The sequence below is a fragment of the Mesorhizobium sp. CNPSo 4689 genome, assembly GCF_057784325.1.
The window spans coordinates 1-447,125 of record NZ_JBWLUZ010000002.1 but is presented as its reverse complement, the minus strand read 5'-3'; the positions used below and the strand labels follow the sequence as shown (position 1 = coordinate 447,125).

Annotated in this window: 403 protein-coding genes, 2 tRNA genes, 2 other RNA genes, 7 pseudogenes and 2 riboswitches; of the genes and pseudogenes, 166 read left to right on the top strand and 248 right to left on the bottom strand. The window is 63.9% G+C overall.

The annotated features are described in order from the left end of the window. A pseudogene (locus tag AC04SI_RS04940) lies at positions 1 to 234 on the top strand (cobalamin-binding protein); the annotation flags it as partial. Between the two features lie 81 nt (positions 235 to 315). Here the strand turns inward: AC04SI_RS04940 and AC04SI_RS04935 are convergent. After that, complete coding sequence (locus AC04SI_RS04935) at positions 316 to 456, bottom strand: EncA/B family entericidin (protein WP_404275839.1); 141 nt, start codon at positions 454 to 456, stop codon at positions 316 to 318. A gap of 64 nt (positions 457 to 520) precedes the next feature. Here AC04SI_RS04935 and AC04SI_RS04930 point away from each other — a divergent pair, with 64 nt between their 5' ends. The 10 genes from AC04SI_RS04930 to AC04SI_RS04885 all read left to right on the top strand — a co-directional run bounded on the left by AC04SI_RS04930 (position 521) and on the right by AC04SI_RS04885 (position 9,490). Continuing rightward, positions 521 to 1,150: a DUF1638 domain-containing protein gene (locus tag AC04SI_RS04930; RefSeq protein WP_404275837.1), complete on the top strand. Its 630-nt coding sequence runs from the start codon at positions 521 to 523 to the stop codon at positions 1,148 to 1,150. Between the two features lie 27 nt (positions 1,151 to 1,177). Then, positions 1,178 to 1,756, top strand: coding sequence for a DUF4893 domain-containing protein (locus AC04SI_RS04925; RefSeq protein WP_404275836.1), 579 nt, complete (start codon positions 1,178 to 1,180; stop codon positions 1,754 to 1,756). A 105-nt stretch (positions 1,757 to 1,861) separates the two neighbouring features. Further along, positions 1,862 to 2,644 carry a formyl transferase gene (locus AC04SI_RS04920; RefSeq protein ID WP_488473972.1) on the top strand — a complete coding sequence of 261 codons (783 nt, stop codon included), beginning with the start codon at positions 1,862 to 1,864 and terminating at the stop codon, positions 2,642 to 2,644. Between the two features lie 137 nt (positions 2,645 to 2,781). Then, positions 2,782 to 3,084: a virulence factor gene (locus tag AC04SI_RS04915; protein WP_006203336.1), complete on the top strand. Its 303-nt coding sequence runs from the start codon at positions 2,782 to 2,784 to the stop codon at positions 3,082 to 3,084. Continuing rightward, a complete protein-coding gene (locus AC04SI_RS04910; RefSeq protein ID WP_404275832.1) occupies positions 3,077 to 3,673 on the top strand; it encodes a methylenetetrahydrofolate reductase C-terminal domain-containing protein in 597 nt (198 codons plus the stop codon). The genes AC04SI_RS04915 and AC04SI_RS04910 overlap by 8 nt, the downstream gene beginning before the upstream one ends. Next, positions 3,670 to 4,761 (top strand): methylenetetrahydrofolate reductase, encoded by a 1,092-nt coding sequence (locus AC04SI_RS04905; RefSeq protein ID WP_192181032.1) that lies wholly within the window; start codon positions 3,670 to 3,672, stop codon positions 4,759 to 4,761. Before AC04SI_RS04910 ends, AC04SI_RS04905 begins: the two co-directional genes overlap by 4 nt. An 80-nt stretch (positions 4,762 to 4,841) precedes the next feature. Beyond that, the gene (locus AC04SI_RS04900) at positions 4,842 to 5,816 is read left to right on the top strand and encodes a methyltetrahydrofolate cobalamin methyltransferase (RefSeq protein WP_404275830.1); all 975 of its coding nucleotides are present in this window, start codon (positions 4,842 to 4,844) and stop codon (positions 5,814 to 5,816) included. Then, a complete protein-coding gene (locus tag AC04SI_RS04895) occupies positions 5,767 to 7,896 on the top strand; it encodes an ASKHA domain-containing protein (RefSeq protein ID WP_192181030.1) in 2,130 nt (709 codons plus the stop codon). The genes AC04SI_RS04900 and AC04SI_RS04895 overlap by 50 nt, the downstream gene beginning before the upstream one ends. 185 nt (positions 7,897 to 8,081) lie before the next feature. Further along, a complete protein-coding gene (locus tag AC04SI_RS04890) occupies positions 8,082 to 8,267 on the top strand; it encodes a hypothetical protein (RefSeq protein ID WP_488473971.1) in 186 nt (61 codons plus the stop codon). Between the two features lie 245 nt (positions 8,268 to 8,512). Continuing rightward, positions 8,513 to 9,490 (top strand): alpha/beta hydrolase, encoded by a 978-nt coding sequence (locus tag AC04SI_RS04885; protein WP_404275826.1) that lies wholly within the window; start codon positions 8,513 to 8,515, stop codon positions 9,488 to 9,490. On the opposite strand, the gene AC04SI_RS04880 is transcribed toward AC04SI_RS04885, so the two are convergent. Genes AC04SI_RS04880 through AC04SI_RS04870 form a run of 3 tightly spaced genes read right to left on the bottom strand, consistent with a single transcriptional unit; the run spans position 9,409 to position 10,868 of the window. Then, positions 9,409 to 9,747 (bottom strand): hypothetical protein, encoded by a 339-nt coding sequence (locus AC04SI_RS04880; RefSeq protein WP_404275825.1) that lies wholly within the window; start codon positions 9,745 to 9,747, stop codon positions 9,409 to 9,411. The two genes, AC04SI_RS04885 and AC04SI_RS04880, sit on opposite strands and share 82 nt — an antisense overlap. 11 nt (positions 9,748 to 9,758) lie before the next feature. Then, positions 9,759 to 10,658: a LysR substrate-binding domain-containing protein gene (locus tag AC04SI_RS04875; protein ID WP_192181027.1), complete on the bottom strand. Its 900-nt coding sequence runs from the start codon at positions 10,656 to 10,658 to the stop codon at positions 9,759 to 9,761. A 12-nt stretch (positions 10,659 to 10,670) separates the two neighbouring features. Then, the gene (locus tag AC04SI_RS04870; protein WP_404275823.1) at positions 10,671 to 10,868 is read right to left on the bottom strand and encodes a hypothetical protein; all 198 of its coding nucleotides are present in this window, start codon (positions 10,866 to 10,868) and stop codon (positions 10,671 to 10,673) included. Between AC04SI_RS04870 and AC04SI_RS04865 the strand changes: the two genes are divergently transcribed. From AC04SI_RS04865 to AC04SI_RS04855, 3 genes are all read left to right on the top strand, one after another. Continuing rightward, positions 10,861 to 11,046, top strand: coding sequence for a hypothetical protein (locus AC04SI_RS04865; RefSeq protein ID WP_404275821.1), 186 nt, complete (start codon positions 10,861 to 10,863; stop codon positions 11,044 to 11,046). The genes AC04SI_RS04870 and AC04SI_RS04865 overlap by 8 nt on opposite strands. Positions 11,047 to 11,376: 330 nt before the next feature. Beyond that, positions 11,377 to 11,511, top strand: coding sequence for a hypothetical protein (locus AC04SI_RS04860; RefSeq protein WP_081482193.1), 135 nt, complete (start codon positions 11,377 to 11,379; stop codon positions 11,509 to 11,511). 339 nt (positions 11,512 to 11,850) lie between these two features. Continuing rightward, positions 11,851 to 12,789 carry a GlxA family transcriptional regulator gene (locus AC04SI_RS04855; RefSeq protein WP_404275851.1) on the top strand — a complete coding sequence of 313 codons (939 nt, stop codon included), beginning with the start codon at positions 11,851 to 11,853 and terminating at the stop codon, positions 12,787 to 12,789. Positions 12,790 to 12,842: 53 nt separating this feature from the next. On the opposite strand, the gene AC04SI_RS04850 is transcribed toward AC04SI_RS04855, so the two are convergent. The 12 genes from AC04SI_RS04850 to AC04SI_RS04795 form a co-directional block, all read right to left on the bottom strand. Next, a complete protein-coding gene (locus tag AC04SI_RS04850) occupies positions 12,843 to 13,190 on the bottom strand; it encodes a peptidase inhibitor family I36 protein (RefSeq protein WP_192181024.1) in 348 nt (115 codons plus the stop codon). Between the two features lie 213 nt (positions 13,191 to 13,403). Then, the gene (locus AC04SI_RS04845) at positions 13,404 to 14,249 is read right to left on the bottom strand and encodes a DUF1194 domain-containing protein (RefSeq protein ID WP_404275819.1); all 846 of its coding nucleotides are present in this window, start codon (positions 14,247 to 14,249) and stop codon (positions 13,404 to 13,406) included. Between the two features lie 259 nt (positions 14,250 to 14,508). Continuing rightward, positions 14,509 to 15,477 (bottom strand): hypothetical protein, encoded by a 969-nt coding sequence (locus AC04SI_RS04840; protein ID WP_488473970.1) that lies wholly within the window; start codon positions 15,475 to 15,477, stop codon positions 14,509 to 14,511. A 222-nt stretch (positions 15,478 to 15,699) separates the two neighbouring features. Further along, on the bottom strand, positions 15,700 to 18,261 hold the full coding sequence (locus AC04SI_RS04835; RefSeq protein WP_404275815.1) for a GcvT family protein: 2,562 nt from the start codon (positions 18,259 to 18,261) through the stop codon (positions 15,700 to 15,702). Between the two features lie 257 nt (positions 18,262 to 18,518). Next, positions 18,519 to 19,745, bottom strand: a complete 1,227-nt coding sequence (locus AC04SI_RS04830; RefSeq protein WP_404275813.1) for a hypothetical protein — start codon at positions 19,743 to 19,745, stop codon at positions 18,519 to 18,521. Positions 19,746 to 19,753: 8 nt separating this feature from the next. Then, positions 19,754 to 21,184 carry an aspartate aminotransferase family protein gene (locus AC04SI_RS04825; RefSeq protein WP_404275849.1) on the bottom strand — a complete coding sequence of 477 codons (1,431 nt, stop codon included), beginning with the start codon at positions 21,182 to 21,184 and terminating at the stop codon, positions 19,754 to 19,756. 71 nt (positions 21,185 to 21,255) lie between these two features. After that, complete coding sequence (locus AC04SI_RS04820; protein WP_404275811.1) at positions 21,256 to 22,263, bottom strand: NAD-dependent epimerase/dehydratase family protein; 1,008 nt, start codon at positions 22,261 to 22,263, stop codon at positions 21,256 to 21,258. After that, positions 22,260 to 22,691 (bottom strand): EamA family transporter, encoded by a 432-nt coding sequence (locus tag AC04SI_RS04815; protein WP_006203312.1) that lies wholly within the window; start codon positions 22,689 to 22,691, stop codon positions 22,260 to 22,262. The genes AC04SI_RS04820 and AC04SI_RS04815 overlap by 4 nt, the downstream gene beginning before the upstream one ends. 121 nt (positions 22,692 to 22,812) lie before the next feature. Continuing rightward, on the bottom strand, positions 22,813 to 24,165 hold the full coding sequence (locus AC04SI_RS04810) for an FAD-binding oxidoreductase (protein WP_404275810.1): 1,353 nt from the start codon (positions 24,163 to 24,165) through the stop codon (positions 22,813 to 22,815). Positions 24,166 to 24,167: 2 nt separating this feature from the next. After that, on the bottom strand, positions 24,168 to 25,601 hold the full coding sequence (locus tag AC04SI_RS04805) for a UbiA family prenyltransferase (RefSeq protein WP_192181017.1): 1,434 nt from the start codon (positions 25,599 to 25,601) through the stop codon (positions 24,168 to 24,170). A gap of 249 nt (positions 25,602 to 25,850) precedes the next feature. Further along, positions 25,851 to 26,114: a hypothetical protein gene (locus AC04SI_RS04800; RefSeq protein WP_006203307.1), complete on the bottom strand. Its 264-nt coding sequence runs from the start codon at positions 26,112 to 26,114 to the stop codon at positions 25,851 to 25,853. A 172-nt stretch (positions 26,115 to 26,286) separates the two neighbouring features. Further along, entirely contained in the window at positions 26,287 to 28,770 is a 2,484-nt protein-coding gene (locus AC04SI_RS04795) for a mechanosensitive ion channel domain-containing protein (protein WP_488473969.1), read from the bottom strand. Positions 28,771 to 29,000: 230 nt separating this feature from the next. Here AC04SI_RS04795 and AC04SI_RS04790 point away from each other — a divergent pair, with 230 nt between their 5' ends. From AC04SI_RS04790 to AC04SI_RS04770, 5 genes are all read left to right on the top strand, one after another. Further along, positions 29,001 to 30,260: a sarcosine oxidase subunit beta gene (locus AC04SI_RS04790; RefSeq protein ID WP_404275805.1), complete on the top strand. Its 1,260-nt coding sequence runs from the start codon at positions 29,001 to 29,003 to the stop codon at positions 30,258 to 30,260. 12 nt (positions 30,261 to 30,272) lie between these two features. Beyond that, on the top strand, positions 30,273 to 30,569 hold the full coding sequence (locus AC04SI_RS04785; protein ID WP_192181014.1) for a sarcosine oxidase subunit delta: 297 nt from the start codon (positions 30,273 to 30,275) through the stop codon (positions 30,567 to 30,569). Next, a complete protein-coding gene (locus AC04SI_RS04780) occupies positions 30,566 to 33,559 on the top strand; it encodes a sarcosine oxidase subunit alpha (RefSeq protein WP_404275803.1) in 2,994 nt (997 codons plus the stop codon). Before AC04SI_RS04785 ends, AC04SI_RS04780 begins: the two co-directional genes overlap by 4 nt. Beyond that, positions 33,552 to 34,139 (top strand): sarcosine oxidase subunit gamma, encoded by a 588-nt coding sequence (locus tag AC04SI_RS04775; RefSeq protein ID WP_404275801.1) that lies wholly within the window; start codon positions 33,552 to 33,554, stop codon positions 34,137 to 34,139. The genes AC04SI_RS04780 and AC04SI_RS04775 overlap by 8 nt, the downstream gene beginning before the upstream one ends. A 142-nt stretch (positions 34,140 to 34,281) precedes the next feature. Further along, on the top strand, positions 34,282 to 35,724 hold the full coding sequence (locus AC04SI_RS04770; RefSeq protein WP_404275800.1) for an MFS transporter: 1,443 nt from the start codon (positions 34,282 to 34,284) through the stop codon (positions 35,722 to 35,724). A 100-nt stretch (positions 35,725 to 35,824) separates the two neighbouring features. Here the strand turns inward: AC04SI_RS04770 and AC04SI_RS04765 are convergent, their stop codons facing one another. Beyond that, a complete protein-coding gene (locus AC04SI_RS04765; RefSeq protein WP_404275798.1) occupies positions 35,825 to 36,529 on the bottom strand; it encodes a nitroreductase in 705 nt (234 codons plus the stop codon). Positions 36,530 to 36,771: 242 nt separating this feature from the next. Between AC04SI_RS04765 and AC04SI_RS04760 the strand changes: the two genes are divergently transcribed. From AC04SI_RS04760 to AC04SI_RS04735, 6 genes are all read left to right on the top strand, one after another. Then, positions 36,772 to 37,359, top strand: coding sequence for a helix-turn-helix domain-containing protein (locus tag AC04SI_RS04760; RefSeq protein ID WP_404275796.1), 588 nt, complete (start codon positions 36,772 to 36,774; stop codon positions 37,357 to 37,359). A gap of 18 nt (positions 37,360 to 37,377) precedes the next feature. Continuing rightward, positions 37,378 to 39,831, top strand: a complete 2,454-nt coding sequence (locus AC04SI_RS04755) for a GcvT family protein (RefSeq protein ID WP_488473968.1) — start codon at positions 37,378 to 37,380, stop codon at positions 39,829 to 39,831. Continuing rightward, complete coding sequence (locus AC04SI_RS04750; protein WP_488473967.1) at positions 39,828 to 40,727, top strand: homocysteine S-methyltransferase family protein; 900 nt, start codon at positions 39,828 to 39,830, stop codon at positions 40,725 to 40,727. Before AC04SI_RS04755 ends, AC04SI_RS04750 begins: the two co-directional genes overlap by 4 nt. Next, positions 40,727 to 41,908: a pyridoxal phosphate-dependent aminotransferase gene (locus AC04SI_RS04745; RefSeq protein ID WP_404275791.1), complete on the top strand. Its 1,182-nt coding sequence runs from the start codon at positions 40,727 to 40,729 to the stop codon at positions 41,906 to 41,908. The genes AC04SI_RS04750 and AC04SI_RS04745 overlap by 1 nt, the downstream gene beginning before the upstream one ends. Continuing rightward, complete coding sequence (locus tag AC04SI_RS04740) at positions 41,905 to 44,355, top strand: GcvT family protein (RefSeq protein ID WP_404275789.1); 2,451 nt, start codon at positions 41,905 to 41,907, stop codon at positions 44,353 to 44,355. Before AC04SI_RS04745 ends, AC04SI_RS04740 begins: the two co-directional genes overlap by 4 nt. 164 nt (positions 44,356 to 44,519) lie before the next feature. Further along, entirely contained in the window at positions 44,520 to 45,662 is a 1,143-nt protein-coding gene (locus AC04SI_RS04735; RefSeq protein ID WP_404275788.1) for an NAD(P)/FAD-dependent oxidoreductase, read from the top strand. Positions 45,663 to 45,694: 32 nt separating this feature from the next. On the opposite strand, the gene AC04SI_RS04730 is transcribed toward AC04SI_RS04735, so the two are convergent. From AC04SI_RS04730 to AC04SI_RS04700, 7 genes are read right to left on the bottom strand one after another with little or no spacing between them, the layout of a single operon-like run. Beyond that, positions 45,695 to 46,282: an NAD(P)H-dependent oxidoreductase gene (locus AC04SI_RS04730; protein ID WP_404275786.1), complete on the bottom strand. Its 588-nt coding sequence runs from the start codon at positions 46,280 to 46,282 to the stop codon at positions 45,695 to 45,697. Further along, on the bottom strand, positions 46,282 to 46,863 hold the full coding sequence (locus tag AC04SI_RS04725; RefSeq protein WP_404275784.1) for an NAD(P)H-dependent oxidoreductase: 582 nt from the start codon (positions 46,861 to 46,863) through the stop codon (positions 46,282 to 46,284). The genes AC04SI_RS04730 and AC04SI_RS04725 overlap by 1 nt, the downstream gene beginning before the upstream one ends. Beyond that, positions 46,863 to 48,263 (bottom strand): FAD-binding oxidoreductase, encoded by a 1,401-nt coding sequence (locus tag AC04SI_RS04720; protein WP_404275782.1) that lies wholly within the window; start codon positions 48,261 to 48,263, stop codon positions 46,863 to 46,865. Before AC04SI_RS04720 ends, AC04SI_RS04725 begins: the two co-directional genes overlap by 1 nt. Beyond that, the gene (locus tag AC04SI_RS04715; protein WP_404275780.1) at positions 48,260 to 49,561 is read right to left on the bottom strand and encodes a cytosine deaminase; all 1,302 of its coding nucleotides are present in this window, start codon (positions 49,559 to 49,561) and stop codon (positions 48,260 to 48,262) included. The genes AC04SI_RS04720 and AC04SI_RS04715 overlap by 4 nt, the downstream gene beginning before the upstream one ends. Positions 49,562 to 49,594: 33 nt before the next feature. Further along, complete coding sequence (locus AC04SI_RS04710) at positions 49,595 to 50,446, bottom strand: ABC transporter permease (protein WP_404275779.1); 852 nt, start codon at positions 50,444 to 50,446, stop codon at positions 49,595 to 49,597. Continuing rightward, positions 50,433 to 51,257, bottom strand: coding sequence for an ABC transporter ATP-binding protein (locus tag AC04SI_RS04705; RefSeq protein WP_404275778.1), 825 nt, complete (start codon positions 51,255 to 51,257; stop codon positions 50,433 to 50,435). The genes AC04SI_RS04710 and AC04SI_RS04705 overlap by 14 nt, the downstream gene beginning before the upstream one ends. 2 nt (positions 51,258 to 51,259) lie before the next feature. Then, complete coding sequence (locus AC04SI_RS04700; RefSeq protein ID WP_404275776.1) at positions 51,260 to 52,264, bottom strand: ABC transporter substrate-binding protein; 1,005 nt, start codon at positions 52,262 to 52,264, stop codon at positions 51,260 to 51,262. Between the two features lie 254 nt (positions 52,265 to 52,518). Here AC04SI_RS04700 and AC04SI_RS04695 point away from each other — a divergent pair, with 254 nt between their 5' ends. Both AC04SI_RS04695 and AC04SI_RS04690 read left to right on the top strand, forming a co-directional pair. Beyond that, a complete protein-coding gene (locus AC04SI_RS04695; protein ID WP_488473966.1) occupies positions 52,519 to 52,902 on the top strand; it encodes a RidA family protein in 384 nt (127 codons plus the stop codon). A gap of 52 nt (positions 52,903 to 52,954) precedes the next feature. Next, positions 52,955 to 53,758, top strand: coding sequence for a creatininase family protein (locus AC04SI_RS04690; protein ID WP_404275772.1), 804 nt, complete (start codon positions 52,955 to 52,957; stop codon positions 53,756 to 53,758). Between the two features lie 23 nt (positions 53,759 to 53,781). Here the strand turns inward: AC04SI_RS04690 and AC04SI_RS04685 are convergent, their stop codons facing one another. After that, positions 53,782 to 54,291, bottom strand: a complete 510-nt coding sequence (locus AC04SI_RS04685) for a tyrosine phosphatase family protein (protein ID WP_404275770.1) — start codon at positions 54,289 to 54,291, stop codon at positions 53,782 to 53,784. Then, on the bottom strand, positions 54,288 to 55,343 hold the full coding sequence (gene cobD / locus AC04SI_RS04680) for a threonine-phosphate decarboxylase CobD (RefSeq protein WP_404275848.1): 1,056 nt from the start codon (positions 55,341 to 55,343) through the stop codon (positions 54,288 to 54,290). The genes AC04SI_RS04685 and cobD overlap by 4 nt, the downstream gene beginning before the upstream one ends. On the opposite strand from cobD, the gene cbiB reads away from it, so the two are divergent. Next, on the top strand, positions 55,342 to 56,319 hold the full coding sequence (gene cbiB, locus AC04SI_RS04675) for an adenosylcobinamide-phosphate synthase CbiB (RefSeq protein ID WP_488473965.1): 978 nt from the start codon (positions 55,342 to 55,344) through the stop codon (positions 56,317 to 56,319). The two genes, cobD and cbiB, sit on opposite strands and share 2 nt — an antisense overlap. Before the next feature lie 39 nt (positions 56,320 to 56,358). Here the strand turns inward: cbiB and cobO are convergent, their stop codons facing one another. From cobO to AC04SI_RS04650, 5 genes are all read right to left on the bottom strand, one after another. Then, complete coding sequence (gene cobO, locus AC04SI_RS04670; protein ID WP_404275766.1) at positions 56,359 to 56,973, bottom strand: cob(I)yrinic acid a,c-diamide adenosyltransferase; 615 nt, start codon at positions 56,971 to 56,973, stop codon at positions 56,359 to 56,361. Between the two features lies 1 nt (position 56,974). Further along, positions 56,975 to 57,490, bottom strand: coding sequence for a bifunctional adenosylcobinamide kinase/adenosylcobinamide-phosphate guanylyltransferase (gene cobU, locus AC04SI_RS04665; protein ID WP_488473964.1), 516 nt, complete (start codon positions 57,488 to 57,490; stop codon positions 56,975 to 56,977). After that, complete coding sequence (locus AC04SI_RS04660; RefSeq protein ID WP_404275762.1) at positions 57,483 to 58,271, bottom strand: CbtA family protein; 789 nt, start codon at positions 58,269 to 58,271, stop codon at positions 57,483 to 57,485. The genes cobU and AC04SI_RS04660 overlap by 8 nt, the downstream gene beginning before the upstream one ends. 15 nt (positions 58,272 to 58,286) lie before the next feature. Further along, positions 58,287 to 58,466, bottom strand: a complete 180-nt coding sequence (locus AC04SI_RS04655) for a CbtB domain-containing protein (protein ID WP_404275760.1) — start codon at positions 58,464 to 58,466, stop codon at positions 58,287 to 58,289. A 36-nt stretch (positions 58,467 to 58,502) separates the two neighbouring features. Next, positions 58,503 to 58,699: riboswitch (cobalamin riboswitch) on the bottom strand. Positions 58,700 to 58,766: 67 nt separating this feature from the next. Then, entirely contained in the window at positions 58,767 to 59,459 is a 693-nt protein-coding gene (locus AC04SI_RS04650) for a gamma-glutamylcyclotransferase (RefSeq protein WP_488473963.1), read from the bottom strand. Positions 59,460 to 59,603: 144 nt separating this feature from the next. Here AC04SI_RS04650 and AC04SI_RS04645 point away from each other — a divergent pair, with 144 nt between their 5' ends. Next, positions 59,604 to 60,785 (top strand): aromatic ring-hydroxylating oxygenase subunit alpha, encoded by a 1,182-nt coding sequence (locus AC04SI_RS04645; protein ID WP_488473962.1) that lies wholly within the window; start codon positions 59,604 to 59,606, stop codon positions 60,783 to 60,785. 3 nt (positions 60,786 to 60,788) lie between these two features. On the opposite strand, the gene AC04SI_RS04640 is transcribed toward AC04SI_RS04645, so the two are convergent. After that, a complete protein-coding gene (locus tag AC04SI_RS04640; protein WP_404275755.1) occupies positions 60,789 to 61,988 on the bottom strand; it encodes an MFS transporter in 1,200 nt (399 codons plus the stop codon). 260 nt (positions 61,989 to 62,248) lie between these two features. Between AC04SI_RS04640 and AC04SI_RS04635 the strand changes: the two genes are divergently transcribed. Together AC04SI_RS04635 and AC04SI_RS04630 are read left to right on the top strand one after the other, a co-directional pair. Then, positions 62,249 to 63,253, top strand: coding sequence for an acetyltransferase domain-containing protein (locus tag AC04SI_RS04635; protein ID WP_404275753.1), 1,005 nt, complete (start codon positions 62,249 to 62,251; stop codon positions 63,251 to 63,253). After that, on the top strand, positions 63,250 to 63,726 hold the full coding sequence (locus tag AC04SI_RS04630; protein WP_192180987.1) for a methyltransferase family protein: 477 nt from the start codon (positions 63,250 to 63,252) through the stop codon (positions 63,724 to 63,726). The genes AC04SI_RS04635 and AC04SI_RS04630 overlap by 4 nt, the downstream gene beginning before the upstream one ends. A gap of 50 nt (positions 63,727 to 63,776) precedes the next feature. On the opposite strand, the gene AC04SI_RS04625 is transcribed toward AC04SI_RS04630, so the two are convergent. The 3 genes from AC04SI_RS04625 to AC04SI_RS04615 all read right to left on the bottom strand — a co-directional run bounded on the left by AC04SI_RS04625 (position 63,777) and on the right by AC04SI_RS04615 (position 66,946). After that, complete coding sequence (locus AC04SI_RS04625; protein WP_006203215.1) at positions 63,777 to 64,163, bottom strand: MerR family transcriptional regulator; 387 nt, start codon at positions 64,161 to 64,163, stop codon at positions 63,777 to 63,779. Between the two features lie 141 nt (positions 64,164 to 64,304). Then, a complete protein-coding gene (gene mgtE / locus AC04SI_RS04620; protein ID WP_404275749.1) occupies positions 64,305 to 65,711 on the bottom strand; it encodes a magnesium transporter in 1,407 nt (468 codons plus the stop codon). Positions 65,712 to 65,932: 221 nt separating this feature from the next. Next, a complete protein-coding gene (locus tag AC04SI_RS04615; RefSeq protein WP_404275747.1) occupies positions 65,933 to 66,946 on the bottom strand; it encodes a phosphatase PAP2 family protein in 1,014 nt (337 codons plus the stop codon). A 274-nt stretch (positions 66,947 to 67,220) separates the two neighbouring features. Here AC04SI_RS04615 and AC04SI_RS04610 point away from each other — a divergent pair, with 274 nt between their 5' ends. The 6 genes from AC04SI_RS04610 to AC04SI_RS04585 all read left to right on the top strand — a co-directional run bounded on the left by AC04SI_RS04610 (position 67,221) and on the right by AC04SI_RS04585 (position 75,002). Beyond that, entirely contained in the window at positions 67,221 to 67,883 is a 663-nt protein-coding gene (locus AC04SI_RS04610) for a LuxR C-terminal-related transcriptional regulator (protein ID WP_404275745.1), read from the top strand. Positions 67,884 to 67,995: 112 nt separating this feature from the next. Then, a complete protein-coding gene (locus AC04SI_RS04605; protein ID WP_404275742.1) occupies positions 67,996 to 69,186 on the top strand; it encodes an aminotransferase class V-fold PLP-dependent enzyme in 1,191 nt (396 codons plus the stop codon). Positions 69,187 to 69,200: 14 nt separating this feature from the next. Then, positions 69,201 to 70,163, top strand: a complete 963-nt coding sequence (locus AC04SI_RS04600; RefSeq protein ID WP_488473961.1) for an HpcH/HpaI aldolase/citrate lyase family protein — start codon at positions 69,201 to 69,203, stop codon at positions 70,161 to 70,163. Positions 70,164 to 70,182: 19 nt separating this feature from the next. Further along, positions 70,183 to 71,367, top strand: a complete 1,185-nt coding sequence (locus AC04SI_RS04595) for a malate--CoA ligase subunit beta (protein ID WP_404275739.1) — start codon at positions 70,183 to 70,185, stop codon at positions 71,365 to 71,367. A gap of 11 nt (positions 71,368 to 71,378) precedes the next feature. Continuing rightward, positions 71,379 to 72,278, top strand: a complete 900-nt coding sequence (gene sucD / locus AC04SI_RS04590; protein WP_404275737.1) for a succinate--CoA ligase subunit alpha — start codon at positions 71,379 to 71,381, stop codon at positions 72,276 to 72,278. Between the two features lie 39 nt (positions 72,279 to 72,317). After that, positions 72,318 to 75,002 carry a phosphoenolpyruvate carboxylase gene (locus AC04SI_RS04585; RefSeq protein ID WP_404275735.1) on the top strand — a complete coding sequence of 895 codons (2,685 nt, stop codon included), beginning with the start codon at positions 72,318 to 72,320 and terminating at the stop codon, positions 75,000 to 75,002. A gap of 287 nt (positions 75,003 to 75,289) precedes the next feature. On the opposite strand, the gene AC04SI_RS04580 is transcribed toward AC04SI_RS04585, so the two are convergent. Next, positions 75,290 to 75,374, bottom strand: a tRNA-Leu gene (locus tag AC04SI_RS04580). 268 nt (positions 75,375 to 75,642) lie between these two features. On the opposite strand from AC04SI_RS04580, the gene lipB reads away from it, so the two are divergent. Then, entirely contained in the window at positions 75,643 to 76,386 is a 744-nt protein-coding gene (lipB, locus tag AC04SI_RS04575) for a lipoyl(octanoyl) transferase LipB (protein WP_404275734.1), read from the top strand. A 107-nt stretch (positions 76,387 to 76,493) separates the two neighbouring features. Here the strand turns inward: lipB and AC04SI_RS04570 are convergent, their stop codons facing one another. From AC04SI_RS04570 to AC04SI_RS04445, 26 genes are all read right to left on the bottom strand, one after another. Further along, positions 76,494 to 77,744, bottom strand: a complete 1,251-nt coding sequence (locus tag AC04SI_RS04570; RefSeq protein ID WP_404275732.1) for a zinc metalloprotease — start codon at positions 77,742 to 77,744, stop codon at positions 76,494 to 76,496. 190 nt (positions 77,745 to 77,934) lie between these two features. Beyond that, complete coding sequence (locus AC04SI_RS04565) at positions 77,935 to 78,351, bottom strand: endonuclease domain-containing protein (RefSeq protein WP_404275730.1); 417 nt, start codon at positions 78,349 to 78,351, stop codon at positions 77,935 to 77,937. A 478-nt stretch (positions 78,352 to 78,829) separates the two neighbouring features. After that, complete coding sequence (locus AC04SI_RS04560) at positions 78,830 to 79,513, bottom strand: ABC transporter ATP-binding protein (RefSeq protein ID WP_192180977.1); 684 nt, start codon at positions 79,511 to 79,513, stop codon at positions 78,830 to 78,832. Continuing rightward, positions 79,510 to 80,796, bottom strand: a complete 1,287-nt coding sequence (locus AC04SI_RS04555) for a lipoprotein-releasing ABC transporter permease subunit (protein ID WP_404275727.1) — start codon at positions 80,794 to 80,796, stop codon at positions 79,510 to 79,512. Before AC04SI_RS04555 ends, AC04SI_RS04560 begins: the two co-directional genes overlap by 4 nt. Further along, positions 80,793 to 82,121, bottom strand: a complete 1,329-nt coding sequence (proS, locus tag AC04SI_RS04550; protein WP_404275725.1) for a proline--tRNA ligase — start codon at positions 82,119 to 82,121, stop codon at positions 80,793 to 80,795. The genes AC04SI_RS04555 and proS overlap by 4 nt, the downstream gene beginning before the upstream one ends. 651 nt (positions 82,122 to 82,772) lie before the next feature. Next, complete coding sequence (locus AC04SI_RS04545; RefSeq protein WP_192180974.1) at positions 82,773 to 83,057, bottom strand: DUF1467 family protein; 285 nt, start codon at positions 83,055 to 83,057, stop codon at positions 82,773 to 82,775. Beyond that, positions 83,054 to 83,458, bottom strand: a complete 405-nt coding sequence (gene mce / locus AC04SI_RS04540) for a methylmalonyl-CoA epimerase (protein WP_404275723.1) — start codon at positions 83,456 to 83,458, stop codon at positions 83,054 to 83,056. The genes AC04SI_RS04545 and mce overlap by 4 nt, the downstream gene beginning before the upstream one ends. A gap of 147 nt (positions 83,459 to 83,605) precedes the next feature. Continuing rightward, entirely contained in the window at positions 83,606 to 85,276 is a 1,671-nt protein-coding gene (locus tag AC04SI_RS04535) for a ribonuclease J (protein ID WP_404275721.1), read from the bottom strand. Between the two features lie 20 nt (positions 85,277 to 85,296). Next, positions 85,297 to 86,118 (bottom strand): biotin--[acetyl-CoA-carboxylase] ligase, encoded by an 822-nt coding sequence (locus AC04SI_RS04530; protein WP_404275719.1) that lies wholly within the window; start codon positions 86,116 to 86,118, stop codon positions 85,297 to 85,299. 4 nt (positions 86,119 to 86,122) lie between these two features. Further along, the gene (nuoN, locus tag AC04SI_RS04525) at positions 86,123 to 87,559 is read right to left on the bottom strand and encodes an NADH-quinone oxidoreductase subunit NuoN (protein ID WP_404275717.1); all 1,437 of its coding nucleotides are present in this window, start codon (positions 87,557 to 87,559) and stop codon (positions 86,123 to 86,125) included. A gap of 19 nt (positions 87,560 to 87,578) precedes the next feature. Continuing rightward, complete coding sequence (locus AC04SI_RS04520; protein ID WP_404275715.1) at positions 87,579 to 89,084, bottom strand: NADH-quinone oxidoreductase subunit M; 1,506 nt, start codon at positions 89,082 to 89,084, stop codon at positions 87,579 to 87,581. Next, positions 89,084 to 91,057 (bottom strand): NADH-quinone oxidoreductase subunit L, encoded by a 1,974-nt coding sequence (gene nuoL, locus AC04SI_RS04515; RefSeq protein ID WP_404275713.1) that lies wholly within the window; start codon positions 91,055 to 91,057, stop codon positions 89,084 to 89,086. The genes AC04SI_RS04520 and nuoL overlap by 1 nt, the downstream gene beginning before the upstream one ends. A gap of 11 nt (positions 91,058 to 91,068) precedes the next feature. Continuing rightward, on the bottom strand, positions 91,069 to 91,377 hold the full coding sequence (nuoK, locus tag AC04SI_RS04510) for an NADH-quinone oxidoreductase subunit NuoK (RefSeq protein WP_023798863.1): 309 nt from the start codon (positions 91,375 to 91,377) through the stop codon (positions 91,069 to 91,071). 1 nt (position 91,378) lies between these two features. Next, positions 91,379 to 91,999, bottom strand: a complete 621-nt coding sequence (locus tag AC04SI_RS04505) for an NADH-quinone oxidoreductase subunit J (RefSeq protein ID WP_192180967.1) — start codon at positions 91,997 to 91,999, stop codon at positions 91,379 to 91,381. A gap of 241 nt (positions 92,000 to 92,240) precedes the next feature. Continuing rightward, on the bottom strand, positions 92,241 to 92,732 hold the full coding sequence (nuoI, locus tag AC04SI_RS04500; protein WP_006203240.1) for an NADH-quinone oxidoreductase subunit NuoI: 492 nt from the start codon (positions 92,730 to 92,732) through the stop codon (positions 92,241 to 92,243). Further along, positions 92,732 to 93,775, bottom strand: coding sequence for an NADH-quinone oxidoreductase subunit NuoH (gene nuoH / locus AC04SI_RS04495; protein WP_404275708.1), 1,044 nt, complete (start codon positions 93,773 to 93,775; stop codon positions 92,732 to 92,734). The genes nuoI and nuoH overlap by 1 nt, the downstream gene beginning before the upstream one ends. A 2-nt stretch (positions 93,776 to 93,777) precedes the next feature. Next, a complete protein-coding gene (gene nuoG, locus AC04SI_RS04490) occupies positions 93,778 to 95,859 on the bottom strand; it encodes an NADH-quinone oxidoreductase subunit NuoG (RefSeq protein ID WP_404275706.1) in 2,082 nt (693 codons plus the stop codon). After that, a complete protein-coding gene (locus AC04SI_RS04485) occupies positions 95,859 to 96,164 on the bottom strand; it encodes a pentapeptide repeat-containing protein (RefSeq protein WP_404275704.1) in 306 nt (101 codons plus the stop codon). Before AC04SI_RS04485 ends, nuoG begins: the two co-directional genes overlap by 1 nt. 3 nt (positions 96,165 to 96,167) lie before the next feature. After that, positions 96,168 to 96,881: an NADH-quinone oxidoreductase subunit E gene (locus AC04SI_RS04480; protein WP_404275702.1), complete on the bottom strand. Its 714-nt coding sequence runs from the start codon at positions 96,879 to 96,881 to the stop codon at positions 96,168 to 96,170. Positions 96,882 to 96,956: 75 nt separating this feature from the next. Next, on the bottom strand, positions 96,957 to 98,261 hold the full coding sequence (nuoF, locus tag AC04SI_RS04475; protein ID WP_404275700.1) for an NADH-quinone oxidoreductase subunit NuoF: 1,305 nt from the start codon (positions 98,259 to 98,261) through the stop codon (positions 96,957 to 96,959). Between the two features lie 10 nt (positions 98,262 to 98,271). Continuing rightward, the gene (locus tag AC04SI_RS04470) at positions 98,272 to 99,567 is read right to left on the bottom strand and encodes an NADH-quinone oxidoreductase subunit E (protein ID WP_404275699.1); all 1,296 of its coding nucleotides are present in this window, start codon (positions 99,565 to 99,567) and stop codon (positions 98,272 to 98,274) included. Then, positions 99,568 to 100,758: an NADH-quinone oxidoreductase subunit D gene (locus tag AC04SI_RS04465; RefSeq protein WP_404275697.1), complete on the bottom strand. Its 1,191-nt coding sequence runs from the start codon at positions 100,756 to 100,758 to the stop codon at positions 99,568 to 99,570. It abuts the gene before it with no gap. A gap of 65 nt (positions 100,759 to 100,823) precedes the next feature. Next, on the bottom strand, positions 100,824 to 101,201 hold the full coding sequence (locus AC04SI_RS04460; protein ID WP_404275695.1) for a four helix bundle protein: 378 nt from the start codon (positions 101,199 to 101,201) through the stop codon (positions 100,824 to 100,826). Positions 101,202 to 101,242: 41 nt separating this feature from the next. Further along, entirely contained in the window at positions 101,243 to 101,845 is a 603-nt protein-coding gene (locus AC04SI_RS04455; RefSeq protein WP_404275693.1) for an NADH-quinone oxidoreductase subunit C, read from the bottom strand. Between the two features lie 4 nt (positions 101,846 to 101,849). After that, a complete protein-coding gene (locus AC04SI_RS04450) occupies positions 101,850 to 102,431 on the bottom strand; it encodes a NuoB/complex I 20 kDa subunit family protein (protein ID WP_006203252.1) in 582 nt (193 codons plus the stop codon). Beyond that, on the bottom strand, positions 102,422 to 102,787 hold the full coding sequence (locus AC04SI_RS04445) for an NADH-quinone oxidoreductase subunit A (protein WP_006203254.1): 366 nt from the start codon (positions 102,785 to 102,787) through the stop codon (positions 102,422 to 102,424). Before AC04SI_RS04445 ends, AC04SI_RS04450 begins: the two co-directional genes overlap by 10 nt. Positions 102,788 to 103,121: 334 nt before the next feature. Between AC04SI_RS04445 and AC04SI_RS04440 the strand changes: the two genes are divergently transcribed. The 8 genes from AC04SI_RS04440 to AC04SI_RS04405 all read left to right on the top strand — a co-directional run bounded on the left by AC04SI_RS04440 (position 103,122) and on the right by AC04SI_RS04405 (position 113,330). Beyond that, positions 103,122 to 104,321, top strand: a complete 1,200-nt coding sequence (locus AC04SI_RS04440; protein ID WP_404275690.1) for a winged helix-turn-helix domain-containing protein — start codon at positions 103,122 to 103,124, stop codon at positions 104,319 to 104,321. A gap of 29 nt (positions 104,322 to 104,350) precedes the next feature. Further along, positions 104,351 to 104,556, top strand: a riboswitch (cobalamin riboswitch). Between the two features lie 39 nt (positions 104,557 to 104,595). Continuing rightward, a complete protein-coding gene (locus tag AC04SI_RS04435; protein WP_404275688.1) occupies positions 104,596 to 105,024 on the top strand; it encodes a DUF1636 family protein in 429 nt (142 codons plus the stop codon). A 2-nt stretch (positions 105,025 to 105,026) separates the two neighbouring features. Beyond that, a complete protein-coding gene (gene cobW, locus AC04SI_RS04430; protein WP_404275686.1) occupies positions 105,027 to 106,079 on the top strand; it encodes a cobalamin biosynthesis protein CobW in 1,053 nt (350 codons plus the stop codon). A 19-nt stretch (positions 106,080 to 106,098) separates the two neighbouring features. Next, positions 106,099 to 109,671 carry a cobaltochelatase subunit CobN gene (locus AC04SI_RS04425; protein ID WP_404275684.1) on the top strand — a complete coding sequence of 1,191 codons (3,573 nt, stop codon included), beginning with the start codon at positions 106,099 to 106,101 and terminating at the stop codon, positions 109,669 to 109,671. Next, positions 109,668 to 111,179, top strand: coding sequence for a precorrin-3B synthase (gene cobG / locus AC04SI_RS04420; RefSeq protein ID WP_488473960.1), 1,512 nt, complete (start codon positions 109,668 to 109,670; stop codon positions 111,177 to 111,179). Before AC04SI_RS04425 ends, cobG begins: the two co-directional genes overlap by 4 nt. Before the next feature lie 2 nt (positions 111,180 to 111,181). After that, the gene (locus AC04SI_RS04415; protein WP_404275680.1) at positions 111,182 to 111,814 is read left to right on the top strand and encodes a precorrin-8X methylmutase; all 633 of its coding nucleotides are present in this window, start codon (positions 111,182 to 111,184) and stop codon (positions 111,812 to 111,814) included. After that, positions 111,811 to 112,569, top strand: coding sequence for a precorrin-2 C(20)-methyltransferase (locus tag AC04SI_RS04410; protein ID WP_488473959.1), 759 nt, complete (start codon positions 111,811 to 111,813; stop codon positions 112,567 to 112,569). The genes AC04SI_RS04415 and AC04SI_RS04410 overlap by 4 nt, the downstream gene beginning before the upstream one ends. Continuing rightward, complete coding sequence (locus AC04SI_RS04405; RefSeq protein WP_404275675.1) at positions 112,566 to 113,330, top strand: precorrin-3B C(17)-methyltransferase; 765 nt, start codon at positions 112,566 to 112,568, stop codon at positions 113,328 to 113,330. The genes AC04SI_RS04410 and AC04SI_RS04405 overlap by 4 nt, the downstream gene beginning before the upstream one ends. Here AC04SI_RS04405 and AC04SI_RS04400 read toward each other — a convergent pair. Then, a complete protein-coding gene (locus AC04SI_RS04400; protein WP_404275674.1) occupies positions 113,294 to 114,061 on the bottom strand; it encodes a cobalt-precorrin-6A reductase in 768 nt (255 codons plus the stop codon). The two genes, AC04SI_RS04405 and AC04SI_RS04400, sit on opposite strands and share 37 nt — an antisense overlap. A gap of 1 nt (position 114,062) precedes the next feature. On the opposite strand from AC04SI_RS04400, the gene cbiE reads away from it, so the two are divergent. From cbiE to cobT, 7 genes are read left to right on the top strand one after another with little or no spacing between them, the layout of a single operon-like run. Next, positions 114,063 to 115,304, top strand: coding sequence for a precorrin-6y C5,15-methyltransferase (decarboxylating) subunit CbiE (cbiE, locus tag AC04SI_RS04395; RefSeq protein WP_404275672.1), 1,242 nt, complete (start codon positions 114,063 to 114,065; stop codon positions 115,302 to 115,304). Beyond that, a complete protein-coding gene (locus AC04SI_RS04390; RefSeq protein WP_488473958.1) occupies positions 115,301 to 115,687 on the top strand; it encodes a cobalamin biosynthesis protein in 387 nt (128 codons plus the stop codon). The genes cbiE and AC04SI_RS04390 overlap by 4 nt, the downstream gene beginning before the upstream one ends. Continuing rightward, positions 115,684 to 116,448 (top strand): precorrin-4 C(11)-methyltransferase, encoded by a 765-nt coding sequence (gene cobM / locus AC04SI_RS04385; RefSeq protein ID WP_404275668.1) that lies wholly within the window; start codon positions 115,684 to 115,686, stop codon positions 116,446 to 116,448. Before AC04SI_RS04390 ends, cobM begins: the two co-directional genes overlap by 4 nt. Further along, positions 116,445 to 117,263 carry a uroporphyrinogen-III C-methyltransferase gene (gene cobA / locus AC04SI_RS04380; protein ID WP_404275666.1) on the top strand — a complete coding sequence of 273 codons (819 nt, stop codon included), beginning with the start codon at positions 116,445 to 116,447 and terminating at the stop codon, positions 117,261 to 117,263. Before cobM ends, cobA begins: the two co-directional genes overlap by 4 nt. Continuing rightward, a complete protein-coding gene (locus AC04SI_RS04375; protein ID WP_404275664.1) occupies positions 117,260 to 118,570 on the top strand; it encodes a cobyrinic acid a,c-diamide synthase CobB in 1,311 nt (436 codons plus the stop codon). The genes cobA and AC04SI_RS04375 overlap by 4 nt, the downstream gene beginning before the upstream one ends. Before the next feature lie 3 nt (positions 118,571 to 118,573). Continuing rightward, a complete protein-coding gene (locus tag AC04SI_RS04370; protein WP_404275662.1) occupies positions 118,574 to 119,350 on the top strand; it encodes an adenosylcobinamide-GDP ribazoletransferase in 777 nt (258 codons plus the stop codon). A gap of 24 nt (positions 119,351 to 119,374) precedes the next feature. After that, positions 119,375 to 120,385 (top strand): nicotinate-nucleotide--dimethylbenzimidazole phosphoribosyltransferase, encoded by a 1,011-nt coding sequence (gene cobT / locus AC04SI_RS04365; protein ID WP_488473957.1) that lies wholly within the window; start codon positions 119,375 to 119,377, stop codon positions 120,383 to 120,385. Between the two features lie 528 nt (positions 120,386 to 120,913). On the opposite strand, the gene AC04SI_RS04360 is transcribed toward cobT, so the two are convergent. Next, a tRNA-Lys gene (locus AC04SI_RS04360) sits at positions 120,914 to 120,989 on the bottom strand. A 103-nt stretch (positions 120,990 to 121,092) separates the two neighbouring features. Beyond that, positions 121,093 to 122,004: a PhzF family phenazine biosynthesis protein gene (locus AC04SI_RS04355; RefSeq protein WP_488473956.1), complete on the bottom strand. Its 912-nt coding sequence runs from the start codon at positions 122,002 to 122,004 to the stop codon at positions 121,093 to 121,095. Positions 122,005 to 122,105: 101 nt separating this feature from the next. Here AC04SI_RS04355 and AC04SI_RS04350 point away from each other — a divergent pair. The 4 genes and pseudogenes from AC04SI_RS04350 (at position 122,106) to AC04SI_RS04335 (ending at position 125,703) form a co-directional block, all read left to right on the top strand. Next, a pseudogene (locus AC04SI_RS04350) lies at positions 122,106 to 123,397 on the top strand (efflux RND transporter periplasmic adaptor subunit). 4 nt (positions 123,398 to 123,401) lie between these two features. Next, positions 123,402 to 124,106, top strand: a complete 705-nt coding sequence (locus tag AC04SI_RS04345) for an ABC transporter ATP-binding protein (protein ID WP_404275654.1) — start codon at positions 123,402 to 123,404, stop codon at positions 124,104 to 124,106. 3 nt (positions 124,107 to 124,109) lie between these two features. Beyond that, on the top strand, positions 124,110 to 125,327 hold the full coding sequence (locus tag AC04SI_RS04340; RefSeq protein ID WP_488473955.1) for an ABC transporter permease: 1,218 nt from the start codon (positions 124,110 to 124,112) through the stop codon (positions 125,325 to 125,327). Positions 125,328 to 125,460: 133 nt separating this feature from the next. After that, positions 125,461 to 125,703: a hypothetical protein gene (locus AC04SI_RS04335; RefSeq protein WP_404275650.1), complete on the top strand. Its 243-nt coding sequence runs from the start codon at positions 125,461 to 125,463 to the stop codon at positions 125,701 to 125,703. 36 nt (positions 125,704 to 125,739) lie between these two features. Here the strand turns inward: AC04SI_RS04335 and AC04SI_RS04330 are convergent, their stop codons facing one another. Continuing rightward, positions 125,740 to 126,216 carry an Lrp/AsnC family transcriptional regulator gene (locus AC04SI_RS04330; protein ID WP_192181050.1) on the bottom strand — a complete coding sequence of 159 codons (477 nt, stop codon included), beginning with the start codon at positions 126,214 to 126,216 and terminating at the stop codon, positions 125,740 to 125,742. A 148-nt stretch (positions 126,217 to 126,364) separates the two neighbouring features. Here AC04SI_RS04330 and AC04SI_RS04325 point away from each other — a divergent pair, with 148 nt between their 5' ends. Beyond that, a complete protein-coding gene (locus tag AC04SI_RS04325; protein WP_404275648.1) occupies positions 126,365 to 127,486 on the top strand; it encodes a 1-aminocyclopropane-1-carboxylate deaminase in 1,122 nt (373 codons plus the stop codon). Between the two features lie 20 nt (positions 127,487 to 127,506). Here the strand turns inward: AC04SI_RS04325 and AC04SI_RS04320 are convergent, their stop codons facing one another. Beyond that, the gene (locus AC04SI_RS04320) at positions 127,507 to 128,253 is read right to left on the bottom strand and encodes a hypothetical protein (protein WP_404275646.1); all 747 of its coding nucleotides are present in this window, start codon (positions 128,251 to 128,253) and stop codon (positions 127,507 to 127,509) included. Positions 128,254 to 128,255: 2 nt separating this feature from the next. After that, positions 128,256 to 129,368 carry an endonuclease/exonuclease/phosphatase family protein gene (locus AC04SI_RS04315; protein ID WP_404275846.1) on the bottom strand — a complete coding sequence of 371 codons (1,113 nt, stop codon included), beginning with the start codon at positions 129,366 to 129,368 and terminating at the stop codon, positions 128,256 to 128,258. A gap of 177 nt (positions 129,369 to 129,545) precedes the next feature. On the opposite strand from AC04SI_RS04315, the gene AC04SI_RS04310 reads away from it, so the two are divergent. Both AC04SI_RS04310 and AC04SI_RS04305 read left to right on the top strand, forming a co-directional pair. Then, positions 129,546 to 130,079: a BA14K family protein gene (locus AC04SI_RS04310; protein WP_404275644.1), complete on the top strand. Its 534-nt coding sequence runs from the start codon at positions 129,546 to 129,548 to the stop codon at positions 130,077 to 130,079. Between the two features lie 172 nt (positions 130,080 to 130,251). Continuing rightward, positions 130,252 to 130,534: pseudogene (locus AC04SI_RS04305) on the top strand (PilZ domain-containing protein). A 97-nt stretch (positions 130,535 to 130,631) separates the two neighbouring features. On the opposite strand, the gene ilvC reads toward AC04SI_RS04305, so the two are convergent. Next, a complete protein-coding gene (ilvC, locus tag AC04SI_RS04300) occupies positions 130,632 to 131,651 on the bottom strand; it encodes a ketol-acid reductoisomerase (protein WP_404275640.1) in 1,020 nt (339 codons plus the stop codon). Between the two features lie 24 nt (positions 131,652 to 131,675). Continuing rightward, positions 131,676 to 132,326, bottom strand: coding sequence for a TetR/AcrR family transcriptional regulator (locus tag AC04SI_RS04295; protein WP_404275638.1), 651 nt, complete (start codon positions 132,324 to 132,326; stop codon positions 131,676 to 131,678). Between the two features lie 134 nt (positions 132,327 to 132,460). On the opposite strand from AC04SI_RS04295, the gene AC04SI_RS04290 reads away from it, so the two are divergent. Beyond that, complete coding sequence (locus AC04SI_RS04290; RefSeq protein ID WP_404275636.1) at positions 132,461 to 132,895, top strand: anthrone oxygenase family protein; 435 nt, start codon at positions 132,461 to 132,463, stop codon at positions 132,893 to 132,895. A 38-nt stretch (positions 132,896 to 132,933) separates the two neighbouring features. Here the strand turns inward: AC04SI_RS04290 and AC04SI_RS04285 are convergent, their stop codons facing one another. Continuing rightward, positions 132,934 to 133,386, bottom strand: coding sequence for a MarR family winged helix-turn-helix transcriptional regulator (locus tag AC04SI_RS04285; protein ID WP_404275634.1), 453 nt, complete (start codon positions 133,384 to 133,386; stop codon positions 132,934 to 132,936). A gap of 97 nt (positions 133,387 to 133,483) precedes the next feature. Between AC04SI_RS04285 and AC04SI_RS04280 the strand changes: the two genes are divergently transcribed. Further along, a complete protein-coding gene (locus tag AC04SI_RS04280; protein ID WP_488473954.1) occupies positions 133,484 to 134,272 on the top strand; it encodes a glutathione S-transferase family protein in 789 nt (262 codons plus the stop codon). On the opposite strand, the gene AC04SI_RS04275 is transcribed toward AC04SI_RS04280, so the two are convergent. Both AC04SI_RS04275 and AC04SI_RS04270 read right to left on the bottom strand, forming a co-directional pair. Beyond that, on the bottom strand, positions 134,220 to 135,458 hold the full coding sequence (locus AC04SI_RS04275; RefSeq protein ID WP_404275630.1) for an FAD-dependent oxidoreductase: 1,239 nt from the start codon (positions 135,456 to 135,458) through the stop codon (positions 134,220 to 134,222). The genes AC04SI_RS04280 and AC04SI_RS04275 overlap by 53 nt on opposite strands. Before the next feature lie 91 nt (positions 135,459 to 135,549). Beyond that, positions 135,550 to 135,954, bottom strand: a complete 405-nt coding sequence (locus tag AC04SI_RS04270) for a winged helix-turn-helix transcriptional regulator (protein WP_404275628.1) — start codon at positions 135,952 to 135,954, stop codon at positions 135,550 to 135,552. Positions 135,955 to 136,090: 136 nt separating this feature from the next. Here AC04SI_RS04270 and AC04SI_RS04265 point away from each other — a divergent pair, with 136 nt between their 5' ends. Continuing rightward, positions 136,091 to 136,984: an SDR family oxidoreductase gene (locus AC04SI_RS04265; RefSeq protein ID WP_488473953.1), complete on the top strand. Its 894-nt coding sequence runs from the start codon at positions 136,091 to 136,093 to the stop codon at positions 136,982 to 136,984. 43 nt (positions 136,985 to 137,027) lie between these two features. Here AC04SI_RS04265 and AC04SI_RS04260 read toward each other — a convergent pair whose 3' ends face one another. The 3 genes from AC04SI_RS04260 to AC04SI_RS04250 all read right to left on the bottom strand — a co-directional run bounded on the left by AC04SI_RS04260 (position 137,028) and on the right by AC04SI_RS04250 (position 140,864). After that, the gene (locus AC04SI_RS04260) at positions 137,028 to 138,068 is read right to left on the bottom strand and encodes an SDR family oxidoreductase (protein WP_488473952.1); all 1,041 of its coding nucleotides are present in this window, start codon (positions 138,066 to 138,068) and stop codon (positions 137,028 to 137,030) included. Between the two features lie 32 nt (positions 138,069 to 138,100). Continuing rightward, positions 138,101 to 140,020, bottom strand: a complete 1,920-nt coding sequence (locus AC04SI_RS04255) for a potassium transporter Kup (protein WP_404275622.1) — start codon at positions 140,018 to 140,020, stop codon at positions 138,101 to 138,103. A gap of 103 nt (positions 140,021 to 140,123) precedes the next feature. Continuing rightward, positions 140,124 to 140,864, bottom strand: coding sequence for a pyridoxine 5'-phosphate synthase (locus tag AC04SI_RS04250; protein ID WP_488473951.1), 741 nt, complete (start codon positions 140,862 to 140,864; stop codon positions 140,124 to 140,126). Positions 140,865 to 140,972: 108 nt separating this feature from the next. Here AC04SI_RS04250 and AC04SI_RS04245 point away from each other — a divergent pair, with 108 nt between their 5' ends. Further along, positions 140,973 to 141,377, top strand: a complete 405-nt coding sequence (locus AC04SI_RS04245; protein WP_404275618.1) for a SpoIIAA family protein — start codon at positions 140,973 to 140,975, stop codon at positions 141,375 to 141,377. On the opposite strand, the gene AC04SI_RS04240 is transcribed toward AC04SI_RS04245, so the two are convergent. From AC04SI_RS04240 to AC04SI_RS04195, 10 genes and pseudogenes are all read right to left on the bottom strand, one after another. After that, positions 141,378 to 142,505, bottom strand: coding sequence for an ATP-dependent DNA helicase (locus AC04SI_RS04240; protein WP_404275845.1), 1,128 nt, complete (start codon positions 142,503 to 142,505; stop codon positions 141,378 to 141,380). Between the two features lie 178 nt (positions 142,506 to 142,683). Further along, positions 142,684 to 143,580 (bottom strand): annotated as a pseudogene (locus AC04SI_RS04235) (translation factor GTPase family protein); the annotation flags it as partial. A 76-nt stretch (positions 143,581 to 143,656) separates the two neighbouring features. Continuing rightward, positions 143,657 to 144,046, bottom strand: a complete 390-nt coding sequence (locus tag AC04SI_RS04230; protein ID WP_404275616.1) for a nitrile hydratase accessory protein — start codon at positions 144,044 to 144,046, stop codon at positions 143,657 to 143,659. Further along, positions 144,033 to 144,692: a nitrile hydratase subunit beta gene (gene nthB / locus AC04SI_RS04225; protein WP_488473950.1), complete on the bottom strand. Its 660-nt coding sequence runs from the start codon at positions 144,690 to 144,692 to the stop codon at positions 144,033 to 144,035. The genes AC04SI_RS04230 and nthB overlap by 14 nt, the downstream gene beginning before the upstream one ends. After that, positions 144,689 to 145,294 carry a nitrile hydratase subunit alpha gene (gene nthA / locus AC04SI_RS04220; protein ID WP_404275612.1) on the bottom strand — a complete coding sequence of 202 codons (606 nt, stop codon included), beginning with the start codon at positions 145,292 to 145,294 and terminating at the stop codon, positions 144,689 to 144,691. The genes nthB and nthA overlap by 4 nt, the downstream gene beginning before the upstream one ends. 61 nt (positions 145,295 to 145,355) lie before the next feature. Then, positions 145,356 to 148,517, bottom strand: a complete 3,162-nt coding sequence (locus tag AC04SI_RS04215; protein ID WP_404275610.1) for an efflux RND transporter permease subunit — start codon at positions 148,515 to 148,517, stop codon at positions 145,356 to 145,358. After that, positions 148,514 to 149,797, bottom strand: a complete 1,284-nt coding sequence (locus tag AC04SI_RS04210; protein WP_404275608.1) for an efflux RND transporter periplasmic adaptor subunit — start codon at positions 149,795 to 149,797, stop codon at positions 148,514 to 148,516. The genes AC04SI_RS04215 and AC04SI_RS04210 overlap by 4 nt, the downstream gene beginning before the upstream one ends. A 297-nt stretch (positions 149,798 to 150,094) precedes the next feature. Further along, entirely contained in the window at positions 150,095 to 150,712 is a 618-nt protein-coding gene (locus AC04SI_RS04205; protein WP_488473949.1) for a LysE family translocator, read from the bottom strand. Positions 150,713 to 150,831: 119 nt separating this feature from the next. Continuing rightward, positions 150,832 to 151,404 (bottom strand): acetolactate synthase small subunit, encoded by a 573-nt coding sequence (ilvN, locus tag AC04SI_RS04200; protein ID WP_404275604.1) that lies wholly within the window; start codon positions 151,402 to 151,404, stop codon positions 150,832 to 150,834. Between the two features lie 81 nt (positions 151,405 to 151,485). After that, positions 151,486 to 153,267 (bottom strand): acetolactate synthase 3 large subunit, encoded by a 1,782-nt coding sequence (locus tag AC04SI_RS04195; protein WP_404275602.1) that lies wholly within the window; start codon positions 153,265 to 153,267, stop codon positions 151,486 to 151,488. 430 nt (positions 153,268 to 153,697) lie between these two features. Here AC04SI_RS04195 and AC04SI_RS04190 point away from each other — a divergent pair, with 430 nt between their 5' ends. Further along, positions 153,698 to 155,500 carry an NAD(P)/FAD-dependent oxidoreductase gene (locus AC04SI_RS04190; protein WP_404275599.1) on the top strand — a complete coding sequence of 601 codons (1,803 nt, stop codon included), beginning with the start codon at positions 153,698 to 153,700 and terminating at the stop codon, positions 155,498 to 155,500. 61 nt (positions 155,501 to 155,561) lie between these two features. Here AC04SI_RS04190 and AC04SI_RS04185 read toward each other — a convergent pair whose 3' ends face one another. From AC04SI_RS04185 to tmpA, 4 genes are all read right to left on the bottom strand, one after another. Next, positions 155,562 to 156,413: a PcfJ domain-containing protein gene (locus AC04SI_RS04185; protein ID WP_404275597.1), complete on the bottom strand. Its 852-nt coding sequence runs from the start codon at positions 156,411 to 156,413 to the stop codon at positions 155,562 to 155,564. Between the two features lies 1 nt (position 156,414). Continuing rightward, complete coding sequence (locus AC04SI_RS04180) at positions 156,415 to 156,723, bottom strand: hypothetical protein (RefSeq protein ID WP_404275595.1); 309 nt, start codon at positions 156,721 to 156,723, stop codon at positions 156,415 to 156,417. Positions 156,724 to 157,424: 701 nt separating this feature from the next. After that, on the bottom strand, positions 157,425 to 158,009 hold the full coding sequence (gene tmpB, locus AC04SI_RS04175; protein ID WP_404275593.1) for a (R)-1-hydroxy-2-trimethylaminoethylphosphonate oxygenase: 585 nt from the start codon (positions 158,007 to 158,009) through the stop codon (positions 157,425 to 157,427). Continuing rightward, positions 158,006 to 159,157: a 2-trimethylaminoethylphosphonate dioxygenase gene (tmpA, locus tag AC04SI_RS04170; RefSeq protein ID WP_488473948.1), complete on the bottom strand. Its 1,152-nt coding sequence runs from the start codon at positions 159,155 to 159,157 to the stop codon at positions 158,006 to 158,008. Before tmpA ends, tmpB begins: the two co-directional genes overlap by 4 nt. A gap of 106 nt (positions 159,158 to 159,263) precedes the next feature. Here tmpA and AC04SI_RS04165 point away from each other — a divergent pair, with 106 nt between their 5' ends. Beyond that, entirely contained in the window at positions 159,264 to 160,145 is an 882-nt protein-coding gene (locus tag AC04SI_RS04165; protein ID WP_404275589.1) for a LysR family transcriptional regulator, read from the top strand. Positions 160,146 to 160,147: 2 nt separating this feature from the next. On the opposite strand, the gene AC04SI_RS04160 is transcribed toward AC04SI_RS04165, so the two are convergent. From AC04SI_RS04160 to AC04SI_RS04150, 3 genes and pseudogenes are all read right to left on the bottom strand, one after another. Next, positions 160,148 to 160,675 carry a GNAT family N-acetyltransferase gene (locus tag AC04SI_RS04160; RefSeq protein WP_404275587.1) on the bottom strand — a complete coding sequence of 176 codons (528 nt, stop codon included), beginning with the start codon at positions 160,673 to 160,675 and terminating at the stop codon, positions 160,148 to 160,150. Between the two features lie 66 nt (positions 160,676 to 160,741). Beyond that, positions 160,742 to 161,050, bottom strand: a pseudogene (locus AC04SI_RS04155) (hypothetical protein). A 4-nt stretch (positions 161,051 to 161,054) separates the two neighbouring features. Continuing rightward, positions 161,055 to 161,621, bottom strand: a complete 567-nt coding sequence (locus AC04SI_RS04150; RefSeq protein WP_404275586.1) for a helix-turn-helix domain-containing protein — start codon at positions 161,619 to 161,621, stop codon at positions 161,055 to 161,057. Between the two features lie 153 nt (positions 161,622 to 161,774). Between AC04SI_RS04150 and AC04SI_RS04145 the strand changes: the two genes are divergently transcribed. Beyond that, positions 161,775 to 163,610: an ATP-binding protein gene (locus AC04SI_RS04145; protein WP_404275584.1), complete on the top strand. Its 1,836-nt coding sequence runs from the start codon at positions 161,775 to 161,777 to the stop codon at positions 163,608 to 163,610. A gap of 208 nt (positions 163,611 to 163,818) precedes the next feature. On the opposite strand, the gene AC04SI_RS04140 is transcribed toward AC04SI_RS04145, so the two are convergent. Together AC04SI_RS04140 and miaA are read right to left on the bottom strand one after the other, a co-directional pair. Further along, positions 163,819 to 164,610 carry a GGDEF domain-containing protein gene (locus tag AC04SI_RS04140; protein WP_404275582.1) on the bottom strand — a complete coding sequence of 264 codons (792 nt, stop codon included), beginning with the start codon at positions 164,608 to 164,610 and terminating at the stop codon, positions 163,819 to 163,821. A gap of 127 nt (positions 164,611 to 164,737) precedes the next feature. Then, positions 164,738 to 165,706 carry a tRNA (adenosine(37)-N6)-dimethylallyltransferase MiaA gene (miaA, locus tag AC04SI_RS04135; protein ID WP_404275844.1) on the bottom strand — a complete coding sequence of 323 codons (969 nt, stop codon included), beginning with the start codon at positions 165,704 to 165,706 and terminating at the stop codon, positions 164,738 to 164,740. Here miaA and serB point away from each other — a divergent pair. Continuing rightward, on the top strand, positions 165,696 to 166,583 hold the full coding sequence (serB, locus tag AC04SI_RS04130; RefSeq protein WP_488473947.1) for a phosphoserine phosphatase SerB: 888 nt from the start codon (positions 165,696 to 165,698) through the stop codon (positions 166,581 to 166,583). The genes miaA and serB overlap by 11 nt on opposite strands. Then, complete coding sequence (locus tag AC04SI_RS04125; RefSeq protein ID WP_404275579.1) at positions 166,580 to 167,152, top strand: GNAT family N-acetyltransferase; 573 nt, start codon at positions 166,580 to 166,582, stop codon at positions 167,150 to 167,152. The genes serB and AC04SI_RS04125 overlap by 4 nt, the downstream gene beginning before the upstream one ends. Positions 167,153 to 167,198: 46 nt before the next feature. Here the strand turns inward: AC04SI_RS04125 and AC04SI_RS04120 are convergent, their stop codons facing one another. The 6 genes and pseudogenes from AC04SI_RS04120 to AC04SI_RS04095 form a co-directional block, all read right to left on the bottom strand. Continuing rightward, positions 167,199 to 168,716: a DegQ family serine endoprotease gene (locus AC04SI_RS04120; protein ID WP_404275577.1), complete on the bottom strand. Its 1,518-nt coding sequence runs from the start codon at positions 168,714 to 168,716 to the stop codon at positions 167,199 to 167,201. A gap of 169 nt (positions 168,717 to 168,885) precedes the next feature. After that, on the bottom strand, positions 168,886 to 169,071 hold the full coding sequence (locus tag AC04SI_RS04115) for a DUF2065 family protein (protein ID WP_192180903.1): 186 nt from the start codon (positions 169,069 to 169,071) through the stop codon (positions 168,886 to 168,888). Positions 169,072 to 169,077: 6 nt separating this feature from the next. Beyond that, the gene (gene hflC, locus AC04SI_RS04110; protein WP_404275575.1) at positions 169,078 to 170,010 is read right to left on the bottom strand and encodes a protease modulator HflC; all 933 of its coding nucleotides are present in this window, start codon (positions 170,008 to 170,010) and stop codon (positions 169,078 to 169,080) included. Beyond that, positions 170,010 to 171,128: an FtsH protease activity modulator HflK gene (hflK, locus tag AC04SI_RS04105; RefSeq protein ID WP_404275573.1), complete on the bottom strand. Its 1,119-nt coding sequence runs from the start codon at positions 171,126 to 171,128 to the stop codon at positions 170,010 to 170,012. Before hflK ends, hflC begins: the two co-directional genes overlap by 1 nt. Before the next feature lie 155 nt (positions 171,129 to 171,283). Further along, positions 171,284 to 171,796 carry a dihydrofolate reductase gene (locus tag AC04SI_RS04100; RefSeq protein WP_404275572.1) on the bottom strand — a complete coding sequence of 171 codons (513 nt, stop codon included), beginning with the start codon at positions 171,794 to 171,796 and terminating at the stop codon, positions 171,284 to 171,286. Between the two features lie 71 nt (positions 171,797 to 171,867). After that, a pseudogene (locus AC04SI_RS04095) lies at positions 171,868 to 172,098 on the bottom strand (DUF4424 family protein); the annotation flags it as partial. A gap of 151 nt (positions 172,099 to 172,249) precedes the next feature. Between AC04SI_RS04095 and cobF the strand changes: the two are divergent. The 8 genes from cobF (at position 172,250) to AC04SI_RS04055 (ending at position 182,078) form a co-directional block, all read left to right on the top strand. Then, positions 172,250 to 173,026, top strand: coding sequence for a precorrin-6A synthase (deacetylating) (gene cobF / locus AC04SI_RS04090; RefSeq protein WP_404275570.1), 777 nt, complete (start codon positions 172,250 to 172,252; stop codon positions 173,024 to 173,026). Between the two features lie 341 nt (positions 173,027 to 173,367). Further along, entirely contained in the window at positions 173,368 to 174,915 is a 1,548-nt protein-coding gene (locus tag AC04SI_RS04085) for an FGGY-family carbohydrate kinase (protein WP_488473946.1), read from the top strand. Next, positions 174,899 to 175,675, top strand: a complete 777-nt coding sequence (locus AC04SI_RS04080; RefSeq protein ID WP_006204930.1) for a DeoR/GlpR family DNA-binding transcription regulator — start codon at positions 174,899 to 174,901, stop codon at positions 175,673 to 175,675. Before AC04SI_RS04085 ends, AC04SI_RS04080 begins: the two co-directional genes overlap by 17 nt. Beyond that, positions 175,672 to 177,414: a glycerol-3-phosphate dehydrogenase/oxidase gene (locus AC04SI_RS04075; protein WP_488473945.1), complete on the top strand. Its 1,743-nt coding sequence runs from the start codon at positions 175,672 to 175,674 to the stop codon at positions 177,412 to 177,414. Before AC04SI_RS04080 ends, AC04SI_RS04075 begins: the two co-directional genes overlap by 4 nt. Before the next feature lie 318 nt (positions 177,415 to 177,732). Beyond that, positions 177,733 to 178,392: a DUF2291 family protein gene (locus tag AC04SI_RS04070; protein WP_488473944.1), complete on the top strand. Its 660-nt coding sequence runs from the start codon at positions 177,733 to 177,735 to the stop codon at positions 178,390 to 178,392. Beyond that, complete coding sequence (locus tag AC04SI_RS04065) at positions 178,389 to 179,972, top strand: sugar ABC transporter ATP-binding protein (RefSeq protein ID WP_488473943.1); 1,584 nt, start codon at positions 178,389 to 178,391, stop codon at positions 179,970 to 179,972. Before AC04SI_RS04070 ends, AC04SI_RS04065 begins: the two co-directional genes overlap by 4 nt. Next, positions 179,935 to 181,092 carry an ABC transporter permease gene (locus tag AC04SI_RS04060; RefSeq protein WP_404275561.1) on the top strand — a complete coding sequence of 386 codons (1,158 nt, stop codon included), beginning with the start codon at positions 179,935 to 179,937 and terminating at the stop codon, positions 181,090 to 181,092. Before AC04SI_RS04065 ends, AC04SI_RS04060 begins: the two co-directional genes overlap by 38 nt. Before the next feature lie 32 nt (positions 181,093 to 181,124). Next, positions 181,125 to 182,078, top strand: coding sequence for a D-ribose ABC transporter substrate-binding protein (locus tag AC04SI_RS04055; protein ID WP_404275560.1), 954 nt, complete (start codon positions 181,125 to 181,127; stop codon positions 182,076 to 182,078). Positions 182,079 to 182,131: 53 nt separating this feature from the next. On the opposite strand, the gene AC04SI_RS04050 is transcribed toward AC04SI_RS04055, so the two are convergent. The 4 genes from AC04SI_RS04050 to modA all read right to left on the bottom strand — a co-directional run bounded on the left by AC04SI_RS04050 (position 182,132) and on the right by modA (position 185,177). Beyond that, on the bottom strand, positions 182,132 to 182,473 hold the full coding sequence (locus AC04SI_RS04050; RefSeq protein WP_404275558.1) for a winged helix-turn-helix domain-containing protein: 342 nt from the start codon (positions 182,471 to 182,473) through the stop codon (positions 182,132 to 182,134). Positions 182,474 to 182,558: 85 nt separating this feature from the next. Further along, positions 182,559 to 183,671 carry a molybdenum ABC transporter ATP-binding protein gene (gene modC / locus AC04SI_RS04045; RefSeq protein WP_488473942.1) on the bottom strand — a complete coding sequence of 371 codons (1,113 nt, stop codon included), beginning with the start codon at positions 183,669 to 183,671 and terminating at the stop codon, positions 182,559 to 182,561. Beyond that, a complete protein-coding gene (gene modB / locus AC04SI_RS04040) occupies positions 183,668 to 184,372 on the bottom strand; it encodes a molybdate ABC transporter permease subunit (protein WP_404275554.1) in 705 nt (234 codons plus the stop codon). The genes modC and modB overlap by 4 nt, the downstream gene beginning before the upstream one ends. 16 nt (positions 184,373 to 184,388) lie before the next feature. Then, entirely contained in the window at positions 184,389 to 185,177 is a 789-nt protein-coding gene (modA, locus tag AC04SI_RS04035) for a molybdate ABC transporter substrate-binding protein (RefSeq protein WP_404275552.1), read from the bottom strand. 161 nt (positions 185,178 to 185,338) lie between these two features. Between modA and AC04SI_RS04030 the strand changes: the two genes are divergently transcribed. Then, the gene (locus tag AC04SI_RS04030) at positions 185,339 to 185,545 is read left to right on the top strand and encodes a TOBE domain-containing protein (protein ID WP_006204920.1); all 207 of its coding nucleotides are present in this window, start codon (positions 185,339 to 185,341) and stop codon (positions 185,543 to 185,545) included. A gap of 38 nt (positions 185,546 to 185,583) precedes the next feature. On the opposite strand, the gene AC04SI_RS04025 is transcribed toward AC04SI_RS04030, so the two are convergent. Both AC04SI_RS04025 and AC04SI_RS04020 read right to left on the bottom strand, forming a co-directional pair. Beyond that, positions 185,584 to 186,378 carry a thymidylate synthase gene (locus AC04SI_RS04025; RefSeq protein WP_404275842.1) on the bottom strand — a complete coding sequence of 265 codons (795 nt, stop codon included), beginning with the start codon at positions 186,376 to 186,378 and terminating at the stop codon, positions 185,584 to 185,586. Positions 186,379 to 186,629: 251 nt separating this feature from the next. After that, positions 186,630 to 186,941, bottom strand: a complete 312-nt coding sequence (locus tag AC04SI_RS04020) for a DUF2853 family protein (protein ID WP_192180890.1) — start codon at positions 186,939 to 186,941, stop codon at positions 186,630 to 186,632. A gap of 168 nt (positions 186,942 to 187,109) precedes the next feature. Here AC04SI_RS04020 and ssrA point away from each other — a divergent pair. Next, positions 187,110 to 187,469, top strand: a transfer-messenger RNA (tmRNA) gene (gene ssrA, locus AC04SI_RS04015). 139 nt (positions 187,470 to 187,608) lie between these two features. Here the strand turns inward: ssrA and AC04SI_RS04010 are convergent. Next, entirely contained in the window at positions 187,609 to 188,814 is a 1,206-nt protein-coding gene (locus tag AC04SI_RS04010; RefSeq protein WP_404275550.1) for a multidrug effflux MFS transporter, read from the bottom strand. A gap of 209 nt (positions 188,815 to 189,023) precedes the next feature. Between AC04SI_RS04010 and AC04SI_RS04005 the strand changes: the two genes are divergently transcribed. The 4 genes from AC04SI_RS04005 to AC04SI_RS03990 all read left to right on the top strand — a co-directional run bounded on the left by AC04SI_RS04005 (position 189,024) and on the right by AC04SI_RS03990 (position 190,822). Further along, entirely contained in the window at positions 189,024 to 189,713 is a 690-nt protein-coding gene (locus AC04SI_RS04005) for a TetR/AcrR family transcriptional regulator (RefSeq protein WP_404275548.1), read from the top strand. A 118-nt stretch (positions 189,714 to 189,831) separates the two neighbouring features. Further along, a complete protein-coding gene (locus AC04SI_RS04000) occupies positions 189,832 to 190,365 on the top strand; it encodes an SspB family protein (protein ID WP_006204915.1) in 534 nt (177 codons plus the stop codon). An 18-nt stretch (positions 190,366 to 190,383) separates the two neighbouring features. After that, a complete protein-coding gene (locus AC04SI_RS03995; RefSeq protein ID WP_404275545.1) occupies positions 190,384 to 190,581 on the top strand; it encodes a DUF4169 family protein in 198 nt (65 codons plus the stop codon). A gap of 10 nt (positions 190,582 to 190,591) precedes the next feature. Continuing rightward, entirely contained in the window at positions 190,592 to 190,822 is a 231-nt protein-coding gene (locus AC04SI_RS03990) for a ribbon-helix-helix domain-containing protein (RefSeq protein WP_488473941.1), read from the top strand. 87 nt (positions 190,823 to 190,909) lie between these two features. Here AC04SI_RS03990 and AC04SI_RS03985 read toward each other — a convergent pair whose 3' ends face one another. Both AC04SI_RS03985 and AC04SI_RS03980 read right to left on the bottom strand, forming a co-directional pair. Next, positions 190,910 to 194,962, bottom strand: coding sequence for an AsmA family protein (locus AC04SI_RS03985; RefSeq protein WP_488473940.1), 4,053 nt, complete (start codon positions 194,960 to 194,962; stop codon positions 190,910 to 190,912). A gap of 86 nt (positions 194,963 to 195,048) precedes the next feature. Further along, positions 195,049 to 196,461, bottom strand: coding sequence for an FAD-binding oxidoreductase (locus AC04SI_RS03980; RefSeq protein WP_436172444.1), 1,413 nt, complete (start codon positions 196,459 to 196,461; stop codon positions 195,049 to 195,051). A 101-nt stretch (positions 196,462 to 196,562) separates the two neighbouring features. Here AC04SI_RS03980 and AC04SI_RS03975 point away from each other — a divergent pair, with 101 nt between their 5' ends. Both AC04SI_RS03975 and AC04SI_RS03970 read left to right on the top strand, forming a co-directional pair. Beyond that, a complete protein-coding gene (locus tag AC04SI_RS03975; RefSeq protein ID WP_488473939.1) occupies positions 196,563 to 197,048 on the top strand; it encodes a thioesterase family protein in 486 nt (161 codons plus the stop codon). Between the two features lie 143 nt (positions 197,049 to 197,191). Continuing rightward, the gene (locus AC04SI_RS03970; protein ID WP_192180881.1) at positions 197,192 to 197,389 is read left to right on the top strand and encodes a hypothetical protein; all 198 of its coding nucleotides are present in this window, start codon (positions 197,192 to 197,194) and stop codon (positions 197,387 to 197,389) included. Between the two features lie 125 nt (positions 197,390 to 197,514). Here the strand turns inward: AC04SI_RS03970 and AC04SI_RS03965 are convergent. After that, a pseudogene (locus AC04SI_RS03965) lies at positions 197,515 to 197,993 on the bottom strand (Lrp/AsnC family transcriptional regulator). Between the two features lie 89 nt (positions 197,994 to 198,082). Here AC04SI_RS03965 and AC04SI_RS03960 point away from each other — a divergent pair. Then, positions 198,083 to 198,988 (top strand): EamA family transporter, encoded by a 906-nt coding sequence (locus AC04SI_RS03960; protein WP_488473938.1) that lies wholly within the window; start codon positions 198,083 to 198,085, stop codon positions 198,986 to 198,988. Between the two features lie 12 nt (positions 198,989 to 199,000). On the opposite strand, the gene AC04SI_RS03955 is transcribed toward AC04SI_RS03960, so the two are convergent. Continuing rightward, complete coding sequence (locus AC04SI_RS03955; RefSeq protein WP_488473937.1) at positions 199,001 to 199,903, bottom strand: dienelactone hydrolase family protein; 903 nt, start codon at positions 199,901 to 199,903, stop codon at positions 199,001 to 199,003. Between the two features lie 243 nt (positions 199,904 to 200,146). Between AC04SI_RS03955 and AC04SI_RS03950 the strand changes: the two genes are divergently transcribed. The 4 genes from AC04SI_RS03950 (at position 200,147) to AC04SI_RS03935 (ending at position 204,740) form a co-directional block, all read left to right on the top strand. After that, a complete protein-coding gene (locus AC04SI_RS03950) occupies positions 200,147 to 201,145 on the top strand; it encodes a cytochrome P450 (protein WP_488473936.1) in 999 nt (332 codons plus the stop codon). After that, positions 201,118 to 201,519 carry a cytochrome P450 gene (locus AC04SI_RS03945; protein ID WP_488473935.1) on the top strand — a complete coding sequence of 134 codons (402 nt, stop codon included), beginning with the start codon at positions 201,118 to 201,120 and terminating at the stop codon, positions 201,517 to 201,519. The genes AC04SI_RS03950 and AC04SI_RS03945 overlap by 28 nt, the downstream gene beginning before the upstream one ends. Positions 201,520 to 201,528: 9 nt before the next feature. Then, on the top strand, positions 201,529 to 202,326 hold the full coding sequence (locus AC04SI_RS03940) for a class I SAM-dependent methyltransferase (protein ID WP_488473934.1): 798 nt from the start codon (positions 201,529 to 201,531) through the stop codon (positions 202,324 to 202,326). Between the two features lie 542 nt (positions 202,327 to 202,868). Beyond that, on the top strand, positions 202,869 to 204,740 hold the full coding sequence (locus tag AC04SI_RS03935) for a bifunctional diguanylate cyclase/phosphodiesterase (protein WP_488473933.1): 1,872 nt from the start codon (positions 202,869 to 202,871) through the stop codon (positions 204,738 to 204,740). A gap of 15 nt (positions 204,741 to 204,755) precedes the next feature. Here AC04SI_RS03935 and AC04SI_RS03930 read toward each other — a convergent pair whose 3' ends face one another. After that, on the bottom strand, positions 204,756 to 207,068 hold the full coding sequence (locus AC04SI_RS03930) for a glucose/quinate/shikimate family membrane-bound PQQ-dependent dehydrogenase (protein WP_488473932.1): 2,313 nt from the start codon (positions 207,066 to 207,068) through the stop codon (positions 204,756 to 204,758). Between the two features lie 265 nt (positions 207,069 to 207,333). Here AC04SI_RS03930 and AC04SI_RS03925 point away from each other — a divergent pair, with 265 nt between their 5' ends. The 3 genes from AC04SI_RS03925 (at position 207,334) to AC04SI_RS03915 (ending at position 213,276) form a co-directional block, all read left to right on the top strand. Continuing rightward, positions 207,334 to 208,974: a LuxR C-terminal-related transcriptional regulator gene (locus tag AC04SI_RS03925; RefSeq protein ID WP_404275525.1), complete on the top strand. Its 1,641-nt coding sequence runs from the start codon at positions 207,334 to 207,336 to the stop codon at positions 208,972 to 208,974. A 185-nt stretch (positions 208,975 to 209,159) separates the two neighbouring features. Further along, the gene (locus tag AC04SI_RS03920) at positions 209,160 to 210,440 is read left to right on the top strand and encodes a flavin-containing monooxygenase (protein WP_404275523.1); all 1,281 of its coding nucleotides are present in this window, start codon (positions 209,160 to 209,162) and stop codon (positions 210,438 to 210,440) included. Positions 210,441 to 210,582: 142 nt separating this feature from the next. Beyond that, positions 210,583 to 213,276 (top strand): ATP-dependent helicase, encoded by a 2,694-nt coding sequence (locus AC04SI_RS03915; RefSeq protein WP_404275521.1) that lies wholly within the window; start codon positions 210,583 to 210,585, stop codon positions 213,274 to 213,276. Between the two features lie 21 nt (positions 213,277 to 213,297). Here the strand turns inward: AC04SI_RS03915 and AC04SI_RS03910 are convergent, their stop codons facing one another. The 5 genes from AC04SI_RS03910 to AC04SI_RS03890 all read right to left on the bottom strand — a co-directional run bounded on the left by AC04SI_RS03910 (position 213,298) and on the right by AC04SI_RS03890 (position 218,262). Next, a complete protein-coding gene (locus AC04SI_RS03910; RefSeq protein WP_404275520.1) occupies positions 213,298 to 214,347 on the bottom strand; it encodes an ABC transporter permease in 1,050 nt (349 codons plus the stop codon). Beyond that, positions 214,344 to 215,141 carry an ATP-binding cassette domain-containing protein gene (locus tag AC04SI_RS03905; RefSeq protein WP_488473931.1) on the bottom strand — a complete coding sequence of 266 codons (798 nt, stop codon included), beginning with the start codon at positions 215,139 to 215,141 and terminating at the stop codon, positions 214,344 to 214,346. The genes AC04SI_RS03910 and AC04SI_RS03905 overlap by 4 nt, the downstream gene beginning before the upstream one ends. Positions 215,142 to 215,205: 64 nt before the next feature. Further along, positions 215,206 to 216,219, bottom strand: coding sequence for a substrate-binding domain-containing protein (locus AC04SI_RS03900; RefSeq protein WP_488473930.1), 1,014 nt, complete (start codon positions 216,217 to 216,219; stop codon positions 215,206 to 215,208). Positions 216,220 to 216,325: 106 nt separating this feature from the next. Next, complete coding sequence (locus AC04SI_RS03895) at positions 216,326 to 217,234, bottom strand: sugar phosphate isomerase/epimerase family protein (protein WP_404275515.1); 909 nt, start codon at positions 217,232 to 217,234, stop codon at positions 216,326 to 216,328. Further along, the gene (locus AC04SI_RS03890) at positions 217,231 to 218,262 is read right to left on the bottom strand and encodes a Gfo/Idh/MocA family protein (RefSeq protein ID WP_404275513.1); all 1,032 of its coding nucleotides are present in this window, start codon (positions 218,260 to 218,262) and stop codon (positions 217,231 to 217,233) included. Before AC04SI_RS03890 ends, AC04SI_RS03895 begins: the two co-directional genes overlap by 4 nt. Positions 218,263 to 218,460: 198 nt before the next feature. Between AC04SI_RS03890 and AC04SI_RS03885 the strand changes: the two genes are divergently transcribed. Beyond that, positions 218,461 to 219,486 carry a LacI family DNA-binding transcriptional regulator gene (locus AC04SI_RS03885; protein WP_404275511.1) on the top strand — a complete coding sequence of 342 codons (1,026 nt, stop codon included), beginning with the start codon at positions 218,461 to 218,463 and terminating at the stop codon, positions 219,484 to 219,486. A 322-nt stretch (positions 219,487 to 219,808) separates the two neighbouring features. After that, positions 219,809 to 221,275: an esterase-like activity of phytase family protein gene (locus AC04SI_RS03880; protein ID WP_488473929.1), complete on the top strand. Its 1,467-nt coding sequence runs from the start codon at positions 219,809 to 219,811 to the stop codon at positions 221,273 to 221,275. A 79-nt stretch (positions 221,276 to 221,354) separates the two neighbouring features. Here AC04SI_RS03880 and AC04SI_RS03875 read toward each other — a convergent pair whose 3' ends face one another. Continuing rightward, on the bottom strand, positions 221,355 to 222,149 hold the full coding sequence (locus tag AC04SI_RS03875; protein ID WP_404275507.1) for a L,D-transpeptidase: 795 nt from the start codon (positions 222,147 to 222,149) through the stop codon (positions 221,355 to 221,357). 317 nt (positions 222,150 to 222,466) lie between these two features. On the opposite strand from AC04SI_RS03875, the gene AC04SI_RS03870 reads away from it, so the two are divergent. Next, positions 222,467 to 223,939 carry an MATE family efflux transporter gene (locus AC04SI_RS03870; protein ID WP_404275506.1) on the top strand — a complete coding sequence of 491 codons (1,473 nt, stop codon included), beginning with the start codon at positions 222,467 to 222,469 and terminating at the stop codon, positions 223,937 to 223,939. A gap of 3 nt (positions 223,940 to 223,942) precedes the next feature. Here AC04SI_RS03870 and AC04SI_RS03865 read toward each other — a convergent pair whose 3' ends face one another. Both AC04SI_RS03865 and AC04SI_RS03860 read right to left on the bottom strand, forming a co-directional pair. Then, positions 223,943 to 225,130 (bottom strand): MFS transporter, encoded by a 1,188-nt coding sequence (locus AC04SI_RS03865; RefSeq protein ID WP_404275504.1) that lies wholly within the window; start codon positions 225,128 to 225,130, stop codon positions 223,943 to 223,945. A 206-nt stretch (positions 225,131 to 225,336) separates the two neighbouring features. After that, positions 225,337 to 225,618: a hypothetical protein gene (locus AC04SI_RS03860; protein ID WP_192180865.1), complete on the bottom strand. Its 282-nt coding sequence runs from the start codon at positions 225,616 to 225,618 to the stop codon at positions 225,337 to 225,339. A gap of 133 nt (positions 225,619 to 225,751) precedes the next feature. Between AC04SI_RS03860 and AC04SI_RS03855 the strand changes: the two genes are divergently transcribed. Then, the gene (locus tag AC04SI_RS03855; protein ID WP_404275502.1) at positions 225,752 to 226,618 is read left to right on the top strand and encodes an SDR family NAD(P)-dependent oxidoreductase; all 867 of its coding nucleotides are present in this window, start codon (positions 225,752 to 225,754) and stop codon (positions 226,616 to 226,618) included. A gap of 3 nt (positions 226,619 to 226,621) precedes the next feature. Here AC04SI_RS03855 and AC04SI_RS03850 read toward each other — a convergent pair whose 3' ends face one another. From AC04SI_RS03850 to AC04SI_RS03840, 3 genes are all read right to left on the bottom strand, one after another. Further along, positions 226,622 to 227,050: a low affinity iron permease family protein gene (locus AC04SI_RS03850; RefSeq protein WP_404275501.1), complete on the bottom strand. Its 429-nt coding sequence runs from the start codon at positions 227,048 to 227,050 to the stop codon at positions 226,622 to 226,624. Between the two features lie 132 nt (positions 227,051 to 227,182). Beyond that, on the bottom strand, positions 227,183 to 227,824 hold the full coding sequence (locus tag AC04SI_RS03845; RefSeq protein WP_404275499.1) for a DapH/DapD/GlmU-related protein: 642 nt from the start codon (positions 227,822 to 227,824) through the stop codon (positions 227,183 to 227,185). A 69-nt stretch (positions 227,825 to 227,893) separates the two neighbouring features. Further along, positions 227,894 to 228,382, bottom strand: coding sequence for a CreA family protein (locus AC04SI_RS03840; RefSeq protein ID WP_006204882.1), 489 nt, complete (start codon positions 228,380 to 228,382; stop codon positions 227,894 to 227,896). A 205-nt stretch (positions 228,383 to 228,587) separates the two neighbouring features. On the opposite strand from AC04SI_RS03840, the gene AC04SI_RS03835 reads away from it, so the two are divergent. From AC04SI_RS03835 to AC04SI_RS03825, 3 genes are all read left to right on the top strand, one after another. Then, positions 228,588 to 229,163 carry an SCO family protein gene (locus AC04SI_RS03835; RefSeq protein WP_282595050.1) on the top strand — a complete coding sequence of 192 codons (576 nt, stop codon included), beginning with the start codon at positions 228,588 to 228,590 and terminating at the stop codon, positions 229,161 to 229,163. A 65-nt stretch (positions 229,164 to 229,228) separates the two neighbouring features. After that, positions 229,229 to 230,101 (top strand): 50S ribosomal protein L11 methyltransferase, encoded by an 873-nt coding sequence (locus AC04SI_RS03830; protein ID WP_488473928.1) that lies wholly within the window; start codon positions 229,229 to 229,231, stop codon positions 230,099 to 230,101. A 141-nt stretch (positions 230,102 to 230,242) separates the two neighbouring features. Then, on the top strand, positions 230,243 to 232,087 hold the full coding sequence (locus AC04SI_RS03825) for an aminopeptidase P family protein (protein WP_404275496.1): 1,845 nt from the start codon (positions 230,243 to 230,245) through the stop codon (positions 232,085 to 232,087). 250 nt (positions 232,088 to 232,337) lie between these two features. Here AC04SI_RS03825 and AC04SI_RS03820 read toward each other — a convergent pair whose 3' ends face one another. The 23 genes from AC04SI_RS03820 to mraZ form a co-directional block, all read right to left on the bottom strand. Then, on the bottom strand, positions 232,338 to 232,634 hold the full coding sequence (locus AC04SI_RS03820; RefSeq protein ID WP_192180859.1) for an AzlD family protein: 297 nt from the start codon (positions 232,632 to 232,634) through the stop codon (positions 232,338 to 232,340). Continuing rightward, positions 232,631 to 233,359 carry an AzlC family ABC transporter permease gene (locus AC04SI_RS03815; protein ID WP_404275494.1) on the bottom strand — a complete coding sequence of 243 codons (729 nt, stop codon included), beginning with the start codon at positions 233,357 to 233,359 and terminating at the stop codon, positions 232,631 to 232,633. The genes AC04SI_RS03820 and AC04SI_RS03815 overlap by 4 nt, the downstream gene beginning before the upstream one ends. Positions 233,360 to 233,463: 104 nt before the next feature. After that, positions 233,464 to 234,150 carry a DUF2461 domain-containing protein gene (locus tag AC04SI_RS03810; RefSeq protein ID WP_404275492.1) on the bottom strand — a complete coding sequence of 229 codons (687 nt, stop codon included), beginning with the start codon at positions 234,148 to 234,150 and terminating at the stop codon, positions 233,464 to 233,466. Then, on the bottom strand, positions 234,150 to 236,357 hold the full coding sequence (ligA, locus tag AC04SI_RS03805; protein ID WP_488473927.1) for an NAD-dependent DNA ligase LigA: 2,208 nt from the start codon (positions 236,355 to 236,357) through the stop codon (positions 234,150 to 234,152). Before ligA ends, AC04SI_RS03810 begins: the two co-directional genes overlap by 1 nt. Before the next feature lie 153 nt (positions 236,358 to 236,510). Next, positions 236,511 to 238,184: a DNA repair protein RecN gene (gene recN, locus AC04SI_RS03800; RefSeq protein WP_488473926.1), complete on the bottom strand. Its 1,674-nt coding sequence runs from the start codon at positions 238,182 to 238,184 to the stop codon at positions 236,511 to 236,513. Further along, positions 238,184 to 239,053: an outer membrane protein assembly factor BamD gene (locus tag AC04SI_RS03795; protein ID WP_404275487.1), complete on the bottom strand. Its 870-nt coding sequence runs from the start codon at positions 239,051 to 239,053 to the stop codon at positions 238,184 to 238,186. The genes recN and AC04SI_RS03795 overlap by 1 nt, the downstream gene beginning before the upstream one ends. A gap of 217 nt (positions 239,054 to 239,270) precedes the next feature. Further along, entirely contained in the window at positions 239,271 to 240,218 is a 948-nt protein-coding gene (lpxC, locus tag AC04SI_RS03790; protein WP_488473925.1) for a UDP-3-O-acyl-N-acetylglucosamine deacetylase, read from the bottom strand. Between the two features lie 281 nt (positions 240,219 to 240,499). After that, positions 240,500 to 242,158 (bottom strand): cell division protein FtsZ, encoded by a 1,659-nt coding sequence (gene ftsZ, locus AC04SI_RS03785; RefSeq protein ID WP_404275483.1) that lies wholly within the window; start codon positions 242,156 to 242,158, stop codon positions 240,500 to 240,502. A 67-nt stretch (positions 242,159 to 242,225) separates the two neighbouring features. Then, positions 242,226 to 243,533 (bottom strand): cell division protein FtsA, encoded by a 1,308-nt coding sequence (ftsA, locus tag AC04SI_RS03780; RefSeq protein ID WP_404275481.1) that lies wholly within the window; start codon positions 243,531 to 243,533, stop codon positions 242,226 to 242,228. Further along, the gene (locus tag AC04SI_RS03775; protein WP_404275479.1) at positions 243,530 to 244,471 is read right to left on the bottom strand and encodes a cell division protein FtsQ/DivIB; all 942 of its coding nucleotides are present in this window, start codon (positions 244,469 to 244,471) and stop codon (positions 243,530 to 243,532) included. The genes ftsA and AC04SI_RS03775 overlap by 4 nt, the downstream gene beginning before the upstream one ends. Continuing rightward, entirely contained in the window at positions 244,459 to 245,385 is a 927-nt protein-coding gene (locus AC04SI_RS03770; RefSeq protein WP_192180849.1) for a D-alanine--D-alanine ligase, read from the bottom strand. The genes AC04SI_RS03775 and AC04SI_RS03770 overlap by 13 nt, the downstream gene beginning before the upstream one ends. 310 nt (positions 245,386 to 245,695) lie before the next feature. Further along, positions 245,696 to 246,661, bottom strand: a complete 966-nt coding sequence (gene murB / locus AC04SI_RS03765) for a UDP-N-acetylmuramate dehydrogenase (RefSeq protein ID WP_404275476.1) — start codon at positions 246,659 to 246,661, stop codon at positions 245,696 to 245,698. After that, the gene (gene murC / locus AC04SI_RS03760) at positions 246,658 to 248,064 is read right to left on the bottom strand and encodes a UDP-N-acetylmuramate--L-alanine ligase (RefSeq protein WP_404275474.1); all 1,407 of its coding nucleotides are present in this window, start codon (positions 248,062 to 248,064) and stop codon (positions 246,658 to 246,660) included. Before murC ends, murB begins: the two co-directional genes overlap by 4 nt. Continuing rightward, positions 248,061 to 249,185: an undecaprenyldiphospho-muramoylpentapeptide beta-N-acetylglucosaminyltransferase gene (gene murG, locus AC04SI_RS03755; RefSeq protein WP_404275472.1), complete on the bottom strand. Its 1,125-nt coding sequence runs from the start codon at positions 249,183 to 249,185 to the stop codon at positions 248,061 to 248,063. The genes murC and murG overlap by 4 nt, the downstream gene beginning before the upstream one ends. Before the next feature lies 1 nt (position 249,186). Continuing rightward, the gene (gene ftsW / locus AC04SI_RS03750) at positions 249,187 to 250,338 is read right to left on the bottom strand and encodes a putative lipid II flippase FtsW (RefSeq protein WP_404275470.1); all 1,152 of its coding nucleotides are present in this window, start codon (positions 250,336 to 250,338) and stop codon (positions 249,187 to 249,189) included. Then, entirely contained in the window at positions 250,338 to 251,738 is a 1,401-nt protein-coding gene (murD, locus tag AC04SI_RS03745; protein ID WP_404275468.1) for a UDP-N-acetylmuramoyl-L-alanine--D-glutamate ligase, read from the bottom strand. The genes ftsW and murD overlap by 1 nt, the downstream gene beginning before the upstream one ends. 8 nt (positions 251,739 to 251,746) lie before the next feature. Further along, a complete protein-coding gene (gene mraY, locus AC04SI_RS03740; RefSeq protein ID WP_404275466.1) occupies positions 251,747 to 252,829 on the bottom strand; it encodes a phospho-N-acetylmuramoyl-pentapeptide-transferase in 1,083 nt (360 codons plus the stop codon). A 24-nt stretch (positions 252,830 to 252,853) separates the two neighbouring features. Then, entirely contained in the window at positions 252,854 to 254,287 is a 1,434-nt protein-coding gene (locus tag AC04SI_RS03735) for a UDP-N-acetylmuramoylalanyl-D-glutamyl-2,6-diaminopimelate--D-alanyl-D-alanine ligase (RefSeq protein WP_404275464.1), read from the bottom strand. Continuing rightward, positions 254,284 to 255,738 carry a UDP-N-acetylmuramoyl-L-alanyl-D-glutamate--2,6-diaminopimelate ligase gene (locus tag AC04SI_RS03730; protein WP_404275463.1) on the bottom strand — a complete coding sequence of 485 codons (1,455 nt, stop codon included), beginning with the start codon at positions 255,736 to 255,738 and terminating at the stop codon, positions 254,284 to 254,286. The genes AC04SI_RS03735 and AC04SI_RS03730 overlap by 4 nt, the downstream gene beginning before the upstream one ends. A gap of 54 nt (positions 255,739 to 255,792) precedes the next feature. Beyond that, positions 255,793 to 257,538: a peptidoglycan D,D-transpeptidase FtsI family protein gene (locus AC04SI_RS03725; protein WP_404275461.1), complete on the bottom strand. Its 1,746-nt coding sequence runs from the start codon at positions 257,536 to 257,538 to the stop codon at positions 255,793 to 255,795. After that, positions 257,535 to 257,930, bottom strand: coding sequence for a cell division protein FtsL (gene ftsL, locus AC04SI_RS03720; protein WP_192180841.1), 396 nt, complete (start codon positions 257,928 to 257,930; stop codon positions 257,535 to 257,537). Before ftsL ends, AC04SI_RS03725 begins: the two co-directional genes overlap by 4 nt. A 4-nt stretch (positions 257,931 to 257,934) precedes the next feature. Next, a complete protein-coding gene (rsmH, locus tag AC04SI_RS03715) occupies positions 257,935 to 258,951 on the bottom strand; it encodes a 16S rRNA (cytosine(1402)-N(4))-methyltransferase RsmH (protein WP_404275459.1) in 1,017 nt (338 codons plus the stop codon). After that, positions 258,948 to 259,406: a division/cell wall cluster transcriptional repressor MraZ gene (gene mraZ / locus AC04SI_RS03710; RefSeq protein ID WP_404275458.1), complete on the bottom strand. Its 459-nt coding sequence runs from the start codon at positions 259,404 to 259,406 to the stop codon at positions 258,948 to 258,950. The genes rsmH and mraZ overlap by 4 nt, the downstream gene beginning before the upstream one ends. A gap of 407 nt (positions 259,407 to 259,813) precedes the next feature. On the opposite strand from mraZ, the gene AC04SI_RS03705 reads away from it, so the two are divergent. Beyond that, on the top strand, positions 259,814 to 260,929 hold the full coding sequence (locus AC04SI_RS03705; RefSeq protein ID WP_404275456.1) for a cystathionine gamma-lyase: 1,116 nt from the start codon (positions 259,814 to 259,816) through the stop codon (positions 260,927 to 260,929). Positions 260,930 to 261,000: 71 nt separating this feature from the next. Here AC04SI_RS03705 and rnpB read toward each other — a convergent pair. The 5 genes from rnpB to AC04SI_RS03680 all read right to left on the bottom strand — a co-directional run bounded on the left by rnpB (position 261,001) and on the right by AC04SI_RS03680 (position 264,262). Further along, positions 261,001 to 261,422, bottom strand: an RNA gene (gene rnpB, locus AC04SI_RS03700) — RNase P RNA component class A. Positions 261,423 to 261,486: 64 nt separating this feature from the next. Beyond that, positions 261,487 to 262,197, bottom strand: a complete 711-nt coding sequence (locus tag AC04SI_RS03695; RefSeq protein WP_404275454.1) for a lytic transglycosylase domain-containing protein — start codon at positions 262,195 to 262,197, stop codon at positions 261,487 to 261,489. 184 nt (positions 262,198 to 262,381) lie between these two features. Next, entirely contained in the window at positions 262,382 to 263,149 is a 768-nt protein-coding gene (locus AC04SI_RS03690) for an N-acetylmuramoyl-L-alanine amidase (RefSeq protein WP_404275452.1), read from the bottom strand. Beyond that, on the bottom strand, positions 263,146 to 263,865 hold the full coding sequence (locus AC04SI_RS03685; RefSeq protein ID WP_404275450.1) for a TerB family tellurite resistance protein: 720 nt from the start codon (positions 263,863 to 263,865) through the stop codon (positions 263,146 to 263,148). Before AC04SI_RS03685 ends, AC04SI_RS03690 begins: the two co-directional genes overlap by 4 nt. Before the next feature lie 190 nt (positions 263,866 to 264,055). After that, positions 264,056 to 264,262 (bottom strand): hypothetical protein, encoded by a 207-nt coding sequence (locus AC04SI_RS03680; RefSeq protein WP_404275448.1) that lies wholly within the window; start codon positions 264,260 to 264,262, stop codon positions 264,056 to 264,058. Between the two features lie 179 nt (positions 264,263 to 264,441). Here AC04SI_RS03680 and AC04SI_RS03675 point away from each other — a divergent pair, with 179 nt between their 5' ends. The 3 genes from AC04SI_RS03675 to AC04SI_RS03665 all read left to right on the top strand — a co-directional run bounded on the left by AC04SI_RS03675 (position 264,442) and on the right by AC04SI_RS03665 (position 270,176). Further along, the gene (locus AC04SI_RS03675; RefSeq protein WP_404275446.1) at positions 264,442 to 268,053 is read left to right on the top strand and encodes a hydantoinase B/oxoprolinase family protein; all 3,612 of its coding nucleotides are present in this window, start codon (positions 264,442 to 264,444) and stop codon (positions 268,051 to 268,053) included. Between the two features lie 159 nt (positions 268,054 to 268,212). Beyond that, positions 268,213 to 269,511 carry a BtaA family protein gene (locus AC04SI_RS03670; RefSeq protein ID WP_404275444.1) on the top strand — a complete coding sequence of 433 codons (1,299 nt, stop codon included), beginning with the start codon at positions 268,213 to 268,215 and terminating at the stop codon, positions 269,509 to 269,511. Beyond that, positions 269,508 to 270,176, top strand: coding sequence for a class I SAM-dependent methyltransferase (locus AC04SI_RS03665; protein ID WP_404275442.1), 669 nt, complete (start codon positions 269,508 to 269,510; stop codon positions 270,174 to 270,176). Before AC04SI_RS03670 ends, AC04SI_RS03665 begins: the two co-directional genes overlap by 4 nt. Here AC04SI_RS03665 and AC04SI_RS03660 read toward each other — a convergent pair. Next, the gene (locus AC04SI_RS03660) at positions 270,173 to 271,552 is read right to left on the bottom strand and encodes a serine hydrolase domain-containing protein (protein WP_404275440.1); all 1,380 of its coding nucleotides are present in this window, start codon (positions 271,550 to 271,552) and stop codon (positions 270,173 to 270,175) included. The two genes, AC04SI_RS03665 and AC04SI_RS03660, sit on opposite strands and share 4 nt — an antisense overlap. Positions 271,553 to 271,774: 222 nt before the next feature. Between AC04SI_RS03660 and AC04SI_RS03655 the strand changes: the two genes are divergently transcribed. Then, positions 271,775 to 272,575, top strand: a complete 801-nt coding sequence (locus AC04SI_RS03655; protein ID WP_404275439.1) for a glycoside hydrolase family 25 protein — start codon at positions 271,775 to 271,777, stop codon at positions 272,573 to 272,575. 130 nt (positions 272,576 to 272,705) lie between these two features. Further along, positions 272,706 to 273,884 (top strand): lytic murein transglycosylase, encoded by a 1,179-nt coding sequence (locus AC04SI_RS03650; RefSeq protein WP_488473924.1) that lies wholly within the window; start codon positions 272,706 to 272,708, stop codon positions 273,882 to 273,884. A 114-nt stretch (positions 273,885 to 273,998) separates the two neighbouring features. Here AC04SI_RS03650 and AC04SI_RS03645 read toward each other — a convergent pair whose 3' ends face one another. Further along, positions 273,999 to 275,219, bottom strand: a complete 1,221-nt coding sequence (locus tag AC04SI_RS03645; RefSeq protein ID WP_404275436.1) for an alanine racemase — start codon at positions 275,217 to 275,219, stop codon at positions 273,999 to 274,001. A 252-nt stretch (positions 275,220 to 275,471) separates the two neighbouring features. On the opposite strand from AC04SI_RS03645, the gene AC04SI_RS03640 reads away from it, so the two are divergent. Then, positions 275,472 to 276,389: a DMT family transporter gene (locus tag AC04SI_RS03640; protein ID WP_404275434.1), complete on the top strand. Its 918-nt coding sequence runs from the start codon at positions 275,472 to 275,474 to the stop codon at positions 276,387 to 276,389. A gap of 503 nt (positions 276,390 to 276,892) precedes the next feature. On the opposite strand, the gene metF is transcribed toward AC04SI_RS03640, so the two are convergent. After that, the gene (gene metF, locus AC04SI_RS03635) at positions 276,893 to 277,810 is read right to left on the bottom strand and encodes a methylenetetrahydrofolate reductase [NAD(P)H] (RefSeq protein WP_006204186.1); all 918 of its coding nucleotides are present in this window, start codon (positions 277,808 to 277,810) and stop codon (positions 276,893 to 276,895) included. Then, positions 277,810 to 278,832, bottom strand: coding sequence for an ArsR/SmtB family transcription factor (locus tag AC04SI_RS03630; RefSeq protein ID WP_192180825.1), 1,023 nt, complete (start codon positions 278,830 to 278,832; stop codon positions 277,810 to 277,812). The genes metF and AC04SI_RS03630 overlap by 1 nt, the downstream gene beginning before the upstream one ends. 146 nt (positions 278,833 to 278,978) lie before the next feature. Here AC04SI_RS03630 and tsaA point away from each other — a divergent pair, with 146 nt between their 5' ends. Both tsaA and AC04SI_RS03620 read left to right on the top strand, forming a co-directional pair. After that, positions 278,979 to 279,485, top strand: a complete 507-nt coding sequence (tsaA, locus tag AC04SI_RS03625; protein WP_404275433.1) for a tRNA (N6-threonylcarbamoyladenosine(37)-N6)-methyltransferase TrmO — start codon at positions 278,979 to 278,981, stop codon at positions 279,483 to 279,485. Beyond that, the gene (locus AC04SI_RS03620; RefSeq protein WP_404275432.1) at positions 279,482 to 279,796 is read left to right on the top strand and encodes a DUF2293 domain-containing protein; all 315 of its coding nucleotides are present in this window, start codon (positions 279,482 to 279,484) and stop codon (positions 279,794 to 279,796) included. Before tsaA ends, AC04SI_RS03620 begins: the two co-directional genes overlap by 4 nt. A gap of 12 nt (positions 279,797 to 279,808) precedes the next feature. On the opposite strand, the gene AC04SI_RS03615 is transcribed toward AC04SI_RS03620, so the two are convergent. Beyond that, on the bottom strand, positions 279,809 to 280,321 hold the full coding sequence (locus AC04SI_RS03615) for a hypothetical protein (protein WP_404275431.1): 513 nt from the start codon (positions 280,319 to 280,321) through the stop codon (positions 279,809 to 279,811). A 150-nt stretch (positions 280,322 to 280,471) separates the two neighbouring features. Here AC04SI_RS03615 and AC04SI_RS03610 point away from each other — a divergent pair, with 150 nt between their 5' ends. Further along, on the top strand, positions 280,472 to 281,434 hold the full coding sequence (locus AC04SI_RS03610; RefSeq protein WP_404275430.1) for a D-amino acid aminotransferase: 963 nt from the start codon (positions 280,472 to 280,474) through the stop codon (positions 281,432 to 281,434). On the opposite strand, the gene AC04SI_RS03605 is transcribed toward AC04SI_RS03610, so the two are convergent. Next, the gene (locus AC04SI_RS03605) at positions 281,431 to 282,048 is read right to left on the bottom strand and encodes an MOSC domain-containing protein (protein WP_404275429.1); all 618 of its coding nucleotides are present in this window, start codon (positions 282,046 to 282,048) and stop codon (positions 281,431 to 281,433) included. The genes AC04SI_RS03610 and AC04SI_RS03605 overlap by 4 nt on opposite strands. 210 nt (positions 282,049 to 282,258) lie before the next feature. On the opposite strand from AC04SI_RS03605, the gene AC04SI_RS03600 reads away from it, so the two are divergent. Continuing rightward, positions 282,259 to 282,825, top strand: a complete 567-nt coding sequence (locus AC04SI_RS03600) for a methyltransferase family protein (RefSeq protein WP_404275428.1) — start codon at positions 282,259 to 282,261, stop codon at positions 282,823 to 282,825. Position 282,826: 1 nt separating this feature from the next. Here the strand turns inward: AC04SI_RS03600 and AC04SI_RS03595 are convergent, their stop codons facing one another. The 3 genes from AC04SI_RS03595 to ettA form a co-directional block, all read right to left on the bottom strand. Further along, on the bottom strand, positions 282,827 to 283,948 hold the full coding sequence (locus AC04SI_RS03595; RefSeq protein WP_404275427.1) for a beta-ketoacyl-ACP synthase III: 1,122 nt from the start codon (positions 283,946 to 283,948) through the stop codon (positions 282,827 to 282,829). A gap of 144 nt (positions 283,949 to 284,092) precedes the next feature. Beyond that, complete coding sequence (gene tam / locus AC04SI_RS03590) at positions 284,093 to 284,860, bottom strand: trans-aconitate 2-methyltransferase (RefSeq protein ID WP_488473923.1); 768 nt, start codon at positions 284,858 to 284,860, stop codon at positions 284,093 to 284,095. Positions 284,861 to 284,907: 47 nt separating this feature from the next. Continuing rightward, the gene (ettA, locus tag AC04SI_RS03585) at positions 284,908 to 286,557 is read right to left on the bottom strand and encodes an energy-dependent translational throttle protein EttA (RefSeq protein WP_006204177.1); all 1,650 of its coding nucleotides are present in this window, start codon (positions 286,555 to 286,557) and stop codon (positions 284,908 to 284,910) included. 268 nt (positions 286,558 to 286,825) lie between these two features. On the opposite strand from ettA, the gene AC04SI_RS03580 reads away from it, so the two are divergent. Then, positions 286,826 to 288,106 (top strand): GGDEF domain-containing protein, encoded by a 1,281-nt coding sequence (locus tag AC04SI_RS03580; protein WP_404275424.1) that lies wholly within the window; start codon positions 286,826 to 286,828, stop codon positions 288,104 to 288,106. A 42-nt stretch (positions 288,107 to 288,148) separates the two neighbouring features. On the opposite strand, the gene AC04SI_RS03575 is transcribed toward AC04SI_RS03580, so the two are convergent. Further along, positions 288,149 to 289,159 (bottom strand): ribonuclease T2 family protein, encoded by a 1,011-nt coding sequence (locus tag AC04SI_RS03575; protein ID WP_404275423.1) that lies wholly within the window; start codon positions 289,157 to 289,159, stop codon positions 288,149 to 288,151. A 185-nt stretch (positions 289,160 to 289,344) separates the two neighbouring features. On the opposite strand from AC04SI_RS03575, the gene AC04SI_RS03570 reads away from it, so the two are divergent. The 3 genes from AC04SI_RS03570 (at position 289,345) to AC04SI_RS03560 (ending at position 293,179) form a co-directional block, all read left to right on the top strand. Next, positions 289,345 to 290,277 (top strand): alpha/beta fold hydrolase, encoded by a 933-nt coding sequence (locus AC04SI_RS03570; RefSeq protein WP_488473922.1) that lies wholly within the window; start codon positions 289,345 to 289,347, stop codon positions 290,275 to 290,277. A gap of 80 nt (positions 290,278 to 290,357) precedes the next feature. Next, complete coding sequence (locus tag AC04SI_RS03565; RefSeq protein ID WP_488473921.1) at positions 290,358 to 291,533, top strand: CaiB/BaiF CoA transferase family protein; 1,176 nt, start codon at positions 290,358 to 290,360, stop codon at positions 291,531 to 291,533. Continuing rightward, complete coding sequence (locus AC04SI_RS03560) at positions 291,530 to 293,179, top strand: thiamine pyrophosphate-binding protein (RefSeq protein WP_488473920.1); 1,650 nt, start codon at positions 291,530 to 291,532, stop codon at positions 293,177 to 293,179. Before AC04SI_RS03565 ends, AC04SI_RS03560 begins: the two co-directional genes overlap by 4 nt. Positions 293,180 to 293,230: 51 nt before the next feature. On the opposite strand, the gene AC04SI_RS03555 is transcribed toward AC04SI_RS03560, so the two are convergent. Next, positions 293,231 to 293,677, bottom strand: coding sequence for a CHRD domain-containing protein (locus AC04SI_RS03555; protein ID WP_404275418.1), 447 nt, complete (start codon positions 293,675 to 293,677; stop codon positions 293,231 to 293,233). A 157-nt stretch (positions 293,678 to 293,834) separates the two neighbouring features. Then, complete coding sequence (locus AC04SI_RS03550) at positions 293,835 to 295,118, bottom strand: cystathionine gamma-synthase family protein (protein ID WP_488473919.1); 1,284 nt, start codon at positions 295,116 to 295,118, stop codon at positions 293,835 to 293,837. A 121-nt stretch (positions 295,119 to 295,239) separates the two neighbouring features. On the opposite strand from AC04SI_RS03550, the gene AC04SI_RS03545 reads away from it, so the two are divergent. Further along, complete coding sequence (locus AC04SI_RS03545) at positions 295,240 to 295,698, top strand: Lrp/AsnC family transcriptional regulator (protein WP_488473918.1); 459 nt, start codon at positions 295,240 to 295,242, stop codon at positions 295,696 to 295,698. A gap of 51 nt (positions 295,699 to 295,749) precedes the next feature. Here AC04SI_RS03545 and AC04SI_RS03540 read toward each other — a convergent pair whose 3' ends face one another. The 4 genes from AC04SI_RS03540 to AC04SI_RS03525 are packed head-to-tail and all read right to left on the bottom strand — an operon-like array spanning position 295,750 to position 299,613. After that, positions 295,750 to 296,721 carry an ABC transporter substrate-binding protein gene (locus AC04SI_RS03540; protein ID WP_488473917.1) on the bottom strand — a complete coding sequence of 324 codons (972 nt, stop codon included), beginning with the start codon at positions 296,719 to 296,721 and terminating at the stop codon, positions 295,750 to 295,752. Between the two features lie 41 nt (positions 296,722 to 296,762). Further along, positions 296,763 to 297,917 (bottom strand): ABC transporter permease, encoded by a 1,155-nt coding sequence (locus AC04SI_RS03535; RefSeq protein WP_488473916.1) that lies wholly within the window; start codon positions 297,915 to 297,917, stop codon positions 296,763 to 296,765. Next, a complete protein-coding gene (locus tag AC04SI_RS03530) occupies positions 297,914 to 298,792 on the bottom strand; it encodes an ABC transporter permease (RefSeq protein WP_404275413.1) in 879 nt (292 codons plus the stop codon). The genes AC04SI_RS03535 and AC04SI_RS03530 overlap by 4 nt, the downstream gene beginning before the upstream one ends. 29 nt (positions 298,793 to 298,821) lie before the next feature. Continuing rightward, a complete protein-coding gene (locus tag AC04SI_RS03525) occupies positions 298,822 to 299,613 on the bottom strand; it encodes an ABC transporter ATP-binding protein (RefSeq protein WP_404275412.1) in 792 nt (263 codons plus the stop codon). Between the two features lie 116 nt (positions 299,614 to 299,729). Here AC04SI_RS03525 and AC04SI_RS03520 point away from each other — a divergent pair, with 116 nt between their 5' ends. Next, a complete protein-coding gene (locus AC04SI_RS03520) occupies positions 299,730 to 300,134 on the top strand; it encodes a cupin domain-containing protein (RefSeq protein ID WP_006204163.1) in 405 nt (134 codons plus the stop codon). A gap of 26 nt (positions 300,135 to 300,160) precedes the next feature. On the opposite strand, the gene AC04SI_RS03515 is transcribed toward AC04SI_RS03520, so the two are convergent. The 5 genes from AC04SI_RS03515 to aptA all read right to left on the bottom strand — a co-directional run bounded on the left by AC04SI_RS03515 (position 300,161) and on the right by aptA (position 305,122). Beyond that, positions 300,161 to 300,538 carry a hypothetical protein gene (locus AC04SI_RS03515; protein ID WP_404275411.1) on the bottom strand — a complete coding sequence of 126 codons (378 nt, stop codon included), beginning with the start codon at positions 300,536 to 300,538 and terminating at the stop codon, positions 300,161 to 300,163. 2 nt (positions 300,539 to 300,540) lie between these two features. Further along, positions 300,541 to 301,992 (bottom strand): dihydropyrimidinase, encoded by a 1,452-nt coding sequence (gene hydA, locus AC04SI_RS03510; RefSeq protein WP_404275410.1) that lies wholly within the window; start codon positions 301,990 to 301,992, stop codon positions 300,541 to 300,543. Between the two features lie 34 nt (positions 301,993 to 302,026). Then, positions 302,027 to 302,476 carry a contact-dependent growth inhibition system immunity protein gene (locus AC04SI_RS03505; RefSeq protein ID WP_404275409.1) on the bottom strand — a complete coding sequence of 150 codons (450 nt, stop codon included), beginning with the start codon at positions 302,474 to 302,476 and terminating at the stop codon, positions 302,027 to 302,029. Continuing rightward, positions 302,473 to 303,723, bottom strand: coding sequence for a Zn-dependent hydrolase (locus tag AC04SI_RS03500; protein ID WP_404275407.1), 1,251 nt, complete (start codon positions 303,721 to 303,723; stop codon positions 302,473 to 302,475). Before AC04SI_RS03500 ends, AC04SI_RS03505 begins: the two co-directional genes overlap by 4 nt. A 70-nt stretch (positions 303,724 to 303,793) precedes the next feature. After that, on the bottom strand, positions 303,794 to 305,122 hold the full coding sequence (gene aptA / locus AC04SI_RS03495) for an omega-aminotransferase AptA (protein WP_404275406.1): 1,329 nt from the start codon (positions 305,120 to 305,122) through the stop codon (positions 303,794 to 303,796). A gap of 239 nt (positions 305,123 to 305,361) precedes the next feature. On the opposite strand from aptA, the gene AC04SI_RS03490 reads away from it, so the two are divergent. Then, entirely contained in the window at positions 305,362 to 305,991 is a 630-nt protein-coding gene (locus AC04SI_RS03490) for a TetR family transcriptional regulator C-terminal domain-containing protein (RefSeq protein WP_404275405.1), read from the top strand. Between the two features lie 13 nt (positions 305,992 to 306,004). On the opposite strand, the gene AC04SI_RS03485 is transcribed toward AC04SI_RS03490, so the two are convergent. Then, positions 306,005 to 306,877, bottom strand: coding sequence for a helix-turn-helix transcriptional regulator (locus AC04SI_RS03485; protein WP_404275403.1), 873 nt, complete (start codon positions 306,875 to 306,877; stop codon positions 306,005 to 306,007). 101 nt (positions 306,878 to 306,978) lie between these two features. Here AC04SI_RS03485 and AC04SI_RS03480 point away from each other — a divergent pair, with 101 nt between their 5' ends. Next, positions 306,979 to 307,818 (top strand): SDR family NAD(P)-dependent oxidoreductase, encoded by an 840-nt coding sequence (locus tag AC04SI_RS03480; RefSeq protein WP_404275402.1) that lies wholly within the window; start codon positions 306,979 to 306,981, stop codon positions 307,816 to 307,818. Next, positions 307,815 to 308,537, top strand: a complete 723-nt coding sequence (locus AC04SI_RS03475; protein ID WP_404275401.1) for an SDR family oxidoreductase — start codon at positions 307,815 to 307,817, stop codon at positions 308,535 to 308,537. Before AC04SI_RS03480 ends, AC04SI_RS03475 begins: the two co-directional genes overlap by 4 nt. Before the next feature lie 35 nt (positions 308,538 to 308,572). Here AC04SI_RS03475 and AC04SI_RS03470 read toward each other — a convergent pair whose 3' ends face one another. From AC04SI_RS03470 to AC04SI_RS03440, 7 genes are all read right to left on the bottom strand, one after another. Further along, complete coding sequence (locus AC04SI_RS03470; protein WP_488473915.1) at positions 308,573 to 309,067, bottom strand: DUF3592 domain-containing protein; 495 nt, start codon at positions 309,065 to 309,067, stop codon at positions 308,573 to 308,575. A 96-nt stretch (positions 309,068 to 309,163) separates the two neighbouring features. Beyond that, entirely contained in the window at positions 309,164 to 309,541 is a 378-nt protein-coding gene (locus AC04SI_RS03465; protein WP_404275398.1) for a DoxX family protein, read from the bottom strand. A gap of 59 nt (positions 309,542 to 309,600) precedes the next feature. Continuing rightward, a complete protein-coding gene (locus tag AC04SI_RS03460) occupies positions 309,601 to 310,059 on the bottom strand; it encodes a carboxymuconolactone decarboxylase family protein (protein WP_404275397.1) in 459 nt (152 codons plus the stop codon). Between the two features lie 13 nt (positions 310,060 to 310,072). Then, the gene (locus tag AC04SI_RS03455; RefSeq protein WP_404275396.1) at positions 310,073 to 310,591 is read right to left on the bottom strand and encodes an RrF2 family transcriptional regulator; all 519 of its coding nucleotides are present in this window, start codon (positions 310,589 to 310,591) and stop codon (positions 310,073 to 310,075) included. Positions 310,592 to 310,721: 130 nt separating this feature from the next. Beyond that, positions 310,722 to 312,035, bottom strand: coding sequence for an NAD-dependent dihydropyrimidine dehydrogenase subunit PreA (preA, locus tag AC04SI_RS03450; protein WP_488473973.1), 1,314 nt, complete (start codon positions 312,033 to 312,035; stop codon positions 310,722 to 310,724). Between the two features lie 2 nt (positions 312,036 to 312,037). Further along, entirely contained in the window at positions 312,038 to 313,402 is a 1,365-nt protein-coding gene (locus AC04SI_RS03445) for an NAD(P)-dependent oxidoreductase (RefSeq protein WP_404275392.1), read from the bottom strand. A gap of 114 nt (positions 313,403 to 313,516) precedes the next feature. Then, a complete protein-coding gene (locus tag AC04SI_RS03440) occupies positions 313,517 to 314,245 on the bottom strand; it encodes a gamma-glutamylcyclotransferase (protein ID WP_488473914.1) in 729 nt (242 codons plus the stop codon). 176 nt (positions 314,246 to 314,421) lie between these two features. Between AC04SI_RS03440 and AC04SI_RS03435 the strand changes: the two genes are divergently transcribed. Next, entirely contained in the window at positions 314,422 to 315,198 is a 777-nt protein-coding gene (locus AC04SI_RS03435; RefSeq protein WP_404275389.1) for a VOC family protein, read from the top strand. Positions 315,199 to 315,256: 58 nt separating this feature from the next. Here the strand turns inward: AC04SI_RS03435 and AC04SI_RS03430 are convergent, their stop codons facing one another. Next, positions 315,257 to 315,745: a hypothetical protein gene (locus AC04SI_RS03430; protein WP_404275841.1), complete on the bottom strand. Its 489-nt coding sequence runs from the start codon at positions 315,743 to 315,745 to the stop codon at positions 315,257 to 315,259. A gap of 206 nt (positions 315,746 to 315,951) precedes the next feature. Between AC04SI_RS03430 and AC04SI_RS03425 the strand changes: the two genes are divergently transcribed. Beyond that, positions 315,952 to 316,344 (top strand): DoxX family protein, encoded by a 393-nt coding sequence (locus tag AC04SI_RS03425; RefSeq protein ID WP_404275388.1) that lies wholly within the window; start codon positions 315,952 to 315,954, stop codon positions 316,342 to 316,344. 21 nt (positions 316,345 to 316,365) lie between these two features. Here AC04SI_RS03425 and AC04SI_RS03420 read toward each other — a convergent pair whose 3' ends face one another. Continuing rightward, complete coding sequence (locus AC04SI_RS03420; RefSeq protein ID WP_488473913.1) at positions 316,366 to 318,807, bottom strand: GcvT family protein; 2,442 nt, start codon at positions 318,805 to 318,807, stop codon at positions 316,366 to 316,368. Positions 318,808 to 318,869: 62 nt separating this feature from the next. Then, a complete protein-coding gene (locus AC04SI_RS03415; protein ID WP_488473912.1) occupies positions 318,870 to 320,408 on the bottom strand; it encodes a trimethylamine methyltransferase family protein in 1,539 nt (512 codons plus the stop codon). 216 nt (positions 320,409 to 320,624) lie between these two features. Here AC04SI_RS03415 and AC04SI_RS03410 point away from each other — a divergent pair, with 216 nt between their 5' ends. Continuing rightward, positions 320,625 to 321,215 (top strand): transglycosylase SLT domain-containing protein, encoded by a 591-nt coding sequence (locus AC04SI_RS03410; protein WP_404275384.1) that lies wholly within the window; start codon positions 320,625 to 320,627, stop codon positions 321,213 to 321,215. 19 nt (positions 321,216 to 321,234) lie between these two features. On the opposite strand, the gene AC04SI_RS03405 is transcribed toward AC04SI_RS03410, so the two are convergent. From AC04SI_RS03405 to AC04SI_RS03380, 6 genes are all read right to left on the bottom strand, one after another. Beyond that, entirely contained in the window at positions 321,235 to 323,571 is a 2,337-nt protein-coding gene (locus tag AC04SI_RS03405) for a dipeptide ABC transporter ATP-binding protein (protein ID WP_404275383.1), read from the bottom strand. Positions 323,572 to 323,623: 52 nt separating this feature from the next. Then, positions 323,624 to 324,781 (bottom strand): ABC transporter permease, encoded by a 1,158-nt coding sequence (locus tag AC04SI_RS03400; RefSeq protein WP_404275381.1) that lies wholly within the window; start codon positions 324,779 to 324,781, stop codon positions 323,624 to 323,626. Positions 324,782 to 324,793: 12 nt separating this feature from the next. After that, positions 324,794 to 325,828, bottom strand: a complete 1,035-nt coding sequence (locus AC04SI_RS03395) for an ABC transporter permease (RefSeq protein WP_404275379.1) — start codon at positions 325,826 to 325,828, stop codon at positions 324,794 to 324,796. Positions 325,829 to 326,055: 227 nt separating this feature from the next. Beyond that, positions 326,056 to 327,708 carry an ABC transporter substrate-binding protein gene (locus tag AC04SI_RS03390; RefSeq protein WP_404275377.1) on the bottom strand — a complete coding sequence of 551 codons (1,653 nt, stop codon included), beginning with the start codon at positions 327,706 to 327,708 and terminating at the stop codon, positions 326,056 to 326,058. 286 nt (positions 327,709 to 327,994) lie between these two features. After that, complete coding sequence (locus AC04SI_RS03385; protein ID WP_488473911.1) at positions 327,995 to 334,045, bottom strand: translocation/assembly module TamB domain-containing protein; 6,051 nt, start codon at positions 334,043 to 334,045, stop codon at positions 327,995 to 327,997. A 3-nt stretch (positions 334,046 to 334,048) separates the two neighbouring features. Further along, the gene (locus tag AC04SI_RS03380) at positions 334,049 to 335,977 is read right to left on the bottom strand and encodes an autotransporter assembly complex protein TamA (protein WP_488473910.1); all 1,929 of its coding nucleotides are present in this window, start codon (positions 335,975 to 335,977) and stop codon (positions 334,049 to 334,051) included. Positions 335,978 to 336,257: 280 nt separating this feature from the next. On the opposite strand from AC04SI_RS03380, the gene AC04SI_RS03375 reads away from it, so the two are divergent. From AC04SI_RS03375 to AC04SI_RS03330, 10 genes are all read left to right on the top strand, one after another. Continuing rightward, a complete protein-coding gene (locus AC04SI_RS03375) occupies positions 336,258 to 341,738 on the top strand; it encodes an alpha-2-macroglobulin family protein (RefSeq protein ID WP_488473909.1) in 5,481 nt (1,826 codons plus the stop codon). Between the two features lie 213 nt (positions 341,739 to 341,951). Then, on the top strand, positions 341,952 to 344,042 hold the full coding sequence (pbpC, locus tag AC04SI_RS03370) for a penicillin-binding protein 1C (RefSeq protein ID WP_404282360.1): 2,091 nt from the start codon (positions 341,952 to 341,954) through the stop codon (positions 344,040 to 344,042). A gap of 18 nt (positions 344,043 to 344,060) precedes the next feature. Continuing rightward, complete coding sequence (locus AC04SI_RS03365; protein ID WP_404282361.1) at positions 344,061 to 344,783, top strand: M15 family metallopeptidase; 723 nt, start codon at positions 344,061 to 344,063, stop codon at positions 344,781 to 344,783. A gap of 231 nt (positions 344,784 to 345,014) precedes the next feature. Continuing rightward, positions 345,015 to 346,043, top strand: coding sequence for a sulfate ABC transporter substrate-binding protein (locus AC04SI_RS03360; protein ID WP_192180775.1), 1,029 nt, complete (start codon positions 345,015 to 345,017; stop codon positions 346,041 to 346,043). A 74-nt stretch (positions 346,044 to 346,117) separates the two neighbouring features. Further along, positions 346,118 to 346,969: a sulfate ABC transporter permease subunit CysT gene (cysT, locus tag AC04SI_RS03355; RefSeq protein ID WP_404282363.1), complete on the top strand. Its 852-nt coding sequence runs from the start codon at positions 346,118 to 346,120 to the stop codon at positions 346,967 to 346,969. Further along, the gene (cysW, locus tag AC04SI_RS03350) at positions 346,962 to 347,846 is read left to right on the top strand and encodes a sulfate ABC transporter permease subunit CysW (protein WP_404282365.1); all 885 of its coding nucleotides are present in this window, start codon (positions 346,962 to 346,964) and stop codon (positions 347,844 to 347,846) included. The genes cysT and cysW overlap by 8 nt, the downstream gene beginning before the upstream one ends. A gap of 13 nt (positions 347,847 to 347,859) precedes the next feature. After that, positions 347,860 to 348,900 carry a sulfate/molybdate ABC transporter ATP-binding protein gene (locus AC04SI_RS03345; RefSeq protein WP_404282367.1) on the top strand — a complete coding sequence of 347 codons (1,041 nt, stop codon included), beginning with the start codon at positions 347,860 to 347,862 and terminating at the stop codon, positions 348,898 to 348,900. Between the two features lie 212 nt (positions 348,901 to 349,112). Beyond that, a complete protein-coding gene (locus AC04SI_RS03340; protein WP_404282368.1) occupies positions 349,113 to 350,099 on the top strand; it encodes a sulfate ABC transporter substrate-binding protein in 987 nt (328 codons plus the stop codon). Positions 350,100 to 350,440: 341 nt separating this feature from the next. After that, positions 350,441 to 350,890 carry an RrF2 family transcriptional regulator gene (locus AC04SI_RS03335; RefSeq protein WP_006202816.1) on the top strand — a complete coding sequence of 150 codons (450 nt, stop codon included), beginning with the start codon at positions 350,441 to 350,443 and terminating at the stop codon, positions 350,888 to 350,890. A 129-nt stretch (positions 350,891 to 351,019) separates the two neighbouring features. Then, complete coding sequence (locus AC04SI_RS03330; RefSeq protein WP_488473908.1) at positions 351,020 to 352,171, top strand: hypothetical protein; 1,152 nt, start codon at positions 351,020 to 351,022, stop codon at positions 352,169 to 352,171. Here the strand turns inward: AC04SI_RS03330 and AC04SI_RS03325 are convergent. From AC04SI_RS03325 to AC04SI_RS03295, 7 genes are all read right to left on the bottom strand, one after another. After that, entirely contained in the window at positions 352,166 to 352,726 is a 561-nt protein-coding gene (locus tag AC04SI_RS03325) for a gluconokinase (RefSeq protein WP_404282373.1), read from the bottom strand. The genes AC04SI_RS03330 and AC04SI_RS03325 overlap by 6 nt on opposite strands. A gap of 3 nt (positions 352,727 to 352,729) precedes the next feature. Then, a complete protein-coding gene (locus AC04SI_RS03320) occupies positions 352,730 to 353,716 on the bottom strand; it encodes an ABC transporter permease (protein ID WP_404282375.1) in 987 nt (328 codons plus the stop codon). Beyond that, complete coding sequence (locus AC04SI_RS03315; protein ID WP_404282377.1) at positions 353,713 to 354,693, bottom strand: ABC transporter permease; 981 nt, start codon at positions 354,691 to 354,693, stop codon at positions 353,713 to 353,715. Before AC04SI_RS03315 ends, AC04SI_RS03320 begins: the two co-directional genes overlap by 4 nt. Beyond that, positions 354,690 to 356,237, bottom strand: a complete 1,548-nt coding sequence (locus tag AC04SI_RS03310; protein ID WP_404282379.1) for a sugar ABC transporter ATP-binding protein — start codon at positions 356,235 to 356,237, stop codon at positions 354,690 to 354,692. The genes AC04SI_RS03315 and AC04SI_RS03310 overlap by 4 nt, the downstream gene beginning before the upstream one ends. A 79-nt stretch (positions 356,238 to 356,316) precedes the next feature. Continuing rightward, positions 356,317 to 357,441 (bottom strand): sugar ABC transporter substrate-binding protein, encoded by a 1,125-nt coding sequence (locus AC04SI_RS03305; RefSeq protein WP_488473907.1) that lies wholly within the window; start codon positions 357,439 to 357,441, stop codon positions 356,317 to 356,319. Positions 357,442 to 357,746: 305 nt separating this feature from the next. Then, positions 357,747 to 358,775, bottom strand: a complete 1,029-nt coding sequence (gntR, locus tag AC04SI_RS03300) for an HTH-type transcriptional regulator GntR (protein ID WP_404282383.1) — start codon at positions 358,773 to 358,775, stop codon at positions 357,747 to 357,749. A 152-nt stretch (positions 358,776 to 358,927) separates the two neighbouring features. After that, positions 358,928 to 360,160 (bottom strand): MFS transporter, encoded by a 1,233-nt coding sequence (locus AC04SI_RS03295; RefSeq protein WP_404282385.1) that lies wholly within the window; start codon positions 360,158 to 360,160, stop codon positions 358,928 to 358,930. Positions 360,161 to 360,334: 174 nt separating this feature from the next. On the opposite strand from AC04SI_RS03295, the gene AC04SI_RS03290 reads away from it, so the two are divergent. Then, complete coding sequence (locus tag AC04SI_RS03290; protein ID WP_404282387.1) at positions 360,335 to 360,622, top strand: DUF3175 domain-containing protein; 288 nt, start codon at positions 360,335 to 360,337, stop codon at positions 360,620 to 360,622. Between the two features lie 67 nt (positions 360,623 to 360,689). On the opposite strand, the gene AC04SI_RS03285 is transcribed toward AC04SI_RS03290, so the two are convergent. Both AC04SI_RS03285 and AC04SI_RS03280 read right to left on the bottom strand, forming a co-directional pair. Beyond that, positions 360,690 to 362,342: an ABC transporter substrate-binding protein gene (locus tag AC04SI_RS03285; protein ID WP_404282388.1), complete on the bottom strand. Its 1,653-nt coding sequence runs from the start codon at positions 362,340 to 362,342 to the stop codon at positions 360,690 to 360,692. Positions 362,343 to 362,497: 155 nt separating this feature from the next. After that, the gene (locus AC04SI_RS03280; RefSeq protein WP_404282390.1) at positions 362,498 to 364,495 is read right to left on the bottom strand and encodes an oxidoreductase; all 1,998 of its coding nucleotides are present in this window, start codon (positions 364,493 to 364,495) and stop codon (positions 362,498 to 362,500) included. 222 nt (positions 364,496 to 364,717) lie between these two features. On the opposite strand from AC04SI_RS03280, the gene AC04SI_RS03275 reads away from it, so the two are divergent. Further along, positions 364,718 to 365,650 (top strand): GlxA family transcriptional regulator, encoded by a 933-nt coding sequence (locus tag AC04SI_RS03275; protein WP_404282392.1) that lies wholly within the window; start codon positions 364,718 to 364,720, stop codon positions 365,648 to 365,650. A 45-nt stretch (positions 365,651 to 365,695) separates the two neighbouring features. On the opposite strand, the gene AC04SI_RS03270 is transcribed toward AC04SI_RS03275, so the two are convergent. Together AC04SI_RS03270 and AC04SI_RS03265 are read right to left on the bottom strand one after the other, a co-directional pair. Then, positions 365,696 to 366,472 carry a FadR/GntR family transcriptional regulator gene (locus AC04SI_RS03270; protein ID WP_404282394.1) on the bottom strand — a complete coding sequence of 259 codons (777 nt, stop codon included), beginning with the start codon at positions 366,470 to 366,472 and terminating at the stop codon, positions 365,696 to 365,698. 108 nt (positions 366,473 to 366,580) lie between these two features. Next, on the bottom strand, positions 366,581 to 367,471 hold the full coding sequence (locus AC04SI_RS03265) for an NAD-dependent epimerase/dehydratase family protein (RefSeq protein WP_404282396.1): 891 nt from the start codon (positions 367,469 to 367,471) through the stop codon (positions 366,581 to 366,583). Between AC04SI_RS03265 and AC04SI_RS03260 the strand changes: the two genes are divergently transcribed. Then, positions 367,377 to 368,528 (top strand): NAD(P)-dependent oxidoreductase, encoded by a 1,152-nt coding sequence (locus AC04SI_RS03260; RefSeq protein ID WP_488473906.1) that lies wholly within the window; start codon positions 367,377 to 367,379, stop codon positions 368,526 to 368,528. The genes AC04SI_RS03265 and AC04SI_RS03260 overlap by 95 nt on opposite strands. A 29-nt stretch (positions 368,529 to 368,557) precedes the next feature. On the opposite strand, the gene AC04SI_RS03255 is transcribed toward AC04SI_RS03260, so the two are convergent. Next, on the bottom strand, positions 368,558 to 369,343 hold the full coding sequence (locus AC04SI_RS03255; protein ID WP_192180757.1) for a FadR/GntR family transcriptional regulator: 786 nt from the start codon (positions 369,341 to 369,343) through the stop codon (positions 368,558 to 368,560). Positions 369,344 to 369,531: 188 nt separating this feature from the next. Beyond that, positions 369,532 to 370,521, bottom strand: a complete 990-nt coding sequence (locus AC04SI_RS03250) for a sugar-binding protein (protein ID WP_404282399.1) — start codon at positions 370,519 to 370,521, stop codon at positions 369,532 to 369,534. A gap of 450 nt (positions 370,522 to 370,971) precedes the next feature. Here AC04SI_RS03250 and AC04SI_RS03245 point away from each other — a divergent pair, with 450 nt between their 5' ends. The 11 genes from AC04SI_RS03245 to AC04SI_RS03195 all read left to right on the top strand — a co-directional run bounded on the left by AC04SI_RS03245 (position 370,972) and on the right by AC04SI_RS03195 (position 381,000). After that, the gene (locus AC04SI_RS03245; RefSeq protein WP_006202797.1) at positions 370,972 to 371,715 is read left to right on the top strand and encodes an ATP-binding cassette domain-containing protein; all 744 of its coding nucleotides are present in this window, start codon (positions 370,972 to 370,974) and stop codon (positions 371,713 to 371,715) included. Between the two features lie 76 nt (positions 371,716 to 371,791). Further along, positions 371,792 to 372,790, top strand: a complete 999-nt coding sequence (locus AC04SI_RS03240; RefSeq protein ID WP_404282401.1) for an ABC transporter permease — start codon at positions 371,792 to 371,794, stop codon at positions 372,788 to 372,790. Positions 372,791 to 372,965: 175 nt separating this feature from the next. Further along, on the top strand, positions 372,966 to 373,793 hold the full coding sequence (locus AC04SI_RS03235; RefSeq protein WP_404282403.1) for a helix-turn-helix domain-containing protein: 828 nt from the start codon (positions 372,966 to 372,968) through the stop codon (positions 373,791 to 373,793). Positions 373,794 to 373,905: 112 nt separating this feature from the next. Then, a complete protein-coding gene (locus AC04SI_RS03230; RefSeq protein ID WP_404282405.1) occupies positions 373,906 to 374,349 on the top strand; it encodes an SRPBCC family protein in 444 nt (147 codons plus the stop codon). 17 nt (positions 374,350 to 374,366) lie between these two features. Further along, a complete protein-coding gene (locus tag AC04SI_RS03225) occupies positions 374,367 to 375,161 on the top strand; it encodes an FAD binding domain-containing protein (RefSeq protein WP_404282407.1) in 795 nt (264 codons plus the stop codon). Between the two features lie 62 nt (positions 375,162 to 375,223). Continuing rightward, positions 375,224 to 375,706, top strand: coding sequence for a (2Fe-2S)-binding protein (locus AC04SI_RS03220; protein WP_488473905.1), 483 nt, complete (start codon positions 375,224 to 375,226; stop codon positions 375,704 to 375,706). Positions 375,707 to 375,716: 10 nt separating this feature from the next. Further along, positions 375,717 to 377,084 carry a xanthine dehydrogenase family protein molybdopterin-binding subunit gene (locus AC04SI_RS03215; RefSeq protein ID WP_404282411.1) on the top strand — a complete coding sequence of 456 codons (1,368 nt, stop codon included), beginning with the start codon at positions 375,717 to 375,719 and terminating at the stop codon, positions 377,082 to 377,084. A gap of 1 nt (position 377,085) precedes the next feature. Beyond that, on the top strand, positions 377,086 to 378,090 hold the full coding sequence (locus AC04SI_RS03210; RefSeq protein WP_404282412.1) for a xanthine dehydrogenase family protein molybdopterin-binding subunit: 1,005 nt from the start codon (positions 377,086 to 377,088) through the stop codon (positions 378,088 to 378,090). 8 nt (positions 378,091 to 378,098) lie between these two features. Next, the gene (locus AC04SI_RS03205; RefSeq protein WP_488473904.1) at positions 378,099 to 378,980 is read left to right on the top strand and encodes an AAA family ATPase; all 882 of its coding nucleotides are present in this window, start codon (positions 378,099 to 378,101) and stop codon (positions 378,978 to 378,980) included. Between the two features lie 35 nt (positions 378,981 to 379,015). Beyond that, positions 379,016 to 380,113, top strand: coding sequence for a vWA domain-containing protein (locus AC04SI_RS03200; RefSeq protein WP_404282531.1), 1,098 nt, complete (start codon positions 379,016 to 379,018; stop codon positions 380,111 to 380,113). After that, positions 380,113 to 381,000, top strand: a complete 888-nt coding sequence (locus tag AC04SI_RS03195; protein WP_404282533.1) for an amidohydrolase family protein — start codon at positions 380,113 to 380,115, stop codon at positions 380,998 to 381,000. Before AC04SI_RS03200 ends, AC04SI_RS03195 begins: the two co-directional genes overlap by 1 nt. Before the next feature lie 32 nt (positions 381,001 to 381,032). Here the strand turns inward: AC04SI_RS03195 and AC04SI_RS03190 are convergent, their stop codons facing one another. The 3 genes from AC04SI_RS03190 to AC04SI_RS03180 form a co-directional block, all read right to left on the bottom strand. Further along, a complete protein-coding gene (locus AC04SI_RS03190; protein WP_404282416.1) occupies positions 381,033 to 381,290 on the bottom strand; it encodes a hypothetical protein in 258 nt (85 codons plus the stop codon). 118 nt (positions 381,291 to 381,408) lie between these two features. Next, entirely contained in the window at positions 381,409 to 381,816 is a 408-nt protein-coding gene (locus AC04SI_RS03185; protein WP_404282418.1) for a carboxymuconolactone decarboxylase family protein, read from the bottom strand. A 127-nt stretch (positions 381,817 to 381,943) separates the two neighbouring features. Then, positions 381,944 to 383,377: a DHA2 family efflux MFS transporter permease subunit gene (locus AC04SI_RS03180; RefSeq protein WP_404282420.1), complete on the bottom strand. Its 1,434-nt coding sequence runs from the start codon at positions 383,375 to 383,377 to the stop codon at positions 381,944 to 381,946. Between the two features lie 116 nt (positions 383,378 to 383,493). On the opposite strand from AC04SI_RS03180, the gene AC04SI_RS03175 reads away from it, so the two are divergent. Together AC04SI_RS03175 and AC04SI_RS03170 are read left to right on the top strand one after the other, a co-directional pair. Continuing rightward, entirely contained in the window at positions 383,494 to 384,495 is a 1,002-nt protein-coding gene (locus AC04SI_RS03175) for an ornithine cyclodeaminase family protein (RefSeq protein ID WP_404282422.1), read from the top strand. Next, positions 384,492 to 385,973 (top strand): HAL/PAL/TAL family ammonia-lyase, encoded by a 1,482-nt coding sequence (locus tag AC04SI_RS03170; RefSeq protein ID WP_404282423.1) that lies wholly within the window; start codon positions 384,492 to 384,494, stop codon positions 385,971 to 385,973. Before AC04SI_RS03175 ends, AC04SI_RS03170 begins: the two co-directional genes overlap by 4 nt. 38 nt (positions 385,974 to 386,011) lie before the next feature. On the opposite strand, the gene AC04SI_RS03165 is transcribed toward AC04SI_RS03170, so the two are convergent. The 13 genes from AC04SI_RS03165 to AC04SI_RS03105 form a co-directional block, all read right to left on the bottom strand. Beyond that, on the bottom strand, positions 386,012 to 386,815 hold the full coding sequence (locus AC04SI_RS03165; RefSeq protein ID WP_404282425.1) for a 3-methyl-2-oxobutanoate hydroxymethyltransferase: 804 nt from the start codon (positions 386,813 to 386,815) through the stop codon (positions 386,012 to 386,014). 30 nt (positions 386,816 to 386,845) lie between these two features. Beyond that, positions 386,846 to 387,160, bottom strand: a complete 315-nt coding sequence (locus AC04SI_RS03160) for a MocE family 2Fe-2S type ferredoxin (protein ID WP_404282427.1) — start codon at positions 387,158 to 387,160, stop codon at positions 386,846 to 386,848. 42 nt (positions 387,161 to 387,202) lie between these two features. Continuing rightward, a complete protein-coding gene (locus AC04SI_RS03155; RefSeq protein WP_404282429.1) occupies positions 387,203 to 388,297 on the bottom strand; it encodes a fatty acid desaturase family protein in 1,095 nt (364 codons plus the stop codon). Between the two features lie 17 nt (positions 388,298 to 388,314). Next, positions 388,315 to 389,229, bottom strand: a complete 915-nt coding sequence (locus AC04SI_RS03150; protein WP_488473903.1) for a sugar phosphate isomerase/epimerase family protein — start codon at positions 389,227 to 389,229, stop codon at positions 388,315 to 388,317. Between the two features lie 57 nt (positions 389,230 to 389,286). Continuing rightward, the gene (locus AC04SI_RS03145; RefSeq protein WP_404282433.1) at positions 389,287 to 390,375 is read right to left on the bottom strand and encodes a Gfo/Idh/MocA family protein; all 1,089 of its coding nucleotides are present in this window, start codon (positions 390,373 to 390,375) and stop codon (positions 389,287 to 389,289) included. A 132-nt stretch (positions 390,376 to 390,507) separates the two neighbouring features. After that, a complete protein-coding gene (locus AC04SI_RS03140) occupies positions 390,508 to 391,575 on the bottom strand; it encodes an ABC transporter ATP-binding protein (RefSeq protein ID WP_404282435.1) in 1,068 nt (355 codons plus the stop codon). Further along, positions 391,575 to 392,363 carry an ABC transporter permease gene (locus AC04SI_RS03135; protein ID WP_404282437.1) on the bottom strand — a complete coding sequence of 263 codons (789 nt, stop codon included), beginning with the start codon at positions 392,361 to 392,363 and terminating at the stop codon, positions 391,575 to 391,577. The genes AC04SI_RS03140 and AC04SI_RS03135 overlap by 1 nt, the downstream gene beginning before the upstream one ends. Next, on the bottom strand, positions 392,363 to 393,232 hold the full coding sequence (locus AC04SI_RS03130; protein ID WP_404282438.1) for an ABC transporter permease: 870 nt from the start codon (positions 393,230 to 393,232) through the stop codon (positions 392,363 to 392,365). The genes AC04SI_RS03135 and AC04SI_RS03130 overlap by 1 nt, the downstream gene beginning before the upstream one ends. A 67-nt stretch (positions 393,233 to 393,299) precedes the next feature. Then, positions 393,300 to 394,361 (bottom strand): ABC transporter substrate-binding protein, encoded by a 1,062-nt coding sequence (locus AC04SI_RS03125; protein ID WP_404282440.1) that lies wholly within the window; start codon positions 394,359 to 394,361, stop codon positions 393,300 to 393,302. 40 nt (positions 394,362 to 394,401) lie between these two features. Continuing rightward, a complete protein-coding gene (locus AC04SI_RS03120) occupies positions 394,402 to 395,370 on the bottom strand; it encodes a PfkB family carbohydrate kinase (protein ID WP_404282441.1) in 969 nt (322 codons plus the stop codon). Next, the gene (locus AC04SI_RS03115) at positions 395,367 to 396,410 is read right to left on the bottom strand and encodes an ADP-ribosylglycohydrolase family protein (protein ID WP_404282443.1); all 1,044 of its coding nucleotides are present in this window, start codon (positions 396,408 to 396,410) and stop codon (positions 395,367 to 395,369) included. Before AC04SI_RS03115 ends, AC04SI_RS03120 begins: the two co-directional genes overlap by 4 nt. Before the next feature lie 3 nt (positions 396,411 to 396,413). Next, positions 396,414 to 397,139 (bottom strand): GntR family transcriptional regulator, encoded by a 726-nt coding sequence (locus tag AC04SI_RS03110; RefSeq protein WP_404282444.1) that lies wholly within the window; start codon positions 397,137 to 397,139, stop codon positions 396,414 to 396,416. Positions 397,140 to 397,225: 86 nt separating this feature from the next. Next, on the bottom strand, positions 397,226 to 397,996 hold the full coding sequence (locus tag AC04SI_RS03105; protein ID WP_404282446.1) for an IclR family transcriptional regulator domain-containing protein: 771 nt from the start codon (positions 397,994 to 397,996) through the stop codon (positions 397,226 to 397,228). 118 nt (positions 397,997 to 398,114) lie between these two features. On the opposite strand from AC04SI_RS03105, the gene AC04SI_RS03100 reads away from it, so the two are divergent. From AC04SI_RS03100 to pcaF, 3 genes are read left to right on the top strand one after another with little or no spacing between them, the layout of a single operon-like run. Further along, positions 398,115 to 398,972, top strand: a complete 858-nt coding sequence (locus AC04SI_RS03100) for a CoA transferase subunit A (protein ID WP_488473902.1) — start codon at positions 398,115 to 398,117, stop codon at positions 398,970 to 398,972. Further along, positions 398,969 to 399,772, top strand: a complete 804-nt coding sequence (locus AC04SI_RS03095) for a CoA-transferase subunit beta (protein WP_404282449.1) — start codon at positions 398,969 to 398,971, stop codon at positions 399,770 to 399,772. Before AC04SI_RS03100 ends, AC04SI_RS03095 begins: the two co-directional genes overlap by 4 nt. Continuing rightward, positions 399,773 to 400,978, top strand: a complete 1,206-nt coding sequence (gene pcaF / locus AC04SI_RS03090; protein ID WP_404282451.1) for a 3-oxoadipyl-CoA thiolase — start codon at positions 399,773 to 399,775, stop codon at positions 400,976 to 400,978. A gap of 590 nt (positions 400,979 to 401,568) precedes the next feature. Here pcaF and pobA read toward each other — a convergent pair. From pobA to pcaD, 6 genes are read right to left on the bottom strand one after another with little or no spacing between them, the layout of a single operon-like run. Beyond that, on the bottom strand, positions 401,569 to 402,738 hold the full coding sequence (pobA, locus tag AC04SI_RS03085) for a 4-hydroxybenzoate 3-monooxygenase (protein WP_404282453.1): 1,170 nt from the start codon (positions 402,736 to 402,738) through the stop codon (positions 401,569 to 401,571). Then, positions 402,738 to 403,790, bottom strand: a complete 1,053-nt coding sequence (locus AC04SI_RS03080; protein WP_404282455.1) for a 3-carboxy-cis,cis-muconate cycloisomerase — start codon at positions 403,788 to 403,790, stop codon at positions 402,738 to 402,740. Before AC04SI_RS03080 ends, pobA begins: the two co-directional genes overlap by 1 nt. Positions 403,791 to 403,803: 13 nt before the next feature. Next, positions 403,804 to 404,418, bottom strand: a complete 615-nt coding sequence (pcaG, locus tag AC04SI_RS03075) for a protocatechuate 3,4-dioxygenase subunit alpha (RefSeq protein ID WP_404282457.1) — start codon at positions 404,416 to 404,418, stop codon at positions 403,804 to 403,806. After that, a complete protein-coding gene (gene pcaH / locus AC04SI_RS03070) occupies positions 404,418 to 405,170 on the bottom strand; it encodes a protocatechuate 3,4-dioxygenase subunit beta (protein ID WP_488473901.1) in 753 nt (250 codons plus the stop codon). Before pcaH ends, pcaG begins: the two co-directional genes overlap by 1 nt. After that, complete coding sequence (gene pcaC, locus AC04SI_RS03065; RefSeq protein WP_404282460.1) at positions 405,163 to 405,573, bottom strand: 4-carboxymuconolactone decarboxylase; 411 nt, start codon at positions 405,571 to 405,573, stop codon at positions 405,163 to 405,165. The genes pcaH and pcaC overlap by 8 nt, the downstream gene beginning before the upstream one ends. Beyond that, entirely contained in the window at positions 405,566 to 406,375 is an 810-nt protein-coding gene (pcaD, locus tag AC04SI_RS03060; RefSeq protein WP_404282462.1) for a 3-oxoadipate enol-lactonase, read from the bottom strand. The genes pcaC and pcaD overlap by 8 nt, the downstream gene beginning before the upstream one ends. Before the next feature lie 92 nt (positions 406,376 to 406,467). Here pcaD and pcaQ point away from each other — a divergent pair, with 92 nt between their 5' ends. Then, positions 406,468 to 407,385 carry a pca operon transcription factor PcaQ gene (gene pcaQ / locus AC04SI_RS03055; RefSeq protein ID WP_404282463.1) on the top strand — a complete coding sequence of 306 codons (918 nt, stop codon included), beginning with the start codon at positions 406,468 to 406,470 and terminating at the stop codon, positions 407,383 to 407,385. A gap of 149 nt (positions 407,386 to 407,534) precedes the next feature. Here pcaQ and AC04SI_RS03050 read toward each other — a convergent pair whose 3' ends face one another. From AC04SI_RS03050 to AC04SI_RS03005, 10 genes are all read right to left on the bottom strand, one after another. Next, positions 407,535 to 408,263, bottom strand: coding sequence for an ABC transporter ATP-binding protein (locus AC04SI_RS03050; protein ID WP_404282464.1), 729 nt, complete (start codon positions 408,261 to 408,263; stop codon positions 407,535 to 407,537). After that, positions 408,244 to 409,008: an ABC transporter ATP-binding protein gene (locus AC04SI_RS03045; protein ID WP_404282466.1), complete on the bottom strand. Its 765-nt coding sequence runs from the start codon at positions 409,006 to 409,008 to the stop codon at positions 408,244 to 408,246. Before AC04SI_RS03045 ends, AC04SI_RS03050 begins: the two co-directional genes overlap by 20 nt. Further along, positions 409,005 to 410,006 carry a branched-chain amino acid ABC transporter permease gene (locus AC04SI_RS03040; RefSeq protein ID WP_404282468.1) on the bottom strand — a complete coding sequence of 334 codons (1,002 nt, stop codon included), beginning with the start codon at positions 410,004 to 410,006 and terminating at the stop codon, positions 409,005 to 409,007. Before AC04SI_RS03040 ends, AC04SI_RS03045 begins: the two co-directional genes overlap by 4 nt. Positions 410,007 to 410,009: 3 nt before the next feature. After that, the gene (locus AC04SI_RS03035) at positions 410,010 to 410,870 is read right to left on the bottom strand and encodes a branched-chain amino acid ABC transporter permease (protein ID WP_404282470.1); all 861 of its coding nucleotides are present in this window, start codon (positions 410,868 to 410,870) and stop codon (positions 410,010 to 410,012) included. A 76-nt stretch (positions 410,871 to 410,946) separates the two neighbouring features. Next, complete coding sequence (locus AC04SI_RS03030) at positions 410,947 to 412,119, bottom strand: ABC transporter substrate-binding protein (RefSeq protein WP_404282472.1); 1,173 nt, start codon at positions 412,117 to 412,119, stop codon at positions 410,947 to 410,949. A gap of 198 nt (positions 412,120 to 412,317) precedes the next feature. Then, positions 412,318 to 413,172, bottom strand: a complete 855-nt coding sequence (locus AC04SI_RS03025) for a sugar phosphate isomerase/epimerase family protein (RefSeq protein WP_192180714.1) — start codon at positions 413,170 to 413,172, stop codon at positions 412,318 to 412,320. A gap of 3 nt (positions 413,173 to 413,175) precedes the next feature. Further along, positions 413,176 to 413,952, bottom strand: coding sequence for an ATP-binding cassette domain-containing protein (locus AC04SI_RS03020; RefSeq protein WP_404282474.1), 777 nt, complete (start codon positions 413,950 to 413,952; stop codon positions 413,176 to 413,178). Then, positions 413,949 to 414,941, bottom strand: a complete 993-nt coding sequence (locus AC04SI_RS03015) for an ABC transporter permease (RefSeq protein WP_006204680.1) — start codon at positions 414,939 to 414,941, stop codon at positions 413,949 to 413,951. Before AC04SI_RS03015 ends, AC04SI_RS03020 begins: the two co-directional genes overlap by 4 nt. A gap of 68 nt (positions 414,942 to 415,009) precedes the next feature. Beyond that, positions 415,010 to 415,999 carry a sugar ABC transporter substrate-binding protein gene (locus AC04SI_RS03010; protein WP_404282476.1) on the bottom strand — a complete coding sequence of 330 codons (990 nt, stop codon included), beginning with the start codon at positions 415,997 to 415,999 and terminating at the stop codon, positions 415,010 to 415,012. A gap of 75 nt (positions 416,000 to 416,074) precedes the next feature. Then, positions 416,075 to 417,145: a LacI family DNA-binding transcriptional regulator gene (locus AC04SI_RS03005; RefSeq protein ID WP_192180711.1), complete on the bottom strand. Its 1,071-nt coding sequence runs from the start codon at positions 417,143 to 417,145 to the stop codon at positions 416,075 to 416,077. A gap of 141 nt (positions 417,146 to 417,286) precedes the next feature. Between AC04SI_RS03005 and AC04SI_RS03000 the strand changes: the two genes are divergently transcribed. Together AC04SI_RS03000 and AC04SI_RS02995 are read left to right on the top strand one after the other, a co-directional pair. After that, a complete protein-coding gene (locus tag AC04SI_RS03000) occupies positions 417,287 to 418,318 on the top strand; it encodes a hydroxyacid dehydrogenase (protein WP_404282479.1) in 1,032 nt (343 codons plus the stop codon). Between the two features lie 215 nt (positions 418,319 to 418,533). Next, a complete protein-coding gene (locus AC04SI_RS02995) occupies positions 418,534 to 418,839 on the top strand; it encodes a hypothetical protein (RefSeq protein WP_404282481.1) in 306 nt (101 codons plus the stop codon). Between the two features lie 62 nt (positions 418,840 to 418,901). Here the strand turns inward: AC04SI_RS02995 and AC04SI_RS02990 are convergent, their stop codons facing one another. Further along, the gene (locus AC04SI_RS02990) at positions 418,902 to 419,579 is read right to left on the bottom strand and encodes a GntR family transcriptional regulator (protein WP_488473900.1); all 678 of its coding nucleotides are present in this window, start codon (positions 419,577 to 419,579) and stop codon (positions 418,902 to 418,904) included. 141 nt (positions 419,580 to 419,720) lie between these two features. On the opposite strand from AC04SI_RS02990, the gene AC04SI_RS02985 reads away from it, so the two are divergent. The 8 genes from AC04SI_RS02985 (at position 419,721) to AC04SI_RS02950 (ending at position 428,505) form a co-directional block, all read left to right on the top strand. After that, complete coding sequence (locus tag AC04SI_RS02985) at positions 419,721 to 420,308, top strand: amino acid synthesis family protein (RefSeq protein ID WP_404282485.1); 588 nt, start codon at positions 419,721 to 419,723, stop codon at positions 420,306 to 420,308. Further along, positions 420,301 to 422,097, top strand: a complete 1,797-nt coding sequence (locus AC04SI_RS02980; protein ID WP_404282487.1) for an alpha/beta fold hydrolase — start codon at positions 420,301 to 420,303, stop codon at positions 422,095 to 422,097. The genes AC04SI_RS02985 and AC04SI_RS02980 overlap by 8 nt, the downstream gene beginning before the upstream one ends. Beyond that, entirely contained in the window at positions 422,094 to 423,146 is a 1,053-nt protein-coding gene (locus AC04SI_RS02975) for an LLM class flavin-dependent oxidoreductase (protein WP_488473899.1), read from the top strand. Before AC04SI_RS02980 ends, AC04SI_RS02975 begins: the two co-directional genes overlap by 4 nt. Then, complete coding sequence (locus tag AC04SI_RS02970; RefSeq protein ID WP_404282491.1) at positions 423,143 to 424,618, top strand: aldehyde dehydrogenase; 1,476 nt, start codon at positions 423,143 to 423,145, stop codon at positions 424,616 to 424,618. Before AC04SI_RS02975 ends, AC04SI_RS02970 begins: the two co-directional genes overlap by 4 nt. A gap of 80 nt (positions 424,619 to 424,698) precedes the next feature. Beyond that, entirely contained in the window at positions 424,699 to 425,703 is a 1,005-nt protein-coding gene (locus AC04SI_RS02965; RefSeq protein WP_404282493.1) for an ABC transporter substrate-binding protein, read from the top strand. A 66-nt stretch (positions 425,704 to 425,769) separates the two neighbouring features. Next, a complete protein-coding gene (locus AC04SI_RS02960; RefSeq protein WP_404282495.1) occupies positions 425,770 to 426,630 on the top strand; it encodes an ABC transporter permease in 861 nt (286 codons plus the stop codon). A gap of 1 nt (position 426,631) precedes the next feature. Next, on the top strand, positions 426,632 to 427,432 hold the full coding sequence (locus tag AC04SI_RS02955) for an ABC transporter permease (RefSeq protein WP_404282497.1): 801 nt from the start codon (positions 426,632 to 426,634) through the stop codon (positions 427,430 to 427,432). Continuing rightward, positions 427,429 to 428,505: an ABC transporter ATP-binding protein gene (locus tag AC04SI_RS02950; RefSeq protein ID WP_488473898.1), complete on the top strand. Its 1,077-nt coding sequence runs from the start codon at positions 427,429 to 427,431 to the stop codon at positions 428,503 to 428,505. The genes AC04SI_RS02955 and AC04SI_RS02950 overlap by 4 nt, the downstream gene beginning before the upstream one ends. Before the next feature lie 103 nt (positions 428,506 to 428,608). Here the strand turns inward: AC04SI_RS02950 and otsB are convergent, their stop codons facing one another. The 8 genes from otsB to AC04SI_RS02910 form a co-directional block, all read right to left on the bottom strand. Beyond that, on the bottom strand, positions 428,609 to 429,367 hold the full coding sequence (gene otsB / locus AC04SI_RS02945) for a trehalose-phosphatase (protein ID WP_404282501.1): 759 nt from the start codon (positions 429,365 to 429,367) through the stop codon (positions 428,609 to 428,611). 14 nt (positions 429,368 to 429,381) lie between these two features. Next, positions 429,382 to 431,169, bottom strand: a complete 1,788-nt coding sequence (locus AC04SI_RS02940; protein ID WP_488473897.1) for an alpha,alpha-trehalose-phosphate synthase (UDP-forming) — start codon at positions 431,167 to 431,169, stop codon at positions 429,382 to 429,384. A gap of 149 nt (positions 431,170 to 431,318) precedes the next feature. Beyond that, positions 431,319 to 433,481 (bottom strand): amylo-alpha-1,6-glucosidase, encoded by a 2,163-nt coding sequence (locus AC04SI_RS02935; RefSeq protein ID WP_404282504.1) that lies wholly within the window; start codon positions 433,479 to 433,481, stop codon positions 431,319 to 431,321. A 51-nt stretch (positions 433,482 to 433,532) separates the two neighbouring features. Next, positions 433,533 to 434,594: a glycosyltransferase family 4 protein gene (locus AC04SI_RS02930; protein WP_404282506.1), complete on the bottom strand. Its 1,062-nt coding sequence runs from the start codon at positions 434,592 to 434,594 to the stop codon at positions 433,533 to 433,535. 158 nt (positions 434,595 to 434,752) lie between these two features. Beyond that, a complete protein-coding gene (locus tag AC04SI_RS02925; protein WP_404282508.1) occupies positions 434,753 to 435,931 on the bottom strand; it encodes a hypothetical protein in 1,179 nt (392 codons plus the stop codon). A 38-nt stretch (positions 435,932 to 435,969) separates the two neighbouring features. Then, positions 435,970 to 436,980 carry a succinylglutamate desuccinylase/aspartoacylase family protein gene (locus tag AC04SI_RS02920; RefSeq protein WP_404282510.1) on the bottom strand — a complete coding sequence of 337 codons (1,011 nt, stop codon included), beginning with the start codon at positions 436,978 to 436,980 and terminating at the stop codon, positions 435,970 to 435,972. A gap of 4 nt (positions 436,981 to 436,984) precedes the next feature. Then, on the bottom strand, positions 436,985 to 437,329 hold the full coding sequence (locus AC04SI_RS02915) for a RidA family protein (protein WP_404282512.1): 345 nt from the start codon (positions 437,327 to 437,329) through the stop codon (positions 436,985 to 436,987). A gap of 36 nt (positions 437,330 to 437,365) precedes the next feature. Next, positions 437,366 to 438,688, bottom strand: a complete 1,323-nt coding sequence (locus tag AC04SI_RS02910) for an alanine racemase (protein WP_404282514.1) — start codon at positions 438,686 to 438,688, stop codon at positions 437,366 to 437,368. A 77-nt stretch (positions 438,689 to 438,765) separates the two neighbouring features. Here AC04SI_RS02910 and AC04SI_RS02905 point away from each other — a divergent pair, with 77 nt between their 5' ends. After that, on the top strand, positions 438,766 to 439,707 hold the full coding sequence (locus AC04SI_RS02905; RefSeq protein WP_404282516.1) for an amidohydrolase family protein: 942 nt from the start codon (positions 438,766 to 438,768) through the stop codon (positions 439,705 to 439,707). Here AC04SI_RS02905 and AC04SI_RS02900 read toward each other — a convergent pair. From AC04SI_RS02900 to AC04SI_RS02885, 4 genes are read right to left on the bottom strand one after another with little or no spacing between them, the layout of a single operon-like run. After that, positions 439,681 to 440,652: an ABC transporter permease gene (locus AC04SI_RS02900; RefSeq protein WP_488473896.1), complete on the bottom strand. Its 972-nt coding sequence runs from the start codon at positions 440,650 to 440,652 to the stop codon at positions 439,681 to 439,683. The genes AC04SI_RS02905 and AC04SI_RS02900 overlap by 27 nt on opposite strands. Next, on the bottom strand, positions 440,649 to 441,614 hold the full coding sequence (locus tag AC04SI_RS02895; RefSeq protein ID WP_404282520.1) for an ABC transporter permease: 966 nt from the start codon (positions 441,612 to 441,614) through the stop codon (positions 440,649 to 440,651). The genes AC04SI_RS02900 and AC04SI_RS02895 overlap by 4 nt, the downstream gene beginning before the upstream one ends. After that, a complete protein-coding gene (locus tag AC04SI_RS02890; RefSeq protein WP_404282522.1) occupies positions 441,611 to 443,110 on the bottom strand; it encodes a sugar ABC transporter ATP-binding protein in 1,500 nt (499 codons plus the stop codon). Before AC04SI_RS02890 ends, AC04SI_RS02895 begins: the two co-directional genes overlap by 4 nt. A 27-nt stretch (positions 443,111 to 443,137) precedes the next feature. Continuing rightward, a complete protein-coding gene (locus tag AC04SI_RS02885) occupies positions 443,138 to 444,190 on the bottom strand; it encodes a substrate-binding domain-containing protein (protein ID WP_404282524.1) in 1,053 nt (350 codons plus the stop codon). Between the two features lie 240 nt (positions 444,191 to 444,430). Between AC04SI_RS02885 and AC04SI_RS02880 the strand changes: the two genes are divergently transcribed. Both AC04SI_RS02880 and AC04SI_RS02875 read left to right on the top strand, forming a co-directional pair. Next, the gene (locus AC04SI_RS02880) at positions 444,431 to 445,228 is read left to right on the top strand and encodes an IclR family transcriptional regulator (protein WP_404282526.1); all 798 of its coding nucleotides are present in this window, start codon (positions 444,431 to 444,433) and stop codon (positions 445,226 to 445,228) included. A gap of 635 nt (positions 445,229 to 445,863) precedes the next feature. Then, on the top strand, positions 445,864 to 447,125 hold a 1,262-nt coding region (locus AC04SI_RS02875), incomplete at its 3' end, for a VCBS domain-containing protein (RefSeq protein WP_488473895.1).

The following is a 447,125-nucleotide window of genomic DNA, read 5'->3' as shown; positions in this document are numbered from 1 at the left end:
ATCGGCATGTCGGCACTTTTGACCACGACCATGCCCTACATGAAGGTCGTCATCGACACGATGAAGGAAAAGGGCATCCGCGACGACTATGTCGTGCTGGTCGGCGGCGCGCCGCTCAACGAGGAATTCGGCAAGGCCGTCGGCGCCGATGCCTATTGCCGCGACGCGGCGGTGGCGGTCGAGACCGCCAAGGACTTCATGAAGCGCAAGCACAATGTGCGCGTTTCAGCCTGATCGGCAAATCCGGCACGGACATGGAGAAAGCCGCGCCTTGCAGCGCGGCTTTTTTGTTCCCAGATGATGGTGAGGCGTGGATCAGGGATTCTTGACCGTGTCCTCGACGGCATTGGCTGTCGATTTGACATCCTTGCCGACGCCACGGACTGTGTTCGCGCATGCCGTAAGGGCTAGCGCACAGGCAAGGACGGCAATCGGCGCGATGCGTAGCAGTTTCATGGACGGTGTCTCCCTCAACAGATAAATTAGCCCTAGAGCAACGAAGGCCAGTTCGACTGGTTCCATGGCCGAGATACAAAAAACGAAACCGAATCAAACGGACAGGCTGCTCGTCATCGCCTGCGGGATGATTGCGCGCGAAGTTTTGGCCGTCAAGCAACAGCTCAAACTGGATCATCTCGAATTGACCTGCCTGCCGGCGGAGTTTCATTTCTATCCGGACCGCATCCCGCCGGCGATGGACAAGGCCATCGAGAAGGCCAAGGCGGACGGTTACGAACACATCTTCGTCGGCTATGCCGATTGCGGCACCGGCGGCCTGCTCGACCGCATCTGCGAGAAGCACGGTGTCGAGCGCATGGCCGGCCCGCACTGCTTCGCCTTCTACCAGGGCATGGACGCCTATGCGAAGATCGCCGATGACGACATGATGTCGTTCTACATGACCGACTTCCTCTGCCGCCAGTTCGACGCCTTCTTCATGAAGCCGCTCGGGCTCGACAAGCACCCCGAGTTGATCAAGGACTATTTCGGCAATTATGAGAAGCTGGTCTATATCGCCCAGACCGACGATCCGGAGCTCGACAAGGTGGCCGAGAAGGCCGCGAAGATGCTCGGCCTTGCCTATGAGCGCCGCTCGACCGGCTATGGCGACCTGACGAAAGAGTTGGCAGAGGCCTCAGCAATCGCCTGAGACACTGACCAAGAGGGGAAAATTTCCATGTCTGTTCGGCCGTTGCTACTATCTCTGTGCCTGAGCGTCTGCGCTGTCCTGCCGGCTCACGCCGACGGCGAGGTGCAAAAACTGATCACCGCGGCCGACAAGGCGCGGCTGGACAAATATGGCGAGACGCGCAAGGCGGCCCTCGATGAGGCCAAGGCCGGCGACCCTACCGAGGCCAAGCAGCTCGACGCTCTGCTGGCAAAGCCGCTGGTGGCGTTTTCCGACAAGGACCTGACCGGCAACTGGAAGTGCCGCACTATCAAGGCCGGCGGGCTGAGCCCGCTCGTCATCTATGGCTGGTTCAAGTGCAAGGTGAGCGATGACGGCTCCGGCTGGCGGCTGGAAAAGGTAAGCGGCTCGCAGCGCACCAAGGGCCGCTTCTTCGACGACGGCGAAAAGCGCGCCATCTATCTCGGCTCCTTCACCGTCAACGAGGATCTGGCGAAGCCTTACGGCAGCGGTCCGAAGAGCGACCAGGTCGGCTATGCCTTCCGCAACAGCGCCAGCGAATGGCGCATCGAATTCCCGGCGCCCTATTACGAATCCAAGCTCGACATCATGGAATTCAAGCGTTGATCGGCGACGCAACCCCGTGGCGGGTGGGCAATCACCAAGGATTAACCCGGACAGCCTAGCATCCGGCCTGCCGATAGCAGGTCATCCCCAGGCACGTCGAAAACCATGGAACCGTCGAAAGCAAACCTACGGCCGATCGTCGTCGTCACCGAAGGCGGGCCGCATATCTGGGCCATCATAAACGCCATAGCCGACCGGCATGGCCCTGTCAGCGTCGTCCTCGAAACACCTGAACCCAAAAAGCAATTGCTGCTTGGACGCGCCCGCCGCCAAGGCTGGATCTCGGCCGTAGGTCAACTCGGCACGATGGTGCTGACCCGGCTCGGCAAGCGTTTTTTCGCCAGCCATGCGGCGCGATTGATTGCCGACCAGAAGCTTCAGACCGAGCCGAAGCCCGGCCAGAAGATCATCAACGTTCCGTCGGCAAACGCGCCGGAATGCCTGCAGGCGATCACGGACCTCCAGCCGGGTGTGGTGCTGCTTGCCGGCTGCCGCCTGTTGTCCAGGCAGACGCTGGCGAAGATGCCTTGCCCGGTGCTCAACTATCATGCCGGCATCGCCCCGAAATATCGCGGCATGAATGGCGGCTACTGGGCCCTTGCCTCAGGCGACGCGCAGAACTTCGGCACGACCGTGCATCTGGTCGACGCCGGCGTCGACACCGGCGGCGTGCTGAAACAGGCGCGCGGCAGGCCCGAGCCGGGCGACACCATTTCGAGCTATGTGCTGCGTCAGGCGGCGTTCTCGCGCGACATCTGCGTCGAGGCGGTCAGCGACGCGCTGGCGGGGAAACTTGCCACGTCAGATCCGGATCTGCCTTCGAAACAATGGTACCATCCGACGATCTGGTTCTATCTTTGGACCGGCGTGACTAAGCGGGTCTGGTAGCCACATCACTCCCAAGAATTTCGCCTTTCCACTGCAGCAATCAATAGCGTCGCTTTTGAATGCGCGCGCGTCGTCCCATAACAAGCAGCCCCCATGCGCATGCGGCAATGCTCGATGCTTAGAGGAGTGAGAATTTCATGGCCGATCTGATCGTCGTGTACTGGCGCGACATCCCCGCCCAGGTCATCGTCAAGAAGGGCCGGCAGAACGCCAAGCGCGAGCTGCCGCTGCGTTTCACCGAGGCGATCGACATGTGCGCCATGCGCACCGGCGCCGGCGGCACCGATGATTATCTCGCCGAATGGCGCAAGGCCGATCCGGTTCCGGTCGGCGACGATCTCGAAGCCGAGGTCGAAAAGGCTTTTCAGGAGCTCGATGCGAAATATGACCGCGAGCGGCTGGTCGCTCTGGTCAAGGCGGGCGGGAAAGAACATGTCTGAGCCTCAACCGGCGGTTACCCAGGCCACTTTGGTCAAGAAGGCAGCGCCGAAGTCCGACTACAAGCCGGCCGACGTATCGCCGCAGCGGCGCGTGCAGCGCTCGTTCGCGGTGCGGCTGTGGTCGATCCGCCATTCACGCCTGCTCGAATGGTTCTATTCCCGCTTCGCCGACATGTTCCTGCTGCTGCATCCGCTGTGGAAGGGCCTCGGCTACGGCCGCGTCGAAGCCCCGATCAAATTCGTCGAAAAACGCGTCAAGGGTTTCATGTTCGACTGCCGCATGTGCGGGCAGTGCGTATTGTCCTCGACCGGCATGTCGTGCCCGATGAACTGCCCCAAGCAGTTGCGCAACGGCCCGTGCGGCGGCGTGCGCGCCAACGGCAATTGCGAGGTCGAGCCCGATATGCCCTGCGTCTGGGTCAAGGCCTGGGAAGGCTCGCAGAACATGGTGCATGGCGACAAGATCCTCGACGTGCAAAAGCCCGTCGACCAGTCGCTGCGCGAAACCTCCGCTTGGCTGCGGGTGACCGCACAGGCAGCCGCCGCGCGTGAAGCCGCCCAGGCACCTAAGACCGGAGCCTCGGCATGATCGCCCGCCAGCTCGACGAGAACCCCGCCGGCATCCACCTGCCGCTCGATCCCCTGCCCGGCCACTCTTCGCGCGGCCGGCTGGAGCGCGTGCTGCGGCGCGGCGAATTCGCGGTGACGACCGAGCTCAACCCGCCCGACAGCGCCGATCCGGAAGACGTCTACAACCGCGCGAAAATCTTCGACGGCTGGGTCGACGCCATCAATGCCGTCGATGCCTCCGGCGCCAACTGCCACATGTCCTCGGTCGGCATCTGCGCGCTGTTGACCCGCATGGGCTATGCCCCGATCATGCAGATCGCCTGTCGAGACAAGAACCGCATCGCCATCCAGGGCGACGTGCTGGGTGGTGCTGCGATGGGCGTCGCCAACATGTTGTGCCTCACCGGCGACGGTGTGCAAGCGGGCGACCAGCCCGGCGCCAAGCCGGTGTTCGACCTCGATTCCATGTCGCTGCTCGAGACCTGCCGCATCATGCGCGACAACGGCAAGTTCCTGTCTGGCCGTAAGCTGACGACGCCGCCGCAGATCTTCCTCGGCGCCGCCGTCAATCCGTTCGCGCCGCCCTTCGACTTCCGCCCCATCCATCTCGGCAAGAAGATCGCCGCCGGGGCGCAGTTCGTGCAGACGCAGTATTGCTTCGACGTGCCGATGTTCAAAACCTTCATGCAGAAGGCGCGCGATCTCGGCCACACCGAAAAGGTATTCATCCTGTGCGGCGTCGGCCCGCTGGCGTCGGCCAAGACGGCCAAATGGATCCGCAACAACGTACCGGGCATCCATATCCCCGACGCGATCATCAAGCGGCTGGAAGGGGCCCAGGACCAGAAAAAGGAAGGCAAGCAGCTCTGCATCGACATCATCAACGAGGTGAAGGAAATCCCCGGCATATCCGGCGTCCATGTGATGGCCTACCGCCAGGAGGAATATGTCGCCGAGATCGTCGATGAATCGGGTGTGCTCAAGGGCCGCCAGCCATGGAAGCGCGAAATCCGTCGCGACGACCAGATGGTCGCCGACCGGCTCGGCCACATACTGCACGACGAAATTACCGAAACCCAGGTGGATATGGTGAAGACCGCGCATTGACGGCGCCAACGGTCACCATTCGCTTGAACGAAATCAGATAACGATATAAAGAACTCTTTATATCACGACGGAGAGATTTCATGACCCGCACCATCGTCGCCTCGGCGACACGAGAAATCATCATCGGCTTCGACCAGCCCTTCTGCGTGATCGGCGAACGCATCAACCCGACCGGCCGCAAGAAGCTGGCCGCCGAGATGGTGGCCGGCAATTTCGAAACCGTCATTAAGGACGCGCTGGAACAGGCCGCCTGCGGCGCCACGATGCTCGACGTCAATGCCGGCGTCACCGCCGTCGACCCCAATGCCACCGAGCCGGCGCTTCTGGTGCAGACGCTGGAGATCGTGCAAGGCCTGGTCGACCTGCCGCTGTCGATCGACTCTTCGGTCACCGCCGCCATCGAAGCGGCGCTCAAGGTCGCCAAGGGTCGGCCGCTGGTCAATTCCGTCACCGGCGAGGAAGAGAAGCTCGAAGCCATCCTGCCGCTGGTCAAGAAGTACAACGTCCCGGTCGTCGCCATCTCCAATGACGAGACCGGCATCTCGATGGACCCGGACGTGCGCTTCGCCGTCGCCAAGAAGATCGTGCAGCGCTGTGCCGATTTCGGCATTCCGGCGCATGACGTCGTCGTCGATCCGCTGGTGATGCCGATCGGCGCGCTGGGCGATGCCGGCCGCCAGGTGTTCGCGCTGCTGCGTCGGCTCCGCGAAGAGCTCAAGGTCAACACCACCTGCGGCCTCTCCAACATCTCCTTCGGCCTGCCGCACCGCCACGGCATCAATGCCTCCTTCATCCCGATGGTGATCGGCGCCGGCATGACCTCGGCGATCATGAACCCGGTGCGCCCGCAGGAAATGGAAGCCGTGCGCGGCGCCAATGTGCTCAACGGCACCGACGAGAACTGCACCAACTGGATCAGGACCTACAAGGACTACAAGCCGGCCGAAGGCGGCCAGGCGGTCGCAGCGCCCACCGCGGTCAACGCTCCGGGCGAAGGCGGCGGCAATGGCGGCCGCCGGCGCGGCGGACGTGAAGCCCGCATGGCCAGGGGATAAGCGCGCAATCGTGAACTCGCCTGCCAACATCACCGATCCGCTCGTGCTGTTCATGCCGTCGGGCAAGCGCGGGCGGTTTCCGGTCGGCACGCCGGTGCTCGATGCCGCGCGCCAGCTCGGCGTCTATGTCGAGAGCGTGTGCGGCGGTCGCGCCACGTGCGGTCGCTGCCAGATCGAGGTGCAGGAAGGCAATTTCGCCAAGCACAAGATCACCTCCTCCAACGACCACATCTCGCCCAAGGGCGCCAAGGAAGAGCGCTATGAGCGCGTCCGCGGCCTGCCCGAACGGCGCCGCCTGTCCTGCTCGGCGCAGATCCTCGGTGACCTCGTCATCGACGTGCCGCAGGACACGGTCATCAACGCGCAGACCATCCGCAAGGACGCCGACACCAGGGTCATCGCCCGCGATTCGGCGATCCGCATGTGCTATGTCGAGATCGAAGAGCCCGACATGCACAAGCCGCTCGGCGATCTCGACCGCCTCAAGATCGCTTTGATGAAGGACTGGAACCTCAAGAGCCTGGACTTCGATTTCTATCTGCTGCCTCAGGTGCAGGGCATTTTGCGCAAGGGCAACTGGACTGCGACGGCCGCCATCCACAAGGATGCCGACTCGGAGACCGCGCGTGTCATCGCGCTATGGCCCGGCCTCAAGAACGAGGCCTATGGGCTCGCCTGCGATATCGGCTCGACCACGATTGCCATGCATCTCGTGTCGCTGCTGTCGGGCCGCGTCGCCGCCTCGTCGGGCACCTCCAATCCGCAGATCCGCTTCGGCGAGGATCTGATGAGCCGCGTCTCCTATGTGATGATGAACCCGGACGGCCGCGAGGGCATGACGGTCGCCGTGCGCGAGGCGGTGTCCGGCCTTGTCGACAAGGTCTGCGCCGAAGGCAATGTGCAGCGCGGCGACATCCTGGATTCTGTCTTCGTCGGCAATCCGATCATGCACCATCTGTTCCTCGGCATCGATCCGACCGAACTCGGTGGCGCGCCGTTTGCGCTCGCCGTCTCCGGCGCGGTGCGCATCAAGGCGTCGGATATCGGCCTGAAGCTCAATCAGGGCGCGCGTCTCTACATGCTACCCTGCATCGCCGGCCATGTCGGCGCCGACGCAGCCGCGGTGACGCTGTCGGAAGGCCCGCACCGCCAGGACGAGATGATGCTGATCGTCGATGTCGGCACCAATGCCGAAATCGTGCTCGGCAACAGGACACGCGTGGTGGCGGCCTCCTCGCCTACCGGCCCGGCCTTCGAGGGCGCGGAAATCTCCGGCGGCCAGCGCGCCGCGCCCGGCGCTATCGAGCGCGTGCGCATCGATCCCGACACGCTGGAGCCGAAATACCGCGTCATCGGCTCGGAACTGTGGTCCGACGAGCCGGGCTTCCTCGACAGCGTGCAGGCGACCGGCGTGACCGGCATCTGCGGCTCCGGCATCATCGAAGTGGTCGCCGAGATGTATCTCGCCGGCATCATCTCCGAGGACGGCGTCCTCGACGGGTCGCTGAGTGCGCGCTCGCCGCGTGTCGTTGCCAATGGCCGCACCTTCTCCTACGTGCTGAAGGAAGGCGAACCCAAGATCACCATCACCCAGACCGACGTGCGCGCCATCCAGCTTGCCAAGGCGGCACTCTATGCCGGCACCAAGCTGTTGATGGAAAAGCAGAACGCCGACCATGTCGACCGCATCCATTTCGCCGGCGCCTTCGGCTCCTTCATCGATCCGAAATACGCCATGGTGCTGGGCCTGATTCCCGATTGCGACCTCGACAAGGTCTCGGCCGTCGGCAACGCCGCCGGCGCCGGTGCGCGCATGGCATTGCTCAATCGCGGCTATCGCCGCGAGATCGAGGAAACGGTGAGCCGCATCGAGAAGATCGAGACCGCGCTGGAGCCGAAATTCCAGGAGCATTTCGTCTACGCCATGGCGCTCCCGAACAAGGTCGACCCGTTCCCGAAACTGTCGGCGGCGGTCAAACTGCCGCCCAGGAAAACCGTCAGCGAGGACGGCATTGCCGGCGACGCCACGCCGCGCCGGCGTTCGCGCGAAGGCCACGCGGCCCGGCGCGGCCGGGAATAAGCCGGCTGCCTGCAGCCGGCAGGCCCGCGCAATTTCATTTGTATGCGAATGTTTCCAGATCAGCAGGATCTGAAACAACCCCCCCGTTTTCGCGAAATCCCTCCGATACATGCACGGCGCATTTAACCGGGCATCGAACGGCAGCCAGGAAATGTTCCGGCCGCCGCAACCCTGGAGGAACCAGCATGTCGATGTTCGATAGCTTCGGCCGCTATGGCGCGGCCCTCAAGCATGCGCATAACAGGAACAAGGCGATCCGGGCCCTGAACAGCCTGCCTTCCGAAATCCAGAAGGACATTGGCTGGCCGGTGTCGCCGCGCAATGATCCGCAGGCCACCCTGTCGGCTCTGCTCCTGGGTTCGGCGCGCTGATGACCTTCGCCGACAAATGCAAATTGCTCGGCACCCGCCGGGGCCGTTCCGCGGCCTCGGCGGCCAGCAACAACAAGCTGCGCGCCGCGCTGCTGCCGCGGCGCTGAGCCTTGCCGCGGATCGCCGGCAGGATCACACCACCGTGTTGTTCCCGGCGCAAATCTTGACATTTTTCGCGCAGATACGATCTTCGGAAGAGTAGGGGATTTCTCTTAGTCGGCTCCGGCCGAAGTTCGCGTATCCGCATGCCCAGTTTCAAAAGCCACGTCGTTTCCTTTGTCCTCAGGCATAGCCGCAAAAAGGCTTTTTCCAGCCCGGAAAACCTGCAGCGCTGGATCGCCTATGCGCGCAAGACCGAGGACTATCATCCGCCGGCGTCGCTGCGCCACCGCCTCGACATTGCCGAACGCAGCGTCAATGGCTTCCCCGTCTATGACATCGCGCCCAAGGCTGGCGAGCACAAGCGGATCCTCTATCTGCATGGCGGCGCCTATGTCTTCCAGATCACCTCCTATCATTGGGGGCTGATCGCCGAGATGGCCGAGCGGCTGGGCTATGGCATCACCGTGCCGATCTACCCCATCGCGCCCGAACACGATTTCCACGCCATGTTCGGCATGGTGAGCGAAGTTTACCGCCAGATGCTCGACGAGACGGAAGAAGACATCGTCTTCATGGGCGATTCCGCCGGCGGCAACATGGCCGTGGTGCTGACCATGATGGCCGCGGAACATGGCCTTGCTCTCCCGTCACGCCATGTGCTGATCTCACCCGGGCTCGACATGTCGCTCTCCAACCCCGAAGTGTTCGAGGCCGAGCGCAATGATCCCTGGCTCGGCATTTCGGGGGGGATGGAGGCCGTCCGGCTCTATAGCGCCGGCTTTGATCGCAGCGATTGGCATATCAGCCCGCTTTACGGCGACCTCTCGGTCTTGCCGAAAACGCTGCTCCTGACCGGCTCGCACGACCTGCTCAGCCCCGACAATTTGATTTTCGCCGAGAAGGCACGTGCCGCCGGCGTCGACGTCGAGGTCGTCTACGAGGAAGGCATGTTCCACGTCTGGCCGCTGATCGAGATGCCCGAAGCGCGGCGGGCGCGCGAACGTATCGTCGCTTTTCTAAACAGCGACAGAACCACCGGTCAGGGCAAGAGCGAAGCGATCACCTGGTCAGTCAAAGCTTCATCAAGCAATCCATTCAAGACCGGATTGGCCAGCACGTAGATCGCTTCCAGTATTTCTTCATCTCGTTCTGGCTGGTAGTCGATGTCTTCCCTGCATTCGATCAGGTCCGCCCATGCCTCCACGTCCGCGGCAGTGAGTTCTCCTGCCTGGAACCGTCGGAGCACACTCAAAATATGATCGGTGGTCAGGACGACCTCTGGCGTCTCGGACCAACCCACGTCGCCTACGATTGCGACCAGAACATCAATCGGCTTGCCGAACGTGATAAGATCGCTAAGCACTGAATCACGGTTCATGTCCTGGCTCGTCAGAACTTGCCGGTTTCCCTGAACACTTCGAAAGTCGCTCGGATGTGGTCGGCGACGGCCTTCACCGGGGCGCTGGCATCCGGTGCCACCACCATGGCGAGATTGTAGGTGCCGATATCGGGCATGCCGTCCTTCGGGCAGAGCTCGACCATGTCGTTGCCGAGGAAGGATTTCGGCAGCGGCGCCACCGCCAGGTCGGACATGATGGCGGCGCGCTGGCCGGCCGTGTGCGCGCTCATATAGGCGATGCGATAGTTGCGGCCCTCGCGGCCGAGCGCCTCGAGCGCCCCTGCCCGCCAGGCGCAGCCCTCCTCCCACAGCGAAACCGGCAGTGGCTCGCGCAGATGCGCGCAGCCGCCCTTGGCACCGGCCCAGACGATCGGTTCGGTGAGCAGGACCTCGGCGCCGAGCGCACTGGTCTTGTAGGAGTTGGTGAGCAGCGTGATGTCGAGCGCGCGGTCATCCATGCGCCGGCGCAAATTGACGCTCTGGTCGATGGTCACGTCGACCGCGATCGACGGATGCGACTGCGCGAAACGCTTCAGAACATGTGGCAGCACGCGCTCGCCATAATCGTCCGGCGATCCCAGCCGCACCACGCCGACAATGTCTGGGATGATGAACTTCGACACTATCTCGCGGTTGATCGACAGCAGCCGGCGCGCATAGCCGAGCAGCATCTCGCCATCCGTGGTCAGCGTCACCGAACGCGCGTCGCGCGCGAATACGGAGCGGCCGAGGATGTCCTCGAGCTTCTTGATCTGCATGGAGACGGCCGACGGCGTGCGGAACACCGCATTGGCGGCCGTGGTGAAGCTGCCCGTCTCGGCAATAGCCACGAACGTGCGCAGGACATCGAGATCGAGCAGCGGCAGTGGATGATTGAGTGGGGCGTTCATCGGGATCGACCTTCAATTTTTCTGATGTGAACGATCATTCCATTTCGTTTGATTGAACATCACTTTGGGAGGATAGTCAACTCCATCGAAGCAGCAGGCATCGAAAGCGGTCACGAAACGACCACCACGCAGACCTGCAATCGACATGAAATGAAGTTGAAACATGCCGGCCCGTCCGGCCCCCAACATGAAGGAGAATGAAATGTCCATCCTGTCATCCATTGGTCGCTACGCGACCGAATTCAGCGCAGCCCGCGCCCGCTACCAGACCGAACGCGCAATCCATTCGCTGCCGATCGAACTGCAGAAGGACATCGGCTGGCCCGAAGCCGCCGATACCAGAACCGGTTCGCGCCTCGGTGTCGGATCCTGGGCTGGAGCAAAGTAAATCGTGTGTATCAAAGTCTGAAGGCCTGCCGCGCAGATCCGGCAGGCCTTTTTATTTGCATTCAAACGATTTCTGCAGCCATGTCGCCGTTGCATGACGCATATGAGCCGCTTGCATAACAGCCCAGTTTTCGAATTAACGCATTGTAAGTAATCGTAAATTCTGGGCAGTTTGCCCAACAATGTCGCAATCCGTGTCGCTTTTCATATCAAGTGCTTCGCATTTGCGATTTAGTTTTTGCTCACACAAGCCTATATCACCGCCAGCAAACGAGCTGCCCCACTCCATCAAGCGAAGGCGACCCGTCTGAGCAACCGAATGGAGATGAACATGAAGCTTTTTGCCCGCCTCTTCGCCCGCCGCGAGATGAACCTGACGACCGCTCTCGAGCGCCAGCGCCTTGCCAAGACCATGCCTGGCCAGACCGGCGCCATGAATGCGGCGCGCCTCGGCTTCGTCGCCTGAGATACCGACTTCAAGCGCAGCGGTCCCTGCCGCTGCTTCGAGGTTGACGCCGCTTCGGTCTTGCCGGGGCGGCGTTCTATTTCGGCCAGTCGGTTCGGCAATTGCCCGATCCGCTGGCACGGCCTGCCTGTCGCGCAAGACAATTGCCCATTTGCGACCCATGTCGCAAATTTAGTTGCCGCGAAGCCTTCTACCCGATTGACAGGAATGGTTTTTCCTGATGACGCTATGCTGTTCGCGACATCCTGTTCGCGTCATGGCCGCGTGAGGTTTCCCGTGAATGCCGTAAAGCATCCGATCAGAAGATCGTTTGTATTCTTCCTTGTTCCCGATTTCACCATGATCGCCTTTGCGACGGCGCTCGACCCGCTGCGGTCGGCCAACCGGATGCTTGGCTACGAGGCCTATCGCTGGCGCCTGGCCAGTATCGACGGCAAGCCGGTGCGCGCCTCGAACGGCGTCGAATGCGCCGTCAACACCTCGCTTGAGGAAGAGCGCAAGAAGATGGCCGGGCCGGACCGGCCCAACATGGCCATCGTCTGCAGCGGCACCAATGTCGAGCGCTATCAGAACAAGTCGGCCTTTGCCTGGCTGCGCGAGGAGTACAATCGCGGCGTCGCCGTCGGTGGGCTCTGCACCGGCGCGTACATCCTGGCCGCCGCCGGGCTGCTGTCGAACAAGCGCTGCGCCATCCATTGGGAGAACCTGCCCGGCTTTTCCGAGGCCTTCCCCAAGGCCAACGTCTTTGCCGACCTTTTCGAGATCGACCAGAACATCTACACCTGCGCCGGTGGCACCGCCGCCCTCGACATGATGCTGAAGCTGATCGGCGACGACTTCGACGAAAGTCTCGTCAACCGGGTGTGCGAGCAGGTGCTGACCGACCGCGTGCGCAGCCCGACCGACCGCCAGCGCCTGCCGCTGCGCGCCCGCCTCGGCGTGCAGAACTCCAAGGTGCTGACCATCATCGAACTGATGGAAGCAAACCTGTCCGAGCCGCTGTCGCTAATCGAGATCGCCGACCATGTCGACCTGTCGCGCCGGCAGATCGAGCGCCTGTTCCGCACCGAAATGGGCCGTTCGCCGGCCCGCTACTATCTGGAGATCCGCCTCGACCGAGCCCGCCACCTGTTGATCCAGTCGTCGCTGCCGGTGGTCGAAGTCGCGGTCGCATGCGGCTTCGTGTCGGCGTCGCACTTCTCCAAATGCTACCGCGAACTCTATGCCCGCTCGCCGCAACAGGAGCGCGTCGACCGCAAGCAATTGCTGGCGGCCTAGAGCACTGCTCTAGCCCTGTCAGACCTTGGTCAATTCAGGTGCAGCGGCCTGCCTCAATACCGGTCGTCGCAATAACACTCGGCGGACGAGATGCGGTCGTTCCAGCCGCTGCCACCGAAATCGCGGACCCGGCGATTGAGCTCGATCGACTCGCCCCGCATCCTCGAATGCTCATAGGCGACGAACGTGCAGCCGCGGCGCACGATCACCGACGATGCGCGGTCGTTCCAAAACTGGCCGCCGCGAAAACTCACCGAGTCATTGGACCCCATCTCAATCGCGCGGCCGCGAAAATTTGCATGCTCGAACATGACGCAGCCGGTCTCACCCTCATATTGGGCGCTGGCGGTGCCGGCACAAAGCACCGAGGCAATAGCCGTCAGGATGACAAGTTTCTTCATAAGCATTCTTCTCCTCAACCGCATTTGCCGCAAGCCGCTTGATCTCGCCCGGCGCATGCGAGTTTGCCATTGCGCAGGCCAAACAGGCAACCCACCGCATCAGCCAAGAACGGAAACATGCGCAGATTGAGCGTATCCGCTCTGCGCGCTCTATCTCTTTGTTTTGACGCAATTCCGGACGGAAAACCGTTTCACACTTTTCCTGGAATTGCTCTATCGGGCGTCGAACATCCAGCTGCGGTCGCGCCACATCTTCTCACCCACCTGGCAATCGGCGACTTGTATGTCCTGCACCAAGACAACAGGCGGATGATCAGCCTCTTCCGCCCATTGCGGCGAGGCCGGGCCGGCAAGTTCCAGCACCAGCTTGCGGCGGATCGCTTCGGGAAACTGCGTCCAGTCATTAACCGGGATCATGAAAGCGCCAGGGCCGCCGATGACACAATCGCTGTAATAGCGATCGAGATTGTTGACGTCATAGGCACCGCTGAAGCCGCCTCGCGTCATCAGCGGCAGCCCGTTGATGGTGATGCCTTGCCTGACCACCTGGTCGCGGATGAAATTGACCGGCGCGCCCTGATTGTTGGGACCGTCACCGGAAATGTCGATGACGCGCTTGACGCCCTGGAAGCCGCTTTCCGCGAAAAGGTCGCTGCCGAACTGCAGCGCGCCGGAAATCGATGTACGCCGTGCGCTGCCCGGCGGATGAGCGGAAAGCTGCGCGGCCACCCGCTCGGCGTCAGCACGACTGGCGATCACCGTCCATGGCACGACGACCTGCTGCCAGGTGGCGCCGGCCCATTCGACATAGGTGACGGCGATCTTGCCATAGGCGCCGTCGGCAATGGCCTTCAGAACACTGTCATGCGTCAACGCCGCCGAATAGCCGTGGCGCTGGATTTCGAGTTCGTCCGGCGACATCGACAGCGAAACATCGACGGCCAGCACAAGCTCGATGTCGACGGGTTCCGCTGCGAGGGTTCGCGAGGTCAGGCTGAGCAACAGCGCCAATGCGGCGGCGCTAGGGAGAAAATACCCTGCATGACCAGAAGCGGACATGACGCAACGGTAAGCGAGAATCGTTGCGCTACAAAGCGAAAACGCCCGACCGAGGCTCGGTCTTGCCCAGGTAACTGCCCCTTCTCCCGATGAGAACCCGCTGGAAGCCCCTACTTCGCGACGTTCTTCTGTCCGGCCGCGCGCGCAACCTTGAACGTAGTGACGGGAACGGAATCCGGCTGCGGCGCGGCATCCTGCGGGACAGCCGCTTTCGCAGTCGCGACCCCGTTGGGAGTAACGATTTCGGCGATCCGGCGGCTCACACGCGGGATGCGGTCAGCGACGACACCGCTTGCGCCCAGAACGGCGCTCCCAATCCAACCAGAAGCCCGCCGACCAGCAGCCAGAAGGCGTTCGCGATCGAGGGCAAGGTCCAGTTGGTGCCGAAGGCGCCAAATGAACAATCCACGGTGACGGCACCCAAAGCGCAGGACTTCAATGCGGGATTGACTTCCCAACCCACCGGCGCGCCGAGGGTCCTTAGCTCCTTGGTCTGGTTTTCAGCTTCCGTCAGTTTTTCCTGCAGCGCGGCAATCGCGCCTTTCAGGTCTTCCGTGCTTCCGGCGCCGGTCTCCGGCTTGGCCGCGGCAGCGGTGTTCAACTTCTCCATCAGCACGGCGTATTGGGCGTGAACGTCCGCGGCCTTTTCGGCAACGGTCCCGGCGATTTCAGGATTCTTGAGAAAAGCGACGGCAAGCTTGTTAGGGTGAACGTAGAATGTCCAGGCCACGAAGAACGCGACGCAGACCGAAAACAGGCGCGCCCGGCTTTCGAAATACAGGCTGACTTCCTTGCCGAATGCCTCGTATTTCTGCGAAACATCCATGACCACTTCGTCGGTCAGAACGTCGGCTGCGCCTACGAGCCGGCTGGAGGCGAGCTTTTGCGTAAACACCTCCACCGGAATGTCGGTGACCACGGCCCAATCGACAAACCAGCGCAGAAATCCGCTGATCCATCCGGTTGATGGATCGCCCTTCTCGGTGGTCGCCCGGTTTTCCATGATCAGCGCGGCGAATTGCTGCGGTGTCAGCAACTCCTTCGCATCCCCCTCCGACTTAGTAAGCTTTGGCAAGATGACGCGCGAATAGAGATTTCCGAGCATGAGCTGCATGCCCTTGGCTCGCAGCCCAAAGATGCGATGGATCATTTCCACCAGTGTCGACACGACGATCGCAAACATAAGCATCGTCGTGGCGAACGCCAGCAACGCGGTTAGCCACTGCATGATTGTACCCCCCCGGGCAAAATATCCGCAGCTCCAGAAGAGCGGGTCAATGTAAAATAATACTCTTTATTTTAGAGAAAACAACGGGCCGCAAGTCGAGCAGCAAATTCGACATGGGTCTTCCGGCGGGAGCATCGTGCAAAAGCAAAAGATGGCGCCTGGCCGGGCTCCTGCATTGTCATTCCTTGCTCGTCTGGGCCTGCCTTGGAAAGGTCGAGACCATCAGCTGCGCGGCTTGAGGTTCTCCGGGTCATAGAGCGGCTTGTAGCCGACGGAAACGACCTCGACCGGATAGGTCTCGCCGAAATACTCGACCTTGAGCTTGCGGCCTTCCTGGCAATACGCCCACGGCAAATAGGCGAGCGCGATGTTCTTGCCGATCGTTGGGCCATAGGCGATCGACGTGGTGAAGGACCGGCGGCCCAGCTCGTCGACGAGCGTTTCGCCCGTGTCCGGGTCCATCACTGGCATGGTCCCCACGGGATAGCGGGCCACGCCCTTCGAGTCCTTGTTATCGGTCATGACCAGCGTGCAGAGCACGGCAGGCTGGTGCTCGCGAGCGCGATACTCCACGTGCTTGGTCTTGCCGCAGAAATCATTCTCCTTGACCTTCGGGCGCGCGAGGTCGGCTTCCAGCAGATTGTACTCGGTCAGCAGATCGGCGTTCTGCAGCCGCAGGCTCTTTTCCATGCGGCGCGTGTTGGCATAGGTCTCGACGCCGAAAGGCATCACGCCGGTCGAGCGCAGCGCGTCCCAGACGGCAAGCCCGTCCTCGTAGCGCATATGCAGCTCCCAGCCCTGCTCGCCGACATAGGAGATGCGGAAGGCGGTGACATCCTTGCCGCCGATCCTGACCGGCTTGATCGCCGCGAACGGGAAGTTTTCGAGCGAGAGCCCGTCCGGATTCTCGACCACCTTCTGCAGGGTCGTCCGCGCATTCGGGCCCCAGATGCCTATGGTGACGAATTTTTCCGTCACGTCGGTGATGGTAACATCAAAGCCCTTATCCTGCGCGGTGCGGCGCATATACTGGAAGTCGCGTGGGCCGGCATCGGCGCCGTCGATCACCCGGCAGCGATCGGCCATGCGGATCACCGTGAAGTCGGCGCGCACCATGCCTTCCTCGTCGAGGAAATGGGTGTAGATGCCTTTGCCGATGTTGTTGTCGCCGCCGACCTTGGCCGCGCACAACCACTCAAGCAGCGCGACATGGTCTGGACCTTCGACGTCGTACATGGAGAAATGCGACAGGTTGACGATACCGCAATCCTCGCTCATGGCGAGATGCTCGGCATTGGAGACGCGCCAGAAATGGCGGTTGTCCCACTCATCCTCACGAACCGGAACGCGGTTGCCGTATTTCTCGAGGAGATGCTCGTTGGCGGCGTAGCCGTGGGCGCGCTCCCAGCCGCCAAGCTCCATGAAGTAGCCGCCGAGTTCCTTCTCGCGCTCCCAGAAGGGCGAACGGCGGATGTTGCGGCCCTTGGAGAAGGGCTCGCGCGGATGCACCGCCGGATTGTAGACCTTCATCGCCGTTTCGGTGCAACGATCCCAGATGAACTGCTCTGTCGTCTGGTGCGGATAGAAGCGCGAATAGTCGATGGCATGATGGTCGATCGCCGTGCGGCCGTCGGTCATCCAGTCGGCGATCAGCTTGCCCATGCCGGGGCCGTCCTTGACCCAGATGGCGACGGCATACCAGAGACCCCTCACCTTCTGGCTTTCGCCCATCGACGGGCCGCCATCGGTCGTCACCTGAAGCAGGCCGTTGAAGGAATGGCTCTCATTGTAGCCGAGTTCGCCGAGGATCGGCGTCAGTTCCATGGCGCGTTCGAGCGGCGCCAGGATCTGCTCCATGTCGAGGTCGCGCTGCGACGGCGACAGCCGCGCCTGGTCCTTTTCCAAAAGGTCGCGCGGATGGCAAAGGCGCGGATTGTTCTCTTCGTAATAGCCCCACTCGATCTGCCCGCCTTCGGCGGTCTTGGGGTCGCCGGTATCGCGCATATAGGCCGAGTTGCCCTGGTCGCGTAGCAGCGGCCAGCCGATCTCCTTACCGGTGCCGGCAAATTCCGTGTACGGGCCGAAGAAGGTCAGCGGATGATCAATCGGCATCACCGGCAGGTCTTCGCCCACCATTTCGGCGGTCAACCGGCCCCATATGCCCGTGCAGACCACGACGTAGTCGGCCATGATCGTGCCGCGGTCGGTCACCACGCCCTTGATGCGGCCGTTCTCGACGATGAGCGACCTGGCCGAGGTGTTGGCGAATGCCTTGAGCTTGCCGGACGCTTCCGCCTGGTCGACCAGCTTGCCGGCCACCGTCTGCGAGCGCGGGATGACCAGACCGGCATCGGGATCCCACAGGCCGCCCTGCACCATCTCTTCCTCGATCAGCGGGAATTTCTGCTTGATCTCGGCCGGCTCGATCAGCCGGGCGCGGGTGCCGAAGGCCTTGGCCGAGGCAATCTTGCGCTTGATCTCGGCCATGCGGCCATCGTCACCGACGCGAGCGACCTCGAGACCGCCGATGCGGGCGTAATGGCCCATCTTCTCGTAGAAATCGATCGAGTAGAGCGTCGTCCAGCAAGACAGGAAATCATGGCTGGTCGTGTAGCAGAAGTCGGAGGCGTGCGCCGTCGAACCGATGTCGGTCGGGATGCCGGATTTGTCGATGCCGACAATATCGCTCCAGCCGCGCTCGATCAGGTGATGGGCGACCGACGCGCCCACGATCCCACCCAGCCCGACGATGACGACCTTCGCCTTTTCCGGAAACCCTGCCATTGCCCGCGACTCCAAGATGACATGCGGGCGCGCCGGCGCCCGTTCGATTGGCGCACAATATGCAGAGGACGGCGGTTGAGCTACCGCCTGTTTGCGACACGCCGCAGGTACGGCGCGACCCTGCCCACAAGCTCGCTGTCAGAGGACAGTCTGGAACGGTCTGCCGCCTCAGAAGCGCGCCTTCAGCGCCGCCTTGGCCAGGAACTTCGTGCCGTGCAGCGAGGGTCAGCGATCGAGAAGCCCAGCGGGCCTCGAACCTATGGCTTGTCTCCGGGAATTGCGTGCAGCGCAGCGCGGCGAGGATTCGCCGATGCCCACAATGCCATCAGCGGGCCGGCAAGCAGCAGATAGGGTGGCAGCAGATTGGGAAAATAGATACGCGTGTCGTGGATCGGGAACACCGCGAACTTCGCCAGCACGCCGAGCACCAGTGCCGCGAGCAGGATGCCGGCGCGACGGTCGAGCCGGAAACCGGCGCAGCCCAACCCATACCATCCGGCCAGGGCCAGCACCGAGACACCGACCCAGCTGTTCATGTCGACGGCGCGAAGCAGTGAAACGGCGAACGCCCTGAGATAGGCGGCAAGCGAAAATGGCGGCTCGAACCCGTCCATATTGTAGTGCTGCTCGATGCTGGAGAACCACAAATGCGGCCACCAGCCGGGATGATGAGCCCAGTGCGAGATGGCGAAGTAGGCGACGAAGGACGCGGCAAAGCCGGCGAACGCGCCCCACGCCCTCTGCCGGAACGCGATCAGCATCACGGCGAAGATGGCAAGGAAAACAATATTGTCCGGCCGCGCCATGAAGGCGAGGAAGAGCAGGATCGCGGTTGCCGCCTCGCGTCCCCGCACATAGGCAAGCAGCCCGCCGAGGAACAGCGCCGAGCACAGCAGGTCCGGCGTCGATGCCCGCGCCGCGTCGCCGAATTCGGCCATGATCAGCACCGCACCGACCACCGGCGCCAGCGCCAGCGCGCCCTCAGCGCGCAACCAGAGCAGCACAATAGTGCCAAACAATAGCACCGAGAATACCTGTAGCGCCCGCATAGCCTCGACCGGCGACATGACCGAGCTCATGGTCGATAGTATTTCGGCATAGAGGAACTTGATCCGGTACATGCCGAGCAGCGAATGGAAATCGGCGGCGTTCTCCGCCATGTGGCTGCGGTAACCGCCGCCATCATCGATCAGCATCTTGTAGTCGGCCGCCGAGACACCGGCCTTGACCGTGCTGTAGGCATAGTCGTGCAAGGCCTGCGGGTCGGGATAGTTGCCTTCCTCTGCGATCGCCAGATAGGGCAGCATGTCCCAGTTGGCGTCGGGCATGATCCACGCCATCATCGCTGTCAGCAGGATGTAAAGCGAAAAGGCAACGGCCCCGATCGGTGCTGCGAACCGCGCATAGGTCCCCTCGCCCCACGCCAGGCCGGCTTCGGTGAGCCGGTCGAGCGGGTTGTTCGGAACGGGCGACTTGGTCAGCATTGTCGAACTCAGCGAACCTGGCTTTTGACGAAATCCTTCACGATCGACACGATACCGCGCGACAGCAGGCTGTCGAAAGCATCGACGAAACGATCGACATGCTCGCGCTGGCAGATCAGCGGCGGCTCGAGACGGATGACATTGCGGTTGTATTCGGTGAAGGCGACGAGCACGTCGTAGTCGCGCAGCAGCAGCGCACCGACGAAGCCGGACAGCGAACCCTTCAGCTTGTCGTCGAGCACGCTGACGATAGGCCTGAGGACCATCGGCAAGGTCTGCGAGAAGTCGTGGAACTCGAGCCCGACCATGAGGCCCTTGCCGCGCACGTCCTTGATGATCTTCGGATATTTCTCGTTCAGCGCCTGCAGCCGCTGCAGCAGGTAGTCGCCGGTGGCGGCGGCATTGTCGATCAGCCCCTCGTCATAGAGCACATTGAGCGCCTCGATCGAGGTGACGCAGGCCTCACCCATGCCGCCGAAGGTGGCCATGGCATGGATCATCGCCGTCTTCGGCGTGCCATAGGCCTTCATGTAGATTTCGCGCCGGGCAATCATGGCGCCGACCGCCGCCTTGCCGCCGCCGAGCGACTTGGCCAGCGCCGTCACGTCAGGAACGACGCCATAATGCTCGAAGGCATAGAAGCGCCCTGAGCGGCCATAACCGCACTGCACTTCGTCGGCGACCCACAGCACGCCATACTGGTCGCACAGCGCGCGCAGCTTCTGCCAGTATTCGGCCGGCGCCTGGATGATGCCGCCGCCGCCTTGGATGGTTTCGAGCACGATGACACCGATCTCGGGATCGTTGCGGAACGCACGCTCGACCGCCTCGATGTCGGCAAAGGGGATGCGGACCGTATTGTCCGCCATCTTGAACTCGGCGCGGTAGAGCTGGCCGTCGGTGATGCCCAGCACCCCCTTGGTCTTGCCGTGAAAGGAGTTCTCGGCATAGACGACCTTCGGCCGCTTCGGGCCGGCGGCGCGCTCGGCGAGCTTCACCGCCGCTTCCATCGCTTCCGAGCCGGAAGAGCCGAGGAACACCATGTCGAGGTCGCCGGGCGAGCATTTGGCGATGTTGTGCGCCAGCGCCGCCGCATATTGCGACATGAACGCGATGGCGATTTCCTGGCGCTTTTCCTCCTGGAACTTGCGGCGCGCTTCGAGGATGCGCGGATGGTTGTGGCCGAAGGCCAGTGAACCGAAGCCGCCGAAGAAATCGAGGATCTTGCGACCGTTCTGGTCGATGTAGAACATGCCTTCGGCACGCTCGATCTTGATCTTGTGGAAGCCGAGCAGCTTCATGAAATGCAGCTGGCCCGGATTGAGATGCGCCTTGAACAGGTCGGTCATCCGCGCCACGTCCATCGTCTTTGCCTGCTCGACGCTGATCAGGTCGGGCTTGGCGATGGTGGCGGGTGACAGCGACGGCGCGTCGACCATGGTGCGCGCGTTCGTGTGCTCGGGTTTGGCCATGACGGTCATCTCAAAAATCCTCTGTTCGGCGGAGCCCGTTATTCGGCAGGCACATGTTTGGCGGCGACGGCGTGGCCGTCCTTCTTGGCGCGGTATTCGCTGTAGGCGGCGATCAGCATGTCCTCGTCGCGATATTGCGGCACCCAGCCGAGCTGGCGCCCGGCCTTGGACACGTCGAGCACGCACTCCTCGTCGGCAATCAGGTACTGTTCAGGATCCATGATCGGCAGGTTCATGAGGTCGAGCAGGTCGAGCGTGCGCTTGACGGCCCAGCCTGGTGTCGGGATCAGCAGCGATTTCGACCCAGCATGCTTGATCAGGTCGCCGAGCAGCTTCTTGACCGGAGGCGGGTTGAGCGAGCCCAGATTGTAGGCCTCGTTCGGCACGCCGGCCTTCCAGGCGGCGCGCGCCGCTTCGGCGCAATCGAACACCGATATGAACTGATAGGGGTTCCTGCCCGAGCCGATCATCGGCACCGGAAAATTCCAGTCGATCAGCTTGAACAGTTTCTCCAGGATGCCGAGGCGGCCGGGGCCGATGATCAGGCGCGGCCTGAACAGCGAGATCGACATGCCGCGCTTGCGCCATTCGGCCGCCAGTTTCTCGGTCTTCTGCTTCGACCAGCCATATTCACCGAGCGGCGCGACCGGGTGCTCCTCGGTCATCGGCATCGTCACCGTATGGCCGTAGATCATGTCGGTCGTGTAGTGGACCAGCTTCGAGGCGCCGGCCTTGTCCATCGCCTGCATGACGTGTTCGGTGCCGTGGAAATTCACCGGGAAGAAGAAATCGTGCCGCTTGGCGCGCACCTGGATCGGCGACAACATTTTCGCCGAGAGGTTGTAGACAATGTCGTCGCCCTTGAGCCCAACCGCGGCGACCGAGGCCGGATCGGTCACGTCGCATTTGACGAAGCGGACCGGGCGGTAGTGCGGCAGGTCGCTCTTGACGATGTCGGCGACGACCACCTCCTCGCCGTCGGCCACGAGCTTGGGAGCAAGATGACGGCCGACGAAACCGTCGCCGCCGAAAATCACATGTCTCATCGAACGATCTCGCTGTGAATCTTGTCGGACGAAAGGGAAGCCGTTTCCTCCTCATGCCCTCGACCACTCTGCGCGATCAGCACCGTGCCGACGCAGATGCAGGCAATGCCGGCGATGCGCCAACTGTTGAGGTCTTCGCGGAAGACGAAATAGGCGAAGATCGCGACCGCGACATAGGCAAGGCTGAGGAACGGATAGGCGAAGCTGAGCTCGACCTTGGACAGCACATAGAGGTGCGAGGCCATCGAGATGACGAAGGTGCACAGCCCAAAGAACACCCAAGGGCTGAAGACGATCTGCAGCAGCTTCAAAAGCGGATTGGTGCCTTCGAACGAAATCGGCCCGAGCGACATCATGCCTTGCTTCAGCATCAGCTGCGCCGCGGCATTGGTCATGACTGTAAAGAGAATGAAGACGATGTATTTCATAGTTGCCACCCGCCCAGCAGCGGTCCTACTACAAACCTGCAAAGATTTCGTGAAGTCACAAGAAAGTTTGAGTAAATCTTGGTATTTACGTTTCATTTGCCAAGATTTATTCAAGTTCTATCTATTCCGCAGCCTCGACCGTTCCTCGCCGCACATCCAGTTTCTTCGCCGTCCGCGCCCAGAAGTCAGACATGAAGGCAGGGTCGCGGAGCGCTTCCAGCCGCTGCCATTCCGGAAAAGATGCCGCGAACGTTTCGGCGCTCATGCGGGCGTCCTTGTAAGGATTGACCGCGCCACCCGCATCGACGGTGATACGGTCGAGTTCCCTGAGCAACGCCAGCGTCTTTTCACCCCGGTTGGGGAAATCCAGCGTCAGCGTGCAGCCCGGTCGAGGGAACGACAGCAGCGCCGGCGAGCGGACAGTGCCGAAGCGCTTGAGCACGGTGAGGAACGACCCCTGCCCGGCCCGTCTCGCCGCCTCCAGCAGCGCCGGCACGGCACGGCGGGCAGCGTCTTCCGGCACCACGCTCTGGTGCTGGAACAGCCCCTTCGGACCATAAAGCCGGTTCCAGTCTCCGACGCCGTCGAGCGGAAAGAAAAAGCCCTGGTAGCCGACCTGGCGCGGCGCCGGCGAGCGGCCCTTCTTCCAGCGATAGGCGGCGTTGAAGGCGGTCAGGAACGGCCGGTTGAGAACATTGAACGGCGGCTGCAACGGCACCGAAAGGCGCCCGCCGGCGCGAGAGGCCTTGTGGGAGCCATGCTCGGCATGGTTGCCGGTGAGCAAAAGGCCGCGCCCGCGGCCATGGCCGGCGGCAAGCTGGTCGATCCAGGCAACGGCATATTCATTGGCCTGGTCGGCGGCTTCCGCCAGGTCGAAGAACTCGCCGAGATCGCGAAACGGCGTCGCCTTCTCGACGATATCGAGCGAAGGTACCCGCATCAGCCGGATCGAGGCCGACAGGATCAGGCCGGTCAGCCCCATGCCGCCGATCGTCGCCCGGAATAGCCTTGCATTGCTTGCATCCGAGCAGCGGTAGCTGCGCCCGTCCGACCGCAGCAGCGTGAAGGAAACGACATGGCAGCCGAACGTGCCGCGCCGATGGTGGTTCTTGCCATGAACGTCATTGGCAATCGCCCCGCCGAGCGTCACGAACTGCGTGCCGGGAACCACTGCCGGAAAGAAGCCGCAGGGCGCGGCATGGGCGATGATGTCGGACAAAAGCATGCCGGCATCCGCATCGAGCACACCGGTCTCGACATTGAAGGCGCGGATGCGGTTCAGCGGCCGCATGTCGGCGACCGAGCCCGCCTCGTTCTGGCAGGAATCGCCATAGGAACGGCCATTGCCATAGCCGAGCAGCGAGCCGTTCTTCGCCGCGCGGCCCTTGAGCAGCGCGATGGCGTCATTAGCCGCAATCACGCGCGGCGCCGGCGGCGTGGCGCGGCCGAAACTTCCGAAGCGCTCCGCCGTCATCCCTACCAGCCTCCGGCGACCAGCAGCGCGGCGCCGATCAGCACGACGATCTGGCTGCGCCAGTCGCGGATGATGAAGACGACAGGATCGTCGTGCATTTCGTTGCGGCGAGCGAGGATCCAGACGCGCATGGTGAGATACAGCACGATCGGCGCCAGCGGCCAGACCAGCCAGGGATGCGGATAGAGTTCGCGCACCGAGACACTGTCCATATAGAGAGCCAGCACCAGGGCGGAGGAAAAGGCCGAGGCCATGCCGGCTTGGGCGACGATCTCCTGGTCTTCGGTGCGATAGCCACGGCCGGCAATGCGCTCACCGGCCGGAATGGCGGTGGTGCGCAATTCGACATAGCGCTTCACCAGCGCCAGCGACAGGAAGAAGAAGATCGAGAAGGCGAGCAGCCAGAACGAGACGTCGACACCGGTCGCCGCCGCACCCGCCAGAACGCGGATCGAATAGAGGCCGGCCAGCGTCAGCACGTCGACCAGAAGCATGCGTTTGAACGACAGCGAGTAGGCCGTCGTGACGACTATGTAGCCGCCGAGCACGCCAAGGAATTCGAGCGACAGGAACAGGCCGGCGGCGATGCCGATCGACAGGAGCACCAGGATCGCGCCCATGCCGAACGGGATCGACAGCGCGCCGCTGGCGAAAGGTCGGTTGCGCTTCGTCGGATGCCTGCGGTCCAGCGCGAGGTCGAAGAAATCGTTGAGGATGTAGATGGCGGACGCCACCGCGCAGAACGAAACGAACGCCACCGCGCATTCCCAGATCATATCGATGTTGAAGTATTCGTGCGACAGCACCATCGGCACCGCTATCAGCACGTTCTTCAGCCATTGATGCACACGCAGCATCTTGACGAAGGTCTTGAGCGTCGGTTTCGGCGTCGGCACCGTCTCGGCGCCATGAGCGGCTTGCCAGCGCGCGGCGTGACGGTCAGGCGCCACGACGATCGCGCTGCGCGCCGCGTCGAACACCCTGACATCGTGCCGGCTGTTGCCGGCATAGTCGAAGCCGCCATCGCCATAGGCGGCAACGAGCGAGGCACGCTTCCTGCCCGACGTCATGTTGTGCGGACCGTCGGTCGCCAGCACGCGATCGAAAATGCCGAGATGGGCTGCGATCGCCTCCGCGAATTTGCGTGGCGTACCGGTCGCCAGCACGATCTTGCGGCCTTCGCCATGCTCCTTGCGCAGCCGCTCGAGCAGGACCTCGCGGTAGGGCAGCGAGGCTGGATCGATGTCGATGCGGTCGGCGATCGCCTGCTTCAGCCGTGCCGGACCGCCGGCCAGCCAGAACGGCACCAGGAAAACATAGAGCGGATTCTTCTTGAGAAGGATGAACAGACCTTCCCACAAAAGGTCCGTTGCAATCAGCGTGCCGTCGAGATCGACCGCAAGCGGGATCGCGTTCCTGTCCGACCTCGCGTCCATTTTTTCCTGCCCTGCCTGAAGCGCATGACACCGAATGCCGGTTCGGATGGAGTCATGTGCAGATACACCCGCGCCATGTTTCGGCGTCTTCGTATCGGACATAGCGGGAGATGACGTAACGATCGTTAAAACGCCCGGTTGTGGCCGAGCGGCGCGCCGGTATTTCCCGCGTCATTGTTAAACAAGTCCTACCGGAAGCAATAAAAGGCCGGGCATTGCCCGGCCTTTGCAAGAGATGCTGCCCGAAGTTTACTTGATGCGGGCGACGCCGCCCGAGATCTCGACCGTTTCGGAGCCGGTCAGGGCTTCGAGGTCACCATTGGGCAAGGTGACGAAACAGCCGTTCGGGCAGAATTCCACGGTCTCGCCGGCGGCCAGCGCCAGCTCCGTCTTGCCGCCACCCTCGGTCACGATCAGCGTCCGGGTCTCGGCGTCCTTGTTGATCGCGCTGGCGGCGAAAGCCGAACCGTCCAAGGCAAGAAAAGCGATGGCGGCGACGACAGACTTCCACATTTTGCAATATCGGTGTTTCAACACCGCCTCTGGTTGCACCTTGCAAGGCATTCTCGCCCTTTGCATGCGAGCTTATATGACTTGCAAGCTGAACCGCAACTGAATGCCGCATTCATGCCGCAATTGGTTTGGTAGCACGAGAAGGCGGGCTCGCGGGACGGGATCAATGGACCTAATCCGGGTCGGGCTTGCGGCTCTTGCGCTTCGACTTCGCCAGGCGTTCCCTATCGATCGCTGCTGCGGCTTCCGCCTCCTCGCGCTCGGCGAACTCGGCCTCGATCTTGTCGTCGTCGATCGGCCATGCCTCGTGCTTCTTGACCTCGGCGCGCGGCGTCGAGGGGATCTCGATATGCTCGCTGTCGAAAACATCGAGAACCGTGAAGCGGATGTCGTTCTGCACGATGGCGCCGTTCAGCACATCGGCGAGAAACACCCGGATCTCGAATTCGAGCGCTGCCGCGCCGAAATTTGTGAACAGCACGAACGGCTCCGGATTCTTCAGCACCAGCGGATGGCTGCGCGCGATCTCGAGCAGCAGGGCATGCACCCGCTTGACATCGCTGCCATAGGCGACGCCAACCTTGATGTCGACGCGGCCGAGCTTGTTGCGGTGCGTCCAATTGCCGACCGCGTTGTTGATCAGGTTCGAATTGGGCAGGATCACCGACTGTCGCTGGAACGTCTCGATCTCGGTGGCGCGCACGCTGATCTTCTTGACGGTGCCGCTGATTTCGCCGGCAACGATCCAGTCGCCGACCTTGAACGGTCGCTCGGCGAGCAGGATCAGGCCCGAAACGAAGTTCGACACGACATTCTGCAAGCCGAAACCGATACCGAGGGAAAGCGCACCGGCAACGAGCGCCAGATTGGACAGATCGATGCCCGCCGCCGAGACGCCGACGAGTGCTGCCAGTGCGACGCCGGCATAGCCGACCGCCAGCCGGATCGAGTTGCGCACGCCGGTGTCGACCCGTCCGCGCGCCATCACCGAGCCGTCGAGCCAGCCCTGGAACCAGCGCGTCAGGAAGTAGCCGATGACGAAAACGACGATGCCGCTGAGGATGCCAAGGACCGAGATGGTCACCGAACCGATGGTGATGCCGGTCGCCAGCTTGTAGGCCCAGGCCTGGATGTCGCCCGGCTGGAACCCCCACATCAAAAGAATCAGCGGCAGGAACACCAGCACGATCATCACGTTGATGGCGGTGCTGACGACCAGGCCTAGTTGGTCGAGTGCGGTTTCCTCGTAGCTGGAATTGGTCGAAAGCCAGCGCCCGACCGAGGTGTCGGCAAAGCCGCCTTCCTCGCCGATCGCCCGCGCCGATAGGAAGCCGATATAGGCGGTGATCAATATGGTGCCGGTGACCACGACCTGCAGCGCGACGAAAAGAGCCAGGCCGATATAGCCGAACAGCGCCGCCGCGATGGTGAAAAGACCGAGCGCAATGGCAGTGTAGCGCAGCCATGCCGGCCAGGGGCGCCAGCTTTCGTCGCGCGCCTTGAACGGTTTCAGCAACGCCATCAGGATCAGGATGACGCCGAAGATGATCGTGGCGACAAAACTTCTGACGATGGTAACCGACAGCGGCGAGCCCATCTTGTCATTGACCACCGCCAGGAAATTGTTGACGCCGATGACAATCGCCATGGCCGTCGTCAGCCGCACCAGCCAACGCGACGGACCGGTCTCGACCGGTATCAGGCGCCAGTTCGGCAGCCGCGGCTCCAGGGCCGCATTGGTCAGCCGATTGACGCAGAACACCACCGCGATGACGGCAGCCAGCGCATTGAGGAAAACGCCGATATCGCCGCGCAACACGTTGTAATAATTGAACAGGAAAACCGTCGAAGCGAGGAAGGCGCCGACGGCCAGAGTCGGCAGCAATGTCGACCAGAAAGCCACCGACAATCGGCTGAGATAGGAAGGATCCTCGATCGATGCATCGGCTTCGAAGATACGCCCGAACAGGCGGCGGCCGCCGACCAGCAGCACCACTGCGAGCGCCAGCGCCATGAAGGTCGCCGCCAGCATCGCCTTGAACTTGAACTTGAAGGCAAAGCTCAGCCAGGATGATACGGCCTTGTAAAAGTTGGCGTATTCGTCCTGGGCGTCGGAAACGACCTGCGGGCTCAGCGCATCGGACAATTCGTAGCGCTTGGTGAGCAGATTGCGGAACAGCTCGCTGCGCATGTTGCCGATCTTGTCGATCAGGCCGTTGATGCGGATCGACAGGTTCTGCGCGGAAGCGATGACGGCATTGATCTCGGCCTTTTCGGACGCCAGGGCCTGGCGCTCGCCGGTGACGATGTCGGGCTCTTGCGGCTGCCCCGCGGCCGGCGGCGGGCCGAGCGTCCCGATCCGGTTGTTGATGTCGGTGAGACGCGAACGGAAGGCGAGCGCGCTGGTCAGCGCTGCCCGAGACATTTCCTCCAGCTGCAGCCGGATTTCCACCAGCGAGGCATCGTCCTCGCTGTCCTGCTCGATTTTCTTCTCGAGACCGTCGGTTTTGGCGGTCAGATCCTGGATCGCCTTCTGCTGGTCGGTGATCAGGCCTGCCGCGCCCTGGCCGATCGCCTGCGCCAGCGCTTCGAACGACGGCATCGCCGCGACGACAAGCGCAAGGATCAGGATCAGGCGGAGCAATCGAAAAAACATCTGTGGTCTGGCGACTCGCGGCAAAGGCCGGTTCTGAAAACCCATCCTTGATAAAGACGCTGTTATGATGGGGCAAGCCATCCCGGCTGGCGCGCTTTCGGAGTCGGCCAGTCGAAAAGCGATGGCGCAATCTTGGCTTTGCGGCAGCGGCCTGCTCTATAGTCTGCCGCATTGCACAAACGGATGGCTGCCACGCAGTCCCATCCGAAGCTCATGACAGGCTCCAAAGAATGGCCGAATACTCAGCCTTTTCGCTCCTCAAGAACGCTTTCACCGGAAACAAGGACTGGAAGCCCGCATGGCGCAAGCCGGACCCGAAGGCGTCCTACGATGTCATTGTCATCGGCGGTGGCGGTCACGGGTTGTCGACGGCCTACTACCTCGCCAAGGAGCACGGCATCACCAATGTCGCGGTGCTGGAAAAGGGCTGGCTCGGCTCCGGCAATGTCGGCCGCAACACCACGGCGGTGCGCTCCAACTACCTCCTGCCGTCCAACACGCGCTTCTACGAGCACTCGATGAAGATGTGGGAGAACCTGTCGCACGACCTCAATTACAACGTCATGTTCTCGCAGCGCGGCTGCCTGAACCTCGCGCATACGCCGGCCCAGTTCGATGACTACGCCCGGCGCGGCAACGCCATGCGCCATCTTGGCGTCGATGCCGAACTGATGACGGTGGCCGAGATCAAACGGCTGGTCCCGGCTCTGGACGTTTCCGGGTCGGCGCGCTTCCCGATCTTGGGTGGGCTGATGCAGCCGCGTGCCGGCAGCGCCCGCCACGACGCCGTCGCCTGGGGCTACGCGCGCGGCGCCGACCGTCGCGGCGTCGACATCATCGAGAATTGCGAGGTTAAAGGCTTCCTGCGCGACGGCGACCGCATCACCGGCGTGTCGACGACGCGCGGCGAAATCCGCGCCAAGAAGGTGGCGGTTGCGGTCGCCGGAAGCACCGGTCGGGTCATGCAGCTTGCCGGCATCGACAAAATGCCGATCGAGAGCCACGTGCTGCAGGCCTTCGTGACGGAATCGCTGAAACCCATCATCGACACGATCCTGACCTTCGGCATGGGTCACTTCTACATTTCGCAGTCGGACAAGGGCGGCCTCGTCTATGGCGGCGACCTCGACGGCTACAACAGCTACGCCCAGCGCGGCAGTCTGCCCATTGTCGATGAGGTGATGAGCGAGATGCTGGCGCTGTTTCCGGGCCTCGCCCGCGTGCGCATGCTGCGCTCATGGGGCGGCGTCTGCGACATGACGATGGACGGTTCGCCAATCATCACCACCGGGCCGCTGCCCGGCATGTATCTCAACTGCGGCTGGTGCTACGGCGGCTTCAAGGCGACGCCGGCATCCGGCTGGTGCTTTGCCTGGACCATTGCCAAGGACGAGCCGCACGACTTCAACGCGCCCTTCACGCTCGACCGCTTCTATCGCGGCCTTGTCATCGACGACAAAGGCCAAGGCGCGACGCCCCGGCTGCATTAGGTAGAAGAAAAAATGCTGATCACCTGTCCCTATTGCGGCCCGCGCGACGTTATCGAATTCACGTATCAGGGTGACGGCAACCGCCAGCGTCCGCAACCTTCTTCGCAGGACCTCGACGCCTGGAACGCCTATGTCTACGACCGGCTGAACCCGGCCGGCGACCACAACGAGATCTGGCAGCACTCCGGCGGCTGCCGCGCCCATCTCAGGGTCGTGCGCAACACACTGACGCATGAGATTTCGAGCAGCGGCTTCGCGCGCGGCGACCACAAAGCCGCCGCGCGGCACAAGTCGGAGGCCAAGTCGTGAGCCCGCGCCGCGCCGAAACCGGTGGCCGCATCGACCGGCTGCGCACCATCCGCTTCACCTTCGACGGCACGCCCTACACCGGCTATGCCGGCGACACGCTGGCCTCGGCACTGCTCGCCAACGGCGTCACGCTGTTCGGGCGCTCGTTCAAGTACCATCGCCCGCGCGGCGTGCTGACCGCCGGCGTCGAGGAGCCGAACGCGCTGGTGACGGTGCTGCGCGGCGAGGTTCGCGAACCGAACATCGCCGCCACCATGGTCGAGATCTATGACGGGCTGGTGGCCGTCAGCCAGAACCGCTTCCCGTCGCTTGCCTGGGACGTTAACGCCATCAACCAGCTCGGCGGCAAGATCCTGTCGGCCGGCTTCTACTACAAAACCTTCATGGGTCCGGTGATCGGCCCGCTCAAAGGCACCCGCTTCTGGATGTTCTGCGAGCACTTCATCCGCCGCGCCGCCGGCCTCGGCAGAGCCGGCACCGCTGCCGATCCGGAGCGCTACGAGCGCATGAACGCCTTCTGCGAAGTGCTGGTGGTCGGCTCCGGCCCGGCCGGATTGATGGCCGCCAGGGCCGCCGCCGATCAGGGCCAGCGCGTCATCCTCTGCGAGCTGGAGCCGCATTTCGGCGGCTCGGCCAACTGGTCCGGCGAGACCATCGACGGCACGCCGGCGGCGGACTGGGCGGCGCGCGCCGTCGGCCAGCTCGAAGGCCATGACAATGTCCGTCTGCTGCCGCGCACCACGGTCTGGGGTTACTATGACGGCAACACGCTGGCTGCACTCGAACGAGTCACCGACCACAAGGAGGCCCCCGCCAAGGGCGAGCCACGTCATCGCTACTGGGCGATCCGCGCCAAATCGGTGGTGCTGGCCACCGGCTCCTTCGAGCGGCCGCTGGTGTTCCCCGGCAACGACCGGCCTTGTGTCATGCTGGCGCATGCCGCCGAGCGCTACGCCAACGAGTTTGGCGTGCTGCCCGGCGACAGGATCGCGCTGTTCACCAACAATGACAGCGCCTATCGCTCGGCGCTGGCGTTGAAGTCGGCGGGCGCTGCGATCGTCGCCATCATCGATGTTCGCCAGGACCTGTCGAGCGAGATGCGCAAGCTGGCCACCGATGCCGAGGCCGAGATCCTGTCCGGTCATGCCGTGGTCTCCACCGAAGGCGGCAAGGCGCTTTCCGGCCTCAAGGTGCAGCGTTTCGACATGGTGAGCGGCGCGCTGACCGGCGATGCGCGCAGCATCCATGCCGACTGCCTGCTGATGTCGGGCGGCTGGTCGCCGACCATCCACCTCGCCAGCCAGGCCGGCGCCAAGGCGGAGTGGGACGCCGCGCGCCAGGCCTTCCTGCCGCCGAAGCCGACGCAGAAATGGGTCGGCGCCGGCGCCTTCATCGGCAGCTTCTCGACCGCCGAGGCCATCGCCGAGGGCCGCGCCGCCGGTCTTTCGGCCGCCGGAGCGACAGGCGCGCCGACGGCCTTGCCGGTCGTGGACGCCGCTCCCGGCGATCCCGATCCGGCGCCGGTGTTCGAGATCAGGGCGAAGGGAAAAAGCTTCGTCGATTTCCAGCACGACGTCACCGCCGAAGACGTGCGCCTTGCCCATCGCGAAGGCTTCGTCTCGGTCGAGCACCTGAAGCGCTACACCACGCTCGGCATGGCGACCGACCAGGGCAAGAGCTCCAACGTGCCGGGCCTCGCCATCATGGCCGAGGCGCTCGGCAAGCCGATTCCCGAAGTCGGCACGACGCGCTTCCGCCCGCCCTATTCGGCGGTGTCGATCGGCTCGCTCGCAGCGGAGCGCTTCGGCGATTTGAAGCCCGAGCGGCTGACGCCGATGCATGACTGGCACATCGCCAATGGCGCGACCATGTATTCGGCCGGGCTCTGGTATCGGCCGATGATCTACAGCCATGCCGGCGAGACGATCGAGCAAGCCTATGTGCGCGAAGCCAAAGCGACCCGCGATAGCGCCGGCATCGTCGACGTCTCGACGCTGGGCAAGATCGCCGTGCAAGGGCCGGACGCGGCCGAGTTCCTCGACCGCGTCTACACCAACATGTTCTCGACGCTCGCTGTCGGCAAGGCCCGCTACGGGCTGATGCTGCGCGAGGACGGGCTGGCCTTCGACGACGGCACCACCTGGCGGCTCGGCGAGCAAGATTTCCTGATGACCACCACCACGGCCAATGCCGGCAAGGTGATGCAGCATCTGGAATATTTCCTCGACGTCATCTGGCCGGAGCTGAAGGTCACTGTCACTTCGGTCACCGACGAATGGGCAGGTGCTGCCATCGGCGGCCCGAACGCGCGCGCAATCCTCGCCGCTTGCGTCAAGGGTATTGCCGTCGACAATGCCACTCTGCCCTTCATGGGCATCGTGCACGGCGAGATCGCGGACGTGCCCGTTATGATCTGCCGGCTCTCCTTCTCCGGCGAAATGGCCTTCGAAGTCTATTCCGGCGCCGGCTATGGTACCCATGTCTGGGAAGCCTTGATCGAGGCCGGACAGCCGTTCGGACTGGTCACCTATGGGCTCGAGGCGCTGGGCACGATGCGCATCGAGAAAGGCCACGTCACCGGCGCCGAGATCGACGGCCGCACCACAGCGCGCGACCTGCATCTCGACTGGATGCTGTCGAAGAAGAAACCTTTCATCGGCTCGGCGATGATGGACCGCGAGGGCCTGATCGCCCCTGACCGGCTGCAGCTCGTCGGCCTGGTTTCGCTCGACAACCGGCCGCTCAACGGCGGTGCGCATATCGTCGAGGAGCTCGACCAAGCCAATCCGCACGGTTCCATCGGCCACATCACCGCCTGCTGCTACTCGCCGGCGCTCGGCAAGCACATCGCGCTGGCGCTGGTCAGCGGCGGCAAGGCGCGGCACGGCTCGCGCGCCTTCGTCTCCGATCCGCTGCGCAACCGGTTCGGGCCGATCGAGATCGTCTCCAACCACTTCTACGATCCGGACGGGAGCCGCATGCATGGTTGAACGTCAATCGCCGCTTGAGCCGGAGTACCATCCGGGCTCGCATGGAAATTTCGAACATGGCGTCGACGTAATCCTGTCCGAGACGCGGCCGGGCTCGATCCTGCAGCTCGCCGCATGGCCGGGCGAAGAGAAGCGGCTGATGTCGGCAATATACAAGGCCACGGGTCTTGCCCTGCCGGACGGCGCGGGCGGCGGCGTCACCGACGGCGCCAGATCGGCATTCGGCTTCGCACCCGGCAAGTTCACCGTGGTCGACGAAGCCGAGGGCCTGGCTGCGGCGTTCTCTGGCGTCGTCACCCCGGCCATCGGCACCGTCACCGACCTGTCGCACGGCCGCACCGCGATCCGCATCGCCGGGCCGAAGGCCGAATGGGTGCTGGCGAAATTCTTCGCCATCGACTTTGCGCTGCCGGCCTTCCCGATCGGCGCCGGCCGCTCGACCACCCATCACGATGTCTTCGCGCAGATTCAGCGCACCGGCGCCGACCAGTTCGACATCTACGTGTTCCGCTCCTTCGCCCGCTCGTTCTGGAAGGCGCTCTGCCATGCCAGCGAGGAAGTCGGCTACGAGGTGCAATAAAACTCTGCCGGCTGTCCGCTTGGCACTATCGACCGGCACAACTGCTGCTTGAGCGTTGGGCCAGCTGGGAGGATAGATAGGAATCACGGGCACATGCTGAGGCATGCGCTCGTCCAGGCAACCGGCTCGACAATATCCTTCCATGACCGCAGAGACTTCGGCGACAGCCACAACCCGCTTTGCCCCGGCGGGCGAGGCGTCGATGCTATTGCCGGCGACGGTCGCCTGCGGCGTGTTCATGACCAGCCTCGACCAGAATGTCGTGGTCACCGCACTGCCCAGCATCGGCGAGAGCCTTTCCCGGCCACCGAGCCAGCTCGGGCTTCTGATCACCGTCTATGTCGCCAGCCTGATCATCTCGATGCCGGTCGGCGGCTGGGCCGCCGACCGTTTCGGCCTGCGCAACGTCTACTGCTTCGCCTTGCTGGTGTTCGCCGCTTCATCGGCGCTCTGCGGACTGTCCAACGACATCTGGACGCTGGTCGGCGCCCGCGCGCTGCAAGGTTTCGGCGGCGCATTGATGGGTACGCTCGGCCAGGTCGTGATCCTGTCGACCTTCCCGCGCAGCCGCACGCTGAAGATCAACATGTATATCTCGCTGGCCGGGCAGTCCGGACCGTTGGTCGGCCCGCTCGTCGGCGGCGCGCTGACCACCTACGTCTCGTGGCGCTGGATCTTCTTCATCAACGTGCCATTCGCGCTGGCGGCGGCCGTCCTTGCCGCCTCGCTGTTTCCGACGGTCACCAAACCGGTGCGCACGCCGTTCGATTTTGCGGGCTTCCTGCTGGTCGGCAGCGGCATGGTCCTGCTGGTCTTCGGCATGGACTCGCTTGCGGCGAAAGATGCAGCCGGCAGCATGATCGCGGCCGAGCTGGCACTGGCGATCGTCATCCTGACGCTTGCCTCCTTCTACTGCCTGCGTGCCCGCAACCCCCTGCTTGACCTAAAGCTCCTGCGTATCCGCACCTTCCGCATCTCCTTTCTTACCGGCGGCGGGCTGGACACGATCGGTCTTAGCTCGGTCGTCTTCCTGCTGCCGCTGATGTTCCAGCTCGGCTTCGGCATGAGCGCGGTGCAGGCGGGATCGCTGACCTTCGTTGCTGCGATCGGATCGCTGATCATGCGTGTCTTCATGCCGCGCCTGCTCAATCGCTTCGGCTTCCGCCGTGTGCTGGTCATCAACACGCCGATCGTTGCCGCGATGGTTGCGGGCTTCGCCTTGATCCAGGCGACCACACCCGTATGGATCGTGCTTGCCTATATCTTCGCCTTCGGTGTTTTGCGCTCGGCGCAGTGGGCTTCGACCGGCAACCTCGCCTATTCCGACATCGCGCCGGAACAGCTCGCCCGCTTCAGCGCCCTCTACTACATCCTTTGGCAGCTGGCGGTGGCGATCAGCGTCGGACTGGCGGCCGCGTTGCTGTCCTTCCTGGCCGGCGGCGGCCCGGCCGTGACCAACGACTTCCGCATCCTGTTCGTGATCGAAGGCGTCATCACGCTGTGCGCGCTGTTCGCCTATCTCAGGCTGACGCCGCAGGACGGCGCCCATGTCAGCGGCCATGGCGCGCAAATGAGCGTGGAGTAAAGCAAATCCAGGAAAAGTGTGAGGCAGTTTTCCCGGGAAAAGCGCGTAGCGCTTTCCCCAGGGAATTGCGTCAAAACAAAAAGTCGGCCGAGGCACCGCCTCACTCGCTGAACGTCACCCATTCTTCCAGCGGCACGCGGTCGGTGCGGAACTCGTTTTCGGGCTTCGACGTGTCCTCATGGCCGAGTGCCATGCCGCAGACGACAATCTCTTCGTCGGGAATGTTGAGCACCGGCCTGATCTGCCGGTGGTATGGCGCGAAGGCGGCTTGCGGGCAGGTGTGCAGGCCCCTGCCCCGCGCCGCCACCATGATGTTCTGCAGAAACATGCCGTAGTCGATCCACGAGCCCTGGTTCAGCCGCCGGTCGATGGTGAAGATCATGCCGACCGGCGCGTCGAAGAAGACGAAGTTGCGGTCGTGCTGGGCGCGCATCCTGTCGACCTCGCGCCGGCCGATGCCGAGCGCGCCGTAGAGGCCGAAGCCGTTGGCGCGGCGACGGGTGAGATAGGGCTCGAAGAACTGGGTGGGATAGTAGCGGTACTCGTCCCATTCGGCCTTCTCGGCGCGGATGCCCGAGTTGAGGATGGCGTCGGTTATGCGCTGCTTGATCTCGCCCTTGGTCACATAGACCCGCCAGGGCTGCATGTTGGTGCCCGAAGGCGCGCGCGCGGCGACCCCGAGAATGGCGCGGATGGTCTCGTCGTCGACCATGTCGGGCAGGAAGGCGCGAACCGATCGACGCGACGTGATCGCCTCGTCTACGATCGCCGCGTCCTTGGCAATCCGGGCGTTGTTTTCCAGCATGGGCCGTCCCTTGACGCATGGCCTCGGAAAACCGGGACCGGCTTCCGGATAGGACCCACGCGCGAATTCCAAATACCTGGTCCTCGACCCGACGTCCCCATCCGCCGTTCGTGGGTCGAGCCTTTGCATGAACCGTCAAAATGGCGCAAGCAAATCTTGTGGTCTTGTGAAAATCCTCTTGATTTTTTCATCATGCTGGTCTCTCATGAAATTTGTCCGGAATTTTTCATAGAGAGAATGGCTTGACCTCAACCGCCGTCAGATCGGAGCAGGAGAACAGCGAACGGCTGCTGGCTGGCGACATCCGCGCGTTGCGCAAGGCGCGCGGGCTGACGCTGGCCGAGATCGGCCTGAAGCTCGGCCGCTCCGTTGGCTGGGTCAGCCAGGTCGAGCGCGGCCTGTCGATCCCTTCGCTCGGTGACCTCAGGGCCTTCGCCGACCTGTTCAGCGTGCCGGTCAGCCTGTTCTTCAGCCACGACGTGCCGATTGAAAAAGAGCGCGGCGTGGTGGTGCGCGCCGGCAACCGCCGCAGGCTTGGCACAAGCGATTCCGGGCTGGTGGAGGAGCTTCTGTCACCCGATCTCGGCGGTAGCTTCGAGATGCTGCGTTCGGTCTTCGCGCCGGGCGCTGAGTTGAAGATCGAGGCACGTCGGCCGACGGAGGAAGCGGGCTATGTCGCGTCCGGCACCTTCGACATAGAGATATCGGGCGTCTGGCACCGGCTTGCCGAGGGCGACTCCTTTCGCTTCGACGGCAAGCCGTTCCGCTGGCGCAATCCCGGCGCCGAGCCGGCGGTGGTCATCTGGGTGGTTTCGCCGCCTGTATATTGATTGAAGTTGGAGGAGAACATGGCCGGTTTGCCGACCACGGCACGCGTGGTGATCATCGGAGGCGGTGTCGTCGGCACCTCTTCGCTCTACCACCTTGCCAAGGCGGGCTGGACCGACTGCGTGCTCTTGGAAAAGAACGAGCTGACCTCCGGCTCGACCTGGCACGCCGCCGGCAACGTGCCGACCTTCTCCTCATCATGGTCGCTGATGAACATGCAGCGCTATTCGACCGAGCTCTATCGCGGGCTGGCCGACGCGGTCGACTATCCGATGAACTACCACGTCACCGGCTCGCTCAGGCTCGCCCACACAAGCGAGCGCATGCAGGAGTTCCAGCGCGCCAAGGGCATGGGCCGCTACCAGGGCATGGACATCGACGTCGTCGGGCTCGACGAGATCAAGCGCCGCTACCCGTTCATCGAAACGCATGAGCTGAAGGGCGCGCTCTACGATCCGAGCGACGGCGACATCGATCCGGCGCAGTTGACGCAGGCGCTGGCCAAGGGCGCGCGCGACATGAGGGCAAAGATCATCCGCTTCTGCCCGGTCACCGGCGTGCGCCGCGAGAACGACGAATGGGTGATCGAGACGGCGCAGGGCGAGATCCGTTGCGAGATCGTCGTCAACGCCGCCGGCTACCGTGCCGCCGAGGTCGGAAAAATGTTCGGCCGCGAAGTGCCGATGATGGTGATGAGCCATCAATACATATTGTTCGAGGAGATCCCCGAGCTCGCCGCCTGGAGCAAGGAACAGGGGAAAAAACTGCCACTGCTGCGCGACGTCGACACCTCCTACTATTTGCGCCAGGAAAAGACCGGCATGAATCTCGGGCCCTATGAGCGCAATTGCCGCGCGCACTGGGCGACCCACAACGACCCGATGCCGGAGGATTTTTCCTTCCAGCTGTTCCCCGACGATCTCGACCGTCTCGAGCACTACCTCGCCGACGCCGTCGCCCGCGTGCCGATCCTCGGCACCGCCGGCCTGTCCAAGGTCATCAACGGCCCGATCCCCTACGCGCCGGACGGCAACCCATTGATCGGTCCGATGCCGGGCGTCCCCAACGCCTTCGAGGCCTGCGTCTTCACCTTCGGCATCGCTCAAGGCGGCGGCGCCGGCAAGGTGCTGGCCGAATGGGTCACGCAAGGCCAGACGGAATGGGACATGTGGTCCTGCGACCCGCGCCGCTTCACCAGCTTTGCCGCCGCACCCGACTATTGCGTCGCCAAGGGCATGGAGATCTACGGCAATGAATATGCCATCCAGTTCCCGCGCCATGCCTGGCCCGCGGCACGCGACCGCAAGCTTTCGCCGCTGCATGATCGCATCAAGGCGCTCGGCGGCCGCTTCGACGCCTACAATGGCTGGGAGCGTGCGACGTGGTATGCACAGCCGGGCGACGATGTCTCGGAGGAATCGACGCTGACCTTCCGCCGCGACGGGCCGTGGCAGCACCGCGTGCGTGAAGAGTGCCTGGCGGTGCGCGATGCTGCCGGCATTCTGGACCTGCCGGGCTTCTCCCGTTTCAACCTCGAGGGGCCGGGTGCCGCTGAATGGCTGGCGCTACAGGTCACTGGCCTGGTCCCGAAGCCGGGCCGCATCGGCCTCGTCTATTTCTCGGACGACAAGGGCCGCATCGTCACCGAAATGTCGGTCGTGCGCCATGGCGAGGACCACATGACGCTGATCACTGCGGCAGTGGCGCAATGGCACGATTTCGAATGGCTGAAGTCACGCATGCCGAAGAATGCGCCATTCACGCTGATCGACCGGACCGAGGAATATTCGACGCAGATCCTCGCCGGCCCCAACTCGCGCAAGATCCTCGCCGAGGTTTGTGCCGCTGACCTTTCGCTCCCCTGGCTCACCCATCAGGAAACCAGCATTGCCGCACGCTGGGCGAAGCTGGTGCGCGTGTCCTTCGCCGGCGAGCTCGGCTGGGAGATCCATACCAAAGTCGGCGACACCGCGACGGTCTTCGACGCCGTCTGGGCCGCCGGCCAGAAGCACGGCCTGAAACCGTTCGGGATGTATGCGCTGGATTCGCTCAGACTGGAAAAAAGCTACCGCGCCTGGAAGGGCGATCTGTCGACCGACTATTCGATCTTGCAGGGTGGGCTGGAGCGCTTCGTCAAATGGGACAAGCCCGCCTTCCGCGGCAAGGCAGCACTGCTGAACGAGAAGCAGCAAGGCGTGAAGAAGCGTTTCGTCACGCTGGTCGTCGAGAATCCTGGCGATTGCGATGCGCCTTATATGTCGACGCTTTGGCATGACGGCCAGATCGTCGGCGAGACGACGTCCGGCGGCTGGGGTCATCGCATCGACAAGTCGATCGCGCTCGGCATGCTGCGCGCCGACCTGACAGAGCCCGGAACCGCTGTCGAGGTCGAGATCTTCGGCGACCGTTTTCAGGCGGTCGTGCAGAAGGACGAGCCGCTGTGGGATGCGAAGAACGAAAGGCTGCGCGCATGAAGACGGTCATCCTCACCGATGGCGGCATGGGCCAGGAACTGGTCCGCCGCAGCAAGTCCGAACCGACGCCGCTGTGGTCGGCCAGGGTGCTGATCGACGAACCGGATCTGGTGCGCGACCTGCATGCGGAATTCATCCGTGCCGGCGCCCGCGTCATCACCATCAACACCTATTCGGCGACACCGGAGCGGCTCGCGCGGGAAGGCGCGGAAGACCTGTTCAAGCCGCTGCAGAAGCGCGGCATCGAGCTGGCAAGGCAGGCCGCCGAGCAAGCCCGAGAGGCAACCATCGCCGGCTGCCTGTCGCCATTGTTCGGCAGCTATGCACCGGCGCTGACCATCTCTTACCAAGAGACGCTCGACACCTATCGCCGCATCGTTGCCGAGCAGGCGGAAGGCGTCGATCTCTTCCTGTGCGAAACCATGGCCTCGACCGACGAGGCCCGCGCCGCCGTCACCGCGGCAACGGAAAGCGGCAAGCCGGTTTGGGTGTCGTGGACGCTCGCCGACCATGGCGCGCCGCGCCTGCGCAGCGGCGAGGCGATCGCGGCGGCGTCCGGCGCGCTCGACGGCCTGCCCCTCGCCGCACGGCTGATCAATTGCTGCCGGCCCGAAGCCGTCAGCGCCGCGCTCCCCGACCTGATCGCGCTCGGCGGCCCCGTCGGCGCCTATGCCAATGGCTTCACGTCGGTCGAGGCGCTCAAGCATGGCGGCACCGTCGAGGTTCTGCATGCGCGCCACGACCTCGATCCGGCGGCCTATGCCGACCAGGCGATCGGCTGGGTCGAGGCCGGTGCTAGCATCGTTGGCGGCTGCTGCGAGGTCGGCCCAACCCACATCGCCGCGCTGCGCGACCGGCTCGAACAGGCCGGCTACCAGATTTCGGGAGTTCAATGATGCCCAGACCATCTTCGCGCATTAACGGCATCGTGCCTTCGGGCAAGGACGGCTGGGAGGTTCATTTCGCCGCCTGGACCCGTAAGCAGGCCGGCGAGGACATCATCATGCTGTCGGTCGGCGACCATGATTTCGATACGCCGGACCAGACCATCGAAGCCTGCGTGACCGCAGTTCGCGGCAGCAACCATCACTACACGCCGCTTCCCGGCCTGCCGCGCCTGCGCAAGGCAATGGCGGCGGCCTCGACCGCTTGCACCGGCATCCCGACAAGCCCCGACCAGGTCATCGCTACACCCGGCGGTCAGGCAGCGCTCTACGCCGCCGTGCAGGCCGTGCTTGACAAGGGCGACCATGCCATCGTGGTCGCCCCTTACTACGCGACCTATCCCAACACCTTCAGCGCAGCCGGCGCCGACTTCACCGTCGTCGAGACCCCTGCTGCTGATGGTTTCCAGCCACACGCCGCCGACATTCGTGCGGCAATCCGGCCGAACACGCGCGCCATCCTCATCAACACGCCGAACAACCCGACGGGCGCGGTCTATTCGCGCCAGCACCTCGAAGAGCTGGCCCAGATATGCCGGGAGCATGATCTTTGGCTGCTGTCCGACGAGGTCTACTGGACCTTGGGCGGCGGTGAGCATTTGTCGCCGCGCGCCCTGCCCGGCATGGCCGAGCGCACGCTGGTCATCAATTCGATGTCCAAGAGCCATGGCATGACCGGCTGGCGCATGGGCTGGCTGACCGGCCCGGAGACGATGATCTCGCTGCTGGTCAACCTCAATCTGGTGACCACCTACGGCCTGCCGGCCTTCATCAGCATCGCTTGTGCCGAGGCGCTCGAGAACGGCTATGGCGTCAGGGAGATCGCCGAACGCTATGCTGTGCGGCGCACCGTCTTCCTCGACGCCATGCGCGGCATGAACGACGTCACCGTGCGCGGCTCCGAGGGCGGCATGTATGTCATGCTCGATATCAGTGCCATCGAGCCCGACGATGAGAAATTCGCCTTTGCCTTCCTCGACGCGGAAAAGGTCGGGGTTATGCCGGGCTCCAGCTTCGGCGAGGCCGCCGCCGGCCATATCCGCGTCAGCCTCTGCCAGCCCGAACCGGTGCTGCTGGAAGCAGCACGGCGCCTGCGCCGTTTCGTGTCCAGCTACCGCCGCGAGGCCGCATGAGCGCCAAGACCATCCCCACCAAGGCGCGCGCGGTCATCATCGGCGGCGGCGTCTCCGGCTGCTCGGTCGCCTATCATCTCGCCAAGCTCGGCTGGACCGACATCGTGCTGCTCGAGCGCAAGCAGCTGACATCGGGCACGACCTGGCATGCCGCCGGCCTGATCGGCCAGTTGCGCGGCTCGCAGAACATGACCCGGCTGGCGAAATATTCGGCCGACCTCTACGTCAAGCTGGAAGCCGAGACCGAGGTCGGCACCGGCATGCGCCAGGTCGGCTCGATCACCGTGGCGCTGACCGAGGAGCGCAAGCACGAAATCTACCGGCAGGCATCGCTGGCCCGCGCCTTCGACGTCGATGTGCGCGAGATTTCGCCTAATGAAGTCAAGCAGATGTACCCACATCTCAATGTTTCCGATGTGGTCGGCGCGGTGCACCTGCCGCTCGATGGGCAATGCGACCCGGCCAACATCGCCATGGCGCTGGCCAAGGGCGCACGCCAGCGCGGCGCGACCATCATCGAGAATGTGAAAGTCACCAAGGTCCACAACAAGAATGGCCGCGTCACCGGCGTGTCCTGGGCGCAAGGCGAAGAGCAAGGCACGATCGATACCGAAATCGTCGTCAATTGCGCCGGCATGTGGGCGCGCGAGCTCGGGGCACAGAATGGCGTCACCATACCCCTGCATGCCTGCGAGCATTTTTATCTGGTGACCGAGCCGATCCCCGACCTCTCGCGCCTTCCGGTGCTGCGCGTGCCGGACGAATGCGCCTACTACAAGGAGGACGCCGGCAAGATGATGCTCGGCGCCTTCGAGCCGGTGGCAAAACCCTGGGGCATGGACGGCATCCGCGAGGATTTCTGCTTCGACCAGCTGCCCGAAGACATGGAGCATTTCGAGCCGATCCTCGAAATGGGCGTCAACCGCATGCCGATGCTGGCGACCGCCGGCATCCACACTTTCTTCAACGGTCCCGAGAGTTTTACCCCTGACGACCGCTATTATCTCGGCGAAGCGCCCGAGCTTTCGGGCTACTGGATGGCGACCGGCTACAATTCGATCGGCATCGTCTCCTCTGGCGGGGCCGGCATGGCGCTGGCGCAGTGGATCAACGACGGCGAAGCACCGTTCGACCTCTGGGAAGTCGACATCCGCCGCGCCCAGCCGTTCCAGAAGAACCGCCGCTATCTCAAGGAGCGCGTCTCCGAAACGCTCGGCCTGCTCTATGCCGACCATTTTCCGTATCGCCAGATGGCGACCTCGCGCGGCGTTCGCCGCTCGCCCTTGCATGAACAGCTGAAGGCGCGCGGCGCCGTGTTCGGCGAAGTCGCCGGCTGGGAGCGCGCCAACTGGTTCGCGCGTGAGGGACAGGAGCGCGAATACCGCTATTCCTGGAAACGGCAGAACTGGTTCGACAACCAGCGCGAGGAACATCTCGCGGTCCGCATCGGCGTCGGCCTGTTCGACATGACATCGTTCGGCAAGATCCGCGTCGAGGGTCGGGACGCCTGCGCCTTCCTGCAAAGGCTCTGCGCCAACGACATGGACGTCGCGCCGGGCAAGATCGTCTACACCCAGATGCTCAACCAGCGCGGCGGCATCGAAAGCGACCTCACCGTCTCGCGTCTGTCTGAAACCGCCTACTTCCTCGTCGTGCCCGGCGCGACGCTGCAGCGCGACCTCGCCTGGCTGCGCAAGCATCTGGCCGATGAATTCGTCGTCATCACCGATGTCACCGCTGCCGAAGCCGTGCTCTGCCTGATGGGACCGGATGCGCGAAAACTGATTCAGAAGGTGAGCCCAAGCGATTTCTCCAACGAAACCAATCCGTTCGGGACATTTCAGGAGATAGAAATCGGCATGGGCCTCGCCCGCGCCCATCGCGTCACCTATGTCGGCGAACTCGGCTGGGAGCTTTATGTCTCGACCGATCAGGCACCCCATGTCTTCGAGGCGATCGCCGATGTGGGTGCCGATGTCGGCCTGAAACTCTGCGGCCTGCATACGCTGGACTCCTGCCGCATAGAAAAGGCATTCCGCCATTTCGGCCACGACATCACCGACGAGGACCATGTGCTGGAGGCCGGTCTCGGCTTCGCGGTGAAGACGGCCAAGGGCGATTTCCTCGGCCGCGATGCGGTGCTGAAGAAGAAGGAGGCTGGCCTATCACGGCGGCTTGTACAGTTCCGCCTAAAGGACCCGCAACCCTTGCTCTTCCACAACGAGGCGATCCTGCGCGACGGCAAGATCGTCGGCCCGATCACCTCGGGCAGTTACGGCCATCATCTCGGTGGCGCCATGGGGCTGGGCTACGTGCCCTGCAAGGGCGAGAGCGAGGCAGAGGTGCTGGCCTCGTCCTACGAGATCGAGATCGCCGGCGAGCGCTTCGCCGCCGAAGCCTCGCTGAAGCCGATGTATGATCCGAAGGCGGAACGGATGCGCATGTAGCATCGCCCAGCTGGCTGCGCCCCTTCCACGCCGATCGAAATTTTCCTTACCGTGATCTTTGCCGAGGACACTGCTACGCTGCTGTCCTGGCCCAACCGGCATCGCATAATACCGGACGGCCGCAGGGACCGCATTTTGCATGCGGCAACACAACGGAGGGGAAAATGAACACAACAAGCAAGCCGCGCGTCCTTGTCCTTGGGGCGGGCTTCGGCGGCCTCGAACTCACCACCCTGTTGTCCGAGACTTTCGGTGCGGACATCGACGTGACCTTGATCGACAAAAGCGATGCTTTCGTCTTCGGTTTTTCAAAGCTCGACGTCATGTTCGGCCACAAGACGGCGGATGCTGTGCGCATGCCGTACCGCAACTTCGTGAAACCAGGCGTGCGCCTGCTCAGGCAGACGGTCACCGCCATCGATGCCGAAGGGCGGCGGGTCACCACCGATGGCGGCGTCCATGAGGCCGACTTCCTGATCCTGGCGCTCGGCGCCGACTATGATTTCGACGCCACGCCGGGGCTGGCGGGCGCCAACGAATTCTATTCGGTCGCAGGCGCCGAGCGCCTGCGCGACGTGCTGCCCACCTTCACCGGGGGAAAGACCCTCGTCGGAGTCTGCGGCGCACCCTACAAATGCCCGCCGGCGCCCAGCGAATGCGCCCTTATGCTGCACGACTACCTCGTCAATCGCGGTGTTCGTGGTGCCTGCGAGATCAGCTTCGTGCTGCCGTTGCCGAGCCCGGTGCCACCTTCGCCGGAAACGTCGCGAGCGCTGGTGGCGGCCTTCGTCGAGCGCAATATCGGCTTCATACCCGGCCGCCGCGTCGCCTCGATCGACAATGCCCGGAAGGTGGCCGTTCTCGATGACGGGGTCGAGATGCAATTCGACCTGTTCCTCGGCGTCCCCAGGCACCGCGTGCCCGACGTGGTGATTGACAGCGGCATGGCCGAGAACGGCTGGATCCCGGTCAATCCGCGAACCTTGGAAACCCGCTATCCCGGCGTCTACGCAGTAGGCGACGGCGCCAACACCGGCACGCCGAAGGCCGGTGTGTTCGCCGAAGGGGCCGCGCGCGCCGTGGCCAGCGACCTGATCGCCAGGCTGCGCAACACCGGCAGCGGGACACAATATGATGGTTTTGGCACCTGCTATATCGAGTTCGGCGGCGGACGCGTCGGCAAAGTCGAGGTGGATTTCTTCTCCGGCGCAAAGCCGACCGGAACCTACCACGAGCCGTCGGTTGCCTTGCGCGCGGACAAGGAGGTTTTCGGATCGAGCCGCCGTGCCCGCTGGTTCGGACTGTAACGTTCGAAGTCCGCAGCCGATACGGCAAGCAGCTAGAATCGCTCCAGCTTGCGCCGCACCTTGCCCAGAAACGCCGCCCTGGTCGCCGGCGTCGAGGAGTCCATGAGGTAGTGCGCCAGGAAGAACGTCCGGCAGCGCGTGGCGCACAGCGCCCGCATGCCGCGCAGGATGGTCTTGCGGCCCGGCTGGCCGACGACGACGCTCCACCAGGTCGGCGCGCCGCAGGTGGTGATGACGCCGACCCTGGTCACATGGGTCATCAGCGACTTGATCCGCCCCTTGCCCGGCGGCAATTGGAAGGCGACGTCGGTCGCCCACACCCGGTCGAGCCAGCCCTTGAGCATTGCGGGCAGTCCGTACCACCAGGTCGGATAGACGAAGAGGATCGCCTGCGCCCAGCCGAGATGATCGAAATGCGGCTTGAGCGCCGGATCCTGCGGTGCGCGCTCATTGTAGAAGCGCCGCTCCTCGCAGCTCATCACCGGATTGAAATTCTCGGCATAGAGGTCGAGCAGCCGTACCTCCCAGCCCTTCGCCTTCAGCACCTCGACGGCACAGTCGCGGATCGAGGCGCAGAAGCTTTCGGGTACCGGATGGCAATAGACCACCAGAACGCGCATCAGAACGCATCCATGCTGGCGCCGACCTTGGCCATGAATGCCCTACGCGTTTCATCGGTCGACAGGTTCATCGAGTAATGCGCGATATAGGAGACGGAGGCGCCGGGCTTGATGGTGGCACGTAGCATGCGGTTGACCAGCTTGCGCGGCGGATCGCCCATCAGCATGGCGCGGAACCGGCTGCCGCCATAGGTGGTGACGGCGGCCACCTTGCGAATGTTGTGCAGCGACGGCTGCACCTTGCCATCGACTAGCCTGAACGACACGCCGGGCAGGAAAACGCGGTCGAAAAAGCCTTTCAGCATTGCCGGAAAACCGAAGTTCCAGACCGGATAAGACAGCACCAGCGCCTCGGCGCGCAGCACGCGCTCGACATAGAAGGCGGCCGCGTCGCCCTCGCCGCGTTGGTCGTGATAGCCGAGCCGCTCGGCCCGTGTCAGCCGCGGGTCGAAATCCTCGGCATAGAGATCGCAATCGTCTACGGCATGGCCGGCCGCCGTCAGCCGCTCCACGATCGTCCGGTGCAGGCCGGCATTGAAGCTGGTCTCGACCGGATGCGCGTAGAGGACCAGGATCTTCATCAGCCCGCCTTTTGCAGCCCCTTGAACAGGAACGACTTGCCCGAGCGGTAGTCGTAATCAGGGTTTTCCCAGGCGATCATCTTGCCGGGGTTGAGCAGCCCTTGCGGGTCGGTCTCGCGCTTGAAGGCGAGTTGCACCTCGTCGGTCCGCTTCATGCCGCCCTCTTCCAGCGTGTAGCGGTGCGGGTTGAAGATCCAGCAGCCATTGTCCTCATGGATGCGGATGATCTCGTCGAGACGTTCCGCCGTGGTGAAGCGGACCAGCGGCAGGCCGGCCGCGCCGATGGCGCCGTCGAAGCGGATGAATTCGAGATGCGCCGGCACCTCGTCGCCGAAACGGTCGACCATCGCCTTGACGTGGGCGAGATGGTCCGGCGACGGATAGCGCACCTGCAGATAGGTGATCGTCGGATCGACCCGGATCGCACGCAGCGTCGTATGGTTCCAGGTCAGCTCATAGGCCGGCGGCAGTCCCTTGAGGTCAGCCTCCTTGTCGGCCCGGAAGACAATCTCGCCCTTGCTGCTCCTGACGAAGGCGTCAAACGCAGCCATCGCATGCGGCGCGATCATGCACACGACAATGCTCTGCTCGCGCCGGAAGAATTTCTGGTGCCGCTTGAAATAGTCGTACGGGATAGGCGCTGCGATCGGCGTGATCAGTTTCGCCAATATGCCGTCCTGGATTGCGAGGTCGTTGCCGAAGCCGGCTGCTTCCATGAAATCGTCGAAACCGACAATGACGTCGATCCAGTCATAGCTCGACGTCAGCGGCATCTCGACCTCGGTGATGATGCCGTTGGTGCCATAGGCGTGCATGACCTTCAGCACGTCCTCGCCGGTAAGCTCCATGACGCGCGGCTTGGCCTCCATCGTTACTGTCTTGAGCCGGATGACATTGCCGAGATCGCGCAACCCGCCCCAGCGGGTCGAGCCGACGCCGCCCGAACCGCCGGCGACGAAGCCGCCGATCGAGGCGGTGTTGTAGGTCGAGGGCGACATGCGCAGCTCCTGGCCGGAATGCGCGCGCGTCGCTCTGTCGATGTCCGCCAGCACCGCACCCGGCCCGGTGACGACGCGGCCGGGCGCGATTGCCTTGACCGCGTTCATTTCGGCAAGGTTAAGCACCACGCCGCCCGATAGCGGCATGGCCTGCCCGTAATTGCCCGTGCCGCTGCCGCGCGGCGTCACCGGGACGCCATGCCGGTGGCAGGCGGCGAGCACGCGGATGACCTCGTCCTCGCTTTTCGGCGTCACGATCAGGTCGCCAGTGACATGGTCGAGCTGCTGCTTCAGCACCGGGCTGTACCAGTAGAAATCGCGGCTCTTCTGTTGGACGATCGCCGGATGGTCGTCGATCTTCAGCCCGTCGAGGTCACGCTTCAGCGCCGCAATGTCCATCATTCCACCATCAATTCGTCGAGTTCGGCATAGTCCGGCAGCTTGCCTTCGATCGCCCGGCCGTCGCGCACGACGATGCGATCCGATTCCGGCCGAGACAGCAATTCCGTCCAGCTCCGTCCCTTGAAGACGATAAAGTCCGCCGCACCGCCGGCGGCAAGCGTGCCAAAGCCGTCGAGCCGCATCACCTTGGCCGGCGTCGACGCCACGGTTTGCGGCCAGTCGCCGACCGGGTGATCGAAATGCAGGATGCGGGTCGCCATGCGGTAGACTTCCAGCATGTCGAGATCGCCATAGGCATAGAACGGATCGCGCGTGTTGTCCGATGCCACCGCGACTGGGATGCCCCTCGCCTTCATCTCGTGCAGCAGCGTCACGCCGCGCCAGCGCGGCGTGGTGTTGTCGCCGCGCCGATCCTGCAGATAGAGGTTGCACATCGGCAGCGACACCACGGCGAGCCCCGCCTTCGCCACCTTGTCCAGCGTGTCGAGCACGGCAAGGTCGGGCTGGCGCGCCAACGAACAGCAATGGCCGACCAGGATGTTGCACTCGAAACCGTTCCAGAGCGCCGCCTCGGCGATCTTCTTCAGCGAGATCGCCGCGATATCGTCGGTCTCGTCGGCATGGAAATCGAGGTCGAGCCCGTGCTTGATCGCCTCAGAAAACACCTTGTCGAGAAGCTCCTCGAGGTCAGGCACCATATAGGTGACGACGCCGAGCACGCCCTTGGCCGCGGCGACACGTTTCGCCAGTTTCTCGAACCATTTTGTCTCGCGCACGCCTTCGATGCCAAGCAGGCAGGCGGCTTGCAACTCGATGCGGCCGCGCCATTTGTCCCGCATCGTCTCGAACACCGGCCAGGAGATTTCCTCCTGCGGCGCGACGCTGTCGAGATGGGTGCGCAAGGCCTTTGTGCCGTACGCGTAGGCGCAGCGCAGCGAGAAATCCATGCGTCGCGCGACGTCCTCGGCGCTCCAGCGCGCGGCGCGGTCGGCCCCTGTAGCGCTGAGCGCGCCCATGAAGGTGCCGTCGGGATTGGGTCTGCGCGGCCAGATATGGCCCTTGTCGATATGGGTATGGCAGTCGACGAAACACGGCAGCACGATGCGGCCGCCAAGGTCGGTGGCGTCCGCCGGCACCTTCGACCGGCCATGCGCGACGATGCTGGATATCCTGCCGTCAGCGACGGTGATGTCGGCAAGCGCGAAGTCGTCGCTATCGAAGGTCGCGGCCAAGCCCGGCGTCAGCGATGCGTGAAGCCGGACATTGGTAAGGCGATACGAGGCAGAGTCCGGGATCAAGTTCCGCCCCCTGGGATAAGAAAGGCAACCACCCTATCGCTCCTGCTTCAGCGCGCTCTCATGCCAGCGCCGCAAAATGAGATGCGACACCAGCGACAGCACCAGGAAGATCAATATGCCGGCGAGCGAGATCAGGATCAGCGCCGCGAACAGGCGCGGCGCGTTGAGCCGGTAGCCGGCCTCGATGATGCGCGAGGCGAGCCCCGACGACTGCCCCTGCGCGCCGGCGACGAACTCGGCCACGACAGCGCCGATCAGCGACAGGCCGCCGGCGATCTTCAGCCCGCCGAGGAAATAGGGCATTGCCGCCGGCAGCCTGAGGTAGCGCAATTGCTGCCAGCGGGTCGCACCGTTGAGCTTGAATAGGTCGCGCAGATTGCGGTCGACGGAATTGAGGCCGAGAGTGGTGTTGGACAGGATCGGGAAGAAGGCGACAATCCAGGCGCAGAGCAAAAGCTTCACCGTCTGGTTGTCGACATAGATGTTGATCAGCGGAAAGATCGCCACGATCGGCGTCACCTGCAGCACGATGGCAAAGGGAAAGAACGACATTTCCACCCATTTCGACTGCGCGAACAGCACCGCCAGCCCGACTCCGCCGATCACGGCGAGAAGCAGGCTGAGAAAGGTGATCCTGAGCGTCACCAGCAGCGAGGAGAACAACAGCCCGGCATCGTCATAGAGCGTCTGCAGCACGACGCCCGGGCGCGGCAGGATGTATTTCGGGATCTCGTTCCAGACGCAGACGCGGTCCCACAGCCAGATCGCCAGGATCATGATCGCCAGCGGCAGCACCCAGCGACCGATCCGCTCGAGCCGCTCCTGGCGCACGCGACGCGCCTCCTCGGGATCGAGCTTGAGCGCGCTGTCGTCAATGGCCGTCATGATGCGGTCCGGCGGTTGAGTTGATGGCGCCGACCAGCACGTCGGACGCCTGCCGGCAAAGTGCTGCATAGTCGGGCGAGGTGCGAAACGCTTCGTCGCGCGGATAGGGCGCATCGACGGCAAGTTCGGCATGAACGCGGCCAGGCCGCGCCGCCATGACGACCACCCGGTTGGACAGGAACACGCTTTCGAAGACGCTGTGCGTGACGAAGACGACCGTGAAGCGCTCGTCCTGCCACAGTTCCAGAAGATCGTTGTTGAGCTTGAAACGGGTGATTTCGTCGAGTGCGGCGAATGGCTCGTCCATCAACAGGATACGCGGCTTGGTCACCATGGCACGGGCAATCGAGACGCGCATCTTCATGCCGCCGGACAACTCGCGCGGCACGGCGTTCTCGAAGCCGGTCAGATGCACGCGTTCCAGCATCTCCATCACCGCCGGCGCCGCCTTGGCCCGTGACACGCCCTTCAGCCTGAGCGGCAGCCAGACATTGTCGAACACATCAGCCCAGGGCAGCAGCGTCGGCTCCTGGAAGACGAAGCCGATATTCGAGCGGTCGATCGAACCGCGCCAGTCGAGCACGCCGGAGGTCGGCGTCGACAGGCCGGCGATCAGCCTCAGCGCCGTCGACTTGCCGCAGCCGGACGGTCCGAGAAGGCTGAGGAAATCGCCTTCCCGGATGGTGAGATCGACGTCGCTCAGCGCCGTCACGCCGTTGGAAAAGACCTTACCGACATTGCGCAGCGCCAAAAGCATCGGGCCTTCACCCGATGCCACTTCAGGCGCCTGCGCCACTGTCTCCAGCTTCACGATTACTTCTTCAGGTCCAGCCCGACACCCTTGTTGATGAAGGCGAGCGTATAGGCCTTCTTGATGTCGATGCCCGGCTGCGCGACCTTGGCCTTGACCATCTTGTCGTAGAAGCTCTGGATGCGCGCTTCGGTCATCGCGCCGATGCCGAGCTTTTCCGTGTCGCCGGAATCGACCACGCCGAATTTCTTCAGCTGATCGATCGAGAAGGCGATCTGCTCATCCGTCATGTCCGGATTGTCCTTCTTGATCATGTCGTTGGCGGCCTTGTTGTCGCCGTAGAGATAGTTGTACCAGCCCTTGGCCGAGCCATCGACGAAGCACTGAACAACCTCCGGCCGCTTGTCGATCGTCTCCTGCATCACCTCGACCGTGGTCGCATAAGTGTCCCAGCCATAATCGGCGAGCAGGAACTGGTTCGGCACGAAGCCGCCCTGCTTCTGCACGGCGAATGGTTCAGACGTGACATAGCCCTGCTGGATCGACTTCTTGTTGGCGATGAACGGCGCGGGATTGAATGTGTAGGGCACGCGCTTGGCGGCATCGAAGCCGAGCTCGGTGACCATCCACTGGAAGAAGGTCTGCGCGCCCTCGTCGCCGAGGATGTACTGCTCGGCGTTCTTCAGGTCCTCCCATTTGTCCAGCCCCTGCCCAGGCTGGGACATGATGACCTGCGGGTCCTTCTGGAAGTCGGCGGCCACGACGCGCATCGGAATGCCCTGCTGCACGGCATCGAAAGCCGACAGCAAATTGCCGCCCATATAGAAATCGAGCTTGCCGGCGAGCAGCAACGGCCGTCCGCTAACCTGCGGACCGCCCTGCGAAATGGTGACGTCGAGGCCGCAGGCGGCGTAGGTGCCGTCCGCCACCGCCTGGTAGTAGCCACCATGCTCGGGCTCGGCGAGCCAATTGGTGCCGAAGGTGACTTTCTCGTTCGCCGCAGCCCCAAGCGTGCTGGCGGCAAGCAGGACGATTGCGCCCGCCGTGATCTTCTCTTTTCCGTACATCGACACCACCCTCTGTTTGCTCCGGCGCGCCGCGCGCCGGGCTGGACACCATTGGTTCAAGAAGCAAGACACATGCCACCGCCGGGGGCCGCCAGCCTGCGCAGCAGGCGTGCGCCAAGCCATGACGGGTCATGCTGTATGGGAGGCATCGTGCCTATTTTTTGAACGGCTGTCCACAATCGCCCCGATCACATGCACCGCATCTTGAAGCGGCGTGCGATCCGGCCTTAGGCTGCCGAAAACCGGAGATTGCCATGTTCAAATTCCTCACGCCGAAGTCGATCAAGCCGCCCTTCGCCCGCTACAGCCATGGCGTCGAAGTGCCTGCAGGAAAACGCCTGGTGCTGTGTTCCGGTCAGGTCGCGATCACCGCTGACGACCAGATCCCTGAAGGTGCCGGCGCCCAGGCCGAACTCTGCTTCCAGAACATTTCGGCGATCCTCGGCGAAGCAGGGCTCGGACTCGGGGATATCGTGCGCATCAACGCCTACGTCACCGACCGCGCATTTCTCAGACCCTACATGGACGTCCGCGATCGGCTGTTTTCCAGCCCGGCGCCGGCCTCGACGCTGATGATCGTCTCTGGCTTTGCCCGGCCCGAATTCAAGGTCGAGATCGAGGTCATCGCCGCGGCATGATCGACAGGCGCTGTCTGGCGCGCTAGGTCTCGGTCACATGAAAGAGGCAAACATGACCGTTGCAAACAGACGCGTGTGGTGGGGCGACTACCGAACCACCGAATACGCCACGATCGACCCGGAAGCGACGATCGCCGTCCTGCCGGTGGCGGCGATCGAGCAGCACGGCTCGCATCTGCCGGTCTCGACCGACACCTCGATCATGAACGGCATGCTGGAAACTGTCATATCGCGCCTGCCCGCCGATCTCGACATCCGCGTCCTGCCGGTGCAAGCGGTGGGCAAGTCGAACGAGCATTTGCATGCGCCAGGCACCCTCACTCTGCCGGCGACGACCCTGGTCGATGCCTGGACCGAACTCGGCCTGTCGGTCGCGCGCGCCGGCGTGAGAAAGCTGGTCGTCGTCAACTCGCATGGCGGCAATGAGGAGATCATGGGCATCATCACGCGCGAACTGCGCGTGCGCGCCAGGATGCTGGCGGTGAAGACGAGCTGGCAGCGCTTTGGCCGCCCGGCCGGCATGTACACCGAACTGGAGGACCGCCACGGCATCCATGGCGGCGATGTCGAGACCTCGCTGATGCTGCACTTCCGCCCGGATCTGGTCGACATGGGCAAGGCCGACAATTTCGTTTCCAACGTCAGCCGAGCGGAAAAGGAATTCGCACTGCTGCGCCACACCGGCACGCATGCCTTCGCCTGGATCGCCAGCGACCTCAACCCGAACGGCGTGGTCGGCGACGCCAGCATCGCCTCCGCGGAGAAAGGCCGGCTGACCGCCGAACACCAGGCCGACGGTTTCATCAGCCTGCTGAAGGATGTCCGCAAGGCGAAGCTCGTCGACTGGCTGACCTAAATCAGCAAAGTCCTGCGAGACGTTCAGCCATCGATCCTGAACTCGAAGGGCGTGCCTTCAAAAGCATCAGCGCCCCGCCCGATCGCCTCTATCGCCCCGATCATGCGGCCATTGCGATCAAGCAAGGCATCGGCGACGGCGATCAGCCGCGGGTTGGGCGTAGCCGAGGGCGACAGCGCCCGCAGCGTCTGCGCCAATTCCGCCTCATCGCGCTTCGGTGCCAGTGCTGCGGCGATGATGTAGGCCGAGGCGGTCGAGCGGCTGATGCCGGCATAGCAATGGACGACCATGGGCTTCGCACGATCCCACTGGCGCGCGAACTGGAGCAGGTTTCGCACATGCTCTTCGCCCGGCATGGTCATGCCTTCCTGGGCGACGGCAATGTCGTGCATCACCAGATGCAGATGGTTCTCCCTGGCGATCGAGGCCGGTCGTATCACTTCGGTGCCGGCGGCAAGCAGCGAGAGCAGACGCTCGGCGCCGGTTCTCGCCACGGTCTCCTCGACTTTCGCCAGCGAACAGACATGGATCATGGCGCGATCTCCTTCGGCCCATCGTCGCGCCGCGCGGCCCAGTCGGCAAGCGCCGATTCGAGCCGCTGCCATTCCTCGTCGGAGCCGGGCAGCCCGGCACGCAGCACCTGTGGCCGGTCGGCAAAATGCCGAAGCAGCACGCCGCGCCCACCAAGCGCGGAAAACAAACCGGCCGCATCCGTAAGGCGAAGATAACGAAACAGCGTCGTTCCGCCAGCAACAGGCGCATCGAAGCGGCCGAACAGCGCGTCGAGCCGCGCCGCATCCTGCGCCAGGCGCTGCCGCATGGTGGTCTGCCAATCCGTGTCGGCCAGCGCGCGGAGGCCGTAGTCGAGCGCAGGGCCGGCGACCGCCCACGGCCCTAATTGCGCCTCCAGCCTCTCGACGGCCAGCGTGTCGGCCAAGGCAAAGCCGAGCCGCAGGCCGGCAAGGCCAAAGAACTTGCCGAAGGAGCGCAGCACCACGATACCGCCCTGCCCGACATCGCCGGCCAGGCTTTCGGCGCGTGGGCCGACATCCATGAACGCCTCGTCGACGACCAGCAGCCCGCCTTTGGCGCGCAATCTTCCGGCAAGCTCGAGCAGCCTGCCGCGGCCGACGACACGGCCATCCGGATTGTTGGGATTGACCACGATGGCGAGGTCGGCCCCGGCCAGCGCCTCGAAATCATCGACCTCGGCCGCCGCATGGCCGGCGATCGCCGCCGCCCTTTTGTGTTCGGCATAGGTCGGCCCAAGCACCAGCGCCTTGCCGGGGCTCACCAGCGAGGCGACGCGCGGCAACAGGATCTGCGTGCCGGGCGCCGCCGCCACATTGGCCGCCGACGGCGCCCCATAGGCGCGCGCCGCGACCTCGGCCAGTTCACGGGCACGCGCCGCTTCCGGCAATCGCGACAGGGTGGTGGCGGGCAAATCGAAAAGCGGATAGGAGTGCGGATTGATACCCGTCGAGAGATCGACGAAAGGCTGTGGCGCGCGAGGGAAGAGCGCGCTCGCCCGGCCAAGGCTTCCGCCATGATCCACTGCAGCCATCGCTCCATCAGAAAGCTTCATGTCGATCCTGATTGCCTTCCTGTCGCTAGCCATCGAACGTATCCTGGGTTACCCGGACTGGCTGTTTGGCGCCATCGGCCATCCCGTCACCTGGTTTGGCAGGCTGATATCCTTTCTCGACCGCAGGCTCAACCACGCCACTGATTCCGACGCGCTGCGTCGCCGCCGGGGCGTCAAGGCATTGCTGGTCATCGTCCTGGTGCCGGCGGCCATCGCTTTCGCCGTGCAAATCCTGCTCTGGCAGATCTTTCCCGCCGGCCTGCTCGTCACGGCAATTCTGGCATCGTCGCTTCTGTCGCAGAAGAGCCTCGCCGAGCATGTCGAGGCAGTGGCCGATGCGCTCGATACAGGCGGGCTGACGCTCGGCCGCATCGCCGTCTCGCACATCGTCGGCCGTGATCCGGAAAAACTCGACAAGCCGGGCATTGCCCGCGCCGCGATCGAGAGCCTGGCCGAGAATTTTTCCGACGGCATCGTCGCCCCCGCCTTCTGGACCGGTGTTTGCGGGCTGGCCGGCGGCGTCGCCTACAAGGCCGCCAACACCGCCGATTCGATGATCGGCCACCGCACCCCGCGCCACGAGGCTTTTGGACGGGCGGCCGCCCGTTTCGACGATTTCATCAACCTGCCGGCCTCGAGGCTGACGGCGCTGCTGATCGTGCTCGCCGCTTTCATCGTCAAAGGCACCGACCCGCGCAACGCCTGGCAGGCCGTGCGGCGCGACGCGAGAAAGCACCGCTCGCCCAATGCCGGCTGGCCGGAAGCAGCAATGGCCGGCGCGCTTGGTCTGGCGCTGGCCGGACCGCGCAGCTATGGCGGCGTTGTCGTCGACGACGCGTTCATGGGCGAAGGCGGCCGGCGCGAGGCCGATAGCACCGACATCAGGCGGGCACTGAAGCTCTACCGGATCGCCGACTATCTGCTGATCGGGCTGTTTGCGATCCTATCGGTGGTGCTCATCTACCTGACGTTCTGAGCCGCGCCTTACCCTCCCCCTTGTGGGAGGGTAAGGCACTCAGAACTCGATCCCCTGCTGCGCCTTCACGCCGGCCGAAAAATGGTGCTTGGTCACGCCCATCTCGGTGACGAGATCGGCGGCCTCGACCAGCGCCGGCTTGGCGTTGCGTCCGGTGACGACGACGTGCAGGCCTTCACGCCGGCCTTTCAGCGCTGCGACCACCTTGTCGAGATCGAGATAGTCATAGCGCAGCGCAATGTTGAGTTCGTCGAGCACCACGAGGCTGATCGACGGATCGGCCATCAGTTCCAGCGCCCTCGCCCAGGCGGCCTCGGCGGCGGCGATGTCGCGCTTCAGGTCCTGCGTTTCCCAAGTGAAACCCTCGCCCATCGCATGCCAGACGACGCGGTCGCCGAAGGCAGCGAAGGCTTCCTTCTCGCCGGTGTGCCATTTGCCCTTGATGAACTGGACGACGCCGACACGCTTGCCGTAGCCGAGCATCCTAAGCGCCAGCCCGAAAGCGGCCGTGGTCTTGCCCTTGCCCGGACCTGTGTTGACGATCAGCAGGCCTTTCTCGATCGTCTTGCCCGCCACCTCGGCATCCTGCACCGCCTTGCGCTTGGCCATCTTGGCGCGATGGCGTTCCTCGTCCTTGGGATCGATATCGGTCATCTCACTTCACCTTCAGCGGCAGCCCCGCCACCATCAGCAGCACCGTGTCGGCAATTGCCGCAACCTGCTGGTTGAGGCGGCCCGCGGCATCTCGAAACCGACGGGCAAGCGCATTGTCCGGCACGATACCCTGGCCGACTTCGTTGGAAACCACAAACCACGGCCCGCGCGGCCGCGACAGCACATCCGCCAGCCGCAGGCATTCGACCTCGACGTCGTTCTCGGCCAGCATATGGTTGGTCAGCCACAGCGTCAGGCAGTCGACCAGCACCGGCTGCCCGTCGGGCAAAGCCGTGAGCGCGCCGACAAGATCGAGCGGCGCGTCCACGGTCGCCCAGCCTTCACCACGCCGCGAGCGGTGCAGCGCGATGCGCTCGCGCATCTCCTGGTCATAGGCTTCCGCGGTGGCGATATAAGTCCAGGGCGCCGGCCCTGCCGTCGCCAGAGTTTCGGCATGCGCGCTCTTGCCGGAGCGCGCACCACCGATGATGAAGGTCAATCCTTTGCGATCAGGCAAAGCTGTCGCGCAGGCTGGTCGCCGTGCCGGTGAAGCGTCCGCGCACCACGCCGACGACGGCGCCGAGCACCAGCCAGAACACCAGGTTGGTCACCGTCACCGCCACCACGAACTGGTGATGCAAGCCTTCGGGGATCGGCGTCTCAAAACTGTCGGGCTGCGGCGCGCCGACGATATGCGGCGCTACGATCAAGGCCACGGCCAGGATCGCCAGCGGCAGCGACTTGCGGAAGGCGATCAGGCCGAGACCGGCTGCGGTCGCCGCCACCGTTGCCCACCACCAGATCTGGCGTTCGGTGAGGTCGGCTGCCGGCATGGCCGGCAGTTCCGGCGGCAGGCCGAGGCCCGGCGCCAGCGTGAACGCGGCAAAACCGGCCAGCCCCCAGAACACGCCCTGGCGCCAGTTGCCGATGCCGCCGGCAAACTCCGAAACCGCGACCAGGACCAGTGCGAAGCCGATGCCGGTGACGATGTTGGCCAGCACGCTGAAGGCGAAGCGCTCGAATCCATCGGCCGGCGCCCAGCCTTCGCCCTCCGCCGGAGCCGCCGCCTCAGCCGGCGCCGGTGCGGCGCTGCTCATGGCATTGGTATCCGTAGCGTTGGCGGCCGGCGCCGCCGGCGCCGCGGCATGCTCATGCTGGTGGCCGCCTCCGGCCTGTTCATAGACCTCGGCCTTCAGGATGAGCGGCACGGTGGCGAAGGCCTGCATGCAGGCGAGAACGACGCCGGCCACGAGCCCTGCGATCGCCGCGATGAACACGACGTTGCGAAACAGATTCATGATGTCAAATCCTCGTCAGTGGCAGGGAAACGCCATCGAATGGCGATAGTCGTGCGCGGCATTGTGGACCGCATCGATATGCGAGAAGCCGACAACGCCGATGACGAAAATGCCCAGAAACGCGCTCAGCACGAGCTGCGTGAAACGCGACTGCGAGGAGACGGAAGCGCCGAGAGAGACCGAAGCGGTATTCATGTCTTGTCCTTTCGCCCTCCACCCGAGGGCACAGAAGTCAGTTCCCTGTCGCCGGCAGGTCTCCTGGCTCGCGGATCAGCGCCCTTCCCCACCTTCCCGAAGAAATATCTTCAGTGGCTTATGGAGAGGACTACCGCACACAGTTGCGGGGGCAGCCACGGCATTGGGCGATTTTTTTGCCCGCACCGCATTCCCTCTTGGCTCCAAACGGAACCGACGACAGTTCGTGACTATACGAAGAATCGCCGCGCCCGGCAAACCAAATTCCGCCACCGGCCATCGCGAAAGCGGCGCATAGCTCTATCCCCGCAATGCAGCGATCCGCTCAGCCACCAGATGCTGCAACCGCCACAGATGGCGGTCGTGAATGCCGCGCTGCTCCAGATTCTTCACCGTGTTGTAGAGATAATCGGCGCCGGAGCCCCAGTGCCCGCACGACGTCGCCAGCCTTTCGACCACCTCGTCTTCGTCGAGCGGCCCGGCATAGGTAGTGCCCTTGCGGTTGATGACGAAAGCCAAGCCCTTGAGCGGCCCGCTGTCGCTCGCCAGCGTGAGCAGGCGCGGATGGTAGCTGGTCGGCTTCAGCGTCACTGCGCGCCGCAAAAGCTTGTCGAGTTGCTGGCGCCGATCACCATCGCCCAGCCGAAAGGCGACGCCCTTGCATTGCCCGCCGCGGTCCAGCGCCATCATCAGGCCGGGCTGATCCTTGGTGCCGCGCCAGCGGGTCATCTTCATGCAGAAGGAGCGGTGCCAGCCGCGCGCCACCGCCACCCGCTCCTCGACATGATCGATTTCGGGCTTCCAGATCAGCGACCCATAGCCGAACAGCCACAGTGGCTCGGTGGCGGGCAGTTCCGCCTCGAGCGCGTCCACCATCGCCTCATAGTCGCTGTCGCCCAGATGCGCGGCGTCCGGGTCTGGTCCGGTGTCCTCGACCTGCCGATGGCAGCGGGCGACCAGCTCTTGCGTGAGCGACATCGTTCTTGCGGACATGACTTGCGACCTGGGCGACCAACGGAATGCCGGAGAGGATGAATCGACCATAAAGTTCGCGATCGCGAGCCACAATGGCGGCGGCGCGCGCCAATTGACAAAGGTCCCGGCCGGGTGTCGGCTGCTCCATCCAGGGAGCCAGCCATGCAACCCGATCAGACGGAACGCGACCTCTATAATTGTTTGACGCGTCTCGAGCCGACGCTGCCGTCGCCGGCCTATTGGGACGCTCATGCCTACCAACGCGATCTCGACGCCATCTGGTACAAAAGCTGGCTGCTGGTCTGCCGCGAGGCCGACCTTGGCCAGCCGCTGGCATTCAGGACCTTTCGTGTCGGCACCCAGGAGATCGTCGTGCTGCGCGACGACACCGGCGAATTGCGCGCCTTCCATAACACCTGCCGTCACCGTGGTTCGCAGCTTTGCCAGGAGAGCGAGGGCCGGCTGAAGGCGCGGCTGATCACTTGCCCCTACCACGCCTGGTCCTATTCGCTGCGCGGCGATCTGGTGCGCGTGACGTCGAAGTCGCTGCCCGAGGACTTCGACAAGGCCGATCATCCGCTCTACCGCGTGGCGCTGTCGGTATGGCGCGGTTTGGTCTTCGTCAATCTCGAGGAAGATGCCGGCGGCTCAGCGGAAACCTCCTTCGATCCCGCTTCCGGCAACGTCGCCAACTGGCCGCTGGAAACGCTGGTATCAGGTCATGTGCTGCGCAAGGTGATGAGCTGCAACTGGAAGATCTTCTGGGAGAACTTCAACGAGTGCCTGCACTGCCCCGGCGTCCACAAGGATCTGTCGCGGCTGGTGCCGATCTATGGCCGCGGCCTGATGGGCAGGCACGACGACCCCGAATGGGCCCGTCACGCCGACAATGATGCGCCGGAATTTTCCGGCGGCCTGCGCGCAGGCGCCGAAACCTGGTCGCGCGACGGGCAAGCACATGGCCCGGTCTTTGCCGGCCTGACGCCGGCCGAACGCGCCGCCGGGCAGACCTACGCCACCAGCCTGCCGTCGATGTTCATCGTCGGCCATGTCGACTATGTCCGCACAGTGCGGCTGGTGCCGCTTGGCCCGGAGCAGACCGAACTCACCGCCGAATGGCTGTTTCCGGCCGAAGCGCTGACAGCACCCCAGGCCGACATCGACAACATCGTCGCCTTCGGCCGGCAGGTTCTGGAAGAAGACGCAGCGATCTGCGAGGTCAACCAGAAGGGCCTGCGCTCGCTGCGCCACGCGGCCGGCGTGCTGATGCCCGAGGAGTATGACCTGCACCGTTTTCACAACTGGGTGCGCGTGCGTCACAGCGCAGTCTCACCCAAGGCCTGAACATCAAAGCGATTTGGGCAGATAGCGCCAGGTGACGAACCCGCAGGCAGCGGCAAGTAACCCGAGCGTGGCAAAGACCGAGCCCAGACCGAAAAACGCCAGCACCACCGAATAGACCAGCGGCGGCGTCAGCTCGGAGAAGTCGAGATAGGTGCGATAGACCGCCGCCATCTGCGCCCTCTCATAGAACCTGACCGAACGCATGAAGGCGGTCGAGCCGAGTGCGTCGAGCGCAATGGCGAAGAAGGCCCCGCACAGCAGGAAGGCGCCGGTAAGCAGCGGCACGGTTTCGCCCACCGCACCCGCCGCCAGAAGCGTGGCCGACATGGCGAAATAGGCAAATGTCATCGTCCGTCGGCCGCCATAGCGCTTTCCGGCCCTGCCCCAGAAGATCGCCGTGAACAGAAGCGCGTTGCCTGCCGACACCAGCAGGCCACCGGCGAGTTCGCCCTCGCCGGCGATGACCATGAACAGCGGCCCGTAGACGAAGAACGTCGTCCAGAAGCAGGAGCGGCCGAAGGCGATCAGCCAGGCAAGCCTCAGCCTGGGTTGCGCGACGAAGCGACCGATATTGGCAAGCGGGTTGGCCGGTCGGCTCTTGCCGGGGCGGATCGACGGGTTGTCGCCGAGCCGGTAGGTCCAGAACAGCACGAGCAGCGCCAGGGCAAAGATCGCGACCGCGCCATGCGCGGCAGCGATGCCGAAGCTGGTGTAGAGGAAGATTCCCAGCGTCGGTCCACCGGTCCAGGCGAACATCGACCACGCCATGCGCAGCGATTCCGCCTGCATGAAGTCGGTCTTGCGGATGTGATCCATGATGTAGAGGTTGAGCGTGATCGACAGCGCGCTGGCGCCCATGACGCGGCAGAGCATGCCGATGAGCTGCCCGGTCAGCGTATGCGTGACGAAAAACAGCGAGCCTACGGCGAGCAGGCAGGCGCCGGCTGTGTAGACCCAGCGCCGGGCAAAGCGGCGGATCAGCATCGGCATGAACAATGTCACCGAGAGCCCGAGCAGCGCCACGATGGTGTAGAGGATCGAGACGACCTGCTCGTTGTGCAGGATCTCGTAGGCCTGGATCGGGATGACGCTGGAAATAGTGGCGCGGGCGAAGGACTCGACCGCATAGAGCGAGGCGAAGGTGCGCGCATCCGCCGGCCTGAGAGCCGGAAGCCAGATCGGATGGCGCACATGGGTGGACATTGACCCTCCGGCCGTGGAATCGCCGGTCAAATCTGGCCGGACCAGTGGCTAGCCGGTAGCAGGAAATCGACCCGCTCAAGCCGAAAAGCGAAACCGGCCAAAGGCTTTCCGCCACTGGCCTAAAGCGAATTCCGATGCGGCTTCGAACCGGAAGGAAGAAGTCAAACGGGAGATTGACGCGGAAGCGGCGGCGGCCCGCCTTCTTTTGCCCTGTGCAACCGTGATAGTCGTTTGGCACCAGTGAATCGGAATGCGAGACGATGAGCCTTCAAACGCCGGCAGAACCCGTTCAGGACCCGTCGAAGTCGAGGCGCATCACAACCATCGACATCGTGCGCGGCATCGCCCTGCTGGCCATGGCGAGCTACCATTTCACCTGGGATCTCGAGAATTTCGGCTATACCGATCCCGGCCTCACCGCCTTCGGCTGGTGGAAGATCTATGCGCGCTGCATCGCTTCGACCTTCCTATTCCTGGTCGGCGTCAGCCTGTTCCTCGCCCATGGCAGGCAAATTCGTTGGCCGGGTTTTTGGAAACGGTTCGTCATGGTCGCCGCGGCGGCGCTCGCCATATCGGCTGTCACCCACTTCGTTACGCCGGGCGGCGTCATCTTCTTCGGCATCCTGCACGAGATCGCGCTGGCCAGCCTGCTCGGCCTTGCCTTTCTGCGGCTGCCGGCGCTGCTGACGATCGTCGTTGCGGCGCTCGTCATTGCAGCGCCATTCTATCTGCGGTCCGAATTCTTCGACCATCCGGCGCTGTGGTGGGTCGGCCTGTCGGCCACCAATCCGCGCTCCAACGACTATGTGCCGCTGTTCCCCTGGTTCGGCGCCGTACTTTTGGGCATAGCCGCGGCGAAGCTCGCTTCAGCGTCTGGCTTGCTTGCCCGGCTGGCCGACCTTGCACCCGGCCGCTGGTCGAACCCGCTGGTCTTCATCGGCCGGCACAGCCTCGCCTTCTATCTGATCCACCAGCCCTTGCTGTTCGGCGCCGTCTGGTTGCTTTCGCAGATCGCGCCGGCGCCGGTCGAAACGCGCGAAGTCACCTTCCTGAAATCCTGTCAGATATCCTGCGAGCAGCAGCGCGACACCGAGTTCTGCTCCAGCTATTGTGTGTGCATGCTCGATACGCTGCAGAGCGAAGCGACATTCGACCGGCTCTACAACGGCGACCAGACCCCGGAATTCAAAGCACATCTGGGCGATCTCGCCGGTGTCTGCACCGCCAAGACCGACAGCACGTTGATGGAGGGAGGCCAACAATGACCGACGTCACCCCGAAACCCGGGCTCATCCCATGGCCGCCGCTGATCTATGTCGCGGCAATCATCATCAGCGTCATGCTCGGCCTGCTCTATCCGCTGCCATGGATCGGCGATCTGCTGGGCGAGATCCTCTTCGCCGCCGGCTGGGTGGCTTTGTTCGGCGTCGCCGCGCTGTGGTTCACCGCCATCCGCGTCATGCTGCGGGCAAAGACCACATTCAATCCGAACGCCGTGCCGGACCATCTGGTCACCTCCGGCCCCTTCTCCGTCAGCCGCAACCCGATGTATCTCGCCAACACGCTGCTTTTGATCGGCGTCGCCTTTATCACTGGGATCGTCTGGTTCCTGCTGTTCGCCTTCATCGCCGCCTTTGCGACGCAGAAGCTGGCGATCGAAAAGGAGGAAAAGATACTGGCGGCAAAATTCGGCAAGAAATACCGCGACTACGCCAAACGCGTGCGGCGCTGGATTTGAGTTCAGGGCTCGCTAAGGCCGCTGGAGTAGAATTATCAAAACGGCCGTGTTCAGGTGTTGACGCCGAGCTCCACCAGCCGCTCGACGCAGGACTCTTCAGCCTGGTCGAGTTCGGCCAGCGTCTCCTCGAGGTCGCGGCGCTTCTGCCTGAGATCCTCGCGCTTTTCCTCGATGCGCTTGATCATCAGCTTGAGCTGGCCGACCTCGCCGGGCGGCTCCTTGTACATCTGGATGATTTCGCGGATCTCGTTGATCGAGAAGCCGAGCCGTTTGCCGCGCATGATCTGGCGGATCAGATGCCGGTCGGACGGACGAAACAGCCGGGTGCGGCCGCGCCGCACCGGTTGCACCAGGCCCTCGTCCTCGTAAAAGCGCAGCGTCCGCGTCGACACATCGAATTCGCGGGTCAGTTCGGTGATCGAATAATATTCCCGCATTCTCGCTCCCAATGCCGGATGGCCAGGACGCCCGCCATGCGCAGCCGCCTGCCATCCCGATCAAAACCCGTTCCATGCCGGAATCGGCATAAAACCCCTGGCGAGCCTCGCACGGCATTTACGTAAAAGTCAATTGAAGCTTCAGGGTACGGCGAACCACCATGTCGCCAGCCCAAGAAAGGCGAAGAAGCCGACGACATCGGTGACTGTGGTGACGAAAACCGCGGAAGCCACCGCCGGGTCGACCTTGAACCGGTCGAGCAGCAGCGGGATCAGGATGCCGGCCAGTGCCGCGACGAACATGTTGATGATCATCGCCGCCGCGATGATGCCGCCCAGATTGGGGTCGCGGAACCATGCCGCCGCGACGATGCCGATCAGCACCGCGAAGACGATGCCGTTGATGAAGCCCACCCCCATCTCGCGGCGGATGATGCGGCCGGCATTGTAGATGTCGAGATCCTTGGTCGCCAGTGCCCGCACCGTGACCGTCATCGTCTGCGAGCCGGCATTGCCGCCCATGCCTGCCACGATCGGCATCAGCACCGCCAGCGCCACGATGCGTTCGATCGTATGGTCGAACAGGCCGATCACCGACGCAGCGAGGAACGCCGTCAGCAAATTGACGAGCAGCCAGGGCACGCGCGAGCGCGAGGTGGCGAGCACGGTATCCGACAATTCCTCGTCACCGACGCCGCCCATGCGCAAGAGGTCCTCCTCGGCCTCCTGCTGGATGACGTCGACCACGTCGTCGATGGTCAGCACGCCGACCAGCCGCTCGTTCTCGTCAACAACGGCAGCGGAGAGAAGGTCGTATTGCTCGAATTCCCGCGCCGCCTCTTCCTGGTCCATGGTGGCCGGGATGGCGTGTCTTGTCTCATGCATGACCTCTTCGACCTTCACCGCCCGCTTGGTGCGCAGGATCTGGTCGAGATCGATGGCGCCAAGCAGCTTGAAGCTCGGATCGATGACGAAGATCTGGCTGAAGCGATCGGGAAGGTTCTTGTCCTCGCGCATGTAGTCGATGGTCTGGCCGATCGTCCAGAACGGCGGCACCGCGACGAACTCCGTCTGCATGCGGCGGCCGGCCGTCTCTTCCGGATAGTCCAGCGAGCGGCGCAGCCTGATCCGCTCGGTGAATGGCAGCTGGGACAGGATCTCGTCCTGGTCCTCCTGGTCGAGGTCTTCCAGAATGTAGACGGCGTCGTCGGAATCGAGCTCCTGCACTGCCTGCGCGATCTGTGCGTTGGGCAGATTGTCGACGATGTCGAGGCGGATCGCTTCATCGACCTCGGTCAGCGCGGAAAAGTCGAAGTCGGCGCCCAACAGCTCGACCAGCGCGCGACGCTGCTCGGGATGAAGCGCTTCGAGCAGATCGCCGAGTTCCGACTGGTGCAGGTCGCCGACTTCGCGCTTCAGCGTCAGCGTATCGCGATCGGCGATCGCCGCGCCGACATGCGCCAGAAACGACGACTGAACGGCGCCGTCCTCGCCATAGATATCGGCGCCCTCGGCGGACCGGATCTCCTGTTCGTTCTGGCCTTCCACAAGCGCCTCCCGCCATCACGATTCCGGAAAGGGTGCTTGTCAGGTCTAGAGCATTGGACCCAAAGGGGAAACCGGTTTTGGGAAAATCCGATGCTCGGACCCAAGATAGGGCGGCGGCACGATTCGGCTTGAGAAGCTTTTGCTCTAACGCATGGGAATATCAAGCGAAACGCGCCCTGCCCCGCGTGGCCAGCGTTTCGAAGCCGGCAATGCGGCGCTTGCTATTCGCGCACGAGGCGCCCGGTCGCCCACCAGATCACCGACACCACGGCGATAGCGACGTAGCCGTCAACAGCGTAGTGCCATCCGGTATAGACCGACCCGTACAGGATCAGACCCGCGAAGATCCAGCCGGCAGCGCCAGCCCAACGGTTCAGGGACGACAGGAAAAGGGCATTCAGCACGACAAGCGCCACATGCAGGCTGGGCATGGCCGAAATGCCTCCGCCCAGGCCTGTATGTCCCGTCGTATAGAGCATCAAGAGATAGTCGGCATATTCGCGCACGACGACGCTGGACTCCAGGCCGGCCAGGGCGACCCTCAGACCGCCGAAGCGATCGCCGCCGACAAAGTGGTCGTAGTAGATGGGACCAGCAGACGACAACAGGAGCGCAAGCAAGGTGCCGACGATCGAGATGGTCAAGGCCACCGCCCAAAGATAGCGGATGCGTGCGATCGGGTTCGACCACATGCCCACCAGCAGGATCGTGCCGAACCACTGCGCGAACCACACCACCTCATAGATATTGAAGATGAAAAACGCCCAAAGCCCATTGTCGAGGCGATGCGCCAATTCCCACGGTGCCGCGCCGTGTATCCACTCGTCCAGATCGGCAAGCCACGCGTCGGCATAAAACGGAAGGACCGTCGGAATCAGGATCTTGAAGTTGGAGAACGCTGTCACGCCGGCGAGAAAGAACAGGAGCACCGGCAGGCAGTTCCACCATCTCGTCCGAACCCAGTTGATTGCATATTTCGTCGGCGCGTCCCGGCCATAAAGCAGTCCCGCGACAGCGGCGCTGCCAACCAGCAATATCGGGACCGCACGAGCGAACTTGTCGACGTAGATCAGGCCGAGGGTGAGAAAAGTCGCCGGACTCAAGAAAAATGAGATCAGCACGTATGTGACGATGAAGAAGGCCAATCTCAGCGACCATTTGCCGGCCGGACTGTAGTCCGAGACTTCAGAAGATAAGGACATGCTGATCCGCCGAAATTGAACATGCGTGACCAAGTGAGCAATAGCGTGTCGACCTTACATTTGCGTTACTGAGCGGTCAGGGAAGCCCCGACGAAATCCGACCATTTTCCGCGGTGCCAGGCCGTGGTTTATGGCCTGCCCGAGATGCAAAACCGGGTTCAAGCAGCGCGACAATGCATGTCGCTAGGGAAAGAGCACCCATTTGCCATTGGGGCAGAATTACCGTCACGGGGATCCAGAGACGCGACGGAACCCGTACGCCCGCAAATTGGTCCAGAGGAAGCCCTTGAAGATCAAGTCGCAGAGAATGAGTGAGGCAATCGGCGAGCGGCGCGTGCGCGTCGTCGTCGCCGAACGCAATCCGCTCGTCGTATCGGCGCTGCGCGAAATGCTGGAATGCGACGGGCGCTTCGAATTTTTCGGCTCCGTGCAAAGCGGCAAGCAACTCCTGGACCTGGCGGCAGAGCCGCAATTCGACGTCGCCGTCATCGGCTGGAAGCTCGCCGACATGGACGGCGCCGATGTTCTGGCCGAGATCCAGAGCCGCAGGCTCGACGTGCGGATCACGGTGTTTTCCAACGACCACGATATCGGCATCCTTAAGCAATGCGTGCGGCTCGGCGCGCATGGCTATTGCTTCCAGTTCGACGACCCGCCGATCATCTTCGAGACGATCCTGGCGGTTGCGCATGGCCGCATCTGCATCCCCTATATCGACATCAACAAGGTCAACGACACGCCGCTGTCGCAACTCACGGTTCGCGAGCGCGAACTGCTGGCGGTGCTTTCCGACGGTTGGACCAACCTTCAGATCGCAACGCGGACAGGGATTTCCGAGAACACGGTGAAGTACCACCTCAAGAATCTCTACGACAAGCTCGACGTCCGCAACCGGGCGATGGCTGTCGCGCTCTATTCGAGCGAAAGGCGCCGCAGTCAGGGCAGCCATTCGGGTAGGCCGACCGGGTAGGCTTTCCCCACCCGCGCGCGGCGAGATCTTACCCGGCAAGGTGTTGTTGCCGCCCGCCGTAAAAACGAGACTCCCCTCATCAATTTTGCTGGATCAGAGGAGAGTTCGCAGCATGGCCGGCTTCACCCATCTTTTCATTCCGGGGCCAACCAACATCCCCGAACAGGTCCGGCAAGCGATGAACCTTCCAATGGAGGACATGCGCGCCGCCTCGTTCCCCGATCTCACCCTGCCGCTGTTCGAGGACATCAAGAAAGTTTTCAAGAACGAAACCGGCCGCGTCTTCATCTATCCCTCGTCCGGCACCGGCGCCTGGGAAGCGGCGATGACCAATGTGCTCAGCCCCGGCGATCGTGTGCTGATGTCGCGCTTCGGCCAGTTCTCGCATTTGTGGGTCGACATGGCCGAACGTCTCGGTTTCGAGGTCGACGTGATCGACTGCGAATGGGGAACCGGCGTGCCGCTCGAGCTCTATGCGGAGCGGCTGAAGGCCGACAAGGCGCACCGCATCAAGGCGGTCTTCTGCACGCAGAACGAGACCGCCACCGGCGTCACCAGCGACGTCGCCGGCTGCCGCGCCGCGCTCGACGCGGCAAACCACCCGGCGCTGCTCTTTGTCGACGGCGTGTCGTCGATCGGCTCGATCGATTTCCGCCAGGAGGAATGGGGCGTCGACTGCGCCGTCAGCGGCTCGCAGAAAGGCTTCATGCTGCCTGCCGGTCTCGGCTTCCTGTCGGTAAGCAAGAAGGCGCTCGTCGCCTCGAGGACGGTTACCCACCGGCGCTGCTTCTTCTCCTTCGAGGACATGATCCGCGCCAATGACGCCGGCTATTTCCCCTACACGCCGGCGACGCAGCTGCTGCGCGGCCTGCGCGCCTCGCTTGACCTGATCGCCGACGAAGGGCTCGACAACATCTTCGCCCGCCACCATCGCCTGGCCGAAGGCGTGCGCAAGGCAGTCGACGCCTGGGGCCTGAAGCTTTGCGCCAAGGCGCCGAAATGGCATTCCGACACGGTCAGCGCCATCCTCGTGCCGGAAGGCATCGACAGCGGCGACGTCGTCAAACATGCCTACCAGAAGTACCAGACCTCGCTCGGCGGCGGCCTCAACAAGGTGTTCGGCAAGGTCTTCCGCATCGGCCACCTCGGCTGGCTGAACGAGGTGATGGTGCTGGCCTCGCTGTCCGCCGCCGAACTGGCGCTGCTCGACTGCGGCGTCAAGCTGGCGCCGGGCTCCGGCGTCGGAGCCGCGATCGCGCATTTCCGTCGCTCGCCTCAGTCCGCCATCGCCGAAGCCGCCTGATCCCGGAGCGCACCATGAGCCACACGATCAACCACCTGAAGAAACTGAGGCTGCAGCGCAGCGAACTGGCGGTTCCCGGTTCCAGCCCGGAGATGATCGACAAGGCGGCGAACAGCGCCGCCGACTTCATCTTCCTCGACATCGAAGATGCCGTCGCGCCGCCGGACAAGGAACGGGCTCGCAAGAACATCATCCAGGCGCTCAACGACATCGACTGGCGCGCCAAGGGCAAGACCGTCTCGGTGCGCATCAACGGCCTCGATACGCACTACATGTATCGCGACGTGGTCGACGTGATGGAACAGGCCGGCGACAGGCTGGATACGATTCTGGTGCCGAAGGTCGGCGTTCCAGCCGACCTCTACATGGTCGAGGCCATGGTCAACCAGATCGAGATGGCCAAGGGTTTCAAAACTCGAGTCGGCCTCGAAGCGCTGATCGAAACCGCGCTCGGCATGGCCAATGTCGAGGCCATCGCCGCCACGCCAGGCCGGCTGGAGGCAATGCATTTCGGCGTCGCCGACTATGCGGCCAGCTGCAAGGCGCGCACCGTCAATATCGGCGGGCTAAACCCCGATTACCCCGGCGACCAGTGGCATTTCGCTTTGTCGCGCATGACGGTCGCCTGCCGGGCCTACGGCCTGCGCGCCATCGACGGGCCGTTCGGCGATTTCTCGGATCCGGAGGGCTATATCGCCGGTGCAAAGCGCGCCGCCGCACTCGGCATAGAGGGCAAATGGGCGATCCACCCCTCGCAGATCGCGCTCGCCAACGACGTCTTCTCGCCTCCGGAAAAGGAGGTCACGCGCGCCAGGCGCATCCTCGAAGTGCTGAAGGAGGCCGAGGCAGCGGGCAAGGGAGCGGCCGCCCTCGACGGCAAGATGATCGACGCTGCGTCGGAGCGCATGGCGCGGAATGTTTTGGTGGTCAACGAAGCGATCGAACGCGCCAGCCAGCCGCGCTCCGCCGCGCATTGACGGTTACCGGGAGGACAAAATGGACATTCACGAATATCAGGCCAAGGAACTGCTCGCCCGGCATGGGGTCCATGTCCCGCGCGGCGGCCTCGCCTACAGCCCCGAGCAGGCGACCTATCGTGCCAGGGAAATCGGCGGCGGCAAATGGGTGCTGAAGGCGCAGGTTCATTCCGGCGCCCGCGGCAAGGCCGGCGGCATCAAGCTGTGCGCCAATGACGACGAGATCTCCAACGCGGCAGAAGCCATGCTCGGCCGCAAGCTGGTGACCCAGCAGACCGGGCCGCGCGGCAAGCTGATTTCGCGGCTCTACCTCGAGGAAGCCGTCGACATCGCGCAGGAGCTCTATGTCGGCTTCGTTCTCGACCGCAAGGAAGAGCGCGTCATGATCGTGGCGTCGGCCGCCGGCGGCATGGAGATCGAGGATATCGTCGAGCGGGCGCCGGATTCCATCATCCGCACCACCGTCGATCCCGGCGTCGGCATGCAGCGCTTCCAGGCGCGCGAGATCGCCTTCGGGCTCGGCCTCGACCAGAACCTGATCGGCAAGGCGACCGAAACCATCTTCAGCTGCTACCAGGTGTTCCGCGACTACGACGCCTCGATGCTGGAGATCAATCCGCTGGTGGTGACCCGCGACGGCAACCTCGTCGCGCTCGACGCCAAGATGTCGTTCGACGAGAACGCGCTGTTCAGGCGGCCGGAAATCTCCGAGCTGCGCGACAAGAGCCAGGAAGATCCGCGCGAGACCTTCGCCAGCGACCGCGGCCTCTCCTATGTCGGCCTCGACGGCAATATCGGCTGCATCATCAATGGCGCCGGCCTCGCCATGGCGACGATGGACATGATCAAGATCGCCGGCGGCGAACCGGCCAACTTCCTCGACATCGGCGGCGGCGCTTCGCCCGAGCGGGTGGCGAAATCGTTCCGCGCCGTGCTCGGCGACAAGAATGTCGAGACCATCCTCGTCAACATCTTCGCCGGCATCAACCGCTGCGACTGGGTCGCCGAGGGCGTCGTCAAGGCGATCCGCGAGGTCGGCGTCAACGTGCCGCTGGTGGTGCGGTTGGCCGGCACCAAGGTCGAGGAAGGGCGCCGCATCCTGGCCGATTCCGGCGAGGCGGTGATCGTCGCCGAAACACTTGCCGAAGCCGCCGAAAAAGCCGTCGCCGCCTGGCGCGCGGCCGCCAAGAAAAAAGCAAACTGAGGGTCGAGAAAATGGCAATCCTGCTCAACCGCAACACGCGGGTCATCGTCCAGGGCTTCACCGGCAAGATCGGCAGCTTCCATGCCGAGGACATGAAGCGCTATGGCACCAAACTTGTCGGCGGCGTCACGCCCGGCAAGGGCGGCCAGACGCATCTCGGCCTGCCGATCTTCAACACCGTCAAGGGCGCGGTGCGCGAGACCCGCGCCGAAGCCAGCATCGTCTTCGTGCCACCGCCCTTTGCCGCCGATTCCATCATGGAAGCCGCGGATGCCGGTATAAAGCTCTGCGTCTGCATCACCGACGGCATTCCCTCGCAGGACATGATGCAGGTCAAGCGCTACATGCTCCGCTACCGCTTCGAGGACCGCATGCGGCTGATCGGGCCGAACTGCGCCGGCGTGATCACGCCCGGACAGGCGCTGATGGGCATCATGCCCGGCAGCATCTATCTCCCCGGTCGCGTCGGCATCGTCGGCCGCTCGGGCACGCTGGGCTACGAGGCGGCCTCGCAGATGAAAGCGCTCGGCATCGGCGTCTCGACCAGCGTCGGCATTGGCGGCGATCCGATCAACGGCTCGTCCTTCAAGGACATGCTGAAGCTGTTCGAGCAGGATGACGACACCGACGCCGTGGTCATGATCGGCGAGATCGGCGGACCGCAGGAAGCCGAGGCAGCGATCTGGGCGCGCGACAATATGCGCAAGCCCTTGATCGCCTACATCGCCGGCCTTTCCGCACCGAAAGGCCGCCGCATGGGCCATGCCGGCGCGATCATCTCGGCCTTCGGCGAGTCGGCGCAGGAGAAAGTCGAAATCCTGAAAGAGGCCGGCGTCGTCATCGTGCCGACGCCGTCGTCGTTCGGCGAGGTCGTGGCCGAAACGCTGTCCCGGACGAAGAAGGCCGCGTGATAGCAGCGGCAACCGATGCGGACGGAATAGGAAAGCGGTTTGGAACAGAGCAGACCCATCAGATTTCGCGAGGACGAGCGCAGCCTTTTGTTGCGCTTGCTGCTTCAGGTCGCAAGCGCGCGCGAGCCCGAGATCGCCGCCGTTCTGAGCGGACGCAGGTCGCTTGTCTCCCTCGCCGCGGAGCAGCGCATTCCGGCGCTGCAGGCGAGCGGCGTATGGTTCCAGTTGCTGACAATTGCCGACGAATTGCTTGCCATGCGGGCGCGTCGCGAACTCGAACAAGGCGCGGGCGTCGACGAAGTGCCCGGATCCTTCGCCAGCGTGATCGCGCAGATGGCAGCGAACGGCCACTCGGCGGAGAAAGTCCAGGCGGCGCTCGACGAGCTTTGCGTCGGCCCGACCATGACCGCGCACCCGACGGAGGCCAAACGCGTTACGGTGCTGGAGATCCACCGCCGTATCTATCGCAAGCTGACCGAGCTCGACCAGCCGCGCTGGGCGCCGCGCGAACGCGACCTGTTGGTCGCCGATCTGGAGAGCGAGATCGAGCTTCTGTGGATGACGGGCGAGCTGCGACTGGAACGCCCGACGGTCGAACGCGAGATCGCCTGGGGCCTGCATTTCTTTCGCGAAGTCATCTTCGAGGCGACGCCGCAGCTCTATAGCAAGCTTCAAGGCGCCTTCGAGCGTCACTATCCGGGAGAGCCGGTCAGAATTCCCTCCTTCATGCGCTACGCGTCGTGGATCGGCGGCGACCGCGATGGCAATCCAAATGTGACGGCCGCAGTCACCGCCCATGCCATGGCCGAATATCGCAATACCGCCATAGGCTGGTATCTGACGCAGATGCAGCGGCTGGTGACGGTGCTCAGCGCCAGCTCGAACGTCATTGACCTGCCGGCCAGCTTCAGGCCGGTGCTGCAAACGGCGCTTGATAAAAGCGGTCAGGCGAACGTGATCGCCGCCCGCAACCCCGACGAACCGCTTCGCCAGTTCGCTTCGGCCTTGCTTGCCCGGCTGGTGGCCACGCGGGACGGCGGTGTGGCGGCGTACCTCTCGGCGGAGGCGTTTCGTGCTGATCTGAACGCGCTGACTTGCGTTCTCGAAGCGATCGGAGGGCGCGCGGTAGCCGGGCGTTTCGTCCAGCCTCTGCTTTGGCAAGTCGGAAGCTTCGGCTTCCGTACAGTCTCGCTCGACATCCGGCAGAACTCCACGGTCGTCAACAGGGTGCTGGCCGAACTCTTTGCGCTGACAAATCCCGCCGATCCGGTCGCAGTCGGCACGCCGCAATGGTCGGCGCGCATTCGCGCAGCCATCAGCCAGGGCGAGCGGCTGGAGATCGACGCAGACCGGCTCTCGCCTGAAGCAGGTGAACTGCTGTCGACATTCTCCGTCATCCGCGAGCACATCTCGAGCTCGGATGCCGACGCTGTCGGCTCTTTCGTTCTCAGCATGACCCGCTCGGCCGACGATCTGCTCGCGGTCTATCTGCTGGCGCAATATTGCGGACTTTCAACCGCGCCCGGTGGCGGCGGCACAATCAGGCTGCGGATCGTGCCATTGTTCGAGACCATCGCCGATCTACAGGCCGCCCCTGGCATCCTGAATGGATTGCTCGGCGTTTCGCTCGTGAGGCGGACGGTGCGGGATTTCGGCGCGCGCCAGGAAATCATGCTTGGCTATTCGGATTCCAACAAGGACGGCGGTTTCCTGGCCTCCAATTGGGAACTGGCAAAAGCGCAAAAGCGCCTCGCCGCCGTCGGCCGCAAGCACACCGTCAGGATCAGTTTCTTTCACGGTCGCGGCGGCTCCGTCAGCCGTGGCGGTGCGCCGACCGGCCGGGCGATCGCGGCACAGCCGCAAGGCACTGTCGCCAGAACCATGCGGGTGACGGAGCAGGGCGAGGTCGTATCGTCGAAATTCGCCAATCGCGGCACCGGCCTCCACCAGCTCGAGGTTCTCGCCGCCGGCGTGCTGGCCCACAGTGTCGGATCGCGCAGTGATGTCGAGCCGAAGGAAACGCCGGAGTTCGACGAAGCGCTGGAAGCGCTGGCAGGCATGTCGCAGGCATCCTATGCCAGGCTGATGGCTGAGCCCGGCTTCCTCGATTATTTCAACCAGGCGAGCCCGGTCGCGGAACTGGCGCTCCTGAAAATGGGCTCGAGGCCGGATCGCCGTTTCGGCGCCAGCGGCATTGCCGACCTGCGCGCCATTCCATGGGTGTTCGCCTGGAGCCAGAACCGTCATCTGTTGACCGGCTGGTATGGTATCGGCAGCGCACTCAGCTCATTCGTCGCGGTGCGCGGCGAGGCCGGGCGTGAACTTCTGGCTAGCATGTTCGAGCACTCGCGCTTCTTCCGGCTGATCGTCGACGAGGCCGAGAAGACGCTTTACCAGTCCGACATGGAGATCGCGCGGCTCTACGCCGGCCTGGTGGCCGACAGCGATGCGGCCCGACGAATCTACGCCCGCATCGCCGCCGAGTACGAGTTGACGCGACGCCTGATTGGTGACCTCACGGGAGGCGATCTTTCCGCGCGCTTCCCGATGTTCAAGCGACGTTTCGACAATCTGCGGCGACAGATGGACGACATTCATCGGCTGCAGGTCGATCTGCTGCGTGAAGTTCGGGCAAATACCGGCACGGCGAATCAAAAGCGGGCGACCGACGCCCTGCTTGTATCGATCAATTGCATCTCGGCTGGCCTTGGGTGGACGGGATAGGCCCGGTTTTCGTCAAGGTACCAACGCCACCTCGCGTCATCGTTCGAGGCTCATCGTCCACCGCGCGGACACGCTGGCGCGGACGAAGAAGGCTGCGCGATCCCCAAGGGCACACTGTCCTGCGGGCACCTGCAAAAGCGAAAACGGTAACGCGCCCATGTGGAGCGCCGCTTTCGTTTCGGTCCTCGCAAAAGCCAGGCGGCTGCATGTAGCCCCTGGCATGCCAATTGTGAGCTTAGCTGCTCCGATCCCGCAAGCTTGCCAGAAGCGAATTGTCAGGGATGTTCTGGTGCGGTCGAGAAGACTCGAACTTCCACGGGTTGCCCCACAGCGACCTCAACGCTGCGCGTCTACCAATTCCGCCACGACCGCACGTGGTAGGAGCCGGAACGAACCGGCTCGGGGCCTGTAGCAAATCGTTTCCGGCGAAACAAGTGCGCGGCGAGGAATAATCGCCGCGGATCGGTGCAATGCTCCACAGCCCCGGAAAATGCGGGGAACTGGACGTTTCGGCCGATTGCAGCCATATGAGGGGCTGATGCATGTCGCCCGAAAGTGCTGAGCGGTTTTGGGAATGCGACAGGCACAGGAAACTTCTGGAGCGCAGCTTCAACCAGGCACGCTTCAGACGAGATAGACCATGACAGAACGCAGCCAGATCGCCACGTCGTTCCTGCCTTTGCCCGGTTCCGCGCCGGTCGAATGGCGCGTCGAACCTGGCCTTACCGCCTATCCCGACGCGCTCGCGTTCATGGAGGCGCGCGCCGAGGCGATCCGCAGCGGTGCCGCCAGCGAGATAGTCTGGCTGGTCGAGCATCCGCCGCTCTACACGGCCGGCACCAGCGCCCGCATCGAGGATCTGATCGACCCCGGCAGCTTTCCGGTCTTTGCCGCCGGGCGCGGCGGCGAATACACCTATCACGGCCCGGGCCAGCGGGTCGCCTATGTGATGCTCGACCTGAAGCGCCGGCGCGAGGATGTCCGCGCCTTCGTCGCGGCGCTCGAGCAGTGGATCATCGGCACGCTCGCGGCCTTCAATGTGCGCGGTGAACGGCGCGAGGACCGCGTCGGCGTCTGGGTGGTGCGGCCGGATCGTCCGCCGCTTGCCGACGGGTCGCCGGCCGAGGACAAGATCGCCGCCATCGGCATCAGGCTGCGGCGCTGGGTAAGCTTTCACGGCATCGCCATCAATGTCGAGCCGGAGCTCGGCCATTTCAGCGGCATCGTGCCCTGCGGCGTTTCCGATCACGGCGTCACCAGCCTGGTCGACCTCGGCCTTCCCGTCACGATTGCCGACCTCGACCTGGCGCTGAAGTCCGCCTTCGAGGAGGTGTTCGGCCCGGCCACGATCTTGGGCGTCGAAGCGGCCCGCAAGGCCGGCTGACGTTTTCCCTGGAGCAGTTCCAGGGAAAGTGCGTAGCGGTTTTCCGTCCGGAATTGCGTAAAAACAAAAGGTTAGAGCGGTTCAACGAACCGCTCTGGAGCAGCGGCTCAGGCCAGCAGCGCGGACGCCCACAGGACGCCATAGCCGTGGATGGCGAACACCGCCAGCAGCGCGCCGGCCATGGCGAAACGGTCGAAGGCGCGGATCGGCTTCAGCTCATGGCGCGGCTTCACCGCACTGCCCATGGTCAGCAGGCTGAGCGCGGAAAAGACGGCGCCGGCCGCAAGCAGGAAACCGGATGAGAAGCCGGCGCGCCAGCCGAGTGCCAGCAAGGCCGAGAGCAGGAAAAACGATGCCAGCGCCAGCGCGAGCGGACCAGGGCAGATCTGGCGCAGCACCTGACCGCCGTCGAATTTCCACACCGGCACCAGATTGGCGATGTTGAAGAGCGCCGAGCAGCCGGCAAGCGTGGCCAGCAGCGCCGCGGCGAGATAATGCCCCTCGCCCCTGGCAAACCCGCTGGCGGCGATCAGCACCGGCACCAGGAAGGCGGAAAACCCGGCGCCCATCAGCGCCACGAAGGCGACTTCGAACCGGCTGTCATAAGGCCTGCCGCCAATGGCGATGCCGCCGAGCAGCGGGATGAAGATCATCCGCGCCTTGCGATGCCCCATCAGCCGGAATGCCGCCATATGGCCGAGCTCATGCAGGGCCACCACGGAGGTCAGGATCGCGGCCAGCGCCAAGCCGCCGAGGTTGAGCCCGAAGAACGGCCACAGGATGAAAGCCGAAAGGATGGCGAAGCCGACCTGGCTGAGCGGATGCTCGAACCAGCCGCCTTTGCGATACTGTCCGGTCCTGGCCCATTTCTGCAGCTTGCCGAGTTCACGCCGCATGGCGAAATAGCGGAAGACCAGAAAGGCGACGCCGCGATAGCGATCGGTCTGACTAAGGACAATCCGCGTTCTGCTCCCCTCGGAAACGAGTTCCGTGGTTTCGCGATAATCGGCCCAGAAGGACGCGTCGAGCGATGCGTCATCGAGGACCCGCATGGAAAAGCGACTCCCTTCCGCGACATCCTCGAGCATGACCTTGCGCTCGATCGGCTGCCCGTCGCGTCCTTCCCAGGACAGCCTGATCCGGGCCGTGCCCTGCCCGTCAAGCGCCTCGGCGGAGATGATCTCGCCCGACCAGCCGGCATCCTTGCCAAGCGGCCACAGCGCCTGCCAGAGGCGGTGGCGGTCCGCCGCCACCAGCCGGCTGAGCCTGACCGTGCGCAGCCCGAGCGGCACGGTCATCAGCAGAAAGATCAGTCCAAGATTGCTGGCCACCAGGATGGCCATGACGATGGGCGACACGTGACGCTACTCCCTGCCTTTGAGGAAACCTAGCGTTGGGGACGGCAAGAAAGGCTTAACGGCGAGACCCCATTCTCGCCTGCCGGAAAAACCGCGCCAGCATGTCGGTGAAGGACCTGGCTCAACGCTGACGCCCCCCTCTCCCCGTTCTTCACGGGGAGAGGGTAAGGGTGAGGGGCAGCGCAACGGGTCAAGGACATGTCTCCCCATAACCTCTGGCGGCAATAAATCGAAGATCATGCGTTTCGATACAGTGTTCGAGGCGGCCCTCAATCGCAGCCAGTATGGTTTCGAGCACTTCCTCCCGGCCCTTCAAGACGTCAACATTCCAAAAGCGGATGACGGACCAATCATTTGAAACCATGAAGCGATCCCTGATCTGGTCATACTTGTTGTCGGCATGCTGACTGCCATCGACCTCGACGACCAGCTGGCATTCCCTGCAGGCAAAATCAGCAAAGTAACTGCCTATCGGAAACTGCCGCACGAATTTGTGGCCGTTCAGTCTGCGGCCGCGCAGTTCGAGCCAAAGTGCGCTTTCGGCGTCGTTGTCCGACTGGCGCAAGCGTCTTGCCCGCTTCGTTGTCTCGATTTCCGGTCCACGCATGCGCTGCCCCTCACCCTTACCCTCTCCCCGTGAAGAACGGGGAGAGGGGGGCGTCAGCGTTGGCGCACATCTTTAGCCCCCTCCTCACATGGCTCCGATCCAGATCGCCATGGAAATCAGAAACGTGCTCATGCACACGAGCGACACAACATCCTGAACAAGATCGGTCATAACTCTCTCCAGTTGTTAGTATGTTCGTATTTTGTTCTATTTTTGTTCGAATGTCAACGGCCGGAATCCGAGCCAGCGACGGAATTCTCCGGCGATCAGATCGGCACGGTTAAGGAAAGGTTGACGGGTGCCAGTTGCCCGGACTGCGGACCACCAGCCTTGGCGATGAGCCAGGGTGCGTTGAGATTCAGGTCAGGCTGAGCCGAGGATGGTGGGTCCGAAAACCGGAATCGAGCGTACTTGAAGTACACCGGAAGCGCAGGAGCCCGCCTTTCGCAGGCCGGCCTCACCTGAATATCAATGTACCCTAAAGCGGGACGACCTTGCCCTCGGCCAACGTCACCCGCCGGTCCATGCGCGATGCCAGCTGGTGGTTGTGGGTGGCGATCAGCGCCGCCAGGCCCGATTGCCGAACCAGTGCTTCCAGCGCCTCGAACACATAGGAAGCGGTGACCGGGTCGAGGTTGCCGGTCGGCTCGTCGGCCAGAAGCACCAGCGGCGCATTGGCGACGGCGCGCGCGATGGCGACGCGCTGCTGTTCGCCGCCGGAGAGCTCCGACGGGCGGTGATGCGCGCGCTTGCCGATCTGCATATAGTCGAGCAGCTGCGCCGCCCGCTCGGCAGCCTCCTTGCGCGACAGCCCTTTGATCAGCTGCGGCATCATGATGTTCTCCAGGGCGGAAAACTCCGGCAGCAAATGATGGAACTGATAGACGAAGCCGACATCGTTGCGGCGGATCGCCGTGCGCTCCTCGTCGGAAAGCCGGCCGCAGGCGCGCCCGGCAAGGATCACGTCGCCGGCGTCGGGCCGCTCCAGCAGACCCGCCGTGTGCAGCAATGTCGACTTGCCGGTGCCCGACGGCGCAACCAGCGCCACCATCTCGCCGCGCTTCAGGGAAAAATCGGCGCCATTGAGAATGGTGAGCTTGCGCGGTCCCTGGACATAGTGCCGCTCGACGCTCTTCAGCTCGATAAGGGTCTCGGCCTTCATTCGTACCTCAAGGCTTCGACCGGATCGAGCCGTGCTGCCCGCCATGCCGGAAACACCGTTGCCAGGAAGGAGAGCACGAGCGCCATGATGACAACATAAGTCGTCTCGCGCAGATCCATCTTCGCCGGCAGCTGGCTGAGGAAATAGAGTTCAGGATTGAACAGGATCCTGCCGGTCATCCAGGAGAAGAACTGGCGGATCGATTCGATGTTGGTGCAGATGACGATGCCGAGCAGCACGCCGGCAATGGTGCCGGTGACACCGATCGCCGCCCCCGTCATCAGGAAGATGCGCAGGATGGCGCCGCGCGAAGCCCCCATCGTGCGCAGGATGGCGATGTCGTGCCCCTTGTCCTTCACCAGCATGATCAGGCCCGAAATGATGTTGAGCGCCGCCACCAGCACGATCAGCGTCAGGATCATGAACATGACGTTGCGCTCGACCTGGAGCGCCGAGAAGAACGTCTCGTTGCGCTGGCGCCAGTCGACGATGTCGATCGGCCGCTGCGCCGCCTGCTCGACCAGCGGCTTCAGTGCATCGACATCGTCGGGATTGTCGACATAGATCTCGATCGTCTGCGCCCGTCCGTCCAAGTTGAAATAGAGCTGCGCTTCGGAAAACGGCATGTAGACGATGGAGCTGTCATATTCCGACATGCCGACTTCGAAGATCGCCGCGATCTTGTAGCCCTTCATGCGCGGTGTCGTGCCGAGCGGCGTCACATCGCCGTCGGGCGAGATCAGCGTGATGGTGTCGCCGAGCACAAGGCCGAGGTTCTCGGCCATGCGCTTGCCTATGGCCACGCCCTCGCCGCCGTCGAAGCCGTCAAGCGTGCCCTGCTTGATGTTGCTTGCCACGATCGAGATCTTGGCTAGGTCGTCACCGCGTATGCCGCGCACCAGCGCCCCGGTGCCGCCGCCGACATTGCCTTGCGCCAGAACCTGCCCGTCGATCAGCGGAATGGCGTATTTGATGCCGGGCACGCCGTTGATGCGGCCGGCGACCTGCGCATAGTCCTCAAGCGGCGAGTCCAGCGGCTGCACGATCAGATGGCCGTTGACGCCAAGGATGCGCGTCAGAAGTTCGGCTCTGAACCCGTTCATCACGGCCATGACGACGATCAAGGTCGCGACACCAAGCATGATGCCGAGGAAAGAGATTGAGGCGATGACCGAGATCACCGTCTCCTTGCGCCGTGAGCGCAGATAGCGCCACGCCACCATGCGCTCGAACACCGAAAAGGCGCCGGCGGCCGGGGCCTTGGCTGCAGCCGTTTCGCTCATGCGGCGATACCCAAGCGCTTTCTCGCCTCGGCGATTGGCAGCGTCTCGCGCTCGCCGGTCCTGCGGTTCTTGATCTCGACCTCGCCGGCGGCCACGCCGCGCGGTCCGACGATCACCTGCCACGGCAGGCCGATCAGGTCGGCGGTGGCGAACTTGCCGCCCGGCCGCTGGTCGGTGTCGTCGTAGAGCACGTCCTTGCCGGCAGCGGTGAGCGCTGCATAGAGTTCGCCGCTGACGCGGTCGCAATCGGCGTCGCCAACCTTCATGTTGATGAGGCCGATATCGAACGGCGCCACCGCTTCCGGCCAGATGATGCCGTTGTCGTCATGGCTCGCCTCGATGATCGCCGCGACCAGGCGCGAGGGCCCGATACCATAGGAGCCGCCGGAAGCGAAATGATCCTTGCCGTCCGGCCCGGTCACCTTGGCGCCCATCGGCTTCGAATATTTGTCGCCGAAATGGAAGATATGGCCGACCTCGATGCCGCGCGCCGAGAGCCTGTCACCGTCGCCGACCTTCTCCCAGGCCGCCTCGTCATGCATCTCGTCGGTGGCGGCGTAGGGCGTCGTCCATGTCTTGACGATGTCGGCGATCTCGGCGTCATTCGAAAAGTCGGTATTCGCCCCCGGCACATCCAGCGAAAGATAGTCGCGATGGCAATAGACCTGGCTCTCGCCGGTATCGGCCAGGATGATGAATTCATGGCTGAGATCGCCGCCGATCGGACCGGTGTCGGCGCGCATCGGGATCGCCTGCAGGCCCATGCGCGTGAACGTCCTGAGATAGGACACGAACATCCGGTTATAGGCCGCCTTGGCGCCCTCATAGTTGAGGTCGAAGGAATAGGCGTCCTTCATCAGGAATTCGCGCGAACGCATGACGCCGAAGCGCGGCCGCACCTCGTCGCGGAACTTCCACTGGATGTGGTAGAGGTTGAGCGGCAGATCCTTGTAGGACTTCACATAGGCGCGGAAGATCTCGGTGACCATCTCCTCATTGGTCGGGCCGTAGAGCATGTCGCGCTCCTGCCGGTCCTTGATGCGCAGCATCTCCTTGCCGTAGTCGTCGTAGCGGCCGCTTTCGCGCCACAGCTCGGCCGACTGGATGGTCGGCATCAGGATCTCCAGCGCCCCTGCCCGATCCTGTTCCTCGCGGATGATACGGCAGACCTTGTCCAGCACCCGCTTGCCGAGCGGCAGCCAGGAAAAGCTGCCTTGCCCCTGCTGGCGGATCATGCCGGCGCGCAGCATCAGCCGGTGCGAGACGATCTCGGCCTCGCGCGGATTTTCTTTGAGAATAGGCAGGAAATAGCGCGACAAACGCATGGACTGGTCCGTGAGAGAGGATGGCCGCGCCGGAATCGGCGCAACGCAGGCTGCTTGCCCCGGCTTCATAGCTATTTCATGACAGAATGGAAACCCGAGCTGCCGCATCGGCCCGCAATCGGGAATCGATTTTTTGCTGCGCTGGCCTCGCGGTTCGGAAGCGCGATGCGGAGATGGAAAGCGTTGGAGCGCCCTTGCCGCAGCCAAAGATGCGCGGCGCTCCAGGCCGCGGCAATGTTGCGCCGGCTGCGTTGATCGATTTACAAGCAAGGCCTGCCACACTATTGTGCAGTGCAGCACGATATTGCCTGTTTCGGGGCAAAATTCTTCGTGACATTTTCATCTGCCTTAGGCTAGTGTGCCCCGATAACCGAGAGGGCAGAGAAAAATCTGCTCTCCTACGCGGTCAAAGTCTTGGGAGGATGCGATCTAGGCGCGGTTACTCGCTGCCGCCGGACACCGGAAACAGATCGGACGCGTTTAAATTGCAAGGCCTTGTGCCTTGCATTTTTTTTGTGCAAACATCTGCTTAGAGCAAACAGCTCTCAAATCGCATGACGTAGCGTCAGTGCGCCGGCTTACAATCCTGGGCCGGTTGCCCCTGGCCGGGGTCGATGCCCGCCCGCCTGTCACGAAACTGTCGTCCAAGGCCTATTGTGACGGCGTCTGCGCAGCTTCCGGGATAATGTGCGGAACTTCGTCGAGGCTGAGCCCCAGCCCTCTGGTCAGGCCGTAGAAAATACCCATCAGCACAGCGGTGGCGATCGTCGTTCTGATCACGGCGCGCAGCATGTGCGGCCCGCGCGGCGCGCTTGAAACCGTCCCCAGCGTCACATCATGGTCGTCGTCCTGCGTCTTCACGCTGAACGGCAGCACGGCGAACAACACCACCCACCAGGTGGCGAAGAACAAAGCGGTGAATGAAACCCAGCTCATGCTTGCTCCAATTCGACCAGCGTGCCGAAAAAGTCCTTGGGATGCAGGAACAACACCGGCTTGCCATGCGCGCCGGTTTTTGGGTTGCCGTCGCCAAGCACGCGCGCGCCGCTGGCCTGCAGACTGTCGCGCGCCGCCAGAATGTCGTCCACCTCATAGCACACATGATGCATGCCGCCCGACGGGTTTTTCTCCAGGAATGCCGCGATCGGCGAGCCCGCGCCCAGCGGCTCCAGCAACTCGATCTTGGTGTTGCCGACATCGACGAACACGACCGTCACGCCATGTTCCGGCAGCGCCTGTGGCGCACTCACGTTGGCGCCAAGCGTGTCGCGATAAGCGGCCGTCGCCGCGGCCAGATCCGGCACGGCAAGCGCGACATGGTTCAGGCGTCCAAGCATGCAAGGCTCCAAGGCAGTAGTCAGTTGTGAATGGTGAATGGTGAATGGTGAATGGTGAATGGTACGCCTGGCGCCAAGCAGTGAACGACGCAACCCAATATTCAATATTCACTATTCACTATTCACTATTCACCATTCACTACTCACTCATCTCGTGACAAACACCGTCACCAACGGCTTCTTGCCCCAGGCTTCGTTGGCGGCGCCGCGCACGGCACGGCGCACCGCCTCTTGCACGAGGTCGAGGTCTTTTCGGCGCTGGCGGGGGATGGAGTCCACCGCGCCGACTGCCGCATCGAGCATCAGGTCTTCCAGCGTTTCGCCGCTGGCGTCGGCCTCGGCGACACCGATGGCGACCAGGTCGGGATCACCAGCCAGTTCATATTTGTCGTCGAGCACGACATTGACCGCAACATGGCCGGCAAAGGATAGCTTGCGCCGGTCGCGGATGCCCATCGCCTGGTCGGTGCCTATCAGGCGGCCGTCCTTGTAGATGCGGCCGAACGGCACCTGGTCGACGATCGTGGCAGCACCGGGATAGAGCCTGAGCACATCGCCGTCGCGCACCTGCGCCACCTGGCCGATGCCGGACATCGACATCAGCGATCCCTGCGCCACCAGATGCGCCGCTTCGCCATGCACCGGCACGCCGATCTGCGGCCGCACCCATTCATACATCTTGCGCAATTCGCTGCGGCGCGGATGTCCCGAGACATGCACCAGCGCGTCGCCATCCTCGATGATCTTCATGCCGAGGTCGATGAGGCGGTTCTTGATCTCGAGGATCGCCTTCTCGTTGCCGGGAATGGTGCGCGAGGAAAACACCACCGTGTCGCCTGCCGTCAGCGACACCGACTTCATCTCGTCGCGCGACAGCTTGGCAAGTGCGGCCAGCGGCTCGCCCTGGCTGCCGGTGCAGATGATGACCAGGTTCTCGCGCGGGATGAAACCGTAATCCTCCTCGGCGATGAACTCCGGCAGCCCGTCCATGTAGCCGAGCTCGCCTGCGACATCGATGACGCGCTTCAGCGAGCGGCCGAGAACCAGACACTGGCGGCCGGCATCGCGCGCCGCCTTGGCGATGGAGACGATGCGCCCGACATTGGACGAGAAGGTGGTCACCGCGACGCGGCCCTTGGCGCTTTGGATGACGCCCTTGAGCCCCTCGCCGACCGCCACTTCCGACGGCGACTCGCCTTCCCGCAGCGCATTGGTGGAATCGCAGATCAGCGCCAGCACGCCCTTGTCGCCATAGGCGCGGAAGCGCGCCTCGTCGGTCTTCGGCCCGATGGTCGGCTCCGGATCGATCTTCCAGTCGCCGGTGTGGATGACGGTGCCGGCCGGCGTTGTGATCGCCAGCGACATCGGTTCGGGAATGGAGTGAGCGACGGGTATGGCCTCGATCTCGAACGGACCGACGCTGAATGTCTCGCCCGCCCGGTAGATCGTCAGCGGGATCTTCGGCGCGCCCTGCTCGCCTTGCCGCTTGGCTTCCAGCAGGCCGGCGCTGAACGGCGTCATCCAGACCGGCGCCTTCAGCTTCGGCCACAGATCGAGCAGCGCGCCGTAATGGTCTTCATGCGCATGGGTGATGACGATGCCGCGCAGGCTGTCGAGGTTCTCCTCGATGAAGCGCGTATCGGGCAGGATCAGGTCGACGCCCGGATGCGCGGCATCCGGGAAGGTGACGCCGACATCGACGACGATCCACTCGCGCGCATTGGCCGGCCCGTAGCCGTAGAGGGCGAAGTTCATGCCGATCTCGCCGACGCCGCCAAGCGGCACGAAGACGAGTTCGGCGTTTTCCGCTTTCGCCATGATATTCCCTTCCTGGCCGGTCAAAACGCTGCCGACGCAACGGCACCGAAATGCACGTCGCCGGCGGCGATCGTCACAACAGTCCCCTCATCGTCGCGGATCACGAAACGACAGTCCTCGTCAATGGTCTCGAACGTCCCGCGCACCACATTGCCGTCAATTCTGACAGCAACCTGGCTGCCCAGGCCCGCTGCCCGCGCCAGCCAGCGCTGCCGGATCGCCGACAATCCGCGCCCCTCGCTCCACAGCCGGGCGTTCTCGCTCCACGCGTCCGACAGCGCCAGGAACAAGGTCTCGGCATCGCAGGACGCCCCCAATGTTCTGAGCGATGTCGCGGGATAAGGCAAATCCTCGGGGTATGCCACCACATTGACGCCGATGCCGACCGCCACCGCGAAGCGGCCGCCTTCGAGGATCGCCGATTCCAGCAGGATGCCGGCAAGCTTGGCACCGGAAGCGAGCACGTCGTTCGGCCATTTCAGCTCGAAGCGGTTCTTCCCCTGGCTTGCGCCGTCGAGACCGATCGCGATCCTGCCTTGCGGCACGACGGCGTCGAGCGCGTCGGCCAGCGCCAGTCCGGCGACGAAGCCGAGCGTCGCGGCAAGCCGAAGCTCGCCGCCGGTGACGACGAGCAGCGTCGCCGCCAGATTGCCTTCGGGCGTTGCCCAGACGCGGCCGCGCCGACCCCGCCCGCTTTCCTGTTGCTTGGAGACGACCCAGAGCTTTCCCGGATCGCCCGCCCGCGCATGGGCAAGCGCCAGCGCATTGGTCGAACCGACCGTGTCATGTGCCTCGAGCCGGAAGCCTTCCGACGCTGCGGTTGGAGCCAGCCGAAATGCCATCCCGTCAGAAGAATGTCTTGGCGGCGGCTTCGGCATAGGTGCCGATCGGCCCGCCGATCAGCACATAGAACAGCACGAACGCGCCGGAGACGCCGAGCACGAGGCGCAGTTCGCTCGCCATCGGCACGAAGCCGCCGACCGGCTCGTCGAACCACATGATCTTGATGATGCGCAGGTAATAGTAAGCGCCCACCACCGAGGCCAGCACACCGATGATCGCCAGCGCATAGAGGTTGGCGTTGATGGCGGCGAGGAAGACGTACCACTTCCCCCAAAACCCGGCGAGCGGCGGGATGCCGGCCAGCGAGAACATCAGGATGGTGAGGATCGTCGCCATGACCGGGTTGGTCGACGACAGTCCGGCGAGATCGCCGATCTGTTCGACATTGCCTTCCTTGCGCCGCATGGCGAGGATGAAGGCGAAGGTGCCGAGCGTCATCACCAGGTAGATCAGCATGTAGATGGCGACGCCGCGCACACCGGCCTGGCTGTTGGCGGCAAGGCCGACCAGCGCGTAGCCCATATGACCGATCGAGGAGTAGGCCATCAGCCGCTTGATGTTGGTCTGGCCGATCGCCGCGAAGGCACCGAGCGCCATCGAGGCGATCGAGATGAAGACGATGATCTGCTGCCAGTCGGAAGCGATCGGCTTGAAGGCGCCCATGGTGACGCGCACGATCAGCGCCATCGCCGCCATCTTCGGCGCCGCCGCCAGGAAGGCCGTCACCGGGGTCGGCGCGCCTTCATAGACGTCCGGCGTCCACATATGGAACGGCACCGCCGAGATCTTGAAGGCAAGGCCGGCCAGCACGAAGACCAGACCGAAGACGAGGCCAAGCTGGCGCTCGCCGCTGCCGAGCGCGATGGCGATCTCCTGGAAGCCGGTGTTGCCGGTGTAGCCGTAGACGAGGCTGATGCCGTAGAGCAGCATGCCCGACGACAGCGCGCCGAGGACGAAATACTTCAGACCGGCCTCGGTCGAGCGCAGATTGTCGCGATTGATCGCCGCCAGCACGTAGATCGCCAGCGATTGCAGTTCGAGGCCGAGATAGAGCCCGATCATGCCGTTGGCCGAGATCATCAGCATCATGCCGAGCGTGCAGAGCAGAATCAGCACCGGATATTCGAACTTGTCGAAATGCTCTTGCTTGGCGAAGCGCATCGACATGACCAGGGTCACCGCCGAACCGATCAGCGACAGCATCTTCATGAAGCGCGCAAACGGATCCTGGACGAAGGCACTGCCATAGGCGGTACCCTGCCCGCTGGACGTGACGAGCCATAGTCCGGCAATCACCAGGATGGCAACGGCAAGGCCCGTCACCGTGTTGGTACTGTCGGAGCGCGAATAGGCGCCCACCATCAAGAGCGCCAGCGCGCCGACGGCGAGGATCAGCTCCGGCGTCGAGAGCGAAAGGCTGGAGAGAAGGTCCGGCGTCATGGTTCGCAAAACCCTTGGGTTAATTCGCCGCCGCGGTCTGCGCGGAGCCGATGGATGCAGTGACATTGGTGACGAGCGCCTTGACCGATTCAGCCGTCGCGTCGAAGACCGGTGCGGGATAGACGCCGAAGAAGATGACCAGCACGACCAGCGGGTAGATGATCGCCTTCTCGCGTGGCGACAGGTCCAGCAGGCCCTTCAGGCTCTCCTTGGTCAGCGCACCGAAGATCACCCGGCGATAGAGCCAGAGCGCGTAGGCGGCCGACAGGACGACGCCGGTGGCGGCGAAGAACGCCACCCATGTGTTGGCCCGGAACACGCCGAGCATGGTCAGGAACTCGCCGACGAAGCCGCTGGTGCCGGGCAGGCCGACATTGGCCATGGTGAAGACCATGAACACGGTGGCGTATTTCGGCATGTTGTTGACCAAGCCGCCATAGGCGTCGATGTCGCGCGTGTGCATGCGGTCGTAGATGACGCCGACGCACAGGAACAGCGCGCCGGAGACGAGGCCGTGCGATAGCATCTGGAAGATCGCGCCCTGCACGCCTTCCTGGTTCATCGCGAAGATGCCCATGGTAACGAAGCCCATATGGGCGACCGAGGAATAGGCGATCAGCTTCTTCATGTCCTCCTGCATCAGCGCCACCAGCGAGGTGTAGATGATGGCGACGACCGACAGCGTGAACACCAGCGGCGCGAACATTTCGGACGCCAGCGGGAACATCGGCAGCGAGAAACGCAGGAAGCCGTACCCGCCCATCTTCAGGAGGATGGCGGCCAGGATGACCGAGCCCGCCGTCGGCGCCTCGACATGCGCGTCGGGCAGCCAGGTGTGCACCGGCCACATCGGCATCTTCACCGCGAAGGAGGCGAAGAAGGCGAGCCATAGCCAAGTCTGCATGCTGGCCGGGAAGTTATGCGTCAAGAGCGTCGGGATGTCGGTGGTGCCGGACTGGAAGAACATCGCCATGATGGCGAGCAGCATCAGCACCGAGCCGGCCAGCGTATAGAGGAAGAACTTGAACGAGGCATAGACGCGCCGCTTGCCGCCCCACACGCCGATGATGATGAACATCGGGATAAGGCCGGCCTCGAAGAAGACGTAGAACAGCACGATGTCGAGCGCGCAGAACACGCCGATCATCAGCGTCTCCAACAGCAGGAAGGCGATCATGTAGGCCTTGACGCGCTTCTCGATCGATTCCCACGACGCCAGGATGCAGAGCGGCATCAGGAAGGTGGTCAGGATGACGAACAGCATCGAGATGCCGTCGACGCCCAGATGGTAGGAGATGCCGGAATCCAGCCAGGCGAATTTCTCGACGAACTGGAAACCGGCCTGCGAATTGTCGAAGCCGGTCCAGATGAACAGCGAGACGATGAAGGTGATGCTCGTCGTCCACAGCGCGATGGCGCGGATGTTGCGGCGGGCGTTCTCGCTATCATCGTTGATGAACAGGATGAGCAGCACACCTACCAGCGGCAGGAAGGTGACCAGCGAGAGGATTGGCACGGCGGTCATCAGAGCATCATCCAGGTGACGAGTGCGGCAACGCCGATCAGCATGGCGAAGGCATAGTGATAGAGGTAGCCGGTCTGCAGCTTGACGACGCGGTTGGTGACGTCGACGACGCGTGCCGAAACACCGTCAGGCCCGAGACCGTCGATGATCGTGCCGTCGCCGGTCTTCCACAGGAACCTGCCGAGAGCCTTTGCCGGCCGCACGAACAGCACGTCGTAGAGCTCGTCGAAATACCACTTGTTGAGCAGGAAGGCGTAGAGCAGGCGATGGTTGGCGGCGACGCTCCGGGGCAATTCCGGCGAGCGGATATAGAACTTCCAGGCGATGCCAAAGCCGATGAGCATGGCGACGAACGGCGCCAGTTCGACCCACAGCGGCAGTTCGTGGATATCGTGCAGGATATGGTTGTCAGGTAGCGTGAACAGCGACGCCTTCCAGAACTCTGCATAGCCCTCGCCGATGAAGGCGCCATGGAAGATGATGCCGGCAAACAGCGCTCCCGCCGCCAGGATGAACAGCGGTACCAGCATCACCGGCGGCGATTCATGGACATGGTGCATCACCTCGTGACTGGCGCGCGGCTCGCCATGGAAAGTCATGAAGATCAGCCGCCAGGAATAGAACGAGGTGAAGCAGGCGGCGATGACCAGCAGGACGAAGGCGGTGGGGGCAAACATGTTGTGGCCGGCAAAGGCGCTTTCGATGATGGCGTCCTTGGAGAAGAAGCCGGCGGTGCCGATGACGGTCACCGGAATGCCGACGCCGGTCAGCGCCAGCGTGCCGATCACCATCATCCAGTAGGTCTTTGGAATGAGTGTCCTCAAGCCGCCCATCTTGCGCATATCCTGCTCGTCGGAGACGGCATGGATGACCGAGCCCGAGCCGAGGAACAGCAGCGCCTTGAAGAAGGCGTGCGTGAACAGATGGAAGATCGCCGCGCTATAGGCGCCGACGCCGAGCGCCACGAACATGTAGCCAAGCTGCGAGCAGGTCGAATAGGCGATGACGCGCTTGATGTCGTTCTGGACGAGGCCGACCGTTGCCGCGAAGAAGGCGGTGAAGGCGCCGATGAAGGTCACCACCGTCAGCGCCGTATGCGACAGCTCGAACAGCGGCGACAGCCTGGCCAGCATGAACACGCCGGCGGTCACCATCGTCGCGGCATGGATCAGCGCGGAAACCGGTGTCGGGCCTTCCATGGCGTCCGGCAGCCAGGTGTGCAGCGGCACCTGCGCAGACTTGCCCATGGCGCCCATGAACAGGAGCAGGCAGACAACGGTCATCGCCGAGTGCTTGTCGAGCGCATAGCCGAGGAAGGTGAGCACGGCCGCACCGTGCTCGGCGCCCTCGGCCGGAACGAATGTCGCCGCATTGGCGAAGATGGTGCCGAGATTGACCGAGCCGAACAGCACGAAGACGCCGAAGATGCCGAGCGCGAAGCCGAAATCGCCGACGCGGTTGACGACGAAGGCCTTGATCGCCGCGGCGTTGGCCGACGGCTTCTTGTACCAGAAGCCGATCAGCAGATAGGACGCGAGACCCACGCCTTCCCAGCCGAAGAACATCTGCGCCAGATTGTCCGCCGTCACCAGCATCAGCATGGCGAAGGTGAACAGCGACAGATAGGCAAAGAAGCGCGGCCGGTTCGGGTCGTGGTGCATGTAGCCGATCGAGTAGATGTGGACCAGCGCCGACACCGTGTTGACGACGACCAGCATCACCACCGTCAGCGTGTCGATCCTGAGCGCCCATGCGGCGTCGAGCCCGCCCGACTGGATCCAGCGCAGCACCGGCACGGTGAACACCTCGCCCTCGCTGAAACCGACCGAGAAGAAGGCGACCCACGACAGCACCGCCGAGATCACCAGGAAACCGGAGGTGATGTATTCGGAGGCCTTGGCGCCGAGCGAATTGCCGAACAGACCGACAATCAGGAAGCCGAGCAGCGGAAGGAAGACGATGGCCTGGTACATGGTGGTTTCCGTCAACCCTTCATCATGTTCACGTCTTCGACCGCGATCGAGCCGCGGTTGCGGAAGAAGACGACAAGAATGGCGAGACCGATGGCCGCTTCGGCGGCAGCGACTGTCAGCACGAACAGCGCGAACACCTGGCCGACCAGATCGCCGAGCGCCGCCGAAAAGGCGACGAAATTGATGTTGACCGCGAGCAGGATCAGTTCGATCGACATCAGGATGACGATGATGTTGCGGCGGTTGAGGAAGATGCCGAACACGCCGAGCGTGAACAGGATCGCCGATACGGTGAGGTAATGTGCGATGCCGACGACCATCTCAGATGCCCTCGCCCGATTTGACCTTGCGGATTTCCATGCCCGTCGCCGGCGTGCGGCCGACCTGGGCTGCGATCGACTGCCGCTTGACACCCGGCTTGTGGCGCAGCGTCAAGACGATGGCGCCGATCATGGCGACCAGGAGCACGAGGCCGGCGATCTGGAAGTAGTAGAGGTAGTCCGTATAGAGGATGTCGCCCAATGCCGCCGTGTTCGAGCGCGTGGCGAGGTCCGGAATGGGTTTTGACACCGTCGCCGCCAGTTGCGGCGCGAAAGTGTAGCCACCGAGCACGACGATCAACTCCGCCGCCAGGATCAGCCCGACCAGCGCACCGATCGGCGCATATTGCAGGGCGCCTTCCTTCATCTCGGCGAAGTCGACATCGAGCATCATGACGACGAACAGGAACAGCACCATGACCGCGCCGACATAGACGACGAGCAGGATCATCGCCAGGAACTCGGCCCCGGTCAGCATGAACAGGCCGGCGGCATTGAAGAAGGTCAGGATCAGGAACAGCACCGAATGCACGGGGTTGCGCGACGAAATGACCATGAACGCCGATGCCACGGCGACAAAGGCGAAGAGGTAGAAAAAGGCCGCCTCTAGTCCACTCAGCATGGGTTCCCCCGGGTTCCTGTCCGAAACAGGACGTTCGTCCTGTTTCGTTCTCTCTGGCTTCGTTCCGCCTCCGGCGCCGAAGCCGCGTTGTCCTAGCGCATGTTCCGATCGGGTTGAAAGACCCGATCGAAAGAAACATGCGCCACTCTTTCATTCCGGAGGATGATCTCGTCCGAAAAGTCTGCAACTTTTCGGGATCATCCTCTGGACGAGGCCCCTCGCCCCGTCCATGCGTCAAATGTCAGCGATAGGGCGAGTCCAGCGCGATGTTGCGCGCCAGTTCGCGCTCCCAGCGATCGCCATTCGCCAGCAGCCTGTCCTTGTCGTAGTAGAGCTCCTCGCGCGTCTCCGTCGCGAACTCGAAATTCGGCCCCTCGACGATGGCGTCGACCGGGCAGGCTTCCTGGCAGAAGCCGCAATAGATGCACTTCACCATGTCGATATCGTAGCGCACGGTGCGCCGCGTGCCGTCATTGCGGCGCGGCCCGGCCTCGATGGTGATCGCCTGCGCCGGGCAGATCGCCTCGCACAATTTGCAGGCGATGCAGCGTTCCTCGCCGTTGGGATAACGGCGCAGCGCGTGCTCGCCGCGGAAGCGCGGGCTGATCGGCCCCTTCTCATGCGGATAGTTGATCGTCTCCTTCGGCGCGAAGAACTGGCGCATCGACAGGAAGAAGGCGCTGACGAAATCCTGCAGCAGCAGCGATTTTGCAGCCTGGGAAAGAGCAGACATCACGCAAACCCCGTGATCTTGAGGAAGGCAGCGACGATCACCACCATCGCCAGCGAGATCGGCAAGAAGACCTTCCAGCCCAGCCGCATCAACTGGTCGTAGCGGTAGCGCGGCACGAAGGCCTTCACCATGGAGAACATGAAGAACATCAGACAGACCTTGAGCACGAACCAGATCAGCCCCGGCACCCAGGTGAAGGGCGCGAAGTCGAAGGGCGGCAGCCAGCCGCCGAGGAACAGGATGGTGGCCAAGGCGCACATCAAGACGACGGCGACATATTCGCCGAGGAAGAACAGCAGGAACGGCGTCGAGGAATATTCGACCATGTGGCCGGCGACCAGTTCCGATTCGGCCTCGACGAGGTCGAAAGGCGGGCGGTTCGTCTCAGCCAGCGCCGAAATGAAGAAGACGACGAACATCGGGAACAGCGACAGCCAGTGCCAGTCGAGGAAAGTGTTGGGCAGGCCAACCCGCGTGCCCAGCCCATCCTGCTGCGACAGCACGATGTCCGACAGATTGAGCGAGCCGACGCAGAGCAGCACAGTGACGATGACGAAGCCGATCGAGACTTCGTAGGACACCATCTGCGCCGCCGAGCGCAACGCGCCGAGGAACGGATATTTCGAATTCGACGCCCAGCCGCCCATGATCACGCCATAGACCTCGAGCGAGGAGATGGCGAAGACATAAAGGATGCCGACATTGACGTTGGCAATCGCCCAGCCCTGGTTAACCGGGATGACGGCCCAGGCCGAGATCGCCAGCACCGCCGACACCAGCGGCGCCAGCAGGAACACGCCCTTGTTGGCGCCGGACGGGATCACCGGTTCCTTGAACACGAATTTCAGCAGGTCGGCGAAGGCCTGCAGCGTGCCCCAGGGGCCGACGACGTTCGGGCCGCGGCGCAGCTGCACCGCAGCCCAGATCTTGCGGTCGGCATAAAGCAGATAAGCGACCGCGATCAGCAGCACGACGATCAGCACGACCGACTTCAAGAGGATGATCAGCGCCGGCAGTACATAGATGGAGAAGAACGTGTCCATGCTTATTCCGCCGCCTGCTTGAAGCCGCTCTTGGCCAGCGCCGAGCATTCCGCCATCACGGCAGAGGCCCGCGCGATCGGGTTGGTCAGGTAGAAATCCTTCACCGGCGAGGTGAAGCTGCCCTTGTTCAGCCGCCCGCCGAGCTTCGCCACCTTGGCGATGTCGTCGGCATTGCCGGCCGCGACATGGTCGATGCGGGCAAGATGCGGATATTCGCCGTAAAGCTTGGCGCGCAGTTGCGGCAGGGAATCGAAGGGCAGCTTCTTGCCCAGAACATCCGAAAGCGCCCGCAGGATCGCCCAGTCTTCGCGCGCATCGCCCGGTGCGAAGCCGGCACGGTTGGTCTGCTGCACCCGGCCTTCGGTGTTGACGTAAGTGCCCGACTTTTCGGTGTAGGCGGCCGCCGGCAGGATGACGTTGGCGCGATGCGCGCCATGGTCGCCATGGGTGCCGATATAGACGACGAAGGCGCCGCCGGTCTTGCCCATGTCGATCTCGTCGGCGCCGAGCAGGAACAGGAGATCCGTGCCGCCAAGCATGCCGACGACGTTCTTGCCGCCCTCGCTCGGTACAAAGCCGAGATCGAGGCCACCGACGCGGCCTGCCGCGTTGTGCAGCACGGCGAAGCCGTTCCAGTCGGCCCGGGCGGCATTGACGGCGGCCGCCAGCTTCGCCGCCTGTCCGAGAACGGCCGCACCATCGGCGCGCGCCAGAGCGCCCTGCCCGACAATGATCAGCGGATGCGTCGCCTTCTTCAGCACCTCGAAGAACTTGCCATTGCCGTCGGCGAGGTCCTTCAGCGATTCCGGACCTGCACCCAGCTGCTCATACTCATAGCGCGTGTCGCCGACCTCGCCGATGACGCCGACCGGCAGATTGCCGATGCGCCAGCGCTTGCGGATGCGGGCGTTGAGCACCGAGGCCTCGAAGCGCGGATTGGCGCCGATGATCAGCACCGCGTCGGCCTGCTCGATGCCCTCGATGGTCGGGTTGAAGATGTAGCTGGCACGTCCGAGCGATGGATCGAGGGCTGCACCATCCTGGCGGCAGTCGGTATTCTTCGAGCCGAGCGCGGCCATCAAAAGCTTGAGCGCGTACATCTCCTCGACCGCGGCGAGATCGCCGGCAATGGCGCCGATCTTCTCCGGCGCGGTCTTCGACACCTGCTCCTTGATCGCGGCGAAGGCTTCCGCCCAGCTTGCCGGTGCCAGCTTCCCGTCTTTGCGCACATAGGGGCGGTCGAGGCGCTGCGTGCGCAGGCCGTCCCAGATGAAGCGGGTCTTGTCGGAAATCCACTCCTCGTTCACCGCCTCGTTGACGCGCGGCAGGATGCGCATCACTTCGCGGCCGCGGCTGTCGACGCGGATCGCCGAACCGACGGCATCCATGACGTCGATGGATTCGGTCTTGGTCAGTTCCCACGGCCGCGCCTGGAACGCAAAGGGCTTCGAGGTCAGCGCGCCGACCGGGCAGAGATCGATGACATTGCCCTGCAGTTCCGAGGTCATGGCGCTTTCGAGATAGGTGGTGATCTCGGCATCCTCGCCACGGCCGATCAGGCCGAGCTCGGAAATGCCGGCGACCTCGGTGGTGAAGCGGACGCAGCGCGTGCAGTGGATGCAGCGGTTCATCACCGTCTTGACCAGCGGCCCGATATACTTGTCTTCGACGGCGCGCTTGTTCTCGTGATAGCGCGAGGAATCGACGCCGAAGGCCATCGCCTGGTCCTGCAGGTCGCACTCGCCGCCCTGGTCGCAGATCGGGCAATCGAGCGGATGGTTGATCAGCAGGAACTCCATCACGCCTTCCCTGGCCTTCTTGACCATCGGCGTGTTGGTGAAGATTTCCGGCGCCTCGCCGTTCGGACCGGGGCGCAGGTCGCGCACGCCCATGGCGCAGGAGGCCTGCGGCTTGGGCGGGCCGCCCTTCACCTCGATCAGGCACATGCGGCAGTTGCCGGCGATCGACAGCCGCTCATGGAAGCAAAAGCGCGGCACTTCCGCGCCCGCATCCTCGGCCGCCTGCAGCAGCGTGTAGTGGTCGGGTACAGTGATCTCTTTCCCGTCGACCTTGAGCTTTGCCATCAATTGCCCCCGGCGGTCTTCGCCGTCTCATATGCCTGGATGAGGTCGCCAAGGCTGATGCCATTGATCATCATGCCGGCGACTTCTGCGTTTTCTATCTTCACGTTGCTCATGTTCACATTGGTGAAAAACGTATTCGAGAGATTTGCGTCTTCCACCTTTGCGTTGGTCAGGTTGGTGCGCTGGATCCTGGCCGCCGACAGGTTGACGTTGTGGAACTGCGTGTTCGACATGTTCACGTCATCGAAGCTCGAATTGGTGGCATTGCGAACATCGAGAACGTCACGCTTGTCGTGGACCTCCATGCCCTACCCCTGCCTCTTGGCCTTGGCGGCCAGCACAAGTGCAGCCGCCTGGCGGGTCCAGTCGTCACGGCCGATGCGGCCCGCCAACGATAGATAGTCCTCGACCCAGGCGATCTCTTCGGGCGTCCAGGCCGCGATCTGTGCATGGGTCCAGACGCCCAGGCCGTTCAGAACCTTCTCCAGCTTCGGACCGATGCCCGATATCGCCTTGAGATCGGACGGTTTCGCCGGCCGCTCCATGGCTTTGGGCTGCCTGAAATCCTCAGGCATCAACCCGGTTGCCGCATTGCCTGCCACCGTGTCGGCGCTAGCAGTGTCCTGCGCCTTCTCGACGGTGTTGGCGGCAATGTCGGTCACATCCCTGGCGAAGGTCTGCGCCTCGGCTATCAGCGTCTTGGTCGCCTTGCGTGCCTTGGATGCGCTTTCTGCGGCGTCCGCAAACTCTTCGCTTCTTGCCTCGAAATCATCGACGATCGGCTGGAACAGCCGCTGCGAAGCCTCGGCCGCGCCGGAGAGCGCGCCGAGCCAGACGCCAAGGGCGTGGTTGGCGAAGCCGAAGCCGAGCGCCGACATTGCCGCAGCGCTCGCGACAGGATGCGCGAAGAGATTGACGGCGCTTGCCATCTCCTTCGGCATCATCCTGGTCAAGTCCTGGTTCATCTTCTCGAACTGGTCCACGTCGGGCATCATTGGGTAGGGTATCGAATACGGCGCCATCGGTCGTCTCCTGGTCGTTTCTTCGTATGCCCCGCCCGGTATCCTCGTCTCGGGCTTACGCCCGCATTTCAATTTCTATTCCGCAGCCACCATCACCGGCTCCGCCCGGTGCGCGTTGCGCGAAAACTCGTCGATGCGCTGCTCCACCTCGCCGCGGAAATGCCGCATCAGACCCTGGATCGGCCATGCCGCCGCATCGCCCAGCGCGCAGATCGTGTGTCCCTCGACCTGCTTGGTGACGTCGAGCAGCATGTCGATCTCGCGCTTCTGCGCCTCGCCGCGCACCAGCCGTTCCATCACCCGCCACATCCAGCCGGTGCCTTCGCGGCACGGCGTGCACTGGCCGCAGCTCTCGTGTTTGTAGAAATACGAGAGCCTGGCGATCGCCTTCACGATATCGGTCGATTTGTCCATGACGATGACAGCCGCGGTACCGAGGCCCGACTTCAGGTCGCGCAGAGCGTCGAAATCCATCGGCGTGTCGATGATCTGCTCGGCCGGCACCAGCGGCACCGAAGCGCCACCCGGAATGACCGCAAGCAGATTGTCCCAGCCGCCGCGGATGCCGCCGCAATGCGTCTCGATCAGCTCGCGGAACGGGATCGACATCGCCTCTTCGACGGTGCACGGATTGTTGACGTGGCCGGAGATGCAGAACAGCTTGGTGCCGACATTGTTGGGCCGGCCGAAGGACGAGAACCAGGCCGCACCGCGGCGCAAAATGGTCGGCGCAACCGCGATGGACTCGACATTGTTGACCGTGGTCGGGCAGCCATAGAGGCCGACATTGGCCGGGAATGGCGGCTTCAGCCGGGGCTGGCCCTTCTTGCCCTCGAGGCTTTCGAGCAGCGCCGTCTCCTCGCCGCAGATATAGGCGCCGGCGCCGTGATGCATGTAGATGTCGAAGTCGTAGCCGGACGTGTTGTTCTTGCCGATCAGCTTGGCCTCGTAGGCCTCGTCGATGGCGCGCTGCAGCGCCTCGCGCTCGCGGATGAACTCGCCGCGCACATAGATGTAGGCGGCGATTGCGCCCATGGCAAAGCCGGCGATCAGGCAGCCCTCGACCAGCGTGTGCGGGTCGTGGCGCAGTATGTCGCGGTCCTTGCAGGTGCCGGGCTCGGATTCGTCGGCATTGACGACGAGGTAGCTCGGCCGGCCGTCGCTCTGCTTGGGCATGAACGACCATTTCAGGCCGGTCGGGAAGCCGGCGCCGCCGCGGCCGCGCAGGCCCGACGCCTTCATCTCGTTGACGATCCAATCGCGCCCCTTGGCGATGATGCCGGGCGTGTTGTCCCAGGCGCCACGCGAAATTGCGCCCGCCAGCGACTTGTCGAAGCGGCCGTAGATGTTGTTGAAGATGCGGTCATTGTCCTGAAGCATTGTTCGTCCCTCAGACCGGTTTCTTGCCGAAGACGCGGATGTATTCGTCGACCCCGCCCTTGGCGAGCGCCTTGGCCTGCTTGACCCAGTCGTCGCGCTCGATGCGGCCGTGGAAGGAGAGATAGCCGTCCACCCATTCGCGCTCGGCCTTCTTCCAGGAAGCGACCTGCGCGAAGGTGAAGATGCCCAATTCGTGCAGGGTGCCTTCGATCTTCGGGCCGACACCGGAAATCAGCTTGAGATCGTCGACCAGCGCAGGCTTGGCGATGCCGGCGGGGCGGTTCTTGTCGTCGAGCAACGGTTTGCCCGTCTTTGAACCAGTGTCTGCTTTCGCCACCGGCACTTTGGCTTCCGGCGCCTTGAAGGCAGCCGCCGGCTCAGCTTTGTTCTTCGGACCGCTGCGCTGTTTCGAAACCTTCTCGACCTCGGGTGCCGCCTTGTTGGCGTTGGCGGCCGAATGCAGCGGGGCGGCAACGCTCGCAGCCTTTTCTACGGCAGGCGCAACCTTGACCGGCGAAGGCGATTGCAACGCCGGGCTGGTTTCAGGCGCGTCGGTCTTCGGCTTGCTGGCCTTCGACGGCGCGACGGGGGTAGCCGGCGCCGGCACGGGCTCGGCGACGATCGCATCCGGCGCCGCCTTGGCGGCCTTTGTCGCGGCCTTGGCTTCCTTGTCGCGCGTCGACTTGAGGATCGCCTTTTCGCTGGTCAGCGTGGTCAGGCCGGTGATCGGCTCCGACGTGGTGCGGCCATTCTGCGGCCCTGGCGTCACCGAGGCGCCCTTGCCGGCGCCGTAGAGATCGATGATCTCGGCCAGCCGCTCAGGCGTCAAATCCTCGAACGTATCCTTGAAGATCATCACCATCGGCGCGTTGACGCAGGCGCCGAGGCATTCGACCTCCTCCCACGACAAAGTGCCCTTGTCGTTGGTGTGGAACTGGTCGTGATGGATTTTCGAGCGGCAGACATCCATCAACGCTTCCGAGCCGCGCAGCATGCAGGGCGTGGTGCCGCAAACCTGGATGTGCGCGCGCGTGCCGACCGGATTGAGCTGGTACTGCGTGTAGAAAGTCGCGACTTCAAGGCCCCGGATGTAGGGCATGCCTAGCATGTCGGAGATCGTCTCGATCGCCGATTTGGTCACCCAGCCTTCCTGCTCCTGCGCCAGCATCAGCAGCGGGATGATCGCCGACTGTTCGCGGCCCTTCGGATATTTCTTGATCCATTGCTTGGCCGCCGCCGCATTCGCCCGGTTGAAGGCGAAGGACGCTGGTTGGACGCTGGCTTCTGCGAGACGGCGGACTGACATTTAGCGATCAACCTCACCAAACACGATATCGAGTGAACCCAACACGGCAGTGACGTCGGCCAGCATGTGGCCGCGGCACAAAAAGTCCATGGCTTGCAGATGTGCGAAGCCGGGCGCGCGCAGCTTGCAGCGGTAGGGCTTGTTGGTGCCGTCCGAGACCAAATAGACGCCGAATTCGCCCTTCGGCGCTTCGACGGCGGCGTAGACCTCGCCGGCCGGCACGCGGTAGCCCTCGGTGTAGAGCTTGAAGTGATGGATCAGCGCTTCCATCGAGCGCTTCATCGCCTGGCGCTTCGGCGGCACCACCTTGCCGTCGAGGTTCGACACCGGCCCGGTGCCCTCCTTGCCGAGCAGCAGATCGACGCACTGGCGCATGATCTTCGCCGACTGGCGCATCTCTTCCATGCGCACGAGGTAGCGGTCGAAACAGTCGCCGTTCTTGCCGATCGGGATGTCGAAATCCATTTCGGAATAGCATTCATAGGGCTGCGATTTGCGCAGGTCCCAGGCAGCACCCGAGCCGCGCACCATGACGCCGGAAAAACCCCAGGCCCAGGCATCGGCCAGCGAGACCGTGCCGATGTCGACATTGCGCTGCTTGAAGATGCGGTTGCCGGTGAGCAGCGCATCGAGATCGTCGAGCGACGTCAGGAACGGATCGATCCACTTGCCGATGTCCTCGATCAGCTTCTGCGGCAGGTCCTGGTGCACGCCGCCGGGGCGGAAATAGGCCGCGTGCATGCGCGAACCGGAGGCGCGCTCGTAGAACACCATCAGCTTTTCGCGCTCGACGAAGCCCCATAGCGGCGGCGTCAGCGCACCGACGTCCAGCGCCTGCGTCGTCACATTGAGGATGTGCGACATGATGCGGCCGATCTCGGAATAGAGCACGCGGATCAGCTGGCCGCGCTTCGGCACCTCGATGCCGAGCAGCCGCTCGGCGGCAAGCGCGAAGGCATGCTCCTGGTTCATTGGCGCGCAATAATCGAGCCGGTCGAGGTAAGGCACCGCCTGCAGGTAGGTCTTGTGCTCGATCAGCTTTTCCGTGCCGCGATGCAAGAGCCCGATATGCGGATCGACGCGATCGACGACCTCGCCGTCCAACTCAAGCACCAACCTCAAAACACCATGCGCTGCAGGGTGTTGAGGGCCAAAGTTGATGTTAAAATTGCGGACGGAGGTTTCAGCCATTCTGGCGCCTCTGGCGAAGAGTCAGTAGTGAGTAGTGAGTAGTGATCATCAATCTCAATGCCTACTTATTCCGCCTGCTTTGCCTGGACCGTTCTGATGAGAGATCGCATCATTTTTCCAATCTCTTCGCATCGCAGCAGCAGTTCAGTCTCATTGTCTCTTTCCAGCAAACCAACCCGGCATGCCAGCAGTATGTGCGTCTCCAGTTCCTTCAGCGACCCCTGCGCCATGCGCAGAAACTGAACGAACGAACCTCTATTCTCACGACCGTACCCTTCGGCGATGTTGGCGGCGATCGAAACCGCCGAGCGGCGCATTTGGGAGGTCATTCCATAAATCTCCTCTTTCGGAAAACCTTTGGTGAGGCGATAGCAATTTTCGGCAAGCACCATCGCCGATTGCCACACCAACAGGTCACGATAAGATTCGATCCTTTTTTCCAATTCCTTCCCTACTGACTACTGACTACTCACTACTTCCCTACTCACTGTTTCGCCTTCTCATCGCCCGGCAGGACGTAATCCGTCCCTTCCCACGGCGAGAGAAAATCGAAGTTTCTGAATTCCTGTTTCAATTCCACCGGCTCGTAGATGACCCGCTTGGCCTCGTCGTCGTAGCGCACCTCGACGAAACCGGTCAGCGGAAAGTCCTTGCGCAGCGGATGGCCCTCGAAACCGTAGTCGGTCAGGATCCGGCGCAGGTCGGGATGGCCTGAAAACAGCACGCCATAGAGGTCGTATGTCTCGCGCTCGAACCAGTCGGCGCCGGGATAAACGGCGGTGAGCGACGGCACCATCGTTTCCTCGTCGGCCTGAACCTTGATCCGAATGCGCACATTCTGCTTCGGCGACAAAAGGTGATAGACGACGTCAAAGCGCTTCGGCCGCGACGGATAGTCGGCGCCGCAGACGTCGATGATCGAGATGAACTGGCAGCGCTGATCGTCGCGCAGGAAGGTCGCCACCTCGATCAGGTCGCTTGGCTCGACCGAGACGGTAAGCTCGCCATAGGCCAGCACCGCGTTGTTGACCCTGCCGATCAGCTTCTCGCCCAGATAGGTCGAGAGTTCGTTCAACGACTGGCTCATGGGTTCACCGTTCGATCGTGCCGGTGCGGCGGATCTTCTTCTGCAACAGAAGAATGCCGTAAAGCAGGGCTTCGGCGCTCGGCGGACAGCCGGGCACGTAGATGTCGACCGGCACGATGCGGTCGCAACCGCGCACCACCGAATAGGAATAGTGGTAGTAGCCGCCGCCATTGGCGCAGGAGCCCATCGAGATGACGTAGCGCGGCTCCGGCATCTGGTCGTAGACCTTGCGCAGCGCCGGCGCCATCTTGTTGGTCAGCGTGCCGGCGACGATCATGATGTCGGACTGGCGCGGCGACGCGCGCGGCGCGACGCCGAAGCGCTCGCTGTCATAGCGCGGCATCGAGGTATGGATCATCTCGACGGCGCAACAGGCCAGACCGAAGGTCATGAACATCAGCGAACCGCTGCGCGCCCAGGTGATCAGCGCCTCGGTCGAGGTGACGAGAAAACCCTTGTCGGCCAACTCGTTGTTGATTTCGAGGAAGAACGGGTCGTCGGAACCGACCGGTCGACCGGTATTGGGGTCGATGATGCCCTTGGGCTTCGGTGCGACGAGCGTGCCGGAACTGTCGTTCAATCCCATTCCAGCGCTCCTTTTTTCCATTCATAGGCAAAGCCGATGGTCAGCACCGCCAGAAACACCATCATCGACCAGAAACCGAGCATGCCGATCTTCGAGAACGACACCGCCCAGGGAAACAGGAAGGCCACTTCCAGATCGAAGATGATGAACAGGATCGACACCAGGTAGAAGCGGATGTCGAACTTCATGCGGGCATCGTCGAAGGAGTTGAAGCCGCACTCATAGGCGGAGAGCTTTTCCGGATCGGGGTTGCGGTAGGCCACCAGGAACGGCGCAATGATCAGCGCCAGGCCGACGACCAGCGCCACGCCGATGAAGAGGACTATGGGCAGGTACGAACTCAAAAGTGCGTTCATGCTGCGGCTTTCCGTTGGCGGTCGATCCACTTTGATTACAGCAACCAACCTTAATGCGGAAGCGTGACAGATTAACCGCTGAACCGTTTTAGGTGGCCTATGCTGCAACGCGGCGAGGGTTAGCGCAGCGCTTTCGGCGAAGCAAGTCAAACCTTGTTCAAAACGCGGTGCTGGACGGCATATCCCGGAAAACTGGTCCGATCCGCTCCTGTTTGATTTCCTTCACTTTTTACTCCACTTTTCTCTCCTGACATATATCCCGCCAAAACCCTGCTAGCATGACCCGGAATCATCGGTTTTTGCTTGGCTTGAACAGCATCAGGGCGACGTCTCTATGAAGGAAAAAATCTCGCTCGGCTTGGCCCGGCGCATCGCGCTCGCCGCACAGGGATTTACCGACCCGAGGCCGGGCGGCACACCGGACCGCCGCCACCTGGCCCGCGTGCTCGGCCGTACCGGCCTGCTGCAGATCGATTCCGTCAGCGCGGTGGTGCGCGCCCACTATATGCCGCTCTATTCGCGCCTTGGTTCCTACCCGCTTACCTTGCTCGACAATGCCGCCGTCACGCGCAAGCGCACGGTGTTCGAATATTGGGCGCATGAGGCTTCCTTCCTGCCGGTCGAGACATACCCGCTGATGCGCTGGCGCATGCAGCGCGCCGAGCAAGGTGACGAGATGTATCTGGGGCTCGCCAAATGGGGTCGCGAACACGCCGGCTATATCGAGGAGGTCTATCGCGAGGTCGTCGATCGCGGCCCGATCGCAGCATCGGCGCTCGAAGGCCAGAAAGGTTCGGGCGGCTGGTGGGGCTGGAGCCACGCCAAACACGCCTTCGAATGGCTGTTCTGGGCCGGCCGCATCACCACGGCGTCGCGGCGCGGCTTCGAACGGTTCTATGACCTGCCCGAACGCGTCCTGCCGCAGGCGATCCTCGACCTGCCGGTGCCGGCTGCCGAGGATGCGCACCGCGAATTGCTGCGCATGTCCGCCCGCGCCCATGGCGTCGCCACCGCCGGCGACCTGCGCGACTACTTTCGCCTCTCGCCAGCCGACATGAAGGGCCGCCTCGAGGAATTGGTCGAAACGGGCGAGCTGCTGCCGGTGCGTGTCGAGGGTTGGGACAAGCCGGCTTACATGCACAAGGACGCCCGTCTGCCGCGCCGGATCGAGGCGCGCGCCTTGCTGGCGCCGTTCGACCCGGTCGTCTTCGAACGGGCGCGGGCGGAAAGACTGTTCGATTTCCGCTACCGCATCGAGATCTACACGCCGGCCGAAAAGCGACAGTACGGCTATTACGTCCTGCCATTCCTGCTCGGCGACCGGATCGTGGCGCGCGTCGACCTCAAGGCCGACCGCCCCGCAAGCGTGCTGCGCGTCCACGCCGCCTATGCCGAAGCCTGCGCACCGCCAGAAACCGCTGCAGAACTCTTCGAGGAATTGAAGCAGATGCAAGGCTGGCTCGGCCTGGAGCGCATCGAGGTGACGCCCGCGGGCGACCTGGGTCCGGCGCTGGCCGACATTGCCGTGTCGTAGACGCGCGTTGACACGACTGTCCCTACAAGCCTAAATCCGCTGCAGACGGTCTCCTCTCGGCAAAGGGAGGAGCCAAGAGGGAATGCGGTGCGGGATCTGAAGATCTCAAATCCGCGGCTGTCCCCGCAACTGTAAGCGACGAGCCTCAGCCGAAAACCACTGGGATGTTCCCGGGAAGGTGGCACCGAGGCGATGACCCGCGAGCCAGGAGACCTGCCGTCTGTGACATAAAGAATCCGATCGCCTGGCGGGTTTTCCGGGCAAGGAGCCTGATTTGGAGCGCGACAGCAGTTTTCCGGCTGAGACAGCGGACATATCGTCCGGCGGGGACGATTCCCTGGCCGGCGTCACAATCATCGTCTGCGCCTCCTGCCGCGACGAAACCGGCTCCGACGCCCATCCCCGCGCCGGCGAACTGCTGGCGCAAGACGCGCGCCGTGCCGCTTCGGGCGAAAACCTCCGCATCCGCACCGTCGAGTGCCTCGGCAATTGCAAGCGCCGCCTCAGCGCCGCGATCCTGCGCGACGGCTGCTGGAGCTACGTCTTCGGCGACTTGACCACGACCAGCGGCGCCGACCTCGTCACCGGCGCAAAGCTCTTCGCCACCTCGACCGACGGCCTCATCCCCTGGCGCGGCCGCCCCGATTCCTTGAAGCGCGGCCTCGTCGCCCGCATCCCTCCCCTCGACATCCTGAAGGACTGACCATGACCGCTCCAGATTCGTCCACCAACCTCTCCCGTGTCCCCTGCACCGTCGTCACCGGCTTCCTCGGCGCCGGCAAGACGACGCTGATCCGCCATCTCCTGGAAAACGCCGGCGGCAAGCGGCTGGCCATCATCGTCAATGAGTTCGGCGATATCGGCATCGACGGCGAGATTTTGAAAGGCTGCGGCATCGACACCTGCCCGGAGGAAAACATCGTCGAGCTGGCCAATGGCTGTATCTGCTGCACCGTCGCCGACGATTTTGTCCCTGCACTGGACCAGATCCTGTCGCTGACGCCGAAGGTCGACCACATCCTGATCGAGACCTCCGGCCTTGCTCTCCCCAAGCCGCTGGTCCAGGCCTTCCAGTGGCCGACAGTCAAAAGTCGCGTCACGGTCGATGGCGTGATCGCCGTTGTCGATGGACCGGCACTGGCCGAAGGCCGCGTCGCCAACGACATGGACGCCCTGCAGGCGCAACGCGCTCAGGATGAGACGCTCGATCATGACGACCCGGTCGAAGAGGTGTTCGAGGATCAGATCGCCTGCGCCGACCTGATCATATTGTCAAAGAGCGATTTGATGGACGCCGCCGGCTCGGCCCGCGCCAACGCGATCATCAACGAACACTCCGCGCGCGCCGTGAAGATCGTGCCGACGTCGCAAGGCAAGGTCGACCCATCGGTGCTGCTCGGCCTCGGTCTTGCCGTCGAAGACGACATCGAGAACCGCAAATCCCATCATGACGGCGCATTCGACCACGAGCATGACGACTTCGACACGTTCATTGTCGACATTCCCTCGATCGCCAACCCCGACGAACTGGCCAAGCGTGTCGCCACCGCCGCCGAAGAGGAAAACGTATTGCGCGTGAAAGGCTTCGTCGAGGTCGGCGGCAAGCCGATGCGGCTTTTGCTGCAGGCCGTCGGCCCGCGCGTCAACCACTATTACGACCGTGCCTGGACGGCCGACGACGACCGCCGCTCGCGCCTCGTCGTCATCGGCCTGAAAGGGCTGAACCGCCCGGCCATCGAGCGTATTCTCGCCGGCTGAGGCAAAAAACCGAACCGCAATGCACATCCTCACCACAACATCCGCCTCGCTCGACGACCTCGCCGAGCCTGTCGATCTGCGGCAGACGCCGGCGGATATCGTGGCGCTGTCGTTTACCGACAGCGATCTCTCCGGACTGGCGGCGGCGTGGAAGGCGGATGCGGCACGACTGCCGTCGATGCGGCTCGCCGCACTTCGCGATTTGCGCCATCCGATGTCCGTCGACCTCTGGGTCGACAGCGTGGCGCGACATGCCAGGGTGATCCTGGTGCGCATCCTCGGCGGCTATGACTGGTGGCGCTATGGCTGCGACCAGCTTGCCGCGATTGCGCGGGAACGCGGCATCAAACTGGCACTGTTGCCGGGCGAGAGCCACGACGAGGATCTGCGGCTGATCGAAGGCTCGACACTGCCGCGCGAGGAGTTGGACCCCTTGCTCGGCTATTTCCGCGAGGGTGGGCCGGCGAATATGAGCGCGCTGGTGCAGAGGCTGGCGCGGCTGGCTGGGTCAGATGCGGCGGTCGCCGAGCCGGTTGCGGTGCCGAAGGCCGGCTACTATCGACCGGGACTTGGGGTCGTAGAGAGGCCAGACCTCTCAAAGGGAGGTGTCAAGGAACTCGACGTCGACAACACCTACGTCCGCGTCGCCGTCATCCCCATCCTGTTCTACCGCTCGATGCTGCTTGCCGCCGATGTCGCGCCCATCGACGCTCTTTTTGACGAGCTCCGCCAGCGTGGCATGGTTCCCGTGCCGATCTTCGTCTCGAGCCTCAAGGACCCGGTTTCACTCGCCTTTGTCGAGAATGCACTGGCAAACCTGAACTCCGCTGCCATCGTCACCGCCACAGCCTTCGCCTCCGGCTCGGAGCCCGGCATCGAAACCCTGTTCGACCGCGCCGGCGTGCCAGTCTTCCAGGTCATCGTCGCCACGACCAGGCGCGACGTCTGGGAGAAAAACCAGCGCGGCCTGGCGCCCGCCGACCTTGCCATGCATGTCGTCCTGCCCGAACTCGACGGCCGCATCCTCGCCGGCACCATCTCCTTCAAGGGCGAAAGCGAAACCGATCCGGCACTGGCCTTTCGCGCCTTCGCCAACCGGCCCGAGCCAGACCGCGTCGCGCAGGTGGCGAGGCGCGTCGAAGCCTTCCTCCGTCTGCAGCGCGCGCCGCGCGAAGAGCGCAAACTTGCCATCCTGATCCCGGACTACCCAAGCGCCCCCGGCCGCACCGGCTATGCCGTCGGCCTCGACGTGCCGTCCAGCGTGCTCGCTATGCTGCATGACCTCAGGGAACAGGGCTACGCTGTTGAAGGGATTCCGCAAACGCCGCGTGGGTTGCTGGAGGCGCTGGAGCGGAGCAATCGTGGGTTGCGGCTGGGTGACTATCTCGACTTATCGAAAGACCTGCCGGTTGAGGCAATTTCCGCAGTAGAAGCCGCATGGGGCAAGGCCGAAGAGACAGGTTTGCGCGAGGCACCCCCCTCTGTCCTGCCGGACATCTCCCCCTCAAGGGGGGAGATTGTTTCTTCACCTCGGCCTTCGCTAATCGCCAGCGCTCCAAGGATGGCGCCGTCAGCGGAGCTGCCAATCTCCCCCCTTGAGGGGGAGATGTCCGGCAGGACAGAGGGGGGCGTGACAGAACGCCAACCTTTGCCGGTAGCGGACAGCAAACGCTTCCCCTTCCGCGCCGCCACCTTCGGCAACGTCACCGTAGCCCTCGCCCCCGATCGCGGCCGGTCAGCCGACCGCCGCGCCGACTACCACGACCCAACCCTACCTCCGCGCCATGCGCTGATCGCCTTCGGCCTGTGGCTGCGCAGATCGCTGGGCGTCCATGCCCTCATCCATGTCGGCGCCCACGGTACGCTGGAATGGCTGCCCGGCAAGACGGTCGCGCTCAGCGATACCTGCTTTCCCGAGATCGTCACCGGCGCGCTACCCGTCATCTATCCCTTCATTGTCTCCAACCCCGGCGAGGCGGCGCAGGCCAAGCGGCGCATTGCCGCCATCACCCTTGGCCATCTGCCGCCACCGCTGACCGGCGCCGGACTGGACGAGAACCAGCACAAGCTTGAGCGACTGGTCGACGAATACGCCCAGGCCGACGGGCTCGACCGCCGCCGCCGCGACCGGCTAGCGAAGCTGATCGTCGACACCGCGCAAAAGACCGGCCTCGCCTCAGAAGCCGGCGTCGCCAGGACCGACGCGCCCGACGAGGCGCTGCGCCGCATCGACGCCTGGCTTTGCGACCTCAAGGATTTCGCCATCAAGGACGGCTTGCATATCTACGGCCGTGCACCGGACAACGAGCCCGATGCCATGCGCCGCCAAAGTGCCGAGGCCGAAAAGTCGGCGCTTCTCGCGGCGCTCGACGGCCGCCACATCAAGGCCGGCCCGGCCGGCGCGCCCGCGCGCGGCCGTTCCGACGTGCTTCCGACCGGCCGCAACCTGTTCACGTCGGATCCGCGCACCATGCCCACGCCGACCGCTTTTGATCTGGGCAAAGCTGCGGCGGAAGAAGTGGTGCGCAGCTACATGCAATCGCATGGCGACTGGCCGCGCTCTCTGGTCATCGACCTGTGGGGCTCGGCGTCGCTGCGCACCGGCGGCGAAGAAATCGCGCAAGGCCTGGCGCTGATGGGCTGCCGGCCGCAATGGGATGCCGCGACTGCCCGCGTCACAGGCATCGAAGTGCTGCCGCCGGCCACGCTCGGCCGTCCGCGCGTCGATGTCACCTGGCGCATTTCGGGCCTGTTCCGCGACATGTTCCCGACCCAGATCGCGCTGATCGACGCCGCGGCGAATGCCGTTGCCACCCGCGACGAGGAGGATTCGGAAAACCCGCTGGCGGCCAGGACCCGGACCGAAGGCAAGATCAGCCCGCGCATCTTCGGCACCTCGCCCGGCACCTACGGCGCCGGCGTCGAGGATCTTTTGGCAAGCGGCTACTGGGCCGCGCGCGAAGAAATCGGCCGTGCCTATCTCAATGCCACCTCGCATGCCTATGGCGGCGCCGACGGCGAAGCGGTCTCCGCGCCCGGCGCCTTCGAGACCCGCATCGCCGAAGCCGACCTCCTCGTCCACACTGGCGACGACCCCGGCCGCGACATTTTGGAAGGCTCAGCCGATGTCGCCTTCATCGGCGGCTTTTCGGCAGCTCTTGCGGCCCTCGGCAGGAACGCCGACGTCATCGTGCTCGACACCACGGATCCGCAGAAACCGAAGCCGCGTTCGGTCGGCGAGGCTGTGTCGCGCGTCGTGCGCGCCCGCGCCGTCAATCCGCGCTTCATCGCCGGGCAGATGCGCCATGGTCCGCGCGGCGCCTCGGAATTCGCCGAAACGGTCGACCGCCTGGTCGGCTTTGCCGAAACCACCCAGGCCATTTCGGGCACGCTGATCGAAGCGGTGCACGACGCCTATCTTGGCGATCCAGATGTCCGCGCCTTCATCCTGCGCGAGAACCCGGCGGCAGCCAAAGTCATCGCCGAGCGGTTCCAATCAGCGCGGAGGCGCGGGCTGTGGCATCCGCTGCGCAATTCCATCGACGACGATCTCGCCACCCTGATCGCCGAAGCCCATGGGGTGGCGGCATGAACGCCTTCTCCCGCCGTGGCGCCTGCCCTGCGCTCAGCAAGCCCATGCAGACCGGCGACGGGCTGCTGGTGCGGCTCAATCCATTCGCTGGAGGACTTTCGCCGAAGTCGCTGATCGGACTCGGCGAATCCGCATTGCGGCACGGCAACGGCATCATGGAAGTCACCGCGCGCGGCAGTTTGCAGATACGGGGGTTGACGGCTGAAAGCGCGCGGCGGCTGGCCGGAGAGGTCCACGCGCTGGGCATTGCCGTGCGCACCGGTGTACCGGTCGAGACCGGACCGCTGGCGGGGCTCGACCCGCAAGAGGTCGCCGACCCGCGCCCGTTGGCGGAGAGCGTGCGTGCAGCGGTTGATCAAGCCGGGCTGGCGCAGCGGCTGGGCCCCAAGGTTTCGGTCATCGTCGACGGCGGCGGGCAGTTGACCATGGATGCGGTGACGGCCGATGTGCGCCTGATCGCGGTGCGGACCAACGTGGGACTTTGCTGGCAGGTGTCTGTTGCGGGGGATGGGCAGACCGCGACGCCGCTTGCCGTTGCCGAGGGCGATGCGGCCCGTGACACCGCCGTTGCCGCTCTAAGGATGATTGCCGAAAAGGGTCGCGAAGCCCATGCACGGGATTTGTCGGAGAGACAGCTCAGATCCCTCGCAAGTTGGCATTCCTTCGCGCCCCCCTCTGTCCTGCCGGACATCTCCCCCACAAGGGGGGAGATTGGCAGCTCCGCCGACGGCTTGCTTTCTGCATTCTCACCGCATGCTTCAACTTCGGCGATTGGCGAAACCGGCCGCGCGAGTACAATCTCCCCCCTTGTGGGGGAGATGTCCGGCAGGACAGAGGGGGGCGCGAAGGAACGCCTTCCTCAGACACCTTCGGCCCGCTCACCCGTCGGCATCTTCGACTTGGCCGCAGCCAGCGTCGCCCTCGGCATTGGCCTGCCCATCGGCAGCATGCCAGCGGAAAAACTCATCGATCTCGCCCAACGTGCCCTCACCCTCGGCGTTACCGAAATCCGGCTGGCGCCCGGCCGCGCCATACTTTTCCTCGGCCTCTCGCCAGCCGCCTGCCCGCCCCTCCAGCACACAGCCACCACCCTCGGCTTCGTCACAACCCCCGCCGACCCACGCACGCGCATCGCCGCTTGCCCCGGCACGCCGGCCTGCGCCTCCGGCCAAATAGCCACCCGCGACATCGCCGAGACCATCGCGGCCGAAAACGCCGACATCCTCGATGCCTCCCTGACCCTGCACATTTCCGGCTGTGCCAAGGGCTGCGCACATCCGGGCAAAGCAGCACTGACATTGGTCGGTGGCGAAAACGGAGCCGGACTTGTCGTGGACGCGACGGCAAAGGCTCTTCCTGCCGGATACAGGCCGGGCTATGACGCCGCGCGCGGTGTCAGTGGCGTTGCAGCGGCAATCCGCAAAGAACGACTTCGGGGCGAGACCGCTGCTGCCTGCCTGGCAAGGCTTGGCGCGGCCGGCATCGCAGAAGCTTACCGACAGGAATGAGCATGGCCGCCTACGACTATATCCACGACGGCACGGCGATCTACGAGCGCTCCTTCGCCATCATCCGCGCCGAGGCCGACCTGTCGCGCTTCTCGGAGGCAGAGGCCGATGTCGCCATCCGCATGATCCATGCCTGCGGCCAGGTCGAGGCCGCTCAGCATTTTGTCTTTTCCAGCGATTTCGTCGCCGCCGCGCGCGCCGCACTTTCGGCCGGCGCGCCGATCTTCTGCGATGCCGAGATGGTCTCGCATGGCGTCACCCGCGCCCGGCTGCCGGCCGGCAACGAGGTGATCTGCACTTTGCGCGACCCGCGCACCGCTGAGGTTGCCAAGGAGATCGGCAATACCCGCTCGGCCGCCGCCATCGATCTTTGGGGCGAGCGCATGGCCGGTTCCGTCGTCGCCATCGGCAATGCGCCGACTGCGCTGTTCTATCTGCTGGAGAAACTGCGCGACGGCGCGCCGAAGCCGGCAGCGATCATCGGCATGCCGGTCGGTTTTGTCGGCGCTGCCGAATCCAAGGATGCGCTGGCCGAGAATTCCTATGGCGTGCCCTACGCCATCGTGCGCGGCAGGCTGGGCGGCAGCGCCATGACCGCCGCCGCGCTCAACGCATTGGCGAGGCCCGGCCTGTGAACGCGCTCGCAAAAGGCCGTCTGGTTGGCGTCGGCACCGGTCCCGGCGACCCCGAATTGTTGACGCTGAAGGCAGCACGGGCATTGGCTGAAGCCGATGTCGTCGCCTATTTCGCCAAGCGCGGCAACAACAGCAATGCGCGCGCCATCGTCGAGGCGCGCTTCCGGCCGGATATGCTGGAACTGCCGCTGCTCTATCCCGTCACGACCGAGATCGACAAGGATCACGACGACTACCGCTCGCAGATCACCGAATTCTACGAGCAATCGGCCGAGGCGGTCGCCGGACATCTCGATGCCGGCAGGATGGTCGCGGTATTGTCGGAAGGCGACCCGCTCTTCTACGGCTCCTATATGCACCTGCATGTCCGCCTGGCGCATCGCTTTTCGACCGAGGTCATTCCCGGCGTCACCGCCATGTCCGGCTGCTGGTCGGCGACAGGCCTGCCGATCGTCCAGGGCGACGACGTGCTGACCGTGCTGCCGGGCACGATGAGCGAGTTCGAATTGACGCGCCGCCTGGCCGACACCGATGCCGCGGTCATCATGAAGGTCGGCCGCAACCTGCCCAAGATCAGGCGGGCGCTGCAGGCAACGGGCAAGCTGACGAAAGCCGTCTATGTCGAGCGCGGCACCATGCCGGGCAGCATCTCGATGCGGCTGGCCGACAAGCAGGACGACAAGGCCCCCTACTTCGCCATCGTGCTGGTGGCCGGTTGGTCGGCCCGGCCCGGCGCGTCGGGAGCCAAGCCATGAGTGGCCGCCTGACTGTCATCGGCCTTGGGCCCGGCAATGCCGACCAGGTCACGCCCGAGGCGAGCCGCGCCGTGGCGGAAGCCAAGTTCTTCTACGGCTACAAGCCCTATCTCGACCGGCTCGAGCTGCGCCCGGACCAGACCCGCGTCGCCTCCGACAATCGCGAAGAGCTCGCCCGCTCCAAGGATGCTTTGATCAAGGCCGCCGAAGGCCATGACGTCGCCGTCGTTTCCGGTGGCGATCCCGGCGTTTTCGCCATGGCGGCGGCCGTCTGCGAGGCGATCGAGGCCGGCCCTGCCGAATGGCGCGCTGTCGACGTCGCCGTCGTGCCCGGCATCACCGCCATGCTCGCCGTTGCCGCCCGCATCGGCGCGCCGCTCGGCCATGATTTCTGCGCCATCTCGCTGTCCGACAATCTGAAGCCGTGGGAATTGATCGAACTGCGTTTGCTGGCGGCGGCCGGCGCCGGTTTCGTCATCGCGCTCTACAACCCGATCAGCAAGGCGCGCCCCTGGCAGCTCGGCCGCGCCTTCGAATGCCTGGCCGCCATCCTGCCCGGCACGACGCCTGTCATCTTCGGCCGCGCCGCCGGCCGGCCCGACGAGCGCATCGAGGTTTTTCTGCTGGCCGACGCCGATGCGGAAAAGGCCGACATGGCGACCTGCATCATCATCGGCTCTCCGGAAACCAGGATCATCCGCCGCGGCGAGCGGCCGTCGCTGGTCTACACGCCGCGCTCGGCGACGGGTTCGAGAAAATGATCGACCATGTCGGCGAGCGCTTCGACGGTTTCAGCCGAGGGAACGTCCGGCAGCGCCGGCCTGCGCACCATGATCACCTCGATGCCGAGCGCTCGTGCCGCCGCGATCTTGCCGTAGGTCGCCTCGCCGCCGCTGTTCTTGGACACGATAACGTCGATGCCGTGCTCGACAAGCAGCGCGCGTTCGTCGGCTTCCCGAAACGGCCCGCGCGCCAGCAGATAGGTTGCGTCGGGCACCGCCGGCCTCGGCTCCACCGGATCGACGCTGCGGATCAGGTAGCGGTGTTGAGGTGTTGCCTCGAAGGCGCCGACCTCTTGCCGGCCAAGCGCCAGGAAGACACGGCGCGGCGCCTGGCCGAGCGCCTCGACCGCGCCAGCCACTTCGTCGACCAGCGTCCAGCGGTCACCCTCGACAGGCTCCCAGCCGGGACGCCTGAGTGCCATGATCGGCACGTCGGCTCGCCGCGCCGCTTGCGCCGCATTGGCGGAGATGCGCGCCGCATAGGGATGCGTGGCGTCGATCAGCAGATCCGTGCCGGCTTCCTTGAGATACGCCGCCAGCCCGTGCTCACCGCCGAACCCTCCCGTGCGGACAGGCACGCCTTGCGCGACAGGGCTCTCGGTGCGGCCGGCCAGCGACAGCGTGACCGAAAGATCGGCGCGCGCTGCGAGCTTTCCAGCCAGTTGCCGGGCTTCGGAGGTTCCGCCGAGGATCAGAATACGGTGGGTCATCATGCCTGCTGAGGGTCCGCGCGACGCCAAGCTCAACTCAAGATGGCTCACAATCGTCGGCATCGGCGAGGACGGTTTAGCGGGTCTCGGCGACGAGGCCAAGCAGCGCATTGCCGGGGCCGAGTTCGTCTTCGGCGGCAAGCGCCACCTTGCGCTGGTGACGCCGCTCATCAAGGGCGAAGCTCGGCCTTGGCCAACGCCCTTCGACGCGGACATGCGCGACGTGCTGGCGCTGGCCGGCAAAAGCGTCTGCGTGCTCGCCTCCGGCGACCCGTTCTTCCACGGGGTTGGCGCCACCCTCGCCCGCAAGGTGAGGACGCAGGACATGCATGTCATTCCCGCGCCATCGTCGCTTTCGCTGGCTGCATCCCGCCTCGGCTGGGCTTTGCCGGATATCGAGACCATTTCCCTGCATGGCCACTCGATCGACCTGATCCGGCCGCTGCTGCACCCCGGCACACGCATCCTCGCCCTGACCTCCGACGCCGAGGCGCCGGCCGCCATCGCACGGCTGCTGACCGAACTCGATTTCGGCAAATCGAAGCTGACCGTTCTGGAGGCGCTGGGTGGCAGAAACGAGCAAGTCCGCGAGGCGCGCGCGAATACTTTCGAACTGCAAACCATCAGCCCGCTCAACGTGCTGGCGATCGAAGTTGACTCAACTCCGGATGCCCGAATCCTGCCGCTGACATCGGGCCTTGGCGACCATCTGTTCGACCATGACGGCCAGATCACCAAGCGCGAGATACGCGCCATCACCTTGTCTGCGCTGGCACCGAGGCGCGGCGAACTGCTGTGGGATATCGGCGCCGGTTCCGGCTCGATCGGCATCGAATGGATGTTGGCCCACCCCTCGATGCGCGCCATCGCGATCGAGGCCGATTCGACCCGTGCCGCCCGCATTCATCGCAACGCTGCTGCCTGCGGCGTACCCGGTCTTGTCGTCGTGGAAGGTTCGGCGCCGAAGGCGCTAGCCAAACTGGACACACCCGATGCCATCTTCATCGGTGGCGGTGGCAGCGATACCGGCGTGCTCAGCGCAGCCATTAAGGCGCTACGCGCCGGTGGCCGCCTGGTGGCCAATGCCGTGACGCTGGAGATGGAGGCCTTGCTGCTTGCCCAGCACACCAGGCACGGCGGCGATCTGACCCGCATCGCCATATCCCGGGTTTCCCCGGTCGGCTCGATGCAGGCATGGCGGCCGGCCATGCCGGTCACCCAATGGAGCTGGGTGAAGCCATGATGGTTGCAGGCATCGGCAGCCGCAAGGGCGTCAAAGCAAGCGAGGTGCTTGCAGCGATTGAAACCGCGCTGGAGGCACACGGGCTGGCGATGACGGCGCTGTCCGCCCTGGCGACCGCCTCTCTCAAGCAGGACGAACCGGCAATCTTCTCCGCTGGGCGCGAACTCGCTCTCCCGGTGATCGTTGTCGAGGACGATGCCCTCAAGGTTGCATCCTCGCGCACGCTCAGCCGCTCCGAATTGTCGGAAGCGCATGCCGGCACGCCGTCGGTGTCCGAAGCCTCCGCGCTCGCCGCGGCCGGCAAAGGCGCAAAGCTGCTGGGGCCACGCACCGTGCTTGGCGCGGTCACCTGCGCCATCGCCATCAGCGGAGATGCGCCATGACCGTCCACTTCATCGGCGCCGGCCCCGGAGCTGCCGACCTCATCACCTTGCGCGGCGCAAGGCTGCTGGCCAGTTGCCCGGTCTGTCTCCATGCCGGATCGATCGTCGCCCCGGAATTGCTGCAGCACTGCGCGCCCGGGACAAAGATAATCGACACCGCGCCGATGTCGCTGGACGAGATCGAGGCCGAATATGTCGCCGCTCACAAAGCCGGCCACGATATCGCCCGCCTGCATTCCGGCGACCTCTCGGTATGGAGCGCGGTGGCCGAGCAGATCCGTCGGCTGGAGAAGCATGGCATCCCTTACACGCTGACGCCGGGCGTGCCCTCCTTCGCCGCCGCAGCGGCAGCGCTGCGCCGCGAATTGACCATTCCCGAAATCGCGCAAAGCCTGGTGCTGACCCGGGTCTCCGGCCGCGCGTCGAAGATGCCGCCCGGCGAAACACTTGCCGGCTTCGGCCGCACCGGCGCCACACTTGCCATCCATCTCGCCATCCATGCGATCGACCGCGTCGTCGCCGAGCTGACACCGCTCTATGGCACCGATTGCCCGGTGGCAGTGGTCTTCCGCGCCTCCTGGCCGGACGAGCGCGTCATGACCGGCACGCTGGCGACCATCGAGGCGCTACTCGCCGCCGATCCGATGGAGCGCACGGCGATCATTTTTGTCGGCAGTTCACTGGCGGCACAGAATTTCGGCGAAAGTTCACTTTACGACGCCCACTACCAGCGGCGTTTTCGCGGACGGGACGGATTGTGAGCGGCAGCGCCAAGCATAAGAGCGGAAACGCAACGGTCGAGCAGGCGCTCGCGCGGCTGAATTTCAAGCCGCGTGAGCTGGAGCCCGGACACGTCTGGCTGGCCGGTGCCGGCCCCGGCGATCCCGGCTGCCTGACGCTGGAGGTGCTGGCCGCACTCGGACAATGCGACGCGCTTGTCTATGATGCGCTGGTCTCGCCCGATGTCGTTGCTGTCGCCGAGGGCGCCGAGCTGTTTTATGCCGGCAAGCGCGGTGGCCAGCCGTCAATGAAACAGGACGACATCACCGCCTTGCTGGTGCGGCTGGCGCGCGAGGGACGCCGCGTCGTCAGGCTGAAGGGCGGCGATCCCTATATTTTCGGCCGTGGCGGCGAGGAAGCGTTGGCGCTTGCGCGTGAAGCGATCCCGTTCCGCGTCCTGACCGGGCTGACGTCGGGCCTCAGCGCGCTCGCCGCCGCAGGCATCCCCGCCACCATGCGCGGCATCAACAAGGCGGTGATCCTGGCGACCGGCCACGCCGCCGGCACCGAAGACGACCTCGACTGGGCGGCAATCGCCCGCACCGGCCAGCCCGTGGTCGTCTATATGGGCATGGCCAATCTCCCCGTCATCGCCGCTTCGCTGCTCGATGGCGGCCTGGCACCGTCGACACCGGCGGCGGTGATCGTGTCCGCGACGACACCGCAGGAGCGCATCGTCGTCGCCACGCTCTCCACCATCGCTGAAGAGGCGGCCGCAGCCGGTTTGACCGCGCCGGCACTGATCGTCGTCGGCGGCATCGTCGCCATGCGCGCGGCACTGGCGGGCGAACCATGACCCGCGCCATCATCATCGGCGCGCCGCGCTCGGGCTCCGGCAAGACCAGCGTCACCATCGGCATCCTGCGCGCGCTTGCCCGGCGCGGCGTCAAGGTGCGCGGCGCCAAGTCCGGTCCCGACTATATCGACCCCGGCTTCCACACCGCCGCCACAGGGCTGTCCGGCGTCAACCTCGACAGCTGGGCGATGTCGCCGGCCTTGCTCAACGCGCTCGCCGGCAACGCAACCGAGGATGCCGATTTCGTCTTCCTCGAAAGCGCCATGGGCCTGTTCGACGGCATTCCCGCGCCGGCCGGGCGCTCCGGCTCGGCAGCCGACCTGGCACGGCTCTACGGCTTGCCGGTGCTGCTGGTGCTCGACGTGTCCGGACAGTCGACGACTGCCGCAGCGGTTGCCAAAGGCTTTGCCACCTATGATCCCGATGTGCGCATGGCCGGCGTCGTGCTCAACCGTCTCGGCAGCGAACGCCACCGCCGCCTCTGCGGCGACGCCATCGAGGCGCTCGGCCTGCCCGTCGTCGGCGCCATTTTGCGCGATCCCACGCTCAACCTGCCCGAACGCCATCTCGGCCTCGTCCAGGCCGGCGAATACGAGAACCTGATGGCGCATCTCGACCTTTTGGCCGACATGGCCGAGCGCTCGCTCGATCTCGACGCCATCATGGCGCTGGCAACGCCCTTCCAGCCGGCGCCCGGCGGCTTCGGCGATGCCTTGCAACCGCCCGGCCAGCGCATCGCGCTGGCGGAGGATGCCGCCTTTACCTTCCTCTATCCGCATGTCGCCGCCTACTGGCGCAAGGCCGGCGCCGAGATCGTCCCCTTCTCGCCGCTCGCCGGCGAGGCGCCCGACGCCAGCTGCGATGTCTGCTGGTTGCCGGGCGGCTATCCCGAGCTTCATGCCGGCCGCCTTGCCGATGCCCGGAATTTCCGGGCCGGCATGGCGAGCTTCGCTGCAACGAAGCCCGTCCACGGCGAGTGCGGCGGCTTCATGGTGCTGGGCGAAGCGCTGGAGGACGCGGCGGGCGAGACTCACAAAATGCTTGGCCTGCTCGGCCACTCCACCAGCTTCGCCAAGCGCAAGATGAACCTCGGCTATCGCGAGGCGCGGCTGCGCGCCGATTGTCCGCTGGGCAGCCAGGGCACGCTGGTCCGCGGACATGAGTTCCACTATGCGCAGATGCTTGCTGCCGGCAATGACGAGCCGCTCGCCGACCTCGCCGACGGGCAAGGCAATCCGCTCGGTGCCTCCGGCTACCGGCGTGGCCATGTCAGCGGCACGTTCTTCCATGCCATTGCGAGGGGCTAGCGGATGAAGCTCCGGAACTCGACCCTTTCGCCCCGGCAAATCCTCGACGACATCGCGCTTTGCCTGGTCTTCTTCACAAGACTGCCGCTGCCCGTCTTCGACTTTCGCGGCCGCAGCCTCGCCGCCGCGATCTGGGCCGCACCGGTCGCCGGCCTTGCCGTCGGCCTGATCGGCGCGGTCGTCTACGCCACGGCGGAACGGTTTGGCCTTGCCATGGGTCCGGCGGCGGCACTTGCCCTTGCGGCAACCATGCTCACCACCGGCTGCCTGCATGAGGACGGGCTGTCCGATGTCGCCGACGGCTTTGGTGGTGGCAAGACGCGCGGCCTGAAACTGGAGATCATGCGCGACAGCCGCATCGGCGCCTACGGCGCATCGGCGCTGGCTCTGTCGCTGCTGATCCGCTGGAGCGCGCTTTCGCAACTCGTCGACCCCACACAGGCGCTCTTTGCCCTCATTGCCGCGCACGCCGCCTCGCGCTGCTTGCTCGGCGCCTTCATGCATCTCTTGCCCTCGGCGCGGTCCGACGGCCTCTCGGCCGGCGCCGGCACCGTTTCGGTCGAAACCGCCATGGCCGGCGCCCTGCTCGGCGCGGTTCCGCTGCTCTTGCTTGGGCCCGGAGGCGCCATTGTCGCGGTCATCCTGCTTGGCCTGCTGTTTGCCGCGTTCCGCGCCCTTTGCCTCAACCAGATCGATGGCCAGACCGGCGATACGGTCGGCGCCCTGCAGCAGCTGGGCGAGATCACGATCCTGCTCGTCGCTTCCGTTTCCCTATCCTGACTCTTCCCCGGAGACTTTGCCCCCATGCCCTTCAAATCGCTTGATGAACTGCGCGCCGCTTGCCTCAACCTGCGTGCCGGCAGCGACACGGCGGCGACAGCCGTCGCCCGCCGCCAGGACACGCTGACCAAGCCGCAAGGCAGCCTTGGCCGTCTCGAGACCATCGCCGCCTGGCTCGCCCGCTGGCAGGGCCGCGACATGCCGAAGCTCGATCGTGTCAAAGTCTTCGTCTTCGCCGGCAACCACGGCGTCACCGCGCAGGGTGTGTCGGCTTTCCCGTCCGAGGTCACCGTGCAGATGGTGGCGAACTTCGCCGGCGGCGGCGCCGCCATCAACCAGCTTGCCCGCATCGCCGGCGCCGAACTCGACGTCATTCCCCTCGATCTCGACCATCCGACTGGCGACTTCACGCAAGCCGCGGCGATGGACGAGACGGCATTCCTCGCCGCCGTCTCGGCCGGCTACGATGCGGTGACGAACGATATCGACCTCGTCTGCTTCGGCGAAATGGGCATCGGCAACACCACGCCTGCGGCAGCGATTTCGGCGGCACTTTTCGGTGGTGGCGCGGAGAAATGGACAGGACGCGGCACCGGCGTCGACGATGCCGGCCTGAAGCGTAAGGTCACGGCAATCGAAGCCGGCCTGAAGCGCCATGCCGAGGCTCTGACCGACCCGCTGAAGATCGCCGCCACGCTGGGCGGCCGCGAACTTGCCGCCATCTTCGGCGCCACGCTCGCCGCGCGCCACAACAATGTGCCGGTGCTGCTCGACGGCTTTGTCTGCAGCGCCGCCGCTGCACCTTTGGCTCGGTTGCACCCGACCGGCCTCGCCCACACGCTCGCCGCCCATGTCTCGGCCGAATCCGGCCACCGTCGTCTGTTGGAGGCGCTCGGCCTGCAGCCGCTGCTCGACCTCGGCATGCGGCTCGGTGAAGGCTCCGGCGCCTGCCTGGCGGTCAACATCGTCCGCTCGGCGCTCGAATGCCACGCCCGCATGGCAAGCTTTGCGGAAGCCGGCGTATCGGAAAAGTAAACCCGGTCAGATTTTCAACGCTGCTGGTGCATTTGAAGACAGCGAGCGTGGCCGCTCTACTTGCGACCACGCTTTCGCAGGACGAACAGGTCCGGTGGACAGCGGATCACGGGCCAAGAACAGCGTTAACTGTTCGTTAGCTACGCTGTCCTAATTTGAGACATCCGACGGCAGATCATCGTCGGGTAGAGGTCGCGCTAGTTTTTCGGACCCAGCCAAGCCCCGCCAAGGCTAGCGCGGCCACTACTTTTAAAGCAAATTTTCCCGTATGCAACTCATACGTGCGATTAACCTTACTACCTAACCTTAAAGTTAACGACCGCGGCTTTGAGCAGGCGGCGACCAACGGGCCGCCTCCCCCGTTCATCTGCGACGAGACCGCTGCCTGCGGACGCCAATATCGCTTTTCGATTCGGCCGCGTTTTTGAACCCGGGAAACGCTGCTTTTGAACAAGAACGTTCACGTTGACGCGAGCCGCCTCACGTCCCATCGTTCCAGGGTCTTTTCCACCAAGTTTTTGAAAAATTTGGTGGGTGCGCACAGGATTGAACTGTGGACCCGCTGATTAAGAGTCAGCTGCTCTACCAACTGAGCTACGCACCCACTCGGCCGGAAAACCGGCGTCGGCGGGCATATAGCCGCCGATCTCGGGGATGTCCAGCCCTGCCGGAATCATTTCCCGACAAATCGACCAGGCCGCTTGCGATCAAACGAAAAGCTTGCCTTCCGCCACCCTGATGGCATGGCCGCCAATGCGGGCGGACGCCAGTTTTCCGCCTTCGACATTGAGTTCGAGCCGGATGCGCGACGGCCGCCCCATTTCCAGCCCCTGCTCGATCCATAGCTGCGAAATGCCGTCCGTCGGACCGTCGAAATGCATGATGGCGCCGGCAAAGGCGGCCGCCGCGGAACCGGTCGCGGGGTCTTCATAAGAAGGGCTGCCGGGCACGATCATGCGGACATGGAAAGCGCTTTCGTGGTTCACCGTCTCGCGGCAGTAGACATAGGGGCTGGCGAACGCCCAGTCGCTCTTGCGCGGCGCTAGCTCCGACCAGGCCTGGTTGTCCAGTCTGATCCGCGCCGCCGCTTCAAGGCTGGCAACGGGGATGGTCACGTAAGGCACGCCCGCCGACCAGAACGAGACACGGTGATTCTCGAAGCCAAGCTCGTGCGGCCCGAGGCCAAGTGCCGCGCCGATCGCCTCCGGGTCAGCGGACAGTTCCAGCCGCTCCGGCAGCTTCGCCAGGTCGAACTCGGCGAAGGTGGCGCCATCGTGTTTGCTGACGGCGCAGCGCACCGGACCGATATTCTCCTCCAGCACGAAGATGCCGGCGGCCTCGCCATCGCCGGCCCGTTCGGCAAGCGCGATCGCCGAGCCGACGGTCGGATGGCCGGCGAACGGCATTTCGTAGTCAGGCGTGAAGATGCGAATGCGGGCACGATGCTTCGGATTGTCGGCCGGCAGCACGAAGACCGTCTCCGACAGGTTGAATTCGCGCGCGATGGCCTGCATCGCGGCCGTGTCCAGTCCTTTGCCATCCAGCACGACAGCCAGCGGGTTGCCGGCCAGCCGCTCGGTCGTAAACACGTCGTAAAGCAAGTAGTTCCGGGTTTGCATTCTTGCCTCAATCCAAACATGGGCGAAATTTAATTTGAAATTTGAACCACAAAGCCTGATCTGTGCACAGATAGGGACATTGCGCATTATAGGGGTCCGGCTTGGACCAGCTTGTCAATCCGCCAAAGGCGGAATCGGACTCCGCCATCGAAACGGCGCTTGGGCTTGATCGGGGCGGTCTGAGGAAGAAACGCCGCCGTGGCTGGCTCTACGCGCTGCTGGCACTGATCGCTGTTGCCGCCGGCGTCGGCGGCTACCAATGGTATGCCGCGGCGCCCGCCAAGATCGACTATACGACCGTGCCGGCCGCCATTGCCGACCTCACCGTCGCGGTCTCGGCCACCGGCACGCTACAGCCCCTCACCCAGGTCGATATTTCCAGCGAATTGTCCGGCGTCGTCCGTTCGGTCTCGGTCAACGAGAACCAGCAAGTGAAGAAGGGAGACGTGCTGGCGGCGCTCGACACCGCCAAGCTGGAGGTGCAGATCGAGCGCGCCCAGGCGTCCGCCAAGGCAGCGGCGGCGAGCCTCGAGGACGCGACGGTAACGTTGAAGGAAAACGAAAGCGCACTCACCCGCGCGGCAGCGCTGACCAAGCGCGGCATGGCGACGGACCAGTCGCTCGAGGCGGCCACAGCGACGCGTGACCGCTCCAAGGCAGCGCTCGACAGCGCCGAAGCCAATCTTGCCATCGCCAATGCCGACCTCAAGGCGCAGCAGACGGATCTGGCCAAGAGCACCATCTATGCCCCCATAGACGGCATCGTTCTGACGCGCTCGGTCGATCCCGGCCAGACCGTCGCCTCCTCGCTGCAAGCGCCGGTGCTGTTCATCATCGCGGCCGATCTTAGAAACATGGAGTTGAAGGCGGCTGTCGACGAGGCCGACATCGGCGCGGTCAAGACCGGCCAGCATGCGCGCTTCACCGTCGACGCTTTCCCGGAGCGGCCCTTCGACGCCGAGATCCGCGACATTTCCTACGCTTCCGTCACCACCGATGGCGTCGTCACCTATGACGCGCGCCTCGAGGTCGACAACAACGAGCTTCTGCTCAGGCCGGGCATGACCGCCACCGTTTCGGTCGTCACCAAACAGGCCAAGGCGTGCTTACCGTGCCGTCCACCGCCTTCCGCTACCGGCCGGCGCAAGCCGCCGCCCGTAGCTGGAGCCTGAGCGACCTGTTCACCGGCCGCATGGGTCGCCCCGGCGGCAACCGCCAGCGCCAGGCAACGACGACCCCGACCGACGGCTCGCGCACGCTCTACGTTCTGGAAAACGGCCGGCCGCGTGCCGTCAACGTCAAGATCGGCTCCACCGACGGGGAGTTGACCGAGATCATTTCGGGCCTGGATGAAGGCGCTGAGGTCATCACCGGCTCGCAGCTGCGGAGCTGACCCCGTGCCGGGCCCCGTCCTCATCAGCTTCGACAAGGTCTGGAAAACCTATGGCCAGGGCGAGGCCCGGGTGCATGCGCTGGCCGGCGTCGATCTGGCCATCCGCAAGGGCGAGTTCGTCGCCATCATGGGCCCGTCCGGTTCAGGCAAATCGACGGCGATGAACATCATCGGCTGCCTCGACACGCCGACGGCGGGCACCTACAGTTTCGAAGGCATCGACGCCGGACGGCTCGACCGCAATCGCCGCGCCCTGCTGCGCAACCTCTATGTCGGCTTCGTCTTCCAGGGCTACAATCTTTTGCCGCGCACCACGGCGGCCGAAAATGTCGAGCTGCCGCTGATCTATCGTGGCGTCGCCAGAAGCGAGCGCCGTGCGCTTGCCATGCAGGCGCTGGCGGAGGTCGGCCTTGTCGGCCGCGAGCATCATACGCCGGCCGAACTCTCCGGCGGCCAGCAGCAGCGCGTGGCGATCGCGCGCGCCATCGTCACGCGGCCGACGCTGCTCGTCGCCGACGAGCCGACCGGCAATCTCGACACCGCCCGCACGCATGAGATCATGGAATTGCTGACGCGGCTGAACGCCGAGCTTGGCCTGACCATCGCCATGGTCACGCACGAAGCCGACGTCGCCGCCTATGCCGAGCGCACCATTCGCTTCCTCGACGGCCACGTCGCGTCGGACTCCGCGAAGCTGGAAGTGGCCTGACCGATGATCTGGGAAACCGTCCGCCTCTCGCTGATCTCCATCCGCCGCAACGTGCTGCGCTCGTTCCTGACCTTGCTCGGCATCGTCATCGGCGTCGCCGCGGTCATCGCCATGCTGACCATCGGCTCCGGCACCACCGAGAAGGTCAAGGCCGACATCTCCAAGCTCGGCAGCAATCTGCTTGTCGTCCGCTCCGGCCGCCCGGCCGGGCCCGGCGGACCGGGCGGGCTCGACCAGGTGGTGCGTCCGCTTGCCGAAACGGACCTTGCCGCGCTGGTCGCCCATCTCAGCGGCGCCCGCGCCATCTCGCCGGCCTCGCAAAAACAGGTGCGTGTCATCTTCGGCACCGAGAGCCTGACCTCGGGCGTCACCGGCACCGACAGTGCCTATCTCGATGCCCGCGACTGGAAGCTGGTTTCCGGCCGTCCGTTCAGCGATTCCGAAACCCGCTCCGGCACCGGCGTCTGCTTGGTCGGCGAGACGGTGCGCCAGCAATTCTTCGGCGCCGGCAATCCCGAGGGCGAGATCATCCGCGTCAACCGAGCGTCCTGCAAGATCATCGGCCTGCTCGAGCCGAAGGGCTATACCGGCTTCGGCCAGGACCAGGACAATGTCGTGCTGATGCCGCTTGCCGCCTATCAGCGCCGCATCGCCGGCAACCGCGATATCGATTCGATCTACATCGCTGCCGACGATCGGACGCCGACCACCGAATTGCAGCCGCGTGTCGAGGACATCTTGCGCGACACGCGCCGCATCACACCGGACCGCGATGACGATTTCTCGATCCGCGACATGACCCAGATCGCCGACGCCATGGCGAGCGCCACCACGACGATGACCGGCATGCTGGGTGCCGTCGCCGGCGTCAGCCTGCTGGTCGGCGGCATCGGCATCATGAACATCATGCTGGTCTCTGTCACCGAGCGCACCCGCGAGATCGGCATCAGGCTCGCCATCGGCGCGCATGAGAAGCACATCCTCATACAGTTCCTGGTCGAGGCGACGGTGCTGTCGCTGCTCGGCGGCATTATCGGCATCCTCATCGGCCTGGCGCTGGCCGCCATCGCCTCGGTGGCGCTGACCATCCCCTTTGCGCCAAGCCCGGCGGTCATCCTGCTCGCCGTCGGCTTTTCGGCGCTGATCGGCATGGTGTTCGGCTTCTTCCCGGCGCTACGTGGTGCAAGGCTCGACCCGATCGACGCGCTGCGGCACGAATAGAGCAGCCGCGCCGGAAACCTGTCCGCCGCCCCGATCCGACTATGCACAGGCTTTGACGTTTCCGCCCCGCGCACCACTGTCGCCGCTCGGTTTGCGATGGTAGTGCAATTCACCCTTGGGTGGAGGAATGCACATGAGCAAGAAGGCGCGGCTGATCCTGGTGCTGGTGATCATCGAGGCGGCCCTCGCGGGCCTCTGGTGGTACCTCGCCCGCTATGGCATGGAAAATCCCGATCGCGTCACTGCCGAGTTCCAGCAGGTGGTCGGCCAGACCATGGGAACGGCAATGGGTGCGCTGCTCGGTCTCGGCGTCATCCTGTTCTTCGTCGCCGCCCGCAACGACCGCAAGGCGGCGCATGGCAAGGGGCAAGGCTGACCGTCAGCCAAACATGGAAACAGGGCCAGCGGCCCGTCAAAACGGCAGTCGCGCGTTTTCTTTGACCTCCTTCATGACAAAGAAAGTCCGGGTCTGCCGAACGCCTGGTAGCGCGATCAGCTTCTGCCCGTGGAGCTTGTTGAAATCCGCCATATCGCGAACTCTTATCTTCAACAGATAGTCGAAGTCGCCGGCCACGAGATTGCAATCCAGGACTTCCTTGAGCTTGTGCACGGCCTCTTCGAAAGCAGCGAAGCTTTCAGGTGTCGAGCGGTCGAGCACGACGCCGACCATCACCAGCGCGCCAAGCCCTACCGCAGCTGGCGCGATCTCCGCCCTGACCCCGGTGATGTAGCCCTCTTCAAACAGGCGTTGCGTGCGCCGATGGCAGGTGGCGGCGCTGACATTCACGCGGGCCGCCAGATCGGCATTGGTCAGCCGTCCCTCGGCCTGAAGGGCACGCAGAATCCTGACGTCGATGCGGTCGAGAGTTTCAGTGGAAGATTCTTCCATTTCTGGGCGCTCAAGTGGACGATCAGGCCAATCATACTGCAATTGTGTGGGATGTGTGTAAATTTCATGAGCAAGTTCGAGAGCACCTTTCGCAGGAGTCCGCCTATAATCAACCCATAGAAAATGACCACGGCGGAGTCTGATGTCGATGTCACTTCTCGCAAAGTTTGAACGTTATCCGCTGACCTTCGGCCCGACGCCTATCGAGCTTCTGCCGCGGCTGAGCGCGGCGTTAGGCGGGAAAGTACAGGTTTACGCAAAGCGTGATGATTGCAATTCCGGGCTCGCCATGGGCGGGAACAAGCTGCGAAAGCTCGAATACATCGTGCCTGACGCGATCGCATCCGGCGCCGACACGCTGGTGTCGATTGGCGGCGTTCAGTCGAACCACACGCGGATGGTCGCCGCGACAGCAGCCAAAATCGGCATGAAGTGCGTGGTGATCCAGGAAAAATGGGTGCCCCACTACGATGCGGTCTACGACCGGGTCGGAAACATTCTGCTGACGCGCCTGATGGGCGCGGACAGCCGGCTCGTCGACGACGGCTTCGACATCGGCATCCGCAAGAGCTGGGATGACGCGATCCAGTCGGTGAAGGACGCCGGCGGCAAGCCCTATCCGATCCCGGCCGGCGCCTCCGTGCACAAGTTCGGCGGGCTGGGCTATGTCGGCTTCGCCGAGGAGGTGGCCAGCCAGGAAGCCGAACTTGGCTTCACTTTCGACTATGTCATCGTTTGCGTTGTGACCGGGTCGACGCAGGCCGGCATGATCGTCGGCTTCGCCGCGCAAAACCGCGCCGACCGGGTGATCGGCATCGACGCCTCCGGGACGCTCGACCAGACCCGCGCCCAGGTCCGCCGCATCGTCGACGACACCGCTACACTCGTCGGTCTGGGCCGCGCCGTCCGCGACGACGAAATCGTCATCAACCCCGACTATGCCTATCCCGCCTATGGCGTTCCGTCGGACGCTACGAACGACGCGATCCGGCTGGCGGCCCGCACGGAGGCCATGATCACTGATCCGGTGTACGAGGGAAAGTCGATGCAGGGCCTGATCGACCTGACCAGGAAAGGCTTTTTCCCCGAGGGTTCAAGAATTCTCTACGCGCATCTCGGTGGCGCGCCGGCCATCAATGGCTACAGCTACTACTACAAGGACGACGGCCCCACCCTTCCGAACCGTCCGAAACCGGCTGCTGTCCCTGTGGGCGAACCTCGCATTGGGGAAAGCACGAGACACGACGCCCTACCGCCGCTCTTTCCGTAATCCGGCTTCCGTTCAGGCGGTCAACGAAACGACGGGGCGCCGCTCGGGTTTTGGCCGCTGCCCGCGAAGTGCCACTCGATGAGCGGCTTCATGTACCCCATCAGTCCTTCCGGCAGGTCGGAAGCATGGCGGATGATCACCGGGCCTTCGATCTCCGGCTCCGCTTCGGCCGCAACGAAGGCGCTGATGCGCCGCGCCAGTTCGTCAGCGGATGCAGTCTCGCGGTAACGGCGGAAGATCACCGTGCCGCTTGGTGTCGATAGCGCGTAATAACGCTGGCCGCGTTGCGCACCCGACAGATCGATCCCGGTCTCCTCGCCCACTTCGCGCATCATGTTGAAATCGACATCGACGAGGCCGTCGCGGAAATCGATGGGTTCGAACGAGCCGGCGGCGAAATAGACGCGGCCGGCATTGACCGTGTGCGGACCCATGCGGATCGCCACCAGCGCATTGTCGGCGGCGACCAGCATGGCATGGGCATAGGCATGCTCGGCACCCGAATTCTCGCGCCGCTTACGCCAGAGCATGAACGTGGAGTAGTTGACCGCATGGCAGCGGCCAACCAGGCGTCGGTCGCGATAGGCAAGTGCGGAGAGCAGCACCACTGTGCCATCGAAAAGCGCGGGATTGGCCTCTATCTCGCGCTGCCAGTTCTCGGCGATCGCCCGTTCGTTGTCGCGCGCAAAGGGATGCGGGCCGGGATCGAGCCGGACGTCGACGGCGTCGACCGGCAGGATGACGTTGCGCGGCAGGTCGAAGCTCACGTTCAGGCCATGTCCAGCGTGATCGCCACCGGGCAGTGGTCGGACGCCTTCGGCCGGTCCCAGCCGGCGCGCGGGAAGCGATCGACCTCCTGGCCCGCCGGAAAGATGGTGCGCCAGGGCTGGCCGCTGCGGATGATGTCGGGAACGGCCGTCGCGTTCTTGGCCGCCAGTCCCTTCGACAACAGGATGTAGTCGAGCTGGCACAGATGCCGCTCCTGCGGCCCGCGCGTGTGGTAGAAACTCCAGCGATCCATTTCCGGTCGCCGCTCGACGACGTTTTCGCAAAAGCCGCCGGCGGTCAAAACGTTGATGCAGGACTGGCTCTCGTCGATCACCTGGAAGCGGTAGCCATCGAAACTGTCGCCCTCGATCTTCACCCGCTGCCGGTAATCGTTCATGTCGCCGCAGATCGCCCAGCGCTTGTCGGCGGCATGCTCCTTGCCGAAACGCTCCTCGATGATGCGGCGCACCGCTTGCGCCTCCGCGATGCGGATCGGCATCGTCGCCTCGCGTCCATCCAGCCCGTTGCGGGGCGAGCCCATCGACTTGAAATGCACGAGATAGAGCGTCAGCGGCACGCCGCCCACCGTCAGGTCGATCTCCAGGCAGTCGCGGCGGAAGATGCGCTCATTGGCGTCGTTTCCGAGTGCCGCCAGTTCCGGCGTGTGCAGCCCGAACTGCTCGTAAGTGACATAGGCGTGGCTGGTCATGCGCACGAATTCGATCGGCTGGCCCTGCGCCGTCTCGCTGCGCATCATGACGGCGACGTCAATGCCGCGTGAATCATTGCCGGCCGTGGTGTATTTCTGCCGGTAGCCCTCCCCCACCATCTTGAACAGATAGCCGTATTCGAAGGCCTTCAGCGCCTCGATATTGTCGACCTCCTGCATGCAGATGATATCGGCGCGGGTGGCGGCGATCGCCAGCGCCGTCAGCTGGCGCGTGTCGTCGGACTGGGCGATGGCGCGGGCCTGCTCGAGCATCCTGTATTCGGCCTCGCTCTTGATATCGAAGAGCGCCAGCGTGCGATCCTCGTTGAGCTGGTTGCGATAGCCGGAGAAATCGAACCTGTTCATCAGGTTCTCGACATTGAAGGTAGCGAGGCGCAGCGACATGGCCGTGACCTTTGCCCGCAAGCGGGCACGAAGACAAGAGCCGGATCTCTGCCCGCCATGGTTGATCGCCATGGTTGACGGAACCTTTCCGTTCATCCTCCGTTCAGACGGAAAGTTCCATCAATAGGCTTCTTGCCGGGTAATCTGGGCGTGGGGCCTTGTTCTTCGGAGAGTGCCATGAAACCGCTCTTTTTGTCTTCTGTCAGATCCGGTCTGATGACCTTGGGTCTTGTGGCGGGCCTGACGGCTCCGTCTCTCGCCGGCCCGATCCTGCAACCCGATCTTTCGACCCCGGCCAGTTCCGCAGCGTCCGGAATCACACCCGTGCGCGACGAATGGGCTGGCGGCAACGACCGGCAGGTCTATCAGGATTGGCGTTGGCGCAACCGTGGCGGCAATTTCCGCGAGCGTCGTTTTTCCCGCAACTGGGACAATGGCGACAACTGGCGCTGGAGACGTTACCATCACCGCCGTCATTACCATGGCGGTGACGCGCTTCTGGGACTGGGCCTCGGCCTGGGTCTGGGCAGCCTAGCCTACGGCAATTACTACGATCCCTATCCGCGCTACGTTTACCCCCGCCGCATATACCGGTCGTCCAGTGCCCATGTCCAGTGGTGCTACGATCGCTACCGCTCTTACCGGGCGTGGGACAATACGTTCCAGCCTTACCATGGTCCCCGCCAGCAGTGCTGGTCGCCCTATAGCTGAGCGGCAGATACAGGAATGCCAGGCGGCGTCGCACGATGCGGCGCCGCTTTGCGTTCGGCGACCGGTTCCGACAAAGCCGATCGACGCTAACGCTCTGTTTATCAGGCCGGTTTATCGACTGGTCTGATCGAGCGCTTCCCGAGCGACGATCGCACCCCTGGAATCCCGCACGATGGCCGAGGACGAAAACAGAGACAGGCACCGGCAGCGCGTGCTCAAGGGCGCGTCGATCCTGACCGGGCTCACCAACTCCGAAGTCAAATGCACGCTGCGCAACATGCATGCGGGCGGCGCCGAACTCAAAGTCCCGGTCGGCGCGCGCGCCGGACGAGTTCCTGCTTTATGTGCCGACCGACGGAATCGGCTACAAGGCCGTGGTCCGCTGGCGCCGCGAGGACCGCATCGGCGTCGAGTTCACCGGCACCGAGCCGAAGCCGCATTGGCACTACGGCTGAACGTCGGCCTTCGGCGAACCAGCTCTCCACCGCTTGAGCGGAAAGAAAAAGCCGGCGGATTGCTCCGCCGGCTTTCGCAGCAACCATAAGTAGCGAATTAGTTCTTGGCCTTGTCGACCAGCTTGTTCTTGGAAATCCACGGCATCATCGCACGCAGCTTGGCACCGACTTCCTCGATCTGGTGGTTGTCGTTGTTGCGGCGGATGCCTTTGAAGCGCGACAGGCCGGCTCGGTATTCCTGCATCCATTCCGAGGTGAATTTTCCGGTCTGGATGTCCTTCAGCACGCGCTTCATCTCGGCCTTGGTGTCGGCGGTGATGATGCGCGGACCCGAAACATATTCGCCCCATTCGGCGGTGTTCGAGATCGAGTAGTTCATGTTGGCGATGCCGCCCTCATAGATCAGGTCGACGATCAGCTTGACCTCGTGCAGGCACTCGAAATAGGCCATTTCCGGCGCGTAGCCGGCTTCCACCAGCGTCTCGAAGCCGGCGCGGATCAGTTCGACCAGGCCGCCGCACAGCACCACCTGCTCGCCGAACAGATCGGTCTCGCATTCCTCGCGGAAGTTGGTCTCGATGATGCCCGAACGGCCGCCACCAACGCCACAGGCGTAGGACAGCGCCAGATCGAGCGCGTTGCCCGAAGCGTCCTGGTTGACGGCGACCAGGCACGGCACGCCGCCGCCCTTCTGGTATTCGCCGCGCACCGTGTGGCCCGGGCCCTTCGGCGCGATCATGACGACGTCGACCGACGCCTTCGGCTCGATCAGGCCGAAATGCACGTTGAGGCCGTGCGCGAAGGCGATTGCGGCGCCGTCGCGGATGTTCGGCGCGATCTCTGATCTGTAGATGTCGGCCTGCAATTCGTCGGGCGTCGCCATCATCATCAGGTCGGCCCATTTGGCGGCTTCCGCCACGCTCATCACCTTGAGACCGTCGGCCTCGACCTTCTTGGCGGTCGCCGAGCCAGCCTTGAGGCCGATGGCGATGTCCTTGGCACCGGAATCCTTGAGATTGAGCGCATGTGCCCTGCCCTGGCTGCCATAGCCGATGATGGCGACCTTCTTGCCTTTGATCAGGTTGAGATCGGCATCGCGATCGTAATAGACACGCATTTTCGTCTTCCTTCCCGTTTGGTATCAGAGGCCTTGTGGCCCGGTTTTTGCTCCGAAAAGAGCGAGAAACTGTTGCGTCGCCCGGGCGGCATCGCCGCCGATTGTCGCCTCAGTCAATTCCAGCCGGTCGCCGAGCAGCAGACGGATCTGCACGTCGCGGGCGACCAGCCCGAAAAAGCTCCGGAACGCCGTTTCGGCATCCGAAAAGTCGAGAAGCCCGGCCTGACGACCTGCTTCCAGCACCGGCTTCAGGCGCCGGGCCAAAGCGAAGCGGCCATTTTCCAGCACGACGGCGCCAAGATTGTCCTTGCCCGATCCGGCATGGCTGACCGCCACCCGGTTGAGCGCGATCGAGGTGTCGCTTGAGATCACGTTGAGCCAGTCGGAAGCGAAGCGCTCCAGGCTCGCGGTCAGCGAGGCGAGGCCGAGCCCCTTGCCGTCGACCGCCGCCACGCGCACCTTCGAGGCTTGCCATTGCACCGTTGCCGTCAGCAGCCCGTCGCGGTCGCCGAACCATTTGTAGAGCGTTTCCTTGGAGCAGCTTGCGCGGCGCGCCACCGCCGTCATGGTCAGATTATCGCCCTCCTCGACCAGCAGGCGAAGTGCTGCATCCAGCACGGCCTTCTGCCGCTCCGTCAGCGCTTCACTGGTGTCGATATCGGCGCTTGCCTGCAACACGTCTTCCTGCCCAACAATCGCCAGCCGCCCAAGCAGCGTACCGTACGTTACGGTTCGGCACTTCTATGGCGCATTGCCCGGCCCGGTGCAAGCGCTATTTGTCCCAAAAGGTCCAAATCCCGGAATGCACGATGTTCATCGGATTGCTTGCACTGGTCGTTGCCGCCGCTTTCACGGGTGCCGCCATCTATGTAAGCGTCGCCGAGCAGCCGGCCCGACTTCGACTGGAAGATCGGCCGCTGTTGCAGGAATGGCAGCCCTCCTACAAGCGCGGCGCCGCCATGCAGGCCTCGATCGCGGTTGTCGCCTTTGTTCTCGGTGTCCTTGCCTGGTGGCAGACCAGCAGTCTCGCCTATCTGGTCGGGGCGGTGCTGATCATCTTGCCGTGGCCATGGACGTTGATCGTGATGATGCCGACAAACAGAGCGCTGGAAGCGATGGATGCGGCCGGCGTCAATCCGCAAGCCAGGGCATTGATCCTCAAATGGGGCAATCTGCATCTGGTTCGCGCGGCACTTGGCGCGCTGGCGACGCTGGCCTTTTTCTGGGGCAGCCACCCGGTCTGAAATCGCAGGATCTCGCAGGCCAGTTTTCCGGCGACAAGTCACTCCGGCGGTTGACGCAGCCGCCCAAGCAGTCCCGCCAATGTTTCGAGTTCATCAGCGGAAAGCCTGGCGCCAACCAGATCCGCGATAGACCTGCCATAGACGGCCCATATAAGGCGACGCGTTTCGCGTCCCTTGCCGGTGATGCGGATGGTCTGGCCGCGGCCGTCATCTGAGACCGGCAGTTTCTCGACCAGCCCGTCGGTTTCGAGCCGCGCCAGCAGCCGCGAGATGTTGTATTGCGCAAACAGGGTCCGCTCGATCAGCTGGAACGGCCGCAACCCGCCCTCGCCCGCTTCGGCAAGCTCGTGCAGCACGTCGTACCAGGCCAGCGGTGGCAGGCCGCCCTCCTTCAGCGCATCCTCAGCCTTCTCGACGAGCTGGCGCGAAACACGCATCAGGCGCGCCCAAGCCTTGATGGCCTCGGGCGAAGGGGCGGCTTTCTTGTTCATCCGAGCAGCATAGGCGATAGATGCAATTGCATCAAGCTTGACGATAGATGCTTCCGCATCTATATAGATGCATCTGCATTAACTTGGGAAGCAGCCAATGAAACGCGAAATCTGCAAAATCACCGACATCCCGGATACGGGCGGCCTGATCGATAGGACGACCGACAAGCTCATCCTGGTCAGCCATCATCTCTGCCCCTATGTGCAGCGCGCGGCGATTTCCCTTGCCGAAAAGGGCGTGCCGTTCGAACGCATCACCATCGACCTCGCCAACAAACCTGCCTGGTTCGAGGCGATATCGCCGCTCGGCAAGGTGCCGCTGCTGCGCGTCCGGCAGAACGGCCAGGAGACGGTGATTTTCGAATCGGCCGTCATCCTCGAATTCCTGGAAGAGACCGAGGCCAATCCGCTCCACCCTGCCGACCCCTATGCCCGCGCCCGACACCGCGCCTGGATCGAGTTCGGCTCGGCCATCCTCAACGCCATCGGCCGGTTCTATTCCGCTGCCAGCGAGGCCGCCTTCCGGGCCGAGAGCGAAGGCCTAGCGGCGATGTTCGATCGGATCGAGACAGAACTGGCCGATCGCACCTCCCTGGGACCGTGGTTCGCCGGCGAGCGCCTTTCCCTCGTCGATACCGTCTACGGGCCGATCTTCCGCTACTTCGATGTCTTCGACCGGATCGGCGATTTCGACATTCTCAGCGGAAAGCCGCTTGTCCGGGTGTGGCGCAAGGCATTGAGCGAACGCCATTCGGTACGGGACGCGGTTGCCTCAGACTATCCGCAGCGGCTGCATGCCTTCCTGCAGGCGAAGGGCTCGCATCTTTCGGAACTCATCCTGAGGAGCGATCAGGCCACTTCGCTTCCTGTAGCCCGATCGGCCTGAACGGATCGATCACCGTTCCTGCCACCATCGAAGCGAGCAATTGCGGCGCCGGCGGGATCTTTGCGATCGTCGCCACCAGCCTGTCGCGGATGAATGGCAGCGCCGCGGAATCTGACTGGTAGAACGGCGTGAACGCCAGCGACAGCGCCTGAAATATCCGCACGTGCCAGCGCCGCGCCCTCACATAGGCTTTCAGTGCCTCGTCGACACCGTTCGTCCTTGCCAGCGCGTGGCAGAGCGCAGCCGCGTCGAGCAGCGCCATGTTCGCCCCTTGCCCAAGCTGTGGGCTGGTCGAATGCGCGGCGTCGCCGATGATCGCCAGCCGGCGGCCGGCCGGCAGCCTCATCGTATGATGGCCATAGCGCGCCAGCGAAAGCTGGTCGAAACTGTCGATCTGGCTGGTGAAGGCCTCGCATTGCGGCCACAGCGAGACCACCCTCGCCTTCCAGGCCTCGAGCCCCGCGGACCGTACGCTTTCTGCGTCCGCCGACCTCAGGCTCCAGAAAAATGCCGCCATCCCTTCCGCGCCGGGCTCCGGCCGGCCGATCGGTAGCACGCCGACCATGATGCTGGCCCTGTCGTAGCGCTGCAGCAGCGCGTTTTCGTCAAAGCCCTCGCCACGCCAGCCGAGCGAGGCCCAGAACGCGCCATAGGCCAGCGAGCGCACCTCGCCTGGGTCGCTCAGGCACTGGCGCAGCTTCGAGCGCGAACCGCTGGCGTCGACGACCAGATCGAAGGGTCCGATCCTTCTTCCGTTGGCGCTGGCGAGCATCACACGTTCGCCGCTCTCCAGCGCCTCGATCTCGACACTGGTTTCGATGGCGATCGCCTCGCGCAGGGCGGCGCGGAACAGCACGCCGAACAGCGCCGCACGATGCACCGCCAGCCCGAACCGGCGGCCGCGCTGCGCATCGTAGCGAACGGCGAGCACCGTGCGTCCGCTCCTGGCATCCGCCCCGTGCAGGCGATCGATGCGGCTGCCCAGCGCCAGGATGTCGTCTAGCAGACCAAGGTCGGCAAGCACGGTCAGCCCGGTCGGCTGCAGGATCAGCCCCGATCCGACGGGCTTCGGCTCGTCGAAGCGCTCGAAGATGGTGACGCGGTGCCCGGCGCGTTTCAAATAGAGCGCCGTGGCCAGCCCCGCAGGCCCGGCGCCGGCAATCGCGATGTCGAGAGATTTTTGCATTGCCCGCCCAAGCCCCACCGGCGGGCACAATCCCTCAGGGGCATCGCCAAATCAACTCGGCGCTTTGACGCTTCGAGAGCCGAGTTCTGGGCTAAGCAGCGTCGAAGGTAGCGCGCGCGTCGCGCACGGCCTCATGATTGAGCTCGGCCCATTGGACCAGTTGATACAAGGGATGGAACATCGACCGTCCGAGGTCGGTCAGGCTGTATTCGACGCTCGGCGGCTTGGTCGGGAATACCTCGCGATGCACATAGCCATCGCGCTGCAGTTCAAGCAGCGTCTGCGTGAGCATGCGCTGCGAGATGTCAGGAACCAGCCGGCGCAGCTCACCGAAGCGATAGGGCTTTTCCGCCAGCGCCATGACCAGCAATGGGCTCCATTTGCCGTTGATGCCCCGCATGACGTCGCGAACCGGGCAATCGGCGAAATTGGCGCCCGCCGTCATGGCTTTGTAGATCTCGAGCTTCGATTTCAGATTGACGATCTTGCCGTCCATCGCTGGTTCCCTGCGTGTGCCTACCTCCCGAAAAACTGCCTTCTTTACGGCAACAGGTCAATTCCTATTTTAGTGCTGGTCTCTTTTTGAGACTGTCGCAGCACCCGTCGCTTCGGCGCAAAATCAGGATCTCCCGATGACCGAAACCCTTCTCGTCACCGGCGCTTCCGGCCAGCTTGGCCGCGGCGTCATCCACTATCTTCTGGACACGCACAAAGTTGCCCCTGGGCAGATCATCGCCACGACGCGCAATCCGGAGGGCCTGGCCGATTTGGCGGCGCGTGGCGTCGTTGTCAGAGCCGCCGACTTCAGCGACGCAGCCTCGCTGGAAAGCGCATTCAAGGGCGCCGACAGGGTCCTGATCATTTCGACCGGCGATCTCGATCTCAAAACCGGCAAACGCCTGAAGCAGCACGAGACTGCCGTCGCCGCGGCCAAGAAGGCCGGCGTTTCGCACCTGCTCTACACCTCGATGCCCAACCCTGAACCGGTATCGCCGGTGTTGTTTGCCGGGGACCACTACGGCACCGAGCAGGCGATCAAGGCCAGCGGCATCCCCTATACGATTTTCCGCAACGGCTGGTACCAGGAGAACCTGTTCATGGCGCTGCCGCACGCCATCGCCTCGGGACAGTGGTACACGTCCGCGGGCGACGGCCGCATTGCCCACGCTGCGCGCGACGACATGGCGGCGGCAATAGCCGCCGGCCTCGCTTCCGGCTCGAGCGAAAGCAAGACCTACACGCTGACCGGCCCGCAGGCGCATACGACGGCCGAGATCGCCGCTTTGGTCAGCGAAGTCACCGGCAAGCCGCTGGATGTCATCCAGCTGCCCGACGAGGCCTTGACCGAGGGCGTGAAAGCGGCCGGCGTCCCCGAGGAATTCGCGCGCGTCATCGTCTCCTTCGACGCCAACACGCGCTCGGGCCGCATCGCCATGGTGACCGATGCGATCGAGACGCTTTCGGGCAGGAAGCCGCAAACGCTGAGAGAGTTCCTCGAGGCGAACAAGTCCGCCTTGGCCGGTTGAGGTCTGCGGTGCGGGAAGCCAGGTAGGTCGGCTTCCCGCACCGCTATTTCGATGTCTTGGTCAGCCCCAGCCGGATCAGGCTTTCCCCGGTCGCAACCAGCGCATCTTCGCGCGAACGCGGTGCCCAGCCGAGCAGGCGCATGGCCTTCGCACTCGTTGCGTTCCTGGCCTTGCCCAACTCCGTCACGATCTGGGCCGCTTGCCCGTCGAACAGGCCGACGAGCCTCACCAGCCAATCCGGCAGCACTCTTGTCGGAACGCGCGACGCTGCATCGCCCAGCCGCGCCTTCAGCGTTTGTGCGATCTCCAGCATCGTCATGAAATCGCCGCTGATGGCCAGGAACCGTTCGCCCCTGGCGGCGGGGTTGGCCATGGCGCGCAGATGCAGGTCCGCCACGTCCCGCACGTCGACCACGCCGAACAGCATGCGTGGCAGACCGGGCATCGCACCGTCCAGCAGGCGTCCTATGAAATCTGTCGAGGTCGAATGGTCGGGACCCAGAACCGGTCCGAAAATCCCGACCGGATTGACGACTGCCAGCTCCAATGCGCTGCCTTGATTGGCAATGAAATCCCACGCGGCCCGCTCCGCCAGCGTCTTCGATTTCACATAGGCGCTCACACTGCTCGCCAGATTGGTCCAGTTCTCCTCCGTGAACGGGCGTCCGGCAATTGGCGTCTGGCCGTAGCCGACGGCAGCAAAGGAGGAGGTGATCACCACCCGTCTGACACCGGCGTCCCGTGCGGCCCTGAGCACGCGCAATGCGCCTTCGCGGGCAGGAACGATCAGATCGTCCTCATGTTTCGGCACGCCGGGCGGAAACGGCGAGGCGACATGGAGGACATAGTCGCAACCGGCAACGGCCTGCGGCCAGCCTGCGTCGGCCATGAGATCGGCATGGGCAAAGGAGAGCGCATCGCCGGGTTCGGCGCCGCCGGCCCTCAGCATCGCCAGAACATCGGCTTCACGCTTGCTAGACCGCACGGTCGTGCGAACGCGGTAGCCTGCATCCAGCAGAGCCAGGATGCAGTGAGCGCCGAGGAAGCCCGACCCGCCGGACACAAGCACCAATTCGCCGCTCATGCCCGCCTCCTCGATGGTCTAGTTCGAGCCCATCAGATGGCCACCTGCGTGCCGATCTCGACAACGCGCCCGGTCGGAATCTGGAAATACTCGGTCGCATCCGCCGCCGTGCGCGCCAGGCCGATGAACAGCTTGTCCTGCCACACCGGCATGCCTGAATTGGGCGAGGCCTTGAGCGAACGCCGTGACAGGAAGAAGGACGTCGTCATGATGTCGAACTTCCAACCCTGCTTGCGGCAGATCGCCAGCGCGCGCGGAATGTTCGGCTGTTCCATATAGCCGAAGTTCAGCGTCACCCGCATGAACAGCTCGTTGACCGTCTCCATCTTGACGCGGTCGCTGTCGGGCACAACCGGCTGCGGCGCCGTCACCACAGACAGGATGACGTTCTGTTCGTGCAGCACCTTGTAATGCTTCAGGCTGTGCATCAGCGCGGTCGGCGCGCTCAGCGGATCGCTGGTCAGGAATACGGCCGTGCCCGACACCAGCTGCGGCTTCTTCTTCAGCAGATTGCCGGCGAGGAAATCGAGCGGGATCTCGTTGCGGCGGGTCTTGTCGAACAGATAGCGGCTGCCGCGCACCCAGGTCCACATGGCGAGCACGACGGTGAAGGCCACCGCCAGCGACGCCCAGCCGCCTTCGAAGACCTTGACGATGTTGGAGGCAAAGAAGCCTATGTCGATGAAGGCGAACAATGCCGTCATCGCAATTGCCACCCAGAGCCGCCATTTCCAGATACGGGTCATGACGACAAAGAGCAGCACCGTCGTCACCAGCATGTTGCCGGTGACCGAAATGCCGTAGGCCGAGGCAAGCCGGCTCGATTCGCCGAAACCGACGACCAGCAGCATCACCGTCAGTGCCAGCAGCAGATTGACGCGCGGCATGTAAATCTGGCCGGATTGCTTTTCCGACGTGTGCAGGATTTCGAGCCGCGGCAGCATGTTGAGCTGCACCGCCTGCCTGGTCAGCGAAAAGGCGCCGGAAATCACCGCCTGGCTGGCGATCACGGTTGCCGCCGTCGCCAGCACCACCATCGGGATAAGCGTCCATCCCTGGTTCATCTCGAAGAAGGGATGGCCGACGACGCCACCATGCGCCAGCACGAACGCGCCCTGCCCGGCATAGTTGAGCAGCAGGCAAGGGAACACGATCGCCAGCCAGGCGAGCACGATCGGCTTGCGCCCGAAATGGCCAAGATCAGCATAGAGCGCCTCGGCGCCGGTGACGGCCAGGAAAATAGCGCCGATCGTGACGAAGGCGACGTCAGGCGAATTGATCAGGAAAGCGACGATGTAGTGAGGGCTGACCGCCAGCAGGATTTCCGGGTCGTCGACGATGTGGTTCAGGCCGGAAAGCCCGATGGCCAGGAACCATACGGCCGTCACCGGGCCGAACACCAGGCCCACGCCGCCCGTGCCGAACCGTTGCACCGCGAACACCATGGCGAGAATGAGCAATGTCAGCGGCACCACATAGGGCTGGAACGCTGGCGTGACGACATTCATGCCCTCGACCGCGGAAAGCACCGAGATTGCCGGCGTGATGACGGCGTCGCCAAAGAACAGCGAGGCGCCGACAATACCGACGCCGAGGATGACCGCCGAGCGCGTCGGGAAACTGCCGCGCGCCAGCGCCATCAGCGACAGCACGCCGCCCTCGCCGCGGTTGTCCGCGCGCAGCACGAACATGATATATTTGATGGTGACGATGATCGCCAGCGACCAGATGATCAGCGAAAGCACGCCGAGAATATCGCCGCGCTCGGCGACATTGCCGCCGGACGAAGCATGCAATGCCTCACGAAACGCATAAATCGGACTGGTACCGATGTCGCCATAGACCACGCCGAGCGCCCCCAGCATCAGCACCTTGGTGCTATGCTGCTCGATTTCAGGATGGCTCGATTGGTCGACGGGTTCTGCCTCACTACCAGTGTTGGCAAGGGCCATAAACGACACTCCGATAAACGCGCGGTGCTCTACGCTTGCTGCGATGCAATATCAAGTGCCCCGACGTTATGGCTTCCATGCCGGCAACGCGGGGCTTGCCTTTTTACCATCCGCAAGCCCTGAGAAACCGCCCCACCGTGCCGGCCATGCCATACTCCAACGCATCGGCTGTCAACCCATGGCCGATCGACACTTCGGCCAGTGCCGGAATGCGCTTGGCCAGCGCCGGCAGGTTGTTCACCGTGAGATCGTGCCCGGCATTGACCTGCAGACCCGCCGCAAGCGCTGCATCCGCGGTTTTTCCCAATCTTTCCAATTCCTTGGCCGCCTTGGCGGAATCGGAATGGCAGCTGCCATACGGCCCCGTGTAAAGCTCGATCCGGTCGGCGCCGATATCGCGCGCGATCCTGGCGCCGTCCGGATCCGAATCGGAAAACAACGACACGCGCACACCTGCCTTTTTCAGGCGTTTGACGATCGGAGTGAGGAATGCGGCGTCCACTGCGAAGTTCCAGCCATGGTCCGACGTGGCCTGGGCCGGGTCGTCGGGCACCAGCGTCACCTGTTCTGGCTGGTGCTTTTCCACAAGCGTCAGGAAATCCTCCGACGGATAGCCCTCTATGTTGAACTCGGCCTTGGGAAATTCGTCATCGATCAAGGCCCTGATCTCCGGCAAATCGGAGTGCCGCGTATGCCGCTCATCGGGTCGCGGATGCACCGTCAGCCCATGCGCGCCGGCGGAAAGAGCGAGGCGCCCGAGCCCGATGACGCTCGGCCACGGCAGGTCGCGCCGGTTGCGCAGCATGGCGATGGCATTGAGGTTGACGGAGAGCTTTGCGGGCATGGCATCGGGTCCAGTTTCACGAGACGGGGCGCATCTATAGCGCCTTTGTCGGGAACAGACAGAGGGTTTTGGGTGTTCCAAGGGGATGAACCGCGAAAGGAACAGCCCTTGAATTTTCTCGACGCCGTGCCGGCGGTGCGCCGCATCGACACCGACCGTGAAGACCTTTTCGCTGTCGATATCGTCGGCCATGTCGCGGCCGCCGACGCGGAAAACCTGTTCGGACTGCTGGAGGCGGCCTATGCGCTCCATCCGAAACTGGACGTGCTGGTGCGCCTGATCGACCACGATGGTGTCGACTGGCCCCACGTGTCCGACGAAACCGCCAGACAGGGCACGGCCCATGCCCTGGAGCATATCCGCCGCTGTGCCGCGGTCGGCGAACCGGACTGGATCCCCTACGCCCAGGGCTTTTTCGCCACGCCGCCGCCTTTCGAGCTCCGGCATTTCGACAGGGAGGACGAAGCGGCGGCATGGCGCTGGCTCGGTGCCAGACCGGCCAAGCCCCCATGATCATCTGACGATCGTCAGCCGTTCGGCCGCGCGGGTGATCGCGGTGTAAAGCCAGCGCTGGCGGGTTTCCTTGAACGCCCAGCTTTCGTCGAACAGCACGATCTCGTTCCATTGCGAGCCCTGCGCCTTGTGCACGGTCAGCGCATAGCCATAGTCGAAATCGTCGAAGCGCTTCTTCTGCTGCCACGGAATCTCCGCATCCGGATCCTCGAATGCTGCCTTGAGCAGCTTGATCTTGGCAACGCCGCGGTCCGGATCGTCCTCTTCCGGCGAGACCAGCAGGTTGATGCCCGGCTTCACCGTCTCGCGCGACGAGGTCATCACCTTCCACAGCGAACCGTTGAGCAGGCCCTTGGCCGGATCGTTGCGCAGGCAGACCAGCTTGTCGCCGGCCTGCGGATAATCGGCATTGAACCCCTTCAATTCGCGCAGCCGCAGGTTATAGCGCCGCCGCGTGCGGTTGGTGCCGACCAGCACCTGGTCCGCCTTCAGCACCAGTTCCTGGTTGACGTCTTCCTTGCCGATGACCTGCGCCGTGCCGTAGTCGCCGCGCATGAATTCGCGGCCCTCGCGCACGTCGAGCGCCAGCCGGATGATCGGGTTGTCGCGCGCCTGGCGGTGGATTTCGGTGAGCAGCGCATCCGGCTCGTGGTCGGTGAAGAAACCGCCGCCCGAGATCGGCGGCAGCTGGCCGGGATCGCCGAGCACCAGGATCGGCGTGCCGAAGCTCATCAGGTCACGGCCGAGTTGCTCGTCGACCATCGAGCATTCGTCGATGATGACCAGCTTTGCCCGCGAGATCGGGCTTTGCCGGTTGAGCGAGAAGGTCGGCGAGATCGAGGTCTTGCCGGTCACCTCGTCGGAGACCGATTCCTCGCCCTTCGGTCTGTAGATTAGCGAATGGATGGTGCGGGCGTTGGTCGCCCCCTTGGAGCGCAGCACCTGCGCCGCCTTGCCGGTGAAGGCGGCGAACTGCACCTGGCCGTCGACATGCTCGGCGAAATAGCGCGCCAGCGTCGTCTTGCCGGTACCGGCATAGCCGAACAGCCGGAACAGCTGCGGCCGGCCTTCCTTGAGCCAGCGCGCGACCGCCTTCAGGGCATCATCCTGTTGGGGAGAGAATTCCATCAGCGCGAAAGACCGGATTCGCATGGGAAAGACAAGACAGCCGCCATCATATCGACCGCCGCCGGCGGCGAACTCAGCACCTCCGAGGGCTCAGGTTATCAGGCGCAAACAAGAACGTAAAGAGAACATGGCGACTGCTTCTTAGCTTGAAATTTCGGCTTCGGGTGGAAAGCGGAAGTCAGGCAATGGCCATGGCGGCCGGCGGGTCGCGGTCGTCGGGCGGCAGAGGAACGGGAGCGTATGCGGTATAGCTGGCGCTCAAGCGTGCCTGCCCCTTCGAATGCGACCGGAGTGCATCTTCCAATTTGAACATGTTTGCGAGCGGCACTATTGCGTTGACGACGACCACCACGCCGCGGGTTTCCTGACCTCGGATCTGGCCGCGGCGGCTGTGCAGTTCGGCGATGATGCTGCCGACGTAATCTTGCGGTGTCGCCACCTCGACCTTCATGATCGGCTCGAGCAGTTGCACGCCGAGGCGTGGCGCAGCTTCGCGAAGACAGGCGCGACCGGCGATCTCGAAAGCCAGAGCCGAGGAATCGGTATCGTGATGGGCGCCGTCGACCAGCGTCGCCTTGATGCCGATCATCGGGAAGCCCGCGAACGGACCCGCCGACAGGACGGTGAGCAGCCCCTTTTCGACGCCCGCAGCGTATTCGCTGGGAAGCGCATCACCGACAATTTTGGACTCGAACATGAAGTCCGCGCTGTCCGGGTTCGGCTCGAACATGATCTTGACGCGGGCGAACTGGCCGGTGCCGCCGGACTGTCTCTTATGCGTGAAGTCCTGCTCGTGCGTACGAGTGATCGTCTCGCGATAGGCCACTTGTGGAGAACCGACATTCACGCCGACCTCAAACTCGTGGCGCAGGCGGTCTATGATGATGTCGAGATCGAGTTCGTCCATGAAGGCGATAATCGTCTGGCCCGATTCCTCGTCCTGCTTGACGCGGAAGAAAGCATCCTCGTCCGCCAGCTTCGTCAACGCGATACGCAGCCGCTCCTGATCGGCCTTCGATTTCGGCTCGATCGCCATTTGCAGCAAAGGCCAGGGCGCGGCAGGCTTTTCCATCATGGCGATATGGTTGCTGGTAGCCACAATATTTACAACTACTTGCCAAGGGCGGAATCAGGACTTGGATAACAGAAGGCTAAATTGATCTTTTTGGCCTGGCTGCCCGCAGCCTACTGTCAGGGGCCGGATCGTTCTCCAGCAGGATCGGCTTGCCGTGCGGTGTCGCATGCGCGGCGCGTTCCCAGGCGGCGGCGAGTGTGTCGACATCGCTCTTACCGGCGACGCCCTTGGCCGCTAGCAGCTTTTCCAGTGCCGCCAGCCAATGCTCGTAATAATCGTGGCCGTCGCTTGCAGCGTCCGGCTTCTTCACTTCGGCGGACAGCGCGTCCGCCCATTCGCTCCACGAAAACAGGCCTTTTTCGTGCAGCGCCACCGTCAAGGCGAAGGCTTCGGCCTGCCACGGTTCGGCAAACACAGGCTCGTCGAAACCCGCCGGCAGGTCGGCGGCTGCTTCATGCCGGCTCAAGATAGCTCTCCCAGGCGTCGATGGAGACGGTCAGCGTCGGGTCGGCCCTCTCGCCCCAGATCTCGGCGCCGGCGAAAACCACCGTGTAGACCCATTGCGGGTTCTCGCCCTGGCCATGCGCGTTGCTGTCGGGAAAGACGAAACCATCGCGCACCGCCTCGACGGTGCCTTGCTTGCCGCGCGCATAGCGTGGCAGCCGCGTATGGCCGGCCGGATGGAAATTCTTGGTCCGCACGAGGTCGCCGGCCTTGAATCGCGCCGGCGTCGCAACCGGCCGGTCGCACGGACCGCCCCTGGCCAGCGCGGCCCGCACGTTTTCGGCCTTCAGCATCCTTTTGGGGGTTGCGGCTGGATCAATAGCCTTGCCGGCCTCAAGATCGCGCTCGCTGACAAAACCATGGCGCTTGAGCAGCACCTCCAGCGCCTTGATCCAGATCTGGTAGTAGCTCGAGGCATAATAGTCGGCTGGGTGCAGCGATTCGCGCGCATGCCGGCTTTCGTCGATATTCCAGGCGCCCATAGCGCCGGCGGTGAGCGTCACGCCAAGCGCTCGCTTCTCCCAATCCGCATGGAAACAGGGCTCGTCCCTTTCGGGTGCGACCGGCCCGAAACCCATCTGTCCGCCGAGATCCTGCGGCCCGTTCATGCCGGCTCCTTCGCCAGGCCGGTGCCGATCATCGCATCGCGGCTCACCAGTTCGGCCAGCCGCTCCTCGCTCCAGCCTTGTGTCCCTTCCGGCCGCATCGGCACCACCAGGTAGCGCAACTCGGCGGTCGAATCCCAGACGCGGATTTTTGTCCCGGCCGGCAAGGTCAGGCCGAATTCCTCCAGCACGCCGCGCGGATCGATCACCGCGCGCGAGCGATAGGGCGGCGCCTTGTACCAGACCGGCGGCAGGCCGAGCACCGACCACGGATAGCAGGAGCAGAGCGTGCAGACGACGAGATTGTGCGTCGCCTCGCTGTTGAACACCGCCTGCATGTGCTCGCCCTGCCGGCCGGTATAGCTGAGCGAGGCGATCGCCGCCGTCGCATCGCGCTTCAGCCAGGCGGCGAACTCCGGGTCGATCCAGGCCTTCGCCACCACCCTGGCGCCGTTGCGCGGGCCGACTTTTGTCTCGTAGGTGTCGACGATGATGTCGATGGCGGCCGGATCGATCAGGCCCTTCTCGGTGAGGATCGTCTCCAGCGCGCGCACCCGCGCGGCAAACGGGTCGAGTTCGTTGTCGTGGTCATGATCGTGGGACATGGCGCAAGGTTACGACCGCCCGCCTGCCTCGGCAAGCATGACGCCTTGGGCCACCGACCGCCTATTCGGCGGCTGCCTTCTGGGGTTCGATGTCCTGTTCTTCGTCGCGATCGAACAGCGAGGGCTGATCCCCGGTTTCGACCAGGTGCAACTCGGCCTTGCGCTTCGGCATGAGCCCGATCAGCCAGCCCGAGAAATTCTCCATGTAGACATAGATCACCGGTGTGACGAACAGGGTCAGCGCCTGCGAAGCGAGCAGGCCGCCGACCACAGCGACGCCCAGCGGCTGCCGCAGCTCGGCGCTGGCGCCAGTACCGAGCGCGATCGGGAACGTGCCCATCAGCGCCGCCAGCGTCGTCATCATGATCGGGCGGAAACGCATCAGGCAGGCCTTGTGGATAGACTCGGTCGCCGACATGCCTTCTCGTCGCAGTTCGAGCGCGACGTCGACCATCATGATGCCGTTCTTCTTGACGATGCCGATCAGCATCAGGATGCCGATCACCGCGATGACAGACAGATCCATGCCGGCAAAGCGCAAGGCAACAACGGCGCCCAGCACCGCCGATGGCAGGCCGGTGAGGATGGTGAGCGGGTGGATGAAGCTCTCGTACAGAATGCCGAGCACGATGTAGATGGTCAGGATCGCGCCGCCGACCAGCAGGCCCTGGTTGGCCAGCGAATCCTGGAAGGTCTTGGCCGTGCCGGCGAAGGTGGTCGAGATCGCCTTCGGCATGCCGATCTGCTCTTTGAGCGCGTTGATGCGGGTCACGCTGTCGCCGAGCGCCACGCCTTGCGGCAGATTGTAGGAGATGGTCACGGCCGGAAGCTGGCCGAGCTGGTTGACCGTCAGCGCGCCGGCCGTGCGGTCGACCCGGGCGAAGGCGCCAAGCGGAACCAGACTGCCGCTCGCCGTCCTCATCTGGATGGCCAGCATCCGCTCGGGCGACCATTCGATCTTGGGATCGAGCTCGGTGATGACTTCATAGCTGTCGGCCGAACCGAAGATTGTCGAAACCTGGTCGGTGCCGAACCCGCCATAGAGGGCTGAACGCAGCGTGTCTGTGTCGATGCCGAGCTCGGCGGCTTTGTCGCGATCCACCACCAGCGATGCCTGCAGTGCGTTGTTCTGCAGGTCGCTGGTGACGTCGGTGAAGGTCGCATGGTCGGCCGCCATCGCGTCATTCAGTTTCTGCGCCCAGATATCGGTCAGGCCGGTGTCGAGGCCCTGAACCACGAGCTGGTAGGCGCTGGCCGACGAGCGCGAACCCAGCCTCAGGTTCTGCACCGGCTGCATGTAAGTCTCGATGCCCGCCACGCCGGCCAGTTGCTTGCGCAGATCCGAAAGCACCTTCTCGATATCGGGACGCTGGTCCTTGCCCTTGAGCTGGACGAAGAGCTGCCCCTGGTTGAGCGCATTGTTGCCGCTGCCCGCTGACCACGCCACATGGTCGACATAGGGCGAATGCGAGAACACGCTGGCCACCTGCCCTTGCAGCTTCGCCATGGCATCGAAAGAGATGTCCTGGCGGGCAATGGTCGTCACCGATATCTGGCCGATATCCTCCTGCGGGAAGAAACCTTTCGGCGAGACCTGGATCAGCCACACCGACGCTGCCGCGGTTCCGACGAAGACGAGGAACACCAGGAATGTGTGCCGCAGGCAGAAGCTCAAAACCACGTCATAGCCGCGCGTGAAGAGGTCGTGCCTGTGGCCATCACCGTGCGCCTTGCGGTCGGCCTTGGTCACCGAAAGCAGCCGCGAACAAAGCATCGGCGTCAGCGTCAGCGACACGAACATCGACGCCAGGATGGCGACCGTCACTACCACAGCGAACTCGTTGAAGATGCGGCCGATCACGCCGCCCATCAGAAGCACGGGGATGAACACCGCCACCAGCGAAATCGAGATCGAGATGATGGTGAAGCCGATTTCGCGCGCGCCCTTCAGCGACGCGTCGAAGGCCGACAACCCATCCTCCTCCATATGGCGGAAGATATTTTCGAGCATGACGATGGCATCGTCGACGACGAGGCCCACCGCAAGCGTCAGGCCCATCAGCGATATGTTGTCAATGGAAAAGCCGAACAGGAACATCGCGCCAAGCGTCGCGATCAGCGAGATCGGCACCGCCACGGCCGGGATGATTGTCGCCGTCACCCGGCGCAGGAACACGAAGATCACCATCACCACCAGCGCGATGGTCAGCAGCAGCGTGAACTGGACGTCGTCGACGGCCTGACGGATCGAGGTCGAACGGTCGTTGAGCAGCTTGATCGAGGCAGCGGCCGGCATCTGGTCCTGGAAGGACGGCAGCATCGCCTTGACCTTGTCGACGACGTCGACGGTGTTGGCGTCGGGCTGGCGCTGCACCGCCATGATGATGGCGCGGGTGCCGTCATACCAGCTCGCCGTCGTCGTCGTCTCGACCGAATCGACGACCCGGGTCACCTCGCCCAGCCGTACCGGGTGACCGTTCTTGGTGGCGATGATGATGTTGGAAAACCCGGCGGCGTCGCTGAGCTGCGTGTTGGCGGTGATGGTGAGCTGCTGCTTGTTGTTCTGCAGCACGCCAAGCGGCGTGTTGCTGTTGGCCGAGGCTACCGCCGTCTGCAGCTGATCGATCGAAATGCCGCGTGCGGCAAGCGCGGTCGGATCGATCTGGATGCGCACCGCGTACTTCTGCTGGCCGTAGATCGAGACCTGCGCCACGCCGTCGATCGTCGACAGCGACGGCGAAATGACGTTTTCCGCGAAGGCATCAAGGTCGGTCATTGGAACCGTGTCGCTGACCAGCGACATCAAAAGGATCGGCGCATCGGCCGGATTGACCTTGCGGTAGCTCGGCGGCGCCGTCATCTGCGGCGGCAATGATTTCTGCGTGCGCGCGATCGCCGCCTGCACGTCCGCGGCTGCCGCGTCGATATCGCGATTGAGCACGAACTGGATGGCGATCGAGGTCTGGCCGAGCGAATTTGTGGTCGAGATCGAATCAATGCCGGCAATGGTGGCGAACTGCTTGATCAGCGGCGTCGCCAACGAAGTCGCCATGGTTTCCGGCGAGGCGCCGGCGAGTTGGGCCGACACGTTGACCACTGGAAATTCGGCGCTTGGGAGCGCTGCCACCGGCAGGAATTTGTAGGCAAACAACCCGCCCAGCACGAGGGCGAACGACATCAGAAGGGTGGCGACGGGCCTGCGAATGCAGAATTCGGAAATCATGGACGCGCCTCGCCGGCCTTGTCGGCACCACTCGCCTTGTCTGCTTGCGCCACCTTGGGAGCTGCCTGATCGCCGTTGGTCGCGGCCTTGCCTTCGTGCACGGCGGCGCCGTCCTTCAGCCTTGTCTGGCCTTCGGTGACAACCTTCTCACCGCTTTTCAGCCCCTGGCTGATGGCGCTGTTGTCGCCCTCGGTCAGCGCCACCTGGACCGGCCGCATCTCGACAGTGTTGTCCGGCTTGACCACATAGACGAATGGCCCCTTCTGACTGGGCTGCACCGCGACGGTGGGAACGGAGGTCATCTGCGGCATGATGCCGGCGTCCAGGATGACATTCACATACTGGCCCGGCCATAGCGAAAGATCGGCATTTGGTATGCTTGCCCGCGTGGCAATTGTGCCCGACGCGGTGTCGACACTGGAATCGACGAAATCGAGCGTACCCTTGCCGATCGGCGTCGGATCGCCGTCCTTGGTCAGCGTCACCGCCCCTTGCTGCGGGTTTGCAAGCGCCTTGTGCAGCAGAGCGAGGTTGCTTTCCGGCAGGGTGAAATTCACCTGCAGCGGGTCCATCTGGGTGATGGTGACGAGCGGCGTTGTGGTGCTGCTGCCATTGCTGGTGTTGACGAGATCGCCGACCGAGACATTGACGGCGCCGAGCCTGCCGGCGATCGGCGCCGAAATGGTTGCATAGCTGAGCTGAACGTTATCGGCGTCGATCGTCGCCTTGTCGGCATCGATGGTTGCGACCGCGGCTTTCTGCGCAGCGATCGCCTGATCGTAGGTCTGCTGCGTGCCGGCCTGCTTGGCAACGAGGTCCTTGGCGCGCTGGAGATCCGCAGTGGCGCTGACGAGCATCGCCTGGTCCTTGACGAGCGTCGCCTGGTCCTTGGCCAGTTGTGCCTTCAAGGCACGGTCGTCGAGCGACAGCAAAAGGTCGCCGGCCTTCACCATCTGGCCGTCCTTGACCGCGATCGCTACGATCTGGCTGGATACCCGGGCGTTGATGCTGACCACCGCCGGCGAAGACACGAAGCCGATGGCATAGCGGCGGATCGGGAAATCCGCGGTTGATGCGGTTGCTGAAACGATCGAAGCCGAACGAGCGCCATTGGCGCCGGCTGCGGGCTTGTCCGATGCCTTGGCGGTCTTGTCCGCCGCCGCCGGCTGCTTGCCCGAAATCAGCTGCTGGACCTTGCCCATGGCCGTGGGCGAAAGATAGAGACCAGCCCCCGCCAGGCAGGCCACCGCAATCACCGCAAAGAGGATTTTTCCGCGCATCGACAACAAGTCCTCTCATCCGACACGCCGATACCGGTGGTCTTGTTCCAGCTCAAATCACAGCTCCGCGCCGCGAATTCGCCGAATAGATAGGACACGCCTTTGTCGGAAAAGGGCCAAAACGCGGCATTACGAAGATTTAATGTGCACTGCACAATAACGAAGCAACTGAGCCAAGGTGTGCTGAGATTCAGGTCAGGCCGAGCCGAAAATGGTGGTTTTCGAGAACCGAAGCGGAGCGGACATTCGGGTCCGTGAGCATCGGAAGCGCAGAAAACCGCCGTTTGCAGGCCGGCATCACCTGAATATCGGCACACCTTGGCTCAGCATCGGCCACAGCGTTGCCGCCAGCAGCACGCCCATGGCGATGTTGAACCATTTCAGCCGCATCGGGTCCGACAGGAAACCGCGCAGCGCGGTGCCGAACCCCGCCCATACCGAGACGCTCGGCAGGTTGACGACAGTGAAGGCGATTGAGATCAGCACCACCGAAAGGAACGGATGGTCGGGATTGGTGTAGACGGCCATGGCGGTGATCGCCATCACCCAGGCCTTGGGATTGACCCACTGGAACGCCGCAGCATCGATGAAACGCATCGGCCGCGCCTCTGCCTCACCCTTGCCGGTCAGCGAACGTGACATCGCGATTTTCCAGGCCAGATAGAGCAGATAGGCACCCCCGGCGATCTTCAATCCCGTATGCAACGCCGGAAATGCCGTCAGCACGGCACCCAGGCCAAGGCCGACGGCTATCAGCAGCACCAGGAAGCCGATGCTGATGCCCAGCATGTGCGGAACCGTTCTGACGATGCCGAAATTCACGCCCGACGCCAGCAGCATGAGGTTGTTCGGCCCCGGCGTGATCGAGGTCACGAGGGCATAGACCAGCAGGGCAAGAAACGCGTCGAGCGACATGATACCCTCCCAGATAAGTCAGTATTATTGTCCCTTTACATCGAGTACACAAAGGCCACCGACAGCCTTTGGCCGGGCCAGATGCTCAGGATTGCAAGCTGAACGAAGACGGCTGGGAACTACATCCCTTGCGGGCCGCGGTTCATTGCCGCCACGCCGGTGCGACAGATTTCGACCAGGCCGAGCGGCTTCATGATGGCGATGAACTGGTCGAGCTTGGAGCCCTTGCCGGTGATCTCGAAAATGAAATGCTCGGTGTTGGCGTCGATGACGCTGGCGCGGAAGGCGTCGGCGAGCCGGAGCGCCTCGACCCGGGAAACGCCGGTGCCGGCAACCTTGACCAGCGCCAGCTCTCGCTCCAGCGGCCGCTCCTGGCCAAGCTCATGCGAGCGCACGGTGAGATCGACGACGCGGTGCACCGGCACGATGCGCTCGAGCTGGTGCTTGATCTGCTCCAGCACATGCGGCGTGCCGCGCGTCACGATGGTGATGCGCGACAGATGCTTTTCGTGCTCGGTCTCGGAAACGGTGAGGCTCTCGATGTTGTAGCCACGCCCGGAAAAAAGACCAATGACCCGGGCAAGCACGCCCGGCTCGTTGTCGACCAGCACGGAAAGCGTGTGGTTCTCAGGCTTTTCCGTTTCCTTGGCGATGAAATAGGCGGAGCCGGTCGGCTGTAGCTGTGCGTTCATGACATGAATCTCGATTTCAGACTTTTGAGCTAATTCTCTGTTTCCGCACGGCTTCTTCCGACAGCCCTGCCTCGGCTGATGTCACACCAGTTCCCTACCCTTGGCGTCGATGGCGTTGGCCACCGCCTCGTCGGTCGCCTCGTCCGGCAGGAGCATCTCGTTATGCGCCTTGCCCGACGGGATCATCGGGAAGCAGTTGGCTAAAGTCGCGACGCGGCAGTCGAACAGCACCGGCTTCTTCACCGAGATCATCTCCTTGATCGCGTCGTCCAGCTCGTCCGGCTTGTCGCAGCGAATGCCGTGGCCGCCATAGGCCTCGGCCAGCTTGACGAAGTCGGGCATCGCCTCGGTGTAGGAATGCGACAGCCGGTTGCCGTGCAGCAGCTGCTGCCACTGCCGCACCATGCCCATATACTGGTTGTTGAGGATGAAGATCTTGATCGGCGCATTGTACTGCACCGCCGTGCTCATCTCCTGCATCGTCATCTGCACCGAGGCGTCTCCGGCGATGTCGATGACCAGCGCATTGGGATGCGCGATCTGCACGCCGAGCGCGGCCGGCAGGCCGTAGCCCATCGTGCCCAGCCCACCGGAGGTCATCCAGCGGTTCGGCTTCTCGAAATGATAGTGCTGCGCGGCCCACATCTGGTGCTGGCCGACCTCGGTGGTGATGTAGGTGTCCATGTCCTTGGTCAGCGCATAGAGCCGCTGGATTGCATATTGCGGCATGATCACGTCGTGGTTCATCTTGTAGGCGAGTGAGTCCCGTGCGCGCCATTTGGCGATCTGCTCCCACCAGGGGTGCAGCGCCTTCTTGTCGGCCTTGGCGCTGGCTCGCCACAGCCGCACCAGATCCTCCAGCACCCGGCCGACATCGCCGATGATCGGCACGTCGGTGTGGACGTTCTTGTTGATCGACGATGGATCGATGTCGATGTGGATCTTCTTAGAATTCGGCGAAAACGCGTTGAGCCGCCCGGTGATGCGGTCGTCGAAGCGCGCGCCGATGCAGATCATCACGTCGCAATCATGCATGGCCATGTTGGCTTCGTAGGTGCCGTGCATGCCGAGCATGCCGACCCAGTTCTTGCCGGAAGCCGGATAGGCGCCGAGGCCCATCAGCGTCGAGGTGATGGGAAAACCGGTCAGGTCGACCAGTTCGCGCAGCAGATGGCTGGCCTCGGAGCCGGAGTTGATGACGCCGCCGCCCGAATAGATGATCGGCCTCTTGGCACCGGCCATCAGGTCGACCGCTGCCTTGACCTTGTCGAGGTCGCCCTGGACCTTCGGCTGGTAGCTGGTGCGCGGCGCCGTCTGCGGCGGCACATACATGCCCTTGGCGAACTGCACGTCCTTGGGGATGTCGACCACGACCGGGCCGGGACGCCCGGTGGTCGCGACATGGAAGGCCTCGTGGATGGTCGCGGCCAGTTCGTTGACGTCCTTCACCAGCCAGTTGTGCTTGGTGCAGGGGCGCGTGATGCCGACCGTGTCGCACTCCTGAAAGGCGTCGGAGCCGATCAGCGAGGTCGGCACCTGCCCGGTCAGGCAGACCAGCGGGATCGAATCCATCAGCGCATCCTGCAGCGGCGTCACCGCATTGGTGGCGCCAGGTCCCGAGGTCACCAGCATGACGCCTGCCTTGCCTGTCGAGCGCGCATAGCCTTCCGCCGCATGGCCCGCGCCCTGCTCATGGCGCACCAGGATGTGCTCGACCTCGTCCTGCTGGAAGATTTCATCGTAGATCGGGAGAACGGCGCCGCCCGGATAGCCAAAGACATGCTTGACGCCATTGTCCTTCAGCGCCTGCACTACCATTTCGGCGCCCGTCATTTCGCGCCGCTCACTCTGTCCATTGCTCATCGGTCTGGTCCCGTACTGTCCGCCATCTGGCGATTGCTGGTCGTTTAGTCGTGTTTCGGGCAATAAAAAAGGCCCCCGAGGGAGCCTGTGTGTTGCGCATGGGAGGTTTTCGCCCGGCGGTTACACCGCCTTGCCCACGCGCTTTCCTACGAGAATGAGTGCCGTTTTCATGGTCGCGGACAATAGAATTGGTTTTGCGCCGCTGTCAACGGCGAATGTGAATGCATCAACCTGATGAAACGGGTTGGCCGTCCTGTTTGAGAACCGGCAGAGGCTATGACGGGCGAATACCCGCTAAACCGCTGAAAACGCGCCAAACTATTGGAGGGCGTGACGCGATGGCGGTTTTGGCGAAATACTTTCGCCGCGCCGGACAATGCCCCCGCCACGCGCTCACCCAAGAAGCGATCCCAAGACCCGGAGGAAACTGATGCTGGAAAAGGCCCCGAACAAGAAACTTGCCGACCTGCTCGACAAATTCGGCAAGGCTCTCGCCGCCGGCGATATCGACAAGGCAGTCACCTGTTTTCAGGACGACTGCTACTGGCGCGATCTCGTCACCTTCACTTGGAACATCAAAACCATGGAAGGCCGCGACCAGGTGCGCGACATGCTGGTCAGCCAGCTGGCGAAAACGAAACCTTCGAACTGGGCGATCGCCGAAGGCGAGGACGCCACCGAAAGCGACGGGTTGCTCGAAGGCTGGATCAGCTTCGAAACGGAAGTGGCGCGCGGCTTCGGCCATATCAGACTGAAGGACGGCAAGATCTGGACGCTGCTCACCACCATGGTCGAGTTGAAGGGCCACGAGGAGCCGGCGGGCTTCGCCCGGCCGATGGGCGCCAAGCATGGCCATGGCAAGAACCGCCCGACCTGGAAGGAAGAGCGCGAGAAGGAAGCCGCCGAACTCGGCTTCAAGACGCAGCCGCACACGCTGATCATCGGCGGCGGCCAGGGCGGCATCGCGCTCGGCGCGCGGCTGCGACAGCTCGGCGTGCCGACCATCATCGTCGAGAAGAACGAGCGCGCCGGCGACAGCTGGCGCAAGCGCTACAAGTCGCTCTGCCTGCACGACCCGGTCTGGTACGACCATCTGCCCTACATGGATTTTCCGAAGAACTGGCCGGTCTTCTCACCCAAGGACAAGATTGGCGATTGGCTGGAAATGTACACCAAGGTCATGGAGCTGAACTACTGGTCCTCGACCGAGGCCAAGAGCGCTACCTATGACGACAAGAAGAAGGAATGGACCGTCATCGTCCACCGCGACGGCAAGGACATCACGCTGAAGCCGAAGCAGCTGGTGCTGGCCACGGGACAATCCGGCAAGGCCAATATGCCGAAATTCAACGGCATGGACAGCTTCAAGGGCGATCAGCACCATTCCTCGCAGCACCCCGGCCCCGATGCCTATGCCGGCAAGCGCGCCGTCGTCATCGGCTCGAACAATTCAGCCCACGACATCGCCGCGGCCCTTTGGGAGGCCGGCGCCGATGTTACCATGGTGCAGCGCTCGACCACCCATATCTCCAGATCCGACACGCTGATGGAAATCGGGCTGGGGGCGCTTTACTCGGAAAAGGCCGTGCAAGGAGGCATGACCACGGCCAAGGCAGACCTCATCTTTGCCTCGCTGCCCTACAAGATCCTGCATGAATTCCAGATCCCGGCCTACGCCGAGATGAAGAAGCGCGATGCCGAATTCTACAAGGGCCTGGAAAAGGCCGGCTTCATGCTCGACTGGGGCGATGACGAGTCCGGCCTGTTCATGAAGTACCTCAGGCGCGGCTCCGGCTACTATATCGACGTCGGCGCGTCCGACCTGATCATCGACGGTTCGATCAAGCTGAAAAGCGGCGCCGAGGTGAAGGAGATCAAGGAACATTCGGTCCTGCTCAGCGACGGATCGGAACTGCCGGCTGACCTCATCGTCTACGCCACCGGCTACGGCTCGATGAACGGCTGGGCGGCCGACCTCATTTCCCGAGAGGTCGCCGACAAGGTCGGCAAATGCTGGGGTCTCGGCTCCAGCACCACCAAGGACCCGGGCCCCTGGGAAGGCGAATTGCGCAACATGTGGAAGCCGACACAGCAGGAAGCGCTCTGGTTCCACGGCGGCAACCTGCATCAGTCGCGCCACTATTCGCAGTTCCTGTCGCTGCAGCTGAAGGCGCGGCATGAAGGCATCCCGACGCCGGTCTACGGGTTGCAGCAGGCGCACCACAAGGGATAATCCGCCATCCACAAAGAAGACATGACCCGCGCGGCGTTCTCCGCCGCGCGGATCTTCCGTTTCAGGCCTTGAGCACCACGCCCCTGGCCTTGGCCCAGCGCTCGACGATCTTACGCTCCTCCGGCGAAGCGACGCGATTGCCGAAACCGCGCACCTGCACCGCACGGTTTTGCGGGTCGAGCTCGATCGTCAGCAGCCGCTCGATCTTGCCGAGCGCCGTGCGCCGCAGCACCCAGATCGACGCGTAGCCGGCGATGCATTTGGCCGCGTACATCGAGACGCAGTGATGCATCGCCCGGCTCTCGGCAACCAGGTCCTCGGCCGTCTTCAGCTGGCGAACGAAGAAGCGCTCGCCATGCGCCTTCGCCTCCTTGGCCGACGGCCGCCACTCCCAGTCCTCGAGACGCGAGCCGTCCCAGGCACGGCTCTTCGACTGCGGTCCGGCAGTAGGTGGACCCCGCCCAGCGGCGCGGCGTCGCATTGCCTCGATGCGTTCGATGGCGGCAATGTCGCGATGCCATTCCAGCATCTGCCGGCGCAGCGAGGCGAGCGTGCGGCCCTTCAGGCTGTACGCCGCGTCGCGCTGGTGCATGGCGCCGATGTAATCGCAGAGATCGTCGATCTCCTCCTTCGAGGCAGGATGCCCGCAGAAGAACCGCGTCACCTCACGCGAGAAGGCCAGCTCGCCGCGCGGCGTGCGGGCGATCTTCGTGCGCGCAAGACGAGCGGCCAGTCCGGGATCATCCGTGTAGGACCGCGCGATCGCCAACCAGAACGCCTCGTCGAACGTGAAATCGCCGGCCACGTTCAGGAAGCAATGCACCTCCTTGCGCGACAGCCACGCATTGGCGCCCGCCTTGTACAGCGAGTCGCCACGCCCGACCGCGATATACCAGGCCTTGCGGAGCGCCACCTCATTGGCATCCAGCCCCGAAGCGTCGAGCCAGATGGCCTCGAGCGCGACTGAGACCGGGTAGCGCGCATAGAGATGACGCGCCGCGGCCAGCCCTCAAACGCGCGCGGTCGCGCGTCTTCAGCTTCGGACGCCACAGCGCGCCGTCGCGGATCGCGACGCCGGCAAAGCCCCGGCGTGCCTCATCAAGCGCCCGCTCGAAATCCGGAGCGGGACGCGGGACGTGGGAAACCCGCCGCAGCGTTGCGGCATATGCTTCAATGCGTTCGCGCTCGGCGTCCTGCCTGCGCTGGATCATGGACTTTGCCATGGCCGTTCTTCCTGATTGGAACCCTGTCAGCCGCACGCAATTCCAGCGTCGGCACGGACTGTGTCGATCTGGATTGCCGGGACATTGACAGGTCTCCTTTCAGGAAGACGGGGTTAGGAATGGGCGGCGTCTCTACGCCCACGACGAGCTCGGCGCAAGACCTATTCTTCAATGATTACAATGGTCTGGCGAGGTGTTGCAAAGCCGCATCTCAGCCCTTCGGGCAGCCGCTATTGTCGGCAGGGAGCTCTCTGCTCCCACCGTTTTGAACGTCGCTGCATCGCGAACCAGACGACAGCCACGCGTCGCAGCGCGGCGGTCCTCAGATTGTCAGGAAGTGGGGAACCCGCTGTTGCGCGAGTCAGCCGAACGTCCGCCGCGGAGGCGCAAAACGCGTGAACAAGATCTCATCGTCGCCTCCATCAAAAGCGTGGTTGACACGGTGCGGCAATGAAAGGAGAGCCGCATGTCGGAGGCGGCTAGTATAACGGAATGAGCGCGGCAGCAAGATGGCGAACGTGCCTGGTATCGATGGGTTCGAACGCAGCGGCGAGCCGGCCGGGCTCGCGGCGGGAAGGCAGCGAGGCAAGAGCGCTTGCGGCAGGCAGGTGCTCGCGACAGTCATCCGGCCGGGATGCAGTCACCACGCTTTCGCCGTCGAAGCAAAAACACATGGGCCGTCTCCTCCTGTGAGGGTTGCGTCAGGCGCGATCACGAAACTCGCGAACGACGCGCTGCAGCAGCGGCACGTAGTCGCGAAAAGTCCGCGTCTTCATGTTGGCGACCTTGCCGCCCTCGTCCCAGATGCGGACGCGTACCGCTTCTTCGTGGAACGGGTTCTTGCGAAACTCCGCCACCTCTTCGGTGCTCATGGGGCCGCCCTGCAACGACAGCGTATGAACCGAGGCCTGCGAGAGTCTGCCGAAATAGGTCGGGTCGGTGGCACACAGATAGCGCTTGGCCGAGACGTGCAGCCTGACGCATTCGACGATCACCGGCGGGAAGAACGGCGCAAGCACTTCGCCGCCGGCCTCGTCATGGTGCTTGTCCTCGACATCGTCGGGTGAGTAGGTGCCGAATTCGCTCGTATAGTGGCCGATATCGTGCAGCAGCGCGGCCGCCACCAGGACGTCGGGCGCGCCGTCCTGCTCGGCGAGCCAGGCCCCCTGCAGCATATGCTCGGACATCGTCACCGGCTCGCCGAGATAGGATTCGGCGCCCCGGCGTTTAAAAATGTCAGCGATGAACTCGACGATGTTGTCCGCGTTCAGGTCCTGGCCGCTCATTCCGCCGCCTCCCTGAAACCGTGCTCGATCGCCGCGAGCGTCGACAGCAGGCCGTCCTTGTCGGCGTAGCAGCCTTGCAGCCAGCGCTTGCCGGTTCCGGAAAACGCCTTGCGCGCATGCATGACCCGGGTGTTGTCGACGATGAAGGCCTGCCCGGCTTCGAGTTTGAACGTCACTTCGAAACGGGGATCCTCGATCAGTTCGGCGAACCGGCGATAGGCCGCATAGTATTTGCCCATCTCGGCGAAGGGCACGTCGATCGTAGGCGCCAGCGAGCGGTTGTTGAAACGAATGCAGATGAGTTCGCCATCCGGCCCAAGCTCGATCATCGGCCGCTTGGCCTGCAGCCGCACGCCCGACGAGCCGGCATATTCGAAGCGCGCCGGATAGGAGCTCAGCAGACGGAACCCTTCCGGGTTCTCGGTCTGCAGTGCCTCGGCGACCGCGAAGCCGTCGACGACGCTGGACTCGCCGCCATCCACCGTATTCTCGATGCAGGACAGGATCTGCAGCGTCGGCACCGGATCGCGATAGGGATTGTCGGTGTGCGCCTGCAGGCCGAGATTGGTGTAAGCGAGGTTGCTCGGATTGACCTCGGCGCGCACCTCGAACCAGCGCCCGTAATTGGTTTCCCTGATATAGCCGAACAGGTCGGACACCTTGCAAAGCGCGCCGGATTCGGCCGGCAGGCCATCCATCACCGCAAAACCGAAGCGCCTCACAGCCGAGAGCCATTCGCGCAGCGTTTGGCGATCATGACTGGCGGCGGCGTAGCCGGCGCGCGGCACCGATTTCTGCATCGTCGCCCTGGTCCAGCGCTCGACCGCATCGCTCGTCCAGCCCCCTTTGCGCAACTCGACACGGTCGTAGGCGTGCGCGCTAAGCCATTCCGCTGGAAAGCTGACCGTCTTTCCTTCCGGCATAAAGGTAAGCTCCAGGGCACCGGGCTTGATCAGGGCCGCGCCGATGCGCGTATCGGCGGGAACGTCGAGAATAGTGATCAGCCGTTGGCCGTTGCCGGCGCTGCGCGTCTTGTCGTCGAGCGCATTGTCGCGCAGCCACATTGCGTGAAAGCGGGCGCGCGTCCCATTCTCCCAGCCAAGTTCGATCGTTCTTCCTTCGTCGCCGATAAGCGCGTGGGTCAGCATGGAGATCCGTTCCTGTTGCCTTGGTCCGCAGGGTTCGATTGCATGCTGGCCGTCCGACAGGCATAATTCAAATTATGATTTTTCGGCCAATGACCAAAGAGAGCTAATGCCTCGAATTCCGGCTTTACCCCCTCTCGATTGGCTGCGCAGTTTCGAGGCGGCGGCGCGGCTGTCGAATTTCACGGCTGCGGCGACCGAGCTTGGCCTGACACAGGCGGCCGTCAGCCAGCACATCCGGTCTCTCGAGGAACGGTTGAAGGTCCGGCTGTTTTCGAGGCTCGCCCGCGGCGTCGCGCTTTCGCCGGAGGGCGCTGCTTACCTGCCTCACATCCAGTCGGCATTCGCCACTATTCGAAACAGCACCACGGAATTGTTCGAGCCGCGCGCCATACAGACCGTCACCGTCCGGGTGCCGATCTCCTTTGCGTTACTGGTGTTGGTGCCTTCGCTACCCGATCTCGCGAAGGCTCTTCCACAGATCCAGCTCGACATGGTGACGATCCATCGGCCGACGGATTACGATCAGCCGGGCCTGGCGCTCGACATTCGCTACGGCAACGGAGCCTTTCCCGGCCGCGAAGCCGACAGGCTGACCGTCGAGCGGCTGGTGCCGGTGGCCTCCCCGACCCTCGCCGGCAATCCCGACTGGACCTCGCTGCCTTTGCTTCTGGTCGCCGGAGCGCGTGAAATGTGGGCGGAATGGTTCGCCGCCGCCGGCGTCCCGGGACACCCGAGGCGCTCACACCGCTTCGACAGTTTCGTCGCCGCAATGGAAGCGGCCAAGACCGGCGCCGGCGTGCTGCTGGGTTCGCGGCCGCTGATCGACGCCGCGCTCGCCAGCAAACATCTGATGAGGCTTTCCGATTTCGAGCTCTCGAGCAGTTCCGGGCATTTCCTGACACGGGCGTCGGCCGCACCGTTGACACGCGCCGAACAAGACTTCCGGCAGTGGCTTTTGTCGCGCCTCGCCGGCGCGGCGCCGACCTAAGGTCAGCGACGCCCGCCGATGCGCTTCCAGTAGATGAGCGTGCCGGTCAGTCCACCATGCGGCTTCAACGCAAAGTCCGGGATTTCGCCGGCGAGCGTGAACCCGAGTTCTTCGTAAAGGCCGGAAGCGCCCTCCTCTGTCGCCGTGTCCAACACCAGCAGCGTGCGACCCATCTCGACGGCAAGATCCTCCGCGGCCCGCATCAGCCGGGTCGCCACGCCCTTGCCGCGATGGGCGAGCCGGGTCATCAGCTTGGCGATCTCGGCCCGGTGCGGCTGGTTGGGAGGATAGTCGAGCAGCAAGGTGACGGTGCCGACCAGAGCCTCGCCATCCCACGCGCCCAGCACAACCCTTTCACCGCGCGCTGCTGCATCCAACGACTGGCCCCAGAATGCCTCCGCCGCTTCTCGCGCCAGCGGATGCATGAAGCTGACCGATCCGCCGGCAGCAACTGTTTCGACCAGCAGGTCGGCCAGCATTTTCTCGGTTTCCGCATCGTGGCTCAAAACCTTGATTTCGATGGAACTCATGCTTTGCCGTGTGTCCTTTGAAGCAGTGATTATCGGTGGTGCGGCGGGAGCAGTTAGAGGTCGGCGTCATTCGAAGTGGTTGAAGCGCCTTCGCTTCCGCGCCCGGCGGATTTCGGCGATGCGCTCGGTGTCTTCCTCCTGCAGGTGCCGGCCGCGCTCGAGGATTTCGAGCGTGTATTCCTCATAGGTCAGGCCAAGCCGCTCGGCCCTGTCGAGCCGCATCAGCATGATTTCGCGGCTGGGTGCTTTCCAGGCTTTCGCATGGGCCGCCTGCTAGGCGAGGAAGACATAGGCGTCGCCCTTGCCCCAGGGCGGGCCGTCATAGTCGTCGAGCGGCGGCCCGCCATTGTCGGAGCGCTTGGGACGTCTCGCCACGCGATCACCCTCTGACCAGCGCAACCACATAGTCGGCTGCCTCCGGTCCCGGGGCGTGGAAGGTGCAGTCGGACGGCGCGCCGAGCGCCAGGCAGTCGCCGGGCCGCAGATCGTGCACGACGTCGCCTTCGGTGAAATCGAGCCGCCCGCCGATCAGCCAGATCTGCTGCTTGATGAAGGCGTAGGACGCCGCCGGGAAGCTGACCCTGGCGCCCGCCGGCAGCCGCACCTTGATCAGTTCGAGCGGCATGTCCGAGACCGGCGATAGGTGGCGCCGGACATAACCCGTAGCGGGGTCGCGCCACACCGGCTGCTCGCTTTCGCGCAACAGGCCGCCGCCTTGCAGTTCCGCGCGCGCAATGAGTGTGGAAAGCGTCATGCCGAAGGCGGCGGCGATGCGCACCAGCAGTGCCGCCGTCGGGCTGGTCTTGCCGCGCTCTATCGTGCTGAGCATGGCTTTGGACACGTCCGATCGTTCCGCGAGTTCCGCCAGGGACCAGTCCCGCAGCGCCCTTTCGGAGCGTATCCTTTTGCCGATGCTGGAAGAAATATCGTTCGTTATGTCGTTCATTCGTTCAATATACCGAAATCAACGGCGAGGAGAAGAGGCCGATAGATTGAATTTTCGTGCCGGCCTTAACGCCGCCTACACCATCCGACCTCACCCGGCTTTAACCCCATTTGTGTAGGGTGGACGTTGCTGGGAATGGGGATCAGACCGATTATGTTTGTCGAACGCGAAGCCTCCGTCGGAGAACCGACCTCGCAGGAGCGCCGCCACGCGGAACAGAACGACAAGCGCATCCTGGGCAATGTCGTGCAATGCGACGGCGCGCGCGCCACCATCAGCGCCTATGCCGACGACATTGAAGGTGCGATCACCGGCCTGTGGACGGTCGGCAAGATGATCTCGATCAATCTCGGCTCCACGCGAACCGTCGGCCTTGTCTATGAAATCGGCAAGTCGGACCGCGCCTGGAGCAATGAAGGCCAGAACCCGATCGAGGTCAGCATCGAGCTCATCGGTGAAGTGCGCGATGCCACCGAGCCCGGCGCCAAGCCGGTCTTCGATCGCGGCATCACCACCTATCCTCATATCGGCGCCATCGCCCACCGCATCCGCAGCCGCGACCTGCAGGCGGTCTACGATCTCGCCGGGCGTCATTCGATCACCATCGGTACGCTGTCGCAGGACGAGGCAATCGACGCCAACATCGCCATCGACGACACGCTGGCGCGTCACTTCGCCATTGTCGGCACCACCGGCGTCGGCAAGTCGACTGCCGTCTCGCTACTCCTGCGCAAGTCGATTGCCGCGCGGCCCGATTTGCGCATTCTCATCCTCGACCCGCACAACGAGTTTGCCGCCTCGCTGCCCGAACATTGCGTCAGGGTCGATTCGAAGACGCTGGACCTGCCCTTCTGGATGTTCAGGCTCGAGGAATTCGCCGAGGTACTGTTTCGCGGCCGCGAGACGGTGGCGGAAGAAGTCGATGCCTTGCGCGATCTCATCCCCGCCGCCAAGAACCTCTATCGCAACCCTGGTTCCGGTACCTACCTGAGGCGCGGCAGCGACGCGCTGACGGCCGATACGCCGGTGCCCTACCGTATCGCCGATCTCATCAAGCAGATCGACGAGCGCATTGGTATGTTGGAAAGCAAGAACGACCGCCCCATCCTCAAATCGCTGAAGACCCGCATCGAATCGGCGGCGTCCGATCCGCGCTACCGCTTCATGTTCAACTCGCGCCTGATCGAGGACACGATCCACGAGACGATCGGCAACATCTTCCGCGTGCCGCACCACGGTCGTCCGGTCACCTGCTTCGAGATGGCCGGCATGCCGTCCGAAGTCGTCAACTCCGTCTGCTCGGTACTGGCGCGCTTGGCTTTCGACCTTGCTTTGTGGAGCGAAGGGAAGCTGCAACTGCTGCTGCTGTGCGAGGAAGCGCACCGCTACATGCCGGCCGATCCGCGCCTCGGCTTTGCGCCGACCAGGCACGCGCTGTCGCGCATCGCCAAGGAAGGCCGCAAATATGGCTGCTATCTCGGCGTCGTCACCCAGCGCCCGGGGGAACTCGATCCCACCATCCTGTCGCAATGCTCGACCTTCTTCGCCATGCGGCTCGCCAATGAGCAGGACCAGGCGATCATCCGTTCGGCGATCGCCGATTCCTCGGCCTCGACGCTCGCCTTCCTGTCATCCATGGGCCAGCGCGAGGCTATCGCCTTCGGCGAGGGCGTGGCGACGACCATGCGGCTGAAATTCGAAAAACTGCCGCAGGATCTGATCCCCGGCACGGGCAAGCGCGAGCAGGCCTCGTCGTCCGAGACCGGCGACGACGTCGATCTCGCGGCGATCGTCGAACGGCTGCGCAATGTGCCGAAACCGCAGCAGCAGATGGCGTTCGCCGAGGTCGTCGATAGCGGCCGGCAGGCCGGCGACCCCGACTATCGCAAGCCAGCCACCACAACCCCGCGCATGCAGCCGGACGACGATTTCGACCTGCGCTACGGCCTCAAGCCGTCGACCTTCGGGTTGCGCCCGCAGAACGACTGAGCCAACGGTCCTACGTCCTTTTACCAACAGATTTGAACTCAAGGCTCCGTTGGCCAGCGTGGGTAAATCCCGAAAGGGAATTCATCAGGCCGGATCGAATGACGTGGCTTTCGAGAACCCGGAGCGGAGCGGACATTTTAGTCCGTGAGCACCGGAAGCACAGAAAACGGCAGCATACGGCCAGCATCACGAATTCAATGATGGGATTTTAGGCGCAGACGCGATTGCGTCCCTGCCTCTTGGCTTCATAAAGCTGGCGGTCGGCGCGGCGGTAGAAATCCTCGGCCGTTTCCTTGCGGTCCCAGACGGCGAGGCCGACGCTGGTGGTGATCTTCAGCCGGACATTGCCCGACAGAACCGACATGTTGGCGATCGCCTTGCGGATGCGTTCGGCGAATTTGGAGAGCAGTTCGGCGTCCATGTTCGGCGTCACCACGGCGAACTCCTCGCCGCCGAGCCTCGCCACCACGTCGTGATAGCGGGTCATGCCCTTCAGGCAGCCGGCGACCGCCCTCAGCACCTCGTCGCCGACATCGTGGCCATGCGTGTCGTTGACCTGCTTGAAATGGTCGAGGTCGAGGATCATCAGCCCAACCGGCTTTTCGATGCGGCGGAATTCCTCGAGATATTCCTTCAGCGCATCGTCGAAATAGCGGCGGTTCTGCATGCCGGTCAGGCCGTCGGTCAGCGCTGCGTGCTCCAGCGTCTCCGAGCGCGCGCTGAGCGAGACGGTCATGGCGCGCAGCTTGCCCTCTTCCGTCGCCTGACCGCGGATCATCGGGTAAATGAAGAAGACGCCGAAGAACAGCGCCGTTGCCAGAAGCACGCCGGTCGCGAACAGCAATTTGTTGAGATAGACGATCTTTTCAAGGCGCGAGGCTGTATCCAGGTCGGTCGCGATGCCTTGCAGAAGACCATAGGCGTGCAGCGTCACCAGGCCGGCGGCCAGGATCACGAAAATAAACACGAAAAATGCGGATTCCGCCTTATGGAAACGCATTTGCTCCCCGTAGCAAAACAGCCCATCGGCGTTATGACATGCCGCCGCCTTACGGAGGGTTAATCGGGACAACCTGAGCGGGAAGCTCGGTTTGTTTCCAGTTTTCTAATTGCATTGGAAACGGGCATCAAACCGGGAGCGCCGCGCCGGCAGACGGATGCAATCGTTGCCATTCTGGCCCCAGCTGATGCCGAAACCACGTCGCCTGGCGCTTGGCATATTGCCGCGTGGCGATCTTGGCGCGCTCGATCGCCTCGGGAAAACCCATTTGCCCGGCCATTGCCGCCTGCAACTCGCGAACGCCGATCGCCTTCATCGCCGGGAGATCCGGATCGAGGCCGAGAGCCATCAGCCGCTTGACCTCGTCCAGCGCACCCTTGTCCAGCATCCGGTCGAACCGCGCCTCGATCCGTTCGACCAGTTCCGCCCGGTCCGGCTCGATCACCAGGAAGCGTGCGCTGTCGCGGTCGATCAGCGGCCGGCCGCGCGCCGCCTGCCATTCCGCAATGGAGCGGCCCGAGGCGTCGAGCACCTCCAGCGCCCGCACGATGCGCTGGCTGTCGGTCGGTTTCAGCTGCATTGCGACCGCCGAATCCTCGCGCAGCAGGATGCCGTGCAGCCTGGCAGCACCTTGCTCCTTAAGTTCATGGCGCCAGCGGTCGCGGATCGACTGTGGAATCTCGGGCATGTCCGAAATCCCTTCCGCAAGCGCCCTGAAGTAAAGCCCGGTGCCACCGACGAAAATCACGGGCCGCTCAGAAAACGTGCCGTCCGGTCGTTCGGAGAACGTGCCGTCGTCGATCAGCTTCGTCACGTCGCGCAGCCAGGCGCCGGTGGAATAGGCGACGGACGGATGGACATGGCCGTAGAGAAAATGCGGCACGCGGGCGAGTTCGGCGGCACTCGGGCGCGCCGTCAGCACGTCGAGCACCGAATAGCCCTGCATGGAATCCGTGTTGACGATGACGCCGCCGCTGCGTTCGGCGAGATCGAGCGCAAGCGCCGACTTGCCGCTGGCGGTTGGCCCGGCTATCAGGATCGCGTTCTTCACGCGGCCCTCGCCCGCCTGCCCACCGGAATTTTCGATGCCCCTGATCGCCACGCTTGTGTCCCATCCCGAAGGCCGCGCAGTGTCGGCCGCGCTTGCGAATATGGCCTCACGGTCGGTCGGTGCAAGCGCTGTTCATTGGCTGGCCGAAGACATCGCCTGCGATCTCGTTTTGCCCGAGCAAGCCGAAGCCGGCGAAATGACCGCCAGGCTACGCACGGCACTGGCCTCCGAACCGGTCGACATCATCGTGCAACCGGCCGACGGCAGGAGAAAGAAGATCCTGCTGGCCGACATGGATTCGACGATGATCGACCAGGAATGTATCGACGAGCTGGCCGACGAGATCGGCGTCAAGGATCGCGTCGCGGCGATCACAGCGCGGTCGATGAACGGCGAGATCGCCTTCGAGCCGGCCTTGCGCGAGCGTGTCAGTCTGCTGAAGGGTCTCGACACGGCTGTCGTCGACCGCATCATCGCCAACCGGCTGACGCTGGCTTCCGGCGGGCGCGCGCTTGTCCAGACCATGAGGGCCAACGGTGCCTGGACGGCACTCGTCTCCGGCGGCTTCGATGTCTTCACCAGTCGCATCGCCACCAAGCTCGGCTTCCAGGAAAGCCGCGCCAACCGGCTGATCGAGGAGAACGACCTCTTCACCGGGCTCGTCGCCGAGCCGATCCTTGGCCGCGCCGCCAAGGCTGAAGCGCTGCTCGAAATTGCTGCCCGTCTCGACCTGACGCCGGCCGATGCCATTGCCGTCGGTGACGGCGCCAACGACCTCGACATGATCCGCCTCGCCGGCACCGGCGTCGCCCTGCACGCCAAGCCCACCGTAGCAGCCGAGGCAAAGGTCCGCATCGATCATGCCGACCTCACCGCGCTGCTCTATCTGCAGGGCTACCGTCGGGAGGAGTTTGCCGAATGAAGCCGATGCGCACCGAGCGCCTGATCCTGCGCAATTGGGAGGATCGCGATCGCGCGCTTTTCCACCGCATCAACTCCGACGAACGCGTCATGGAGTTCTTTCCGTTTCGCCGCGACCGTACCGCAGCCGACGCCAAAATGGACGAATTCAGGGACTGGATCGCGGAGGATGGTTACGGTTTCGCCGCAGTCGAGATCGCGGCCACCGGCGAGTGCATCGGCTTTGTCGGCCTCCTCGACACCGATCATGTGCCCTCCCTGCCGGCCGGCACGATCGAGATCGGCTGGCGGCTGGCGCCCGAATTCTGGGGCAAGGGCTATGTGACCGAGGCGGCGGAGGCCTGGCTGGCCTTTGGTTTCGAAACGCTTGATCTCGAGGAGATCGTCTCCTTCGCCGTGGCCGATAACCATCGCTCTACCGCCGTCATGAAACGCCTCGGCATGAGCGCCGACCCATCAAGCGACTTCGACCATCCCAGTATTCCCGACAGCCACCCTTCGCTCAAGCGGCATGTCCTTTACCGGCTGTCGCGCCAGGACTGGCAGGCAAGGAAAAGGGCGGCCCGTTAGCCGCCCTTTTTCTTTTTCAATCAGACTATTGCTGGCTTTTCCGGACTCAATTCATCCGGATCGTCACGAACCGCAACTCACCGGTCTTCGACGCCAGCATCAAGAGCGCGTTCTTGCGGCCCTGCTCCTTCAGCGCGCCGATCCGGTCCATGACGTCCTTCGGTGTGGCAACCGATTCCTGCGCGATCTCCGTGATCACCTCGCCGGGCTGAATGCCGCGCTCGGCCGCGGCCGAATCCTTGGTGACGTCGGTTATGACGACACCCGACACGTCGGCGGCAATGCCGAATTTGGTCCGCGTCTCGTCGTTGAGCTCACCGATCGTCATGCCAAGCACGGATGCCGTCGAAACCGCAGGCGCCTTGTCGCCATTGTCCTGGTCCGTATTGCTGCCGTCCTCGCCGCTGGCCAGCTTCTCGCCGTCCTCGAGCCGGCCGAGCGTGACCTTCACGGTCTGCTCGACGCCCTTGCGCACGATGATAACGTCCACCGCCTTGCCGACCGGGCTTTCGGCGACGACGCGCGGCAGGTCGCGCATCTCGTTGATGTCCTTGCCGTCGAATTTGATGATGACGTCACCGGCCAGGATGGTGCCGTTGTCGACCGGTCCGCCCTTGATCACGCCTGCCACCAGCGCGCCCTTGGCGGTCGCCATGCCGAGGCTCTCGGCAATGTCGTCCGTCACCGGCTGGATGCGCACGCCGAGCCAGCCGCGCCGCGTCTCGCCGAACTGGCGAAGCTGATCGACGACGCCCGAGGCGAGCTGCGCGGGAATGGAGAAGCCGATGCCGATCGAGCCGCCCGACGGCGAGATGATCGCCGTGTTGATGCCGATGACCTCGCCGACGCTGTTGAACAGCGGTCCGCCGGAATTGCCGCGATTGATGGCCGCGTCGGTCTGGATGAAGTCGTCATAGGGGCCGGAATTGATGTCGCGGTTGCGCGCCGAGACGATGCCGACCGTCACCGTGCCGCCGAGGCCGAACGGATTGCCGATCGCCATCACCCAGTCGCCGACCCGCATCTTGGTGGAATCGCCGAATTTCACCGCCGTCAGCTTGTGGCCCTTCGGATCGACCTTCAGCACCGCGACGTCGGTCTTGGTGTCGGTGCCGACCAGCGTCGCCTTCAGCGTCACGCCATCTGAGAAATTCACCTCGATATCGTCGGCATCGGCGATGACGTGGTTGTTGGTCACGACGATGCCCTGCTCGGCGTCGATGACGAAGCCTGAGCCCAGCGACTGGACCTTCTGGGCGCCACCATCCTTGTCGCCGCCACGGTTCTTGAAGAAATCGTCGAAGAAATCCTGGAAGGGCGAGCCTTCGGGCAGTTGCGGCATCGGCACCGCGCCCGGTCCCTCCGAGCCTTTCACCGTCTGCGACGTCGAGATGTTGACCACGGCGCCAAGCAGCCCCTGGGCAAGGTCGGCGACCGAAGCCGGTCCGTCGGCGGCGATCGTCGGCGTGACGAAAGACGGGACCGCAAGCGAGCCGACGAGAAGCGCGGCGGCGCCGGCGACAAATGTCCGCCTCGCAGCGCGCAGAACGGTCTTGGTTGTCATCGAGGGCCTCCGGATGTTTCTGAAAAGAAGAGCGCTTTCGCAAAAACGCCGCGTTGCGTCATGTTGGCAAAAAATACGGCACGTTTGCGGCTATGACCATCGGCTGAGGATAAATCCTCCGTTACGCCGGGACTCATTTCCCCGACACCCATGACCATCGTCGCCATCGTCAGCCGCGCACCAGCCAAACGATGCCGACGCCGATGGCGATCGCCACCAGCCCGGCTATGCGCAGTGCATTCTCCGGCATCGACAGCACCTCACCTGCCAGTCTCTTGGCGAGGTTCGGAAAGCCGCCATAGATCAGGCCCTCGACAACGAGGACCAGACCTATGGCTGCCAGAAAATCCTGCACCGGCCGTTACTGGCCGGTGCCCGGCTGCGCCGCCGGCGCTGTTGGCGTCACCGGTGCTTCCTTGCTGCTTGGATCGCGGAAGTAGCGGAAGAACTCGGATTCCGGCGACAGCACCATCGTCGTGCCGGTGTTGTCCAGCGCTGTGCCGTAGGCATTCATCGAGCGGTAGAAATCGAAGAAGGCCGGATCACGCTGGTAGGCTGCCGCGAAAGTCGCGCTGCGCTGGGCTTCGCCCTCGCCGCGCAGGATTTCCGATTCCTTCTGCGCCTCGGCGACAATCTCCACCACTTCGCGGTCGGCGCGGGCCTTGATGCGCTGCGCCGCCTCATTGCCTCGCGCCCTCAGCCGCTCGGCTTCGGCCAGGCGTTCGGCCTTCATGCGGTCGAAGGTCTGCTGCGAAACCTCGGCGGTCAGATCGGTCCGGCGAATGCGCACATCCTCGATCTGCAGGCCGAGCGACGTGGCGTCGGGCCGCAGCTGATCGCGCACTTCGCGCATCATCACGGCACGCTCTTCCGAGAGCGCCGCTTCGAAATCGCGCAGACCGTAGACACGGCGCAGTGCCGCGTCGAGGCGCGTCCGCAGCCGTGCCTCGGCCAGTTCGATCTGACCGGAAACCGCCGCACGGAATACGCGCGGGTCCGAGATGCGATAGGCGATGAAGGCGTCGACCTCGTAAAACTTGCCGCCCGACACCTGGACGCGGATGTTGTCGAGGTCGAAACGCAGCACGCGGTTCTCGATCAGTTGCACGCTGTCGGCATCGAAGAAGGCGAACGGCGCCTTGAAATAGATGCCGGGTTCATTCTTGACGTCGACGATCTCGCCGAACCTGAGCACGAGCGCCTGCTGGCGTGCATTGACCACGAAGACCGACGAATAGATCAGGAACAGGATGACCGCCGCGACGACGGCGATGATGGGGAGACGGTTGGCCATCACTGGGTTCCTCCCGTCGTGGCGCCCAGGGGCGCCGGCGGCGCCGCCTTCTGCTGCAGTGCCGGCAGCGGCAGATAGGGAACGACCCCCTGCCCGTTGCCCTGCTCGACGATGACCTTGTTCGAATCCTTCAGCACCCTCTCCATCGTTTCCAGATAGAGCCGCTTGCGCGTCACCTCTGGCGCCTTGGCATATTCGTCATAGACCGAGATGAAACGCTGCGCCTCGCCTTCGGCCTCCTGCACGACTCGGTTCTTGTAGGCGGCCGCGTCTTCGCGGATCTGGGCCGCCTCGCCGCGCGCCTGGCCGAGCTTCTGGTTGGAATACTGGTTGGCCTGCTCGACGAACTTGTCCTCGTCCTGCTCGGCGCGCTGCACCTCGTCGAAGGCATCGGCCACCTCGCGCGGCGGCGCGGCATCCTCGATCGAAATGGCGTTGACGTTGAGGCCGGCCTTGTAGCCGTCCAGCGTCGTCTGGATGATCTCGCGCACCGACGCGGCAATGCCCTGGCGGTCGTCGCGGAAAATGTCCTGGGCCGGCCGGCGGCCGACGGCCTCGCGCATGGCGCTTTCGGCCACCTGGCGCAGCATGCCGTCCGGATCGGAGACGTCGAACAGATACGCCCTCGGGTCGGAGACCTGATAGGCCACCGAAAACTGGACGTTGACGATGTTCTGGTCACCGGTAAGCATCAGCCCGGACGTGTTGCCACTCGTCGCGCCGCCGCCGCCGATATCGACGAGCTGTTCGGCGATGTTGGCGGTCTCGACTGTTTCGACAGGCCACCAATGGAAATGCAGGCCGGGCTGGGAAAGCTCAGCCTTCGGCTTGCCGAAGCGCAGTTCGACCGCGACCTCATCCGGCTGCACGGTATAGACCGCCTTGAACGCCCACAGCACCACAAGTGCCGCTGCGATCAGCGCGAATACGGCCGGACTGGCGCCGCCGCCGCCCGGCAGGGCCCGCCGCAATCTGTCCTGGCCGCGCCGGATGATGTCTTCCAGATCGGGAGGTGACCCCTGCGGGCCGCTCGGTCCCTTGGGTCCCTGCCCCCAGGGTCCCTGATTGCCGCCGCCACCCCATGGGCCGCCGCCGCCGCTTTTGTCGTTCCAGGGCATGAATGTCCTTTCGCTTGGAATTCCCTCGGCGCCAGCCTGATGGCGCAAAATCCAATGTTTGTTCTTCTATAGGGACGCCAAGCCTCGCTTTCAACGCGATCTGCTGCCCGGCCATCCGTTTTGGGCGGTTCGCGACCCTTTATCGTCTTCAATGCCTAGTCGCGGCGCCGTTCATAGACCGTATAGCGTGTCGCGTGGCTGTCTTTCTCGCCGGCCGGAACGTCCTCGGCGCTGACAACTGCCCATGCCTCGGGGTCGATCAGCGGGAAATGCGCGTCACCTTCGACCGAAGCCAGCACATGGGTGACATGCAGGCGGTCGGCCAGCGGCAACGCCTGGGCGTAGATCTCGCCGCCGCCGACCACGCAGATCTCGTCGGCGCCGGCCATGCAGCGCCCGCGCACGGTCGCCAGCTTGATCGCCTCGTCCAGTGAGTTGGCGGTTTCGACACCCTCGGCCCGCCAGGCCTTGTCGCGTGTCACCACGATGTTGAGCCGGCCCGGCAGCGGCCGGCCGATGCCTTCATAGGTCTTGCGGCCCATGATGATGGGCTTGCCCATCGTGTCGGCCTTGAAGCGCTTGAGATCGGTGGAAAGCCGCCATGGCAGCCCGCCGTCTCGGCCGATCACGCCGTTTTCGGCGATGGCAACGTAGATCACGATGTCCATCAGCCGCCGTTCCCGACTTCTCCGGCGCCACTGTCGTCCGACGGCTCGAGCAGCAATATGTCGATGTCGTGCTCGGGCATCGGGAAGGCGACTACCGCGCCGACATCCTTGTCGGTGTTGTTGCGGAAGATATAGCCGACCGTCACCTTTTCCGGCGAGATGAAGAGATCCTCGCTCTCCATGGCGACCGCGTCGCTGCGCGACAGGATCAGCCCGCCGGTGCCCAGTTCGGCGATCGAATCATTGGTGAAGGCCGGCGCAGCCGAAAGCGCCAGCGCTGCGGTCAGGACATAGCGAAACATGGACCCCCCTTCGGCAACCATCCAAGGCATGACCCCGGATGCGCATCACATCTAGCCGTTTCAATGTGGCGTTTCAAAGCCATTCGCGCAGCCGCGGACGCTTGTCCCACGCAGTCTGGACACCGGCGTCCCGATCGGGCAGGACTTCGCCATGCGCAAGCTTCTCGTCATCGGCATCGGCGCCGGCAATCCGGAGCATATGACGGTCCAGGCCATCAACGGCCTGAACCGCGCCGACGTACTGTTCATTCCCGACAAGGGCGCAAAGAAAAACGATCTCGCCGAACTGCGCCGCCAGATATGCGACCGCTTCGTCACCAACCCCAACTCGCGCCGGGTCGAGTTCGAGGTGCCGGTGCGGGCCGAGCCGTCGCCCTCCTACCGGGCCACCGTCGACGACTGGCACGAAGCCATCGCCGCGATCTACGAGGGCCTGATTCGCGACGAGCTTGCCGAAGACGGCTGCGGCGCCTTCCTGATCTGGGGCGACCCTTCGCTCTATGACAGCGCGCTGCGCATCCTCGAACGTGTGCGTTTGCGGGGCAATGTCGAATTCGCACTCGAGGTCATTCCCGGCATCACCGCCGTGCAGGCGCTGGCCGCCAGCCACAAAATGGCGCTGAACCGCATTGGCGACCCCGTCCTGATCACCACCGGCCGCCGCCTGACGCAGGAAGGCATGCCGGAGAACGCCGGCAGCACCGTGGTCATGCTCGACGGCAAATGCGCCTTCAACACGCTTGATGACGAGGACCTGCTCATCCATTGGGGTGCCTATCTCGGCACGCCCGACGAGATCGTCATGTCCGGCCGCCTCGGCGATGTCGGCAAGGAAATCGCCGAAGTCCGGGAAAAGGCCCGAATGGAAAAGGGCTGGATCATGGACACCTATTTGCTGCGCAAACCCGGCGAGCCGGAGGACAACTAGCGAGGAGCCTCCCTTGCACAGTTCGTGGTCTCGCGCGGGGTAACATGATCGGCGAGATGGGCCGGCAACGCGCAAGAGCTAGAAAAAACAGCGTTTTATACCAGTTTGATAATCATATCCTTGCCTCGCGGAGTGCAGCCTTCCGGCAGATATCACACATATTGACGTTAAATTCACAGAATTGTATGGTCAGTTGTGCTGCTTCGAATCCCGCCGCTGTCTATCCGGCGGTCGCGATCGCAGCCGCGAATCCAGGCGAGGATAATTGCCATGATGTTCAGCGCCACCATCGTTCGGCACCAATTCGCAATGCGTGCCGGCAGGCGCTGACCGAGAAAATCATGGCCAGCCTGCTTGGGATCGACAACGGCCTGACGGTGACCAAGGCGGTGGTCTTCGACACCGACGGTTCGCAACTGTCGGTGGCGCGGCGCCGGGTGCCGCAGTCGATGCCGCAGCCGCGCTGGGTCGAGCGCGACATGGCGGGCCTCTGGCAAGCGACCGCTGAAGCGGTCGGCGAAGCGATCGCACTCAGCGGCAGGCCGGCGCGCGACATCAAGGCGGTGGCGGCAACTGCGCATGGCGACGGCCTCTATCTGCTCGACAAGGAGCGCCGACCGCTCGGCCCCGGCATATTGTCGCTCGACAGCCGCGCCGGCGAAATCGTCGATGACTGGGCAAAAGGCCCGGTTTTCTCCGAGGCGCTTACCCTCACGGGCCAGGTCCCGCATGCCTCCGCCCCCTCGGCGCTGCTCGCCTGGCTGAAAAAGCACGCGCCGGAGCGTTTCGACCGCATCGGCCATATCGTCGGCTGCAAGGACTGGCTGCGCTTCTGCCTGACCGGCACTATTGCCACCGACCTCACCGAGGCGAGCACCTCCTTCACTGATGTGCGCACGCAAGGCTACGCGCCCGAGGCGATGCGCGTCTTCGGCCTGGACGAGCTGTTCGCGGCCTTGCCGCCGGCCCTGCATCCGGCCGACATCGCCGGCTACGTCACCGCCGAGGCGTCAGCACTGACCGGGCTAGCCGAAGGCACGCCGGTCGCCTGCGGCCTGCATGACGTCACGGCCTCGGCGCTCGGCATTGGCGGCCATGAGGACGGCGTGGTCAGCATCGTCGCCGGCACCTATTCGATCAACGAGGTGGTTTCCAGCGAACCGCGCGTCGACGCCCGCTGGTTCTGCCGCAACGCCATCGATCCCGGGCGCTGGAACAACATGTCGATCTCGCCGGCCTCGACGGCCAACTACGACTGGTTCCTCGACACGCTCTGCAGCGCCGAGCAGGAGGAAGCCAAACGGACCGGCGGCTCGATCCACGAAAGGCTGGCGGCGGAAATCGATGCTGCGCTGAACAAGCCGTCGACCCTGCTCTTCCACCCCTATCTGTTCGGCTCGCCCTACGGCAATTCCGCCAGCGCCAGCTTCGTTGGCCTGCGCGGCTGGCACGACCGCGGCGACATGCTGAAGGCGGTGCTGGAAGGCATCGTCTTCAACCACCGCACCCATGTCGAAGCCTTGCGCGACGGCTTTGCCGTTCGCGAGGTACGGCTGACCGGCGGCGGCTCGCGCAATCCGGCCCTCGCGCAGATGTTCGCCGATGTGCTCAAGGTTCCGGTCAGCGTGACCTCGACCGATGAGGCGGCGGCCTTCGGCGCCGCACTTTGCGCCGGTGCGGCGGTCGGCCTGTTCGCCTCGCCGCAGGAGGGCGCGCACGCGACCTGCACGGTGAGCCGGCAGTATCTGCCGGACCCGGGGCGCAGCGCCGTTTTCGACGAGCGGTATTCTCTTTATGGCCGCATCGCTGAGCAGCTCAGGCCGAAATGGGCGGAGATTGAAAGCCTTGCGGGGCAAAGCATGGGGGCACGGAATGATCAAGGCCGATGAACGGCGCGAAGAGATCGCCGAATACGTTATCAAGCTCGGCCAAGTGCGCATCGACGATCTGGTCGAGCATTTCGGCGTGTCGCGCATGACGATCCACCGCCACATCGACCAGCTGGCGCATCAGGGCGTGCTCAGAAAGCTACATGGCGCCGTCACCGTGCAACCGTCGGGTCTCTATGAAAGCGCCTTCCGTTACCGCGTGACGGTGGGCAGGGCCGAAAAGGACGCGCTGGCCCGCGCCGCGATGGACTATGTCGAGCCCGGGCAAGCGGTGATCCTGGACGATTCCACCACGGCCAATGCCGTCGCGCCGCTGCTGCTCGAGGTCAAGCCGCTGACCGTCATCACCAACAGCGTCTCGACCGCGGCCCTCCTGACCAATGTCGACGACATCGACTTCATCTGCCTCGGCGGCCAGTACCATCGCACCTACAACGCCTATATCGGCATCGTTTGCGAGAATGCGATCTCGCGGCTGCGCGCCAACCTTTTGATCTGCTCGGCGTCGGCGATCAGCGGCACCACGGCCTTCATCCAAGATCAGCATGTGGTGCGGGTCAAGCAGGCGATGATGGCCGCGGCGATCAAGCGCGTGCTGCTTGTCGACCATTCCAAGTTCGACAAGGTCGCCCTGCATGTGCTGGACGAGCTGACCAGCTTCGAGGCGGTCCTGGTGACCGACGGTATCAGCGACAAGCATGCGCAACAGCTTGAGCAGGCGGGCGTCAGGCTGCGCATCGTCAAGACAAAGACGCCATGAAGCCCGACGAAACCCGGGAGGACGCTCTGGCCGGCAAAGCCGGCGATGTCGAGGTCGTCATTCTCGGTGCCGGCATCAACGGGGCCGGCCTGTTTCGCGACCTCTGCGCGCAAGGGATAAACTGCTTTATCATCGACAAGGCGGATTTTGGCTCGGGCACCAGCGCCGCGCCCTCGCGCCTGATCCATGGCGGGCTGAAATATCTGGAGACCGGCGAGTTCGGGTTGGTGGCGCAGTCGACGCTGGAGCGCAATCTGCTCTTGAAGAACGCGCCGCACTATGTCAGCCCGCTGCCGACGGTCATCCCGATCTTTTCCTGGGGCAAGGGCATGTGGGCGGCGCTGCGCACGCTGCTCGGCTCGACCAGCGCGCCGCGCAGCCGTGGCGCCATCCTCATCAAGATCGGCCTGATGATCTACGATTTCTACGGCTCGCGGCACCGGGTGATGCCGCGCCACCGGCTGGTCGGGCGAAGCAAGGCGCTGCGCGATATGCCGGCGCTGACCGGATCGATCGTCGCCACCGGCACCTATTACGACGCCAAGATCAGCCATCCCGAACGGCTGGTGGTCGAACTGATCGCCGACGGGCTTGAGGCCAATGCCGGCTCCAGCGCAGCCAACTACACGTCGCTGATCTCGGCGTCGAACGGGGTGCTGACGTTCAAACGGGAAAATGGCGGCGCCTTCTCGCTGCGGCCGAAGCTGGTCGTCAACGCCGCCGGGCCATGGATCGATCACGTCAACGATTCACTTGGCGCACCGTCGAAAATGATCGGTGGAACCAAGGGCTCGCACATCCTCCTGAAGCACGATGCGCTGGTGCAAAGCCTGGCCGGGCGCATGCTCTATTTCGAGGCCGACGACGGCCGTATCTGTCTCGTCTACGACTATCTCGGCAAGGCGCTTGTCGGTTCGACGGACCTTCCGGCCGACAACCCCGACACCGTCCGCTGCGAGCCCGAGGAAATCGACTATCTGCTCGAAAGCGTGCGCACGCTTTTGCCGGGCATGAACTTCGAACGCGACCAGATCGTCTATGCCTATAGCGGCATCAGGCCCCTGCCGTCATCCGACGCCTCGGTCCCCGGCCTGATCAGCCGGGATCATTCCGCCCCCGTCGCCGAGCCGGATCTTTCGAGGCCCTTCCCGATCATCTCACTGATCGGCGGCAAATGGACGACGTTTCGCGGCTTCGCCGAGGAAGTCGCCGACACCGTGCTCAACCGCCTGGGCAGCAAGCGCAAGGCGAGCATGCAATCGATGCCGATCGGTGGCGGCAAGGGTTTTCCGATGGACGCAGCCGCGCGCGCAACCTGGCTGGCCGATGCCGCATCGGCCAGCGGCATCGACGTGGCTCGCCTCGACCAGTTGCTGTCGCGCTACGGAGCCAGCGCATCGCTGATTGCGCGCCACCGGAGCGCATCCGGCAATGAAGACCGCTTGCCGGATTCGAACGACTACAGCCTGTTCGAGATCGACTACATCGTCCGCAACGAATTCGTCGAACATCTCGCCGACATCGTCATGCGGCGCACGACCCTGGCAATCAGCGGTTCCCTGACGACGAGCGACCTGCAGCAGATCGCCTCGGTTGCAGGCCAGGCGCTCGGCTGGAGTCCGCAGCGCATGGATGAGGAGATTGACGCCGTCGTCGCTCAGCTCAGCGGCAGCAATTTGATGCGACTGCAACCCGACCGCCACCCGCGAGGCGTGGGCGACCGCGCCAAACAGGCCTGAGGACGATATGGCCTCTTCACGACCACAAAGCGCGCAGCATCACAGCATTGTTGAGATATTGCGTCTGTCTATGAAAAGCAAACAAAAACAATATGTTGATCTAGATCGCAATCAAAGATTGCTCACGTACATGTTACAATATGGGGAAAGTATCACAGTCATTGACGGTAATTTAACATCACGGTATGGTCGATTGCGTCTTGGGAGCGCAGCGTGGGAGGTTTTCGATGTGCAAGCGGGCTGCCCGCACAGCGGCGCCTCGCGCCATCGTAACGAAATGCCATCCCTGATCGCCGCGACAACACGGGTCGTCACATCATGAGTTTGCAGCCTGCCACCCCAACGACGAACCGCCGACCGGCCCCGGCTGTACGCTGGATTGTCCTTGCGGCCGGCGTAGCGGTCGTGCTCGCCGCGATGATCCTCGACACCATGGTGGTGACGATCGGCTCGGACGAAGACACGCGTAAGGCCGCCTTTTCGCCGGAGGCGTTCGGCAAGGCTGAATTCCCGAACGTCCAAGCCGCCGTCGAGCAGCGCGCCGTCGATGCCCCCACTCTTGCTTCGGCCATCGCGAAGGACAAGGCGGCGGCGGAGAATCAGTATGGCGTGCCTGCCAATGTCGGCACTGAATTCTCGGTCAAATTCTCAGGCGTTGTCGGCGAGGGAAAATCCGGCATCTACACCGTCAAGGTCGCCGACGTGCCCGACACCCTGGTCGTTCGCGTCCAGACCGGCCCGGCGATCAACGGCACCGACCTGCGCGACGCCACCGGCGCCATCACATTCGGCCAGTTCATCAACCAGATCGAGTATCAAAACGCGGGCTCGGCCCTGAACAACGAGATGAAGAAGCAGGTGCTGTCGGTCATCGACAACACCAAGCTCACCGGCAAGACCATCTCGGTCGTCGGCGTCTTCAAGCTGATCAATCCCAAGGGCTGGCTGGTCACGCCCGTGAAGCTGAGCGTCCAATGAATGCGGCGCCCGAATTCGAGCCAGCGACCGGCGACACCGTGCTTGCGGCCCGCAACATCGTCAAGACCTATGGCGGCACGCATGCGCTGAAAGGGGTCAATTTCGACATCCACCGCGGCAAGGTGACGACGCTGTTCGGCGAAAACGGCGCCGGCAAATCGACATTGATGAAGATCCTGTCCGGTGTGACCACGCCGACATCGGGAAGCATCGAACTCGACGGCCAGTCCGTCACCTTCTCCTCGTCTTCCGATGCCCGCGACCGCGGCATCTCGATCATCCATCAGGAGCTCAGCCTCGCCCCCAATCTGAGCGTGCGCGACAACATCTTCATGGGCCGGGAAATACCCGGCGCGACCGGCGTCGATTTCGCCGAGGAGGCCCGTCAGACACGACTGCTGATGGCAGACCTCGAGGAAGACATCGATCCGCTGACGCTGGTGCAGGACCTGCGCCTGGGGCAGCAACAGATCGTCGAGATCGCCCGCGCGCTCTCGGTCGACTCCCGCATCCTGATCATGGACGAGCCGACCTCGGCGCTGAGCGCGACCGAGGTGGAGGTGCTGTTCAAGGTGATCCGCGACCTGACGGCCCGTGGCGTCTCGATCGTCTACATCTCGCACCATCTCGAGGAGGCGCTGCAAATCACCGACTACGCCGTGGTGCTGAGGGACGGCGCGATCACCGCGACCGCCAATGCCAGGCACATCAATCTCGAATGGATCGTCCGCAACATGGTGGGCGAGAATTTCGATCTCGGCACGCCACCCACCGACCATGCCTTCGGCGAAATTGCCCTTTCGGTCGACGAAGTCAGCGTCGCCGATGTTTCGAGTTCGGAACGCCTGGTCGTCGACAGGCTGTCGCTCGATGTCCGTAGCGGCGAGATCGTCTGCATCTACGGGTTGATGGGCGCCGGACGCACGGAATTGCTCGAATGCATTGCCGGGCGCCTGTCTGCCGCCGGCGGACGCATCCTGCTTGAAGGTAATGACATTTCCCGCCTCAGCATTGCCGAGCGCATCGCAAGGGGCCTTGTGCTGGTGCCCGAGGACCGCCAGCGCGACGGGCTTGTCCAGACGATGTCGGTCGGTGCGAACCTGTCGCTCGCCAGCATCGGCGCCTTCGTCAAGGGGATGTTCTTGTTGTCCCGGTCGCAGGAGCGCTCGCTGGTCGATGGGTCCATCCGCGACGTCCGCGTCAAGACCGCGGGCGGCGGTGCGCCGATCGGATCGCTGTCCGGCGGCAACCAGCAGAAGGTCGTCATCGGCAAGATGCTGACCACCAGCCCAAAGGTCATGCTGCTGGACGAACCCAGCCGCGGCATCGACATCGGTGCCAAGGCGGAAGTGTTCCGGCTGCTCAGCGAGCGCGCGGCACGTGGTCTCGCCGTCGTGTTCTCGACCTCGGAAGTCACCGAGTGCCTGAGCATCGCGCACCGCATCATCGTCATGCGTCGCGGCAGGATCTCGGCCGAATTCGGCGCTGATGCCACGAAGGAGGAGATCATGGCCGCTTCCGGCGAGGCCGTTGTCTCCGACCATGAAGAACACAGGAGCCATCACCGTGACCGACGCTAGCCCCGATCGCAGCCGCTCCCGTCCGACGGCATCGGGCGGCGGTTTCAGCCTGGCCAAGCTGCTGCTGGAGGGCCGCGCCTTCTTCGCGCTGATCGCCATCATCATCGTCTTCTCGCTGCTGTCTCCCTACTACTTCTCGGTCGCCAATTTCCTGACCATGGCCTCGCATGTCGCCATCTTCGGCATCCTGGCGGTCGGCATGCTGCTGGTCATCCTCAATGGCGGCATCGACCTGTCGGTCGGCTCGACGCTCGGCTTCTCCGGCGTGATCGCCGGCTTCCTCATGCAGGGCGTGCAGCTGACCGCGCTCGGTGTCATCCTCTACCCGCCGGTCTGGGTCGTCGCGGTGCTGGTCTGCGTGCTCGGCGCGCTGGTCGGCCTGGTCAACGGCGTGCTCATCGCCTGGCTGAAGGTTCCGGCCTTCGTCGCCACGCTCGGCATGCTTTATGTGGTGCGCGGCGCGGCACTGCTGATGACCAACGGCCTGACCTACAACGATCTCGGCGGCAAGCCGGAACTCGGCAACACGGGCTTCGAGTGGCTGGGCTTCAACCGCCTGCTCGACATCCCCGTCGGCGTGCTTGTCATGGCGGTCATCGCCCTCATCGGCAGCATCATCCTCAACCGCACCGCTTTCGGCCGCTGGCTCTATGCCTCCGGCGGCAATGAGCGCGCCGCCGAACTCTCCGGCGTGCCGGTCAAGCGAGTGCAGGTCTCGGTCTACATGCTCTCCGGCATCTGCGCCTCGGTGGCGGGCCTCATCCTGTCTTCCGAACTGACCTCGGCCGGACCGACCGCGGGCACCTCATACGAGCTCACCGCCATTGCCGCCGTCGTCATCGGCGGCGCCGCGCTCACCGGCGGCCGCGGCAATATCCGCGGCACGCTGGTCGGCGCCTTCGTCATCGGCTTCCTGTCCGACGGCCTCGTCATCATCGGCGTCTCCGCCTACTGGCAGACAGTGTTCACCGGCGCGGTCATCGTGTTGGCGGTGCTGCTCAACGCCATCCAGTATCGCCGCCGCGTCAAGCTCCCGAGCTCGGCCGGCAGCCCCCCGACTTCTCCACAAAAGGACAAGGCCCAAACGGCCGATCCCGCTCTCGAGAAGACTGCCGGTTGACCGGCACGATTGCCAACCAAAGGAGGAACTCCATGTATCGCAGTGCAAGAATTCTGATGCTCTCGGCCTTCGCCCTGGCCGCTCCACTCGTCGCGACAACCGCAGCTTCGGCCGAAGGCCTCATCTCGATCATCGTCATCGATCCCGCCAACCCCTACTGGCTCACCGAAGGCAACGTCGCCAAGGCCGAAGCCGAGAAGCTTGGCTACACCGCGACCGTCGGCGCCTCGAAGGCGGACACCAACACCGAGAGCAAGCTGATCGACACCGCGATCACCAACAAATCAGTGGCGATCATCCTCGACCCCGCAGACGCCAGCGGCTCGATCGGCGCGGTGAAGAAGGCGATCGCCGCCAACATCCCGGTCTTCCTCGTCAATGCCGAGATTAACCAGGAGGGTCTGGCCAAGGCACAGCTCGTCTCGAACAATGCACAGGGTGCTGCACTCGGCGGGCAGCAATGGGTGACGGACATCGGCGAGAAGGGCAACTATGTCGAACTGCTCGGCGCCCCTTCCGACAACAACGCCGCCACGCGCTCGAACGGCTACGAGACGGTGATCAGCCAGTATCCAGATCTCAAGAAGGTCGGCTCGGAAGTCGCTAACTGGGACCGCACCCAGGGCCATGACAAGATGCAGAGCCTGCTGCAGGCCCACCCCGACATCATCGGCGTGACCAGCGGCAATGACGAGATGGCGCTCGGCGCGATCGCCGCGCTGAAGGAAGCCGGAAAGCTGTCGAGCATCAAGGTCGGCGGCTTCGACGGCTCGCCGGACGCCGTCGCCGCCATCAAGGCGGGCGAACTGCAATACACGGTGCTGCAGCCGGTGGCCGTCTACTCGGCCAAGGCCGTGCAGCAGGCAGACTCCTTCATCAAGACCGGCAAGACCGGAGCCGCCACCGAAAAGCAGCTTTTCGACTGCCTTCTCATCACCAAGGACAATGTCGACAAATACACCGCTCCGTTCACGCTCTCGGAGTGATGTCGGACGAGGGGTGCCCTTCGGGTCACCCCTCACCTGCCCCTGCAGGCCATTCAGCCCGCGTCGATTTCGGCCTGCAGGGCCTCCATATGCGCAGCCGCCGCGGATGCCGCCGCCCGCTCTATCGCCCGGAAGCGGCTGACGACCGCCAGGCCGACCGCGGTCAGCTGGGCGCCGCCACCCTTCCTGCCGCCGGTCTGCGCCGCAACCAGCGGCTTGCCGAACACCCGGTTCATATCCTCGACCAGGTCCCAGGCATGCTTGTAGGACATCTCCATGCGGCGCGCCGCGGCCGAGATCGAGCCGAAGGCGGCGATCTGCTCCAGAAGTTCGATCTTGCCAGGCCCGACGCGCCCGTCGGGATCGAGGTTTATGCGCAAACTCAGCGACGGCATGTCCTGTTCTCCGCGGTCACGTCCAGACTAGTCCTTCCGTGGCCATATCGCTATTCCAAAGCAACATAGCGGTATTGTCCTTTGGTCATCCATCGGCCTCGACCGGCAGCCCGGCACCGGTGGTCGCGCTGTCGAAGCTCACCGTCTTGATCACGGCAAAGACCTTGCCGCCAAGCCTGAGCCGCAGCGTGTGTTTCGACTGCTCGGTGATGCGCGCCAGCACGATTGCGCCAGTGCAGTCGATGGCGATTTCCACCGTGGGCCCCATCCCCGGCCTGACGGCCACAATCGTTCCCGGCAGTATGTTGAGCGCACTGAGGCCAACCGGCGGTTCGGTGGCAATCATCACGTCGCGGGCACGAATGCGGATGCGGACCGGCGCCCCGACCGGTGCCGCCAGACGCGGCACGCGGATATCGCCCGCCGCCGAGCCAAGCACGCTCATGCCGAAGGCCTCATCGTGGCGCAGCACCTTGGTGTCCAATACCGCGCCGCCCTCGCCGCGCTCTTCGGCGGGCAAAAGGTCGAGCCGCTGCATGATTGCTCCGGTCGCTCCTGAGGCAACGACATGGCCTTGCGCCAGCACCACGACGTCGCTGGCCAGCCGCGCCACCTCGGCGACGGAATGGCTGACATAGACGATCGGGATTTTGGTCTCGTCGCGCAGCCGCTCGATATAGGGCAGGATCTCGGCCTTGCGGGCTTCATCCAGTGAAGCCAGCGGCTCGTCCATCAACAGCAGTTTCGGGCTGGCAAGCAAAGCCCGGCCGATCGCCACGCGCTGCTTCTCGCCGCCGGAAAGTTTTGCCGGCCGCCGGTCGAGCAGATGGCCGATGCCGAGCAGCTCGACGACCGCATCGAAATCCGCATAGCGTTCTGCTGCCGGCGTGAACCAGCGGCCATAGCGCAGATTGCCGGCGACGCTCATATGCGGGAAGAGCCGCGCATCCTGGAACACCATGCCGATGCGGCGTCTGTGCTTGGGCACGAAGAGACCGGCATCGGTATCGACCAGCCTGCGCCCGTCGATCGCGATCCGGCCCCTGTCGGGGCGGATCAGCCCGGCGATCAGGTTGATCAGCGTCGTCTTGCCCGAGCCCGAAGGCCCGAACAGTGCCGTCAGCCGCCCGGCGCTCTCAAAGCTGGCGTCGACCGCGAAATCGCCAAGCCGGTGGCTGATGTCGACCAGGACCGTCATTCGATGTCCATCCGCCGGCCGATACGCCGCGCCAGCACCTCCGAGGCGACAAGGGCGGCCATCGAGATGACGATCGAAATCAGCGTCAGCCGGAGCGCGCCTTCATCGCCGCCCGGCACTTGCGTGAAGGTGTAGATCGCTGAGGGCAGCGTCTGAGTCTCGTTCGGGATGTTGGAGACGAAGGTGATCGTAGCGCCGAATTCGCCCATCGCCTTGGCGAAGGACAGGATCGCGCCTGCGATCAGCCCGGGCAGGATCAGCGGCAACGTGATGGTGGCAAACACCCAGAGCGGATTGGCGCCGAGCGTTCCGGCCGCCGCTTCCATCTTGCGATCGACCGCCTCGACGGACAGCCGGATCGCCCGCACCATCAAGGGAAATCCCATGATGCCGCAGGCCAGTGCTGCGCCCGTCCAGCGAAAGGAAAAGACAATGCCGAAATGTTCGGCCAGGAACGCGCCAGCCGGACCGCGCCTGCCGAAGGTCAGCAGCAGCAGATAGCCGGTCACCACCGGCGGCAGGATCAGTGGCAGGTGCACCAATCCGTTGAGCAGGGTCTTGCCCCAGAACTGGCCGCGCGCCAGCACCAGCGCGATCAATATGCCGGGCGGCAGGCTGGCGATCATCGCCACCGTCGCCACCTTGATCGACAGCCGGACCGCATTCCATTCGTCGGGAGTGAGGTCCAGCAGCCAGTTCATGCCTTGGTGTCGTGCCTCAGTTGCTCGGCGCCAGGATGGTGAAACCCTGCGCCTTGAAAAGCTCGGCCGCCTTGGCGGACTCAAGGCATTTCAGGAAGGCCGGTGTGTCCTTGTCCTTCGAATCCGCAGTCTGGGCAACCGGATAGACGATCGACGGATGCGAATCCACGGGGAAGGTGCCGACCACTTTCACGCCCTTTTCGGCATGCGCGTCGGTGGCATAGACGATGCCGAGCGGGGCTTCGCCGGTCGAGACCAGCTTCAGTGCCGCGCGCACATTCTCGGCCTGCGCCACCTTACCTTCGACCGAGGACCAGACGCCGAGCGATTCGAGTGCGGCCTTGCCGTATTTGCCGGCCGGCACCGCCTTGAAATCGCCCATGGCGAGCCTGCCGTCGCCGATCAGCTTGGCGAGGTCGAAACCTTTTTCGATCTTGGTCTCGGCCTTGGAATCCTTCGGCGCCACCAGCACGATCTGGTTGCCGAGCAGCTTCACTTCGGTGTCCGGTTTGGTCAGCTTCTTTTCGGAGAGGTATTTCATCCAGTCGAGGTCGGCCGAGATGAACACATCGGCCGGCGCGCCCCCCTCGATCTGCTTGGCCAGCGCCGAGCTCGCCGCATAGGAGATGGTCGCCGCTTCGCCGACATCGGCCTCGCAGGCCTTGTTGACGGCATCGAGCGCGTCCTTGAGGCTGGCGGCGGCAAACACGACCACCTTGTCTTCGGCATGGGCGGCCGACACTGCTGCCATCAAAATTGCCGTCAGCCCGCCGATGGCGATTGCCCTCAACCCGAAATCAAGCATGAAAACTCTCCCAGGGTTTGAAAATCCGTTCGGCTGAAAGCCTGCAATCGATATATCCGTATGAATATAACAAAGAAAGAGCTTTCGCGGGCTATGGCATTGTATGCCGGGGTTTTCTCGGCCTACGATGACCTTAACCGGATAGAGCGATGGAGCCTCCCATGAAGATCAGCGCCCGCAACACTCTCAAGGGAACGATCATCGAGATCGTCAAGGGAGCCACCACTTCGCATGTCCGCATCGACATCGGAGGCGCCGTCGTCACCGCTTCGATCACCAATGAGGCGGTGGACGACCTCAAGCTCGAAAGGGGCAAGCAAGCCTATGCCGTGATCAAGGCCTCGGACGTCATGGTCGGCATCGACTGATGGATTGAAAAGCACCAGGCAAGGCCTGGCGCTTCCGATCAGACCGCGATCGGCGCCTTGATCGACGCATCGGCGAAGTAGTTCTCCAGCCGGAAGTCCTCGAAGCGGAAGGCGAAGAGGTCCTTGACCTCCGGATTGATCCACATAGTCGGCAGCGCCTTGGGCGTGCGCTGCAACTGTTCGCGCGCCTGCTCGAAATGATTCGAATAGAGATGCGCGTCGCCGAGCGTGTGGACGAAATCACCGGGCTTTAGCCCCGTCACCTGCGCCACCATCATAGTGAGCAGCGCATAGGAGGCGATGTTGAAGGGAACGCCGAGGAAGATATCGGCCGAGCGCTGGTAGAGCTGGCAGGAGAGCCTGCTCTCAGAAACGTAGAACTGGAACAGGCAGTGGCAGGGCGGCAGCGCCATCGCCTCCACCTCGGCCGGGTTCCACGCCGAAACGATCAGCCGACGTGAATTAGGATTCTTGCGTATCTCCTTCAGAAGGCCAGCAATCTGGTCGATCCCGCCGCCATGGCCGTCCGGCCAGGAGCGCCATTGCTTGCCATAGACCGGGCCGAGATCGCCATTCTCGTCCGCCCATTCGTCCCAGATGGAGACGCCGTTGTCTTTGAGGTATTTGATGTTGGTGTCGCCGGCCAGGAACCACAGAAGCTCATGGATGATCGACTTCAGATGCAGCTTCTTGGTGGTGGTGACCGGAAAGCCGCGCGACAGGTCGAAGCGTATCTGGTAACCGAACACCCCGCGCGTACCCGTGCCGGTGCGGTCGCCGCGATCGACGCCGTTTTCCAGCACATGCTTCAACAGGTCGAGATACTGGCGCATCGGTTCCGGCTCGATTCGAGGTTTCGCCAATCATAGCGCAAGTACGCGCTGACGCCACGCTTGTCTGAAGTCTTCACCATCCTGGCCCCTGTTTCGGGCCGATGCGGTGCAGACCTTTTTCAGAATTCGCCCTGGCCAGTCGAATGGCGTGGTTTTCGAGAACCGGAGCGGAGCGTACTTAAAGTACGTGAGCACCGGAAGCGCAGAAGACCGTGTCAGTCGGCCGCCAGAGTAGAATTATCAAAAAGGTCTCAGAGGGCGCCGAGCTTGCCCAGATCCTTCGCAACCAGATAGTAGAAGGTCACCCGGCTCTTGGTGTTGTCGGCGGCCATCGCCTTGCAGGTCTTTTCGATCGACGCGTCGGCCTTGCCGGCGTCGGCGACGCCGAGCTTCTTCGCGGCCCAGTTCTCCCTGACGCGCTCCAGTTCCTTGGGATCGGTGCAGGACACCAGGGAAGAATCCCGGTTGCGCAGCGCAATGCCGAGATGCTTCACGATCTTGTCGACCGCATCGGCGCTGGCGCCGGCGTCGTACTTCTTCACGTCTGCAAGATAGTCGGCCATGAAAAATTCCCCTCGTCGGCGCCACGGATCCGGTCGATGAGGGTTGTGGCGCGCTGACGCAACTTGTGCGCTAGGCTGAAACTCCTCACCGCTCGGAAGCTTCGGTTGAGCACGCGAGCAAGTCAACCCTCAACGATCCAATTTGACACACGCACGAAAGGACATTGCGGCCTTTCATTTTCCACGATCGGCCCCTATATTCGTTTTGTCGGCTTGACCGACTATGGCGATAAATGGGCGATGAAATAAGCCGTTCGGACCCGGGGGCGGTACCCGGCGCCTCCACCAAAAACCGCTCTTTCAAAAGAGCGGCTTTTGCTGGGGGCGAAATAGGATCGACGAAGGTGTAAAGATCGTACTTTTGCCCGGCATTGTACCACCGTTATCGGGCTAAACTTATAGTTGCCAACGACAACTATGCGGAAGCTCGTCTCGCTGCTTAATGCAGTGCGAACGCTTCAAATCAAGCCCTAGAGGTTCGCACTTCTAGGCGGGGTTCGGAGGTACCTGGCAACAGAAACCTCCACTTCTCCCTTCAATGCATGCGTTAGCCAAGGCCTGACACCGTTCGGCGTTGCTCGTCGCTTGCCGCTGGGGTGAGACACGGCCGCGGCAGGCGCAAAAAAGGCCGGCAATGACCCGGCCTCTTTGCTTCTATGGATGTCAGTTATTCCGCCGGCGCTTCGACTGCTTCGCGCGAACGGCCGAGCGTCACCTTGGCCAGGCTGAACGAAATCACCGCGCACAGCGTGATGCCGGCAACCATCGGCAGCGGCGTGCCGTCGAAGAACAGGCCGGCGACACCCATGGCCAGCGCGCCGATGGCGAAGTGCAGCGTGCCCATCAGCGCCGAGGCCGTGCCGGCGATATCGCCATGCTCTTCCATGGCCAGCACCGAAGTCGTCGGGATGACCAGGCCGAGGAAGCCGTAGCCGACGAACAGCAGCGCCGCCATCACGTCGAGCCGGTCGACACCCGTCGCCATGATGGCGAACAGCAAGACCATGGTCGTTGCATAGCCGGTCACCGCGACACGTACGACGCGCCTAAGACCAAACCGCTCGGCCAGCATTCCAGTCAGCTGCGACATGCCGATGAAGGCGACCGCATTGATCGAGAAGAACACGCTGTAGACCGAAGGCGACAGCCCGTAATGGTCGATCAGGATGAAGGACGAGCTCGACAGATAGACGAAGAAGCTCGCAATGCCGAAGCCGGCGATCGCCACCAGGCCAAGGAAATTGCGGTCGCTCATCAGGAAGCGGTAACCGGACAGCGCCGTGCCGAAGGAGGAGCCGGCGCGTTCCTCGACCGGGCGTGTCTCCTTGAGCGAAGTCGCGAGCAGGATGGTGGCGAGCGCTGCCGCACCGGTCACCGTCCAGAACACGGCGCGCCAGCCGAACGTCTCGATGATCTGGCTGCCGGTCAGTGGCGCCAGGATCGGCGACACCGAAAACACCAGCATCAGCAGGGACATCAGCTTGGCGGCTTCGTTGCCGGTGTGCAGGTCACGCACGATGGCGCGCGGCACAGCCATGCCGGCGCTGGCGCCGAGCCCTTGCAGGAAGCGGAAGGCGATCAGCCACTCGATCGAAGGTGCCAGTGCCGAGCCGACGCCGCCAACCATGAACAGCGCAAGACCTCCGTAGAGCGGCAACTTGCGCCCGACCATGTCGGAGATCGGTCCGACCAGTATCTGACCAAAACCCATCGACAGGAAGAAGATCAGCAGGCTCATCTGCACGGCCGAGGTACCGGCGTGCAAATCCTCGCCGATCGAAGGCAGCGCCGGAAGGTACATGTCGATGGCGAACGGGCCGATGGCGGACAACAGGCCGAGCACGACCGCGATGCGGAGGAATTTGGGACTCATGATAAGGGCTTCTTTCGAATCTGGTTGCCGCCAGTGAACCGGCGTCTAACCCCAGGACGTTCCATCCCGTGACATTCCGACACCTCAGAGCGAACTTGTTCGTCTCTAGAGCGAATTCATTCGTCTCACTGACGCGAAATGTCCTTATGTTATGTCCACAAAATTAGACAGTCTTGTCTAATTCGTCAATCACCGCTATATAGATTTTTATGAAGCTCGGCGTTTCTCCTGACATTTTCCCGCCACGCAGCCACGAGGCAAAACGCATTTCAGTTGTCGAGGCTGCTGCCTCGGTCTTTTGCCGCGAGGGCTTTGCCGGCGCCAATATCGACCTGATCGCGGCCGAGGCCGGCGTGTCGCGCCAGACGGTCTACAATCACCATGGCGACAAGGAGAAACTCTTCGTCGCTGTCGTGCGCGACCTCACCGAGCGTTGCAACGCCGGCATCTTTGCCACCATCGCCACCTTTCCCGACCAGCCCAGCGACCTCGAAGCCGATCTAATCGGCTTCGCCATGCGCATGAACCGCAACTGCATCTGCAACCGCGACGGTAGGTTCCTGCGCAAGCTGATCCAGACCGAGGGCGAGCGCTATCCCGAACTCTTTGCCGAATGGCGCGAACAGGGGCCGGGCCGGACCTGGTCGGCGCTTGCCGCCCGCTTCGCCCGTCTTGCCTATGCCGGTCACCTGTCGATCGAGGATCCCGATGTGGCAGCACGCCAGTTTCTTGCGCTGATCAACGCCGAGTTGCAGATAACCTTCATGCTCGGCGCCATGCCTGAGGACGAAGAGGTGCTTCAGTCCGCCACCAATGGCGTACGCACCTTCCTCAGCGCCTTCGGCAGACAAAAGAGCGCGAGTCACGCGGCCAGAAAAAGCGCCCTGGTCAGCGCCTGAGCCGTCAAATCGTCACCAATGGCCTTCGCTTCGAGGCGCCTGCGATCTATATCCGGTTTACGCCGCGCTCAAGCTTGATTACAGCTAGGCGCACGATTCAACGGAACCCGACCGCCACATGGCCGACGACCACATCCGCTACGACATTCTGGCCCAGGAGGCGTTGCGCGGCGTCATGCGCAAGGTCCTGGCCGAAGTCGCACGCACCGGCCTTCCCGGCAACCATCATTTCTTCATCACCTTCCTCACCGGCGCACCAGGCGTGCGCGTGTCTTCGCGGCTGCGCGAGCGCTATCCCGAGCAGATGACCATCGTCATCCAGTTCCAGTACTGGGACCTGAAAGTGACCGACACCGGCTTCGAGGTCGGTCTGTCCTTCTCCGACGTGCCGGAAAAACTCGAGATCCCCTTCTCCGCCGTGCGCGGTTTCTACGATCCGTCCGTCAATTTCGAACTTGAATTCGACGTCAAAACGGATGGCGCGGCAGAGGACGAGCCGGCGGCACCGGCTCCCGAACCGCTCGCCGTTGTCGAGAAGAAGCCCGAGTCGAAGAAGAAGGCTGCAGCCGAGGCCGAGAAGAAGCCTGCCGCGGCCGATGCAGCCGGTAAGGGCGCCGACGTCGTATCCCTCGACGCCTTCCGCAAGAAGTGATCCGAAAGGCGGCGCGACATGGGCGACGTCGTCAATCTCCGCCAGGCCCGCAAGCAGAAGGCGCGGAGCGAGAAAGAACGGCTGGCCGAACAGAACCGGGTGCTGCACGGCCGGTCCAGGTCCGATCGGGACCGTGACCGGCTGACGTCCGACAAGGCCGGGAAATTCATCGCCGGCCATCGCCGCGAGAAGCCCGGCAGTCGCGACGACCAGTGAGTGCTGTCAAGTGAACCCGGTCGAAAAACGCTCGGTGACGATCCGCGGCCACCGCACCAGCTATTCGCTCGAAAAGCCCTTTTATGACGATCTCGTCGCCATCGCCGCGGCGCGCAAACTGACGCTTGCCGCTTTGGTCGCCGAAATCGATGAGACCCGCCCCCGCGACGCCAACCTCTCCTCCGCGCTCAGGCTGCATGTGCTGGACTGGGCGAAGCATGGGATGAGCGGTTCTCCTTAGAGCGGTTCAACGAATGATTAAACCGCACTAATCCTTTGTTTTTACACATTCCGGACGGAAAACCGCTATGCACTCTTCCTGGAATTGCTAGCCGCCGTCCAGCGACTTCAGCAGATTGTCGATCGTGAACGGATTGGCCTTGGGCTTCAGCGGCGCTGGAGCCGAACTGTCATTGACGCCGGGAAGTGAGCGGTCGACCTTTGACGCCTGCTCGGCGGCCTTGCGTTTGGCCTCGAGCCTGGCCTTTTCTTCCGACGCGATCCGCGTCGCCTCCTCCGCCTTCCGGCGTTCCTGCTCCGCGGCCTGCGCCTTGGCCGCATCGTCGGCCGCCTGTTGCTCTGCCTTGGCCTTCGCTTCAGCATCGGCCTTGGCTTTCGCGTCCGCCTCGGCTTGGGCTTGGGCTTGGGCTTGGGCTTGGGCTTCGGCATCGGCCTTGGCTTTGGCATCCGCTTCGGCTTGCGCCTTGGCGTCAGCCTCCGCCTTGGCTTTTGCCTCGGCTTCGGCCTGGGCTTTTGCCTCGGCTTCAGCCTTTGCCTTGGCCTCGGCCTGCAGCCGCGCCTCTTCCTCTTGCCGCCGCAATTCCTCGGCCGCCCTGTCGCGTTCGGTCTGCAGGGCGGCGTAGTAGCGCACCTCGCGCCGCAGCCGCTGCTTCTCCAGCAGCGCCGCCTGCATCGCTTCGACCCGCTGCTGCTCCTTCTCCAGCGCGCGCTGAGTCAGGAATTGCGCCAGCGGTTCGCTGTCGAACTGGCGCTTGGCAGCGCCGAGCGGGCCCACGACGCTGAAGTTCACCGCCGGGTCGGAGCCGACCAGCGCCTCGTCGCCGGGCCGATAGGTGATCGACCCTCTTGCGTCGACGGTGCTCGCGTTCAGGTCCGCAGAGATGTCGGCAGACAGCGTTGCCGCCGGGTTTTCGAGACTGATCGGCGGCGCCCGCAGAATGCCGCCGGCAAGCGTGAAGGCAATGTCGGTGTCACCCGCGGCGAAACTGCCGTCGGCGGCGATCTCAGGCGCAAAGCCGGCGGTCTTGGCCGCATCGATATCGCGCCCGATCGTATCGGCCTTGGCGATGAAGGCGCCGAAGGCATCGGGATTGACGCCGGCGATGGCGAGGCCCTTCAGCGCCGCCGTGCCCGAGCCGGACAGCGCCGCCACCATGGCATCGACCGATTTGCCGCTGGTCGACAGCGTCGTCGAGACATCGCCGCTGCCGCTCAAGCCGGCCCCCGGCAGCACGGCCGAGAGATCCCCGCCGGCAAGTTTCATCTGGCCGGAGAAAAGCCCGGTGCCGTCATTGTTCTTCAGTTCGAACAGGCCGGTCAGCTCGCCGCCGAAGAGCTTGGCCTTGAGGTCGGAAACGCGCATGCCCTCCTGGTCGAGCTTCAGCGACAGCGCCGCGTCATAGGCGGTGGCGAACGGGCCGGCGGCAAGTGCCGCGGTGGTAAGGTCGAGATCGGCGGTGAACGGCAGGTTGGGCTTCTGGCTGAACGGCGCCGTCGGCCAGGGACCTTTGCCGGCGAGGAGGGACTGGTCGCCGAACAGCGCCACCGCCATCGGGTCGAGGTCGAGTTCGTCGAGCGCCAGCGCCCCGGCCAGATGCGGCACCCCGTCCTTCACGTCGACATTGACGTCGCCGGAAACCGCCGCTTCGTTGAGGGCGCCGCTGAATTCGTCCAGCACCAGCAGACCATTGCCATAGTCGGCCTGTGACGTGAGCGATGCCGACATGCCGGTGCCCATGCCGGGCAATCCGACGCCGGTCGTCATCAGCCACGGCTCGATGTCGGCGGCGTAGAGGCTGATCTTGCCCTTTGCGGTCGCCCCTTGCGGCGTCTCGGCAACCGTTCCCTCGAACGCCGCCCGGAAATCGTCGCCCGTAAGGGTGAAGCTCGTCGCAAGGCCACCGCCAAACGTACCTTTCGCCGAGATTTCGGTGGTTGCCTGGCCAAGCATGCCAAGCGGCAGCGCCGGCAAACCATAAAGCGCGAGCAGCGCCGTGGCGTCGGCATTCCTGGCATTGAAGGTCAGCATCACCGGCGCCTCGAGAAGCCTGTCGGCCGCCCCCTTGCCGGAAAGCGATGCCGAAAAGGCCGAGCCGCCGGCCTTGCCCTGTGCGCTCACTGCCAGCCCCGTCGTGCCGTCGCCATTGTCGGCCGCACTCGTCACCAGATCGATGCGGGCGTCCTGGAACAGCTCGGGATAGGCGGCTGCGCGGGCCGCCAGGCCCTTCAGCACCTCGTTGCCAGGATAGTGCTGCGTGGCGACATCGACCAGCGGCTTCAGATCGACGGCGACCACCGAGGCGTCGAGCTTGCCGGTCGGGCTTGCCGGGAAATCCTTAATCCGGCCGGTGGCACTGATCGAGGCGCCGGCCAGTCCGCCTACCGACAGTCTATCGATTTCGAGCAGGCCTTGGCGCAGCCTCAGCGCCGTATCGACCGTGTCGGCGGTCAGGCCGCCAGCGCTGACCGGCCCGGCCTTGATCTGAAAATCGAGATCGCGGTCCGAAAAGCGGTTGGCGCCCTTGTCGCTGACGAAGATCGAGGCGAAGGCCGTCAGCCCGTCGACGTCGAGCTCGCCGCCCTCCAGCCGCATCAGCACCGACGGTCTGGCGTCGTCGGCCTGGCTGGAATCGATGCGGCCGGAAAACTTCGCCTTGCCGAGGATCAGTTCGAGATCGCTGAACGCCTGGCGCTTCTCGCTGAGATCGACCTTGGCCTTGAAGCCGGCGGCGGGCAGCCGGCGGATCGCCTCGTCGACATCCTTCGACAGCCAGGCGGCGAAACCGGACGGCTGCGCCACGGCGAGGAGCAGCGAGCCGGTGAAGCCAAAGTGATCCTGGACGCTGAGCATGCCGTTGGCTTCCAGCGTGGCGCGGCCGGGCAGCGTCGCGGCCAGCGACTTGACCGACCAGCCGCCATCGGTCGGCTCGGCCGACAGGTGCACGTCGCGCACCGTCGTGTCGCCAGCCACCACCGCTGGCAACTTGACCTCGACGGTGCCCGGTATGGTCGGCTTGGGCATTTGCAGCAGCGCCCGCTCCAGCGCGTCGACCCGCTGCGACAGCGTCAGCCCGGCGCCGGCGGCACCCACGGCCTCGTCGAACTGCACCTGCGCGCCATTGGCTTCGATCGCGAAGCGCGGATCGATCCCGAGATCGACCGAAGCCTTGCCGTCGGCCGTATAGGGATTGTCGAGCGGCCCGGTCTCGAAGCGGAACTCATCGAAGGAAAGTTTGTGGTGATCGAGCGAGAACTTGCCGTTGAGCCGGAAGCCGGGATCCGGCTTACCGGTCGAGACCTTCACCGGCTCGCCATCGGTGCCGCGCAGCTCGGCCGAATTCTTGTCGGCGTCATTCTTGCCGGAGCCATTCTTGTCGGAGCCATTCTTGTCGGAGCCATTTTTGTCGGCAGCCGAGATCTTGAACTGACCCGAATACACCGCGGCGCCCTTGACGATGCCGGCATTGCCATCGGCCTCGATGACCAGCGGATAGGCGTCCGGATCGGCCTTGAGCCGAAGCCGCATCTGCCCATTGCCCTCCGCCTTGCCGGTCGACGCGATGACCTCCGTGCGCAGGCCGTCGAAGCGCAGCGAGCCGTCCATCCGCCAAGGCCCGGCGAGCGACTTGGCCGAGATGGTCGAGTTGATCTCGGAAATCAGATGATCGCGCCCGCCGGCGGCATGGCGCAACGCGACCTCTCCCTCGGTCACCGTCAGCTTCTCGATCGAAATCTGGTTGATGTCGAAGGGCGAGGTCGGCCGCATCGCCCAGTCGACCGTGCCGTCGGCGGCGATATCGATCGTCGCCTTCGGCCGCACCAGCCGCATGTCGAAGATCAGCACCTCACCGCTCAGGAACGGCGCCAACTCCGCATCCATCGAAAATGTCTCGACGGTCATCGCCGGTTGGCCGCCGGGGCCGCCGGCAACCGCGACATTGGAAAAAGTCACAGAAGGAAACGGCAGCAGCCTCGCCGTGGCGTCACCTTGCACGGTGACCTTGCGGCCGAGAATGGCGCTCGCCTCGCGCTCGAAATCGGCACGGTAGCCTGTCCAGTCGACGAAATGCGGCACCACCAGCGCCGCGCACAGCACCAGCACGAAAAGGCCACCGAAGATCACTAACAGGCGTGCGAGCATCTGCTCCGATTGGGTTGATTGAAAATCAGCCGCACTCTACCCGCATCCGCGTGTCTATAAAGAGGCAATTCGATTACCGCTGCTGTCTATTTGCCAGGCAATATCTTGCCCGGGTTCATGATGTTAAGCGGATCGAGCGCCTGCTTGATCGTGCGCATGATGTCGACGCCGTGGCCAAGTTCGTGGCGCAGGAAGCCGATCTTGCCTTGCCCGATGCCGTGCTCGCCGGTGCAGGTGCCTTCCATGGCGATCGCCCGCATGTTGAGCCTGGCGACAAATTTTTCCGCCAGCGCGATCTCTTGCGGGTTGTCGACATCCATCAGCACCAGCACATGGAAGTTGCCGTCGCCGGCATGGCCGACGATTGGCGCGACCAGCCCCATCTCGGCGATATCGGCCTCGGTCTCCGTGACGCATTCGGCAAAGCGCGAGATCGGCACGCAGACATCGGTCGACAGCCCCTTGGCGCCGGGCCGCAGCGTCAGCGACGACCAATAGGCATCGTGCCTGGCCTTCCAAAGTTTCGTCCGCTCCTCGGCGACGCTGGTCCAGAGGAACGGCCCGCCGCCATTCTCCTCGGCGATCATGCCAAAGGTCTCCGCCTGCTCGGCGACGCCCGCGTCGCTGCCGTGGAATTCGACGAACAGGCACGGGCTCTCCGGATAGTCGAGCTTGGAGTAATTTTTCATCGCCCGCATCTGCAGCGCGTTGACCAGCTCGATGCGCGCCACCGGAATGCCCATTTGGATGGTGGCGATCACCGCATTGCAGGCAGCCTCCAGGCTGGGAAACGGGCAGACGCCGCCGGAGATCGCCTGCGGGATGCCCTGCAGCTTCAGCGTCAGCGCCGTGATGATGCCAAGCGTGCCCTCCGAGCCGACCAAGAGCCGCGTCAGGTCGTAGCCGGCCGAGCTCTTCTTCGCCCGCTTGCCGGTCGTCACCGCTTCGCCATCGGCCATGACCGCTGTCAGCGACAGCACGTTCTCGCGCATCGTGCCGTAGCGCACGGCGTTGGTTCCGGACGCGCGTGTCGCCGCCATGCCGCCGAGCGAGGCATTGGCGCCGGGGTCGATCGGGAAGAATAGGCCGGTGTCGCGCAGATGCCGGTTAAGGTCCTCGCGCGTCACGCCGGGCTCGACGGTGCAATCGAGATCCTGCGGATTGACCGAAAGGATGCGGTTCATCCGCGACGTGTCGATGGAAATGCCGCCGCCCGGCGCGTTGGTGTGTCCCTCGAGCGACGAGCCGACGCCGAAGGCGATCACCGGCACGCGGTGCGTGGCACAGGCGCGCACGATCTCCTGCACTTCCGCCGTTGTCTCGACAAAGGCGACGCCATCGGGTGCCTGCGTCGGGATATAGGTGGTGGTGTGGGCATGCTGGGCACGGATCGCCTCGCCGGTCTGGAAGCGCTCGCCGAGCGTCTGCTTGAGGATGCCGAGCACGGCGGCGATGCCCTCCTCGTTGCGCTCGACCGGATTGAGGTCGCTCAGAGCCATGAATTCCTCCGCGAATGGACCAGCGGCCACCCTTGTTGTGTAGCTATGGATGCGTAGTCTCACCTGCCACGCCCTGTCCAGCTATCCAGAAGGAAAACAAGATGCCAAACCCCGCCCCGTTCGTATCTCGGGCCATGGATATCGAGAAGGACTGGATCGACTACAACGGCCATCTCAACATGGCCTATTACAACGTGCTGTTCGACCGCTGCTCGGACGACGCCTTCGAGATGATGGGGATGGGGCCGAACTACGCCAAGGAGCGGCGGCTGACCATCTACACGGCCGAAGTCCACGTCTGCTACGTCCAGGAACTGCACCTGGAGCACAAGGTCGTGGTCTCCTTCCAACTCATCGACCATGACGACAAGCGGCTCCGCGTCTACCAGGAGATCCGCCATGTCGACGGCTGGCTCGCCGCCACCTCCGAATCGCTGTCGCTGCATGTCGACATGTCCGGGCCGAAGGTGGCGCCCTTCCCGGCCGACGTCCTTGCAAAGGTGGAAGCGATGCGATCAGCCCATGCCGAGCTGCCGATGCCGGAACGCGCCGGCCGCTCGATCGGGATTCGCCGCAAGACTGCTTGAAGCTGCCTGGCGCCCACGTTAACCTTACCGAGGTTTTAACGTGAACAAGCCAATTGAGTCGTTGAACGACTCAGTGAGGCGTTTGAAAACGTACGCATCGGGTTGCGGTACCGGCGGCGGGCAAGGCGGTTCGAGGAACGTGCATGAAAACCGACATCAAGGTCGAAGTGGACAGGCTGGCGGCCGATCCACGCATCACCGACTATGATTTCTGGCGCTCGCTCAAGAACGTCAACAACGAGATCTTTCATATCGCCAACAACAACGAGCCGATCCCCTTCGACATGATCCGCTGGCGCGCCATCCTGAAGCAGGCGCGCATGAAACGCGGTCATATCTAGAGCAGTTCCAGGAAAAGTGCGCAGCGGTTTTCCGTCCGGAATTGCGTAAAAACAAATACTTAGAGCGGGTCACCTATCGGAAGCCGAACCGCTCTAACGCCGGCGCGCACTTCATTCTCTGAACATCAAGGCTGGCGCTTGAGCGCCCCCAAAGGCGAACGCGTCACCACCGGTGACGACTGGATGATCGCGGTGTTGGTCATCGCGTAGGGGATGATGCGGTCGATCACGCGTTCGAGCTCGGCCACCGAGCCGACATGGGCCAGCGCAATGAAGCAGTCCTCGCCGGTCACCCGGTCGCATTGCGCGATCTCGGGCAGGTCGCGGATGATGTCGGCAACAACAGCCAATTGTCCCGGCACCGGCCTGATGCGCAGCCAGGCGGACAGCTTCATGCCAGGGCGGCCGGATTGATCCGGACCGTATAGATCTCGATGACGCCGTTCTCCTGCAGCCGCTTGATTCGCTCGGCCACGCTCGGCGCCGACAGACCGACGGCACGCGCCAGTTCAGCCGTGCTGGTGCGCGCATCCTTTTCCAGCAGGCGAAGGATCTTCAGGTCCGCAGCGTCGAGTTCGGGATTTTCGTTTCGAAGGCGTTTCAAGGAAAACTCCTTTCATCCAGAAAGACAATTATCGAGAAAGTCGATCTTCATCCATATAAATCGAGAAATCTGCCTGCGATACTGATCGCATGGAAGATCAAACGCAAGCCCCGGCCACGCACCCTGCCCTCGCCGGCCCTGCCTTCGGCACGATGGCGGCCTCCCTGCCGCCACATGTCTGGTTCGGCGTCAGCGCGGTGTTCCATTATCTGGGGCCGGCCTTTGCCGTGCTGCTTTTCCCGCATGTCGGCGTACTCGGCATGGCGTGGCTGCGCATCGCCACCGCCGCCCTCGTCTTTGCGCCATTGACCCGGCCGTGGTCGGTCTTCGCCCACGCCGACCGGTCGGCACGGCTGCTGCTTCTGGCTTTCGGCGCCTGCCTGGCGGTGATGAACTGTTCGTTCTACCTGGCACTGGACCGCTTGCCGATTTCGCTGGTGGCGGCGATCGAATTCGTCGGCACCATCGGCGTTGCGCTTGTCGGCCTGCGCAGCCCGCGCAATCTCGCCGCGCTTGCCGTGGCCGTCACGGGCACTTTGCTTTTGATCGACGTCAAATGGTCGGATGATCCGGTCGGCCTATTCTGGGCCTTCCTCAACGGTGCGCTGTTTGTCTGCTACATCGTGCTCGGCCACCGCATCGCCGCTTCAGGCGCCGGCGGCGGCATCGCCGCGCTTGGCGCGGCCATGGCGATCGCTTTCTTTATGGTGCTGCCCATCGGCTTCACCGATGCGCTGCCCGCCTTTTCGTCGCCGCCACTACTGCTCGCGGCCATCGGCGTCGGCATCTGCTCGTCGGTCATCCCCTATATCTGCGACCAGCTCGCCATGTCGCGGCTGCCGCGCGCGAGCTTCGCGCTGATGCTGTCGCTGCTGCCGGTCACGGCGACGCTGATCGGCGTCGTCGTGCTTCGCCAGATCCCCAGCCTCACCGACTGCCTCGGCATCGCGCTGGTGGTCGCCGGCGTCGCCGTGCACAGACCGGCGCCAAAGTGATCCGCCGCGAGGCTACGCCAGTTTCTCCTTCAGGAAAGCTACCGTTCGTCCCCAGGCCAGATCCGCCGCCTTCTTGTCGTAGCGCGCCGCCGAAGTGTCGTTGTTGAAGGCATGATTGACGCCGTCATAAACGTAGACCGTGTATTCGACATGGGCCGCATCGAGCGCCTTCTTGTAGGCATCAATCCCGGCATTGATGCGCTCGTCCAGCCCCGCATAATGCAGCAGCAGCGCCGCCTTGATCTTAGGCACATCCTCGGCTTTCGGCTGCATGCCGTAATAGGCGACCCCGGCACCGAGGTCCGGCGAATTGACAGCCAGCGTGTTCACCGTACCACCGCCCCAGCAGAAGCCGACGGCGCCAACCTTGCCATTGCCGTCCTTGTCGCCCTTGAGGAACGCGACCGTTGCCACGGCATTGGCTCCTGTCTGCGCCGGATCGAGCTTCGTGAACAAGTCGCGCGCCTTGTCCTCGTCGCCTGGCGTGCCGCCGAGCGGCGACAAAAAGTCCGGCGCCAGTGCCACGAACCCTTCCAGCGCCACGCGCCGCGCCACGTCCCTGATATGCGGATTGAGTCCCCTGTTCTCATGCACAACGATGACCGTGCCGAGCTTGCCGGTCTGGTCCGCCGGCTTGACCAGATAACCTTTCATCTCGCCGCCGCTGCCGGGATAGGTGATGTCCTGCCCCTTCACCCGTGGATCGTCCTCGGCCACGATCGCCGCCTTGGCGGAATTTGCCGCCAGCAACGGCACGATCGCAGCGGCCGCGGCACCCGATCCGGCAAGCCTGGTCAACTGTTCCATGAAGCGGCGGCGGTCGAGCGTCAGGTGCGTGTATTCGTCATAGGCGTCGATCATCGCCTGGGTGATGGCAGGCCTGGCGGCTTCGGGCCTGGTGGCGGACTTTGTCATGGCACGTTCCTCGTCGGGATGACCTTGCGGCGCAAGATAGGGTCGAGGCTGGCATGGTCCAGTCCCGGATCATTGAGGCGGCTATCGCAGTAAACCGCAACGTCAGTTGGGCTGCCCTGAATCAAGGCCCGCAATTCTCCCGTTGCGTTTACGAAAATCGGTTCCGACTTTCGCAGACGATGCTGTAGGGTGCAGGTGGGGGAACAGCCGTAGTCTTGCGGCTATGCCGAGCTTGGGTGGGATATGCTGGCAAACAGGGTGGGGAAATGGCGCACGCTTGGGCTGATGGCCCATTTCGCGGCCGAACCGCTGACGGCTGCACATAGCGCACATAGCGCCTTCGGCCCTTTCATCCGGATCGACTACCCGCATTCGACCGCGGCAAAGCCGCGCCGCATCTTCATGATCGCCGACGCCGGCCTCTACCGCACCGTGCTGTCCGACACCGTGACCTGGCGCAACATCCAGATCAACGGGCGCGGCAAACGCGGACACGCTTCGAACCGGCTCTCCTATGGCATGACGCGGCTGCGCGGTGAACGTCACGAGCACTATCGCAAGCTGTTCGCGCCACCGCTCAAGCGTCCGGCAATCATGCCAATGAGCCCGGAAATGGCGCGCATCGCCGCCAACCAGGTCGCAACCTGGCCGGTCGGCACGCCCTTCGCGCTCACCGAAGCCGCCAAGACGATGGCCAAGCATCTGGCGATCGGCCTGCTGTTCGGCGACGACCACGAACGCGCCATGCCTATCGCCGAGATGATCGCACGCCAGATTCGGGCGAGCTGGATCGTTCCGGGTCCGGCCTTCTTCAGCTGGATCAGGGAAGCAGAGGCGCAGGAACGCGCCATCCTGGCCTGGGCTGAGGAAAAGCGCGGCGACAAGGACGCGCAGGACATCCTGTCGATCCTGGTCAACAACACCGACGAGGCGGGCCACCCGCCTTCCGTCGCGCTGATCGGCGGCATAGTCAGCTTCGTCTTCGGCGCCGCCTACGACACATGCCAGAACGCGCTGGCCTGGACGCTGATCCTGCTCACCCAGCACCCCAACGCCATGGCAAGCCTGGTGGCCGAGATAGACGGCGCCCTCGGCGGCAGGCCTGCGACGATGGACCGGATCGGGACCCTGCCATTGCTCGATGCAACGATAAAGGAGGCGATGCGGCTTTTCCCGCCGGTGCCGCTGATGATGCGCAAGGCGACCCGGCAACGATGCTTGGCGGCGAGCCGATCGCCATGAACGATGGCGTGCTGATCAGCGCGCTCACCATCAACCGCGATGCTTCGCTCTATCCGGACCCCGACAGCTTTCAGCCGGAACGCTGGGCCTCGATCAAGCCGTCACCGTTCCAGTACCCCGTCTTTGGCGCCGGCGGCCATATGTGCCCTGGCGTCACCTTCGGCCTGCAGATGATGAAGATCGCCCTGGCGACCATCCTGTCGAAGCGCTCGGTGGAGTTATCGCCCGCCGCGCGGATCGCTTATCGCACCAGGATAACACTAGCGCCAACTGGCAACATTGACGTGATTATGCGAGAGCGCGGTGAATCTGTCTGTACGGATCAGGCGCGCGGCCGCTTCCGCCAACTGGTCGCGCTTCCAGCGCTAACATAGGAACCGCCGATGACCGCGCAGCAAAACATGGTCCGCATCTATGACCGGGTCATGAAAAGCAGCAAGCAGCGCCGCTACTATGGCGGAAGCGGCTTCTACAATTTCGGCTATTGGGCGGCCGGCGCGGCATCGCAGCGCGAGGCCAGCGAAGCGTTGGTCGACACGCTGCTGGCGCGGCTGCCAGGCAAGGGCGGCGCCATCCTGGACGTCGCCTGTGGGCTCGGCGCCTCGACCAGGCATTTGCTGCTCTCCTATCCGCCGCAGGCGGTCACCGCCATCAACATCTCGGCCGCTCAAGTCGCAACAGCTCGCCAAAATGCTCCCGGCGCGACGGTGCTGCAGATGGATGCGGTCAAGCTCGACTTTGCCGACGAAAGCTTCGACGCGGTGATCTGCGTCGAGGCGGCCTTCCACTTCGACACCCGCGCGGCCTTCCTCGCCGAGGCCCATCGCGTGCTCAAGCCCGGCGGCGCGCTCGTCCTGTCCGACATCCTGTTCAGAAGGTTGTTCGCGTCCGGAATTTCCGACCGCCTCGGCGTGCCAAAAGGCAATCTCGTCGCCGACATCCCGTCTTACAAGGCGCAGTTCGACGCCTTGGGTTTCACCGATATCGCCGTCGAGGACGCCACCGATCAGTGCCTCGGCGGCTTCCGTCGCAGCCTCGTCGCATGGCCAGGGTCGGAATACCGCAAAGGTGCGATGAGCTTCACCACCAGTCTTGCCAGCGCCGCTGTCTGCCGGCTCATCGCAGGATATTTCGGTGCGGTCTCAAAGTCCTATCTGCTGGTTTCGGCACGAAAGCCTTGAGGCGCCGAACCAGGCTTCGGCGGCACGTCAAAAAACGGCAGGTGCGGCCGCGCCTTATCTCAGTCTGAAAATATCGATATTATCGATCATTCGAAATTATCCTACACTTTCTGGAAACCAGGCATCGAGACGCGCAAGCGCCGCCTAATGCAATTAACCACCTATTAGAAGCTGAAACTCAGGGTAGGGTTTGAATATCGGCAACCGCATTTTGGGGGCGGCTTGCCCTTCTCGCCTTTGTCAAAACCCCTGCTCGGACATGGCATGTCGGTCGTTCACGGACGGACGCCGGGCGGCGAATTGATCGGCAGAAGGCCCGGCCCTCCGTCAAGAAGAAGGCGTCACGATCATGATGCGCGTCATCTCCTGTGTGACAATGGAGCACAACCTCTGTCGCCGCGCTGGTCTGCAGCGCCGGTTCCTGGGCGACGATCAGGCTGTTCCTGCGCGCTCATGAGGCCACCGGCCTGCAGCAGATCGGCTGGCATTTCCTGACCGCGGTCAGCGCCGGGTCGTCGATCTGGTGCACACATTTCGTCGCCATGCTGGCTTACGACCCGGGCGCGCCCATCGCCTTCGATCCGGTGCTGACGATCGCCTCGCTGTTCATTGCCATGGCCGGCACCGCTGCCGGCTTCATCGCCGCGACCGGCCATGCCCCCCGCATTGCTCCCATCGTCGGCGGCATCATCGTCGGCCTGGCGATCTCAGGCATGCACTATACCGGCATGACCGCCTATCATGTCGACGGCATTGTCGAGTGGGACACGACCTATGTCGTCGTCTCCGTCGTGCTCTCGGTGGCATTCTCGTGTCTGGCGATCAACGTCGCCCTGAACGACCGCATATCTGGCCACAAGTACCTGGCCGCCGCCATTCTGGTCGCTGCCATCGTCAGCCTCCATTTCACTGCCATGTCGGCAATGCAGGTGACGCCGCTGGCACAGCACGGCGACTACACCGATCCCGCCGCCTTGCGGGCCATGGCGCTTGGCGTCGCCGTCGCCGGGCTGATCATGATCGGCACCGGTCTCGCGAGCTACCTGATCGACGATCGCACGCGCTCGGAAGCCTTTCGCCGCTTGCACCATCTGGCGATGAACGACACGCTGACCGGCCTGCCGAACCGGGCGAACTTCAACGAGTATCTCGACCGCGAGATCGACCGCGCCAGGGAAGTCGGCGGCAAGGTGGCGATCATCGGCATCGACCTCGACCGGTTCAAGGAAATCAACGATCTCTGGGGCCATGGCGCCGGCGATCTGGCCCTGAAAACGCTGGCTGGACGGATGAGCGCGCTGCTGCAGGACGGCGAATTCGTTGCCCGTCTCGGTGGCGACGAGTTTGCCGCCATCAAGCGCATGAAAGGACAGGCCGATCTCCTGGATTTCGTGTCGCGGCTGGAAGCGGCGCTCTTTGCGCCGATCCAGATCGACGATTTCGAAGCCGCCACCGGCGCCAGCCTCGGCGTCGCGATCTATCCCACCGACGCGCACAACCGCGAAACCCTCGTCAACAACGCCGATCTGGCGATGTACCGCGCCAAGGCGAATGTGACGCAGACCGTCTGTTTCTACGAGCAGGCCATGGACGAGGCCGTCCGCGCCAACCGCGCGCTGGCCAATGACCTGCGCGATGCGGTGGAGAACGGCCAACTCGACCTGCACTACCAGGTGCAGACCTCGGTCTCGACCGGCGACATCCGCGGCTATGAGGCGCTGCTGCGCTGGAAGCATCCGACGCGCGGCAACATTCCCCCGATCGAGTTCATCCCGCTGGCCGAGGAAAACGGCCTGATCCTGCCGCTCGGCGAATGGGTGCTGCGCACCGCCTGCGCCAAGGCCGCCTCGTGGGAGCATCCCTACAAGGTCGCGGTCAACCTCTCTCCGGTGCAGTTCGCCCATGCGGACCTGCCGAAGCTCGTCCACGAGATCCTGCTCGAGACCGGCCTGCGCCCGAACCGGCTCGAGTTGGAAATCACCGAATCCACCATCATTGCCGACAAGAACCGCACCTTGACCATCTTGCGGCGCATCAAGGCGCTGGGTGTCACCATCGCCATCGACGATTTCGGCACCGGCTACTCTTCGCTGGAAACGCTGCGAGCCTTCCCGTTCGACAAGATCAAGCTCGATCGCTCGTTCATGTCCGAGGTCGAGACCAGCCCGCAGGCCAAGGCCATCATCCGCGCCGTGCTGGCGCTTGGCCAGAGCCTCCACATCCCGGTGCTGGCCGAGGGCGTCGAGACGCACAGCCAGCTGACGATCCTGCGCGCCGAAGGCTGCAACGAGGCGCAAGGCTACCTTCTCGGCCGTCCCGCGCCCTTCGCCGAAATACTCGCCCGGGCGCATCGCGACGACGTCGCCGTGGCGATCGGGATGTTGCCTGCCCTGCCTGCCCAGGCCGTCGCCTGAGCGCGGTCCGAGGGTCTATTTCGGGAGTGTATAGGCCATCACATAATCGCCCGGCTTGGTGCCGACCGAGCCGTGGCCGCCGGCAACGATGACCACGAACTGGCGCCCGTCGGCGACCGTATAGGTCATCGGCGTCGACTGACCGCCGGCCGGCAGCCTGGCTTTCCAGAGCTGCCTGCCTGATGTCAAATCATAGGCGCGCAGATAGTCGTCGACCGCCGCCCCAAGGAAGGCGACACCGCCGGCGGTGATCATCGGTCCGCCAATGCCCGGCACGCCGACCTTGAACGGCAAGGGCAGCGGCGTCATGTCGTAAACGGTACCGTTGCGGTGCTTGTAGGCGATCTTGCCGGTCCTGAGATCGGCGCCAGCCACATAACCCCAGGGCGGCGCCTGGCAGGGGATGCCGAGCGGCGACAGGAACGGTCCCATCACTACCGCATAGGGCGCGCCCTCGTTGCGGTTGAGCCCCTGCTCGCTACCACGCCCTTCGTCCGGCGGCGGCACCTGGTCGCGCGGGATGAGCTGCGACTTGAACGCCAGATAGGTCGGCATGCCGAACATCACCTGCCTGACCGGATCGACGGCGACGCCGCCCCAATTGAAGGTGCCGAAATTGCCGGGGTAGATCAGCGAGCCCTGCACGGACGGCGGCGTGTAGCGGCCTTCATAACGCAGGCCCTGCAATTCGATGCGGCAGGCCAGTTGGTCGAACATGGTGATGCCCCACATGTCGGCCCCTGTCAGCGGCTTCGGGTTGAAGGAGAGATCCGATTCCGGCTGCGTCGGCGAGGTGTGGTCGCCCTCGATCGCGCCGCCCGGCGCCGGCACTTCCTTGACCGGAACGATCGGCTCGCCGCTGCGCCGGTCGAGTACATAGAGGTCGCCTTGCTTGGTAGGCCCGACCAGCGCCGGCACGACGCCGCCAGCGGTGGTGATGTCGACCAGCGTCGGTTGCGCCGGAACATCCATATCCCAGAGGTCGTGGTGCACGGTCTGCCGCACCCAGCGCACTTTTCCGGTGTTGAGATCGAGCGCGGTGATCGAGGAAGAGAATTTCTCGACATTGGCGCTGCGGCCCATGCCGAGCTGGTCCGGCGTCTGGTTGCCGAGCGGCACATAGAGCAGGCCGAGCTTCTCGTCGGCGCTCGGCGTCGACCACATGTTGGGCGAGTTGTTGGTGTAGGTCTGGCCGGCCGGCAACGGCGTCGTCTGGTCGGGATTTCCGGAATCCCAGTTCCACAGCAACGCGCCGCTGTCGACATCGAAGGCGCGGATGACGCCGGATGGTTCCTCGGTCGAATAATTGTCGTTGACCGCACCGCCGACGATGATCTTGCCGCCTGATATCAGCGGCGCCGAGGTCGAGTAGTAATAGCCCGACTTCGGATAGGGCATCCCGGTCAGCAGGTTCAGCGTCCCGCCTTCGGCAAAGGACGGGCAGATCTCCCCGTTCGCGGCGTCGAGGGCGATCAGCCGCGCGTCGGAGGTCGGCAGATAGACGCGCGCCGCACAGGGCTGGCCGACGGCGATCTTGGCATCCGCATAGTAGGACACGCCGCGGCAGGTCTGGTGCTGGCGGTCCTTGTCCAGCTTGATCTTGGGATCGTAGCGCCACTTCTCCTTGCCGGTCGCGGCATCGATGGCGATGGCGAAATTGTGCGGCGTGCAGATATAGAGCGCATCGCCGATTTTCAGCGGTGTCACCTGATAGGTGGTTTCGCCGACATCGTCGGGGCCCTTTATGTCGCCGGTGCGGTAGGTCCAGGCCGGCTGCAGATTGGCGACGTTGTCGGTGGTGATCTGGTCGAGCGGCGAGTAGCGCTGGCCATATTGCGTGCGGCCGTAAAAGTGCCATTCGCCTGCGGGCACATTGCCGCCGAGGTCGGCCGTCGGCGTCACCTTGTCGGCGCTGAGTTGACCGGCGATGTCCTTGGGATCGGCGGTCATCGAGTAACCGGCCACCGCAAGCGAGGCCAGCACCGCGAGGATGAGCGGCGCCCGTCCGTCCGGACCGGTGAGCCCCCGCCTCGCCCATGGTGTTAGCAACCATAGCGCCAGAAGCACGATGATGCCGCCGCGCGGCCCGAGCTCCCACCAGTCGAAGCCGATCTCCCAGACCGCCCAGCACAGCGTGCCGATGACGATCGCCGCGTAGAGCCACAGCGCGATGGATTTGCGCCTGTAAAGCAGCCAGGCGGTGATCAGGAAGCCGAGACCGGTAATGACGTAGTACCAGCTGCCGCCGAGCGACGCCAACCAGATGCCGCCGCCGCCGAGAATCAGACCGATGAGAGCAAGGACCACGGCGGTGAGGACGGTTGCCATAACGACACTCCTTCAGGCGCAGCAGGCGAGCGGCCGAAAACCGCCGTCTCGAAATGGAAACGCAGCCCGCTTTCGATTCTGTTTCATCTCGCCGCCGCAGTTTTCCGCCCGACCGCGCGAGGTGTCAAATTAGCAGGACAGTATGTTTTGATACTGCGGGCATCATTCTGGCATGTGCTTCGGTCCTGTTGCTGCTCACGTTGAAATGACCGGGATGCCGGCTGCCATTCTTCTGCCCGTTGTCGGGCGATGCTATGCTTTGCCTATGAAAGCCGATGCCGCCTCGTTGCTCGAACGGGCCCGCCACGCCTATGGACAGCGGGCATGGGCGGACGCATTCGAGCTGCTACGGGCGACCGACGAGATCACGTCTCTCGGCGCGGAAGACCTCGAACGGCTGCTCTGGACGGCCGGCATGCTGAACCGCGATCAGGACATCTTCGCCGCCGGCGAGCGTCTCTTCAACATCCATATCGAAGCCGGCCGTGACGATCAGGCGGCGTATTGGGCGTTCTTCCGTGGCTTCCGGCTTTTGACGTTGGGCGAGGAAGGCCACGCAACTGCCATTGTCCAGCAGGCGCAGCGCCTGGCGGATGGCTTTGGCCGCGAGTGCGCGGCGCATGGCTATCTGTTGTTGCTGTCGGCACAAAAGGAACTCATGACCGGCAACGACCCGGCGTCGGAGGCGCTGGCAAGACAGGCGCTGGCGATCGGCGAACGCTGCAGCGACATCGACCTGATCGCCTTCGCCAGATGCTATCTCGGCCGCGCGCTGGTGCGGCAGGGCCGGGTCGAGGAAGGCATCGCCTCGCTCGACGAAGCCATGCTGCCGGCTGCCGACGGCAAGCTGTCACCCATTGTCACCGGCCTCGTCTACTGCAACCTGATCGCCGCATGCCGGCAAGTCTATGCGTTCGATCGTTCACGCGAATGGACCGAGGCGCTGTCGAACTGGTGCGGAGCCCAGCCGCAGCTGATTCAGTTCAACGGCGTCTGCCTGTTGCATCGGGCCGAGATCATGGAGTTGAACGGCGCCTGGCAGGATTCGATTGCCGAGGCGCGGCGTGCCACGCGCCTGCTTGCCCATTCCAGCAGCAACGAAGCGGCAGCTGGCGCGGCTTACCAGGAGGCCGAAATCCATCGGCTACGCGGCGAGTTCGCCGCCGCCGAGGATCTTTATCGTGCCGCCAGCCGGCTCGGGCTCGAGCCGCAGCCCGGCATGGCGGTGCTGCGCCTCATGCAGGGCCGGGCCGAGCAGGCAGCGGCAACCATTCGCCGCGTGCTTGCCACGACCAAGGCGCCGCTCGGCCGTGCCCGTCTGCTGCCGGCGCTGGTCGAGATCACGATGGCCGCGGGCGCTGCCGACGAAGCGCATGAAGCCTGCGAAGAGTTGGAGATGATCGCCGGCCGCTTCGCCACCGACATCCTGGCCGCAATGGCCGCGCAGGCGAAAGGCCAGATCGAGATGGCTGGAGGTGATTCCGCGGCAGCGCTTGGCCATTTCCGCGCCGCGCTGACGACCTGGCAGCGCGCCGGCGCTCCCTATCTGGAAGCCCGGCTTCGCGTGCTGGCCGGCCAAGCCTGCCGCATGCTTGGCGACGAGGACGGAGCTGAACTGGAATTCGAGGCCGCCAGGTCGATTTTCACCGCGCTGGGCGCGGCACCCGACCTCGCCCGCGTCGATCAGTTGATTCAGCCGGCTTCTACACCCTCGCATGGCTTGACGCGGCGCGAGATCGAGGTCCTCGGCCTTGTCGCCACAGGCAAGACAAACAGGCTGATCGCGACAGACCTCGGCCTCAGCGAAAAGACCGTCGACCGGCATCTCAGCAACATCTTCGACAAGCTGGCGGTCAACTCGCGCGCCGCCGCGACAGCCTACGCCTTCCAGAACGGCCTGTTCTAGCATCCGAAAGATCGCTTGCACGACGATCCGAGGATCGCGTTTACGACGATCCGAGAGATCGCGTGGGGGGCATGGGGGAAAATCCCCATGCCGCTTCTTTTCCGTCGTGAGGTATCTCCCCGAAGCGCCGCCGCGCCGGATCGCTATTTTCGCTCCATGGCTGACGAAAACCGCATGGAGCGATCATGAACCAGATTTCGACACCTCGTCCGACCTCAAGCCCCGTACTGAAACCGCACGGCCGCGTCGGCATCACCGAGACCAGGGCGCGCGCCGGTTCCTTGCTGGAACAAGGCGCGGCATTCATGCAACTGGAGGCCGGTACGCTGCAGGCAGCGGGCAGCCAGGCGCCATCAGGCGACGAAAGGCGTCCCGCGCTCAGGGAAGAGCATGTCGACGTCGTCGTCATCGGCGCCGGCCAGAATGGCCTGTCCGTCGGCTATCACCTTGCCCGCAAGGGCGTGAAGTTCGTCATCCTGGAGGCACGCGAGCGCGTCGGCGACGTCTGGCGTTCGCGCTGGGATTCGCTGCGCCTGTTCACGCCGGCACGCTTTGACAGGCTGGCCGGCATGCCCTTCCCCGCTGCCCGCTATTCCTTCCCGACCAAGGACGACATGGCCGACTATCTGGAAGACTATGCGAAGAAGTTTTCCCTGCCGGTGCGCACCGGCGTCAAGGTCGACGAGGTAACCCGTTCCGGCGACCGCTACATCGTCACTGCCGGCCAGACCCGGTACGTCGCCAGCCACGTCGTGGCCGCGGCCTCGAGCTACCAGAAGCCGAAGATCCCGGATTTCGCGGCGTCTCTCGATCCGTCGATCCGGCAATTTCACTCGGGCGTCTACAAGAACCCTGGGCAGCTCAATCCGGGCAGCGTGCTGCTGGTTGGTGCCAGCAATTCCGGTGCGGAAATCGCTATGGATCTCGCGGCTACGCATCAGGTCTGGCTGGCTGGCCGGCATCCCGGCCACATCCCCGTCGCCTACAATGGCTATTTCGCCATGCGTCTGGTGCTGCCGATCGTCCTCCGCATCGTTTTCCACCGCCTGCTCACGGTCGACACACCGATGGGCCGAAAGGCCAAGCCGCAGCAGCTGTCGCATGGCCTGCCGCTGATCCGGGTCAAGCAGCAATCTCTGGATGCCGCCGGCGTCCGCCGGGTCTCCCGCGTTGTTGGCGCCCGGGACGGCAAGCCGCTGTTCGACGACGGTCAGCTTCTCGACGTTTCGAACGTCATCTGGTGCACCGGTTTCCGGGCCGGGCTGGATTGGATCAAGCTGCCGATCTTCGACGACAGCGGCCGGGTGAAGCAGTATCGCGGCACGGTGGAGGGCGAACCCGGCCTCTATGTCTGCGGCCTGCATTTCCAGCATTCGACCTCGTCCACCATGATCCATGGTGCGGCTCGCGATGCCGGCTATGTGGCGGACAAGATCGGCGAGCGGATGCGGGCGGCCGCCCGGTAAAGGCTGACGGACGGGCTTTTGAACGCATTGTCGGGCGCCGGGGCGACAATATTCGCACGGCGCCCGGCAATTGCGCTGACAAACGAGAACAAAACGGAGACACTTCTGGCCTTTCGCTGCCGAATCACTACATTCGGGGGCGATGTCCGGCTTTTCGGAAGACATGCCCTTTTTTGACGAACCGAATGCGCGGCCCACGGCCCCGTCCGGCATCGCCGCGCGCGCCATGGCCGCCCGCAGCGGCCACAACAACGCACCCGACTATCTGAAAGGGTTGAACCCCGAGCAGCGGCTGGCGGTGGAAACCACCGAAGGCCCGGTCCTGGTGCTGGCCGGCGCCGGCACCGGCAAGACCCGCGTGCTCACCACCCGCATCGCCCACATCCTCGCCACCGGCAAGGCCTTCCCGTCGCAGATCCTTGCCGTCACCTTCACCAACAAGGCCGCGCGCGAGATGAAGCAGCGCATCGGCATCCTGATCGGCGAAGGCAATGTCGAGGGCATGCCCTGGCTCGGCACGTTCCACTCGATCGGCGTCAAACTGCTGCGCCGCCATGCCGAGCTTGCCGGGCTCAAATCCGATTTCACCATCCTCGACACCGACGATGTCGTGCGCCTGATCAAGCAGATCATCCAGGCCGAAGGGCTGGACGACAAGCGCTGGCCGGCCAAGCAGTTCGCCCAGATGATCGACGGCTGGAAGAACAAGGGCTTAGGCCCCGCCGACATCCCTGAGGGCGACGCGCGCAGCTTCGCCAACGGCAAGGGCCGCGAACTCTACAAAGCCTATCAGGAGCGGCTGCAGACGCTGAACGCCTGCGACTTCGGCGATCTGCTCTGCCACCCGATCCGCATCTTCCGCGCCTATCCGGATGTGCTGAAGGAATACCACAAGCGCTTCAAATACATCCTCGTCGACGAATACCAGGACACCAACACCGCGCAATACATGTGGCTGCGCCTGCTGGCGCAGCGGCCGGAAGGCAAGCCGATCTCCCCCCTTGAGGGGGAGATGTCCGGCAGGACAGAGGGGGGCGCCTCACGCCGACAGGCCGGTGGGGCACCACCCCCCTCTGTCGGCTCCGCCGACATCTCCCCCTCAAGGGGGGAGATCGGGCGCTCTTCGACCGAAACCCGCGCCACCGTAAACATCTGCTGCGTCGGCGATGACGACCAATCCATCTATGGCTGGCGCGGCGCCGAGGTCGACAACATCCTGCGCTTCGACAAGGATTTTCCCGGCGCCACCATCATCCGGCTGGAGCGCAACTACCGCTCGACGGCGCACATCCTTGGCGCCGCCTCACATCTCATCGCCCACAATGAGGGCCGCTTCGGCAAGACACTGTTCACCGACCGCGACGAGCCCGAGGACGACAAGGTGCATGTCCATGCTGCCTGGGATTCCGGGGAAGAGGCGCGCGCCGTCGGCGAGACCATCGAGGCCTACCAGCGCCAGAAGCACAATCTGAACGACATGGCCATTCTTGTCCGCGCCTCCTTTCAGATGCGCGCCTTCGAGGACCGCTTCATGGAGATCGGCCTCAACCACCGCGTCATCGGCGGCCCGCGCTTCTACGAACGCCTCGAAATCCGCGATGCCATGGCTTTCTTCCGCGTTGTCGCGCAAGGCGCCGACGACCTCGCCTTCGAGCGCATCGTCAACGTGCCGAAGCGCGGCCTCGGCGAAGCCACCATCCGCCAGATCCACGACACGGCCCGCGCGCTGCGCATTCCGATGCTGGAGGCCGCCGCCAAGCTCGCGGAGAGTGATGAGCTGAAGCCGAAGCCGCGCGCCGCACTGCGCGAAGTCGCAGCCAATTTCGAGCGCTGGCAGAAGGCGCTGGAAACCACGCCGCACACCGAACTCGCCGAGACCATACTGGAAGAGAGCGGCTACACCGACATGTGGAAAAACGACCGCTCGGTGGAAGCACCAGGCCGTCTGGAGAATTTGAAGGAGCTGATCCGCTCCATGGAGGAGTATGAATCGCTGCGCTCCTTCCTCGAACATGTCGCGCTGGTCATGGACGCCGAGCAGAATGCCGAACTCGACGCCGTCAACATCATGACGCTGCATTCGGCCAAGGGTCTCGAATTCCAAACCGTCTTCCTGCCCGGCTGGGAGGACGGTCTGTTCCCGCATCAGCGCGCGCTGGATGAGGGTGGCCGCTCCGGCCTGGAGGAAGAGCGGCGCCTTGCCTATGTCGGCCTGACGCGCGCCAAGAAGAACCTGCACATCTGGTTCGTCTCCAACCGCCTCATCCACGGCCTCTGGCAATCGACCATCCCGTCGCGCTTCCTCGAGGAACTGCCGGAAGCCCATGTCGACGTCGCCGAAAGCGGCAACTCCTACGGCGGCTACGGCAATTCCTATGGCGGCGGCTCGTTCGCCTCGGGACGTGGCGGCCAAGGGGCAGGAAGACAGAACCCTTACGGCGCCTCGCGCTTTGACAATATCGGCGAGGAGAAAGCGGGGAGCTTCTCCAACACCTATGCGACGCCCGGCTGGCAGCGCGCTCAAGCGAACCGCACCGAAGCCACCGACCGCAACTGGGGCTCGCGCTCCGGCCATCAGGTCGAGCGCATCGGCTATGGCGAAACCGATTCCGGCTACGGCGCCGGCCGCACCTCGGTCAAGGGCCGCACCATCGACGGCGAGCTGGTCGCCAAATCCGTCGCCGACACACCGTCAGCCTTCAGCGTCGGCGACCGCGTCTTCCACCAGAAATTCGGCAACGGCAACATTTCGGCCATCGAGGGCAACAAGCTGACCATCGACTTCGACAAGGCCGGCCAGAAACGCGTGCTGGACGGGTTTGTCGCGGCGGTGTGAGCAGCCTGAAAATACCTGCGTTCACCGATACCGCGCCTGGTTCCATTTATGGCCAAGCAGCGACAGGATGATGATCAGGCCGTTGAAGAACTGCACGTAGAAGCCGCTCAATCCCGCTGCTACGACACCGGTCTGGATGAAGGACACGGTGACCGCGCCGATGGCGCCGCCGACCACGGTGCCGATGCCGCCCCAGGTCGGCGTGCCGCCGACGAACACCGATGCCAGCACCGGCAGCAGATAACCGTCGCCGGCGGTCGGCCACCAGGTGAAGTTGATCATCACCGAGAAGGTGCCGGCGATCGCGGCACCGATGCCGACGAAGACGAACACTTTCACCCGGACGCGCTTGACGTCGATGCCCATCTGCTGGGCGCTGTCGGGATTGTCGCCGACCACCCTCACCTGCGCGCCGAAGCGATGGCGGTTGTAGAGCAGCGCCGACAGCACGACGAAGCCGATCGCCCAGAAGATCTGCACCGGGATGCCGTAGAGCTGGCTGGAGAAGATCTTGTAGGCCCAGCTGTCGGCCAGGCCGGTCAGCGCCATCGACTTGCCCTCGTTGATGATCTGGATCAGGCCGCGCAGCAGGAAATTCATGCCGAGCGTGGCGATCAGTGACGACAGCCCGCCATAGACGACCAGCGACCCGACCAGGAAGCCGAGCAGCGTACCGGTGACGATTGCCGCGGCAATGCCGAGGAACGGATCATAGCCGGCCTGCACCACCAGGGCGAAGACCCAGGAGGCAAAACCCATCGTCGCCGGAAACGACAGGTCGATCTCGCCGCAGGTGACGACGAAGACCAGCGGCACCACCACGAACAGCGCCACCGGCAGCGTGGTGAGCACGGAGCTATAAAGATACCAGGTGGTGAAGACGGTCGGGTTGGCGATCATGAACACCGCCATCATGACGATGAACACGCCGAGCGTGCCGAGCGAAGCGCGGTTGTCGAGAACGAAACCGCGCAGCCAGTGGTCGGACGGGTGTTTCCATTCTGGTCGGGCCGGTTCGCCGCGCGGGAGACCGAGAGGATTCTGCAGATCGGGTTCCATGGTCTTGCTCATCGCACTCGCTGCTCCGTTTCGCCGGCGTCATGCAGCCCCGCCAGTCCGCCTGGGTGCGCCACGTCTTCCATGAAGATGATGAGGTCTTCGGCCGACTTGACCTCGCTGCGGTCGGCTGTCAGCGCCACCTTGCCGCGATCGAGCACCACGAAACGGTCGGCGATGTCGAAGACATGGTGGATGTTGTGGCCGATGAACAGGATCGAGCGGCCGCTCGCCCGCACCTGGCGCACGAAGTGAAACACCTTGGCGGTCTCGGTCAGCGACAGCGCCGTCGTCGGCTCGTCGAGGATGATCAGCTCCGCCTGCTTATAGATGGCGCGTGCGATCGCCACGCCCTGGCGTTCGCCGCCCGAAAGCTGGCCGACGATCGAGTGCGGCGTGAACACTTTCGAGGTGAAGCCGATCTCGCGCATCAGCCGGCTCGCCTCCTCGATCTCCTTGCCGACTTTAAGCCAGCCCAGCCAGCTGGTCAGTTCGCGACCCATGAAGATGTTGCGCACGATGGTCTGCTGCACGGCCAGCGCCCGGTCCTGGAACACCGTCTCGATGCCGGCGTCGCGTGAGCGCGCGGCACTCCACCCGGTCACCGGCTTGCCGCGAACGAGGATCTCGCCGCTGGTCGGCTTGACCACGCCGGACAGTATCTTGATCAGCGTCGACTTGCCGGCGCCGTTGTCGCCGATCAGCCCAACCACCTCGCCGCGATCGACGCTGAGATTGACCCCACCAAGCGCATAGACCTGGCCGTAGGATTTGCTGATATCGCGCAGTTCGATGATGCGTTCGGCCATGGCGGTCCTCGCTTGGTTCCGGCTGCCGGTCGGGCCTGTCCGACCGGCATGCCGAGGTTACGGGTCAGCGCAGCGCCTGCTTGGCGAGCTCGGAGACGATCTCGTAATTCTGCGGCGTGACGAAGCCGGCGCCGGTGTCGACATTCATCGGCGCAAGACCCAGCACCACTTGCTGGCAAAGGCTGAGGATCGGCAGATAGCCTTGCAGGAACGGCTGCTGGTCGGCCGTCAGCTGCACCCAGCCGCCCTTGAAGCCCTCGACGATCTGCGGGCTGGTGTCGAAGCCGAAGTTGAAGATGTCGCCTGGCTTTCTGCCCGCAGCCTGCATGTAGGTGGGAACATTGCCGAGCATCTGCCCGCCGGGATAGCCGACCGCCTTGACATCGGGATTGTTGAGCAGTGCCGCGGTGATCACCGGAATGGCCAGGTTCGGATCCGAAGCCCACTCGCCGCTCGGCGGCGAGGACAACTGGATGACCTCAACGCCGGCTTCCTTCAGCGCCGCCACCGTGCCGCGCTCGCGCGCGCCGCGGTTCTCGTTCTCGAACGGACCGATCATGATCGCCTTGTCGCCGGCCTTGAGCCCGCCGAGCTTGAACGCCTCGGCGCCGAGCGCGCGGCCCTGCTGCTCCTGCTGCGCACCGACATAGCCGCCGCCGAACGCCGCCACCACCTTCGGCACCGGCACGTTCTGGTACATCATCTTGATGCCGTCCTTGTGCGCCTGTTCGGCCAGCGGCATGATCGAAGCGTCGCCCGGGTGGCCCATCATGGCGATGCCGCCGGGCTTGACCGCGACCGCTTCGCGCAATTGCTGCACCATCTTTTCGACGTCCCAGCCGGAGAAGATGTAGTCCACCTTCGGCCCGAGATCGGCCGCCGCCTGCTTGGCGCCATTATAGACGATGGTGCCGAAAGCGTCGCCCTCGGCGCCGCCGACGAAGAAGCGGATATGGACGTCCTTGCACCATTGGGCGTCGAGCGCCTGCGCCGGCAGAGTGGAGATTGCGGCGCACAGCGCCGTGGCCGCCGCCACGACGCTCGAGCGCAGAAGTGTCGTTCTCATCGCGATGCTCATGCACGTTCCTCCCTTTTGGTCCCTCGCAAGCCGAGGGGGTTTTCGACGATGGCTTCGGCTTGGCGCCGCAGTTCCTGGCCGGCCGGCTCCTCCCGCCGGCCAATCCTCACATTGGATTTGGCAGGTAGCTGACACCTCCCCTGCATTGCTGGAGGTATTCCAGCGCGCGGACCTGCCCGGTGATCTCCAGATCGCCGCGATAGACCGGGTCGTGCCAACCTTCGATGTCGATGGCGCCTTTGTATCCGGCCAGCCGCAATTCGCTGATCACCCGCGTCCAGTCGCTGTCGCCGAAGCCCGGCGTGCGCATTTGAACAAACGGAAGGCGGCCGAACACGCCATGTTCGCGGATCACGTCCCAGCGCACCGTCGCGTCCTTGCCATGGACGTGGAAGATACGCGGCGCCCATTTGCGGATCTGCGGCATCGGATCGATCAGGTAGACGAGCTGGTGGCAGGGCTCCCATTCGAGGCCGAGATTGTCGTCCGGCAATTCGTTGAACATCAATTCCCAGGCGTCCGGATTGTGGGCGATGTTCCAGTCGCCGGCAGCCCAGTTGCCGTCCATCGCGCAATTCTCGAAGGCGATGCGCACGCCCTTGTCGGCGGCGCGCCTGGCCAGCGGCCCCCACACTTCGCGGAAGCGCGGCAGGCTCTCGGGCAGCGGCTTGCCACGAATGCGCCCGGTGAAGCCGCTGACCGTGGAGGCGCCGAACAGATGCGCATGGTCGATGACCGTTTCCCAGGCCGCGAGCACGCCGCGGTCGACTTCGCCGCTCTCCAGCGGATTGCCGAACACGCCGATCGAAGACACGGTGACGTCGGCATCGCCGATCGCCTCGCGGATCTGGCCGGCCAGCCGTGGCAGATCCTTGCCGCCCAGCGTCTGCCAGAAGAAGGGCTGGATGCTCTCGAAGCCGAGTGGCAGGATCTCTCTGATGTAGGCCGCCGGGTCGTCGAGATTGGCCCGCACCATGGTGCCGATCCGGATGTCGAGAAGCGGGTTTGGCGTCATTGTGCTTCCTTTGAGATCGCCACGCGGCGTCCGGTCTCGGCGCTTTCGATGGCGCCGAAGACCATGGCCAGGCTCTTGATGTTGTCTGCACCGCGCGTTTCCGGCTGGGTGCCGGTCTCGATGGCCTGCATGAAATCCTGAATGATGCCGAGATGGCCGTCGACGCGGTCGGCGGGGTCGAGCGGCGGCACCTCGACCGGCTCGGTTTTGTCGAAAAGGCCGTCGCGGGCCGGCAGCACAAGTTCCGCCGTCAGCGCGTCATGGCCGTCCCAGGTGAGGCTGCCGTGCTCGGCGACGATGCGCCAGCTGCCCTCCCAACTGGTGCGGAAACCGGCAGCGCACCAGGAGCCGGCATAGGTAAAGACCTTGCCGCCGCCGAGATCGAAGACGGCGCTGGCCGACGATCCCTGCCGGTACCAGGAACTGGCCGGCTCCCATTCCTGGCAATAGACGCTTGCCGGCTCGCCGCCGACCATATAGCGGGCGGCGTCGAAGGTGTGGATCGCCATATCGAGCAGCAGGACATGCGCCATCTCCTCGCGAAAACCGCCGAAATGCGGCGCGACGAAGAAGTCGGCATGGATGCTGGTCGCGGCACCAATGGCGCCTGAGTCCAGAAAGCGCCGGATGCGCCTGACATTGGCGACATAGCGCCGGTTCTGCACGACGGCATGAACACGCCCGGCGCGTCGTGCGGCCTCGACGATGGCGCGCGCATTCTCAGGGCTGTCGGCCAGCGGCTTTTCCGTCAGCAAGTGGCAATTATGGGCAAAGGCGGAAAGCGCGACGTCGCGCCGGGCAGCAGGGACCACGACGTCGAACACCGCGTCGGGCCTGGTCTGGTCGAGGACCGCGTCCAGGCTGGTTCCAATGACGGCGCCGGTCAGCTCGTATTCGCGCGCCCTCGCCTTCGCCCGCTCGGCGTCAAGGTCGACAAGGCCGACAATGGCGAGCCCATCAATCTGCCTCACGGCGTCGAGCCAATGCTTGCTCATCGCGCCACAGCCGACGAGGACGACATTCATCATCCAGCGCTCCTCCTCCCCGTTCGGTCCCTCCAGACCGAAGTCACGGCACTCACGGCATCACCGTAAACGTTTTTCCGTAAACGTTTACGACAACACACCCGATGGCGTAGAATGTCAATTGGCCGCTCGTGAAAATCGTCATCAACCGCCTTGGCCTGAGCGGCGGCCAGTGCTAGCGAAAGTCGGGGGAGAAAGTCTTTGGCGTCCAGTATCCACGACCTTGCACGTCACCTGAACATATCGATCGGCACCGTGTCGCGGGCGCTCAACGGCCGCGCCGACGTCAACGCCGACACGCGCCAGCGCGTGCTCGAAGCGGCCAAGAAGCTGAACTATTCGCCGAACCAGTCCGGCCGCAGTCTGCGCCGCGGCTCGACCCATTCTATCGCCTTCATGCTGCAGCCGCATCCGGGCGACCAGCAATATGGCGAACCCTTTTTCATTCCGTTCCTGACCGGCTTGCAGGCAAGGCTCGCCGAAAGCGGCCTCGACCTGATCGTGGTGATGGGCGCGCCGGGCGACTATCAGCAGGAGCGCCTGCGCCGTGTCGTCGAGACGCGCCGCGCCGACGCCGTGGTGCTGGCCTGGACACGGCGCGAGGACGAGCGCATCGACTATCTGACCCAGGCCGGCTTCCCCTTCGCCACGCTCGGCCGCAGCCGCTCCGGCGGCACCGCCTACCCCTCGCTCGACCTCGATTTCGAAAAGGCCGGCGCCGACGCGGTCGACCGGCTGGTAGCGCGCGGCCACCGCCGCATCGCCGCCATCCGCCCGTCTCTCGACCTCAATTTCGGCTACCTGTTCCTCGACGGCTATCGCAAGGCGTTGCAAAAGCACGGCATCGAAGTCGATCCCGGCCTGATCGCCGACGGTTTCATCAACGAGGCCGGCGGCTACGAAGTGATACCGCAGGTCATGCGCGCCAAGAATCCGCCGACCGCCATCATCTTCAACAATGACGCCATGGCGCTCGGCGGCTGCAAGGCGCTGGCCGAGATGGGCATCAGGCCCGGCCACGACATCGCTGTAATCGTCATCGTCGACACCCCGCTCTGCCGCTATTTCTCGCCGGCGCTGACCGCCTTCCGCCCGTCGCTGGAGCCGATGGGACAAAGGCTGGCCGAAATGCTGCTGGCCTCGCTTCCCACCTTCGCCGGTGAGGAAGGCCCGCGCATCATGCGCGAGGTCTGGCCGCTGGAGCTGATCGCGCGGGAGAGTGATTGACGGGAGAACGCCTCTTCCTTCTCCCCTTGTGGGAGAAGGTGGATCGGCGCGCAGTGCCGAGACGGATGAGGGGTGCCGGAAGAAACGCAGCGTAAGAAGATCGAGGGATTTAAGCGGTTAGTTCTCCAACGTAGAGATCCTTCCAACACCCCTCATCCGACCGAGCTTCGCTCGGCCACCTTCTCCCACAGGGGGAGAAGGGAAGAAATGGCGCCTGTCACGCAAGTATCATGTTCGCGTCCTAGACCGCTTGGCGGAAAGGCGCTGGAGGCAAAGTCAATGCGACGCCTGCTCCGGGCTGCTTTGTCACAAGGGGATATCCATGAAACATCTCAGCCGAACCGTCGCGCTTGGCGCGGCACTTGCTCTGTTCACCGCCTTGACGCCGGCGCTCGCTGATGGCGTCGCCTATGTCAACAAGGGGCTGGTCGGCGTCGGCCGTATCCCGGCCAACCTGAAGGACAAGTTCGGCGAGACCTTCGGCTCCGGCTCCGGGATGGCGATCGACGTCAAGGGCTGGATGCGTGACGCGAACGGCTACAAGGGATCGCTCTGGCTGCTGCCGGATCGCGGCTACAATGTCGTCGGCACCACCGACTATCGGGCCCGCCTCAACACGATTTCGATCAAGCTTGCCCCGACGGCTCCGGGCGCGGCACCCGCCACCGGACAGGAACAGTCCGGCGTCAAGGCGACGCTTGCCGACACCATGCTGCTGACCGACGACAAGGGCACTGATGCCACCGGCCTCGATCCGCTGAACGGCGTGCGGGCAGCAAGCGGCGACATGCCGATCCTGCCGCAGGCCGACAACGGCAAGCTGGCGCTCGACAACGAGGCGATCGTGCGCCTGCCCGACGGCACCATGTTCATCTCCGACGAATATGGCCCCAACATCTACCGCTTCTCGGCCGATGGCCATTTGATGTCGGCGACGCAGCCGCCGGTAGCCCTCGTGCCGATGCGCCACGGCACGCCGAACTTCGCCTCGGACAATCCGGGCCCCGGTGCCGCCGAGCCCGATCCGAAGGATCCCGAGACCGGCCGCCACAACAACCAGGGCCTCGAAGGCATGGCGATCACCCCGGACGGCAAGTTCCTGATTGCCGTGCTGCAGTCGGCGCCGCGCCAGGATGGCGGCGATTCCGGTTCAACCCGCCAGAACACCAGGGCGCTGGTCTATGACGCCTCCGACCTTGCCCATCTCAAGCTGGCGCATGAATATGTCGTGCCGCTGCCGGTGTTCAAGGATGCAAAGGACAAGACCAAGGTCGCGGCGCAGAGCGAGATCGTGGCGCTGTCCGACAAGACCTTCCTGATGCTGACCCGCGACAGCGGCAACGGCCAGGGCCTGAAGGGCGATGAGTCGCTCTTGCGCAAGATCAATGTCGTCGATCTTTCGGCGGCGACCGACATCTCCGGCGGCCCCTTCGACGCCGCCGACAAGCCGGTGGCGCCCAAGGGCGTGCTCGACCCGTCTGTGACGCCGGCCAAGCTGACGCCGTTCATCGACATCAACGACAAGGCCCAGCTTGGCCGCTTCGGCCTGCACAATGGCAAGCCCAACGACAAGAACAACCTCTCGGAGAAGTGGGAAGCGATGTCGCTGGTCAGCGTGCTCGATCCCAAGCTGCCCGACGACTATTTCCTGTTCGTCGCCAACGACAACGACTTCCTGACCCAGGACGGCTTCCAGGTCGGCGCGCCCTACAAGGCCGAGGATGGCGCCGATGTCGACACCATGTTCCTGGTCTACCAGGTCACGCTGCCGAACCTCGCCACGAACTAGCTCCGGATTTGGAGGCGGACGTGTTTAGCGCGTCCGCCTTCAAGCCGTTTGTCGACGACCACGAGTGCCGTGAAGGCACTTACTTCAAGATCTCGGCGTCCCTTGGCACGCCCGCATCGATAGGCTCGGCGGTCCTGTTCGACACGGCGGTGAGTTTGCCGGCGGGCGACAGGTTCGGGCGCACGAAGACCTGCGCGACGCCGTTGACGCGGCTGTAGAGGTCGATGATGTCCTGGTTCATGAAGCGGACACAGCCCGACGAAGCGTTCTTGCCGATGGAATCCCACTCCGGCGTGCCATGCAGCCGGTACATCGTGTCCTTACCGTCGTGGAAGAGATAGAGCGCCCGGGCGCCCAGCGGGCTCTGCGGGCCGGGCGGCATGCCGTCCTTGTATTTCGCCAATTCCGGCCGGCGCTGGATCATTTCCGGCGGCGGCGTCCAGACCGGCCACTTCTTCCGCGCCTGAACCACGGCGCTGCCGGTCCATCCGAAACCGGCCTTGCCGAGGCTGATGCCATAGCGGATGGCCTCGCCGCCGTCGCGTACTAGGTAGAGGAAGTGCTCGGAGGTATCGACGACGATCGTGCCGGGTTTTTCTCCGGTGGGGTCGGACACGATCTGGCGTACGAACTTCGGATCGAGCTTGTCTACCGGGATTGCCGGCAGCTGATAGCCCTCGTCGACGCGTGCCGCATACATGCTTGCGGCAGCGCCGAAAGCCGACTCGCTTGGCGGCGGCGGCGCTGCCACTGGCGGCGTCACCACCTCCGTCGTGGTGCATGCCGAAAGGGCCACCGAGGCCGCACTCAAAGCGGATGCACCGAGAAACGCGCGCCGGTTCAGGCGCTCAAGAAACAGCGGACTATCGGACATGATCCCCCCGGTTACCCCATAAGATATCTATAAAAGTGCGGCCCCTCGCACCCAGGACCAATATCCCATTCCGCAAGCTTTGAGAACATGACTGGCTCAAGGCACGCCAGAGCATGATGCCGAAAGGTGTGAAGCGGTTTTCGGGTGACATCATGCTCTATCTCTTTGATTTAGAGACGGATTCAGATTTCAGGTCGATTCGACCTGAAATCATCCGGCTCTAGGCGGAATTTTCCGACGCCGCATCGACCTGTCCCGCTAAATCGGCGATCATCACGGACTGGACTCAAAGACGAGCCTTCGCCGAGCAGCTCACCATGGACGAGAATATGCCTGGCCGCCGGCGCCCTGCCGATCTCACCAGCGGCCCGATCCCGCGCACATTGCTCTTGTTCGCCTTGCCGGTGCTGGGCTCCAACGTGCTGCAATCGCTCAACGGTTCGATCAACGCCGTCTGGGTCGGCCGCTTCCTCGGCGAGGCAGCTCTTACCGCAACCTCCAATGCCAATCTGGTGCTGTTCCTGATCCTCGGCACGGTGTTCGGCATCGGCATGGCGGCCACCATCCTGGTCGCGCAATCGGTGGGTGCCCGCGACCTTGCCGAGGCGCGGCGCATCGTCGGCACCAGCGCCACCTTCTTCTTCCTCATCTCGGTGTTGTTGGCGGTCTGCGGCTGGGTCTGGGTCGACGCCATCCTCAACACGTTGGGAACGCCGGCCGACGCCTTGCCGCTCGCCCGTTCCTATCTGCGCATCATCTTCGTCGCCGTGCCGATGATGAACCTCTTGTCCTTCGTCATGACGGTGCTGCGCGGCGCCGGCGATTCGCGCACGCCCTTCTCTTTCATGGCGCTGGCCGTCATGCTCGACATCGTCTTGAACCCGCTGCTCATCCGCGGCATCGGCCCCTTCCCCGAACTCGGCATTGCCGGCTCGGCCACGGCAACGCTGATCGGCCAGACGGTGAGTGTGATCGCCATCCTCGTCGTGCTCTATGCGCGCAAACATCCGCTGCGACTGGCCGGCGCCAATCTCGCTCTGTTGCGGCCGGATCCGGCGCTGCTCAGGATCGTCGTTTTCAAGGGCGTGCCGATGGGCCTGCAGATGATCGTCATCTCGGCGGCGGCGCTGACGGTGATGGGCATCGTCAATTCCTACGGCTCGCAGGTCGCCGCCGCCTATGGCATCGCCGCGCAGCTCTGGACCTATATCCAGATGCCGGCCTTGGCTATCGGCGCCGCCGTCTCCTCAATGGCGGCCCAAAATGTCGGCGCCGGGCGCTGGGACCGCATCGGCCGTATCGCCGCCTCCGGCGTCGGCTTCAACCTCGTGCTGACCGGCGCGCTGGTCTACCTGCTGTTCCTTTTCGACCGGTCGATCCTCAGCCTGTTCCTCAGCACCGACAGCGCGGCAATCGACATCGCCGCCCATATCAACAATGTCGCGTCCTGGTCCTTCATCCTGTTCGGCGTCACCATCGTGCTGTTCGCCACGGTGCGCGCCACCGGTGCGGTGATGCCGCCGCTGATCATCCTGGTGATCTCGGTGCTGATCGTGCGCATCGGCTTTGCCTACTTTTTCCGGAGCGTCATTGGCGAGGAAGCGCTGTGGTGGAGCTTTCCGGCCGGCTCGATCACCTCGCTGGCGCTCGCCGCCGCCTACTACCGTTTCGGCGGCTGGCGAACCATGCACATGATCGAGAACAGGCCGGCTGCCGGCGAACCGCCGGACACCGGCCTCGGCGTGCCGCGCCAGCGCGCAAACATGGCACCGGAGACGCCGAACGGCTGATGCTCAGCGCGCGTATTTTGCGCCAAACCCCAGCGCCACCAGTGAGAAGATGGTGATCATGCCTGCGAAGGCGAGGCTTGCCGTCGTGGCACTTGTCCAGCTCGACAGAAGGCCGATGCCGATGACCGGCAGCGCGTTGCCGCAGAAGCAGCAGATGAAGAAGGCGGACACCACTTCGGCGCGGCGGTCGGCGGGCGCGATCTGGTTCACCACTTGCAGGCCGCCGCGATAGCCGAGCGCCGCCGCCACGCCGCAGCAAGCCGTCGCTGCAATCATGATGGGCATGGATGCGAAGAATTGCGCGGCGACGACCAAGGCGACCGTCGGGATCATCAGCACCAGCGCTGCCAGCATGGTGGCGCGGCTCGAAAACCGCGTCGTCGCCAGGATGGTTGCCGCAGCCACGATCGACAACTCGAAAAACAGTGCGCCAGCCTCGGCATGGCTGGTCGCATGCAGCTGCTGTGCCAGGATGCTGGGCGCCAGAGCTGCATAGAAGCCAACCAGCGCCATGGCGCCGAAGCCGGTCACCGCGGGTGCCACGAAGCGCGCGCGGATGGCGCCGGGAACGGAGAGGCGTGGCTGCATGGAGACATCGGCAAGTCGTCCGTGGCGCGCAACGGTCTCGCGCGTGCGCCAGATCAGCACAGTGACCACGGCGAGCACCGCCAGGTAGACGGCGAATGTCAGCCTCAGCGGCCATGGCGCGTATTCGGCCAGCAATCCCGACGCCAGCGCGCCGAGGCCAAGGCCGACGAAATTGGTGCTGGTGGCGATCGTGGCGGCGCGTGATTTATCGTCGCCGGCAATCAGCTCAGCAAGCCAGGCAGTGCCGGTTCCCGCGCCGATACCTATGCCGAGGCCGCTCAGTATCCGGGCCACATCGAGCCAGGCGACATTCTCGGCGAGCAGAAACAACAATGCGCTGACCACCGCAATCGCCATTGACGCCAGCGCGGCAGGACGGCGGCCAATGACGTCGGACAATCGTCCGAACACCAGCAGTGCTCCGAGATTGCCGACCACATAGACGGCATAGACCAGTGTCAGCGTGATCTGCGAGAAACCAAAGGCCTGCTTGTAGATGACGTAAAGCGGCGTCAGTGCCGTGCTGCCAGCAAAAAGCACCGCGATCATTGTAGCGACAACGGCGATTGCAGCGCCACCGCCGAGTTCGTTGTCTCTCGTCATGGTTTCAGCGTGGATGGTCTTTTCGACCTCTGCTTTTGCATTTTTGGGGATACTCGCCTAACGCCTATTTGGGGATCGCCGTTCCCCTTGCCGAACGCGCTCCTGACAATTTTGGCAGCATGGCGGCGTCGCCATATACGTGGCGGTGGCGGTGATCTGGTTCGTGCCGGACAGGCGCTTCGAAAGGCTGGTCGAACAAGCAGCCGCTATTTGCGCATCGCCTTCAGCTTTTCGGCGACCGACGCGGCAAGGTCGGCATAGCGCTCTTCCAGCCGTTCGGCCGCCTTGATGATCGGGAAATCATGGCCGAATTTCTCCAGCGCCATGCGCAGTTTCTCGACGAACTCGGCCTGTTTTTCCAGCGCCGAAAACAGCGTCTTCACCTGCGCTTCGCTGATGTCGGGATTGGCAAGCATCTGCGGCACCTCCCGGCCCATCTGGTCGCCGGTGGCGGTCTGCTCCTTCAGGATCTCGATCCAGTCGGTCAATCGGCAAATCCTTCCTCTGTTCGCGCAACATGCGCAGCGCGTGCCAATATGGTCAACCCGAAGACGTCGAACCGGACTTGCCTGGGGCGCATCGGACGCTAAGTTCGGCGCAACCCCGAACAAGGAAAAAATCATGACCAGCGATGCCGAAATCCAGACCGCTTTGCCCGCCCTCGCCTCCGGCAACGTCGCCGTCATCACCGGCAGCGCCAGCGGCATCGGCCTTGCCGCGGCCAAGCGGCTGGCAGCCATGGGCATGAAGATCGTGCTCGCCGACATCGGCGGCGCGCGCCTTGACGCGGCCGCCCGCGCGGTCGCCACGATCGCCGGCGAGGATGGCGTTCTCGCCGTCGCCACCGACGTCGCCAAGGCGGACGAGGTCGACCGGCTGGCGCAAAAGGCGCACAGCGCCTTCGGCGGCGTGTCGCTGCTGATGAATAATGCCGGCGTCGGCGACAATCCGGGAAAACCCTGGGAAAACCGCGATGCCTGGAAGCGGCTGCTCGACATCAATTTCTGGGGCGTCGTCCACGGCGTCGAGGCCTTCGCGCCGGCTATGCTGGCATCGGGCAAGCCTGGCCTCATCGTCAACACGGGCTCCAAGCAAGGCATCACCACGCCGCCCGGCAACCTCGCCTACAACGTCTCCAAATCAGGCGTGAAGACTTTCACCGAGGGCCTCGCGCATGCCCTGCGCAACGAGCCAGGCGCAAAGGTCTCGGCCCATCTGCTCATCCCCGGCTTCACCTTTACCGGCCTGACCGAAGGCGCGGTGGAAAAACCCGCCGGCGCCTGGACCGGCGAGCAGGTCATCGATTTCATGCTGGCATCGCTGCTGCATGGCGATTTCTATATCCTTTGCCCGGACAACGAAGTCGCGCGGCCGACGGACGAAAAGCGCATGGCCTGGGCGATTGGCGACATCATCGAAAACCGCCCTGCTCTGTCGCGCTGGCACCCGGACCACAAGGACGCCTTCGCGGCATTCATGAACGACTGACAATCACGCGGCCTGGCCCTTGGCGCCGCGCTTCTGGGCCACCGCCTTCCTGGCGGCCATGTCGGCGATCTTCTTGTCATGCCGCTTTGCCGCCTGTTCGCATTTGGCGCGGATCTCCTCGACCTCGGTTTCGGTCAGATGCTCGATACCGATGAAGGTGTTGTGAGCCCGGCCGACCCGGATCAACTCGTCGAGCTTGGCCTGGATCGCCGCGCCGTCGCGGTTCTGGGTGTTCTGGATCAGGAACACCATCAGGAAGGTGACGATCGTGGTGCCGGTGTTGATGATCAGTTGCCAGGTGTCGGAAAAGCCGAAGATCGGCCCGGTCACCGCCCAGGCGACGATGATCAGGCAGCAGGCGGCAAATGTCAGCGGCAAGCCGGCAAGGTGCGCGACCTTGTTGGCGATGCTGGTAAAAAGCTTCTCGAACATCGGCAATCCCCAAATGACGGCGACGAGATGATCCCAAGGGATCATCTCGCACCGGGAGAAACAACCACGGCGGCTCCGGGTTCCCTCCAACAAGGGTATTTCGTGAACGCGGCGTACGCGCCTGCGCGAGATTCAGGGAATGTCGTTTTCCCAGCGATCGAGGAAAGCCTCGATCGGCATCGCCTGCATGTCGGGGACCGCCTTGGCTAGTTTTTCCGGCGCCCAGTCCCACCACGCCAGGCTTTCGATCCGCGCCGCAATGTCGGCGCCGAAGCGCTGGCGCAGCGGTTTCGCCGGAACGCCGGCGACGATCGCATAGGCCGGCACATCGCGCGTCACCACCGCGTTGGCGCCGACAATCGCGCCATTGCCGATCGTCAGGCCCGGCATGATCACCGCGCCGTGGCCGATCCAGACATCGTGGCCGATGCTGACCGACTTTGCCTGGCGCCGCTCGCGGAAGCCCGCATCGACGCCCAGCCAGCGGAAATACTCGTTCGGCCGGTAGCTGATCTTGTGCTGCGTCAGCCGCTCGATGGGATGCTCCAGTGCATTGATGCGGCTGTTGGCGGCAATCGAGCAGAACTTGCCGATCGTCGTGTAGATCGCTTCCGCATGGCGCTCGAAATAGGAGAAGTCGCCGACCGTCACCTCGCGCAGCACGACCCGTTCGCCGATCGAGGCGTAGCGTCCGAGCTTGCACGCCTTCAACTCCGCGGTCGGATGAATGCGCGGTTCCGGGTCTTTCAGGACAAGATTTTCGGCACGGTCCATGTGGCGGCTTTACGCCCGGACGATTGGTCCCGCAAGCGGGACCAATCGTCCGTCAGCTGTTGCCAGGGTCTATTTCGGCTTGCCTTTGGTCCACACCACGTTCTGGCCGTAGAGCGGCACGGTGGTGACGGACATCTTCGCCGAACCATCCTGGACCTGGCGCGAATGCGACAGATAGATCAGCGTCTCGTTGGTCTTGTCGTAGATGCGGTTCACCACCTGCTTCTTCCAGATCAGGCTGATGCCTTGCTTGAAGACTTCCTCGCCGCCTTCGCTCATGTCGATGTCGCCGATGGTGATCGGGCCGGTCTGGCGGCAGGAGATCGAGGAATCCGACGGATCCTCGAACCAGTTGCCCTTCTGCAGGCGGTCGATGACACCGCGATCGAAATAGGAGACGTGGCAGGTGACGCCCTCCACTTTCGGATCCTTGATCGCCTCGACGATGATGTCGTTGCCGAGCCAGTCGACGCCGACCTTGCCCACTTCGTCTGCCGCCGCCACACCGGTGCCGAGGACAAGGCATGCGGCCAGGGCGCCGCCGATCAGTTTTCGCAAATGAGCCTCCTGCGGTTCGCGTTTTGCCGACCTCAGGTGGGACGGGCAGCGGGACTTTGCAAGCAGATCGTGTGTGCGCCGCCTGCCGGTTGCGGCAACGCGACATCTTTGCGTGCGAACGCCAAACCGGTAAGAGTGTTCACCGAACAAGGGCTTTCCGCGCCCATCCGGCGCGTGCCATGACAATCACGACGGACACCCATTGATGATGCGTTCAATACTGGTCGGCATTCTCGTCCTGATGGCGGCGGGCATCGGCTGGCTCACCTTCGACTGGTATCGCGGCCATTATGGCGGCGAGCCGTTCGGCACGCCGTTCACATTGGTCGACCAAAAGGGCGCCCCGATCACCGAAGCAGCGTTCAGGGGTCATCCCAGCGTCGTCTTCTTCGGCTTCACTCATTGCCCGGAAGTGTGCCCGACCACCCTCTTCGAACTGGCCGGCTGGCTGAAGACGATGGGCGACAGCGGCAAGAACCTGAATGCCTATTTCGTGACCGTCGACCCGGAGCGCGACACGCCCGAGGTGATGAACACCTATGTCGGCAATTTCTCCGACCGCATCGTCGGCATCACCGGCGATCCGGACAAGGTCCACGCCATGGCCAAGGGCTTCAGCATCTACTGGAAGAAGGTCGACACCGGCGACGGCGACTACACAATGGACCACACCGCTTCGGTGCTGCTGCTGAACGCCAGGGGCGAATTCTCCGGTACCATCGCCTATGGCGAAAGCGCCGATACCGCCATTGCCAAGCTGAAGCGGCTGGCGGCGGGCTAGAGCATGATCCCGAAAAGTGGGAACCGGTTTTCGGAAAAGATCATGCTCAAGCAAGAAACAATCTCATGACCCAGACGCGGCTCTACTTCACCACCCGCAAGATCGAGGCCGAGCGTATCTTCGCGGCGCTCGAAGTTGCCTTCGAGGACGAGGGCCTGCCGATCGCCGTGCTCGAGGTCGATGAGGATCGTGACATCCACGAAGTGTCGCTCTATGCCGATGGCGACGTCGATGTGGTCGAGGCAAGGGTCAAGGACGTCCTCGCCGGACTCTCTTTGCCGAAACCGATCGAGCGCGAAACGCTCCCCGAAATCGACTGGGTGGCGCGCTCGCTGGAGGGTCTGAAGCCGGTGCGCGCCGGGCGTTTCTTCGTCCATGGCGCGCATGACCGCGACAAGCGCCGCAGCGGCGACCTCGCCATCGAGATCGAGGCCGGCCTTGCCTTCGGCACCGGCCATCACGGCACCACATCCGGCTGCCTGGAAATGCTGGAAAAGGTCGTGCGCCGCGAGCATCCGGCGAATGCGCTCGACCTCGGCACCGGCAGCGCCGTGCTGGCGATCGCGCTGGCAAAACTCGCGCATATTCCGGTGCTGGCGACCGATATCGATCCGGTCGCGGTCAAAGTGGCTGCCGCCAATGCCCGCCTCAACCACGTCAAGGCGCTGGTCGAAACGGTGACGGCGCCGGGCTTCCACCACCCGATCTTTGCTGCGCGCGCGCCCTTCGATCTCATCGTCGCCAACATACTGGCGCGTCCGCTGATGCGGCTGGCGCCGGAAATGGCCAGGCATATATCGTTGGGCGGCTCGATCGTGCTCTCCGGCATTCTCGACCGCCAGCGCGACGCGGTGGTCTCGGCCTATGTCGGCCAGCAGTTCCGCCACGTCAGGACCTTGCACTGCGAAGGCTGGGTGACGATCCATCTCAAGCGGTAGCACCGGAGAACCTGGACCAAATCCAGCCGGTTGTCAGGCAAGCGGCGCTGTAGCAGTTTGCGCCTGCGCAACGCCCCTGCCGGAAATCGATTCCGATCCTTGGGGTCATGCGTTATGCTTGCGGCAAGAGGAGAGGCCACCATGTTCCAGACCTTTGATTCCGCTGGCGATCCGGCTGTCGGCAAGCCGCGTGTGGCGCTGCTGCGCCAATGGCTGGCGGCCAACGGCCTCGACGGTTTCATCGTGCCCCGCGCCGACGAGCATCAGGGCGAGTACGTCGCCGACCGCTCGGCACGGCTGAAATGGCTGACCGGCTTCAGCGGTTCGGCCGGCGCCGCCATCGTGCTCGCCGCCCGCGCCTTCATGTTCGTCGACGGGCGCTACACCCTACAGGTGCGCAGCGAGGTCGATCTCGACATTTTTTCGATCGAGAGCCTCGTCGACAACCCGCCCGCCACCTGGATCAAGGACAATCTCGGCAAGGGTGCCAGGCTTGGTTTCGATCCCTGGCTGCATACGCTGAGCGAGGTCAAGGCGCTGCAAACCTCTGCCGAGCAGTCGGGCGCGGTACTTGTGCCGCTCGAGAAGAACCCGATCGACGTCATCTGGAAGGACCAGCCCGAATCGCCCCGGGCGCCAGTCGAGATCCACCCGATCGGCTTTGCCGGCGAACTGGCTAAGGACAAGCTGGTACGGCTGGCGGCTGCGATCGGCAAGGATGGCGCCACGCATGCCGTGCTGACCGACCCGTCCTCGATCGCCTGGGCCTTCAACATCCGCGGCGGCGACGTGCCGCACACGCCGCTGGCGCTCGGCTTTGCCGTGCTTGCCGCCGACGGTTCGCACCAGCTGTTCATGGACCAGCGCAAGTTCTCGCGCACCGTCGCTGCCTACCTCACCCAGCTTGCCGAATTGCACGAACCCGGCAAGTTCGAGGCGGCCATCGCTGCCCTGGCCAAGGGTGGTGCAAAAATCGCGCTCGACCCGGTGCTGGTGGCGGAGAAGCTGAAGATGCTGGTCGAGGACAATGGCGGCACTGTCGTTGCCGCGCCCGATCCCGCTCGCATTCCGCGCGCCACCAAGAACCAGGCCGAGATCAACGGCAGCCGCGCCGCGCATCGTCGCGACGGCGCCGCCATCGCCAAGCTGCTCTGCTGGCTGGATCGCCAGAAGCCGGGCACGCTCGACGAGATCGCGGTCGTCACCAGGCTTGAGGAGACGCGCCGGCAGACCGGCGAGGAGACGCAGATGCCGCTGCGCGACGTCTCCTTCGACACCATCTCGGGCGCCGGCCCGAACGGCGCCATCATGCATTACCGCGTGGCGCGCGCCACCAGCCGCAAACTCGCCGATGGCGAACTGTTCCTGCTCGATTCCGGCGGGCAATATCAGGATGGCACCACCGACATCACCCGCACCGTGCCGATCGGCGCGCCGACCGAAGAGATGCGCGAGCGCTTCACCCTGGTGCTGAAGGGCATGATCGGCATTTCCATGCTGCGCTTCCCCGCCGGCACGCGCGGCTCCGAGATCGACGCGGTGGCGCGCATGGCGCTGTGGAAGCATGGCTGCGACTTCGCCCACGGCACCGGCCATGGCGTTGGCTCTTATCTGGCGGTGCATGAAGGCCCGCAGCGCATCGCCCGCACCGGCACCGAAAAGCTGCTCGCCGGCATGATGCTCTCCAACGAGCCCGGCTACTACAAGGAAGGCGCCTACGGCATCCGCATCGAGAACCTCGTGCTGGTGACCGCGGCCGAACAGGTAGAGGGCGGCGACATCGCCATGCACGGTTTCGAGACGCTGACGCTGGCGCCGATCGACAAGCGATTGATACGCACCGACCTTTTGACGCGCGACGAACTGCACTGGCTCGACCAGTACCACGCGCGCGTTCTGGCTGAGATCGGCCCGATGCTCGACGGTGAAACGCTGGCCTGGCTGGAGAAGGCGGCGGCACCGCTGCCGCACGACGCGAAGATCTGACGTAGAGGGGCCCAGTATTCAGCTTGGAAGGCTGACGCTGCCCCTCATCCGCCTGCCGGCACCTTCTCCCCGTATAGTGACGGGGAGAAGGGGCTGACTGCAACGTTGGCGCTCTTTTTTTCTGCTACGCAGGCGATTGGCGAAACCATCGACGACGGCGTCTTTCTCCCCGTCACTATACGGGGAGAAATGCCCGGCAGGGCAATGAGGGGCGGCACAGACGGCTCGAAACGGTCGCGCCGGCAGAACTCTACCCGACGAACTGCCGTGCCAGGATCAGCACCGCCGTACCGGCCAAAAACATCGCCATCAGGCCGCCGCGCAGCGACGCCAGCGCAGTGACGATCAGCGCCGCCCATTCGGCGGGCCCGGCGCTAAGTGCGGCCGGCGCGACCAGTGTCGTCAGCACCGCCGCCGGCACCGCGTTCAAGCCCGCCTCGACGCGCGGATGGATGTTTTCGAAGCGCGAGATGACCAGATGCCCGCCGATGCGGGTGAGATAGGTGGCGATCGCGCCGGCGATGATGATCCACAAGGTGGTGCTCATGGCCGTTCCCCCACGCCGCTATGGTGCGGCGGCAGGATGACCGCCAACAGCATGCCGGCGACCGCGCCGATGGAAACGTGCCAGGGCGAACCCACTGTCTTGTAGGCGATGATCGAGGCAACGGCGCTGGCCATGACCACAGGCAGCCAGAGCGGCCGCTTGCGAAAACCAAGCACCAGGCCGAGGAAATAGATCGGCAGCAGGAAGTCGATGCCCAGCGCATGGGTGTCGGGAATGAGCTTGCCGAACACCGCGCCGAGCGCGCTTTCGACCACCCAGAACACATAGACCGGCAGGCCAAGCCCCAGATACCAGACAAAGCCGACCGTCTTGCCGGACGCCGCCCTGGCCTCGGCCACGGCGTATTGCGGATCGGTCATAATGAAATAGCCGAGCGCCTGCTGGATCACAGGCCAATGGGAGATACGGCGGCCGAGGCCGGCGGAATAGAGCACATGGCGAAAATTGACGGCGAAGATCGACAGCACGATCAGCCAGGGCGCGACATGCTGCCCGAACAGTTCGATGCCGACCATCTGGCTGGCGCCGCCGAAGACCAGGGCGCTCATCAGGAAGGCCTCGAGCACGGAAAACCCGTTGTCGACGGCAATCGCCCCGAACAGCAAGGCAAACGGCGCCGACGCCACCACGACCGGCATCGAGAGCCGCACGCCGTCCCAGAAATCGCTTTTTGCGCTGCCCTCGGAGATCGCTTCCACAGCCATCGACCACTCCTGCCAGAACGGTGGTATGTAGGGAGAGCCGGCTTTCTTGTCACACCAATTCGCTTGAGCCAATCGATCAGCGGAAATGATCGCCGGGCGTGGTGTTATCCAGCCTTCCCCTGGATCGCCCTGCCCCAGTCGAGCAGCGGCTTGGCGCGAATGGTGAAATCGACGAGGTCGTCGACCAGGGCCGGCGTATGGATCGTTGCGGGATCGAAATTGTGCCGGACGGCGAAATGCCGGTTGCGGATCGCCTGGGCAAGGTCGGCGTCCGTGACATCCTCGAAACCGCGCGGCGCACGCTTCAGGCATCCCTCGGTGTCGAGTTCGAGACCAGCTTTCTTCAGCGCCGCCACCAGGGCGCGGAAGGCGACCGGCTTCGTCATGATGGCTTTGCGCATCGCCTGAAGCAGTTCCGAGCCCGGCTGCCACCAGGCAACGCCGGCAAAGCAGCGGTCGACCCCGATGTAAACGAAGAACACGCCCTGCTCCATCTTGGTGCCGTCGGGTGACAGGATCGCGGAAAGGTGCTGGTTGTAAGGCCGCTTGTCCTTGGAAAAACGCACATCGCGGTTGATCCGGAACAGCGATTTCTTGCGGTCGCCGCGCAGGCCGAGGCCCGCCGCCTGGAAACGTTCGGAGAGCGTTTCGACGAGATCGCAGAACGGCTCGTGCAGCTCGCTTTCGTAAAGCGCCCGGTTCTCCTGGAACCATTCCCGGCTCTGGTGGAAATCGAGAGCCTTCAGGAATGGAATGGCCTTCTGCCCGAACCCTTTGAACACGCCGGCCATCAGCCGCCCCTGCCGATCCGCTGCAACCAAGTGTCTTCGTCGATCACCTCGATGCCGAGATCGGTGGCAACCTTCAGCTTGGAGCCGGCGCCTGGCCCCGCCACCACCAGGTCGGTCTTCGCGGAAACCGAGCCCGCGACCTTGGCACCCAGACGTTCGGCCATCGCCTTGGCTTCGGAGCGCGTCACCTTTTCCAGCGTGCCGGTGAACACGATCGTCTTGCCGGCGACCTCGCCGCCGGCCGAGACATCCACAAGGTACGGCTTCGGCTTGACCTGCTTGAGCAGTGCATCAAGCACATCGTCGTTGCGTTCATTGCCGAAGAAATCGCGGAGCGCGCCGATCACCGTGTCGCCGATGCCGTTGATCGATGGGAAAACGCTGTGCGGATCGGCCGCCGCCGCGGTCTCCTTGCCGATGCGGATCAGCTCCTCGATGGTCGAGAAGGTCCGGGCAAGCACAGCGGCCGTCGTATCGCCGATGTGGCGGATGCCCAGCGCAAAGATGAAACGATCGAGCTCCGGCTCGCGGCGGGAGTCGATGGCTGCAAAAAGCTTGTCGAGGCCTTCATAGTTGCGGTCCTCGACACTGCGCACGTTCTTGCGCGTCTTGCCCGACGCGGCCTCGCGCTGCCTGGCCTGCTCCTCACGCCGCTCGGCCAGCGCCTTGGTGACGGCGGGACGGCGATCCTTGAGCGTGAAGATATCGGCGGCTGTCTTGATCAGTCCCGCGTTGAAGAAGGTGTCGATGTTCTCGGCGCCCAGCCCTTCTATGTCCAGGGCGCCGCGTGACACGAAGTGGCGCAATCCTTCCACCGCCTGCGCGGCGCAGATCAGTTCGCCGGTGCAGCGCCGGCGCGAATCCTCCTTGCCGGTCTTCTCGTTGATCTCGCGCGTCGCGGGCGAGCCGCAGATCGGACAGCTATGCGGGAATTCGTAAGGCGCGGCATCGGACGGACGCTTTTCGATGACGACGCTGACGATCTGCGGAATGACGTCCCCCGCCCGCTGGATCACGACCGTGTCACCTATGCGTATGTCGATGCCGTCGCGGATCGGCTGGCCGGTGTTGTCCAGACCCTTGATGTAGTCCTCATTGTGAAGCGTGACGTTTTCGACCACCACGCCGCCAACCGTGACGGGGGCAAGCCGTGCAACCGGCGCCAGCGTGCCGGTGCGGCCGACCTGGATGTCGATCTTCTGCACGGTCGTCATCGCCTGTTCGGCCGGAAATTTGTGAGCGACGGCCCAGCGCGGTTCGCCGGTGACAAAGCCCCATCTGCGCTGCAGCTCCAGCTGGTCGACCTTGTAGACGACGCCGTCTATGTCATAGCCGAGCGATGAGCGCTGCTCCTCGATCAGATGATAGTGCGCGACCAGTTCCTCTACCGATTTCGCCCGCACCATCAGCGGACTGATCTTGAAGCCCCAATCAGCGAACTTTTGCACCGACTCATACTGGGTCGGTGCGGGATCCTCCGACGTATAACCCCAGGCATAGGCGAAGAATTTGAGGTTGCGGCTGGCGGTGACCGATGGATCCTTCTGACGCAGCGACCCGGCCGCCGTGTTGCGCGGATTGACATAGTCCTGACCGCCGGCCGCAGCCGAGCGTTGCTTCAGCGCCTCGAATTCCGCATAGGTCATGTAGACCTCGCCACGTATTTCGATCGTGTCAGGCCAGCCTGAGCCCTTCAGCGTCTTCGGGATGTCGGCGATCGTCTTGAGATTGGCGGTGATGTCCTCGCCGACGGCGCCGTCGCCGCGCGTTGCGCCCTGCACGAACACGCCGCCTTCATAACGCAGCGAAGCCGACAGCCCGTCGATCTTCGGTTCGGCCGTGAAGGCGATGTCCAGATCCTTGTCGCGGTCGAAGAACCGCCGGCCGCGTTCGATGAAGTCGGTGACGTCCTCGTCTGTGTACGCCTTTGCGAGGCTGAGCATCGGCACCGCATGGCGCACCTTGGCAAAGCCTTCCGCCGGCGGCGCGCCGACCCGGCGCGACGGCGAATCCTCGCGGACCAGGCCGGGGAACCGTTCCTCGATGGCAAGGTTGCGCCGCGCCAGCGCGTCATATTCCGCGTCCGAGATCGTCGGCGCATCCTCGGTATGGTAGCGCCGGTCGTGCTCGGCAATCTCCGCCGCCAGCCGCTCCAGCTCGCTGGCTGCCTCGCTTTCGCTGAGCGAATCGACAGGTTTTTCCGACATGCTTTTCTTCCCTGAACGTGGCGCGACACCTTAGAACAGGATTCTCCCATGAGGGAGAGACCAGGCATGGGAAAATCATTCCTGAACAGCGGGATGGAGCCATATCCTGACTCTGTCCGAAAGACAGTGCTTTCGGCGTCGGACAGCGTGCAGCTAAGCCGCGGCCGTATTCTCGCGCAGCAGCCGCTCGGCCGCGGCGCGGGCCTCGTCGGTGATGGTGGCGCCGGCCAGCATGCGTGCGATCTCCTCCTGGCGCGCCGCCCGGTCCATCTCGGCGATCCCCGTGGCAACCTTGTCGGTGCCGCCGGATTTGGAGATCAGGAAATGCGTCCCCGCGCGCGCCGCCACTTGCGGCGCATGGGTCACGGAAAGCACCTGAACGCGCGTCGACAGCCGCGCCAGCCGCTGGCCGATGGCGTCCGCCACGGCGCCGCCGACCCCGGTATCGATCTCGTCGAAGACCAGCGTCGGCGCCGAGTCGCGGTCGGCCAGCGCCACTTTCAGTGCCAGCAGGAAACGCGAAAGCTCGCCGCCGGAAGCAACCTTCATCATCGGCCCCGACCTCGTGCCGGGATTGGTGCGCACCCAGAACTCGACCTGGTCGATGCCCTCTTCCATCCGGCTTTCGGCGTCGCTGGTCATCGAAACGATGAACTCGGCCCGTTCGAGCTTCAGCGCCGGCAATTCAGCCATCACGGCTCTGGTGAGCCCTATCGCCGCAGCACGGCGAAGCGACGACAGCTGTGCGGCGGAAATATCGTAGGCCTCTCGTGCGGCGGCGGCCTGCTTCTCCAGTCCGTGCAGGCGCTCTTCACCGGCATCGAGATCGGCGAGGTCGGCGGCCATCGTGTCGCGCAATTGCGCCAGATCGTCGACCGCCACGCTGTGCTTGCGCGAGGCGGCGCGCAGCGCAAACAGCCGCTCTTCCGCCTTCTCCAGCCGCTGCGGGTCATACTCAGTGGCGCGCAGTGCTGCCTCGACACCCGACTGCGCTGCGTCAAGCGACAGCATTGCCTCGTCGAGCGAATTGACCACATCGTCGAGCAGACCGGGCGCTTCCGTAACCTTGCGCTGCAGCCGCCGCAAAAGGCTCGCCAGTTGGGGCAAGGGCGAGGATGGCCCCGACAGCACGTCCTGCGCATCATGGATTTCCGAGGCGATCTTCTCCGCCCGCATCATCGTGGCGCGCAGCTCCGCGAGCTGCGTCTCTTCGCCGGGTTGGGGATCGAGCTTCGCCAGCTCCGCTACCGAGGCGCGCAGATAGTCTGCTTCGCGTGCCGCCGCCTCGACCTTGGCGCGGTGTTTGGCAAAGTCCTGCTCGCAGCTTCGCCAGTACCGCCACGCCTCGCCTGTCGCGCGGGCAGCGCCGAGATGGCCGCCGAAACTGTCCAGCAAGTCGCGATGCGCGCCCGGATCGACCAGCGCCCGCTCGTCATGCTGGCCGTGGATCTCGACCAGCGCATGGCCGATGTCGCGCATCAGGGTGACGCTGGACGGCTGGTCATTGACGAAGACGCGCGTACGGCCATCGGCCGTCTGCACCCGGCGCAGGATGATGTCGCCGTCGTCCTCGATGGCGTTTTCGGCGAGCAGCGCCCGGGCCGGATGATTGCGCGGCACGTCGAACACCGCGATGACCTGGCCCTGTGCCGCGCCGTGGCGGACCAGCGAAGCGTCGCCGCGGGCGCCGAGCGCCAGCGACAACGCGTCAAGCAGGATGGATTTTCCGGCGCCGGTTTCGCCCGTCAGCACGGAGAGGCCGGGCAAGAAGTCGATGTCCAGCTTCTCGATCAGAACGATATCGCGGATCGACAGCCTGGAAAGCATCAGGCGCCGGTGATCAGCTTCCCGGCCTTGGAGATCCACGACCCGGCATTCTCACGCGGCTGAAGCCCGTTGCTCTGCAGGAGCTTGTAGGAATCCTTGTACCACTGGCTGTCGGGATAGTTGGTGCCTAGCACTGCCGCCGCGGTCTGCGCTTCCGACGTCAGCCCCATCGCATAGTAGCTCTCGGTCAGACGGGCCAACGCTTCCTCGACATGGCGGGTGTTGGAATAGTTCTCGACCACATTGCGGAACCGCTTGACGGCGGCGATGTATTCGCGGCGCTCGAGATAGTAGCGGCCGATCTGCATCTCCTTGCCGGCCAGCTGGTCGGTGGCGAAGCGGATCTTCTCCTTGGCGTCGTCGATATATTCGGACGTCGGCCAGCGCGTCACCAGATCCTGCATGGTCTGCACGGTCTGGCGCGCTTCCTTCTGATCCTGGGTGACGTCCTTGATCTGCCGGTAGTAGCTCAGGCCGATGATGTACTGCGCGTAAGCCGCATCGTCGGTCGACGGATAAAGCGTCAGATAGCGCTTGGCCGAGCCGATCGCCTCGTCATAATGGCCTGCGCGGTAATCGGCAAAGGCGCCCATCACCATCGATTTGCGGGCGAATTCCGAATAGGGATGCTGGCGGTCGACGGCGTCGAACTTCTTGCTCGCCTCGTCCAGACGGCCGGCGTTCAGATTGGCCAGGCCCTGATTGTACAGAACGTCGGCCGGTTCGGTCTGGTCGACATAGGTCGACAGGTCGACATCTTTCTCGGACGACATGCAGGCCGACAGGAAGAGCGATGGGACAACCACCGAAAGCGCCAGGAAAACAGCCCTATGCGGCGCTTTCGATTGACCAACTCGCTTGAAGAACATGATTGGATTCCGCCCTTTCGGCGTCATTTCAGTCGTCATTTCGGGTCTGGGGCAGCAGCCATAAACCATAACCGCCTTGCCCGGCAACGCTATCTCCGGCCAATCGCACATTTTTGTGGCGGTTTGGCGGTAGCCCCGTGATCGTATGATTTCACCAACCCGTGATGCATCCATGCAACACAGGCCGGCCGCCAGCAAGCCAGAAAATCGTTAAGAATCAGATCATCCAGGGCGCATAGACGGGCGCGCTGACGGCGCTCATCTCAGCGCTCCGACCGCGTTCGCGGCGTGTCGTCTCGACGATCTCGAACGCCGAACGGTCGGACAAAAGCCGCCGCAACGCCGCCGCATTCATCCTGTGGCCGCCGCGATAGGAGCGGAAGCAGCCGATGAAGCGGGCGCCGGCCAGCGCCAGGTCGCCCATTGCGTCCAGCGTCTTGTGGCGCGCGAACTCATTGGGATAGCGCAAGCCGCCCATGTTGATGACGCGGTTGTCGTCGCCGATCACCAGCGAGTTCTCCAGCGACGAGCCGAGCGCGTAGCCGGCCGCCCACAGCCGCTCGACATCCTTCATGAAACCGAAGGTGCGGGCGCGCGCGATGTCGCGGCGGAAAATGTCGGCATTGATGTCGGACGCGAACAGCTGGCGGCCAATCGCCGGGCTTTCGAAATCGATCTCGATCTCGAAGCGGGTGCCGTCATAGGGCCGGAATTCCGCCCAGGACGCCCCGTTCTCGATGCGAACCGGCTTGACCACCCTTATGTAGCGGCGCTTGACCGGCAGCGTCTCGACGCCGGCCTGGTCGAAGGCTTCCACGAACGCGATCGCGCTGCCGTCCAGGATCGGGACTTCGGGGCCGTCGATCTCGATGATGAGATTGTCGAGGCCAAGGCCGAAGACCGTGGCCATCAGGTGCTCGACGGTGCCGATGTGCTCGCCCGCCGGGTCACCCAGCATGGTGCAGAGATCGGTCGCGCCGACTTCGGAGACAAGGGCGCGGAACTCGCGGCTGTCGCCGCCATTTGTAAGCTGGAAGAGGATGCCGGTGTCGGCGTCCGCGGGCAGGAAATGAACGGTAACGGGCTTGCCGCTGTGAACGCCGGTACCCGTCAGCGTTGCACGCGATTTAAGTGTCGTCTGATAGTCTTGCAAGACAAACCCCATAAGCCCAAACTGCCATAGTCCGCTTCTTCAGCCCTGAGGGCGCGCGGCTCTTGAATTGATCGGCAGGCAGGGCCAACTCCCCGAATCCCGGCAAACCGAAGGTAATCCGGGCGAAGATAGTGGTCCGGCTGGGAGACTCCAAATCACGGTTTCTTTCCTGCTGTAACCGCGACCTGGAGCGAGACACCTCTCGTAACACTCTGTTTTACAACTTCTTTTTGCGTTAACAGGCAAACAATCGCTTGTCTGCCTGTTAACAATTGTTACGGACCGTTAACAGGTCAGTTGGCCTGGCGGCGCAGGAAAGCGGGAATCTCCAGCTGGTCGTCTTCCTGCACAGCCCGGCTCTGCGGCGTCAGCCGGCCCTGATCGTCCAGCTGCCCGCGACGCGGCGCGTAGAGCTGCGGATCCTGGCTGGCAAGACGGCGCACTTCCGGTGCCGCCTGGCGCAGTTTGGGTTCGCGCGGCTGCGCCGGCTGCAACCGTGCAGGCTCTTCCTCACGACGCGTCAGCCCGTTGGTCAGACGCTTGAGCAGACCCATCGGTCCGCCGTTCTCATGGTGGTCGGCCGGGCGGCTCTTGGCTTCCACTTCCGCCTTCACCACCGGCGGAAAGTCCTCGACGCGCGGCATGCGCTGCGGTGCGGCGGCGACCGGCTGCGGCATTTCCCGCAGCGGTGCGGGCTGCACGACCTGCTGCTGAACCACCGGCTGCGGCTGGGCAGGCGGCGCCTGGAAGATCTTGCTCTGCGGGCGGAACTCTTCCGCATGGGCAGCCGGACGCGGCTGCGCCATGGCGGCCGCATTGGCCTCGGCAAGCTGGATGGCCTCGGCAACCGGATCCACTGCGCGCGGCTCGTAGGCCGCCTGCTGGACAGGTGCCGGACGGCTTTCCGCGATCGCGGCTGCCGGGCGGCTGACCGGCTTTTGCGGCGCGGCGCGGATCGAGATCGGAGCCGCGGCGATTTCGGCCGCCGACTTGTCGATGCCGGTGGCGACCACAGAGACGCGGATCACGCCTTCGAGCTCTTCGTCGAACGTGGCGCCCAGGATGATGTTGGCGTCCTGGTCGACCTCTTCGCGGATGCGGGTCGCGGCCTCGTCGACCTCGAACAGCGTCAGGTCGCGGCCGCCGGTGATCGAGATCAGCAGGCCCTTGGCGCCCTTCATCGAGGTCTCGTCGAGCAGCGGGTTGGCGATCGCCGCCTCGGCGGCGGCCATGGCGCGCCCCTCGCCCGAAGCTTCGCCCGTGCCCATCATTGCCTTGCCCATCTCGCGCATCACCGAACGGACGTCGGCGAAGTCGAGATTGATCAGGCCTTCCTTGACCATCAGGTCGGTGATGCAGGCGACGCCGGAGTAGAGCACCTGGTCGGCCATGGCGAACGCATCGGCGAAGGTGGTCTTGTCATTGGCCAGCCGGAACAGGTTCTGGTTGGGGATGACGATCAGCGTATCGACGCATTTCTGCAGTTCCTCGATGCCCAGGTCGGCCGTCTTCATGCGGCGCTGGCCTTCGAAATGGAACGGCTTGGTGACGACGCCGACGGTGAGGATCCCCTTCTCACGCGCGGCCCGCGCCACCACCGGCGCAGCACCCGTGCCGGTGCCGCCGCCCATGCCGGCGGTGACGAAGCACATATGGGTGTTGGAGAGATGATCGATGATCTCGTCGATGCATTCCTCAGCCGCCGCGCGCCCGACTTCCGGCTGCGATCCGGCACCGAGCCCCTCGGTGACATGCGCGCCGAGCTGGATCAGCCGCTCAGCCTTCGACATGGTCAGTGCCTGGGCGTCCGTGTTGGCCACCACGAATTCGACACCGCGCAAGCCGGCGGTGATCATGTTGTTGACGGCATTGCCGCCGCCGCCGCCGACACCGAACACGGTGATGCGTGGCTTCAGCTCGGTGATGTCCGGCTTTTGCAGATTGATCGTCATTGTCTCCGTCCTTTGCCTTTCCCGCCGCTTCGCCGCTGCGGCCGCCTATGGGGCTGTCCCCGTCAATTTAGAAACTGTCTCTCAACCACTGACTCATGCGATGCAGTTTTCCGCCCGTTCCGGTCATCCTGAGACCGGAAATTCCTTTCGCCGGATGGCTCTCGAAGCTCGCCATCTGCGGATAGATCAGCAGCCCGACCGGGGTCGAGAATGCCGGCCCCTTGGCCGCTTCCGGCAGGCCCGCCACACCGAGCGGGCGGCCGATGCGCACATTGCGCCCGAGAATGCGGCGCGCCGCTTCCGGCAGGCCGGAAAGCTGGCTGGCGCCGCCGGTGAGCACGACACGCTTGCCGACGGCGTTGCCGTAGCCGGACTTGTTCAGCCGGTCGCGCAAAAGCTCGAGCGTTTCGTCGATGCGGGCGCGGATGATGCGCGTCATCATCGAGCGCGGCACCTGCAGCGGTATCTCGCCCTCTTCGCCGATCGGCTGGATCGAAACCAGGTCGCGGTCGTCGGCGCTGCCGGGCAACGCCGAGCCATGCATCACCTTGAGCCGCTCGGCCGCGTCGAGCGAGGTCGACAGGCCCTTGGCCATATCCAGCGTCACATGGTTGCCGCCGATGGCGATGGCGTCGCCATGGACGAACTTGCCTTCCGAGAACACCGAGATTGTCGTCGTGCCGCCCCCCATGTCGATGCAGGCCGCGCCCATTTCGAGCTCGTCGTCGACCAAGGCGGCAAGCCCGCTGGCATAGGGCGTCGCCACCATGCGCTCGACCGACAGATGCGAGCGGTTGATACAGAGCTCCAGATTGCGCAGCGGCGCCGCATCGCCGGTCAGCACATGCATGTCGACGCCGAGCGATTCACCGACCATGCCGCGCGGATCGCGCACGCCGCGCTCGGAATCCAGCGAGAAGCCGACGGGAAGCGAATGGATCACCTCGCGCTCGGCCTTGAGCGCCTGCTTGGCGCCGGCGGCCAGCACCCGCTTGATGTCGGCCTCGTCGGCCTGGTGGCCGCCAAGGTTGATGGTGGCCGAGTAGGCTTCGCTCTTTAGCCGGCCGGCCGTCATGTTGACGATCAGCGAATCCACCGTCAGCCCCGCCATGCGCTCGGCGGCGTCGACGGCGAGGCGGATGGCGTGCTCGGCGCGATCGAGATCGACGACGACGCCCGACTTCACGCCTTGCGATTTCTGGTGGCCGATGCCGATCACCTGGATGCGATGCGAGCGTCCGCGCAACAGCTTGCCGTCGTCGCGCGGCTTCAGCTTGGCCACCACGCAGCAAACCTTGCTCGAACCGACATCCAGCACCGTCAATGTGCCGGAGCGGCGCGAGGAGGCATCACCGTTGCCGCCAAGCCAGCTCATATCTTCGTCTCCGGCTTGCGCTTCAGCTTCTGCGGCTTTTCGTTCAGCGCCGCCTCGCGCTGCGTCGCCGCTTCCGGCGTCAACTGCACGACCAGGCGGTCGGACAAGCGCATGTCGACGGCGGCGATGTCGCGCGTCAAAAGCCCGTTGTCATGATCCATCCTGACCAGGTCGGCGATCGCCTGATCCTCACCATCCTCCGGCAGCTTGATCGTGATGCCGTTCTCGAGCTTCAGGTCCCAGCGCCGTTCGCCAATGCGGATATAGCCTTTGACCCGCGCCGCCAGCTCCGGATATTTCTTGATCTTGGCGAGAAAATCCGGGGCCTTAGCCGGCGCGCCGGTGCCGATGATCAGCGGCAGCAAGGCCTGCTTGCCACCAGAGAACGGCGCGATCACCTCGCCGGACCGCTCGATCACCGAAAGCGTATTGCCCTGCTGCCAGAGCGCGAAAGGCTCACGCTCCTCGACACGCACTTCCAGCGTATGCGGATAGACCTTGCGTACCGCGGCGACCTCGACCCAGGGCAGTGTCGCGATCCGCTCGCGCGCGGCTTCGGCGTCGAAGCCGATCAGCGAGGTCCAGCCGTCGAGCTGAAGCCGGTCCAGTATGTCGATCTCGGAGGTTTCGCGATTACCGACCACCTTGATCTGGTCGACGGCGAAGCCCGTGCGGGCAGTGATGCCCTGGACGATGCTGTCTGTGTAGCCGCCAAGATAGGAGCCATAGGCGCTACCCGATCCGATGAGGACCGCCGACAGGATGGCGGCGGAGAAAGGCGGCGCGGTGAACTCACCCTCGCCCAGGCGCGCAAGTACGCGCACCGGCCGGCGAAGCAGCCGCGGCAGCACGAAATGGTCGAAAGACAGCGGCACGCCGAACAGCGTCGGCCCAGCCGCGCCCGTCCCCTTGCCCTGGCCCCATTTCAACGCAGACACGAAGCGTCCTCCACCATCCAACTCAACAAATCGCCGAACGAATGTCCCGCATGCGCGGCGATTTCGGGCACCAGAGACGTCGGCGTCATGCCCGGCTGGGTGTTGACCTCGAGCCAGACAACCTCGCCGTTCTCGGAGTGACGGTCGTCGTAACGGAAGTCCGACCGGGAGACGCCCCGGCAACCGATAGCTTGGTGAGCCTTGAGCGCCAGTGTCTGTATTTTTTGGTAAATATTCGGTGAAATTTTAGCAGGGGTTTCGTGTTTTGATCCGCCCGCGACGTATTTTGAATCATAGTCGTAGAAGGAATGGCCGGTCGGGATGATCTCGCAGACGCCGAGCGCCACGTCACCCATCACCGCGCAGGTCAGCTCGCGCCCATGCACATAGCGCTCGACCATGACGGTATCGCCGTATTTCCATTCCGACGAGCCGATGACCTGCGGCGGATGCGACTGCCCCTCATGCACGATGACGACGCCGAAGCTCGATCCTTCATTGACCGGCTTGACCACATAGGGCGGCTTCATCGGATGCTTGTTCTGGATGGCGAAGCGGCTGGTCACCTTCGATTCCGCCACCGGAACGCCGACCGCCTTGGCGACCTTCTTGGCCAGCTCCTTGTTCATGGCAAGCGCCGAGGCGAGCACGCCGGAATGGGTGTAGGGAATGGCCAGATATTCGAGGATGCCCTGGATGGTACCATCCTCGCCGAATGGACCATGCAGCGCGTTGAAGACGACGTCAGGCTTGAGCTCAGCAAGCACGGCGCCGACATCGCGCGCGACATCGACGCGGGTGACCTGGTAACCTTCCTTCTCAAGCGCATCGGCACACGCTTTCCCCGAGGACAGAGACACGGGCCGCTCCGACGAGAATCCACCCAGGAGGACGGCCACATGCTTACTTTTCATTTCCCGTCATCCCCTCTCACGGCGGGTCCGCAACCAATGTTTCCGCAACATTGAGTCCGAGTCTCCCGGCAGGTTGCCCCCCAGACGGAAAACGCGGGTGACGCGTCGAACGACTCAAATCAGGAAACGCTTTAGGGCAGAGAATCAGAGAGTTGATTCGCTGGCAAGTGCTTATGAATCCGACAGATTCACTTTCCGCGAAAACAGCTACGAAAACTGTGTTGTGAGTCTTTGGAGCAACGGTCGCGCGGGTATTTCGGGCCGCATGAAGTTAATGCATCACATGAACTTCAGCGCGCGCTAATACGCCTTAAAGCAGCTGCCCGAGAAATTCCTGCACGGCATGGCCCTGCCGGAAATCGCCGAGGCGCTTGATTTCCCATTGCAGCCGGATGCCCGAATGTTCAAGCACCCGTGCCCGCACCGTCTCGCCGAGATATTCGAGGTCATAGCCGGTCGCGGTTCCCGTGTTGATCATGAAGTTGCAGTGCATCGGCGACATCTGCGCGCCGCCGATCATCAGCCCGCGGCAGCCGGCCTTGTCGATCTCCTTCCAGGCCGAAGTGCCCTCCGGATTCTTGAAGGTCGAGCCGCCGGTCTTCTCGCGGATCGGCTGCACCGTCTCGCGATGGTTCTGCACGGCATCCATCGCTGCCTTGATCTCAGCCTGGTCCTGCAAGGTTCCTTCGAAAGTCGCCGAAGTGAAGATCAGCCCCGAAGGCGCCGACGAATGGCGGTAGGCATAACCCATATCGGCATTGCTCAGCGTATGGACATTGCCCTTGCGGTCGAGCGCCCGCACCTCGACGACGCGCTCGCGTGTCTCGACGCCATTGGCGCCTGCGTTCATCCTGAGCGCGCCGCCTACGGCGCCGGGAATGCCGTGGTAGAAATGAAAGCCGCCAATGCCCGCCTCGTAGGCGACGGCCGCGACCCGCTTGTCCGGCGTCGCCGCACCCGCCTTGATAGACGTTGGCCCGATGACTTCAGCCTCGCCGAAGCCTTTCGCCGAAAGACGGACGACGATGCCGGCAATGCCGCCGTCGCGCACCAGGAGGTTCGAACCGACGCCGACCACCATCAGCGGTACGTCTTCGGGAACCGCCCGCAGGAATTCAGCGAGATCCTCCTCGTCGGCCGGCTGGAACAGGGCTTCAGCAAGCCCGCCGGCGCGGAACCAGGTGATCTTGTCCATTTCGGCATTGGGCGTGATGCGGCCGCGCAGGCGGGCAAGCCGGTCGCCAAGCTTGTCGATCAACGCCTGGCCGCGCATCATGAGATTGTCCCGCCAAGTTCCTTGGGCAACGTATAGGCCCATTGGGTGATATTGCCGGCGCCGAGGAAGACGACGAAGTCGCCCGGCTTGGCCAGATCGCGGATGATAGGCGCAATCGCGGCAGGGCCCTCGATGTAGCGCGCGTCGCGATGGCCGCCGGCGCGAATGCGCGACACCAGCGCGTCCGACGTCACGCCGTCGATCGGCTCCTCGCCCGCCGCATAGACGGGCGCCACCATGACCGTATCGGCATCGTTGAAGCAGACCGAGAATTCGTTGAACAGATCGTGCAGCCTGGTGAAGCGATGTGGCTGCGCAATGGCGATGACGCGGCCAGCGGTGGCGCTGCGTGCGGCCTTCAGCACCGCGGTGATCTCGACCGGGTGGTGGCCGTAGTCGTCGAATATGTCGACGCCATTCCACGAGCCGGTATGGGTGAAGCGCCGCTTGACGCCGGCGAAGGACGACAGGCCCTTCTTGATCGCCTCGGCCGACAGGCCGAGCTCATGCGCGACCGCGATCGCCGCCGTCGCGTTGGAAACATTGTGACGGCCGGGCATTGGCAGGCGCAGGCCTGATATCGTCATCTGGCCGCGGCCTTTGCGGTCGCGGATCACCACGTCGAACTCCGATATGGCGCCGGCCATGCGGTGGTTGGTGAAGCGAACGTCGGCCTGTGCGTTCTCGCCATAGGTGATGACGCGCCGGTCCTCGATGCTGCCGACCAGCGCCTGCACTTCCGGATGGTCGGTGCACATCACGCCGAAGCCGTAGAACGGCACGTTCTCGACGAACTGGCGAAACGCCTCGCGCACCTTGTCGAAACTGCCATAGTGGTCGAGATGTTCGGGATCGATATTGGTGACGACGGCAATCTCGGCCGGCAGCTTCAGGAAGGTGCCGTCGCTCTCGTCGGCCTCGACCACCATCCATTCGCCGTCACCCATGCGGGCGTTGGTACCGTACGCGTTGATGATGCCGCCATTGATCACTGTCGGGTCGAGCCCTCCGGCTTCGAGCAGCGTCGCCACCATCGAGGTCGTCGTCGTCTTGCCGTGGGTGCCGCCGATCGCCACCGCCTGGCGGAAGCGCATCAGTTCGGCCAGCATCTCGGCCCGCCGCACGACAGGCAGCAGCTTCTCGCGCGCCGCCTTCAGCTCCGGGTTGGATTTCTTGATCGCGGTCGAGACGACCACCACTTCGGCGTCGCCGAGGTTTTCTTCCCTGTGGCCGACGAAGCACTCGATGCCCTTGTCGCGCAGCCGCTGCACATTGGCGCTGTCTGCCTGATCGGAGCCCTGCACCCTGTAGCCGAGATTATGCAGCACCTCGGCGATGCCGCTCATGCCGATGCCGCCAATGCCGATGAAATGCACAAGGCCGATCGTCTGCGGCATCTTCATGCGTGCGTCTCCTTCCTGAAATCCGAAACGGTTTTCCTGGACGCAATAGCCTCTGTCAGATCGGCGAGCAACCGCGCCGCGTCCGGTTTTCCGGCCGATCTGGCGGCCGCGGCCATGGCCGTCAGCCTGTCGGGGTCGTCCATCAACCCGCCGATCAATGCCGCGATGCGCTCGGGCGAAAGCGTGGATTGAGGATGCACCTCGGCCCCGCCCGCCGCGGCGAGCGCTGCGGCATTGGCCGCCTGGTCGTGGTCGAGCGCGTGCGGATAGGGCACCAGCAGCGCCGGCCTGCCGATGACGGCGATTTCCGAGACCGTGGAGGCCCCCGAGCGTGACATCACCAGATGTGCCGCCGCCATCCGCGCCGCCATGTCGGTGAAGAAGGGCAAGACCTGCGCGTCGACGCCGAGAGCAGCGTAGGCCGACTTGACCCGCGCCACGTCCTCCGCGCGCGCCTGCTGGGTTATCACCAGGCGTTTGCGCTGAGGCTCCGTCAGCAACGCGATGGCCGCCGGCACCGCATCGGAGAAGAACTGCGCGCCCTGGCTGCCGCCGAACACCAGCAGCCGGAACGGCTGGTCCTCTGCCGAGGCCGCGTAGGGCGTCTTTGCCGCCTCCAGCACTTGCGGCCTGACCGGGTTGCCCGTGGTCACCGTCTTGGCGCCCGCGGCACTTTCATCCTCAGGCAGGAAGCCGCCGGCGATGGCGTCGACACGGGCTGCCAGCGCCCGGTTGGCGCGGCCCATCACCGCGTTCTGCTCGTGGATCAGCGTCGGAACCTTGCGCCTGGTCGCCGCATAGAGCGGCGGCAGCGTCGGATAGCCGCCAAAGCCGACGACGGCTTCCGGCTTGAACCGGGCGATGATGCCGGAAGCCTGCCGCACCCCACGCCAGATCTTCCAGAAGGCACCGATGACCGCGACGGGATTCTTCGATCCCAGGGTCGCCGATTGGATCGGATGGACGGCGCCTGGAAAATGGCTGGAAAACCGCTCGACACGGTGGTCGGTGGCCAGATGCACGGCCCAGCCGCGCTCGCTCAGCTCATGCGCCAACGCCTCGGCCGGGAACAGATGTCCGCCCGTGCCGCCAGCCGCCAGAAGGATCACACCCCTCGACATCTCACTCCGCCGGCATGGCGCGCTGCGAGAAGGCAAAGCCCATCTGCTTGCGCTTTTCCGGCCGCTTGCGTGTCAGCGCCAGCACCATGCCCATCGAGATGGCGATGGCGATCTGCGAGGAGCCGCCATAGGAGATGAACGGCAGCGTCATGCCCTTGGCCGGCATGAGCTGCAGGTTGACGCACATGTTGATGACCGACTGCAGGCCGAACACCGTGACCAGCCCACCGACGGCATAGCGCGTGAAATCGTCCTGTTCCTTCATCGCGGTGTTGAGGCCGCGCAGCACGATGAAGGCGAAGATCGACATGATGAAGAAGCACATGATCAGCCCGAACTCCTCGCCGGCGACCGAAAAGACGAAGTCGGCATGGCTGTCGGGAATGACCCGTTTGACCGTGCCCTCGCCCGGGCCGACGCCGAACCAGCCGCCATTGATCAGCGCCTCGCGCCCCATGTCGACCTGGAACGTATCGCCCTCGCCGGTCAAAAATTTGTCGATGCGGGCGGCGACGTGCGGAAATACGGTATAGGCGGCAAACAGGCCGCTGGCGCCGGTGACGCCGAGCGCAATGATCCACAGCCATGGCAGGCCTGCCATGAAGAACATGACGCCCCAGGTGCCGGTCACCAGCATGGTCTGTCCGAGGTCAGGCTGGGCGACCAGAAGCGAGACGACCAGGATCAGCAGCAGCATGGCAAACAGATTGCCGGGAATATCGGGCTGGCGCTTGTGTTCGGCGAACAGCCACGCACAGACGATGACGAAGGCGGGCTTCAGGAATTCCGACGGCTGGATCGACAGCCCGACAAGCGATATCCAGCGCCGGGCTCCCTTCACCTCGACGCCGATGTAGAGCACCACCACCATCAGCACGAGCATGATGCACAGCATCGCCAGCGCCACGCGCCGGATCTGCCGCGATTCCAGGAAGGAGACTGCCAGCATCACGCCAAGTGCCGGCACGGTGAAGATGATTTGCCTGGTGGCGAAGTGGAAGCTGTCGAGGCCGATGCGTTCGGCCACCGCCGGGCTCGCCGCGAAAGACAGCACGATGCCCAGCCCCATCAGCGACAGGAATGCCGCCAGGAACCAGCGATCGATCGTCCACCACCAGGTCGCAACCGGACTTTTGTCGAGACGGCTTTGCATTATCGTGGCCCTCCGATGGGTTTCACACCATCTATAGCGCTCGCAGCTTGCCTGAAGGCTTCGCCGCGCACTTCGAAATTCTTGAACTGGTCGAAACTGGCGCAGGCCGGCGACAAAAGCACCACGGCCTCACCGCCATCGTCCTTCGCGGCATCATTGGCCGCATGCGCGACCGCGGCCGCCAGCGTGCCCGAGATCTCATAGGGCACGGCCTCGCCGAGCGTCGCTGAAAAGCCCGGCGCCGCTTCGCCGATCAGATAGGCCTTGGCGATGCGCGGAAAGAAACCGCGCAGCGGCTCGATGCCGCCTTCCTTGGGCAGCCCGCCGGCAATCCAGTAGATGCGTGAAAAACTCGACAGCGCCGGTGCGGCCGCGTCGGCATTGGTCGCCTTGGAATCGTTGATGAACAGAACATGGTCCTTGCGGCCGACCTGTTCCATGCGATGCGCCAGCCCGGGAAAGCTCTCGAGCCCGGCCTGGATCTCGCCCAACTCAAGCCCGACCTTCAGGCAGGCGGCGACCGCGGCAAGCGCATTCTGCGCATTGTGCTGGCCGCGCAGCGAGCCGATGCCGTCGAGAAAGGCGACGCGGCTATAGCGGCCATTTGCTGCTTCCATCAGATTGCCGCCGTCGGCGAAATAGCCGTCGGTCAGAGGCAGGCGCTTGGAAATGCGGATGACCTGCCTGCCCACCCGATCCAGCCGGTCGGCAATCTGGGCGCACCAGGAATCGTCGACGCCGATGATCGCGGTCTCGCTGCCGGCCACCAGCCGCTCCTTGATCGAAGCGTAGTGCTGCATGGTGCCGTGCCGGTCGAGATGGTCGGGCGTCAAATTGAGCAGGATGCCTGCGGTCGGATTGATCGAGGGCGCAAGGTCGATCTGGTAGGACGAGCATTCCACAACATAGTGGCGCCCTGCCTGAGGCGGATCGAGCGTCATGATGGCGCGGCCGATATTGCCGCCCATCTGCGTATCCCGTCCGGCCGATTTCAGGATATGCGCCGTCAGCGCCGTCGTCGTCGACTTGCCGTTGGTGCCGGTGATGGCAATGAAAGGTGCCTCGGGCGCACGCAAGATCCGCTCGCGGCAGAACAGCTCGATGTCGCCGATCACCTCGACGCCCGAGCCGCGCGCGAGCTCCACGGTCCAGTGCGGCTTCGGATGCGTCAGCGGCACGCCGGGCGACAGCACGAAGGCCGAGAACCCGGCCCAGTCGGCGCCGCGCAGGTCGCCGGTCGCAATGCCAACTGCAGCCGCCTTGGCGACGCTGTCCGGATTGTCGTCCCAGGCGAGGATGTCGGCCCCGCCCGCGATCAGCGCATGCGCGGTGGCGATCCCAGAGCCGCCGAGCCCGAAGAGCGAGACACGCTTGCCTGCGAAGGATGAGGCGGGGATCAAGCGGCGTCCTATCTGAGCTTGAGGGTCGACAGGCCGACCAGCGCCAGGATCACCGCGATGATCCAAAAGCGGATCACCACCTGGCTTTCGGTCCAACCGAGCTTTTCGAAATGATGGTGGATCGGCGCCATCAGGAACACCCGCTTGCCGGTCATCTTGAAGTAACCGACCTGGATGATGACCGACAGGATCTCCACCACGAACAGACCGCCGACGATGACCAGGACGATCTCGTGCTTGGTCGCCACCGCGACGGTGCCGATCAGGCCGCCCATCGCCAGCGAGCCGGTGTCGCCCATGAAGATCGCCGCGGGCGGCGCGTTGAACCACAGGAAGCCGAGGCCGGCGCCAATGACCGCGCCAAGCACGACGGCCAGTTCGCCGGTGCCGGGGACGAAGTGGATCTGCAGATATTCGGCGAACACCGCATTGCCCGAGAGATAGGCAATGACGCCGAAGGAGGCCGCCGCGATCATGATCGGGACGATCGCCAGTCCGTCGAGACCGTCGGTCAGGTTCACCGCATTGCCGGCGCCGACGATGACGAAGCAGGAGAACGGCACGAAGAACCAGCCGAGATTGATGATGAATTCCTTGGCGAAGGGGAAGGTCAGCGACGACGAGAACGGCGCCTGGCCATTATGCATGATCACCCAGGCGGCGATGCCGGCGATGACGAATTCGAGCGCCAGTCTTGCCTTGCCGGAAAAGCCCAGATGCGACTGCTTGGTCACCTTCAGATAGTCGTCGTAGAAGCCGATCGAGCCGAAGCCGAGCGTTACCAGCATCACCACCCAGACATAGATGCTGGAGAGGTTCGCCCACAAAAGCGACGAGCCGATGATGCCGCAAAGGATCATCAACCCGCCCATTGTCGGCGTGCCGGCCTTCTTGAAATGCGTCTGCGGCCCGTCGGCGCGGATCGGCTGGCCCTTGCCCTGCCGAAGGCGCAGTGAATTGATGATCGTTGGCCCGAAGATGAAGACGATCAGCGCCGAGGTGATCAGCGCCCCGCCGGTGCGGAAGGTGATGTAGCGGAAGACGTTGAAGACCGAGATCTTGTCCGCGAAATCGACGAGCAGTGTGAACATGAAACTCCGTCCCCCGGGCCGGTCTTAGGTCTGTTCAATGGATGTGGCTTGCGCCGGAAATTTGCCGAGCAATGCCTCGACCAGCTTTGAAAAACCGATGCCTTTCGACGATTTGACCATCAACACGTCGCCAGGCTTCAACGCCGACAGCAGCAGCGGCTTCAACTCTTCGGCGCCGGCGCGATACTCCGTATCGATCTCGTCGGGCAAGATGTCCGCCAATGCCCGCATTTCAGGGCCGCCGAGAAAGACCGTGCGCGTTTCGGTGCCGACGATGAGATCGGCAAGGGCTGCGTGCAGCTTCGCCGAATGGTCGCCGAGTTCGAGCATGTCGCCGAGCACGGCGATGCGCCTGCCCTCGCCCGACACAGGCGTTGCGTTGAGCAGCGCCATAGCCGCCTGCATCGAGGCCGGATTGGCGTTGTAGCTCTCATCGATCAGCGTGATCTGCCCTTTCGGATGGCGCAGCACATGGCGCTTGCCGCGGCCGCGCTCCGCCGAGAGGTTGGCCAGCGCCGAGGCCACCGTGCCGATATCGGCACCAACCAGTTGCGCCGCGCCCAGCACGGCCAGCACATTCTGCACCATGTGGCGGCCGGGCGCGCCGACCCGGGCGGCGACGTCCTGCCCGCCGATCCTGGCAGTGATCATGGAATGGCCGGCATGCAGTTCGCATTTGACCAGCTTGAAGGTCGAGCGGGCATTTTCGCCGAAGCCGAAGACATGCTCGACACCGGCGGCCCTGGCCATCTTGTCCAGTAGTTTCCAGCGCCCGTCGTCGCGGTTGAGCAGTGCGGCACCGTCAGGTTCCAGCCCCTCGAATATCTCGGCCTTGGCCTTGGCGATTTCGTCGAGATTTTTGAAGAAGCCGAGATGCGCCGCCGCGATCAGCGTGACGATGGCGACATGCGGGCGGACCATCTTGACCAGCGGCCGGATTTCATCCGGATGGTTCATGCCGATCTCGAACACCGCATAGTCGCAATCGGCGGGCATCCGCGCCAGCGTCAGCGGCACGCCCCAATGGTTGTTGAACGACTGCGCCGAGGCATGCGCCTTGCCGACCGCAGACAGCACGTGGCGCAGCGCTTCCTTGGTGGTCGTCTTGCCGGCCGAGCCGGTCACCGCGATGATCCTGGCGTTGGAGCGCGCGCGTGCCGCGACACCGAGCTTTTCCAGCGCGGCAAGCACGTCCTGGACCACGATCATCGGCGCCGTCAGCCGCCCCAGCGACGGCAGCTTGCCCTCGGCGACGACCAGCACCCCGGCGCCGGCTTTGACGGCGGCTGTCGCGAAATCATGGCCATCCATCGCCTCGCCCTTGATGGCGAAGAAGGCGTCCCCCGGCTGCAGGCTGCGGCTGTCGATCGAAATGCCGGAAATACCCTCCGGCATCGGGCCGATCGGCCGCCCGCCCATGGCGTCGACCAGCGCTTCGGAGGTCCACAGGACACTCATGCAGCCCGCTCCCTGAGCGCCGCACGAACTTCCTCGTGGTCGGAGAAATGCAATGTCTCAGCGCCGATGGTCTGGCCTTCCTCGTGGCCCTTGCCGGCCACGATCAGCGTATCGCCGGCGTGAAGCATGGCCACCGCCTCGTGGATCGCCTTGCGCCGGTCGCCTATCTCGATGGCGCCGGGCGCAGCGGCGAGGATCGCAGCGCGGATCGTTTCCGGCACTTCCGAACGCGGATTGTCATCGGTGACGATGACGACATCGGCGAGCCGCGTCGCGATCTCGCCCATGATCGGCCGCTTGCCTCGATCGCGATCGCCGCCGCAGCCGAACACCACGATGACGCGGCCAGTGGTGAATGGCCGCACGGAAGCGAGCACGTTTTCCAGCGCGTCCGGCTTGTGCGCATAGTCGACATAGACAGGCGCACCATTGCCGGTGGTACCGACGAGGTCGAGTCGACCCGGTGCGCCTTTCAATTTTTCCAATGCAATCAGGGCTTTGACGGCAGGAATTCCCGTAGAAATAGCCAAACCCGCCGAAACCAGCGCGTTCGCGATCTGGAAATCGCCGGCCAGCGGCAGGTCGATTTCGTGCAGCACGCCGTCGGCCTCGACTTCGGCGCGCTGGCGATGGCGCTCATGCTCGACCCGCTTCAGCCTTAGGAAATCGCCGTGGCGACCGACCGTCAGCACGGTCAACCCTGCTGCCTTGGCCGCTTTGATCGTCGGCTCCGACCACGGGTCGTCGGCGAAGATGACCGCCGGCGCGCCCTTGGGCAGCAGCGTGTCGAACAGGCGCAATTTCGCCTGGTGGTACTCCTCGACGGTCGGGTGATAGTCCATGTGGTCGCGGCCGAGATTGGTGAAGCCGCCGGCGGCGAGTTTCACACCATCCAGCCGGCGCTGGTCGAGGCCATGGCTGGAGGCTTCCATCGACGCGTGGGTGACGCCGGCATCCGCAAGTTCGCGCAAAAGCTGGTGCAGCGCCACCGGGTCGGGCGTGGTTAGCGAGCCATACTCGTTGCGGCCGGGCGCCACCACGCCGGTGGTGCCGATCGAAGCGGCGGCATGGCCGGCCTGCTCCCATATCTGCCGCGTGAAGGCGGCGACCGACGTCTTGCCGCTGGTGCCCGTCACCGCCACCATTGTCTCCGGCTGCCTGCCGAAGAAGCGGGCAGCACTCAGCGCCAGCGCCAGGCGCGGGTCGCCGACGGCAAGCACCGGGACCGACAACCCGGCAATGGCGCTGGATTTGCCCGCCACGATCGCCGCCGCGCCGCGCTTCGCGGCATCCTCGGCATAGGTCACACCGTCCGCCTTGGTACCAGTAAGCGCGAAAAAGACGACGCCGGGTTTTACCTGGCGGGAATCCGAGGAAATCCCGGTCACCTCCAGGTCGAGGGAAGCTGTTCCCTCGACAGGCAGGATACCGGCTAGGTCTTTCAGCTGCATCGAAACCCGTTCATCGCAACAAAATAGCGCGCAGTTGCCGGCGCGCCCCAAGAATCACTGATAGGAAACCAGCGTTGCACCATTTTCATGGCTGAAATCTGGCTTCACGCCAAGCATTGAAGCCGCGCGCCGGATGATATTGCCCGCCATGACGCCCGCATTCGAGGCCGCGGTGGCACCCATGCCGGGCTTTTCCGGCTTCGGTTCGTCGGCGATCGTCAGCACGATGTACTGCGGGTCGTCCATCGGGAAAGCAGCGACGAAGGCATTGAAATTCTTGTCCTTCGAGTAGCGGCCATTGACGACCTTTTCAGCCGTTCCGGTCTTGCCGCCGACGCGATAGCCCGGAACCCTGGCGCTCTTGCCCGAGCCTTTCTCGGCGTTGAGCGCATAGAGATAGCGCATGCCCTCGACGGTCTTTTCGTTGACCACTTTCTTGGCCACCACCATCGCTTCCTCCTGCGTGCGAGGCAGGAATGTCGGCTCGATAAGGTAGCCGCCATTCATCAGCGCGGCGCAGCCGACGGCGGTCTGCAGCGGTGTCGTCGACACACCATGGCCGAAGGCGATGGTGATCGAATTGACCTGTTTCCACACCTTGGGCTCGGTCGGGCGCGCGACCTCGGGCAGTTCCGTCTGCATCTTCTCGAGAATGCCCAGCCGATGCAGGAATTCGCGATGCCCTTCGATGCCCACCGCTTCGGCCTCCTTGGCCGAGCCGATATTGGAGGAATAAATGAACACCTCAGGCACCGACAGCACGCGCCCCTTGCCGTGGAAGTCATGAATGGTCTGATGGCCGATCCTGATCGGGCGCGAGGCGTCGAACCGGCTCTCCAGGGTCACCTTGCCTGAATCCAGCGCCATCGCGGTGGTGAAGCTCTTGAACGTCGAACCCATTTCGTAGAGGCCCGCCGACATGCGGTTCAACCGGTCCTTGTCCTGGGCATTGTAGGGATTGTTGGGGTCGAAATCCGGCACCGACGCCATCGCCAGCACTTCGCCGGTCTTGACGTTGAGCACGACGGCGCCGGCGGCGATGGCGTGGAAGCGTTCCATGCCGGTGGCCACCTCGTCGCGCACGATGTGCTGGACGCGCAGGTCGATCGAGAGCTGCACCGGCTTCAGGTCCCTGGCCACTGCCAGGCCCGACGCCTGAAGGTCGGTCAGACCCTGCTCGTCGACATATTTCTCCATGCCGGAAATGCCCTGGTTGTCGATGTTGGTGAGACCGACAATGTAGGACGAGGTCTCGCCGGCCGGATAGAAGCGGCGTTTTTCGGTACGGAAGCCAAAGCCGGGGATGCCGAGCTGCATGATGTCGGCCTGCTGCTTCGGTGTCAGCTGCCGCTGCAGCCAGACGAAGCCGGCGCCGCTCTTCAGCTTGTGATAGGTCTGTTCGTAGTCGATCTCGGGAAGCACCGTCGACAACTTCTCGATCGCCTCGTCGGCGTCGACGATGCGGCGTGGCTCGGCAAACAGCGAGGCAGTCTTGATGTCGGTCGCCAGCACCTCGCCGTTGCGATCGACGATATCGGGCCGCGACGCGGTCACCCGGCTCTGCGGCCCGCCCGACATGTCGGGATTCTGGAAGCCGAGATAGACCAGCCTGCCGGCGATGGCCGAATAGATGCCGAAAAACACCGCCATCGTCATCACGATGCGCGTCCTGGCCTTGCCGCCGGTCGCCTTGCGGGCGCCATCGACGACGATCGAGCCGTCTTCGCCGGGCCTGGCGCGACGCTTCAGCAGGCTGCCGATCTTTGGAAGTTTGCCCATTACTGGAAGTCTGGCGATCATTGGACGATGCCTCCGGTCACCACGGGATCCTTGCCGTCCGAGGGCCCTTTGCCGGAATTGTCTGCCATGCCGCCCAGCCGTTGCGACGACAGGTCCTCGATGTTGACCGGTTTTGCCGGAAGATCGTCGAGGCCGACGATCTGGCGCGCATTTACCGGCTCGAGTCCCAGCTGCGACTTGTAGATTTCGGCCAGCTTCTGCAGGCGCGACGGTTGGGTGAGCAGGCTCCAGTCCGCCTTCAGAAGGTCGATCGTGTCCTCCTCATAGTGGATCTGCGCCTGGATCTTCTGCACCGCCGCCAATTGTTCCTCGGCCTCGCGCTTGGTCTTGTAGGTCAGGGCGGCCGCCGAGACCATGACCGCGATAAGGACTATGTCGCTGGTACGAAACACGTGCTCACCTCTCTCCCGGCCGGTCGATGCCGGGAAGCTTTGGAAGGCCGAAAATCGAAAAGTCACTGCTACGCGCCGGCGCCTCGGTGCGGATTGCTGCGCGCAGCCTGGCCGAACGTGCTCGCGGGTTGGCCGCGATCTCGGCATCGCCCGCCGTCACGCCGCTGCCGGCCTTGCGAAAAGTCGCCATCCGCGCCTGCGCCTCGGGCAAGTGGCGCGAGCCGCTCGCCGCATCCGAGCGGTCGGCGATGAAGCGCTTGACGATGCGATCCTCCAGCGAATGGAACGTCACCACCGCCAGCCGCCCACCGGGCTTAAGCGCACGCTCTGCCGCAAAGAGCGCCTTTGCCAGTTCGCCAAGCTCGTCATTGACGAAGATGCGCAGCGCCTGGAAGACGCGCGTCGCCGGATGGATCTTGTCCTTCGGGGCGCGGCCGATATGCGTCTCGATGGCGTCGGCGAGGTCGAGCGTGCGCTCGAACGGCCGCTTTTCGCGGCGGCTCTCGATCATGCGGGCGATGCGGCCGGCGTGACGCTCCTCGCCCAGAAAGCCGAAGATGCGCGCAAGATCACCGGCCTTGAAACTGTTGACGACGTCGGCCGCGCTCAAGCCAGCCTGCGCCATGCGCATGTCGAGCGGCCCATCGTTGCGGAACGAGAAGCCGCGTTCGGCCTGGTCGAGCTGCATGGAGGAGACACCGATGTCGAGCACAACGCCGTCGGCGCTTTCAACATGGTCGTCCAACGTTGAGAACGGCGCCTGCACCAGCCGCAGCCTGCCACCCGATTGCTGTTCGAGAACACGACCAGCCGCGATGGCATCGGGATCGCGGTCGATGGCCACGACCGAAGCACCGGTCGCAAGAATGGCTTTGGTGTAGCCGCCGGCGCCGAACGTGCCGTCGACGACTACGTCGCCGGCTTTGGGTGAAAGCGCCTCCAGCACTTCGGCAAGGAGGACCGGAATGTGACGGACTGGTCCGCCAACGGCGTGAAGATCATCGCCGTCGCCCACCATCATTCCGGTCGCTCCCCAGGCTTCGTCCCCTGCCGAAGCTGCAAAAGCCGGGCGCGCGCCTGCGCTCCATAGGCGGCAAGCCGCCCCGGCTCCCAGATCTGAAAGAAATTGCCGCGACCGACAAAGGCCACTTCCGCCAAAATGCCGGTATGCTCGCGGATGAAATCGCTCATCGTGATGCGACCGTCCTGGTCCAGTTTCAGGAACGTCCCATCGCCATGGCAGAAGAAGGACATGTCGTCCGCCGTCTGCAGGAAGGGATCTTCCTGCGCGATGCGCTGTTCGTAGCGGTCGAGCAGGTCGAGACCGCCGACATCCATCGCCGGGATATCCAGGCAGCGCAGGCCATAGAGGTCCGAATAGCCGCGTTTCTGCACGACCGAGCGGAAATGCGCCGGAACGGAAACCCGTCCCTTCGCATCGATCCTGTTCACCGCGCTTGACAGAAACCGGTCCATTACGCGCTACAGCCGCTTCCGCCGCCGCACCCCTCTTCATCGTTTCGCCCGCACCGCCGCTGCGCGGTCCCTTCCGAAAACTCGCTCCGTCCGCCGAGGCAAAAACGCGCAAACGCGCAGCCGCCGCGGCTGCCCGATTGGCGTACGCTTCACCCTGACGCGGAACGAAGGCTTTGGTATCGAAATGGGATATCATGGGGCACTATGGGCGTCAACGGGAACAGGCTTCACAAACGTGCGTGCGACAACCTGGGAAGGCAGCTGCGACGGCACTCCCGTCTTTATCCTCTATTAAGCCTAACGAAGGGTTTAGAGCCCCGTGGCCCAACTGGAGGGCGCTTGCTGCAACCCGTTGGCACGCATAGCGTCACCCGGTCCTCTTCCGGCGGCAACAAGGTGTGAGATCGATGTCCGAAACAGCCAGGTCACGCGCCGCAGCACTTGCCCATTTGCGCAATAGCGGATTCGCCACGGGCGACCCGATCCCCTTGCCGCTGACCATGGCCGCCATCTTTCACACGCCAGGGGATGCGACCGGCTTCAATGAGTATGGCCGCTACAGCAATCCGACCTGGGATGCCGTCGAGCACGCTCTTGGCCATCTGGAAAACGCCCGATGCATCGGCTTCCCGTCCGGAATGGCCGCGATCTCGGCGATTTTCTTCGCGCTTCTGAAGTCCGGCGACCGAGTGCTTTTGCCATCGGACGGCTATCACGCCACGCGAGCGCTGGCCGAGCGCTTCCTCAAACCATTCGGTGTTGCCTATGACCTGCGGCCGACATCGACCTTTCTCGACGGTGGTTTTGCCGGCTATCGCCTGGCTTTCGTCGAGACCCCTTCGAACCCGCAACTGGATATTTGCGATATCGCCGCCGTCGCCAAGGCCGCCCATGAAGCCGGAGCGATCCTCGTTGCCGACAACACGGCGATGACGCCCTTCGGCCAGCGCCCGCTCGACCTCGGCGCCGACATCGTCGTCTCCGCCGACACCAAGGCGACCAACGGCCATTCCGACGTGCTGTTCGGCCACGTCGCCAGCCGCAGCGACGACATCATCGCTGCCGTGACCGGCTGGCGAGAGATGTCGGGCGCCATCCCTGGACCGTTCGAGGCGTGGCTGGTGCATCGCGGCGTCGAAACGCTGGACGTGCGCTTCGACCGCATGTGTTCTTCGGCGGAGATCATCGCGCAAAGGCTGAAGGATCATCGCGCCGTAAGCGGGCTGCGCTTTCCTGGGCTGGAAGGCGACCCGTCACATAATCTTGCCCGCGCCCAGATGGAACGCTTCGGCTTTCTCGTCTCGTTCGAACTGGCCTCGGAAGAGAAAGCCGAGGCATTCATCAACAACTGCCCGCTGATTGAGGCGGCGACCTCCTTCGGCGGTGTCCACACCTCCGCCGAACGGCGCGCCAAACGCGGAGACGCCGTCGCGCCGGGTTTCGTACGCCTGTCGATTGGCTGCGAACCGGTGGAAGAGCTCTGGCAGGCGATCGCGGCATCGCTGGACAGGGTCAGCGGCTGACCGCGTAATCCCGGCCTTCGAAGGACCGATCACGAATTAAGATCATCGGCGTCGATGTTGCGCCGGGAGAAATTGCCAGCTGGCCTGTAAGCCGGGTTCTGTATGGCCCTCGCGCCTTGCGGCGCGAGAACGTGGCGGCCATTCATCTTGGGCGCATGTTGCCATGCGCCTCACGCAACCTACCCGGACGGTGAGCCGGAAACAGCCCTCGAGGGTTTCCCCTCGCACCGTCCCTATTCGGTCTTGCTCCCGGTGGGGTTTACCGTGCCGCTCCTGTTGCCAGTCGCGCGGTGGGCTCTTACCCCACCCTTTCACCCTTGCCGCGGATCCCAGTGGCCTTGCGGACACCAGATGCCGTGGCGGTTTGCTTTCTGTGGCACTTTCCCTGGGGTCGCCCCCGCCGGCCATTAACCGGCACCGTGTCTCCATGGAGCCCGGACTTTCCTCACCCGCAGCCTTTCGGCTTCGCGGGTGCGGCCGCCCGGCCAGCTGGCAGAGCGTATAAAGGGGTTCACGCCTGAAAACGCAAACGAAAAAAGCAGCTTATGCCTGGACGGTCACGCAGGTGTCCCAAGCGCGGCCATCTGCACCTTCACCTTGCTGCAATAGGCCGCCGACACCGGGTTCATGCGCGTGGCGGCATGGCCGGCATTGTATTTCAGGATCGTGCCGCAAGTGGTACCGCCACCGAGGCCTCGTGCCATGGCAAGGTACTTCATGCCGTATTTGATGTTGGTGTCGGGATTGAACAGGCCCTTGACCGAGCCGGTATAGCCCATCATGCGCGCCGTTGCCGGCTTGATCTGCATCAGCCCGATCTCACCGGCGCCGCCGACGATGTTCGGCCGGTAGTTGCTCTCGATCTTGATCACGGCCTTGGCCAGCGACACCGGCACGCCTTCGGCCGCCGCATAGCGGGCGATGATAGCCGAATACTGGCCGGCCTCAGCGGGCGCCACTGCCGAAACCGCGGCATTCTGCGGGCGGATCGATGCCGTCGTCGTCAGATCGATGCTCTTCCTGTTGCGCTTGACATGCCGTTTGGCCTTCGACTTTCGAGCCTTCACTGCAACTGCCTTTTCGACCTTCGCAGTGGCCGTCCTCTTGGCTTTTGCTGCCTGAGCCGCTTTCGGCAGGGCAGTCTTGGCGGGTACGGCGGAGAATCCCTGGTCTGCCCTCTGGCTCAGTGGTGCGCCATTCGCCGCACCGATGGCAAAAGTCATTACACCGGCAACAACAGCTGCCGTTAAAACGGTCAATTTCTGCATGGGGTCCTGTTCTGTTTGAACCGCGCGAAGAACTTCACGCGGCTACACCAATCAATATCGGTACATCCGGGAGGCTAGAGGTCCGACAATTTGCACGGTTCGCCTTTGAAGGCCGAATTGGCGGCAAAGAAGGCGGTGCAAGTCACTTTGCGTGACAGATTGTAATTTATCGACTCAAAAAGGATTACTTTGACAGGATTGCCTTAGCGGAAGCCAGAAGCCTTTGCAGCGTGCGGATTGTCGACCCGTCGGCCACGCCGTCGACCAGACGCGGGCGGAAATGCCGCTGAAAGGCTTCGACCACGATCCCAGTCTGCCGGTCGAACACACCCGATATCTCCACCCCATAGCCGTAGACCGCCAGCATCGACTGCAGCGCCTCGACATCCGGGCCCGTATCGCCTGCCTGGAGCACAGCACCCCGCTTGACCGGCGCCGCCGGGACGAGGTGGCCGACACCGGCCGCGAACAGGGCTTTCCAGGGGAATTTCTCACCTGGATCGATCTTGCGTCCGGGTGCCACGTCGGAATGGGCAAGCACCCTTTGCGCCGGAATAAAATGGCGTTGGACGATCCCCGCGCAAAGGCCGATCACGGCATCGATCTGCCGCCTTGGAAAAGCGGGATAGCCGAGCGAATGGCCGGGATTGACGATCTCGATGCCGACCGAACAGGAGTTGATGTCGGTGCGTCCGAACCACGAACTCTTGCCGGCATGCCAGGCACGATCGCTTTCCCGCACCATCTGGACGATGCGGCCGTCCTCATGGACGAGATAGTGGGCGGAAACCTCACTCGCCGGATCGCACAGCCATGCCTCGGCACCGGGGCCCGTCGCCATGCCGGTATAGTGCAGCACGACCATGTCGGGCTTGAGCGTGTCGCGCCGCGGACCGAAATTCGGCGATGCCCTGACCTCGGCGCTCGGCTCGTCGGGCAGGAAACCGCTCATACGTGCCGCAGGCCCCGCTCGATCATCTCATAGGCAGCGTTGATCGCCGCGACCCTGGTCGTGGCGATCTTGATGAATTCCTGCGGCAGTCCGCGTGCGATCAGCCGGTCGGGATGATTGTCGGAAACCAGCTTGCGGTAGCGTTTCCTGATCTCCTCGAATGGTTTTCCGCGCTCGATGCCGAGCACGACATAGGGATCGGCTGCACCCAGATCGACGTGCCGCGCCAGGATACTCTGGTAATGTGCCTCTTCGATCCGGAATATCTCGGCGATGCGATGCAGGAACAGGCCTTCGCGTTCGTGGATCATCCCGTCCGCCTTGGCTATGTGGAACAGGCCGTCGAGTATGTCCTCAAGCATCATGCAGTTCGCATGGCCCGAACCGCACAATTGCGCCATGCGCGCGGCATAGATCTCGAACCCGGCGACGTCCCGCTTGGCCAGATCGTAAAGGCGCGCCACGTTGCGCGTCTCCTTCGGCGGAACCTCGAATATCTCCTGGAAGGCGCGCACCTCGTTCTGGGTGACGATGCCGTCGGCTTTGGCCATCTTGGCCGACAGCGCGATCATCGCCACCGAAAAGGCGACACGGCGCCGCAGATCCGGGTCACCCGAGAAAACGGTCCGCACGGCCTCCACGACATCGGCGACGCCTGACGACGCTGAAGACGAAACGCGTGTGATGAAGTCGCCGAGGCGGTCCCAAATCGACATAAGGGCTTCTTAGTGCCAACCGCCCACCGCTATCAAGCGAAGACAGTGCCGCAGGCCCGATCGATTTGGGACGCCTGACGAAGCAAACCCAACCCTTGCCATGCAACCGGGCGCGATCGCGCTCGCTCGCAATGCGGGTATTCTGGCAGGACAAGGCCGGCTGATGCCGGCCTTGTCCGTTCATCTCATACTACTGCGCGGGCGCAGCAGGTGCTGCCGGAGCCGGTTCGGCAGGCTTCGTAGCGTCAGGAGCTGCCGGGGCGGCAGGCTGCATCGGCTGTTCGGCTGCCGGCGGGTTTGTGCTCTGTGTGGTGGTGTTGTCTGTGCCGCTGTCGCTGCACGCTGCCACCCCGAGCAGGGCAAGCGCCGAAAGCGACGCAAGAATGAGCTTTTTCATCACATCTCTCCTTCAACAAACGCTCACGTTCCTGTGAGCGGTCGAAGAGAAAATGCATCAGCTGGCCATGAGTTTCGTAACGTTGCGTTTCCGCATGTAACATCTTCAGATAGCTTGGTGATTGCCGTCCGACGAATGGCGAACTAACAGATAAAATAAGAGAAATGCCGGGAGCTGCGATGACCGAGAAATGGGACTTCTGGATCGATCGCGGCGGCACTTTCACCGATGTCATCGGCCGTGACCCTCAAGGCGGGCTGCATCCCAGAAAACTCCTGTCGGAAAACCCCGAAGCCTATGCCGATGCAGCCATCCAGGGCATTCGCGACCTGCTCGGGCTGAAATCCGGCGCGCCTGTGCCGCCGGGGCTGGTCGGCGACATCAAGATGGGCACCACCGTCGCCACCAATGCGCTTCTGGAGCGCAAGGGCGACCGCGTGCTGCTGCTCATCACCAAGGGCTTTCGCGACGCGCTGAGGATCGCCTACCAGGCGCGGCCGGACATCTTCGCCAAGGAGATCATCCTGCCCGAACAGCTCTACGAGCGCGTCATCGAGATCGACGAGCGCGTGCGTGCCGATGGCCGCGTCGAACGATTGCTCGATATTGCTGCTTGCCGCCCGGCCATCGAGCAGGCCAGGCACGATGGCATCGACGCGGTGGCCATCGTCTTCATGCATGCCTGGAAATATCCCGACCACGAGAAGGCGGTGGCAAAAGTCTGCCGCAAGCTCGGCTTCGGCCAGGTCTCCGTCAGCCACGAAGTCTCGCCGCTGATCAAGCTGGTCGGCCGCGGCGACACCACCGTCGTCGACGCCTATCTCTCGCCGATCCTGTCGAGGTATGTGCAAAGGGTGGCGGGAGAACTGGGCGCCGGCCCTCGTCTCATGTTCATGATGTCGTCCGGCGGCCTTACCGCCGCCGATATGTTCCAAGGCAAGGACGCGCTCCTGTCCGGTCCGGCCGGCGGCGTCGTCGGCATGGTCGAAACGGCGAAGCTCGCTGGCTTTGAAAGAGTCATCGGCTTCGACATGGGCGGCACCTCGACCGACGTCGCTCATTATGACGGCGAGTACGAGCGCGCCTTCGACACCGAAGTCGCCGGCGTGCGCATCCGCGCCCCGATGATGCGCATCCATACCGTTGCCGCTGGCGGCGGTTCGATCCTGCACTATGAGGCCGGCCGCTTCCGCGCCGGGCCGGATTCGGCCGGCGCCAACCCCGGTCCCGCCGCCTACCGGCGTGGCGGCCCGCTCGCCGTCACCGACGCAAATGTCATGCTCGGCAAGCTGCAGCCCGACTTCTTTCCTGCGATCTTCGGGCCGAGCCAGGACCAGCCGCTCGATGTCGGGACCGTGCACAAAAAATTCGCGGCGCTCGCCGCCGAAATCGGCGACGGCCGCTCGCCGGAAGCCGTCGCCGAAGGCTTCGTCACCATTGCCGTCGAGAACATGGCCAACGCGATCAAGAAGATTTCCGTTCAACGCGGTTATGATGTCACCGAATATCTGTTGAACTGCTTCGGCGGTGCCGGCGGCCAGCACGCCTGCCTCGTCGCCGACGCGCTCGGCATGGAGGCGGTGCTGATGCATCCCTTCTCCGGACTGCTCTCGGCCTATGGCATCGGCCTGTCGTCGGTCTTTGCCTCGCGCCAGCAGGCGCTGCTTCAGCCCCTGGCAGAGGGATCCCTGCCGGCGATCGACGACCTCATCGCGACATTGCGAAAAGCCATCATCGAAGAACTCGCCGCGCAGGGCATTGGTGAAGATGCCGTCTCCTCGAAGCCGGTGCTGCAGATCCGCTATGACGGCACCGACACGGCATTGCCGGTGAACTTCGAACACGGCTCGATTGCGCGAGCCAGGATCGATTTCGAGGCGGCACACAAAGGTCAGTTCGGTTTCGTCTACGAGGACAAGCCGATGATCGTGGAGTCCGTTGGCGTCGAAGGCACCGATACTGGCGGCGGCGGTCGCGACGAAAGTGAATCAGAGACCGAAGATCTTGTCGTAAGTCATTCCGAGATCCGCAAAATCTTCGCCGAAGGCGAATGGCGCGACACCGGCGTCTTCCGCCGCGAGGCGCTCAAACCGGGCACCAGGGTTTCCGGCCCGGCCTTGATCATCGAGCCCAACCAGACCATCGTCGTCGAGCCAGGCTGGCAGGCCGAAATCACCGCCAGGAACCATGTGCTGCTGCGCCGCATCGAGAAGAAGCGCCGCCAGGCGGCGCTCGGCACCGCCGCCGATCCGGTCATGCTGGAGGTCTTCAATAACCTGTTCATGTCGATCGCAGAACAGATGGGCGTGACGCTGCAGAACACCGCCTATTCCGTCAACATCAAGGAACGGCTGGATTTCTCCTGCGCTGTGTTCGACCGCCATGGTGCGCTGGTCGCCAACGCCCCGCATATGCCGGTGCATCTGGGCTCGATGGACCGCTCGGTCGAGACCATCATCAGGCTGAACTCGGGCGACATCCACCCCGGCGACGTCTTCGCCCTCAACGCGCCCTACAATGGCGGCACGCATCTGCCCGACATCACGGTGGTGACGCCGGTGTTCGACGACGCGAAGAAGGAAATCCTGTTCTGGGCGGCCTCGCGCGGCCACCATGCCGATGTCGGCGGCACCGCTCCCGGCTCGATGACGCCGCTCGCTACAACGGTCGACGAGGAAGGCGTGCTGTTCGACAATTTCCGCATCGTCGATCGCGGAAAATTCCGCGAGACCGAGTTGGAAACGCTGCTCACCGACCACCTCTACCCGGCCCGCAATCCGCACCAGAACATCGCCGACCTCAAGGCGCAGATCGCCGCCAATGAAAAGGGTGTGGCCGAACTGCGCAAGATGGTCGCGCATTTCGGCCTCGATGTCGTCGAGGCCTATATGGGCCACGTCCAGGACAATGCCGCCGAGAGCGTGCGCCGCGTGCTGGAGCGCCTGCCCGACAGTTCCGAATACGAGTATCCGACCGACACCGGCCAGGTCATCAAGGTGAAGATCACGGTCGACCGGCAAAAGCGCGAGGCGACAGTCGATTTCACCGGCACCTCGCCGGTCATGAAGAACAATTTCAACGCACCCGAGCCGGTCGCCCGCGCCGCCGTTCTCTATGCCTTCCGCGTCATGGTCGAGGACATGATCCCGATGAATGCCGGGTGTCTGCGTCCCATCAGCATAATTATCCCGGACGGCTGCATGCTCAAACCGTCCTATCCGGCCGCCGTCGTCGCCGGCAATGTCGAAACCTCGCAGCATGTTACCAACGCTCTGTTCGGCGCCATGGGCGCGATGGCCAATGCGCAAGGCACGATGAACAACCTCACCTTCGGCAACAAAAAGTATCAGTATTACGAAACGATCTGCTCGGGCTCGCCGGCTGGCCGGATGAATTCCGGCCGCGGTTTCGCCGGCACGTCGGGCGTCCACACCCATATGACCAACTCGCGCCTCACCGATCCGGAAGTGCTGGAACTGCGCTTTCCCGTCCTGCTCGAGGATTTCCACATCCGCGAAGGCTCCGGCGGCAAGGGCAAATGGGGTGCCGGTGACGGTACCAAGCGCACCATCCGCTTCCTCGAAAGGATGGAATGCGCAATCCTGTCCTCGCACCGCAACCGCCCGCCACAGGGCCTTAGCGGTGGCAGCGACGGCGAGGCTGGCTCGACCAAGGTCCGCCGCAACAACGGTTCGGTCGAGATGCTGAAAGCCTGCGACCAGACCGTGCTCGACGCCGGCGAAGCCGTCATCCTGACGACGCCGACGCCGGGTGGGTTCGGACGAGCCTAAGGAGGCTTCGAGAATTCGCTGCGGCGAGTCAGGTGGCGTGGCTTTCGAGAACCGGAGCGGAGCGGACATTGAAGTCCGTGAGCACCGGAAGCGCAGAAAGCCGCGTCAGATGACCGCCGCAGTAGAATTATCGATACCTCCGACTGTCACGGGCCTGTCATGACGCTGGGCTACCCGCTTGCGCCAACGCAAATGGGGAATCACCTTGCCATGACGGACGTTTCCGGAGATCTGGTTTTTCGCCGCGGCAAGGAAGTTGGAAAAGCCGTCTACCAGAACCGCCCGCTGTCGAAAGCCGGCCTTTCCGAGCGGCTTTTCGCCTTCCTGTTTTCCGGTCTCGTCTATCCGCAGATCTGGGAAGACCCAGATGTCGACATGGAGGCCATGCAGCTTGGCCACGGCCATCGCATTGTCACCATCGCGTCGGGCGGCTGCAACATCCTCGCCTACCTCACGCGCTCTCCGGAGCGGATCGATGCCGTCGATCTTAACGCCGCCCACATCGCGCTGAACCGCATGAAGCTCGAGGCGGTGCGGCATTTGCCGTCGCAAGGCGATCTGTTCCGCTTCTTCGGTGCTGCCGACACCCGTCACAATTCGGAAGCCTACGATCGGTTCGTCGCGCCGCATCTCGATCCGGTCAGCCGCCACTACTGGGAGCGCCGCAACTGGCGCGGACGCCGTCGCATTGCCGTCTTCGACCGCAACTTCTACCAGACCGGCCTGCTCGGCCTGTTCATCGCCATGGGCCATCGCGTCGGCAAATTCTTCGGCGTCGACCCTGCCGGCATCATGCAAGCCAGGAACATCAGCGAGCAGCGCCGCTTCTTCAACGAGGAGCTGGCGCCGGTGTTCGAGAAGCCGCTGCTGAAATGGGCGACATCGCGAAAAGCCTCGCTGTTCGGCCTGGGCATTCCGCCGGCGCAATACGATTCGCTGATCACCTCGGGCGACGGCACCATGGCGAGCGTCCTGAAAGCCCGGCTGGAGAAGCTCGCCTGCGACTTTCCGCTGAACACCAACTATTTCGCCTGGCAGGCCTTTGCCCGCCGCTATCCCGAGCCCGGCGAAGCCGCCCTTCCCGCCTATCTCGAAAAGCGCAACTACAAGACCATCCGTGACAATGTCGACCGCGTCGCCATACATCATGCCAACCTGATCGAGTTCCTTGCCGGCAAGGATGCCGGCACGGTCGACCGCTTCGTGCTGCTCGATGCGCAGGACTGGATGACCGACGACCAGCTCAATGCGCTGTGGGCCGAGATCACCCGCACGGCATCGGCCGGCGCTCGCGTCATCTTCCGCACCGCGGCCGAGCCCAGCCTGCTGCCTGGCCGCGTCTCAGTTTCGCTGCTCGACCAGTGGAGCTATGAGGACGACGCTTCGCGCGAATTCTCGGCGCGCGACCGCTCGGCCATTTATGGCGGCTTCCACCTCTATGTGAAGCGGCCCGCATGAGCGCGCGCGAGCTGCCGGCCAACCATGCCGAACTGATGGACGGCGTCTATCGCTGGCAGCGCCATATCTATGACCTGACCCGCAAATACTATCTGCTCGGACGCGACCGGCTGATAGCAGGACTGGATGTGCCGCCCGGCGGCACCGTGCTCGAACTCGGCTGCGGCACCGGCCGCAACATCATCCTCGCCGCCCGTCGCTATCCCGACGCCCGCTTTTTCGGCCTCGATATTTCGGCCGAGATGCTGGAGACAGCCACAGCCGCCATTGCCCGCGAAGGCCTGTCCGACCGCGTCGCACTGGCGCGTGGCGACGCTACCGATTTCGACGCCAAAGCGCTGTTCGGCATCGAGAGTTTCGACCGCATCTTCGTGTCCTATTCGCTGTCGATGATCCCCGGTTGGGAGAAGACGGTTTCGGCAGCACTCGCCGCCCTTGCGCCTGGCGGTTCGCTGCATGTTGTCGATTTCGGTCAGCAGGAAGGCCTGCCAGGCTGGTTCCGGACCTTGCTGCGCAGCTGGCTGAGGAAATTCCACGTCGCGCCGCGTGAATCCCTGCGCGACGTCCTGGAATCGGAGTCCGAACGAACCGGTTCAACCCTCCGTTTTCGCACGCTTTATCGCGGCTATGCATGGCTCGCCGTGATCCGGCAGCCAAACGGCTAATGCAGCGCCTTCACCAGCGCCCCCAGCATCATCTGCGGCCGGTAGCCGAGCTTGGCTGGTGTCAGCCCGAGCCGCACCACCACCAACTGCTCTGACGGAATGATGGCGACCGTCTGCCCGTCATGGCCTTCCATCCAGTAGGTGTCCTTGGGCAGGCCGGCCGCGACGCCGGCGCCGGGGTTTTCCTCGTCGCCCGGTGCCTCGATCCACACCTGGCCGTTGCCATAGACCTTCGAGGCCGATGCAGGTTCCCGCATCCAGTCGACGAAGCCGGCCGGCAGGATCTCATTGCCGTTCCAGACCCCTCCTTGCAGCAGGAACTGGCCGAAGCGTGCCCAATCATGCGCCGTGGCGTAGAGATAGGACGAGCCGACGAAAGTGCCCTGTTCGTCGGTCTCCAACACAGCGCTGTGCATGCCGAGCGGCTCGAACAGCGCCGTCCGCGGCCAGGTCAGCGCCTTGTCCTTGTCGCCGATGGCGTCCTGCCAGAGCCGCGACAGCATCACAGCCGTGCCGCTCGAATAGGAGAACACCTTGCCGACCTCGCCGGTCAGCGGCTTCGATTCGGCGAACCCCGCCATATCGGGCTCGAGATAGAGCATGCGTGTGACGTCGGCGACGTCGCCATAGTCCTCGTTGAACTCCAGCCCGCTCGACATCGCCATCATGTCGGCGAGGCTGATGGCGGCGCGGCCATCGGCTTTCCATGGCCCGAACAACCCTTGGCTGGTCACCGCCATCTTACCGTCCTTGACCAGCGTGCCGACGATCGCCGCGTTCACCGTCTTGGTCATCGACCAGCCGAGCAGCGGCGTCTTCTGCGAAAAGCCGTCGCCATAGCGCTCGCCAACAATGCGGCCGTTCTTCACCACCACCACCGCCCGCATGCCGGTACCCGCCATGGCCGCGTCGTCGAGGATCTTGGCGATCTCCGGTGCCTGCGAGGCGTCGACCCGTTCGCCTTCCGGCCACAGCGCATCCTGCCTGGTGGCGGCGGGTTCGGCATGGGTCACCGTCTGCCTCGCCTTGCCGGTGTTGCCATCCGGAACCGAAGCGCAGCCCAGCCCGTCACGCGCGACGGCGACACTTCTGCCGAGCACACCGAACAAGCCTGCCGAGACCATCCCACGCTCCTTGTCGACCGACACCTTCATCAGCCTGAGCAGCGGATGGCCCGGCGCCTGCACGTCGACGGCGAGCACATCATCGGCATCGCGCCCGGCAATGAAAACGTTCGAGCAGACGATCTTGGCCGAATAGCCCGAACCGACGCGGATCAGTTCCGGCGGCGCGATATAGAGCCAGGCAAACAGCGCGGCTATCGCCAGCACGACCAGGCCGAGCAGCCATTTGACGATCTTGACGACGATCCGCATCTTTCCATCCCCCGGTGTTTTCGCGCTCGATTTATGTCATCGATTGCTTCGGCAAAATCTCTGTTCTTGTCGAGCGCCGTCAACCTGATATCAACCATGTTCGGCGATCACATGAGGAAGGCGGGCGATCCTGTGGGGTGATCGTCCGGCGGGGCCAGATCGAGGGGCACCAGCAGAAACGACCCATCAGTGGCCGGCTGAACCCGGCTCAGGAGTAGAGAGATGCGCCGTCTCGCGGCTCTCGTCATGCTGACGCTGTTGGGCGCCTGCTCGACCGTGGACGATCTCTCGCCGCTGTCGCCATCCTCGTCCAGCAACCCGACAATGGCGGTGCGTGCACCGCGTTTCGAGGATTCCAAGCCGCACGAATGGGACAGCGGCGCCCCGTGGAACTATGCGGTCCACGGCACCGATGTCTCCAAATACCAGACATCGGTCGACTGGCCGGCGGCCAAGGCCAGCGGCATCTCCTTCGCCTTCATCAAGGCGACCGAGGGCGGCGACCGCTTCGACGAGTATTTCAACGAGCATTGGGCACGCACCAGGGCCGCCGGCATACCCCGTGCGGCCTATCATTTCTTCTATTTCTGCACGCCCGCCGCCACGCAGGCGCGCTGGTTCATCGCAAACGTGCCCGTCGACCGTTTGGCGATGCCGCCGGTGCTGGACATGGAATGGAACCCGAAATCGCCGACCTGCAGGCTGCGCCCGGACGCCGCGACGGTGCGCGCGGAGATGAGCACTTTCCTTGAAATCGTCGAGCGGCACTACGGCAAGAAGCCGATCATCTACACCTCGGTCGACTTCTTCGACGACAACGGCCTGTCGACCTTCCGCGGCTACCCCTATTGGCTGCGCTCGGTCGCCGGCCATCCGCGTCAGAAGTACGGCAGCCATCCCTTCACCTTCTGGCAGTACACCGGCACCGGTATCGTTCCCGGGATGACCGGCAAATCCGATATCAACGTCTTCAACGGCTCCGAAGCCGCCTGGAACAAGTGGCTGCGGCAGAACACCCGTTGACACCGGGGCCCGCGCCTGCTTTTCGACACAGCCGGCGGCGATTGTTTGCACCCGCTGATAATCCAGGGCGCCGCGCGTTCGCAATAGACGCGCAAACGACGCTCTGGCACCTGGTTTCGGAAGGAAGCTGATGCGGATGCGTTCCAAAGCCCTCGCGGCGCTCATCCTGTTCGCCACGGCGTTGCCGGCGGCAGCGCAGGAATGCGGCGGCGATTTCGAGGCATGGAAGCAGGGCGTGGCGGTCGAAGCCAAGGCGGCTGGCGTCGGCGCTCACGGCCTTGATGCGCTGGAAGCTGCCGGCATCGACGACAAGGTGCTGGCGCGCGATCGTGCCCAGGGTGTGTTTTCCCAGACCTTCATCCAGTTTTCGAACCGCATGATCTCGGCCTATCGGCTGAAGCAAGGCGCCGCCAACCTCAAGAAATACGCCGACGTGTTTGCCCGCGCCGACCAGCAGTTCGGCGTCCAGGCACCGGTCATCGCCGCCTTCTGGGCGCTGGAGACCGATTTCGGCGCGGTACAGGGCGACTTCCACACGTTGAGCGCACTGGTCACGCTTGCGCATGATTGCCGCCGGCCGGAGCTTTTCCGGCCCCAGCTGGTGCCGTTGCTGACGCTGATCGACCGCGGGGTCGTGCCGGCCGAGGTCACCGGCGCCTGGGCGGGCGAGATCGGCCAGACGCAGATCCTGCCTTCCGACTATCTCACGCGTGGCGTCGATGGCGACGGCGACGGCATCGTCGACCTGCGCGGCAGCGTGCCGGACGTGATCATGACCACGGCCAACAAGATCCTGTCGCGCGGCTGGAAACGCGACCAGCCCTGGATCGAGGAAGTGCGCGTGCCCGACGACATGCCGTGGGACCAGACCGGCCGCACCAACAAGCTGCCGCTGTCGCAATGGGCTCAGTGGGGTGTCACCAATCCGAACGGCACGCCGCTTATCGACAACGGCCTGAAGGCGGGCCTGGCGCTGCCGATGGGCCGCAAGGGGCCGGCCTTCCTCGCCTACGACAATTTCGACGTCTATCTCGAGTGGAACCAGTCCTTCACCTATGCGCTGACCGCGGCAAGCCTCGCCGCGCGGCTCGCCGGCGCGCCGCAATTCGATCCACGCACCCCTGAATCCGGTCTCAGCGGCGACCAGATGAAGGCGTTGCAGACCAAGCTCGAAGCCAGAGGCTACGACGTCGGCACGGTCGACGGCATCCTGGGTACGAACACCCGCGAAGCCATCCGCAAGGAACAAATGCGCCTTGGATTGCCCGTGGATGGCTGGCCGACGCCGGATCTTCTGGCAAGGCTGTAAAAGTAGTGAGTAGTGAGTAGTGAGTAGTGAGTAGTGAGTAGTGAGTAGTGAGTAGAAATAAGCTTATTCGCACTCGCCTCAGCGAGTTTTTCACTATTCACTATTCACTATTCACTATCCCGCCATTGTCTCCAGGCTCGCAAATCCCTCCGGCGCATCGCCTTCGTCGAACGGCGTCGTCACCTCGACGAAGGTGTCGGGGTAGAAGCCGTTGAAACGCGTCCTCAGCGACAGCGAATAAGCGCCGATATGACCGATCTCGATCCAGTCGCCGGTATCGACCGTTTCCGGCAGCCAGAACGGTCTGGACAGGATGTCCACGGAATCGCAGGTCGCGCCGCACACCTTGAACGGCACGATGTTCTTTTCCTCGCCATTGCGCGAGCGGATCGCCGGGTCGGGAATGAAGCGCGCCGGCAGCGTGATCTTGCCGGTCCATGAATCGGACAGCGACGCCCAGATGCCGTCATTGATGTAGAGCCGCTTGCCCTTGCGCAGCAGCACACGCACGATCAGCGACAGGCAGCGCGCCACGATCACCCGGCCGGGTTCCGCCACCAGCGGGATCTGGTCGAACTGATACTCCTTCAGGTCGCCCGACAGCCGCGACATGATCTGGCCGAGCGACGGCATCTCGATCTGCTTGCGGTTGGGGTCGTGGCCGTATTCGGCCGGAAAACCGCCGCCGACATCGAGCCCGGCAATGTCGAAGGAGACGCGGTTGCGCACCCAGTCGGCTGAGGCCAGCGCCCGCTCATAGGTGTCGGGATCCTCGATCTGGCTGCCGACATGGAAGCAGAGGCCGACGTTGTAGCCGGTGCGGTTGAGCCGCTCGGCGAGTTCGACAGCATAGGCCGGGCCCGCGCCGAATTTCTTCGACAGTTCGTAGGCCGCCGACCCTTTCGTCTGCATGCGCACGAACACGGTGATCGCGCCAGGGTCGATGTCGAGCGCCCGCACCACCCGTGTCAGCTTGGTGATCTCGTCCTCGTGATCGAGCGAGATGACGCGGATGCCGTATTTCTCCAGCGCCAGCTTGATGTCCGACTGCGCCTTGACCGGATGCATGTAGAGCATTTCGGCATCGGGCGAGACGGCGCGCACGGCGGCGAACTCGCCCGGCGAAGCGACATCGAAAGCGGTGACGCCGGCTTCGACCAGCGCCTTCAGCACGATCTGCTCGCCATTGGTCTTGACCGCATAGGCGGTCCTGCCGGGGAACATGCCCATGAACTGTCTGGCGTCGGCCTTCAATACCTCCGGCCGGAAGCAATAGATCGGGTCGTCCGGGCGAAGCGCCAGCGCCGCCTCGCGGGCATTTTCGAATCGCTGCATGGACGAATCCCCTGAACCTTGGCTGCGCACAATTAATCCAAGCTGACGGCTAAAGAAAACAATTCTGTGTCTCGCACCTCTGGCGGTACGGCGCTACCGGGATTCCGAGCGATGCTACGCCATCGATCGGGTTTCGGGTGGCCCTTGCCGCGGGAGCGGATATGGCTTGATCACATGCCCGACTTGATCACATGCCCGACTTGATCACATGCATGGCAGGCTTGGCATTCGGCATCCTGGGAGGACATTCACATGGCGACAGCAGCAACCGCCACGGCGCGCGGACCGATGGTGCTCAAGGACTGGGGGCAGCTTCTGCTGCTTGGCGCCATCTGGGGCGGCTCGTTCTTCTTTGCCCGCATCGCCGTGTCGGAATTGTCGCCACTGGTGCTGGTATTGTTTCGCGTCGTCATCGCGGCTGCAGCACTCCAGCTTTATCTCGGCTGGCGCGGCCCCTCCTTCCGCCTCGCCTTCCCGCATGCCGGCCTGTTCTTCCTGCTGGCGCTTGCCAACAATGTCGTTCCCTTCTCGCTGATCTTCGCCGGTCAGACCGAGCTTGGCGCCGGCCTCGCCTCGGTGCTCAACTCAACGACGCCGTTCTGGACGCTGATCCTCGCCAACGCGCTGACATCAGACGAAAAGCTGTCCTGGAACAAGCTTGCCGGCATTGCGCTCGGCATCGCCGGCACGGCGGTGATGATCGGTCCGGGCCTGCTTGCCGGGCTCGGCGGTCCGGTCTGGGCGAAGTTCGCGCTGATCGGCGCCTCGTTGTCCTATGCCGTCGCGCTGATGATTGCCCGCCGCTTCAAGGGTGTGCCCTCGCCGATCGTCGCCACGGGACAATTGACGGCCTCGACCGTCATCATGATTCCGGTCGTGCTCATCGCCTATGGTCCCGCCGGCCTGTTCTCCGCTTCGCCGCCGGTCTGGGCGGCAGTGCTGGCGCTGGCACTGCTTTCCACCGCCTTCGCCTACATCCTCTATTTCAACCTCGTCGCCTCGGCCGGCGCCACCAACGCTTCGCTGGTCACCCTGATCGTGCCGGCCAGCGCCATGCTGCTCGGCTTCCTGTTCCTCGGCGAACGGCTTGAACTGTTCGAAATGGGCGGCATGGCGCTGATCGCCTTCGGGCTGGTGACGATAGATGGGCGCCTGTTCGGTCGACGTTGATGCTGCCCCTCAATTGGACGCGCAAGGGGACGATCTAAACACTTTGATTGACTCCCTGCTTTCCGAGCCGAAAGCAGCGCGGCAAAGGTCGAATTCCATTTCGGCCCGGCGCGGTAGCGCTGCCATGCCTCGCTTCCGCCGCCGGCGCGCCACAATTTATTCACAACCCTTGAGCCGGCTTTTGCCGAAGAGTTTCAATGCCTAACGGCGAAAGCCAGGTAGCAGAACCCACAATCATGTCGCATTGCAGCACGTTTTCCGCTTGCCTGTGGCACAAATGACCCTAGACTCTCGACATAGCTCTTTAAGAGGAGGCTATGACATGGGACTGACGAGGCCAATCAACGCATTGATGATTTGTGCAGCGTTCGCATTCATCGGCGCCCTTATCATAGGTGTTCTTCCGTAACCGCCAGAGCGGAAGAAAACAGCAGCTGATAGTCAACCAATTTCGAGAGGCCGGGTTTTTACCCGGCCTCTTGCATTTCATGTCGCGACAAAATTCAGGCTGCGGCCGATCCCGCAGCTTCCGCCTCATGCGAGCGGATGCCGATCATGTGGCAGATGGCAAAGACCAGGTCGGCGCGGTTCATGGTGTAGAAGTGGAAATCGCTGACGCCGCGTTCGACCAGGTCGAGCACCTGCTCGGCCGCCACCGCGGACGCCACCAGCGCATGCGTCTGCGGGTCGTTCTGCAGCCCGTCGAAGCGCTCGGCCAGCCATGCCGGCACCAGCGCACCGCAGCGCGCCGAGAAATTCGCGACCTGGGTGAAATTATGCACCGGCAGAATGCCCGGCACGATCGGGATGTAGATGCCGGCCCGCCGCGCCCGCTCGACATAGCGCTCGTAGAGATCATTGTCGAAGAAGAACTGGGTGATTGCCCGCGTCGCGCCATTGTCTGCCTTGCGCTTCAGCATGTCGAAATCGGTGGCGAAGTCCGGGCTTTCCGGATGCTTTTCCGGATAGGCGGAGACCGAAATGTCGAAATCGCCGGCGCCCTTCAGCGCCCCGACCAGTTCGGCGCCATTGGCGTAGCCGTCGGGATGCGGCCTGTAGGCGGTGCCGACGCCTGCCGCCGGATCGCCGCGCAGAGCGACGAAGCGGGTGACGCCCATATCGGCGAATTCCCTGACAACGGCATCGACCTGATCGCGGGCCGCATCGACGCAGGTCATGTGCGCCGCCGGCGTCAGCGTCGTCTCGTTGAGGATGCGCTTGACCGTGCGCGCGGTGCGCTCACGGGTCGAGCCGCCGGCGCCGTAGGTCACCGAGACGAACTTCGGCTTGAGCGGTTCCAGCCGGGTGACGGTGTCCCACAGCCTGGCCTCCATCTCGTCGGTCTTCGGCGGGAAGAACTCGAACGAAACCCTGACCTTGTCGCCAATATCGGGACGGCGGGAAAAGCGGAACTGGTTCATCAGGCTATTTCCCCCATCGGGTACGCTTGGGTGGGTTGGCTGTCGTTGGACGGATCGGCGATCAGCATGCGGCGGTCGCGGCCGAGCCACAGCTTGACCGTGAGCCTGGCCTCGTTGGCGCCGCGCGGTTCGAACTCCTGGCTGTCCTCGAGCGCGAGCCCTGCCTCGGCGAACCACTCGGCGATCTGCCGGTCGGAAAAGCCGAGCCTGACATGCGCATGCTGGTCGCGCAGGAATTCCAGCGTGTGCGGCGCGAAATCGACGATCACCAGCCGCCCCGCCGGACGCAGCAGCCTTGCCGCCTCGCGGATGGCGCGGGCCGGATCGTCGAGATAGTGCAGCACCTGATGGATGGTGACGAGGTCGAAAGCGTCGCGCTCGACCGGCGGCGCGAAGATATCGCCCTGCCGCACCTGCGCGTTCGAAACGCCGGCCTTGTCGAGATTGGCGCGCGCCACGGTCAGCATCTCGCGCGACATGTCGATGCCGACGCCGCGCCGGTAAAGCGGCGAAAAGATTTCAAGCAGCCGCCCGGTGCCGGTGCCAAGGTCGAGCATCGATTGGAAAGGCCGCTTGCCGACAAGCTTCAGCAGCGCCGCTTCCACGGCGCGATCCGGCACATGCAGCGAGCGGATATGATCCCAGCTCGCGGCGTTTTCGGAGAAGTACTCGGCGGCGCGGTCCTGGCGCTTGCGTTTGACCGACGCCAGCCGCTCGAGGTCGCGCTCTACCTGCGGATCGGCGCCGCGGATACCTGAGATCAGCCTGATCACGAAATCACGGGCCGAATCCGTATCCGAGAGCCGGAAGAAGGCCCAGGAGCCCTCCTGGTAACGGCCGATCAGCCCGGCCTCCAAAAGCAGCTTGAGGTGGCGCGACACGCGCGGCTGCGACTGGCCGAGGATTTCGGTAAGATCGGAAACGGTAAGGTCGCCACGCGACAAGAGTGCCAGAATGCGGAGCCGGCTCGATTCGGCCGCCGCCTTCAGAGTATCCACCATTGTGTCGAGCGAGACATGCATGAGCGCTTCTCTTTTGAAAAAGATATAAACATATGTTTATGTCGAATTTGACAACCATGCAAGACCCATGTCGCTTCCGGACAAGAAAATGACGCATGCATGATCCACAGGCGGAAAGCGGTTTTCGGATGAACGAGGCGAAAACCATGTTCGAAACGCGCGCCGGCGAAAGGCTTCTGGAAACTGATCCGGCCGATATGCCGCCAGATGGCCACGTCGTCTTCATCGGCCGCATCGCTTCGCCATGGACGAGCCGGGAGACCTGCCCCAAGAACATGAGGGCCGCGCGGGAGGCAGGCGGCGGTGCCACGCTGCTGGTCGACCCGCCCTATCGCGAAGGTCTGCCGGGACTGGAACGCGCCAGCCACGTCATCATCCTGACCTGGCTCCATCATGCGCCGCGGAATCTGATTGTGCAGAAACCCCGCCATGCGGCTGAGCCGAAAGGCGTTTTTTCGCTGCGTTCCCCTGCCCGGCCGAACCCGGTCGGGTTGCATGTGGCGAAGCTCGTCGGGCTCGATGTCGGCAGCGGCCGCATCGAACTCGACGCCATCGACGTGCTCGACGGCACGCCGGTCATCGACCTGAAACCCTATCTCGCCTCCACCGACGCCTTTGCCGATGCGACCATTGCCGGGCGGGACGAGCCATGAAAGCGCCGACCAACCGCCGTCGCGCCATCGCCAAGGCGCTGACTACGCTTTTGCCGCTGGCGCCCTATGCCGACATCGAAAAAATCCGTGCCGACGCCGGCAGGGCGCACTTGCACAATCTGCCGCCGTCGATCTCCGTCTGGCTGGCGACCATCGCCCATATCCGTCACGTCCACACCGATTACGAAAAGCTGCTGGCGGAAGGCTATGACCGCGACTCGGCGCGTTTCTTCGTCATCGAACAGACCAACATCGTGCTGACCCGCTGGCGCGCCACGCGCCTGCTCGACTCCGACGACGACGAAGAGTAGCGCGAGAAACCGCTACTGCCGCGTTAGTACGGCGACGGCGTTATAGGACTGGCCATCTGCCTGCCCGACCCAGACCCAGGACAGGTTTCCCTTGAAAAACCTGACGGTGATCGTGCCGCCATCGACGCATTTGTCCTGGCCATAGGTGATGCTCTCCCGGAACTCCGCCGAGCTGTTGTCCCTCGAAATCTGAGTGAGAGATCCGCCGCAGCTGAGCGACGGATAGTCGATCGACGCGCCGCTGTCGTTGATGGTCATGGCAATCGACCAGTCGGCGCCGGCGGCGCCGGCCGGGCTTTGATGGCCATTGCCGACCCAGGTGCCGGTCAAGGATGGCACATTCACCACGCAAGGGACGTTCTGGAAGATCGGCGTCAACTCGCTGCCGGTCTTCTCGCAGCGATATGTCTGGCCGCTTTGACATAGCTCCTCGCCCTCGCGCGTGCATTGGGCGAAGGCTTCGCTGCAGCCGACGAAAACGATCATCGCAAAGATGATTGCACCAAGCCCCGTATGCCTGACCATCTCCCCTCCGGCCTGATAGTCCCGCCGGCAACCGTAAGGGAAAACCAACATTCCACCTAGAACATAGAGCAGCGCATAGGTGGCTCTATGTAACGCGCTGAGCGACGCTAGCCTGACCATGGATCGAGCCTTGGACAAGGAGAGTTTGCGATGAGCCGAAACGTTGCAACGGAGCGAGCCATGCCGCTGCCGCCTCTTTCCGAGCGCCATATCGATCCGCACTCCTATCCGGACGGCGTTGCCTTCCTCGATGGCCAGTATCTGCCGATGTCGCAGGCCAAGATCTCGGTAATGGATTGGGGTTTTCTGCATTCCGACGCCACCTACGACACAGTGCATGTCTGGGACGGCCGCTTCTTCCGTCTCGACCTGCATCTCGACCGCTTCTTCGGCGGGCTGGAGAAGCTGCGCATGGCGATCCCGTTCGACCGCGACGGCGTCGCCGAGATCCTGCACGATTGCGTCGCGCTATCCGGCCATCGTGCCGCCTATGTCGAGATGCTATGCACGCGCGGCGCTTCGCCGACCTTCAGCCGCGACCCGCGCCAGGCGATCAATCGCTTCATGGCCTTCGCCGTGCCCTTCGGCTCGGTCGCCAATGCCGAGCAGTTGCGGCGCGGCCTCAATGTCGCGATCAGCGACAAGGTGCGTATCCCGCCGGCCTCGATCGATCCTACGATCAAGAACTACCATTGGCTCGACCTGGTGCGCGGCCTCTACGACGCCTATGACCGCGGCGCCGAGACCGCGCTGATCCTCGATTTCAACGGCAATGTCGCTGAAGGTCCGGGCTTCAACGTCTTTTGCGTGAAAGACGGCAAATTGTCGACGCCGGCCATTGGCGTCCTGCCCGGCATCACGCGGCGCACCGTCTTCGATCTCTGCTCCGAGGCGGGGCTGTCTGCAACAGCGGCCGACGTCAGCGTCGCAGCGCTGAAGGCAGCCGATGAAGTCTTCATCACCTCGACCGCCGGCGGCATCATGCCGGTGACGGTGATCGACGGCATTTCGGTCGCCGACGGCCAAGTTGGCGCCATCACCAGTCGGCTGATGGCGCTCTATTGGCAAAAGCACGAGGACCCAGCCTGGTCGAGCCCGGTGTCCTACACTTAGGCGCGGTAGATCCACTGCTCGGGCACGCGCACCGATATCTCCTCGCCGGCAACAATCGTGCCGGGCTTTTCGACCCAGGCGACAAGGCCGCGCAGCCGCTTGGCCGCCTTTGGAAAGGCCAGCGCGCCGGCCTCGTGGTCGGCCGTCCCGGCATGTTCGGCGACTGAGCGCCCGGCGATGCGGCATGGCCCGTTCTGCGCATCGACCTTGATGGTGACGCCGCCCTTGAAGAACAAGAGCGTACCCGACGGCAGCATGGAAAGCTGCTGCACGCCCTCGATCAGCAGATTGGCGCCGATCCATTCCGGCTTGATCTCCTTGAGGCTCATCCGCTCGGCCACAATGGCGAGTTCGTCCGCCGCCACGATCGACAATTGCCGCTCGTTGCGCATCTCGGTGCCGCGCGGATACCAGGGCTCGCGCCCGCCGGAGCGCCGCGTGGCGCCAGCATGGAAATCACCATCGATGCCGTCGAAGCCGAGCCGCAATTCTTCCACCGGTCGCGTTTCGAAGTGATCGAACGGCGCGACGTAGAGCGCCGCCACTTTCGCCGCGAGCTTTCGCGCCGGCAGGGTTTCGACCGGATTTTCGGTCTCGGCAAAGAGATCCGCCATGGCTTCATTCCTTCTGCAAGACGAACCGCAATTAGCCCGCGGCCATGGACCGGGTCCAGTCCAAAGCGCTGATGATCCGATCGAGCCGGTTGATGGGATGCTTCACCGATCACGATTTTCTTACCGCCGATCGCGCATCCTCTGGCCGGGCGCCGTATTGCCGCCGTGCTGCCTCGACTTGATACTAGCGTCAGGAGGAGACGCGTCATCATGCATCCCGCAGCCGCAATCGCCGCGCTCTGGCAGATTTGGGTCGTCTCCTGGCTCGCGGCCGCCTTCTGGTCCGACCCCGTTGAGAAGCGCGCCGGCCTGCAGGCGGAACTTCGCTATCGCGCCCTGTGGATGGTCGGTGTGATCCTGCTCTTCGTTCCGGCGCACGGCTATGTCGGCCGGTTGCGGCTCTGGATGCCGAACCTCACCGAGGCCTGGATCTGCGTCGCCCTGATCGCAATTGGCCTCATCTTCTCCTGGTGGGCGCGTCTGCACCTTGGCCGGCTGTGGTCGGGTAACATAACCGCCAAGGCGGATCACCACGTCGTCGACACCGGCCCCTATGGCTTGGTTCGGCACCCGATCTACACCGGCCTGCTGCTGGCGGTCTTCGCCACCATGGCGGCCAAGGGGACGGTCTGGGGCATTGCCGGTGCCGCCCTGCTCACCATCGGCGCCGTTGTGAAGGCAAGGCTGGAGGAACAGTTCCTGCGCGGCGAACTGGGTAGCGCCTATGACGACTATGCCACGCGCGTTCCAATGCTGGTGCCGTTCGCACCCGCCTAGATCACAGCATGCGCAGCAGCGCGCCGCCGATCGAATATCCCGCGCCGAAGGCGCAGAGCAGGCCGTAGTCGCCGGGCTTCATGTCGGCGTGGTTCTCGGATAGCGCGATGATGGCGCCGGCGCCGGCGGTATTGCCGAGGCGCTCCAGCACCATCGGCGCGCGATCATGGTCGACCTCGTGGCCGAAGGCGAGTTTCAGGATCATGGCGTTCATGCGCGCATTGGCCTGATGCAGCCAGAAGCGGCGGATGCCTTGCGGCGTCTGCCCGTGCTCGGCCAGGAATTCGACGATGAATTTGTGGCCGGCGACGGTGACTTCCTTGAACACCTTGTTGCCGACCTGCTTGATCAGATTGCCTTCCAGGTTGATCATATAGGGATCGTCTTGGGCGGTGCGGGTATGGTAGCCGAGATTGGTGCGGATGTTGTTCGACATCTGCGTCCAGGTGCGCGTATCGAGCACCTGGAAACGCCCCGGCCGCTTCTCGCCCTGGTCGAGCCCCTCGACCACCATCGACACCGATGCATCGCCGAAGATGAAATGCGTCTGCCGGTCGCGGAAATTGAGATGACCCGTGATGATCTCCGGCGTCGTCACCAGCACGCGCTTGTGCGCGCCGGCCCGCACCAGATTGACCGCGATGTGCAGCGCCGCCGCGGCCGACGAGCAGCCAAGCCCCATATCGAAGCCGGCGCCCTTGGTACCCAGGGCCTGCTGCATTTCGATGGCAATCGCCGGATAGGGCCGCTGGTGGTGCGAGGCCGAGCAGATCACCAGGTCGATATCGGACGGCTTCAACCCGGCATGGTCGAGCGCCTTCCTCGCCGAGGCGACGCCGAACTCGGCCTGCAGCGACAGCGCATCGTCGGGCCGCGCCGGTATGCGCGGCGCCATCCGCGTCGGATCGAGGATGCCTTCCCGCTCGATCACATGCCGGGTCTGGACGCCCGAGGCATGGACGATGAAGTCGCTGTCCGACTTCTGCAGCAGCGTCTCGCCCGTAACGGAGCGGCGCGCGTTCTCCATGTCGACCCAGGCGTTGAAGCTGGCGACCAGTTCTTCATTGGTGATCTTGGGTCCAGGGATTTCGACGCCGATGCCGCTGATGATGACGCGATGCATTTCCAATCCGTCCCATGCGCGGGCGTTGCGGGCTTGATGTGGGCGCATAGACGGCCCGGTGCAACCCTTGTCGCATTTAGCCGGTTTATGCCAGCTTAAACCGCCATTTCCCGTTGCTATCGCGGCGAGTTGACCGACACTCGGTCAGGCCCGCTTGGCGACGATGAAGATGCGAGGGAAGCGCAGCAGAACCTTGCCGTTCGCCGTCCTTGGATAGGCCTCTGCGATCTTGGCCGTGTAGTGGTCGAGGAACATGGTCTTCTCGTCCGCGTCGAGCGGATCGAGGAAAGGCTTCAGCCCCGTCGCCTTGACCCATTCGACGATCGCCGCGGCATCGGCCAGCGGATGGTTGTAGATCGTGTGCCAGATATCCAGCCGATCCGCGAGCGGCGACAGAAGATCGTAGTAGAACGAAACCGGCGGCAGCTGCCCGCGCGCCGCCCCTTTGATCTTTGCGGCAAACGGCATCTCGGCGGCCGTCTCCCGCATCAGGCGATGCGAGTCCTCGCTAAGATTGTCCGGCATCTGAATGGCAAGCGCGCCGCCCGGCGCCAGGAAACCCATCAGCCGCTGGAAGACGGCCGGATGCTCCGGCAGCCACTGGAACACCGCATTGGCGAAGATCACGTCGACCGGCTTCTCCGGCTGCCATGTTGCCGCATCCGACAGTTCGAAGGTGACATCGGGCAGGCGCGCCCTCGCCTTCTCGATCATGTCGGGCGAAGTGTCGAAGCCGCTGACTTGCGCGTCCGGCCAGCGCTCGACCAGAAGCTCGGTCGAATTGCCCGGCCCGCAGCCGATATCGACCACACGGCGCGGGAAATCCACTGGCACTTGGGCGACCAGATCGCGCGCGGGCCGCGTTCGCTCATCCTCGAATTTCAGATATTGGGCGGCGGACCAATCAGCCATGTCAGCTCCTCAGATCACCTTGAGAATTCGCCGCCCCGACAAATATCCTATCGCGTCAGCCTCTTATACGTCATCCGGTGCGGGTTGACGGCATCCGGTCCGAGGCGACGGATCTTGTCCTGCTCGTAATCCTCGAAATTGCCCTCGAACCATTCGACATGGCTGTCGCCCTCGAAGGCGAGGATGTGCGTCGCCAGGCGATCGAGGAACATACGATCGTGGGAGATGATGACGGCGCAGCCGGCGAAGCTTTCCAGCGCGTCTTCGAGCGCGGCCAGCGTTTCGGTGTCGAGGTCGTTGGTCGGTTCGTCGAGCAGCAGCACATTGCCGCCGGTCTTCAGCATCTTGGCCAGATGCACGCGGTTGCGCTGGCCGCCGGAGAGGTTGCCGACCTTCTGCTGCTGGTCCTGGCCGCGGAAGTTGAACGACGAGCAGTAGGCGCGGGTGTTGGCTTCGTACTTGCCGAGCTTGACCACTTCGGCGCCGCCCGAGATCTCTTCCCACACGGTCTTCGACGGATCGAGCGCGTCGCGGCTCTGGTCGACATAGCCGAGCTTGACCGTCTCGCCGACGCGGATCGTGCCGGCATCGGGCTTTTCCTGGCCCGTGATCATCTTGAACAGCGTCGTCTTGCCGGCGCCGTTCGGGCCGATGACGCCGACGATGCCGCCCGGCGGGAGCTTGAACTCCAGGCCCTCGATCAACAGCGTATCGCCAAAGCCCTTCGACAGGTCGGCGACCTCGATCACCACATTGCCGAGGCGCTCCCCATGCGGGATGACGATCTGGGTGTCGGTCGGGCGGCGGCTGTCGGCGGCGACAAGTAGATCCTCGAACGCCTTGATACGCGCCTTGGACTTGGTCTGGCGGGCCTTCGGGCTGGACTGGATCCATTCGCGCTCGCGGCCGATGGCGCGCTGGCGGGCGTCGTCCTCGCGGCCTTCCTGCTTGAGGCGCTTGGCCTTGGCTTCGAGATATTTGGTGTAGTTGCCCTCATAGGGAATGCCGCGGCCGCGATCGAGTTCGAGGATCCAGCCGGTGACATTGTCGAGGAAGTAGCGATCGTGGGTGATGATCATCACCGCGCCCGGATAGGCGCGCAGATGCTTTTCCAGCCACGCCGTGGTTTCGGCGTCGAGATGGTTGGTCGGTTCGTCGAGCAGCAGAAGGTCGGGCTGGCGCAGCAGCAGCTGGCAGAGCGCGACGCGGCGGCGCTCACCGCCCGACAGCTTGGTGACTTCGGAATCCTTGGGCGGGCAGCCCAGCGCTTCCATCGCCATCTCGACCTGCTGTTCGAGGTCCCAGAGGTTCAGCCGGTCCATCTCGTCCTGGAGCTTGGCGGACTCGTCCGCCGTCTCGTCGGAATAATTCATCATCAGTTCGTTGTAGCGCTCGATGATGGCGGTCTTGGCGGCAACGCCTTCCATGACGTTCTCGAATACGGTCTTCTTCGCGTCGAGCGCCGGCTCCTGCGCCAAATAGCCGACGGTCGCTCCCTCGGCCAGCCACGCCTCTCCGTTCCAGTCCTTGTCGATGCCGGCCATAATCTTGAGGATCGTCGACTTGCCGGCGCCGTTGGGGCCGAGAATGCCGATCTTGGCGTCGGGATAGAAGGACAGATGGATGTTCTCGAGCACCTTCTTGGTGCCGTAGGCCTTGTTGAGGCCGGCCATGTGATAGATGAACTGGCGTGCCACGCGCGCTTTCCCTGATAATTGACCGAAAATGTCGGATTGAATGGAGGTTGCGCGCTATGTAGGCGATGCCGGGCCGAACGGCAATCGCTTTCGGTGGCTTCGGTAGTTCCCAAAGCTTCCGCAAGGCTTATGGGACACACCGAGGATCGACGTTTTCGGTTCGCCACACCGGCTCACGAAAGCACCGGTTAATGATTCCGCGTCAAAACGGTGTCTGATGGAAATCGCCGGCAAGCCGCGATTTCCGAGGAGAGATCGGATCGACGGATTGCTGAACGGTTTCCTGCTCCTTACCGAAGCGGTTCTCTACTTCGGCGTCATGGTCACGCTGTTCCGCTTGCGGGATCGCATCGGCCTCGGCGTCTTCGTCTGCGCGCTCGGCGTCATGCATTTCCTCGAGACCTATCTCGCCAGCGTGTTTTACGTCGCCCTGCCCTTCGGCATGGTTTCACCCGGTTCGGCGGTGCTGTTTTCTGGCAAGCTGGTGATGCTGCTTCTGCTCTACATCAAGGAAGACGCGGCAACCGTGCGGCAGCCCATCTACGGCCTGCTGCTCGGCAACGCGCTGATGATCGGCCTGGTGCTGATCCTTCGCCTGCATGCGATTTCACCGCTTCCCGACGGCAAGCTTCCCGACATCGGCTTCATCGACCAGATGGGCTGGCTGATGGTGTGGGGCACGTCGCTTTTGTTTGTCGACGCCATATTGATCATCCTGCTCTACGAAAAGCTCGGCCGCTACCTGCGCAACGCGCCCTTTGCCCGCATTCTGGTCTGCGTCGCCTGCGTGCTGACCTTCGACCAGGCGGGTTTCTTCACCGCGCTGCATTTCGTCGCCGGCGCGCCGATCGCAGTCTTCTTCGGCGGCTGGTTCGCCAAGATGGGTGCGGCCCTCGTCTACAGCTCGATGCTGGTTGCTTATCTCAAGTGGTTTGAGGCGCGTCCGATCGCCGTGCCGCGCGGCCTGTCCGACATCTTCGACACGCTGACCTATCGCGAGCGCTACGAGGCCCTGGTCAAGCATGTCGGCCGTGACGGCCTGACCGGCCTGCTGCATCGCGGCAGCTTCGAAACCGATGGCGAAGCTGCCATCGCGGCCAGTCTGCCGACCGCCAGGCCGCTCAGCCTGCTGATCGTCGATGTCGACCATTTCAAATCGATCAACGACCGCTTCGGCCATGCCGAGGGCGACAAGGTGCTGAAGTCGATCGCCGCCGTGCTCACCGAGGCCGCCGGCGCCGAACACAAGGTTTTCCGCATCGGCGGCGAGGAATTCGCCATCCTTTGCACGCAGCCGCATGCTGTCGCAAGGCTGCTCGGCGAAAGCATCCGGCATGCCGTCAAGGCCTCGGCCGGCACCAGCAAATTCGACCTTACCGTCAACGTCGGCATCTCCAGCCTCAGCGAGACGACCCGCTGCCTCGCCGATGTCTTCGCCCTGGCCGACCAGCGTCTCTACAAGGCCAAAGCGGCTGGTCGCGATCGCGTCGTCGGCGAGCTGGGCGACGCTCAAGTCGAAAGCCTCGACGCCTGGACACGGTCGGCGTAGCGCATCAGTCGCTGTCGCCAGCGCCGGCGAAAGCCCGCGCGCTTACTGGAACCCGATCGGGTCGACGGTGCCTTTCGGGCAACCCGCCTTGGTCGTCGGCGCCGAAGCCTGCATCAGATCGGCGAGCGAGCTGGTCGGGCCGATCGGACCGGCAAGGCCGAGCGTCAGTTCGCCGATCAAGCGCCTGCCGCTCGACGGGTCGACCAGGCAGGACACCCGGACCCGTTCGCCGGCTCCGGCGCCGAAGGCGCTGTCGAAGGCTTTGCGGATCTGGTCCGACGTCACCTGCTTGCCGATATTCTTGGTGAAGAGCTCGCGCACCGGCGAGGCATTCACTGCGCGCATCAGGTTCAACGCATCGGTAAAATACTCCTGCTGGCTCTTGCCGTAGCAGGTGCCATGCTTGATCCATTCATGTCTTTCCAGATCGGACTTGGTGCCCGGCATCACCTGGTCGAGTTCCGCTCGCGTATCCGCATCGAGGTTGACCGGTGGCAGGTCCCGCCAGTGAGCCGGATTGTCGTTGGCCTTGTCGCTGGCCGCCACCTGACAATAGAAATTGCCGTTCGGCTGCGGCCACAGGCCATGCAGGGTGAAATGCGTCGCTTCGAACCCCGCCGGGGCCTGCGCCTGGCATTCGGTCTTGTTGGACTTGGTTTCGCAGAAGGCCGGCTGCCAGCTTAGCGCGAAGACATATTCGGGCTTCCCAGAGGCCGGCGCCGACGGCTTGGTTTGATCGGCCGGTGCGGGCGCGGTTGCGGCGCTGCCGCCGGTGACGTGGCCGCAGCTGATCTTCACCCAGCGGCGTTCGGGATCGGCGCCCGGCACCAGGATGAGATAATGCGTTGGCGCGTCCTTGTTGCCGGCAAGCAGCTGGTAGCTTTGCCCCGCCTCGGTCGAGACATTGCCGGGGTTCTTGCCACTCTTGATTGCTTGCGTCGCCGGACAGGCGGCGTCAGCGACGAAGGCGCCGCTCATCTTGACGTCGGCTCGCGCCGCACCAGCCACCGAGGCGACCAAAAGCGCCAAAACGAAAGCAAATCCTGTCCGCATACCCTTGCCCCGGCTGGAAGATACTGCGCCACACACTGCCTTGGTCTCCGTGTCAGAATTGCGATAGCGCGCCACAAGATCAGAAACATTCACAACTCGGAATCGCCATGCCGGATTGACGCAAAACCGGCGCCGGCGCAAACAAAACTCTTGTGAGCGCGAGAGCGCAGGGGGACCAAGAGACAATGCCATTCAGCCAACAGCGCATGGTCAAATCGCCGACCGGCGCGGAGCTCAACCTTTATGTGAAGCACGCTGGCGGCCATCCGCGCGCCGTCATCCAGATCAACCATGGGCTGGCCGAGCACGCCGCGCGCTACGCCCGCTTCGCTGATTTCCTCAGCGAGCGCGGTTTTCACGTCTACGCCCACGACCATCGCGGCCACGGCGCCACCAAGGCGCCTGACGCTCCCCTCGGCAAATTCGCCGACACCGATGGCGGCGCCAAGGTCGTTGCCGATGTCAACGCCATCCACGACCTCATCGCCACGGAGCAACCCGGCCTGCCGGTCATCGTCTTCGGCCATTCGATGGGCGCCTCGGTGGCGCTCAATTTTGTCTTGGCGCACTCAGCGCGCATCCATGCCGCCGCGATCTGGAACGGCAATTTCTCGCAAGGCCTGCTCGGCCAGTTGGCGTTGGCCATTCTCGGCTGGGAGAGGATGCGGCTGGGTTCCGACGTGCCGTCGCGGCTGCTGCCCAGACTGACCTTCCAGGCCTGGGGCAAGGCGGTGCCCAATCACAAGACGCTGTTCGACTGGCTGTCGCGCGACGAGGCCGAAGTGGCGAAATACATCGCCGACCCGCTGTGCGGTTGGGACGCGTCGGTGTCGATGTGGCGCGACGTGGTCAACATGGCGCAGCACGGCGGCAAGGACAGCAGCTTCGCGAACGTCCGCCGCGACCTCTTTGTAAACCTGATCGGCGGGGAAAAAGATCCTGCTTCCGACTACGGCAAGGCGGTCGGCCATCTCACGAAACGCATGCGCACGATGGGCTTTTCGAGTCTGGTTTCAAAGGTTTACACCGACACCCGCCACGAAAGCCTGAACGAGGTGAATCGGGATATGATCATGGACGACTTCGCCGCCTGGGCCGACAGCGTGCTCAAACAGTGACCGTACTGGCCTACCGCAAGGCTCGTGACAGCCGCTGCGCGTGTTGATAGAGGCTGCGGTTCCGACCAATTTGGTGATCCATGACTGAGCCTCCCCTGAAAGGCATCCGCGTAATCGAACTTGCCCGCATCCTTGCCGGGCCGTGGGCCGGGCAACTGCTCGCCGATCTCGGCGCCGATGTCATCAAGGTCGAGAGCCCCGATGGTGGCGACGACACCCGCAAATGGGGGCCGCCCTTCGTCATGAGCCATGACGGCGAGAACCTGTCGGCCGCCTATTACCATTCCTGCAATCGCGGCAAGCGCTCCATTGCCGTCGACTTCTCGACGCCTGAAGGCGCCGAGACTGTGCGCCGGCTGGTCGCGAACGCGGACGTGATGATCGAGAACTTCAAGCTCGGCGGCCTCAGGAAATACGGGCTCGACTACGACAGTCTGCGCAAGATCAACCCGCGCCTGGTCTATTGCTCGATCACCGGCTTCGGCCAGGACGGACCTTACGCGCCACGCGCCGGCTATGATTTCATCATCCAGGCCATGGCCGGCATGATGTCGATCACCGGCGAGGCCGGCCACGAGCCGCAGAAGGCCGGCGTCGCCATCTCTGATCTCTTCACCGGACTTTATTCGGTGATCGCCATCCAGGCCGCGCTCCGACACGCCGAAAAAACCGGCGAGGGCCAGCATATCGACATGGCGCTGTTCGACAGCCAGATCTCGGCGCTCGGCAACCAGAACCTCAACTATCTGGTGTCCGGCAAATCACCGGTGCAGATGGGCAATGCGCATATGAATATCGCGCCCTACGAGGTGGTGCCGGTCAGGGATGGCCACATCATCCTGGCGGTCGGCAATGACGGCCAGTTCCAAAAATTCTGTGCCGCCGTCGGCCTCGACGATTTGCCTGGCAATCCCGATTTCGCCACCAACCCCGCCCGCGTCGCCAACCGAGCGAAACTGCGCGAGCGCATGATCGAGACGCTGAAGGATATCGATCGCGATCCGCTGCTGACGAAGCTGGAAGCCGCAAGCGTACCGGCCAGCCCGATCAACACCATCGGTCAGATGTTTGCCGATCCGCAGACGATCGCACGCGGCATGCGCCTCGACCTGGACGATGGTCATGGCAATCTTCTGCCCTCGGTGCGGGCGCCGATGGTGATGTCCGGCACGCCGCTGGTCTATGAGCGCCCCTCGCCGCGCCTAGGCGAACACACCGAAGAGATCCTTGCCGAACTGGAGAAGTCGGGACAATGAAGACAGGCGGACAACTGATCGTCGACGCGCTCGAAGCCAACGGCACCGATCGCATCTATTGCGTGCCGGGCGAATCCTATCTGGCGGTGCTCGACGCCCTGCACGATTCGCCGATCCGCACCATCGTCTGCCGCCAGGAAGGCGGTGCCGCGATGATGGCCGACTGCCACGGCCGCCTGACCGGCAAGCCCGGCATCTGCTTCGTCACCCGCGGCCCCGGCGCCACCAACGCCTCGGCCGGCATCCACATTGCCATGCAGGATTCGGTTCCCGTCATCCTGTTCATCGGCCAGGTCGCCAGCCACGCCAAGGAGCGCGAGGCTTTCCAGGAAGTCGACTACAAGCGCTTCTTCGGCGATATCGCCAAATGGGTGGTCGAGATCGACGACGCCGCGCGCATTCCCGAATTCGTCACCCGCGCCTTTGCCGTGGCGACCTCCGGCCGACCCGGCCCGGTCGTCATCTCGCTGCCAGAGGACATGCTGACCAGCCTTGTAGAGGCGCCCGTGGCCTTGCCGCGCACACCAGTTGAAACCCACCCCGGCGAAGCCGAGCTCGACGCGCTGGAGAAACTTCTTGGCAACGCCAAGCGGCCCTTCGTCATCCTTGGCGGCACGCGCTGGGATGCCGACGCTGTGGCGCGGATGCGAGCAATCGCCGAAACCTGGTCGCTGCCGGTCGGCTGTTCCTTCCGCCGCCAGATGCTGTTCGATCATCTCCACCCGAACTATGCCGGCGACGTCGGCATCGGCATCAACCCCAAGCTAGCGATGGCGATCAAGCAGGCCGATCTCGTGCTGCTTGTCGGAGGCCGCATGGGCGAGATGCCCTCCTCGGACTACACGCTGCTGAAAAGCCCCTACCCCGACCAGACGCTGGTCCATGTCCACGCCGATGCCGGCGAACTCGGCCGCGTCTACCGGCCGGCGCTGGCAATCAACGCCTCGCCCTCCGCCTTTGTCGAGGCCTTCGCCAAACGCAAGCCGGCCGGCACACCGGCATGGGCAGCCGAGACCCCGAAGCTGCATGCCGCCTATCTCGACTGGTCGACACCACCGGAGAGCGGTCCCGGTTCCGTCCAGATGGGACCGATCATGAATTATCTCGAAAAGGTCCTGCCAGACGACGCCATCCTCACCAACGGCGCCGGCAACTACGCCACCTGGGTCCATCGCTTCCACCGCTCCCGCCGCTTTGCTACGCAGGCGGCACCCACCTCCGGCTCGATGGGCTACGGCACGCCGGCGGCGGTCGCCGCCAAGGACCTTTATCCGGATCGCACCGTGGTCGCCTTCGCCGGCGATGGCTGCTTCCTGATGAACGGGCAGGAATTCGCCACCGCCGTGCAATACGACCTGCCGATCGTCGTGGTCGTCGTCAACAACGGCATCTACGGCACCATCCGCATGCACCAGGAGCGCGAATATCCGGGCCGTGTCGTCGCTACCGATCTGAAGAATCCAGACTTCGCCGCGCTGGCCCGCGCCTATGGCGGCCACGGCGAGACGGTCGAGAAGACCGCCGATTTCGCCCCTGCGTTCGAGCGCGCGCGCGCCAGCGGCAAACCGGCGATTGTCGAGATCAGGCTCGATCCCGAGGCGATCACGCCGACCCGCACGCTGACTCAAATCCGCGACAAGAGCTGACCGACGCGAAAGGGGCGGTGCACCGCCTTTTTCCGCCGGCAGGACGGTGCGCTACATTGTCGTCGCCGCCTTCTCGATCTGCCCGCGAATTTCGCCGTCTGGATTCGCCTTGGTGTGGACGTTGACGTAATATTTGCCGGCTTCCAGATCGGCCGCCTGTGCATCGGTCAGCGTCGCCGATCCCTTGATCGGGCTCTTGACCTTCTTGAACGGGATCACGGGTCCCGCGTTTTCACCCGCCGCGGCCGGGCCGTGAATGTGGGCGGCCGTCGCCGGCCCACTGAGGCCGGAATATTTCACGTTCCAGCTGAGCTTCTTCTTGGCGGTGTCGAAGGTAAATGTGGCGGTCCCCTTGCCCTTGGTGGTGACAGGTGGGCTCTGCTGGCTGCCGTCGAGCGTCGCCTTGTACTTCACAATATCGGCCATGGCCGGCGAAGCGAACAGCAGGGCCGTCGAAACGGCGAACGCCGAAAGCAACGACAAGGATTGGATGCGCATGAAGAAACCTCCGTTTCGTGACGCATCCGCCGCGGCTCCCCGGCGCGCGGATGCTTCACTGAAACGGTTGGGCGGCGCAATGTATCCCGGCACACGCATATTTTACCGGCGCCCATAAAAAAGGGGCGGTCGCACGCCCCTTCCATGAAGGCAGCGATCAGACGGCCGCCAGCGCCAGCGTCAGGTCGGCGATCAGGTCATCGGGGTGCTCGACGCCGATGGACAGCCTGACCGTCGTCTCAAGCACGCCGATGCGCTGGCGCACGTCGAAGGGAATACCCGAATGGGTCATGGCCGCCGGGTGGCTGGCCAGCGATTCCGTTCCGCCGAGGCTTACCGCCAGCTTGAATATCTGCAGGCCGTTCAGGAAGGCGAAAGCCGCCTTCTGGCCGCCTCTGATATCGAAGGAGAATGTCGAGCCGGCGCCGCTGCATTGCACCCGATAGGCGCGGCCTGCAGGCGTGTCCTCGCCCAGGAACGGCAGATAATGCACCTTCTCGACCTTGGCATGATCGCGCAGGAATTCGGCGACCAGGCGCGCATTGTCGTTGGCCCGCTCCATGCGGATCGACAGCGTCTCCAGCGAGCGGCCGAGCATCCAGCAGGAATGTGGGTCGAGCTGCGTGCCGATCGCGCCGCGCAGCGCCTTGATCGGCTTGGTGACCGCCTTGCCGCCCATGGCTGCACCCGCGATCAGGTCGGAATGGCCGCCGACATATTTGGTCAGCGAATAGACGGAAACATCGGCGCCATGTTCGATCGGCCGCTGGAACACCGGGCCGAGCAGCGTGTTGTCGCACACGATGATCGGCGTCGACCCTTGGCCCGCGCCGATCTCGTCGGCGATTCTCCGCATCAGCGCGATATCGACCAGGCTGTTGGTCGGATTCGACGGCGTTTCGATCAGGATGACCGAGACACGGCCCTTCGCGACCGCTGCGTCGGCAGCGGCCCGCACCGCCGTTTCGTCGACACCGTCCGCAAAACCGACAGCGCCGATGCCGAAGCCGGCAAGCGTGCGCGTCAGAAGCGTCTCGGTGCCGCCATAGAGCGGCTGCGAATGCAGGATGACGTCGCCCGGACGAGCATAGGCCAGCAGTGTCGTCGCGATCGCCGACATGCCGGACGAGAACAGGATGCAGGCTTCCGTTCCCTCATAGACTGCAAGGCGGTCCTCGACGATCTCGCTGTTGGGGTGATTGAAACGCGAATAGACCAGACCGGAAGCCGTGCCGCTCGGCGGCTCCTTGCGGCCGGAGGTGTAGTCGAAGAAGTCGCGTCCCTCTTCCGCCGACTTGAACACGAAGGTCGAGGTGAGGAACACCGGCGGCTTGACGGCACCCTCCGAAAGCTGCGGATCGAAGCCATAGCTCAGCATCAGCGTCTCCGGGTGGAGCTTGTGGTTGCCGATATGGGTTTTCGACGGGCGCGGCGCGGTCATGGTTTTTCTGCCTTTTGAGGAGTGTCTCACGGCAATTTATGCCATCCCGATCGTGCAGTCCTTGCTATTTTTGGACCGGTATGGCTGCACTCTCGCAAGAAATTGCCTCAGGAGATACAGAGTGCAGCAGAAGATAGCTGACGATTTCGACCGCAAGATCCTGCGTGAATTGCGAGCCGATGCCCGCATCACCAACAACGAGCTCGCCGAGCGGATCGGCCTGTCGGCGTCGCCCTGCCTGCGCCGCGTGCGGCGGCTGGAGGAAGCCGGCGTCATCAGAGGCTACACTACACTGGTCGATCCAGCTGCTTTCGGCTGGACCATGGTCGCCATCGCGACCATCCGGCTCAGCCGCCAGAATGAGGACGAAATCGTCATGTTCGAGGACGCCATCCGCGGCTGGGAAGAGGTGCTGGAATGCCACCTCGTGACCGGTTCGCGCGACTATGTGCTGAAGGTGGTGACAGGTGGCCTCGAGCAGTACGAGCGTTTCATCAAGGAAAAGATTGCACGGCTGAAATGCGTCGCCTCGATCGAGACCAGCTTCGTCATGAACACCATAAAGGAACGGCGCCTCTGAAATTTTTCCAGAGGCGCCGCTTATGAGAGCAATATCCTTGCAGGCCGGACCTTACTTGATCGCCTTGTCTGTGATCGCGGTCGTGTAGGCGCCGCTAGGCTCCTTGGTGATGATCTTCTGGTCGAGCAGCGCCTTGGCGGTGCGCTCATAGGTCGCCGGATCGAGCTTGCCGTCGGCATTGTCGATCAGCTTGGCAACCTCGCCCATCATCCGCTTCTGATGGTTTTCGTCCTGGCCGCCATTGTCCATGACGATGCCGGCCGCCTCATCGGAATTGTCGACGGCGTATTTCCAGCCCTTCATAGAGGCGCGCACGAACCGCACCATCTTGTCCTCGAAGGCCGGATCCTTGAGCTTGTCCTCGGAGGCATAGAGCCCGTCTTCAAGCAGGTCGTTGCCCATGGCCGAGTAGTTGAACACGATCAACTGGTCCGGCTTGTAGCCGGCATCGATCAGCTGCCAGTATTCGTTGTAGGTCATGACCGAAATGCAGTCGGCCTGCTTCTGGATCAGCGGCTGCACGTCAAAGCTCTGCTTCAGCACGGTGACGCCGTCCGGACCGCCTTCGGTCTTCAGGCTAAGCTTGTTCATCCAGGCGTAGAACGGATACTCGTTGCCGAAGAACCAGACGCCCAGCGTATGGCCCTTGAAGTCGGCTTCGGTCTTGATCGGGCCGTCCTTCGGGCAGACCAGCTCCATGCCGGCCTTCTTGAACGGCTGGGCGATGTTGACCAGCGGCACGCCCTTTTCGCGCGCGGCCAGTGCGCCGCCCATCCAGTCGACGATGACGTCGGCGCCGCCGCCGGCGATCACCTGCTCGGGCGCAATATCGGGGCCGCCCGGCTTGATGTCGACGTCGAGGCCTTCGGCCTCATAGAAGCCCTTGGCCTTGGCGACATAGTAGCCGGCGAACTGTGCCTGCGTGACCCATTTCAGCTGCAGCGTCACCTTGTCCGCCGCCATCGCCTGGAAAGCGGCCAGCGACATCGCACCGGCCAGAACAGGAATAATCAGTCTTTTCATGTTGTTACCCTCTGAAGTTAGTGCCCTTAAACCCACCGCCCCTATCCACCACGGACAGAGGGATGCCAAAACGTGACGGCTCTCTCGAAAAGAGCGACCACGCCATAAAAGACCGAACCCGCAAGTGCTGCAACTGCGATTTCAGCCCAGACCATGTCGATGTTCATCCGCCCGACCTCGGTCGCAATGCGGAATCCCATGCCGACGACAGGCGTGCCGAAGAACTCGGCGACGATGGCGCCGATCAGCGCCAGCGTCGAATTGATCTTCAGCGCGTTGAAGATGAAGGGTGCGGCCGCCGGCAGCCGCAGCTTGAACAGTGTCTGCCAGTAGCCCGACGCATGGGTGCGCATCAGGTCGCGTTCCATGTGGCCGGAAGCGGCAAGCCCGGCGACAGTGTTCACCAGCATCGGGAAGAAGGTCATGATGATGACGACCGCCGCCTTGGACTGCCAGTCGAAACCGAACCACATCACCATGATGGGGGCGACGCCGATGATCGGCAGCGCCGAGACCATGTTGCCGATCGGCAGCAGGCCACGCCGCAGGAAGGGCACGCGGTCGGCGGCGATTGCCGCGATGAAGCCCGCGCCGCTGCCGACGACATAACCGAAGATCACCGCCTTGAAGATGGTTTGCCTGACATCGGCCCCAAGCACCGGCAGCGAGCTGGCGATGCGCGCGCCGATGGCGCTTGGCGGCGGCAACAGGATGAAGGGAATGCCGGCGCCGCGCGTGATCGCTTCCCAGAGGATCAGGATCCAGGCGCCGAAGATCGCCGGGATGATCAGGCGAAGGGCGGTCCTGGCCCAATTCGCGACGGGGCGCAGGGAAGACAGCACCGCCACGCAGCGCCATCCCAGAAGCCACGCAGCGGCGAGCACCAGGAAATACGGCGTCAATGCCGTGCCTTCGAACCCGTTTATGCCCGTGATCAACAGCCAAGCGACGAGATGCGCACCGACGAACAGCACCAGAGCTTCAACGATAGCCGGCAGCCTGGTCATCGAGACACACGCTGCGATAACAAGCAGGCCGAACATCAGCCCCTTCGTCACAAGATAGGGGTAGTGGAAGGACGCCTCGGGTTGCGCCAACGCCGCCGCTTCCGGCTTCGACATCGCGCCGAGCGCGACCGCGATCAGGCAGAGCGCGACCGCCAGCACCGCCTGCCAGGAGGGTTTCAGCCAGTTCATGCCGGCCTCCCGCCCATGGCGCGGTCGACGAGGCGCCCGGCGATACCGACCACCATGACCAGCAGCGCCGCCACGACCGAGCCCGCGACCAGCGCCGACCAGATGTCGATGGTCTGGCTGTAATAGGCGCCGGCGAGCAGCTTGGCGCCGATGCCGGCGACAGCACCTGTCGGCAGTTCGCCGACAATGGCGCCGACCAGGCTTGCCGCCACCGCTACCTTCATCGAGGTGAACAGAAACGGCACCGATGCCGGCACGCGCAGCTTCCAGAAGGTCTGCGCGCGGCTGGCATTGTAGGTATGCATCAAATCGAGATGCATGATCTCGGGCGAGCGCAGTCCCTTGACCATGCCGACCGCGACTGGGAAGAACGACAGATAGGTCGAGATCAGCGCCTTGGGGATCAGGCCGGTGATGCCGATCGCCGCCAGCACGACGATGATCATCGGCGCCACCGCCAGGATCGGGATCGTCTGCGAAGCGATGATCCATGGCATCAGGCTGCGGTCGAGTGTCGCCACATGCACGATGCCGACGGCGATGATGATGCCAAGCGCCGTGCCGAAGGCAAAGCCGAGCAGTGTCGACGACAGCGTCACCCAGGCATTGTAGACAAGGCTGCGGTTCGAGGTGACGCTGCGCAGAAACGTGTTTTCGAAGAAGTTCACCGCCACCTGGTGCGGCGCCGGCAGCGTCGGCTTCGGCTGCGACAGCGTCTTGCCGAGGAATTCCACGACGCCCGGCGTCTCGTTGGCGCGGCGGTCGAGATCGCGCTGGAACGGCGTGTTGAGGACGACGGCCATCACGTACCAGACGACGACCACGCCCAAGAGGATCGAGGTCACCGGGACGATCTTGTCGCGGAAGCTATCCATTGAGCGCTCCCCGCGCGGTTGACGCCCCCTCAATCATCATAGCTGTGTCCTGCCCGCAGCCCGTCGCGCACCCGCGCCGCGATCGCCAAAAACTCCGGCGTCTCGCGGATGTCGAGCGGCCGCTTCTTCGGCAGTGTCGATTCGATGATGTCGCTGACTCGACCCGGGCGCGGCGACATGACGACGATGCGCGTCGAGAGGTACACCGCCTCGGGAATGGAGTGGGTGACGAAGCAGATCGTCTTGTTGGTCCGCTCCCAAAGTTCCAGCAGTTGTTCGTTGAGATGGTCGCGCACGATCTCGTCCAGCGCACCGAACGGCTCGTCCATCAGCAGCAGATCGGCGTCGAAGGCGAGCGCGCGCGCGATCGAGGCGCGCTGCTGCATGCCGCCGGAGAGCTGCCAGGGATACTTTTTCTCGAAGCCGGAGAGGTTGACCAATTCCAGCGTGCGCTTGATGCGCTCGGTCTGCTCAGCCTTGGAGAGGCCAATGATCTCCAGCGGCAGCCCCACATTGCGCTCGATCGTGCGCCAGGGAAAAAGGGCAGCGGCTTGAAAGACATAGCCGTAAGCCCGCTTCTCGCGCGCCTGCTCCGGCGTCATGCCGTTGACAGAGATGGTTCCGGCGGTCGGCTTCTCCAGATCGGCAATGACGCGCAGCAAGGTCGTCTTGCCGCAGCCGGATGGCCCGATGAAGGAGACGAATTCACCCTTGCCGATGGTGAGATCGACGTTGGACAGCGCCTGCACCGGGCCGTCATTGGTCTGGAAGGTGAGGCCGAGTTTGCTTGCCGAAACGACGGCTGGCGAATTCCCTGTCATAGGCTGCAACCTGCCTCGCCGCATCGCTGCTGCGCTGGCTGGAATCCGGTTGATTTTGTGATTGCGTTGTTTTCCACTCGTCCTGTCCCATCAGATCGACGCCCGGAGTTTCCCCGATGTCGCCTAAACCCACTTGTCATCTTATCCGCCCGGAAAGCTCTTATGAAGGCAAGCAGGGGCTGAGCTACTTCGCCGGCATCGCCGCCGAGACCGTCGGCTCCTCCGGCATCTGCATGCATCTTCTCACCATGCCGCCCGGCGCCCGCGCCAAGGCGCATCTGCATGAAAGCCATGAAACGGCGATCTACGTGCTCTCCGGCGAAGTCCACACCTGGTACGGCGACAAGCTCGAGCAGCAGATCCTGGTCAAGGCCGGCGACCTCTTCTACATCCCCGCCGGCGTGCCGCATTTGCCGGCCAATCTGAGCGGCAGTCCGGCTTCGGCGGTCATCGCCCGTACCGACCCCAACGAACAGGAAAGCGTCGTCCTGTTGCCGGAACTGGATGCGCTGGTCGCTTGAGATCATCGAACGTGAGACGCTGGCCGTCATCGGCACCGGGACACTTCCCCGTAAACGGTGCCGTCCTCGTCGGCGATCACCAGCTTCTTGGCATTCTTGGGGCTGCGCTTGATGGTGAACTGTATCGGCGACTGACCTTCCTCGCCCTCTGCCTCGCACATGGATTTGACCACCAGTGACCCATCGGCCTGTGCCTTCTTTTCGGTGAAGGTGCAGGCGCTGGCCGCGGTAACGAATGCCTCGTCGCTCAGGAGCAGCATGTCCTCGGCATAGACTTCCTGGCCGTTCTTGTTGATGCAGCCGGACTTGTTGCCATAGGGCTTGGACAGGTCGATCGCAGCGGCCGAAGCCTGGCCGGCGGCCAGCAGGACCGCGGCCGCCATGGCGAGATGAACAATGCGCATGGTCAGACCCCGGTCGCCGGAATGCCAGTGCGTTCCACCTTGCGTGGCGCAGAAATTTCCTTCCACGTCGACAGCGCCCGGTTGACTGCCGCATTCGGCTCGCGCGCGACGAATTCGCCATGGCCGGGCTTCGCCTTGACCTCGGCTTCCTCGATCGACAATTCGCCGCGCGAGAAGACGAAGCGCGGCAGGCCGGTCACCTCGAAACCTTCGAAGACATTGTAGTCGATCACCGACTGCTGCTTCTTCGAGGTGATCTTCTTCTTGCGCTTCGGGTCCCAGACGACGATGTCGGCATCCGCGCCTTCGACGATGGCGCCCTTCTTCGGATACATGTTGAGAATCTTGGCGATGTTGGTCGAGGTCACCGCGACAAACTCGTTCATCGTCAGCCGCCCGGTGTTGACGCCGGTGGTCCACAGCATCGGCATGCGGTCCTCGAGCCCGCCTGTACCGTTCGGGATCTTGGTGAAATCGCCGACGCCGTTGCGTTTCTGCTTGGTGGTGAAGGCGCAATGGTCGGTCGCCACCACTTGCAGCGATCCGGCCTGCAGGCCGGCCCACAGCGAATCCTGGTGCAGCTTGTTGCGGAAGGGCGGGCTCATCACGCGGCGCGCGGCATGGTCCCAGTCCTTGTTGAAATATTCGCTCTCGTCGAGCGTCAGGTGCTGGATCAACGGCTCGCCGAACACCCGCATGCCCTTCTGCCGCGCCCGGCGGATGGCCTCATGCGCCTGCTCGCAGGAGACGTGCACGACATAGAGAGGCACGCCGGCCATGTCGGCGATCATGATGGCGCGGTTGGTCGCCTCGCCTTCCACCTCCGGCGGGCGCGAATAGGCATGCCCCTCGGGACCATTGTTGCCGGCCGCCAAGAGCTTCTGCGACAGTGCTGCCACCACGTCGCCGTTCTCGGCATGCACCAGCGGCAGCGCGCCAAGATCGGCGCAGCGCTGGAACGACGCATACATCTCGTCGTCGTCGACCATCAGCGCGCCCTTATAGGCCATGAAATGCTTGAACGAGGTGATACCCTTGTCGACGACGGTCGCCATCTCGTCGAACACCTGCTTGCCCCACCAGGTGATCGCCATGTGGAAGGAATAATCGCAGGACGCCTTCGACGTCTTGTTGTCCCACATCTGCAAGGCTTCGAGCAGCGACTGCTTCGGCGACGGCAGGCAGAAATCGACCACCATCGTCGTACCGCCGGACAAGGCCGCCCGGGTGCCGGATTCGAAATCGTCAGCCGAATAGGTGCCCATGAACGGCATTTCGAGATGCGTGTGCGGATCGACGCCGCCAGGCATCACGTAGCAGCCGGTGGCGTCGAACTCATGGTCGCCATGCAGGTCAGAGCCGATGGCGACGATCTTGCCGTGGCTGAACAACACATCGGCCTTCCAGGTGCGGTCGGCGGTGACGATGGTGCCGTTCTTGATGACTTTGGTCATTTTCTTGTTCCCCTATATGCCCGCGTTGGCAGGCCTAAGCTTTCTTCGACCTCGTGGTGCTCGTGTCCTGTCTGCTCCAAGCCTCCCAAGCGGACTCGAAATGCGCGCGATGCTTGCCGATGTCTGACATGGTCTGATCCAGCAACCGCAAAATCCCGTCAAGCTCGATCCACAGATCGTGATGTTCCATCCAGAACTCCGCAGAAACCTTCAGGCAACTTTCAAGCAGATCGCCGTCGTAGAACGTCACCCCTATCAAGGGATTTTCAGCGAGGATGGATATCGCTTTGGGAACCACATATTCCAGTCCGAACCCTTGGCTGACCAGGAGAAGTATCTGCTCATTGGTCAGATTGCGCAGCGGCGTTGCCAAGGCGATGCTGCCCCGTTCGACAAGGGAAGTCGGATAAGGCGGCTGATCCGTCTTCCAGCCCAGCAGCACGTTGAGCGCCCGGTCCTCGTCAAGGTTGCGCCGAGGCTTCAAGCCACGATCTCCGCTGTCTCCACAACCGCATGGAACAGCACGTCGGCGCCGGCCGCTGCCCATTCCTTGGAGATGTCCTCGGCTTCGTTGTGGCTGAGCCCGTCGACGCAGGGGCACATCACCATCGCCGTCGGCGCGACGCGGTTGATCCAGCAGGCATCATGCCCGGCGCCCGAGACGATGTTCCGATGCGTGTAGCCGAGCCGGTCGGCGGCATCGCGGATCGCCTTGACGCAACCCTTGTCGAAGGTGACCGGGTCGAAATGGCCGACCTGCTCGATTTGATATTTGATGTCGAGCGCATCGCAGATCGTGTCGATGCCCTCACGGATGCGCGCGTCCATCGTATCGAGCACCTCTTTTTCCGGCGAGCGGATGTCGATGGTGAAGACGGTACGCCCGGCAATGATGTTGCGCGAGTTCGGATAGACCTGCATGTGGCCGACCGCACCGACGGCATCGGGCTGGTAGTCCATGGCGACCTCGTGCACCAGCTCGATCACCCTGGCCATGCCGAGCCCGGCATTGCGGCGTTTCGGCATCGGCGTCGAGCCGGTATGCGCCTCCTTGCCGGTCAGCGTCACCTGCAGCCATTTCAGCCCTTGGCCATGGGTGACGACGCCGATGTCGATCCCCTCGTCCTCGAGGATCGGCCCCTGCTCGATATGCAGTTCGAAGAAGGCGTGGATCTTGCGGTCACCGACCTTCTCGGTGCCCTTCCAGCCGATGCGCTCGAGCTCCTCGCCGAACTTCTTGCCGTCCTTGTCGACATGCTCGTAGACGTCGGCCTGGTCGAGCACGCCGGCGAAAACGCCTGACGCCATCATGGCGGGCGCGAAGCGCGCGCCTTCTTCGTTGGTCCAATTGGTGACGACGATCGGATGCTTGGTCTTGATGCCAAGATCGTTGAGGGAGCGCACGACTTCCAGCCCACCGAGCACGCCAAGCACGCCGTCATACTTGCCGCCGGTGGGCTGGGTGTCGAGATGGCTGCCGACATAGACTGGCGGCAGGCTGGGATCGGTGCCTTCGCGGCGGGCAAACATGGTGCCCATCTCGTCGAGGCCCATTTCGAGCCCGGCCGCCTCGCACCAGCGCTTGAACAGATGCCGGCCCTCGCCGTCCTCGTCGGTCACGGTCTGGCGATTGTTGCCGCCGGCAATGCCGGGGCCAATCTTCGCCATCTCCATGATGGAATCCCACAAACGGTCTGAATTCACTCGCAGATTCTCGCCTGGGGCGGCCATTCAAAGTCCTCTCATTTCATTACCCGGTCGGACGGCGGTTCCCGACGCCGGCCGACCGGATCAAGCAAGTCTAGTCTATTGAGCGTAGAACATCCCGCACATGGTCGATCAACTCATTGATCTGGCCCTTGGTGATGATCAGCGGCGGCGACAGCGCGATGATGTCGCCGGTGGTGCGGATCAGCGCGCCGCGTTCGAACGCCTTGACGAAGGCCGAGAAGGCCCGCTTCGTCGGCTGCCCGGCGATCGGCGCCAATTCGATCGCGCCGATCAGGCCGATGTTTCTGATATCGATGACATTCGGCTCGCCCTTGAGCGAATGCAGCGCGTCTTCCCAATAGGGCGCCAGTTCCTCGCCGCGGGTCAAAAGCCCCTCTTCCTTGTAAGTGTCGAGCGTGCCGAGTGCCGCCGCACAGGCGATCGGGTTGCCCGAGTAGGTGTAGCCGTGGAAGAACTCGATCATGTGCTCGGGGCCGGTCATGAAGGCGTCGTGGATCTCCTTCTTGACGAACACCGCGCCCATCGGGATGACGCCGTTGGAGACACCCTTGGCCGTCGTCATGATGTCAGGCGTGACGCCGAAATAGTCGGCGGCGAACGGCGTACCGAGGCGGCCGAAACCGGTGATGACCTCGTCGAAGATCAGCAGGATGCCGTGTTTGGTGCAGATCTCGCGCAGCTTCTGGAGATAGCCCTTCGGCGGCAGGATGACGCCGGTCGAACCAGCCACCGGCTCGACGATGACGGCGGCGATGGTCGAGGCATCATGCAACGCGACGATGCGCTCCAGCTCGTTTGCCAGTTCCGCGCCGTGCTCCGGCACGCCCCTGGAGAAGGCATTCTTTTCCGGAAGATGCGTGTGCGGCATGTGGTCGACGCCGCCGAGCAGCGTGCCGAACATCTTGCGGTTGCTGACGATGCCGCCGACCGAGATGCCGCCGAAATTGACGCCGTGATAGCCGCGTTCGCGGCCGATCAGGCGGGTGCGCGCGCCCTCGCCTTTGGTGCGATGATAGGCGATCGCCATCTTCAACGCGGTGTCGACCGATTCCGAGCCGGAATTGGTGAAGAAGACATGGTCCATGCCCTTCGGCGCGATGTCGACCAGGCGGTTCGCCAGCTCGAAGACGATCGGATGGCCCATCTGGAAGGCCGGCGCATAGTCGAGTTCGGCCGCCTGGTGCTGGATCGCCTCGGTGATCTTCGGCCGGCAATGGCCGGCATTGACGCACCAGAGACCGGCGGTGCCGTCGAGCACCTTGCGGCCGTCGCTGGTTGTGTAATGCATGTCCTTGGCGGACACGAACATGCGTGGCGCCTGCTTGAACTGGCGGTTTGCCGTGAACGGCATCCAGAATGCGCTGAGATCGTTCGGCGTGACTTTCAGCCGGTTGGACATGACCAAGACTTCCCCTTGTAACCTGTTTCGCTGCGGCCAACGCTTGGTCTTTGCTGCATTTTCGTGCTACGCAAATTTTTGACCGATTGGACAAACGTTAGCACCGCCCTGTCGGCGGTCAAGGGATTACTAGCGGAAATGCGGTATCGGAAGCGCGCTCCACAGGCCGGGGAAAAACTGGTCCAGAGAATTGGTCCAGAGGGCCCGCGCGGCCGCGGCCGGCAAGGATGACGGAGACGATGGAAGGCTCAGCTCCCCGCCGCACCCGCATCCAGCAGGAAAAGCGCGAGCTGATCCTAGAAGCGGCGCTCGAAGTCTTCTCCACCAACGGTTTTCGCGGCTCGACCATCGACCAGATCGCCGAAGCCGCCGGCATGTCGAAACCCAACCTGCTCTATTATTTCCGCCGCAAGGAGGACATTCACGAAACGCTGATGGAGCGGCTGCTCGCGACCTGGCTGGCGCCGCTGCGCGAACTCGACGATATCGGCGATCCCCTGACCGAACTGCGCAGCTACATCCGGCGCAAGCTCGAAATGGCGCGCGATTTCCCGCGCGAGAGCCGTCTGTTCGCCAACGAGATCCTGCAAGGCGCGCCACGCATCATGCCGCTGCTGGAAGGCGAGCTGAAGACGCTGGTCGACGAAAAGGCGGCCATCATCAAGGGCTGGATGCGCGCCGGCAAGATTGTCCGCACCGATCCCTGGCACCTCATCTTCTCGATCTGGGCGACGACGCAGCACTATGCCGATTTCGATGTCCAGGTCCGCGCCGTGCTCGGCGCCGACCGCGGCGGCGACGGCCGTTTCGAGGACGCCGCCAGGTTCCTGGAGCAGCTGTTCATCGAAGGGCTGAAGCCGAAAGGCTAGCCTCGGGCGGAAATCAGGCGCTGCGCCGCTCGGCCGGCAGCGCCTCCAGCAGTTGCTGCAGCTTGGCGATCGAGTTCTGCTCGGCGAGTGGGGTGTAGACGATCAGCCTCATGTCCGAGCCGTCGTCGATCGAAAGGCTCATATGCTCGAAGGCCATCGCGCCGGCGATCGAGTGCCGGACATGCTTCACCCCCGATAATTTCCGCGCCACATCGCGCTGCGGCCACCACGCCCGGAATTCCGGACTTGAGCGTGTCATCAACTCGATCAGCCGTTCGAAATCCGGATCGCCGACATATTTCGCACTCTCGGCTCGGAACGAGGCAAGCACCGAGCGCGCCAGTTGCTCCCAGTCGACAAGCAGGCGGCGATGGTGCGGGTTGGTGAACACCATGTGGACGATGTTGCGGGCATCACCGTCCAGCAGGCCATAGTCACCGAAAACGGCGACGGCCGCCGGATTCCAGGCCAGCACGTCCCAGCGTCGCCCCACGACATAGGCTGGCTGCAGGACGAGGCTCTGCAGCATGTGCAGCAAGGGGCCGTCCACTTTTTCCGGCGTCACGGCACGACGCTCAGGCTGCTGGCGGCCGGCAAGCGTGAACAAATGCCGCGTCTCGGCGGCATCGAGCCGCAGCGCCTCGCACAGCGCGGTCAGCACCTCCACGGAAGGACGCACGTCCCTGCCCTGCTCCAGCCAGGTGTACCAGGTCGTACCGACGCCGGCGATCATCGCCACCTCCTCGCGGCGCAGGCCAGGCGTGCGCCGCCTCTGGCCAGCAGCGATGCCGGTGGCCGACGGCGACAGCCTTTCGCGGCGCGAACGCAGGAAGGCGCCAAGCTCGCGCCGGCGACTGTCTTCGGGAGACTGTGCGGGAGCATCCATAAGCCCATTATAGCAGTATCAATACCAGGATAAATTTTGAACTGTTTGCGCCGCGCCCGGTGCCCCATCTTGCGTTCAGAGCAAACGTGGAGGCTCCAGGCATGGAACTGAAAGACAAGACAGTCCTCATTACAGGTTCGACAGACGGCGTCGGCCGCGTCGTCGCGGAGAGGCTGGCCGCTGCACGCGCCCGCGTTCTGGTGCATGGCCGCGATGCGGCGCGCGGCAAGGCGTTGGTCGCCGAAATCGAAGCCGCCGGCGGCAAGGCCGAGTTTCTTGCCGCCGACCTCGCCTCGCTGGCTGAGGTCCGCCGCCTCGCTGAAGCGGTGCGCGCCAGGACCGACCGGCTCGACATCCTCATCAACAATGCCGGCATCGGCACCGCCGGCGCGAAACGACAGGTCAGCGCCGATGGCTGCGAATTGCGCTTTGCCGTCAACTACCTCGCCGGCTTCCTGCTGACCACAGAGCTTCTGCCGTTACTTAAAGCGAGCGCGCCTTCGCGCATCATCAACGTCGCCTCGGCCGGCCAGCAGGCAATCGACTTCGGCGATGTCATGCTGACCCGCGCCTATGACGGCGTGCGCGCCTACTGCCAGAGCAAGCTGGCGCAGATCCTGTTCACCGTCGATCTGGCCGAACAGCTGAAAGACACAGGCGTCACCGTCAACGCCCTGCATCCGGCGAGCTACATGAACACGACCATGGTCCGGCAGGCGGGCGTCACACCGTGGAGCTCGGTCGAAACCGGCGCTGAAGCCATCCTCAACCTCGCGACATCGCCTGATCTCAAAGGCAGAAGCGGCCTCTACTTCGATGGCATGCGGGAATCCCGCGCCGATGCGCAAGCCTATGACGTGAAGGCAAGACAGCAATTGCGGGAACTGAGCCTCGACCTCGTCGGCCTCGCTTCCACCACTTCGAAGGAAAAGCAGTCATGAGCGAGAAGAATGAACGTGTCGTGATCATCGGCGGCTCTTCCGGCATCGGCCTCGCCACGGCGCAGAAGCTGCTTGGCCCGAACATGAGGGTGACCATCACGGGGCGCAACCAGGAAAGGCTCAACAGCGCATGGCAGAGCCTTGGCGGCGCAGCCGAGAAGGCCGTGTTTGATGCGGCGAAGCCGGACGAGGCCCGCCAGTTCTTCGATCGTACCGGTCCGTTCGATCACCTTGTTCTAGCGGCGAGTGGCGGCAAGGGCCTCGGACCGTTCCAGACCCTTGACCTTGCAGACATCGGCGGCGGGGTCGACGAGAAGGTCCGGCCGCAGCTGTCATGCCTGCAGGCGGCCCTGCCGACCTTGAACAGGAACGGCTCGGTCACGTTCATCTCGGCGGTGTCCGCGCAATTATCGGCGCCTGGTGTCGCCGGCATCGCGGCCGTCAACGGCATGCTGTTGACGGTGGTGCCGATCCTGGCCGTGGAGCTGAAGCCGCTGCGCGTCAACGTCGTCGCGCCGGGCGTCATCGATACGCCCTGGTGGAATTTCCTGCCCGACGATCAGCGCCAGGCCGTGTTCACCGAGTATGCCGGGAAAACGCCGGTCGGTCGCATCGGCCGCGCCGAAGACGTTGCCGGCGCGATCGCCTTCCTCGTCTCCAACGGCTTCGTCACCGGCCAGGTGCTGACCTGCGACGGCGGGTTGCGATATGCCGCGTGAGCGGCAGGGCGAGGATGCTTTCCTGAGAGCGGGGCTCAGTTGGCTGTAAGGCCTGGCCAGAAGGCTAGCGCCATCAGGCCTGCCACGATCGTATACCAGAGCGCCGTGTGAGCCGCCTTCATGACCGGCCGCCCGACTTCGCGCGCACGGTTCGGACGCTGGGGATCATACATCACCTCGACCACCGCCCCGACCGAACCGGTCGCGTCATTAACCGGCAGGTTCGAGTCGAAGCGCCAGATGTGCCCATGGCGATCGGTGAATTCTATGGTCGGGGTGTTGGGCGCGTCGTCCGACATGTCGATCTTCACCACCTTGCCGGTCGCATAGGCACGGCGGCGGCGCAGCACCAGATCGCCATAGGTGTGGGGGACGACGAGCACGAGGACAAATACGCCGCACAGGAAGCACCAGATCTGGATGTCGCTCGGAGCATAGCCGAACACCTCGGCGAGCGCCCGAAACGGCGACAGCGCGTGGTGGAAAGCCTGCGAAACGCTCCCCCAGAAGCTGTTCCAGCTTTGCTCCATAAAGGCTCCAACAGCGAAACTGCGCCAATCCTAGCAGCCATTCGCGTCGAAGCGATTAATGCGGGCGGCGATTGATCCGGCTGCGCCGCCAACTCGTCAAAGCGGCTGCGCCATCAACGACAGGAAGCCGCCGGTCAGAGCGACATTGGCGACAAAGCCGTTGATGCGAGCCGCTCGCTCGGGTCCCTGATGATCCCAGAAATTGTCGAACATGATCGTGGCGACGACCAGGAACAGGATCAGACCTGCGACTGCAAATGTGGTCCAGAAGCCCGCCACGACCAGTCCGCCGGCAACGACCTGCAGGACGATGCCAACCCATAGCGCCGGCCCCGCCTGCGGTACGCCGCGGTCTGTCATCAGTTGGGTCAGGAAGGCCGCGTTCACGATGTTGCGCAGGCCGGCAAAAATGAAGGCGCCGCCAAGCAGCAGGCGGGCGGCAACCAGAATCTCATTCTGAAAACTTGCGAGCATGGTGCTGATCCTCAAACGAAAAAGGCACGCGGGCCTTGCGGCCCGCGCGCCGGCTTGGCTCAGGCGGCCTTCGCTGCTGGCATCGGATGAACGGCATGGAACGGCACGCAAAGCCGGTTCCAGGTATTGATCATGCCGATCGCGACAGACAGCTTGACCAGTTTCTCTTCAGAAAAATGCTCGAGCGTCCGTGCATAGAGCTCATCCGAGACACCGTTTTCGGCGATCTTGGTCACCGCTTCGGTCCAGGCGAAGGCGGCGCGTTCGCGCCCGGAAAACAGCGGCGATTCCTTCCAGGCCGAGACCAGATAGAGCCGCTGCTCTGTCTCGCCGTCGCGCCTGGCCTCGCGGCTGTGCATCTCGACGCAGTAGGAGCAGCCATTGATCTGCGACGCCCTGAGCTTGATCAGGTGCAGAAGGCCTACCTCGAGCCCGCATTCGTCGACCGCCTTGTTGAGCGCCGACACCGCCTTCATGATCTCCGGCGCCTTGGCGAAGAATTGCAGCCTCTGTTTCATCGTCTTTACCCTTTCACGCTTGCTTGGTTGAACTGGATTTTTGCGGTCGCTGATGCCGCGCCACGAAGGCGCAACCCGCCGCAACCGAACGCGGATCGGCATCGCTCTGATAGGCAGCGACAATATCGGACAGCCGGGCCTCGGCGAGCGCGGTGCGATAGGCACGCTCGGCCTTGAGCATCGCGGCATTGATGCCGCACGGTTTCACATAGGCGGAGGCATCGAGCCTGACCGGGCCGCGCTGGCGGATCTCGCCGCAGCGGAAGGCCGGCTCGCGACCCTCCACTGCCAGTACGATGTCGAGCAGCGTGATCCGTTCCGCCGGCCGCGCCAGCCGGTAGCCGCCGGCCGGTCCAGGCACCGATTCAAGAATGCCATCCGCCGTCAGCATGTTGAGGTGCTTCAAGAGATAGCTCGGCGACAGGCCGAAAGCCTCCGCCATCGCGGCGCCCGGCATGGTCGCCGCGCCATCCACGCCGGCGAGCATCGCGGCGCAGTGGATCGCCGCCTCAACGCCCTCACCCAGCTTCATCGTGCCGATTTCCTATTCATGGATATCTTTTATCATGGATAATTCTTATCCGCAATAGCAATCGAAAAAAGCAGCGGCGCCCGCAAGCGCCGCTGCCTTATTGCCCTCGCCCTATGACGTTGAGGCAACCCTACTCCGCCGCCACCTTGGCCATCGGATTGTTCGGATGCGTCGTCCAGTTGGCATAGACCGGCGACACCGGCTTGCCGGTGCGCTGGTCCATCGCACCAGCCGCCAGCGGCTCCATGGTGATGCAGTTTTCCACGGGGCAGACATTGACGCACAGATTGCAACCGACGCATTCGGCCTCGATCACCTCGAAGTGCCTCTTGCCGTCGACCATGCTGGTGATCGCCTGGTGCGAGGTGTCCTCGCAGGCGATGTGGCAGCGACCGCACTTGATGCAGGCGTCCTGGTCGATATGCGCCTTGGCGACATAGTTGAGGTTGAGATACTGCCAGTCGGTGACATTGGGCGTGGCGCGGCCGACGATGTCGTCGAGCGAGGCGTGGCCTTTCTCGTCCATCCAGTTCTCGAGGCCGGCGATCATTTCCTGCACGATCTTGAAGCCATAGGTCATCGCCGCCGTGCATACCTGCACATTGCCGGCGCCGAGCGCCATGAATTCGGCCGCGTCGCGCCAGGTGGTGATGCCGCCAATGCCGGAGATCGGCAAGCCGCGCGTTTCCGGATCGCGCGCGATCTCGGCCACCATGTTCATGGCGATCGGCTTCACCGCCGGACCGCAATAGCCGCCATGCGAACCCTTGCCGTCGATGGTCGGCTGCGGCGCGAAGCTATCGAGGTCGACGCCAGTGATCGAATTGATGGTGTTGATCAGCGACACCGCGTCGGTGCCGCCGGACAGCGCAGCGCGCGCCGGCTTGCGCACATCGGTGATGTTGGGCGTCAGCTTGGTGATGACCGGCATGCGGGTGTTTTGCTTGCACCAGCGCACCACCATCTCGATATATTCCGGCACCTGCCCGACAGCCGCACCCATGCCGCGTTCCGACATGCCGTGCGGACAACCGAAATTGAGCTCGATGCCGTCGGCCTCCGTCTCCTCGACCACCGGCAGGATCGCCTTCCAGGCGTCTTCGACGCACGGCACCATCAGCGAGACGACGATGGCGCGGTCGGGCCAGTCCTTCTTGACCTGCTTGATCTCGCGCAGATTGACCTGCAGGTCGCGGTCTGTGATCAGCTCGATGTTGTTGAGGCCGAGCAGGCGGCGGTCCGCACCCCAGATCGCGCCATAGCGCGGCCCGTTGACGTTGACGACAGGCGGCCCCTCTTCGCCGAGCGTCTTCCAGACTACGCCACCCCAACCCGCCTTGAAGGCGCGGATGACATTGTAGGCCTTGTCGGTCGGCGGCGCCGAGGCCAGCCAGAACGGATTTGGCGATTTGATGCCGACGAAATTGTTGCTTAAGTTTACCATGCTCATGCCCTCCCGTTCGAGGTCAGTGCCCGGTTGATGCTTTCCGCTGCGTCGCGGCCTTGCGCCACGGCCGAGACGGTGAGGTCGTCACCGCCGAAGATGCAGTCGCCGCCGGCCCAGACCTTCGCCAGCGAGGTGCGGCCTTCCGCATCGACCCTTATGCGGCCGGCTTCGAGTTCGATCGATGCCCCGCTGCCGTTGAGCGCGGCCGGGACAAAACTCTGGCCGATTGCCTTGAACACCTGGTCGGCAACGAGCGTCAGCATCTCGCCGGTGCCGGCGAGCTTGTCGCCGTTCATTGCCGTGTATTCGAGCTCGATGCCCGACACCTTGCCACCTTCGGCAATGACGCGCTTCGGCTGCAGCCAGTGGCGGATGGTGACGCCGTTGGCCGCTGCCAGATCCTGCTCGAAACCTGAAGCATTCATATGCTCCTGGCCGCGCCGGTAGCAGATCGTCACCTCCTCGGCGCCGAGCAGCTTCGACTGCACCGCGGCGTCGATCGCCGTCATGCCGCCGCCGATTACGACGACGCGCCGGCCGACCGGCAGGCCGGAAAGGTCGCTGGCCTGGCGAAGCTCGGCGATGAACTCGACCGCATTGGTCACGCCGTCGGCATCCTCGCCATCGGCACGCAGCGCGTTGACGCCGCCAAGCCCCATGCCGAGGAACACGGCGTCGTAATTGCGGATCAGGTCCGACAGCTGATAGTCGCGGCCGAGCGCCTTCCCGTTCTGGATGTCGATGCCGCCGATCGAGGTCACATAATCGACCTCGGCCTGGGCGAAATTGTCGACGCTCTTGTAGGCGGCGATGCCATATTCATTGAGGCCGCCGGCCTTCGGCCGCGCCTCCAGGATGGTCACGTCGTGGCCATGGCGAGCAAGCCGGTGTGCGGCTGCCAGTCCCGCCGGTCCGGCACCCACCACGGCGACGCTCCTTCCGGTTGGCTCCGGGCGCGGATAGAATTGCCTGTTCTCGCTCATCGCGACATCGGTGGCGTAGCGCTGCAGGCGGCCGATCTGGACCGGCTTGCCTTCCGCCACCTCTCGCACACAGACTTCCTCGCACAGCGTCTCGGTCGGGCAGACGCGGGCGCACATGCCGCCCAGAATGTTCTGGTCGAAGATCGTCTTGGCCGAACCGATCGGATTGCCGGTCGAGATCTGGCGGATGAACAGCGGGATGTCGATCGAGGTCGGACACGCATTCATGCACGGCGCGTCGTAGCAGAAGTAGCAGCGATCGGATTCGACCAGCGCCTCGTGGTGATCAAGCGGCGGATGCAGGTCGGAAAAATTGTCGGCATATTGCTCGGACGACAGCCGGCCGCCGGCAATGCCTTCCTTGAAATGACCAGTCGCCATTCCGGTTCCCCTTGTTTTCGTTTTGGGGAAGGCTAGCACGTTTTATTTTTTTATCAATTGGTCAATTTTCGGCGAAGCCGCTGAAATCCTTCGATAAAAACATGATAATTATAGTCATGTTATAGGAACTGCCGACACGGACTGAGCCCCGGTCTCAACGTGACCATGGATCGACCTGATCTCATCCGCGACCAGCAGCTGAAGCCGCCACAGATTGCGGTCGCGAATGCCGAATTCTTCGAGGTGGCTGACCGTGTTGTAGAGGTACTCCGCTCCGGAGCCGACATGCCCGCAGGCACGCGCCAACACCCTTGCCACTGTCTCCAGCGGCTGGTTGAGCGAGGTGCCCCTGCCGGTCACCCCGACCCAGAAACCCAGCGCCCGCAACGTCCCTTGCGCCGTGCGCACCGGAACCCATCGTACCGAGCCGATGCTCTCGTGATCGTCGATCTCGCGCCGCAGCAGCCTTTCGATCTGCGCAGGCTTCTCACCGTCGGGCAGACAGTAGATCATACCATCGCATCGCCCGCCCCGTTCGAGCGCCAACATCAGGCCCGGCTGCGCCACGCTGCCGCGCCAGCGGACCATGTCGAGGCAGAAGGACCGATGCCAGCCATAGGCGGTGGCACGTTGCCGCTCGACGGACTCGAAGGCTGGCTTCCAGATCAGCGAGCCATAGGCGAACACCCATAACGGCCCCTCGTCGGCTTCATCAGACAGACGCAAGGCCAGAATCCGGAAATCGTCATCGTTCAGCTGCATCCAACTGCCATCAGGGCCGGGATCGGCCTCCTCCCGGTGGCACAGCGCGACAAGCTCTGACGTAAGCGACATCTGGCGCATGGATCGACAACCCCTCGCTGGCAGCAAGGAAAGGCGAAAACCGCAGCGGAGGCAAGACTGGAACAACGGCGCCCTTGCCGTCCTCGATTTCTGGCCCAGATGTCGGATTTCTGTCGCGAGGATCGTCCTAGGATGGATCGACCGCGATCGATGCATGAAAGGTGAGGAGACCGACAATGCCCAAATCCCCCATGCCCTTCTTCTGGTACGAGTTGATGACCACCGACCTCGACGCCGCCGAGGCCTTCTACACCGCAGTCGTAGGCTGGACCGCGCAACCTTTCGACATGGCGCCCGGTATGCCGCCCTACATCGTCATGAATGTCGGCGAGCGCGGCGTCAGCGGGCTGATGACCTTGCCGGAGGACGCCGCCAAGATGGGCATGCCGCCGGCCTGGCTCGGTTACATCCACACCAAAGATGTCGACGCCGCGACGCAATCGCTGAAGGACGCCGGCGGTGCGGTCCACCGCGCGCCCGACGACATTCCGGGCGTCGGCCGCTTTGCCGTCGTTGGCGACCCGCAGGGTGCCACCTTCATGCTCCTGCAACCCAACGGTCCCGACCAGCCGCCGGTGCCAGCCAGCACGCCCGGCCACATAGGCTGGCACGAACTCTATACGTCGGACTGGAAGGCCGCCTTCGATTTCTATTCCGGTCAGTTCGGTTGGACCAAGGGCGATTCGATGGATATGGGGCCGATGGGCACCTACCAGACTTTTGGGGCCGGCCCCGAATCCGGCGGCGGCATGATGAACAAGCCGCAGCAGATCCCGGTGCCAGTCTGGCAGTTCTATTTCAACGTGCTTGCCATCGATGCGGCGGCCAAGCGCGTCACCGACAATGGCGGCAAGATCCTGATGGGTCCGATGGAGGTGCCCGGCGGCAGCTGGATCGTGCAGTGCCAGGATCCGCAAGGCGCACATTTCGCGCTGATGGCGCCGGTGCGCTGATCCGGCCCGATAGGCGTCTTATCGCGCCGCCCGGTGCGATGAGAGCGGCGTCAGGAAATCATTCCGGCGCCAGCACCGCGACCTTGATGCTCTGTTGCTTGGCGCCACTGATTTGGATCGTGGCCGCGCCAGCGGGCAACTTGAAACGCACGCTCTTGCGGATGCCGGGGCAGGTCTTCACGCCGCTGAAAGCCACGGACTTCATCGCCTGGCCGTCCTGAACGACATCGATCCAGGCCTCATCAGACAGACTGACCTGGAGCTCTCCCTCAGGCGGCACGGCCACGTTTGCCGTCGCGCCGAATGTGCCGGCTGCCGGCGCACGTTCCGGCGGCACGGCAAAACTGATCGTGTCGACCGCTGTGAGCATGAAATCCGCCGCTTGCCCGACTGTCAGGGCAGCGCCGGGCTGCGCGGCGGGCGCTGCCGGAAACAGCGCCTGCTCGCGTGTCACCGGCCATTTGAAGGCAGCACAGCCGGCGTCGTCGGCCATGGCGACGCTGGTCCCTGCAAGGATGGCGAATAGGCTGATGGCGACTTTTTTCATGGCAAAGGGAACCCCACATGTTTGGAATATCCACACACCAATACAACCATCGCGATAATGCAACCATAGAGAGAACAACACGAACGGGTCAGATTGGCGAACATTTCCAATCACCGATTGTTGATGGCAGGCCGTGGGAAGTGAATGGTCCGTTGCCGGGCGATAATCTATGGCCGGGCCGAAGGCTTGGAAAAATGGAGTTTTAGATGAAGCTTTTTGAAAGTCTTGCCAGATTTCAGCCGCAGGCTCTGGGGGTGCTGCGCATCATGACGGCGCTGCAGTTCATCGAGCACGGCTCGCAAAAACTGTTCAACTTTCCCGTCGGCGAGCAAGCCGGCACCTTGACCGGGCTGATGCTGGCCGCCGCCATTCTCGAATTCGTCGGCGGCATCCTGCTGGCGCTTGGGCTTTTAACCCGGCCGGTGGCGTTCCTGCTCTGCGGCGAGATGGCGATCGCCTATTTCATGGCGCATTATCCGCGCGACTTCTTCCCGGTCAACAACGGCGGCGATGCGGCCATCTCGTTCTGCTTCATCTTCCTCTATCTGGTGTTTGCCGGCGCCGGCGCCTTCGCGCTGGACAACCGCCGCAGCGCCTGACGCGCAGGAGGATGCGTGCCGTCAGGCGCGCATCCTTTCGAAATTCGCATCGAACAGCGGCACAGGTTGCATGCGTGCGGCATGGCGCTTGCCCAGCAATTCGATCTCGAAACCGTCGCTCTCGTCGGCAATCTCCTTCGGCACATAGCCGATGGCGACGGACTTTTTCGAATGATGCGCGTAGCCGCCCGAGGTGACCCAGCCGCGCACGGCGCCGTCGAACCAGATCGGCTCGTCGCCGATGACATCGGCATCGTCGGCTTTGACGATGAAGGTTCGTAAACGCAGCCTGCCGCCTTGCTTGCGCTCGGCAAGCGCCGGTTGCTTGCCGATGAAATCGGCCTCCTTGCCGTAGGCGACGAAGCGATCGAGCCCGGCCTCCAGCGGTCCGTAGATCGGCCGGTATTCGCGCGCCCACGAGCCGTAATTCTTCTCCAGCCTGAGCGAATTGAGCGCACGCGAGCCGAACAGGCCGAGGCCGAATTCCTCGCCGGCCGCCATCAGCGCCTGGAACGCGGCGCGCTGATATTCCGGCGCTACCCACATCTCGTAGCCGAGATCGCCGGTATAGCTGACACGGCCCACCAGGCACGGCGCCATGCCGATGTCCATCCTGGCAATCGCCATGAACGGAAAAGCGGTATTGGAGACATCCGCCCGCGTCACCTTTGCCAGCAAGTCCCGCGCCTTCGGCCCGGCGACGGCCAGGCCTGTCAGCTTCGGCCCCAGCGCCTCGATGCACACCGACCCATCTTCGGGCAGATGCGCCTCGAACCAGCGCATGTGGTACTGCTCGGCAATGCCGGAGCCGGCGACGAACCATTCACCCCTGTTGGAATTGGGGGCGCCAATGTTGGCGAGCGTGAAATCGCCAATCAGCCTGCCGTCCTCTTTCAGCATCGGCGCCAGCGTCATGCGGCCGGGCCTCGGCAGCTTGCAGGCAAGCAGGCGGTCGAGCCATGCTCCCGCACCCTCGCCCGTGACCTTGTATTTGGCAAAGTTCGAAATCTCCGCCAGGCCGACGCTGCCACGAACCGACGCGACCTCGCGAGCGACGTGGGAAAAGTCGCTCGAACGCCGCCACGAGAACTCATCCTTGACGCCTTCAGGCGCATACCAGAGCGGCACCTCCAGCCCATAGGAGACACCCCACTGCGCGCCTTTGGCTGACAAAAGGTCGTAGACCGGCGTCGTCTTCAGCGGCCGCCCGGCCGGCAATTCCTCATTGGGGAAGCGGATCGAGAAACGGCGTGAATAGTTCTCGCGCACCTTGGCATTGGTGTAGGCCATCGTCGCCCAGTCACCATAGCGCGAAACGTCCATCGCCCAGATGTCGGCGCCCGGATCGCCCTCGATCATCCAGTTGGATAGCGCCAAGCCAACGCCGCCGCCTTGTGAAAAGCCGGCCATGACGCCGCAGGCGACCCAAAAACCCGGCAGGCCGCGCACCGGACCGACCAGCGGATTGCCGTCAGGCGCAAAGGTGAAGGGCCCGTTGATGATCTGCTTGATGCCGGTGTTCTGGAAGGCCGGGAAATGCCGGAAGCCGACTTCCAGCGACGGCGCGATGCGGTCGATGTCTGGCTCCAGCAATTCATGGCCGAAATTCCACGGCGTCTGGAATTCGGACCATGGCTTGTTGGCCTTTTCGTAGGTGCCCATCAGCATGCCGCCGCGCTCCTGGCGCAGATACAGCTCGCCGTCGAAATCGACCGCGTGGATGATTTCGGTGCCGGTCTTGGCGTTCCAGGCGGCAACCTCCGGCATGTCCTCGGTGATCAGATACATGTGCTCCATCGCCAGCACCGGCAATTCGAGCCCAACCATGCGGCCGACCTCGCGCGCCCAGAGACCGCCGGCATTGACGACATGCTCGGCCACCACCTCACCCTTGTTGGTGAGAACGCGCCACATGCCGTCGGGGCGCCGCACAATGTCCTCGACCTTGGTGAAGCGCTCGACCTCGGCGCCAAGCTTGCGCGCGGCCCTGGCGTAGGCATGGGTAACGCCGGACGGGTCCAGGTGCCCGTCTTCCTTGTTGCGCACCGCGCCGACGAACTGTTTCGGATCGAGCAGCGGCATCAGCTCCGCCGCCTCCTTGGCTGAGATCTCCTCGAGGTCGATGCCGAGATAGCGGCCCTTGGCGACGACGCCGCGCAGCCAGTCGAGCCGCGCCTCAGTGGCCGCCAGCAGCACACCGCCGGTCAGATGCACGCCGGTCACCTGTCCCGACAGTTCCTCGATCTCCTTGTAGAGCGAGATCGTGTACTTCTGCAGCTTGGCGACGTTGGGATCGCCATTGATGGTGTGCATGCCGCCGGCCGCATGCCAGGTCGAGCCCGAGGTCAGCTCATCGCGCTCGAGAAGCACGACATCAGTCCAGCCATGGCGGGCGAGGTGGAACAGCACGGAACATCCGACGACGCCACCGCCAATGACCACGACCTTTGCATGCGATTTCATGGTTTTCTCGTCATTTCAGTGAGTTGGACGAATGAAGTGAATCAGGATGGGAAGATCGGACATCACGGCTCGCCCTGCCCGATCGCTTCCTTGCGCTTGGCCACATAGGCTTCCAGCGCCTCGCGCACGGCGACATCCATCACCGGCTCGACATACTCTTCCAGCGCCTTCTTCCATAGGCGCGTCGCACGCGCTGTGGCGTCGAGCCCGCCGGCCTCCTGCCAGGCTTCGTAATTCTGCCAGTTGGACAGCATCGGCTGGTAGAAGGCGGTGGCGTAGCGCTCCAGCGTGTGCGGCTCGCCGAAGAAATGGCCGCCGGTCGGCACCGCGCCTAACGCCTCGACTGCCAATTCGGCCTCATCGACCACGATCGGGCGCAAAAACTCCATCATGTGCTGGATCATCTCGACATCGATGATGAGCTTCTCGAACGATGCCGTCAGCCCGCCCTCCTGCCAGCCGGCGGCGTGGTAGACGAGGTTGCCGTGGCCGAGCACCGCGCCCCACAACGCCATCAGCGTCTCATAGGCGCCTTGCACGTCGGCGGCATTGGAGGCCGAGCCCGGCGTGGTGCGGTAGGGCAGGTTGTAGCGCCTGGCCAGTTGCCCTGAGACGATGTTGGCTTTGGTGTTCTCCGGAGTGCCGAAAGCCGGGGCGCCCGACTTCATGTCGACATTGGATGTGAAGGCGCCATACATCACCGGGGCGCCGGGTCGCACAAGCTGCGTCAGCGCCACGCCGAAAAGCGCCTCGGCATTCTGCTGCGCCAATGCGCCGGCCAGCGTCACCGGGCTCATCGCCCCCATTAGCGTGAACGGCGTCACCGCCACCGACTGGCCGAACTCGGCCATGGTCATCAGCCCCTCGGCCATCATCTCGTCGAAGCGGCGCGGCGAGTTGACCGAGATGATGGTGGTGATGCCGGGATCGTCGCGCATTTGGTTCAGAGTCAAGCCCCGCGCAATCGCCATCATTTCGATGCCGTCCAGCGCCCTGCCCCGGCCGATCGCCGAGACATGGAAGCTCTTGTCGGTCAGCGTCAGATTGGTGAAGTAGGTGTCGAGGTGGCGGGAATTGGCCGGCAGCTCCACCGGCGCGCAGACCTGGTTGCCGAGCATGTGGATGCAGTTGAAATGCTGCGCCAGCCGGGTGAGGTCGGAATAGTCGCGCAGGTTTCCGGCGCGGCGGCCGCGCTCCATGTCGTGCACATTGGGCGGTCCGGCGACCAGCGTGAAATTGATGGTGTTGCCGCCGAGATGGATGGCCTGGGCCGGATTGCGCGGCGTCAGCGTATAGGTAGAACGCGTCGTCTTCAGCGCTTCGTCGACCATACCGCGATCGATGCAGACATTCATCGAGGAATGATCGACCTTGGCCCCAGCCTTCTCGAACAGCGACAGCGCCCGCGGGCTCATCACCTCGATACCGAAATTTTCCAGGATGTGCATCGAGGCTTCATGGATCGCCTCGATCTGGTCGGCCGAGAGCATGGCCATCGGCGGATAGGGATTGGTCACCCGTCTCAGCGGCAGTTGCGGGATGGCGGCCGGGCCCCTGTTGCTGGTTCGCTCGGCGCCGCGTTTGCGTCTTGGTTCGGTCATGGCCCCATCAAAGCGCCGGCGCGGCGATAGCGATGTCAGAAATCCGCCGTTTGCAGGCGAGATTTTAGCCAAGGCGGCATTTCCGAAATTGCATGGAGATAAACGCGACAGAGCAGGTCGAAATATCGATACCGATCCAGATGGGCGCACGGAAGCCGCGGGCCGTTAAGAAACGCTGCAAGAATCCCTTTATGTTTTCCGCCTATTCGTCTGCCAATGCGTAGATCGAGTTTTAGTAAAATTGTAGCCGTCACCGTGCTGCTGGCGCTTTCCGCCTGCGCGACGCCGCCGAACCATATCAACGATGTCTGCGCCGTCTTCGACCAGAATGACGGCTGGTTTGACAACTGGCAGGCGGCGGCCGAACGTGCCGAGCAGAAATACGGCATACCGGTTCCCGTGCTGATGGCGACGGTGCGCAAGGAATCCGGCTTCAAGAGCAATGCCAGGCCACCGCGCACCAAGCTGCTTGGCTTCATCCCGTGGAAGCATGTCTCCTCGGCCACCGGATTCTCGCAGGCGCTAGACGGCACCTGGGCGCAATATCAGAGCGAGACCGGCAACTGGGCGGCGCGGCGGACAAAATTTGCCGACGCGGTCGATTTCGTCGGCTGGTATCATTCCAAGACATCGGACACGCTCGGCGTCGCGCGCAACGACATCTACAATCTCTATCTGGCCTACTATCTCGGCTGGACCGCCTATGGTCGCGGCAACCGTGGCGATGCCGGCGTTCAGGGCTATGCGCGGGCAACCGAAAAGATGGCCCGCGACTATGCCGTTCAGTTGCAACAATGCGGAAATTAACGCATCGCCTTCCGCGGGGTTAGCGCGGCTTCTTGGGACGGGCAGGCTTTGCAGCGCCTCCGGTTTCTGAAACCTCGTCGCGAATCTCGTGGCGACGGGCTCGCGCAACAGCCTCAGTCTTCTCGACAGCCTCCCCGATCTCGTCGGCTTTTGCACTGGCCCTCTTGCCGCGCGGACGCTTGGGCGCCGGTCCGGCAAATCCCGGGCCACTGCCGTGCGGCGCATCTTCCGGCACGCCCTCATGCGCGGCGTGCTCCTTGTCGAACTTGATCACCGGCTCCATCTTGGCCAGCACGTCGTCGGCAAGCCAGCACAGGCTCATATGGCCGTCGCCGAGATTCTTCACCGGCGGCACCTTGGTCTCGCAGAGATTGTCCGGCACCAGCTTCTTGTAGCCGCAGCGCGTCTGGAACGGGCACCCGCTCGGCGGGTTCATTGCCGACGGGATGTCGCCCTCGAGCACGATGTGCTTCTTGACCACGCTGGTGTCGGCAATCGGGATCGCCGACAGCAGCGCCTCGGTATAGGGGTGATAGGGCGGCGCGAAGATCTGGTCGGTCGTGCCCTGCTCGACGATATAGCCGAGATACATGACGACGACGCGGTCGGCGATGTAGCGCACGACAGACAGGTCGTGGCTGATGAACAGCATCGTCGTCTTGTTCTTGCGCTGGATGTCCATCAAGAGTTCGGTCACCGCCGCCTGCACCGAGACGTCGAGGGCCGAGACCGGCTCGTCGGCCACCACCACCTTGGCGTCGCCGGCAAAGGCGCGCGCCACGCCGATACGCTGCTTCTGCCCGCCTGACAGTTGGCGCGGCTTGCGGGTCTCGAACGCTCGCGGCAGCTTCACCAGGTCGAGCAGTTCCAGCATCCGCTTGCGACGCTCGGCGACATTGTTGCCGACATTGAATTTTTCCAACGTACGGATGATCTGCGAGCCGACCGTGTGGCTGGGATTGAGCGTATCGAACGGATTCTGGAACACCATCTGGATCGACGACACGGTCTCGACACTGCGCTTCTCGATGCCCGTCGACTGGATTTCCTTGTTGCCGAGCGTCACACTGCCGGAACTCGCCGTTTCCAGGCCGAGCAGCACCTTGGCCAGCGTCGACTTTCCGCAGCCAGATTCACCGACGATGGCCACCGTCTCGGATTCGCGCGCCATGAAGGAGATCGTTTCGTTGGCCTTGACGACGCGGCCCTCGCTCGAACCGAACACCTCGCTGCCGCCGACCTTGTAGTATTTCCTCAGATCCTCGATCTTGAGCACCGGCGCGCCGGGCACGACGCGCTCGTTGACCTTCTTGGCGCCCGGAGGCAGCGCTTCCCAGTCGATCTCGTTGAAGCGCACGCAGCGCGAAAAATGCCCTTCGTGACCCTCGACCTCGATCATCGGGATCTCGGCGGCGTTGCAGACGCCTTCGACGAAATGGTGGCAGCGCGGGCCGAAATTGCAGCCCTTGGGCCGCTCGTGCGGCAGCGGCAATTGCCCGGGGATCGAGATCAGCGGCCGCGAATTCTTGTCGGCGCCGGGCAGCGGGATCGAGCGGAACAACCCCTGCGTATAGGGATGGCGCATCCGATCGAACACGTCCTTGATCTTGCCGGTCTCCACTGCTTCGCCCGAATACATCACCGTGATGCGGTCGCAAGTCTCGAGGATCAGGCCGAGATTGTGCGACACGAAGATCATCGACGTGCCGAACTTCTCGCCGAGCCCCTTGACCAGGTCGACGATGCCGGCCTCCACCGTCACGTCAAGCGCCGTCGTCGGCTCGTCGAGCAGAAGCAGCGCCGGCTTCGAGAGCAGCGCCATGGCGATGACGATGCGTTGCTGCTGGCCGCCGGAAAGCTGGTGCGGATAGGACCGCATCATGCGCTCGGGATCGGGCAGCCTGACCGAGCGCACCATGTCGAGCGCTCGGCTGTAAGCCTCTTCCTTCGACACCTTGTCGTGGATCAGCGGCACTTCCATCAATTGCTGGCCGACCTTCATCGCCGGATTGAGGCTGGCCATCGGCTCCTGGTAGATCATCGCGATCTTGTTGCCGCGGATGGCGCGCAGTTCCTCGTCGGACAGTTCGCCCATGTCCTTGCCCTGGAACTTGATCTTGCCGCCGACGATCTTTCCGATGTTGGAGAGGTCGCGCATGATGCCGAGCGACACGGTCGACTTGCCGCAACCGGATTCGCCGACGATGCCCATGGCTTCGCCGGGCATGACCGTGCAGGAGAAATCCATGACGGCCGGTATCTCGCCCTTGCGGGTGAAGAAGGAGATCGACAGGTTTTCGATCTCGATGATCGGCCCATCGGTCGGCTTGCCGGGATTTCGAACTGCCTCATTCATGGGTCGCTCCAATCCAATTTTTGTCAGGCACGTCGGGTCGAGGACCCGTCGATCAGTCTTTCATCGATTGTTCGCGCAGCGAGTCGGCCAACAGGTTGAGCCCCAGCACGAACGACATCAGCGCGATCGTCGGCGGCAAAGCCGGGTGGATGAAGGACCGCAGCAGGCGGCTGGCGTCCTTGATCGCGGTGCCCCAGTCCGGGCTTTCCGGCGCCAGTCCGAGGCCGAAGTAGCCCAGCGTGCCGAGCAGGATCGTGGTGTAGCCGATACGCAGGCAGGCATCGACGATCAGCGGTCCGCGCGCATTGGGCAGGATCTCCCACAGCATGATGTACCAGGGCGATTCACCGCGCGTCTGCGCCGCCGCCACATAGTCGCGCGTCTTGATGTCCATGGTCAGGCCGCGCACGATGCGGAACACGCCGGGGCTGGAGGCAAACACCACCGCCACGAAGATGTTGAGCTGGTTGGGATCGATGTGGACGATCCTGAGCGGATCGGCGTCGAAGACGAGGCCGGCATAGATCCAGCCGCCGATGACAAGCGTCAGCCCAAGCAGGATGTAGAGGCGATCGGGCCGGTTCTTGTAGCGCGTCCAGAACAGCACGCTGAAGAAGATGATCGGGAACAGGAAGAACAGTCCGGCCATGGCATAGGGGATCGGCGTGTCCATGATGCCCGGCGTCACCAGCAGGTAGAACAAAAGGATCACCGGGAAGGCCAGCACCAGGTTGGCCAGGAAGGACAGTACCGTGTCGATCCTGCCGCCATAATAGCCGGCCGGCAGCCCGAGCGTGATGCCGACCATCAGCGCAAAGCCGGTCGCCGCCGGCGCGATGATCAGCACGATCTGGCTGCCAAAGACCATGCGGGAAAACACGTCGCGCGCCAGCTTGTCGCCGCCGAAATAGTAGACGAGCTTCGATACCGGCTCGATCCCGCCCGGCAGCGCGTCCTTCATGATCGGCACCTGGGCGAGCGGGTCGAAGGGCGCAACGGTCGACGCAAAGATCGCCGTGAACAGCCAGAACAGGCAGATGCCGACGCCGACAATGCCGACGCTGCTATCGAACAGCTGACCATAGAGGCCGAGCTTCTTCTTGTAGGCGAAGCTCGCGCCCATGACGATGGCAAGACCGATCCAGACCGGCCAGAACCGCCCGATCACACCGAGGATGACATTGAAGGCGCTTATATATTCGACCTGCATCCGCCCGATCCCCTACTGCACTCTGATACGCGGATTGAGAAACGCGTAGCCGACGTCTGAAATGAGCTGCGTGATCAGCACGATGAACACCGAGACCAGCGAGCAGCCGAGCAAAAGGTCGATGTCGTTATTGCCGGCGGCCTCGACCAGCGTATAGCCGAAGCCCTGGTAGCGGAACATCACCTCGACGATGACGACGCCGGTGAGCAGCCAGGGAAACTGCAACATGATGACGGTGAATGGCGCAATCAGCGCGTTACGCAGTGCGTGCTTGACCACGACGCTGCCGAAGGAGAGGCCCTTCAGCCGCGCTGTGCGGATGTATTGCTGCGTCATCACCTCGACCATCGAGGCGCGCGTCATGCGCGCGATATAGCCGATGCCGTAGATCGCCAGCGTCATCACCGGCAGCGTGAAATTGTAGAAGGTGATGCCTTGGCTGGCCGAGGCCGCCGAGCCATTCAGCCAGCCGAGCCAGGACGCGAAGATGACAGTGAAGATGACGCCCGACACATATTCGGGCGTCGCCGTCGAGGCAATCGAGGCGACCGATAGCGTCCGGTCCGTTCGCGAACCCTCGCGCATGCCGGCAAGGATGCCGATCAGCAGCGAGATCGGCACCATGACCAGCAGGACGCAAAGCATCAGGATGCCGGTGGCGCTAAGCGCTGGAAAGAGCTTTGACGCCACTGCCGTCTTGAACTTGGTCGAGCAACCGAAATCGCCCTGCAGGATACCGGAATATGTCGGCACAAGCGGATCGTTGCAGAAGGAGAACCGCTGGGCCGGCTTGCCTGTCGCGGCATCGGTCACCGGCTGCTTGGGCATCACGCCGAGCCATTGGCCATAGCGGACGAAGAAGTTCTGGCGGTAGCCGTGTTCCTCCAACCAGCTTTCGAGCTGCTCGGCCGATGTATGCATTTCGGTCTGGCTGATCGCCAGCTTCTTCAAATTCGGATCGAGGTTGATCAGGAAGAAGACGATGATCGTCAGGCACAGCATCGTCAATGCCATGGTGCCCAGGCGCCTGATAACGAAAGAAAGCATGGCGGTCCCCTGCCGGTCTGGTTGGGGTTGTAGCCAGCTTCGAAAACCAGCCCTACCGTTGCCGGCAGAGTTGGCTGTCAAACCGGCCCTCGGATGCGATCAACCCTGTTTTATTGCACGATCTTTCCCGAAGAGTCCGCAACTTTTTTGCTGCGCCGGCTTCTGGTTCTGGAACCATGCAAGCAGTGATGGGGAAGGGGCGAACGCCCCCTCCCCGATCGATCCGATCACGCCTGTTCGAGCCAGACCTTGCCGTAGTCGCGCTCGTATGTCGGGTGCATCTTGTAATTCTGCACCGCCTTGACCGAGTGACTGTAGAGCTTGCGCCAGAAGGGCTGGATGATGATGCCGGAATCCTGCAGGGTCTGTTGGATGTCCTTCATCATATCCTTGCGCTTGGCGGCATCGGCGACGGCGAGCGCGGCGTTGAGCTTGGCATCCCAATCGGGATTCGACCAGGCTGTCTCGTTCCAGGCTTCACCGGTGCGGTAGCCGATCGCTAGAACCTGGACGCCGAGCGGCCGCATGTTCCAGGTGGTCATCGACAGCGGATACTTGGTCCAGTCGTTCCAGAAAGTCGAGCCCGGCAGCACCGTGCGCTTCACCTTGATGCCGGCGTCACGCAACTGCGCGGCGATCGCATCGCCGGTGTTCTTGTTCCAGTCCTCGTCGGCCGTGATCAGCTCATGCTCGAAATCGGCATGGCCGGCTTCGGCCATCAGTGCCTTCGCCTTGGCCGGATCACGCGCGATCTTCGGCAACTCGAAATATTCCGGATGAATCGCGCAGACGTGGTGGTTCTCAGCGACAGTCCCGGCATTGCCGTAACCGAGCTGGAGGACGACAGCGTTGTCGACGCCGAGTTGCAGCGCCTGGCGTACCTTCTGGTCGTCGTAAGGCTTGTTGGCCACATTGGTGCGGCAGACGATGGTCGCTGCGGTGACCACCTCGGACTTCACCAGATCCATGCCGTCGAGGATCGACACATAGTCGGCCGAGGTTTCGTAGTTGGTGTGTATTTCGCCGGCTTCGAAGGCGCTGACCATCGCCGCCGGATCGGTGCCGTAGTCGATGAACTCGACGCCGTCGAGGAAGACCTCGCCATCCCACCACTTGTTGTCTTCGCGGCGTTTGTAGACCACCTTCTGGCCGACATCGTAGGAGACGAGTTCGAATGGGCCGGTGCCGATGGGGCAGGCCTTGAAGTCGCCGCCCTTCTCGTCGAAGGTCTTGTGAACGATGAGGCCCGGATAGTCGCACATGTTCGGGATGAGCGCGATATCGGGCTTGCCCAGCTTCAGCTTGACGGTCACATCGTCGACCTTGGTCACGGCGCTTTCGTCCAGCTTGTCGTCCTTGACCAGCGAGCCGAGACGACCTGGCATGGAGTTGCCTTCGGCTTTCTTGTCGCCCCAGCGCTTGAGGTTGAAGATCACGTCATCGGCGGTGAATGCATCGCCGTTCGACCAGGTCACGCCCTTACGCACATGCAGTGTGTATTCGGTGGCGTCGTCGTTCACATCCCAGCTCTCCAGAAGATAGGGACGGAACGTGTATTCGGTGGTGTACTTGACCAGCGGCTCGAGCGCCTGGCGCTCGGCATTGGCGATTTCCGACCAGTCGGCCTTGCGCGGGTCCTTCGGATCCTTGATCCACTGCGCGACCTTCAGCGTGCCGCCTTTCTTGCCCTGGACCTCTTCCGCCTTGGCCGGCGTCGGATCGGCCAGACCGAGCATGCCGTAGGCCATCGCCGTGGACGCGCCGAAGACGCTGGCCAGAGCGAGAAATTCGCGGCGATCCATCTTGCCTGCCTTGGCTTCTTCGGCCATTGCCAGGATATGATCCGGAACGCGGTCACCGTTGCTTTTGTAGATTGCCATGACTGACTCCCATTGTTGGCTTTCTGCCTTTTAACATTCCGCATCCGCGCCGTGATGTCAAAGACCGACACGGACGGGGAACATGTTAGCGAATGTGCAACTTTGGAAGGAGGGCAGTTCGCGTGATAGCGACAGTCTTGGCGCAAAATTGCTACTGCCCGGAAGATTCCGTTCGAATCCCGGGGCCCGATTAAAATGAGACATTCAAGCGGGATAGGACAGCGCCAGCTGATCCTTGAGTTTGCGCCAGGGCGATAGCTCCCGACGCTCGCGATCGTCGCCGATTTCAGTATTCGCGCTCGTAGAAGATGCCGCCCTTGGCTTCCCCTGCATCGTTGGCTTCGCCGCGCAATTTGACGCCGCGCCCGACATTGAGATCGATGGTCGCCTTGCCAGAACCCGGCTTGTCGCCCTTCTGGATCGTCACATAGGTGCGGTCGTTGAGGTATTTGCCGGCCGAAACGGCCGTGCCGCCCTTCTCGTCCGTCGTGACGTCGAGATCGTCGACGCCGATCGCGCTGCGCAGGTTTTCGAGCAGCGATGTCGAGCCGCCGACGCCAGCCAGCTGCCCTGCGGCTTCGGCAAGCTGGGCGATCTGCAGCGGCGACAGATTCGACATCGAGCGGCCGAAGATCAGTTGCGCCAGCACCTCGTCCTCCGGCAGGGCCGGCACGGACGAGAAGGTGAATTTCGGATTGGTCGCTTCGCCCGAGACGACGATGGTGACGGTGGCGCTGCTCGTCGTCGAGGTTGCCGTCAGGTTGAGGTAGGGCACCAGCGAGCCCGAAAAGCCGACCGTGCCTTCGGTGAAGGTCAGCCGCTTGGCGAGGATCGACAGCCGCCCGCGCTGCAAGGTGAAGGTGCCGACCGCATGCGGCGACGATGCCGGGCCGGTGAGCTTCAGCGAACCGCCAAGCTCGGCATCGACGCCCCGGCCCTGGATGAAGATCTGGTTCGGCGCGTTGACCGTGACGTCGAGGACAAGCCCGCTGCCGCCGCCACCGCCGCTTGTCGTTGGCGGACGCAGCGCCTTGTCCTGCGCCCGGACGGCGCCGGGCGCGTTCTTGTGCTTGACGTCGAGCGCCGACAGCGACCCCGGCAGCTTCTCGGGCACGGTGATGACGGTCTTGGCCAGGTTGATGGTTCCCGAGATCACCGGCGCCGAGGCGAGCGGTCCCTTGATGGTCAGGTCGCCGCCGAGATTGGCCGTGACCACCCTGCCGTCGGTATAGCGGCCGTCGATGAGCTTGACCGACAGGTCGGCCGGGAACCCTTGCGCCGGATTGATGCCGACCGTCCCGCTGGCCGACAGGCTGCCGCGCGTCGACAGTGTGCCGGTCAGGCGGTTGATCCGGGCAACGCCGGCGCCGATCGAAACGTCGGCGACGATGTCGTTGACGGCAAGGCCGGAGCGCGCATCGACCAGGCGGGCGCCTGACGTGCTGACCGTGCCGCCGATCACCGGTGACGTCGCCGAGCCGCGCACCTGCACATTGACATTGGCGGTGCCGTTCAACGACAGGCCCTGCGCGGCAAGCTTCGCGGCAAGGAAGGAAAACGGCACCTTGCCGGAAAAGTCGAGCACCAGCGCCGGTGCGCCCGCAATGGTCACCGTGCCGCCGCCCTTGAGGCCGAGACCCGCCCCATCGCTGATGTTGGCATCGAAGGTGAGTTTCTTGCTGGCGAACGTTCCTGACGAGGAGATGTTCATGCCGCCAAGGCCGGCGCCGCGGGTCTGCGCGGTCTGCACCCCGGCGGCGTCGATTTTGAAAGCGATGCTTGGATTGGCGGGGGCGCCCGTCACCTTGACCGTGCCCGAAATGGAACCGGCGGCATCGAGACCGCGTGAAAAACTATTGGCGAGCGAGGCTGGCACCTTGGCCAGCGCGGCATTGATGTCGAGCGCCTGCCCGACCTTGCCGGTCACCGTCGCCGTGCCGCCGCCGAGGTTGAGTACCAGCCTGTCCAGCGTCGTCGTTCCATTGGCGATGCTCACGGCCGAGGCTTGCGCGATCGCCGCCTTTATCCCCTGCACCGTCGCCTGGCCGGAAGCGAGCTCGATGGTCGTCGTGCCGTTGGCGACCTTGACCCGGCCGGCGGCCTTGGCCGGAATGTCCTTGACGGTGGCGCCGCCGGAAAAGCCGGTCCAGTCGCCGTCGCGCTTGAGATCGACATCGATGCCGCGGATGACGGTGCCGCCGGAGGTGACGCTGTCGGCGCGGATCTTGCCCGAGATCACCGGCGCGGCGAGATAGTTGGCGATCAGCGCGTCGATGGAAACGGTTTTCGCCACCAGGTCGCCGCGTGAAAGCGAACCGGTCGTCGCCTTGATAGCGACCTGCGGCGCGTTGCCGCTCTTCGAGAAGACGATCGTGCCGCGCACATCGCCTTCGGCCTTTTCCAGCGCCAGCGCGGCAAGCGGCCCGATATCGGGCAGGTCGAGGGCGACAGTGCCTTCAGGCACGAAGGCTTGGTCGAGCGCGAGGTCGCCGGAGATCCGGTTCTTGCCCAGCGACAGCAGCAGTCCGTTGATGGCGCTCTTGCCGTCCGTCGTCGCCAGCACCGCGCTGCCCTGCAGTGCCTGCCCGGCGACATTGCCGGTCAGTTGCACATTGGCCGCCGGATTGGCGGCATCCGCCTTGCCGGTGGCGGTCAATTTCAGGCCGGTGATTTCGCGGTCCGCGACCGAAAGCCGGTCGCTCTCGACCGTCAGCGACAGGTCCGGCGCCAGGCTGGCGCCTTGCGCATTCAGCGCGAAAGCGATGGCACCCTTGGCGTCTTTCGACAGCAGCGAAATATCAGCCAACGCGCCCTTGATGTCGGCGCTGAGCTTGTTGTCGGCGAGGCTTGCCTGCCCATTGGCGGTCAGCGCACCCGACGCCAGCGTGACCGGGCTCGCGCTGACATTGCCATGGGCATCGCGCTTCAGCGTCGCGCTGAGTTGCGTCCGCTCGGCCAGCACGCCACGCGCCGCCGCCGGCAACGCCGCCGAAAGGGCGTCCGCCTTGAGGTTGAGGTCGATGGCGCCGTCGGCCAGGGAAACCCGGCCATTGAAAGCGCTGTCGAGTGCTGCGCCCTGCACCGAGCCGCTGTCGATGGTGATGGCATCCGCGGCAAGGCTGCCGGCGACTTTTGCGATGATCTTGCCGGCGATCAGCGGCGCGATGGTCGGGTTGTCCAATCCTATCTTGTCCGCCGTCACCGTACCCGAGATCGGTCCGGTACGGCTCTTGACGTCGAAGGCGTCGGAATGCAGCGCCAGCGTGATGCCTTCAACCTTGGCGTGGTTGGTGGCGACCGAAGGCAGCGCCGCGGAAATATCCAGCTTCGCCTTCATGCCTTGCCCCGCCGCCTTCACCGACAAGGCCTGCAGCTCGAGCTTGATCGGGCTTTCGGCGCTGCCGAGCGACAGCGGCAGGCTGGGACCGGTCGATGTCAGGTCGAGCGCGAAATCGCTGGCGCCGTTCGGGTTGATCGTGCCGGCGGCTTTGCCGGAGATCTTGTCGCCGGCAAGCGTCGCATGATCGATGGCGATCCCCCCGGCGCTCGTTAAGCCGCCGGCGGCATTGAGGTTGAGCGGCCCAAGCCCGGCCTGGCGGGTCTGGCTGGTCTCGGCGCCGGCGAGTTGCACGTTGAAGCGTATGTCTGGGCTTGCCGGCGATCCCGTCACCTGCGCCGTCCCGTCGAGTGTCCCCGCAGCGTCGAGGCCGGGGGAGAAATCATTGGCAAGGGCTGCCGGCAGGGCGGAGAAAATTGCCGCCAGGTCGAGCGTCTGACCTGCAGTGCCGGAGAGCGTCACGGCGCCACCGCCGACATCGACCACCAGTCGCTCGATGCTGGTCACGCCATTGGCGATCGAGAGATTTGACGGGCTGGCGATGGCGGCCTTGATGCCGCGAACGGTCGCCTCGCCCGAAGCGATCTCGATGCTGGTCGTCCCGCCGGCGATCTTCGCCCGGCCGGCGGCGGTGGCCGGGATGCCGGCGATCGTGGCGCCCCCGGTGAAATTGGTCCAGTCGCCGTCGCGCTTCAGGTCGACGCCAATGCCGCTGATGACTGTCGTTCCCGATGTCACACTGTCGGCCTTGATCGTACCGGAGATCGCCGGGCTCTTGAGATAGTTGGCGATCAGCGCATTGACGGTGATTGCCTTCGCCGCCATCTCGCCGCGCGAGATCGATGCACTGGCCGCATTGATGGTGACGGTCGGAGCTTCACCATCCTTGGCGAAGGCAATGGCTCCGCCGATATCACCGGCCACCGCCTGACCGGCAAGCGAAGCCAGCGGCGCGATATCGGGGGCAGCGAGCGTCAGCGTGCCGAGCGGCAGCAACTTGTCGTCGAGCACAAGGTCGCCCGAAACCTTGTTGTCACCCAGCGACAGGCTGAGCCCCTTGATCGAACGCTTGCCATCGCTGGTCACCAGCGCCGCCTTGATGTCGAGCGGCTGGCCGTCGACCGACCCGGTCAGCGAGACATCCGCCGCCGGACTGGCGATGTCGGCCTTCCCCGATGCGGTCAGCTTGATGTCCTTGACCGTACGGCCCGACGCCGTCAGGCTGGCGCTGTCGGCCGAAACGGAAAAGTCCGGCGCCCAGCGCGCCCCGCTTGCCGTCAGCGCGAAGTTGACACCGCCGGCGAGAGGCACGCCGGCCAGCTGCGACAGCACTGAAACGTCGCCGAGCGTGCCCTTGATGTCGGCCTGGATATCGCTGCCTTGCGCGCTGGCGGTGCCGCTGGCCTTGAGCGAACCGGAGGTCAATTCGAGTGAATTGGCGGCGAACGAGCCTTGCGGATCGCGGGTCGCGGTCGCCGAGAACGTCACGCGCTCGCCGAGCACGGAGCTGATCTGCGGCGGCAGCGCCGATGAAACCGCATCGGCGTTCATCTTCAGCTTCATCGCCAGGTCGGTCAGCGATAGAGTGGCCGTCAGCGAGGCGTTGAGTGCATCGCTGCGCAGCGTTCCCTGGTCGAGCGAAATCTCGTCCTTGCTGATCTTGCCGGCGAGATCGGCCGCCAGCTTGCCGGTCACCAGCGGCGTCAGCGTCGCGACATCGGTCTTCAGGCCGCCGGCAGAAAGCTTGATGGTGACCGGGCCGCTGCGGTTCTCAATTTCGAAACCGTCGGAATGGATCTGCGCCGCCAGATCGTTGAGCTGCGTGCCGCCTGCCGCCACCGAAACCAGCGACGCGCCGATATCGACCATCGGCGCCTTGCCGTCGCCAAAGGCGCGGGCGGTCGCGTTTTTCACCGCCACGGTAACTGGCTGCGCCTTGGTGCCGACGTCGAGCACCACGGGCTCGCCTTTGGCGGCGATCTCCACCGAAAGGTCGCTCGCGCCCTTGGGATCGACAGTGCCCGCGGCAGTGCCATGCACGGCGTCGCTCTCGATCGTGGCGCGCTCGATGGCGACGCCGCCGGCCGGCGTCGTGGTGCCGGCAAGGTCAAAGCTGGTCTTGCCGGCAAACAGCGGCTTCAGCTTCTCCGGCAGGAAGCGCCCGAAATCGCCGTCACCCTTGGCCTCGACGTAGTTTCCTTTGTCGCTGAGTTGGTGGCGGCCGGTGAGTTGGGTGACGATCTGGCCGTCGACGACGAAGGTACCGATGCCGCTCCAGTTGGCCAGTGGCCCCGTCCCCGAGACAATGATATCGACCGGTGGCGCGTCAGGCAGTTTGAGCAGATTGGCGATGATGCCGCCCGCCGGCTCGGATGCCTTGAGATCGAGGTCGAGCTTGTTGTCGGCGGGCGCGAAATGGACCTTGGCGTCGACATTGCCCTGCTTGCCGTCATGGCGGGTGACGTTGAGCACCGTTTCGACCGCCAGCGGCGAGGCATCGACCTTGGCCGATCCCTTGGCGGCCAGCTCGGCAATGCCACTCCCGGCCAGTTGCTCGCCAAGCGCAATCTCAGGCATATCGATCTGTTTTATGTCGATCGAAACCGGCAGCGTCGTTGCACCACTCTCCGCTGGCCGGGTGCTCGCAGCCGGCAAGCGGGCGAGTTCGATGCGCTCGGCACCGATGCGCTCGGCGTCAAAACTCTTCGACAGAAGCGCCAGCGGCGACCAGTCGACGGCGACCTTGCGGGCCACCAGCCAGGCACCGTTGCGGTCTTCCAGCACGACATGGTCGAGCCTGAGCGCGCCCGACCAGATGCCGTCTATGCCGCTGACGGTGACCTTGCGGTCATCGCTCGATGCCAGGTTCGAGACGATGCCGGCGAGGTTGTCGCGACCGCGCTCGGTCTTGGTCAGCACGACGAGCGCGCCGACCGCTGCCGCCACCACGATGAGCAGCGTGTAAAGAACAATGCGGAAGATGCGCCAGAACGTCTTCATGGCTCAGAACGCCTGACCGATGCCGGCATAGATGCCGAAACGCGGGTCGCCCGGGTCGCGGTTGAGCGGGATCGCCGCGTCGACCCTCAACGGCCCGAATGGCGTTAGATAGCGCACGCCGACGCCGGCGCCCACCTTCATGTCGGAAAAGTCCGGGAAAGATTTCGTCGAGACGGTGCCGGCATCGACGAACGGCACGATGCCGACCGTGTCGGTGACGGCAATGCGCATCTCGACCGAGGTTTCGAAGAAGGAAAGGCCGCCGATCGGCTGCCCGTCGATGTCCTTAGGGCCGATGCCTTGATAGGCATAGCCGCGCACCGAGCCGCCGCCGCCGGAATAGAAGCGACGGTCGGCAGGGACATGCTCCAGGCTGGTGCCGACGATGGAACCAATGGCAACGCGCTCGGCGAGCACGAATTTTGAGGCCGTGTCGACCGATTGGTAAGCCGACCCTTCGCCCTTCAGCTTGAGGAAGGCAGCGCCGCTCAAAATGTCGTAGCTCGGTTCGGCATAGGCCAGCACCCTGAAACCTTTTGTCGGATTGAGCCTGACGTCGCGATTGTCATAGACATATTGCAGCGGAATGCTGGCGATCAGATAGGTGCGTTTGCCGAAGGCATCGGTGATTTTCGAATAATCGAGCGCGCCTTCCGCCGACACCCTCTGCTTCTTGTCGATGTCATAGGAAAGCCCGGTGCTGCCCTTGATTGAGAAATGGTCATAGGCGTCGGGATGTTCGAGCACGGTCTTGACGCTGGCAATGAATTTCGATGCCGGCCCGACCACACCCGGCTTCTCGAACATGATGCCGGCATTGTAGTTGAGCTCGCCCAGGTCGTTGCTGCCAATGCCGCTGATGGCGCCGTCGATGCGCAGCTTTTCGGCCCGGCCGAACAGATTGCGGTGGCCCCAATAGCCTTCGAGGCCGAGCCCCTCGGTGTTGGAGAAGGTGCCGCCGACGCCGAAATAGCGCGGCTTGCGTTCGCTGACCTGAACGTTGATCGGGATGTTGCCGTCGGCGTCGAGGCCGTCGCCTTCCTTCAGCGTCACGCTGTTGAACACTTCCAGCCCAAGCAGCCGGTCGCGTGCATCGTCGATCTCGTCGGGCGAATACTGGCGGCCGCGCTTCAGGCCGGTCATGTATTCGGTGAAATCGCGGTCGACCTTCTCGGTGCCCTCCACCGTCGTGTCGCCATAGCCGGCGACCGGTCCGGCCGCCACGGTCAGCGTGACGTCGAGCGTCGAGGTCGCATGGTCGGCGACGATATGGCTGCTCGTGACCTTGGCCAGCGGCCGGCCTTCCTGCTTCAGCGCCCGGACGATCAGCGCTTCGGCCTTGAGCACGGCGCCCGATCCGGCATCGCCGCCGGCGATCAGCCCGAAATCGGCGCTTGCCAGCCCGGCCGCATCGCCCTCCAGCCTGATATTGCCCAGCGTGAATTTCGGCCCAGGCGTCACCGTGACCACCACCGGGATCGGCTGCGGCCCGGTGAATTCGGCGTCCGGCGGCAATTCATCCAGCGCCTTGCCCTGGATGGTGACGGTGACGATGCCTTCGTAGCGGGCATCCGCATAAAGCGCCGCAACCAGTTGTTCGCGGTCGCTGCGCGCCTTGGCCAGCAGGCCGAGCGAACCGGACACAGGGCGTTCTTCGTCGGCCTTCAGCGTCGAGGCGTTTTCGAGTTTCTTGACCAGATCCTTGTCGGCGTCGGTCGCTTCGATGCTCACGGCGTAGCGCAGCGGGTCGACGATATCGGCGTCCTCGTCCTTCGACGAGCCCCACAATTTGATGCCGAAAATCTCGAAAGCGGCCGCATTCCGGCTTTCCGCGGCGAGCATGGTGGAACACATCAGCACGAAAAGCAGGGCGCGCGGAAGCCCGCGCATTCGCGCGGTTCTTCCCGACATATGCCTTTCATGCGCCGACATTACAAATCTAACCTAGCTTGCAATGCTAAAATTGGAATGAAGTTCTGAAGTGCTCGTAAAGGGGCCACAATCCAATTGTCTGAAATAGACAGGGCTTGGAATTCACACCTTCTGCGTCGCCGCAAGAATGCGTGATCCCCTGTCCTATGGAGGTTCTATCCGATACCGGCTCTCGGCCGGAAAGGAAACCGTTGGCAGGCGGAACCTGCCGCGTCCTTGTGTTGACAAGCCTGACTGAAGCTTGATCATGCCGGGACGTAAGCACTGTCTGGAGGGTGTTATGGCAATGCGCGCGGCTCGTGGTCTGTCTTTTCTTCTCCTTCTTTTCTTTGCCTTGGGAAGCGCCGCGCAAGCGGCCGAAGCCCGGCGAATCGTGACGACCGACAATTCCGACTATTTCGGTTTCGATCTCCGCTCCGACCAGAATGTCAGCCTCGACCAGTGCAAGACGACCTGCCTGGGCGATCCGGCCTGCCGCGCCTTCACCTACAACACCAAGGCCAAATGGTGTTTCCTCAAATCCGACTATAACCAGCTGAAAACCTTCAACGGCGCCATCGCCGGCAAGGTCGCCAATGTCGATGGCGATCCCGATATCGGCGCGCCGCCGGAGCTTGCCTTCTTCCCCAACTGGATGGCCGACCAGGCCCAGCAGTACCGCAACAAGCTGACCGATCCGGCCTATGACAAGCCGACCGAAGGGCTGGAAGCGCTCAAAGCAGCGGCCGAGCAGTCGTCGCTGACCGGCGACCATCGCTCCGCCATGCAGAAATACGAGGCCGCGGTTTCGGTATTGCCCGATGACGGCCACCTCTGGTTCGAACTGGCGCGCGAGACACTTGCGGTGCAGCCGGCCTCCAACACCTCCGAAGCATCGACTTTGCCGGCAAACGCCACCTCCGCCGGCTTCAACGCCTACAAGCTCCTGCGCACCACCAGGACGCGCGCCGAAGTGCTGGCGCTGCTCGGCGCCGGGCTTGACCGCCGCGACCTCTACCGGCCAGCACTCCAGGCCTATGAAGCCAGCCTCGCGCTGGTCGCTTCGCCTTCGGTCCAGGCCGACTATGCGGACCTGAAGTCACGCAAGGGCTTCCGCGTCATCGATCACACGGTCGACGCCGACACCAGCGCGCCACGCATCTGCGCGCAGTTTTCCGAGGACCTGGTCAAGACGGGCGTCGACTATGCCCAGTTCGTCACCGTCGACAATGCGCCGCCGAAGGGCGTCGAGGCCAAGGACAAGCAAATCTGCGTCGAAGGGCTGGAACACGGCCAGCACTATGAAGTGACCTTCCGCACCGGCCTGCCGGCCGCCATCGGCGAGGTGATTTCCGTACCCGTGGTGCTGTCGATCTATGTGCAGGACCGCGCGCCATCGGCCCGCTTCACCGGCGACAGCTTCGTGCTGCCGGCCGGCGCGCGCCGCGGCATTCCGGTCGTCACCGTCAACATGGCCGCCGCCAAGATGAAGCTTTATCGCATCGGCGACCGTTCGCTGGCGCAGCTTCTGTCCGGCTATCAGTTCCTGAAGCAGCTCGACGGCTACGACCTTTCCAACATCTCCGACCAGATGGGCGAGCCTGTCTGGGAAGGCCAGCTCGACATCGCCAACGATCTTAACAAGGAGGTCACCACGTCCTTCCCGGTCGATGAGGCCCTGCCGCAGCGCAAGCCGGGCGTCTATGTGCTGACCGCGCAGGCGGTGGACGACAAGAGCGACGAGTATAATTCACGGGCCACGCAATGGTTCGTTGTCTCCGACATCGGCCTGTCGACCTATACGGGGCAGGACGGGCTCAACGTCTTTGCCCGGTCGCTCGGAACCGCCAAGCCGATATCGGGCGCCGAGCTCACGCTGCTCGCCCGCAACAACGAGATCCTCGGCACCGCCACCACCGACGCCGAAGGCCGCGCCGTCTTCAACCCCGGCCTGACGCGCGGCGACGGCGGCATGGTGCCGGCCGTCCTGATGGCCAAGCAGGGCGACAACGACTTCGTCTTCCTCGACATGGGCCGGGCCGGCTTCGACCTGTCCGACCGCGGCGTCTCCGGGCGCCCGGCGCCGGGCGCGCTCGACCTCTATGCCTGGACCGAGCGCGGCATCTACCGCGCCGGCGAGGATGTCCATGTCGCGGCGCTCGCCCGCGACGGCGCCGCCAAGGCGGTCGAGAACCTGCCGCTGACCTTCATCTTCACGCGCCCCGATGGCGTCGAGAACCGCCGTATCGTCAGCGACGGCGCATCGGCCGGCGGCCATGCCGTCGACCTGCCGCTCGAACCCAACGCCATGCGCGGCACCTGGACCGTGTCTATCTACACCGATCCCAAGCAGGCGGCGGTCGCCAGCCAGATGTTCCTGGTCGAGGATTTCGTGCCGGATCGCATCGAGTTCGACCTCTCCGCCGACAAGAAGGAGATTGCGCAGGGTGAGACCGCCAACGTGACCGTCGACGGCCGCTTCCTCTATGGTGCGCCGGCAGCGGGCCTGGCGCTCGAAGGCGAGTTGACGCTGTCGACCGCCCGCGACTGGGACCGCTTCAAGGGCTATTCCTTCGGTCTCGCCGACGAGCAGTCGGCCGAACCCTCGGTGACCCCGCTCACCGGCCTGCCCGTGGTCGGCGAAGACGGCAAGGCGATCTTCCCGGTCTCCGTCGACCAATTGCCCTCGACCACCAAGCTGGTCGATGCCAAGGTCACGGTCAGGATGCGCGAAACCGGCGGCCGCGCCGTCGAGCGCTCGCTCGAGATCGGCATCCGCCCGCAAGGCCACATGATCGGCATCCGGCCGGATTTCGACAATGACGAGGTGCCGCAAGGCGGTACGGCCAAATTCAGCCTGATCGCCGTCGATCCCGACGGCAAGCGCGAAGCGCTGAAGGACGCGTTGTGGTCGCTGGTCAAGGTCGAGCGCAATTACCAATGGTACCGCTCCAACAATTCCTGGAACTATGAGCCGGTGACCTTCACCAAGTCGGTGGCCAACGGCCAGGTCGACCTCAGCGCCGATGGCGAAGCGACCGTGTCGCTGCCGGTCGACTGGGGCCGCTACCGGCTGCAGGTCGAAACTGCCGATCCCGAGGGACCGGCGACCAGCTATGAGTTCGATGGCGGCTGGTATGTCTCCTCCACCACCACCGAAACACCCGACGGCCTCGAGATCGCTCTCGACAAGGACACTTATGCAGCAGGCGAAGTGGCCAGGCTCAAGATCTCACCGCACTTTGCCGGCGAACTGCTGGTTACCATCGGCGCCGACAAACTGCTGAAGACCGTCACCGCCACGGTGCCGGTCGGCGGCAGCACCGTCGACATCCCGGTCGGCGACGACTGGGGCGCCGGCGCCTACATCACCGCGACGCTGTTCAGGCCGGGCGATGCGCAGGAAACGCGCCTGCCGGCGCGCGCTATCGGCGTCAAATGGCTGAACGTCGATCCGGGCTCGAAGAAGCTCGCGGTCACCCTGACGCCGCCCGACAAGACGATGCCGCGCCAGCAGCTGTCGTTCCCGGTCTCCGTCGCCGGTGTGCAACCCGGCAGCAATGCCTATGTCATGGTCGCCGCCGTCGATGTCGGCATCCTCAACCTCACCAACTACAAGGCGCCGGACCCGGAGAACTGGTTCTTCGGCCAGCGCATGCTCGGGCTTGAGATCCGCGACCTCTATGGCCGCCTGATTGACGGTTCGCTCGGCACTACCGGCAAGTTGCGCACCGGCGGCGACGGCTCCAACCTGCAGGCGCAAGGCAGACCGCCGACCGAAAAGCTGGTCGCCTTCTTCTCCGGCGTGGTCCAGCTCGATGCCGACGGCAAGGCCAGGGTCGACTTCGACATTCCGCAGTTCAACGGCACCGTGCGCGTCATGGCCGTCGCCTGGACCAAGGAAGCGGTCGGCCATGCCCAGTCCGACGTCATCGTGCGTGATCCGATCGTGATCACCGCCGGCCTGCCGCGCTTCCTGGCGCCCGGCGATACCGCCGTCATGCGGCTCGACATTGCCGACACCGACGGTCCGGCCGGCGACTATGCCCTGTCGATCGACACGACAGGCGATCTGTCGACCGGCGACAAACCGTTGCCCCAGATGCTGACGCTCGCCCAGGGCAAGCGCCAGACGCTGACCGTGCCGCTGATCGCCAAGACCGCCGGCAATGCTTCACTGACCATCAAGCTCGCCCATGCCGACGGCACCAAGGTTGAGCAGACGCTCTACGTCCCGGTGCGGCCACCGCAACTGCCGGTCACCACCCGCCTGGTGGTCGACCTCAAGCCCAATGTCGGGGCGCTGCGCGTCGACAAGGAACTGCTGGCGGCAAGCCTGCTCGACGGCGCTTCCGTCAGCGTCGGTGTTTCGCAGGCGGCAGCCTTCGACGTGCCGTCGCTGCTGATGACGCTCGACCGCTACCCCTACGGCTGCGCCGAGCAGACGACCAGCCGCGCCCTGCCGCTGCTTTACGTCAACGAGCTGGCATCCGGCGTCGGCATGGCCAGCGACCCGGACCTGCATAACCGCGTCCAGGAGGCCATCTACAAGGTGCTGAGCTACCAGGCCTCGGCCGGCAGCTTCGGCCTGTGGGGGCCGGGCTCCGGCGATCTCTGGCTGGACGCCTATGTCAGCGACTTCCTGACCCGGGCGCGCGAGCAGAAATACGACGTGCCTGCACTGGCGATGAGCCAGGCGCTGAACAATCTGCAGAACTCGCTCGGCTACGACCAGGACGTCCAGGGTCGCGGCAGCGAGATCGCCTACGCGCTCTATGTCCTTGCCCGCAACAAGAAGGCTTCGGTCGGCGACCTGCGTTACTACGCCGACACGCAGCTCGAGGCCTTCACCAGCCCGATGGCCGTCGCCCAGTTGGCGGCGAGCCTGGCGCTCTATGGCGATACGCAGCGCTCGGAAGCCACGTTCCAGGCGGCGTTCCGGCTGGCCCAGTCGGCCACCGACTACGACTACTACCGCTCGGACTACGGTTCGCCGTTGCGTGACGGCGCGGCGATGCTGGCGCTTGCCGCGGAATCGAAGCCGGTGCCGACCATCGTGCCGGCACTGACCAGGCTGGTGGCGAGGAAGCGCGCCGACGCCCGCTGGACGAGCACGCAGGACGAGTCCTGGATGCTGCTGGCGGCGCGGGCGTTGAAGGAGGGCAACGACTCGATCACGCTCTCGATCAATGGCGCGCCGCACGCCGGCGGCTATTCCGACCAGCTCAGCGGCAGCGACATAGCCGACAGCCCGCTCACCATCGCCAACACCGGCAAGACGCCGCTGCAGGCCGTCGTCACCACGGTGGCCTCGCCGGTCGAGCCGCTGCCGGCCGGCGGCGACGGCTTCACCATCGAGCGCACCTACTACAAGCTCGACGGCACCGAAGCCAACGTCACCGAGGTCCAGCAGAACGAACGCTATGTGGTCGTGCTCAAGGTTTACGAGCAGAACAAGTGGCCGTCGCGCCTCTTGATCACCGATCTGTTGCCGGCCGGCTTCGAGATCGACAATCCCGGTCTGGTCTCCAGCGCACAATTGTCGAACTTCTCCTGGCTGGCGCAGACCGATGCCGCCCATCTCGAATTCCGCGACGACCGTTTCGTTGCGGCGTTCAACCCGAATGACAGTGACGGCGACCGCAGCATCGCACTGGCCTATGTCGTGCGCGCGGTGACGCCCGGCACCTACGCCCATCCGGCAGCGACGGTGGAGGACATGTACCGCCCGCAATATTCGGCCCGCACCGCCACCGGCATGATGGAGGTCAAGGCGCCGTAAGGCTAAGATGGCGAACAGGAACATCGCGATGGCGCAGCCCCTCATTGCCCTGCTGGGCATTTCTCCCCGTATAGAGACGGGGAGAAAGAAGCCTGCGCCAAAGCTTTCGCCAATCTCGAACGCTGCGGAAAAGGTGCCGAACGCAGCAACAGCTCCCTTCTCCCCGTCACTATACGGGGAGAAGGTGCCTGCAGGCGGATGAGGGGCGGCGCCATGCCCTCCAGGAAAATCCTGCGCCGATCGGCTATCGCGGCGACCTCGCTCGCCGGCCTCCTCGCTGTTTCCGCAATCGCCCTCTGGCATCTCGACCGCGCCTTTCCGCCGCCGCTGGCCGAAAAACTCACGGTCTCGACCGAAGTGCAGGACCGCGACGGCCAGTTGCTGCGCGCCTTCGCCACGCCCGACGGCTACTGGCGGCTCGAGACCCGCCTCGACCAGGTCGACAAGCAGTTCGTCGACATGCTGGTTGCCTATGAGGACAAGCGCTTCTGGGACCATGACGGCGTCGACGTGCTGGCGCTGGCCCGCGCCGCCGGGCAGTTCGTGACCAATGGCCATATCGTCTCCGGCGGCTCGACGCTGTCGATGCAGCTTGCCCGGCTGATCGAGCCGCGCGACAGCCGCAGCCTCGGCTCCAAGATCAAGCAGATGCTGCGCGCCATGCAGATCGAGCGGCGGCTCTCCAAGCGCGAGATCCTGGAGCGCTACCTGACGCTGGCGCCCTATGGCGGCAATCTGGAAGGCGTGCGCGCCGCCTCGCTCGCCTATTTCGGCAAGGAGCCAAAGCGGCTCACCGTCTCGGAAGCCGCCCTGCTCGTTGCTCTGCCCCAATTGCCGGAAAGGCGCCGGCCCGACCGCAACCTCGGCATTGCGCACGCCGCCCGCGACCGCGTGCTGACCCGCATGGTTTCATCAGGCCTGCTCGGCGAACGCGAGGCCGCCCGCGCCGCGCTCGACGATGTTTCGGGCCTGCGCCGCAAATTGCCGGCGCTCGCTGCCCATGCCGCCTATGCCATGTTGCCCAAGGCCGTGCCCGGCAAGCCGCTGCAGCTGACGATCCGCAAAAGCGTCCAGCAAGGACTGGAGCAGGTGGCCAAGGAGGCGGCCGCCAAGCTCGGTCCGCGTCTGTCGGTGGCCATGGTGATGGCCGACTCCCGCACCGGCGACATCCTCGGCGAGGTCGGTTCGGCCGATTTCTTCGATGCCAGCCGGTCCGGCTGGATCGACATGACCAGGATCGTCCGCTCGCCGGGTTCGACGCTGAAGCCTTTCATCTACGGCCTCGCCTTCGAGCAGGGGCTGGTGGCGCAGGAAACCATCATCGAGGATAGCCCGGCCGACTTCTCCGGTTATAGGCCGAAGAATTTCGACATGGGCTACCAGGGCGACGTCAGCATCCGCCAGGCGCTGCAGCTGTCGCTCAATGTGCCGGCGATCCGCGTGCTCGACGCGGTCGGCCCGGCGCGGCTGACGGCGCGCTTCCGCCAGGCCGGCGTCAGCCCGGTGCTGCCGGTCAACGAGGCGCCGGGCCTGGCGATCGGCCTCGGCGGCGTCGGCGTGACGCTGCGCGACCTTGTCCAGCTCTATACGGGGCTCGCTAATGGCGGCAAGGCGCACACGCTGCATGACGGCACCGAGCCGGCAAATGCCGAACGCTCCACCGCCACCATCCTCGATGACCAGGCGAATTGGCAGATCACCGACATATTGTCGGGTGTAAAACCGCCCGAAGGCGCCTCCCAGCGCGGCATCGCCTACAAGACCGGCACCTCCTATGGCTACCGCGATGCCTGGTCGGTCGGCTTTGACGGCCGCTACGTGCTGGGTGTCTGGGTCGGCCGCGCCGATGCCGGCGCCGTGCCGGGCCTCTCCGGCTATGTCTCGGCGGCGCCGATCCTGTTCGATGGCTTCGTCCGCTCCGGGCTCGCCACCGTGCCGCTGCCGGGGCGGCCGACCGGTGTGTTCAGCCCCAGGCGCGAGGACCTGCCGGTGACCTTGGCGCGCTTCGGCGCCGTCACCGAGGGGCTGGCGCAGGCAGCACCCACCGAACCCGCGCCGACGATCATCTTTCCACCCGACGGCGCCCGCGTCGATCTCGGCGCGAACTCGGCCGATGCCTCGCCGCTGGTGCTGAAACTGCAAGGCGGCCGTGCGCCGTTCCGCTGGCTGGCCAACGGCAAGCCACTGACCGGCATCGACCGCCGCCGCACAGCGACCTGGCTACCAGACGGCGCCGGCTATTCGACGCTCACCGTGATCGACGCCGCCGGACGCGCGGCCAGCGTGAAGGTGTTCGTCGAGTGAAAGTGCTCGTTGAATAGAATGCGCCAAACGATTCAGCGCATTGGGCTTTGCGCCCTGCTGCCCCTCGCCTGCACCCTTCCCGCCTCCGCCGATCCCCTCCCGGCCGACTTCGTCCGCCTTGCCGATGTCGATCCCTCGATCCGCCAGGACATCCGCTATGCCGGCCTCGAAAATTTCCTGCATCGCAAGGCCAATGGCTATGACGCCCCGGTCTGCATCCTTACCCGGCGGGCGGCGGCGGCTCTATCCAGCGTGCAGAACGCGCTTGCCGCCGAGGGCCTGACGCTGGTCGTCTTCGACTGTTACCGGCCGGCGCGCGCCGTCACCGATATGAGTGAATGGACAAGAAAGGGCGGACCGCCCGACCCGCAATGGTATCCGGCGGTCAAGCGGAACGACCTCATAGCCAAGGGCTACATCGGCGAACTGTCCACCCATTCGCGTGGCTCGACCGTCGACGTCGCCATCGCCCATGCCGATCGCGAGAGCGCGCTGAAGCCCGCCTGCGGCGCGCCCGATGCCGACACGCTCGATTTCGGGACCGGCTTCGACTGCTTCGATCCGACGAGCGAAACCACCCACCGCCCGCTTGCCGGCGACGCTGCGGCAAACCGCAAAAGGCTGGTCGAGGCCATGCGTGCTGGCGGCTTCAAGAACTATGGCCGCGAATGGTGGCACTTCACGCTGGCAGACGAACCGTTTCCCAAACAGCGTTTCGACTTCCCCGTCAGGGCAGAATAGCTGGTCGCCGCGAAGGTGAACCTCCGGCCGGCTGGCCTTGCCTTAGGCGCGACCCGTTTCTAAATAGCGTCGAACCGACGCGGAATCGACACAGGCTAATATGAGGAAAATGTTTCCTCGGGAGGTCGATGCCCAGCGAAAAATTGCTTCAAGAGGGCAAAAAAGGCAACGTTGAATGCATCTAATTTCTATCAATTCGGTAGAGTTCGGCCATCATCAACGGAGGCGGAAATGACCAACCCTCATTTCAGGAAACTGCTCGGCGCACTGGTCGCCACATCTGTCCAGTTCGGCACGCTCGGTTTCGCGTTTGCCGACACAACCCTTCTCAACGTGTCCTATGACCCGACACGCGAGCTCTACAAGGCCTATGACGAGGCGTTCGCCGCCCATTGGAAGGCCGAGACCGGCGAGACCGTGACCATCCAGCAGTCGCATGGCGGATCGGGCGCCCAGGCCCGCGCCGTGATCGACGGCCTCGATGCCGACGTGGTGACGCTGGCGCTCGAAGGCGACATCAACGCCATCGTCTCGAAATCGCAGAAGATCAATCCGGACTGGCGCACGAAATTCGAGAACAATTCCGCCCCCTATACGTCGACCATCATATTCCTGGTCCGCAAGGGCAACCCGAAGGGCATCCATGACTGGAACGACCTGGTCAAGGAAGGCGTCCAGGTGATTACGCCGAACCCGAAAACCTCAGGCGGCGCACGCTGGAACTACCTCGCAGCCTGGGCCTATGCCAATGCCAATGATGGCGGCGACGAGGCCAAGACCAAGGAATTCGTCGGCAAGCTCTACTCCAATGTCCCGGTGCTCGACACCGGCGCGCGCGGCTCGACCGTGACCTTTGCGCAAAAAGGCCTCGGCGACGTGCTGATTGCCTGGGAGAACGAAGCCTATCTGGCGCTTGACGAATTCGGCGCCGACAATTTCGACATCGTCTATCCGCCGACCTCAATCCTGGCCGAGCCGCCGGTCGCGGTGGTGGACGCCAATGTCGACGCCAAGGGCACGCGCAAGGTCGCTGAGGCCTATCTGGGCTGGCTCTACTCCAAGGAAGGTCAAACGCTGATCGCCAAGAACCATTACCGTCCGGCAAAGCCCGATCTGGTGCCGGCGGAAGACCTCGCCAAACTGCCCGCGATCAAGCTCGTCACCATCGACGATCCGCTTTTTGGCGGTTGGAAGAAGGCACAGCCTTACCATTTCGGCGACGGTGGTATATTCGACCAGATCTACAAGCCGGCCCAGTGAGGCGCGGCGGTCGCAAGGCCGCGATATCACTGACGGCAATCTGGTCTGAATAAGAAGGGACGAACCAGACTTCCATGACCACAGCACCCGCTCAGGCGGGGTGGCGGTTCAGACAGCCGAGTGTCATTCCGGGTTTCGGATTGACGCTCGGCTTCTCGCTTGCCTACCTCACGCTCATCATCCTCATCCCCCTCTCGGGGCTGGTCTGGCGCTCGGCAGCACTTGGCTGGACCGATTTCTGGGCGATCGTTGCCGACCGCCGCACCATCAACGCGCTCGAAATCAGTTTCGGCACCGCCTTCGCCGCCGCCGCCGTCAACGTCGTCTTCGGCACGCTCGTCGCCTGGGTGCTGGTGCGCTACCGCTTTCCCGGCCGCCGCATCGTCGATGCCATGGTCGACCTGCCCTTCGCGCTGCCCACCGCCGTGGCTGGCATCGCGCTCACCACGCTCTACGCGCCCAATGGCTGGATCGGCAAATTGCTGATGCCGCTCGGCATCAAGGTCGCCTACACGCCGCTCGGCATTGTTATTGCGCTGGTCTTCATCGGCCTGCCCTTCGTCGTGCGCACGGTGCAGCCGATCATGGAGGAGATCGACAAGGAGGTGGAGGAGGCAGCCGCCACGCTCGGCGCCAGCCGCTTCCAGATCATCACCCGCATCCTGTTTCCCGGCTTGGCGCCGGCGATCGTCACCGGCTTCTCGCTGGCCTTCGCGCGTGGCGTCGGCGAATACGGCTCCGTCATCTTCATCGCCGGCAATCTGCCGTTCAAGTCGGAGATCGCACCGCTTTTGATCGTCATCCGGCTGGAGGAGTACAACTACCCGGCGGCGACCGCGATCGCCGCGATCATGCTGGCGCTGTCGTTCCTGATGCTGCTCGTCGTCAATCTGGTGCAGTCGTGGAGCCGCAAACGCTATGGCTGACCCCGAGATCAAATCCTACGAGCCGCTTCACGAAAGCCAGTCGGCGGCGGTGACCGAAAGCCGGCCCGTGCGGGCGGTGCTGATGGCAGTGGCCTTCGCCTTCCTCGGCGTCTTCCTGGTCCTGCCGCTGATCGTCGTCTTCAACGAAGCCCTGGCAAAGGGCGTCGGCGCCTACACCGAGGCGCTGGCCAGCCCCGACACGCGCTCGGCGATCCGCCTGACGCTGCTGGTGGCGGCGATCTCGGTGCCGCTCAACATCGTCTTCGGCATCTCGGCCGCCTGGGCGATCGCCAAGTTCGAGTTCAAGGGCAAGGCCTTCCTGACCACGCTCATCGACCTGCCCTTCTCGGTCTCGCCGGTCATTTCCGGCCTGGTCTATGTGCTGCTGTTCGGCGCTCAAGGGTTGCTCGGCGCCTGGTTGAAGGCACATGGCATCGTCATTCTGTTTGCCGTGCCCGGCATCGTGCTCGCCACCGTCTTCGTCACCTTCCCCTTCGTCGCGCGCGAGTTGATCCCACTGATGCAGGAACAGGGCAATGGCGACGAGGAGGCAGCACTTTCGCTTGGCGCCAATGGCTGGCAGACCTTCTGGTACGTGACGCTGCCCAACGTCAAATGGGGATTGCTCTACGGCGTGCTGCTGTGCAATGCCCGCGCCATGGGTGAGTTCGGCGCGGTGTCGGTGGTGTCTGGACATATACGCGGCCTGACCAACACCATGCCGCTGCATGTCGAAATCCTCTACAACGAGTACAATGCCGTCGGCGCCTTTGCCGTCGCTTCGCTGCTTGCCGGCCTTGCGCTGGTCACGCTGGTCTTGAAAACACTTCTCGAGATGCGCTACGGCGCCGAGATCGCCGCGACGCGCGGACACTGAAAAGGGACGGTTGATGGAAGTTCGCGTTGCCAACGTACGCAAGGAGTTTGACCGTTTTCCGGCCCTCCACGACGTATCGCTCGACATCAAGTCCGGCGAACTGATCGCGTTGCTCGGGCCGTCCGGTTCCGGCAAGACCACCCTGCTCCGGCTGATTGCCGGGCTGGAGCGGCCGACCAAGGGGGCGATCTTCTTCGGCGACGAGGACGCTTCGCAAAAGTCGATCCAGGAGCGCAATGTCGGCTTCGTCTTCCAGCACTATGCGCTGTTCCGGCATATGACGGTCGCCGACAATATCGGCTTCGGCCTGAAAGTCCGGCACGGGCCGTCGCGCCCGCCGACACAGGAGATCCGCCGCCGCGCGTCAGAACTTCTCGACCTCGTCCAGTTGTCGGGGCTGGAAAAGCGCTATCCGGCGCAGCTTTCAGGCGGCCAGCGCCAGCGCGTGGCTCTCGCCCGCGCCATGGCGATCGAACCCAAGGTCCTGTTGCTCGACGAGCCGTTCGGCGCGCTCGATGCCCAGGTGCGCCGGGAACTGCGCCGCTGGCTGCGCGATATCCATGACGCCACCGGCCACACCACGGTGTTCGTCACCCACGACCAGGAAGAGGCGCTGGAGCTTGCCGACCGTGTGGTGGTGATGAGCCAGGGCCGCATCGAGCAGGTCGGCACCGCCGACGAGATCTACGACACGCCGAACTCGCCCTTCGTTTATGGCTTTATCGGCGAATCCAGCTCGCTTCCCGTCAAGGTCGACAATGGCGATATCTGGCTCGCCGACCGTCCGATCGGGCTGTCGGCGCCGCATGCGGATTCCGGCGAAGCGATGCTGTACTTCCGTCCGCACGATGTCGAACTGCTCGACGGCTGCAGCGGTTGCATTGCCGGCACCGTCGCCGCCAGCCGCCGCGTCGCCGGCACCAGGCGGGTGGAACTGGAAATCGGCGGCGAGCGCCAGCGGGTCGAGATCGAACTGCCCGTCGATCATCCGGCGGCGCAGAAGAGCCGCGTCGCATTCCGTCCCAGGCGCTGGAAGCTCTTTCCGGCTGCTTAGGCCAGCTTGGAAATTTCCTGATGTAAGCCTAAAGCCGCCAGTTGTGGCGGCATGGGCGGTTTGACTCTGCTTGAAAGAAAATCCTATCAAGCGGCTGTTTCAGCGGTATTTTTTCCGGCAGCGGCGTCATAGCCTCGATCGCGTCTCTCGTCTCGCCGGACCCTGTCAGGCTATGTTTGCGCCCTCGCGATATTCTCAAGGAGCCTGTTTTCATGAAGCGATTTTTGCTTGGCGCCGCAGCGCTTGCCGCCCTCGTTCTCACATCCTCCCAGGCCTGGTCGGCCGACAGACTGCTGAATGCCTCCTACGACGTCGGCCGCGAACTGTTCGTCGAAGTCAACAAGGCCTTCATCGCCGGGCATCCGGGCGTGAGCATCGACCAGTCGCATGCCGGCACCTCCGCCCAGGCGCGCGCCATCGCCGAAGGGCTGGAGGCTGATGTGATCACTTTCAACCAGGTCATCGATGTCGATTTCCTGGTCAAGAAGGATCTCGTCTCCGCCGACTGGCAGAAAGATTTCCCCGACAACGCCTCGCCCTTCTATTCGCTGCCGTCCTTCCTCGTGCGCGCCGGCAACCCCAAGCACATCAAGGACTGGAACGATCTCGTGCGCGACGACGTCCAGGTGATCTTCCCCAATCCGAAGACGTCGGGCAATGCGCGCTACACCTATCTCGCCGCCACCGCCTACGCCAAGGAGGCTTTCAAGGGCGACGACGCCAAGGTGAAGGAGTTCGTCACCAAGCTGTTCAGCAACGTGCCGATCTTCGACACCGGCGGCCGCGCCGCCACCACCACCTTCGTGCAGCGCGAGATCGGCGACGTGCTGATCACCTTCGAGTCTGAAACGCGCGGCATCCGCAAGGAATATGGCGACGACAAATTCGAGCAGGTCACGCCTTCGGTCAGCCTGCTGGCGGAGTTCCCGGTGGCCATCGTCGACAAGGTCGCCGACGAGCACGGCACGCGCGATCTCGCCAAGTCCTATCTCGACTTCCTCTATACGCCCGAAGGACAGGACATCGCCGCCCGCAACGGCCTGCGAGCCCGCGACGCGGCGGTCGCCGCCAAATACAAGGCCGAATTCCCCGATGTCCGCCTGCTGACGGTGGACGATGTCTTCGGCGGCTGGGCCAAGGTGCAGGCCGAGCACTTTGCCGCCGGCGGCCTGCTCGACCAGGTCTACGGCGCCCGCTAGAGCAATTCCAGGAAAAGTGCGTAGCGGTTTTCCGTTCGGAATTGCGGAAAACCAAAGAGTTAGAGCGGGTCAGCGTTTCTGAACCGCTCTAGACCGTAGCCTCATGGACTGGGCAAGACGGCCGGCTTTGCCGGCTGTCTTCGTTTCATGCGCCGGCAATCCGTCTCCGACGAAATCTCGGCGTCATCTGTGAAGAACGTTACAAAGAATCTCGCGTTTGTGCCTAACCTGCCGCCGGGCGGATTGTTTCGCGAAACGGCCTTGCGCGGCCAGAACGTCATGATTTGCACACAAACAACCGCCAGATCCGGGTGGTTGGGGCTTCATGGGTTGATCAGGGCATGCTGACAAAAAAGGGCAAATACGGCCTCAAGGCCCTCGTGCATCTTTCCGGCCTGCCGGTTGGCCAGCTGGCCTTCGTCAACGACATCGCCGTCGCCAACAACATCCCGAAGAAATTCCTCGACGCCATTCTGGGCGAACTGCGCAATGCCGGCTTCGTCCAGAGCCGCAAGGGTAAGGAAGGCGGCTATCGCCTCGCCCGGCCGGCCTCCGAAATCAAGATCGGCCATGTCGTGCGCGTCCTCGACGGACCGCTGGCGCCGATCCCTTGCGCCAGCCGCACTCAATATCAGCGCTGCGAGGACTGCGACGAGGCGACCTGCCAGGTCCGGCACATGATGCTGGAGGTGCGCCAGGCAATCGCCGAGGTGCTCGACAACCGCAGCCTCGCCGCCATGCGCGACGCCGACAATGACGATTTCCCCGTCGAACTGACCTCACAGATCTGACCTGCCCGGAACCGAAGTTCCGCCTTTGCACCTGTTCGGCTCCTGACGCTCCCACCGCCGCCCGATTGCGCCGCCGCGGTGGACACAGTAGAGGCTTTCGGACGCAACCCAGGAACAGGTTCCAATCGGATGAAGCTGCCGTGGTTCGGAAAATCCCGCAGGGCCAACCGCGCACCATCCGCCGCCAGCTACCACACTGAAATCATCGCCGACGTGCTCGTCCCGGAGCGCGGCGAGCCGGTGCGGTTCTTCAGCCGCAAGCTGGTCAGGCCCGGCAAGCTGCACCGCTTCTCGAACCGGGATTTGCGCGAGAGCTTGCTGCTGGGCTTCTATATCGGTGTCGCCGCAGTGCTGCCGGTTGCCTGGTGGACATCAATCTGCGGCTGGACTTCGAAGCTCCGGATGAAGCGGCATCTCCGCAAGGACTTTTCGCGCTACGCAGCCGCGGTCCGCGCGGTGCTTGGCAGCGGCATCGACGCGGAGGCGCTATTCCGGGGCCTGCTTGCCGCCACCCATCGCCGGCAACTGCTGCTTGCCGCGCACCTGACCGGCTGGGGCTGGTCGCTGGCGATCCGGCTGGAAGGGCTTGACGGCCTGGTTGCTGCGCTGAAGCGCGGCCGCGGCGCCATCATCTGGTGCGATCAGTTCACCGCCCAGACCATCATCGGCAAGCGCGCGTTGCACGAAGCCGGCGTCGAAGCCCACCAGGTCAGCGTCGACTTCCACGGCTTCTCGGACACGATTTTCGGCCTGCGCTTTCTGAACCGGCCGCTGGTCGTGGTGGAGAACCGCTTCCTGAAGAGCCGGGTCGTGTTTGAGCGCGGCGACGCCTATCAGGTGACCGTGCGCATGCAAAGGATCCTCCGGGAAAACGGCATCATCCTGATGACCAACACCATCCACGCCGGCACGACATTCACCGAGGCCGCCATCGGCGAAAGCGGCTGGGCCCATCTGGCCTCGGCGCCGGCGAATTTCGCCGCCAGAGGCGGCACGGCGCTGTTTGCGATGTCGACCTTCGAGATCGTCCCCTTCCGCGAATACCGGGCGGTCATCAGTCCCGAACTCGTGGCGGGGGAACAGCCGGCATCGGCCGCGCCCGCGACGAAGGACATGGCGGCAAAGAACCTGGAACTGCAGGCGCGCTACATCCTGCTCAAGCGCGACCGCGTCCTCGAAGCGCTGAAGCTGCATCCCGAGCAGATGATGGCATGGTCCGCCGCCGCGAGGCTCACCGAGCGCTCGGACGACGTGACGGAAAGCGAGACGGGGACCTCATAAGGTCTTGCCACCCAGCAGGCCGACGGTCCCGGTGACGATGTCGGAGATGGAGCCGGTGCCGTCGAGGGTCAGGGCGTGCTCATCCGGCGCCGGCGCTTCCAGTATGGCGAACTGGCTGTCGACCAGGCTTGCCGGCATGAAATGCCCCTTGCGGTGGCCGACGCGCTGCCTGGCGGTTTCGCGGCCGATCTCCAGATAGACGAAAACGATATCGCCGCAGAAACCGCGCAGCCGATCGCGATAGCTACGCTTCAGCGCCGAGCAGGCCGCAACCACGCTTTGTCCGCCGGCGACAGAGGCAGCAATGCGCTGGCCGATGGCGTCGAGCCAGCCTGCGCGCAGCGCATCGGTAAGCGGTTCGCCGCTCGCCATGCGCGCGACATTTTCGGGTGGATGCAGTCTGTCGCCTTCGACGAACCCTGCCCCCAGGGCCTCGGCCAGCGCCTCGCCCACGGCCGACTTGCCGCAACCGGCGACCCCCATCACCACGATGACTAACGACGGCCGGGCCTCGTCTGCCCGCGCTGGTGCCGGCTGTGCTGCCTTCTCGTCCACGGCTCAGCGGCTTGCCGGCGCGCGGCCGTAGAGCAGCAGCATGGCGACGATGACGACGCCGTAGATGATCTGCCGCCCCGCCTCCGGCATCTGCAAGACCGAAAGAATGGATTGCAGAAGCGTAATCAGGATCACGCCGGCGACGGTGCCGAGATAGGAACCGCGCCCGCCGAGGATCGAGGTGCCGCCGAGCACCACAGCGGCGATCGAAGGCAGCAGATAGGCATCGCCCATCGATTGCGCCGCCTTGGAAGCATAGCCGGCCAGCAGCACGCCGCCGAAAGCCGAGAGCCCGCCGGAGACGGCGAAGGCGATCATCACCACGCGCCTGGTATCGACGCCAGACAGATAAGCAGCGCGCTCGCGGTTGCCGATGCCGTAGACGCTGCGGCCAAAGCTGGTACGGGTCAGCACGAAGACTGTCGCCGCACCGATAAGCGCCCAGATGATGACAGCGTTGGGCACGCCCGGAATGGTAAAGCCGGTCGCCAGATAGCGCATTGCGGCGGTTGCTGAATCCTGCGGTGAGAACCCGCCCGTGTAGACCACCATCAGGCCTTGCGCGACGGCGTTGGTGGCTAAAGTGATGATCATCGAGGGAATGCGCAGGTAAGCGACACCGATGCCGTTGACGATGCCAATCAGGACACCGCAAAGGACGCCGAAGGGGATGGCGAGCGCCGCGCCGACCGGCCCGAAGGCAGCCACCGCACTGGCCATCATGGCGCCGACCGCCACCGACCACGGCACCGACAGGTCGATCTGGCCGAGCAGGATGACCAGCATCATGCCGGTGGCGATGACGCCGAGGAACGAAGCCACCTTGAGTTGCTGCAGCAAATATTCAGGCGACAGGAAGCTGCGCGAATAGAGGCTGCCGAGAAACAGCAAAAGCACGATGCAGGCAAAGGCCGTGAGTACCGCCGGGTCAGCGCGGCGGATGAATTTGGGCATACGGTTTGCAATGCCGCCCATCGTCGTCTCGCTCACAGGAACCACTCCAGCCGGTTGCGGACTCTGAAAAGGGCGAAGGCGCCAAGGCTGACGGCGATCAAAAGGATGACGCCCTGGAACAGCGGCTGCCAGAGCGGATCGAAATCGAAGACGAACAAGAGGTCGCCGATGGTGCGGAAGGCGAGCGCGCCGAAGATCGCGCCGATGGCGCTGCCCTTGCCGCCGAACAGCGAGACCCCGCCGAGCACCACGGCGGCGATCGAAAACAGCGTGTAGGCGTTGCCGCTGGCATAGGCGGCATCGCCCGTATAGGTGAAGAAGGTCAAGAACAGTCCGCCGATCGCGGCTAACAACCCAGCGAGCGCGTAGGCGGCGAATTTTCCACGGCGGATCGGCACCCCGGACATGTAGGCGGCCGTTTCCGACGAACCCGCGGCATAAGCCGCGCGGCCTAGCACCGAGCGGCTGAACGGCACCCAGACGATCAGCACCACGGCGAGCAGCGCCACCAGGCTCGCCGGCACGACACCGAACAGGCGCCCGGTCAGCGCGTCGGCCAGATCCTCGTTGACCGAACCGCCAGGAAATGGCCTGAGCAGCAGCGCGATGCCGAAATAGACGGCACCCGTGGCGATGGTGGCGACGATCGGTTGCAGGCGCCCATAGATGACGATGGCGCCATTGATCGCCCCGCACAGCAGTCCGGTGCCGAGTACGGCGACAACCCCGAAAGCGGTCTCGATGCCGGCGCCGATGACCAGCCAGGAGGCCAGGCAGTTGGTCAGGGTAAAGATCATGCCGACCGAAAGGTCGATGCCGGCGGTGATCACCACCAGCGTCTGCGCCATGGCGACGAAGGCCAGCAGCACGCCCTTGTTCGAGGCCGTCTGGACGACATTGGCGGTGAAGCCCGCCGGATGGTTCGTCGTGTAGATGACGAACATGGCGATGAAGATGCCGAACGCCAGCAGCGTTCCGCGCTGTTCGGCAAGCCAGTAGCGCCAATCTTTCACGCGTCCGCTCCCTGTCTTGGGCCGGCGTTCTCGCCGTGGATGTTGAGCGCACTTGATATCAGCGCCCGCTCGGTGATCTCGGCGCCGACCAGCTCACGCTTGACCGCCCCGTCATAGAGCACCAGCACCCGGTCGCAGCAGCCGATCAGCTCGTCATAGTCGGTTGAATAGAACAGGATCGCCGCCCCCGCGTCGGCAAGCTTGCGCATCAGTTGATAGAGCTCCTGCTTGGTGCCGACATCGATGCCGCGCGTCGGATCGTTGAGCAGGATGATGCGCGGCTGCCGCATCAGCCATTTGGCGATGACGACCTTCTGCTGGTTGCCGCCAGACAGCGCGCCGACCGGAATGTCGAGGCCTGCCGTCTTGATCGCCAAGAGGCCGACCATGTCGTCGATCAGCCGCTGCTCGGCGGCACGGTCGATGACGCCCGCTTTGGACAGCCGGTCGAGTGCGGCGAAGGAGAGGTTTTCGCGCACCGTCATAGGCAGCATCAGGCCTTCGGTCTTGCGATCCTCCGGGATCAGCGCCATGCCGATCCGGTCGTCACGCGCCGCGGCCGGGCTGGCAATCGTCACCGCCTTGCCATCGATCAATATCTGTCCGGAAAGGCGGCGCAGCACGCCGAAGAAGGCAAGCAGCAGCTCACGCTGGCCTTGGCCGTCGAGACCACCGAGGCCGACGACCTCGCCTGCCCCGACCGTCAGCGAGACATTGTCCAACCGGTCGGCCCAGGACAGGTTTCGCGCCTCCAGAACCGAAGCGGCATCGGACGAGGCGCGCACCGGCTTCGGCGGAAAGATATGGCTGTATTCGCGGCCGATCATCAATTCGACAACTTCGTTGTCGCTCTTCGAGCCGGCCGCATAGCTTGCGACGTTGCGGCCGTTGCGGAACACGGTGCACTGGTCGGCAAGCTCAGCGATCTCGTTCATCCGGTGCGAGATGTAGAGCAGCGCCAGCCCCTCCTTCCGCAGCCGCTTCAGCACAGCGAAGATCTTGGCAACGTCAGCCCCCGCGAGCGCCGAAGTCGCCTCGTCGAGGATCAGGATGCGCGGCTTCCTGGCCAGGGCCTTGGCGATCTCGACCATCTGCCGTCTTGAGAGCGGAAGATCCTTGACCAGCGCCAGCGGATGGATGTCGGCGGCACCGGCGCGGGCAAGGGCTTCTTCCGCGATGCGCCGCTGCGCCTTGCGATCGATCATGCCGAAACGCGTCGGCGGATCGGAGATGACGATGTTGTCGGCGACGCTGAGCTCGGGAACCAGCGACAGTTCCTGGAAGATGCAGACGATGCCGGCCTTGTTGGCCGCCGCCGGCGAGGCGAAACTCACCTCGCTTCCGTCCAGAATCATGCGGCCCTCATCAGGAGCGACGACACCGGCCATGACCTTGATCAGCGTCGATTTTCCGGCACCGTTCTCGCCGAGGATGGCGTGGATGCTGCCTGGTGTGACCGAAAGTTCGGCCTTTTCCAGCGCCCGCACGCCGCCATAGCGCTTGGAAATGCCTTCCATGCGAAAGAGCGGAACCGCACCGTCCATCGGTCCTCCGAGGCAGCTTTACGATTGAGATGGCAAGCGATCGGCGCCGCGGGAGATTCCGCGGCGCCGGGTGTGCAGCCTATTGGTCCGCCTTGGTCTGACCCATGATTTCCTGCGCGGTGAAATTGATACCGCAGGTCGGGAAGGAATTGCCGACGAAGAAATTGTCGGACTGGTCGGGGAAGTAGTCCTGGCCTTCCTTGAAGTTCGGATCCTCGACGATGGCCAAAGGCAGCTTCACCGACTGCGGCACGACCTCACCCTCGAGCGCGGCGATCGCCGTCTTGATCGCGACCGCCACCTGGGCTGGACCGGTGCCGGCCGATGAGCATTTCAGCCCGTCGGCGGCATGCTTCGCGCAGAACTTTCGGAAGCCGTTCTCGGTTTCCCCGCCGAACGGCACGAACGGATGCTTGGCGTCGATCATCGCCTGCACGATGCCGGTATCGCCACCCTGGCCGGTGATGCCGACGAACGGACCGTTGGTGGCGATGGCGTCAGCCGTGACCTTCTGTGCTGTCGGATCATCCCATTTGCCGGCAACTTCGGTGACTTCCCATTTCTTGCCCGAAGCGGCAAAGACCTCATGGATGCCATTGTGGCGGTCAGTGTCGACTGACGTGCCGGCAACGCCGCGCACTTCGAGCACCTTGCCGCCGTTCGGCACATGCTTGACCAGCCAGTTGGCCCACAACTCGCCAAGGCCCTTCTGATCGACATTGACGTTGATGGCGTCCTTGGTGTCGAGGATGTTGTCGAAGGCGACCAGCACGACGCCGGCTTCCTTGGCGCGCTTGATGACCGGCCCGAAAGCGGTCGGGTTCTGCGCGTTGACGACGATCGCATCAAAACCGGAATCGATGAAGTTGTTGATCGCGGAGATCTGCGCCGGCACGTCCTCACCGGTCGATACGACCTTGAATTCCTTCAATTTCGCCGCGACGTCCTTTTGTGCGGCATAGGCCTTTGCCGTCTGGATCATCTGGATGCGCCAGGTGTTGGCGATATAGCCGTTGGCCAGCGCGATGCGGTAGGGGCCTTCCTTCTTGGGGAACTTGAAGAACTGCGTGTCGGCCGCCCAGGGCGCGAAGCAGTCCGGCTCGGCGGCCGGGCCCTTGACGATTTCAGGTTCGGCGATCGCCGACGAACTCAACATGACGAATGCAGTGGCGGCAACGATGCCACCAACGAGTGACTTGATCATCGATATTCCTCCCAGTTGCAGTTCTTGTTGGTATGTGTCGTGACGTCTCGCGCCTGACTTGGCCAAGGCACCTCCCGCCTTGCCAACCGCGCCTTCCGGGTGGCCGCATGCCGACCCGATCCCCTCCTCCGTCGCCGCTCAGGCGAAAGCAAAAACTATCATATTATACATAATAAACAAGCTTAAGCTGTCGCTTATATATAATAAACAGTCTTTGACCTTGCTTCGAGATCCCGTGCGAAGGGGATGGTAGCGCTACCAAGAAATTGTGTAAACCGGCATTCGCACAGTCGCTTCTGCGTGTTTCAACGCGCTGTGCTCTCGCGGCGCCTGAGCTCGAAACCGAGGTCGACGATCCGTTGTTCCGGCCTCTTCCCCGAGATCGCCGCCAGCGCCATCGCAACCGCGCGTCGGCCGATTTCGTAGCGGGGCGTGCGGATGCTGGTGATCGACGGAAATGCCGACTGCATCATGTCGAGATCGTTGAAGCCGGTGATGCCGATGGTCTTCGGCACCGCGATGGCGGCACGGTGGCACTCGAACAGCACACCGAGAGCGATGTCGTCATTGTTGCAGAAAACCCCCTCGAGCGTCGGCACCTTTGCCAGCGCATCGCGAAACAGCTCGCGGCCGAGCGGTACGCTGGAGGGCACCGGCGTGGTTGTCACCAGCCGAGGATCGAACAGGCCGGCTGTCTCCATCGCCGTGCGATAGCCGGCCAGGCGCCGCTGCGAGCGCGGGTCCATGCGCGCGCCGATGAAGCCGATCCGGCGGTAACCCGCTTCGATCATGTGCTCCGTTGCGGCCCGGCCGCCGTCGAGATGCGAGAAGCCGACCAGCATGTCGACCGGATCGGGCCCGGTCTCCATCACCTGCACTACCGGACAGCCGGCCGTCTCGAGCAATCTGCGCGCAGTCGGCGTCTGGTCGATGCCCGCCACGATCAGCGCCGCCGGACGCTGCGGACCGAACACCTGCAACAGGCGCTCTTCCTCGAGGCCGGAATAGTGGGTGTTGCCGAGCTGGATGCGGAACGGACTGTCCGACAGGCTGTCGTAGATGCCGCGCACCACCTCGGCGAAGACGTTGTTGGTCAGCGACGGCACCAGCACGCCGAACACCTCGGCGCGCGCCGAGGCGAGCGCACGCGCGTTCGGGTCGGGCACATAGCCAAGTTCGTCGACGGCAGCCTGGATCTGGCGGCGCAGATCTTCCGAGACGCGTCCCGGTTCGCGCAGCGCCCGCGATACGGTGATGGCGCCGACGCCGGCCCTGCGCGCCACATCGGCGATGGTCGGCCGGCCGCCGCCACGGCGCGAGCGTGGTTTGCTCACGGCCTCGTTTCCGGCAGCATCACCCTTCTCGCCATGTCCATTCCGGCTTCCCTCGCCACGCCGTGTCAGCTTGGCGTCGCGCAGCGCTTGCCCATTGTCAAGCCAATGGCCCGGCTGGGCGGCTGGGACATCGAGCCTGTCGGCGTCAGCCCTCAGGCCATCGCCACCGCGCTGCGCTGCGCCTTCCATATCAGGAGCAAAATCGCCCCCAGGTTCACCAGGTTCCAGGCAATGCCATTGAGGAAAGCGGCGGCATAGGAGCCGGTGAGGTCATAGATCCAGCCCGACATCCAGCCGCCGACCGCCATGCCGAAAATGGTCGCCATCATGACGATGCCAACGCGCTGGCCGGCCTCCTTCGCCGGCATGTAGTCGCGCACGATGATCGCGTAGCAAGGCACGATGCCGCCTTGCGACAGACCGAAAACCAGCGACACGACGTAGAGCGAGGCAAGCCCGTCAAAGGGGATGTAGAACAGTAGCGACAGGCATTGCAGCACCGAGCCGATCAGCAGCGTCTTCACCGCACCGAAGCGATCGGCGAGGAAGCCGGACGCGAGCCGGCTGACGACGCCGGCCGCCAGCATGATCGACAGCATGTCGGCGCCATGCGCCACGCCGTAGCCGAGATCCATGCAATAGGCGACGATATGCACCTGCGGCATCGACATCGCCATGCAGCAGCCGAAACCGGCGACGACCAGCAGCACCTGCAGCGCCGCCGGCGACAGCGAGATCGGCCGGACCGGCCGGCTGCCAGGCGAGCCGGGCGCGGCTTCGCGGGGCGCGCCACGCCTCAGCATCAGCACCAGCGGCACCATGGTGGCGAGGCAGACGACGCCGATCGCGGCATAGGTGAAGCGCCAGCCTTCTTCCTTCATGAGCATCGGCATGACGAATGGCCAGATCGCGCCGGCGAGGTAGTTGCCCGAAGCAGCCGCCGTCACCGCGACGCCGCGGCGTCGGCTGAACCAGTGCGAAATGTCGGCGATCAGCGGGCCGAAGATCGCCGACGTGCCGACGCCGATCAGCAGCCCTTGGACAAGCGTGAACTGAAGGATCGATGTGGTCAGCGACGCCAAAAGGAAACCGGCGCCGAGCGCGATCGCCGCGATCAGCGCGGGGATCCAGTAGCCCATGCGGTCGATCGCGTGTCCGACCAGGACATTGCCGGCGGCGAAGCCGACCATGGTCGCGGTGTAGGGCACCGACGCGGCGGCACGGTCGACGCCGAACTCCGCCTGCACGGCGGGCAGCACCACGACCACCGCCCACATGCCGACACCGCCGATCGTCGACAGCAGCATCGAAATGCCGAGCCGGGTCCATGCATAGGCGCTGTCGATGCCAGGGCTGCTCGTCTGGCTGGAGACGATTGGGGTCAAGGCGTTTCCTGTCCACGGTGCTGGAGATCGACCGGTTCCGCGCCACTATCGGCGCATTCGCCGCTGCGAGCAGCGCCACGACGGGCAATTCCGTGACGCCAGGAATGCGGCTTCAGCGGTTGCGGGAACCCGCCACACCGCCTGACGTTTCCCGACACGGAAGGAGTTCCTGTCATGACCGCGAAAAAAAAATGGTCGGCCGAAGTGACCGAGCACAGCGATGCGATGAACCTTGAGGAGCACATCTTCGAATCCGGCGATGCGAAGAAGATCGCGGCTTCGCTCAAGCGGTCGGCCGAGCACAGCGACCGCCGCAAGGCCGAGCCGTTCCAGTCCGCCATGTCGATGCTGAATTTCTACATCAACCGCGCCGGCAAGAACCTGCCGCAGGAGCGCCGGAAGGTGCTGGAGGAGGCAAAGGACGAATTGCGCGCCGCGTTCGGGCGCCCAAAACAGGACTGAAGTGGCGACCGCGAATTTTCCTTCCGAAGGAAGGCTATTTTTCGCGGCCGCCAACTTGGCCTTTTCGTCAGGCCTGTTCCAGCCAGACCTTCTGCAGATCTATCTGGAAGGTTGGGTGGATGGAGTAGTTCTTCACCTTCTCATTCATGTGATTGTAGAGCTTTTGCCAGTAGGGCTGGATGATGATCCCCGAGTCCTGAATAATGGCCTCGACCTCCTTCATCACCTCACGGCGTTTTTCGGGGGCGCTCACCGACAGAGCCTCCTGGAGCTTCTTGTCGAACTCCGGATTGGAGTAGCTTGTCTCGTTCCAGGCCTCGCCGGAACGATAGGCCAGCGCCAGAACCTGGACTCCAAGCGGGCGCATGTACCAAACCGTCAAGGAGTAAGGATACTTCGTCCAGTCGTTCCAGAAGGTCGAGCCAGGCAGTACCGTGCGCTTGACCTTGATGCCCGCGTCGCGAAGCTGGGCAGCGATCGCATCACCGGTGCTCTTGTTCCAATCATCGTCCACGGTGATCAGCTCGTGCTCGAAATCGGCCTGGCCGGCCTCGGCCATGAGTTTCTTGGCCCCTTCCACGTCGCGAGCTTTCTTAGGCAGGGGGAAGTATTCGGGATGAATTGGGCTGACATGATGATTTTCGCCCACTGTGCCGCGCCCGGCGTAGCCGAGTTGAAGCACAACGTTGTTGTCGACTGCCATCTGGAGCGCGTTGCGCACCCGCTTGTCGTCGTAGGGCTTTTGCGTGACGTTGGTGCGCGCAACGAGCGTAGTCGCCGTCTGGATCTCTGTTTTCTTAAGTCCAAGTCCGTCCAGGATCTCGACATAGTCCGCCCCGGTTTCATTGTTGAGATCGACCTCACCCGACTCGAAGGCGTTCACCATTGCGTTTGGATCGGTGCCGTAGTCGATGAACTCGACCCCATCGAGCAGCGCCTCTCCACCCCACCACTTGCCGTTCTCGCGCCGCTTGACGACTGCCTTTTGGCCAACATCGTAGGAGACGAGCTCGAATGCACCCGTACCAATCGGTTTTGTGGCCGGGTCGGCGCCATCGGCGTCAAAATTGCGGTGCACGACCAAGGCAGGATAATCGGTAAGATTGGCGATGAGCGCGATATCCGAAGCGCCGAGCGAGAGCTTGACCGTGTGGTCATCGACCTTGGTAATGCCGCCCTCGCGCGCCTTGCCGGTGTTCTGATCGATCAGGCTGTTGACGCGTGCCGCCATGGAATTGCCGGACGCCTTCTTGTCGCACCACCGGTTGAAATTGTAGACGACATCGTCGGCATTGAACGCGTCGCCATTGTTCCAGGTTACGCCCTTGCGGACATGGAGCACGTATTCGGTGGCGTCGCCGTTGACTTCCCAACTCTCCAGAAGGACCGGCTCGAAGGTGAATTCGCGGGTGTATTTGACCAGCGGCTCCAGCCAAGTGCGGCTGATATTGGCCATCTCGACCCAATCATAGGTACGCGGGTCCTTCTGTTGCTTCACGACCATGGCAACGCGAAGCGTTCCGCCCTTCTTGCCTTCTTCGGCAAAGGCGGGGACCGGCACAGCCAGGCCGACCATGCCGTAGGCCAGCGCAGTCGATGCGCCGAAGGTGCTGGCCATCGCGAGGAACTCGCGCCGGTCCATAAGGCCCTCGCGAACGTCCTTGGCCATGCTCGTGACCACTTCCGGAACGCGGGCTCCGCCGCTTCTGAAAAACTTCATTTTGGATCTCCCATTGTTTGTGTTTAACGCATTGCCCAACCAATCGTTGAACCCCGGGATATTCCGCCCGGGTCTCGGATCTCAGGACCGTCACTGCACGGAAACCGCGCCTGGTCGGCCGAGGATCTGGTCTGCCATTTGGCAGTTGGAGCAGTCTAAATGGATTGGCCGAGTACCCTCCCCTCGTAGATTGCCGCCACAGCTAGCCGGGGTGCCAAGGCGTCGCCGATCACCTTCGGCTGCAATGCGGGTATCTGCTCCGCAAGATCGTCCAGCACCCATGTGTCCGAGACGTTGGTGGTCGCAAGGACGAGGGTGTCGGCCTTGATCTCGGTTTCGGTCCCATCGAGATGGCATCTGACAGTGGCGCCGTCGCCGTGCCATTCCTTGACCACCGTGTCTGTTATCCAGCCACCGCCCCCGATCTTCAGCCGAGCTCGCGCAACGCCGTCGCTTTCCGTTCGCTGCAGGTAACGGCCGAGGACCGGCCATGCCGTGATAACCGTCACACGGTGTCCGCGTGCTGCGATTTCGAGGGCCGTGCCAAGCCCGCGCCAGTCGCCCGTGTCGTCGATGAGAAGGACATGGTCGCCCAACCGCGCCGTCCTCGTCATCACGTCCTCGACGGACCAGACATTCGGCAAGTCCGCCCCTGGCAGACGATCCTGCCCCGGCAAGCCGCGCTGGAAGCCTGTCCCGGCAGGTTGCGAACCGGTCGCGATGACGATTTCATCAACGTCGTGCCCGGCGATCTCCGCAGCGTCGAGCGGCGCATTGAGCAGCACCCGTACGCCCAGCCGGGTCAACTGTCGTTCGTACCAATCGACCAACTCTACGATCTGCGACCGGCGCGGCTGCATGCCGGCCAGCCTGAACTGTCCGCCGAGCTGCGGGGCGGCTTCTGCCAGCGTCACGCTATGGCCACGCTCGGCCGCGACGCGAGCCGTTTCGAGTCCGGCCGGTCCGCCTCCCACCACCAGCACGCGCTTCGGTGTTATGGCCGGGATGAACGTGTCGCCTCCCCATTCGAATTCACGGCCGGCAGACGGATTGACGAGGCACGAGATCCAGTAGTCCCTAGAGCGTCTTCCCCAGCACATCTGGTTGCAGGAGATGCAGCCCCGGACCTCGGTGTCACGGCCGCTCGCAACTTTCTTGACCCAGTACGGATCCGCGATCTGGCCTCGCACGATACTGACCATGTCCGCCTGTCGCGATGATATGACTTCGTTTGCGTTCTCGGGCGTTCGGATGTGGCTCTCTGCCTGGACGCGTATGTGCTTGCAGACCTCCTTCAGCGCCTGCGCATTGGGAGCGCCGAGTTTGTCGGCGAAGAGAAACGTGGGCATGACTGAGGCGTGGTCGAAATAGCTGCCGGTGCCGCAAGTGATGTAGTCGATCAGAGCACGCGTATCGTGGTACGCGGCGATTTCCTGGAGAAGTTCGGTACCCATTCCGATGTCGACCGAGGTATCGATGCTCGAGGCGAGCCCGATAATGAATTCGTCGCCCGCGGCCGCACGAATGCGCGAGGTGATCTCAGTCGAGAACCGCATCCTGTTTTCGAACGAGCCGCCCCATCGGTCGTCGCGGCGGTTTGACCACGGCAGCCAGAACTGCTCGATGAGCGAGTTGTAGGGCCCGAACAGCTCCACCCCCTCGAAGCCGCACGTCTTCGCCCGCACAGCCGCGCGAACGAAGCCCTCGATTATCTCCTCGATCTCGGCTTCTCGCATGCGGTGACTGCCGTCTCCGTCGTGATAGGACGGGAGCCCGGAGGGGGACCAGTTCGCGCTATATGAATTGTCGAAATCGCCATGCTGTCCGACATGATAGAGCTGATGGACCATGACCGCCCCCTCGGCTTTGCATGCCTCGGTAATCGCTCTGAATCCGGGTATTACGGCGTCATCGTCATGGCGGAAATTGCCTCGCGTCAGACGGGCGGTCTGATGAACCGGCATCGGCTCGACCACGATCATGGCAGCGCCTCCTCGGGCGCGTTCCCGATAGTAACCCAAATGGCGCGAGCCGGGCAGTCCATCCTCGGCCATATTCGCGGTGTGCGCTCCGAAAGTAATGCGATTGCGCAGCGTCTTGTGGCGCAATTGGAGCGGCTCGAGAATCCTATGAAAGGCCGGCTTCACAGTCATGCCCAATCTGTCCGGTATCGTGGACACAGGTTAGGTGTGACTAATATGATTAGCGGCGCGCGACACTGGAAGATTGTGATTCCGGCTCATTTTTCATAATATTTGAATCGGGAGGCGGATTGGGAGCGCGCGTTGACATCTACGCTAAGGGTGCCGAACCGAACGGCCCTTCCTTACCTTCGCGTCGGCTTGATCCTTTGTCCGAGCTTCACGCTGACGCCAATGGCCAGCTTTGTCGACGCTCTTCGACTTGCCGCGGATAAGCAGGACCATAGCCGTCAGGTCTATTTCGCCTGGGATTTCATCTCGGCGGGGCCGTCACCTGTGCGCGCCAGCTGCGGACTGGAAATGACGCCGACAGGGAATCTGGACGATCCCGAGGCGTACGATTGCATCGCGGTATGCGGCGGATTGATACGTGACCTTGGAGGCATTCATCAGGCGACGTTTGAATATCTGCGTGCCGCAAACGCCCGCGGAATCCCTCTTATCGGTCTATGCACGGGCAGCTTCGTCCTGGCCCAGGCAGGGCTCCTGGAGCATCGCGAATGCGCATTGCATTTCGATACGTTGGGCGAGTTCTTGAGCAGGTTTCCAAACAGCAATCCCGCGACGAGCCAGAATTACGTCATCGATGGCAACATCATCACATGCCCGGGCAGTATCGTCGCCATCGACATCGCGGCGTTCCTGATCGCGCGATACAGTGATGCGGGCCGGGCCCGGAAAGCACTGAACTATCTTCTCTTCAAACCGGAAGAATCTCGCATCGTCCTCAAGGCGAAGCCCTACGAGGAAGCCCTTGGCAGCGCAGCGCGGCTGACGGTGGAGGCCGTGAAGACGATGGAGACCCGCATCGATTCGCCATGTTCGGTCGAGGATCTGGCGCTATCGCTGAACACCACAAAAACACGATTGAACCGCGCCTTCCATGCCGATCTGCAGATGGCTCCTGCAGCGTTCTGGCGACAGATTCGCTTGATGGCGGCGCGCGAACTCCTGAACAGTCGCCGGCGCAGCGTAACCGAAATCGCCTACGAAACAGGTTTCAGCGACACTGCGCATTTCTGCAGCGCATTCAAGAAGCACTATTCGATGACTCCTCGAGAGTTCAGGCGAATTATGCAGAAAGATGCTGCAGGATCAGGCGAATAGAGTGAGGCAGCACCTACCCGAACCTTACTCGCGACGATCTCGCGCCTATCTCGACTTGATGACCTCGTCGGTGTTGGCGAGCAGCTTGCGCACCGCGGCGCGCGCCGCGTCCGGCCGCTGCAGGCGGATATTCTTCTCTATTGCCTCGTGCAGCTTCTGTGCGTGCTGCAGATCGTCCAGCTCGCGCGTCGTATAGGCGAACAGATGATCGAATGCCGATTCGATCAGCACGCCGAGCGGCACCAGCAGGTCGTTGCCGGAAGCCCTCAATATGGCAAGGTGGAAGCGCGTGTCGGCGCGCGTGCGCTCCTGCAGGCTGGGGGCGTCGCCCATCTCCCGGCAGGCCTGGCTGATCTCGGCCATCTGCTCGTCGGTGCGCCGCATGGCCGCATAGGCGGTCGCTTCCGGCTCGATGATGTGGCGGAACTCCTGCACCGTCTTCAGGAACACTTCGCGGTCGGGCGAGGTCGCGTACCAGGCGAGCACGTCGCGGTCGAGCAGGTTCCAGCGCTCCTTCGGCTCGACCCAGCTGCCGATCTTCGGGCGTGACGCCAGGAGGCTCTTTGCCATCAGCATCTTGATCGCCTCGCGCACCGCCGAGCGGCTGACGTCGAAGGTCTCCGACCATTTGGCTTCATTGGGCAGGATGGTGCCCGGCGGATAGTCGCCGCGCACGATCCGAAGTCCGATCTCGCTGGCCAAAGAGGCATGCACGCTGGAGCCGGGAATGCGCGCCGCATCGGCCCGCCGAACGGCAGCCGGACGCTCGGCGGACGCCGTCTTGGCCGGTGTTTTCTCGTTGCTCGGCTTCCCGTCCCGCATGTGGTTCACAAAGTCTGGATTTCGAAAGCTGTCAAGCCGCCGACAGGCGCCGGAGCGCAATGCGGGCGGCTGTGCACAGATCAGTCCGGTATCATGGCCCGGCCGGGCCTATTTGACGTATTTGCGCCAGCTATGTTCGGGGCGGAAGCCGAGCATGTCGCGCGCCTTGCGGTTGGAGAGCAGAGTCTCGTATTCGCCGAGTTCGGCCTTGACCGGCACGTTGGGGTAGAAGCGCTGCAAAAGCTCCGCGGTCGGCAGATCGGACGAGGTGTCGTCATTGGCAGCGTTGAACACCTGGTAGCCGAGCCCGTCCTTCTCGACGGCGCGCAGGGTGATCTGGCCAAGGTCGCGCGCGTCGACATAGCTCCAGGCGATCCGCTTGCGGAAGCCCGGATCGGCAAACCATTTCGGGAACAGTGAATATTCATGCGGCTCGATGACGTTGCCGATGCGCAAGGCATAGATGTCGGTGCCGTTGCGCTGCGCGAATGCGCGCGCCGTCTTCTCGTTGACGACCTTGGACAGCGCGTAGCTGTCCATCGGATCGACGTCGTACTCCTCGTCGAGCGGGAGATATTTGGGGTCGCGCGGCTCGTTGGCGAACACCACGCCATAGGTCGTCTCGCTGGAGGCGATCACCACCTTGCGGATGCCGAGCTTCACCGCCGCTTCGATGACATTGTAGGTGCCCAGCGCGTTGATGCGGAACACTTCGTTGTCGGTCGTGATCATGATGCGCGGAATGGCGGCGAAATGCACCACGGCATCGACCGGCTGCGGACGTAGCGACGGATCAAACTCGTGCAGGCCCATATAGCTGGACAGCGCGTTGAACACCTGGCCGCTGTCGGTGATATCGGTGATCAAAGTGCGCACCTTGGGGTTGTCGAGCGGCTTGGTGTCGATGTTGAGCACCTGGCAGCCATGCTCGACCAGATATTGCACGACATGGCGTCCGGCCTTGCCGCTGCCGCCGGTGAACATGATCCGCTTCGTCATTTTGCTCTCCACATTGCTTGGGGATTATGTGTATTGTCAGACAATATTGCATTCTGCAACCGCATGCGGCAAGAACGACGGCGCCATTATCGATAATTTCCAAACAGGACGAAACGACATGAGCACGACTGCCGCGAGCGAGAAGATCGGTTTCATCGGCCTTGGCCTGATGGGGCACGGCATCGCCAAGAACATCGTCGACAAGGGCTATGCGCTGACATTCCTCGGCCGCAAGAACCGCAAACCGGCCGAGGACCTGCTCGGCCGTGGTGCCAAGGAAGCGGCGACGTCGAGCGAAGTCGCCGCCGCATCCGACATCGTCTTCATCTGCGTCACCGGCTCGCGCGAGGTCGAGGCCATCATCCGCGGCCCCGGCGGCCTGAAGGAGGGTCTGAAGAAAGGCTCCGTCGTCGTCGATTGCTCGACGTCGGATCCGGTCTCAACGATAGCGCTTGCCGCCGAACTCGAGGCGCTTGGCGTCGACTATGTCGACGCGCCGCTCAGCCGCACGCCGAAGGAGGCCTGGGAAGGCACGCTCGACACCATGGTCGGCGCCTCCGACGCGCTCTTCGCCAGGCTGAAACCGGTGCTCGAAACCTGGGCCGGGCGCATCGTCCATATCGGCGGCATCGGCGACGGCCACCGCATGAAACTGCTCAACAACTTCATCTCTCTGGGCTACGCCGCGATCTACTCCGAAGCGCTGGCGCTGGCCGAAAAGGTCGGCATCTCACCGCCGCGCTTCGACAGCGTCATCCGCAACGGCCGCATGGATTGCGGCTTCTACCAGACCTTCATGCGCTGGACGCTGGAGGGCGATCGCGACGCGCATAAATTCTCCATCGCCAATGCCTTCAAGGACCTTACCTATCTGGAGTCGATGGCGGGCGCCGCCGGCATCGCCAACCCGCTCGGCAACGCCACCAAGAATTCTTTCGCCGGCGCCTTCGCCGCAGGCCTAGCGGAACAGTTCGTGCCGATGCTGGCGACGCATGTCGCCAAGGTCAACGGCGTCGACCTGATGCCGTCGAAGGACGGCAAGAAGCAGACGATCTGAGGGCTCTCTCCTGGAGATCGCGAGCGGCGTCACCGCCGCGATCGGCCGATCACTTCGTCGGTGTTGGCGAGCAGCCTGCGCACGGCGTTGCGCGCCGCATCCGGCCGCTGCAGCCGGATGTTCTTCTCGATCGCCTCGTGCAGCTTCTGCGCCAGGCGCTGATCGCTGGTTTCGCGGGTGACGAAAACAAAGAGGTGGTCGAGCGCCGATTCGATCAGAACGCCGAGCGGCACCAGCAGGTCGTTGCCGGAAGCCCTCAATATCGCAAGGTGGAAGCGCGTGTCGGCACGCGTGCGCTCCTGCAAATTCGTGGCTTGCCCCATCTCCCGGCAGGCCTGACTGATCTCCATCATCTGTTCTTCGCTGCGCCGCATGGCAGCGTAGGCGCTGGCTTCCGGTTCGATGATGTGGCGGAATTCCTGCACGGTGCGCAGGAACAATTCGCGGTCCGGCGCGGTCGCGTACCAGGCGAGCACGTCGCGGTCGAGCAGGTTCCAGCGCTCCTTCGGCTCGACCCAACTGCCGATCTTGGGGCGCGATGCCAGAAGGCTCTTCGCCATCAGCATCTTGATCGCCTCGCGCACTGCGGAACGGCTGACGTTGAAGGTTTCCGACCATTTCGCTTCGTTCGGCAGAATTGTGCCCGGCGGATAGTCGCCACGTACGATCCTGAGGCCGATCTCGCTCGCCAGCGAGGCATGCACGCTCGACCCCGGGTTCCATGCCATGTCGGGCCGTCGAACAGCAGCAGCGGGAGGGGGGCTGGCTGGCGCCCCTGCCCTGGCGGATCGCTTTCTTGACTTATCGTCCGGCATCGGCGTTCCGGCATCGGCAGTCTGTCGCAGGGAAACTGTCCGGAATTGTCCGCGCCCGCGGATATAGGCCGAAATGCGAGAAGTATGGGCGCGTCAAAGCCGGAGCACGCTGCCCCGACAATGCTGCCTTGTCCTTGTTCTGAAGGAAGTGACGGGGCGCCCTTCGAAGGGCGCCCCGAGATCGAGGCCTACTTCTGGATGCAGGTGTCGACCGTGTCCTTGGTGCATTCGTCGAGGCCGGTGAAGACCGGATCGTCGACCTTCTTGCCTTCGATCAGGTCGATCATCACCGATGGCGCCTTGTAGCCCATTTCGAACGGCCGCTGGCCAACCAGTGCGGTGACGAGGCCCTCACGGGCGATCGCCACTTCGTCGCCGATCGTATCGGCGGCGCCGATGACGAAGGCGTTGCTGGCGATCTTGTCGGCCATCGGCTTGAACAGGTCGCGGTAGGGTTGCGGCGCGCCGAACAGCGGCCAACCGCCCATGATGCCGAAAGCGTCGAGGTCGGGGTTGGCGGCGAGGATGTCGGTCATCGCCTGCACGCCCTTGGCGCCGTCGTCATTGGTGAACACCGGGCAGCCGGCGACTTCGGTCCAGCCACCTTCGCCGGCGAGCGCCGCGAGGCCTTCCTTGCCCGAAAGCGCGTCGCGCATGCCCTGTGCACGGCGTAGGATGTTGTCTGCAGCCGGATTGCCCTCGATGGTACAGATCTTGCCGCCATTCGGCTTGCCCTTCTTGATGTACTCGCCGATCTTTTTGCCCATCAGGTAGTTGTCGGTGCCGAGATAGGTCTTGCGCAAGCCGGCATCTTCCTTGGCCAGATCGGCGTCGATGGTCATGATCGGGATCGACGGATTGGCGCTCTTGATCGTCTGCGCAATCAGCGGCGCGTTGGACGGCGAAATCGCCATCGCCACAGTGTCGGCCTTGCTCAGCATATCCTGGACGATCTGCGCCTCGCCGGCCTCGTCGGAGGTCGAAGCCGGACCGGTGTAGAAGCACTCATACTCCGAGCTGGCGTTTTCCTTGTTCCATTTCTGGCAACCTTGATTGATGGCCTCGAAGAACGGATTGTCGAGACCCTTCACGACGATGACGAGCTGTTTCTTGGCCAAAGCCGGCCCGGCGCCCAACGCCATGACGGCGACAGCGGCGAGCAAAAGTGATTTCCTCATGTCAGTCCTCCCTTGAAACAGACGGGCACGGCGTGCCCGCCACACAGATCAACCCGGACCAAGCGATGACAGAGGGTCGTTTCACGAGCACTCTTGCCGTCAGCCCAAGTTGATAAGCATTTCCAGACGCGGTCCTGGACCGGTTCCCCAAAAGGGTATTGCCGAATCCCACGACCCATAACCTCCGCTGATGCCACCCGGCTAACCGGCCGATGGATCGGCATAATCTCCTCCGACGCTTAGCTAATATCGGCGCGCTGCCAACGTCAATTGCTATTTGTCCTACAAAACGGATTTTTGGAAAAACATGCGTTCAATTCGTCCGACAAATGATTGACGCTTGCATGAGCATTCGCGTAAATGCGTGAAATCGCCATTCCCGGGAGGAGCTGGGAGAGCGAGGCCGCGGGGACAACCGCAGGCCAGGAAACATGGGAGGCATGAAGGCTGGTGGCGGTTCTCGAACTCACCAACATCTCGAAACATTTCGGCGCCATCCAGGCGGTCAACGACGTGTCGCTGTCGATCGAGCCCGGCCAGGTCGTCGGCCTGATGGGCGACAACGGCGCCGGCAAGTCGACGCTGGTCAAGATGATCGCCGGCAATTTCCGCCCGAGCCACGGCACCATGCAGATGGACGGCAAGGAGCTGATCCTGCACAAGCCGGTGGAGGCGCGCCAGCACGGCATCGAGATCGTCCACCAGGACCTGGCGCTGTGCAACAATCTGACCGCCGCCGCCAACGTCTATCTCGGCCGCGAGTTGCGCCGGGGCGTCGGACCGTTCCGCATCCTCGACTATGCCGCGATGTACAAGCGCGCCGGCCAGATCTTCGCCGAGCTGAAGTCGGAGACCCGACCGCGCGACCTCGTCAAGCAGATGTCCGGCGGCCAGCGGCAAGCGGTGGCGATCGCCCGCACCATGCTGTCGCAAGCCAAGATCGTGCTGATGGACGAGCCGACGGCGGCGATTTCGGTGCGCCAGGTGGCCGAGGTGCTGAACCTCATCCGGCATCTGCGCGACCAGGGCATCGCGGTCGTGCTGATCAGCCACCGCATGCCTGACGTCTTTGACGTTGCCGACCGCGTCATCGTCATGCGGCGCGGCAGGAAGGTCGCCGACAAGACGATCGCGTCGAGTTCGCCCGAGGAAGTCACCGGGCTGATCACCGGCGCCATCGAACAGGTATTGTGAAATTGATGCGTCCGGATTTTCGCAGCTGCGAATGCGCCGGGTTGGCGCGGTCCGCCGCCGCCAGGAAAGGTCGATAATGGCAGTCACCCTTGATCAGACGATCGCGCAGAAACAGCACACCTTGCTGTCACGGATATTTGCCAGCCAGACCTTCTGGGTGGTGATCGCCGTCATCCTCGCCTGTCTGTTCCTGTCATTTGCCACCGATGCCTTCGCCACGCAGAAGAACCTTTACAACATCACCCGCAACATCACCTTCGTCGCCATCATCGCGCTCGGCATGACCTTCGTCATCATCACCGGCGGCATCGACCTGTCGGTCGGCTCGGTGCTTTGCTTGTGTTCTATGGTGCTGGCGGTCACCATGCATGCCGGCTACGGCATAGAAGTCGGCATCGCCGTCTCGATCGCGACGGCACTGATCATCGGCGCCTTCAACGGCATATTGATCGCCTATCTCGGCTTTCCGCCCTTCGTAGTGACGCTCGGTATGCTGTCGATCGCGCGCAGCCTGGCCATGGTCGCCTCCAACAACACGGTCGTCTTCCAGTTCGGACCGGACCACGACAAGCTTCTGGCACTCGGCGGTGGCGCCTGGGTGTTCGGCATAGCCAACCCGGTGCTCTACATGATCCTGCTGGCGCTGATCACCGGCTTCATCCTGCGCTGGACCAAGTTCGGACGCCACATCTTCGCCATCGGTGGCAACGAGCACGCGGCGACGCTGACCGGCGTTCCCGTGCGCCAGATCAAGGTCGCGGTCTACATGATCTCGGCACTCGCCGCCGGCATCGCCGGCATCATCCAGACTGGCTGGCTGGGCGCCGTCACCACCAATCTCGGTACCGGCATGGAGCTGCAGGTGATCGCCGCCACCGTCATCGGCGGCGCCAATCTCGCCGGCGGCGTCGGCACCGCCTTCGGCGCTATCGTTGGCGCGGCGCTGATCGAGGTCATCCGCAACAGCCTCGGCCTGCTCGGCATCAATGCCTTCTGGCAAGGTGTGTTCATCGGCGGCGCCATCCTGCTTGCGGTCCTGTTCGACCGCATCCGCAACTTCAGGCGCAACGACTAGCTCTCGACCGGGGCCGTTGTACCATCCGGCTCCTATCGCTCGGTCTGAAAATCGGCCGGCCCAAGGCATGGCGCGCCCAAGGTCTCGTGGCTACGCCTTGACGCGGGCACGACCCCCGCCGCACTATCCACTCAGCAGGCGAAGGGAGGCCAGTCGCCTGCGGGAGGATATACCCATGACGGAAGCGATCAGGCTCTACTGGGGCCGGTTCGGACATGTTTCTGTCCTGAATGTCGCCAGCGACTTCGTCACCCATGCCCATGTCGAGGCACACCTGATCATCTGGCTGGAGGGCACGGCCGGCGAGATGACCATCGGCCGCGAGACGGTGCGGCTCGGCCCCACCACCGCCGCCGGCATCAACTCCTTCCAGCCGCACAGCCATGCTCTGTCCCATGACGGCAGGCCGGGCCTGTTCCTTGCCTTCTACATCGACCCCGATTGGGCGCGCGGGCGCCGCGACCTGCCCTCGTCCGCGCCGCTATTCGCACAGGCGGCGATCACGCTGGAACCGTGGCTGCACCAGGCGGCGGCCAGCCTGCTCGATCATCTCAGCGACAATGAGAGCATCGACGACGTCGCCAATTACGAGATCGAGCGCTTCATCGACAGCGTGCTCGACGCCGCCGACGCCTCGGCCCCGCAAGTGTCGCGCGGACGCGTCAACACCATGCAGGATTTCCGCGTCCGCAAGGCGATCCAGCTGATGAAGGCCAATGTCTGCGAGCGCATCTGTTTCGACGACGTGGCGCGCAGCGTCGGCCTGTCACGGCCGCATTTCTTCGCCCTGTTCAAGGAACACACCAATCTGACGCCCAACGTCTACTGGAACACGCTGCGCATGGAGGAAGCGGTGCGGCAGTTGCAGTGGTCGGAGGCGCCGCTGATCTCGGTCGCCTGCAATCTCGGCTTCACCACCCAGGGCAATTTCTCGCGCTTCTTCCGCGACCATGTCGGCGTCCCGCCGACGCTCTACCGCGAGGCCGCGCGGGCAGCCGCCTGATCCAGGCGGCCCTTTTTCAGACTATTTGATACGCGCTCAAGACGCATTGATAAGCGCTGCCGGCCGCACCGCCCTACCCTTGATGCAGATATTTTCGCAAGGGAACGAGCTTATGGCGAAAGTCACCATATCCAGCGTCATCGACGCTCCGGTCGAAAAGGTCTGGGCGCTGATACGCGACTTCAACGGCCTGCCGAGTTGGCACCCGCGCATGGTCGAGAGCCATATCGAGGACGGCAAGGACGCAAGCGCGATCGGCTGCGTGCGCAACTTCCAGCTCGTCAGCGGCGCTCGCATCCGTGAGAAGCTGCTCGATTTTTCCGACCAGAATTTCCTCGTCAGCTACTCCATCCTTGAAACCCCGCAGCCGATCACCAACCACAAGGCGACGCTGCAGCTGCGGCGCATCACCGACGGCGACCGCACCTATGCCGAATGGAGCGCGAGCTTCGACGCGGCACCCGAGGAGGCCGACAAGCTGGCCGAAGGCATGGGCGCCAATGTCTTCCAGGGCGGCTTCAACGCCTTGAAGACCCACTTCGCCGGCCAAGGCTGAAAACCCAGGAGCGCGCCATGACGCTTGCGCTGCAGACCTTTTCGACGGTGAAAGACGCCAATGCAGCGCTGCAGGCCGCCGGCACGCGCTATCTCGGCGGCGGCACACTGGTCGTGCGCGCCGCCAACGAAGGCGATGTTTCCGTGTCCAGCCTCGTGCGCGTCACCGAACCTCCCCTGTCGGCGATCGCCGTTTCCGGCGGCGAGGCTCGGCTCGGCGCCTCCGTCACCATGGCGGCGATCGCCCGTCATCCCGAGCTTGCCGCACTCGCGCCGGCCGCGCGTGCCGTCGGCGGGCCGGCGATCCGCAACATGGCGACCGTCGGCGGCAATCTGTTCGCGCCGGCGCCCTATGGCGACTTCACCGTCGCGCTGCTTGCGCTGGATGCCATTATTGTCACCGAGGACAGCGAGGTGCCGATCCAGACCTTTTTGGCCGGGCGCGACACCAGCCGCGCCATCGTCACCGGGATCACCTTCGTTTTGCCCCGCGCGGAGAGCTTCCGCTTTCTCAAAGTGTCGCGGGTCAAGCCGAAAGGGGTTTCGGTGCTGAGCATCGCCACGCACCTGCAGCGGGCGGCCGACGGCACGGTGACGTCCGCGCGGATCGCCCTTGGCTGCATGGCCGACCGGCCGATGCGCGCCAGGGCGACCGAGAAGGCGCTGCTCGGCTGCAAATTGACCGCTGAGGAGATCGCGCCGGCGCTCGCCGCCGCCGGCGAAGGCACGTCGCCGATCACCGATCCGGTCGCCAGCGCCTGGTATCGCAACGAAGTTCTGCCGGTCCATCTTGGCCGGCTGCTGCTCGCTTAACCATCGGCTGGGGGGCGCGCGTCTGTCCGATGCTTCGGGCAGGCGCGCTGGGAGGAAAAAAAATGGCAAAGGTTCCGGTTCAGTTCACGCTCAACGGCGCGGAAAAGGCCGAATTCGTCGACAGCGGCACGACGCTGCTTCACGCGCTCAGGGACAAGATCGGCGATACCTCGCCGAAAGGCGGCTGCCATCAAGGCACCTGCGGCGCTTGCTCGGTGATCATCGACGGTGAACTCCGGCTCTCCTGCCTGACCCTGGCCGAAACCTGCAACGGCGCCGATATCCAGACGACCTCGGGCCTCGCCGAAGCCGGCGTCCTGCATCCGCTGCAGCGTGCTTTCCTCGACGCCTTCGCCACGCAATGCGGCTTCTGCACGCCGGGCATGATCATGGCTGCCAAGGTGTTGCTCGACCACGCGCCCAACCCTAGCCGCGAGGAGGTGGTCGAGGCGCTATCGGGCAACATCTGCCGCTGCACCGGCTACGAGCCGATCATCCAGGCGGTGCTGCGTGCGGCCCGCGCCAATTCGCAGAACGCGGCCTGAGGGAAGCAAAATGGAACTGCGCAAGAGCTATTTCGCCGATGTTCGCAAGGACGGCCTCAACGAGATCGGCCAGCCGAGGCCGCGCCTGGATTCGCCCGGCCATGTCACCGGCAAGACCGCCTATTTCGCCGACCGCAATTTTCCGGGCATGCTGCACCTGAAGATGGTGCGCAGCCCGCACCATCACGCCCGCATCCGGAGCATCGACACCTCGGAGGCCGAGAAGCATCCGGGCGTGGTCAAGGTGCTGACTGCCAAGGACGTGCCACACAATGTCTACACCATCCTGATCCTGATCCAGATCGGCCCCGAGGACGAAACGGTGCTCGCCGACGGCAAGGTACGCTGGAAGGGTGAGGCCGTGGTGGCGGTGCTGGCCGAGAACGAGCGCGCCGCGCAGGAAGCCGCCACCAAGGTCAAGGTCGACTACGAGGTGCTGCCGGCCGTCTTCGACATGGAGGAAGCGCTGAAGCCCGGCGCACCTCTGGTCAACGAATATCACGGCCAGAACTACTATCTCTACGACAGCGGCGAATGCCGCAAGGTGCGCTTCGGCGATGTCGAGGCGGGCTTTGCCCAGGCCGATCACATCCTCGAACAGAGCTACCAGTCCTCGCCGATCGAACACGCACCGACCGAGACCACGGGCTGCGTCGTGGCACCCGAGGGCAATGACCGCTTCACCTGCTACACCAACACGCAGGCGATGTTCTTCACCCTCGACAACACTTCGATCATCCTGCAGATGCCCGGCAGCAAATTGCATTTCGTCGGCGGCACCGTCGGCGGCGGTTTCGGCGGCAAGGTCGACGTCATCGTCGAGCCGATCGCCATCCTCGGTGCCAAACTAACCGGACGACCAGTCTGTTTCATCTACAGCCGCGAGGAGGAGATGCAAATATCGTCACCCCGCGCCGCCGAAAAGGTGGTCATCAAGGACGGCGTCATGAAGGACGGCCGCATCGTCGCGCGCAAAGTCACCGGCTACACCGATGCCGGCGCCTATTCGCGCCACTCGCCCTATGGCGCGCAGAAGGGTGCGGCGCACTATCCCGGCCCCTATACGATCCCCAATGTCTGGATCGACACCTATTGCGTCTACACCAACCGCACCCCCTCCTCGGCCATGCGCGGCTTCGGCGTCACCATCGGCGACTTCGCGCTGGAGGTGCAGATGGACAAGCTGGCGCGGCTGATCGGCATGGACCCGCTCGAATTCCGCTTCATCAACGCCTATCGCGACGGCGACATGAAGGCGCATCGGCAACCTACGGAAGGGGCAGCACTTATCGAATGCATGCAGGAGGCCTCGCGCGCCGCCAACTGGCCGGTGGCGGAGAAGTTCATGGCGATGTCCTCCTACAAGAAGGAAGCATGAGATGGCGATAAGGCGCGGACGCGGCGTCGCCGCGATCAACTACCCGACCGGCATGAATCTCGGCGGCGACCCGACCCAGGCGCTGGTGCACTCGACGCCGACCGGCAATTTCATGGTGACGCTGTCATCAGTCGATCTTGGCCAGGGCATGAAGCAGATCATGGCGCAGATCTGCGCCGAGACCATCGGCGTGCCGACCGACCGCGTCATCATCGATACCGCTGACACTGACACCGGTCCGCATTGCATGGGCACCTTCGCCTCGCGCGGCACCCATCGCGCCGGCAACGCCGTCATCCAGGCCGCCAAGGAAGCCCGCCAGGTGATGCTGGAAGTGGCGGCCGAGGAGCTGGAGGTCAACGCGTCGGACCTCGAAACCGACGGCCAAGGCAACATCCTGGTCAAGGGTGCGCCGCAGAAGTCGATCTCGATCTTCGATGTCGCGCTGTCGGCACATTTCAAGCGTGGCCGCTCGATCTCCGGCCGCGGCATGTTCCTGATCCCGCGCTCCTATCCGGAGAAAGAAACCGGCGCAATGAAGCCGTCGACCTGCTACGCGCATGCCTGCACGGTGGCAGAGGTCGAGGTCGACGACGAGACCGGTGAGGTCACCGTGCTCACGGTCAAGAACGTCTTCGAGATCGGCCGCGCGCTGAACCCGAAAATGGTCGAGCAGCAACTGGTCGGCGGTTCCTGGATGGGCATCAGCCACGCGCTCTATGAGACCACCGAGCCCTATTATCCGAACCGCGATCATGGCGGCACCGACTTCAACCAGTATCTGATGCCGGGGCCGGGCGATCTTGCGGAAACCGAGATCATCGTGCTGGAGCGGCCGTCGGCCGACGGACCGTTTGGCGCCAAGGGGCCGGGCGAAATGTGCGCCAATCCGCAAATCCCGGCCGTGGCCAACGCCGTCTTCGACGCCGTCGGCGTGCGCATCGACACGCTGCCGATCACGCCGGAACGCATTTTGCGGGCGCTCAAAGCGCAGGCCGCGAGCTGAGGGGCGAAATGCCTGATCCAAGCGCCGAGACTGTCGCGCCCTCGCCCGAGGCGGTGGCATCGCGGCTCGCCGCTTCGCGCTATCTGGCAGATGAGAGCCTTGCGACCGCCATCTTCCTGGCGATCCGCCTCGGCAAGCCGCTGCTGCTAGAAGGTGCGCCCGGCGTCGGCAAGACGGAAGCGGCCAAGGCGATCGCCGAATTGCTCGGCCGCGAGTTGGTGCGGCTGCAATGCTACGAGGGCATCGACGCCGCGCATGCGCTCTACGAATGGAACTACCAGCGTCAATTGCTCGCCATCCGTCATGCCGGCGAGCACGAGATCGACATCTACGAAGACCGGTTCCTGATCGCCCGGCCGCTGCTGCAGGTGCTGAAGGTGCCGGAGCAGCGTGTGCTGCTGGTCGACGAGATCGACCGCTCCGATCATGAATTCGAAGCGCTGCTTCTGGAATTCCTCTCCGATTTCCAGATTAGCATTCCCGAGCGCGGCACGATCCGCGCCGCCACGCAGCCGATCGTTATCCTGACCTCGAACCGCACCCGGGAACTCGCCGAGGCGCTGCGCCGGCGCTGCGTCTATCACTGGATCGGCTATCCCGATGCCGACCGGGAGGCCGAGATCATCATGCTGCGCGCCGGCGACGTGGCAGAGGCCACCGCGCGTGCCGTCGCCAATGCCGTGCAGACCATCCGCGCCCGTCCCTTGGCGAAGCCCCCGGGCATCGCCGAAGCGGTCGAATGGGCCAATGCCGCCACCATTCTGGAAAAGGGCGGCAGCCCGTGGCCGGAAGCCTTCCGCCGCGCCATCGGCGTGCTGATCAAGGACGAGGAGGATATGTCCTCGATTGCGCCGGAGCTCGGCCGGATCGTCGAGGAGGCTCTGGCTTGAGACCCGCCGCGAACTTACCCCGCGCCGCGGAACCCATGCTCGGCTTCGGCCGGTTGCTGCGCCGCTGCGGCTTTGCCATCGCGCCGCAGCAGATCTCCAGCTTCATGCAGGCGGTGACGTTGCTCGGGCCGCGCTCGATGGCCGATATTCGCGAGGCAGCATTGGCCACGCTTGCCCCCTCGCCCGACCGCCGCGCCGAATTCGAGGCGCATTTTCGCAGCTATTTCTATGGCGATGCCCGACCTTCGATCGACGGTGAGGAAGACGAGGAAACCCGCATCAAGGATGATCGCGGCATGCGCGAGGAAGAGAACCAGACCACCCGCCAGGAGAAAGGCGGCGAAATTTCCTCGGCCATCGAACAGTTGAGCAGCCGCGACTTCCAGCGTGACAGCGACAGCCTCGCCCCCTTCCGCCGCAAGCTCGCCTCCGCCCTGCCCGCCCGCCGCTCCTTCCGCACCATCCGCACGCGATCGCGCGGCACGCTCGACCTGCGCCGCTCGCTGAGCGAAATCGTCAGTGCCGATGGCGACATCCCCTCGCCGATGCTGCGCCGTCGCCAGACCGTACCGCGCAAGCTGCTGCTTTTGATCGACGTGTCCGGCTCGATGAAGCTGCACACTGCAGACTACCTCCGGCTGGCGCACGCCGCCGTGCAGGGCGCCGGCCGCGCCGAGATCTTCACCTTCGGCACGCGGCTCACCCGCATCACCTCGGCGCTGCGCATCCGCGACCGCGGCCAGGCGCTGGCGCGCGCGGCCGCACAGGTCGACGACTGGGATGGCGGGACGAGAATGGGACCGACGCTGGTCGCCTTCCTCTCGGTGCCACGCTTTTCCGCCTTTGCGCGCGGGGCGGCGGTGATCATCCTGTCGGACGCGCTAGAGCGCGGCGATCATGCCGAGCTGGAGATCGCGATGCGCCGGCTGAGCGCCCGCGCCTTCCGGCTGTCACTGGCGACACCGCTGGCTGGCGACCCGCGCTTTCGGCCGGCCACGGCAGCGCTTCGCGCTATCCTGCCAGTGCTCGACGATCTCGTCGACGGCTCGTCGGTGAAAAGCCTCACCGATTTCATCCTGTCGCTCGCGCGCCCTGCCCCGGCGGCCGCGGCAATCTGGAAGAGGGTCTCATGATGCAGAAAGCGATCGATGCGCATTTCCACATCTGGCGCCAAAAGGACCAGCCCTGGCTGGTCGGACCGATGGTGCCGCGCATTTTTGGTCTCTACGAGCCGATCCGCCGCGACTATCCGATCGAGGAATTCTTGGCCGACCAAAAGGGGGCCGGCGTCGAGAAGGCTGTCTATGTCCAGACCAACTGGGCGAAGGAAGACTTCGAAAACGAGGTCGCCTTCCTGCAGAAGACCGCGGAAGAAACCGGCTGGCCGCATGCCATCGTCGGCTATGCCGACATGACGGTCGACGATGTCCGCCACCAGATCGACCGGCTGAAAAAGTATCCGCTGCTGCGCGGCGTGCGCATGCAGCTTCACTGGCACGAGACACCGGCCTTCCGCTTCGCCGCCTCGGCCGACCAGGTCATCGACCCCAAGGTGCGCGCCAATGTCGCCCGGCTGAAGGACTATGGCCTGTCCTTCGACCTGCAGCTTTTCCCGGCACAGATGAAAGACGGGCTGACGCTGGTCGGCGAAAACCCAGAGACCAATTTCATCCTCACCCATGCCGGCATGCTGACCGGCATGGAGCCGGAAACCACGGAGGCCTGGAAGGCCGGCTTGCGCACTTTGTCCGCCGCGCCCAATTTCTACGCCAAGCTCTCCGGCCTCGGCACCTTCGTCCACCGCAACGACCCGGCGCTGATTGGCTATATCGTCGACAATGCGATCGACATCCTTGGCTCGGACCACCTGATGTTCGGCTCGAACTTCCCGATCGAGAAACTGTGGACCAGCCATGCAGAGCTGATCAAGGCGCACCGCGCGGCGGTAGCGAAGCATGGCGTGGCCGCGCTAGCGGATATCTTCTGGAATACGGCGGAAAAGGTGTATCGGCCGGTGTGAAAGCTTTGCCGAACATCCCAATCACGCTGCCTCTATTGCGGCGTGCCGGGCGCTTTAGGTCCGTTCTTTTGAAAGTTTGCCAGAGCGTCACGAAACTCCTGTTCGTTCTTTTTGCGAAAGCCCTCGACACCGTAGCGTGCGATCCCTTCGTCGAGCGATTTCGCGACACTGCGGCTAAAGGTCGGGAGTTGTGCTGGCTGCTTGGGGTCGGTCCACAGCCAGAAGCCCACTACAGTCAGCACCGCGAGTGCTATCGCCAGAAGAACGTTTCTATTGAATATCGCTGACATTATCGACTTCTGGCATCTCCTCCGTAGCAGCCTAGGGTCAATTTCCTAAAACTCGGCGATGACCGCGCTTACAATTTTAGCCAGAATTCTTAAACCGCACATGCCGCCAAGCCGCCCCTCATTTCACCTCGAACTGTGGATCGACCGGGATCTGCATTGCCGTCACCAGATGGTTGGTTTGGCCGGCGAGCCCGATGATCGAAACCAATTCTCCATGCTGCGCGTCGGTCATGCCTTTGGCGCGCGCCGCGGCCGTGTGCGAATGGACGCAATAGGAGCAGCCATTGGCGGTCGAGATCGCGATGTAGATCATCTCCTTGGTCAGCGGGTCGATGGCGCTGTCCGCCACCATCACCGCCTTCAGCTGCTCCCAGATCCGCCTCAGCGCCACCGGATCATTGGCCAGCCCGCGCCAGAAATTGTTGACGAAATCGGACTTTCGCGTGGCGCGGATGTCGTCGAACACGGCCTTCACGGCCGGGATCCGTTCCACCTCGGCATCGCTCAGAAGTCTTATGGTGGCCATGGCGCGGGTCCTTTCGTTGAATCGATCTGTCAGTGCAATGAATCATATCCTCAGCAACGACAGCCAACCCCTTTGTCAAACTCGCTTTTTGCAGGGCCGGAGGGCAGGCGCCTGGAGGAGTTCGATTTCAATTCTCCAGCGCATGGCCCGAAACTTCGGCGCCCGCGCTGCGCGGCAATGCCAGGAAGCGGAATGCGGCCACCAACCCGATCACGCCGATCACGAGGAAGGCTATTCGAAAGTCGACGAGATCAAGCGCCGGTTGGCCTCTCGCGATCTGCGACAAATTGAGGATCGCCGCCGCGACCGCGACGCCGAACAGCATCGCCACCTGCTGCAGCATGCTGGACAGCGTCGCCGCGGAACTGCGCTGCGTGGCCGCGATGTCGGCGAAAGCAAGCGTGTTGAGCGCGGTGAACTGCATGGAGCGCGACAGTCCGGCGATCAGCATCAGCGCCACCACCAGCGCCTGCGGCGTCTGCGGCGAGATTGCCGCGCAGGCGATGATCGACAAAGAGGCGACCACGCCGTTGACGACCATCACCGAGCGAAAACCAAAGCGCCTCAGCGTCGGTGTCGTCACCGCCTTCATGCCGAGATTGCCGAGGAAATAGGCGAGGATCATCATGCCGGCATCGATCGGGCTGAGGCCGAAGCCGACCTGGAACAGCAGCGGCAACAGGAACGGCGTGGCGTTGATCGCCACCCGGAAGATGGTGCCGGCCGACAATGTCGAGAGGGCGAAGGTCAGCACCTTGAACGATGAAAGGTCGAGCAGCGGATGCGGCGTGCGCAAGAGGTGGCGCACAGCCAGCCAGCCAATCAGCATGCCAAGGGCGAGCAGCATCACGGTCGGCAAGACGCCATCCTCCGCATGCGCAATGCGTTCGAGGCCATAGAGCAGGCAGGCGAGCCCCGCCGATGTCAGGAAAAAGCCCGGCCAGTCGAGCGGCTTTGGGTCGGCCTCGCGGTCACCGGGAACGAAGCGGGCGACCAGCACCAGGCCGGCCAGCCCAAGCGGAATGTTGATGAAGAAGTTCCAGTGCCAGGAGAGCGCAGTGGTGATGAACCCGCCGAGCACCGGCCCGACCACCGGCGCAAACAGCGCCGGCCAGGTGATCAGCGCGGTGGCGTTGAGCAATTCCGATTTGGAGGCGTTGCGCAGCACCAGGATGCGCCCGACCGGCGTCATCAACGCACTGCCGAGGCCCTGCACGGCGCGCGCGGCGACGAATTCGGTCAAACTCTCCGAGAAGCCGCAGGCGATCGAGGCCAGCGTGAACAGCGCTATCGCCACAAGGAAGATGTTGCGTGCCCCGAACCGGTCGGCGAGCCAGCCGGACAGCGGCACGAACACCGCCATGGTCAGCATGTAGACGGTAATGCCGATGCTCATCGCCACCGCAGGCACGCCGAAGGTGGCTCCCATCTGCGGCAGCGAGGTCGAGATGATCGTCGAATCCAGAAGCTGCATGAAGAAGGCGATGGCGACGATCAGCGCCACGCGCCGCGAATTCGTGGCCGTTTCGGATAAAGCTTCACTCTCGGGGACGGCAGTCATGACGAACCGGTTTGAACAGCATTTGGCCGACTGCGTCCAGATATCGACTAACAAACTTTCGTGTCGCCTCGCCGCCTGCTATGGCATGAAGGGGGCTCCCCGGGGACTACACACGCATGAAGCCCATATATATCGACTACCTCAACGCCCTCGACATCGAGGCGCTTGCCATGACCGATGCCGAAATCATCGGCGCGGTCGAGGCCGGGCTCGTCGCCCAGGGCAACGGCCAGACCGTAATCGAGCCGCGTGTCCATCTCGAGCCCGACCCGTCCTTCCATGGCCATTTCAATGTTCTGCGCGGCTACGTCGCGCCGCTCGATGCGGCCGGCGTCAAGATCGTCGGCGACTATGTCGACAACTACAAGCACGGTCTGCCGTCGGAGTTCGGTATCCTGAACCTGTTCGACCCGCGCACCGGCACGCCGCGCGCGATCCTGGACGCCACCGTCATCACCGACATACGCACCGGAGCGATCACCGCCATCGGCGCGAAACATCTGGCGAAGAAAACATCGAAGGTGCTCGCCCATATCGGCGCGCGCGGTACCGCCTACTGGAACGTGCGCCTGCTCGATCATCTCTTCGACTTCAACGAGATCCGCGTCCATTCGCGCCGGCCCGAAAGCCGCGACGGCTTTGCCGCCAAACTGGCGGCCGACCTTGGCAAGCCGGTCACGGCGGTGGCCGACTGGAAGACCTGCGTGGAAGGTGCCGACATCGTCGTCGAGGCCTCGCGGCTGCCGGAACCGCAGCCGCTGTTGAAAACCGAGTGGATCAAGCGTGGCGCGTTGGTCGTACCTTACGGCACGATGAGCGCGGTGGAGCTGTCGCTGACCGACATCATGCAGAAGATCGTCGTCGACGACTGGGGCCAGTGCAAGGGCGGCAAGTTCGGTTCGCTGCGCGCCCATGTCGAGACGGGACGGCTGAGCGAGAAGTCGCTGCATGCCGAGCTCGGCCAGATCGCCGCCGGGCTAAAAGCCGGACGTCAGAGCGACGGCGAGACGATCCTGTTCTGGCATCGCGGCCTGTCGCTGTCCGACATCGCGCTCGGCAAGGCGATGCTGGCCAAGGCCCAGGCGCAAGGCATCGGCCAAAGGTTGCGTTTCGCATGAGCCCGCTCGTTCTCACCGGCGCTGGCGTCAGCATCGAGGACGTCGCATCCGTCGCCCGCGAAGGATGCAAGGTGGAGGTTACGCCCACCGTCCTGGAACGGCTGGTCAAGGCGCGCAAGGTGCTCGATGACGCCGCGGCCGCCGGTCAGCAGATCTACGGTCTCAACACCGGGCTTGGCGCCAATCTCGGCACGTCGGTCAGCGGCGACGCCAGCGCCTTCCAGCGCCAGCTCCTCGACGGCCGCAGCGGTGCCGTCGGCGAGCCTTTGCCCTTTGAAACCGTGCGCGCCGTCATGTTTGCCCGGGTGGCGATGCTTGCGGCAGGCGGCTCCGGCCTGTCGCCGCATGTGTTCGTGGCCTTGCTCGATGCTCTCAATGCCGGTGTCCATCCGGTCATGCCGTCGCTTGCTTCGATCGGCGCCGGCGATCTGGTGCTGATGGCGGCGCTCGGACGGATGCTGATTGGCGAAGGCGAAGCCGACTATCAGGGCCGGCGCATGCCCTCGGCCAAGGCGTTGATGATGGCGCGCCTCGCGCCCGTGGGCTTGGCGCCCAAGGACGGGCTGTCGCTGATCAATGCCTCGGCCGGCTCCACCGGCAGCGGCGCACTGGCGCTTGCCGACGCGCTCTCTGCGTTCACCCAACAGCAGCAGGCCGGCGCCTTGACCATGGAAGGCATCGGCGCCAACCACACAATCCTCGATCCGCGCCTGCATCTGGCACGGCCCGCCGCCTGCCAGCAGTTGGCGGCAAAGGGCCTGCGCGAATTGCTTGCCCGCCAGGAGGCTCCGGAGCCGACGACCTTGCAGGACCCTCTGTCGATCCGCTGCATGCCGTCGATCCACGGCGCGTTGATCCAGACGATCGATCACGCCCGGCTGGCGGCCGAGATCGAGCTCAATTCGGCTGCCGACAATCCGCTGGTGCTGGGCGAAGACGAACTGGTGCTGTCGACCGGCAATTTCCACACCGCTTCGCTGGCGCTTGCCTTCGAGACGCTCGGCCTGGCGATCGCCCAAAGTGCGGCGGCCTGCGCCGCCCGCTTCATCCAGCTCACCGGCTCCGGCCGCAACAGCCTGCCGAAGTATCTGTCGCCGCTCGGCGGCGCCTCGGCCGGCTTCGTGCCGCTGCAAAAGACCGTGGCGGCAATCCTGGCCGCGATCCGCCACAAGGCCAATCCGGTGATGCTGGACTTCCTGCCGGTCTCGGAAGGCGTCGAGGACCACGCCACGCAGACTCTGCTGGCCGTTTCGAAATGCGCCGAAATGATCGTGCTGTGGCGGCGGTTGATTGCCTTCGAACTGATGGCCGCCGCACAGGCGATAGACCTGCGCGATGGGCTGACGCTGGCGCCGGCCACCGGCGTGATCCATGCGGCGGTGCGCACGCACGTGCCGAAGCTCACCGAAGACAGGCCGCTCGGCGTCGAGGCCGAGGCGCTCTACGCCGCGCTCGCCAAGGGGAGCTGGCAGGCGTAGCTGCGGCCAACGAGCCGAACCAAGGCAGGCCCGGGCGCTCAGGCCACGCCATCGACCCTCTTCATGAACAGGCTGAGTTCGTTCGGATCCATGTGCACGACGTGCCTGTCTTCCGGGTACGCTCCGCTGTTGACGTCCGCGACGTACTCCGAGAATGCGGCGATGCGTTCCGCTTGCAAGCGGTCATATTCGGCGGCGAAGTTGCGATAGACCTTGGAATGGCGGGGCATGTGACCGCGGTTCTGGCCGAGTATGTCCTCGGCGAACAGGTATTGCGCGTCGCAGCCGGTGCCCGCCCCCATCGACAGCATGATCAGCGACGTCCGTTCCGAGATCGCCTTGGCCACCTCGACCGGCACCACCTCGATCTCGGCGCCTATGGCGCCCGCGGTTTCCAGTTGCTTGACCGCCTCGAAGACCTGCATGGCGGTGTCGGCGGTCTTGCCGACGGCCTTGAAGCCGCCGGTCCAGGTGGCGCGCGACGGGATCAGGCCGACATGGCCGATAACCGGGATCGCGTCGTCCGCCATCCGCTTGATGGTGGCGTAGCCGGCGCTGCAATAGACGGCGTCGGCGCCGGCCTTGTAAAGGCGGAACGCCCAGCGCACGAAATCGTCGGCGGTGCCGATCTCGAAAAAGTTCTCGCCGGGCATGGTGAAAAGGCTCGGCGCCGCATCGCGATACTGAGGGTTGAGCACCAGCTCCGGCGGCACCGACACAATGTCGACACCGGCCCGTTCGGCGGCTTCGGCCTCATCCATGGTCAGCACGCGCAGCATGGTCAGCTGCCGCTTGCCTTTCGTGGCGCGCAAATCTGCGATCGTCGGTCTCTTACGGCTCATCGGACTGGTTCCTTGCGGTTTGGGATGCGATCAGTCGATCTCGATCATGACTTTGCCGGCCGCGACCTTGACCGGGTAGGTTTTGAGGTTGACGCACACCGGAGCCCCCTTGGCCTGCCCGGTCTTGTAGTTGAAGCGGCCATTGTGCTTGGGGCATTCGATGATCTCGTCCATCACGAGGCCGTCGGCGAGATGCGCCTTCTCATGCGTGCAGAACCCGTCCGTGGCGAAAAACTGGTCGTCCGGAGAGCGATAGATCGCAAAGGTACGGCCGCCATGATCGAAGCGGATAACATCCTCCTCGTCGACATCGTCCACGGCACACGCCTCGACCCATTCGGCCATCTTTTTCTCCCCGGTCTTACCCCCATACTCGCCGGCGAAAACCTATTCAGCCGCCGCCGACATATCGACCTCGTGGAACTCGCCGCGATAGGGCCTCGCCGTCGGCGGCAATTCGCGTTTGAGGTAATAGTCCTCATACTTCAGCTGCCTGAGCAGGACCGGCCAGACCTCGCGGTAGGCATGCCAAATCGACGGGTTCGCCACGGGCAAATCGTGCTTGATCAGTTCGTGCAGCCTGGGCAGCGCGTGATAGGGCACCATCGGGAACATGTGGTGTTCGACATGATAGTTCATGTTCCAGTAGATGAAGCGGCTGATCGGGTTCATGTAGACGGTGCGAGTGTTCAGCCGGTGGTCGACGACATTGTCGGCGAGCCCGATATGCTGCAGCAGGCCGGTCATCACCATGTGCCAGGTGCCGTAGAGGCGCGGCAAGCCGATCAGCACCGGCGGCAGCCAAGACCTCAGCGCGATCGCAAGAGCGATCGTCGCGATGTAGATGGCGACATGCCAGCGCGCGGCGGTGACGGCCTTGGCCTGCTCCATCTCGGGCACGTAGCTCTTTTCGTCGTCCGACAGCCTGCCCAACGCCTGGCGCACCAGTGCCGGCAGCGAGTAGCGGAAATCGAGTATGCCGGTGAAGGCTAATCCCGCCTTCAGCAGGTCCGGCGGCCGCATCACCGCAATCTCGGCGTCGCGCCCGACGATGATGGTGTCGGTGTGGTGGCGGGCATGGCTCCAGCGCCATGTCACCGGATTGCGCATCACCATGAAGCTGGCGATCTGGTAGACGACATCGTTCATCCAGCGCGTGCGAAAGGCGGTGCCGTGGCCGCATTCGTGCCAGCGCGAGTCGCTGGAGGAGCCGTAGAGCACGCCATAGACGAACAGGAACGGCACGACCCACCAGGAACCCCAGAACCAGATGATCCCGGCGGCGGAACCCGATATGGCGGCGATCCAGATGATCGTGTCGCGGATCGCCGGGCCGTCGCAACGCTGCATCAGCTCCTTCATAGCCTTGCGCGAGACGTCGGTGTGGTACCATTCGGCCGAGGCAAGCCCGGTCTCGATCGCCCTGCGGGTGCTTTCGCCGACCAGGCTGTAATCGCGCTTTGTCTTGCCAGCCGCCATCATGGGCTCCTCTGCGGTCATCAAAGACCGTTGGCGCGGAACTTTCCGTCCAGAAATGTCTTGGCGCGCGGTACGTCGTCTTCAGTCAGATGCTCGATGATGACCGGGATGTTCGGGTGCTTCTCGCTGAGCCGCTTAAGATAAAGATCGTAGTTGAGCGAACCGAGACCGGGTGCCGGCAGCTCGATCTCGCCGACGCCGCGGAACGTCAGCCCCTCATGCGCGTCGTCGTCGCCGATGTCGGCATGCTTCTCGGACTTGTCGCTGCCGGCGCGCTTGACGTCCTTGGCGTGTGCGATCCTGATCTTGTGGGTCAGCGTGTCGAACACCTGGTTCAGCACCTGGTCCATGCGGTCGATGTTGTGCGCCTCGAAATAGTTGGTCGGATCCATCAGCAGGCCGAGACCGGGATGGTCGACCTGGGCGAACATCCTCACCGTCTCCTCGACCGAACCGACGACGTTGTTGACATAGGTTTCGAGCAGGAACACCGCGCCATGGTCATAGGCGGTATGGGCGAGATCGGAGATCACCTTGCGACATTCCTCGAACCCTTCCTCGGTCTTGTTCCTGGGGTGATGCACCCAATCGGACTCGGTGTTGTAGGTTCCGGTCTCCGAGATCACATAAGGGCTGCCGAACTCGCGCGCGTTGCGGATGATCTCCTTGAGATACGCAAGCCGCTTCTCGCGCTCGGCCTTGTCCGGGTGGATGATGTTCGTGTAGCCCGACAAGCAGCAGATCGGCAAATTGTGGTCGCGGAACGTATCGCGGACCTTTCTTGCCTTGTCCTTCGTGATCTGCCCGACCGAGAGGTCGATATCCTTGAAATGCAGGTCGAGCTGCACCGTGTTGAAGCCGAGCCCGCGGATGCGCCTGGCGACCTCCTCCAGCTCGTAAGGGAAATAGCCGGTGAAGATACCTGCCTGCATCATGATGTGAACTCCTCCCGGTAAGCGATTTAGCCGCCACGCTATTCGGCGGCCAGATGTTCAATCGGTCGATATCTCGGACAGCTTGATCGTGCGGCCTTCCGCCATGGAGCGATAGCCGGCCTCGACCAGAGCCATGGTCTTGACGTTGTCGGCGACGGACAGCGCCGGTGGCGTTCCGGTCTTCACCGCATGCTGCAGCTGTTCCATGACGCCGATGAAGGCATGCGGGAACCACATCGTGTCCCAGCGCGGCGTCACCCATTCGCCGCCCGTCGTCTCTGTCGAGGCATAGGTCAGTGTCGAGGCCACGCCCTTCGGCCAGCCGATCGTGCCCTTGGCCACGCCCTTGGTGCCGTCGACGCGCCAGTTGATGTGCTGGTCGTCGTGATAGCCTTCCTGGCGCGGTCCGGACCAGACATCCTCCAGCGATACGGCGAGCACCCCCGAAGGGAAACGCAGGGTCGAAACCGTGATGCCGTCGGAGTGGTCGAACTTGGTGCGCGGGTCCTTGCGCGTCAGCGTGGTGATCTCCTGGGGATCGCCGAACAGGAAGCGCAGCACGTCGAGGTGGTGCACGCTCATATTGGCTAATGTCAGCCGGTCGTAGTCGGCGAGGAAGGTCTGCCAGTGCGGGATCGCATGCATGTCGATCTGCGCGAAGACGATGTCGCCAAGCTCGCCATTGTCGATGATCTGCTTGAGCACACGCATCGACTGGTCGTAGCGCATGTTCTGGTTGATCGAGAGGATCTTGCCGGACTTGGCCGCTTCGTCACGCAGCGTGACCGCTTCCTCGACCGACAGAGCCAGCGGCTTCTGCGCCAAGATGGCCTTGATATGCTTCTGCTTCAGCGCGTGGCGGATCAGCGCCGGCTGCTGGTCGGGCGGAAAGGCAAGATCGACGATCTCGACTTGCTGATCCTCGATCAGCTGCTCCGGCGTGTCGTGAACGGTCGCAATAGCCCAGCGGGCCGCGACCTTCTCGGCATTCGCCCTGGTTCGAGAAGCGATCGCGACGACCGGAAAGCCCGCTTGCTCGTAGGCAGCGAGATGGCATTCGGCCATGATCATGCCGGCGCCGATGCAGCCGACCCGGTATTCGCTGGTGCGAACCTTCACATCAGGTTCGAAACCCATGCTTGCCATCCATTCCTCCCGTCGAGGACTGGATATAACGCCATGGCCCCTGCATCAGCTAAGCCCGGCACCATCATTTCCCATCAGGACCGGAAAGTGCCAATTCCGACATCGGGCCGATTGGACACGCGACAATGCCTGCTAGCCTGCGGCGATCAGCACGGTGCTTTCCGGCGACCAGCTGAGCATCACCGGCTGACCCTCGGCGAGGCGATCGGCGCCGGTATTCTGCACGATCACCTTCAGTGTCTGCCCGGCACGTTCGACGAAATATGTGCTGTTGTTGCCGGCGAAGATGCGCTTGGAGACCTGTCCCTTCAGGCTATTGGCGTTGGCCGATTCCAGCCTGCCCGTGCCGGTCGATATCTGGATGCGTTCGGGCCGAACGGCGCAGCTGGCCTTGGCGCCGGCAGCAAGCTTCGCGCCGGCGCCTGCAGCAATCGCCGTGCCGTCCGGCAGCCGAATACCGTCGCCCGTCGCTTCACCGCGAAAAATGTTGGCGTCGCCGAGGAAGGTAGCGGCGAACTCGCTTTGCGGTCTGTCGTAGATCTCCTCGGGCGGTCCTTCCTGCACCAGCCTGCCGTCGCGCAATATGCCGATGCGGTCGCTCATCGTTAGCGCTTCTTCCTGGTCGTGGGTGACGAAGATGGTGGTGATGCCGATCTCGCGCTGGATGCGCTTCAGCTCGATCTGCATGTCGACGCGCAGCGCCTTGTCGAGCGCGCCCAGTGGTTCGTCGAGCAGCAGTACACGCGGCTTGGTGACGATGGCGCGGGCAAGCGCGACGCGCTGGCGCTGGCCGCCCGACAATTGGTGCGGCCGCCGGCCGCCAAGCTTGCCGAGCTGCACGAGATCCAGTGCTCGCTGCACCTCCGTGGCGATGGTGGCCTTCGGCTCGCCGCGCACCGACAGGCCGAAGGCAACATTGTCGGCGACGCTCATATTGGGAAACAGCGCATAGTTCTGGAACACCATGCCGATCTGCCGTCTCTCGACCGGCACCCGCTCGACGCTCTCGCCGCCTATCGCAATGCGGCCGGAGTCGGGAAAATCGAACCCGGCGATCTGCCTGAGCAGCGTGGTCTTGCCGCTGCCCGACGGCCCGAGCAGCGCATAAAAACCGCCATCGGCGAAATCGATGGAGACGTCGTCCAGCGCCTTGTGCGCGCCGAAACTGCGGGAGACGTTCGATACCTGGACGCCTGCCATTATTTCTCTCCGCCGAATTTGAAGAAGCGCGCCGTGAGCAGCATCAGCGCCATCGAGACGGCGATGATGATCGTCGAGACCGCGTTGATCTCGGGCGTGAAACCCTTGCGGATCGCCGCGTAGATCTCGACCGGCAGCGTCGTCTGACCCGGCGTCGACAGGAAATAGGAGACGACGAACTGGTCGAACGACACGGCGAATGCGAACAGCCCGCCGGCAATCACGCCGGGCATGATCCATGGCAGCGTCACGCGGCTGGTCACCTGCCATTGGTTGGCGCCGAGCGAGCGCGCCGCCTCTTCCAGCTCCGGCGCGAAGGTCTGCAGCCGCGCCGACACCACGACGATGACATAAGGCAGCGCCAGCGCCACATGGCCGAGCAGGATCGCAAACAGGCCGCGCCCGATGCCGACGCCGAAGAAGAAGATCAGCATCGCCGTGCCGGTGATCAGCCACGGAATGGCGATCGGCGGGAACAGCAGCGCCTGCAGGAATTTCTTGCCGCGGAATTCATAGCGGTAGAGCGCCAGCGACGCTGCCGACCCGAGCACGGTGCAGATGATGGTAGTGATGACGGCAATCTCGATGCTGTTCCAGCTCGCCGAGATCAGCTGGTCGTTCTGCCATAGCGAGGCGTACCATTCCGTCGTCCATTCGAACGGCAATTGGTAGAAGGGCGAAACGTTGAACGACATCAGCGCCATGATGACGATCGGCAGATAGAGGAAGGCGAGCAGCAGCCAGATGTAGAGGCGGCCGAGCCATTCAAGGACGCGCGTCGTCATCATCACGCGGCCCTCCGCAGCACCGGCGACGCCACCGCCAAAATGACCAGCACCACAGCCAGCAGGATGAAGGACAAGGCCGCGCCAAGCGGCCAGTTGAACACGGCGACGAACTGGTCCTCGATGACCGTGCCGTAAAAGGTACCGGTGCGGCCGCCGAGGATGCGCGGCTCCATGAACGAGCCGACGACCGGCACGAAGATCAAAGCCGCACCCGCCACCAGCCCGGGCATGGAGAGCGGGATGATGATCCGCTTCAGCACTTGCAGCCGCGTCGCGCCGAGCGAGCGCCCGGCCTCGATGAGCGAGTCATCGATGGCCTGCAGCGTCAGATAACAGGTCAGCACCATATAGGGCACGTAGGAGTGCACCAGGCCGATGATGACGGCCGGGTAGGAATACATCAGGTCGATGTTGATCTTGAACGGCAGCACGGCATTCAGTGCCGTGTCGAGGATGCCGCCCTCGCGCAGCACCATCGCCCAGGAAAAGATGCGCACCAGCCCGTTCGACCAGAACGGCAGGATGACGAGCAGGAAGATCGCCTCGCGGCTGCGCCCCTTCAGCACCTTGGCCAACACGTAGGCGGCAGGATAGCCGATGACGATGCACCACAGCGTCACCTCGAGTCCGAGGCGTAGCGAAGCCAGCAGCAGCGTCAGGTAGAGGCTCTGCGAGAAGAAGGCGGCATAGTTGCCGAGCGTGAACGCCCACGGCTTTCCCGACAGCGGCAGGTCGGTCATGAACGAGAAGAAGACCATGGCCGACAGAGGCAGGAAGATCGCCACCGTCAGCCAGAGATAGGCAGGCGCAAGCAGCGGCAAGGCCGATCTCAGCCCGTTGCGCGACACGGTCGCAACCTGTGCTGCCATGGTTCTCTCCTCCCCAGGATTGAAGAACCAGCCGGCAAATACCGCCGGCTGATTCTGACGTCGGCTGTTACTTCACGTCGACCTTGAGCTGCTGCCACAGCGCCAGATAGGCCTCGCGCTGCGCGTCGGTGATCGGCGCCTGGAACTGGATGCGCTTCGCCACCTCGGGGTCGCCCATGACCTTGCGGTTGAAGGCATCCTCGGGAAGCGCGGCAACCGCCTTGGTGTTAGCCGACACCGGCGCGCCGACCTTGGTGACCCATTCGACATAGAATGCCGGGTCGATCATGTAGTTGATGAAGGCCTCGGCGCCCTGGACATTCTTGGAACCGACCGGGATCGAAAAGGCATCGAGCCAGGCGACAGCGCCCTCCTGCGGGATGACCAGCGAGACCGGCAGCTTGAAGTGGGTCTTGGCGCGGTCGGCCGAGCCGCTCCAATAGGTGCCGATGTCAATCTGGTTGGAAGCCACCATCTGGTTCCAGTCGTTCTCCGAACTCCAGAAGGTCTTGATCTGCGGCATGAGCGAGGTCAGCTTCGCCTTGACCGCTTCCATATCCTTGATGTCGTTGATGTTCTGTCCCGTGGCGATGGCGCCGAACTGGACAGCTTCGACGGCGTCGTCACGAATGACGACACGGCCCTTGTGCGCGGCATCCCACATAACGGCGATGCTCGTCGGCGGCTTGTCGAAGGACTTTTCGTTGATGGCCAGAGCGGTCAGGCCCCACACCCACGGCACGCCATAGACCTTGCCGTCATGATCGAGCATCGGCGAGCCCGCCTTGTCCGGGCTGATGTCGGCATAGTTGGAGAGCTTCGACACGTCGATCGGCTGGATCAGCTTTTCCGCCATCGCCTGGTCGTTGAAGGCAGCGTTAATCATGACGACGTCGTAGAGGCCGGGATTGGTCCGGAGCTTGGTCAGCATTTCCTGTTCGGAATTGAAGAAGTCGTTGACGACCTTGTTGCCGGTCGCCTTCTCGAAGGCGGCGATCGCCCACGGCTCGTCGGCGCCATAACCCTTCCAGTTGAGCACGTGCACTTCGGCCGCGCTGGCGGCCAGCGTGAGCGCGGAGGTGAGGACGGCGGTCGCCGTGAGCAAAGCAGTCAGTCTGGGCATGCGCATGTTGGTTCCTCTCATTGTTTGCCCGCTTGGCGGGGCTTGTTTAGGCCTCTTGCTTCCGGCCATGCGCGGTCGACGATCGATCGTGATGGCTGAGGAATTCCTGGATCTCCTCGTTGTTCGGCGCCGACGATCCCCCGTGCCGGGTGACCGAAAGTGCTGCCGCCGCATTGGCGTAACGCGCCGCTTCGAAAGCCGGCACGCCGCGAGACAGCGCGCTGACAAAGGAGCCGATATGGGTGTCGCCGGCGCCATTGGTGTCGATTGCATCGACCTTGAAGCCTGGAACCGTCTTCGTGCTGCCGTCGGCCAGCCGCACGAAGCAACCCTTCGCGCCGGCGCGGATGACGACGCCTTCGGCCTTCGGGCAATGGCTGGAAAGCAGCCTTGCGGCGAGTGCTTCGACATCACCCAGGCCAGCGATCTCGGCCGCCTCCGTCGTGTTGCAGCTCAGCCAGGTGGTGCGGGCAAGCACCCGGTCGAGAACGGCACGCGGAATGTCTGCGACGACCGGGGTCGGGTCAAAGACGAAGGGTATGTTTGCCGGCAGCGCCTCGATCCAGTCGGCCAGCGCATCACGGCTGCCGGAATAGCTCAGCGTATACCCGGACGCGAACACCCAGTCTCCTGCCGAGGCTTGCACGGGCGCCATCATGTCGAGGCTGAGCACGCTCTCGGCGCCGGGCCACGACACGAAGGTGCGTTCGGCGTCGCTGCTGATCATGGCGACGCAATTGCCGCTGTCCATCACGGGTGAAGCCGGCGTCAGCGTTTCGATACTTTCGGCGGCGAAGGCGGCGCGCAAAAAGTCGCCATTCGGCCCGCTGCCGAGCTGGCCTCCGAAAACGACAGTCATGCCGGTGCGGCTGGCCGCGACCATCATGTTGAAACCGCCGCCCGCGACCTGGGCAAAGCCCGATGCGGTTTTCTCCGCGCCCGGCGCCGGCAAGGCGTCGATGCGGTAGACATAATCGACAACCGCGCTGCCAATATGGACGAGACGCCCGCTCATGCTGCCGCATCCTTGCCGGGGCCGGCCTTGGCCACGCGTGCCGCGACAAGATCGGTAGCCAGCGCACGAACCTGCGCGACGTCGATACCGACCAGCCTGGCGATGTGCTGTTGCGGCAGCCGGGAAAAACCTGTGCAGGCGCCGGCCATGCCGGCGGCTATGGCGCCGATCGTGTCGGTGTCGCCGCCGAGATTGGCGCTAATGACGGCCGCCTGCCACGGATCGCCTGCGGCGACCTCGAGCACGGCGAAGGCCGCCGGAACCGATTCCTGGCTGGCGACGCCGGTGCCGACCAGATCGACGATCAGCCGGATGGCGTCCTTCACCGTTCTGCCGCGCACAAGCTCCTGGGCCCACACGATGCGCGCGGCGATGTCGCCGCCTGTCACCCAATGCCCAAGTGCGGCACCCTGCCTGGCAGCCGCGACGGCACTATCGGAAGCGGCGCGCCAGTCGTCGCCGGCAACGCCGCGGCTGACGGCGGCGGCGACAGCGGCGGCCGAGGCGATGGCTATCGAAGTGTTGTGCGTGGCCCGGCAGGTTTCGGCCACCTTGGCGGCCAGCGCGTGGAGCGGCGCCAGCGGCATCATGATGCCGACCGGCGCAATGCGCATGGCCGCGCCATTGGTGTCGCCGCCGCGCCCAGCCTCTTCCGCCGGCATACCATTGTTGATGGCGTCGATGGCACGCTTGGTCGACGGCCCCAAGAGATCGTAGCTGCCACGCGCCTTGACGTCGCGCTCCCAGTCGAGCAGCGCATTGACCCAGCGCGTGTGATCGAAGCGATCGCCGGATTCGACGAGAATGCGGCCGAGCAGCAGCGCCTGCTCGGTGTCGTCGGTGATGGTGCCTGCCAGCAAACCCTTCGACACCGGATGATCGGCGACGGGGGCAACAAAATCCTCGACATGGCCGTAGAGCGCCGCAATACGGGCCGGCGACAAAAGCTGAGTCGGCATGCCCAGCGCATCGCCCAACGCTCCCCCAACAAGCGCGCCCATGGCGCGATCGAGCATATCCTTGTTGGTTGCATCCGGCATCGCTCAGAACCTCATATGCAGCGCGAAGTGTGCCGGGTTGAGCAGGCTGGTGACATATTCGATCGGCCGGTCATCGGCCGCGCGCGTCAGCCTGCGACCGCGCAGGAAGGGCGTGCCTTGCGGGCAGCCGAGAATGGCCGCATCCTCGGCATTCAGCATTTCGATGCCGACCCATTCCTCGCCATGGTCGGGAATGAGACCGGCGCCGCGCAGGGTCTGGTGCAGCGAACCCTCGCGCAGGCCACGCAGCGGCACGTCCTCCAGCTCGGGCGACAGCGGCAGGCGGCTGCGTTCGATCGAAATCGCATGGCCGTCGCTGGCGTTGGTGCGCACCCGGTCGACAGCGATGAAGAATGGGCTCTCAATACCGAGCAGCGCCGCAAGATCGGCGTCCTCGATCACCTCCAGCCGCAGTGTTCGCGTCTCGGCATTGGCGCCGGCATTGGCGAGCGCCCGCGACCAGCCGATCGCATCGTCGACCGGCTTGCCGTCGAAAGTGACGAAGGAGCCGATGCCGACCCTGGTGGTGATCAGCCCGCGGCTGGACAGCTCCTCGAGGCCTTTGCGGACGGTGTTGCGGCTGACGGAAAAGCGCTGGACGAGCTCGTTCTCGCTCTGCAGGCGATCACCGAAACCGAGCACGCCGGAGCGGATTTCATGTTCGAGAACGGTGGCGATCTGCTCGGGCTTGCCCGTGCCGGGAGACAGTTGAACCGCGCGCCGCTTCATATGGGTACCTGTTCAGTGAACCTGTATAATCCTGTTCAATATTGGATTTTGGCCACCTCGTCAATCGCTAACGATACGGGTTTTCGTCAGACGAAGAAGAACTCCTCGATGCGCTGTTTCGCACGAAGCAGCGCGGGCAGGATCTCGCGCTCCATCGCCTCGACGGAGAAACGGGCCGACTGGGTCGAGACATTGATCGCTGCCACAGTTTTCCCGGTGCGGTCGCAGATCGGCACGGCGATCGAGCGCAGGCCGAGCTCCAGTTCCTCATCGACGATGGCGAAGTCATCCGCCCTTGCAGCGTCGATCGCTTTGCCCAACGCGCCACGACTGGTGATCGTCTTCGGCGTCCGCCGCTCGATCTTTGCTTCGGCAAGGAAGGACTTCAGTTCGTCCATGCCCAGCCCGGAAAGCAGCACGCGCCCCATCGAGGTGCAATATGCCGGCAGCCTTGTACCGACATCGAGCGACACGCTGAGGATGCGGCGGCCGGGAATGCGGGCGACATAGACCACATCCTCGCCCGACAGCACCGCCGCGTTGCAGGCCTCGTCGAACTGCCCCGCCACCTCGCGCATGATGGGTGCCGCGAAGGTCCACAGCGACGCGCCGCCGAGCCAGGTGCGGGCGACGGTCAGCAGCCGCGGCGACAGCGAAAACAACCGGCCGGATTGTGTCGCATAGCCAGTCGCGGTCAGCGTCAGCAGGAAGCGGCGAGCACCGGCGCGGGTCAGCCCCGCCTCCTCCGCCATTTCGGTCAGCGTCATGCCGGCGGGATGCCTAGCAAGGATTTCCATCACCGCAAGCCCGCGTTCGAGCGAGCCGACATGGTCACGCGAAACGCTTTCTTCGTCCATGTGGCCTCCGCAAACACTGCCGCGTCGGGATTGACTCAATGCGATCATCCGACATAAAAGTATCTCATAGCAAACATGTGTTCGCAATACGAACTTTTTGAAGTCCGGAGTTGCCGCGATGGTGAAGTTCCTGCCCCTCAAAGAGGCCGTGGCCGAGAACCTGCATGATGGCGACACGGTCGCCTTCGAAGGCTTTACCCATCTGATCCCGACGGCTGCTGCGCATGAGGCGATCCGCCAGGGATTTCGCGACCTGACGCTGATCCGCATGACCCCCGACCTGATCTACGACCAGATGATCGGCATGGGCATGGCGAGGAAGATCATCTTCTCCTATGTCGGCAATCCCGGCGTCGGCCTGCTCAGGCGCGCCCGTGACGCCATCGAGAACGGCTTTCCCCGGTCGATCGAGATTGAAGAGCATAGCCATGCCGGCATGGCCAACGCCTACGAAGCAGGTGCGGCCGGCCTGCCCTGCGCAGTGTTCCGCGGCTATCGCGGCGCCGGTTTGGCGTCGGTCAACCCGAACATCCGCTCGGTCACTTGTCCCTTCACCGGCGAGGTGCTTGCCGCCGTTCCGGCCATTCGGCCCGACGTCAGCTTCATCCATGCGCAGAAGGCCGATAGTAAAGGCAATGTGCTGGTCGAAGGCATCATCGGCATCCAGAAGGAAGCCGTGCTGGCGGCCAAGCGCGCCGTGGTGACGGTCGAGGAAGTGGTCGACAGTTTCGACGATCTCCATCCCAACCTGACCGTGCTGCCAAGTTGGACGATCAGCGCCATCTCGGTCGTGCCCGGCGGCTCGCATCCCTCCTACGCGCATGGCTACTATGTGCGCGACAACGCCGCCTATCTCGAATGGGACGAGATCGCCGCCGACCGCGACCGCTTCCAGGCCTGGATGCAGGCAAACGTCATCGAAAGCACGGCCGGCGATTTCGCCGCGCGCGTCGAACATCTGAGGCCTGCGGCATGAGCGAGGACCAAAAACTGGGCTTCACCCCCAACGAGATGATGACGATCGCCGCCAGCCGAGCGCTGAAGAACGACGACGTCTGCTTCGTCGGCATCGGCGCGCCGTCGGCCGCCTGCAACGTCGCGCGGCTGACGCATGCGCCCGACATCACGCTGATCTACGAGAGCGGCACCATCGGCACCGCGCCCGACGTGCTGCCGCTGTCGATCGGAGACGGCGAACTCTGCGAAACGGCGGTCACCACCGTCGCGGTGCCGGAGATGTTCCGCTACTGGCTGCAGGGCGGCCGCATCTCGATCGGCTTCCTCGGTGCGGCCCAGCTCGACAAATTCGGCAACATCAATACCACCGTCATCGGCGATTATGCGCACCCGAAGACCCGGCTTCCCGGCGGCGGCGGTGCGCCCGAGATCGCCACCTCGTCGAAGGAGGTCTACATCACCATGGCGCAGACCAAGCGCGGCATGGTCGAGAAGATCGATTTCTTCACCTCCTTCGGCCATGGCGAAGGCGGCGATCACCGCAAGCGTCTGGGCATCGATACGGCAGGCCCGACATTGCTGATCACCGACCTTGCCATCTGGAAGCCGAACCCCGTCACCAAGGAATTCACGGTCGTATCCTTGCATCCCGGTGTCAGCCGCGAACAGGTGCAGGCGACCTGTGGCTGGGTCGTAAAGTTCGCCGAGGCGCTTGACGAAACGCCGGCACCGACGGAACTCGAACTGAAAACATTGCGCGATCTGCAAGCCCGCACCAAGGCCGCGCATGAGGGAACCGCGAAAGAGAAAGCTGCATAGATGGCCGAGGCCTTTATCTGCGACTACATCCGCACGCCGATCGGCCGCTTCGGCGGCGCGCTGTCCTCGGTGCGCGCCGATGATCTCGGCGCCATCCCGCTGAAGGCGCTGGTCGAGCGCAATTCCGGTGTCGACTGGCAGGCGATCGACGACGTCGTCTATGGCTGCGCCAATCAGGCTGGCGAGGACAACCGCAATGTCGCGCGCATGGCGCTGCTGCTCGCCGGCCTGCCCCAGGACATTCCAGGCTCGACCGTCAACCGTCTCTGCGGCTCGGGCATGGATGCCGTCACCATCGCCGCGCGCGCCATCAAATCCGGTGAGGCCGAGTTGATGCTTGCCGGCGGTGTCGAATCGATGAGCCGCGCGCCCTTCGTCATGCCCAAGGCCGAAACCGCCTTTTCGCGCAACGCCGAGATCCATGACACCACTATCGGCTGGCGCTTCGTCAACCCGCTGATGAAGAAGCAATACGGCGTCGATTCCATGCCGGAGACCGGCGAGAACGTTGCCGAGGATTTTTCCGTCTCGCGCGCCGACCAGGACGCTTTCGCCGTGCGCAGCCAGGACAAGGCGGTCACCGCTCAAGCCAATGGCCGGCTGGCGAAGGAGATCGCCCCGGTAACGATCCCGCAGCGCAAGGGCGATGCGGTGATCGTGTCGAAGGACGAGCATCCCCGCGCCGGCACCACGGTCGAGGCGCTGGCCAAATTGCCGACGCCGTTCCGGCAAGGCGGCACGGTGACCGCCGGCAACGCGTCCGGCGTCAATGACGGCGCGGCGGCCCTCATCATCGCTTCGGAAGCGGCTGCGAAGAAATACGGCCTGACGCCGGTCGCCCGTATCCTTGGCGGCGCCGCTGCCGGTGTCGCGCCGCGCATCATGGGCATCGGCCCTGCCCCGGCCACGAAGAAACTCTGCGTCCGCCTGGGCCTGACGCCAAAACAATTCGACGTGATCGAACTCAACGAAGCTTTTGCCTCCCAGGGCATCGCAGTGCTGCGCCAACTCGGCATTGCCGAGGACGCGGAGCACGTCAATCCGAATGGCGGCGCCATCGCGCTCGGCCATCCGCTCGGCATGTCCGGCGCCCGCATCACCGGCACCGCGGCGCTCGAGCTTCGCGAACGCGGCGGCCGTTATGCTTTGGCCACCATGTGCATCGGCGTCGGTCAGGGAATTGCGATCGCGCTGGAGCTGGTCTGAAATCCTCGCTACTCTGCCTGCTGCTCTGAGGGAGTGCGACACAGTGGTTTGGCCGCCAGTCTAACCGTTAGGCGCTAAACCCAACCGACGTTCAGGGGGGCTTGGTGGGTAAAAGCAGGACAGAAACCTTCGGGGCCGCGGTCGACACTCTAATGGTCGCGGTGTTTGCGAGCCTAGTCTCAATCAGGCCGGGGTTGGCGGACGAAGTGGAAACTGGCCGATGCGCAAATGAGATGGCGTTCATCGTATCGGCGATAGACAACATTTTGTCACAAGAGAATCTGAGTGGTGGTGGTTACTCTTTTCAGAAGTCTCTCAGAGAGAAATTCCCAACCGGGAAATGCGACCTCGCAGCTGTTCGAAAAACTATTAGATCATCCAAATATTTTCACTACGACAAAATCAATGATGACGGAGAAATTGTTAGATTATCCAGCAAATATGTTGTAGCTAGATTTTATATTGACACCAAAACGAACGAAATTTGGCGAGACAGTAGTTATATAAGAATTAAGAAGACAGAAGAAGACTATAAATAAGTTCGCGTATCGTGAAGAGTAAAGCTGTCTATTATAACATCACGCATCCGATCAATAGGGCAGGCCAACGTAGTTCTCCGCCAGCGCCGTCGATGCCGCTTGCGAATTCACGAGATAATCGAGCTCGGCTTCCTGGATGCGCTGGCCGAATTCGCCCGTCTCCGGGAAGCGATGCAGCATCGTCGTCATCCACCAGGAGAAGCGCACCGCTTTCCACACCCGCGCAAGCGCCTTGGCTGAATAGGCGTCGAGCGCTGCCTCCGACCCCTCGCGATAGAATTCACGAAGCCCGGCAAAGAGATAGCGCACGTCGCTGGCAGCGAGGTTGAGACCCTTGGCGCCGGTGGGCGGCACGATATGGGCGGCGTCGCCGACCAGGAACAGTCTGCCGAAGCGCATCGGCTCGGCGACGAAGGATCGCAGCGGCGCGATAGACTTCTCGAAGGATGGTCCGGTGGTAACGGCCGCGGCTGTCTGTGGTGGCAGGCGCTGTCGCAACTCTTCCCAGAAGCGATCGTCCGACCAGGCCTCGACGCGCTCGTCGGCGGGGACCTGCACATAGTAGCGGCTGCGGCGCGGCGAGCGCATCGAGCAGAGCGCAAACCCCCGCTCGTGATTGGCGTAGATCAGCTCATGATCTGCCGGCGGCACTTCAGCCAGCACGCCCAGCCAGCCGAACGGGTAAATCCGCTCGAACGTTTTCAGCGCGCCTTCCGGCACCGACCTGCGGCTGACGCCGTGATAGCCGTCGCAGCCGGCGATGAAGTCGCAATCGACGCGATGGCCGACGCCATCGTTGTCGTAGGTGACGAACGGTGTGCCGTCGAAGTCGTGAAGCGCGACGTTCGCCGCCTCGTAGACGGTGACAAGCCCCGCCGCCTCGCGCTTGTCCATCAAATCATGTGTCACCTCGGTCTGGCCGTAGACGGTGACATGCTTGCCGCCGGTGAGCGCCGTGAGGTCGATGCGGTGCAGACGCCCATCGAAGGCGAGCGAGATGCCGGAATGCGGCAGGCCTTCGGCATGCAGCCTGGCTGCAGCGCCCGCTTCGCCGAGCAGGTCGACCGTGCCCTGTTCGAGCACGCCGGCCCGCACACGACCGAGCACATGCTCGCGGCTCGATCGTTCGAGGATGACCGTCTCGATTCCGATGGTGGCGAGAAGCTGGCCGAGCAACAGGCCGGACGGCCCCGACCCGACAATCAAAACCTGTGTGCGCATCAGTGTCCGAGACTTTCGATCTGCCCGGCGAGTTCGGCGGCGAGCCGCAGAGCGGCGGCCGTCGCCACCACCATCTGCGGCAACAGCAGCCATTCCAGCGTCCACGCCGCGCCGGACCGCTCCTGCTCGTGCACAAGCGCCTGATGCATGCCGGAAAGCTGGGTGGCGTTGAAGCGGGCCAGCGCCACCAGTGCCTCGGCCTTCACCGGGTTCTGCTTGTGCGGCATAGCCGACGAACTGCCGCCGCCGGAAAGCGCGATGTCGGTACCGGCCTGCGCCATCAGCGCCATGTCCTGCCCGAACTTGCCGATGCTGCCCGTCACCAGAGACAGCCAGCCGGCGAAATCGGCGAGCGCATCACGCTGGCTATGCCACTGCGGCGCGTCGGCGAGGCCGAGCCTGGCGGCCAGTGCCGCGCGGACAAGCTCGGCCTTGTCGCCCAGTTTCTCCAGCGTGCCGGCCGCACCGCCGAACTGCACCACCAGCAGCCGCCCGGACTGTTCCGTCAATCGCAATTGATGGCGTTGCAGCGGTGCCTGCCACGGCCGGACGCGGTCTGACACCTGGATCGGGATTGCTGGCTGCATGCGGGTCATCGCCATCAGGGCCTTTTTCCCGAACTGCTCTTCGAGAGAAGCAAATCGCACGATATTCTCGGTCAACAGCAGGCCAAGATGCTCGACCACGGGTTTCAGCCGAAGCATCAACGCGGTGTCGATGACATCCTGGCTGGTCGCCCCGAAATGAACCCACTGGCCATGCGGTTCGCCAACAGCGGTCTTGATCTGCCGCACCAACTCGGGAACTGCGACGCCATCTCTGGCGACGCCGGCGCGCAGCTTCGCCGTGTCGGGCCGGAATGAGGCCAGAGCCATAACGATCGCGGCTTCGGCCTCGTGAGGGATGACGCCGCTTTCCGCCTGGGCCTCCGCCAGCGCACGCTCGAAGGTGAGCATCGCGGCGATTTCCGCTTCCACGGAAAAATGCCTCGCCGCCTCCTCGTCGCCGAGAAGGCCCGACATCAGCGGATGGTCGAAGGGCGATAAGGTCATGCGGCGGTCACGGTCAGCTGTCGAAGAAGACCGTCTCCTTCTCACCCTGCAGATGGACATCGAAGATGTAGCTGTCGCCCTTGCGTTCGGCGATCAGCGTCGGCACGCGCACCCGATGCTCGATGCGGGCCAGGATCGGATCCTCGGCATTGGCCTTTGCCTCGTCGGAAAAATAGAGCCGCGTGTGCAGGCCGATGTTGATGCCGCGCGCCACGATCCACAGGCTGACATGCGGCGCCATCAGCCGCCCGTCGCGGAACGGAACACGACCTGGCTTGATCGTCTGGAAGGTGCATAGCCCCGTTTCCATGTCGCTCGGGCAGCGGCCCCAGCCCAAAAAATCCGGATCGGCTGCTCCGCGCAATTCGGCCGGCGAATTGTAGAGCCCATTGGCATCGGCCTGCCAGATCTCGATCAGCGCATCCCTGAGCGGCGTACCGGTGCCGTCGAGCACCCGGATCTCGAGCCCGATCCGCTCGCCTTGGGTCTTGTCGTTGACCATCGAAGCGCCGAGATCGGCCGGATAGACCCCACCGATGCCGCAGAAGTTGGGCGTCAACCCGATATGCACATAAGGGCCGGCGGTCTGCGAAGGGCTTTCCTTGAGACGGTCAAGCGACTGCGCCATCAATTGCCCTCCGGCCGGTTCTCGAACAGCGAGGCGCGCCGTCCGCGCAGCACGATGTCGAACTTGTAGGCGCGCGCATCCATCGGAATGGTCGCCTGCATGTCCAAAGCGGCGATCAGCGTGTCGATTGCCGCTCTGTCGCGAATGCCGCGCACGATCGGGCAATGCCAGATCAGCGGATCGCCTTCGAAATACATCTGCGTGATCAGCCGCTGCGCAAAGGCGTGGCCGAAAATCGAGAAATGGATGTGCGAGGGCCGCCAGTCATTGGACCCGTTCGGCCAGGGATAGGGCCCGGGCTTGACGGTGCGAAAAGCATAGCCCCCATCCTCGCCGGTTATGGTGCGGCCGCAGCCGCCGAAATTCGGATCGAGCGGCGCCAGATAGCCGTCCTTCTTGTGGCGGTAGCGGCCGCCTGAATTGGCCTGCCAGAATTCGAGCAGCGCGCCCGGCACGCCCTTGCCGCGCTCGTCGAGCACCCTTCCGTAGACGATGATGCGCTCGCCGATGGCGCTTTCGCCGGGCCCGGCGAAATTGTGGATCAGATCGTTGTCGAGTTCGCCGAGCATGGCGTGGCCGAACACCGGGCCGGTCAGTTCCGACGCCGTGTTGTCGAACGCCAGCAGCGCCTTCTGCGGCGAGCGCAGCACGGAGGTCTTGTAGTCCGGCGTCAGCACCGGCGGGTGCCATGTCCGGTCGCGCGGGAAGAAGGCACCGGTCTCCGGTATCCGGTTCGAGCCGGGCTCAGGCATGGGCGCCCTTGCCTCCATCCATTTGCGAGAACACCTCCTTGGCGATCTTGAAGGCGCGGTTTGCCGCCGGCACGCCGGCATAGATCGCGACATGCAGGAACGCCTCGCAGATATCGTCGCGTGAGGCGCCGGTGTTGGCGGTGGCGCGCACATGCATGGCCACCTCCTCATCATGGCCGAGTGCCGCCAGCAGCGCCAGCGTCACGATCGAGCGCTCACGATGACTCCAACCGGGCCGCGCCCACACGGTTCCCCAGGCGGCCTCGGTGATCAGGTGCTGGAACGGCCGGTCGAAATCGGTGGCGGCGTCCTCGGCGCGATCGACATGCGGATCGCCGAGCACCGAACGCCTGACCGACAGTCCGGTGCGGAATGCGTTTGTATTCTTCGACACTTCATCCATGAGTTTGCTTTCCATCGGCAAGCGAAGCGACAAAGTCGCGGATCAACACGGTCAGCGCCTCAGGCTGCTCGACGCAAGGGATATGCCCGGCGTCGCGGATCACCTCGAAGCGCGCGCCGGGGATGAGATCGGCCAGCGAGCGCACAAGCTCGGGCGGCGTCGAGCCGTCCTGGTCGCCGACGATGCACAGCGTCGACACCGCGATGCGGCGCGCGGCCTCGGTGAAATCCGCGTCGCGAATGGCAGCGCAGGTCCCGGCATAGCCGGCGGGCGCCTGCCTGGTCAGCATGTTCCAATAGCCGTCAAGCTCGGCCGAACGCGCCGTGTGGAAGGCGGGGGTGAACCACATTTTGAGTACCCCGTCGGCAATCTCCTGGATGCCCTTGCTTTCGACTGTTGCAATGCGCGCGTTCCAGCTGTCCGCCGTGCCGATCTTGTGCGCCGTGTCCGACAGGATAAGGCCTTCGACACCTTCGGGGCGCCGCGCATAAAACCCTTGCGCGATGAGCCCGCCCACCGACAGGCCGCACAGCACGACCTTGCCAAGACCGAGATGGTCGATGAGGCCGCAGAGATCGTCGACATGATCGTCGATCGAGTTGACACCGCCAATATCGGAGAGCCCATGACCGCGCTTGTCGTAGACGAGCAGAGGCATTTCACCATCAAGCGCCGAGACAATTTCGTCCCAGATCCGAAAGTCGGTGCCCAGCGAATTGATGAACACGATCGGGCGCGCATTGCCAGCTGCCGGCCTGTAGCAGTGATGCAGCGTGATGCCGCCGATGCTGACGAATGGCACGATTTCGATCCTCCACTGCTACCTTGCACTAGGTGTTTGGTTCGGTAAAATGATATTTTGCGGCATTTCATTAACTTGGGGGTTATCGAACCATGGCCGAAAGCCGCATCCGCTTCAGACACCTGCAGGCGTTTCTCGAAGTGGCGCGGCAAGGCAGCGTGGCGCGCGCCGCCGATTTCCTGCATGTCAGCGCGCCGGCGGTGACCAAGACATTGCGCGAACTGGAAGAGGCGCTCGGCATCGCCGTCGTCGAGCGCGACGGCCGCGGCATAAGGGTGACGCGGCTCGGCGAGATCTTCCTCGGTCATGCCGGAACGGCAGTCACCGCGCTCAAGCGCGGCGTCGATTCCGTCCGGCAAGACGGCGCCATCAACCGCCACCCGATCCGCATCGGCGCGCTGCCCACCGTGTCGGCGCGGGTGATGCCGCTCGCCATGAGCCTGTTCCTGAGCGAGAACACCGGCGCCGCGATCAAGATCGTCACCGGCGAAAATGCGGTGCTGCTCGAACAATTGCGCGTCGGCGCGCTCGACCTCGTCGTCGGCCGGCTCGCGGCGCCGGAAAACATGACCGGCTTCTTCTTCGAGCATCTCTATTCCGAACAGGTGCTGTTCGTGGTGCGGGCCGGACATCCGTTGCTCGAGCCTGGCCAGGACGTATTCGCCCGCCTCGACGAATTCCCGGTGCTGATGCCGACGCGGGAATCCGTCATCCGCCCCTTCGTCGACCGCCTGTTCATCACCAATGGCATGACGGCGCCGGCGACCGAGATCGAGACCGTCTCGGATTCCTTCGGCCGTTCCTTTATGCGCCAGAGCAATGCTGTCTGGATCATCTCGGCCGGCGTCGTCGCCAACGAAATCGCCAGCGGCGCCTTCGTCGCCTTGCCGGTCAACACCGAGGAGACCAAGGGACCGGTTGGCCTGACCATGCGAACCGACACCGCCCCTTCGCCGGCCTTCACCATCCTGCTGCAGACGATCCGCGAGGCGGCCAGCCACCACGCCTGACGCGCACCAGCGCCCCTGCCTCTTCCGGGAATTGCTCTTTGTCTTTGCGCAATTCCGGACGGAAAACCGCTGCACACTTTTCCTGGAATTGCTCTATGTCTTTACGCAATTCCGGACGGAAAACCGCTGCACACTTTTCCCGGAATTGCTTAAGCGATCGAATGCGGCATCGCGGCAACGCCAAGCAGCCTCTCGATGGTCTGCGGGCTGGCGCGCAGTGTCGCCGGCGTCCCCGTCCAGGCGATCCGGCCGCGCTCGAGGATGAGCACCTGATCGGCGAAGTCCAGTGCGGCCCGGATCCTTTGCTCGACGAGCAGGATGGTCATTTCGCCGCCGGAAGCGAGCCGTGTCAGCGCCGCCATAAGTTCGTCGCAGATCACGGGCGCCAGTCCTTCGAGCGGCTCGTCAAGCATCAGCACGGATGGACGGCCGAGAATGGTGCGCGCCGTCGTCAGCATCTGCTGTTCGCCGCCTGAGAGCTGGTTGCCGCGATTGCGCCGCCGCTCCTTCAGCCGAGGGAACATGGCGTAAGCCTCGTCCACGGCCGAGCGCTGGCGATCCTTCAGCCCGACGAAGAGGTTCTCCTCCACGGTCAGCGACGGGAAGATGCCGCGCTCCTGCGGCACGTAGCCGAGGCCAAGCCAGGCGCGCGAGGCGCTGTCCTTGCCGACGATGTCGACGCCCCCGAGCCTGATCTCTCCGGCATGGCGCCGCGTCTGGCCGGCGATCGTGGCGAGCAGTGTCGATTTGCCGACGCCGTTTCGTCCGAGCACCGCCAGCCTGGCGCCCGCAGGCGCAACGAAAGACACGTCTTCGAGCACACGGGTCTGACCGTAGCCAGCGGTCAGACCCGATATCTCAAGCGGCGCTGCGGTCATCGGCATAGCTCCCGAGATAGGCCTCGCGCACGCGCGCATCCTTCGTCACGTCGCCGGGTGCGCCGTCGAAGATGATCGTGCCGGCGGCCAGGACGATGACCCGTTTGGCAAAACGGAACACAAGATCCATGTCGTGTTCGATCATGAGCACCGCCAGGTCGGCGGGAAGCCCGGCGAGTGCGGCCTCGATGCGCGGGGTTTCGCTTTGCGGAACACCGGCCGCTGGCTCGTCCAGCAGCAACACTTTCGGTCTCAACGCCAACGCGAACGCAATCTCCAGCAGCCGCTGCTGCCCGTAGGCGATCTCCGCAACCTTGCGGTCGGCGGCGGCCTCCAGGCCAAGCGTGCGCAGCAGCGCCTCGCTCTCTTCGAGGACTTCAGGCATCGACCAGAACGTTCCGTACAGGCGGCCGGTACGGCCCTGGCGCTGCAGGACGGCGAGTGCGAGATGTTCCCGCGGCGTCATCTCCGGGAAGAGACGCGTGACCTGAAAGGACCGTACCAGGCCGCGTTGCACGCGCTGCATCGGCTTCATGCCGTTGATCTGATCGCCGGCGAGGCGGACGACCCCTGAATCCGGTTTCAGATGGCCGGTGACGAGATTGACGAACGTGGTCTTGCCGGCGCCGTTTGGCCCGATAAGCGCCACGCGGTCGCCGGGCGCCATCGCCAGCGAGACGGCCTGGGTCACCGCCAGCCCGCCGAAGGCCTTGCTCAGCCGCTCGACCTCGAACAAAGCGGTCATCGCCGCCTCCACTGATCGAACAGCTGGGCGGCCGTGCCAAAAATGCCGCGCGGCGCAAACAGCACGACACCGACCAGCAGCGCGCCCATGATCGTCAGCCAGTGGAACGGGTTGGCGGCGGAAACGAAATCCTCGAACAGCATGAAGACGACCGTGCCGATGATCGCGCCGTAGAGCGATCCGGTGCCGCCAAGCACCAGCATCACCAGCGCCTGCGCCGAGAGGGTGAAGCTCAGGCTGTCGAGCCCCACCACCTGGGTGGAGATTGCATTGAGGCCACCACCGACGCCGGCGACCAGGCCGGAGATGATGTACATCTTGAGCAGTGTCTTGCGCACCGACGCACCCATTGCCGCAACCCGGATCGGATCCTGCCGGATGCCGCGGCAGAGCATGCCAAACGGGGAGCGCGACAGGCGCTGCAGCAGGAAGAAGACAATCACCAGCAGCGCTATTCCCAGCACATAGGCGGTGCGTCCCCAAAGATCGAATGCGAAAACGCCGAACAGCGGGCTTGGCGCAATGTCCGTCAGGCCATCGCTACCGCCGGTCCAGCTCGCGGCCTTGTTGGCCGCCTCGTGAAAGAGATTGACGATGGCGATCGAAAGCACGAGTTGCCCGAGCCCGTGGCCGCGCAGGACGACGAGGCCGGATATGAGGCCGGCGACCGCGCCGCCTGCGGCGCCTGCCGCAATCATGGCGATCGGGTCCGATATGCCGAAATGCGCGGCGGCGATGCCGGCGGCATAGGCCCCGGCACCGAACAGCGCGGCGTGGCCGAGTGTCGCCACGCCGCAGAAGCCGGTCACGAGATCGATCGACAGCACCAGCATGACGATGCCGATGACGCGCGTGAGCAGCGCAAGATTGTTGGGAAACAGCAGATAGCCGACGATCGCCGCCGCAAGGATCGCCGCAAGGCCGATCCAGTCAGCCGAAGCGGGGGAACGCGGCCTGGCGACTTGCCCGGCGAGGCTTGCAGGATGATTGGCGTCCATCCGTCAGGCCCTTCCAAGCAGGCCGCGCGGGAACGCGCAGACGATGACGATCACGGCAAGGTAGAAGAAGAACTCGCCATATTCCGGCACCAGATAACGTCCCGTCGTGTCGACCGCGCCAAGCACGAGGCAGGCAAGCAAGGCGCCGCCGATCGAACCGGCTCCGCCGACCGAGACGACTACGAGGAAGGTCACCATGTAGCGCAGCGCGTAGTAGGGTTCGATCGGCAGCAGTTCGGCGCCGACGATGCCGCCGAACGCTGCAAGGCCGACAGCGATGGCGAAGCTCGCCGCATAGACGGATTTTGTCCTCACGCCGAGCGCAGCGGCCATCGGCGCATTGTCCACCGAGGCGCGCAGCTTCACCCCGAAGGGCGTCCTCTCGACGAGATACCAGAGCGCCGCTGCGACGGCGAGGCCGCACAGAATCGCAAACAGCTTGTGCGCGGCAATCGAACGAAAGCCGAGATCGACCGGGCCGCTCAGCATGGCGGGCAACGGGATGGTCTTGAGCGTCGGCCCGAATAGATAGTTCGCGATGCCGATGATGCAGAAGGTGATGCCGATCGTCATGAGTACCTGGATGAGTTCCGGCTTGTTGTAGATGCGGCGGTAGAGCAGTCGCTCGATCGGTGCAGCAATCACAACGGTGCCGGCCACCGCCAGCACGACACCGGCGACATAGCCCAGGCCAAGATCACGCACGGCATAGGAGGCGAGATAGCCGCCGACCATCGCGAAGGCGCCGTGCGCCAGATTCACCACCCGCATCAGACCCATCGTCATCGACAGGCCGATCGAGATGACGAACAGCACCATGCCGTAGGCAAGGGCGTCGACCGCGATGCTGAGCACGCTCTGCATGTCTCACTCCGAGGGCTCGCCGCGGACGGCCGCCCGCGGACATGGATCTGGCGGCTGGGGGCTCGCCTCGGCAAGGTTACTTGGCGGCGGCGAGACCGGGATCGGTCATGTTCGCGAACGTCTGGATCTCCTTGTTGTAGTAGGTGCCGTCAGCGGCCTTGGCGACCTCCCGCAAATAGATGTTCTGCCTGAGGTGGCGGCTTTCGGGATCGATCGACACTGGTCCGCGCGGGGACTCCCAGGCCATGCCCTTGACGGCGTCGACGGCCTTGGCGGCATCCTGCTTGCCCCCTGTCGCCTCGATCATCTTGTAGATCACCCGCATGCCGTCATAGGCACCGACCGACGGGAAGGACAGCTCGGCCGGATTGCCGATCGCGGCACGCGCCGCCTCGACAAACTTCTTGTTCTCGGGTGAGTCGTGCGCGATCGAATAGTGAAAGGTGGTCGTTACGCCGAGGGCAATATCGCCCAGCGCTGGCAGATCGGATTCCTGCGTCAGGTCGCCAGGTGCCAGGAACTGGATGCCGGCTCCCTTGAGGCCGTTCTCGTTGTAGGACTTCAGGAAGCCTAGGGTGGTCGGACCGGACGGCAGGAAGGCAAACACGGCCTCGGCGCCGGAGTCCTTCACGCGCTGCATGATCGGACTGAAATCGGTCGTCGAAAGCGGCATGCGAACCGACTCGACGATCTCCCCGCCATCCGCCTTGAAGGTGGTGGCGAAAGCCGTCTCGGCATCGACACCGGGGCCGTAGTCGCTGACGACGGTGATGACCTTTTTGATGCCGCGCGCGGTCGCCACCTTTGCCATCGGTACCGACGTCTGCCAGAGCGTGAAGGAGGTGCGCACGACGAGCGGGCTCTTGGTCACGATCGCCGACGTCGCCGCGTTCATGATCACCATCGGCACGTTCGCCTGCTCGAGAAGCGGCGTGACCGCCATGGCATCGGGCGTGAAATAGAATCCGGCGAGATACTGGACGCTCTCCTTGACGACCAGATCCTGGGCAAGTGCCTTGGCTTGCGCGGGGTTGGCTGCCGGAAGGTCGCGATAGACGATTTCGACGTCGTCGTTGCCGACCTTCGCGCCGTTCAACGCCATCCAGGCGTCGATGCCGGCCTTGAAATTCTTGCCCTGGATGGCGAAGGGACCGGAGAACGGCCCGACCACGCCGACCTTGATCGTCTCCGCACCAGCGGCTCCGCTGAGCGCTATTGCCGCCACCGCGGCCAGAAGCATGCGTTTCATGGCTTTCCTCCCTCAGCAGCCACCCAGCCTCCAGCAGGGTTTTCGACCGCATCGGTCTGGTCTCTCATGCAGAAATGGTGATGTAAAATGAAAATAAGTCGTCGATTGTTAACCTCCTGGATAGGGAATCCGAAGCGAAGGCGGCCATGGTTTCCGCCGGCGCTGCTTTCGGTCGCCACTGAAACGAGCGGAGTGGTGCTATCCGAGAGTGAGCCCGGCCTTGCGCGCTTCCTCGCGCAGGAACGGCAGCCCGACCTCGATGACGTCGCGCGGGTCTTCCGCCACCGGGCGCCACACCGCGAGGCCGCCGGCGATATCGACGTCGACATGGTTCATGCTTTCCAGCGTGATCGGCCCCTCATAGCCGATATCGGCGATCGCCTTCATGCAGGCAGCCCAGTTGAGCATGCCGCGTCCCGGCACGCCGCGATTGGCCTCCGACACGTGCACATAGCCGAGGAAGGGCGCGGCCGCCTCGAAGCCGGCGGCAAAGCTCTCCTCCTCGATATGCATGTGATAGGTGTCGAGGTGGATGAAGATATTGGGCGCGCCGATGCGTTCGATGATCCGCGTTGCATCGATGCCGCGGTTGATCAGGTGCGTCTCATAGCGGTTGCAGGGCTCGATGCCGAGCTTCAGGCCGCGTGACTTTGCCGCCTTCGCCGCCCGTTCGAGGAAACGGCACATGCCGTCGATTTCCTTGCGCGTCGGCGCCCGCCCGGTGGTCTTGCCGATCGTGCCATAGGTGACGCCGCCGAGGGCCTCGGCGCCGACCTCGTTGCAGACCTTGAAGGCCGGTTCGAGGAAATCCAGCGCCTCGTCCGGCCGCTCGACCACGTCTAGCGCGCGCGGCAGGCCGAGCGACGGGATCAGCTCGACGCCATAGTGATTGGCGAAGGCGCGGGTGCGCTTGGTGTCGATCTCCTCAGGGCGCAGCAGCGGGATCTCCATCAGCCCGATGCCATATTCCTTCAGCCGGTCCATCTGCGGCTCGATTCGCGCGAGGTCCCAGACCGGGGCAATGGCGAAAGTGTGCAGTCCAAAAGTATTCATCAGTCAGCCTCGTTGTTCATGCGCCGCCGCGGCGCTGGTATCGCCGCCGCCGACGATGCGGCTGACGACTTCGTTCATGTTGGTCTTGGCGGTGACGAGATCGGCATCGGCGCGGCCGTGGCGCAGCACCACGATACGGTCGGTGACCGAGAGCACGTCGTTCAGCCGGTGCGAGATCAGGATAACGGCGATGCCTTCCGACTTCAGCCGCCGGATCAGGTCGAGCACGCTCTGCACCTCGCGCACCGCAAGGGCAGCCGTCGGCTCGTCCATGATCACCAGCTTCGGATTGAAGGTCAGCGCCCGCGCGATCGCCACTGTCTGCTGCTGGCCGCCCGAGAACGAGCCGACCGAGCGGTTGATCGAAGGCAGATGCGCGCCGAGCCGCTCGATCATTTTCGCGGCCTGGCGGTCCATCTCGGCCTTGTCGACAATACCCGGAAACAGGCCGAACAGCTTCTTCGTCGGCTCGCGACCGAGGAAGATGTTGGCGGCTACGTCCTGTTGCTTGGCCAAGGACAGGTCCTGATAGATCATCTCGATGCCAAGTTCGCGCCGCTGGCCGGGATCGAGCGCGAGAATGTCCTTGCCGTCGAATTCGATCGAGCCGGAATCGGCCCGGTATATACCGGTAATGGTCTTCATCAGCGTCGACTTGCCGGCGCCATTATCGCCGACGAGGCCGACGACTTCGCCCGCCGCGACCGAAAGGTCGACGCCATGCAGCACGTCGACCGCGCCAAAACTCTTTCGAATGCCATGGAGCGAAAGAAGGGTCATACGCGCGACTCCTTCCGGACCTGATATTGGTCGATGAACACCGCAAGGATCAGCACCGCGCCGATCGCCATCTGCTGGTAGTAGGACTGCACGGCAAGCAGCGTCAGCCCGTTCTGCAGCACGCCCATGATCAGCGCGCCGATCATCGTGCCGAGGATCGAGGCGCGGCCGCCGAACAGATTGGTACCGCCGATGATCGCCGCGGTGATCGCGGTCAGCTCGTAGTTGATGCCGGCCGTCGGGTCGCCGGCGTTGACGCGGGCGGTGAACAGCAGGCCGGCAAGGCCGGCGAGCGCCCCGGACAGCGTATAGATGATGCGGCGGTGATGTTCGACGCGGATGCCGGCGGCGCGCGCCGCACCTTCGCTGTCGCCGAGCGCCAGCGTGTGGCGGCCGAAGCGTGTATAGGCGAGCACGCAATGCGCGACGATGGCCGTCAGCACCAGCAGGATGACCGGCATCGGAATGCCGAACGGCCGGCCCTGGCCGATATAGACGATCGCCGCCGGCAGGCCGTAGATCGCCCTGCCCTGCGAAATGACCAGCGCCAGGCCACGCGCCAGGCCGAGCATGCCGAGCGTGACGATGAAGGCGGGCACGAACGCGCGGGTGACCAATTGCCCGTTGATGTAGCCGGCAAGCCCGCCAGCCAGAATGCAGGCGATGACCGCAAACACCGACGGCCAGCCGAGATTGACGGCAACGAAGGCGCCGGCCACGCCCGCCAGCCCCATGACCGAGCCGAGCGACAGGTCGAGCCCGCCAGAACCGATGACGAAGGTGGCCGCGATCGCCAGCACGCCGATCGTCGAGGTCGCCAAAAGGATGTTGAGGAAATTGCTGAGCGACAGGAAGAAGGGCGACAGCACCGCCATCGCCGCGCTCAGCGCCAGAAGCACGACAAGCGATTCCAGCCTTATGTGGAGCCGTTCGACGGATGCACGCTGCACCCGAGCCCAGAAACCGGGCTGCGCCATTTCGGAAGCCATGTTGCCTCGCTTGCGAGAAAAGAAGTTGGCTGGCGCAGGCTAAACCCGCGCTAGCCCGTCCGGGAGGACTATTTCACATATTCGAGCATCGGCTCCTTGCCGGCGTCGAGCACATCCTTGGTCAGCACCAGCGTCGGCACGGCGATGTTCTCCTCGACCTTGTCGCCGGCGATCGCCTTCTTGACGTTCTCGACCGCCTGCTTGCCGACCAGATAGGGAAGCTGCGCCACGGAAGCGTTGAGCCGGCCTTCTTTGATCGACTTCACGGCATCCGAATTGCCGTCGACGCCGATGATCGTCACCTGCTGGCCCTTGCCGGCGGCATAGACGGATTCGACCGCGCCCAGCGCCATGCCGTCATTGGCGCAGAAGATGGCGACGAGATCCGGATGCGCGGTCAGCGTGTCGGTTGCGATCGACGCCGCCTTGCCGCGGTCCCAGTCGCCGGGCAGCGAGGCGACCACTTCCAGCCCCGGCGCCAGTTCCTTCAGTTTGTCGGCAAAACCCTTGGCGCGCTTCTCGCCGGTAATGTTGCCCGACAGGCCTTCGATGACCAGCACCGGGCCCTTGGCGTCCTTGCCAAGCTTGGACACCAGATATTCGGCGCCCTGCCCGCCGGCCGCGACATTGTCGGAGCCGATGCGGAAGGTGATCTTGATGCCTTCCTTGTCGAGCACCGCCGGATCGAGATTGCCGTCGAGATCGACGACCTTGATGCCGGCACCCTGCGCCGCCTTCAGGCAGGGCAGCAGATTGGTGGAGTTGATGGCGGCGGTGATCATCGCCACGGGCTTGCGTTCGAGCATGGTGTTGCAGAGGTTGAGCTGCGGCTCGGCCGCCTGGTCGCTTTCGGCCGCCTGCTGGAAATACTTCACGCCGGCTTCCTTGGCGCCATCCTCGACGCCCTGGCCCATCGCGCCCCAGAACGGATTGGCCAGCGTCTTCATCAGCACGCCGTATTCGCCGTCCTCGGCCTTCGCCGAACCGATGGCCGAAACGGCCAGAGCGACGCCGAGGGCAAGAGTAAATCGATTTATCTTTAGAACCAATGCTTTCATGTCTTCCTCCCTGTTGATGTCACGCGCCACAAGCCAAAGCCAGGTGCGGCGCTACTTAGTTGTCGACAATGGGGGCTATTGTCGGTTTCCTCCCCCGGAATGCGGGCCGCTGCCTGGCGAGCCAACGGATTCCCGCATCAAAACCTTGCAAGGCTCGAGCCGCGCCTTGGGCGGGCCGTCCCCGCCATCGATCCTGGCAAACAACACATCCATTGCCTGGGCGGCGATCTGCCGGACCGGCTGCACCACGGCGGCGATGGCCGGCCATGTCACCTGCATCCATTCGGCATCGTCGAAGCCGACCAGCGAGATGTCGTCCGGGCAATGCCAGCCGCGCCGGCGGAATTCCGACAGCGCCACCAGCGTTCCCTTGAGAAACAGCGAATAGACCGCCGTCGGCCGTTCGCCCCCTTTGGCGCCCTTGTCGAAATAGTCGTGCAACAGCGCACGCAACGGCTCGACTTCGCTCTCCGAAAGCACGACGTCGATCCGCACGTCCGGCACCAGTTCCAGCGCCTTGGCACGAAACCCGTCGAGACGGGCGCGCACCGTCGCCGCCTGCTGACCAAGGCCGATGACGAGGATGTGGCGGTGCCCCTTGCCGATCAGTTCGCGCGCCACCTCTGCGCTGGCGGCAGCACTGTCGGCCGAGACCGTGTCGAAGGCATCGTCGGCAAGCACCCGGTCGATCAGCACGCCGGTCATGCCATTGGCCTTCATGAAGCCGGCTGCCGGGCCATGCTCATTGCGCACCGGCGCCAGCACCACGCCGGCGACCCGCCAGTCATGCATGCGCGCAAGGACCTCCTTCTCGCGTGCTTCCGATTCACGGCTTGAGGCAGCCACCAGCGTGTAGCCGCGCTGCTCGGCGAGGCCCTCAAGTTCGCTGACCATCTGGCCGAAGAATTCGCTCTCGAACTCGGGCATGATGGCGCCGATGATGCGGCGCTTCGCCCGCCGCATGTCGGAGGCCAGCGGATCGACACGGTAGCCCAAATGCTCGACGGCATCGAAGACACGCTGCGCATTTTCGGGCTTCACCGTGGTGACGCCCGCCAGAACCTTGGAGACCGTGGCCGCGGACACACCGGCGCGGCTAGCCACGTCGTGGATCGACGAACGCCGCTGGGCTTGCCGATGCGCCATTATCCTCCTCCCGAGGGCAGGTCACTGCCTGCCGCGCCGTTGGCGTAACCGATAAATCGATTTTTCGCAGTTGTAAATCGTTTAATCATGAGTAAAACACAGATGTGAATGGCGTGATACGATCGCGCCAGGAGGAGCATCATGCCCGACAATGCTTTGCCGCTGGTCATCAGCGCGCCCGAGCCCCGCACGCTCGACCTGATCTTCACGCCGCCGCAGCTGGCGCTTTTTCGCAAGAAATATCGCATCGTCGAAACAACGCCCGAAGGCGTCGCCGGGTTGCCGCCGGATGTGCTGGCCGCGGCGCGCTACATCGTCGGCCAGCCACCGATCGCGCCGAAGACACTCGAAAGCCTGAAGGCGCTGCGCTGCGTCTTCAATGTCGAGACCAACCTCCTCAACAATATGCCTTACGAGACGCTGTTTCAGCGCGGCATCCATGTCGTCACCACCGGGCTGGTGTTTGCCGAGCCGGTCGCCGAACTCGGCCTTGCCATGGCGCTCAACCTTGCGCGCGGCATCGTCGATGCCGACGTCGCCTTCCGGCAGGGCAAGGAGTTGTGGGGCGGCGACGGCAACCAGAAAGCGCGGCTGCTGTCGGGCGCCGATGTCGGCATCATCGGCTTCGGCGACCTTGGGCGTGCACTGAATCGCCTGCTGTCCGGCTTCCGAACCAGGACAAAAGTCTTCGACCCCTGGCTGCCGCCATCGATCCTCATCGACAATGGCGTCGAGCCGGCCTCGCTCGACGATGTCCTGTCCACCAGCGACTTCGTCTTCGTCGTCGCCTCGGTGACCAGCGAGAACCAGGGCTTTCTCGGCGCCGACGCCTTCACGAAAATGCGTGAAGGGGCAGCCTTCATCCTGCTCAGCCGCGCCGGTGTCGTCGACTTTCAGGCGTTGATGGACGCCGTCCGCAGCGGCCACATCGTCGCCGCCAGCGACGTCTTCCCGGAAGAGCCGCTGGCTCGAGACCATCCCGTGCGCGCCCTGCCCGGCTTCCTGCGCTCGGCCCACCGCGCCGGAGCGCTCGACATCGCCTTCAAGCGCATGGGCGACATGGTGCTGGAGGACATGGATCTGATCGACCGCGGCCTGCCGCCGCTGCGCTCGAAGCGCGCCGAGCGCGAGACCGTTTCCAGGATGCGCTCGAAGCCGGTGGACAAGAACTAAATCCAGGCGCAGGACAATGAGGTTCTGGTACAATTTCAGGCCCGAGGCCAGCTTAGCCGACTCATGCGAGAAAAATTCGAACAGGTTTCAAACTTATTTCGGTAATATTTTACCGGGTTTGGCCTTTCGCGCAAAAACCGGAACCTTCATCCGGACCTGTCGTTTGACCTCTGATCGTTGCTTCGACGATCCTAAAGCAACAGGAGGATTATACCATGAACATCAAGATGATCTGTTTGGGCGCCATGACGCTTTCGATGGTCGCGGGCTCGGCTCTCGCCGCAGGGGAGACCGGTACTTCTGCGCTTGATGATCCGGCCAAGATGCAGCCTTTCTATACCGACTCCAGCATGAAGACGATGGTCAGCAGCGACGACTTCGTGAAGGCTTGGAAGGCGCTGTCGCCTGACGACCAGACCGCGATGATGGCGGCTTGCGACGAAGAGGCGAAGAACGCCAACGCCACCAACAGCCATCCGGAATTCTGCAGCAGCGTCAAGGCCAACGGCGGCAGCAAGTAGTCGCTATCGCCAGTGCATGTGAAGACGGCCTCGATCGAGGGGTCGTTTTTGCATGCACGACATCACAGGGAGCCGAGCCGAAGCGCGTTGCGCGCGATCTTCCAGGCGGATTCGACATGCCGCCGCGCCGCAGCCTCGGCCTCTTCCGGTTTGTGTGAGCGGATGGCATCCATGATCCCCGTCATTTCGGCGATCGCCGGCTCGCGGCGGTTCTCCGAGGCGATGGTCATGGAGCGCAACTGGTTGATGCGGACATTCAGCCCGTTGACGATTTCCCAGGCAATGCGCTTGTCCGCCGCCTCGAACAGCACCTCGTAGAACCTGGCCGTCGCCCGCATCACCTCGACCGGCTGCCCCGACGCCCATGCTTCGAACAGATTGGCCAGCGCGCTGTCCAGCAAGGAAATCTGCTCGTCCGTGGCCGACATGGCGCAGGCCCGCGCGGCGATGCCCTCCAGCAGCGCCCGCAATTCATAGATCTCGTCGGTGCGGCCGAGATCGGGCTTGGCCACGGCGGGCCCATGGCCGGGGATCATTTGCACCAGGCCTTCCGCTTCGAGCTGCCGCAGAACCTCGCGGACGACCGACCGGCTGACGCCGAGCTGGTCGCAAAGCGGCCGCTCGACCAGCCTTTCGCCCGGCTGGAAATGGAGATCCATGATCGCCTCGCGCATGCGCTCCAGCGCCAGCGTCCTCAGCGTCTTGGCGGAGCGGTCGATCCGCAGCGTATCGTCTGACATTTTCTCTCCGCCTCCTCGCGCTGCCACAAAACAGATTCCATGACCAGTTGACAAGGTTCTTGGCACTCCATAGCATGGTATACCATAAGACGATACAGGGATGACGGCGTTGCCTGGCGCCATCGCGACCAAGGACATCTGATGAATCCGGCCATTCGAAAGACCGTCACCTACATCGACAACACGCTGATCGAGGGCGGCAAGACGGCACCCCGGCCGCTGCGTCTGATCGGCGTCGCCGCGGTGCTGACGAACCCCTGGGCCGGACGCGGTTTCACCGAAGATCTTTCGCCTGAGATCCGCGCCATCGCTCCCGTCCTGGGCGAATTGCTGACGCGGGAAATCATCGCTGTGGCCGGCTCCGGCGAGGCGATCGAAGGCTACGGCAAGGCGGCCATCTGCGGCACGTCGGGCGAGATCGAGCACGCATCGGCGCTGATCCACACGCTGCATTTCGGCAACCACTATCGCCGCGCCGTCGGCGCCAAGACCTATCTCGCCTTCACCAATCTGCGCGGCGGACCGAACACGCCGATCATGATCCCACTGATGGACAAGAACGACGAAGGCCGCCGCTCCCACTATCTCACCGTGCATTTCCAGATCGGCGACGCGCCCGCCCCCGACGAACTGGTGGTGGCGCTCGGCGCCTCCATCGGCGGCCGTCCGCACCATCGCATCGGCGACCGCTATCAGGATCTCAAGGAGGTCGGTGATTTGCATGGCTGACGTCGCCGCCTTGATCCGACGCACGGCTCCCGATGGCACCGGCTTCATCCGCGCCGGCTCCGGCGCGCCGGTGCTGTTCATCCACGGCGTCGGCATGAATGCCGCGATCTGGCAGCCTCAGATCGAGATGATGAAAGACCGCCACGATGTGGTCGCCATCGACATGCTCGGCCATGGCGGTTCACCTCTGCCGCCGGAGAATGCCGAACTGTCAGATTTTGCCGATCAGGCAATCGCCTTGCTCGACCATCTCGGCCTCGCTTCCGTAGCCGTGGTCGGCCATTCCATGGGTGCACTCGTCGCCCAGGAGATCGCGCTTCGCACGCCGTCCCGAGTGAGTTCCATCGTCTGCCTCAACGCGGTCTTCCGCCGCCCTGCGGACCTCGCCCAGGCGGTGCGCGAGCGCGCGGCGGCGCTCGGCGGTCACGGCGACCCACAAGCCATTGCCGCAACGATTGCCCGCTGGTTCGGCGATCCGATTCCGGCCGATCTTGTCGGCGCTGCCGAAACCGCCCGCACCGCGCTCGAAAGCGTCGACGCGCAAGGCTACGCCCGCACCTACCGTCTGTTCGCCCGTGCCGATACCGAGCATGTCGAGCGTCTGGCCGGTCTTGCGGCTCCAGCCCTGTTCATGACCGGATCGGAAGACAGGAACTCCACGCCAGCCATGTCGGCAGCGATGGCGCGGCTTGCGCCAAACGGCCAATGCCTGGTTCTGGGCGACGAAAAGCACATGATGACAATTGCTTCGCCGCAAAAGCTGACTCACCATATCAAGGCGTTTCTCGACAGGACGGCGGATGCTTCCGTCGGCACCGCCCCTGCTTTCGACGCCATTGAATTCCGGCGCGCTCTCGGCTCCTTCCTGACCGGCGTCACCATCGTGACGACGATCGGCGCCGAAGGCGAACCGCGCGGCTTCACCGCCAACTCCTTCACGTCGGTCTCGCTCGAGCCGCCGCTGGTGCTGGTCTGCATTGCCAAGAAGGCGCTGGGACACCAGGCCTTCTCGACCTCCAGGGGCTTCGCGATCAACATCCTGTCGGAGGCGCAAAAAACCGAATCCGGCATCTTCGCCTCCAAGGCCGCCGACAAGTTCGCCGCCGTGGCGTGGCAATCCGGACAGACCGGCAATCCCCTGATCGACGGTTCGGTCGCCGTGTTCGATTGCGACATGGAACAACTGGTCGATGCCGGCGACCATTCGATCCTGATCGGCCGTGTCCGCGACTTCACCCACAATGGCGCGCAGCCGCTCGGCTACTGCCGCGGCACCTATGTCACGCCGGGCCTCAGCCAGGAGGCGCTGGCGGCGGCACCTCAAGGGACCGAAGTCGGCGCCATCCTCGAAAACGAAGGCCGCGTACTGTTCTTCGAAACACCGGATGGCTTGCACGAACTGCCGGCCGGCCGCGGGCTGGGGACGCCGCAGGATGCCCGCAGTCTGAAGGGGCGCCTTGCCGCGAAGGGTGTCGGCGCACAGCTCGGCTTCCTGTTTGCCGTCTGGGACGACGCGGCGGATCCGACGCGCTCGCATGTCTACTACCGGGGGACGGCCGACGCCCCCGCCTCCGGCGATCGCCAGGTCAGGCTTGTCGACATCGACCAGATCGCCGGTCTCAGCATCGCCGACCCGGCGGTTCGTTCGATGCTGACCCGCTATGTGCGCGAACGCACCGAAGATGCATTTGGCGTCTATGTCGGCAATGAGGTGGAAGGCGAAGTCCGGCCATTGGCCAGGCCCGCACCGCCCGCCGCTCTTCAATCCGGTCGCAGGGGAAGCCGATGAAGTTTTCGCTTTTCGTCCACATGGAACGCTCGGATCTGACGAAGCCGCATTCCGAGCTTGTCGCCGATCTGGAGGAACTGGTGCTGCTGGCCGAGCAGGCCGGCTTCGAGACCGCCTGGATCGGCGAGCATCACGGCATGGAATTCACCATCTCGCCCAACCCGTTCATCAACATCGCCTATCTCGGCGCGAAGACCAGCACCATCCGGCTCGGCACGGGAACCATCGTCGCGCCCTTCTGGCACCCGATCAAGCTTGCCGGCGAAGCGGCGATGGCCGACGTCATCACCGGCGGCCGGCTCGACATCGGCATCGCGCGCGGCGCCTACAGCTATGAATACGAGCGGCTCTTCCCCGGCCTGGACGCGTGGGTTGCGGGCCAGCGCATGCGCGAGATGATCCCGGCGCTGCACGGCCTGTGGGACGGCGACTTCGAACTTTCGGGCGAGTTCTGGACGTTCCCCGCGACGACCTCGTCACCCAAGCCGTTGCAGGCGCCTTATCCGCCGATCTGGGTGGCGGCGCGCGACCCCAATTCGCACGATTTTGCCGTCGCCAACAAATGCAACGTGCAGGTGACGCCACTTGCCTCCGGCGATGGCGAAGTGGCGAGCCTGATGGAGCGCTTCAATACGGCCTGCGTCGCCCATCCGGAGATAAAGCGGCCCGAGATCATGCTCTTGATGCACACCTTCGTGGCCGAGGATGCAGCCGATGCCGATCGCCTGACGCAGGACCTGTCGCAATTCTACTGCCAGTTCGGCGCCTGGTTCCAGAACAAGAAGCCGGTGCGCCAGGGCATATTGGAGCCGCTGACCGAGGCCGAGATCGCAGCCATGCCGCAATACGCACCGGACAAGATCCGGCAGAATCTCGTCATCGGCGAAGCCGACGAGGTGATCGCCAGGCTGAAGACCTATGAAGCCCAAGGCTACGACCAGTACTCGATCTGGATCGACAGCGGCCTCTCGCACCAGCGCAAGAAGAAGTCGCTGCAACTCTTCATCGACAAGGTGATGCCGGCTTTCCAGGAGGCGGGGCCGACATGAGCACCGTCGCATTCAAAAACTACATAGACGGCCAGTTCGCCGAGACCACGGAGACGTTCGACAGCATCGATCCGTCAGCGGGCATGCCGTGGGCCCAGATGCCGGCCGCAACGGTTGCCGATGTCAACCGCGCCGTCGAAGCGGCGCATCGGGCGCTGCGCTCCGGCCCGTGGGCGTCGATGACTGCGACGGCGCGCGGCAAGCTGCTGGTGCAGCTCGGCGATCTGGTGGTCGCCAATGCCAATCGGCTGGCCGAACTCGAGACCCGTGACACCGGCAAGATCATCCGCGAGACCCGCGCCCAGATCGCCTATGTCGGCGACTACTACCGCTATTATGGCGGGCTGGCCGACAAGCACGAAGGCTCGTTCGTTCCGATCGACAAGGCCGATATGGAGGTGACGATCCGGCCGGAGCCGATCGGCGTCGTCGCCGCCATCGTGCCGTGGAATTCGCAGCTCTTCCTGTCGGCGGTCAAGCTCGGCCCGGCGCTCGCCGCGGGGTGCACCGTCGTTCTCAAGGCATCCGAGGACGGTCCGGCTCCGCTGCTCGCCTTCGCCGAACTCGTCCACGAAGCCGGATTTCCCGCCGGCACCGTTAGCATCCTGACCGGCTTCGGCCATGATTGTGGGCGCCGCTTGACCAGCCATCCTCTGGTCGCCCGCGTTGCCTTTACCGGCGGTCCCTCGACAGCCAGGCAAATCGTCAGGAACACGGCCGAAAATCTTGCCTATACGACGCTCGAACTTGGCGGCAAAAGCCCGGTCGTGGTCTTTGCCGACGCCGATCTGGACAGCGCCGCCAACGCCGTCGTGGCCGGCATTTTTGCTGCCACCGGCCAGAGCTGCGTCGCCGGCTCGCGACTGCTGGTCGAGCGGTCCGTAAAGGATGAATTCCTCGCCCGCCTGAAGCGGAAGGCCGAAGCCATCGCAATCGGTGACCCGCAGGATCCCAACACCGAAATGGGCCCGCTCGCCACGCTGCGCCAGCACGAGCGGATCGAAAGCATCGTCGCCGAAAGCCTTGCTGGCGGCGGTCATCTGGTCACCGGCGGTGCGCGGCCCAAGGGCAAGGCTGACGGCTTCTACTATGCGCCGACAATCATCGAGGCAGCGGATCAGACCTTGGCCTGCGTGCGCGAGGAACTGTTCGGACCGGTGCTGAGCGTGCTCGCCTTCGACAGCGAGGCTGAGGCGCTGTCGCTCGCCAACGATACACCCTTCGGTCTCGCCTCCGGCGTCTTCACCACCAATCTCGCCAGGGCGCATCGTATGGCGCGCGGCATCCACGCCGGCGTCGTCTGGATCAACACCTACCGCGCCGTCTCGCCACTGGTGCCGTTTGGCGGCTACGGCCAGTCCGGGCTCGGCCGCGAAGGCGGCCTCGACGCCATCCGCGACTACACACGCTCGAAATCGGTCTGGATCCGCACCTCGGACGAGCCGATCCCCGATCCTTTCGTCATGCGGTAGCCACCGCGGACCAGGGAACACGGCCGGGCAAAAATGACCCGGCAGTGCAACGAACAACGACAACAACAGAGGAGAACGACATGAAACTGATCTTCGCCGGCATCCTTGCCGGACTTCTGGCAACCACCGCCGCAAAAGCCGAGGACATGGTCTTCACCAGCTGGGGCGGAACGACCCAGGAAGCCCAGACCAAATCCTGGGCCGAACCATTTTCGGCCGCATCCGGCATCAAGGTCCTGCAGGACGGCCCGACCGACTACGGCAAGCTGAAGGCCATGGTCGACGCCGGCAGCGTCAACTGGGACGTCGTCGACGTCGAGATGGATTTCGCCATCAAGGCGGCGAAGGATGGACTGCTCGAACCGATCGACTTCAAGGCGGTGCCGAAGGCCGACCTTGACCCGCGCTTCACCACCGACCATGCCGTCGGCAGCTTCTACTATTCCTTCGTCCTCGCCTGGAACAAGGGCACCGTCTCCGGCGAACCGGCAGGCTGGGCCGACATGTTCGACGTGAAGAAATATCCGGGCAAGCGCACCTTCTACAAATGGTCGGCGCCCGGCGTCATCGAGATTGCGCTGCTCGCCGACGGCGTGCCGGCCGACAAGCTCTATCCGCTCGATCTCGACCGCGCCTTCAAGAAGCTCGACACCATCAAGTCCGACATCGTCTGGTGGGGCGGCGGCGCGGAATCGCAGCAGCTGATCGCCTCCGGCGAGGCGGCGTTCGGCCAGCTGTGGAACGGCCGCGTCTTCGCGCTGGAGAAGGACGGCGCCGATGTCGGCGTGTCCTGGAACCAGAACCTGACCGCCGCCGACGTGCTGGTCGTGCCGAAGGGCGCCAAGAACAAGGACGCGGCGATGAAGTTCCTGGCCGCGGCAAGCAGCCCGACCGGCCAGGCGAAATTCGCCGAAGCCAGCGGCTATGCGCCGGTCAACACCAAGGCAAAGGCCGAAATGCCCGCCGATGCGGTCAAGGCGCTGCCCGACGCCCATGTCGAAGGTCAGATCAATCTCGACATGAACTACTGGGCTGCCAACCGCGATGCCATCGCGGAGCGCTGGTATGCGTGGCAGGCGAAGTAAGCCCGCCATCACGTGACAAGGAGTGGGACGGCCCCGGTCGTCCCGCTCCGCAACCCGGGTGACGCCATGTCGGTGGAAACTGAGCAGAGCATTGCGACGATGCGGATGCCGGCAGGCCTTGGCGGCCTGCTGCCGGCGCTGACGCTGATCGGGCTTTTCTTCGTCGTCCCGGTGCTCGCTTTACTCTTGCGCAGCGTCACCGACCCCGCCCCCGGCCTGCAGAACTATGCGGCACTGCTCGGCGACGGCACCTATGTGCGCGTCTTCTTCAACACCTTCCTGGTCGCCGCGGTCGTCACCATCGTCACCGTCCTCGTTGCCTTTCCCGTCGCCTGGATGCTGGCCATCATGCCGCCGGCGCTCGCCTCGGTCATGTTCGGCATCATCATCCTGTCGATGTGGACCAACCTGCTTACCCGCACCTATGCCTGGATGGTACTGTTGCAGCGCACCGGCGTGATCAACCGGGCGCTGATGGCCACCGGCATCATCGACCAGCCGCTGCCGCTCATCAACAACCTCACCGGCGTCACCATCGGCATGGTCTACATCATGCTGCCCTTCATGATCCTGCCGCTGGTCGGTACCTTGCGCGCCATCGACCCGATGACGCTGCGCGCCGCAGCCCTTTGCGGCGCCAGCCCCTTCCAGGCCTTCCGCCGCATCCTGCTGCCGCTGTCGCTGCCCGGTGTCGCCGCCGGTGGCCTGATGGTGTTCGTCATGTCGCTCGGCTATTTCGTCACCCCGGCGCTACTCGGCGGCACCTCGAACATGATGCTTGCGGAGATGATCGCGCAACTGATCCAGTCGCTGCTCAACTGGGGGCTGGGCAGCGCCGCAGCCTTCATCCTGCTTATCGCGACCATGGCGCTCTATGCGCTGCAGCTGCGCCTCGTTGGCGCCAGACGCGCAACGGGAGGCATCTGAGATGCTGCTCGACTACGACCGCATGGGATGGCTGAAGACTGCCCTGCTCGGCTTCACCGCGCTCGTCGCCGCCTTCCTGCTCCTGCCGGTGGTGTTCATCGTGCTGCTCTCGTTCGGCTCGTCGCGCTGGCTGGCCTTCCCGCCACCCGGCTGGACGCTGAAATGGTATCAGGAATTGTTCGCCGATCCGTCCTGGCTCGAAGCAGCACTGACCAGCGCCCGCATCGCCGCGCTGACGGCGATCCTTGCCGTGCTGATCGGCCTGCTTGCTTCCTTCGCGCTGGTGCGCGGCAATTTCCGTGGGCGCGAAATCCTGCGCGGCCTCTTGCTGACCCCCATGGTGTTGCCGGTCGTGGTGTTCGCGATCGCCATCTACGCCTTCTTCCTCCGGCTTGGGCTGGGCGGCACCACCATCGGCTTCGTCGTCGCCCACACCGTGCTTGCCTTACCCTTCGCCATCATCCCGATCGCGACCGCGCTCGAGGGCTTCGACAAGTCGATCGAGGATGCCGCGATCGTCTGCGGCGCCAGTCCGCTCCAGGCCAAGCTCCGGATCACCTTGCCGTCGATCCGCATCGGCATCTTTTCCGCCGCGATCTTTTCCTTCCTCGCCTCGTGGGATGAAGTCGTCGTCGCGATCTTCATGGCGAGCCCGACCTTGCAGACCTTGCCGGTCAAGATCTGGGGCAGTCTGCGCGCCGACCTCAGCCCGGTGATCGCCGCCGCCTCCAGCCTGCTGGTCGGCCTGACCCTTGCCCTGATGATCGTGGCGGCCCTGCTGCGCCGAAAGTTCAAGACATGACCCAGCCCTTCCTCTCGATCCGCAAATTACGCAAGGCATTCGGTGCCTTCACGGCAGTGCATGACGTGACGCTGGATATTCCCAAGGGCGAATTCCTGACTTTCCTCGGACCCTCCGGTTCCGGGAAATCGACGACGCTCTACGCCATTGCCGGTTTCCAGGATCCGAGCTCCGGCGACGTCCTGCTCGAGGGCAAGTCTTTGCTCGCCGTGCCCTCGCACAAGCGCAACATCGGCATGGTGTTCCAGCGCTACACGCTGTTTCCGCATCTGAGCGTCGCCGAGAACGTCGCCTTTCCGCTGCGCGTTCGCCGCCGACCCGACGCCGAGGTGAAGAAGAAAGTCACCGACATGATGGCTCTGGTGCGGCTGGAGAGCTTTGCCGAAAGGCTGCCCGGCGCGCTGTCGGGCGGACAGCAGCAACGCGTCGCGCTCGCCCGCGCGCTGGCCTACGATCCGCCGATCCTGTTGATGGACGAACCGCTCTCGGCGCTCGACAAGAAGCTGCGCGAGGAAATCCAGGCCGAAATCCGCCGCATCCATCGCGAGACCGGCGTCACCATTCTCTACGTCACCCACGACCAGGAAGAGGCGCTGCACCTGTCGGACCGTATCGCGTTGTTCAAGGACGGCCGCATCGAGCAGACCGGCACCGGCGAGGACCTCTATCTCAGGCCGGCGACCGATTTCGTTGCCGGCTTCATCGGTAATTCGAACTTTTTGGCCGCCGAGCATCTCGAAACGGTCGGCGGCGCGGCAACCATCCGTCTCGCCGACGGCTCGCTCGTCTCAGGCATAAGCGCGAACAGCAGTTTCGAACGGGGACAAAAGACCAGATTGATGATCCGTCCCGAGGCGTTTCGCCTGGAGCGGAACCCGGCGAGCGCCGAACTCACCGTCGATGTCGTCGACATCGCCTTCTATGGCGAACGCCGGCGCATCGTTGCGCGCACCACCACCGGACAAGAGATCGACATCAGGCCGACCTCCGCCGCCATGGCCGCGCACGATGCCACCCCCAACCGCCGACAAGTCTTTTTCGATCCGGGCGCCGCCTTCCTGTTTCCGGTCTAGGGCAATTCCAGGAAAAGTGCGTAGCGGTTTTCCGTCCGGAATTGCGTCAAAACAAAGAGATAGAGCGGTTCGGCGTTTCCGTGAAACGATGAACCGCTAAGGCCTATTCGGCGGCATCGCGACCGGCGCCCTTGGCAGGGTCACCGAAATTGGCCTGAAGCCAGGCGATGGCATCGGTGACGTCGGCAATCACATGGCGCGCCGCGGTCGGGCCTCGCGGCTTGATCCGGATCGAGATCCCATCTTCGCCATTGACAGTCTCGAAGCCGTTCTCGTCCGACGTGTCGTCGCCGAGGAACACCGGGCGCCGGCCGATGAAGGGCGGGATTTCCATGAAGCGCCGGATGGCCGCTCCCTTGGCGGCTTCGAGCGGCATCAGTTCCACCCCGGCATTGCCGGCGATCACCCGATATCCCTCGGGCAGCCGGTCCAGCGCCATCTCGACCAGCCTGGTTGCCCGCGCCAGCAGATGCGGTGCGGCGCGCGTATGGACCGCCAGAACCGGACCTTTGCGTTCGACATAGACACCCTTGCCGAGTTCGGCTTCGATCTCGTCGGCCAATGCGGCGATATCGGCCGGTTCGTCCGCAGCCTCGACCGGACCGTCCGGCGTCAGCCGGTGGTCCAGCCCGTAAAGGCCGGCGACGCGCATCTTCAGGGGATGAAACAGCCGGTCGACCGCGGAAACCGAGCGTCCGGTGACAAAGGCGACGGCACCGTCCAGTCGCCGCTCCATCGTTTGCATGAGCTGGCGCAACTCATCGCTGACCGAGACGCTGTCCGGATGCGCGGCGTGTTCGAGCAAGGTGCCGTCTATGTCGAGGAAAAGTGCCCATTTTCCCTCCGGCAAATTCGGTGTCATCGGCTTTGCGATCCTCATCGTAGTCCGGCCGCCATGCGTCTGCGCTCGACCATGGAGACGACATTGTCGACGTTTGCGTTCGCCGAGCGCTCGGCGACGGCGGTGACCCGGTCAAGCTCGCTGCGCTTGCGCAGGCGGGCCGCATCCAGGAGCATGCTGCCGGCCCAGCGATAGACATTGTTGTCGCGGACCATCTCGCGCATCGGGCGCATGCGCTGCCGCTGCTCCTCGGGCGTCATGGTCAGCGCCTGCAACAGCGCCTCGCTCATCATTGCCGGATCGTAGGGATTGACGATCAGTGCCTCCAGCAGTTCTCGCGAGGCCCCGGCAAACGTGCTGAGCATCAGCACACCCTGTTCGTCGTCGCGCGCCGCGACGAACTCCTTGGCGACGAGGTTCATGCCGTCATGCAGGCTGGTGACCATGCAGATGTCGGCGGCGCGATAGATCTCGTAGACCTGTTCCTGCGAGTGATGCTCGGCCACCATGACCACCGGCTTGTAGCCTTTGCTGCCATAGCGCTGGTTGAGTTCTTCGGCATAGCGATGGCATTCATCGTGGAGTTGCTTGTAGGCAGGCAGCGTACCGCGGCTGGGTGCCGCGATCTGCAGGAGAACCAGCTTCCCAACCCATTCGGGATACCGAATAAACAATTCTTCCAGCGCCTGGAAACGGTCGAGAATGCCCTTGGTGTAATCGAGGCGTTCGACGCCGACGCACAGCTTGACGTCCGCTTTCAGTCCGAACCGCTCGCGCAGGCTGGTGCGGGATGTATCGACATCAGGCAGTTTTGCCAGAAGTTCCGCCGGCCATTCTATGGAGATGGGGTAGGCATGCACCAGCGTTGTCTGGCCGCCATAGGAGATGGCCGCATCTGCCCGCTCGATACGGCTTTCGAGGAAGCGATCGACGCTTTCGGTGAAATTATTGGCATGAAACTGAGTGTGGAAGCCGATGATCGAGCTGCCGAGCAGCCCGTCGAGGATGCGTTCGCGCCATGGGCAGATGCTGAACACTTCCGAATTCGGCCAGGGGATGTGCCAGAAGGTGATGACGATCGCTTCGGGCAGCCGTTCGCGGATCATGCGCGGCAGCAGCGCGAAATGGTAATCCTGGACCAGCACGATCGGTCGTTCGTTGCGCGCTTCGGCGACCACCGTGTCGGCGAACTTGCGGTTGACGGCCTCATAGGCCTCCCAGTCGGAGGCGCGGAAGATCGGCCGGGTGAAGGCGATATGGCAGAGCGGCCACAGGCCCTCATTGGCAAAGCCCAGATAGTAGCCCTGATATTCCTCCTCCGTCAGCCAGACCCTGCGCAAGGCGTAGGAGGGATTGCCGGGCGGCACCTGCACCCGGTCGTCCTCGTCGACCATCTGGCGGTCCGCCGTCCCGCCCCCATAGGCGATCCAGGTTCCGCTGCAAGCGCGAGTAATCGGCTCCAGTGCCGAGACCAGTCCGCTGGCCGGCACCACCAGCTCGACGCCATCACCCTTGACGTTGTGGATATAGGGTTCGCGGTTCGAAACCACGATAACCTGCGCCTCCGGCAGGTCCTCGTGAAGAATCTTGCGCAAGGTTTCGGGCGACCAGGTGACCAGCGCCGCATCGACAGACTGACCGTTCTTTTCGATTTCCCTGAGCACCTTGCGCGCCGCTTCAGAAGCGACGTCCTCGCCTGCGCTGTGGACGACTGGTGTGTTGTCGCGATGCCTTCGGGATATCGAGAAAAACACCGCGAGAGCGGAAAGTCCGAGACTAGCCAGGATCAGAATCCACAGAAAGTCGCTGCCATAATCAGTCATTGAAACGCCAACTTGCCACCGGCCCTATAGCAGGCCTCATTCTTCTTGTTTCGATTTCCACCGCCGGTCGCCGGCGACAGGTCGCCATAAGGCGGTACGGTTGTGCAACGCACAAACGGCCCATCGGTTCCGATATTTTCCGATCCCGCCTACGTCCTGACGATCAGCGGCACTAAACCTTCATGGCGATCGGCGAGAAAGGCCACCACCCGGTCGCCTACGCGCTGGAAGGTCAGGTCGACAGCCATTTCGCCGACATTCAGATGCCGCAACGTGAGCGTGTCGATACCGATTGGCAGCCTTGGCCGTGTCACCCGGATTTGGCCATCCCAGCCGTCGATCTCCAGGCCGAGACAGGCCTGCATCAGCATGAAGGCCGAGCCCGCCGACCAGGCCTGCGGCAGGCAGGCGACCGGATAGGCGATCGGCGCCTCGCCCGGCGAGCGAGTAAAGCCGCAGAACAGCTCCGGCAGCCGCATGTTGAAATGCACGGCGGACTCGAACGTGCCGCTCATCAGCCGGACCACGCTCTCGCGCTCGCCATAGCGCGCCAGGCCGACGCCGCAGATGGCGGTGTCATGTGGCCAGATCGATCCGTTGTGGTAGGACATCGGGTTGAACAACACGGCATCGTCGGCGAGCGTCCTCAGCCCCCAGCCCGAATGGAAGGACGCGGACAAAAGCTGATCGGCGACCATCTGCGCCCGCGCCGGTTCGGGAAGCCCGACGAAGAGGAGATGCCCGGCATTCGAGGTCCGCACCTTGCAGGGCTCGCCAGCGCCGTCGATAGCAAGGGCGTAAAAGCCGAGATCGTCCAGCCAGAAGTCACGCTCGACGGCGATCCGCATCTCTTCGGCGCGGCTCTCCCAATGCTCGGCCTGTGCGTATCCGCCTCGGCGGCGCGCAAGTGCCGCCAGGCCACGGAAGGCGGCAAAGACATAGCCTTGCACTTCGACGAGCGCGATCGGGCCTTTGGGAATGCGGCCGTCGGCGTGGAAGACCGAGTCAAAACTGTCCTTCCAGCCCTGGTTGGCGAGGCCGGATTCGGCGGCACGCTGATAGGTGACGAAGCCGGTCGCCCGGCTCGCCTCCTCCGTCCATTCGGCGGCGGCAGTGAGCGACGGCCACAGCCTGTCAATGAAGTCCATGTCGCCCGTACGGTCCGCATAGGCGCAGGCGAGATGGATGTAGAGCGGCGTCGTGTCGACGCCGCCATAGTAGCGGCCGAAGGGAAGCTCGCGCAGCGCCGCCATTTCGCCTTTGCGGGTCTCGTGCATGATCTTGCCCGGCTGCGAGTCGCTGAACGGCGAGGTCTCCGTCGCCTGGTGCTGGGCGAGGAAGGCGAGCACGCCGCGCGCCAGGCCGGGGTTGAGCCACAGCATCTGCAGCGCCGAGATGACGCCGTCGCGGCCGAATGCCGTCGAAAACCAGGGGATGCCCGCATAGGGGTAGGGTCCTGTAGCAAGCTCGGTGGTGAGCAGCGCCACATCGGCACGGGCGCGCTCGACCCAATCGTTGAAGACGCGGCCCGAACTGTGCACGGTGGCGCCGTGGCGGCGCTTGGCCCGCATGCCGAAGCGGGCGCGCGCCGCAGCGGCGCGGAAGCGATCGCGGTCGGGGGGGTCCGCCGCCTCCGGACCGACCTCGATATAGAGCACCTTGCTGCTGCGCTTGATCACCGCGATCAGGAAATCAGCGCGGCTCTCCGTCAGTTGATCGGGCGCCTGCGAGAACGAGATCGCCGACAGCCGTGCCAACCCGTCCAGTCCGTCATAACGAAGCAGCACCGATGTCGCATCCATCTCGGCCGCATGCGCCATGCCGCGCTTTAGCCTCGTCGAGCCGCGCACTTCGAACATGTCGCGGAAGTCGGCGGCAAAGTGCAGAGAGACACGAATGGCCGAGGTTTCCTGGCTGTAATTGGAAAGCGTGATGCGTTCGAACAGCCGGTCCTGCCACAACAGCCTGACGCGCTCGATATGGATCGCGCCCTGCGGAATGTCGCGACCGCCGACACTCTGCATTGGCAGGTTGGTGAGGTTGCTGGTGAACAGCACATTGTCCTGGCTGAGCGAGGCGCCGAGCAGCGATGTCTGCCTGCCGCCGACCGTCAGCCGGAATTCCGAGAGCACGCGCGTGTCGTCGCGGAAGAACCCGTCGCCGGCGCCTCTGATATCGCCATAGGCATCGGTGACGGCAAAACAGTCACCCTGCTTAAGCGCGAACAGCCGATGCGGCTCGCGTGGCGCGGTCTCGTCAAGGGAGGCAAGGGCCACGGCGGGATCAAGCTTGCGCTCGTCGAGCTCTGTCATCCGTCACATCTTTCCTGTTTGCTCCCCACGCCCCAGGTCAAGCGCTATCGCTCACGAGGCCTTCGCTTCGGTTGAGCCGGCGAGCAGACGCACATAGGCGGCTACATAGTCGCGGGCCATTCTCTGCGCGGAAAACCGCTTTTCGAAGGCGGCCCTCACCTTTCGCCTGTCGAGTTGAAGCAGAGCCGGCACGTCAGCCACCGCCTCGTCCATGGAATTGACGACAAAGCCGGTCACGCCCTGGTCGATGATCTCCGGCAAGGCGCCGCAGTTCCAGGCGATCGACGGCGTGCCGCAGGCCATCGCCTCGATCGGCGCAAGACCGAATGGCTCCGGCCAGTCGATGGGGAAGAGCAGGCCGGCAGCCCTGCCGAGGAATTCAGCCTTCTCACCTTCGGCGATCTCGCCGACATAGTCGACGCGGTCGCCGTCGATCAGCGGCTCGACCACCTCGTGGAAATAGGGGCGATCGTCGTCGCCGATCTTGGCCGCAAGCTTCAACCTCAATCCCGAACGCCTGGCGATCTCGATGGCGCGGTCCGGCCGCTTGTCGCGCGAAAACCGGCCGAGGAAGGCAAGGTAAGGCTCTTCAGCCTCCGTCTCAAAAATCGGCTGGTAGATATCGACCGGCAGCCCGTGCTGGATCGTCGCCAGCCAGTTGGCGTCGGCCAGCCCTGTCCTTTGGCTATGCGAGATGGAAATCATCGGAAAGCGCGGGAAGCGCCGATAGGCGGGCGCCAGATCGACATAATCCAGCCTGCCATGCGGTGTCGTCACCGTTCGCTCCGCCATATCCTTGAAGAAGGGAAAATGCAGGAAGTGGCTAAGGTGGAAATGAATGACATCGAACTGGTCAGCCAGCTCGCGCACCTCCGCCAGCATCGCAAGATGCGCCGCCACTTCGGATTTCTTCGGGCGCGGATCAAGCCGAAGCGCGCATTCGCGCCCGGGCACCAGCTTCGCCGAGGTCCGGCTGTCGCCGCTGGCGAACAGCGTCACTTCATGGCCCAAATCCACCAGCGCCTCGGTCAGGTAGGAAACGATGCGCTCGGTGCCGCCATACAGCCTGGGCGGAACCGACTCGTAAAGCGGCGCGACATGAGCAATTCGCATGGATCCCCTCGTGATTGGCCAAGGGCAAAATGCATCAACCCGCAGATCGTTCCTGCCTGGTGTCGGAGCCGCGGCGAGAAACCGCACCGGCGCACCCATCGGGCGCCATCGCACGGCGTTCCCGATCGCCCGCACCGACGCTGGCCGTGTCGGCGTGCTCAAGCAGACAATGCTGCCCCTATCCAGTCGAGCCGGGCGGCCGGAACAAGGCCGTAATTGTAGAAATTGATGCCATCGACACTCGGCGCTTTCGCCGGCTTCACTTTGGCGGCGAGCACTTCGGGGCCGGCCATCTCCGGATAGAAGAGGCGATAGCCTGTACCAAGGAATTTTTCAGGTCCGAGCGCCGCGCGACCCGCCGCCATCAGGCTTGCGACATCGCCGGCCTGCATGTCGTAGGCGCACAGGATCGCGCCGTCGCAGACCTTGCCGAGTGCTTCGAGATCGCAGCCGCCAAGCCAGCCGTCTTTCAGATCGATGATGACGACACGCGTGCCGGGGTGAGCGGCCTCGCGCAGTTCCGCGACCAGACTGGTCACCGGCTCGAACCGCCAGATGAGATAGGCGTGCAGCTCCGGCCACGGGAGAAAGACATCGAGACCGCCGGTGGGAAAATCGGCGAAGCGCCGTTCCGGCACCGCGCGCTCGCAGGTCTCGGCGATCCATTGCCTGACCAATTTGCGCGCTGCTTCACCGTCGATCCCGGCCTGAGCCGCACGGGCGAGACAGGCGGGACAAAAACACAGCGACAGCAGAAAGTCGTCTTCCGGCGTCAGCCCGACGCCATCCTTCTCGTGATGGTATTCATGGGCGAAACCCATGAAGGACGGACTTTCGAGCTCGATCCGGTCCGGCCTGTAGCCATGCGAGATATCGGCGACCAATGCGCGGACATAGGCGCGCGCATCCGGATGCGAGGGACAGAGATTGTAGTAATTGGCATCGCCGAAGGCGTTGCGGGTCACGGCCTGCGGATGCAGCATGCCAAGGCGCGTATTGTGCAAGCAGACGGTCCAGCACGAAACCCCGAGCCCACCAGCGTCGCGCCGGCGGACAAGATTGCCGAGAACGTCGCCGCCTTGCGTGATCACGTCGGCCACCTTGGGCTGGATGGCGAGGCTCACCCAGCGCGCGGCCGTCGGTTTGAAATAGATGGTGCCGTCCTCCGGGAAATAGGCTTTCCGGCGCGGACTGCGTGGCTGCAGGAAGCGGCCGGCATGATAGGAGGTCGCCAGGCTGATCATATTGAGCCCGGCGCGCTCCACGAGGTCGCGTTCGACCGCATCCAGGCCGAGATCCTGGATGTCCCAGGGATAGGTCCACATCGAAACCTGCATGAAATATCCTCAGTCCTGATCCTGGCACGGCTTCATGGTCAGCCCTCGACCGGCTCGGCGACCTGCATGAGGCAGTCCCCCGCCTCGCACATCGTATGCAGCCGACGCGACAGCACGATGCCGCCTTCGGCGAAGTGCAGGGCTTCCTCAGCGAGATCGAGCCGCTCGAGATCGTGATACCAGCCGGCCAATTCTCCTGAAGTCACATTATCGCCGAGCCTGACTGCCGGCTCGAACCAGCCGCGGCGAGTGGCATAGATGCCCTGGCTGTGACGGGACAGCGACAACAACCGCGTCGGCGCCGCCGGCACGGCCTCCGGCGCCAGGACTGGCGCCTCGACTACGCCCAACGCAACCATGAGACTGTCCAACGCGCGGGCGGTGAGTGCCATCGAATCGACTGTAGCGGTACCGCCGCCACCGAACTCGCCGCTGACGCCGATGGCGCCGGCCCGGCGCGCCGCGCCCATCGAGGTCGGCGACGATGGACCGTTGTCAGCGACGAAGCCATAGGGCATGCCGAGCGCGCGCATCAGCTCCACGCCGCGCTTGTGGCACCCGGGATCGGCGTTGCGCTCGACCAGCGCGGTCGGCAGATGCTCCATCGACGTGCCGCCCGAATGGATGTCGAAGACGACATCGTGGCGGGGGAACAAATCCGTCTCCAGGAACTTGGCGAGCCGGCTGGTCGGCGTGCCAGAGGGATCGCCCGGAAAGGCGCGGTTGAGATTGCCGCCGTCGAGTGGCGAGCAGCGCTTGGCGGCCATCACCGCCGGCGTATTCGCCATCGGCAGGATGGTGATGCGACCCTTGATCTGCTTCGGGTCGAGCCTGCGCACCAGCTTTGCCAGCGACAGCTCGCCCTCATATTCGTCACCGTGGTTGCCGGCCATCAAAAGCAGTGACGGGCCTTCGCCGTTGCGGATCAGGCAGATCGGCACCTTGATCTGGAAATAGGGCGAACGGTCGATCGAGAACGGGATGCTGAGGTGACCGAGCATCTTGCCGGCGCGGTCGAAGTCGAGCGTGTGGACGAGGCCGGTATGCATGGCCTCAGACCGCCGCGACCGCGGTGACCTCGATGCGCAAATCGGGATCGGCAAGGCGCGCCTCGACGCAGGCGCGAGCCGGCAGGCGCTCAGGATCGACCCAGGCGTCGTAGATGCTGTTCATGGCTTCGAAGTCGCCGATCTGCGGCAGGAAGATGTTGACCGCGACGAGCTTCGACTTGCTGCTGCCGGCCTCGGCCAGCAGCGCCTCGACCTTGGCCAGCACGTCGCTGGTCTGGCTTTCGATGCCGGCCTTGCGGTCGTCGGCCACCTGGCCCGCTATGTGCACGAGGCCGCCATAGACGACAGCCTGCGACATGCGCGGGCCGGACTGGAAATACTTGATCATATCGGATCCTTTCGTGGTTCTCTTTTGGGGGCCTGATCAGCCGAAATAGGTTGGAAAGGCGTGGCGGATGTGCCCGGTATCGTCGACACCAAAGATCACGCGGTAGCGGTCGAGGCAGGTGCAGGGGTGCGAGATGCCGAATTCGACGACGTCGCCGACGGCGATGTCCGCGCCCGGCTGAAGCGACAGGAAGGCGTGCTGGTCGTTGAGCTTGAAGACTTCGGCCCTCGGCTGCGACGAAACCGGCTTGCCGTCGCGGAACACCGTCAGCGGCGTCGGAAAGCCCTGGTCGAATGAGACGTCACGCATGCCCATGCCGCATATGGCGAGGCCGAATTCCGGCCGTGACAGCACTTCGGCCCAGACGCGCAAGGCCGGACGGACGGAGTTGCGCGCGGACGCATCGACGCCACCGATCGCAAAACCCTTGCGGGCGTCGAGCGTGCCGAGCGAGCGGTCATAGATCCCATGATCGTGGAAGAAGATGGCGCCGCTGCGCAGCACCAGCGTCGCCTTGCCGTCCCTTGAAATCACAGGCGAAAGTGCTGCGACCACCTTGTCGAAGAAGATCGAACCGCCGGCCGTGGCGATCAGCGGCACGCCGCCGCCGACGCGGGCGCGCAGCCTGAGGAACATGTCGGCTGTCGTCGCCAGCAGCGCCGATACCGCCTCGTTCGTGCGGCCGGGATCGGGTTGCGCCGCGGCCCCTTCATAGGTTGCGACACCGGCAATCAGTAGCCGCCCGCTGGTTGCCGTGATCGCATCGGCGATCGCCTCGGCCTCGGCGGTGGTCCGTGCGCCCGCCCTGCCCGCCCCAAGTTCGACCAGCACGCGCAAGGGAGCGAGCGCCCCACTGGCACGCCAGGCCCCGGCTAGCGCATTCACGGCATCGACCGAGTCGGCAAAAACGTGAAGCTCGGCGTTTGGCCAGGCACCGGCGAGCGTCGCCAGCCGGTTCGCGCCACCTGTGCCGCCGACCTCATTGGCGATGATCAGCCGCGTCAGCCCCGCTTTCAGCATCACCGTAGCTTGCCTGATATCGGCAACGGTCGTGCCCCAGGCTCCAGCCTCGACCAGCGACCGGGCAAGATCGGGCGCCATCGGCGTCTTGGCATGCGGCGCGATCGCGACACCCTGCTCACGCGCATAGCGCAGGAACAGGTCGCGATTGGTGGCGAAAGCTGTTTCGTCGAGGGTCAGCACCGGCAACGACATGCGACCCTCGGCCGGATGCCAGCACTGTGACCCGACAAGGCTGCCGTCCAGCTCGGAGGTGCCGGGCGGCACACCGCGGATGCGGTCGTCGAGCAGAATATTTTCACGCACGACAAGCGGCGGAACCGGTGTGTTTTCGTTCATCCGATGCTACCCCTTTCGCCGTCGCATGTAGAAGCCCGGATCGAATGCCGAAGCCGGTCCGACCTTGAGAGAGACCCGTGCCTAAACCCTATGCCGGACCGATCATCGACGCCCATCATCACCTTTGGGATCTCGGCCTCGGCCGGCATCCCTGGCTCGCCGCCACGGCCGGCGAGCGTGGCGGCCTGGGCAAACTTGGCCCGCTGCGCCGCAACTATCTCCCCGAGGATTATCGACGCGACGCCGCCGGGCACGATGTCGTCGCCACCGTCCATGTCGAGGCCGGCTGGGCGAGCGAAGACTGCGTTGGCGAAACGCGCTGGCTGGAGACGCTCGACAAATCGCGCGGCGTCGCTGCCGGCTACGTCGTGCACGTACCTCTTGCCAGCCGAGAAGCACCTGCTCTGCTCGAGGCGCAGGCAGCATTCGGCCGCGTCGTCGGCGTGCGCGATATATTGAGCTGGGATCCCGATCCTGTGCGCCGCTTCGCCGCCCGCGATGGCATCATGGACGATCCGGCCTGGCGCGCCGGCCTTTCCCTGCTTGGCGCGCACCGTCTCTCCTTCGACCTGATGGTGTTTCCGCGCCAGCTCGGCGATGCGGCGCGGCTTGCCGCCGCGTTCCCCGACCAACAATTCGTCCTCAACCATTGCGGCAGCCCGATCGACCGCGACGCCGAAGGCATGCGCAGGTGGCGCGACGTGCTGCGGCTTCTGGCGGAGCGCGACAATGTCGCCGTCAAGATCTCGGACTTGGTTGCCTACGATCATGACTGGACGCTCGACAGCCTGAGGCCGGTCGTCCTGCATTGCATCGACTGCTTCGGCGCGCAGCGGGCCATGTTCGGCAGCGATTTTCCGGTCGCCGGTCTGCACGCATCGTTCGACGAGGTGTACGACAGCTTCAAGGCCATTGCAGCGGACCTTTCCGCGGACGAGCAGACGGCTCTGTTCTTCGGCAACGCGAAACGCATCTATCGGCTGGACGATGCATCATCTGCGGGCCTGCTCCCGGCCTGAGAGCAGCAGCAGGCCCAGGATCAGCGAACCGAACAGGATGCTGCGCCAGCCGGGCGACGCGTTGACGACGGTGATCAACGCCGTGATCGTCACCAGCAGGATCGCGCCGGGAATGGTGCCGGCATAGGTGCCAAGCCCGCCGAGGATCGACGTGCCGCCAAGCACGACGACGGCGATCGAGGCGAGCAGATAGGGATCGCCGATCCCGACATAGCCTTGCCCGTTCATGCCCAGCACAAGCACGCCGGCGAGGCCCGAGGTAAAGCCGCTGATACCGTAGACGGCGAGTGTCGTCGACGTGACTGGCACCCCGGACAATGCAGCGGCGAGTGGATTGGCGCCCATGGCGAAGATGCGGGCACCGAAGGGCGTCGCGTGCATGACCGTCAACACAATCACCGAAACGGCCACCCACAGCAGCACGCCGGCCGGAATCCCGGCCGGCCGCGCATTGCCGAGCCAATGGACCAGCGGGTTCTCGGCGGTGACGGCGCTGCCGCCGGCAATGATGATCAGCAGGCCCTGCAGGAAGGTCGCCATGGCCAGTGTCATGATCATCGGGTGGACGCGCAACAATGCCACGCCGAGCCCATTGACCAAGCCGATGATCGTAGTCAGTGCCAGCACGACAAGCACGGGGGCAAGGCCGGTCGGATCGGCCTGCCATGACAACAACGGCAGGCTGATGGCGCTGACGGTGACAATGGCCGCCACCGAAAGATCGATGCCGCCGGCGATCACGACAAAGGTCTGGCCGGCCGCGACCAGGCCGATGACGGCGCCGAGCTCGACCAGATAGCGCAGATGGCCATAGGCGCCAAAGCCGCGCGAAGCCAAGCTTGCCGCGATCCAGACCGCGGCGACGATGGCAACCGTCAGGAATGGCCGGCTGGAGAGGACCGCCATGACACGCCTGCCGCCCGCGCTGTCTTTCCATGCTGTCATTGCTGCACCTTGCGGAATTGCGGGATTGCGACCGCGCCGATGATGATGAGACCCTGGGCGACATATTGGGCGACCGGCGTGAAGCCGAGGAAGAACATGACGCTGATCATCAGGCTGAGCAGCAGGCTGCCGGCGAGCGCGCCGCGCATCGTGCCCTGCCCGCCGAGGAAGCCGATGCCGCCGAGCACGGCGGCGGCGATGGAGTTGAGCGTGAAGGCCGCTCCGATGACAGGATCTCCAGAGCCCGTTTGCGCGGCGACGAACAGGCCGGCGCCTGTCGACAAAAGGCCGCTGATCGCATAGGCGGCGACCCGCGCGGCATCGACCGGCACGCCGGAGCGATAGGCGCCGACCGGGTTCTCGCCGGCGGCATAGAGGCTCAAGCCCAGCGGCGTTGCGAGATAGAGCTTCCACAGAAGAACGATCGCCACCAAAAGCACGAAGGCCGTGGGCGTGTCGCCGGCAAGCAGGTTGGACAGCCATTCGGGAATGGCGCCGCCGGGCCTGGGCAGGATCAGCAGTGCTGCACCGCCGATGATGAAGGAGCCGGCAAGCGTCACCACGATCGCCGGCAGGCGAAGCCGCACGACGATGAAGCCGGTCGCAGCACCGATGCCAAGGCCGGTCAGCGCCACCGCAGCGGCGCCGCCTGTGACGCCCAGAGGTCCCGCCATCGTCGTCGCGGCAATGACCGCTCCGAGGCTGACGGTAGCGCCGATCGCCAGGCTGATGCCGCCGGTGAGCATGAGGATCGCCTGCGCCATGGCGACCAGCGCCAGCGGGAACCAGCTCTGGGTGAACTTGGCGAAGCCGGAGGCCGAAAACAGGCCAGGGAAAAGGAACCCGTAGGCGATGAGAAATGCCAGCACGACGACGAACAGGCTGCGCACACCGATGTTGCGGCGCGCCTGCACCGGCCAATAGAGCGCGCCGGCGGGCCGCACGGAAGAAACAGTGCTCATGCCGCGACCTTCCGGTTCTCGGCGCCCATCGCGGCCGAAACGATGGCTTCCTCGCTCAGCGCCGCGCGCTCCAGCATGGCTGCGATGCGGCCTTCCCGCACCACCGCGACGCGCTCGCACAGATGCACCAGTTCGGGCGTATCTGAGCTGAGCAGCACCACGGCCTTGCCGGCGGCGGCGAAGGCGCGGAGCATCAAATAGATCTCACGCTTGGTCTCGACATCGACGCCGCGCGTCGGATCGTTGAGCAGCAGCACCACCGGGTCGTGCGGCATCCATTTCGCCAGCGCGACCTTCTGCTGGTTGCCGCCCGAAAGTGCCTGCGCCTGCCGTGCGAGGTCGCCCTTGATACCAAGCTGGGCGGCAAGACCTCTAGCCGTCTCGCGCTCGGCCCGGCGGCTGCGCAGCTTCAGCGCCGGCAGCCTGGCGAAGGCGGGCAGCATCATGTTGGTCGTGATGGTGTGGATCAGGTGCAGGCCCTCGCGCTTGCGGTCGGCCGGCACATAGGCAAGGCCAAGCGCATTGGCTTTCGGCACGCCGCCGGGCAGGCCCGACGCGCCGTTGACGGTCGCCGATGCCGTCCTGGCCGGAATCGCGCCGTAAAGGCCGAGCAACAGATCCTCCTGCCCCTGCCCGACCAGGCCGCCAATGCCCAGCACTTCGCCGGTCCTGATGTCGAGATCGACGTCACGCATCAGGCCGGCGGAAAAATTGCGGACCGAGACGGCGTTGGCGGGCGACGCGGAAGGCCGCCATTGCGGGAACAGATCACCGGGGTCACGCCCGACCATCAGCCGCACCAGCCCGGCGGCATCGGTTCCTTCTAGGGTCCGATCCGCCGTGCAGATGCCGTCCTTGAGCACGGTGACATGCTGGCAGAGGGTCATGACTTCGTTCAGCCGATGCGAGATGTAGAGAATGGCGATGCCTTCGCTACGCAAGCGCTCCAGCAAGTCGGTGAGGATCTTGGTTTCCGTCGCCGACAGCGACGAGGTAGGCTCGTCCAGGATGAGCACGCCCGGCTTGCGGTAGAGCGCCTTGGCGATTTCTACCATCTGCCTGCGCCCGAGCGACAGATGCCCGACAGGCGTCGACAGCGGCTCATGAAGACCGACCAGTTCGCATGCGGCCTTCGCCCGTGCGGCAAGCGCGCAGTAGTCGACCAGGCCGAACCGCTTGGGATAGGCGCCGAGGCCGATGTTCTCGGCAATTGACAGGCTGGCCGTCAGGCTGAGCTCCTGCTGCACGACAGCAATGCCGGCCTGTCTCGCAAGCGCCGGCGTCATACGCGCCACGGCGCGCCCGTCGACCTCGATTGTCCCGCCGTCCGGGCGCAAGGCCCCGGACAGCAGGTTGATCAGCGTCGACTTTCCCGCGCCGTTCTCGCCGAGCAGCGCATGCACGCGGCCCGGCTGGAGAGCGATGGAAACGTCGCGCAGAACGGGGTTGCCGAAGAAAGACTTCGACACACCCCGCGCCGCGAGGAGCGGAGCCATGGTTGCCAATGCTACAACCCTTCAGGCTTATTTCTGGGCCAGCAGCTTCTTGAACAGCTCCTCATCGTAGGGCGAATAGATGTAGCCGTCAGCCGGGAAATCCTTGGCCCGGGCGAGGTATTCGTCGATGTTGGAATTGTCGATCACCGGCAGCAGGATCTTGACGAAAGCCGGCACGTCCTTGCCCTCCAGCGCCTGGACGGCGGTGTAAGCGGCGAAGGCGCCGAGCCAGTTCGGCTGCATGGTCGCCCAGCTCTTCAGGCCCTTTTCCTTCCACAGTTCGAGGAACTGGCGCGCATTCTCGCCGGTGATCGGCACCTGGTCGCGACCCTGCTTGTCGAGCGCCAGCACCGCGCCCGCCGACAGCGCGCCGCCGAGCGAAAGGATGCCGTCGATCTCGGGGTTGGCGAACAGCAGGCTGGTCACGGCTTCCTGGGCGGGGGCGACATTGTAGGGCGTGTTGGTCTCGGCAAGCACCGTCACGTCGGGATGCGCCTTGAGTTCGGCATCGGCGCCCTTGCGCCTGTCGTCGCTGACGGAAACGCCGGCCGGGCCGTTGAGGATCAGGATCTTGCCCTTGCCGCCGATGGCGTCGATCAGGAACTTGGCCGCCTGGTCGCCCCACTGCGAGGAATCGGTGTTGACCTTGGCGGTGACCTGGTCGGTATCGACAAGGCTGTCGAAGTTGATGATGGCAATGCCCTTGGCACAAGCATCCGCGATCACGCGCGCCGGCGCGGTCGACGAACCGGCAATCAGGATGATGGCGTCGACGTCGGAATCGATCATCGACTGGATCTGCTGGATCTGCACATTGGCGTCGCCCTGGGCGTCGGTCACGACCAGCTTGTCGACCAGCCCCTGCTTCTTCAACGTCTCAACTTCGGCTTCGATCGTGCCTTGCGTCTGCTTCATCCAGGTCGGCACGGAATAGATGTTGGCCCAGCCGATCGTGTATGGCGCCTTGCGGTCGCCCTTGATGCATTTGGCGGCGGCATTGGCCTCAGAGCCCACGCCGATAGCCAGGACGAGACCGAGGCAAAGGGCGCTGGCGGATGCGAAAAACGATGGTTTCATCATGATTGTTCCCCTTCTGTGGTTGTGTCCGGACGTGCAGGGTCGGCACGAGAAAACCACTCGGTTGCCGCGTCGCGGCAACCGCCTGTCTTCTCGTCTGGACTTCTCTGCCCGGTTCACTTTTGTCCGGTATTTCAGACATCATGTCTGTATATCGGACAAAGGGGATGCTAGACTGAGCCTTGACTTCTTTCAAGCGTCTTGAGACGAGGACCAAAAAATGATTTTGAGCGGATGCTAATGATGAGCGACGGCGTGACTGAACTGATCGAAGCGGGCGGCATCGCGCCACAGAATGGCGAGCGCCGCCGCGGCATCGACCGCGTCATCATGTTGCTCGAAGCGCTGCTCAGGCACCGCGCGCCGATGCGTGTCGGCGACATTGCCAAGATGATCGGCGCGCCGCGCTCGACCACCTATGAAATCGTCAACAGCCTGCTCGAAGCCGAGATGCTCGAAAATGTCGGCACCGAAGGCTACGTCTATTTCGGTAGGGCGATGCATCTCTTCGGCTGGGCTTACTCGCATCACAACGCGCATTACCGGCGCATCCTCGAGACGCTGGACAGGATGGCCGCCGAGACCGGCGAGACGGTCCAGCTGTGCGGCCTGCGCGGCAACAAATATGTCGTCCTCGATTGCCGGGATTCGCCCGGCCCGTTCCGCATCTCCAGCGATGTCGGCGTCGAGGTGTCGATCCCGTGGACGGCGTCGGGACGGTTGCTTGTCGGCCATATGAGCGAGGAGGAAATGAAGAACTTCATTCCCGCCGGCGACTACAAGCTGCCCGATGGCCGCGTCATCGCGCCCGAGGAATTCTTCGCCGACGTCGCCCTGGCGCGCCGGCAAGGTTTTAGCGAAACCGCCGCCCTTGCCGACCGCTTCACATGGTGCATGGCCGCGCCGATCCACGACGGCCACGGCGCCATCAACAAGACGCTGTGTTTCGTGTTGCCCGTCGACACGCCGGAAGCCCGGCGCGGTGAATTGCTGTCCCTGCTGCGCGAGCGTGCCCGCGGCCTGTCGCTGGTTGGCGGCTAGCTCGATCCGTCCGCGGCCAATCGGGATCGGCGCAGCGGTCTGTTTGAGCCACCCTGCCTCCTGCAGCTTGTTTCCGCACAATCTTCGCTTTCTTCGCGGCACAAAGAAAAAACGATGAAAGCCAGCTGATTCGGTGGCCGTCTGCCGCAATTTGGAGTCGTTCTCGGCGGATATATTCCGGATGCTTCTGGTCGCCGTGCAGCCGGTCCTGTGGCGATGCGCAGGAACGGACGTCGCCCCCAGATATTAACTGTTATGCATGTTGGTTGTTGACGCTTCCTCTCCGGAAGGGTTAATAATGTCCTAATATGAGCGTTGCATAAAATAAGCCCGACCGGCAACAACGGGTAACGCGACGCTATTAGGGGCTGGGGAGCACAGCGCGGCGAACATTTTCGCCGCAGCCATCACCATTTGAGCTACCACCCGCCTGTGACCGGCCACGCAATGCGTTGGCCGCGGCTGGGCGACGTTGGGGCCTTCAGGTGCGCTGATACAGGTACGCTGACACAATTGATGTCTGCCGGGCTCGGGCATTCCGGGCGTGCGACAATTTTCGGCAGGGACGCGGCTGGTCTTTCAACATCGGTCGACAGGCGGTGGGGCGTCTGTCGTTAAACAACAGGGGGTGAAACATGGCTACTCAGATCACCGGTGCCGGCGGCACCACGACATCGTTTTCCAACACACCGCAGGCGAAAGACGACGTTTTCAACTACACCGAAGACACGGTCGTCATCGTGTCGGCTCCTCAGTCCATCATCCTGCTGAACGTGATGCAGAATGATCTGGGTGGAAACGCAAAGACCCTCTATTCGATTGACGACGGGACTTCCGCCTCGACGGCCACCAAGCAATACGCGCCGATCGACCTGACGACGGCAGACGCTCAAGTGAGCGGCGTCTCTGCCTGGGAGGACATCGGCGACGGCGTCTTCATCCGCATCAACAATGGCAAGGTCGAGATGAACCTTAGCCAGTATCTGCAGCTGCATGGCTTCTCCAGCCTGCAAGCCATGGGTGCTGGGGATAGCATAAATGAGACGTTCACCTATGCGATCAAGCTCGGCAACGGAACGCTGAGCTGGGCCAGCGTGTCGGTCAACATTCAGGGCAGCAATGACGGCGCGACGATCACCGCGGCCCCAGGCTCTGACCAGACCGTGGTGGAAGCCGGCGGCGTCGCCAACGGAACGCTCAACGATCCTAGCGCTCACGGACAACTGATCCTGACGGATGTCGACGCCGGTCAGAACCATTTCCAGAACCCGGCAAGCCTTCAGGGCACCTACGGCACCTTCACCTTCGATACGACGACCGGCGCATGGACCTATGCGCTTAACCAGGCGCTTGCCGACCCGCTGACGCAAGGGCAGGCTGTGACCGACACGCTGACGGTGACGTCGGCGGACGGAACCGCGAGCTACAATATTGTCGTCAATATCACGGGCACCAACGATGCGGCAGTGCTCTCGGCGGACGTCCGTAACTTGACGGAGGGTGACTCGGCGGCGGCGATCAGCACATCCGGCACCCTCACCATCTCCGACGTCGACAGCTCCGAGACCTTCGTCGCCCAGGTGGGAACCTCCGGCACATACGGCACCTTCGACATCGACAGCGCCGGCGCCTGGACCTACACGGCGAGTTCGGCGCACGACGAATTCGTTGCCGGCCAGCACTATATCGAGGATTTCGATGTGGTGAGCGCCGACGGCACCCACACTACGGTGCATATCGACATTTTGGGCACCAACGACGCCGCCATCATCGCCGGCACCACCACCGGTGCGGTCGACGAGGACGGCGCCGATGCGCCGGTGACGGCGACCGGCACGGTGACGGCAAGCGATGTCGACAATCCCGACAACGTCTTCCAGCCCGACAGCGGCAACGC

Excerpts from the sequence above, each read along its gene's own strand:
- AC04SI_RS04935 (WP_404275839.1), bottom strand. The coding sequence starts at position 456 with ATGAAACTGCTACGCATCGCGCCGATTGCCGTCCTTGCCTGTGCGCTA.
- AC04SI_RS04930 (WP_404275837.1), top strand. The coding sequence starts at position 521 with ATGGCCGAGATACAAAAAACGAAACCGAATCAAACGGACAGGCTGCTC.
- AC04SI_RS04925 (WP_404275836.1), top strand. The coding sequence starts at position 1,178 with ATGTCTGTTCGGCCGTTGCTACTATCTCTGTGCCTGAGCGTCTGCGCT.
- AC04SI_RS04920 (WP_488473972.1), top strand. The coding sequence starts at position 1,862 with ATGGAACCGTCGAAAGCAAACCTACGGCCGATCGTCGTCGTCACCGAA.
- AC04SI_RS04915 (WP_006203336.1), top strand. The coding sequence starts at position 2,782 with ATGGCCGATCTGATCGTCGTGTACTGGCGCGACATCCCCGCCCAGGTC.
- AC04SI_RS04910 (WP_404275832.1), top strand. The coding sequence starts at position 3,077 with ATGTCTGAGCCTCAACCGGCGGTTACCCAGGCCACTTTGGTCAAGAAG.
- AC04SI_RS04905 (WP_192181032.1), top strand. The coding sequence starts at position 3,670 with ATGATCGCCCGCCAGCTCGACGAGAACCCCGCCGGCATCCACCTGCCG.
- AC04SI_RS04900 (WP_404275830.1), top strand. The coding sequence starts at position 4,842 with ATGACCCGCACCATCGTCGCCTCGGCGACACGAGAAATCATCATCGGC.
- AC04SI_RS04895 (WP_192181030.1), top strand. The coding sequence starts at position 5,767 with ATGGCGGCCGCCGGCGCGGCGGACGTGAAGCCCGCATGGCCAGGGGAT.
- AC04SI_RS04890 (WP_488473971.1), top strand. The coding sequence starts at position 8,082 with ATGTCGATGTTCGATAGCTTCGGCCGCTATGGCGCGGCCCTCAAGCAT.
- AC04SI_RS04885 (WP_404275826.1), top strand. The coding sequence starts at position 8,513 with ATGCCCAGTTTCAAAAGCCACGTCGTTTCCTTTGTCCTCAGGCATAGC.
- AC04SI_RS04880 (WP_404275825.1), bottom strand. The coding sequence starts at position 9,747 with ATGAACCGTGATTCAGTGCTTAGCGATCTTATCACGTTCGGCAAGCCG.
- AC04SI_RS04875 (WP_192181027.1), bottom strand. The coding sequence starts at position 10,658 with ATGAACGCCCCACTCAATCATCCACTGCCGCTGCTCGATCTCGATGTC.
- AC04SI_RS04865 (WP_404275821.1), top strand. The coding sequence starts at position 10,861 with ATGTCCATCCTGTCATCCATTGGTCGCTACGCGACCGAATTCAGCGCA.
- AC04SI_RS04870 (WP_404275823.1), bottom strand. The coding sequence starts at position 10,868 with ATGGACATTTCATTCTCCTTCATGTTGGGGGCCGGACGGGCCGGCATG.
- AC04SI_RS04860 (WP_081482193.1), top strand. The coding sequence starts at position 11,377 with ATGAAGCTTTTTGCCCGCCTCTTCGCCCGCCGCGAGATGAACCTGACG.
- AC04SI_RS04855 (WP_404275851.1), top strand. The coding sequence starts at position 11,851 with ATGATCGCCTTTGCGACGGCGCTCGACCCGCTGCGGTCGGCCAACCGG.
- AC04SI_RS04850 (WP_192181024.1), bottom strand. The coding sequence starts at position 13,190 with ATGAAGAAACTTGTCATCCTGACGGCTATTGCCTCGGTGCTTTGTGCC.
- AC04SI_RS04845 (WP_404275819.1), bottom strand. The coding sequence starts at position 14,249 with ATGTCCGCTTCTGGTCATGCAGGGTATTTTCTCCCTAGCGCCGCCGCA.
- AC04SI_RS04840 (WP_488473970.1), bottom strand. The coding sequence starts at position 15,477 with ATGCAGTGGCTAACCGCGTTGCTGGCGTTCGCCACGACGATGCTTATG.
- AC04SI_RS04835 (WP_404275815.1), bottom strand. The coding sequence starts at position 18,261 with ATGGCAGGGTTTCCGGAAAAGGCGAAGGTCGTCATCGTCGGGCTGGGT.
- AC04SI_RS04830 (WP_404275813.1), bottom strand. The coding sequence starts at position 19,745 with ATGCTGACCAAGTCGCCCGTTCCGAACAACCCGCTCGACCGGCTCACC.
- AC04SI_RS04825 (WP_404275849.1), bottom strand. The coding sequence starts at position 21,184 with ATGGTCGACGCGCCGTCGCTGTCACCCGCCACCATCGCCAAGCCCGAC.
- AC04SI_RS04820 (WP_404275811.1), bottom strand. The coding sequence starts at position 22,263 with ATGAGACATGTGATTTTCGGCGGCGACGGTTTCGTCGGCCGTCATCTT.
- AC04SI_RS04815 (WP_006203312.1), bottom strand. The coding sequence starts at position 22,691 with ATGAAATACATCGTCTTCATTCTCTTTACAGTCATGACCAATGCCGCG.
- AC04SI_RS04810 (WP_404275810.1), bottom strand. The coding sequence starts at position 24,165 with ATGACGGCGGAGCGCTTCGGAAGTTTCGGCCGCGCCACGCCGCCGGCG.
- AC04SI_RS04805 (WP_192181017.1), bottom strand. The coding sequence starts at position 25,601 with ATGGACGCGAGGTCGGACAGGAACGCGATCCCGCTTGCGGTCGATCTC.
- AC04SI_RS04800 (WP_006203307.1), bottom strand. The coding sequence starts at position 26,114 with ATGTGGAAGTCTGTCGTCGCCGCCATCGCTTTTCTTGCCTTGGACGGT.
- AC04SI_RS04795 (WP_488473969.1), bottom strand. The coding sequence starts at position 28,770 with ATGTTTTTTCGATTGCTCCGCCTGATCCTGATCCTTGCGCTTGTCGTC.
- AC04SI_RS04790 (WP_404275805.1), top strand. The coding sequence starts at position 29,001 with ATGGCCGAATACTCAGCCTTTTCGCTCCTCAAGAACGCTTTCACCGGA.
- AC04SI_RS04785 (WP_192181014.1), top strand. The coding sequence starts at position 30,273 with ATGCTGATCACCTGTCCCTATTGCGGCCCGCGCGACGTTATCGAATTC.
- AC04SI_RS04775 (WP_404275801.1), top strand. The coding sequence starts at position 33,552 with ATGGTTGAACGTCAATCGCCGCTTGAGCCGGAGTACCATCCGGGCTCG.
- AC04SI_RS04770 (WP_404275800.1), top strand. The coding sequence starts at position 34,282 with ATGACCGCAGAGACTTCGGCGACAGCCACAACCCGCTTTGCCCCGGCG.
- AC04SI_RS04765 (WP_404275798.1), bottom strand. The coding sequence starts at position 36,529 with ATGCTGGAAAACAACGCCCGGATTGCCAAGGACGCGGCGATCGTAGAC.
- AC04SI_RS04755 (WP_488473968.1), top strand. The coding sequence starts at position 37,378 with ATGGCCGGTTTGCCGACCACGGCACGCGTGGTGATCATCGGAGGCGGT.
- AC04SI_RS04750 (WP_488473967.1), top strand. The coding sequence starts at position 39,828 with ATGAAGACGGTCATCCTCACCGATGGCGGCATGGGCCAGGAACTGGTC.
- AC04SI_RS04745 (WP_404275791.1), top strand. The coding sequence starts at position 40,727 with ATGCCCAGACCATCTTCGCGCATTAACGGCATCGTGCCTTCGGGCAAG.
- AC04SI_RS04740 (WP_404275789.1), top strand. The coding sequence starts at position 41,905 with ATGAGCGCCAAGACCATCCCCACCAAGGCGCGCGCGGTCATCATCGGC.
- AC04SI_RS04735 (WP_404275788.1), top strand. The coding sequence starts at position 44,520 with ATGAACACAACAAGCAAGCCGCGCGTCCTTGTCCTTGGGGCGGGCTTC.
- AC04SI_RS04730 (WP_404275786.1), bottom strand. The coding sequence starts at position 46,282 with ATGCGCGTTCTGGTGGTCTATTGCCATCCGGTACCCGAAAGCTTCTGC.
- AC04SI_RS04725 (WP_404275784.1), bottom strand. The coding sequence starts at position 46,863 with ATGAAGATCCTGGTCCTCTACGCGCATCCGGTCGAGACCAGCTTCAAT.
- AC04SI_RS04720 (WP_404275782.1), bottom strand. The coding sequence starts at position 48,263 with ATGATGGACATTGCGGCGCTGAAGCGTGACCTCGACGGGCTGAAGATC.
- AC04SI_RS04710 (WP_404275779.1), bottom strand. The coding sequence starts at position 50,446 with ATGACGGCCATTGACGACAGCGCGCTCAAGCTCGATCCCGAGGAGGCG.
- AC04SI_RS04700 (WP_404275776.1), bottom strand. The coding sequence starts at position 52,264 with ATGTACGGAAAAGAGAAGATCACGGCGGGCGCAATCGTCCTGCTTGCC.
- AC04SI_RS04695 (WP_488473966.1), top strand. The coding sequence starts at position 52,519 with ATGTTCAAATTCCTCACGCCGAAGTCGATCAAGCCGCCCTTCGCCCGC.
- AC04SI_RS04690 (WP_404275772.1), top strand. The coding sequence starts at position 52,955 with ATGACCGTTGCAAACAGACGCGTGTGGTGGGGCGACTACCGAACCACC.
- AC04SI_RS04685 (WP_404275770.1), bottom strand. The coding sequence starts at position 54,291 with ATGATCCATGTCTGTTCGCTGGCGAAAGTCGAGGAGACCGTGGCGAGA.
- cbiB (WP_488473965.1), top strand. The coding sequence starts at position 55,342 with ATGTCGATCCTGATTGCCTTCCTGTCGCTAGCCATCGAACGTATCCTG.
- cobD (WP_404275848.1), bottom strand. The coding sequence starts at position 55,343 with ATGAAGCTTTCTGATGGAGCGATGGCTGCAGTGGATCATGGCGGAAGC.
- cobO (WP_404275766.1), bottom strand. The coding sequence starts at position 56,973 with ATGACCGATATCGATCCCAAGGACGAGGAACGCCATCGCGCCAAGATG.
- AC04SI_RS04660 (WP_404275762.1), bottom strand. The coding sequence starts at position 58,271 with ATGAATCTGTTTCGCAACGTCGTGTTCATCGCGGCGATCGCAGGGCTC.
- AC04SI_RS04655 (WP_404275760.1), bottom strand. The coding sequence starts at position 58,466 with ATGAATACCGCTTCGGTCTCTCTCGGCGCTTCCGTCTCCTCGCAGTCG.
- AC04SI_RS04650 (WP_488473963.1), bottom strand. The coding sequence starts at position 59,459 with ATGTCCGCAAGAACGATGTCGCTCACGCAAGAGCTGGTCGCCCGCTGC.
- AC04SI_RS04645 (WP_488473962.1), top strand. The coding sequence starts at position 59,604 with ATGCAACCCGATCAGACGGAACGCGACCTCTATAATTGTTTGACGCGT.
- AC04SI_RS04640 (WP_404275755.1), bottom strand. The coding sequence starts at position 61,988 with ATGTCCACCCATGTGCGCCATCCGATCTGGCTTCCGGCTCTCAGGCCG.
- AC04SI_RS04635 (WP_404275753.1), top strand. The coding sequence starts at position 62,249 with ATGAGCCTTCAAACGCCGGCAGAACCCGTTCAGGACCCGTCGAAGTCG.
- AC04SI_RS04630 (WP_192180987.1), top strand. The coding sequence starts at position 63,250 with ATGACCGACGTCACCCCGAAACCCGGGCTCATCCCATGGCCGCCGCTG.
- AC04SI_RS04625 (WP_006203215.1), bottom strand. The coding sequence starts at position 64,163 with ATGCGGGAATATTATTCGATCACCGAACTGACCCGCGAATTCGATGTG.
- AC04SI_RS04610 (WP_404275745.1), top strand. The coding sequence starts at position 67,221 with ATGAGTGAGGCAATCGGCGAGCGGCGCGTGCGCGTCGTCGTCGCCGAA.
- AC04SI_RS04605 (WP_404275742.1), top strand. The coding sequence starts at position 67,996 with ATGGCCGGCTTCACCCATCTTTTCATTCCGGGGCCAACCAACATCCCC.
- AC04SI_RS04600 (WP_488473961.1), top strand. The coding sequence starts at position 69,201 with ATGAGCCACACGATCAACCACCTGAAGAAACTGAGGCTGCAGCGCAGC.
- AC04SI_RS04595 (WP_404275739.1), top strand. The coding sequence starts at position 70,183 with ATGGACATTCACGAATATCAGGCCAAGGAACTGCTCGCCCGGCATGGG.
- sucD (WP_404275737.1), top strand. The coding sequence starts at position 71,379 with ATGGCAATCCTGCTCAACCGCAACACGCGGGTCATCGTCCAGGGCTTC.
- lipB (WP_404275734.1), top strand. The coding sequence starts at position 75,643 with ATGACAGAACGCAGCCAGATCGCCACGTCGTTCCTGCCTTTGCCCGGT.
- AC04SI_RS04565 (WP_404275730.1), bottom strand. The coding sequence starts at position 78,351 with ATGCGTGGACCGGAAATCGAGACAACGAAGCGGGCAAGACGCTTGCGC.
- AC04SI_RS04560 (WP_192180977.1), bottom strand. The coding sequence starts at position 79,513 with ATGAAGGCCGAGACCCTTATCGAGCTGAAGAGCGTCGAGCGGCACTAT.
- AC04SI_RS04555 (WP_404275727.1), bottom strand. The coding sequence starts at position 80,796 with ATGAGCGAAACGGCTGCAGCCAAGGCCCCGGCCGCCGGCGCCTTTTCG.
- proS (WP_404275725.1), bottom strand. The coding sequence starts at position 82,121 with ATGCGTTTGTCGCGCTATTTCCTGCCTATTCTCAAAGAAAATCCGCGC.
- AC04SI_RS04545 (WP_192180974.1), bottom strand. The coding sequence starts at position 83,057 with ATGAGCTGGGTTTCATTCACCGCTTTGTTCTTCGCCACCTGGTGGGTG.
- mce (WP_404275723.1), bottom strand. The coding sequence starts at position 83,458 with ATGCTTGGACGCCTGAACCATGTCGCGCTTGCCGTGCCGGATCTGGCC.
- AC04SI_RS04535 (WP_404275721.1), bottom strand. The coding sequence starts at position 85,276 with ATGGCGAAAGCGGAAAACGCCGAACTCGTCTTCGTGCCGCTTGGCGGC.
- AC04SI_RS04530 (WP_404275719.1), bottom strand. The coding sequence starts at position 86,118 with ATGGCATTTCGGCTGGCTCCAACCGCAGCGTCGGAAGGCTTCCGGCTC.
- nuoN (WP_404275717.1), bottom strand. The coding sequence starts at position 87,559 with ATGACGCCGGACCTTCTCTCCAGCCTTTCGCTCTCGACGCCGGAGCTG.
- AC04SI_RS04520 (WP_404275715.1), bottom strand. The coding sequence starts at position 89,084 with ATGACCGCCGTGCCAATCCTCTCGCTGGTCACCTTCCTGCCGCTGGTA.
- nuoL (WP_404275713.1), bottom strand. The coding sequence starts at position 91,057 with ATGTACCAGGCCATCGTCTTCCTTCCGCTGCTCGGCTTCCTGATTGTC.
- nuoK (WP_023798863.1), bottom strand. The coding sequence starts at position 91,377 with ATGGTCGTCGGCATCGCACATTACCTCACCGTATCGGCGATCCTGTTC.
- AC04SI_RS04505 (WP_192180967.1), bottom strand. The coding sequence starts at position 91,999 with ATGCTGAGTGGACTAGAGGCGGCCTTTTTCTACCTCTTCGCCTTTGTC.
- nuoI (WP_006203240.1), bottom strand. The coding sequence starts at position 92,732 with ATGTCTGCTCTTTCCCAGGCTGCAAAATCGCTGCTGCTGCAGGATTTC.
- nuoH (WP_404275708.1), bottom strand. The coding sequence starts at position 93,775 with ATGGACACGTTCTTCTCCATCTATGTACTGCCGGCGCTGATCATCCTC.
- nuoG (WP_404275706.1), bottom strand. The coding sequence starts at position 95,859 with ATGGCAAAGCTCAAGGTCGACGGGAAAGAGATCACTGTACCCGACCAC.
- AC04SI_RS04485 (WP_404275704.1), bottom strand. The coding sequence starts at position 96,164 with ATGGAGGTCCACGACAAGCGTGACGTTCTCGATGTTCGCAATGCCACC.
- AC04SI_RS04480 (WP_404275702.1), bottom strand. The coding sequence starts at position 96,881 with ATGGCGCCGTATTCGATACCCTACCCAATGATGCCCGACGTGGACCAG.
- nuoF (WP_404275700.1), bottom strand. The coding sequence starts at position 98,261 with ATGCTTCAGGACAATGACCGCATCTTCAACAACATCTACGGCCGCTTC.
- AC04SI_RS04470 (WP_404275699.1), bottom strand. The coding sequence starts at position 99,567 with ATGTCAGTCCGCCGTCTCGCAGAAGCCAGCGTCCAACCAGCGTCCTTC.
- AC04SI_RS04465 (WP_404275697.1), bottom strand. The coding sequence starts at position 100,758 with ATGGCTGAAACCTCCGTCCGCAATTTTAACATCAACTTTGGCCCTCAA.
- AC04SI_RS04455 (WP_404275693.1), bottom strand. The coding sequence starts at position 101,845 with ATGAGCCAGTCGTTGAACGAACTCTCGACCTATCTGGGCGAGAAGCTG.
- AC04SI_RS04450 (WP_006203252.1), bottom strand. The coding sequence starts at position 102,431 with ATGGGATTGAACGACAGTTCCGGCACGCTCGTCGCACCGAAGCCCAAG.
- AC04SI_RS04445 (WP_006203254.1), bottom strand. The coding sequence starts at position 102,787 with ATGAACGCACTTTTGAGTTCGTACCTGCCCATAGTCCTCTTCATCGGC.
- AC04SI_RS04440 (WP_404275690.1), top strand. The coding sequence starts at position 103,122 with ATGAAGGAAAAAATCTCGCTCGGCTTGGCCCGGCGCATCGCGCTCGCC.
- cobW (WP_404275686.1), top strand. The coding sequence starts at position 105,027 with ATGACCGCTCCAGATTCGTCCACCAACCTCTCCCGTGTCCCCTGCACC.
- AC04SI_RS04425 (WP_404275684.1), top strand. The coding sequence starts at position 106,099 with ATGCACATCCTCACCACAACATCCGCCTCGCTCGACGACCTCGCCGAG.
- cobG (WP_488473960.1), top strand. The coding sequence starts at position 109,668 with ATGAACGCCTTCTCCCGCCGTGGCGCCTGCCCTGCGCTCAGCAAGCCC.
- AC04SI_RS04415 (WP_404275680.1), top strand. The coding sequence starts at position 111,182 with ATGGCCGCCTACGACTATATCCACGACGGCACGGCGATCTACGAGCGC.
- AC04SI_RS04405 (WP_404275675.1), top strand. The coding sequence starts at position 112,566 with ATGAGTGGCCGCCTGACTGTCATCGGCCTTGGGCCCGGCAATGCCGAC.
- AC04SI_RS04400 (WP_404275674.1), bottom strand. The coding sequence starts at position 114,061 with ATGACCCACCGTATTCTGATCCTCGGCGGAACCTCCGAAGCCCGGCAA.
- cbiE (WP_404275672.1), top strand. The coding sequence starts at position 114,063 with ATGCCTGCTGAGGGTCCGCGCGACGCCAAGCTCAACTCAAGATGGCTC.
- AC04SI_RS04390 (WP_488473958.1), top strand. The coding sequence starts at position 115,301 with ATGATGGTTGCAGGCATCGGCAGCCGCAAGGGCGTCAAAGCAAGCGAG.
- cobM (WP_404275668.1), top strand. The coding sequence starts at position 115,684 with ATGACCGTCCACTTCATCGGCGCCGGCCCCGGAGCTGCCGACCTCATC.
- AC04SI_RS04375 (WP_404275664.1), top strand. The coding sequence starts at position 117,260 with ATGACCCGCGCCATCATCATCGGCGCGCCGCGCTCGGGCTCCGGCAAG.
- AC04SI_RS04370 (WP_404275662.1), top strand. The coding sequence starts at position 118,574 with ATGAAGCTCCGGAACTCGACCCTTTCGCCCCGGCAAATCCTCGACGAC.
- cobT (WP_488473957.1), top strand. The coding sequence starts at position 119,375 with ATGCCCTTCAAATCGCTTGATGAACTGCGCGCCGCTTGCCTCAACCTG.
- AC04SI_RS04355 (WP_488473956.1), bottom strand. The coding sequence starts at position 122,004 with ATGCAAACCCGGAACTACTTGCTTTACGACGTGTTTACGACCGAGCGG.
- AC04SI_RS04340 (WP_488473955.1), top strand. The coding sequence starts at position 124,110 with ATGATCTGGGAAACCGTCCGCCTCTCGCTGATCTCCATCCGCCGCAAC.
- AC04SI_RS04335 (WP_404275650.1), top strand. The coding sequence starts at position 125,461 with ATGAGCAAGAAGGCGCGGCTGATCCTGGTGCTGGTGATCATCGAGGCG.
- AC04SI_RS04330 (WP_192181050.1), bottom strand. The coding sequence starts at position 126,216 with ATGGAAGAATCTTCCACTGAAACTCTCGACCGCATCGACGTCAGGATT.
- AC04SI_RS04325 (WP_404275648.1), top strand. The coding sequence starts at position 126,365 with ATGTCACTTCTCGCAAAGTTTGAACGTTATCCGCTGACCTTCGGCCCG.
- AC04SI_RS04315 (WP_404275846.1), bottom strand. The coding sequence starts at position 129,368 with ATGTCGCTGCGCCTCGCTACCTTCAATGTCGAGAACCTGATGAACAGG.
- AC04SI_RS04310 (WP_404275644.1), top strand. The coding sequence starts at position 129,546 with ATGAAACCGCTCTTTTTGTCTTCTGTCAGATCCGGTCTGATGACCTTG.
- ilvC (WP_404275640.1), bottom strand. The coding sequence starts at position 131,651 with ATGCGTGTCTATTACGATCGCGATGCCGATCTCAACCTGATCAAAGGC.
- AC04SI_RS04290 (WP_404275636.1), top strand. The coding sequence starts at position 132,461 with ATGTTCATCGGATTGCTTGCACTGGTCGTTGCCGCCGCTTTCACGGGT.
- AC04SI_RS04285 (WP_404275634.1), bottom strand. The coding sequence starts at position 133,386 with ATGAACAAGAAAGCCGCCCCTTCGCCCGAGGCCATCAAGGCTTGGGCG.
- AC04SI_RS04280 (WP_488473954.1), top strand. The coding sequence starts at position 133,484 with ATGAAACGCGAAATCTGCAAAATCACCGACATCCCGGATACGGGCGGC.
- AC04SI_RS04275 (WP_404275630.1), bottom strand. The coding sequence starts at position 135,458 with ATGCAAAAATCTCTCGACATCGCGATTGCCGGCGCCGGGCCTGCGGGG.
- AC04SI_RS04270 (WP_404275628.1), bottom strand. The coding sequence starts at position 135,954 with ATGGACGGCAAGATCGTCAATCTGAAATCGAAGCTCGAGATCTACAAA.
- AC04SI_RS04265 (WP_488473953.1), top strand. The coding sequence starts at position 136,091 with ATGACCGAAACCCTTCTCGTCACCGGCGCTTCCGGCCAGCTTGGCCGC.
- AC04SI_RS04260 (WP_488473952.1), bottom strand. The coding sequence starts at position 138,068 with ATGAGCGGCGAATTGGTGCTTGTGTCCGGCGGGTCGGGCTTCCTCGGC.
- AC04SI_RS04255 (WP_404275622.1), bottom strand. The coding sequence starts at position 140,020 with ATGGCCCTTGCCAACACTGGTAGTGAGGCAGAACCCGTCGACCAATCG.
- AC04SI_RS04250 (WP_488473951.1), bottom strand. The coding sequence starts at position 140,864 with ATGCCCGCAAAGCTCTCCGTCAACCTCAATGCCATCGCCATGCTGCGC.
- AC04SI_RS04240 (WP_404275845.1), bottom strand. The coding sequence starts at position 142,505 with ATGGAATTCTCTCCCCAACAGGATGATGCCCTGAAGGCGGTCGCGCGC.
- nthB (WP_488473950.1), bottom strand. The coding sequence starts at position 144,692 with ATGAACGGGCCGCAGGATCTCGGCGGACAGATGGGTTTCGGGCCGGTC.
- nthA (WP_404275612.1), bottom strand. The coding sequence starts at position 145,294 with ATGTCCCACGATCATGACCACGACAACGAACTCGACCCGTTTGCCGCG.
- AC04SI_RS04215 (WP_404275610.1), bottom strand. The coding sequence starts at position 148,517 with ATGATTTCCGAATTCTGCATTCGCAGGCCCGTCGCCACCCTTCTGATG.
- AC04SI_RS04210 (WP_404275608.1), bottom strand. The coding sequence starts at position 149,797 with ATGCGCGGAAAAATCCTCTTTGCGGTGATTGCGGTGGCCTGCCTGGCG.
- AC04SI_RS04205 (WP_488473949.1), bottom strand. The coding sequence starts at position 150,712 with ATGTCGCTCGACGCGTTTCTTGCCCTGCTGGTCTATGCCCTCGTGACC.
- ilvN (WP_404275604.1), bottom strand. The coding sequence starts at position 151,404 with ATGAACGCACAGCTACAGCCGACCGGCTCCGCCTATTTCATCGCCAAG.
- AC04SI_RS04195 (WP_404275602.1), bottom strand. The coding sequence starts at position 153,267 with ATGAGCAATGGACAGAGTGAGCGGCGCGAAATGACGGGCGCCGAAATG.
- AC04SI_RS04190 (WP_404275599.1), top strand. The coding sequence starts at position 153,698 with ATGCTGGAAAAGGCCCCGAACAAGAAACTTGCCGACCTGCTCGACAAA.
- AC04SI_RS04180 (WP_404275595.1), bottom strand. The coding sequence starts at position 156,723 with ATGGCAAAGTCCATGATCCAGCGCAGGCAGGACGCCGAGCGCGAACGC.
- tmpB (WP_404275593.1), bottom strand. The coding sequence starts at position 158,009 with ATGAGCGGCCAGGACCTGAACGCGGACAACATCGTCGAGTTCATCGCT.
- tmpA (WP_488473948.1), bottom strand. The coding sequence starts at position 159,157 with ATGCTGACCCACGCGCTTATCGGCGACGAAGGAAGAACGATCGAACTT.
- AC04SI_RS04165 (WP_404275589.1), top strand. The coding sequence starts at position 159,264 with ATGCCTCGAATTCCGGCTTTACCCCCTCTCGATTGGCTGCGCAGTTTC.
- AC04SI_RS04160 (WP_404275587.1), bottom strand. The coding sequence starts at position 160,675 with ATGAGTTCCATCGAAATCAAGGTTTTGAGCCACGATGCGGAAACCGAG.
- AC04SI_RS04150 (WP_404275586.1), bottom strand. The coding sequence starts at position 161,621 with ATGAACGACATAACGAACGATATTTCTTCCAGCATCGGCAAAAGGATA.
- AC04SI_RS04145 (WP_404275584.1), top strand. The coding sequence starts at position 161,775 with ATGTTTGTCGAACGCGAAGCCTCCGTCGGAGAACCGACCTCGCAGGAG.
- AC04SI_RS04140 (WP_404275582.1), bottom strand. The coding sequence starts at position 164,610 with ATGCGTTTCCATAAGGCGGAATCCGCATTTTTCGTGTTTATTTTCGTG.
- serB (WP_488473947.1), top strand. The coding sequence starts at position 165,696 with ATGCCCCTGATCGCCACGCTTGTGTCCCATCCCGAAGGCCGCGCAGTG.
- AC04SI_RS04125 (WP_404275579.1), top strand. The coding sequence starts at position 166,580 with ATGAAGCCGATGCGCACCGAGCGCCTGATCCTGCGCAATTGGGAGGAT.
- AC04SI_RS04120 (WP_404275577.1), bottom strand. The coding sequence starts at position 168,716 with ATGACAACCAAGACCGTTCTGCGCGCTGCGAGGCGGACATTTGTCGCC.
- hflC (WP_404275575.1), bottom strand. The coding sequence starts at position 170,010 with ATGGCCAACCGTCTCCCCATCATCGCCGTCGTCGCGGCGGTCATCCTG.
- hflK (WP_404275573.1), bottom strand. The coding sequence starts at position 171,128 with ATGCCCTGGAACGACAAAAGCGGCGGCGGCGGCCCATGGGGTGGCGGC.
- AC04SI_RS04100 (WP_404275572.1), bottom strand. The coding sequence starts at position 171,796 with ATGGACATCGTGATCTACGTTGCCATCGCCGAAAACGGCGTGATCGGC.
- cobF (WP_404275570.1), top strand. The coding sequence starts at position 172,250 with ATGCGCAAGCTTCTCGTCATCGGCATCGGCGCCGGCAATCCGGAGCAT.
- AC04SI_RS04085 (WP_488473946.1), top strand. The coding sequence starts at position 173,368 with ATGGCCAGCCTGCTTGGGATCGACAACGGCCTGACGGTGACCAAGGCG.
- AC04SI_RS04080 (WP_006204930.1), top strand. The coding sequence starts at position 174,899 with ATGATCAAGGCCGATGAACGGCGCGAAGAGATCGCCGAATACGTTATC.
- AC04SI_RS04075 (WP_488473945.1), top strand. The coding sequence starts at position 175,672 with ATGAAGCCCGACGAAACCCGGGAGGACGCTCTGGCCGGCAAAGCCGGC.
- AC04SI_RS04070 (WP_488473944.1), top strand. The coding sequence starts at position 177,733 with ATGAGTTTGCAGCCTGCCACCCCAACGACGAACCGCCGACCGGCCCCG.
- AC04SI_RS04065 (WP_488473943.1), top strand. The coding sequence starts at position 178,389 with ATGAATGCGGCGCCCGAATTCGAGCCAGCGACCGGCGACACCGTGCTT.
- AC04SI_RS04060 (WP_404275561.1), top strand. The coding sequence starts at position 179,935 with ATGAAGAACACAGGAGCCATCACCGTGACCGACGCTAGCCCCGATCGC.
- AC04SI_RS04055 (WP_404275560.1), top strand. The coding sequence starts at position 181,125 with ATGTATCGCAGTGCAAGAATTCTGATGCTCTCGGCCTTCGCCCTGGCC.
- AC04SI_RS04050 (WP_404275558.1), bottom strand. The coding sequence starts at position 182,473 with ATGCCGTCGCTGAGTTTGCGCATAAACCTCGATCCCGACGGGCGCGTC.
- modC (WP_488473942.1), bottom strand. The coding sequence starts at position 183,671 with ATGACGGTCCTGGTCGACATCAGCCACCGGCTTGGCGATTTCGCGGTC.
- modB (WP_404275554.1), bottom strand. The coding sequence starts at position 184,372 with ATGAACTGGCTGCTGGACCTCACTCCCGACGAATGGAATGCGGTCCGG.
- modA (WP_404275552.1), bottom strand. The coding sequence starts at position 185,177 with ATGCTTGATTTCGGGTTGAGGGCAATCGCCATCGGCGGGCTGACGGCA.
- AC04SI_RS04030 (WP_006204920.1), top strand. The coding sequence starts at position 185,339 with ATGAAGATCAGCGCCCGCAACACTCTCAAGGGAACGATCATCGAGATC.
- AC04SI_RS04025 (WP_404275842.1), bottom strand. The coding sequence starts at position 186,378 with ATGCGCCAGTATCTCGACCTGTTGAAGCATGTGCTGGAAAACGGCGTC.
- AC04SI_RS04020 (WP_192180890.1), bottom strand. The coding sequence starts at position 186,941 with ATGGCCGACTATCTTGCAGACGTGAAGAAGTACGACGCCGGCGCCAGC.
- AC04SI_RS04010 (WP_404275550.1), bottom strand. The coding sequence starts at position 188,814 with ATGAGTCCCAAATTCCTCCGCATCGCGGTCGTGCTCGGCCTGTTGTCC.
- AC04SI_RS04005 (WP_404275548.1), top strand. The coding sequence starts at position 189,024 with ATGAAGCTCGGCGTTTCTCCTGACATTTTCCCGCCACGCAGCCACGAG.
- AC04SI_RS04000 (WP_006204915.1), top strand. The coding sequence starts at position 189,832 with ATGGCCGACGACCACATCCGCTACGACATTCTGGCCCAGGAGGCGTTG.
- AC04SI_RS03995 (WP_404275545.1), top strand. The coding sequence starts at position 190,384 with ATGGGCGACGTCGTCAATCTCCGCCAGGCCCGCAAGCAGAAGGCGCGG.
- AC04SI_RS03985 (WP_488473940.1), bottom strand. The coding sequence starts at position 194,962 with ATGCTCGCACGCCTGTTAGTGATCTTCGGTGGCCTTTTCGTGCTGGTG.
- AC04SI_RS03980 (WP_436172444.1), bottom strand. The coding sequence starts at position 196,461 with ATGGCTCTGAGCGACCTCAATCCGGTCGAGCGCAACGAGGAGGGCATC.
- AC04SI_RS03975 (WP_488473939.1), top strand. The coding sequence starts at position 196,563 with ATGCCAAACCCCGCCCCGTTCGTATCTCGGGCCATGGATATCGAGAAG.
- AC04SI_RS03970 (WP_192180881.1), top strand. The coding sequence starts at position 197,192 with ATGAAAACCGACATCAAGGTCGAAGTGGACAGGCTGGCGGCCGATCCA.
- AC04SI_RS03960 (WP_488473938.1), top strand. The coding sequence starts at position 198,083 with ATGGAAGATCAAACGCAAGCCCCGGCCACGCACCCTGCCCTCGCCGGC.
- AC04SI_RS03955 (WP_488473937.1), bottom strand. The coding sequence starts at position 199,903 with ATGACAAAGTCCGCCACCAGGCCCGAAGCCGCCAGGCCTGCCATCACC.
- AC04SI_RS03950 (WP_488473936.1), top strand. The coding sequence starts at position 200,147 with ATGCTGGCAAACAGGGTGGGGAAATGGCGCACGCTTGGGCTGATGGCC.
- AC04SI_RS03945 (WP_488473935.1), top strand. The coding sequence starts at position 201,118 with ATGCTTGGCGGCGAGCCGATCGCCATGAACGATGGCGTGCTGATCAGC.
- AC04SI_RS03940 (WP_488473934.1), top strand. The coding sequence starts at position 201,529 with ATGACCGCGCAGCAAAACATGGTCCGCATCTATGACCGGGTCATGAAA.
- AC04SI_RS03935 (WP_488473933.1), top strand. The coding sequence starts at position 202,869 with ATGCTGGCTTACGACCCGGGCGCGCCCATCGCCTTCGATCCGGTGCTG.
- AC04SI_RS03930 (WP_488473932.1), bottom strand. The coding sequence starts at position 207,068 with ATGGCAACCGTCCTCACCGCCGTGGTCCTTGCTCTCATCGGTCTGATT.
- AC04SI_RS03925 (WP_404275525.1), top strand. The coding sequence starts at position 207,334 with ATGAAAGCCGATGCCGCCTCGTTGCTCGAACGGGCCCGCCACGCCTAT.
- AC04SI_RS03920 (WP_404275523.1), top strand. The coding sequence starts at position 209,160 with ATGAACCAGATTTCGACACCTCGTCCGACCTCAAGCCCCGTACTGAAA.
- AC04SI_RS03915 (WP_404275521.1), top strand. The coding sequence starts at position 210,583 with ATGTCCGGCTTTTCGGAAGACATGCCCTTTTTTGACGAACCGAATGCG.
- AC04SI_RS03910 (WP_404275520.1), bottom strand. The coding sequence starts at position 214,347 with ATGAGCAAGACCATGGAACCCGATCTGCAGAATCCTCTCGGTCTCCCG.
- AC04SI_RS03905 (WP_488473931.1), bottom strand. The coding sequence starts at position 215,141 with ATGGCCGAACGCATCATCGAACTGCGCGATATCAGCAAATCCTACGGC.
- AC04SI_RS03900 (WP_488473930.1), bottom strand. The coding sequence starts at position 216,219 with ATGAGCATCGCGATGAGAACGACACTTCTGCGCTCGAGCGTCGTGGCG.
- AC04SI_RS03895 (WP_404275515.1), bottom strand. The coding sequence starts at position 217,234 with ATGACGCCAAACCCGCTTCTCGACATCCGGATCGGCACCATGGTGCGG.
- AC04SI_RS03890 (WP_404275513.1), bottom strand. The coding sequence starts at position 218,262 with ATGATGAATGTCGTCCTCGTCGGCTGTGGCGCGATGAGCAAGCATTGG.
- AC04SI_RS03880 (WP_488473929.1), top strand. The coding sequence starts at position 219,809 with ATGAAACATCTCAGCCGAACCGTCGCGCTTGGCGCGGCACTTGCTCTG.
- AC04SI_RS03875 (WP_404275507.1), bottom strand. The coding sequence starts at position 222,149 with ATGTCCGATAGTCCGCTGTTTCTTGAGCGCCTGAACCGGCGCGCGTTT.
- AC04SI_RS03870 (WP_404275506.1), top strand. The coding sequence starts at position 222,467 with ATGGACGAGAATATGCCTGGCCGCCGGCGCCCTGCCGATCTCACCAGC.
- AC04SI_RS03865 (WP_404275504.1), bottom strand. The coding sequence starts at position 225,130 with ATGACGAGAGACAACGAACTCGGCGGTGGCGCTGCAATCGCCGTTGTC.
- AC04SI_RS03855 (WP_404275502.1), top strand. The coding sequence starts at position 225,752 with ATGACCAGCGATGCCGAAATCCAGACCGCTTTGCCCGCCCTCGCCTCC.
- AC04SI_RS03850 (WP_404275501.1), bottom strand. The coding sequence starts at position 227,050 with ATGTTCGAGAAGCTTTTTACCAGCATCGCCAACAAGGTCGCGCACCTT.
- AC04SI_RS03845 (WP_404275499.1), bottom strand. The coding sequence starts at position 227,824 with ATGGACCGTGCCGAAAATCTTGTCCTGAAAGACCCGGAACCGCGCATT.
- AC04SI_RS03835 (WP_282595050.1), top strand. The coding sequence starts at position 228,588 with ATGATGCGTTCAATACTGGTCGGCATTCTCGTCCTGATGGCGGCGGGC.
- AC04SI_RS03830 (WP_488473928.1), top strand. The coding sequence starts at position 229,229 with ATGACCCAGACGCGGCTCTACTTCACCACCCGCAAGATCGAGGCCGAG.
- AC04SI_RS03825 (WP_404275496.1), top strand. The coding sequence starts at position 230,243 with ATGTTCCAGACCTTTGATTCCGCTGGCGATCCGGCTGTCGGCAAGCCG.
- AC04SI_RS03820 (WP_192180859.1), bottom strand. The coding sequence starts at position 232,634 with ATGAGCACCACCTTGTGGATCATCATCGCCGGCGCGATCGCCACCTAT.
- AC04SI_RS03815 (WP_404275494.1), bottom strand. The coding sequence starts at position 233,359 with ATGGCTGTGGAAGCGATCTCCGAGGGCAGCGCAAAAAGCGATTTCTGG.
- AC04SI_RS03810 (WP_404275492.1), bottom strand. The coding sequence starts at position 234,150 with ATGGCCGGCGTGTTCAAAGGGTTCGGGCAGAAGGCCATTCCATTCCTG.
- ligA (WP_488473927.1), bottom strand. The coding sequence starts at position 236,357 with ATGTCGGAAAAACCTGTCGATTCGCTCAGCGAAAGCGAGGCAGCCAGC.
- recN (WP_488473926.1), bottom strand. The coding sequence starts at position 238,184 with ATGCTTTCCAGGCTGTCGATCCGCGATATCGTTCTGATCGAGAAGCTG.
- AC04SI_RS03795 (WP_404275487.1), bottom strand. The coding sequence starts at position 239,053 with ATGTTCTTCAAGCGAGTTGGTCAATCGAAAGCGCCGCATAGGGCTGTT.
- lpxC (WP_488473925.1), bottom strand. The coding sequence starts at position 240,218 with ATGGGGTTTGTCTTGCAAGACTATCAGACGACACTTAAATCGCGTGCA.
- ftsZ (WP_404275483.1), bottom strand. The coding sequence starts at position 242,158 with ATGACGATCAATCTGCAAAAGCCGGACATCACCGAGCTGAAGCCACGC.
- ftsA (WP_404275481.1), bottom strand. The coding sequence starts at position 243,533 with ATGAGCTGGCTTGGCGGCAACGGTGATGCCTCCTCGCGCCGCTCCGGC.
- AC04SI_RS03770 (WP_192180849.1), bottom strand. The coding sequence starts at position 245,385 with ATGAAAAGTAAGCATGTGGCCGTCCTCCTGGGTGGATTCTCGTCGGAG.
- murB (WP_404275476.1), bottom strand. The coding sequence starts at position 246,661 with ATGATGCGCGGCCAGGCGTTGATCGACAAGCTTGGCGACCGGCTTGCC.
- murC (WP_404275474.1), bottom strand. The coding sequence starts at position 248,064 with ATGAAGATGCCGCAGACGATCGGCCTTGTGCATTTCATCGGCATTGGC.
- murG (WP_404275472.1), bottom strand. The coding sequence starts at position 249,185 with ATGTCGAGGGGTGTGATCCTTCTGGCGGCTGGCGGCACGGGCGGACAT.
- ftsW (WP_404275470.1), bottom strand. The coding sequence starts at position 250,338 with ATGCAAAGCCGTCTCGACAAAAGTCCGGTTGCGACCTGGTGGTGGACG.
- mraY (WP_404275466.1), bottom strand. The coding sequence starts at position 252,829 with ATGTTCACACTGCTCGTCGATTTCGCGGACAAGATCTCGGTCTTCAAC.
- AC04SI_RS03735 (WP_404275464.1), bottom strand. The coding sequence starts at position 254,287 with ATGAGTGTCCTGTGGACCTCCGAAGCGCTGGTCGACGCCATGGGCGGG.
- AC04SI_RS03730 (WP_404275463.1), bottom strand. The coding sequence starts at position 255,738 with ATGCAGCTGAAAGACCTAGCCGGTATCCTGCCTGTCGAGGGAACAGCT.
- AC04SI_RS03725 (WP_404275461.1), bottom strand. The coding sequence starts at position 257,538 with ATGATCGCCAGACTTCCAGTAATGGGCAAACTTCCAAAGATCGGCAGC.
- rsmH (WP_404275459.1), bottom strand. The coding sequence starts at position 258,951 with ATGATGGTGGGCGACGGCGATGATCTTCACGCCGTTGGCGGACCAGTC.
- mraZ (WP_404275458.1), bottom strand. The coding sequence starts at position 259,406 with ATGGACCGGTTTCTGTCAAGCGCGGTGAACAGGATCGATGCGAAGGGA.
- AC04SI_RS03705 (WP_404275456.1), top strand. The coding sequence starts at position 259,814 with ATGTCCGAAACAGCCAGGTCACGCGCCGCAGCACTTGCCCATTTGCGC.
- AC04SI_RS03695 (WP_404275454.1), bottom strand. The coding sequence starts at position 262,197 with ATGCAGAAATTGACCGTTTTAACGGCAGCTGTTGTTGCCGGTGTAATG.
- AC04SI_RS03690 (WP_404275452.1), bottom strand. The coding sequence starts at position 263,149 with ATGAGCGGTTTCCTGCCCGACGAGCCGAGCGCCGAGGTCAGGGCATCG.
- AC04SI_RS03685 (WP_404275450.1), bottom strand. The coding sequence starts at position 263,865 with ATGTCGATTTGGGACCGCCTCGGCGACTTCATCACACGCGTTTCGTCT.
- AC04SI_RS03680 (WP_404275448.1), bottom strand. The coding sequence starts at position 264,262 with ATGAAAAAGCTCATTCTTGCGTCGCTTTCGGCGCTTGCCCTGCTCGGG.
- AC04SI_RS03675 (WP_404275446.1), top strand. The coding sequence starts at position 264,442 with ATGACCGAGAAATGGGACTTCTGGATCGATCGCGGCGGCACTTTCACC.
- AC04SI_RS03670 (WP_404275444.1), top strand. The coding sequence starts at position 268,213 with ATGACGCTGGGCTACCCGCTTGCGCCAACGCAAATGGGGAATCACCTT.
- AC04SI_RS03665 (WP_404275442.1), top strand. The coding sequence starts at position 269,508 with ATGAGCGCGCGCGAGCTGCCGGCCAACCATGCCGAACTGATGGACGGC.
- AC04SI_RS03660 (WP_404275440.1), bottom strand. The coding sequence starts at position 271,552 with ATGCGGATCGTCGTCAAGATCGTCAAATGGCTGCTCGGCCTGGTCGTG.
- AC04SI_RS03655 (WP_404275439.1), top strand. The coding sequence starts at position 271,775 with ATGCGCCGTCTCGCGGCTCTCGTCATGCTGACGCTGTTGGGCGCCTGC.
- AC04SI_RS03650 (WP_488473924.1), top strand. The coding sequence starts at position 272,706 with ATGCGGATGCGTTCCAAAGCCCTCGCGGCGCTCATCCTGTTCGCCACG.
- AC04SI_RS03645 (WP_404275436.1), bottom strand. The coding sequence starts at position 275,219 with ATGCAGCGATTCGAAAATGCCCGCGAGGCGGCGCTGGCGCTTCGCCCG.
- AC04SI_RS03640 (WP_404275434.1), top strand. The coding sequence starts at position 275,472 with ATGGCGACAGCAGCAACCGCCACGGCGCGCGGACCGATGGTGCTCAAG.
- metF (WP_006204186.1), bottom strand. The coding sequence starts at position 277,810 with ATGAACCAGTTCCGCTTTTCCCGCCGTCCCGATATTGGCGACAAGGTC.
- AC04SI_RS03630 (WP_192180825.1), bottom strand. The coding sequence starts at position 278,832 with ATGCATGTCTCGCTCGACACAATGGTGGATACTCTGAAGGCGGCGGCC.
- tsaA (WP_404275433.1), top strand. The coding sequence starts at position 278,979 with ATGTTCGAAACGCGCGCCGGCGAAAGGCTTCTGGAAACTGATCCGGCC.
- AC04SI_RS03620 (WP_404275432.1), top strand. The coding sequence starts at position 279,482 with ATGAAAGCGCCGACCAACCGCCGTCGCGCCATCGCCAAGGCGCTGACT.
- AC04SI_RS03615 (WP_404275431.1), bottom strand. The coding sequence starts at position 280,321 with ATGGTCAGGCATACGGGGCTTGGTGCAATCATCTTTGCGATGATCGTT.
- AC04SI_RS03610 (WP_404275430.1), top strand. The coding sequence starts at position 280,472 with ATGAGCCGAAACGTTGCAACGGAGCGAGCCATGCCGCTGCCGCCTCTT.
- AC04SI_RS03605 (WP_404275429.1), bottom strand. The coding sequence starts at position 282,048 with ATGGCGGATCTCTTTGCCGAGACCGAAAATCCGGTCGAAACCCTGCCG.
- AC04SI_RS03600 (WP_404275428.1), top strand. The coding sequence starts at position 282,259 with ATGCATCCCGCAGCCGCAATCGCCGCGCTCTGGCAGATTTGGGTCGTC.
- AC04SI_RS03595 (WP_404275427.1), bottom strand. The coding sequence starts at position 283,948 with ATGCATCGCGTCATCATCAGCGGCATCGGCGTCGAAATCCCTGGACCC.
- tam (WP_488473923.1), bottom strand. The coding sequence starts at position 284,860 with ATGGCTGATTGGTCCGCCGCCCAATATCTGAAATTCGAGGATGAGCGA.
- AC04SI_RS03575 (WP_404275423.1), bottom strand. The coding sequence starts at position 289,159 with ATGCGGACAGGATTTGCTTTCGTTTTGGCGCTTTTGGTCGCCTCGGTG.
- AC04SI_RS03570 (WP_488473922.1), top strand. The coding sequence starts at position 289,345 with ATGCCATTCAGCCAACAGCGCATGGTCAAATCGCCGACCGGCGCGGAG.
- AC04SI_RS03565 (WP_488473921.1), top strand. The coding sequence starts at position 290,358 with ATGACTGAGCCTCCCCTGAAAGGCATCCGCGTAATCGAACTTGCCCGC.
- AC04SI_RS03560 (WP_488473920.1), top strand. The coding sequence starts at position 291,530 with ATGAAGACAGGCGGACAACTGATCGTCGACGCGCTCGAAGCCAACGGC.
- AC04SI_RS03555 (WP_404275418.1), bottom strand. The coding sequence starts at position 293,677 with ATGCGCATCCAATCCTTGTCGTTGCTTTCGGCGTTCGCCGTTTCGACG.
- AC04SI_RS03550 (WP_488473919.1), bottom strand. The coding sequence starts at position 295,118 with ATGACCGCGCCGCGCCCGTCGAAAACCCATATCGGCAACCACAAGCTC.
- AC04SI_RS03540 (WP_488473917.1), bottom strand. The coding sequence starts at position 296,721 with ATGAAAAGACTGATTATTCCTGTTCTGGCCGGTGCGATGTCGCTGGCC.
- AC04SI_RS03535 (WP_488473916.1), bottom strand. The coding sequence starts at position 297,917 with ATGAACTGGCTGAAACCCTCCTGGCAGGCGGTGCTGGCGGTCGCGCTC.
- AC04SI_RS03530 (WP_404275413.1), bottom strand. The coding sequence starts at position 298,792 with ATGGATAGCTTCCGCGACAAGATCGTCCCGGTGACCTCGATCCTCTTG.
- AC04SI_RS03525 (WP_404275412.1), bottom strand. The coding sequence starts at position 299,613 with ATGACAGGGAATTCGCCAGCCGTCGTTTCGGCAAGCAAACTCGGCCTC.
- AC04SI_RS03520 (WP_006204163.1), top strand. The coding sequence starts at position 299,730 with ATGTCGCCTAAACCCACTTGTCATCTTATCCGCCCGGAAAGCTCTTAT.
- AC04SI_RS03515 (WP_404275411.1), bottom strand. The coding sequence starts at position 300,538 with ATGCGCATTGTTCATCTCGCCATGGCGGCCGCGGTCCTGCTGGCCGCC.
- hydA (WP_404275410.1), bottom strand. The coding sequence starts at position 301,992 with ATGACCAAAGTCATCAAGAACGGCACCATCGTCACCGCCGACCGCACC.
- AC04SI_RS03500 (WP_404275407.1), bottom strand. The coding sequence starts at position 303,723 with ATGGCCGCCCCAGGCGAGAATCTGCGAGTGAATTCAGACCGTTTGTGG.
- aptA (WP_404275406.1), bottom strand. The coding sequence starts at position 305,122 with ATGTCCAACCGGCTGAAAGTCACGCCGAACGATCTCAGCGCATTCTGG.
- AC04SI_RS03490 (WP_404275405.1), top strand. The coding sequence starts at position 305,362 with ATGGAAGGCTCAGCTCCCCGCCGCACCCGCATCCAGCAGGAAAAGCGC.
- AC04SI_RS03485 (WP_404275403.1), bottom strand. The coding sequence starts at position 306,877 with ATGGATGCTCCCGCACAGTCTCCCGAAGACAGTCGCCGGCGCGAGCTT.
- AC04SI_RS03480 (WP_404275402.1), top strand. The coding sequence starts at position 306,979 with ATGGAACTGAAAGACAAGACAGTCCTCATTACAGGTTCGACAGACGGC.
- AC04SI_RS03475 (WP_404275401.1), top strand. The coding sequence starts at position 307,815 with ATGAGCGAGAAGAATGAACGTGTCGTGATCATCGGCGGCTCTTCCGGC.
- AC04SI_RS03470 (WP_488473915.1), bottom strand. The coding sequence starts at position 309,067 with ATGGAGCAAAGCTGGAACAGCTTCTGGGGGAGCGTTTCGCAGGCTTTC.
- AC04SI_RS03465 (WP_404275398.1), bottom strand. The coding sequence starts at position 309,541 with ATGCTCGCAAGTTTTCAGAATGAGATTCTGGTTGCCGCCCGCCTGCTG.
- AC04SI_RS03460 (WP_404275397.1), bottom strand. The coding sequence starts at position 310,059 with ATGAAACAGAGGCTGCAATTCTTCGCCAAGGCGCCGGAGATCATGAAG.
- AC04SI_RS03455 (WP_404275396.1), bottom strand. The coding sequence starts at position 310,591 with ATGAAGCTGGGTGAGGGCGTTGAGGCGGCGATCCACTGCGCCGCGATG.
- preA (WP_488473973.1), bottom strand. The coding sequence starts at position 312,035 with ATGGTAAACTTAAGCAACAATTTCGTCGGCATCAAATCGCCAAATCCG.
- AC04SI_RS03445 (WP_404275392.1), bottom strand. The coding sequence starts at position 313,402 with ATGGCGACTGGTCATTTCAAGGAAGGCATTGCCGGCGGCCGGCTGTCG.
- AC04SI_RS03440 (WP_488473914.1), bottom strand. The coding sequence starts at position 314,245 with ATGCGCCAGATGTCGCTTACGTCAGAGCTTGTCGCGCTGTGCCACCGG.
- AC04SI_RS03435 (WP_404275389.1), top strand. The coding sequence starts at position 314,422 with ATGCCCAAATCCCCCATGCCCTTCTTCTGGTACGAGTTGATGACCACC.
- AC04SI_RS03430 (WP_404275841.1), bottom strand. The coding sequence starts at position 315,745 with ATGAAAAAAGTCGCCATCAGCCTATTCGCCATCCTTGCAGGGACCAGC.
- AC04SI_RS03425 (WP_404275388.1), top strand. The coding sequence starts at position 315,952 with ATGAAGCTTTTTGAAAGTCTTGCCAGATTTCAGCCGCAGGCTCTGGGG.
- AC04SI_RS03420 (WP_488473913.1), bottom strand. The coding sequence starts at position 318,807 with ATGAAATCGCATGCAAAGGTCGTGGTCATTGGCGGTGGCGTCGTCGGA.
- AC04SI_RS03415 (WP_488473912.1), bottom strand. The coding sequence starts at position 320,408 with ATGACCGAACCAAGACGCAAACGCGGCGCCGAGCGAACCAGCAACAGG.
- AC04SI_RS03410 (WP_404275384.1), top strand. The coding sequence starts at position 320,625 with ATGCGTAGATCGAGTTTTAGTAAAATTGTAGCCGTCACCGTGCTGCTG.
- AC04SI_RS03405 (WP_404275383.1), bottom strand. The coding sequence starts at position 323,571 with ATGAATGAGGCAGTTCGAAATCCCGGCAAGCCGACCGATGGGCCGATC.
- AC04SI_RS03400 (WP_404275381.1), bottom strand. The coding sequence starts at position 324,781 with ATGCAGGTCGAATATATAAGCGCCTTCAATGTCATCCTCGGTGTGATC.
- AC04SI_RS03395 (WP_404275379.1), bottom strand. The coding sequence starts at position 325,828 with ATGCTTTCTTTCGTTATCAGGCGCCTGGGCACCATGGCATTGACGATG.
- AC04SI_RS03390 (WP_404275377.1), bottom strand. The coding sequence starts at position 327,708 with ATGGCAATCTACAAAAGCAACGGTGACCGCGTTCCGGATCATATCCTG.
- AC04SI_RS03385 (WP_488473911.1), bottom strand. The coding sequence starts at position 334,045 with ATGAAGACGTTCTGGCGCATCTTCCGCATTGTTCTTTACACGCTGCTC.
- AC04SI_RS03380 (WP_488473910.1), bottom strand. The coding sequence starts at position 335,977 with ATGTCGGCGCATGAAAGGCATATGTCGGGAAGAACCGCGCGAATGCGC.
- AC04SI_RS03375 (WP_488473909.1), top strand. The coding sequence starts at position 336,258 with ATGGCAATGCGCGCGGCTCGTGGTCTGTCTTTTCTTCTCCTTCTTTTC.
- pbpC (WP_404282360.1), top strand. The coding sequence starts at position 341,952 with ATGCCCTCCAGGAAAATCCTGCGCCGATCGGCTATCGCGGCGACCTCG.
- AC04SI_RS03365 (WP_404282361.1), top strand. The coding sequence starts at position 344,061 with ATGCGCCAAACGATTCAGCGCATTGGGCTTTGCGCCCTGCTGCCCCTC.
- AC04SI_RS03360 (WP_192180775.1), top strand. The coding sequence starts at position 345,015 with ATGACCAACCCTCATTTCAGGAAACTGCTCGGCGCACTGGTCGCCACA.
- cysT (WP_404282363.1), top strand. The coding sequence starts at position 346,118 with ATGACCACAGCACCCGCTCAGGCGGGGTGGCGGTTCAGACAGCCGAGT.
- cysW (WP_404282365.1), top strand. The coding sequence starts at position 346,962 with ATGGCTGACCCCGAGATCAAATCCTACGAGCCGCTTCACGAAAGCCAG.
- AC04SI_RS03345 (WP_404282367.1), top strand. The coding sequence starts at position 347,860 with ATGGAAGTTCGCGTTGCCAACGTACGCAAGGAGTTTGACCGTTTTCCG.
- AC04SI_RS03340 (WP_404282368.1), top strand. The coding sequence starts at position 349,113 with ATGAAGCGATTTTTGCTTGGCGCCGCAGCGCTTGCCGCCCTCGTTCTC.
- AC04SI_RS03335 (WP_006202816.1), top strand. The coding sequence starts at position 350,441 with ATGCTGACAAAAAAGGGCAAATACGGCCTCAAGGCCCTCGTGCATCTT.
- AC04SI_RS03330 (WP_488473908.1), top strand. The coding sequence starts at position 351,020 with ATGAAGCTGCCGTGGTTCGGAAAATCCCGCAGGGCCAACCGCGCACCA.
- AC04SI_RS03310 (WP_404282379.1), bottom strand. The coding sequence starts at position 356,237 with ATGGACGGTGCGGTTCCGCTCTTTCGCATGGAAGGCATTTCCAAGCGC.
- AC04SI_RS03305 (WP_488473907.1), bottom strand. The coding sequence starts at position 357,441 with ATGATCAAGTCACTCGTTGGTGGCATCGTTGCCGCCACTGCATTCGTC.
- AC04SI_RS03290 (WP_404282387.1), top strand. The coding sequence starts at position 360,335 with ATGACCGCGAAAAAAAAATGGTCGGCCGAAGTGACCGAGCACAGCGAT.
- AC04SI_RS03285 (WP_404282388.1), bottom strand. The coding sequence starts at position 362,342 with ATGAAGTTTTTCAGAAGCGGCGGAGCCCGCGTTCCGGAAGTGGTCACG.
- AC04SI_RS03280 (WP_404282390.1), bottom strand. The coding sequence starts at position 364,495 with ATGACTGTGAAGCCGGCCTTTCATAGGATTCTCGAGCCGCTCCAATTG.
- AC04SI_RS03275 (WP_404282392.1), top strand. The coding sequence starts at position 364,718 with ATGGCCAGCTTTGTCGACGCTCTTCGACTTGCCGCGGATAAGCAGGAC.
- AC04SI_RS03270 (WP_404282394.1), bottom strand. The coding sequence starts at position 366,472 with ATGCGGGACGGGAAGCCGAGCAACGAGAAAACACCGGCCAAGACGGCG.
- AC04SI_RS03260 (WP_488473906.1), top strand. The coding sequence starts at position 367,377 with ATGTTGAGCACCTGGCAGCCATGCTCGACCAGATATTGCACGACATGG.
- AC04SI_RS03265 (WP_404282396.1), bottom strand. The coding sequence starts at position 367,471 with ATGACGAAGCGGATCATGTTCACCGGCGGCAGCGGCAAGGCCGGACGC.
- AC04SI_RS03255 (WP_192180757.1), bottom strand. The coding sequence starts at position 369,343 with ATGCCGGACGATAAGTCAAGAAAGCGATCCGCCAGGGCAGGGGCGCCA.
- AC04SI_RS03250 (WP_404282399.1), bottom strand. The coding sequence starts at position 370,521 with ATGAGGAAATCACTTTTGCTCGCCGCTGTCGCCGTCATGGCGTTGGGC.
- AC04SI_RS03240 (WP_404282401.1), top strand. The coding sequence starts at position 371,792 with ATGGCAGTCACCCTTGATCAGACGATCGCGCAGAAACAGCACACCTTG.
- AC04SI_RS03235 (WP_404282403.1), top strand. The coding sequence starts at position 372,966 with ATGACGGAAGCGATCAGGCTCTACTGGGGCCGGTTCGGACATGTTTCT.
- AC04SI_RS03230 (WP_404282405.1), top strand. The coding sequence starts at position 373,906 with ATGGCGAAAGTCACCATATCCAGCGTCATCGACGCTCCGGTCGAAAAG.
- AC04SI_RS03225 (WP_404282407.1), top strand. The coding sequence starts at position 374,367 with ATGACGCTTGCGCTGCAGACCTTTTCGACGGTGAAAGACGCCAATGCA.
- AC04SI_RS03220 (WP_488473905.1), top strand. The coding sequence starts at position 375,224 with ATGGCAAAGGTTCCGGTTCAGTTCACGCTCAACGGCGCGGAAAAGGCC.
- AC04SI_RS03215 (WP_404282411.1), top strand. The coding sequence starts at position 375,717 with ATGGAACTGCGCAAGAGCTATTTCGCCGATGTTCGCAAGGACGGCCTC.
- AC04SI_RS03210 (WP_404282412.1), top strand. The coding sequence starts at position 377,086 with ATGGCGATAAGGCGCGGACGCGGCGTCGCCGCGATCAACTACCCGACC.
- AC04SI_RS03205 (WP_488473904.1), top strand. The coding sequence starts at position 378,099 with ATGCCTGATCCAAGCGCCGAGACTGTCGCGCCCTCGCCCGAGGCGGTG.
- AC04SI_RS03200 (WP_404282531.1), top strand. The coding sequence starts at position 379,016 with ATGCTCGGCTTCGGCCGGTTGCTGCGCCGCTGCGGCTTTGCCATCGCG.
- AC04SI_RS03195 (WP_404282533.1), top strand. The coding sequence starts at position 380,113 with ATGCAGAAAGCGATCGATGCGCATTTCCACATCTGGCGCCAAAAGGAC.
- AC04SI_RS03190 (WP_404282416.1), bottom strand. The coding sequence starts at position 381,290 with ATGTCAGCGATATTCAATAGAAACGTTCTTCTGGCGATAGCACTCGCG.
- AC04SI_RS03185 (WP_404282418.1), bottom strand. The coding sequence starts at position 381,816 with ATGGCCACCATAAGACTTCTGAGCGATGCCGAGGTGGAACGGATCCCG.
- AC04SI_RS03180 (WP_404282420.1), bottom strand. The coding sequence starts at position 383,377 with ATGACTGCCGTCCCCGAGAGTGAAGCTTTATCCGAAACGGCCACGAAT.
- AC04SI_RS03175 (WP_404282422.1), top strand. The coding sequence starts at position 383,494 with ATGAAGCCCATATATATCGACTACCTCAACGCCCTCGACATCGAGGCG.
- AC04SI_RS03170 (WP_404282423.1), top strand. The coding sequence starts at position 384,492 with ATGAGCCCGCTCGTTCTCACCGGCGCTGGCGTCAGCATCGAGGACGTC.
- AC04SI_RS03165 (WP_404282425.1), bottom strand. The coding sequence starts at position 386,815 with ATGAGCCGTAAGAGACCGACGATCGCAGATTTGCGCGCCACGAAAGGC.
- AC04SI_RS03160 (WP_404282427.1), bottom strand. The coding sequence starts at position 387,160 with ATGGCCGAATGGGTCGAGGCGTGTGCCGTGGACGATGTCGACGAGGAG.
- AC04SI_RS03155 (WP_404282429.1), bottom strand. The coding sequence starts at position 388,297 with ATGATGGCGGCTGGCAAGACAAAGCGCGATTACAGCCTGGTCGGCGAA.
- AC04SI_RS03150 (WP_488473903.1), bottom strand. The coding sequence starts at position 389,229 with ATGATGCAGGCAGGTATCTTCACCGGCTATTTCCCTTACGAGCTGGAG.
- AC04SI_RS03145 (WP_404282433.1), bottom strand. The coding sequence starts at position 390,375 with ATGGCAAGCATGGGTTTCGAACCTGATGTGAAGGTTCGCACCAGCGAA.
- AC04SI_RS03140 (WP_404282435.1), bottom strand. The coding sequence starts at position 391,575 with ATGGCAGGCGTCCAGGTATCGAACGTCTCCCGCAGTTTCGGCGCGCAC.
- AC04SI_RS03135 (WP_404282437.1), bottom strand. The coding sequence starts at position 392,363 with ATGATGACGACGCGCGTCCTTGAATGGCTCGGCCGCCTCTACATCTGG.
- AC04SI_RS03130 (WP_404282438.1), bottom strand. The coding sequence starts at position 393,232 with ATGGCAGCACAGGTTGCGACCGTGTCGCGCAACGGGCTGAGATCGGCC.
- AC04SI_RS03125 (WP_404282440.1), bottom strand. The coding sequence starts at position 394,361 with ATGCGCATGCCCAGACTGACTGCTTTGCTCACGGCGACCGCCGTCCTC.
- AC04SI_RS03120 (WP_404282441.1), bottom strand. The coding sequence starts at position 395,370 with ATGAGCGGGCGTCTCGTCCATATTGGCAGCGCGGTTGTCGATTATGTC.
- AC04SI_RS03115 (WP_404282443.1), bottom strand. The coding sequence starts at position 396,410 with ATGCCGGATGCAACCAACAAGGATATGCTCGATCGCGCCATGGGCGCG.
- AC04SI_RS03110 (WP_404282444.1), bottom strand. The coding sequence starts at position 397,139 with ATGAAGCGGCGCGCGGTTCAACTGTCTCCCGGCACGGGCAAGCCCGAG.
- AC04SI_RS03105 (WP_404282446.1), bottom strand. The coding sequence starts at position 397,996 with ATGGACGAAGAAAGCGTTTCGCGTGACCATGTCGGCTCGCTCGAACGC.
- AC04SI_RS03100 (WP_488473902.1), top strand. The coding sequence starts at position 398,115 with ATGGTGAAGTTCCTGCCCCTCAAAGAGGCCGTGGCCGAGAACCTGCAT.
- AC04SI_RS03095 (WP_404282449.1), top strand. The coding sequence starts at position 398,969 with ATGAGCGAGGACCAAAAACTGGGCTTCACCCCCAACGAGATGATGACG.
- pcaF (WP_404282451.1), top strand. The coding sequence starts at position 399,773 with ATGGCCGAGGCCTTTATCTGCGACTACATCCGCACGCCGATCGGCCGC.
- pobA (WP_404282453.1), bottom strand. The coding sequence starts at position 402,738 with ATGCGCACACAGGTTTTGATTGTCGGGTCGGGGCCGTCCGGCCTGTTG.
- AC04SI_RS03080 (WP_404282455.1), bottom strand. The coding sequence starts at position 403,790 with ATGACCTTATCGCCCTTCGACCATCCGCTGATGTCGGGCCTTCTCGGC.
- pcaG (WP_404282457.1), bottom strand. The coding sequence starts at position 404,418 with ATGGCGCAGTCGCTTGACCGTCTCAAGGAAAGCCCTTCGCAGACCGCC.
- pcaH (WP_488473901.1), bottom strand. The coding sequence starts at position 405,170 with ATGCCTGAGCCCGGCTCGAACCGGATACCGGAGACCGGTGCCTTCTTC.
- pcaC (WP_404282460.1), bottom strand. The coding sequence starts at position 405,573 with ATGGATGAAGTGTCGAAGAATACAAACGCATTCCGCACCGGACTGTCG.
- pcaQ (WP_404282463.1), top strand. The coding sequence starts at position 406,468 with ATGGCCGAAAGCCGCATCCGCTTCAGACACCTGCAGGCGTTTCTCGAA.
- AC04SI_RS03050 (WP_404282464.1), bottom strand. The coding sequence starts at position 408,263 with ATGACCGCAGCGCCGCTTGAGATATCGGGTCTGACCGCTGGCTACGGT.
- AC04SI_RS03045 (WP_404282466.1), bottom strand. The coding sequence starts at position 409,008 with ATGACCGCTTTGTTCGAGGTCGAGCGGCTGAGCAAGGCCTTCGGCGGG.
- AC04SI_RS03040 (WP_404282468.1), bottom strand. The coding sequence starts at position 410,006 with ATGGACGCCAATCATCCTGCAAGCCTCGCCGGGCAAGTCGCCAGGCCG.
- AC04SI_RS03035 (WP_404282470.1), bottom strand. The coding sequence starts at position 410,870 with ATGCAGAGCGTGCTCAGCATCGCGGTCGACGCCCTTGCCTACGGCATG.
- AC04SI_RS03030 (WP_404282472.1), bottom strand. The coding sequence starts at position 412,119 with ATGAAACGCATGCTTCTGGCCGCGGTGGCGGCAATAGCGCTCAGCGGA.
- AC04SI_RS03025 (WP_192180714.1), bottom strand. The coding sequence starts at position 413,172 with ATGAATACTTTTGGACTGCACACTTTCGCCATTGCCCCGGTCTGGGAC.
- AC04SI_RS03020 (WP_404282474.1), bottom strand. The coding sequence starts at position 413,952 with ATGACCCTTCTTTCGCTCCATGGCATTCGAAAGAGTTTTGGCGCGGTC.
- AC04SI_RS03015 (WP_006204680.1), bottom strand. The coding sequence starts at position 414,941 with ATGGCTTCCGAAATGGCGCAGCCCGGTTTCTGGGCTCGGGTGCAGCGT.
- AC04SI_RS03010 (WP_404282476.1), bottom strand. The coding sequence starts at position 415,999 with ATGAAAGCATTGGTTCTAAAGATAAATCGATTTACTCTTGCCCTCGGC.
- AC04SI_RS03005 (WP_192180711.1), bottom strand. The coding sequence starts at position 417,145 with ATGGCGCATCGGCAAGCCCAGCGGCGTTCGTCGATCCACGACGTGGCT.
- AC04SI_RS03000 (WP_404282479.1), top strand. The coding sequence starts at position 417,287 with ATGCCCGACAATGCTTTGCCGCTGGTCATCAGCGCGCCCGAGCCCCGC.
- AC04SI_RS02995 (WP_404282481.1), top strand. The coding sequence starts at position 418,534 with ATGAACATCAAGATGATCTGTTTGGGCGCCATGACGCTTTCGATGGTC.
- AC04SI_RS02990 (WP_488473900.1), bottom strand. The coding sequence starts at position 419,579 with ATGTCAGACGATACGCTGCGGATCGACCGCTCCGCCAAGACGCTGAGG.
- AC04SI_RS02985 (WP_404282485.1), top strand. The coding sequence starts at position 419,721 with ATGAATCCGGCCATTCGAAAGACCGTCACCTACATCGACAACACGCTG.
- AC04SI_RS02980 (WP_404282487.1), top strand. The coding sequence starts at position 420,301 with ATGGCTGACGTCGCCGCCTTGATCCGACGCACGGCTCCCGATGGCACC.
- AC04SI_RS02975 (WP_488473899.1), top strand. The coding sequence starts at position 422,094 with ATGAAGTTTTCGCTTTTCGTCCACATGGAACGCTCGGATCTGACGAAG.
- AC04SI_RS02970 (WP_404282491.1), top strand. The coding sequence starts at position 423,143 with ATGAGCACCGTCGCATTCAAAAACTACATAGACGGCCAGTTCGCCGAG.
- AC04SI_RS02965 (WP_404282493.1), top strand. The coding sequence starts at position 424,699 with ATGAAACTGATCTTCGCCGGCATCCTTGCCGGACTTCTGGCAACCACC.
- AC04SI_RS02960 (WP_404282495.1), top strand. The coding sequence starts at position 425,770 with ATGTCGGTGGAAACTGAGCAGAGCATTGCGACGATGCGGATGCCGGCA.
- AC04SI_RS02955 (WP_404282497.1), top strand. The coding sequence starts at position 426,632 with ATGCTGCTCGACTACGACCGCATGGGATGGCTGAAGACTGCCCTGCTC.
- AC04SI_RS02950 (WP_488473898.1), top strand. The coding sequence starts at position 427,429 with ATGACCCAGCCCTTCCTCTCGATCCGCAAATTACGCAAGGCATTCGGT.
- otsB (WP_404282501.1), bottom strand. The coding sequence starts at position 429,367 with ATGACACCGAATTTGCCGGAGGGAAAATGGGCACTTTTCCTCGACATA.
- AC04SI_RS02940 (WP_488473897.1), bottom strand. The coding sequence starts at position 431,169 with ATGACTGATTATGGCAGCGACTTTCTGTGGATTCTGATCCTGGCTAGT.
- AC04SI_RS02935 (WP_404282504.1), bottom strand. The coding sequence starts at position 433,481 with ATGACAGAGCTCGACGAGCGCAAGCTTGATCCCGCCGTGGCCCTTGCC.
- AC04SI_RS02930 (WP_404282506.1), bottom strand. The coding sequence starts at position 434,594 with ATGCGAATTGCTCATGTCGCGCCGCTTTACGAGTCGGTTCCGCCCAGG.
- AC04SI_RS02925 (WP_404282508.1), bottom strand. The coding sequence starts at position 435,931 with ATGCAGGTTTCGATGTGGACCTATCCCTGGGACATCCAGGATCTCGGC.
- AC04SI_RS02920 (WP_404282510.1), bottom strand. The coding sequence starts at position 436,980 with ATGCATACCGGCCTCGTCCACACGCTCGACTTCGACCGCGCCGGCAAG.
- AC04SI_RS02915 (WP_404282512.1), bottom strand. The coding sequence starts at position 437,329 with ATGATCAAGTATTTCCAGTCCGGCCCGCGCATGTCGCAGGCTGTCGTC.
- AC04SI_RS02910 (WP_404282514.1), bottom strand. The coding sequence starts at position 438,688 with ATGAACGAAAACACACCGGTTCCGCCGCTTGTCGTGCGTGAAAATATT.
- AC04SI_RS02900 (WP_488473896.1), bottom strand. The coding sequence starts at position 440,652 with ATGACAGCATGGAAAGACAGCGCGGGCGGCAGGCGTGTCATGGCGGTC.
- AC04SI_RS02895 (WP_404282520.1), bottom strand. The coding sequence starts at position 441,614 with ATGAGCACTGTTTCTTCCGTGCGGCCCGCCGGCGCGCTCTATTGGCCG.
- AC04SI_RS02890 (WP_404282522.1), bottom strand. The coding sequence starts at position 443,110 with ATGGCTCCGCTCCTCGCGGCGCGGGGTGTGTCGAAGTCTTTCTTCGGC.
- AC04SI_RS02885 (WP_404282524.1), bottom strand. The coding sequence starts at position 444,190 with ATGATGAAACCATCGTTTTTCGCATCCGCCAGCGCCCTTTGCCTCGGT.
- AC04SI_RS02880 (WP_404282526.1), top strand. The coding sequence starts at position 444,431 with ATGAGCGACGGCGTGACTGAACTGATCGAAGCGGGCGGCATCGCGCCA.